372 protein-coding genes, 4 tRNA genes, 1 other RNA gene, 7 pseudogenes and 2 riboswitches (1 of these 386 cut by a window edge) are annotated in these 408,111 nt (G+C 57.2%); of the genes and pseudogenes, 170 read left to right on the plus strand and 214 right to left on the minus strand.

Translation table 11 applies throughout. The features are described from left to right. Positions 1 to 648, plus strand: partial view of a PfkB family carbohydrate kinase gene (locus DSL70_RS05645; RefSeq protein ID WP_119306928.1) — the 3' portion only. 201 nt of this gene lie to the left of the window's left edge; only the last 648 of its 849 coding nucleotides appear in the window; its start codon lies beyond the left edge, outside the window; the stop codon is at positions 646 to 648. Between the two features lie 103 nt (positions 649 to 751). On the opposite strand, the gene DSL70_RS05650 is transcribed toward DSL70_RS05645, so the two are convergent. After that, positions 752 to 1,837, minus strand: a complete 1,086-nt coding sequence (locus DSL70_RS05650) for a LacI family DNA-binding transcriptional regulator (RefSeq protein WP_119306929.1) — start codon at positions 1,835 to 1,837, stop codon at positions 752 to 754. 226 nt (positions 1,838 to 2,063) lie between these two features. Between DSL70_RS05650 and DSL70_RS05655 the strand changes: the two genes are divergently transcribed. Both DSL70_RS05655 and DSL70_RS22720 read left to right on the plus strand, forming a co-directional pair. After that, a complete protein-coding gene (locus tag DSL70_RS05655) occupies positions 2,064 to 2,846 on the plus strand; it encodes an ABC transporter substrate-binding protein (RefSeq protein WP_425359338.1) in 783 nt (260 codons plus the stop codon). Positions 2,847 to 3,077: 231 nt separating this feature from the next. Beyond that, positions 3,078 to 4,595 (plus strand): amino acid ABC transporter permease/ATP-binding protein, encoded by a 1,518-nt coding sequence (locus DSL70_RS22720; protein WP_119306930.1) that lies wholly within the window; start codon positions 3,078 to 3,080, stop codon positions 4,593 to 4,595. 128 nt (positions 4,596 to 4,723) lie between these two features. On the opposite strand, the gene DSL70_RS05665 is transcribed toward DSL70_RS22720, so the two are convergent. Further along, positions 4,724 to 5,584 carry an oxidoreductase gene (locus DSL70_RS05665; RefSeq protein ID WP_119306931.1) on the minus strand — a complete coding sequence of 287 codons (861 nt, stop codon included), beginning with the start codon at positions 5,582 to 5,584 and terminating at the stop codon, positions 4,724 to 4,726. Between the two features lie 257 nt (positions 5,585 to 5,841). Here DSL70_RS05665 and DSL70_RS05670 point away from each other — a divergent pair, with 257 nt between their 5' ends. After that, positions 5,842 to 6,363 carry a cyclophilin-like fold protein gene (locus DSL70_RS05670; protein WP_205563167.1) on the plus strand — a complete coding sequence of 174 codons (522 nt, stop codon included), beginning with the start codon at positions 5,842 to 5,844 and terminating at the stop codon, positions 6,361 to 6,363. Between the two features lie 17 nt (positions 6,364 to 6,380). Here the strand turns inward: DSL70_RS05670 and DSL70_RS05675 are convergent, their stop codons facing one another. Continuing rightward, complete coding sequence (locus DSL70_RS05675; RefSeq protein ID WP_119306933.1) at positions 6,381 to 7,283, minus strand: LysR family transcriptional regulator; 903 nt, start codon at positions 7,281 to 7,283, stop codon at positions 6,381 to 6,383. Positions 7,284 to 7,444: 161 nt separating this feature from the next. Between DSL70_RS05675 and DSL70_RS05680 the strand changes: the two genes are divergently transcribed. Then, complete coding sequence (locus DSL70_RS05680) at positions 7,445 to 9,031, plus strand: tannase/feruloyl esterase family alpha/beta hydrolase (RefSeq protein ID WP_119306934.1); 1,587 nt, start codon at positions 7,445 to 7,447, stop codon at positions 9,029 to 9,031. A gap of 140 nt (positions 9,032 to 9,171) precedes the next feature. Here DSL70_RS05680 and DSL70_RS05685 read toward each other — a convergent pair whose 3' ends face one another. After that, positions 9,172 to 10,260, minus strand: coding sequence for a Gfo/Idh/MocA family protein (locus DSL70_RS05685; protein WP_119306935.1), 1,089 nt, complete (start codon positions 10,258 to 10,260; stop codon positions 9,172 to 9,174). 297 nt (positions 10,261 to 10,557) lie between these two features. Between DSL70_RS05685 and DSL70_RS05690 the strand changes: the two genes are divergently transcribed. The 3 genes from DSL70_RS05690 (at position 10,558) to DSL70_RS05705 (ending at position 13,394) form a co-directional block, all read left to right on the plus strand. Next, a complete protein-coding gene (locus DSL70_RS05690) occupies positions 10,558 to 11,520 on the plus strand; it encodes an AraC family transcriptional regulator (protein WP_245418103.1) in 963 nt (320 codons plus the stop codon). 449 nt (positions 11,521 to 11,969) lie between these two features. Next, positions 11,970 to 12,293, plus strand: a complete 324-nt coding sequence (locus tag DSL70_RS05700) for a hypothetical protein (protein WP_162916387.1) — start codon at positions 11,970 to 11,972, stop codon at positions 12,291 to 12,293. Between the two features lie 444 nt (positions 12,294 to 12,737). Beyond that, complete coding sequence (locus DSL70_RS05705; protein ID WP_205563195.1) at positions 12,738 to 13,394, plus strand: L,D-transpeptidase; 657 nt, start codon at positions 12,738 to 12,740, stop codon at positions 13,392 to 13,394. 85 nt (positions 13,395 to 13,479) lie between these two features. On the opposite strand, the gene DSL70_RS05710 is transcribed toward DSL70_RS05705, so the two are convergent. The 3 genes from DSL70_RS05710 to DSL70_RS05720 all read right to left on the minus strand — a co-directional run bounded on the left by DSL70_RS05710 (position 13,480) and on the right by DSL70_RS05720 (position 15,197). Then, complete coding sequence (locus tag DSL70_RS05710; protein WP_119306938.1) at positions 13,480 to 13,716, minus strand: thioredoxin family protein; 237 nt, start codon at positions 13,714 to 13,716, stop codon at positions 13,480 to 13,482. A 36-nt stretch (positions 13,717 to 13,752) separates the two neighbouring features. Continuing rightward, positions 13,753 to 14,766 carry a permease gene (locus DSL70_RS05715; protein WP_119307291.1) on the minus strand — a complete coding sequence of 338 codons (1,014 nt, stop codon included), beginning with the start codon at positions 14,764 to 14,766 and terminating at the stop codon, positions 13,753 to 13,755. Between the two features lie 65 nt (positions 14,767 to 14,831). After that, positions 14,832 to 15,197 carry an ArsR/SmtB family transcription factor gene (locus DSL70_RS05720; RefSeq protein ID WP_119306939.1) on the minus strand — a complete coding sequence of 122 codons (366 nt, stop codon included), beginning with the start codon at positions 15,195 to 15,197 and terminating at the stop codon, positions 14,832 to 14,834. 252 nt (positions 15,198 to 15,449) lie between these two features. Between DSL70_RS05720 and DSL70_RS05725 the strand changes: the two genes are divergently transcribed. Then, positions 15,450 to 15,944 (plus strand): arsenate reductase ArsC, encoded by a 495-nt coding sequence (locus DSL70_RS05725; protein WP_119306940.1) that lies wholly within the window; start codon positions 15,450 to 15,452, stop codon positions 15,942 to 15,944. 28 nt (positions 15,945 to 15,972) lie between these two features. Further along, positions 15,973 to 17,043, plus strand: coding sequence for an ACR3 family arsenite efflux transporter (arsB, locus tag DSL70_RS05730; protein ID WP_119306941.1), 1,071 nt, complete (start codon positions 15,973 to 15,975; stop codon positions 17,041 to 17,043). Positions 17,044 to 17,178: 135 nt separating this feature from the next. On the opposite strand, the gene iolB is transcribed toward arsB, so the two are convergent. Beyond that, on the minus strand, positions 17,179 to 17,982 hold the full coding sequence (gene iolB / locus DSL70_RS05735) for a 5-deoxy-glucuronate isomerase (RefSeq protein ID WP_119306942.1): 804 nt from the start codon (positions 17,980 to 17,982) through the stop codon (positions 17,179 to 17,181). Between the two features lie 10 nt (positions 17,983 to 17,992). Beyond that, positions 17,993 to 19,927 carry a bifunctional 5-dehydro-2-deoxygluconokinase/5-dehydro-2-deoxyphosphogluconate aldolase gene (locus DSL70_RS05740; protein ID WP_119306943.1) on the minus strand — a complete coding sequence of 645 codons (1,935 nt, stop codon included), beginning with the start codon at positions 19,925 to 19,927 and terminating at the stop codon, positions 17,993 to 17,995. A gap of 255 nt (positions 19,928 to 20,182) precedes the next feature. On the opposite strand from DSL70_RS05740, the gene DSL70_RS05745 reads away from it, so the two are divergent. The 5 genes from DSL70_RS05745 to tkt all read left to right on the plus strand — a co-directional run bounded on the left by DSL70_RS05745 (position 20,183) and on the right by tkt (position 26,300). Continuing rightward, the gene (locus DSL70_RS05745; RefSeq protein WP_162916389.1) at positions 20,183 to 21,022 is read left to right on the plus strand and encodes a MurR/RpiR family transcriptional regulator; all 840 of its coding nucleotides are present in this window, start codon (positions 20,183 to 20,185) and stop codon (positions 21,020 to 21,022) included. Positions 21,023 to 21,151: 129 nt separating this feature from the next. Then, positions 21,152 to 22,198, plus strand: a complete 1,047-nt coding sequence (locus DSL70_RS05750; protein ID WP_119306945.1) for a TRAP transporter substrate-binding protein — start codon at positions 21,152 to 21,154, stop codon at positions 22,196 to 22,198. Between the two features lie 130 nt (positions 22,199 to 22,328). Further along, on the plus strand, positions 22,329 to 22,832 hold the full coding sequence (locus tag DSL70_RS05755; protein WP_425359339.1) for a TRAP transporter small permease: 504 nt from the start codon (positions 22,329 to 22,331) through the stop codon (positions 22,830 to 22,832). After that, positions 22,829 to 24,124: a TRAP transporter large permease gene (locus DSL70_RS05760; protein WP_119306947.1), complete on the plus strand. Its 1,296-nt coding sequence runs from the start codon at positions 22,829 to 22,831 to the stop codon at positions 24,122 to 24,124. Before DSL70_RS05755 ends, DSL70_RS05760 begins: the two co-directional genes overlap by 4 nt. A gap of 145 nt (positions 24,125 to 24,269) precedes the next feature. Next, complete coding sequence (gene tkt, locus DSL70_RS05765) at positions 24,270 to 26,300, plus strand: transketolase (RefSeq protein WP_119307292.1); 2,031 nt, start codon at positions 24,270 to 24,272, stop codon at positions 26,298 to 26,300. A 64-nt stretch (positions 26,301 to 26,364) separates the two neighbouring features. Here tkt and atzF read toward each other — a convergent pair whose 3' ends face one another. Further along, positions 26,365 to 28,176: an allophanate hydrolase gene (gene atzF, locus DSL70_RS05770; protein ID WP_245418104.1), complete on the minus strand. Its 1,812-nt coding sequence runs from the start codon at positions 28,174 to 28,176 to the stop codon at positions 26,365 to 26,367. Positions 28,177 to 28,297: 121 nt separating this feature from the next. Between atzF and DSL70_RS05775 the strand changes: the two genes are divergently transcribed. From DSL70_RS05775 to DSL70_RS05815, 9 genes are all read left to right on the plus strand, one after another. Next, a complete protein-coding gene (locus DSL70_RS05775; protein ID WP_119306948.1) occupies positions 28,298 to 29,218 on the plus strand; it encodes a LysR family transcriptional regulator in 921 nt (306 codons plus the stop codon). Between the two features lie 155 nt (positions 29,219 to 29,373). Beyond that, complete coding sequence (locus tag DSL70_RS05780; RefSeq protein ID WP_119306949.1) at positions 29,374 to 30,501, plus strand: BMP family ABC transporter substrate-binding protein; 1,128 nt, start codon at positions 29,374 to 29,376, stop codon at positions 30,499 to 30,501. A gap of 3 nt (positions 30,502 to 30,504) precedes the next feature. Continuing rightward, complete coding sequence (locus tag DSL70_RS05785; protein ID WP_119306950.1) at positions 30,505 to 31,623, plus strand: ABC transporter permease; 1,119 nt, start codon at positions 30,505 to 30,507, stop codon at positions 31,621 to 31,623. Beyond that, positions 31,620 to 32,549 (plus strand): ABC transporter permease, encoded by a 930-nt coding sequence (locus tag DSL70_RS05790; protein ID WP_119306951.1) that lies wholly within the window; start codon positions 31,620 to 31,622, stop codon positions 32,547 to 32,549. The genes DSL70_RS05785 and DSL70_RS05790 overlap by 4 nt, the downstream gene beginning before the upstream one ends. A gap of 11 nt (positions 32,550 to 32,560) precedes the next feature. Further along, positions 32,561 to 33,571 carry a formamidase gene (locus DSL70_RS05795; protein ID WP_119306952.1) on the plus strand — a complete coding sequence of 337 codons (1,011 nt, stop codon included), beginning with the start codon at positions 32,561 to 32,563 and terminating at the stop codon, positions 33,569 to 33,571. A gap of 2 nt (positions 33,572 to 33,573) precedes the next feature. Next, positions 33,574 to 34,254: a biuret amidohydrolase gene (biuH, locus tag DSL70_RS05800; protein ID WP_119306953.1), complete on the plus strand. Its 681-nt coding sequence runs from the start codon at positions 33,574 to 33,576 to the stop codon at positions 34,252 to 34,254. Continuing rightward, entirely contained in the window at positions 34,251 to 35,759 is a 1,509-nt protein-coding gene (locus tag DSL70_RS05805; RefSeq protein WP_119306954.1) for an ABC transporter ATP-binding protein, read from the plus strand. The genes biuH and DSL70_RS05805 overlap by 4 nt, the downstream gene beginning before the upstream one ends. Positions 35,760 to 35,761: 2 nt before the next feature. Continuing rightward, the gene (locus DSL70_RS05810; RefSeq protein WP_119307294.1) at positions 35,762 to 36,442 is read left to right on the plus strand and encodes a cysteine hydrolase family protein; all 681 of its coding nucleotides are present in this window, start codon (positions 35,762 to 35,764) and stop codon (positions 36,440 to 36,442) included. Beyond that, positions 36,435 to 36,782 carry a cupin domain-containing protein gene (locus DSL70_RS05815; RefSeq protein WP_119306955.1) on the plus strand — a complete coding sequence of 116 codons (348 nt, stop codon included), beginning with the start codon at positions 36,435 to 36,437 and terminating at the stop codon, positions 36,780 to 36,782. Before DSL70_RS05810 ends, DSL70_RS05815 begins: the two co-directional genes overlap by 8 nt. Positions 36,783 to 36,798: 16 nt before the next feature. Here DSL70_RS05815 and DSL70_RS05820 read toward each other — a convergent pair whose 3' ends face one another. Then, positions 36,799 to 37,347: a flavin reductase family protein gene (locus DSL70_RS05820; protein ID WP_119306956.1), complete on the minus strand. Its 549-nt coding sequence runs from the start codon at positions 37,345 to 37,347 to the stop codon at positions 36,799 to 36,801. 211 nt (positions 37,348 to 37,558) lie between these two features. Continuing rightward, the gene (locus DSL70_RS05830) at positions 37,559 to 38,161 is read right to left on the minus strand and encodes a superoxide dismutase (RefSeq protein ID WP_119306958.1); all 603 of its coding nucleotides are present in this window, start codon (positions 38,159 to 38,161) and stop codon (positions 37,559 to 37,561) included. Between the two features lie 154 nt (positions 38,162 to 38,315). Here DSL70_RS05830 and DSL70_RS05835 point away from each other — a divergent pair, with 154 nt between their 5' ends. Then, positions 38,316 to 38,918: a helix-turn-helix transcriptional regulator gene (locus tag DSL70_RS05835; protein WP_205563196.1), complete on the plus strand. Its 603-nt coding sequence runs from the start codon at positions 38,316 to 38,318 to the stop codon at positions 38,916 to 38,918. A 151-nt stretch (positions 38,919 to 39,069) separates the two neighbouring features. Here DSL70_RS05835 and DSL70_RS05840 read toward each other — a convergent pair whose 3' ends face one another. Beyond that, positions 39,070 to 39,990, minus strand: a complete 921-nt coding sequence (locus tag DSL70_RS05840) for an NmrA family NAD(P)-binding protein (protein ID WP_119306959.1) — start codon at positions 39,988 to 39,990, stop codon at positions 39,070 to 39,072. 175 nt (positions 39,991 to 40,165) lie between these two features. Here DSL70_RS05840 and DSL70_RS05845 point away from each other — a divergent pair, with 175 nt between their 5' ends. After that, entirely contained in the window at positions 40,166 to 40,813 is a 648-nt protein-coding gene (locus DSL70_RS05845) for a TetR/AcrR family transcriptional regulator (protein ID WP_162916390.1), read from the plus strand. Between the two features lie 348 nt (positions 40,814 to 41,161). Continuing rightward, the gene (locus tag DSL70_RS22930) at positions 41,162 to 41,368 is read left to right on the plus strand and encodes a DUF7973 family transport facilitator (RefSeq protein WP_483458438.1); all 207 of its coding nucleotides are present in this window, start codon (positions 41,162 to 41,164) and stop codon (positions 41,366 to 41,368) included. Between the two features lie 347 nt (positions 41,369 to 41,715). On the opposite strand, the gene DSL70_RS05855 is transcribed toward DSL70_RS22930, so the two are convergent. Together DSL70_RS05855 and DSL70_RS05860 are read right to left on the minus strand one after the other, a co-directional pair. After that, positions 41,716 to 42,084, minus strand: a complete 369-nt coding sequence (locus tag DSL70_RS05855; protein WP_119306962.1) for a DUF805 domain-containing protein — start codon at positions 42,082 to 42,084, stop codon at positions 41,716 to 41,718. Between the two features lie 94 nt (positions 42,085 to 42,178). Then, complete coding sequence (locus DSL70_RS05860; RefSeq protein WP_162916391.1) at positions 42,179 to 42,460, minus strand: HdeA/HdeB family chaperone; 282 nt, start codon at positions 42,458 to 42,460, stop codon at positions 42,179 to 42,181. Between the two features lie 266 nt (positions 42,461 to 42,726). On the opposite strand from DSL70_RS05860, the gene DSL70_RS05865 reads away from it, so the two are divergent. The 7 genes and pseudogenes from DSL70_RS05865 (at position 42,727) to DSL70_RS05895 (ending at position 48,699) form a co-directional block, all read left to right on the plus strand. Then, positions 42,727 to 44,739 (plus strand): sensor histidine kinase, encoded by a 2,013-nt coding sequence (locus DSL70_RS05865; protein WP_119306964.1) that lies wholly within the window; start codon positions 42,727 to 42,729, stop codon positions 44,737 to 44,739. Then, on the plus strand, positions 44,739 to 45,365 hold the full coding sequence (locus tag DSL70_RS05870; protein WP_119306965.1) for a response regulator: 627 nt from the start codon (positions 44,739 to 44,741) through the stop codon (positions 45,363 to 45,365). The genes DSL70_RS05865 and DSL70_RS05870 overlap by 1 nt, the downstream gene beginning before the upstream one ends. Continuing rightward, positions 45,356 to 45,625: pseudogene (locus DSL70_RS05875) on the plus strand (transposase); the annotation flags it as partial. The gene DSL70_RS05870 and the pseudogene DSL70_RS05875, both read left to right, overlap by 10 nt. Before the next feature lie 249 nt (positions 45,626 to 45,874). Continuing rightward, positions 45,875 to 46,076, plus strand: a pseudogene (locus DSL70_RS05880) (IS3 family transposase); the annotation flags it as partial. Between the two features lie 170 nt (positions 46,077 to 46,246). Further along, positions 46,247 to 46,555: pseudogene (locus tag DSL70_RS05885) on the plus strand (ZinT family metal-binding protein); the annotation flags it as partial. Between the two features lie 404 nt (positions 46,556 to 46,959). Continuing rightward, positions 46,960 to 47,631 (plus strand): CerR family C-terminal domain-containing protein, encoded by a 672-nt coding sequence (locus DSL70_RS05890; protein ID WP_162916392.1) that lies wholly within the window; start codon positions 46,960 to 46,962, stop codon positions 47,629 to 47,631. A gap of 72 nt (positions 47,632 to 47,703) precedes the next feature. After that, positions 47,704 to 48,699 carry a lipocalin family protein gene (locus DSL70_RS05895; protein WP_119306967.1) on the plus strand — a complete coding sequence of 332 codons (996 nt, stop codon included), beginning with the start codon at positions 47,704 to 47,706 and terminating at the stop codon, positions 48,697 to 48,699. 132 nt (positions 48,700 to 48,831) lie between these two features. Here the strand turns inward: DSL70_RS05895 and DSL70_RS05900 are convergent, their stop codons facing one another. After that, positions 48,832 to 49,863, minus strand: a complete 1,032-nt coding sequence (locus DSL70_RS05900) for a LacI family DNA-binding transcriptional regulator (protein ID WP_119306968.1) — start codon at positions 49,861 to 49,863, stop codon at positions 48,832 to 48,834. 150 nt (positions 49,864 to 50,013) lie between these two features. Between DSL70_RS05900 and DSL70_RS05905 the strand changes: the two genes are divergently transcribed. The 6 genes and pseudogenes from DSL70_RS05905 to DSL70_RS05930 form a co-directional block, all read left to right on the plus strand. Then, positions 50,014 to 50,949, plus strand: coding sequence for a carbohydrate ABC transporter permease (locus DSL70_RS05905; protein WP_119307296.1), 936 nt, complete (start codon positions 50,014 to 50,016; stop codon positions 50,947 to 50,949). Between the two features lie 11 nt (positions 50,950 to 50,960). Further along, positions 50,961 to 51,836: a carbohydrate ABC transporter permease gene (locus tag DSL70_RS05910; protein ID WP_119306969.1), complete on the plus strand. Its 876-nt coding sequence runs from the start codon at positions 50,961 to 50,963 to the stop codon at positions 51,834 to 51,836. Positions 51,837 to 51,869: 33 nt separating this feature from the next. Continuing rightward, positions 51,870 to 53,171, plus strand: coding sequence for an ABC transporter substrate-binding protein (locus DSL70_RS05915; RefSeq protein ID WP_119306970.1), 1,302 nt, complete (start codon positions 51,870 to 51,872; stop codon positions 53,169 to 53,171). 150 nt (positions 53,172 to 53,321) lie between these two features. Continuing rightward, positions 53,322 to 54,404, plus strand: a complete 1,083-nt coding sequence (locus tag DSL70_RS05920) for an ABC transporter ATP-binding protein (protein WP_119306971.1) — start codon at positions 53,322 to 53,324, stop codon at positions 54,402 to 54,404. A gap of 105 nt (positions 54,405 to 54,509) precedes the next feature. Then, positions 54,510 to 56,582 (plus strand): alpha-galactosidase, encoded by a 2,073-nt coding sequence (locus DSL70_RS05925; RefSeq protein ID WP_119307297.1) that lies wholly within the window; start codon positions 54,510 to 54,512, stop codon positions 56,580 to 56,582. Positions 56,583 to 56,631: 49 nt separating this feature from the next. Further along, positions 56,632 to 56,793: pseudogene (locus tag DSL70_RS05930) on the plus strand (transposase); the annotation flags it as partial. Positions 56,794 to 56,808: 15 nt separating this feature from the next. On the opposite strand, the pseudogene DSL70_RS22545 reads toward DSL70_RS05930, so the two are convergent. Together DSL70_RS22545 and DSL70_RS05940 are read right to left on the minus strand one after the other, a co-directional pair. Beyond that, positions 56,809 to 57,192, minus strand: a pseudogene (locus DSL70_RS22545) (DUF6361 family protein). A gap of 14 nt (positions 57,193 to 57,206) precedes the next feature. Continuing rightward, positions 57,207 to 58,835 carry a 3'-5' exonuclease gene (locus DSL70_RS05940; RefSeq protein ID WP_245418105.1) on the minus strand — a complete coding sequence of 543 codons (1,629 nt, stop codon included), beginning with the start codon at positions 58,833 to 58,835 and terminating at the stop codon, positions 57,207 to 57,209. 431 nt (positions 58,836 to 59,266) lie between these two features. On the opposite strand from DSL70_RS05940, the gene DSL70_RS05945 reads away from it, so the two are divergent. Then, the gene (locus DSL70_RS05945) at positions 59,267 to 59,434 is read left to right on the plus strand and encodes a hypothetical protein (RefSeq protein ID WP_205563168.1); all 168 of its coding nucleotides are present in this window, start codon (positions 59,267 to 59,269) and stop codon (positions 59,432 to 59,434) included. Positions 59,435 to 59,541: 107 nt separating this feature from the next. Beyond that, complete coding sequence (locus DSL70_RS05950; protein ID WP_162916393.1) at positions 59,542 to 59,769, plus strand: hypothetical protein; 228 nt, start codon at positions 59,542 to 59,544, stop codon at positions 59,767 to 59,769. 63 nt (positions 59,770 to 59,832) lie between these two features. On the opposite strand, the gene DSL70_RS22195 is transcribed toward DSL70_RS05950, so the two are convergent. Then, positions 59,833 to 60,357 carry a hypothetical protein gene (locus tag DSL70_RS22195; RefSeq protein ID WP_162916394.1) on the minus strand — a complete coding sequence of 175 codons (525 nt, stop codon included), beginning with the start codon at positions 60,355 to 60,357 and terminating at the stop codon, positions 59,833 to 59,835. 777 nt (positions 60,358 to 61,134) lie between these two features. Between DSL70_RS22195 and DSL70_RS05955 the strand changes: the two genes are divergently transcribed. Then, positions 61,135 to 61,359, plus strand: a complete 225-nt coding sequence (locus tag DSL70_RS05955; RefSeq protein WP_119307298.1) for a helix-turn-helix domain-containing protein — start codon at positions 61,135 to 61,137, stop codon at positions 61,357 to 61,359. Beyond that, positions 61,356 to 62,612: a type II toxin-antitoxin system HipA family toxin gene (locus DSL70_RS05960; protein WP_119306974.1), complete on the plus strand. Its 1,257-nt coding sequence runs from the start codon at positions 61,356 to 61,358 to the stop codon at positions 62,610 to 62,612. The genes DSL70_RS05955 and DSL70_RS05960 overlap by 4 nt, the downstream gene beginning before the upstream one ends. A gap of 35 nt (positions 62,613 to 62,647) precedes the next feature. On the opposite strand, the gene DSL70_RS05965 is transcribed toward DSL70_RS05960, so the two are convergent. The 9 genes from DSL70_RS05965 to DSL70_RS06010 form a co-directional block, all read right to left on the minus strand. Further along, positions 62,648 to 62,974 (minus strand): DUF736 domain-containing protein, encoded by a 327-nt coding sequence (locus DSL70_RS05965; protein WP_119306975.1) that lies wholly within the window; start codon positions 62,972 to 62,974, stop codon positions 62,648 to 62,650. Between the two features lie 485 nt (positions 62,975 to 63,459). Continuing rightward, entirely contained in the window at positions 63,460 to 63,885 is a 426-nt protein-coding gene (locus tag DSL70_RS05975) for a c-type cytochrome (protein ID WP_119306977.1), read from the minus strand. Next, positions 63,882 to 64,202, minus strand: a complete 321-nt coding sequence (locus DSL70_RS05980) for a DUF2933 domain-containing protein (RefSeq protein ID WP_162916395.1) — start codon at positions 64,200 to 64,202, stop codon at positions 63,882 to 63,884. The genes DSL70_RS05975 and DSL70_RS05980 overlap by 4 nt, the downstream gene beginning before the upstream one ends. Positions 64,203 to 64,374: 172 nt before the next feature. Continuing rightward, positions 64,375 to 64,725 carry a hypothetical protein gene (locus tag DSL70_RS05985; RefSeq protein WP_119306979.1) on the minus strand — a complete coding sequence of 117 codons (351 nt, stop codon included), beginning with the start codon at positions 64,723 to 64,725 and terminating at the stop codon, positions 64,375 to 64,377. 46 nt (positions 64,726 to 64,771) lie between these two features. Further along, a complete protein-coding gene (locus tag DSL70_RS05990) occupies positions 64,772 to 65,146 on the minus strand; it encodes a hypothetical protein (protein ID WP_119306980.1) in 375 nt (124 codons plus the stop codon). 68 nt (positions 65,147 to 65,214) lie between these two features. Then, on the minus strand, positions 65,215 to 65,652 hold the full coding sequence (gene cueR, locus DSL70_RS05995; protein WP_119306981.1) for a Cu(I)-responsive transcriptional regulator: 438 nt from the start codon (positions 65,650 to 65,652) through the stop codon (positions 65,215 to 65,217). Positions 65,653 to 65,987: 335 nt separating this feature from the next. Further along, positions 65,988 to 66,416: a hypothetical protein gene (locus DSL70_RS06000; RefSeq protein WP_162916396.1), complete on the minus strand. Its 429-nt coding sequence runs from the start codon at positions 66,414 to 66,416 to the stop codon at positions 65,988 to 65,990. 10 nt (positions 66,417 to 66,426) lie between these two features. Next, complete coding sequence (locus DSL70_RS06005; RefSeq protein WP_119306983.1) at positions 66,427 to 66,786, minus strand: EF-hand domain-containing protein; 360 nt, start codon at positions 66,784 to 66,786, stop codon at positions 66,427 to 66,429. Positions 66,787 to 66,973: 187 nt separating this feature from the next. Further along, positions 66,974 to 67,345, minus strand: coding sequence for a hypothetical protein (locus tag DSL70_RS06010; protein WP_162916397.1), 372 nt, complete (start codon positions 67,343 to 67,345; stop codon positions 66,974 to 66,976). A 208-nt stretch (positions 67,346 to 67,553) separates the two neighbouring features. On the opposite strand from DSL70_RS06010, the gene DSL70_RS06015 reads away from it, so the two are divergent. Both DSL70_RS06015 and DSL70_RS06020 read left to right on the plus strand, forming a co-directional pair. Beyond that, positions 67,554 to 67,997 carry a heavy-metal-associated domain-containing protein gene (locus DSL70_RS06015; RefSeq protein ID WP_162916398.1) on the plus strand — a complete coding sequence of 148 codons (444 nt, stop codon included), beginning with the start codon at positions 67,554 to 67,556 and terminating at the stop codon, positions 67,995 to 67,997. A 52-nt stretch (positions 67,998 to 68,049) separates the two neighbouring features. Beyond that, on the plus strand, positions 68,050 to 70,434 hold the full coding sequence (locus DSL70_RS06020) for a heavy metal translocating P-type ATPase (RefSeq protein ID WP_205563169.1): 2,385 nt from the start codon (positions 68,050 to 68,052) through the stop codon (positions 70,432 to 70,434). Between the two features lie 214 nt (positions 70,435 to 70,648). Here the strand turns inward: DSL70_RS06020 and DSL70_RS22725 are convergent, their stop codons facing one another. The 3 genes from DSL70_RS22725 to DSL70_RS06040 all read right to left on the minus strand — a co-directional run bounded on the left by DSL70_RS22725 (position 70,649) and on the right by DSL70_RS06040 (position 74,092). Then, entirely contained in the window at positions 70,649 to 70,780 is a 132-nt protein-coding gene (locus DSL70_RS22725; protein ID WP_280955336.1) for a hypothetical protein, read from the minus strand. A 139-nt stretch (positions 70,781 to 70,919) separates the two neighbouring features. Further along, a complete protein-coding gene (locus DSL70_RS06025) occupies positions 70,920 to 72,161 on the minus strand; it encodes a type II toxin-antitoxin system HipA family toxin (RefSeq protein WP_119306986.1) in 1,242 nt (413 codons plus the stop codon). 825 nt (positions 72,162 to 72,986) lie between these two features. Continuing rightward, positions 72,987 to 74,092 (minus strand): IS3 family transposase gene (locus DSL70_RS06040; RefSeq protein ID WP_119306989.1). Its coding sequence is split into 2 segments (ribosomal slippage): positions 72,987 to 73,831 and positions 73,831 to 74,092, totalling 1,107 coding nucleotides; the frame shifts between segments, so codons are not numbered across the junction. A 538-nt stretch (positions 74,093 to 74,630) separates the two neighbouring features. Here DSL70_RS06040 and DSL70_RS06045 point away from each other — a divergent pair. Continuing rightward, on the plus strand, positions 74,631 to 75,284 hold the full coding sequence (locus DSL70_RS06045; protein ID WP_119306990.1) for a hypothetical protein: 654 nt from the start codon (positions 74,631 to 74,633) through the stop codon (positions 75,282 to 75,284). 135 nt (positions 75,285 to 75,419) lie between these two features. Here the strand turns inward: DSL70_RS06045 and qatD are convergent, their stop codons facing one another. Genes qatD through DSL70_RS06070 form a run of 4 tightly spaced genes read right to left on the minus strand, consistent with a single transcriptional unit; the run spans position 75,420 to position 80,213 of the window. Then, positions 75,420 to 76,151 (minus strand): Qat anti-phage system TatD family nuclease QatD, encoded by a 732-nt coding sequence (gene qatD, locus DSL70_RS22865; protein WP_119306991.1) that lies wholly within the window; start codon positions 76,149 to 76,151, stop codon positions 75,420 to 75,422. Further along, a complete protein-coding gene (gene qatC, locus DSL70_RS06055; RefSeq protein ID WP_119306992.1) occupies positions 76,148 to 77,428 on the minus strand; it encodes a Qat anti-phage system QueC-like protein QatC in 1,281 nt (426 codons plus the stop codon). Before qatC ends, qatD begins: the two co-directional genes overlap by 4 nt. Beyond that, entirely contained in the window at positions 77,425 to 78,327 is a 903-nt protein-coding gene (qatB, locus tag DSL70_RS22840; RefSeq protein WP_342635286.1) for a Qat anti-phage system associated protein QatB, read from the minus strand. The genes qatC and qatB overlap by 4 nt, the downstream gene beginning before the upstream one ends. Then, positions 78,327 to 80,213, minus strand: a complete 1,887-nt coding sequence (locus DSL70_RS06070) for a KAP family P-loop NTPase fold protein (protein WP_119306995.1) — start codon at positions 80,211 to 80,213, stop codon at positions 78,327 to 78,329. The genes qatB and DSL70_RS06070 overlap by 1 nt, the downstream gene beginning before the upstream one ends. Positions 80,214 to 80,542: 329 nt before the next feature. Here DSL70_RS06070 and DSL70_RS06075 point away from each other — a divergent pair, with 329 nt between their 5' ends. Both DSL70_RS06075 and DSL70_RS06080 read left to right on the plus strand, forming a co-directional pair. Further along, on the plus strand, positions 80,543 to 80,926 hold the full coding sequence (locus DSL70_RS06075) for an MbcA/ParS/Xre antitoxin family protein (RefSeq protein ID WP_119307300.1): 384 nt from the start codon (positions 80,543 to 80,545) through the stop codon (positions 80,924 to 80,926). Then, positions 80,886 to 81,629, plus strand: coding sequence for an RES family NAD+ phosphorylase (locus tag DSL70_RS06080; RefSeq protein ID WP_119306996.1), 744 nt, complete (start codon positions 80,886 to 80,888; stop codon positions 81,627 to 81,629). Before DSL70_RS06075 ends, DSL70_RS06080 begins: the two co-directional genes overlap by 41 nt. Before the next feature lie 11 nt (positions 81,630 to 81,640). On the opposite strand, the gene DSL70_RS06085 is transcribed toward DSL70_RS06080, so the two are convergent. Next, complete coding sequence (locus tag DSL70_RS06085) at positions 81,641 to 82,567, minus strand: DUF2493 domain-containing protein (RefSeq protein ID WP_119306997.1); 927 nt, start codon at positions 82,565 to 82,567, stop codon at positions 81,641 to 81,643. Here DSL70_RS06085 and DSL70_RS22200 point away from each other — a divergent pair. Then, positions 82,548 to 82,685, plus strand: coding sequence for a hypothetical protein (locus DSL70_RS22200; RefSeq protein WP_162916400.1), 138 nt, complete (start codon positions 82,548 to 82,550; stop codon positions 82,683 to 82,685). The genes DSL70_RS06085 and DSL70_RS22200 overlap by 20 nt on opposite strands. A gap of 179 nt (positions 82,686 to 82,864) precedes the next feature. On the opposite strand, the gene DSL70_RS06090 is transcribed toward DSL70_RS22200, so the two are convergent. The 20 genes from DSL70_RS06090 to DSL70_RS06185 form a co-directional block, all read right to left on the minus strand. Then, entirely contained in the window at positions 82,865 to 83,896 is a 1,032-nt protein-coding gene (locus tag DSL70_RS06090) for a DUF7146 domain-containing protein (protein ID WP_119306998.1), read from the minus strand. Between the two features lie 60 nt (positions 83,897 to 83,956). Further along, positions 83,957 to 86,023 (minus strand): ParB/RepB/Spo0J family partition protein, encoded by a 2,067-nt coding sequence (locus DSL70_RS06095; RefSeq protein WP_119306999.1) that lies wholly within the window; start codon positions 86,021 to 86,023, stop codon positions 83,957 to 83,959. A gap of 150 nt (positions 86,024 to 86,173) precedes the next feature. Further along, a complete protein-coding gene (locus DSL70_RS06100; protein ID WP_119307000.1) occupies positions 86,174 to 87,367 on the minus strand; it encodes a DUF932 domain-containing protein in 1,194 nt (397 codons plus the stop codon). A 111-nt stretch (positions 87,368 to 87,478) separates the two neighbouring features. Further along, positions 87,479 to 87,742: a DUF2274 domain-containing protein gene (locus tag DSL70_RS06105; RefSeq protein ID WP_205563170.1), complete on the minus strand. Its 264-nt coding sequence runs from the start codon at positions 87,740 to 87,742 to the stop codon at positions 87,479 to 87,481. 2 nt (positions 87,743 to 87,744) lie between these two features. After that, a complete protein-coding gene (locus tag DSL70_RS06110) occupies positions 87,745 to 88,866 on the minus strand; it encodes a TraB/TrbI/VirB10 family type IV secretion system protein (protein ID WP_119307001.1) in 1,122 nt (373 codons plus the stop codon). Next, positions 88,856 to 89,860, minus strand: a complete 1,005-nt coding sequence (gene trbG / locus DSL70_RS06115; RefSeq protein ID WP_119307002.1) for a P-type conjugative transfer protein TrbG — start codon at positions 89,858 to 89,860, stop codon at positions 88,856 to 88,858. The genes DSL70_RS06110 and trbG overlap by 11 nt, the downstream gene beginning before the upstream one ends. Next, positions 89,857 to 90,546, minus strand: a complete 690-nt coding sequence (trbF, locus tag DSL70_RS06120; protein WP_119307003.1) for a conjugal transfer protein TrbF — start codon at positions 90,544 to 90,546, stop codon at positions 89,857 to 89,859. Before trbF ends, trbG begins: the two co-directional genes overlap by 4 nt. Further along, positions 90,543 to 91,880: a P-type conjugative transfer protein TrbL gene (gene trbL, locus DSL70_RS06125; RefSeq protein ID WP_119307302.1), complete on the minus strand. Its 1,338-nt coding sequence runs from the start codon at positions 91,878 to 91,880 to the stop codon at positions 90,543 to 90,545. The genes trbF and trbL overlap by 4 nt, the downstream gene beginning before the upstream one ends. After that, positions 91,880 to 92,170: a putative entry exclusion protein TrbK-alt gene (gene trbK-alt / locus DSL70_RS06130; RefSeq protein WP_119307004.1), complete on the minus strand. Its 291-nt coding sequence runs from the start codon at positions 92,168 to 92,170 to the stop codon at positions 91,880 to 91,882. Before trbK-alt ends, trbL begins: the two co-directional genes overlap by 1 nt. A 20-nt stretch (positions 92,171 to 92,190) precedes the next feature. Continuing rightward, a complete protein-coding gene (trbJ, locus tag DSL70_RS06135; RefSeq protein ID WP_119307005.1) occupies positions 92,191 to 92,952 on the minus strand; it encodes a P-type conjugative transfer protein TrbJ in 762 nt (253 codons plus the stop codon). Further along, entirely contained in the window at positions 92,952 to 95,447 is a 2,496-nt protein-coding gene (trbE, locus tag DSL70_RS06140; protein WP_119307006.1) for a conjugal transfer protein TrbE, read from the minus strand. Before trbE ends, trbJ begins: the two co-directional genes overlap by 1 nt. Positions 95,448 to 95,459: 12 nt before the next feature. Then, complete coding sequence (locus tag DSL70_RS06145) at positions 95,460 to 95,741, minus strand: VirB3 family type IV secretion system protein (RefSeq protein ID WP_119307007.1); 282 nt, start codon at positions 95,739 to 95,741, stop codon at positions 95,460 to 95,462. Next, on the minus strand, positions 95,741 to 96,073 hold the full coding sequence (locus DSL70_RS06150; RefSeq protein WP_119307008.1) for a TrbC/VirB2 family type IV secretion system protein: 333 nt from the start codon (positions 96,071 to 96,073) through the stop codon (positions 95,741 to 95,743). The genes DSL70_RS06145 and DSL70_RS06150 overlap by 1 nt, the downstream gene beginning before the upstream one ends. Next, a complete protein-coding gene (trbB, locus tag DSL70_RS06155) occupies positions 96,070 to 97,074 on the minus strand; it encodes a P-type conjugative transfer ATPase TrbB (protein ID WP_119307009.1) in 1,005 nt (334 codons plus the stop codon). Before trbB ends, DSL70_RS06150 begins: the two co-directional genes overlap by 4 nt. Positions 97,075 to 97,243: 169 nt before the next feature. Continuing rightward, positions 97,244 to 97,720: a ribbon-helix-helix domain-containing protein gene (locus DSL70_RS06160; protein WP_119307010.1), complete on the minus strand. Its 477-nt coding sequence runs from the start codon at positions 97,718 to 97,720 to the stop codon at positions 97,244 to 97,246. A 10-nt stretch (positions 97,721 to 97,730) separates the two neighbouring features. Further along, a complete protein-coding gene (locus DSL70_RS06165; RefSeq protein ID WP_119307011.1) occupies positions 97,731 to 99,731 on the minus strand; it encodes a conjugal transfer protein TraG in 2,001 nt (666 codons plus the stop codon). A gap of 144 nt (positions 99,732 to 99,875) precedes the next feature. Further along, a complete protein-coding gene (locus DSL70_RS06170) occupies positions 99,876 to 100,823 on the minus strand; it encodes a LysR family transcriptional regulator (protein ID WP_119307012.1) in 948 nt (315 codons plus the stop codon). 19 nt (positions 100,824 to 100,842) lie between these two features. Continuing rightward, positions 100,843 to 101,511 (minus strand): outer membrane protein, encoded by a 669-nt coding sequence (locus tag DSL70_RS06175; protein WP_162916401.1) that lies wholly within the window; start codon positions 101,509 to 101,511, stop codon positions 100,843 to 100,845. Between the two features lie 55 nt (positions 101,512 to 101,566). Further along, entirely contained in the window at positions 101,567 to 102,211 is a 645-nt protein-coding gene (locus tag DSL70_RS06180) for a heme oxygenase-like domain-containing protein (RefSeq protein WP_119307014.1), read from the minus strand. Positions 102,212 to 102,261: 50 nt separating this feature from the next. Next, positions 102,262 to 102,777, minus strand: coding sequence for a biliverdin-producing heme oxygenase (locus DSL70_RS06185; protein WP_162916402.1), 516 nt, complete (start codon positions 102,775 to 102,777; stop codon positions 102,262 to 102,264). An 806-nt stretch (positions 102,778 to 103,583) separates the two neighbouring features. Between DSL70_RS06185 and DSL70_RS06190 the strand changes: the two genes are divergently transcribed. Further along, positions 103,584 to 104,189 (plus strand): tyrosine-type recombinase/integrase, encoded by a 606-nt coding sequence (locus tag DSL70_RS06190; RefSeq protein WP_119307016.1) that lies wholly within the window; start codon positions 103,584 to 103,586, stop codon positions 104,187 to 104,189. A 95-nt stretch (positions 104,190 to 104,284) separates the two neighbouring features. Here the strand turns inward: DSL70_RS06190 and DSL70_RS06195 are convergent, their stop codons facing one another. The 6 genes from DSL70_RS06195 to DSL70_RS06220 form a co-directional block, all read right to left on the minus strand. Next, complete coding sequence (locus DSL70_RS06195; protein WP_119307017.1) at positions 104,285 to 106,315, minus strand: DUF3363 domain-containing protein; 2,031 nt, start codon at positions 106,313 to 106,315, stop codon at positions 104,285 to 104,287. Positions 106,316 to 106,542: 227 nt separating this feature from the next. Then, positions 106,543 to 107,205 (minus strand): lytic transglycosylase domain-containing protein, encoded by a 663-nt coding sequence (locus DSL70_RS06200; RefSeq protein WP_119307018.1) that lies wholly within the window; start codon positions 107,203 to 107,205, stop codon positions 106,543 to 106,545. Beyond that, positions 107,202 to 107,747, minus strand: coding sequence for a S26 family signal peptidase (locus DSL70_RS06205; protein ID WP_119307019.1), 546 nt, complete (start codon positions 107,745 to 107,747; stop codon positions 107,202 to 107,204). The genes DSL70_RS06200 and DSL70_RS06205 overlap by 4 nt, the downstream gene beginning before the upstream one ends. Then, positions 107,744 to 108,232, minus strand: a complete 489-nt coding sequence (locus tag DSL70_RS06210; protein ID WP_119307020.1) for a DUF2840 domain-containing protein — start codon at positions 108,230 to 108,232, stop codon at positions 107,744 to 107,746. Before DSL70_RS06210 ends, DSL70_RS06205 begins: the two co-directional genes overlap by 4 nt. After that, on the minus strand, positions 108,229 to 109,332 hold the full coding sequence (locus DSL70_RS06215; protein ID WP_119307021.1) for a replication initiator protein A: 1,104 nt from the start codon (positions 109,330 to 109,332) through the stop codon (positions 108,229 to 108,231). The genes DSL70_RS06210 and DSL70_RS06215 overlap by 4 nt, the downstream gene beginning before the upstream one ends. After that, positions 109,333 to 109,602 (minus strand): helix-turn-helix transcriptional regulator, encoded by a 270-nt coding sequence (locus DSL70_RS06220; protein ID WP_245418106.1) that lies wholly within the window; start codon positions 109,600 to 109,602, stop codon positions 109,333 to 109,335. A gap of 464 nt (positions 109,603 to 110,066) precedes the next feature. Between DSL70_RS06220 and DSL70_RS06235 the strand changes: the two genes are divergently transcribed. Then, positions 110,067 to 110,354, plus strand: a complete 288-nt coding sequence (locus DSL70_RS06235) for a DNA -binding domain-containing protein (RefSeq protein WP_119307023.1) — start codon at positions 110,067 to 110,069, stop codon at positions 110,352 to 110,354. Between the two features lie 15 nt (positions 110,355 to 110,369). Here the strand turns inward: DSL70_RS06235 and DSL70_RS06240 are convergent, their stop codons facing one another. Together DSL70_RS06240 and DSL70_RS06245 are read right to left on the minus strand one after the other, a co-directional pair. Then, positions 110,370 to 110,921 carry a DUF2285 domain-containing protein gene (locus DSL70_RS06240; protein ID WP_162916403.1) on the minus strand — a complete coding sequence of 184 codons (552 nt, stop codon included), beginning with the start codon at positions 110,919 to 110,921 and terminating at the stop codon, positions 110,370 to 110,372. Further along, the gene (locus tag DSL70_RS06245) at positions 110,881 to 111,162 is read right to left on the minus strand and encodes a transcriptional regulator domain-containing protein (RefSeq protein WP_119307024.1); all 282 of its coding nucleotides are present in this window, start codon (positions 111,160 to 111,162) and stop codon (positions 110,881 to 110,883) included. Before DSL70_RS06245 ends, DSL70_RS06240 begins: the two co-directional genes overlap by 41 nt. A gap of 216 nt (positions 111,163 to 111,378) precedes the next feature. On the opposite strand from DSL70_RS06245, the gene DSL70_RS22870 reads away from it, so the two are divergent. After that, on the plus strand, positions 111,379 to 111,579 hold the full coding sequence (locus tag DSL70_RS22870) for a DUF3955 domain-containing protein (protein WP_162916404.1): 201 nt from the start codon (positions 111,379 to 111,381) through the stop codon (positions 111,577 to 111,579). Between the two features lie 44 nt (positions 111,580 to 111,623). Here the strand turns inward: DSL70_RS22870 and DSL70_RS06255 are convergent, their stop codons facing one another. Next, the gene (locus DSL70_RS06255) at positions 111,624 to 112,382 is read right to left on the minus strand and encodes a GGDEF domain-containing protein (protein WP_119307026.1); all 759 of its coding nucleotides are present in this window, start codon (positions 112,380 to 112,382) and stop codon (positions 111,624 to 111,626) included. Positions 112,383 to 112,539: 157 nt separating this feature from the next. After that, positions 112,540 to 113,076, minus strand: coding sequence for a peroxiredoxin-like family protein (locus DSL70_RS06260; RefSeq protein ID WP_119307027.1), 537 nt, complete (start codon positions 113,074 to 113,076; stop codon positions 112,540 to 112,542). 89 nt (positions 113,077 to 113,165) lie between these two features. On the opposite strand from DSL70_RS06260, the gene DSL70_RS06265 reads away from it, so the two are divergent. Then, positions 113,166 to 113,903 carry a helix-turn-helix transcriptional regulator gene (locus tag DSL70_RS06265; protein WP_119307028.1) on the plus strand — a complete coding sequence of 246 codons (738 nt, stop codon included), beginning with the start codon at positions 113,166 to 113,168 and terminating at the stop codon, positions 113,901 to 113,903. A gap of 1,198 nt (positions 113,904 to 115,101) precedes the next feature. On the opposite strand, the gene DSL70_RS06270 is transcribed toward DSL70_RS06265, so the two are convergent. Then, entirely contained in the window at positions 115,102 to 116,391 is a 1,290-nt protein-coding gene (locus tag DSL70_RS06270) for a hypothetical protein (RefSeq protein ID WP_119307029.1), read from the minus strand. A 420-nt stretch (positions 116,392 to 116,811) separates the two neighbouring features. After that, on the minus strand, positions 116,812 to 118,812 hold the full coding sequence (locus DSL70_RS06275) for an ATP-binding protein (protein WP_119307030.1): 2,001 nt from the start codon (positions 118,810 to 118,812) through the stop codon (positions 116,812 to 116,814). Between the two features lie 437 nt (positions 118,813 to 119,249). Here DSL70_RS06275 and DSL70_RS06280 point away from each other — a divergent pair, with 437 nt between their 5' ends. Further along, entirely contained in the window at positions 119,250 to 119,432 is a 183-nt protein-coding gene (locus DSL70_RS06280) for a hypothetical protein (protein WP_119307031.1), read from the plus strand. 450 nt (positions 119,433 to 119,882) lie between these two features. Here the strand turns inward: DSL70_RS06280 and DSL70_RS06285 are convergent, their stop codons facing one another. From DSL70_RS06285 to DSL70_RS06295, 3 genes are all read right to left on the minus strand, one after another. Further along, positions 119,883 to 120,722, minus strand: a complete 840-nt coding sequence (locus tag DSL70_RS06285; RefSeq protein ID WP_119307032.1) for an aldo/keto reductase — start codon at positions 120,720 to 120,722, stop codon at positions 119,883 to 119,885. A gap of 102 nt (positions 120,723 to 120,824) precedes the next feature. After that, positions 120,825 to 121,298, minus strand: coding sequence for a cyclophilin-like fold protein (locus DSL70_RS06290; RefSeq protein WP_119307033.1), 474 nt, complete (start codon positions 121,296 to 121,298; stop codon positions 120,825 to 120,827). A 44-nt stretch (positions 121,299 to 121,342) separates the two neighbouring features. After that, positions 121,343 to 122,236 (minus strand): aldo/keto reductase, encoded by an 894-nt coding sequence (locus DSL70_RS06295; protein ID WP_119307034.1) that lies wholly within the window; start codon positions 122,234 to 122,236, stop codon positions 121,343 to 121,345. Positions 122,237 to 122,407: 171 nt separating this feature from the next. Here DSL70_RS06295 and DSL70_RS06300 point away from each other — a divergent pair, with 171 nt between their 5' ends. Next, positions 122,408 to 123,304, plus strand: a complete 897-nt coding sequence (locus DSL70_RS06300) for a LysR family transcriptional regulator (protein ID WP_119307035.1) — start codon at positions 122,408 to 122,410, stop codon at positions 123,302 to 123,304. A 226-nt stretch (positions 123,305 to 123,530) separates the two neighbouring features. Here DSL70_RS06300 and DSL70_RS06305 read toward each other — a convergent pair whose 3' ends face one another. Then, positions 123,531 to 124,469: a LysR family transcriptional regulator gene (locus tag DSL70_RS06305; RefSeq protein ID WP_119307036.1), complete on the minus strand. Its 939-nt coding sequence runs from the start codon at positions 124,467 to 124,469 to the stop codon at positions 123,531 to 123,533. 156 nt (positions 124,470 to 124,625) lie between these two features. Between DSL70_RS06305 and DSL70_RS06310 the strand changes: the two genes are divergently transcribed. Further along, positions 124,626 to 125,807 (plus strand): MFS transporter, encoded by a 1,182-nt coding sequence (locus DSL70_RS06310; RefSeq protein WP_119307037.1) that lies wholly within the window; start codon positions 124,626 to 124,628, stop codon positions 125,805 to 125,807. Positions 125,808 to 125,978: 171 nt separating this feature from the next. Here DSL70_RS06310 and DSL70_RS06315 read toward each other — a convergent pair whose 3' ends face one another. The 4 genes from DSL70_RS06315 to DSL70_RS06330 all read right to left on the minus strand — a co-directional run bounded on the left by DSL70_RS06315 (position 125,979) and on the right by DSL70_RS06330 (position 129,300). Then, positions 125,979 to 127,076 (minus strand): alpha/beta hydrolase, encoded by a 1,098-nt coding sequence (locus DSL70_RS06315; RefSeq protein ID WP_119307038.1) that lies wholly within the window; start codon positions 127,074 to 127,076, stop codon positions 125,979 to 125,981. Between the two features lie 194 nt (positions 127,077 to 127,270). Continuing rightward, a complete protein-coding gene (locus DSL70_RS06320; protein ID WP_205563171.1) occupies positions 127,271 to 128,368 on the minus strand; it encodes an alpha/beta hydrolase in 1,098 nt (365 codons plus the stop codon). Between the two features lie 43 nt (positions 128,369 to 128,411). Further along, entirely contained in the window at positions 128,412 to 128,705 is a 294-nt protein-coding gene (locus DSL70_RS06325) for a DUF1330 domain-containing protein (RefSeq protein ID WP_162916405.1), read from the minus strand. 25 nt (positions 128,706 to 128,730) lie between these two features. Continuing rightward, positions 128,731 to 129,300 (minus strand): NAD(P)H-dependent oxidoreductase, encoded by a 570-nt coding sequence (locus DSL70_RS06330; RefSeq protein WP_119307041.1) that lies wholly within the window; start codon positions 129,298 to 129,300, stop codon positions 128,731 to 128,733. A gap of 125 nt (positions 129,301 to 129,425) precedes the next feature. Here DSL70_RS06330 and DSL70_RS06335 point away from each other — a divergent pair, with 125 nt between their 5' ends. Then, the gene (locus tag DSL70_RS06335) at positions 129,426 to 130,334 is read left to right on the plus strand and encodes a LysR family transcriptional regulator (protein ID WP_205563172.1); all 909 of its coding nucleotides are present in this window, start codon (positions 129,426 to 129,428) and stop codon (positions 130,332 to 130,334) included. Between the two features lie 184 nt (positions 130,335 to 130,518). Here DSL70_RS06335 and DSL70_RS06340 read toward each other — a convergent pair whose 3' ends face one another. Next, on the minus strand, positions 130,519 to 131,442 hold the full coding sequence (locus DSL70_RS06340) for a LysR family transcriptional regulator (RefSeq protein ID WP_119307042.1): 924 nt from the start codon (positions 131,440 to 131,442) through the stop codon (positions 130,519 to 130,521). Between the two features lie 203 nt (positions 131,443 to 131,645). Here DSL70_RS06340 and DSL70_RS06345 point away from each other — a divergent pair. From DSL70_RS06345 to DSL70_RS06355, 3 genes and pseudogenes are all read left to right on the plus strand, one after another. Further along, positions 131,646 to 132,695: pseudogene (locus tag DSL70_RS06345) on the plus strand (NAD(P)-dependent alcohol dehydrogenase). A gap of 201 nt (positions 132,696 to 132,896) precedes the next feature. Beyond that, complete coding sequence (locus DSL70_RS06350; protein WP_119307043.1) at positions 132,897 to 133,364, plus strand: cyclophilin-like fold protein; 468 nt, start codon at positions 132,897 to 132,899, stop codon at positions 133,362 to 133,364. 117 nt (positions 133,365 to 133,481) lie between these two features. Further along, positions 133,482 to 134,504 carry an alpha/beta hydrolase gene (locus tag DSL70_RS06355; RefSeq protein ID WP_119307044.1) on the plus strand — a complete coding sequence of 341 codons (1,023 nt, stop codon included), beginning with the start codon at positions 133,482 to 133,484 and terminating at the stop codon, positions 134,502 to 134,504. Between the two features lie 1,002 nt (positions 134,505 to 135,506). Here the strand turns inward: DSL70_RS06355 and DSL70_RS06360 are convergent. Continuing rightward, on the minus strand, positions 135,507 to 136,034 hold the full coding sequence (locus DSL70_RS06360) for an AAA family ATPase (RefSeq protein ID WP_119307306.1): 528 nt from the start codon (positions 136,032 to 136,034) through the stop codon (positions 135,507 to 135,509). A gap of 161 nt (positions 136,035 to 136,195) precedes the next feature. Here DSL70_RS06360 and DSL70_RS06365 point away from each other — a divergent pair, with 161 nt between their 5' ends. Continuing rightward, on the plus strand, positions 136,196 to 136,423 hold the full coding sequence (locus tag DSL70_RS06365) for a helix-turn-helix transcriptional regulator (protein WP_119307045.1): 228 nt from the start codon (positions 136,196 to 136,198) through the stop codon (positions 136,421 to 136,423). A gap of 10 nt (positions 136,424 to 136,433) precedes the next feature. On the opposite strand, the gene DSL70_RS06370 is transcribed toward DSL70_RS06365, so the two are convergent. The 13 genes from DSL70_RS06370 to DSL70_RS06430 form a co-directional block, all read right to left on the minus strand. Beyond that, positions 136,434 to 137,648 (minus strand): tyrosine-type recombinase/integrase, encoded by a 1,215-nt coding sequence (locus DSL70_RS06370; RefSeq protein WP_162916406.1) that lies wholly within the window; start codon positions 137,646 to 137,648, stop codon positions 136,434 to 136,436. A gap of 224 nt (positions 137,649 to 137,872) precedes the next feature. Further along, a tRNA-Phe gene (locus DSL70_RS06375) sits at positions 137,873 to 137,948 on the minus strand. A gap of 273 nt (positions 137,949 to 138,221) precedes the next feature. Continuing rightward, complete coding sequence (gene yacG, locus DSL70_RS06380; RefSeq protein WP_119307047.1) at positions 138,222 to 138,452, minus strand: DNA gyrase inhibitor YacG; 231 nt, start codon at positions 138,450 to 138,452, stop codon at positions 138,222 to 138,224. Positions 138,453 to 138,479: 27 nt separating this feature from the next. After that, entirely contained in the window at positions 138,480 to 139,103 is a 624-nt protein-coding gene (locus tag DSL70_RS06385; protein ID WP_119307048.1) for a Maf-like protein, read from the minus strand. Positions 139,104 to 139,447: 344 nt separating this feature from the next. After that, positions 139,448 to 139,666 (minus strand): translation initiation factor IF-1, encoded by a 219-nt coding sequence (gene infA / locus DSL70_RS06390; protein WP_090070279.1) that lies wholly within the window; start codon positions 139,664 to 139,666, stop codon positions 139,448 to 139,450. 466 nt (positions 139,667 to 140,132) lie between these two features. Beyond that, on the minus strand, positions 140,133 to 140,597 hold the full coding sequence (locus tag DSL70_RS06395; protein ID WP_119307049.1) for an arsenate-mycothiol transferase ArsC: 465 nt from the start codon (positions 140,595 to 140,597) through the stop codon (positions 140,133 to 140,135). A gap of 1 nt (position 140,598) precedes the next feature. Continuing rightward, positions 140,599 to 141,165, minus strand: a complete 567-nt coding sequence (locus DSL70_RS06400; RefSeq protein ID WP_280955337.1) for a UPF0262 family protein — start codon at positions 141,163 to 141,165, stop codon at positions 140,599 to 140,601. A gap of 113 nt (positions 141,166 to 141,278) precedes the next feature. After that, positions 141,279 to 142,574, minus strand: a complete 1,296-nt coding sequence (gene hisD, locus DSL70_RS06405) for a histidinol dehydrogenase (RefSeq protein ID WP_119307051.1) — start codon at positions 142,572 to 142,574, stop codon at positions 141,279 to 141,281. Positions 142,575 to 143,233: 659 nt separating this feature from the next. Then, complete coding sequence (locus DSL70_RS06410) at positions 143,234 to 144,634, minus strand: glutamine synthetase family protein (RefSeq protein ID WP_119307052.1); 1,401 nt, start codon at positions 144,632 to 144,634, stop codon at positions 143,234 to 143,236. Between the two features lie 228 nt (positions 144,635 to 144,862). Then, positions 144,863 to 145,681 carry an ABC transporter permease gene (locus DSL70_RS06415; RefSeq protein WP_119307053.1) on the minus strand — a complete coding sequence of 273 codons (819 nt, stop codon included), beginning with the start codon at positions 145,679 to 145,681 and terminating at the stop codon, positions 144,863 to 144,865. Between the two features lies 1 nt (position 145,682). After that, positions 145,683 to 146,591, minus strand: a complete 909-nt coding sequence (locus DSL70_RS06420) for an ABC transporter permease subunit (protein WP_245418126.1) — start codon at positions 146,589 to 146,591, stop codon at positions 145,683 to 145,685. Positions 146,592 to 146,684: 93 nt separating this feature from the next. Then, the gene (locus DSL70_RS06425; RefSeq protein ID WP_119307055.1) at positions 146,685 to 147,851 is read right to left on the minus strand and encodes an ABC transporter ATP-binding protein; all 1,167 of its coding nucleotides are present in this window, start codon (positions 147,849 to 147,851) and stop codon (positions 146,685 to 146,687) included. Between the two features lie 409 nt (positions 147,852 to 148,260). Further along, positions 148,261 to 149,370, minus strand: coding sequence for a polyamine ABC transporter substrate-binding protein (locus tag DSL70_RS06430; RefSeq protein WP_119307307.1), 1,110 nt, complete (start codon positions 149,368 to 149,370; stop codon positions 148,261 to 148,263). Between the two features lie 172 nt (positions 149,371 to 149,542). Between DSL70_RS06430 and DSL70_RS06435 the strand changes: the two genes are divergently transcribed. From DSL70_RS06435 to DSL70_RS06450, 4 genes are all read left to right on the plus strand, one after another. Next, entirely contained in the window at positions 149,543 to 150,235 is a 693-nt protein-coding gene (locus tag DSL70_RS06435) for a GntR family transcriptional regulator (protein WP_119307308.1), read from the plus strand. A 258-nt stretch (positions 150,236 to 150,493) separates the two neighbouring features. Continuing rightward, complete coding sequence (locus DSL70_RS06440) at positions 150,494 to 151,927, plus strand: glutamine synthetase family protein (RefSeq protein WP_119307056.1); 1,434 nt, start codon at positions 150,494 to 150,496, stop codon at positions 151,925 to 151,927. Positions 151,928 to 152,001: 74 nt separating this feature from the next. Further along, positions 152,002 to 153,396, plus strand: a complete 1,395-nt coding sequence (locus tag DSL70_RS06445; protein WP_119307057.1) for an aspartate aminotransferase family protein — start codon at positions 152,002 to 152,004, stop codon at positions 153,394 to 153,396. A 57-nt stretch (positions 153,397 to 153,453) separates the two neighbouring features. Then, entirely contained in the window at positions 153,454 to 154,794 is a 1,341-nt protein-coding gene (locus DSL70_RS06450) for an NAD(P)/FAD-dependent oxidoreductase (protein WP_119307058.1), read from the plus strand. Positions 154,795 to 154,922: 128 nt separating this feature from the next. On the opposite strand, the gene DSL70_RS06455 is transcribed toward DSL70_RS06450, so the two are convergent. Both DSL70_RS06455 and DSL70_RS06460 read right to left on the minus strand, forming a co-directional pair. Beyond that, entirely contained in the window at positions 154,923 to 156,347 is a 1,425-nt protein-coding gene (locus tag DSL70_RS06455) for an aldehyde dehydrogenase family protein (protein WP_119307309.1), read from the minus strand. A 31-nt stretch (positions 156,348 to 156,378) separates the two neighbouring features. Continuing rightward, the gene (locus tag DSL70_RS06460; protein ID WP_119307059.1) at positions 156,379 to 157,152 is read right to left on the minus strand and encodes a type 1 glutamine amidotransferase; all 774 of its coding nucleotides are present in this window, start codon (positions 157,150 to 157,152) and stop codon (positions 156,379 to 156,381) included. Between the two features lie 268 nt (positions 157,153 to 157,420). Here DSL70_RS06460 and DSL70_RS06465 point away from each other — a divergent pair, with 268 nt between their 5' ends. The 6 genes from DSL70_RS06465 (at position 157,421) to DSL70_RS06490 (ending at position 164,709) form a co-directional block, all read left to right on the plus strand. Continuing rightward, on the plus strand, positions 157,421 to 158,761 hold the full coding sequence (locus DSL70_RS06465) for an NAD(P)/FAD-dependent oxidoreductase (protein ID WP_119307310.1): 1,341 nt from the start codon (positions 157,421 to 157,423) through the stop codon (positions 158,759 to 158,761). A 308-nt stretch (positions 158,762 to 159,069) separates the two neighbouring features. Continuing rightward, positions 159,070 to 159,906: a sulfotransferase family 2 domain-containing protein gene (locus tag DSL70_RS06470; RefSeq protein WP_119307060.1), complete on the plus strand. Its 837-nt coding sequence runs from the start codon at positions 159,070 to 159,072 to the stop codon at positions 159,904 to 159,906. Between the two features lie 255 nt (positions 159,907 to 160,161). Continuing rightward, positions 160,162 to 160,863 (plus strand): gluconate 2-dehydrogenase subunit 3 family protein, encoded by a 702-nt coding sequence (locus DSL70_RS06475; protein WP_162916407.1) that lies wholly within the window; start codon positions 160,162 to 160,164, stop codon positions 160,861 to 160,863. A 3-nt stretch (positions 160,864 to 160,866) separates the two neighbouring features. After that, the gene (locus tag DSL70_RS06480) at positions 160,867 to 162,639 is read left to right on the plus strand and encodes a GMC family oxidoreductase (RefSeq protein ID WP_119307062.1); all 1,773 of its coding nucleotides are present in this window, start codon (positions 160,867 to 160,869) and stop codon (positions 162,637 to 162,639) included. Positions 162,640 to 162,650: 11 nt separating this feature from the next. Next, positions 162,651 to 163,991 carry a cytochrome c gene (locus tag DSL70_RS06485; RefSeq protein ID WP_119307063.1) on the plus strand — a complete coding sequence of 447 codons (1,341 nt, stop codon included), beginning with the start codon at positions 162,651 to 162,653 and terminating at the stop codon, positions 163,989 to 163,991. A 376-nt stretch (positions 163,992 to 164,367) separates the two neighbouring features. Next, complete coding sequence (locus tag DSL70_RS06490; protein WP_119307064.1) at positions 164,368 to 164,709, plus strand: DMT family transporter; 342 nt, start codon at positions 164,368 to 164,370, stop codon at positions 164,707 to 164,709. Positions 164,710 to 164,969: 260 nt separating this feature from the next. Here the strand turns inward: DSL70_RS06490 and DSL70_RS06495 are convergent. Beyond that, positions 164,970 to 165,044: transfer RNA gene (locus DSL70_RS06495), tRNA-Thr, on the minus strand. Positions 165,045 to 165,360: 316 nt separating this feature from the next. Here DSL70_RS06495 and DSL70_RS06500 point away from each other — a divergent pair. The 5 genes from DSL70_RS06500 (at position 165,361) to acuI (ending at position 169,756) form a co-directional block, all read left to right on the plus strand. Further along, positions 165,361 to 165,624: a hypothetical protein gene (locus DSL70_RS06500; protein ID WP_162916330.1), complete on the plus strand. Its 264-nt coding sequence runs from the start codon at positions 165,361 to 165,363 to the stop codon at positions 165,622 to 165,624. A gap of 229 nt (positions 165,625 to 165,853) precedes the next feature. Next, positions 165,854 to 167,143 (plus strand): UDP-N-acetylglucosamine 1-carboxyvinyltransferase, encoded by a 1,290-nt coding sequence (murA, locus tag DSL70_RS06505; protein WP_119307066.1) that lies wholly within the window; start codon positions 165,854 to 165,856, stop codon positions 167,141 to 167,143. A gap of 180 nt (positions 167,144 to 167,323) precedes the next feature. Next, positions 167,324 to 167,821, plus strand: a complete 498-nt coding sequence (locus DSL70_RS06510) for a DUF2948 family protein (RefSeq protein WP_119307067.1) — start codon at positions 167,324 to 167,326, stop codon at positions 167,819 to 167,821. A gap of 255 nt (positions 167,822 to 168,076) precedes the next feature. Beyond that, complete coding sequence (gene acuR / locus DSL70_RS06515; protein ID WP_119307068.1) at positions 168,077 to 168,706, plus strand: acrylate utilization transcriptional regulator AcuR; 630 nt, start codon at positions 168,077 to 168,079, stop codon at positions 168,704 to 168,706. Between the two features lie 57 nt (positions 168,707 to 168,763). Continuing rightward, complete coding sequence (gene acuI, locus DSL70_RS06520) at positions 168,764 to 169,756, plus strand: acrylyl-CoA reductase (NADPH) (protein ID WP_119307311.1); 993 nt, start codon at positions 168,764 to 168,766, stop codon at positions 169,754 to 169,756. A 101-nt stretch (positions 169,757 to 169,857) separates the two neighbouring features. Here acuI and DSL70_RS06525 read toward each other — a convergent pair whose 3' ends face one another. Beyond that, positions 169,858 to 170,346, minus strand: coding sequence for a bacterioferritin (locus tag DSL70_RS06525; protein ID WP_119307069.1), 489 nt, complete (start codon positions 170,344 to 170,346; stop codon positions 169,858 to 169,860). Positions 170,347 to 170,784: 438 nt separating this feature from the next. Here DSL70_RS06525 and DSL70_RS06530 point away from each other — a divergent pair, with 438 nt between their 5' ends. Both DSL70_RS06530 and DSL70_RS06535 read left to right on the plus strand, forming a co-directional pair. Then, positions 170,785 to 170,991 carry a hypothetical protein gene (locus DSL70_RS06530; protein ID WP_162916408.1) on the plus strand — a complete coding sequence of 69 codons (207 nt, stop codon included), beginning with the start codon at positions 170,785 to 170,787 and terminating at the stop codon, positions 170,989 to 170,991. A 332-nt stretch (positions 170,992 to 171,323) separates the two neighbouring features. After that, positions 171,324 to 172,034, plus strand: a complete 711-nt coding sequence (locus DSL70_RS06535) for a glutathione S-transferase N-terminal domain-containing protein (protein ID WP_119307071.1) — start codon at positions 171,324 to 171,326, stop codon at positions 172,032 to 172,034. A 115-nt stretch (positions 172,035 to 172,149) separates the two neighbouring features. Here DSL70_RS06535 and DSL70_RS06540 read toward each other — a convergent pair whose 3' ends face one another. The 9 genes from DSL70_RS06540 to DSL70_RS06580 form a co-directional block, all read right to left on the minus strand. After that, positions 172,150 to 172,917 carry a GGDEF domain-containing protein gene (locus tag DSL70_RS06540; RefSeq protein ID WP_162916409.1) on the minus strand — a complete coding sequence of 256 codons (768 nt, stop codon included), beginning with the start codon at positions 172,915 to 172,917 and terminating at the stop codon, positions 172,150 to 172,152. 369 nt (positions 172,918 to 173,286) lie between these two features. Continuing rightward, complete coding sequence (locus DSL70_RS06545) at positions 173,287 to 174,018, minus strand: ABC transporter permease (RefSeq protein ID WP_119307073.1); 732 nt, start codon at positions 174,016 to 174,018, stop codon at positions 173,287 to 173,289. Next, positions 174,015 to 174,710 (minus strand): ABC transporter ATP-binding protein, encoded by a 696-nt coding sequence (locus DSL70_RS06550; RefSeq protein ID WP_119307074.1) that lies wholly within the window; start codon positions 174,708 to 174,710, stop codon positions 174,015 to 174,017. Before DSL70_RS06550 ends, DSL70_RS06545 begins: the two co-directional genes overlap by 4 nt. Before the next feature lie 9 nt (positions 174,711 to 174,719). After that, positions 174,720 to 175,658 carry an ABC transporter substrate-binding protein gene (locus DSL70_RS06555; RefSeq protein ID WP_119307075.1) on the minus strand — a complete coding sequence of 313 codons (939 nt, stop codon included), beginning with the start codon at positions 175,656 to 175,658 and terminating at the stop codon, positions 174,720 to 174,722. Positions 175,659 to 175,692: 34 nt separating this feature from the next. Then, a complete protein-coding gene (gene thiD, locus DSL70_RS06560) occupies positions 175,693 to 176,490 on the minus strand; it encodes a bifunctional hydroxymethylpyrimidine kinase/phosphomethylpyrimidine kinase (protein WP_119307076.1) in 798 nt (265 codons plus the stop codon). Continuing rightward, the gene (gene thiE / locus DSL70_RS06565) at positions 176,487 to 177,101 is read right to left on the minus strand and encodes a thiamine phosphate synthase (protein WP_119307077.1); all 615 of its coding nucleotides are present in this window, start codon (positions 177,099 to 177,101) and stop codon (positions 176,487 to 176,489) included. The genes thiD and thiE overlap by 4 nt, the downstream gene beginning before the upstream one ends. Then, positions 177,098 to 177,886 (minus strand): hydroxyethylthiazole kinase, encoded by a 789-nt coding sequence (thiM, locus tag DSL70_RS06570; RefSeq protein ID WP_119307078.1) that lies wholly within the window; start codon positions 177,884 to 177,886, stop codon positions 177,098 to 177,100. Before thiM ends, thiE begins: the two co-directional genes overlap by 4 nt. A 63-nt stretch (positions 177,887 to 177,949) precedes the next feature. Next, positions 177,950 to 178,044: riboswitch (TPP riboswitch) on the minus strand. A 320-nt stretch (positions 178,045 to 178,364) separates the two neighbouring features. Next, a tRNA-His gene (locus DSL70_RS06575) sits at positions 178,365 to 178,441 on the minus strand. 565 nt (positions 178,442 to 179,006) lie between these two features. Beyond that, complete coding sequence (locus DSL70_RS06580) at positions 179,007 to 179,393, minus strand: phasin family protein (RefSeq protein ID WP_162916410.1); 387 nt, start codon at positions 179,391 to 179,393, stop codon at positions 179,007 to 179,009. Positions 179,394 to 179,791: 398 nt separating this feature from the next. On the opposite strand from DSL70_RS06580, the gene DSL70_RS22550 reads away from it, so the two are divergent. Then, positions 179,792 to 184,402: an ATP-binding protein gene (locus tag DSL70_RS22550; RefSeq protein ID WP_245418108.1), complete on the plus strand. Its 4,611-nt coding sequence runs from the start codon at positions 179,792 to 179,794 to the stop codon at positions 184,400 to 184,402. A 96-nt stretch (positions 184,403 to 184,498) separates the two neighbouring features. Here DSL70_RS22550 and DSL70_RS06590 read toward each other — a convergent pair whose 3' ends face one another. Next, positions 184,499 to 185,899 carry an aminotransferase-like domain-containing protein gene (locus DSL70_RS06590; RefSeq protein WP_162916411.1) on the minus strand — a complete coding sequence of 467 codons (1,401 nt, stop codon included), beginning with the start codon at positions 185,897 to 185,899 and terminating at the stop codon, positions 184,499 to 184,501. A 420-nt stretch (positions 185,900 to 186,319) separates the two neighbouring features. On the opposite strand from DSL70_RS06590, the gene DSL70_RS06595 reads away from it, so the two are divergent. Continuing rightward, positions 186,320 to 187,288 (plus strand): threonine dehydratase, encoded by a 969-nt coding sequence (locus tag DSL70_RS06595; RefSeq protein WP_119307081.1) that lies wholly within the window; start codon positions 186,320 to 186,322, stop codon positions 187,286 to 187,288. Positions 187,289 to 187,444: 156 nt separating this feature from the next. Here the strand turns inward: DSL70_RS06595 and DSL70_RS06600 are convergent, their stop codons facing one another. Both DSL70_RS06600 and DSL70_RS06605 read right to left on the minus strand, forming a co-directional pair. After that, complete coding sequence (locus DSL70_RS06600; RefSeq protein WP_119307082.1) at positions 187,445 to 188,062, minus strand: NUDIX domain-containing protein; 618 nt, start codon at positions 188,060 to 188,062, stop codon at positions 187,445 to 187,447. A gap of 123 nt (positions 188,063 to 188,185) precedes the next feature. Further along, positions 188,186 to 189,040: a 3-keto-5-aminohexanoate cleavage protein gene (locus DSL70_RS06605; RefSeq protein WP_162916412.1), complete on the minus strand. Its 855-nt coding sequence runs from the start codon at positions 189,038 to 189,040 to the stop codon at positions 188,186 to 188,188. A gap of 277 nt (positions 189,041 to 189,317) precedes the next feature. Here DSL70_RS06605 and DSL70_RS06610 point away from each other — a divergent pair, with 277 nt between their 5' ends. The 5 genes and pseudogenes from DSL70_RS06610 to DSL70_RS06625 all read left to right on the plus strand — a co-directional run bounded on the left by DSL70_RS06610 (position 189,318) and on the right by DSL70_RS06625 (position 194,000). Beyond that, positions 189,318 to 190,232 (plus strand): MurR/RpiR family transcriptional regulator, encoded by a 915-nt coding sequence (locus DSL70_RS06610; RefSeq protein WP_119307084.1) that lies wholly within the window; start codon positions 189,318 to 189,320, stop codon positions 190,230 to 190,232. 242 nt (positions 190,233 to 190,474) lie between these two features. Further along, the gene (locus DSL70_RS06615) at positions 190,475 to 191,584 is read left to right on the plus strand and encodes a DegT/DnrJ/EryC1/StrS family aminotransferase (RefSeq protein WP_119307085.1); all 1,110 of its coding nucleotides are present in this window, start codon (positions 190,475 to 190,477) and stop codon (positions 191,582 to 191,584) included. Positions 191,585 to 191,898: 314 nt separating this feature from the next. Beyond that, positions 191,899 to 192,054, plus strand: a pseudogene (locus DSL70_RS22875) (TetR/AcrR family transcriptional regulator); the annotation flags it as partial. Positions 192,055 to 192,171: 117 nt separating this feature from the next. Further along, complete coding sequence (locus DSL70_RS22555; protein WP_245418109.1) at positions 192,172 to 192,558, plus strand: hypothetical protein; 387 nt, start codon at positions 192,172 to 192,174, stop codon at positions 192,556 to 192,558. Between the two features lie 332 nt (positions 192,559 to 192,890). Further along, positions 192,891 to 194,000: an ATP-dependent DNA helicase gene (locus tag DSL70_RS06625; protein ID WP_119307087.1), complete on the plus strand. Its 1,110-nt coding sequence runs from the start codon at positions 192,891 to 192,893 to the stop codon at positions 193,998 to 194,000. Here DSL70_RS06625 and DSL70_RS06630 read toward each other — a convergent pair. Together DSL70_RS06630 and DSL70_RS06635 are read right to left on the minus strand one after the other, a co-directional pair. Further along, positions 193,997 to 194,515, minus strand: coding sequence for a response regulator transcription factor (locus tag DSL70_RS06630; RefSeq protein WP_119307088.1), 519 nt, complete (start codon positions 194,513 to 194,515; stop codon positions 193,997 to 193,999). The two genes, DSL70_RS06625 and DSL70_RS06630, sit on opposite strands and share 4 nt — an antisense overlap. Before the next feature lie 105 nt (positions 194,516 to 194,620). Beyond that, complete coding sequence (locus tag DSL70_RS06635) at positions 194,621 to 196,300, minus strand: B12-binding domain-containing radical SAM protein (RefSeq protein ID WP_119307089.1); 1,680 nt, start codon at positions 196,298 to 196,300, stop codon at positions 194,621 to 194,623. A gap of 431 nt (positions 196,301 to 196,731) precedes the next feature. Between DSL70_RS06635 and hemA the strand changes: the two genes are divergently transcribed. Continuing rightward, entirely contained in the window at positions 196,732 to 198,009 is a 1,278-nt protein-coding gene (hemA, locus tag DSL70_RS06640) for a 5-aminolevulinate synthase (RefSeq protein WP_119307090.1), read from the plus strand. Positions 198,010 to 198,118: 109 nt separating this feature from the next. Here hemA and DSL70_RS06645 read toward each other — a convergent pair whose 3' ends face one another. From DSL70_RS06645 to DSL70_RS06705, 12 genes are all read right to left on the minus strand, one after another. Beyond that, the gene (locus tag DSL70_RS06645) at positions 198,119 to 198,763 is read right to left on the minus strand and encodes a LysE family translocator (protein WP_119307091.1); all 645 of its coding nucleotides are present in this window, start codon (positions 198,761 to 198,763) and stop codon (positions 198,119 to 198,121) included. Positions 198,764 to 198,772: 9 nt separating this feature from the next. Then, positions 198,773 to 199,438, minus strand: coding sequence for a DedA family protein (locus tag DSL70_RS06650; protein WP_119307092.1), 666 nt, complete (start codon positions 199,436 to 199,438; stop codon positions 198,773 to 198,775). Next, a complete protein-coding gene (locus DSL70_RS06655; RefSeq protein WP_119307093.1) occupies positions 199,435 to 199,854 on the minus strand; it encodes a hypothetical protein in 420 nt (139 codons plus the stop codon). The genes DSL70_RS06650 and DSL70_RS06655 overlap by 4 nt, the downstream gene beginning before the upstream one ends. Before the next feature lie 30 nt (positions 199,855 to 199,884). After that, positions 199,885 to 200,100, minus strand: a complete 216-nt coding sequence (ccoS, locus tag DSL70_RS06660; protein ID WP_119307094.1) for a cbb3-type cytochrome oxidase assembly protein CcoS — start codon at positions 200,098 to 200,100, stop codon at positions 199,885 to 199,887. Positions 200,101 to 200,202: 102 nt separating this feature from the next. Next, on the minus strand, positions 200,203 to 202,470 hold the full coding sequence (locus DSL70_RS06665; RefSeq protein WP_119307095.1) for a heavy metal translocating P-type ATPase: 2,268 nt from the start codon (positions 202,468 to 202,470) through the stop codon (positions 200,203 to 200,205). Positions 202,471 to 202,487: 17 nt separating this feature from the next. Next, the gene (locus tag DSL70_RS06670) at positions 202,488 to 203,015 is read right to left on the minus strand and encodes a FixH family protein (RefSeq protein ID WP_119307096.1); all 528 of its coding nucleotides are present in this window, start codon (positions 203,013 to 203,015) and stop codon (positions 202,488 to 202,490) included. 160 nt (positions 203,016 to 203,175) lie between these two features. After that, on the minus strand, positions 203,176 to 204,639 hold the full coding sequence (gene ccoG, locus DSL70_RS06675; RefSeq protein WP_119307097.1) for a cytochrome c oxidase accessory protein CcoG: 1,464 nt from the start codon (positions 204,637 to 204,639) through the stop codon (positions 203,176 to 203,178). 441 nt (positions 204,640 to 205,080) lie between these two features. Then, the gene (gene ccoP / locus DSL70_RS06680; protein WP_119307098.1) at positions 205,081 to 205,956 is read right to left on the minus strand and encodes a cytochrome-c oxidase, cbb3-type subunit III; all 876 of its coding nucleotides are present in this window, start codon (positions 205,954 to 205,956) and stop codon (positions 205,081 to 205,083) included. 2 nt (positions 205,957 to 205,958) lie between these two features. Further along, positions 205,959 to 206,111 carry a cbb3-type cytochrome c oxidase subunit 3 gene (locus DSL70_RS06685; protein WP_119307099.1) on the minus strand — a complete coding sequence of 51 codons (153 nt, stop codon included), beginning with the start codon at positions 206,109 to 206,111 and terminating at the stop codon, positions 205,959 to 205,961. 11 nt (positions 206,112 to 206,122) lie between these two features. Then, a complete protein-coding gene (ccoO, locus tag DSL70_RS06690) occupies positions 206,123 to 206,881 on the minus strand; it encodes a cytochrome-c oxidase, cbb3-type subunit II (RefSeq protein WP_119307100.1) in 759 nt (252 codons plus the stop codon). A 12-nt stretch (positions 206,882 to 206,893) separates the two neighbouring features. Then, positions 206,894 to 208,525, minus strand: a complete 1,632-nt coding sequence (gene ccoN / locus DSL70_RS06695; protein WP_119307101.1) for a cytochrome-c oxidase, cbb3-type subunit I — start codon at positions 208,523 to 208,525, stop codon at positions 206,894 to 206,896. Positions 208,526 to 209,065: 540 nt separating this feature from the next. Further along, positions 209,066 to 210,205 carry an AbrB family transcriptional regulator gene (locus DSL70_RS06705; RefSeq protein ID WP_119307103.1) on the minus strand — a complete coding sequence of 380 codons (1,140 nt, stop codon included), beginning with the start codon at positions 210,203 to 210,205 and terminating at the stop codon, positions 209,066 to 209,068. A gap of 452 nt (positions 210,206 to 210,657) precedes the next feature. On the opposite strand from DSL70_RS06705, the gene DSL70_RS06710 reads away from it, so the two are divergent. Together DSL70_RS06710 and hemN are read left to right on the plus strand one after the other, a co-directional pair. Then, complete coding sequence (locus DSL70_RS06710; RefSeq protein WP_162916415.1) at positions 210,658 to 211,833, plus strand: alpha/beta hydrolase; 1,176 nt, start codon at positions 210,658 to 210,660, stop codon at positions 211,831 to 211,833. A gap of 149 nt (positions 211,834 to 211,982) precedes the next feature. Next, positions 211,983 to 213,332 (plus strand): oxygen-independent coproporphyrinogen III oxidase, encoded by a 1,350-nt coding sequence (hemN, locus tag DSL70_RS06715; protein WP_119307105.1) that lies wholly within the window; start codon positions 211,983 to 211,985, stop codon positions 213,330 to 213,332. Between the two features lie 238 nt (positions 213,333 to 213,570). On the opposite strand, the gene DSL70_RS06720 is transcribed toward hemN, so the two are convergent. From DSL70_RS06720 to DSL70_RS06735, 4 genes are all read right to left on the minus strand, one after another. Then, positions 213,571 to 214,299 (minus strand): Crp/Fnr family transcriptional regulator, encoded by a 729-nt coding sequence (locus DSL70_RS06720; RefSeq protein ID WP_205563173.1) that lies wholly within the window; start codon positions 214,297 to 214,299, stop codon positions 213,571 to 213,573. Between the two features lie 467 nt (positions 214,300 to 214,766). Beyond that, entirely contained in the window at positions 214,767 to 215,384 is a 618-nt protein-coding gene (locus DSL70_RS06725; RefSeq protein ID WP_119307106.1) for a response regulator transcription factor, read from the minus strand. Between the two features lie 32 nt (positions 215,385 to 215,416). Then, the gene (locus DSL70_RS06730) at positions 215,417 to 216,724 is read right to left on the minus strand and encodes a two-component system sensor histidine kinase NtrB (protein ID WP_205563174.1); all 1,308 of its coding nucleotides are present in this window, start codon (positions 216,722 to 216,724) and stop codon (positions 215,417 to 215,419) included. A gap of 82 nt (positions 216,725 to 216,806) precedes the next feature. Further along, positions 216,807 to 218,018, minus strand: coding sequence for a pyridoxal phosphate-dependent aminotransferase (locus DSL70_RS06735; RefSeq protein ID WP_245418110.1), 1,212 nt, complete (start codon positions 218,016 to 218,018; stop codon positions 216,807 to 216,809). A gap of 468 nt (positions 218,019 to 218,486) precedes the next feature. On the opposite strand from DSL70_RS06735, the gene DSL70_RS06740 reads away from it, so the two are divergent. Together DSL70_RS06740 and DSL70_RS06745 are read left to right on the plus strand one after the other, a co-directional pair. Then, positions 218,487 to 222,044 (plus strand): PAS domain-containing hybrid sensor histidine kinase/response regulator, encoded by a 3,558-nt coding sequence (locus DSL70_RS06740; RefSeq protein ID WP_119307108.1) that lies wholly within the window; start codon positions 218,487 to 218,489, stop codon positions 222,042 to 222,044. 246 nt (positions 222,045 to 222,290) lie between these two features. Continuing rightward, positions 222,291 to 222,479, plus strand: coding sequence for a hypothetical protein (locus DSL70_RS06745; protein WP_119307109.1), 189 nt, complete (start codon positions 222,291 to 222,293; stop codon positions 222,477 to 222,479). Between the two features lie 210 nt (positions 222,480 to 222,689). Here the strand turns inward: DSL70_RS06745 and DSL70_RS06750 are convergent, their stop codons facing one another. After that, complete coding sequence (locus DSL70_RS06750) at positions 222,690 to 223,361, minus strand: response regulator transcription factor (RefSeq protein WP_425359340.1); 672 nt, start codon at positions 223,359 to 223,361, stop codon at positions 222,690 to 222,692. 795 nt (positions 223,362 to 224,156) lie between these two features. On the opposite strand from DSL70_RS06750, the gene DSL70_RS06755 reads away from it, so the two are divergent. Next, complete coding sequence (locus DSL70_RS06755) at positions 224,157 to 225,209, plus strand: endonuclease/exonuclease/phosphatase family protein (protein ID WP_119307111.1); 1,053 nt, start codon at positions 224,157 to 224,159, stop codon at positions 225,207 to 225,209. Between the two features lie 5 nt (positions 225,210 to 225,214). On the opposite strand, the gene DSL70_RS06760 is transcribed toward DSL70_RS06755, so the two are convergent. Then, complete coding sequence (locus DSL70_RS06760) at positions 225,215 to 225,775, minus strand: hypothetical protein (protein WP_119307112.1); 561 nt, start codon at positions 225,773 to 225,775, stop codon at positions 225,215 to 225,217. A gap of 302 nt (positions 225,776 to 226,077) precedes the next feature. Then, positions 226,078 to 227,142: a DUF2336 domain-containing protein gene (locus DSL70_RS06765; RefSeq protein ID WP_119307113.1), complete on the minus strand. Its 1,065-nt coding sequence runs from the start codon at positions 227,140 to 227,142 to the stop codon at positions 226,078 to 226,080. A gap of 316 nt (positions 227,143 to 227,458) precedes the next feature. Between DSL70_RS06765 and DSL70_RS06770 the strand changes: the two genes are divergently transcribed. Beyond that, the gene (locus tag DSL70_RS06770; protein WP_245418111.1) at positions 227,459 to 228,016 is read left to right on the plus strand and encodes an NUDIX domain-containing protein; all 558 of its coding nucleotides are present in this window, start codon (positions 227,459 to 227,461) and stop codon (positions 228,014 to 228,016) included. 58 nt (positions 228,017 to 228,074) lie between these two features. Here the strand turns inward: DSL70_RS06770 and DSL70_RS06775 are convergent, their stop codons facing one another. Then, positions 228,075 to 228,584, minus strand: a complete 510-nt coding sequence (locus DSL70_RS06775) for a MerR family transcriptional regulator (protein WP_119307114.1) — start codon at positions 228,582 to 228,584, stop codon at positions 228,075 to 228,077. A gap of 300 nt (positions 228,585 to 228,884) precedes the next feature. On the opposite strand from DSL70_RS06775, the gene DSL70_RS06780 reads away from it, so the two are divergent. The 3 genes from DSL70_RS06780 to DSL70_RS06790 all read left to right on the plus strand — a co-directional run bounded on the left by DSL70_RS06780 (position 228,885) and on the right by DSL70_RS06790 (position 235,492). Continuing rightward, positions 228,885 to 233,357 (plus strand): peptidoglycan-binding protein, encoded by a 4,473-nt coding sequence (locus DSL70_RS06780; RefSeq protein ID WP_119307115.1) that lies wholly within the window; start codon positions 228,885 to 228,887, stop codon positions 233,355 to 233,357. 429 nt (positions 233,358 to 233,786) lie between these two features. After that, positions 233,787 to 234,710 carry a sulfite exporter TauE/SafE family protein gene (locus tag DSL70_RS06785; protein ID WP_119307116.1) on the plus strand — a complete coding sequence of 308 codons (924 nt, stop codon included), beginning with the start codon at positions 233,787 to 233,789 and terminating at the stop codon, positions 234,708 to 234,710. Next, on the plus strand, positions 234,707 to 235,492 hold the full coding sequence (locus tag DSL70_RS06790) for a TIGR02186 family protein (protein WP_119307117.1): 786 nt from the start codon (positions 234,707 to 234,709) through the stop codon (positions 235,490 to 235,492). Before DSL70_RS06785 ends, DSL70_RS06790 begins: the two co-directional genes overlap by 4 nt. 46 nt (positions 235,493 to 235,538) lie before the next feature. On the opposite strand, the gene pdeM is transcribed toward DSL70_RS06790, so the two are convergent. The 3 genes from pdeM to DSL70_RS06805 form a co-directional block, all read right to left on the minus strand. Further along, complete coding sequence (pdeM, locus tag DSL70_RS06795) at positions 235,539 to 236,393, minus strand: ligase-associated DNA damage response endonuclease PdeM (protein WP_119307118.1); 855 nt, start codon at positions 236,391 to 236,393, stop codon at positions 235,539 to 235,541. Between the two features lie 44 nt (positions 236,394 to 236,437). Then, positions 236,438 to 238,957, minus strand: a complete 2,520-nt coding sequence (locus DSL70_RS06800; RefSeq protein ID WP_119307316.1) for a ligase-associated DNA damage response DEXH box helicase — start codon at positions 238,955 to 238,957, stop codon at positions 236,438 to 236,440. Between the two features lie 187 nt (positions 238,958 to 239,144). Further along, entirely contained in the window at positions 239,145 to 240,002 is an 858-nt protein-coding gene (locus tag DSL70_RS06805; RefSeq protein WP_119307119.1) for a GGDEF domain-containing protein, read from the minus strand. A 265-nt stretch (positions 240,003 to 240,267) separates the two neighbouring features. On the opposite strand from DSL70_RS06805, the gene DSL70_RS06810 reads away from it, so the two are divergent. Beyond that, complete coding sequence (locus DSL70_RS06810; protein WP_205563175.1) at positions 240,268 to 240,567, plus strand: DUF6460 domain-containing protein; 300 nt, start codon at positions 240,268 to 240,270, stop codon at positions 240,565 to 240,567. 562 nt (positions 240,568 to 241,129) lie between these two features. Then, positions 241,130 to 242,467: an MATE family efflux transporter gene (locus DSL70_RS06815; protein ID WP_119307120.1), complete on the plus strand. Its 1,338-nt coding sequence runs from the start codon at positions 241,130 to 241,132 to the stop codon at positions 242,465 to 242,467. Between the two features lie 78 nt (positions 242,468 to 242,545). Here the strand turns inward: DSL70_RS06815 and arsC are convergent, their stop codons facing one another. From arsC to DSL70_RS06830, 3 genes are read right to left on the minus strand one after another with little or no spacing between them, the layout of a single operon-like run. After that, complete coding sequence (gene arsC / locus DSL70_RS06820) at positions 242,546 to 242,908, minus strand: arsenate reductase (glutaredoxin) (RefSeq protein WP_245418112.1); 363 nt, start codon at positions 242,906 to 242,908, stop codon at positions 242,546 to 242,548. Between the two features lie 38 nt (positions 242,909 to 242,946). Beyond that, positions 242,947 to 244,047 carry a quinone-dependent dihydroorotate dehydrogenase gene (locus DSL70_RS06825; protein WP_119307122.1) on the minus strand — a complete coding sequence of 367 codons (1,101 nt, stop codon included), beginning with the start codon at positions 244,045 to 244,047 and terminating at the stop codon, positions 242,947 to 242,949. Between the two features lie 17 nt (positions 244,048 to 244,064). After that, entirely contained in the window at positions 244,065 to 244,427 is a 363-nt protein-coding gene (locus DSL70_RS06830; protein ID WP_119307123.1) for a DUF952 domain-containing protein, read from the minus strand. Positions 244,428 to 244,723: 296 nt separating this feature from the next. Here DSL70_RS06830 and DSL70_RS06835 point away from each other — a divergent pair, with 296 nt between their 5' ends. Together DSL70_RS06835 and DSL70_RS06840 are read left to right on the plus strand one after the other, a co-directional pair. Further along, positions 244,724 to 245,383: a helix-turn-helix transcriptional regulator gene (locus DSL70_RS06835; RefSeq protein WP_119307124.1), complete on the plus strand. Its 660-nt coding sequence runs from the start codon at positions 244,724 to 244,726 to the stop codon at positions 245,381 to 245,383. A 169-nt stretch (positions 245,384 to 245,552) separates the two neighbouring features. After that, positions 245,553 to 246,722, plus strand: a complete 1,170-nt coding sequence (locus DSL70_RS06840) for a hypothetical protein (RefSeq protein WP_162916416.1) — start codon at positions 245,553 to 245,555, stop codon at positions 246,720 to 246,722. A 23-nt stretch (positions 246,723 to 246,745) separates the two neighbouring features. On the opposite strand, the gene DSL70_RS06845 is transcribed toward DSL70_RS06840, so the two are convergent. After that, complete coding sequence (locus DSL70_RS06845; protein ID WP_119307126.1) at positions 246,746 to 248,215, minus strand: alpha/beta fold hydrolase; 1,470 nt, start codon at positions 248,213 to 248,215, stop codon at positions 246,746 to 246,748. Positions 248,216 to 248,269: 54 nt separating this feature from the next. After that, positions 248,270 to 249,892 (minus strand): lysine--tRNA ligase, encoded by a 1,623-nt coding sequence (locus tag DSL70_RS06850; RefSeq protein WP_119307127.1) that lies wholly within the window; start codon positions 249,890 to 249,892, stop codon positions 248,270 to 248,272. A gap of 182 nt (positions 249,893 to 250,074) precedes the next feature. Between DSL70_RS06850 and DSL70_RS22205 the strand changes: the two genes are divergently transcribed. The 5 genes from DSL70_RS22205 (at position 250,075) to DSL70_RS06870 (ending at position 253,760) form a co-directional block, all read left to right on the plus strand. After that, on the plus strand, positions 250,075 to 250,233 hold the full coding sequence (locus DSL70_RS22205) for a hypothetical protein (RefSeq protein ID WP_162916417.1): 159 nt from the start codon (positions 250,075 to 250,077) through the stop codon (positions 250,231 to 250,233). Between the two features lie 73 nt (positions 250,234 to 250,306). After that, positions 250,307 to 250,717 (plus strand): tellurite resistance TerB family protein, encoded by a 411-nt coding sequence (locus DSL70_RS06855; RefSeq protein WP_119307128.1) that lies wholly within the window; start codon positions 250,307 to 250,309, stop codon positions 250,715 to 250,717. A gap of 515 nt (positions 250,718 to 251,232) precedes the next feature. Next, entirely contained in the window at positions 251,233 to 252,195 is a 963-nt protein-coding gene (locus DSL70_RS06860; RefSeq protein ID WP_119307129.1) for a 1-acyl-sn-glycerol-3-phosphate acyltransferase, read from the plus strand. 146 nt (positions 252,196 to 252,341) lie between these two features. After that, positions 252,342 to 252,977: a thymidine kinase gene (locus DSL70_RS06865; RefSeq protein WP_119307130.1), complete on the plus strand. Its 636-nt coding sequence runs from the start codon at positions 252,342 to 252,344 to the stop codon at positions 252,975 to 252,977. A 153-nt stretch (positions 252,978 to 253,130) separates the two neighbouring features. Beyond that, on the plus strand, positions 253,131 to 253,760 hold the full coding sequence (locus DSL70_RS06870; RefSeq protein ID WP_162916418.1) for a DUF930 domain-containing protein: 630 nt from the start codon (positions 253,131 to 253,133) through the stop codon (positions 253,758 to 253,760). A 21-nt stretch (positions 253,761 to 253,781) separates the two neighbouring features. On the opposite strand, the gene DSL70_RS06875 is transcribed toward DSL70_RS06870, so the two are convergent. Beyond that, entirely contained in the window at positions 253,782 to 254,546 is a 765-nt protein-coding gene (locus DSL70_RS06875; RefSeq protein ID WP_205563176.1) for an alpha/beta family hydrolase, read from the minus strand. 326 nt (positions 254,547 to 254,872) lie between these two features. On the opposite strand from DSL70_RS06875, the gene DSL70_RS06880 reads away from it, so the two are divergent. Then, positions 254,873 to 255,607, plus strand: a complete 735-nt coding sequence (locus DSL70_RS06880; protein WP_425359341.1) for a sterol desaturase family protein — start codon at positions 254,873 to 254,875, stop codon at positions 255,605 to 255,607. A gap of 22 nt (positions 255,608 to 255,629) precedes the next feature. Here DSL70_RS06880 and DSL70_RS06885 read toward each other — a convergent pair whose 3' ends face one another. Further along, positions 255,630 to 256,757: a transporter substrate-binding domain-containing protein gene (locus DSL70_RS06885; protein WP_162916419.1), complete on the minus strand. Its 1,128-nt coding sequence runs from the start codon at positions 256,755 to 256,757 to the stop codon at positions 255,630 to 255,632. Between the two features lie 158 nt (positions 256,758 to 256,915). Between DSL70_RS06885 and DSL70_RS06890 the strand changes: the two genes are divergently transcribed. The 5 genes from DSL70_RS06890 to DSL70_RS06910 all read left to right on the plus strand — a co-directional run bounded on the left by DSL70_RS06890 (position 256,916) and on the right by DSL70_RS06910 (position 264,848). Beyond that, positions 256,916 to 260,032, plus strand: a complete 3,117-nt coding sequence (locus tag DSL70_RS06890) for a glycosyltransferase (RefSeq protein ID WP_119307133.1) — start codon at positions 256,916 to 256,918, stop codon at positions 260,030 to 260,032. A gap of 198 nt (positions 260,033 to 260,230) precedes the next feature. Then, positions 260,231 to 262,159 (plus strand): DNA helicase RecQ, encoded by a 1,929-nt coding sequence (gene recQ / locus DSL70_RS06895; protein WP_119307134.1) that lies wholly within the window; start codon positions 260,231 to 260,233, stop codon positions 262,157 to 262,159. Positions 262,160 to 262,271: 112 nt separating this feature from the next. Continuing rightward, positions 262,272 to 263,420, plus strand: a complete 1,149-nt coding sequence (locus tag DSL70_RS06900) for a GGDEF domain-containing protein (protein WP_119307135.1) — start codon at positions 262,272 to 262,274, stop codon at positions 263,418 to 263,420. A 199-nt stretch (positions 263,421 to 263,619) separates the two neighbouring features. Beyond that, a complete protein-coding gene (msrA, locus tag DSL70_RS06905; RefSeq protein WP_119307136.1) occupies positions 263,620 to 264,300 on the plus strand; it encodes a peptide-methionine (S)-S-oxide reductase MsrA in 681 nt (226 codons plus the stop codon). 206 nt (positions 264,301 to 264,506) lie between these two features. Next, the gene (locus DSL70_RS06910; RefSeq protein ID WP_119307319.1) at positions 264,507 to 264,848 is read left to right on the plus strand and encodes an ArsC/Spx/MgsR family protein; all 342 of its coding nucleotides are present in this window, start codon (positions 264,507 to 264,509) and stop codon (positions 264,846 to 264,848) included. A gap of 5 nt (positions 264,849 to 264,853) precedes the next feature. Here the strand turns inward: DSL70_RS06910 and DSL70_RS06915 are convergent, their stop codons facing one another. After that, a complete protein-coding gene (locus DSL70_RS06915) occupies positions 264,854 to 266,380 on the minus strand; it encodes a diguanylate cyclase domain-containing protein (protein ID WP_119307137.1) in 1,527 nt (508 codons plus the stop codon). Positions 266,381 to 266,590: 210 nt separating this feature from the next. Between DSL70_RS06915 and DSL70_RS06920 the strand changes: the two genes are divergently transcribed. The 7 genes from DSL70_RS06920 to gap all read left to right on the plus strand — a co-directional run bounded on the left by DSL70_RS06920 (position 266,591) and on the right by gap (position 272,861). Continuing rightward, on the plus strand, positions 266,591 to 266,944 hold the full coding sequence (locus DSL70_RS06920; RefSeq protein WP_162916420.1) for a hypothetical protein: 354 nt from the start codon (positions 266,591 to 266,593) through the stop codon (positions 266,942 to 266,944). Between the two features lie 125 nt (positions 266,945 to 267,069). Next, on the plus strand, positions 267,070 to 268,146 hold the full coding sequence (locus DSL70_RS06925; RefSeq protein WP_119307139.1) for a hypothetical protein: 1,077 nt from the start codon (positions 267,070 to 267,072) through the stop codon (positions 268,144 to 268,146). Between the two features lie 62 nt (positions 268,147 to 268,208). Continuing rightward, positions 268,209 to 268,463, plus strand: coding sequence for an acyl carrier protein (locus DSL70_RS06930; protein ID WP_119307140.1), 255 nt, complete (start codon positions 268,209 to 268,211; stop codon positions 268,461 to 268,463). Between the two features lie 80 nt (positions 268,464 to 268,543). Next, positions 268,544 to 269,308, plus strand: coding sequence for a hypothetical protein (locus DSL70_RS06935; RefSeq protein WP_162916421.1), 765 nt, complete (start codon positions 268,544 to 268,546; stop codon positions 269,306 to 269,308). 96 nt (positions 269,309 to 269,404) lie between these two features. After that, positions 269,405 to 270,502 carry a YheC/YheD family protein gene (locus DSL70_RS06940; RefSeq protein WP_162916422.1) on the plus strand — a complete coding sequence of 366 codons (1,098 nt, stop codon included), beginning with the start codon at positions 269,405 to 269,407 and terminating at the stop codon, positions 270,500 to 270,502. Between the two features lie 206 nt (positions 270,503 to 270,708). Next, entirely contained in the window at positions 270,709 to 271,755 is a 1,047-nt protein-coding gene (locus DSL70_RS06945) for a GlxA family transcriptional regulator (protein WP_205563178.1), read from the plus strand. A 110-nt stretch (positions 271,756 to 271,865) separates the two neighbouring features. Continuing rightward, positions 271,866 to 272,861, plus strand: coding sequence for a type I glyceraldehyde-3-phosphate dehydrogenase (gene gap, locus DSL70_RS06950; protein ID WP_119307143.1), 996 nt, complete (start codon positions 271,866 to 271,868; stop codon positions 272,859 to 272,861). A 94-nt stretch (positions 272,862 to 272,955) separates the two neighbouring features. On the opposite strand, the gene DSL70_RS06955 is transcribed toward gap, so the two are convergent. From DSL70_RS06955 to DSL70_RS06980, 6 genes are all read right to left on the minus strand, one after another. Next, positions 272,956 to 273,384, minus strand: a complete 429-nt coding sequence (locus DSL70_RS06955) for an RbsD/FucU family protein (protein WP_119307144.1) — start codon at positions 273,382 to 273,384, stop codon at positions 272,956 to 272,958. Positions 273,385 to 273,461: 77 nt separating this feature from the next. Then, positions 273,462 to 274,265, minus strand: coding sequence for a FadR/GntR family transcriptional regulator (locus DSL70_RS06960; RefSeq protein WP_162916423.1), 804 nt, complete (start codon positions 274,263 to 274,265; stop codon positions 273,462 to 273,464). Between the two features lie 74 nt (positions 274,266 to 274,339). Beyond that, the gene (locus DSL70_RS06965; RefSeq protein ID WP_119307146.1) at positions 274,340 to 275,089 is read right to left on the minus strand and encodes an SDR family NAD(P)-dependent oxidoreductase; all 750 of its coding nucleotides are present in this window, start codon (positions 275,087 to 275,089) and stop codon (positions 274,340 to 274,342) included. Positions 275,090 to 275,107: 18 nt separating this feature from the next. After that, on the minus strand, positions 275,108 to 276,397 hold the full coding sequence (locus DSL70_RS06970; RefSeq protein ID WP_119307147.1) for a TRAP transporter large permease: 1,290 nt from the start codon (positions 276,395 to 276,397) through the stop codon (positions 275,108 to 275,110). Beyond that, positions 276,394 to 276,882: a TRAP transporter small permease gene (locus tag DSL70_RS06975; RefSeq protein WP_119307148.1), complete on the minus strand. Its 489-nt coding sequence runs from the start codon at positions 276,880 to 276,882 to the stop codon at positions 276,394 to 276,396. Before DSL70_RS06975 ends, DSL70_RS06970 begins: the two co-directional genes overlap by 4 nt. A 71-nt stretch (positions 276,883 to 276,953) precedes the next feature. Continuing rightward, positions 276,954 to 277,940 carry a TRAP transporter substrate-binding protein gene (locus DSL70_RS06980; RefSeq protein WP_162916424.1) on the minus strand — a complete coding sequence of 329 codons (987 nt, stop codon included), beginning with the start codon at positions 277,938 to 277,940 and terminating at the stop codon, positions 276,954 to 276,956. A 271-nt stretch (positions 277,941 to 278,211) separates the two neighbouring features. Between DSL70_RS06980 and DSL70_RS06985 the strand changes: the two genes are divergently transcribed. Further along, positions 278,212 to 278,754: a GNAT family N-acetyltransferase gene (locus DSL70_RS06985; RefSeq protein ID WP_245418113.1), complete on the plus strand. Its 543-nt coding sequence runs from the start codon at positions 278,212 to 278,214 to the stop codon at positions 278,752 to 278,754. A gap of 40 nt (positions 278,755 to 278,794) precedes the next feature. Here DSL70_RS06985 and DSL70_RS06990 read toward each other — a convergent pair whose 3' ends face one another. Then, entirely contained in the window at positions 278,795 to 279,292 is a 498-nt protein-coding gene (locus DSL70_RS06990; RefSeq protein ID WP_119307150.1) for a P-loop nucleotide/nucleoside kinase family protein, read from the minus strand. Between the two features lie 184 nt (positions 279,293 to 279,476). Further along, positions 279,477 to 279,550, minus strand: a tRNA-Gly gene (locus tag DSL70_RS06995). A 290-nt stretch (positions 279,551 to 279,840) separates the two neighbouring features. Between DSL70_RS06995 and DSL70_RS07000 the strand changes: the two genes are divergently transcribed. Next, positions 279,841 to 280,665, plus strand: coding sequence for an ion transporter (locus DSL70_RS07000; protein ID WP_119307151.1), 825 nt, complete (start codon positions 279,841 to 279,843; stop codon positions 280,663 to 280,665). A gap of 95 nt (positions 280,666 to 280,760) precedes the next feature. Next, positions 280,761 to 281,453, plus strand: a complete 693-nt coding sequence (locus tag DSL70_RS07005; RefSeq protein ID WP_119307152.1) for a glutathione S-transferase — start codon at positions 280,761 to 280,763, stop codon at positions 281,451 to 281,453. On the opposite strand, the gene DSL70_RS07010 is transcribed toward DSL70_RS07005, so the two are convergent. The 3 genes from DSL70_RS07010 to DSL70_RS07020 form a co-directional block, all read right to left on the minus strand. Then, positions 281,446 to 282,534, minus strand: coding sequence for a GNAT family N-acetyltransferase (locus DSL70_RS07010; protein ID WP_162916425.1), 1,089 nt, complete (start codon positions 282,532 to 282,534; stop codon positions 281,446 to 281,448). The genes DSL70_RS07005 and DSL70_RS07010 overlap by 8 nt on opposite strands. A gap of 145 nt (positions 282,535 to 282,679) precedes the next feature. After that, positions 282,680 to 283,255, minus strand: a complete 576-nt coding sequence (locus DSL70_RS07015; RefSeq protein WP_119307154.1) for an IMPACT family protein — start codon at positions 283,253 to 283,255, stop codon at positions 282,680 to 282,682. A 4-nt stretch (positions 283,256 to 283,259) separates the two neighbouring features. Further along, positions 283,260 to 284,360, minus strand: a complete 1,101-nt coding sequence (locus DSL70_RS07020; RefSeq protein WP_119307155.1) for a 2'-deoxycytidine 5'-triphosphate deaminase — start codon at positions 284,358 to 284,360, stop codon at positions 283,260 to 283,262. Between the two features lie 320 nt (positions 284,361 to 284,680). On the opposite strand from DSL70_RS07020, the gene DSL70_RS07025 reads away from it, so the two are divergent. From DSL70_RS07025 to DSL70_RS07040, 4 genes are all read left to right on the plus strand, one after another. Continuing rightward, positions 284,681 to 285,349 carry a hypothetical protein gene (locus DSL70_RS07025; RefSeq protein ID WP_119307156.1) on the plus strand — a complete coding sequence of 223 codons (669 nt, stop codon included), beginning with the start codon at positions 284,681 to 284,683 and terminating at the stop codon, positions 285,347 to 285,349. 179 nt (positions 285,350 to 285,528) lie between these two features. Beyond that, positions 285,529 to 286,203: a hypothetical protein gene (locus DSL70_RS07030; protein ID WP_119307157.1), complete on the plus strand. Its 675-nt coding sequence runs from the start codon at positions 285,529 to 285,531 to the stop codon at positions 286,201 to 286,203. Positions 286,204 to 286,271: 68 nt separating this feature from the next. Beyond that, a riboswitch (SAM riboswitch) is annotated at positions 286,272 to 286,351 on the plus strand. A gap of 138 nt (positions 286,352 to 286,489) precedes the next feature. Then, positions 286,490 to 287,686, plus strand: coding sequence for an O-succinylhomoserine sulfhydrylase (locus tag DSL70_RS07035; protein WP_119307158.1), 1,197 nt, complete (start codon positions 286,490 to 286,492; stop codon positions 287,684 to 287,686). A gap of 125 nt (positions 287,687 to 287,811) precedes the next feature. Further along, positions 287,812 to 288,270, plus strand: coding sequence for an acyl-CoA thioesterase (locus DSL70_RS07040; RefSeq protein ID WP_119307159.1), 459 nt, complete (start codon positions 287,812 to 287,814; stop codon positions 288,268 to 288,270). 115 nt (positions 288,271 to 288,385) lie between these two features. Here DSL70_RS07040 and DSL70_RS07045 read toward each other — a convergent pair whose 3' ends face one another. Genes DSL70_RS07045 through DSL70_RS07055 form a run of 3 tightly spaced genes read right to left on the minus strand, consistent with a single transcriptional unit; the run spans position 288,386 to position 290,654 of the window. Next, positions 288,386 to 288,574, minus strand: coding sequence for a hypothetical protein (locus tag DSL70_RS07045; protein ID WP_119307160.1), 189 nt, complete (start codon positions 288,572 to 288,574; stop codon positions 288,386 to 288,388). A gap of 3 nt (positions 288,575 to 288,577) precedes the next feature. Continuing rightward, positions 288,578 to 289,705 carry a YeeE/YedE family protein gene (locus DSL70_RS07050; RefSeq protein WP_205563179.1) on the minus strand — a complete coding sequence of 376 codons (1,128 nt, stop codon included), beginning with the start codon at positions 289,703 to 289,705 and terminating at the stop codon, positions 288,578 to 288,580. Positions 289,706 to 289,709: 4 nt separating this feature from the next. Further along, positions 289,710 to 290,654, minus strand: coding sequence for a sulfurtransferase (locus tag DSL70_RS07055; RefSeq protein WP_119307161.1), 945 nt, complete (start codon positions 290,652 to 290,654; stop codon positions 289,710 to 289,712). Between the two features lie 376 nt (positions 290,655 to 291,030). Between DSL70_RS07055 and DSL70_RS07060 the strand changes: the two genes are divergently transcribed. Beyond that, the gene (locus tag DSL70_RS07060) at positions 291,031 to 291,459 is read left to right on the plus strand and encodes a VOC family protein (protein ID WP_119307162.1); all 429 of its coding nucleotides are present in this window, start codon (positions 291,031 to 291,033) and stop codon (positions 291,457 to 291,459) included. 72 nt (positions 291,460 to 291,531) lie between these two features. Here the strand turns inward: DSL70_RS07060 and DSL70_RS07065 are convergent, their stop codons facing one another. Beyond that, positions 291,532 to 292,173, minus strand: a complete 642-nt coding sequence (locus DSL70_RS07065; RefSeq protein ID WP_119307163.1) for a CDP-alcohol phosphatidyltransferase family protein — start codon at positions 292,171 to 292,173, stop codon at positions 291,532 to 291,534. A 286-nt stretch (positions 292,174 to 292,459) separates the two neighbouring features. Between DSL70_RS07065 and apaG the strand changes: the two genes are divergently transcribed. From apaG to phoB, 8 genes are all read left to right on the plus strand, one after another. Continuing rightward, on the plus strand, positions 292,460 to 292,858 hold the full coding sequence (gene apaG, locus DSL70_RS07070; protein WP_280955339.1) for a Co2+/Mg2+ efflux protein ApaG: 399 nt from the start codon (positions 292,460 to 292,462) through the stop codon (positions 292,856 to 292,858). A gap of 486 nt (positions 292,859 to 293,344) precedes the next feature. Further along, entirely contained in the window at positions 293,345 to 294,685 is a 1,341-nt protein-coding gene (locus DSL70_RS07075; RefSeq protein ID WP_119307165.1) for an ATP-binding protein, read from the plus strand. A gap of 246 nt (positions 294,686 to 294,931) precedes the next feature. Continuing rightward, on the plus strand, positions 294,932 to 295,972 hold the full coding sequence (locus DSL70_RS07080) for a substrate-binding domain-containing protein (RefSeq protein WP_119307166.1): 1,041 nt from the start codon (positions 294,932 to 294,934) through the stop codon (positions 295,970 to 295,972). 271 nt (positions 295,973 to 296,243) lie between these two features. Beyond that, the gene (gene pstC, locus DSL70_RS07085; protein ID WP_119307167.1) at positions 296,244 to 297,791 is read left to right on the plus strand and encodes a phosphate ABC transporter permease subunit PstC; all 1,548 of its coding nucleotides are present in this window, start codon (positions 296,244 to 296,246) and stop codon (positions 297,789 to 297,791) included. Further along, a complete protein-coding gene (gene pstA / locus DSL70_RS07090; protein WP_119307168.1) occupies positions 297,791 to 299,113 on the plus strand; it encodes a phosphate ABC transporter permease PstA in 1,323 nt (440 codons plus the stop codon). Before pstC ends, pstA begins: the two co-directional genes overlap by 1 nt. An 83-nt stretch (positions 299,114 to 299,196) precedes the next feature. Beyond that, positions 299,197 to 300,003 (plus strand): phosphate ABC transporter ATP-binding protein PstB, encoded by an 807-nt coding sequence (gene pstB / locus DSL70_RS07095; RefSeq protein ID WP_119307323.1) that lies wholly within the window; start codon positions 299,197 to 299,199, stop codon positions 300,001 to 300,003. A gap of 77 nt (positions 300,004 to 300,080) precedes the next feature. After that, positions 300,081 to 300,752, plus strand: a complete 672-nt coding sequence (gene phoU / locus DSL70_RS07100) for a phosphate signaling complex protein PhoU (RefSeq protein WP_119307169.1) — start codon at positions 300,081 to 300,083, stop codon at positions 300,750 to 300,752. 161 nt (positions 300,753 to 300,913) lie between these two features. Continuing rightward, positions 300,914 to 301,612 carry a phosphate regulon transcriptional regulator PhoB gene (gene phoB / locus DSL70_RS07105; RefSeq protein WP_119307170.1) on the plus strand — a complete coding sequence of 233 codons (699 nt, stop codon included), beginning with the start codon at positions 300,914 to 300,916 and terminating at the stop codon, positions 301,610 to 301,612. A gap of 109 nt (positions 301,613 to 301,721) precedes the next feature. Here the strand turns inward: phoB and DSL70_RS07110 are convergent, their stop codons facing one another. Continuing rightward, a complete protein-coding gene (locus DSL70_RS07110) occupies positions 301,722 to 303,188 on the minus strand; it encodes a L,D-transpeptidase family protein (protein ID WP_162916426.1) in 1,467 nt (488 codons plus the stop codon). A 735-nt stretch (positions 303,189 to 303,923) separates the two neighbouring features. Between DSL70_RS07110 and DSL70_RS07115 the strand changes: the two genes are divergently transcribed. From DSL70_RS07115 to DSL70_RS07145, 7 genes are all read left to right on the plus strand, one after another. Next, entirely contained in the window at positions 303,924 to 304,451 is a 528-nt protein-coding gene (locus DSL70_RS07115; RefSeq protein WP_119307172.1) for a PAS domain-containing protein, read from the plus strand. Positions 304,452 to 304,734: 283 nt separating this feature from the next. Then, positions 304,735 to 305,589: a 2,3,4,5-tetrahydropyridine-2,6-dicarboxylate N-succinyltransferase gene (gene dapD, locus DSL70_RS07120; RefSeq protein WP_119307173.1), complete on the plus strand. Its 855-nt coding sequence runs from the start codon at positions 304,735 to 304,737 to the stop codon at positions 305,587 to 305,589. A 136-nt stretch (positions 305,590 to 305,725) separates the two neighbouring features. After that, on the plus strand, positions 305,726 to 306,154 hold the full coding sequence (locus DSL70_RS07125) for a MerR family transcriptional regulator (protein ID WP_119307174.1): 429 nt from the start codon (positions 305,726 to 305,728) through the stop codon (positions 306,152 to 306,154). After that, on the plus strand, positions 306,099 to 306,524 hold the full coding sequence (locus DSL70_RS07130; protein ID WP_205563180.1) for a carboxymuconolactone decarboxylase family protein: 426 nt from the start codon (positions 306,099 to 306,101) through the stop codon (positions 306,522 to 306,524). The genes DSL70_RS07125 and DSL70_RS07130 overlap by 56 nt, the downstream gene beginning before the upstream one ends. Before the next feature lie 206 nt (positions 306,525 to 306,730). Continuing rightward, on the plus strand, positions 306,731 to 307,222 hold the full coding sequence (locus DSL70_RS07135) for a DUF805 domain-containing protein (RefSeq protein WP_119307175.1): 492 nt from the start codon (positions 306,731 to 306,733) through the stop codon (positions 307,220 to 307,222). Between the two features lie 241 nt (positions 307,223 to 307,463). After that, positions 307,464 to 308,633, plus strand: a complete 1,170-nt coding sequence (gene dapE / locus DSL70_RS07140; RefSeq protein WP_119307176.1) for a succinyl-diaminopimelate desuccinylase — start codon at positions 307,464 to 307,466, stop codon at positions 308,631 to 308,633. A gap of 127 nt (positions 308,634 to 308,760) precedes the next feature. After that, the gene (locus tag DSL70_RS07145) at positions 308,761 to 309,342 is read left to right on the plus strand and encodes a hypothetical protein (RefSeq protein ID WP_119307177.1); all 582 of its coding nucleotides are present in this window, start codon (positions 308,761 to 308,763) and stop codon (positions 309,340 to 309,342) included. On the opposite strand, the gene truA is transcribed toward DSL70_RS07145, so the two are convergent. From truA to def, 3 genes are read right to left on the minus strand one after another with little or no spacing between them, the layout of a single operon-like run. Continuing rightward, positions 309,339 to 310,133 carry a tRNA pseudouridine(38-40) synthase TruA gene (gene truA, locus DSL70_RS07150; protein WP_119307178.1) on the minus strand — a complete coding sequence of 265 codons (795 nt, stop codon included), beginning with the start codon at positions 310,131 to 310,133 and terminating at the stop codon, positions 309,339 to 309,341. The two genes, DSL70_RS07145 and truA, sit on opposite strands and share 4 nt — an antisense overlap. A 12-nt stretch (positions 310,134 to 310,145) precedes the next feature. Continuing rightward, positions 310,146 to 311,072: a methionyl-tRNA formyltransferase gene (gene fmt, locus DSL70_RS07155; protein ID WP_119307325.1), complete on the minus strand. Its 927-nt coding sequence runs from the start codon at positions 311,070 to 311,072 to the stop codon at positions 310,146 to 310,148. A gap of 43 nt (positions 311,073 to 311,115) precedes the next feature. Beyond that, on the minus strand, positions 311,116 to 311,634 hold the full coding sequence (gene def, locus DSL70_RS07160; RefSeq protein ID WP_119307326.1) for a peptide deformylase: 519 nt from the start codon (positions 311,632 to 311,634) through the stop codon (positions 311,116 to 311,118). A 157-nt stretch (positions 311,635 to 311,791) separates the two neighbouring features. On the opposite strand from def, the gene DSL70_RS07165 reads away from it, so the two are divergent. Both DSL70_RS07165 and DSL70_RS07170 read left to right on the plus strand, forming a co-directional pair. Then, on the plus strand, positions 311,792 to 313,135 hold the full coding sequence (locus tag DSL70_RS07165) for a DNA recombination protein RmuC (RefSeq protein WP_119307327.1): 1,344 nt from the start codon (positions 311,792 to 311,794) through the stop codon (positions 313,133 to 313,135). A gap of 87 nt (positions 313,136 to 313,222) precedes the next feature. After that, on the plus strand, positions 313,223 to 313,567 hold the full coding sequence (locus DSL70_RS07170; RefSeq protein ID WP_119307179.1) for a hypothetical protein: 345 nt from the start codon (positions 313,223 to 313,225) through the stop codon (positions 313,565 to 313,567). 80 nt (positions 313,568 to 313,647) lie between these two features. Here the strand turns inward: DSL70_RS07170 and recR are convergent, their stop codons facing one another. The 5 genes from recR to ffs form a co-directional block, all read right to left on the minus strand. Next, positions 313,648 to 314,292, minus strand: a complete 645-nt coding sequence (gene recR, locus DSL70_RS07175; protein WP_119307180.1) for a recombination mediator RecR — start codon at positions 314,290 to 314,292, stop codon at positions 313,648 to 313,650. Between the two features lie 45 nt (positions 314,293 to 314,337). Continuing rightward, on the minus strand, positions 314,338 to 314,955 hold the full coding sequence (locus DSL70_RS07180) for a LysE family translocator (protein WP_119307328.1): 618 nt from the start codon (positions 314,953 to 314,955) through the stop codon (positions 314,338 to 314,340). A 71-nt stretch (positions 314,956 to 315,026) separates the two neighbouring features. After that, positions 315,027 to 315,347, minus strand: coding sequence for a YbaB/EbfC family nucleoid-associated protein (locus tag DSL70_RS07185; protein WP_119307181.1), 321 nt, complete (start codon positions 315,345 to 315,347; stop codon positions 315,027 to 315,029). Between the two features lie 98 nt (positions 315,348 to 315,445). Next, entirely contained in the window at positions 315,446 to 317,467 is a 2,022-nt protein-coding gene (locus DSL70_RS07190) for a DNA polymerase III subunit gamma/tau (RefSeq protein ID WP_205563181.1), read from the minus strand. Positions 317,468 to 317,687: 220 nt separating this feature from the next. Next, positions 317,688 to 317,784, minus strand: an RNA gene (ffs, locus tag DSL70_RS07195) — signal recognition particle sRNA small type. 88 nt (positions 317,785 to 317,872) lie between these two features. Between ffs and DSL70_RS07200 the strand changes: the two genes are divergently transcribed. Next, complete coding sequence (locus DSL70_RS07200) at positions 317,873 to 318,286, plus strand: HIT family protein (protein WP_119307183.1); 414 nt, start codon at positions 317,873 to 317,875, stop codon at positions 318,284 to 318,286. 108 nt (positions 318,287 to 318,394) lie between these two features. Beyond that, entirely contained in the window at positions 318,395 to 319,405 is a 1,011-nt protein-coding gene (gene nudC / locus DSL70_RS07205) for an NAD(+) diphosphatase (protein WP_119307184.1), read from the plus strand. A gap of 66 nt (positions 319,406 to 319,471) precedes the next feature. On the opposite strand, the gene DSL70_RS07210 is transcribed toward nudC, so the two are convergent. Beyond that, on the minus strand, positions 319,472 to 320,626 hold the full coding sequence (locus tag DSL70_RS07210; protein WP_119307185.1) for an acyltransferase family protein: 1,155 nt from the start codon (positions 320,624 to 320,626) through the stop codon (positions 319,472 to 319,474). A gap of 303 nt (positions 320,627 to 320,929) precedes the next feature. On the opposite strand from DSL70_RS07210, the gene DSL70_RS07215 reads away from it, so the two are divergent. Next, complete coding sequence (locus DSL70_RS07215) at positions 320,930 to 321,853, plus strand: MBL fold metallo-hydrolase (RefSeq protein WP_119307186.1); 924 nt, start codon at positions 320,930 to 320,932, stop codon at positions 321,851 to 321,853. Positions 321,854 to 321,967: 114 nt separating this feature from the next. Here DSL70_RS07215 and DSL70_RS07220 read toward each other — a convergent pair whose 3' ends face one another. Next, positions 321,968 to 324,637, minus strand: a complete 2,670-nt coding sequence (locus DSL70_RS07220; protein ID WP_162916427.1) for a bifunctional diguanylate cyclase/phosphodiesterase — start codon at positions 324,635 to 324,637, stop codon at positions 321,968 to 321,970. A gap of 364 nt (positions 324,638 to 325,001) precedes the next feature. On the opposite strand from DSL70_RS07220, the gene DSL70_RS07225 reads away from it, so the two are divergent. Further along, on the plus strand, positions 325,002 to 325,442 hold the full coding sequence (locus DSL70_RS07225) for a hypothetical protein (RefSeq protein ID WP_205563182.1): 441 nt from the start codon (positions 325,002 to 325,004) through the stop codon (positions 325,440 to 325,442). Between the two features lie 124 nt (positions 325,443 to 325,566). Here DSL70_RS07225 and DSL70_RS07230 read toward each other — a convergent pair whose 3' ends face one another. Next, positions 325,567 to 326,454: a prephenate dehydratase gene (locus DSL70_RS07230; protein ID WP_205563183.1), complete on the minus strand. Its 888-nt coding sequence runs from the start codon at positions 326,452 to 326,454 to the stop codon at positions 325,567 to 325,569. A 63-nt stretch (positions 326,455 to 326,517) separates the two neighbouring features. Continuing rightward, a complete protein-coding gene (locus tag DSL70_RS07235) occupies positions 326,518 to 327,258 on the minus strand; it encodes a 3-deoxy-manno-octulosonate cytidylyltransferase (protein ID WP_162916451.1) in 741 nt (246 codons plus the stop codon). Positions 327,259 to 327,504: 246 nt separating this feature from the next. Here DSL70_RS07235 and DSL70_RS07240 point away from each other — a divergent pair, with 246 nt between their 5' ends. The 9 genes from DSL70_RS07240 (at position 327,505) to DSL70_RS07280 (ending at position 339,117) form a co-directional block, all read left to right on the plus strand. Further along, entirely contained in the window at positions 327,505 to 327,981 is a 477-nt protein-coding gene (locus DSL70_RS07240) for a c-type cytochrome (protein ID WP_245418115.1), read from the plus strand. A 230-nt stretch (positions 327,982 to 328,211) separates the two neighbouring features. Beyond that, complete coding sequence (gene pncA, locus DSL70_RS07245; RefSeq protein ID WP_119307190.1) at positions 328,212 to 328,826, plus strand: bifunctional nicotinamidase/pyrazinamidase; 615 nt, start codon at positions 328,212 to 328,214, stop codon at positions 328,824 to 328,826. Positions 328,827 to 328,936: 110 nt separating this feature from the next. Continuing rightward, entirely contained in the window at positions 328,937 to 330,232 is a 1,296-nt protein-coding gene (gene pncB, locus DSL70_RS07250) for a nicotinate phosphoribosyltransferase (RefSeq protein ID WP_119307191.1), read from the plus strand. Between the two features lie 25 nt (positions 330,233 to 330,257). After that, on the plus strand, positions 330,258 to 330,734 hold the full coding sequence (locus DSL70_RS07255; protein WP_119307192.1) for a YbaK/EbsC family protein: 477 nt from the start codon (positions 330,258 to 330,260) through the stop codon (positions 330,732 to 330,734). A 470-nt stretch (positions 330,735 to 331,204) separates the two neighbouring features. Continuing rightward, positions 331,205 to 333,079 carry an extracellular solute-binding protein gene (locus DSL70_RS07260; protein ID WP_119307331.1) on the plus strand — a complete coding sequence of 625 codons (1,875 nt, stop codon included), beginning with the start codon at positions 331,205 to 331,207 and terminating at the stop codon, positions 333,077 to 333,079. A gap of 50 nt (positions 333,080 to 333,129) precedes the next feature. After that, positions 333,130 to 335,031, plus strand: a complete 1,902-nt coding sequence (locus DSL70_RS07265) for an extracellular solute-binding protein (RefSeq protein ID WP_119307193.1) — start codon at positions 333,130 to 333,132, stop codon at positions 335,029 to 335,031. 178 nt (positions 335,032 to 335,209) lie between these two features. After that, complete coding sequence (locus tag DSL70_RS07270) at positions 335,210 to 336,319, plus strand: microcin C ABC transporter permease YejB (RefSeq protein ID WP_119307194.1); 1,110 nt, start codon at positions 335,210 to 335,212, stop codon at positions 336,317 to 336,319. Positions 336,320 to 336,321: 2 nt separating this feature from the next. Next, on the plus strand, positions 336,322 to 337,461 hold the full coding sequence (locus DSL70_RS07275; RefSeq protein WP_119307195.1) for an ABC transporter permease: 1,140 nt from the start codon (positions 336,322 to 336,324) through the stop codon (positions 337,459 to 337,461). A gap of 12 nt (positions 337,462 to 337,473) precedes the next feature. Continuing rightward, the gene (locus DSL70_RS07280) at positions 337,474 to 339,117 is read left to right on the plus strand and encodes an ABC transporter ATP-binding protein (protein ID WP_119307196.1); all 1,644 of its coding nucleotides are present in this window, start codon (positions 337,474 to 337,476) and stop codon (positions 339,115 to 339,117) included. A gap of 40 nt (positions 339,118 to 339,157) precedes the next feature. Here the strand turns inward: DSL70_RS07280 and DSL70_RS07285 are convergent, their stop codons facing one another. Beyond that, positions 339,158 to 339,403 carry a hypothetical protein gene (locus tag DSL70_RS07285; RefSeq protein ID WP_119307197.1) on the minus strand — a complete coding sequence of 82 codons (246 nt, stop codon included), beginning with the start codon at positions 339,401 to 339,403 and terminating at the stop codon, positions 339,158 to 339,160. A 117-nt stretch (positions 339,404 to 339,520) separates the two neighbouring features. Here DSL70_RS07285 and DSL70_RS07290 point away from each other — a divergent pair, with 117 nt between their 5' ends. Beyond that, the gene (locus DSL70_RS07290; protein ID WP_119307198.1) at positions 339,521 to 340,462 is read left to right on the plus strand and encodes a 2-hydroxyacid dehydrogenase; all 942 of its coding nucleotides are present in this window, start codon (positions 339,521 to 339,523) and stop codon (positions 340,460 to 340,462) included. 3 nt (positions 340,463 to 340,465) lie between these two features. Here the strand turns inward: DSL70_RS07290 and DSL70_RS07295 are convergent, their stop codons facing one another. From DSL70_RS07295 to DSL70_RS07305, 3 genes are all read right to left on the minus strand, one after another. After that, positions 340,466 to 341,380, minus strand: a complete 915-nt coding sequence (locus DSL70_RS07295; RefSeq protein ID WP_119307199.1) for a C40 family peptidase — start codon at positions 341,378 to 341,380, stop codon at positions 340,466 to 340,468. Positions 341,381 to 341,515: 135 nt separating this feature from the next. After that, entirely contained in the window at positions 341,516 to 341,866 is a 351-nt protein-coding gene (locus DSL70_RS07300) for a MarR family transcriptional regulator (RefSeq protein WP_119307200.1), read from the minus strand. Positions 341,867 to 342,052: 186 nt separating this feature from the next. Continuing rightward, entirely contained in the window at positions 342,053 to 343,447 is a 1,395-nt protein-coding gene (locus DSL70_RS07305; RefSeq protein WP_119307332.1) for a leucyl aminopeptidase family protein, read from the minus strand. 311 nt (positions 343,448 to 343,758) lie between these two features. On the opposite strand from DSL70_RS07305, the gene DSL70_RS07310 reads away from it, so the two are divergent. Then, positions 343,759 to 344,553 carry a tetratricopeptide repeat protein gene (locus tag DSL70_RS07310; RefSeq protein WP_119307201.1) on the plus strand — a complete coding sequence of 265 codons (795 nt, stop codon included), beginning with the start codon at positions 343,759 to 343,761 and terminating at the stop codon, positions 344,551 to 344,553. 221 nt (positions 344,554 to 344,774) lie between these two features. On the opposite strand, the gene DSL70_RS07315 is transcribed toward DSL70_RS07310, so the two are convergent. From DSL70_RS07315 to DSL70_RS07355, 9 genes are all read right to left on the minus strand, one after another. Next, on the minus strand, positions 344,775 to 345,743 hold the full coding sequence (locus tag DSL70_RS07315) for a type II secretion system F family protein (protein ID WP_119307202.1): 969 nt from the start codon (positions 345,741 to 345,743) through the stop codon (positions 344,775 to 344,777). A gap of 85 nt (positions 345,744 to 345,828) precedes the next feature. Next, positions 345,829 to 346,833, minus strand: a complete 1,005-nt coding sequence (locus DSL70_RS07320; RefSeq protein WP_119307203.1) for a type II secretion system F family protein — start codon at positions 346,831 to 346,833, stop codon at positions 345,829 to 345,831. 12 nt (positions 346,834 to 346,845) lie between these two features. Then, the gene (locus DSL70_RS07325) at positions 346,846 to 348,315 is read right to left on the minus strand and encodes a TadA family conjugal transfer-associated ATPase (protein WP_119307204.1); all 1,470 of its coding nucleotides are present in this window, start codon (positions 348,313 to 348,315) and stop codon (positions 346,846 to 346,848) included. A 17-nt stretch (positions 348,316 to 348,332) separates the two neighbouring features. Further along, positions 348,333 to 349,640, minus strand: coding sequence for a CpaE/TadZ family protein (locus DSL70_RS07330; RefSeq protein WP_119307205.1), 1,308 nt, complete (start codon positions 349,638 to 349,640; stop codon positions 348,333 to 348,335). Further along, complete coding sequence (locus DSL70_RS07335) at positions 349,637 to 350,377, minus strand: CpaD family pilus assembly protein (RefSeq protein ID WP_162916429.1); 741 nt, start codon at positions 350,375 to 350,377, stop codon at positions 349,637 to 349,639. The genes DSL70_RS07330 and DSL70_RS07335 overlap by 4 nt, the downstream gene beginning before the upstream one ends. Positions 350,378 to 350,387: 10 nt before the next feature. Continuing rightward, positions 350,388 to 351,866, minus strand: coding sequence for a type II and III secretion system protein family protein (locus tag DSL70_RS07340; RefSeq protein ID WP_119307207.1), 1,479 nt, complete (start codon positions 351,864 to 351,866; stop codon positions 350,388 to 350,390). Further along, positions 351,863 to 352,636: a Flp pilus assembly protein CpaB gene (gene cpaB / locus DSL70_RS07345; protein ID WP_162916430.1), complete on the minus strand. Its 774-nt coding sequence runs from the start codon at positions 352,634 to 352,636 to the stop codon at positions 351,863 to 351,865. The genes DSL70_RS07340 and cpaB overlap by 4 nt, the downstream gene beginning before the upstream one ends. Before the next feature lie 297 nt (positions 352,637 to 352,933). Then, complete coding sequence (locus DSL70_RS07350) at positions 352,934 to 353,458, minus strand: A24 family peptidase (protein WP_162916431.1); 525 nt, start codon at positions 353,456 to 353,458, stop codon at positions 352,934 to 352,936. Between the two features lie 215 nt (positions 353,459 to 353,673). Next, the gene (locus tag DSL70_RS07355) at positions 353,674 to 353,850 is read right to left on the minus strand and encodes a Flp family type IVb pilin (RefSeq protein ID WP_119307210.1); all 177 of its coding nucleotides are present in this window, start codon (positions 353,848 to 353,850) and stop codon (positions 353,674 to 353,676) included. A gap of 475 nt (positions 353,851 to 354,325) precedes the next feature. Here DSL70_RS07355 and DSL70_RS07360 point away from each other — a divergent pair, with 475 nt between their 5' ends. From DSL70_RS07360 to DSL70_RS07370, 3 genes are all read left to right on the plus strand, one after another. Beyond that, on the plus strand, positions 354,326 to 354,805 hold the full coding sequence (locus tag DSL70_RS07360) for a pilus assembly protein N-terminal domain-containing protein (RefSeq protein ID WP_119307211.1): 480 nt from the start codon (positions 354,326 to 354,328) through the stop codon (positions 354,803 to 354,805). Positions 354,806 to 355,081: 276 nt separating this feature from the next. Continuing rightward, the gene (locus DSL70_RS07365; protein ID WP_119307212.1) at positions 355,082 to 355,657 is read left to right on the plus strand and encodes a TadE/TadG family type IV pilus assembly protein; all 576 of its coding nucleotides are present in this window, start codon (positions 355,082 to 355,084) and stop codon (positions 355,655 to 355,657) included. A gap of 66 nt (positions 355,658 to 355,723) precedes the next feature. Next, positions 355,724 to 356,275: a TadE/TadG family type IV pilus assembly protein gene (locus tag DSL70_RS07370; protein ID WP_119307213.1), complete on the plus strand. Its 552-nt coding sequence runs from the start codon at positions 355,724 to 355,726 to the stop codon at positions 356,273 to 356,275. 24 nt (positions 356,276 to 356,299) lie between these two features. Here the strand turns inward: DSL70_RS07370 and DSL70_RS07375 are convergent, their stop codons facing one another. Further along, entirely contained in the window at positions 356,300 to 357,361 is a 1,062-nt protein-coding gene (locus tag DSL70_RS07375; protein WP_162916432.1) for a phosphate/phosphite/phosphonate ABC transporter substrate-binding protein, read from the minus strand. Positions 357,362 to 357,579: 218 nt separating this feature from the next. On the opposite strand from DSL70_RS07375, the gene DSL70_RS07380 reads away from it, so the two are divergent. Beyond that, a complete protein-coding gene (locus tag DSL70_RS07380; RefSeq protein WP_119307215.1) occupies positions 357,580 to 358,194 on the plus strand; it encodes an HAD family hydrolase in 615 nt (204 codons plus the stop codon). 36 nt (positions 358,195 to 358,230) lie between these two features. Here the strand turns inward: DSL70_RS07380 and DSL70_RS07385 are convergent, their stop codons facing one another. From DSL70_RS07385 to DSL70_RS07475, 19 genes are all read right to left on the minus strand, one after another. Further along, positions 358,231 to 358,788, minus strand: a complete 558-nt coding sequence (locus DSL70_RS07385) for a retropepsin-like aspartic protease family protein (RefSeq protein ID WP_119307216.1) — start codon at positions 358,786 to 358,788, stop codon at positions 358,231 to 358,233. Between the two features lie 167 nt (positions 358,789 to 358,955). Then, positions 358,956 to 359,585: a uracil phosphoribosyltransferase gene (upp, locus tag DSL70_RS07390; protein ID WP_119307217.1), complete on the minus strand. Its 630-nt coding sequence runs from the start codon at positions 359,583 to 359,585 to the stop codon at positions 358,956 to 358,958. A 177-nt stretch (positions 359,586 to 359,762) separates the two neighbouring features. After that, on the minus strand, positions 359,763 to 360,782 hold the full coding sequence (gene add, locus DSL70_RS07395) for an adenosine deaminase (protein WP_119307218.1): 1,020 nt from the start codon (positions 360,780 to 360,782) through the stop codon (positions 359,763 to 359,765). Positions 360,783 to 360,794: 12 nt separating this feature from the next. Further along, a complete protein-coding gene (locus tag DSL70_RS07400; RefSeq protein WP_162916433.1) occupies positions 360,795 to 361,142 on the minus strand; it encodes a hypothetical protein in 348 nt (115 codons plus the stop codon). A gap of 15 nt (positions 361,143 to 361,157) precedes the next feature. Beyond that, positions 361,158 to 362,396 carry a phosphopentomutase gene (locus DSL70_RS07405; RefSeq protein WP_119307220.1) on the minus strand — a complete coding sequence of 413 codons (1,239 nt, stop codon included), beginning with the start codon at positions 362,394 to 362,396 and terminating at the stop codon, positions 361,158 to 361,160. 85 nt (positions 362,397 to 362,481) lie between these two features. Further along, complete coding sequence (gene deoA / locus DSL70_RS07410) at positions 362,482 to 363,792, minus strand: thymidine phosphorylase (protein ID WP_119307221.1); 1,311 nt, start codon at positions 363,790 to 363,792, stop codon at positions 362,482 to 362,484. Further along, entirely contained in the window at positions 363,792 to 364,550 is a 759-nt protein-coding gene (gene deoC, locus DSL70_RS07415) for a deoxyribose-phosphate aldolase (RefSeq protein ID WP_119307222.1), read from the minus strand. Before deoC ends, deoA begins: the two co-directional genes overlap by 1 nt. 90 nt (positions 364,551 to 364,640) lie before the next feature. Then, positions 364,641 to 365,450, minus strand: a complete 810-nt coding sequence (locus DSL70_RS07420) for a purine-nucleoside phosphorylase (protein WP_119307333.1) — start codon at positions 365,448 to 365,450, stop codon at positions 364,641 to 364,643. A gap of 153 nt (positions 365,451 to 365,603) precedes the next feature. Further along, positions 365,604 to 366,041 (minus strand): cytidine deaminase, encoded by a 438-nt coding sequence (cdd, locus tag DSL70_RS07425; protein ID WP_119307223.1) that lies wholly within the window; start codon positions 366,039 to 366,041, stop codon positions 365,604 to 365,606. Positions 366,042 to 366,050: 9 nt separating this feature from the next. Further along, positions 366,051 to 367,022, minus strand: a complete 972-nt coding sequence (locus tag DSL70_RS07430) for an ABC transporter permease (RefSeq protein WP_119307224.1) — start codon at positions 367,020 to 367,022, stop codon at positions 366,051 to 366,053. Between the two features lie 12 nt (positions 367,023 to 367,034). Beyond that, entirely contained in the window at positions 367,035 to 368,153 is a 1,119-nt protein-coding gene (locus DSL70_RS07435) for an ABC transporter permease (protein ID WP_119307225.1), read from the minus strand. 1 nt (position 368,154) lies between these two features. Continuing rightward, the gene (locus DSL70_RS07440; protein WP_245418129.1) at positions 368,155 to 369,723 is read right to left on the minus strand and encodes an ABC transporter ATP-binding protein; all 1,569 of its coding nucleotides are present in this window, start codon (positions 369,721 to 369,723) and stop codon (positions 368,155 to 368,157) included. A gap of 345 nt (positions 369,724 to 370,068) precedes the next feature. Further along, a complete protein-coding gene (locus DSL70_RS07445; protein ID WP_205563185.1) occupies positions 370,069 to 371,067 on the minus strand; it encodes a BMP family lipoprotein in 999 nt (332 codons plus the stop codon). 534 nt (positions 371,068 to 371,601) lie between these two features. Further along, positions 371,602 to 374,094 (minus strand): ATP-dependent helicase HrpB, encoded by a 2,493-nt coding sequence (gene hrpB, locus DSL70_RS07450; RefSeq protein ID WP_205563186.1) that lies wholly within the window; start codon positions 374,092 to 374,094, stop codon positions 371,602 to 371,604. Positions 374,095 to 374,134: 40 nt separating this feature from the next. Then, the gene (locus DSL70_RS07455; RefSeq protein ID WP_425359342.1) at positions 374,135 to 374,806 is read right to left on the minus strand and encodes an ATP-binding cassette domain-containing protein; all 672 of its coding nucleotides are present in this window, start codon (positions 374,804 to 374,806) and stop codon (positions 374,135 to 374,137) included. A 69-nt stretch (positions 374,807 to 374,875) separates the two neighbouring features. Continuing rightward, a complete protein-coding gene (locus tag DSL70_RS07460; protein WP_119307228.1) occupies positions 374,876 to 376,576 on the minus strand; it encodes an ABC transporter permease in 1,701 nt (566 codons plus the stop codon). 78 nt (positions 376,577 to 376,654) lie between these two features. Continuing rightward, a complete protein-coding gene (locus tag DSL70_RS07465; RefSeq protein ID WP_425359343.1) occupies positions 376,655 to 377,902 on the minus strand; it encodes an ABC transporter substrate-binding protein in 1,248 nt (415 codons plus the stop codon). A 437-nt stretch (positions 377,903 to 378,339) separates the two neighbouring features. Further along, positions 378,340 to 378,828 carry a bacterioferritin gene (bfr, locus tag DSL70_RS07470; RefSeq protein ID WP_119307229.1) on the minus strand — a complete coding sequence of 163 codons (489 nt, stop codon included), beginning with the start codon at positions 378,826 to 378,828 and terminating at the stop codon, positions 378,340 to 378,342. 142 nt (positions 378,829 to 378,970) lie between these two features. After that, positions 378,971 to 379,297 carry a (2Fe-2S)-binding protein gene (locus tag DSL70_RS07475; protein ID WP_162916434.1) on the minus strand — a complete coding sequence of 109 codons (327 nt, stop codon included), beginning with the start codon at positions 379,295 to 379,297 and terminating at the stop codon, positions 378,971 to 378,973. An 82-nt stretch (positions 379,298 to 379,379) separates the two neighbouring features. On the opposite strand from DSL70_RS07475, the gene DSL70_RS07480 reads away from it, so the two are divergent. Continuing rightward, positions 379,380 to 380,126, plus strand: a complete 747-nt coding sequence (locus DSL70_RS07480; RefSeq protein ID WP_119307231.1) for an SDR family NAD(P)-dependent oxidoreductase — start codon at positions 379,380 to 379,382, stop codon at positions 380,124 to 380,126. Between the two features lie 329 nt (positions 380,127 to 380,455). Next, positions 380,456 to 381,313 (plus strand): DUF2189 domain-containing protein, encoded by an 858-nt coding sequence (locus DSL70_RS07485; protein WP_245418117.1) that lies wholly within the window; start codon positions 380,456 to 380,458, stop codon positions 381,311 to 381,313. A 203-nt stretch (positions 381,314 to 381,516) separates the two neighbouring features. On the opposite strand, the gene DSL70_RS07490 is transcribed toward DSL70_RS07485, so the two are convergent. From DSL70_RS07490 to DSL70_RS07510, 5 genes are all read right to left on the minus strand, one after another. Continuing rightward, positions 381,517 to 384,918 (minus strand): efflux RND transporter permease subunit, encoded by a 3,402-nt coding sequence (locus DSL70_RS07490; RefSeq protein WP_119307232.1) that lies wholly within the window; start codon positions 384,916 to 384,918, stop codon positions 381,517 to 381,519. Beyond that, the gene (locus tag DSL70_RS07495; protein WP_119307233.1) at positions 384,915 to 386,369 is read right to left on the minus strand and encodes an efflux RND transporter periplasmic adaptor subunit; all 1,455 of its coding nucleotides are present in this window, start codon (positions 386,367 to 386,369) and stop codon (positions 384,915 to 384,917) included. The genes DSL70_RS07490 and DSL70_RS07495 overlap by 4 nt, the downstream gene beginning before the upstream one ends. A gap of 473 nt (positions 386,370 to 386,842) precedes the next feature. After that, positions 386,843 to 387,838 carry an Hsp33 family molecular chaperone gene (locus tag DSL70_RS07500; RefSeq protein ID WP_119307338.1) on the minus strand — a complete coding sequence of 332 codons (996 nt, stop codon included), beginning with the start codon at positions 387,836 to 387,838 and terminating at the stop codon, positions 386,843 to 386,845. 297 nt (positions 387,839 to 388,135) lie between these two features. Beyond that, positions 388,136 to 389,068: an ornithine carbamoyltransferase gene (gene argF, locus DSL70_RS07505; protein ID WP_119307234.1), complete on the minus strand. Its 933-nt coding sequence runs from the start codon at positions 389,066 to 389,068 to the stop codon at positions 388,136 to 388,138. Positions 389,069 to 389,086: 18 nt separating this feature from the next. Then, complete coding sequence (locus DSL70_RS07510) at positions 389,087 to 390,280, minus strand: aspartate aminotransferase family protein (protein ID WP_119307339.1); 1,194 nt, start codon at positions 390,278 to 390,280, stop codon at positions 389,087 to 389,089. Between the two features lie 923 nt (positions 390,281 to 391,203). Here DSL70_RS07510 and DSL70_RS07515 point away from each other — a divergent pair. The 3 genes from DSL70_RS07515 (at position 391,204) to DSL70_RS07530 (ending at position 393,102) form a co-directional block, all read left to right on the plus strand. Further along, positions 391,204 to 391,728 (plus strand): GcrA family cell cycle regulator, encoded by a 525-nt coding sequence (locus DSL70_RS07515; RefSeq protein WP_119307235.1) that lies wholly within the window; start codon positions 391,204 to 391,206, stop codon positions 391,726 to 391,728. Positions 391,729 to 392,306: 578 nt separating this feature from the next. After that, the gene (locus tag DSL70_RS07525) at positions 392,307 to 392,759 is read left to right on the plus strand and encodes an Hsp20 family protein (protein ID WP_119307237.1); all 453 of its coding nucleotides are present in this window, start codon (positions 392,307 to 392,309) and stop codon (positions 392,757 to 392,759) included. A gap of 82 nt (positions 392,760 to 392,841) precedes the next feature. Next, positions 392,842 to 393,102, plus strand: coding sequence for a DUF1150 family protein (locus DSL70_RS07530; RefSeq protein WP_162916435.1), 261 nt, complete (start codon positions 392,842 to 392,844; stop codon positions 393,100 to 393,102). Between the two features lie 128 nt (positions 393,103 to 393,230). Here the strand turns inward: DSL70_RS07530 and chrA are convergent, their stop codons facing one another. The 8 genes from chrA to DSL70_RS07570 form a co-directional block, all read right to left on the minus strand. After that, entirely contained in the window at positions 393,231 to 394,589 is a 1,359-nt protein-coding gene (chrA, locus tag DSL70_RS07535) for a chromate efflux transporter (protein ID WP_245418118.1), read from the minus strand. A gap of 177 nt (positions 394,590 to 394,766) precedes the next feature. Next, a complete protein-coding gene (gene ptsN / locus DSL70_RS07540; RefSeq protein ID WP_119307239.1) occupies positions 394,767 to 395,231 on the minus strand; it encodes a PTS IIA-like nitrogen regulatory protein PtsN in 465 nt (154 codons plus the stop codon). Between the two features lie 249 nt (positions 395,232 to 395,480). Then, positions 395,481 to 396,059 carry a ribosome hibernation-promoting factor, HPF/YfiA family gene (gene hpf, locus DSL70_RS07545; protein ID WP_119307240.1) on the minus strand — a complete coding sequence of 193 codons (579 nt, stop codon included), beginning with the start codon at positions 396,057 to 396,059 and terminating at the stop codon, positions 395,481 to 395,483. A 626-nt stretch (positions 396,060 to 396,685) separates the two neighbouring features. Next, positions 396,686 to 398,287 (minus strand): RNA polymerase factor sigma-54, encoded by a 1,602-nt coding sequence (gene rpoN, locus DSL70_RS07550; protein ID WP_119307341.1) that lies wholly within the window; start codon positions 398,285 to 398,287, stop codon positions 396,686 to 396,688. A gap of 489 nt (positions 398,288 to 398,776) precedes the next feature. Further along, positions 398,777 to 399,499 (minus strand): LPS export ABC transporter ATP-binding protein, encoded by a 723-nt coding sequence (lptB, locus tag DSL70_RS07555; RefSeq protein ID WP_245418131.1) that lies wholly within the window; start codon positions 399,497 to 399,499, stop codon positions 398,777 to 398,779. Positions 399,500 to 399,884: 385 nt separating this feature from the next. After that, entirely contained in the window at positions 399,885 to 400,526 is a 642-nt protein-coding gene (locus DSL70_RS07560; protein WP_119307242.1) for an LptA/OstA family protein, read from the minus strand. Then, positions 400,523 to 401,347, minus strand: a complete 825-nt coding sequence (lptC, locus tag DSL70_RS07565; RefSeq protein ID WP_119307243.1) for an LPS export ABC transporter periplasmic protein LptC — start codon at positions 401,345 to 401,347, stop codon at positions 400,523 to 400,525. The genes DSL70_RS07560 and lptC overlap by 4 nt, the downstream gene beginning before the upstream one ends. A 314-nt stretch (positions 401,348 to 401,661) precedes the next feature. Continuing rightward, positions 401,662 to 402,282, minus strand: a complete 621-nt coding sequence (locus DSL70_RS07570) for a ribonuclease D (protein WP_119307244.1) — start codon at positions 402,280 to 402,282, stop codon at positions 401,662 to 401,664. A gap of 603 nt (positions 402,283 to 402,885) precedes the next feature. Here DSL70_RS07570 and DSL70_RS07575 point away from each other — a divergent pair. From DSL70_RS07575 to DSL70_RS07585, 3 genes are all read left to right on the plus strand, one after another. After that, the gene (locus tag DSL70_RS07575; protein WP_162916436.1) at positions 402,886 to 405,219 is read left to right on the plus strand and encodes a TonB-dependent hemoglobin/transferrin/lactoferrin family receptor; all 2,334 of its coding nucleotides are present in this window, start codon (positions 402,886 to 402,888) and stop codon (positions 405,217 to 405,219) included. 157 nt (positions 405,220 to 405,376) lie between these two features. Beyond that, on the plus strand, positions 405,377 to 407,119 hold the full coding sequence (locus DSL70_RS07580) for an ABC transporter ATP-binding protein/permease (RefSeq protein ID WP_162916437.1): 1,743 nt from the start codon (positions 405,377 to 405,379) through the stop codon (positions 407,117 to 407,119). Continuing rightward, the gene (locus DSL70_RS07585) at positions 407,116 to 407,931 is read left to right on the plus strand and encodes a ChaN family lipoprotein (protein ID WP_119307247.1); all 816 of its coding nucleotides are present in this window, start codon (positions 407,116 to 407,118) and stop codon (positions 407,929 to 407,931) included. The genes DSL70_RS07580 and DSL70_RS07585 overlap by 4 nt, the downstream gene beginning before the upstream one ends. Positions 407,932 to 408,111 lie beyond the last annotated feature (180 nt).

The raw sequence follows: 408,111 nt of genomic DNA on the forward strand, positions 1-408,111 counted from the left end.
AAGGCAGAAGGCATCTGGATCGACCGCATGCGTCAGGCCTGTGGCGAAAATGGCAAGGCTGTCGTGCATCTTGATGAAAAGGGCGACCGGGTTTTTCTGGGCTCCAACAAGGGGGGCATCCAGCGCCAGCTGACCCTGCGCATGGAGGAAGTCGACCTTGAGGCCGTCGAAGAGCATGGCTGCGTCCACACCTCGGTGTTCAGCTATCTTGAAAACGAATTGCCAAAAATCCGTGAACGCGCCAATGCCGTATCCTTCGACTTCTCCTCGCACCTCGGCATGGACTATGTGAAAAGCGTCGCCCCCTATATCACGATGGCCTTTTTCTCCGGCTCGAAACTTGACGATCAGGGCATTGATGATCTGATTGCCACCGTTGCTGGCCTCGGCGTTGAGACCGTCGGCGTGACCCGCGGATCAGACGGCGCCTTCTGGCAAGTGGCAGGCAAACGCTATCGCCAGGGCATCAAGCCGGTGGAAGTCACCGATACGCTCGGTGCAGGTGATTCCTTCATCGCGGCCTATATCAGTGGCATTCTCATGGGACATTCCGTCGAGGAATCCCTTGATGAAGCCGCCAGCTTTGCCGCAGACACCTGCACGCGGTTTGGCGCGTTCGGTCATCCCTACAAGGTTGAAGAAGCCTGAGAAGAACGGCGAACTGACAAGGGTCGGCAGAGCAACAGACGGGCGGCAGCGATGTCGCCCTTTTTCATGTCTACCCTATCGCTAGGCTGCCTGACGGACAGCATTACTTCGGGGGAACAACAGACTGGGGCGGAACGACCGACTGGCGATTGATGATCTTCATCTTGATGACTTGGCTGAGGGCCGGTTCAGTGCTGCCTTCGATCCGCTTGATGAGCTGCTCGGCGCTCCAGCGTCCCATTTCAGAAACCGGCTGATCGATCACAGTGATGGTCGGTCGGGTCACTTCGGTCCAGTCGGCATTATGGAAGGCAATCAGCGACAGCTCGCCGGGCAGTTCGATGTTGCGTTCCTGCGCCTGCTTGAAGATTTCGAGCGCGACGTGACTGTCCGATGCAAGAATGGCCGTTGGCCTTTCGGGTTGATCGAGCAGGTTGCTGATATCGGGTGCCAGCCCCTTATCGGGATCGGAGTTGAGAACAACAATGCTGTCTTCCTTCTTCAGTCCGGCACGGGAACAGGCAGAAAGAAACCCCTCGATACGGCGGCCGACAGAGGATGTCGGAATCAGCCATTCCCCGTCGTCACTCCGCCGCTCTTTCTGGGTGGCCGTAACGAAGGCCAGCCGTTTGTGACCGGCATCGATGAACTGTGCCGTGGCGTTCGCCGCAGCCTCCGCATCGTCGCTGACGACCGTATCCACATTCAGGCTTGGGATCTCGCGGTCAAACAGCACCATGGCACATTTGAGCGATTTGAGATTCTCGAGGTGGGCGATTTCATAGCGGTTGGCGGGTGCGACGATTAGTCCATCCACCTGTTTTCCCACCAGAACATTCACAGCTTCACGTTCCACATCGAAATTTTCGTCGGAATTGGCAAGGATCACATTGAAGCCATGGGCGTTCAAAACGTCGGTGATGCTGCGCACCGCGATGCCGAAGAAGGAGTTCTCGATATCGCCCACAACAACGCCAATGGTCTTGGACTTGCCGGTCGTCATCGACCTGGCAAGCTCATTTGCCCTATATTTCAATGCCTTGGCAGAAGCCTGCACCCGTTCACGAACCTTTTCACTGGTCACGCCATAGCCCCCGAGCACGCGCGCAGCGGTCGACTTTGAAACATGGGCGTGCCGGGCAACATCGGCCACGGTTACGGATGAGGACTGAAGATTCTTTTTTTCCATGACTTAAATGCCTACAGACGAGTTGACGCGCAGTCAAGTTCATCATAGTCTTTCATTGAGACCGGTCTCACTAACGAGGATCGGCCTAGCAAACGCCAAATTCGCAACACTTTCGACTTTGTCGGTTCAGCCAATTTTTTGCCTGGTCGCCGGCAGAGACCCCATGGAGAACAGCATGAAGCTCACCAATCTTTTCGGCGCGGTCACCCGCCGTTCGTGCCTGGCAATGATGTCAGGTCTCGTTGTATCTCTTCTCGTAGCTCCCGCCAATGCTGCAGATGGAAATCCATACGGTCTTATTGATCCGACCTCCATCATGGTTGGTACGATGTCAGACGCAAAGCCATATGCCTTTGTTACCGCTGACGGCACCTTCTCCGGCTTCGACGTGGAATTCTTCCAGGACATCGCCAAACGTCTCGGCTTTGAAAAAGACAAGGTTGTCTTTGTCGGTCAGGACTTTGCGGCCCTCATCCCTTCGGTTGCCAACGGCCGCTTTGACGTTGCAGTCGGCGCCATCGGCACCACCGCAAAACGCAAGGAAGTCGCTGACTTCACCGATGGCTATCTGGCCGGTTTCCTATCGGTCCTGACCGCTGACGAATCCCTGACGACCATAGAAAGCCTGAAAGACAAACGCCTCGGCATTGTTCAGGGCACGCTGCAGGACGACTACGCCCAAAAGCATTTCCCGGATGCCCAGCTGGTCCGTTTCCCGGACAACAACAGTGCTGTTGCGGCCATGAACAACGGCATGATCGATGCCCACTTCCTCGACTATGAAGCTGCCAAGCAGTTCGGCGTCAACTTCCCGAGCCTGAAAGTCATGCAGAATTATGCATCCTTCGATGCGCCTGCCGGCTTTGTCGTTCGCAAGGGCAATCCGAAGCTTCTCGACGCCCTCAACGAGAAGATCCATGAGGCCATGCAGGATGGCACCTGGAAGGAGCTGCACACCAAATGGTTCCCGGGCAGCCCGATGCCTGAGCAGTATCTGCCAAAGAACTGATGCCTAGGCATACCGCATAACCAGCTTACCGATACGCACGAGGGCGGCGCAATCCGCCCTCGATGCGGCAGAAAATACGCATGATGATATGCGTTTCAGTTTCGGCCATTCCCCACCTTCCCGTCACGTCCCGCCTGCAGTTTGCATGGATGTGACCCGGCATTGAAACGCAGACCTCATTCTCATGATCAGGGCTTCTCGCCAGACGGTAACAAACGGGACAACAAATAAATGGATTGGTTAGAAACCTTACGGCGTAGCTTTCTGGACTTTGATGCTATGGCCTCCGTTCTGCCCAGCATGTTTTACATCGGGCTCAAGAACACTCTCATTCTCGCAGCATTTTCAACCTTCTTCGGCGTCGTGATCGGGATTGTGCTGGCTGTCATGGGCATTTCCCGCTCACCATGGCTCAAGCTGCCCGCCCGCATCTACACCGACATTTTCCGCGGCCTGCCTGCAACGGTCACCATCCTATTGATCGGTCAGGGCTTTGCCCGCATCGGCCGGGAGTTGTTTGGCCCCTCTCCCTTCCCGCTGGGGATCGCGGCGCTCAGCCTGATTGCCGGAGCCTATATCGGCGAGATTTTCCGCTCGGGCATCCAGAGCGTCGACAAGGGCCAGATGGAAGCCTGTCGCGCCTTGTCCATGAGCTACGGTCAGGGCATGCGACTGATCGTGGTGCCTCAGGGCATCCGTCGCATCCTGCCCGCTCTGGTCAACCAGTTCATCGGCAACGTCAAGGATTCGAGCCTTGTCTATTTCCTCGGTCTGCTCACCTACCAGCGCGATCTGTTCCGCGTCGGGCAGGATCAGGCTGTGGTGACCGGCAACCTGTCGCCACTGCTGCTGGCCGGTATCTTCTACCTCATCATCACTGTGCCGCTGACCCATCTGGTCAACTACATCGACGACCGGTTGCGCACGGGCAAGATCACCCGGCAGGCCCCGGTTTCCGGCCTTGAAGAGGTTTCCGAACAGGCCGCTCAGACCACAGACCGCGCCGCCAAGAAGCCTGATTTCAAAGGTGGCAGCCTGAAGATCTCGAACCTCACCATGGCCTATGGCGACATCGAAGTGTTGAAAGATGTCTCGCTGGAGGTTCCGGCTGGATCGGTCACCTGTGTCATTGGCCCTTCCGGGTCGGGCAAGTCCACCCTGCTGCGCGGTCTCAACCGTCTGGTCGAGCCCAAGTCCGGTGCCGTTACGCTAGATGGCAGCGACGTGCTGACCATGCATCAGGAAACCCTCCGGCGCCGTATCGGCATGGTCTTCCAGCAGTTCAACCTGTTCCCGGACCATACTGCCCTGCAGAACGTCAGCCTCGCCCTCAACAAGGTCAAGAAGCTGCCGCTTTCCGAGGCGCGGGCACTGGCCGAGGAGCGGCTTTCAGACGTGGGCCTTGCCTCGCGCATGAACCACCGCCCGGCCAACCTGTCCGGTGGCCAGCAGCAGCGTGTAGCCATCGCCCGCACATTGGCCATGGAGCCGGAAGTCATCCTGTTTGACGAAGTGACAAGCGCGCTTGACCCCGAACTGGTCAAGGGTGTGCTGGAACTGATGACGGATCTGGGCAAGCGCGGGATGACGATGATCGTGGTCACCCACGAAATGGGCTTTGCCCGCAAGGTGGCAGATCAGGTGGTGTTCATGGATGAAGGCCGCATCGTTGAAGCCGGGGCACCGGAGCAGATCTTCGACAATCCGAAGAACGAGCGTCTCAAGCACTTCCTGCAGGAAGTGCTCTAGCAGCACAAAGGGCAGGAGACGCCAGAGCGCGCCTTTTACTTCTGGTCTCGACACCCGTTTCGTCCGACTGTCAAAAAAAAGCGGCCACTGGCCGCTTTTCCTTTTTGGTCTCAGCCGTTACGCCCACCTTAAACGGCGGAAGGATCGGCATCGGGGAAATCGACGCCGCAGGTGACATCCTTCCATTCCTCGAAAGTCTTCCTCAGTTCTTCAACCCGTTCCATACCCAGATTATAGGCATAAGAGCCCATCAACAGGCGGAGCGGCGGGTTGTCATGTCGAGACACATCGACCACTGCCTTGGCCAGACGTGCCGGATCACCGGGCTGTTTGCCAGAATAGTCATGCTGCAGGCTGCGGACATAGCCCGCAGTTTCGGCATAGTCATCAATCGTGACCTTGGGATCGACCGAGGACCGCCCGGCCCAGTCGGTGCGGAAGCCCGACGGCTCGATCAGCGTGACTTTGATACCGAGTGGCGCGACCTCTTTGGACAGAGCCTCGGAAATGGCTTCGACGGCAAATTTCGTGGCGCAGTAGTAGCCCAGCGCAGGATGCGATGTCAGGCCGCCGATTGACGAGAAGTTGATAATATGACCGGACCGGCGCGTGCGCATGCCCGGCAGAACACGACGTGTCACGGCGGCAAGGCCAAAGACGTTGGTGTCAAACTGGCGGCGGATTTCCTCTTCCTCACCTTCTTCAATGGCGGCAAAATAGCCATAACCGGCGTTGTTTACCAAAATATCGATCTGGCCGAAATGCGCCTCGGCCTTTGACACGGCCGCATCGATCTGGGCGTTGTCATTGACATCAAGCGCCAGCGGCAGGGCCAATTCTTCGTTGCCAGCCACCAGATCGGCAAGACTTTCAAGCTTGCGGGCGGTCATAGCCACGCGGACACCCTGCGAAAGCAGCAGCTTTGCGATTTCGCGACCAAATCCGGACGAACATCCGGTGATGAACCAAACGGGGTTCTGTTCAGCCATTGCACTATCTCCTTCTTGAAATGAATTCGGGCCTGCCCCGGCAACTGGTATGCGCGCGGATGTCTGGCCCGTCTGTTCAACATCTGAAAATGTCTGGCCCTAATCTGGCCCTTTTGGCGGAAAGTTTCATGAGGGCTGCCGACATAGCATTCATGGGACAGCTTCATGACTGGCATCGGTGGAGCGGCGCTTTTCTCGCCGGCTAGTATCTGTAGACTGGCACGCGACCAGCAGACGCGTGACCACAGGAGAGCTTTATGTCCCGCCCAATCCCCGCTTTGTCCGGATTTACAGTCCCTCCTTCAGTGCGCGCATATAGTCTGATCGTCTGGGGTATCCTGATGCTCGGAGCAGCGATGCCCCCCGCGGTGGCGAACTCCGGCAAGGTCGGCCCCGTTCCTGTCGCACGAGGCTTTGCCCTCTCGGACATGAAGCTTGTCATCACGTCCGGCACCTACCGGGCGACCTTTCAGCTCTATGATACGAAGGCCGCGCGAGACTTCTATCGGCAACTGCCGCTGGATCTGCCACTGACCAATTTCCGCAATGCGCAGTGGATGTTCTATCCCCCCGAAAAGCTCGGGGTCACGGATCATGAGGCCTATCATGAAGGCCTGAAGGGCGAGTTGAGCTATTATGCCCCCTGGGGCGATGTCTTCATGCTCTATCAGGACTTTTATGCCCGGGATGAAATGCACCGCCTTGGCATCGGCCTCACCGGCATCGATCAGATCGCCCCCATGCAAGGCACCATCAGTATCCGCAAGCTGGAAGACTGAGCTGTTGCCAAAAAGGATCAGGCCCCAGCCCTATCCACCCGGCCCGCTCCACGAGCGGATACCTCGATCAGGCACTCAACCAGATAGCGAATGGGGGCGCTTGCTTCGGCCGTCTGGCGCATGTAGAGCTCGAGCGGGATGGATCCGGTGGCCATCGGCCCCAGATCCAGCAACCGGACAGTGCCGTTATCGAGCTCGGTCTGGATCGTGTCCTGCGGTATCCAGCCGTAGCAGTTGCCCTGCAGGATCGCGGCCTTGATCGCCTCGACGCTTTCGACAACCCAGAACCGGCCTTCCTTTGGCGATTCCGTTCCGGCAATCACCTCGTCCCCCTCTACCACGACCCGCGTATGGCGCATCATGGCCGAGCGTGTCGGTTTGCGCTCAACGAGCGGGTGATCGCTGCGCGCCACCTGAACGAAGCGGCTTTCATAGAGCCGGTGAAGACTGCGCAGGTTGGGCGACGGCATAGAGATTGCCAGGTCCCAGTCAGCGCCGGATTCGGACACCACCGCACGCCGGACATGTTCCCTCAGATCCACCCGATAGTCCGGATAGCGCATCGAGAATTGCGACAGCGCCTCAAACAGCAGCGACGAAGGATAAAGGCTGTCGACATCAAGACTGAGCCGCTGGGAAAAGACGGCGGTCTTGCTGCGCACATGCGCCTCAAGCTCGACAAAGTCCTCGATCAAGGGCGCGGCAGCATCCAGTAGCTCGCGCCCCAGCTCGGTCAGAACCGCCCGACGTCCCTCAGCAATCATCAGCTCGGCACCCAGACCCTGCTGCAATTTGTTGATCGTGTAGCTGATTGAAGAGGGACTTCTGTTGAGGGCTTCCGCGGCCAGCGCAAAGGAGCCAAGACGCACCACGGTTTGCAGGACAACCCATTGTTCTATCGTTGTTCTCGGGATCAGCACGGCTCTTACCCTCGCTGTTCAGAACTTTTCAGTCCTATTTAATTGAACAATTTTTCTGTTCAATAAGAGCAAACATTAGCGCTATTTAATCAAAAAATACACTGATATTCTGCATCAAGACAGCACATCAAACATCACGCAACACATATGGAGGTGTCGGAATGCCTGTGCGTTTTCTTGGTCTTTCCCTTTTGCTGATGAGTGGCACTGCGCTTCCTTCGATGGCGCGGGCAGATGACATGGCAAACAAATGCGAAGCCCTCGCCGGAGTGGCAATTCGCAATGTCCGGATCGACACAGCCTCCCTTCAGCAGGCAGGTGAATTGCCTGCCGACCCCAATTCGGCAATGACCGGCGGCTCGCCGCGCGCCCTTGCCGTTAGCACCCACTGTCTTGTCGAAGGCAAGATCGAGGATCGGGCCGGTGTTGGCGGGCAATATGGCATCCGCTTCCAGTTCCGCGCTCCGGTGGACTGGAATGGCCGCTTCCTGTTCCAGGGCGGTGGCGGCATGGATGGCTTCATTGCCCCAGCGATCGGCTCCGTGCCGGTCAATACCACCACGGCAACGCCGGCCCTTGCCCGCGGCTATGCGGTCATCAGCATGGACGGTGGCCACAACGGTTATGACGCCGCCTTTGCCCAGGACCAGCAGGCCCGGCTTGACCTCGGCTTTGCGGCCATCGGCAAGGTGACCAACGTGGCAAAGGATCTGATCGACGAATTCTATGGCAGACAGCCAGACCAGTCGGTCTTCATGGGATGCTCGAATGGTGGCCGCGAAGCCCTGATGGCAGCCCAACGCTTTCCACTGGAATTTGATGGTGTTGTTGCCGGCAATCCCGGTTTCCATCTCTCCCATGCGCCGCTGGCGGAACTGTGGGATGTTAAGCAACTGATGGCCATTGCGCCAGAAGTGAATGGCGAGAAAATTCTGGCCAAGGCCCTGACTCAGGACGATCTCGATCTGGTTTCCCGGGCGGTGCTCGATGCGTGCGACGATCAGGATGGTCTCAAGGATGGTCTGATCAACGCCTACAAAAGCTGCAAATTCGATCTGGAAAGCCTGCGAGGCACGCTGGAAGACAAGAAACTCGATGCCCTGAAGCGCGTCATGGCCGGGCCGGTGGATGCCGGAGGCAACTCCGTTTACAGCGACTGGCCGGTCGACGCCGGGATCAATGCGGCAGGCTGGCGCGCGTGGAAACTGGGGACATCGGAGAATGGCCAATCCAACGCCCTCAACGTTGTTCTGGGCCTTGCGTCCTTCTCGCAGCTGTTCATGACGCCGCCAACCCCGAGTGTTGATCTGGCAACGCTGGATTTCGGCAAGGCGGAGCAAGCGGTTCGTGAAGTCGGCGGCTATTTCGACGCCAACTCGACCTTCATGACCACCTATGCCAACCATGGTGGCAAACTTCTGGTCTTCCACGGCATGTCCGACCCGGTCTTTTCGGCCAGCGACCTGATGACCTGGTATGAAAAGGCAGAGGCCAACACCGGCGATACGGAGTTCTCCCGCCTGTTCATGGTTCCCGGCATGACTCACTGTGGCGGCGGCCCGGCTATGGATGACTTCGATCCGCTGACGGTCATGGAAAAATGGATGGACAGCAACAAAGCGCCCGAGCAGATGGCTGCGACCGGCAAGAGCTTTGAAGGCACGACCCAACCGATTTGCGCATATCCCAAGGAAGCTCACTATAAGGGCGGCGATAAAACCAGCATTGACAGCTACAGCTGCCAATAATTTCCGCCAAGCCCATACAACAAGGCCGACTGGAGCCATGCGTACCGGCCGCCAGTGTCACCAACGGGTGATTCTGGCGGCCGCTTTTTTATGCAGGAGGCTGTGGGGGTGCAGCCTCCTCGACGCTTCGGCCTCCGCTCTCAGCCCTTGGCTTCGGCGGATTTCTCGATCCGGTCCAGAATTTCGTGCAATGCAAGTGCATCATCGAAGGTCGGTGCCGTGCGGGTGCCATTCTGGATGTCGTCAGCAAGAAGAGCGTAGATACCGGCAACATTGCGGGCTCCTGGAAATTCCGGCTGCCCTTCATAGACCGAGGCGTCCGGCATCAGCTCTGCGAGCTCCTTGTCCTCGCCACGCGCACCCCGCACGGTCAGTTGGACCATCTGGGCATGACCGAGACCTGCCGTGACCTGAATGTCCCCTTCAGTGCCATTGATTTCCCAGAGCAGGTTGGTACCCCGGTTGGTGCCACCCCGATAATGCAGGGAGAAGGCGGCTCCGCTTGCCATGGCTCCGTGAACCATGACCTGATCGGCAGCAGTCTTGGGCCTTTCCTCACCGGTATCGGTTACCTTCACAGTCTTGAAGTTGCTGATGAAGCGGCCATCGAGGTCGCCGAAATCGCCCAGCACATCCTTGACGGCAGCCAACGTGTGCGCCATGGGGATGTCCTGCATGGTGGCTCCGTTGGTTTTGTCGAACAGATAGTAGAGAGCGGAGCTGGCCTGGTTGGCCCAGTTGCCACCCGTGCCCACCAGTGTGGTGGACAGCACCCTGCCAACATAGCCGTCGGCGATCAGCTTCTTGAGATGCAGGATCTCGTGCGCTGCACGGGCCTGTGTGCCGGCAACGGCAACGACGCCCTTTTCTTCGGCGAGCGCGGCAAGCTTGCGGGCTTCCTCAACACCGTTGCCAAGTGGCCATTCGCAATAGACATGTTTTCCGGCGTTTAGCGCCTTGGAGACAAGCTCGAAATGGTAAGGCACCTTGACGGTGACGACCACCAGATCCACCTCGTCGGAAGCGACCAGCGCATCAGGTGTTTGAAAGGCATGCTTGAGGCCGAGCGCCTTGGCAGTGCGTTCGGCACTCTGGGCTGAACTGTTTGCAACGCCGACGATTTCGAAGCGATCGCCCAGCGACTTGAGGGCGGGCACATGCGCCATGAAGGCCCAGTTGCTATCCGGGTTCAATCCAATGAAGCCGACACGAACAGGTTTGCTAGACATGGGGAGACATTCCTTGCTGTTTACTCTTGTGCAGCAGTTCCCGCCTTTTCACGATCAGGGAACCTGCATGTTTCAAATAATGAAAGCGACCATCTGACGGCAGGCGCGTTTGGTGCGACATGCCCAAAATACGAAATTCATCTGCCGTTGGCAGAATGGGAACACTTGACCAAGGGGCCGGTTTTCTGGTTACAATATAGGAAGTTGAGCCCCATTTCCCCTTGCCGAATTTGATCGCAGACTTGCCTGATCTGATCAAAGTGACTGATCCCGATGCAAGGAAGGAGACCAATAGACATGCCTGAAGACCAAGCCGGGCGACCGGATCTGTTGCGCCGCCTGGAGCTGATGGCGCTGTCCTGTCTCGCCGGCAGGACCGAACCCATCGTGCGCGAGGAGATCCTTGCCGGTGTCGAGCTTTTTGCCGCCACATCCACCCAGCCAACGATGTCCGAACTCTATGCTCCCATGGCAAGCATTGTGATTCAGGGCACCATGGAGGTGACCATCGGGCAGACCGTGCTACATTATGATCCGGGGTCCTGTTTCATCGGCTCGATCGACCTGCCCATCACCAGCCGCATCACGTCCGCCAGCCCTGAGCAGCCTTATCTGGCGCTCAACCTGATGCTGGAACAGGACAGTCTGGCGGACCTCATCGCCGAAGCCATCAATCTGGAACCGGAACAGGGCAAATGCTACGCCCTCGGCCCAGCCTCGCTTGACCTGCTGGATGCCTGCGCTCGCCTGCTCAAACTGCCAGCCAGCCCGGAAGACCTTCCGGTCATGGGTCCCCTGATCCGGCGCGAGATACTCTATCGCCTATTGCGCGGCCCGCAAGGCGGGGCCATCCATCAGATTGTGCTGTCTGATCCGAGGATCCAGCAGATCCGGCGCGCCCTCAACTGGATCCGCACCAACCTCGACAAGAGCGTGCCGATCGAGGACATGGCCAGCTGTGCCGGGATGAGCCAGCCGTCCTTCCGGCGCCACTTTCGCACGGCAACGGGCATGAGCCCGTTGCAATATCAAAAGACCCTGCGCCTGCAGGCCGCCCGCCGGTCCATCCTGGCCGGTGCCGAGGTGAGCCGCGCCGCCTTTGCTGTGGGCTATGAGAGCCCGTCGCAGTTCAGTCGGGAGTATTCACGCATGTTCGGTGTGCCGCCGTCCCGGGATGCCAGCAGGGATCATCGCTCCCCGGTGCAATCCCAGAAGGAAGCGGCCTCCGATGCGGCTTCCCGTGCTGCCTTGTGTCACTGAGCGGGCGGAGCGATCCGTACTAGACTGGAAAGATGGCAGGCGTTCTCCGCAATGATCGGCAAGTGAGCAAGAGGGCCTGCCAGATCATTCTCAGGGGGAGGACCGGAGCCATGCGCGGAAACGGAATGGGATTTGGAATGGGGATCGGCTATGGCGGCATTGGTAGCTGGCTGATCCTGATCATCGGTATCCTGATCATCGCCGCTCTCATCAAGTATCTGCTGAAATAGACCTTTCCATCCTGTGACCAAGCGTTTCATCACGGCAGGAACCGTCCTGATAGCCTTCAAACCGTTGCCTGCATAGCGGCCTTGCAGACTTTCGCAGAATTGTGACTTCCATATGCATAATTTTGTGGCATCATGTCCGACGAATGGCGAATCTGTTGCAAAAGAAGGAACTGCCGGGAAATGATGTGCTTTGCCGCACGGTTTGGATGGATTGGGAACATGCTCCTTCTGGTGGGCGTGATTTCGTTCGTCTATTTCGGCAGCCACTTTTCCCATCCAGGGAATGCAGCCGCGACGCCGCCAAGCCAACCTGTCGTGGAAGAGCTTGCTACTGCGCTGGTGGAATCGGTCGCCCAACCCTGCAAGACATCGCCAGCAGCCCCTGCCAAGCAGCAGGGGCAATGCAGCGCCAAGGTTCTGACCCTGACTGCGGTGCCATCAACCTTCGGTCTGTCGCCTGAAGATGAAGCGCTTTCCTATGGCGGTCAGGTCTTTTCAGCCCGGATCTACTCACCGGACCCTCCCCCTCCCCGTTTTGCCTGACGGCAAGTCCGTGTTCGATTCGGTTTCAAACGAAGGCATCGCCTGACCATTGAGTGCCTTTTTGCGCTTGAATGCTCTGATTTAAGCAGCATTTGGGCGATTGAATCCCGGACATCCAAGCCTTGAGTATTAATCCTTAGACCCCCACATGTTGTGTTCATGCTGTTTGACGGTGGAATATGGGCTTTGTGGCGGATCTTGATCGCTCAGTGGCCGAAAGTTGCCTCAATTGAGGCCGAATATTTCTGGAAGACAATCTTCCCCGTGCAGTCTGGCCAGGCAGCAGGGTGCCAATAAGGTATCCGGTTGCAGACACTCCAGCTTGAGGCTTGGTGAGAGCCTTATGCTTGGTGATTGCCATTGGCCAAATTACACGATCAAAGTGAGTGACGAAACGTGATACAAGAAAAAGATACGCCGCCATCTGTTGGGCTGGACCAAATGATGCCCTCCCGCCGCAGTTTCATCAAAGGCTCGGCCCTGATGAGCTTTGGCCTGTTGGCAGCCTGCAGCACCCGCACGAAACCAACCCTCCCGGACCCGGGCCTCTCCAGCCCGTTTGAAGTGATGTATGGCCCGATGCCCGAAGAGCAGTTCCCGCTGCCCGCCATCGACCTGAGCAAGATCAACAAGAAATTCCTGCGTCAGGAAGTGGCCTACACTACCGATGAGAAGGTCGGCACGCTTATTGTCGATACGCAGAATTTCTTCCTCTATCTGGTTGGAGAAAATGGCCGCGCCATTCGTTATGGCGTTGGTCTGGGACGTGCCGGGTTTGAATGGTCCGGCCGAGCCGTTGTCGCCCGCAAGGCCGTCTGGCCGACATGGACGCCACCGGAAGAAATGATTGCCCGGCAGCCCGAGCTGGAAAAATGGAGCTGGCGCAACGGCGGTATGCCTCCGGGGCTGAACAACCCGCTTGGCGCCCGCGCCCTCTATATCTATCAGAACGGGAAGGACACCCTTTACCGGCTGCACGGCACTGCCGAGGTCTGGTCCATCGGCCGGGCCGTCTCCTCCGGCTGTGTGCGCATGCTCAATCAGGACATCATCGACCTGCACCGCCGGGTGCCTCCGCAGACCCCGATCGTGGTGATCTGAGGCGCAGTGTTGCTTGCACAAAAACGGCGGGGATTGCCCCGCCGTTTTTCATTCGATACTCGTATCAAGCTGAGCCGTTCCTGCCCTAAGCCTTGAGCCAGCCTTCAAGCTTTGCTTCATCCGGCAGGCCACCGGCGTGCACCAGCTTGCCATCAATCGAGATACCCGGTGTGGACAGCACGCCAGCCATGGCGATTTCCTTGGGGTCGGTCACTTTTTCGACGTCGGCATCAAGCCCCAGTTTGGCTGCGGCATCCCGCACCATCTGGGCCGTTGTCTCGCAGCGTTTGCAGCCGGGACCATAGACTTTAACCTGTTTCATGACAGTCACTTTCCTTTTGTCACTCTTGCATTGCAGTTAGAAAATCGCGTTGAACAGGAAGCCGACGGCGAGAATGCCGCAGCTTACCACCGCGATGAAGACCGCGATCAGGCGCAGGGTCAGCACCTGTCGCAGGATCAGCATTTCCGGCATCGAGAGCGCGATCACGCTCATCATGAAGGCGAGCACGGTGCCCAGAGCAGCCCCCTTGCCGAGCAGCGCCTCGACGATGGGAATGACGCCCGCAGCATTGGTGTAGAGCGGCACGCCCATGACCACTGCAACCGGCACGGACCACCATGCGTCGGCGCCCATGATGTCGACCATCAGATTCTCAGGCACATAGCCATGGATCAGCGCACCGAGCCCGATGCCAAGGATGATCCAGACCCAGACCTTGGAGAGGATCTCGCGCACGGCCTCATAGCCCAGCTTGTAACGATCGGACATGGTCAGCGTCTCGCCGCTGAAATCCGCCGGAGCATTGGCCCCCGAATGGATATCCCGGACCCAGTCCTGCAACCAGCCCTCCAGTTTCAGCTTGCCGATGACCCAGCCAGCAACAATGGCAACACCTAGGCCGAAAAACAGATAGGTCAGCGCCACGTTCCAGCCGACCAGACCGACCAGCAGGATGAGCGCAACCTCATTGACCATCGGTGCGGCGATGAGGAAGGAGAAAGTCACTCCCAGCGGCACGCCAGCCGAGACGAAACCGATGAACAGCGGCACGGCGGAGCAGGAGCAGAAGGGGGTCAAAATACCAAGGCAGGCCGAAAGGACATTGCCAACACCCTCGCGTTTGCCAGCCAGCAGTGCGCGGGTCTTCTCCGGGCTGAACCACGAGCGTATCACTCCCATGGCGAAAACAATGAGGGTGAGCAGCATCAGCACCTTGGGCACATCATAGAAGAAAAAGGCAATCGCCTCGCCGGTGTGACTGTGGCGCTCGACAGGGAAGAGTGACGTCACCGCTTCGGAAAAGGGAATGAGCCAGCTGTAAACCGTCCACCACAGGGCAAGACCGATCACCGTCGCCACGATCAGCATGGCGGGGCCCGGTTTGCCTGCTCTTGTCAACAGGGAGCCACGATCCCCGGCCGTTGAAATATCGTCTAGCATGCTTGCTTCTCCGTCAGGTCACATCTGACTGGTGGCCTTTGAACCGATGTGAGCCGTGTACGGTCGGCGGCATGGTGCGGGTCCTTGCGCACCCCTTCGATGGCCGCCATCACGGCTTGTCTTGCCCAGTCCGGGTTGTCCTCGGACAGTGAATAGAGCACCCATTGTGCCTCGCGGCGGCTGCTGAGCAGATTGGCCTCATTGAGAACCTTGCAGTGGCGCGAGATTTTTGGCTGCGGCAGTTCCAGTGCCCCAACCAGTTCACAGACGCAAAGCTCGGTTTCTTCCGCGATAAGCGCCAGAATCCGCAACCGGATCGGATCAGACAGGGCGCCGAATATATTTGTGATATTTTCCATACCGGTTATATACTCCTGTCCGTATATGCAAGTCAATGCATATTCGCTAAAACGCATTGACAAGACACGTCACTTCAATTATTCAAGAATTCTTGATATATTATTGAGGTAGCTTCAAGGATTTTCCAACCAAGCCGACCGTCCTTCCATGCGACCCGCGATAGCCGAGCCAGACACTGGCGGACCGCTGACATCAACAGGATGGACAATGTCTGACATTGGAACCTGTCATAGACCTTAAAAGGACACACAATGAGTGAGAGTCTCTATAACGTGCTTTTCCTGTGCACGGGAAACTCTGCCAGATCGATTATGGCAGAGGCCATCATGAACCGTCTCGGTCAAGGCAGCTTTCGCGCCTTCTCGGCGGGCTCCCATCCCACCGGGCAGGTCCACCCTCAGGCTTTGGCGCTGCTGCAACGGCTCAATTATGATACCAGCTCCGCCCGTTCCAAGAGCTGGGACGAATTTGCCGCCGACGGCGCCCCAAAACTGGATTTCGTGTTCACCGTCTGTGACAACGCCGCCGGAGAGGTTTGCCCGATCTGGCCCGGCCAGCCGATGACTGCCCACTGGGGTGTGCCAGATCCGGCTGCGGCATATGGTTCGGACCCCGAAATTGCGCTGGCTTTTTCCGATGTCTATCGCATGCTGAATTCCAGGATCTCCATTTTCACCTCTCTTCCCCTTGCCAGAATCGGCCATCTGTCCCTGCAACAGAAACTCGATGAAATCGGCAAGTCCTGAAAGAACCTGTCTGAAAGAAAGACGTCTCATGTCCGTTGATGCAAACCTGCCTTCCCATGCCTCCGAGCCCGGCGGCATCGGATTTTTCGAAAAATGGCTCTCCGTCTGGGTCGCCTTGGCGATTGCAGCGGGCCTTGTGCTCGGGGAACTGTTTCCCGGGCTGTTCGGTCTTCTGGCCGGGCTGGAATATGCCCATGTCAACCTTGTGGTCGCCCTGCTGATCTGGGCCATGGTCTATCCGATGATGGTGTCGGTGGATTTCTCCTCCATCAGCCATGTCGCCGACCAACCGAAGGGACTGATCATCACCCTGGCGGTCAACTGGCTGATCAAACCCTTCACCATGGCCGTGCTCGGGGTGGTGTTCTTCAAATATCTGTTCGCGGGCATGATTGGCCCGGCTGATGCGGATTCCTATATCGCCGGTCTGATCCTGCTGGGGGCCGCGCCCTGCACGGCGATGGTGTTCGTCTGGTCGCAGCTGACCAGAGGCGACGCCAACTATACCCTCGTGCAGGTCAGCGTGAATGACCTCATCATGGTTTTCGCCTACGCCCCGATTGTCGCCCTGCTGCTGGGCGTGACCGACATTCCCGTGCCCTGGGATACGCTCATTCTCAGCGTCGTGCTCTATGTCGTGGTGCCGCTGGTTGCGGGTTATTTCACGCGCAAGGCTCTTGCTGCAGGCACAAGAACCGACGAGGCAGTTGCGGCTTTTACCGGCAAACTCAAGCCGGTGTCGGTGCTCGGTCTTCTGGCCACGGTGGTCCTGCTGTTCGGCTTTCAGGGCGGGGTCATCCTGTCGCAGCCGTTGCTGATCGCACTTATCGCCTTGCCGCTTCTCATGCAATCCTACGGCATCTTTGCTATTGCCTATCTCGCAGCATGGATCATGAAGGTGCCCTTCCGGATCGCTGCCCCTTGCGCCCTCATCGGCACCTCCAACTTCTTCGAGCTGGCAGTGGCTGTCGCCATCGGTCTGTTCGGTCTCAATTCCGGCGCCGCGCTGGCAACGGTGGTCGGTGTTCTGGTGGAAGTTCCGGTCATGTTGTCGCTGGTAGCCTTTGCCAACCGGACCCGTCAGCATTTCCCGGCCTAGCTGACGTTGATCTGCCCAAGCCCGCTTGGGTTTGCGAATAAAAAAGCGGCATGCCCACAAGGAGCATGCCGCTTCTGCTGCTTGGGTTCCAGCCCCTCCAGGAGGGCAGAGGGGACCGGGACAGCGGGGAGATTATCAGGCGTCTTTCTGGGCAATCCAGTCGTGGTGCGGGTGGTTCTGGAACCGCCATTTGCGCAGCGGGCCAGCCATGACGTTAAGATAATAGAGGTCATAGCCATAGGGGGCGCCACACGGATGGTAGCCTTCCGGCACCAGCACCACTTCGCCATCATGCACCGTGAAGGTTTCATCCATCGAACCGCTATCATTGTAGACCCGCTGATGGGCATAGCCCTTGGACGGGTTCAGGCGGTGATAATAGCTCTCTTCCAGATGGGTGATGGTCGGGAAATTGTCCGTATCATGACGGTGCGGGGGATAGGATGACCAGTGCCCCGATGGCGTGATGCATTCGGTGACAAGCAGGCTGTCGGCAACGTCATAGTCTTCCATGGCGATCGGGAAGATGTGGCGGGTGTTGGCGCCCTTGCCCTTGGTAACCCGCTCCGGAGCCTTCAGGACCTGAGCCTTGTGGCCACCCATGCCAGGAGCCGAGCAGACGGCCACCTTGCAGTCTGTCACGGCAACAAGCGACCAGTTGCTGTCGTTCGGAATATAGACCGACTGGGGTGCAATCGGATCGAAAACGCTGTCGCGGCTGCCGATCTTGCCGAAAGCTTCGCCAGCGCCGGAAATTTCCGCATAGCCTTCGAGCATGACGAGGATGACCTCGCGGTCGCCAGTGGCTTCGGCTGCCGTTTCCCCCGGTTTCAGGTCATAGAGACCGAAGCCGACATAGGTCCAGCCGGCGCTTTCCGGGGTGATATCGTGAACCTTGCCGCTTTCAGCCTGCGGCTTGCGATGCAAATTGTAAGACATGTCTTTCCTCCTAATGATTGGCCTCGTCTCCGGCTCCGAGGGCAGACAATCTGGCCTCGTCCCAGAGCGAGCACAAAGCTCCATAATTCTCTGTCAACTGACGCACTGCGGTTGCGTCATCCACCTCGCCTGCGAACCACTGAAGCGCCGTGGCGTTCATGATGGTACGGCCGACCGCAAAGCCCTTGACCAGCGGATGGGCAGCAGCAATCCGCAATGCAGGCCCAAGAGCCTCCATATCGGCAGCGAGCCCCAGAACCACCACACCGCGGCAGTGCGGGTCATGGCTCTCGATCTCGTGGCAGGCATTTCGCCAGGCGGCGTCGGTCTTCATCGGCTCCAGCTTCCACCAGTCCGGATAGATGCCGATCTCATACAGCCGCCGGATCAACTTGGCAGCCGACATGTCATCGACCGGCCCTACCGGCGACGTGATCAGTTCAACCAGCAGATCAAGCCGGTTGTTGCGGGCCGCTGCGGCCAGCTTCAGCAGGGTGGCTTCCTGCTGATCCCGCAAGGCGACATCGTCGTCCGGGTGGCAATAGCACAGCACCTTGACGACGTGGTTCTGAGGCCATTCCCGCAGACCACCGCAGTCCGGGCCAAGTTCCTCTTCGAATGCTAGTGGACAGGACGCGGGGAATTCCACCGGGCGCCCGATCCATAGTCCCTTGTCGGCAGCAGCATGCAGAGCTTCCTGACCAACCCGGTTGTCGCACAGGATGCCGTAGCCATCCCGACCGCCGGAAACCTGCATCGTGGCCTCAAGGCACAGCTTCTTGAACGAACCAATACGGGCGCGCGGCACCTTCTGTTCATCGCACATGCGCTCCAGCTGGATACGATGGTCAAAGGCGAAAATCCGGACATCCGGCCAGGCCTTGTGCCGGTTCGTCGACCAATGGATCTGCTCCAGTTCCAGGTCCTTGCGCAAGGCCGGTGTCTTGACGCCGCGTTGCAGGAAGAATTGCAGCTCTTCCCAGCTTGGATAGGCCGGTGTGCAGCCGTGGCGACTGACAGCAAAGGCACCGCAGGCGTTGGCATAGGTCAGGGCCGTGACCCAGTCCTTGCCATCAAGCCAGCCTTTCAGAAGGCCGGACATGAAGCCATCCCCTGCTCCGAGCACGTTGAACACCTCAATTGGGAAGCCGGGGCCGGATTCACCATCATCGAGCGAGCCGGGAATGGCGCCGGTGAAGGCAGTAGCCCCCATCGGGCCGCGTTTGCACACGAGAGTCGCACCAGTCACCTTACGGACGGCCCTGAGCGCCTCAAGCGTATCGGTGGTGCCGCCGGCAATATGGAATTCCTCTTCGGTGCCGACAATCAGGTCAAACAGGGACAGGGTTTCCTGCAACTGCCGGGTGACCTCCTCGGAGGCAATGAAACGGTTTTCGCCATCGCCATGGCCGGAAAGCCCCCAAAGATTGGGCCGATAATCGATATCCAGCGCAGTTTTTGCGCCATTTTCCCTTGCCAGACGCAGCGCCTTGAGCACCGCCGCCTTGGTGCGCGGGTGGCTCAGGTGAGTGCCAGTGGCCGTAACACAGCGGGCCTCGGCAATGAACGCGGGATCGATATCGTCTTCGCACAGCGCCATGTCGGCGCAGTTTTCGCGATAGAAGATCAGGGGGAAGTGTTCCTTGTCGCGAATGCCGAGAATGGCGAGCGCCGTCAGTCTCTGCGGGTCGGTTATCACGCCGCGCGTATCAACGCCAAGGGCTTCCAGTTCCTCCCGGATAAAGCGGCCCAGATGTTCATCGCCAACGCGTGTGATGACTGCAGACCGAACGCCAAGTTTGGCGGTGCCGGCGGCCATATTGGTGGGGCTGCCCCCGATGTATTTCTCAAACGAGCGCATGTCCTCCAGTCTGCCGCCGACCTGGCTTCCGTAGAGATCGACGGAGCTGCGTCCGATTGTTATGAGATCAAGTGTCTTCTGCATCGCTCACCTATTTCTAATCCTCCCGTTTATTTCCAATCCTCTTGTGGACGAGTTGACGTTAGACTAGCAATGAAATATAAATTCTAAAAGAGAAATTTTAGAAATTTTTGTTCTACACACAAAATGTATCAAACTTTGAACAGGGTGTGTCAAATAGAATGAAATTTTCATTCCAATTCTGAAATGGCTCACGTAAGGTGAGCCAGTTTTTCCGGGATACCCCCCACCCAATCCATGATGGAGGTCACTAGCACGATGAATGAAGCATCCATCCCAACCTCGGTCACCGAGTTCGAAAAGAAGATATCGATAATCAAGGACGGCCTGCCCAAACGGCTTCAGGATTGCGCCAGTTTTGTCTTGCGCAAGGGCGACGCCATGGCCTTCCTGACCGTGGCACAGGCATCCCAGGAATCCGGCATTGCCCCCTCTGCCTTCATTCGTTTCGCACAGGCGCTCGGCCTGCAGGGCTACTCGGACATGCAGCAGCTGTTCCGCCGGCAGGCAACGCAGCAGCGCCCTCCCTATCGCTATCGCATCAACACTCTGCGCCAGCGCGGCGAGACGGAAGCTGATCTCCTGTTCGTTGATTTCTGCGACTCATCCATCGCCTCCATTGAGCGACTGATGACCAAGATGGACCCTCAATTGATTGAAAACGCAGCAGAAATCATCTGCAGTAAACCCTATCTGCATGTTGTCGGCCAACGCCGGGCCTTCTCCGTTGCCTGCTATCTTGCCTATGTTCTGGGACAATTCGATCATCGCGTTATCCTGCACACTGATGTAGGATCGATCAAGATTCCCAACACTTTCAATCCGGGAGAAGTGGTGCTGCTGATCTCGTTTGAACCCTACACGTCGGAGGTTGTACTGGTGGCCGAAAAGGCCAAAAGCGACGGGGCACAGGTGGTGGCGATCACCGATACACCGCTCAGTCCCCTGTCTGGTCTGGCCGATGTGAGTCTGGAGGTGGTGGAAGAAGATGTCGGCGGGTTCCGCACCTATTCGGCAACCTTCTGCCTTGCCGCCGCGCTGGCCGTCTCGATAGGCACACGCCTCAATTCGGCATCGGTTGTGAAGGAAAATATATAACTTTAGTCCAAGATCAAAGATTTCATATTGACCCCAAGATAGAATATATGTTCCATTTTCTATCGTATTGGAATGCATCGTCCTGATGCAATTGTGTCTGGCGGGAGGGTCAGACACTGGGAGGTTTAGATGAAATTGAAAGCTCTGGTAACGGGTACGGCAATTGCTCTTGCCCTTAGCGCAAATGCGGCTTTTGCCGCTGACTATGTCATGAAAATCGCAAGTGGCACGCCAGCCGATCCGATGGCTCTGCCGGCATCCGCCTCTTTGGCGATCTTCGAACAGAAAGTGGAACTCTACACGGACGGCCGTGTTGACGTTCAGGTCTTCCCTGATGGTCAGCTTGGCGATCAGCTGTCCGGCCTGCAGCAGGTCAAATCCGGCGAACTGCAGGGCAGCGAACTGGCAATGGGCGTGATGTCCAACCTGTTCCCGAAAATCACCTTCACCGACCTGCCCTATATCATGCCCGACATGGCTGTCGCCCAGAAGCTCTACACCCGCGAAAACCCGGTCATGAAGAAGATCCTTGCCGAGCTTGAGGAAAAGACCGGTGTCGGCATCCTGTTCTTCAGCCCGCAGGCCTATCGCCAGATTTCAACGGCCAAGAAGCCGGTCCACACCGTGGCCGACCTCAAGGGCGTAAAACTGCGCACCATGCAGGTTCGTCCGCATATCGAAATGTTCAACGCAGCCGGTGCCCAGGCAACTCCGGTGCCATGGCTTGAAGTCTATACGTCCCTGCAGACCGGCGTTGTCGATGGTCAGGAAAACCCGCTGGCAACCATCCGTGCCATGAACTTCCACGAAGTTCAGAAATACATCACGCTTGATGGCCATGTTCACCTGGTTGGCGCTGTTACCTATAACGTCGACTGGTTCAAGAGCCTGCCGCAGGACATTCAGGTTGCCATCATGAAAGCAGGCAGCGAAGCTCAGGCTGGTTCTGAAGCACTCGCCCCGCTGAAAGACATCATCGACGGCAAATGGCTGCAGGACCATGGCGTCGAGATCTATCAGCCAACCGCTGCCGAAATCGCCGAATTCAAGAAGGCATTCCAGCCAGCAGCCTTTGCATGGTTTGAAAAGAACGTGGATGGCGGCGCCGAAGTCCTGAAGATGGTTCAGGACGAAATCGACCGCATCCAGAAGAGCTACGAGGATCTAGTCTACTAAAATCCTGGAGCCAAGGCGGGGAGCGGCATAGTCCGCTTCCCGTCCGCTTTTTCCCAAGGTCCGAGGACTGGAAATGCAAACACCGATAAATCCCCCCAACAAGATCGAACGGACGCTGGATGCGGTCAATATGTTATTGAACGTCTTTCTGGCTGTTCTGGTCTTCAGCATCTTTTCCGTTCTGCTCCTGCAGGTCTGCATGCGATATTTCCTCGCCATGCCGCTCTATTGGGCTGAAGAAGCGGCCAAATATCTGATGATCTATGTCACCAGTGTTGGCGCAGCTACAGCCTACCGCCACTATGCCCACCCGCGCCTGATGATCGTCATTTCGATGATCCCGCGCAAGCAGGCCATGTGGTATGACTTTGTCCTGCGTCTGCCCGTCGCCGTGTTCTTTGTCTATCTCATCTATGTGGGCTGGGGCTATGCCAACGCCAACGAGTGGATGACGACGCCGGGGCTGCAGATTTCCTTCTTCTGGCCATTCTTCGCGATCCCGCTCGGAGCGTGCTTTGTGCTGCTCTATCTCATATTGGATGCCATCGACATCCTCTTCTACCATCGCAGCTGGATTCTCGAACCGGAATTCCTCGTCAATGCGGATGCCCCTGTATCGGAGACGCAAAAATGACTTTCGCCTTTTCGCTCATGCTGGTGATATTTGGCTTTCTGGCGATACTGGGCGTGCCTTTGAGTTTTACGACCGGCATCGCCTCGCTCGTCTATTTTCTGGTTTCCGAGCAGTCCATGCGGACGATCATTCACCAGTTCTTCACGTCGATCGACAGCTTCGTGCTGCTGGCAGTTCCACTGTTTGTCATGGCAGGGCACGTCATGGCTGCCTGCCGCATCACCGACAACATCGTCTCGCTCGCCAACCTGATGGTCGGGCGCATGCGGGGTGGGCTCGCACAGGTGAATGTGGTCGCCTCAATGCTGTTTGGCGGGTGCTCGGGGTCGGCATTGGCTGATGTCGCCGGTCTTGGCTCGGTGCTTATTCCGGCGATGAAGAAGAACGGCTATTCGGAGAGCTTCTCGGCTGCGGTCACTGTGGCCTCCTCCGTTCAGGGGCCGATCATTCCGCCATCGATCCCGATGGTCATCTTTGCATCGGTTGCCCAGGTCTCGACAGGTGCCCTGCTGGTCGGCGGAGCCCTGCCCGGTGTGCTGCTCGGCCTCGCACAGATGCTGGTGGTCTGGATCATCGCCAGCCGCCGGGGCTATCGCTCCTCGCACGGCAAATACATGCTGGCAGAAGTCATCAAGATCTGCAAATCCTCTGTCCCCGCGCTGTTGATGCCTGTCATCCTGATGGGTGGCATCCTTTCAGGCGTATTCACCCCGACCGAGGCAGCTTCCGTTGCCGTTGGCTATGCGCTGCTGCTGGGCTTCTTCCTCTATCGCAACGTCGGCTTCAAGGACCTGCTGGTTGTCGGAGCCAAGGTCGCCCGGGATTCGGCTGCCATCTTCTTCCTCATCGGCACAGCCGGTATCTTCGGCTGGATCCTGGCCGTCGCCCACTTGCCACAAATCGCTGCGGAGTGGATCCGCATGAATGCGGTTGATCCGCTGATGGTGCTGCTGGTCATCAACATCTTCCTGTTGATGTGGGGCATGTTCATGGATGCGGCACCGGCCATCCTCATTCTTGGTCCGATCCTGACACCAATTGCAACGGCCGTGGGCATCAACCCGATCCACTTTGGTGTCGTGATGGTGTTCAACCTGATGATCGGCCTGATGACCCCGCCTTACGGGCTGTGCCTGTTCGCCGGGGCGGCGATCACGTCAAACGAGACACGAATAGGGGCGATTTCAAGAGAGATCATGCCATTCCTGTTCATCTCTATCGGCGTGTTGGCCCTGATCAGCCTGTTTCCGGATCTGGTGCTCTTCCTGCCTCGTCTGGCTGGCCTCATGTAATCCGGTATCAAAGCCCCCAATCTCAAGACAACGCTGCCTCTGATCCTTGTGATCGGAGGTGGCAAGAACCGAAATGTTCCGCCACCTGCAGCGCTCTCGTCTGCAGGACCGCTGGAACTCGGCCTTCCCTATCATGGAGAAAGACATGAATACCCCCGTCAAGACACCAGCCCAAGCCACCGTCGAGCCCATCGTGCCAACCGACAAGCGCCTGCATGATATGGCCAGCGCCCTGCGTTTCCTGACCGTTGATGCCGTTGAGGTCGCGCAGTCCGGTCATCCCGGCATGCCCATGGGGATGGCGGATGTTGCCGCCGTGCTGTTTGACAAGATCATGAAATATGACGCCGCCGAGCCGGAATGGGCTGACCGCGACCGCTTTGTCCTTTCCGCCGGACATGGTTCGATGCTGATGTATGCCCTGCTCTGGCTGACCGGTTCTCCCGACATCTCGCTCGACGATATCAGGAAATTCCGCAAGCTCGGGGCCAAGACCGCAGGTCACCCGGAATATGAACAGCTGCGTGGCATCGAGGTGACCACTGGCCCGCTCGGACAGGGCGTCGCCAACGCGGTTGGCATGGCTCTGGCGGAACGGACCCTCAACGCCGATTATGGCGATGCGCTGGTGGATCACTACACCTATGTCATGGCAGGTGACGGCTGTCTGATGGAAGGCATTGCTCAGGAAGCCATCACCTTTGCCGCTCACATGGGGCTTGGCAAGCTGGTGATGCTGTTCGACGACAACAAGGTGACCATTGACGGCAATACCACGCATGCCACATCGGAAGATCAGGTTGCCCGCTTCACCGCCGCCGGATGGCATGTCCAGTCCATCGATGGCCATGACACGGATGCCATTGAACGGGCCATTCTCGCCGCCAAGGCCGACCCGCGCCCGTCGATGATCGCCTGCCGCACTGTCATCGGCCGCGGATCTGTGGCCAAGCAGGGCAAACCTGCCGCTCACTTCGGAGCAATCGGCGCCGAAGATCGCAAGGCCATGCAGGCAATGCTCGGCTGGCCTTACGAGGCCTTCGAAATCCCGGGGGCTGTATTTGACGACTGGCGCGGTGCCGGTGCTCGCGGCAAGGCAGACCACAAGTCCTGGCAGGACCGCCTTGCCGCTGCTCCGACAGCCACCAAGGCAGAGTTTGAACGGCGCATGGCCGGAGACCTTCCGGCAGAAGCTCTCGAGGCGCTGAAAGCCCTGCGCACAGCAGCTCTTGCCGACAAGCCGGTGGCAACGCGCATGGCATCCGGCAAGGTGCTCAACGCCCTGTTCGACCTGATGCCCGAGCTCGTCGGTGGTTCGGCTGATCTGGCCGGTTCCACCCTCACCTGGCCGCAAAAGGCCCGCCCGATTGCCGCTGGCGACTGGGGCGGACGCTATATTCCGTTCGGAATTCGCGAACATGCAATGGCTGCGATGATGAACGGCATGGCCGTGCATGGCGGTCTCATTCCGTTTGGTGGCACCTTCCTGTGCTTCATCGACTATGCCCGCCCTGCGGTTCGTCTGTCGGCGATGATGGAACAGCGGGTCATCTATGTCATGACCCACGACTGCATCACCGTCGGCGAGGACGGCCCGACCCATCAGCCGGTGGAACATCTGGCCGGATTGCGCGCCATGCCGAACCTCAATGTCTTCAGACCTGGCGACATGGTCGAGGCGATGGAATGCTGGGAACTGGCGCTTGCTGCCAAACACACCCCGTCGGTTCTGTGCCTTTCCAGAAACCCGCTGCCTGTGGTGCGCACCGGTGCCGAGGAAAACATGTCCGCTCGCGGCGGCTATGTCCTCAAGGAGGCCTCAAGCGCTCGCAAGGCAACACTGTTTGCTACGGGGTCCGAGCTCCATATCGCCGTTGAGGCGCAAAAGCAGCTTGAAGAGGCCGGGATTCCGACCGCCGTCGTCTCCCTGCCCAACTGGGCCCTGTTCGACAAGCAGGACAAGGCCTGGAAGAACGCTGTCCTCGGCCCGATTGACGCCGTTCAGTTGGCCATCGAGGCAGGCTCGCCTCTTGGCTGGGAACGCTATGTCGGACGCGATGGCATCATCATGGGTGTCGACCGTTTCGGTGCCTCCGGTCCTGCGGATCAGGTGATCAAATATTTCGGCTTCACCGCAGATGCCGTTGTCAAACGCGTGCAGGACGCACTGGCGTAACGAAAAGACGCTCCGGTCCAAACGGGCCGGAGCGTCTCGTCTTCCTTTGCCTCAAGGCGCGTGGTCAGCCCTGTTTGAGGTAGGCCCGCCAGCTGCCAAGGCTGGTGATGTCTTCTGCCCCTTCCGCGCCAGTGGCCTCGCAGATGAAGCCACAAACCTCTTCCCCGCTTGCCAGTTCGACCTTGCCGAGGCCCAATGGCGCCGGAATACCGGCGAGAAATGACCCCAGCCCGGCAAGCGGCATGGCCCAGACCTCTACGGCGATGCCATTCGCCTGCTTTTCCGCAGTCCGGATCATGCCCGGACGCTTGACACCCTCCCCGGCCAGTGCATAGAAGCGATAGCAGGGTGCCGACGTCGTCGCCTCGATCAGATAGGCGTTCCTGTCGGTCAGTTGCCAGTTGAGCGGCAATCCCTCAAGGTGAGCCCCACAGACGGCGAGCTTGACATAGCCAGATGGCAGGTCGGCAACCGGCTTTCTTTGCGGACGCGGCCACGAGGTGGCTCCAAGCCTCCGCTCCCCTGCGGTTTCAAGACAGGCCGACAGTGAAGCGATCAGCGCATCCTTGCCCGAGCTGGCCAACAGGGTGATGCTGCCGGGGCGGCCATCCGACCGCGCCGGGATCGGCACGGCCAGTCCGCACATGTCGAGCAGGTTGACGAAGTTGGTGTAGGTGCCGAGATTGGAGTTCGGCGTCACCGGATCAGCCTCAAGATCGGCGACCGTGTAGAAGGTCGGAATGGACGGCACAGCCAGCACATCCAGACGCGCCAGCAAAGGCTCAACCTTGCGGCTCAGCTCCTTGAGACGATAGAAGCCCCTGAAGGCATCGGTTGCCGAGAGATCATTGGCCTTGCCGACAATCTTGCGTGTAACGGGCAGAATCGCCTCCGGATCATCAGCCATCAGCGTGTCGATGACGCTGTTTCGTTCAGCCACCCATGCGCCTTCGTAGAGCATTTCTGCAATGGCGTAGAACGGCGAAAAGTCCAATGGTTCAATCACATGACCGGCAGCAGCCAGCAGGGCAACGCCTTCGGCAAAGGAGGCAGCCTGCATGTCATCCCCGAAGAATTTGATGCTGTTGCTGTCCGGGATACCGATGCGCAGGGGAGCCTTGATGGCGAACAGCCCCGGAGCCTCGATGGACCGTGCATAGGCGTCCTTCTCATCGAAACCACTGGCGACCTGATGCACCCGATAGGCATCCTCTACCGTTAACGCAAAGGCCGAGATGGTTTCGATGGACCGGCAGGCAGGCACCGAGCCGGAGGCCGACCAGGAGCCCAGCGATGGCTTGAGACCGACAATATTGTTGAGGGCAGCCGGGACGCGTCCGGACCCGGCGGTATCGGTTCCCAGAGCAAAGGAAACGATGCCATGGGCGACACTCACCCCTGACCCGCCAGACGATCCGCCCGGCACGATGGCCGGATCGAGCGCGTTCTTCGGCGCACCATAGGGTGTACGCACACCGACGAGCCCGGTTGCGAACTGGTCAAGGTTGGTCTTTCCAATGACAATGGCTCCGGCCTTGCGCAGCCGCGCAACCACGAAGGCATCCTCGTCCGGCAGATATTCCCACTTGGGGCAGGCCGCTGTGGTTGGAAGCCCCGCCACGTCGATATTGTCCTTTACGGCAAAGGGAATGCCCCACAAGGGCTTGTCCGGATCAAAGGCCCCCAGCGCCTTTGCTTCTGCGATGACGTCTGCTTCATCCCGCAGCGTGATGAAAATGCCCGGATCGGCAACATCTGCAATACGGGCATAGACAGCAGCCACGATCTCTTCTGGCGTGGTACCCGCAGCGTAGGCCTCGTGGATGTCGGTGATCGTCATTGGATGCATCTGGGGCAGCGTCTGGGGCAAAGTCATGGTATCGCGTCCTTGTTGGTTCTCTAAAAGACATTGCCCGTTCGGAGCGAAAACTCTATTGCTATTATTTCACAAAACTGGTGCAATAAATGCACCGCTTATCTGACCGCAGGGGGAGACCATGAAACATCTCCAGGATTTTCGCTATATCGAGGCCGTGATGCGCGCCGGGTCAATCCGCAAGGCCGCCGATGACATGAACATTACGGCTTCGGCGCTCAACCGGCGCATTCAGCGCTTCGAAAGCGAGTTCGGCTATGAGATCTTCGAGCGGCTGCCGCGCGGCGTCCGCCTCAATCCGGCCGGAGAGCTGCTATTACAGCATTTCCGCTCGCAGCAATCGGATCTCAAGCGGGTGCAGAGTCAGGTGGCGGATCTGGCGGGCGAACGGCGGGGGCACATCTCCATTGCCTGTTCACAGGCCCTGAGCCCCTATTTCCTGCCTGCCCATATCGCGGCCTATCGCACCGAACATCCCGGTGTGACCTTCAGCGTCAACATCCGCGACAGGGCCGCGGCGGAGCGGGACCTGATCAACTTCGAAAGCGATCTGGCGCTGGTGCTGGAGCCGGTGCATATGGTCGACTTTGCGGTTCTGTCCGCCATCCCGCAGGTGGTCAATGCCGTCATGCGCAAGGATCACCCGCTGGCAGACCATGCCGAGGTGCGCCTCAGGGAATGCCTTGACTATCCCCACGTGATGCCGACCTCGGCCTATGCGGTGCGGCACATGATCGAGCGGGCTCTGGCCGGAACCTCCCGCACCCTGCAACCGGTCATCCAGTCAGACTCCTTTGACTTCATGCGTCACTATGTGGAATTCGAGGATGCGATCAGCTTCCAGATCTCGATCGGGTTGCGGCTCCCTGCCGACAGCGGTCTGATCAGCCGCCCTATCTCGACCCGCGACATGCCGGCCGGATCGCTTTTGCTGGGCCAGATGAAGGGCCGAACGCTGCCGATCGCGTCTGCGCGCTTCGCCGAGACGCTGATCGTGGCGATGGAACGGCTGAACACCGACCAAACCGGGCAGGACGGCTAAGTGCTGCATTTTTTGCACCGGACTTGGGAAAAAATAGCAGAAGCCAGAAGCGCAAGACGCCGCTACTCTCGCCCATACACATCAATCACCAGCCCAAAATTCGGGACGTCCAAGCGCATTTTCATTGCCTGCCTGTTATTTCGGAGAGAAATCCAATGAAGAAAATTCTCGTTTCCCCTTTTTCTCGTCGTAGCTTCCTGAAAACAACAGGAGCACTCGTGGCCACCACCGCCATGCCGTTCGGCATGCGCTCAGCCCTTGCTGCTGGCAAGCTGACGGTCGGCTTCGTCTATGTCGGCGCCAAGGACGACTATGGCTACAATCAGGCTCACGCCGAGGGTGCCGCCGCCGTCAAGGCAATGGAAGGCGTGACGGTCATCGAGGAAGAAAATGTCGCTGAATCCGTGGACGTGATCAACACCATGGAATCGATGATCAATTTCGATGGGGCCGCGCTGCTGTTCCCGACCTCCTTCGGCTACTATGATCCTTATGTGAAAGAAACCGCCCCCAAATATGCAGATGTCCGCTTCCAGCATTGCGGCGGCCTCTGGAAGGAAGGCGACCCGTCCAACGCAGGTTCCTATTTCGGCTATATCGGCATGGGCCAGTATCTCAACGGTGTCGTCGCCGGTCACATGACCAAGTCAAAGAAAATCGGCTTCGTCGCTGCCAAACCGATCCCGCAGGTGCTCAACAACATCAACTCCTTCCTGCTCGGCGCCCGTTCCGTTGATCCGGAAATCACCTGTCAGGTCATCTTCACCGGCAACTGGTCACTGCCCGTCAAGGAAGCCGAGGCCACCAATGCGCTGGCCGATCAGGGTGCCGACGTCATCACCTGCCATGTCGATGGCCCGAAGGTGGTGGTTGAAACGGCTGCAGCCCGCGGCTGCTATGTCTGTGGCTACCACGTCGACCAGAGCACGCTGGCACCGGAGAAATATCTCACCGGCGCCGAATGGAACTGGCCGAGCGTCTACACCGATTTCGTCAAGAAGGCCCTTGCCGGTGAACCGATCGACAACTTTGTCCGCGGTGGCCTGACCGAAGGCTTCATCAAGATGTCGCCACTCGGCCCGTCCGTCACCGAAGCGGCCGCCAAGCAGTTCGAGGCTGTCAAGGCCGAGATCATGAAGGGTGGCTTTGCTGCCATCAAGGGCCCGCTCAAAGACAACAAGGGCAACGTGGTCGCAACCGCCGGTCAGGCATTCCCGGAAACCGACATTGCACTGGAGTCCATGGACTATCTGGTTGAAGGTGTCATCGGCTCAACGAACTGATATATGACCAACATTTCCCAAAATGAAGCGGCGGCCTCTGGCCGCCCCCCTGCCCTCCCAAGCTGGGTCATTGCAAGGATTGAAGCCCTTGCCATCCCCGTCTTTGCCTTGATCGCAGGGGCTGCCCTTTTCTCCCTCTTCCTGATGACACAGGGAAAATCGCCGCAGGAGTTCTTCGCCCTGGTCTGGCGTGCGGCCTTCAGCTCGGCCTTTTCCTGGAAGAACACCCTGTCCCATGTCAGCCCGCTGCTGATGGCCGCCCTGTGTGTTGCCATTCCGGCTCGGCTGGGGCTGATGGTGATCGGCGGAGAAGGTGCGATCATTCTGGGTGGTCTGGCTGCTGCCGTTGTTGGTGCCAGCTGCGGCTCAATTCCCGCATTCTTCGGCTTTGCCGCCATGGTCGTCGCCGCCTTCGTGGTTGGCGGCGTCTGGATCGGCACTGTCGGTGCGCTGCGCGTCAAGCGCGGCGTCAACGAGACCATTTCCTCGCTTCTGATGGCCTATATCGCGACGGCCATCTTCAACCAGCTGGTCGAGAGTGTCTTTCGCGACCCGGCCAGCCTCAACAAACCGGCCACCATGCCGATTCCCGACGCCTTGCGCGTGACCGATCTGCCGTTTCTGAGTACCCATTGGGGTGTGCCGGTGGGGATCGTCATCTGCATCGCCTGCTACTTCCTGCTTGAGCGCACCACCATCGGCTTTGCCGCCCGGGTGACCGGTGACAATATCCGAGCGGCGCAGATTCAGGGTTTGCCAGTTTCCCGTCTGGTCATCGGCTTCACCGGTCTTGCCGGGGGACTTGCCGGTCTTGGCGGTTTCTTCGAAGTATCGGCCATTTATGGCAATGCCAACGACTCGCTGATTTCCGGTGTCGGCAACACGGGCATTCTGGTGGCCTTTCTGGCGCGGCACAATCCGCTAGCCATCATCCCCGTCGCCCTGCTGCTTGGCGGGTTTGAAGCCTCGAGCGGCCTTGTCCAGCGCCGCATGGACCTGCCAGACGCCACGATCCTCGTGTTCGAGGGCTGCATCTTCATTCTCGTCTTGCTGAGCGAAACCCTTTATGGCCGCTCGGACAGTCTCATCCGCAAGATCCTGTTTGCCGGGAGGTCCAAATGACAGATGCTTCAGCATTGGGTATGTGGGGTGTTCCCCTTGCCATCCTTGGCGGTGCCATCCGCGTTTCCACGCCCTTTCTGTTCGTCTCGCTCGGTGAATGCCTCACCGAGCGCTCCGGACGCATCAACTTGGGGCTCGAAGGCACGCTGGTCATCGGCGCGATGACCGGCTACGCCATGTCCTATCATTCGGGTTCCCCGTTCATCGGTGTCGCCTCGGCGGCGTTGGCGGGGCTGGTCTTCGGCCTCATTCATGGTTGGCTCTGCAGCTTTCGCCATGTCAACGACATTGCCGTTGGCATTTCCATGATGATCGTCGGGCTGGGCCTCGCCTTTTATTTCGGCAAACCATACATCCAGCCGACGGCACCGCGTCTGCCGTCCATTTCCTTCGGCTGGTGGTCGGACATTCCGCAGGTACAGGCCGCGTTGCAGGTCAATGTCCTGTTCATTGCCGGGGCAGTGCTGGCCTTCCTCATGGCCTGGATGTTCCGCAATACCCGTATCGGCCTCACCGTGCGTGTGGTTGGTGACAGCACGGATGCCGCACGCACCCTCGGCATTCGTCCCACCCGGGTGCGCGTTCTGGCAACCGCAGTTGGCGGAGCCTTTGCCGGTGTCGGCGGCTCCTATCTGTCGCTCTACTATCCGGGCAGCTGGAGCGAGGGCATCGCTTCCGGTCAGGGCCTGATGGCCGTGGCGCTGGTGATCTTTGCCCGCTGGAACCCGATCAACTGCTTCTGGGCCGCCTTGCTGTTTGGCGGAGCGGGTGCCATAGGCCCGGCGCTCCAGTCCGTCGGCATCACCCAAGGCTATTATCTTTTCTACGCCGCCCCTTACGTCCTGACCCTTGGCATTCTCGTCGCGACCTCCTCGACCGAGCGCGCCATGACAGGTGCCCCGGGCGAAATGAGCATCACGAAATAACGGAGCCGAACATGAGTGGATTGAGTGGTTTGAACGTCTCAGAAAAGGGAGTGGGCATCGGCCTTGTCCAGTTGCAGCTCCCCGTCGTCAAGACCAAGGCCGATCTGACGGCCCAGACGGCTCGCGTGGTCGAGCTGGTCGGCAAGGCACGACGCAATCAGGCGGGCATGGATCTGGTGGTCTTCCCGGAATACGCGCTGCATGGCCTCTCCATGGATATCAACCCGGAGATCATGTGCACGATGGACGGCCCGGAAGTGGCCGCCATGCGGCAGGCCTGCATCGACAATGCCATCTGGGGCTGTTTCTCGATCATGGAACTCAACCCCGGCGGCATGCCCTACAACACCGGCATCATCTTTGACGACAAGGGCGAACTGAAGCTCTATTACCGCAAGATGCATCCCTGGGTGCCGGTGGAACCATGGGAGCCCGGCGATGGCGGCATCCCGGTCTGTGATGGTCCCAAAGGTTCGAAGATCGGCCTCATCATCTGCCACGATGGCATGTTCCCCGAGATGGCCCGCGAATGCGCCTACAAGGGTGCAGAGATCATGATCCGCACTGCGGGCTACACCGCGCCCCTGCGCGAAAGCTGGCGCTTCACCAACCAGTCGAATGCCTTCTGCAATCTGATGGTCACGGCCAGCGTCTGCATGTGTGGCTCTGACGGCACCTTCGATTCCATGGGCGAAGGCATGATCTGCAATTTCGACGGCACGATCATTTCCCACGGCACCACAGGCCGCGTGGACGAGATCATCACCGCCGAGGTGCGCCCGGATCTGGTCCGCGAAGCCCGCACGGGCTGGGGCGTTGAAAACAACATCTACCAGTTCGGCCATCGCGGCTATGTCGCGGTCAAGGGTGGCGCGCAGGATTGCCCCTACACCTACATGACCGATCTGGCCGCTGGCAAATACCGCCTGCCATGGGAAGACGACATCAAGGTCACCGACGGCACCAGCTGCGGCTTCCCCGTACCCACCCGCCTCTATGGCGAAAAAGAGAAGGATCAATAATCATGGCAACCATCGCTTCTTCTCCCTATGCGTGGCCCTATAACGGCGATCTACGGCCAGACAATACCGCGCTCATCGTCATCGACATGCAGACCGACTTCTGCGGCAAGGGTGGCTATGTCGACAAGATGGGCTATGACCTGTCGCTGACCCGCGCGCCCATTGAGCCGATCAAGGCGGTGCTCGCGGCCATGCGCGCCAAGGGCTACACCATCCTGCACACCCGCGAGGGCCATCGCCCCGACCTTTCCGATCTGCCCGCCAACAAGCGCTGGCGCTCGCAGCAGATTGGCGCGGGCATCGGCGATCCGGGCCCTTGCGGCAAGATCCTTGTGCGCGGCGAACCGGGCTGGGAGATCATCGACGAGCTCGCCCCCCTGCCCGGCGAAGTCATCATCGACAAGCCCGGCAAGGGCAGCTTCTGTGCGACAGACCTCGAACTCATTCTGCGCCTCAGGGGCATCGAGAACATTATTCTTACCGGTATCACCACGGATGTCTGTGTGCATACCACCATGCGAGAGGCCAACGATCGCGGCTTTGAATGCGTGCTGCTGGAAGACTGCTGCGGCGCGACCGACAAGGGCAACCACGATGCCGCCATCAGCATGGTCAAGATGCAGGGTGGCGTGTTCGGCGCCATTTCCGACAGCGCCTCCCTCATTGCGGGGTTGCCCGAATGAGTGATCGTCGCAAGGCTCCCTCGGTCGAAACCATCGACATGACCATGCGTTTTGGCGCGTTCACTGCGCTTGATGCCGTCAGCATCAAGGTCGAGGCTGGCTCGTTTCATGCCCTCCTCGGCGAAAATGGTGCAGGCAAGTCGACGCTCGTCAAATGCATGATGGGCTTCTACAAGGCAACCGACGGGCAGATGACGGTCAATGACAAGGAAGTGGAGATCGACGACCCCAAGGACGCCTATGACCTCGGCCTTGGCATGGTCTATCAGCATTTCACTCTGGTTCCCTCGCTGACGGCGGCGGAAAATCTGGTCATTGCCCGGGCGGACACGCCTGCGGTGATCGACTGGCGCAAAGAGAGGCGGCGGCTTGAGACCTTCATGGCTTCAATGCCCTTCTCAGTGCCGCTCAACCGGCCGGTGCACAGCCTGGCAGCTGGCGAAAAACAGAAGCTGGAGATCCTCAAGCAGCTCTATCTGGGCAACCATTTTCTCATTCTTGACGAGCCGACCTCGGTGTTGACGCCATCGGAAGCCGATGAGGTGCTCGGCCATGTCCACAAGATGACCAAGGCCGGGGATCTGACGGTTCTGATGATCACTCACAAGTTCCGCGAGGTGCGCGCGTTTGCCGACAGCGTAACCGTCCTGAGGCGTGGCAAGCGTGTTGGAACCGGTCGCGTCGCCGATCTTTCCAACGACGACATGGCGGCGATGATGATGGGCCAGGCCGAAATGGCAACACCGCTCGCCCGGTCCGGAGACACTGGCCGGACCGTCCTTTCCCTCGATCACGCCAAGGCGGTTGATCGTAGCGGCACCAAGGAAATTTCCATTGATGCCCTTGACGTCCGTTCCGGCGAGATTGTCGGGCTGGCTGGCATTTCCGGCAACGGTCAGGTCGAGCTGATGGAAATGCTGACCGGCCAGCGCAGCCTTCTTTCGGGCTCCATCCGCGTCGAAGGCACGGCCTATCACGCCACCCGCAGCGAAGCGCGCCAGCACAAGGTCCGCTATCTGCCCGAAGAGCCCCTGCTCAACGCCTCGGCCCCGCACATGAGCGTTGCCGACAATCTGGCGCTCAGAAGCTTTGACGAGGATGGCCGCCTGTTTCTCGATCGCAAGGGCATCATGCAGCGCGCCAACGCGCTCATTGATGATTTCGACATCCGGACGCAAGGCCCCCGCGCCCCGATCCGGGATCTTTCCGGCGGCAACGTGCAACGCGCAGCCCTCGCCCGCGAATTGAGCGGCGATGTCACCTTGCTGATTGTCTCCAACCCGTGCTTCGGGCTCGACTTCTCCGCCGCTCGCACCATCCGCGATCGCATCATGGAGGCCCGCAACAAGGGTGCCGCCGTGCTGCTGATCAGCGAGGATCTTGACGAGATTCTGGAACTCTCCGATCGTGTTGCGGTGATCAGTGAAGGCCGGATCGCCTTTGAAACCCCCGTGGCCGACGCCGACCCCAAGGCGCTCGGACACTTCATGGCAGGGCACGCATGATCATGAACAGCACATCCAACAAAGAAATCGACGCCCGCCCCTTCGCCTTCCCCTTCTCGAGGGACAGCATCGGCCTTGTGGTCATCGACATGCAGCGCGACTTTCTCGAAGATGGCGGCTTTGGTGCCTCGCTTGGCAACGATGTCTCGCGCCTCAGAGCCATCGTTCCGACCGTTTCCCGCCTGATCGAGGGTTTTCGCGCAGCAGGCCTTCCGGTGATCCACACGCGCGAATGCCACAGGCCGGACCTGTCAGACCTGCCGCCCGCCAAGCGCGACCGGGGCAATCCGTCCTTGCGCATCGGCGAGGAAGGCCCGATGGGCCGCCTGCTGGTGGCAGGCGAGCCGGGAACCGAAATCGTGCCCGCCCTTCTGCCCATCGCCGGAGAAGCGGTGATCGACAAGCCCGGCAAGGGTGCCTTCTACCACACCGACTTTGGCCCGCTTCTGCAACAGCTAGGTCTCAGACAACTGGTGTTTGCCGGTGTCACCACCGAAGTGTGCGTGCAGACCACCATGCGCGAGGCCAACGACCGCGGCTATGACTGCCTATTGGCGACCGATGCCACGGAGAGCTATTTCCAGCATTTCAAGGATGCGGCCATCGAGATGATCGTTGCCCAAGGCGGTATCGTCGGCTGGGCCTGTGAAACCGACACCATTCTGGAGGCCATCCATGCCTGAACAGCGTGCCTTCGACAGCCTCCTGCTAGGCGGCTGGAACGAGTTGCCGTTTGAACCTTTCCGCGATGGCGTTGAGGTCCATTACCTGTGGCGGCAGGACAGCGGCCCTGTCTGGGCTTTCCTGCGCTACGAAGCGGGTGCCCGCGTCCCTCGCCACCGGCACAGGGGATTGGAGACAATCATTGTGGTCGAGGGATCGCAAAGCGATGAAAACGGCTGCTATGAGGTGGGCTCGGTCATTTGCAACTCGGAAGGGACGGCGCATGACGTCTGGTCTGAAGACGGATGCGTGGTTCTCATCCAGTGGGCCGAACCGGTGGAAATCCTCGGCGACGCATAGCCACCCGGCACGCCTCTCACCCCGGCAAGACGGACGTATAGCGGCGCTGGTGCCATATGAGGGGTGGCAGGCTGTTATCTAGGATCATGCTGCGGATGCGTCCGGCGAACAGCCGGTGGCCCGAGAGGTCGATTTCTGCTGTGACTTCACAGTCGAAGGTGGTGACGGCGTCAAACAGGCAAGGCGTGCCGCTGGGCCATTGCGACCAGTTGCCTTCATCAAAGCGCTTTTCGGGCACGACCTTGCCGGCAAAGGCATCGGCAATGCCTTGCTGCTTTTCTGACAGCTGCGCAAACGAGAATTCCTGCTCTTCATGCATGAGTGCGGCAAGCGAGGCGTGGGCGTCGATGGAGACGAGGATGGTCGGCGGATCGATCGACAGGGAAAAGGCTGCCGTTACCGTGCGCCCCTGTCGTGCCTTGCCCTTGCCCGCAGTGACGACACAGACTGAAGCCGCAAGCGCCGCCATGGCGCCGCGAAACTCGGTGCTGGCGATACCGTCCGGGCGTTCTGCAACCGGATGTTGCTCAGGGAACGAGGCTGTCTGGCGAGATTGAAACGTCATGAGGTGTCTGCACCCTGTCTTGATTGCCCGGAGTCGGGAAACTGGGGTTGGGAATCTGGAGTTGGGGAAGCGTCAGGCTTTGAGCAGGAAGGAAAGACCACGCCGCCTGAAGGCTGGCGTGGTCTGTCATGATCGGGAGAAGCAGGTCAGATACGTCTCCCAGAGCCCTCACGCCCCCTCGAGTGGGACGTGAGCGGGATGTGTCATTCCCTTAGCCAAGGTTTGCTTCGGCAAATTCGTAGTTGGCGAGCTTGTCGAGGAAGTTGGTGACATAGTCCGGGCGACGGTTGCGGAAGTCGACATAGTAGCTGTGTTCCCAAACGTCGAGGCTCAGCAGGGCCTTGCCTTCGCCGGTGGCCAGCGGGTTGACACCGTTCGGCGTCTTGGTAACGGCGAGCGTGCCGTCGGCCTTCTGGATCAGCCATGCCCAGCCGGAGCCGAACTGCGTGGTTGCTGCGGTCTTGAAGTCGGCCTTGAACTGGTCAACGGAGCCAAAAGCCTCGATCAGCTTGGCTTCCAGTTTGCCCGGGATGCCGCCGCCGTTCGGGGACAGGGCGTTCCAGAAATGAATGTGGTTCCAGTGCTGACCTGCTTGGTTGAAGATACCGGCGCGGGCGTCGTTGCCATAGGTCAGGGCGATGATGTCTTCCAGAGACTTGCCCTGCAGGTCGGCATTGGCTTCAACGAAACCGTTGAGGGCCGAGACATAAGCCTGATGATGCTTGTCATGGTGCAGTTCGAGGGTCTCCTGGCTCATGCCAGCGGCTGCGAGTGCGGAATGGGAATAAGGAAGAGCGGGAAGTTCAAATGCCATTGGTTTTCTCCTTTGATTAGCCCGAACTTGCGTTTCCGGGTTCAATCTGTTATTAAAACAAGTAACTACTTTGAAAAACAATTGGGCTAATATGTCAAGAGAAAACTTGGAAAAAAGAAAAATTTCTGCGGCTAAAGCGACAGATCGCATCTTGATGACCCTGAAAATGAACGGTGCCATGACGTCCGCCCAGATGGGAGAACGGCTGAAAACCACCGCCGAAGGCGCGCGCCAGCATCTGACCCGATTGACCGAAGAGGGGCTGGTGAGTGAAGAGCGGCGGGCAGAAGGCCGCGGACGCCCGGCGGTCTACTGGTCGCTGACGCAAAAGGGCCATGACCGCTTCCCCGATGCCCATTCGGACCTTGCCGTTGACCTGCTGGATTCAATCCAGAAGACCATCGGGCCGGAGGCGTTGGACAAGATCATCTCCCTGCGCGGAGCCCGCACACAGGAGCGCTATCGGGGCGAGCTGCAGCAGTGCGCCTCCTTGGCCGAACGTGTCGAGCGGCTGGCTCAATTGCGCAGCGCCGAGGGATACATGTCCGCGATGGAGGAAGAGGCCGACGGCAGTCTGATCCTGTTTGAGAACCACTGCCCGATCTGTGCCGCAGCCCGGCTGTGTCAGGGGTTTTGCCGCTCCGAGATCGAGACTTTCAACGCCTTGCTCGGTCCGGGTGTGGAGATCGAACGCATCGAGCACATCCTCAGCGATGCCCGCCGATGCGCCTATCGGATTCGTGAACAGAAGGCCTGAGGGAGCCTTTGGCGACTACAGTCAGGCCGTAGCAGCTTCCGTCAAGAACAGGCGCGACGCAATTAGAGGAGACGTGGCCGGTCGACCACACCTCCCCACTCTCATAGACGAGTTTCTCTCCGCATTACATGCCTGCAACCGCCTTATATGGTTACAGTTTCTCCCGTCGGACATAGTCCTGCACGGTTTCCGGCTTGACTGACGGGTAGCGATCATTGGCGATTGCATGGAGCTTGCCCTTGCCGCCGAACGAGCCACGATAATACATCAATGGCAGCCAGGCGTAGAAGTTGCCAGGCTCCGCCTTCAAGCGCGCTTCGATCTCGCGGTCAAGATCGGCATAGCTTCCTTTGTTCACGATCGTCAGCGACTTGCCGGAGGCTTCTTCATAGGCCTTGACCAGCTGGTTGAAAGTCAGGACTTCACCAGCGACTTCAAACACAGCTGGCACTTGTGCGTCATCAACGGCAACTTCGGCGGCGTAACGGCCTGTATCACGGTAGGTCGTGACATCCGTCACGGCGTCGCCGTCTCCCCACAGCAGAGCCTCATGCTGTTGAAGATCGAAGGCGCCAAGGAAACCGAAGACGATCCGTTTGTCGAGAAAGGCACCATTGAGAATATGGACGACCTCGACATCACCACGCCCGGCGTCGGCAACCTTCGCAAACGCGCGGCGGTCATCGCTATTGGGGTTGTCACCCTCGTCGAGCCCGAAAATATTGTAGGAGAAATCGGATGGGATGAAGCGCCGAACATGGGCCGCGCGGGCGGCGTTGAGCATTTTGGCCTGGGTATCGACGATAATCTCCTTACCACCGTTCAGTGCGGAAATAAGCGAGAAAGCGCCATTCAACCCGTCAACCAGTTGTTGGTCATTGCCCTCCTGCTGAAGGTCGAACTCGACAATCTCTGCCCCCCTCTGCTTCAGCGTCGCAAGCTTGCCCACGCTTTCCGGGCGCACCAACAGTCGCAGTTGAACGTTTGGCTTTTCGAGAAGAGCCTGTGCAATATCCGAACCAAGCGCACCAGTAGCGCCAGCCAAAACAACAATCTTCTTTTTGTCAGTCATTCCAAACCCTCGTACCTGCCCCGGTATTGATCAAACCCGGTTTCCATAGACAGATCTGGCCCCGGTCTTGACTTGTCGGTTTTCCTCGTGGGAAAAGAGTGATAGAAGAAAACCGACACGTGTTGGATAAAAATAATCGACAGGTTTCGGTTTGCAACCAATTTTTGAGGTCCGATTGTCCAGAACTTATAACAGTGAAGAAGAACCGCCTCACGATATCCGCATCGAGCGCACCCGCGCCCGTCTGGCTGAAGCAGTCCTGACACTCGCTGCTGAAAGCGACATCGCAGGTGTCTCCGTTGCTGAGCTTGCGCGGCGGGCGGGGGTCAATCGCAGCACTTTCTATGATCACGCCCAGTCGCCGGTTGAGTTGCTGACACGGGTGCTTTCCCAAGATCTTGACCATATGCGCCGGACCGGGATGGAACAACTGCGCCGTGATGGCCAGTTGCTTCGCTATCTGACCCGCAGCACCTTGCGGGAAATCATTCGCCATGTCGTGCGACATGAGGCAATTTATGCAGGACCGAGCTGCTCCTCTTCCACATTTGCCCTTCGTGTGGTTCTGGCCGAGCATATCGAGCAGTCCATGCTCACCATTCTGGGGGAAGGTTTTGTGTCTATGCCGGTGGCTGATGATCAGTTGGTGCCACTGATGGCCGCCTTTCTCGGGCATGGAGCAGCAGGAGCCATCGAGGCATGGCTGGGGCTACCGTCTCCCCGGGATGAAGACAGGCTCCTGTCCACCATAGAGGCGATGTATCCTCCGTGGCTTGCCCCTGTCATGGGCACCGAGCAGGACGAGGTGAGCCCTCCCCTGTAAACCGCAGCAGGAATATTCATTTGGGCAGTGAATTTAATCTCTTTTTACTGAGTTTCGAAACTCAATCACTGCAATTCCCAATTCATCGGACAGGCTCGTCAGGAATTGCAGAACCAACTGGAATTCCTCTTCGCTGTAGCTCTCCAACAGGGCTTCAACACGCGCTGCCAGGCCCCATAATGCAAGCAACGTCGATCGCGACGGGCTACTTGATCCTGTCTGCGCTGTCTGTCTGCATCCTTGCTGTCCTGATTTTTCTGCCCGGAACAGAGCTCCCCTGGCTCCTTTGAGCTTAGGGAGAGCCCTGCCATTGCGGTTTTCCCGGCCCACATCGCCCTTCCCTCTGCAATCGCAGGAGCCGCATCCGGCAGCATCCTTTGGGGCTCGATCGTCGGTGTCATCTGCGCATTCGTTGGGGAACTCTGTGCACATCTGTTCCACGTTCACGGCGACACCCACATTGACCCGCCGGCAACCGCAATTGCCATCTTGACCTTCTTCCCGAACGGTCTCACGGCACTAGGATTTTGGGCTCTGATTCCTCTGCCGGTTTGAGTGCGTATCAACCAAGCAAAACGGATAACAGAAGGCGGGAAGATCTCAATCTTCACGCCTATTTGCAAACGCGGCGATCAAGAAGCCATCCCATCGCTTGCAGAGAAAAGACCCTCTGCAAGCGATGGGATGGCTCATTGGGGAATCGCCTATTGCCTTGGCCCGAACGACAACAGGCTTTGGGAAATCTTTGAGCCCAAGGAAAAGTCCGTCGCGCTGGAGCGAATCCCCCAATTGCCTTAGGCAAATTCAAGGCGACAGCCCTTCAAGATCAAACATCAGCCGGCTATCGCCAATTTTGCGTAGAGCCTGAAGTGACTCCTCTATCAAAATATGACGCTAGTACATCATGGCATTGACTGCTGAGCGGTTTGCTCAGAAAACTCACTTTGTTGATTTCCGGGCCGGATATACCAGTAGAGCAGCACAAATATACCTATTCCAGTAAACGCGAGCAGAAACCACCAGCCAGATCTGCCAACATCATGCAGACGGCGAATGCTAACCGCTAGCGAAGGGAGTGCGATTGCAAGAATGACAACGTTCGAGACAACCGCAACGCCAGCATCATTCATTATTGCCGCATCGATGGTCGATCCGATTACCGATAACAACCAGGAAAAGAGCGTCCAATACCAAAATTCCGGACGTCCAGCTCGCCCCTCGAACGTGGTGTACTTCTTTAAGCAAGTGCTTATCGCTTCCAAGAAATTCATCTTTATACCCTCTTGCGCGGAAAGCGGGCGAGTAGCCACATCCCGTCCTTTCGGGCCAAGGGAGGCGGCACCCGTCTCGCTTTTCAGGCTCGGTTCAGTTGAAGAGATCGAAAATCTTCTGGTCGGGATTATCTTTGCATGCCTCGACCACGTCCTGGACGTTCTTGACCATCTGGTCCGGATCGATGACGGTATTGCCGGTGGCGTTGCTCAGATAGCCGTCGATCCAGAAAATAGTCGGCATGATGCCGTCGGGGTCGGCCATGAACTCCTTGCAGGTAAGTTCGGTCATGTCCACATTTTGCCCGGCAGATGCAATGGTCGGCAGGGTCACGAGACACGCCAGCGCGGCCGCCGTGATCATAATGGTCTTCATGTTCTTCTCCAATTCCTTCTCCAATTTCGACAGCACTGGCGAGAGCGTTAGAAACCTTCCATCAGACCGCCCCAAGCCAGCGCCTTCTCGATGGCGGCAATGCCATCGACTCGTCGCGCACGACGCTAGGACAACAGACACGGCTTTGTCTGTCCGGGAATTGGCGGACAAGATGATAAAATATATGAACTATTTACAGGCGACTTCTTGTTGTCCGCCAGATTGTGTCCTATGAATGGCTCGGCTAAAATGGCAGGGCTGGTGGCATGAAGTACGGGCTGAACTCGGCGCAAGGGGCAAGGGGACTTGAGGTCGCGCTTGTCTGTGTTGTCCTTCTGTTCTGTGCCATTCTCTGGATGGTGTTCCGCACCACCGACAACAGTGCCATCATCGACCTCGAGGTCCGGGATGGCATTGCGATCATTCCCGAGGCCCCCCTCGATCACGGCGCGATCTTCGCCTTGCGCGGCCCTTGGCAGGTTTATTGGGGACATCTGTTCACGCCCGATGACTTTCAGCGCCCGGACGCCCCGGAACCAAGCGGGAGCCTGCGGTTGCCGTGGATCTGGCGCGGGCACAGCTTCGGTGACGAGATTGCGGGCGGAACGGGGGCGGCCACGTTTCGCCTACGCCTCACCCCGCCTGCTGGCAATGCAATGCTCACGCTTCGCCTGTTCGATCTCCGCCTCGCCTACAGGCTGTGGGCCAACGGGACTCTCATTGCCGAAAGCGGCAAGCCGGGACTGGATGCCGCAGAAGAGCAGCCCGACCGGTCCCTCGTTCTTGCCCCCCTCGAGACGACCGGGCAGCCGGTGGATCTTGTTCTTCAGATGTCCAACCATGGGTTTCGAGAAGGCGGCATAGGCGACCCGATCCTGCTTGCCAAGGCGGGCATCCTTCAGACTGCGCGTGACCGGGTATGGATCTTCTCGGCCTTCTTCTGCGGAATTCTCCTCGTCGCAGGGACTTATCACCTGTTGATCTATTTTCTGCGCCCCAGAGAGATTTCCTTTTTTTACTTCGGCACGTATTGCCTTTTGATTATCGGATATGCGGCCAACTCGAACTCGACCTACTGGCTTTCGCGGGCTGTCGTTCCAGGGTGGATCAATCCGGTTGCACTCGATGAACTAGCCCTTGTCTGCTATGCCTTGTCGGGTGCGATCCTGTATCGCTTCTACAGGTGTCTTTTCCCGTCCGACTTCTCCAAGCGTCTGCAAGCGGTCTCCGATCTGCGAGTCGTTGTGTTCCTGCTGTCCGTACTCGCGTTTCCGCCGGTCTGGCAGTCATGGCTGGTCATGTTGCTGATGCTGGCCGGATTGCTCTTCACGACCTATTTTCTGGTCCGGTTATTCGTCTGCGTCGTCAAACGGCAACCGGGTGCAATCCTGCTGTTCTCTGGCGCGGTCTTGTTGGCATCCACCAGCATTCACGACGTGCTTGTCCATACCGATGTCATCGAAGGCGAATACATGATCCTGAGGGGTCTGTTCGCGCTCGTCGTCTTTCAGTCGTCGGCGTTGGCTCTGCACTATGCTCAAAGTTTTCAGACGGTGGAGTTGCTATCGGAAGATCTTCACCACAATCTGGACGCGCTCAAGGCGGAAATGAACCGGCGACGAGAACTCGAAGCGGAGGTCGTCTGGGTCAGCGAGGAAGAACGCCGCCGCGTCAGCTACCAGATTCACGACGGCCTGTGTCAGCAGCTCACTGCGGCGCGCCTGAGATACTCCATGTTGTCAAATATTGCCGCCGTGAAGGACTCCCCGCCGATGGTTGAACTGGGGCGGGTACTGTCTGCCGCGACAGAGGATGCCTATGCTCTGTCGCGCGGAATGTGGCCGGTCGAACACGACTCGGCTCTGACCGGTCCGACCATTGAGGAGTTGGTGGACAGTGCGCGGCGGACGAGCGGCCTCGAGATCAATCTTAGACAGAACTGGCCCTGTGCGAGTTGTGCCGGTGAGCATCTCAGTGTCTTTCACAGGATTGCGCAAGAGGCGATTGCCAACGCGGTGCGACACGCCGGTGCGACGCGCGTCGATGTTTCGCTGGACTGTGAGGGCGGATTGACCAGACTGGAGGTCAAGGATGACGGTGCGGGCCTTCCTGCGGATCTGCCCTCTGCCGGGACAGGCGGTCTTGGTCTCCGGATCATGCGGTATCGAGCCAGCGCCATCGGAGCAGCGTTTTCAATCGACAATGCGCCCGGCGGCGGAACAGTCGTCAGATGTCACGTCCAGTGCCATAACGGCACCTGTTCAGAGGGAGCGTCGTGATGGAAGCGCCCGTCGCCTGTACGGTTCTCCTGGTTGACGACCATCCCGCTGTGCGGCAAGGGCTTGCCGCCCTTCTGGCATCGAACGGTCTTCCATCCCCTCTTCAGGCTTCGACATTCGAGGAGGCGCGCGCGATCGCCGACGACAATAAGGTTGATCTTGCTGTCATCGACCTCTCGCTCGAGAGCGGGGATGGGCTGGATCTCGTCCCCGATCTCGCTTGTCGCGGAGCGCGCGTGATTGTCTATTCGATGTTTGAAGATGCCCGGACGATCAGGCGCTCGCTCCAATATTGGGTTCTCGGCTACGTCACCAAGCGCGACGACCCTGCCTGTCTTCTCGAAGCGGTGGACCATGTTCGCCGCGGTGAGCCCTACCTTTCTGTTCGGGCTGCCAACGCATTGAAAGAGGCAGACGGCGCCGAACAAGACAAGGAGCTCAGCGAGCGCGAGCAACAGGTCCTGTCGCTTATGGGTCAGGGGGAAAGCAACATCGGAATCGCCGCGACGCTCGGCATCAGCGTGCGAACCGTCGAGACCTATTACGCCCGCATAAGCGAGAAACTTGGTCTGTCGCTGAGCGTCCGGGAGCTAAGGAAATACGCTATCCGCCACTCCAACGAGTAGGTCAAGAGGTTCATCTCAATCTGGCTTATCGGTGGTTCTGCCGGTTGGATCGGACCGATCCCGTGCCAGACCATTCGACTTTCTCGAAGAACCGACATGGTCGTTTCCGTGAAAGCAATCTGCTACGGATGGTATTCGAGGCAGTGGTTGCCCGTTGCATTGAGGAGGGTGTCGTTGGTGGTGAGCACTTTGAGAGCGATGCCAGTCTCATCGAGACCGATGCCAACAAACAGAATTCGACTGCCAAGGAAGATTGGGATCCTGACAAGATCAATCCGGAAATATGGGTCGGCAGAGATGCTGGCATGGCTGGTCCATGATTGAGGAATTGAACTGAGGGTGTCGGTGCAAAATTAGACCACGGTAGCTCCGTCGTGTTGGCGGTGCGGGGGGGGGGCGTAAAAGTTGTCCATTTTTGCCCCGGACCTGTCACGGAACTGTGCCGCTCCTTTGAAAGCATATTGTGCAACAAAGAAGATTTTCTATAGGACGGTCCAGAAGCGGTTCACATTGCGCTGACCAGTGGCCTTACAAGACGGCAGGTTGCATCTGATCTCCGGGATTGGGATGTCAACGTTGAATAAGTGGGCGACATCCCACAAGGAGATTGATGTGGTCTCCGGCGATGATCAGCTCCTTGCAGCAGAGAATGAACGACTTCGACGTGAGAAGCGTCTTCTCAAGGAGGAGCGGGATATTCTAAAGTTGAGCCGTCTCGGGACTGTATTCACCACACGGATCGCGACAGCCAATATTGCTCTCATGACTATCAGAAGATCCTGCGTCTACACGGCTTCAGGCCATCCCCTCTCAGCGATGCGGGCATCGCCTGCCGGGCAATGCATGAGCGGAAAGGGCAATTGTCATGTTAATGCAGCGGTAGTGCTACCTTCAATAAGGGCGGCCAGGCATTCAAAGCCAGTTATAAATCAGATGGCTATGAGATCCTGACATATAAGAAGGGCAATAGAGGTGTCCGGTTCATCTTTGAGAAAGCAGAAGGAGACAGTGAGGCTCCTCAATTCATTCAGTTTAGCGATCACCGCATCGCTCCGGCGGACGCCGACCATTATCATCTCTACTGGGGCAATGATCGAGCTGAATTGCTGAAGGAAGTTACCAACTGGCCAACCTACTATCCTGCGTCCCTGACAGGAGATGAAATCGTCAAGGAAATGCTGGCGCACTAGTCAGACGCCGTGAGGGTCTGCAGGCTCGCTTTGCGAGCTTGCATATCCTCAACTGTTAAAGCGCGAAATAGCTGCTCACCAAGAGCACGCTAACGCCGGAATTCATCGCTGAAGCAACAAAAGTCTGACTGACTAGAGGGACAGATTGGAATGAAGGGGTTCAAGCCTCTGGTCCACGTCCGGCAAGGCCTTTGGCGAACCAACTTTCCTCATATGTTCACTGAAGGCATTGGAATTATGAAGATATTGGATTTTATCCCTTTCAGGATTTCGTGCTGCAGTTTCATTCCCCCCCATTCTTCTGCTCCCGATCCCAGTCGCTTTTGGCCAAGGTATTGTATCGCAACTTAATCACTTGATTAATTCGATTGACTTATTCAAGTGATTAAGTTTATATGGTTGACATGGAACAGAAACAAGATACCAGCCACCGCGGCCAGCTCACCCGGCAAGCCCTCATCGAAGCAGGATGCCTGCTGTTCGGGCAGAAGGGTTTCCACCTCACCAGCACTCGTGAGCTGGCAAACGCTGCCGGTGCCAATCAGGCCCTGATCGGCTTTCACTTCGGCGGCAAGGAAGGGCTTTACTCAGCCGTTCTGGATTATGTCGAAGCTCAACTCTCTGCGCGATTGATGCCATCCAAAGATACATTGCATGGCCTGAAGACGGCAGAAGGCACCCCGGAAGAGCGGACCATCTGTGCTCTTGCCATCGGCGAGATGATTGACAACCTTGTCGATGTGCTGATCGAGCCGGAGCTTGAAACATGGGTTTGCGTGATCTTGCAGGAGCAGCAGGAAAACAGCACAGCCCATGAGCGGGTGTTCGAGAATTTTGTCGCGCCGCATTTTGCATGCCTTCTGGACCTCGTCACCCGACTGCACCCCGACAGCAGCGAGACGGACAACAGACTGACAACGACCATTCTGATCGGTCAGGTTCTGGCCTTCCGCCCTGCACGATCCCTGATCCTGAAACATATGAAATGGGAAACCATCGGCCCGGAACAGGCACGCGCCATCAAGGACGCCGTGCGCAGGAACGTGACGCTGCCCCTCGTTTCCCGGAAGGAATGACAACCGAGAAGAAACGGCCATAGTAACCGGTTGAAAAGTCAAGTCGGTTGTACAAATCAAAGGAGATGACACATGCCTTCAGCAGAAATGACCCCGCAGTCCCCTTCTCTTCCTTTAGATGGTCCCGGCCCTCTTCTCGATGCCGCTGCAGACCTTGTCTGGAAGCCCGATTATGAAAACGACTCGTGGTTTTACTTCGGACAGTATGACGTCAACGGCGAGACCATAAACTATCTGTTTCACGCAATGATCATCCCGCTGCCGGAAATAGGCGATGCGGTTCAGCTGATCGTGGCCATCTCCAACGAGACGACCGGCTGGTACAAGGCAGATGATCGCATCATGCCGCTGAGCAAGGCCGAGGTCAAAGAAGGTTTCGACATCAAGATGCCGAACGGCTTCATTCGGGGCACGTTGGGCAACATCGATCTGGAAGCCACCCTTGGAGACGGCAGCGGCAAGATTGCCCTGCATATCGCAGCGCCGGGACCGGTCATCTTCAATGCCGGTGTGGGCGAATTTACCGGCATGGACATGCATATCCATCAATATTCGATCCCTCGCCTTGCCACCTCCGGCACCATCGAGATCGAAGGCAAAAGCTATCAAGTAGAGGGAACCAGCTGGTTTGATCGCCAGTGGCAGCTTCTCTCCAAGGTTCCCGTCAGCAAGCTGAAATGGAGCTGGATCGGCATGACGCTGGACACAGGCGAGGCGCTGAGCGTCTGGTCCTGCCCGATGCAGCCGGGGGGCAGTCCGCGCGCATGGGCTACGATCCTCAAAGCCGATGGAACACAGATGGTCATTCCCGTCGATCCGACACTGGGGGCAACCGGGGAATGGAAGAGCGACGTCACCAACTACCGCTATCCAACTCACTGGACCGTCCGGATTCCGGAAATGGATGCTGTTCTTGATGTCGATCCCCGTCCGCTGAAGCAGGAAGTGGTGTCCAGAGAAGCGCCGGTCCTTAGCAAATATGAAGGCGCCAGCAGGGTGACCGGCACTTGGCAGGGAAAATCCGTTACGGGATTTGGCTATGTTGAACTTGTCGGAAACTGGTCATAACAGTCCCAACACTATAAGCCTTTGCAGCGCGACGCCAAATTGCGCTGCAATTCTTTGCTCAGTATTTCAGGGCCAGTTCCCCAACACGAAGATAGTCTCACCCCAATTTTGAAGTGAAGACGACTGTCAAAATCAGTTTCGCACTCTTCCTGTTGAAGCGCGCAAAACCACCTCCGAAGGCAAGACAAGCCGTTTTTCCGGAATGCTCTGGCCTTTCAAACGTTTGACCATCAGATCCGCAGCGAGCCTGCCCTGTTGGTCCGCATTCATTTTCACCGTTGTCAGGGGGGGCGAGATGAAGCCCGAAAAGGGCAGATCATCATAGCCCACAACAGACACATCACCGGGCACCGACAGACCAAGGCTGTTGAGCGCCCCGATCACGCCCAGAGCGACGGTATCATTGCCCGCGAAAATAGCCGTCAACTGTGGCTGCCGCCTCATCAGATGCAAGGTCGCGTTATAGCCGCTTTCCGCGCTGAAATCGCCAAACTCGATGCAGTCGTCGTCGAGCGTGATTCCGTTTTTGGAAAGCTCCTGTCTCAGTTCCTCCAGTCGGGAATCAGTCGCTGAAAAGCCAGCTGGCGAAAAGGGAACGCTGCCAATAGCGCGGTGTCCCAACTGAAGAATATGCCGCACAGCCTCCATTGTGCTGTCTCGGGTGCATGTCGTCACACTCAGCTCGTCCGGATGCCCGATCGAGCCGATCTGCACGACAGGAAAGCCACTATCCAGCAAGGCATGGAGATCCTTGTCTTCCACATGGGGGCTGAGCACCATCAGCCCGTCTATGCGATGGGAAACGACCAGATCGGTATAGGGATTGACGCCCTTTTTCCGCTCGAAGGTCTCCAGCAACAGGCTATAGCCAGCTTCCTTCAGAACATCGGCAATCGCATAATGCAGCATGGGAATATAGGCATCGACGCGGATGGAGCGCGTTTCCGTGATCACCAGTCCGACAGTATCGGTTCGCCCCTTGCGCAACATGAGCGCAGCAGAATTGGGGCGATAGCCCAGAACGCGCGCAGCTTCACGCACGCGCTCCTTGGTTTCTTCACTGAGGCTGACCGCATCGGAGCCGTTCAGAACGAGAGACACGGTCGAACGGGATACGCCGGCCAGTTTTGCCACATCATGGCTGGTGACAGATTTTGCTTTCATTCCAACTGGATACCATACTAACGCGTGTTAGTCGAACTTTTTTCATTGACAGATGCAAATTCAAAACTACACTAACACGTGTTAGTAAGGCTTGGCTGGGGATAGAGGAAACCCTGGATCCGGCACAAGAAACAAAATGGGAGGAGCATGATGACCGGACGAAGTGCCGATAAATCGGTCAACGCAGACAAAGGATCAGGCTTGTTTGGAAACAGGCTGCGCAGGAAAGAAGCCCTCACGGGCTATCTCTTCATACTGCCAGCCCTCATCGGCCTCATTGCCTTCTTCGCTTTTCCCACCATCCGGGCCGCGCAGATCAGCCTGACCAACTGGAACCTGATGCGCCCGGCGCACTGGATCGGGTTTGACAATTACGGCAAGCTCTGGGCCGATGGGAAATTCTGGGACTCGATGCAGATCACGCTGCTCTATGTGATCTACAACATCCCCCTGCAAACGGCCCTCGGTCTGATCATTGCCGTACTCGCCGACAGGCTTGCCAAATCGGTTCTGTTCCGGGCCGTGATCATCGCCCCCTATCTCATCTCAAACGTGGTTGCCGGCCTTGTCTGGCTGCTCATGCTGGACCCGCTGATCGGCCTGACCAACGCCTTTCTCACCGGCATCGGCATCCCGCCGCAATCCTTTCTCAGCTCGCCCGATCAGGCGCTCATTTCCGTTGCAGGCATCTCGATCTGGCGTCATGTCGGCTTTACCGCCCTGCTCTTCTACGCTGGCCTTCAGTCGATCCCGCGCGATCTTTATGAAGCGGCGCGACTGGATGGTGCCAGCGAAAGCGCCATGTTCCGCATGATCACGCTGCCGCTGTTGCGCCCGGTCATGGTGTTTGTGCTGGTGACCAGCGTCGTCGGATCCTTCCAGGTGTTTGATGTGATCGCCGTGACGACCCAAGGCGGACCAGCCAACTCCACCCGCGCCGTGCTCTGGTACATCTATGAGAATGCCTTCCAGTTCAGCCGCATGGGCTATGCCTCGGCCATGTCCATGGTGCTGTTCGTCTTCCTCATTTTGGTAACGCTCTTGCAGATGCGCCTGCTGCGTGCCGACAGCTCGGATCTGGGATAGGGAGAAGCCTCATGTCAACAAAACTCAACCTGCCCAAATTGTTCGGCTATGCAGGCCTTGCCGTTTTCGGCATCATCTCGCTCCTGCCCATCTGGATGGCGCTCAAAACAGCCATCACCATGCCCACGGATGTTTTCTCCACGGCAAACAGCCTTTGGGTCAACAATCCGGTTTTCGGCAATTTCCTGCGTGTGCTGGGTCTGCCCAGTGATGTGCCACCACCGGCCAACTCGGGCTCACCAATCAACTTCATGATCGCGCTCAGAAACAGTGTGATCTATACCGGCCTTCTCGTCACCGGCCAGCTGTTCTTCTCGTCACTGGCGGCCTATGCCTTTGCAAGACTGCGTTTTCCCGGGCGGGACGCGATCTTCTACAGTTTCATCGCGGCGACGATGATCCCCTCGATCGTGCTGTTCATTCCCAATTTCATCCTGATCCGTCAGTTGGGCCTGCTCAACAGCTTTGCGGGCATGGTGGCTCCCAACATCCTGATGCTGCCTTTCGCAGTCTTTTTCCTGCGCCAGTTCTTCCTTTCAACGCCCAAGGAGCTGGAAGAAGCGGCGCGGCTCGATGGCCTCAGCTGGTTCAAGGTCTATTGGCATATCGCCCTGCCGCTACAGCGCGGACCGCTGGCCACTCTGGCCATCCTTCTGTCCATTCAGGCCTGGAATGATTTCTTCTGGCCGTTCCTCGTCGGGCAGAAAGAGAATGTGCAGGTGATGGCCGTCGCGCTCGCCAACTATCAGAGCCAGACCGGACAGGGACAGCCGGATTGGACCGGTCTGATGGCCGCCGTGATGCTGTCGATCATTCCGGTGCTGATCCTGCTCGTGTTCTTTGGTCGCCGTATCGTCGAATCCTTGCAAACAAGTGGCATGAAATAGGCCGACATTCGAATTTTCTAGGGAGAGAGAATTATGAAGACTCTAACGCACTATCTACTCGTGTCCGCAGCCGTTCTGGCTCCGACAACCGTCTTTGCGCAAGATACCGTGCGCTACTGGATGTGGGATGGACAACAGGCACCGGTCTATCAGCAGTGTGCAAATGATTTCGAGGCGATGAATAGCGACATCCATATCGAGATCACGCAAACCGGCTGGGACCAATACTGGACGAACCTGACCACCAGCTTCATTTCCGGTGATGCACCCGACGTTTTCGTCAATCACCTGATGCGCCTGCCTGAGTTTGCCGCCAACCAGATGATCGAAGACCTCACGCCGCTTCTTGCCAAAGCGTCCTATGATACATCGGGCTATCTGCCGGGCTTGCTGGAAAACTGGTCCAAGGACGGCGCCGTTTATGGCCTTCCCAAAGACTGGGCAACTGTCGCTGTCGCCTATGACCGCGACAAGCTGAAAGCTGCCGGACTTGCGCCATCCGATCTGGCTGACATGACATGGAACCCCGAGAATGGCGGCAGCTTCCAGAAGATCATCGCCCACCTTACCGTCGATACCAACGGCAAGCGCGGTGATGAAGAAGGGTTTGATCCGAATTCTGTTGCCACCTTCGGCCTTGTACTCAACCCGCTGAGCCCGCAAGGGGAAACCGAATGGGCCTATCTGGCCGCCAGCACAGGCTGGAGGTTCATCGATGAGCCATGGTCGACCCACTATAATTTTGATGACCCGCGTCTTGCCAAGTCACTGACCTGGATCCGCGATCTGGCTCGTGTGCATCATCTGATGCCGACCGTGGAACAGACAGGGCGTCTGGGAGCAGAAACCCTGATGTTCTCGGACAAGGGCGCGATGACGGTAACCGGTTCGTGGCTTGTGGGCCTTTACCATCAATCGAAACCATCGGTTGCCTTTGCGCCGATTCCGGCAGGCCCCGAAGGTCGCAAAACCATGTTCAACGGTCTGGCAGACTCCATCTGGACCGGCAGCCCGGTCAAGGATGCCGCGTGGAAATGGGTGCAATATCTTGGTTCTGATGCCTGTCAGGCAACCGTTGCCAAGGCTGGCGTTGTCTTCCCGGCCCAACAGGACCAGATCGAGACAACCGTCAAGGCTTTCGAGGAAAAAGGTGTCGATGTATCCGCCTTCACCAAGGTCGCGACCAGCGAGACCACCTTTGCACCACCGATTACCGACTATGGCAACGAGATTTCCTCCATCGTCAAAGCGGCTCTTGAGAAGGTCATGCTAGGGCAACAAAAGCCCGAAGAGATCCTCACCAACGCCAATGAAGAAGTGAACAGCCTTTTCTGATCGCGTCAAAACAGCAGGGCGCGGCATTGTCTGGGGGCGAAGCCGCAGCTCTAGCGGCCGGACTGAGGCCATCCGGCCGCACCCAGCCCCCTCATTTCAGCCGAAGCGCGAAGTGCAAACCGGCCACCAATATCAAATCGGGAGGAGCACATGTCTAGTCTCGAACTCAAAAATGTCAACAAACGTTATGGCGAGGCCCATATCATTCATGACATCGACCTGAAAATCGAAGCCGGAGAATTCTGCGTTTTCGTTGGACCTTCGGGCTGTGGAAAGTCCACACTGCTGCGTATGATCGCTGGCCTTGAAGACATTTCAAGCGGTTCACTGGCCATTGGCGGCGAGCCGATGAATGATGTAGATCCGGCCAAACGCGGCGTCGCCATGGTGTTCCAGAGTTACGCGCTCTATCCTCACATGACTGTGCGCGAGAATATGGGCTTTGGTCTGCGCTTTGACAAAACCCCGAAGGAAGAAATCAACCGACGGGTCAATGAAGCCGCCGCAGTGCTTGAACTGGATGGCCTTCTGGACAGGAAACCAAAGGCGCTCTCCGGTGGCCAGCGTCAGCGCGTCGCCATTGGCCGCGCCATTGTGCGCAAGCCGAATGTCTTCCTGTTTGACGAACCGCTGTCCAACCTCGACGCAGAATTGCGGGTCAACATGCGCGTCGAAATCGCCCGGCTGCATAAAGAGCTGGGCACAACGATCATCTATGTCACCCACGATCAGGTGGAAGCCATGACACTGGCTGACAAGATTGTCGTCTTGCGGGCAGGCAGCATCGAACAGGTCGGTGCGCCCCTCACCCTTTATGACGATCCGGACAATCTTTTCATTGCCGGCTTCATCGGTTCGCCAAAGATGAACTTCCTTGAAGCCACTGTTAGGGAAGTGACAGGCCAGAGCGTGACACTCCAGCTTGATGACGTCGAGGCGGCTCCTTTCAGCATGGAACTCAAGGGCAGCATGCCCGCTGAAGGAGACAAGTTGACTGTGGGCATCCGACCGGAATCCCTCTCGCCAGAAGGGGCAGTGCAGATCAAGCTGACGACAGACATCGTCGAGCATCTGGGTGGTGAGTCCTACATCTACGCCCGCACACAGGCTAACCAGCGCATCGTCATGAAGCTTGCCGACGCGCGCCAGTTCAGGACCGGTGAAGCCATAACAGCAGCCTTCGATGTATCAAGGGCCTTCCTGTTCGATGCAGCCGGCATGCGGCTGCGCTAGAGAAAAAATCGCAGGGCAAAAAGGGGCCGGATGGCCTCTGCCCCGAGCATCACCTGCCAGACCCAGAACACTCTCGACATCAGAGCAATCAAAGCGGACCACCCCATGACTTCCATCCATCATCGACTGGATACGCCAACCCAGACCCTTGTCCTGCGCATTGAAAATAACCGGATGGCCGAGGCCATCTATTGGGGAGAACGCCTGCCCGAGACCGAGGATCTGGCGCAATTGTCAATGGCCCATGCAATTGATCTGGGTGGTGGCATGCTGGACGCGACCATTCCCCTTTCCATCTGCCCGGAGGCCAGCGCCCCCTTCCCCGGACAGGTCGGGCTCTCCCTCTCGCGCGGCGAGAAAGCCATTCTTCCCCGCTTCCGGTTTGAAAACGCTGACAGCTCCGACGGGTTGAAACTTGCCTTTTCCGATGAGGCAAACGGCTTGCACTACGTCGCCCATTTTGTCCCGGTTGGCGATATCATCATCGCCTCGGCCTGCCTCACAGCGACCGCCCCCGTCCTGTGCCACTGGTTGGCCGCGCCGGTTTTGCCAGCGCCACAAATGTCCGATGAGATCCTCGACTGGCATGGCACATGGCTCAAGGAATTCCAGCGCCAGAGCACCCCGTGGTCTGCAGGCATCCGCATGCGGGACGCGCGCACCGGCCGGTCAGGCCATGAACATCCGCCAGTTGCCATGATCCCGCTTCGCGGCGCGACTAAAACCGAAGGCACCGTTCTGGCCCTGCAACTTGCCTGGTCGGGCGGGCATCGCTTTATTGCCGAGGAGCTGCCTGACGGGCGACGGCAGCTGCAAATGGGTCGCACATGGGATTCGGAAGGCGCAGGCACCCGGTTTCATTCATCAGAACTTATCCTCGCCTGCTCCAGCGAAGGGGAAGCCGGTATTGCACGGGCTTATCAGGGCTATATCAGGGATCATGTGGTGCGTTGGCCAGACCCGGATCGGTCTCGCCCTGTGCATTACAATTGCTGGGAAGCCATCTACTTTAATCATTCCCTTAAAGCACTATCGGAAATAGCCGAACGCGCCGCCGCGCTGGGCGCCGAGCGCTTTGTGCTCGATGATGGCTGGTTCGGCAAGCGGGACGACGACACCAGCTCTCTGGGAGACTGGACGATCGACAGCAGAAAATGGCCCGACGGCCTTACCCCCCTCATCAACAAGGTTCATGCCGAGGGCATGACCTTTGGCCTTTGGGTCGAGCCTGAGATGGTCAATATGGACAGTGACCTCTATCGCGCCCATCCAGACTGGCTGCTTGGACCGACCGACCAGTTGACCGGACGGTTCCAGCACGTACTGGACCTGTCAAAGTCCGAGGTGCGGGACTATCTGTTTTCCGCCCTCAGCGCTCTGCTGGCAGCGAATGATATTGACTATCTCAAGTGGGACCATAATCGGCTTTTGCCGTTGGTCACTTCTGCTCAGACCGAAGGTGTCTATACCCTTCTTGATCAGCTAAGGGCCGCGCACCCGACGGTCGAGATCGAGACCTGCGCATCAGGTGGCGGACGTATCGATATTGGCATTCTCGCGCGCACCCATCGGGTATGGCTATCGGATTCCAACGATGCCATCGAGCGCCTGCGTATCCAGCATGATGCAGCCCTGTTCATTCCCGCAGCCGTCACGGGAAGCCATGTCGGCCCGCGCAAATGCCACTCTTCCGGCCGTATTCTGCCCATGTCCTTCCGGGCATGGGTGGCAGCGGAAAGGCATATGGGCTTCGAGATGGACCCACGGGAATTGACAGACGAGGAATTCGCCATCCTGCAGCGCGTCACCAACTGGTGGAAAGCAACCCGCGACTGGCGTATGGACGGGTATGTGCTTCCGCTTGAAAGCGATGACGACTCCGTCATTTCCGAACTGCAAATTGCCGCTGACGGCGCGCGTTTTGTCCTCTTTGCCGGACGTTTCGCAACGCCGCGTCACACCCTGCCTCTGGCCCAACGGCTGGCGGGGCTCGAGCCCGATGCCCTCTATCGGGTTCGGCTCATCAATCCGGAAGATCGCCCACCGCAATCACGCGGCCATACGGCGCTTGTCGAAGGCGACCTCACTCTCAGTGGCAAGGCCCTGATGACCCACGGCCTCAACCTGCCTCTCTCCTGGCCCGCCACGATGTGGGTGGTCGAAGGAGAAAGGGTTTAGGCTTTTAGCTCAGCACAATGAAAGCTCCTAAAATTTTTCACCCACATTCGTTGCATTGCGGCTTGGTGTCAGCAGCCATTCGCTTTATGCGTGGAAGAAACGATATGGCAAGGCCAACTCAGAGATCAAGGCGACCGATGCGCAAGCGGCCAAGATTAGACGCCTGAAGCAGGAGCTGGCTCGGGTTACCGAGGAGCGCGACATCTTAAAAAATGCAACGGCGTTCTCACGTATGGATGCCAGCCCAATAGACGCTCGACGGGAGCCTCTTTAGGTTCCATCCTGCGTGGCGGCCGATCACATCTTCGCGCTCTCCGCCTCGCAGAAGCGCTTCGCTCAGTTGGAACTCAAGATCCCGAGCGATTTTTATCCGCTCTGTCTGACTTGCCTTTTGCCGCTGTACTTCCCGATAGATCCAAGGAACGAACAGCATCTAGCGTATCCGTGTTTGAATAGTGCTAGTGCCCGGAAAGAGGAGATCAACCAGCCCGTCTCGGATCGTGCCCAGACCAAGCTCATCACGTGCTTCGGGCTGCTTGAATAGATCTATGAGGGTCTGAACTCTACGCCGCTCTTCAGGGTCAAAATCGATCCAGGCAAGGTAAGACATCGGCTACTCACGAATTAAAAGGATAGGGTGAGGTTAGTTGCCTCCCCGAGATACTGTGGTTTGGCCAATTCCAATAGCCCGTGGTCAACCCAGAACACGGCCACTCCTTGAAGCGGATGTTGCGGGAACAGTCTTTCCACCAGTGCGGCGTAGCTGGAGAGCTGTGGCCAGTAGAGACCAAAGCCCTTACCCGCCCCGCCGGTTTTGTGGTCGATCAATAGGCATCCCTTTGGCCCAGTTGCTAACAAGTCGATCATGCCGGGAATTTCAGCACCTTCTTTGGTGTGACCTAGCAGAGGGATCTCACAGAGCAGATTGGTGTAACCATCGGACGAAAGCAAGGCTTTCAGTGTAGCTGCTCTCTCGGCGACCAGCGCTAGGGTTGCATCGTCCAATCCAGTTGCCTGGTGCAGAGCTGCAACTAGATCAGGCCGCGTCAGGCAAGTCCGTAGGGCAAGGTGTATCGCTGTCCCTCGGGCAGCGTCACTGACCGTGCGGGGCCATGGCGTGCCCAATTTGATAGCTTGGCCGTCTGGTGCAGGCAGGGCCGTCGTGGCTTGTGATGGCTTTAGCCTCCAGGGCGTCACGACCACAGTAGGCAAGGGGATAGCGCTGCCGAGCCGTGGTGTGTCCGTGATCTCACCCCCCAGATACTCGGTGAAGCCTGCGTGTTCGGGCAACTGCCTGACGATGGCTGGGCAATCAATCCCGCCGATGTGCAGTTTATCACCACCGATTCGCGGAGCGCAGGCATCTGTGAAAACATGGAACAGGCACTTGGCTTCCGGTGCTTCCTCATCACGCTCTTTTAGGAAGCCTGGCCACTCCAGTACCAGCCGATCGCGAGCCCGGGTCATGGCGACGTAAAGAAGGTTCTTCGCATTTGCCTCGAAATCCGTCCGCCGATCCTCAATGAACCGCCGCTCGGCCTCAGGGGCGGCAAATCCCGGCGTGTGGATCAGTGCGGCCGAGGCCAGCGCGGCGTCCATATCGTCGATCTCGTCAAGCGCGGTGAACCGGGTCGCGGTGCTACCAGGCCAGTCTTCGATCCCATGGTCGAATTCCGCAACCACGGTGATCGGCCATTCACGCCCCTTGCTGGCGTGCCATGTGACGATCTCGACCGCCTCGGCGCTGTTGGCGGCGGGGTCGGGACGGCGGTCGAAATCGCGCTCGCTGGCGAGGGCAGCCAGCCAGCCAAGAAACACCTTGACACTTTCGCCATGGAAACCGGCTGCGGATTTTAGATCACGGTGCGCTGATTCGAAGTCGCTTGCTTCGGCTTCAAGCCGCAGTAGGTCTGCAGGCGCCTGTGCCGCGTCGGGCTGACGGCCAGCCCAAATCCGCAGGCCAGAAGCATTGATCACCAGGTCCACGGCATTGGAAATCGGCAAGCGAGCAAGGTGGTCCGACAAGGCCGCCAAGCGCATCAGGGTCGGATCATCCGTCAACCGACCTTGGATCTGCGCTTGCATGGCGGCTTGTAGGCTGAGCGGATCGGGGCCGAGGGTACGCAGGACAAGTGCGGCATACGCATCAGCAGGGTTCGCGGCATAGCTGAGCGCCGCGCAGGCTGCCCGAACAACCGGACTTGTCGCCCAGCCATCTTCAGCGATGCGGACTGGAACGCCGCGCGTGCGCAATTCCTCGGCATAGCGTGCCGGCAGACCAGAAGAGCGATGTCAGAGGGACGCGCGCTACTCGGGGCCCTGCTCTGTCGGTCTGTGATCGTTTCACCGGCCTGCAAGATCTGGGCGATGCGCCCTGCAACATGCTCTTGCGGCTTCGAATACTTTCTGACCCCACGACCTTTGACGATGTTCAAAAAACTCTAGTGCTGGACCGGACACAGGATCACGCGTCGGGGCTAACGGGCTGTAGCCTGCGCCAAACAGCCCGGCGCCCATGGCATTGACGAAGTCCATCACCGCAGGTGTAGACCGCCAGTTGCGGTCAAGGGGCTGCGTCGCATCGGGGTTGGCCGCCGCCAGCTCCTGAGACAGGCGCGGATCAGCCCCCTGAAAGCCCATGATCGACTGTTTGACATCCCCCAGGCCCGGAAGACTTCCAGCAGTTGGCCGATCAACTCCGCAGCCTCAAAGGCCGCTTCCTCTTCTCCATCAACGATGTTCCCGAGATCCGAGAAATCTTCTCAGGCTTCGATATCGAAGAGGTGAGCCTTAGCTACTCGACAAACAGCAAAGGCTCCACGCAGGCGCGTGAGCTGGTGATCGGGAACTAGGCCCCCGCAATGCCATTGCTGAGAACAGCCCCACAAAGCAATGGCATTCGCTGGCAAAGAGGCTGGTCTGCTCCACATGTGTGGCATCCGAACAAAGGAGCATGATGATGGAAAAGGAAATTGCACAAGCCGCCATGAAGGCCCTGCTGGAGACCATGAAAAAGGAAATCGAAAAGGCTTATGAAGAGGTCGATTTGGCGATAGAATATGTGACCGACGGCGAGCTGAATACCGCTGCCGGTGGCATGTATATCACCGAGCAATCGCTCGGCAAAGCGCAAGACCTGTTCAACGCCTTCAGGACCATTCATCAGGTTTCGTTCGATGGGGCGTAAGCCGGGTAATGCCCGCTTGGAGCCCAAATCAACCGTAATGACGCGGGTTTGCTCGGGCAGAGTTTAGCGGGTTCGCCGAATTTTGCATGCTTCTATCCAGTCTTTGGGTAACACGTTTGCTGCCACATTTGGCGGCAAAGCATAGAATTCCATCCGCCGGTAGCTCCACGCAAAAGGCCTACAGTTCTTTAGTGCGGCACCATGCAAAAAGGGTTGAAATTTTCTAGGGGCATTGCGAAATGAACTAAAAATAGAGGAATGAATTTCCTGATCAGGCGCGAATTCACTGATAATTTTTACACGTCGAATTTCAGCATAACCGCCAACCAAAACAGCTGATAATCCCATTGAAAACACAATGAATAAAGCAGGAAGAAGTTGGCGGTGAACACCATGCTGCTTTGCAAAACTAGTTCCAATAGCAGCTAGCAAGACAGATAGAGGAAGAAGCGCTTGCCAGTAAGTCAGTCCTAATCGGTCTCGCCACATCAGTAGCAAAGCGAGCGCTTGGAATGGACCGCCAAACAACAGTAGCGAACAATAAATATATGCTAGAAGCGCCCAAACTGCTGCCATAAATGAAGTCATTGCTTAAAACTGCTTTAAAGGGAAATATTTTCACAACGCACCAAAGGGTAGCATATACATAGCTTCGCTTCAAAGGCGGCTTTGTCCGCATAGTGTGAGTTAGAGGATAGTGCACCCCATTCCGGACTGCAAACACAGTTGCTTTTTGGGATAGGAAAACAGGGTCAAATCAAGCCATCAAACTGTCCAGGAAAAACAGTGGTTAAGGCGCGAGATGAGTGGGCCGATTGAATAGGCGACTTGTGCAAAGAAAAGTGTCGACTTGTGCAGAGTGAAAAGGCGCGCCACACAGACGGGTCGGATCTGGTGAAATCGCCTGACACACTCCGAGAAATCTGAGACCTAAAAATCCCATAATTCCAAGGACTTGTCGATATGAGTGGGACGGGCTGGGAAAAAATGATGGTGCCCGGAGGCGGATGTCATTTTCAGAGTCGTAACCGATTGAAATTTCGATATAAAAAATTTGCAACCCCAAATTTTATGCCTGTGGATGGCACCGTTTTAGGCACTAGACCTTAGGCTAGGTTAGGCTCGCTTCCAGCTCAACCTGAAAATTTCGGCTCAACGTCTTCCAATCGGTGGATTCGGAATGCGAACGTCTTTCTCCATTCTATCCGATAGCCCGAGATAGGGACAAATCACTTTTTTCTTCCATCATCCCGTTCAGGATGATTTTAACCATATCATCCCCCCTATGGCACCCTTCGTCCCGCTCGGGTCTTTTTCGTGTATTTTTAACTGAGTTGTGCTAAATTCGTCCCGAAAGGGATGATCATGGCCAACATAGATAGTTCTCAAGATCTTGGAACGCTCATTAGAGACGAGCGCAAACGGCAGGTGCTGACACAAGAACAACTGGCAGCCCTTTCGGGGGTCGGCGTGCGCTTTGTGCGTGAGCTGGAGCATGGCAAGGAGAGTTGCCAAGTGGGACTGGCTCTCACAGTCATGCAGACCCTTGGCCTCACCTTCACGGTCAACAACCGGGAGGATGACACATGAGCCGCTCTCTTGATGTCTATTTGCGTGAGAGTTTAGCAGGCTCCTTAATTCAGATGGATGATGGGCAACTCTGCTTCTTCTATGATCCTGACTACCTGTCTTCCAACGGAGCCGCTCTTTCAGTCTCAATGCCCCTGCAAGAGGCCCCCTACCCCGATGCGGTAGCCCGGCCTTTCTTTTCCGGACTGCTACCAGATGAGCGCGCGCGCAAAAGGCTGGCATCTGCCCTTGGCGTCTCGCAGCAAAATGCCTTTGGGCTGCTGGAAATCATCGGTGGTGAATGCGCTGGTGCCCTCTCGCTCTTGCCACAGGGATCAGAACCTCCGGACTTCAGGTCTCAGGATGTCGAGCCACTGGACGAGAAGCGCCTGAGCCAGATCCTTGATCTGTTGCGGGATCGCCCTTTGCTCGGCGGTGAGGAAGGTGTGCGCCTGTCCCTCGCCGGAGCACAGGATAAGTTAGCGGTATGCGTGAGTGACGGTCAAATCTCGCTTCCCAAAGCTGGCAAGCCGACAACACACATCCTAAAACCCTTTATTGAAGGGCTGAACGGTACGGTTGAGAATGAACTCTTCTGCATGCGTCTTGCAAACCGCGTCGGGCTACAGGCTCCACATGTCATCAAATCGTCAGCAGGAGACACCGACTTCATTCTGGTGGAACGCTATGACCGCGTTCAGGAAGCCGACGGCTCCATTGCCAAGCTGCATCAGGAAGACCTCTGTCAGGCCCTCAGTGTACCGCCCGAACTCAAATATGAAGAAGAAGGCGGACCGGGGATCGCACAGTCGGCTGGTTTGATCCAGAAACATACGCGCCGTCCCGCAGCTGACAGGCTCGCCTTCCAGCGCATGGTGATGTTTCATTATATGGTTGGCAATGCAGACGCTCATGCCAAGAATTTCTCTTTGCTCTATCACGCCAGCACACCGGATCTAGCCCCCCTCTATGACGTGGTTTGCACTGCGGCCTATCCACGTCTGACCAAGAAACTGGCCATGCAGATTGGCGGCCAGGGTCTTGCTGACACGATCACGCTTGAACAATGGTACGCACTTGCTGCTCCAACCAAGGCTGCCCAAAGAGTGTTCCGCACCGAGCTGGCCACAATGGCCAACAGGGTCAAAGAAGAAGCCGATGCTCTGCTCGTCGAGCTGCAAGCCGAAGACCTCTTCCACCCGGTACTGAAGACCGTCAGGAAAATCATTGGCACGCGCGTCAAGCTTGTGAGAGACCAACTCGAGAAGGCATGAAGAAGGCTCCGGCATTTGCCGGAGCCCTTGCTATGTCATTCGCCACGGTGTCCATTGGGACGTGACCAGATCAGGATGTAGCTTTCACCATCTTCATCGTCGAAGAGGTTGGCATAGATCGGAGCTGTGAAGCTGGGATCATCCAGTTTGAGGCCAAGATAGTCACGACCTTCGCTGGATCGCTTGGACCAGGCAGCCCCGATTTCCGCACGGCCGACTAGGACACGGTGGCTGGGAGCGTTTTCGCCAGTTGCGCGAATGTCGGGAATGATGCGGACGCCTTTTGCCTGGACGCTGAGAGTGACGATTTCGCCGGTGTATTCGTTGGTGCCGTTCTTCTTGAAGGTGCCGATGGTAGCCATTTTAAATCTCCATTTTGTTTCCGAACCCGCACCATGCGGTCTCGATGGCGATCAAAAGGCCGAAGATGATTGCCGCCGCATCCTTGCGACCGAAGCACAGCGGAGGATGGAAAGGAGAGGCTTTGTTGTTTCGCGAGGAAATTCGGCTCGCCGACAGGGGAAGAAAGCCAATCCGAACCATTGCGGCATAGCCAATCGAGGCAAAAGCCGTTCTTCGGCCAGATCAAGCCAGTTGAAGAGACCGTTTGGGGTCGAACCGGAAGCAGGAAAAATAGAGATGATGGCAACTTGAGTAAAAGTGAAAGAAAGTTGGCATTGAACAACTGTAGACTAGCGTAGCCTATGCGATGCCCAAGACTTAGTCTCTCAAAAGCAAACATTACGAAAACTTTCGTGCAGATTGGTTGATTGACGTCCAGAGCAGCCGTGATCAACCGCACCCTGGATTAGCCGAGCGCGGCTGACTTAGTTATCAAGTTCGGCACCTAATTTAAGATCCCATTGGCTTGCTGCGTTTCCCTGACGAAGCGGACGATTTGTTGCAGATCTGCGCGAGTTATATGCGGTTGGGCGGGCATATTACCGTAGGGCCAGTGATGTTTACGAACACCGTTGGCAACCGCGAGCTCAAAACTTATGTCGGCGTGGTGACTGGGTTTGTAGATAGGATGGATCAGCGGAGGCCCCATTTCGGTCCCCTTGCCATTTTCGCCGTGGCATGCAGCGCAATTGTCGTTGAAAAGCTCCTGTCCATTGGCGGCAACAGGAGACAGATCCGGCACAGTCACATTCACGATTCTGGATGTAGTAGAAGATGACCTGCCAGCGCCGTCAAAGAATTTTGTTACGATTACTGCGCCACCCGCAATGAGAGCGGCCATAACAGCATATTTTGTCCAGTTCATTTTCATGGCTGCTCTTTTTGAAGAGTATTTTTAAAAGACGGAATTTCAAGTTCTCTTGGTTCGGCTTTCTCTTCCTTTTCGTGATCACAGTGACCGCCCATCATCCGATGCATGAACATATGCATGACGAGGCAACCAACAATCGGCAGCAAAGCGGCCAGGCCGTTGCTCGTGGAAACATCCTCTCCGGTCTCAATGAAGATTGAGGCCGCCGAGGCCAGCATGAGCGTGCAACAGACGACCATCATCCAACCATGGCCCGTCTTGGGCATGATGCGGGTCAGGAGGGACGATTGTTGCTTGTGGTGGGTGTTATGATTCATGGACTTGACCTGTTGCAGGCACAAATATCCCGCCTGCTAGAAATTTGACATTAATTTGGGAAAGTGGAGACAAAGGCAGACGCTGGCTCATATCGATGAAACCGTACAGCCGCGGATCGGGCTGATCCAACCCGCGGCCACGTTTCGATCTGTCTGAGACTTCAGTACAACCTTATTCCTGAGCTGGCTCTGAGGGGCGCTTCAGATCATCATCATCGTCACTGCCGCCCATCATTTCAAGCATTTCGTCCATATGAGAACTCATGAAAGCCATCATGCTCGACATCATGTCAGTCATGCTTTCGCTATCGTTCATCATGGACGACATCATGCCATTCCCCATCATGCCATTGTTGCCCATCATGGAGGCCATCGACATCATGTGACCGGAGTTTCCCATGCCGGGAAAGCGGCTGGACTGGTCGGAAGAGGTCTCATTGTCATGAGCAAAGCCAGACAAAGGAAGGGAAACAGCTCCTGCCAGAACAAGAGCTGCAGCGGTCGGGATCAATTTGATTTTCATAGGTTTTACCTTTGATTGAGTTTCGAAAATTGTTTACGAAAGTCAATCAGAGGCGCGGAGGTGGTGGCTCCGGAGAAAAGGAAAAGGCGTAGGGCAACTGTTCCCTTGGCAAGGGATCGCGCCCAGCCAGATATGAAGGACACCCCATCGCGGGTATTGGCAAAAAAGTTGCCTGAAGGCTGCAATGGGCTGACGAGCGGCTCATCATGCCCGCGCAATCTTCGCAGTCACCAGCCATCATGTCGGCCATTCCACCCATGTCCATCATGTTCATCATCGACATGTGCTGCATGGAAGGCAGAGGTTCCTCATTCGAGGATTTGATGGCACCCAAGGTCCCGCCTGAAAAGCCAAGCGAGATCAGGCTGAAGACAATCAGCGTATACCCTAGCTTTGCAAATTGGGAGGTGAAGTTCATCATCGGGATTCTAGGCTTCTTGGTTGTTTTTGGGTCCAACGGTCTCAGGAAGATTTGGCCGCAGGGAGTTTCTAGTTTTTACAACAGTGGTGTTTGCCATTCTCTTCGGCGGACCAGTTCACGGTTTTGTCCGAGAGGCCATCCAAAATTGGGCAATCGGGTTTGTTGTCACCGTGGCAATGATTGACGAGTGTCCCCAGCGTTGCCTTAAGCGACTGGAGCTCGGTGATCTTCTGTTCGATTTCAATAATCTTACCTTGAGCTATAGCTTTTACATCTGAACTTGCACGATCCTTGTCATCATAGAGAGATAACAGCAGGCGGCATTCTTCAATGCTGAAACCGAGGCTGCGCGACCGCTTCAGAAACGTAAGGCGATGAATGTCCTGGTCAGTGTAGGTGCGATATCCGTTTTCGGAGCGGATCGACGAGATCAGGTCGATCTCTTCGTAATAGCGGATCGTCTTGGTCGGCAATTCCGTTTTGCGTGCAGCCTGTCCGATATTCATGATCTCTCTCTTACTATGTGCGAGCCGTATATGCGCTCTAACTGGTCCAGTTCCTGTCCTGAAAAGCCCAAAGTTCCGGCCTTTGCAATGAGATGCGGTAAAGTTTCAGACTGTTTCTTTTCCGGCAACATACGTTTGCCAAGCCATTCCTGCTCCGGTCTCTTCATTTCAATAGTCCCTTCAAAATAAGACTTCCAGTGACTGGAAGGTCAAGTCAGAAATACCAGTTGAAAGAACACTTGTCTTTCGGCAGTCTACCAACGCCGTAGGGGGGGGCGAAGGTTCGGCAGGGCCGCTTGTTTGACCGGCCCCACCTTAGTCGTCGCACCAATTGATTAATTGGTCTTCTTGGCATCCTTGGTCAGCACGGTGGCCCAACCGTCGGTGAGCATGGAGATGGTGACCTTCTCGCCAGCCCGCAGGCAGCGATTGACGCTCATCCGGTGATTGTCGATGCCTACCAGCTTGCTGCCATCAGGCATCTTGATCACATTCTCACAATGGTTGATGCCTTCATCGTCAGGTGCGCAGTTGCTATCGCTGAGGACTTTTGCCGTCACGCTCTTGCCTGCTTCAGGCAAAGTGCCTTCGAGAATCTGGAGCGTGTATTTGCCGCCCGAACCGTTTTCGATCCAAGAGGAAATGCCAGCCCCGGCAGGGATGTCAGGCTGAGCGCTCATGGCAATCGGGGCTCCGAGGAGAAACGTGGCAAGGCCAGTTGCAAGCAGGTTGGAGGAGATGCGTTTGCTGTTCAGTTTCGTCATGATCATACTCTCAATTCTGCTTGCTGTTGTTCATCATCATGCCGCCGGCATGGTGGGAAGCGAATTCAGATGCCTCGAGTTTGCCGTCCTTGTTTTTGTCCATGTAGGCGAACATGCGTTCGTGCATGCTTTGGAACTCTTCAAGTGAAAGAGATCCGTCCCCGTCCGTGTCAAGCATAACAATCATCATGTCCGGGTTCATCATCATGCTTTGAGACATCATAGTCTGCGACATCATTGGACTGCCCATCATGTCGCCCTGCATGGTTTTCGCTGCTTGATCGGGGTGGTGTGCCGGGTTGGCGAAAGCCGCGTTGATCCCCAGAACGACGAGAATGCTGGTGGTGGTGAAAAGAAGAAAGTTGCGCATGGATTATCTCCGATAAGTGCGTTGTCTGGATCAGTCCGGTTGGCCTTGCCTTTTGTCTTTAGGGTAAGATCAACCGGCTTGCACCGCTCGCCTGAAGGCGATTTCGGTACAGTTGAGGACATAAACCCGACGCGATGTCTGACGCAGAACGCACCTGTGGCGTTTACGGCAGTTCGGCCGGGAAGGATCAAGACAAAAAGATCGGAGGGGGCGTATCCGGGGGTGTGCGCGAACCGGTCAGATTGGCAACCGTCGCAGCATAGGGAAGCGTCTGTAGACGAGCTTCAGATGCATTGGTGGCACTTTTAAGAATCAGGAAGGAGCAGACACCATCGGAGGTGCAGGTCTGGTGAAACATGCCCTGATCACAGCCGGGAACTTCTGCAACCACTGTACCAAGTGTCACTGTCGCTTCGGCGCAGGAAACAGGCTCTGAATGTCCGAGCGCAAAGCTTTGCCCTGCTCCGGCAAAAAGCCCAAACAGCAGGAGTATCGCAGCGATCATGCTTTGCAATCGTCGAGACATGGTTGTCCTAGTTTGCTTCTCTTTGAAACCCATTGGTACAGAGGATTACGCCCTTCTGAGAGATCTTTATAGAGTTTCCAGTAACCGGAAGGTCAAGGCAAATTTTCTCTGGAACAATTTACGCACAGGGCCATTGACCTTCTAGTTACTGGAAACACCATGTTGAGGATATCCAATGAGCAGATCTTGCGATGCGACGGCTAAAATCCGGCATCGGGAGGTCATAACAGCGAGTATCCTCATGAGTACGACGATGAATGGCACATATCAATTGCAGGGCATGTCTTGCGGCAACTGCGCAAAGCATGCAGAGAGAGTTGCTCAGCATATCGACGGGGTTACGGGCGCAAGCGTTGACCTTGCCCAACAGACGATTTCCATCTCATTTGATCAACCGATCGATGAGAAAAAATTATCAGAGGCATTTGATAAAATAGGTTATTCTGCCGTGACGCGGTTGGCAGAGCTATCGATAGACGAAATGAAGTGCAATGGCTGCGTCAAATCGGTCAACGAAGCCCTAATGGATGCACCGGGCGTTCTGCATGTCAATGTGGATCTCGCTGATGGCAAGGCGACCGTCAAATACTGGCAAGGCCGCACCAGCCCGGAACAACTCGCCAGCATCGTCAACGAGCTCGGTTTTCCCACCACACTCACCAAGACGGAAAGCGATGCGGCCTGATCCGGGCCCGTCGCATTCCCATAAACAAAAAACAGGATGACAGGAGCCTGTCATGGACAATCAGGAACACACACACGATCACCGTAACCATGATGATCACCAGCATCATCACGATCACAATCATCACCGTCATATGGCCGAACCGGGCACGAAGAGCGCGACCGATCCGGTTTGCGGCATGCAGGTGACCATCAAGGATGGTGTGCGTTCCCAAGACTATGATGGGGAAACCTTCTATTTCTGCTCTGATGGTTGCCAGGAAAAGTTCAAAGCCGATCCCTATTTCTATGCCTCCGGGAATTCCAGAGAGGCGGGCCAACAGACCCAGCCGGGGACACAATGGACCTGTCCCATGCACCCGGAGATCATCCGCGACGAACCGGGCTCCTGCCCCAAATGCGGCATGGCACTGGAACCGACGGTTCCCACTGATGAGCCATCCGAAGAACTCGTCGATTTCACTCGGCGGCTCTGGGTGAGCGTTGCCGCTGCCATCCCCCTGATGATCCTCACCATGGGCGGCATGGTCGGGATTACGGTGCGTGACTGGATCGGTCACCAGATGGCTGCTTATGTGGAATTTGTCATCGCCACGCCGATTGTCTTCTGGGCGGCACAGCCTTTCTTCAAACGCGGATGGGACTCGATCCGTAATGTCTCGCCCAACATGTGGACGCTGATCTCGCTCGGTGTCGGTGCAGCCTACATCTATTCTCTCTTTGCCACTTTCCTTCCGGGTGTCTTCCCCGAGCAGTATCGGAGTGCCGAAGGAGTCGGTACCTATTTCGAAGCTTCGGTTGTCATTGTCGCCTTGATTTTCGTTGGTCAGGTGCTCGAGCTGCGTGCCCGTGAGAGGACCGGCGATGCTATTCGGGCTCTCCTCGATTTAGCGCCTAAGACGGCGCGACGTATCCTGCCCGATGGCAGCGAATATGACGCGCCACTGGACCATGTCATGGCAGGAGACTTGTTGCGCGTACGTCCCGGCGACAGTATTCCGGTGGACGGAGAGGTGACTGAAGGCCATTCGTCGGTTGACGAGAGCATGATCACGGGTGAGCCGGTGCCGATCGAGAAGAACGAAGGTGATAAGGTAACTGGCGGAACGATCAACAAGAACGGCACTCTGGCCATTCGCGCAACCCACATCGGATCAGAAACGGTGCTGTCCCAGATCGTCGGTATGGTCTCCAGCGCTAGGCAGTCCCGCGCGCCCATTCAGGGGCTTGCGGACAAGGTTTCGGCGATTTTCGTCCCGGCGGTTGTCGGAGCGGCGCTACTGGCCTTTGTCATCTGGCTGATTTTTGGCCCCGATCCTGCGCTTGCCTTTGCCTTTGCAGCTGCCGTTTCGGTCTTGATCATCGCCTGCCCCTGCGCGCTTGGTCTGGCAACGCCCATCTCCATCACCACAGCAGCAGGACGCGGTGCCCAAGCAGGCGTGCTCATCAAGGATGCCGAGGCGCTGGAACGCATGGCACGGGTCGACACAGTGATTGTCGACAAGACCGGCACTCTCACGGAGGGCAAGCCCAAGCTGACCGATGTGGTTTCCCTTGGCGACCTTGGTGAAGATGCCGTGTTGGCAATGGCCGCAGCGTTGGAGCGCGGCTCAGAGCATCCACTGGCAGAAGCCATCGTGAGCGGTGCCAAGGAACGAGGTGTTGAAAGGCGCGAGTCGTCAGATTTCGAAGCCATGACCGGTAAAGGCGTCAAAGGTCTTGTCGAAGGCAAGGATGTCGCTCTTGGTAACGCCGCCATGTTGGACGCTTTATCGATTGACACGGATGAGGCATCCAAGAAAGCCTCTGCTCTACAGGAAGAAGGCAAAACCGCCATGTTTGTGGCTATCGATGGGCAACTCGCCGGGATTGTCGCAGTTGCTGATCCGATCAAGGAAAGCACCGCTCAGGCGATCAGGGATCTGCATGAATTGGGACTCACCGTCATCATGGCGACGGGCGACAATGAACGCACAGCAGAGGCCGTCGCCAGCAAATTGGGGATAGATGACGTGCGGGCTGGCGTCTTGCCCGAGGGCAAAAAGGCACTTGTCGAAGAGCTTCATGAAACTGGAGCCTTCGTTGCCATGGCTGGCGACGGGGTCAACGACGCCCCTGCCCTTGCTGCGGCAGATGTTGGCATCGCCATGGGCACCGGCGCGGATGTGGCCATGGAAAGCGCGGGCATTACGCTTCTCGGTGGGGACCTTGCGGGCATTGTCCGGGCGAGAAAGCTGGCAACAAAAACGCTCAGAAACATTAAACAGAATCTGTTCTTCGCTTTTGTCTACAATTCGGCAGGCGTGCCTCTGGCCGCAGGTATTCTGTATCCGGTCTTTGGCCTCCTGCTCTCGCCGATGATTGCGGCGGCGGCCATGAGCCTATCGTCCGTGTCGGTCATCGCCAATGCCTTGAGGTTGCGACGCATAGATCTGTAGATGGTGCCTTATGTCGCAAAGGGAATCGGGTCTGAAGGTGTGAGCAGAAGACAGGAAAAGGGATTTTTAAAAGGAGAAAAACCATGCATGGCACAGGGATGGGGTTCGGAATGGGCTTCGGTTTTGGAGGCATCGGGATGTGGATCATTCTAGTCATCGGCCTTCTGATCATCGCTGCACTCGTCAAATATCTGCTTAAGTGATCCTCCCCCGATCAGTGCGGGTTGATGCCCGTTGCCATCATCAGATGATGCATCTGGTGATGCGCTCCGATTGTCATCACACCGTAAAAACCGAGCGCCTTGATCTTCTCAAGTTCGGTTTTATTTGAGGTCGTGATGGTCATGGTGGCGCCTTCATCGTTTGGTCGGTATCAACAGACCATCCCGTTTCAGCGGCAAGCATGGGCGCATGCGCCATCAACAATTGGAAGATCGGGACCACTTCCCAAGGCGGTGGCTTCTCGGTCGCATCTGAGCGGAATGCTATATTGTTAGTGCATATTCCAGATCTTCGTGTTCAAAGGCCGGTATCATTCTGGCTATTTCCCCCTGTGGGGCATGCCGTCTTTGGGCATATTGTTTCCAGTTTTTGGTAACCGAGACACATTGACGAATAATGTCGTCTGTCACGCTTTGAGTGCCAAAATACTCCGCAACTTCTCCCAGCAAACGCAATGATGCCGTGCCGTCTTCGAAATCAATACGCGTCTTTAAAATGCGTGGAGCATCGGGTACAGGGTTGAGATCATAACAAGGGCTGAGCGCCCATCCCCGGCGGCCTTGCCAAAGAAAGCCGTGATTGCGCAGATGGTCATCGGTATTACTGCTCAAGATGCTGAATGCGATACGCCGGAAAAGCTCTATACGATCTTTCTTCGGATCAGCACCATGGTCGGCAAGAGCATCGAGAATCTCAAGGTAACTGCCGTCTTCATCTCCGTCGTTGTGTTCTGTCATTGCCATTGCGCTGATAAAGGGAATGCGCTGTCCCTCAGCTCGATCAAATCTCCTTGTTATGAAAACGGGGCCATAATCGCTGGGAATAAGATCATAGTCGATAGTGGAGATGCCAACATCTCTGGCCATGTCCAATGCAATAGCTTCCCAACGAGAGATCGAATAGACATCCGTCTCCTTAGGAAATTTAGCGATGGAAAGATTGTTATACTGATCAAGAACCGACGCTTTGGGCCGCGCACCGCCCAATGATGAACCGGGCGCAAAAATCAGAAGTAAGTCTTCATCTGATTCATCACCACGCAAGATTCGCTGAGATGCCTGCAAAAGCTTACCCAGAGCAACGATAGTTGGTACTCCCTGGCCTCTTGGCGCCAGAAACTCCTCTTCACCCTCAAAGCGAAACCGTAGTGCGCCAAGCCTCGTTTCATCAAGGACTCCAAGAAGAAAGTCCGTTTCGTGCAAAGCACGTGCCTGTCGCTTCTCCAGCTCTGCAGCACGACGCTCCTTCCGGCGCATGAGCTCACGCCCCCATGTGTCTGGAGCACTGTCACCAAGCGTTCCGAACATTTCCTTTCTTCCTGGAGGGGTATGGATGCCTCTTGTCAGTGGCAAAGACGGATCGAACTGGAATGCTTCGGGCATTTCGAGCCATTTCTCATCATGCTCATAAGTAACGCGCTCTCGGCCCGCTCCCGCATGTCTTCGTAACAGCCCCACACGGCGCAGATTGCCATAGGCATCGAGAAAAACTTCGATGTTGCTCATGTCAGACGTATCCTACTCGGCAATTGCTCGTTCGAAAGCTCGGCATCAAGAGGATCTTCCAGGCTAAATTCGTCAAGAAGGCCCAGAGCCTGCATAACCATAAGATAGGTGCTAATTCGAACGTTGGGATCACCGGCCTCAACTCGTTGCAAGGTTGGTCGCGAAGTTCTTGCCCGTTCAGCAACCAGATCCATTGGCAGTCGTCTCAAAAGCCTTGCTCGCTTGAGTTTGCCCCCAATAGTCCGAAGTTGCCTTTTGGTCGCAGGAGATATCTTGACTGGCTCCGCCATTTGTAAAGCCCTTTTACCGTTACCTCAAATTATGTAACACAGACTTTACAAAACAGCAAATTTAATCATGCGATAGACTTAGAGCATTACGGCTTACTGACAAGCTTTGGCTCCCAGTTACGATAACTGGGAATTATGACGATATCTCTATCAGCAACAGTGGACTTCTTTGGTCAAGCACCTATTGGAGCTAAAACTGCAGTTCTTTCGGCGACAGAGCCACAGGCGATAGCGCTAAGGTCTAGAGGATGAGCCAAGCCCCGATATGCCTGGGGAATGACGGTGAAGTGGGAGAGTTGGTGACTGCTATACGTAAGGAGAACAGAAGTCACAAGCTTGATCTTGCGTTAGTTACCGCAACTCACCTTTTTGGTGCAGCAAGGTCTTCCACCGACTGGAGAGGCGGACACACCCTTTCCTTGGTTTTCAAGATCTTGCTCTGCGCCCTAAAATTGGATCGTTTTGAATTAGAGTTTTCCGCGCTATTGCCGTGAGCCCCAAGTTTGGACCGCCGGGAATTAGATTTTTCCGGCTTTCATAACAGTGACGGGCTGGTTACGCCACTGGGATTATGCAGAGCAATCGGGACGTTGTATCCGATTGCCGAATGAGGCCGATCCTCATTGTAGTGTTTGAGCCAAGTCTCCAACTTTTCGCGCGCATCCGCAAGGGTCATGAACCAATTTGCATTCAGACATTCCGAGCGAAGCTTGCTGTTGAATGCCTCAATGAAGCCATTGTCCGTCGGTTTCCCTGGTCTTGAGAAGTCCAGGATCACCCCGTTTACATAGGCCCATAGGTCGAGATCGCGGGAGATGAACTCACTGCCGTTGTCGACCCGGATTGTTGATGGATAGCCGCTGACAGAACAGATCCTCTCCAACGTCTGAACGACATCCTCGCCACGATAGCTGAAGCGTGGATCACAAGCAGGGCTATAGCGTGAATGGATATCGACGATTGTCAGAATCCTGAGTTTCTTTCCTGTTGTTAGCTGATCGTGAACAAAATCCATCGCCCAAATATCATTCGGCCTGAAGGCCTCCTGACGATCTTCCCGCAATTTGGCCTTGACCCGGCGCTTCGGTGTTTTGTTCCGGAGCTGCAGTCCTAACTCTTTGTAGATCCGACGTGTTTTCTTCATGTTGACCAACCAACCTTCACGACGCAACAGCACATGGACGCGACGATATCCATACCGCACGCGTGTCTCACAAATCTCCTTGATCCGCTTTTCAAGGGCGGCCTGACCGGTACGACGCGACTTGTAATGATAGCTTGAGGTATCGAACAGAAGAACACGACAGGCTCGCCTGATCGAAATCCCCCAATCGACAAGGATCTCATCCACCAGCTTGCGCTTGCGGGCAGGCCTCAGAGCTTTCGGCGCACAACATCCTGGAGCATTTCCTTGTCCAGCGTCAGATCCGCAACAATCCTCTTCAGTCTGGCATTCTCGTCTTCAAGGGCTTTTAGACGGCGCATCTCATCAGGCAATAACCCACCATATTTCTTTTTCCAGTTGAAATAGGTCGCCTGGCTGATGCCTGCCTTCCTGCAAATCTCTGCAACGGGTACGCCATCATCACCCTGCTTCAAAATAAACGCCTTCTGTGCGTCCGAAAACTTCGAGGCTTTCATCGCTTTCTCTCCTTCTCTCAGCCAGAAGAATAGCGCGGAAAACTCTAATTCAAAACGATCCAGTTTTTAGGGCGCAGAGCAGCAGTTGCATAGACTATCAATACAATCTTTAAATTGCATGCATTTTTTATAAAATTGTCGCCTACTTTTATAGTCAATAGAGAAACGGCTTTTAGCAATGACGGCCTCCTTGCCTCATTTTAGGGAACAAGGTGTCTACAATTCTAGGGGGCAATTTACATTGCGGGTTTTAGAAAATCGGATAAATCCCATAATCGGACATGCGAGGCTTGAGTTGCGGTTCCTCAAAGTAGATCTCACTCAGGGCGAGAGCCCTTCGCCTGTGCACATATAGTATAGCCGTCGATCAGCGTGTCGCCTTGAATGATCGAAAAAGCGCAAGTACTATTATCAAGGATTTCTCAAACAGCAGAGAAGTGGCCGAGCACTTCAGGATGCAATTACCGCACGGACTAATGGCATTGCGGCTTCAGCCCAACAGCCTCGCGAAGTTCAACCGAAAGGCAGTGAGTTTGCAATGATGGAACCAGCGTGGACCGCAACGGAATGGGCTGCGTTAGGTGACGTTCTGTCGGGCGTAGGAACAGTCATCGGCGCTCTCGCCGTCATCGGGGCCGCATATTTAGCCTCAAATACTTTCGATAGCTGGCGGAAGCAGACGCTCTCACAACGGCGCATTGAACAGGCCGAACGCATCCTGACGGCTACCTACAAGGTGCGGCGAGGCTTGTCTCTCGTCCGTGCGCCCATGCTTTGGGGCTACGAGCAGCAGAAGGCGGAGGACTACCTCAGGGAGAAGGGCGAGCTACCCGGCGACGAAGCGGGTAAAAAAAAGATGACAATAGCGCAGCTCTACTTCACTCGCTTGAACGCAGTCATGGACGACCGCAAGTTGCTTGAGGAATGCCAGCCAATGGCGAGGGCACTGTTTGGTGAGAAACTGGAGTTGGCGCTTGAAGCGCTGAACCACCAGTTCCAGCGAGTCAATGCCGCCGTGCAAGCGCAATATCGCTTCGAGGAGAACACCGACCGCAAATTCCGCGAGAGCATTGAGGCAGTTCTTTGGGAGGGCTACCCGACGCCAAAGGAGAACGAGCTGGATCGCGAGATTGATGAACAGGTGGCGACCATTGAGAAGCATTGCGTGCCCGTGCTACGCTTGGAGAATTGAAGCTGGCTGGCGTGTTACCCCAATACCAGCACGAAGCCCCGCGCAAGCTCTATATATCGTCGCGAATACTACGTCCACGATTTGGTCAAATAATTTCTGAAAAATGACGACCAAATGAAGAGCTATGATGCATTACTAGATCGTATGCGGAAGTGATCGGAGATTGTCGAGGATTTGAGATTTGAGCTCATCAGGCTCTGTTCCAGTTATTGCACCCAGTTCCGTCAAACAGTCGTATGCCTGCCACGGCATTAGTGGTCTTGAATTGGTTCGAGCGAATGGCGCGTCGGTCTCCGTCAAAACCCGTTTCAGAGGCATCCTCGACGCAAGTTCCCGCCCTTTTCGTGATTTCAGCATAGCCGGTCCGATGGAAAACCAACAGCCCATAGCGATCGCGCGCTCAAGTTCTTGATGTGAGCCGCTAAACCAATGAAGGATTGGAACGCCAGCGCCCCAATGTTTCTCCAGCGTATCCAAAACAAGCGTTGCTGCTCCGCGAGAATGAATGGACATAATCCTGCCACCGTGTTTCGCAGAAGCGGCCAATATCCGCTCAAAAACATTGTGCTGTAGATCCAAGCTGTCACGATGCGCAGAGCTCCCATCCAGACCGATTTCTCCAACGAATCGAGCCTCTGGTAACAGGCCACAGAGCAGCGCAACCTCGCCATAGCGTTGTGCCACCAACTCTGGATGCAGGCCCAAGGCGACCCGCACGCGCCTCCTGGCCCCTATGAGCTTTGTGGTACCACGCCAAGCCTTAGGCGTCGTCGTTACAGCGAGGACATAGGTGCCACGAGCATCAACCCCACGGAGCACTGAAGCAGGATCAGAGTAGAGATCGATATGGCAGTGGAAATCTATCAAATAACACCCAGCTTCTTATGCAATGCTTCAAGTTCAGCAATACCATTTTCCACGACTAGGCGATAGGGAGTCGGATCACCCAACAGCTGACCATTTATGGATCCTCCTATCAGTGCATCAATCCCATGGCTTCGCACAGTCTCTATAGCAATTGCAACCGAGCGAACGTCGTCAAAAGCTGCGTGACGCGCATCCGCCAGACCAAGATCTTCGTATTTATATCCTTTTAACGTATGGTCTGGTTGGCCCCATGCGAGATAGGCCCCGCGACGAACTTGACATGGAACGCAGCGTCCACAGTGTTGGAAACCGGTACGAGAATAGCGACCGCAGCTGGTAGATGCATCAACGAGCTTTGCCAGAAGGGCTTGCTCTTTGCATCCTTTAAGCATCTCCCCCTTGGTCTGAAGTTCATAGGGGTTTCTGATGTGCACCCGCAGACCGACTGCATCCAATGTTTGCTGGACGAGCCGCAAGAAATAGGGATGCGTTGTGCGCGTTGAAAGAGAACCTGTGCGCAGAGGGGTAAGCGGCACGTTCTGGCTAATGAAGCCATTTTCGGGCATCCTGAGTTCAACAGTAGCGCCATCAGCATGGCGTTGAAGGCATGTCGCCGCCATTACACCAAAGCCTAGGAAGGCTATTGAACGCGCCCTTTGGGAGCGTTCCGACGTGCAAGGCGGTCGAGCGTGATGATTGAGCTGAAGGTGCAAACTGTTGGGAGCCACGTTCATGGCAAATATTTTTTGATCCTTAGTGTCGCCCTTCGCCATTTGGCTAACCAGTAGCGGATGATGTCCTTCACACACCGCATCAATCGCCCCTATGAGACTATCCATCCCCCCAGAGAGGAGACAGATCATATCCTCTGGTCGCGGGAGTCTAGGATTGCGGGGGAATGGCATTCCGCCGCCAGCAATGAAATGTACACTCCACATATCTCCAGAAAGGAAACGAAGTGCTTGAGTAAGGCGTCCGATTTCTGAGTTCCAAGTCGCTGGATCAGAAACCGCAACCGTGAGATCGATCTTACGCGTCCATCCATCCGGGCTTCGTCCCCTCGAAACGGCTTCATCTGCTGCGACAACGGCCATGGCAAAAGACATGAAATCCCACGCAGCCCCGGACGGAAACAGACCGTGTCGGCGCAGCCGCCCCGGTACGAGATCCCCCACTCGCCCGCGACCGGGCGTCCGAGAATTCGTATAGATGTCGAAACGAATATCTGTGTCTGGAATGTCCGGCAAATCCTGAGGAAGGCAAGCTACGCTCGTCACAGGCCAGCCTCCTCTTCAAAAACCTCGAATGTCTGCTGGATCGCTTCTCGCGATATGCGCTCAATACTGCTGTGTCCGACGACACTCCCACGCGCTCGTTCAGCCGCGTACTCAGCCGCTACAACTTCGCGAATGTAGTCCTTCATTTCCTGGAGCCTCTCCAGCCCTTCCCCCTTGGTCGGAGCCTTGTCGATGATGGCCTTCCCGACGTCGAGTTCGATACGATGCGCAACATCGTAGCCAAGCGTCGATGCAGTGACTTGGTCAACCTGTTCGGTGGTAAGATTCGTGAGATCATTGTGTTGAACCAAGATGTCCGATAGCGCCCGTGCCACGGAGTCTCGGGTCACCTCAGCATCTTGGGTGCCATCGATCGGCCTGATGGCATCCACAAGAATATCTGCAAGTTCAACCGGCGTCCGGCCAGCCAGCGTCTGGGGGTCGATCCCGAGTTCCTGGGGAAGCGGCTGTCCGCTTGCAAGCGAGGTCAAGGCACCATGCAGAACACTTGCCGCCTTGGCGGAACCTCCCATTCTGCGAGCCGCATTTCTGCTTCCGCCCATACCGCTGCGTGAGTAGTGGCCGAGCCCTCTTTTCAGGTGCTTGTCGCGGCCGTCACCACCGCCTGCGAATTTACCAAGCGATGTTCTCGCCCCTCGCCAGCGACCAGGTTGCGAGGGGGTCGGAGGTTGTTGAGGAGGCACTTGCGGTTGCTGCGGCGCTGCGGGCGGTTGCTGAGGCGCGTGACCGGGGCCACCTGGAGCTGGCTGTACAGGAGTTTCAGGCTGAGGATGAGGCTGAGGCTGATTGGGTTGCCCTGGCGGATCGTCAACCCACGGCGGGACGATCGGAATATCAGGACCGGCACCAGGGCCGCGGCTCGAAGCTGAAGTACCCATTACTTAGACTTTCCCGCTTTACCAATTGCATTCTTGGCTGGAGTCGGCAGGTCAGGGCGCGTGAAAAACTCAGCCAGAACGCGTTTCCCCCATTCAACTTGGCTCAAGCGTGGCACAATGCTTGGCTTGACTTGACTTGAAGGGACTTCGCTGAAGAATGCTATAACCGATGCTTCCGCCGACGGAGATGCTCCCGCGAGCGACTGCAAAGCATTAAGGGTTTTTGGTACACCCCAAGATGTCTCCTGCCGCGCCTTCGCGATGACCTTATCGGTAAGTCGCCCGATTTCCTGATTGGTCAAGCGGGCGACCTCCGCATCAACCGTTGCGCTTGCAGATGTCATACGCAGCAACATGTCCAAGGTCTCGAGCGCCTCGGACGATAGCTCATCGGCACGTGAAATGATTGGGTGGCTTTCTCGACCGACATACAATGCCCCGCGGAGGTCTTTTTCCGCGAGGGGGGGATCGAGCGCCAGCCAGTTTTGGTGAAATGCGTCGTTCCAAGGTTTTTCCGTAGGCGGTTCCCTAGAGTCACCACGCGCATTCGCTTCTTTGTCCGCAAGAAATTCAGCGCGTCCATCCTCGGCTTCATTTACCGCGCGCAAAAGTTCCGCGTAGGCATCCTTGTCTCCGCACCGCTCGAAAAGCAGCAGTTTCACCAAGACTGCTTCGTCCACCACCACCTCTTGAATACGTGCCATTGAAGATCGCAATGACAGCGTATTGAGGAAGCGCTTGATAAGCCGCGGGTTGCCCTGAATATTCGGCGATGTTGTGAGGAGAGGAGCAATCCGTTCCGCGAGCGAAAGCCGGTTAAGTAACCCCGGTGGACAGCTTTGCATAAGTCCGGCAACAAAAGCCTTATCGATGCGCTCGCCCTTCCAGGTTCTTCCTAGGCGACGACAGACAGCGATACGGATCTCCTCCTTCAGCTCCGGTTCCAACGAAGCCTCTGCATCAACGAAGAGCATCATGAGATAGGATCGGACCTCGTGTGTCCCGAGCGGAGGCACCCGAATAGGAAGCTGGATGAGCTTGTCAAAATAGTTGGTGACTAGATCATCGTTGAGCGCGACCTCCTCGAAATGCGAACGAACAGCCTGCCGAATCATACGCTCATCGGCAGCGATGACGAATGCGGTATGCTTCAGAAAGAGGAAGAGGCGCATTGCCTCGAGCGTAGCGATGGCGGTCTTCGGTAGGCAACGGTCTAGGTCGTCGATCATCACCACCAAGGTGATATCCAGGTCGGCGAGCGTGGCTTCCAAATCGTCTCGGAACGCTTGGATGGCCTTACGCGGCGTTTCATCGCTCACCTTTTCTTCGTCGCCATCCTTTATGAGTTCCTTGGCGTTCTTAATCCCCTCTACACCTAGCTCCTTGACCTTCTTCAAATCATCGCCAGTTACATCACCATCGAGGAGGCCGCTGACCGCCGAGATCCCACCAGCGACGAAGGGCGTGACACTCCCCTGCGTCACGTAATCAAAAAGGGCTGATCCTGCGATACCGAGAATACGGAGCTTCTTGACCCGACCGAGAAGGGACGCAGCACGCTTGAGCGCCTTTTCACCCAGGGTGTCCTTTTTCTCTAAAGCCTGATCGACCACTGCAGCGGTAATGGTCTCCATCAACGCGGCGCGGGCATCGTCGTAGTTCTGGTAGAGCCACGCATTGAACTCAACGAAACGAATATTCACATCGTTGCGCTCCTCCAGGGAGGTGCGCAACAACTTCATCATAGAGGATTTTCCAACACCCCAATCACCTGAAATTCCTAGCGACAAAGGGTCGCCTTTTGCCTCGACAATCCTCTCTGCCGCAATCTTGGCCACATGCGAGAAATTAACTAAGTCTCGAATTGTTTCGTTATCAGACCACATTCAGCGCTCGCCGCTTCAGAGGGAAATTATTCAAAATATGCTACTTAACGTTGAGTAAATACCAATCTGAGCTTATCGTCAAAAGGAAAAGCGTTGTTGCATACTAGGCAAAGGAATTACAACGCAAACAGCACGGTAGTAGCACAAGCAACAGACGTCAGATTCATCGGTATCGAATTGCAGGAAGTGTCAGCAAACCCTGCTCTTTTAATAAAAGCATATTATTGGTCAGCCCGCGGGCCTTCATCATTCGCGGCTTGAATACTACAACACCCTTTCATCTGAAATTTTTTTATGCTATATTTTCCATAGAAATTATGGAGAAGAACATGCGACAGGTTCTGAACGCAGCAAAAGCGAACGCATCACGTGGGCAAGTGGCGACCAAGGCCGTACTTGGTGCCGCTGAACGTCTTGGGCTAACGGCTGGCCAACTGGCTGGTGTGATTGGCCTCTCGCCTCCGACCGTTTCGCGCATGAAGAAGGGCGGCTTTGTGCTCGATGAGGGTTCCAAGGAATTTGAGTTGGCCTTGCATCTTGTGCGGGTTTTTCGTTCGTTGGATGCGATCACAGGCGGTGACGAAGTGGTTGCCCGTCAATGGATGAAGAACAGAAACAAGGCGCTGGAGGCTACGCCTCTTGATGCCATCATGAGTGTTGCAGGGCTTTTGAATGTCTCAAACTATCTGGACAGTCGACGCGCTATCATCTGAGCTTGCTCCGTATGATGGCACTGGCTGGCGGGTGGTAGAGGCTCAACACCAGATATCTACCCAAAAGCTGGTCGATACGCTTGATGAACAGCAGCTATTGGAAGAAATGCTCGATGAGGTCAAGCCGCAAGTGCCCGAAGCTTGTGCCCATCTCCATTTTTTGTTGTTCACGCCATTTCGCTATAAGCCCTATCCGCATGCATCCCGCTTTCGGAGAGCAGGCATGACACCCGGTGTCTTCTATGCGTCCGAACGGGTCGAGACGGCGATGGCTGAGACGGTGTTCTACCGCTATCTCTTTTTCTCGGAATCGCCGGATACTCCCTTCCCGACCAATGCCTTGATCCACACTGCTTTTGCTGTGGCTCTCAAAACAGCGAAAATGCTGGATCTGATGTCTGATCCTTTGGCGCAGGATGCGGAACTCTGGGCAAGCAAACAGGACTACAATGCCTGTCTTGATCTTTCAGACAAGGCAAGAGAAGCGCAGGCGGAGATCATTCACTACCAATCGGTTCGAGATCCGAAATCCGGTGCCAATCTGGCGGTACTGGAACCTGTCGCTTTCGCCTCACCAGAGCCGATAGCCCATCAAACATGGCATATTCATATCCGCCCGGACGTGGCTCAGGCCATTTGCTCCTTCCCTGCACTCAGCCTTGAGTTTCGGAAGGGCGACTTTGACGATGATCGCCTGAATTAGGTGGATGGCGCTTACGCGCCACCTTGGTTGATGCGATAGACGGGAATGCCGAGTTTGCGGGCCTTGTCCGAGAGGTTTTCCTGAATACCAGTGCCCGGAAAGAGAATGACCCCAATCGGCAGAGTTTCAAGCATCAGGTCATTGCGTTTGAAGGGGGCAGCTTTGCCATGGGCGGCCCAATCAGGCTTGAAGGCGACCTGAGGTACTTTGCGCTGAGAGGCCCAGAGAGCGGCAATCTTTTCGGCTCCCTTGGGTGAGCCACCATGCAGCAGCACCATGTCAGGGTGCTTGGCAAGAACCTGATCGAGCCTGTCCCAGATGAGGCGATGCTCTGAAGTATCGCCACCTGAGAAGGCGATTTTCACGCCAGGTGGAAGAAGGGTTTCATTCTCGGAGCGGTGCTTGGCGGCAATGAAGTCGCGACTGTCGATCATGGCAGCCGTCAGATGGCGATGGTCAACACGGGAGCCGGTCCTTGGCGTCCAAGGCGTTCCGGTGAAGCTGGCAAAGTGGTCTGCTGCGGTTTCGCGGAACTGCTCCAAGCTATTACGGCGGTCCAACAGCCCCTGCCCCATAGCAATCAGGGTTTCGAGCTGGACGGATTTCACCTCGGAGCCATCCTGTTCGCGTTGAAGACGCTTTTGTGCTTGCTCGTTATCGTCAAGCTTACGCTCGACCCTGTCCAAGGCGCGATGGAAGATATTGACCATGGACCAGAGGACTTCAGGGAGGTCGGGATCAAGGCTGGTGTCTGACATGGTGGCGACAAGGGCATCAAAGATATCAGCGACGGCACCTTCGATGCTATGGTCCTCCGGCGAGTCACGCGGATCAATCTCCCCCGCAGCGGGGTGATAGCCGTAGAGCTCAAGTTGCTGGACGATATGATCGGTTGGCGACGAAATGGATTCTGAGGTGATGTCATCAGAAGCATTCATGGGGCTCTCCATCGATTGGACCGTAACCATTGCGGCCTTCATGGCGACAAATGCCCACGGGACCACCGGCCTGGCAGCCCAGCCTTTTGCAAGGGCCCAGATGGCCAAGCCCGACTAATTTGCTTCGCGCTGTAAAGGCGGGCCTCCCGCCGACGGATATTAGTCGGGTGCCGCCATTGCCTGACCGGTTGGCTTGTGGGCCGCTCGCCCTCACGAAGGCCAGGTGCGGTCCCACCAAACGATGAGGGAGGCCCATTATCGCCGCACTAACATCAACTCTATTCTCGCCAGGATCCGCTACTCGTCCTTGCCTCGAAAGCGGCTCCAATCGTCAGGTGCGAGTTGATCACGCAAACAAGTCCGCATGGCATTGGGTCCGAGTTGGATGAGGTCTTCATTGAAGTCCCCCAGCATCGGCATCAAGCCTATCGCCTCGATCCCAACGCCCTGTGCTCTCATGCTGAGCCGCCTATATGCTTCATCGCCGGCAGGATCCCGGTCGCGCACGATATAGAGCCGCTTCAATGACGCAGGAAACTGGATGGCAGTCAGGTGCCCGGCCGACAGTGCAGCCATCATGGGAATAGGAAGTAGGATCTGCCGCAAGGACAGTATGGTCTCAATACCCTCTCCTGCAGCCAGAATGTCTCTTACTGTGCCGAAGCGAACCGCATGTCCAAGCAGATGCCCCAAGGCTTTACGTGGAGGATCAAGTGGAGCCTTGCTGCGCCCGTCCCGTGACAACCATGTGCGATGCACGCCCGTAATCCGGCCATCAAGGTCGGTCACCGCTGCGATCATGGCCGGCCAGATTTCGGTCGGGGTATCTCCTTCCGGTTTCCAATAGCAGCTCGGGTGAAAGCGCAGCATGGAAGCGTCCCGTAGCTCGCCAATGCCGCGGTGATTGAGATAGGTCTCAGCAAGCGTTCCTCTGATGGGTTTCGCCATGGCAAAAAGGCGTCGTGCCGCCTCTGAAGAACCTGTTTCAGCAGAGGGCTTCGACTCCCATGGCAAAGGCTCATCCTTGGGCAGAGAGAGAAAGCTTTGCGCTTCTTCGATCACGTCGACAAAATCCATGAGCCCCATGCTCTCACGGATGATGTCAAGCAGGTCGCCATGCTCGCCGGTGGCAGCATCTGTCCATTTTCCTGCTGCGCCCTTGTCAGTCGCTTTGAGGCGAACATAGAGAGAGCGACCCGGGGTGTTCCGCGCATCGCCAACAAGCCAGTAATTGCCATGCCTTCGCCCTGCAGACAAATAATGACGACACACGGCCTCTGCCCCAGCGGCAAGGCGCTCAGCTATATCAGAGGCTGAAAGGTGGGACATGGCGCGTTTCTCCGGATTCTTGGTAGACAATAGGGCGAGACACTTCGCCCCATCGTTGGTTCATTCAGCGGCGACGGGATGTTCCTCGTCATCATCCGCTTTTGGCTCGGTATCGATTTCATCAGTCTCGGTGACTTCGATATCATCGCCATTCATCCGCAGTGGCTCAGGCAACCAGCCACTGTCAGCTAGCAGCCGTTCGGCTTCTTCTGCCATCTCGCTCTTTTTGAGATGTGCGATGCGTTCGGCATCCCGATCACCGACCCCTTCCCGTACAGCCTGCAGAATGCGGGCTTTGGTAACCCGACCGAGATAGTTCTCAACCGTCGGGCGCCAACCGGCCGTGACCATATCGAGCCCGGTCGCATGCGCGAGACGATCCGCCTCTCGCAACCGAATATCCAAACCATGACCGCTGATGCCGGCTCCCCCATAAGGATTTGGCTTCTCGTGAAGAGCATTGATACCAAAGCTCACGCAATGGGCCAGCAATGCCATGCGATCGCGGTCATCTAGCTCACCCAACCAATGCCAAAGGGCAGCTTCGTCGGCCGGAATGCGTTCACCCCAGCGTTCATGGCGTTCCTCGACGGATGTCGCGACAGGGCTATCCTTGAGATCGTTCGCCTGCACCGGGAAATGAACCTGTCGGACTGAAGCCTCCAACGCTCCCGTCGCTGGGTAAGGCAAAAAGCTGTCCCGAACCAGTTTATGCAGCAATGCCGTCATGGCGATCTCCGGGTTGTGCGCCAGAGCGTCTCTGAGCGCCAATGTGCGATGAGCGGTCAGTTCGACGAGAAGTCTTTCGGGCAGCGGTTTGACACCGTCTTCTTCCTCTTCGGTCTCGATAAAACCTTCACCCATCCCACCTGTCGCCGAAGTAATTGCTTCAGGGGTCTTGAGATCTGACATCTCGTCAATGCTGTTTGGCTCTGCAAGGTCTTCGTCTTCAGGTCTGACATAGCCGCGATCAACGAAGAGCTGACCATCATGGCGAATGCTGATGAAGACACCAGCTCGCTTGATGTCGGCTTCGTCAAATTGGACAGGTCGATGCTCAAAAGCTTCAAGTGCGGCTTCGATGGCACCAAGCCGAGTGTCCACCTCTTCGGGCAGTTCATCTACCTGAGCATATTGGCTTTCCAATTCGCTCAGTTCGTCTTGAAGCCCAGCCTGTTCGCATTGTTCCGCCTCTGACAGCTCCAAGGCTTTACCGATCAGACGCCGAAGGCCAGAGGTATGGCCGTAGGGGAAGTCGATAGACAATTCGATCCATTTCCAGCCCTCGGCAGCAATGGCTTCTGCTTCCGCCTTTAGCTTCTCGGTGACCAGCCGTTCGAGCAAGGGAACATCTTCGATCCATCCGCCATCATCTTCCTCAAAGAGATCGCGCACGATAACGCCTCCCGCTTCCACATAGGCGTCAAGGCCGATGAAGCGGGCTCTACGGTCACTTGCCTTAACCGCATTCTCGGTCAGGAGACGACGGATCTGATAGGGTTCCTTGTTCCAGCTGTTCCTCAGGGCGTCCCAGACCTGTTGCTGGCGATCATGGTCCTCGCTGACCGTGAAGGCCATGAGCTGTTCAAGGGTCAGTTCATCCTCGGCATAACACTCGAGCAAGGCCGGAGCGACAGCGGTCAGCCGCAGACGCTGCTTGACTACCTTGGCCGAAACGAAGAAGGCCGCAGCGATCTCCTCGACGCTCATGCCCTTGTCGCGCATGGCAAGAAAGGCGCGGAATTGATCGAGCGGATGCAGAGGGGCCCGTTCGATATTTTCAGCGAGGGAAACCTCATCGATCAGGATCTCATCGCTGATCTCAGAAATAACGCAGGGCACGGGTGCAGTCTTGTTGAGGCGCTTCTGTTTGACCAGAAGCTCCAATGCCCGATAGCGACGACCACCGGCAGGCACTTCGAAGAGGCCCGTTTCCTTGCCCTCCCCATCAAGCTGGGGCCGGACATGAAGAGACTGGATGAGGCCGCGTCGAGCGATAGAGGCAGCCAGTTCCTCAATTGACACGCCAGACTTGATGCGGCGAACGTTGGACTGGCTTAGAGTCAGCTTGTTGAAGGGAATATCGCGCGAAGATGCGAGGGTAATTTTCTGATCGGCATTTGCCATGGTTTTTACTCCGGACGGGTGTCGGAAGCCACTCTCCCGAACCATCAAACCCGTCACGAAACAAGGCACAGCCCTCTTCCTCTCAGAAGAGACCTGCGCCATCGCGCCCGAGGCATGCTGATCTGCATGCAGGGGTCTTCACCCCTTCAGTCAAGCGATGCGGTCCATCAACTTTTTAGCTCGCCCTTCCATATCGAGGCGAACATCCTGATGGGTCTTGGTCCGGGCCAGAGCGGTGATACCCTGGACAAAATCAAAGACGCTTTCCGGAGGACGCCCTTCTTCATCCAGCACGATGTCGATGATCCTTCCTGTCTCGGCTTTCGAGAATCCGCGCTTGCGCAGGAAGTCTGACCTGTCTTCATCACTGCCCGCCACGATCCGTTCGCGGGCAGCCTTGATGCCGTTGATGAAGGGAGTGGGCGATGAATTGGCGAAATTGCGCAAGGCTGGCGCTGCCTCATGAGCAAAGCGGGAGGCGGCATATTTGGAATGCCGGATCTTGATCTCCTGGAAGTCCTCGACACCCCAAAGATTGCGGTTCTGGCAGACAGCGCGGAGATAGAAGCTGGCGATGCCCAGCGTCTTGGCTCCCACTTCGCTGTTCCAGCAGTAGAAGCCGCGGAAGAACAGATCGGGCGAGCCATCGGGCAACCGACCAGCCTCGATCGGATTGCGGTCATCGACCAGAAAGAGGAAAACATCGCGATCTGAAGCGTAAAGCGTCGTTGTGTCCTTGGTGATATCCATGTGCGGATTATAGATGCCGGTTGACCAATCGAGTATACCGGGCACCTTCCAGCGCGTGTCACCGGTACCATTTCCGGCGATCCGCTGCACCGCTTCAACCAGTTCATAATCGTAGATGCGGCCATAGTCCGGTCCGGTCACCGCACGCAATTCAACACGCCCGCTCTCAGTTTCATAGGTCTTGATCTGCTCGGCACGGTGCGTTGCAAGGCCATATTGCAAATTGATACCGGCAAGAGCTGCGGGAAGCTGGCGCAGATAGGCAGCAGGTGCGCCGACCTGACTGGCCAATTGACCAAAGCTCCAATGGGTCGGTATCGTCGGAGCATTTGCCCCGGGCAGCATCAAAGTCAGCCTTTCGGGATTATCGCGACTGGCCTCAACTTGGATGGCTGCGCTCTCCACCACACGGGAGCGGCTATATTCCGCGCGGGTGCGAACAGCCTCGGCCAATGTGTCGAGGGACAGATAGCGCTCATCATCGGGACGCGAGAACCATTCCGATGATACCCGCCCCACTCTCTCGCCGCGATCAAGATCAACCTTATAGCCAGCATTGGCATCAACATTTGCTTCCAGAACTTGCATGGTCATGGGATCTACTCCATGACGGGCGTCGGAGACCTCTTCTCTGACATCCAACCCGTCACCCTTCCCACACCCCTCCTCTCCCTCTCAGAATGTCCCTTCTTTCCTGCCGGGACGTCAGTCCTGTTGCTCGCCTCCTTCAGGCCCCTCCAAATTGGGCTTGGCCTTTTCGCGTCTCGCTTTGGCAAAGCCACGATCCGTAGCGATAAAACGTTCCAGCATCGGGGCGATGAGCTTTGCTGGCGGAATTGGTGCGCCAGCGGTTTCGCGGCCGAGAATTGCGCCATATTGGACAAGGTCTTTGTGGAGTTCCGCGGGCAATTCGATTGTCAGTTTGACCGGCTTGTCGTCGGCAAGAGGTCCCAATTTGAGCTTGGCCATGATCACCTCCCATAAGGTTCAAGAACCAGATCGCGGGTCACGATGATCCGGACCGGGAAACCTGGCCGGATGGTGAGTGTTGGTGCGATCTGCAATTGGCGTTGAATGATTTGCTGGCCTGCATCGTTGATGGTGTCCTGAGCCCCATCCTGAATGGCCCGGATCAGCCGATCCTCGTCGTCGCTTGCCAGCTCAGCACCAACGGACAACAGCGTGGAAAGGCCGGCTGCTTTCATCAGATCCCACCAATGATAGTCGACGCCATCTTCCAGACCTGCGTAGCCACTGGCATCAGCACCCGGCAAGCGTTCAAGGACTATTGAGCGACCATTGGAAAGGATCAACCGGTTCCAGACCAGAAGCACCCGGCGCTGACCAAAGGCGACACCATTGTCATACTGCCCGATAAGGCGCGTGCCTTGCGGGATGAGTAGATGGGATCCGGTCGGGCTATCATAGATGGGTTCCGTCACCTGCGCGGTGATCTGGCCGGGAAGATCGGAACGAATGCCTGTGATGAGAGCCGCCGGAATGACCGAGCCAGCCTGAAGAATATAGGGTGAGGCCGGAGCGGCGATACGATCCGCTGCAACGGTCTGGCGATCTATCGCACCGTTAAGGAAAGACGCATGTCGATCTTGCGACCCAGCCAGACTGGATTGCGGCATGGCATTTTGAGGGGACCCTTGATCCAAACGAGTGTTGCTTTGAACGGTTTGGAAGAACACCCGGCTCATGCGAGCGGCCTCCTCTTCGGCCAGCCTTTTTTCTGCTTCCGCATCTTTGGTGGGAGATGTGATCGAGGGTGGTTCGACCGGCTCCCCTCGCCGTTGCGCGGCAAGAATGGGACGCCCCAGATCACCGGGAAGAGCCGGTCCGAGAATGGGGCCGGTATAGTCAGCAGGCAGGTTGCTGAGACCATCTGCGCTCGGCCTGTTCTGGGTGGAATAAAGCTCTTCTCGGGTGGTATCTCTCTGCGGTGTCTGCAAGGCATAGATCAGCGCCCCACCGACGATGAAGAGCGCGACGGCACCGACCGAGGCCAGCATCTTGCGCGACAGGCGGGTCACTCGTGGCGGATCGGCACGCAGGCGCATCGGTTCCGTCTTGTCATTACTTGTCATGACGGATGCCTCCCTGCGAACCCTCGAGCTTTGGTGCTGGAGAATGCGGAGCATTGGTGCGCCGGATCCTGACCGTCTGTTGGGTCTTGCCGCTGCCCAGTCGCAGTTCGGCAGCTCCGAACAGACGATCAACAATCAGGATGTTCTGATAGACACGGCTGTTGGTGATCTCCGGTTCTCCATCGGCCCCGAGGACGAAGAGTGGCGGCATTTCGCCCTGAATGATGCCGCGCGGGAAGACCACATAGACATGGCGGCCATCGTCAAAGACAGAGACCGGACGCCAGGGTGGCCTTTGACCCTCTATGGCATAGCGATAATGGCGGGCGGATACGGCAGGGATCGTTGGGGTTGCTGGCAGCTTTGACTTTGCTTTAGCCGTTTGCGGATAGGCCCAGGCGACGGAGGCCATATAGGAGGTTTCGCTAGCTCTCAGTTCAAGCATATAGCTGCGCCGATCTGTGGTGACGACCAGATTGGTCGCGATATCAGGACGCGTTGGCTTGACCAGAATATGTACGCGGGCGCTATTCCCTGCCCCACTCATCGTATCACCGATGATCCAGCGAGCCGTATCACCGGCAGCGATCGGCCCGGTTCCGGTCAGGCTCTCGCCAGGTTCGAGCGCAATATTTGTGATCTGGCCGGGCGCTGCATAGACCTGATAGAGGGCGCCCTCGCTCCAGGGATAGATCTGAATGGCGTTATAATAGCCTTCGCGACGGGGTTCGATCCGTGCTGCCGCATTGGCATTGTCGATGCGTCCGGTTGGGCTATCCGCCTTGTTACCACCATGAGCCACCTTCCAGACGGGAGGTTTATGCAGGGGCTTCAGCATATCATCGTCTGCGGTGAGTTTCGGCGATGGCGGCAAGGATGGCACGGTGTCATCATAGCTGAATTGAGGTGTGCGGTTGCTGGCACAGCCGACAAGCAGCGAGCCAGAGACAATCAGCAAGACCAAATTGCGTTGACGGGCTGTCGGGGTTTTCATTGGCTCATCTCCCGCGACCATGAGAGTGCGTTGACATAGATACCGAGGGGATTGGCACGCAAGCGCTCCACGTCTCGCGGCATCTGGATGACGATGGTGAGGATCGCGGTCCAGCGTTCGGTCCGGGCCAGCTGGCCATTTTCATAATGGCGCTCGATCCAGGCGACCCGGAAGCTATCTGGCGAAGCGCGGATGACACTGGAGATTTCGACGGCGACCTGTCCCTTGCCAACCCGATCGAAGGGATCGCTGGTACGAGCATAGTCATTCAGTGCCGTTGCTCCCCGGTCGGTGGTGAATTCATAGGCGCGGAGCCAGTTCTGACGCACGATGATCGGATCGGCAGAGAGGCCGCGAACCTCTTCAATGAAGCGGGCCAAATGCCATGCGATTTGCGGATCGTTTGGCAGATAGTCCGCCAAGGCAGGCTCGACCAGTTGGGCCTCGCCAAGCTTATCAACCTCTACGACCCAAGGGACCACGGTTCCCCGGGCAGATTGCCAAACAAGAGCGGAGGCAAAGCCAATGCTGAGGAACAGGCTGCCAAACGCCATATAGCGCCAGTTGCGTGCCTGAACGCGGGCGGATCCAATACGCTCATCCCAGATCTGGGCTGCCTTCTGGTAGGGCGTTTCGGGTTGAGGGCTTTTGCCATAGTGGGTGGTGGATCTTTTAAACGAGTTCATGAGCGGTCACCGGGTTGGAGATTGATCGAGGCACCGGAATTGTGGGCGTCACCGGAGCGAACAGCATGGGCAGCCATGGTGGTGCCGTGACTGAGCGCCTGTTTGCGCTGCATCTGTCGCGCCCAACCGGGAGGGCCTGCAGCATCAGAGGAAGGGGCTGAAGGCGCGCCGATGGTACCCATGGTTGATGAGCCACCTGTTGCCTCGAAGCTGCTGCGAACACCTTCGGCGAAGCTTGTCTGCAAGCTGTTGGCGGCTTTGACTGCGCCCCGTTTCAAGGGAGATGTGGCACCAGCGCCTGCGGCTCGCGCGACGCCGGATAGGCCGGAGGCTACGCCGGACGCGCCGCCTTGACCGGCAGAGCCAAGGCGATAGGCCGTGCTGGCCGCCCCAGCTGCAGCCGAGCCAGAAGATAAAGCAGCCGCTCCGCCCCGGGCAGCAAGAAGCCCCGCCCCACTGGCAGCGGCGCCACCGGCAAGCATCAGGCCTCCAGCAGCAAGACCGGTGCCGACGGCCGACCCTGCGCCCAACTGCGGTCCGCCCGAGACGAGACCTGACGCAATTCCGGGACCGAATATGCCAAGTCCCAAAAGAGACAGAGCAGCAAGGACAATCGCCATGGCGTCATCGATGGTGGGTGTGATGCCGCCAAAGCCCGCGGTGAATTGGCCAAAGAGGGTTGAGCCAATACCGATGACAACGGCGAGAACAAGCACCTTGATGCCGGATGAGACGACATTGCCGAGCACGCGCTCAGCCATGAAAGCGGTTTTGCCGAAGAGGCCAAAGGGGATCAGCACGAAGCCAGCCAGCGTTGTCAGCTTGAACTCAATGAGCGTGACAAAGAGCTGAATGGCGAGGATGAAGAAGGCGAGCAGCACGAGTACCCAGGCAAAGAGCAGACAGGCGATCTGAATGAAATTCTCAAAGAAACTGACCCATCCCATGAGATCGGAGATAGATTCCAGCAAGGGACGTCCGGCATCAAGACCGATCTGGGCTACCTGCCCGGGGCGCATGAGATCGGCGGCGCTGAAGCTGGTACCAGATCCCTTGAGCCCAAGCCCGGCGAAACTTTCAAAGACGATTTCGGCAAGGCTGTTCCAATTACTGATGAGATAGGCAAAGACGCCAACAAAGAGGGTTTTCTTGACCAGCCGAGCCATGATGTCTTCATCGGCGCCCCAGCTCCAGAAGAGCGCTGCCAGTGTGACGTCAATGACGATCAGCGTGGTTGCGATGAAAGCCACCTCACCGCCAAGCAGGCCAAAGCCGCTATCGATATAGGTGGTGAAGACTCCAAGGAAATTGTCGATAACACCGGTTCCGCCCATCATTCCTGCCCTCCGGTATTCGAAGGCAGTTCTGACGTGGTCGGTTTCCCGAGGAAGCGATCCCGCGACCTGGCCCATGTTGCCAGACAATCAGCATCGGTTGCCGCCGCCTCCCCCATTTGCTGGCAACGGCGCAGCGTAGACCGCAAAGGATCCATGGTCGGCTGAAGAGATGGAACAGAACTCTCTTGCAGCGGCTGCTCTTTTCGGCGCATCTCGATCATGGTTGCCGTCATGGCGATTGCGACAAAGAGAATGGCCGCCAGTCTTATTGCGGTTTTGCTGTTCATGAGTGCCCCCGCTTGTCTTGTCAGTTGTTGAACATGCGGGCATTGCCCTGCTGATAGCCTGAGCCCGGCGCAAGGAAACGCTGACGCTGGACGCGCCCCTGTTCTGCCGCCGTTGCACGCTCGGCTTCGCTCAGAGCGGTTGAGCGACCATTGGCCGAGAGCATGGCAATGAGATCTGAGAGCTGCTGGGACTGCAGGGCGAGGATCTGGTTGCCCGCCTGTGTTGCCTGTAGCGCACCGGTGGCGCTCTGGCTTTGTCCAACCAGCGAAGACATTTCGGATCGGTTGCTGTCGATGTTGGAGACAACACCGGCCTGAACGCGCATGGCGTCCTGAAGTCCGGCAACCGTATTCTCCCAGCGGGTTCGTGCTTCGGTGATAAGCTCTGCGTCCGTTGCCGAGATTTCTATGTCGCCATAGCGTGAGGTGAAGGCGTCATCGATGGCATTCACATCGAAGGCGATATTCTGGGCGTCATTCAGAAGCTGCTGGGTCTGCTGCAGGCTTTGCTGCAATTGCTGCAAAGAGGAATGGGACAGACTGGTGAGATTGCGGGCCTGATTGATCAGCATCTGCGCTTCATTCTGAAGGGACGTGATCTGATTGTTTATCTGCTCGAGCGCCCGTGCCGCCTGCAGGACATTCTGCCCATAATTGGTCGGGTCATAAACGATCCAGGCTGCGGAAACGGTTGGCACCAGAAGCGCGGGCACCACGACAGGAGCCGTCATCAGAGCGGTTGCCAATCGTAGCGCAATTGTTCGGGATGTTCGAATGGTCATCAGTGCCCTTCCTTGTCATTTGGGTTGCGGGATGTGCGGGAGATATTGGTGAGATCAGGAATGAGGTCGGCCGCCCAATCGAGCTTGCGAAGACGCAGCCAGGCTTGCAGAAACCCATTCCGCCCGACTTGGCCGAAGAGTCGGTCAATATCGGCTTGAGCGGACTTGGAAGAAGCGGCGCAGAGGGCGAGACCTATTTCGCTCAAGCCCAAATCGAAAAGCCGGTTGCCGCGTCTGGACTGGCAATAATAGTCCTGCTTCGGCGTGGCTCGAGCGAGGATTTCGATCTGCCTGTCATTAAGACCGAAGCGCCGATAGATGGCCGTGATCTGGGGTTCAACGGCGCGCTCATTGGGTAGCAACAGCCGGGTTGGGCAGCTTTCGATGATGGCGTTGGCAATGGCACTGCCGTCAATATCGGAGAGGCTTTGCGTTGCGAAGACGACGCTGGCGTTCTTTTTCCGCAGCGTCTTCAACCATTCCCGCAACTGACCGGCGAAGGCATCATCATCAAGCACCAACCATCCCTCGTCGATAATCAGCAAGGTCGGGCGACCATCAAGACGATCGCCAATGCGGTGAAAGAGATAGGACAGGACTGCGGGGGCTGCGCCGGTGTCGATCAAGCCTTCAATCTCGAAAGCCTGCACATCCATGGTTCCGAGTTCTTCACTCTCCCCATCAAGGAGATGACCATAGGCCCCTCCGATGCAATAGGGCCGCAAGGCCTGCTTGAGATCGTTGGATTGGAGCAGGACGCTCAAGCCGGTAAGGGTGCGTTCTTCGACGGGTGCGGATGCCAGAGAGGTCAAAGCGGTCCAGAGATATTCCTTCACTTCCGGAGTGATCTCGAGGCGCTCACGCGCGAGGATCGCGACGATCCAGTCGGCTGCCCAAGCCCGCTCATAGGTGTCATGAATGGCTTTTAGGGGTTGGAGAGCAATGGGCGTTTCCGGTTTTGTTGCCAGGCTTCCGCCCAGATCATGCCAATCGCCTCCCATGGCAAGGCTTGCCACCCGGATGGATCCACCAAAGTCAAAGGCGAAAACTTGTGAGCCCTGATAGCGACGAAACTGCAGGGCCATCAGGGCGAGGAGCACTGACTTGCCTGCACCCGTTGGCCCGACGACGAGCGTATGACCGACATCGCCGACATGAAGGGAAAGCCGAAACGGTGTGCTGCCCTCGGTCTTGCCGTAGAGCAATGGGGGCGCAGCGAGATGATCGTTCCGTTCCGGCCCCGCCCATACGGCAGACAACGGAATCATGTGCGCGAGATTGAGGGTCGAGATTGGCGGTTGCCTGACATTGGCATAGGTGTGACCGGGCAAACTTCCAAGCCAGGCATCCACGGCGTTGAGGGTTTCGGTTTTGGCGACGAAATCCCTTCCCTGAATGACCTTCTCTACCAGTCGAAGCTTTTCTTCCGCAGCATTGGGGTCCGCATCCCAGACGGTGATGGTTGCCGTGACATAGGCAACTCCGGCAATATCGCTACCCAACTCCTGCAGCGCCATATCGGCGTCAGCCGCTTTGTTGGCAGCATCGGTATCGACCAATGCCGATTGCTCGTTGGTCATCACTTCGCGGAGAATGGCAGCAATGCTCTTGCGCTTGGCAAACCATTGCCTGCGGATTCGTGTGACGAGGCGAGTTGCTTCAGTCTTATCGAGAAGGATTGCCCGTGTGCTCCAACGATAGGCAAAGGACAACCGGTTGAGTTCATCAAGAATGCCGGGCGTGGTCGCGGTTGGGAAACCGGTGATCGTGAGGATCCGCAGATGCTGGTCACCGAGGCGCGGCTCCAGACCTCCCGTCAAAGCCTGATCGGCGAGCAAGGCATCGAGATAGATCGGCACCTCCGGAACACGAACGGGATGCCGGTTGGTTGAGACGGTGGAATGGAGATAGGACAGGGTTTCGGCGTCGTCGAGCCAGCGGCATTCGGGCATGAAGCCATCCATGAGGGCCAGAATGCGATTGGTGCGATCCATGAAACTGCGCAACAGCTCGTGCGGATTGACGCCAGTTTGCTCGCGGCCTTCATAAAACCAACCTTCTGTCCGGCTGGCATCCTCCGCCGGGGGCTGCCAGAGAAGGGTCAGGAGATAGTCCGTGACAAAATGCTCCCTGCCCGTATGATTTCGCCCTGTGCCTTGCCCCTCGCCTTCAAAATCTGCCTTGCGCTCGGCATCGACCAGAGCCGAGGCGGCGTCGGGGAAAAGGCTGTCCGGATAGGCTGAAGAGGGATTGCGCTGCGCTTCAACGAAAATGCTCCAGCCGGAGCCGAGACGACGGAAGGCATTGTTGATGCGGGCAGATACGGCAACCAGCTCGGCTGCCACTGCTGAGTCCAGATCCGGCCCCCGAAACTTTGCGCTTCGCTGAAAGCTCCCATCCTTGTTGAGCACCACGCCAGCCTCGACCAGCGCGGCCCATGGCAGATAGTCCGCAAGCCTGATGTTTCGGGTTTGGTATTCGGCAAGGTTCATCATCGCAAGGTTCCGTCAAACAGTGAGATGCGCTGGAATGCGCAAATGTTGGCGACCGACATCGACAAAGAGCGGGTCTCGCTTTGCAGCCCAGACCGCCAGAAAATGGCCGATCGCCCAAATGAGAAGACCTACCAGCCAGAGGCGCAGACCAAGACCCATGGCTCCAGCGAGCGTTCCATTGAGGATGGCGATGGAACGGGGTGCCCCACCGAGCAGGATCTGTTCGGTCAAGGCCCGATGGACGGGAATGGAAAAGCCTGGCACGGCATCAAGCTGTTCGAAGGCACTGGCCATCAGACAAGCGCTCCGCCGCCGAAAGAAAAGAAAGACAGAAAGAAGCTGGAAGCGGCAAAGGCGATGGATAGGCCAAAGACGATCTGGATCAGTCGCCGGAAACCACCTGAGCTGTCGCCAAATGCCAGCGTCAGGCCGGTCACAATGATGATGATGACCGCAATGATTTTGGCGACCGGCCCCTCCACGGATTCAAGGATGGACTCAAGGGGAGCCTCCCATGGCATGGAAGAGCCGGCCGCCCTTGCTGCGGGGACAAGCAGCAAAGCGGAGAAAACGGAAGAAGCAAATATGGTCGCACATCTGCGAGCGGACAGAAATTGGGGGATCATGCGCGATCTCCTTTTTTATGGAAGGCTGAGGTGATGTGGTAGGAGCCGTCGGATTGCAGGCCATTAACGCGGGCGAGCTCGACCAACCGGCGGGCTGAACCACGTCCAGAGAGGACTGCGACAAGATCGATGGTTTCCGCAATGAGGGCGCGTGGAACGGTCACAACGGTTTCCTGAATGAGCTGTTCCAGACGATGGAGCGCGCCAAGCCCGGATCCGGCGTGAATGGTGCCGATGCCACCGGGATGTCCGGTTCCCCATGCCTTGAGCAGATCGAGTGCTTCTGGCCCTCTGACCTCTCCGATAGGGATCCGGTCAGGACGCAGCCGAAGGGACGAGCGCACCAGATCCGAGAGGGAGGCCACACCATCCTTGGTTCGCATGGCGACAAGGTTGGGAGCGGCGCATTGCAATTCGCGGGTGTCTTCGATGATGACAACGCGATCGGCCTCTTTGGCAACCTCGGCCAGAAGCGCATTCGTCAGGGTCGTCTTGCCGGTCGATGTGCCACCGGCAACGAGAATATTGGCTCTCGAGCGGACCGCATTGCGCAGGATGTCGGCTTGCCAGTCTTCCATGATGGATTGGCTGACATAGTCATCGAGCGTGAAGATCGCAACGGCGGGTTTGCGGATTGCAAAGGTCGGCGCTGAGACCACGGGTGGAAGCAAGCCTTCGAAACGCTCACCACTTTCGGGGAGTTCTGCCGAAACACGTGGACTGCGGGCATGAACCTCTGCCCCGACATGATGGGCAACCAGTCGGATGATCCGCTCACCATCTTCAGCGGACAGGATTTCCCCTGTATCGGCAAGGCCCTCGGACAGTCGATCAACCCAGATGTGACCATCCGGGTTCAGCATCACTTCGATGATCCTGTCATCGCGAAGATGATGCGCAATGGCTGGCCCAAGGGCGGATCGCAGCATCCGCGCACCGCGTGCAACTGTTTGGCTCTCAGGCTTTGCAACAGCCTCGGATTGTGCGTGATTTCCTGTCATGCTTGCCCCGCTCAAGGCGAGGCATACCCTTTGCGCCTCGCGTCGGGGTCAATTAAGAAAACCGGATTGAGCGGCAAGACAATAGCCTTTTCCCTGAATGCGGGGATGGGCGAGAAGCGACGGCAAATGGGATAGGCTTGAAACAGCAGCTCAAGCCATAACTGTTATCTCAGAGCTCACTGTCGTCATTCTGATTCTGACTCCCGTCCATAGCTTCATCGGGCAGGTCAAAGCCTGGTTCTGCCGGGATGTCGAATGAAACCTCTCGCAGGAAACGATCACCCTTGGCTATTCTGCGACCAAGATTCTGCATGAAGGCGTCAAAGCGTTCTGCTCCCTGTGCCCGAGCTGACGCCTTGGCATTGTCGGGCAAAGGAGGTGTCACCGATAGCCAGAAGCGGATGAAGAGAGACATGGTCTCGCCGAGAATGGCAACGTCCTGCTCCAACCCTCCGATCTGCCTCCCTACCCTGTCGAGCCGACGGGAGAGTGCTGCTTCCATATGCTCGGCGCTGTCGCCAGAAAGAAAGGAAGACACGGCGGCTTCGATCACCGCCGATTTGGAAACATTGCGTCGCATCGCCAAGGCTTCAACTTGGCTCAGCAATTTGGGATCGAAATAGACATTCATGCGGGTTCGTTTCATGCAAGCCTTCCTATAGCTCGATACCGTCGTCGGGGTTCATGGAGGCCTGCCGTGCAATCATCCGAGTAAATTGGCGCATGGATTGCCGCAAGGATCTTGCCTTGATGGCTTCGCTATCGGGTTCATCATCGAGAATGTCGAATTCATGAGAGGCAGGCTGTGTTGGCGACATGATCTCTTCGTGCTGTGGCAACTCCGGCTCACGCCTTATGCCTGCATTAGCCCCATCCTCTTCGCCGACGGAGTTGGCGCTTCCTCCCAGCACACCCGGAGCCTTGATCACGTGACCAGCCCATGCACCATCGCTGGATCCGTTCGCATCAAAGCGATGGCTCATATCTGGAGGAGAAAGAAGCCGTTCAGTGAAGCGAACATCCTCATAATAGCGGACCTTTCTTGCCCTGATGGGGGGCGTTCCCGCGAGCATGACGATTTCATCGGCGGGCGGCAATTGCATGACCTCGCCGGGCGTCAGAAGCGGTCGGGCGGTTTCCTGCCGAGACACCATCAGATGTCCGAGCCATGGTGCGAGCCTGTGACCGGCATAGTTGGTTGAATCGCGCAACTCGGTTGCTGTTCCCAGGGCATCGCTGATGCGTTTGGCCGTTCGCTCGTCATTGCTGGCGAAGGCGACCCGGACATGGCAATTATCGAGAATGGCATTATTCTGCCCATAGGCCCGTTCAATCTGGTTGAGAGACTGGGCGATCAGAAAGGACTTGAGGCCATAGCCTGCCATGAAGGCAAGAGCCGATTCAAAGAAGTCGAGCCTTCCGAGTGCCGGGAATTCATCAAGCATCAGGAGCAGTCGATGGCGCTTGCCCGCGCTCTCGAGCTCCTCTGTAAGGCGGCGTCCTATCTGGTTGAGAATGAGCCGGATGAGAGGCTTGGTTCGATTGATGTCCGATGGGGGCACGACGAGATAGAGGCTGACCGGTTTGTCAGCACTGACGAGATCGGCGATGTGCCAGTCACATCGGGAGGTCACTGTGGCAACGACGGGATCTCGATAGAGCCCCAGGAACGACATGGCGGTACTGAGGACACCGGAGCGCTCATTTTCGGATTTGTTGAGAAGCTCTCTTGCGGCTGATGCAACAACCGGGTGGGTCCCGGCATCTCCGAGATGCGGCGTTGTCATCATGGCATGGAGTGTCGTCTCAACTGTCCTTCGTGGATCGGAAAGGAAGTTTGCAACACCTGCGAGAGTCTTGTCGGCTTCCGCGTAGAGCACATGCAGGATGGTGCCGACCAGAAGGGAATGGCTGGTTTTCTCCCAGTGATTGCGCTTGTCGAGACTGCCTTCTGGGTCGACGAGGATATCGGCGATATTCTGGATATCCCGGACTTCCCATTCACCCTTCCGCACCTCGAGCAGAGGATTATAGGCGGAAGAATTGGGGTTGGTCGGATCAAACAGCAGGACACGGCCATGCCTCGCGCGAAAGCCTGCGGTCAGGTTCCAGTTTTCTCCCTTAATGTCATGGATCACTGAGCTTCCGGGCCATGTCAGCAAAGTCGGGATGACCAGGCCCACGCCCTTGCCGCTTCGGGTTGGCGCGAAGCAGAGGACATGCTCGGGTCCGTCATGGCGTAGATAGCCCTTGTCATGGTGGCCAAGGATAACGCCATCTGGATCAAGCAAGCCTGCTGCGTATATTTCTTCGTCTCTTGCCCATCGTGCCGAGCCATATGTTGCGACCTCGTGACTTTCTCGCGCCCGCATGATTGCCATGAGGATGGCAATGCCAATCGACAATATGCCGCCCGATGCTGCGATCAGAGCGCCTTCAACAAAGATGTCGGGAGCATAGGCGTCGAAGGTGAACCACCACCAGAAGAAGCTGGGTGGATAGTGGATCGGCCAATCGCCTAGCCTAAACCAAGGGCTTCCAAGCTGGATCTGGAACCCCAACCGCCAGGCTGTCCATTGGGTCGCCAGCCAGACCATCATCAGAATGACCGCAAGGACGAGCGCAATCTGGCCCCAGAGAATACGGCTGCCACGCATGAAGGCTCCTCAGAAAAAGAAAGAGTTTCCAAAGAAGCAGCTACGGTCATGCCCTTGGCAAGAGTGGTCGCGAGTTGAGCGAAGAAACGGATAGGCCAGAGGGCAAACCGGACAAACTCGCAGAACGCCTGCGTTCAGAGATTTCTATGGGTCTGTCTTGTCCGGATCCATATTCATCGCGAGTTTGAGCAATCGAGACATGGCAGGGTTGTGATTGTTTGGCGACCAGACGACGGAGAAAGTGATCTGGTCGGTTTCGTCATGGATGGGTTTGAAGACAACATCGCGGGCTCTCAACAAAGAGGCTTCCTTGAGAAACAGCGAAATGCCACATCCAGCTTCGATCATTGAGAGCAAAGTGCCATAGCCAATTTTCAATTTGAGGATTTCGGGTATGGGCCAACGGCCCATGGACCGTGCGATGATCAGATCATGGATCTGAGGACCTGTGCCTCCGCGCCGAGTAAGGAAGGTCTGCTGCGCCAGATCCTTCCATGTGATTTGCTTCTGGGTCGTAAGTGGGTGGCCAAGAGGCAAGCCGACCAGAATTTCATCGCTCCAAATGGTGCGGGAATTGAGATCGGGGATTTCCTGATTGCAAGCCATGAAGGCAATATCGAGCTTGCCTTCCCTCAACATGAATAATGCTTCCCGTGCGGTGCCTTCGGAAATCTCGAAATGCACGAGGGGCGCTTCCTCCTTGAAGCGCTTGAACAGGCGATCGAGAAAGCCGCCGGGAACAAGGGAATAGATGCCGACACGCAAATCGGCCTTCTCCCCTCGAGCCCGGCTCCCTGCACATAGAATTGCCGCTTCCAATGTTTCCAACGCACTATCGACTTCCGCCACGAAATGACGTCCGGCTTCCGTGGGCTGAACGCCATGGGTCGAACGCTCAAAGAGCAGGATCCCCAGCTCCTGCTCCAAGTCCCTTACTCTCATGCTGACACTGGATTGGCTGACGCCGAGTGCACGCGCTGCCCCTTGAAAGCTGAGATATTCTGCGACTGCCAGTGTTTGAATGAGCGCAGTCATCGGCACCCGTTTGCCGAGAGAAATGCGGGCAAGCAGTTTGGTCCTGCCACGTTTCATAGGCGACCCTCCTGCCGATCTAGAATTTCACTCCAATGCCGACATTGATGATGCTCTGGGAAGGATCGGTCGTAACGGGGGTGGAGCCGAAATTGACAGTGCTGTCCTGATAGTCGTTGTATCGGTACTCCAGTCGCCCGAAGATACTTTTTGTGAAGGCGAAGTCCAGCCCGGCACCAAGCGTCCAGCCATGGAAGGTCATGTCTTCGTTCTGGGTGCCAGAGAAGTCGGCATTCATGCCGGTGTAGCCGCCCGACACAAAGACAAGTGCACGATCCATCGTATACCCAAGCCGCCCACGGGCGCTCCAGTTCATGCCGTTCTGGAATTTCAATCCTCCTGTTTCATAACTGGACCAGTCTTTACCTAGGTCAGCTTCAAAGCCCGCTAGAAATGAGGGTGAGAATATCCAGTTGTACCCAGCGAAACCGCCAATGCGCGCCCCTTCATGGTCATATGATGTTGAAACAACCCTTGTGAAGCCGGGGAACATCAACGGGAATGATACCTCGGCATCATTCCAGCTGTAGCCGCCGTAAGCTCCGACATATGAACCCTCCCAGAGATTGGGGGCATAGCGTTTTGCATTCTCAACGACTGGGTTAGGTGCTGGCAGATCTGCGGCAGTCGCCAGAGAAGGAACCATAAGCGCGCAAACGCCATGCATGAGGAACAATCGTTGAAACATCTGGATCTCCATTTGATGTGAATGATGATTTTTTGAGGAATATGAATTCGGAAGTTCAGGAGGTCGCAGCCATCAGCAGCTTCAATCGGTGCAAAGCCTGAAAGACAGCTTCCCTCAATTCGTTGTGCTTGCAGTCAGTCCCAATGACCTTCTGTGCTGCAACAAAGACCCGACGCCATCTGGCCTGTGCTTCGCGGGTATTCCGGTGCAGGTGGATCGCCCCGAAATTCTGATCGAAGCCGATAAGGTTGGCCCGCGCACAAAGGAGAGGAGAGAAAGCCTCGACGACCTCAGCCACCAAAATCCATCCCAAGACAGTCGACGCATTTGCCGCCGCCAAGGACGGCTGCATTGGACGGATGTCTGGAGGAGGGTTTCCAGTCAGGTCGGAGAGATCCCAAGCCAGAGCCGTCACAAGTGGGCCATTGTCGATTTCATCGAAGTGGGGCTGGAGAGAAGGCGACAAATATGCGGGCTGGAGATGCTGACAAAACTGGTAGTAAATCCGGAGATAGCGAAGATAGTGCTCATGGCCGCCAAACAGGTTTATATCCTGAAGCAGGCCAATCAGGCTCGCTTGAATGGCCAAGACGAGATTGATGAGAAATTCGTCGTCTTTGGCAATCTGCCTGCCAGTTCCGGCAATCGTCAGCGGTATTTCCGGCGCAAACGAAACATCAAACTCATTTAGACTGGTCATTGCTCAACTCCTTTCGAAGACAGACTTGCGTTTTGAGATCCGGAAACGCGCTATTGAAAGAAGTTGTGCTTGATCATGAAGAGCATGTTTTCATAGGCTTGCTCGGCACCTACCAGAAGCCGTTCTTCGTCAAGATCGGAAAAGTCAGCCGCATCGAGCGCCGCTGCAAATTTCCTCCAGTGAAGCCCGCACAATTCGGCATTTTGAGACAGGTGGCCTGCCCCACAGTCTTTCGTCAGCCCTAAAAGCGCGATCTTGTGCAGGTAGAAGGCTGAGCCAAGTTTTGCGCTTTCGGCGACATACAGCCAGCCAAGGGCGGTTGGAATATCGACCTTGCAATCTTGGACAAGTGGCAGTTCCAGTCGCTCACCACCAAGATCGACAATGTCGCGGCGGATAAGGGGTAACCGGCGCCTCTGACGAATATCGGGTATGATCGGCAACAGACTGCGGCTGGTGTAATAGATGTCTGTCAGATAGTGGAACCGATATTGTGATTTCAGGAATTTGAGATATTGCTCGCGTGTTGTGAACGGATCGATCTCCATGATCAGCTGATCGAGCATTTCCTGAACCGGATTTACCGTTCGCCACAGATTGTGTGTTCTCGATTTTGGTTTTGCAGGGGCAGTTGTCGGAGCAGTCCCAATATTCATTGAATCACCTCAGTTGTCACACGCAAGGCAATTTCACTTTGTTTGAACTGCTGCAACTCAGCCCTCCTGGCAGCATCCTCACGGAGAAGTGATGCCAGAAGGGCCTCGTTGTCTGCCCACCGCATATTTTCGCCGCCCCGGCCCCACACCGAGGCGGCCCACTCCGGCACCCTGTGACCCGCGTCCCCTCGCTGGTTTCAGCCTTCGCTAAAAGGCAAAGGCGAACAAAAGTCACGTCCGTCCAGAGTGTTAGAGGAAGACCCTTTTTCCCTCACCGTATGATTGAAATCGGCAAGAAAGGAAGGATCGGTGCAAACAATTCTATTTGGATAGTCGCGAATAAAATAAAATCGCGTACATCACCACCCAAAACAGCAGCAAATAGGGTACGAAAAGACAGGAAATACTCAATCTAATCGTCAGCTCACCCCATTGAGTTCAAACTATTACATGAAACAAAATTACTAATTCTGAGTTTTACAAATTAATACGTAGAGTTACTACTTGCCATAAGTAGTAAAAGCAGATATCTGAAATCTACGCCTGTTGCTAAGGTGATATAGAATAAGGCTTTTTCGCCGCTGAAACAAAATTAGTAATACTGTTTCACAGAAAAAGTAATCGCCGCAGCCACGCGGACCAGGGCGGATTTTCGAGTAACAGTATTACGAGAAACCAGTGCCATCATTGGCAAGAGAAAGCCCCACAGGTAATAAATGATAGAAAATGGTATGCGGCTGTATGACCAATACAACAACCGCCTTTATATTAACCCCGAAGAGAGGGATCGATTTATCGAGGCAGCCAGCCAAAGCGATTGTGATATCCGATCCTTCTGCCTGACCCTGCTTTATACAGGCATTCGTCTCACCGAAGCGCGAGAATTGACGGTAGCAGCTGTACAACTGGATTCACGGCTGATTTCTGTCCGGTGCCTCAAAAAACGAAACAGACATGTGATGCGGGAAGTCCCCATTCCTCCAGCTCTTGTCGAGGCACTTGAATGCGTGCATGGCATCAGAACCATTCAGAAGAATATGGTTCATGCTCACACCAAATTCTTGTGGACCTACAATGGCAGACCCCTGGCCAGAACAACGGCCTACCGCTGGGTCAAGCGGGTGATGGATGACGCCGGCATTGTCGGTATGCAGGCAAGCCCCAAAGGACTACGGCACGGGTACGGCATTCATGCTATCCGTTCCGGTATTCAGCTTCATATGCTGAAAAAATGGATGGGACATGCATCCATGAATACGACCGCAATTTACGCAACTGCAATCGGTAAGGAAGAGCTTGCTCTTGCTGATCGGATGTGGTGATCCACACATGACTTTTATCACCTGCCAGAGGACCAATCGGCGATGATGAGAGACAAGGCCGGAGGCTCCTGAGCCTCCGGTTGAAGCGGTCCGGATCAAATACCCAGCCCCTTTTGCCGACCGAACTGCCATGACACAGTTCCTCCACGCATCTGGCCATGCACCTCCCGACCCAATTGCCGATCCATCACGGGGCGCCAGGGCACAAGCGTGAATTCATGGGCCTTCTCAATGAGCGCAAATTTTCCACTTGCGAGCTGTCGGGTAGCCGTAAAGGTCCCTTTAACATTCTCACCATCGCGGGTAGGCCTGAATGGCAATCCACTGCTTGCAGATAGCTCGGCACCAACACGGCTCACTTCTCTTTCTTGCAGGACTGATAGAAGATTGCGCCGATATAGAATGCGGCCATTGCGCTGACGCGTGGCATCCCCCTGCTCGATCAAATGCTCCCGGCGGGCCGCCATGGCGTCACGCACTTCAATGCCAAACCCCGACGGGGATAGGTCTCCTGCGTCCGTCGCCAGCAAACGTCTATCAAGCCAGGTCGCCCCATCAGATCCGATCTGCGTTTCGAGGTCAAAATTCGAGAGGATACGGATCCTGGTCTGGCAGTTTCGGCTTGCGTTGAAGGCTGAGACTCTTTCCTCAAAGTCGGCAGAGATACGCCAGCGATCAGCGTCGATGCGCTCAACAATACCGGCTCGCCGCAAGACCTCTAGTCTACGGACGTGTGCAGCGACATAGGTTTCGTGATCACTGCCTTTGTCCAAATGCTCCAGATGAATGCTGGGGTGGAAGATGCCATTGTCTGCGAGCGACGCGATTGTTCTGTCCGAGCTTCGAAGGCCGACCTCTGCTGGCCCTATCTCAATAACACTGCCAATCCGCGCATCTTCGATCATCTCGGGACTGATCCCTGAGACGTGATGTGTATGACCATCAATGGCATCGATAACAAGGCTGATCCTGTCGCCAAGTTCATCATTCAAATAATTGTCTAGGATGCGACCGACGATCCGTTTCGGGGTGGGAGCGTCATGGATTTCGAGAGCCAAAGGGTCCCTGACCATGCCCTCAGCCTTTAGCGCCTTTTGCATCGTGCGGATGATGTCCCCTCTTTCCCCGATCTCCCGCAATGTTGCCGCGAGGTCTGGCTTTAGCTCCCAGACGGCAGGGTCCAGCTCCCTGGCCAGGCCCATCTTTGCGAGTTTTGAGAGGCGGCGTAACCGATGGCTCCGATCAATGCTGTTTGACGTCTCATCATCGCCCTGCCTCAGATCGACAAGATTGTTGGTCGTATTATCAATCAATGCTCGGTCTATCCGGGTGAAGCGGTCTTGATCGATCTCCCGTACGATCTTGTGGCGTTGTTCAAGCTCTGAGACGAGCCCCAATTCCAGCGTCGCCAGCTCGCTTGCCCGCTCGCGAATACCATGGGCGAGATAGTCACCATTGATCACCAGGTCCTCGCCCAGCTCATCCACCCCTCGGATGATGACATGCACATGGGGATGGCCGGTATTGTGATGGTTGACCGCCACCCAGTCCAATCTTGTTCCGAGATCAACCTCGATGCGGCTCATGAGGTCACGGGTGTAACCGGCCAAATCAGAGAGTTCAGCCCCATCCTCGGGAGATACGATCAGCCGGAACTGATGGCGGTCTTCTCGGCCACGTTCCAGAAATATGCCGCCGTCACAGTGATCCTCTTCTGCGGAATATAGCTGACCACGTTCACCATCGCGTGCTGTGCCATCACGCTGAATATAGCGCAGGTGAGCAGCCCCCCTCCCATTTCTGCCGGCCTCGCGCACATAACGCGCCTTGACGATGACGCGGCGCATTCCGGGTCGACTGTATCGCCAGCCACCGGATAGTGAGCGCGACCTGGCAAAAGCGGCTCCTCTACCCCGCTTGACGCCAGGGCCAATCTGTCGGCCTTCCGGCCTGCCTTTGATTTTCGCAGCCCCCGAAAGCTGGGCCGACTTTGATGGTCGGTTACGATGCTGGCGAGCGATCTTCTTCGCTACTGTTAGAAAGCTCTTCGCCTTGCCAAGCCTTGGAATATCGGAGCGCACAGAACCGGCTTTTGGCCGGAAGCTCCTTTCATCATCAATTGCCATGGACCGCTCCGGATCTTTGCTCAACGGCCCGTTGGTGCCGTCAAGATTCCCAACAATTCAGTGCCTTAAAAATACCAGTGGCACCAATTCTCATAAAACAGGGTGCCACAAGGCAGCCGCTAACCGACGTGCAGACAACAAGAATTTTAGGAACCGCCCCTAGGGAGTGCCGGTTTCCTTTATCTTGCCCTCCCCTTCCCTCAGAGATTTTCGCTTTCCTGACCTTCTCAGTCTGCAAAAGCTTCAAAGACAAAGAGCCCGCTGGCATGCGGCTCGGAACCCACTTTTCCGAACTGGTCATCCCGTCCTTTTTGACCGACAAACAGCTCTGCATCACGCCAATCGCTGGCGAATTGCTGTTGGCTGAATGGAATCGTGCCTCGAAGCGTGGGTGCAAGATCTTCCACATAGGACACCGTTTCGGCTGGCAGACTTCGACCACCTTGTAGTACATCCTCGTAACGCGTTGGCCCCGCATTGTACGCGGCTAGCATGGCTTCGATGGTGCCATAGCGATCCCAAAGGAAACTGAGATAAGCCGTGCCAGCAAAGACATTGTCGCGCGGATCAAAGGGGTCGTCGCCAAGGTCATGGCGGAGCTTCATGTCGGCCCAGGTGTCAGGCATGAGCTGCATCAGTCCCATCGCACCTTTGGGCGAGACCGCATCTTCCTTGCCTCCACTTTCTTGCTGAAGGATTGCCTTGATCCAGTCTTCCGAAAAGGAAAAGTGTCGCGCCACCTCCGCGATATGGACTGCATGTGAAGCATCTATCTCATCACCAGCATGTGCGGATGCCAAAGGTGCGAAACCTGCCACAAGAAACAGGAAGCCGCTACATATCAAGCCTAAGCGATATTTCCCGGAATAGATGAGGTGAGGAACACTCATTGTGTTGGTGCCATCCACTCAAATTGGCCGTCGCCCGCTTCGTCGGTCCAGAGCGGTCGCGCAAGGCCGATAATGGAGCTTGCAGGCAGGGGACCGAAATAGCGACCATCAAGACTGTCATCGACCTGCCAATTCATCAGGAAGATTTCGTGCTGATCGATCGTCTGGCATCCATGCCATGTCGGGAGTGCGCGGCCCACATGATCCGCTTCACGAGTATGGCCTATCGTCACCTCATCGACAGTTATCAAGCTGTCGAGACGGCAGACCATTTGACCGGGAAGGCCCACGATACGCTTCAGCAGCGGCGTACCATTGCCGATATAGCCGCGTTCAACGGCAAAACTCTGCCACGTCTCTGGCAGCCTAACGGCAACGAGATCAGTAACCTCGAGCCCGACGGGTTCCCTGAGGATATAGAGCCCAATGGGTGCGCTGGCCGAGACATTCCAGACTAGTTTCAGCGGCGGTGAGAGGAAGAATGTTGTGCCTACAATCGCGGCTGCGACAAAGGCCACAACGACATAAGTAAAGCGTCTCATGGTGCGATCCTTTGCCGTGCGAGCCAGGCCGTATGACGCTCGATTGAGTAGCCATCAGGATCTTCCCCCGCTTTCAGCCGGTTATGGACCTGCCGCCAGTGATCCGGCGATGCATCGGCCGGATTGATGCCGATTGCGTCCACCCTGTCGATCGCTATCAAGGCACGCTGGACCTTCGACCATCCATTCAGGCGCAGAAGAATGATGCCGCCAGGACGGACGCAGGGCACGGTCTGACAGGCGCCTCCCTTGCCGACGGCCTTGATGATGTCGATGCGAGAGACTTGTGTGCCATAGCCGTTTAAGGCCCAGCGGACGAAAGCAAAGACGGCGCCCGGTTTGAAACCGACGATGCTGCGGTAAGGGTCGAGGATCGTTTCATAGCTCTTGTGCCCAAAGCGGATCCAATGCTCGATCCTGTTCTTCTCGAACGTCAGATCAACCAGCGTGAGAAATGGCGCATCCTTTGACATTGCCTCAGTCATGGCAATGTCCTCCGCGAACCTGCCGGCGGCATAGAAGCGGCACTCTGTTTCAGATATCCACTTGTCTTTGAAACAGAAGAAAAACTGTTAGAATCACTGTTAGATAAGTTACGGGAGGCGTTTCCATCGCTGAAACAAGCGCTTACAGCCTGTTCGTGCGTTTGATGTGCCGATAGGGTTGCGTCTGATGTGCCGATAGTCTCTGCGTGTGATGTGCCGATAGTGTCACCCGAAGCATCCACAGCCTTGTCTACAGTGCCTGTGCGCAAAATGACGGGAAGGATCCAGAGCCCCTCCCGACCGTTAAGCGCACCGAGGCCGAGCCGATAGCCCGGCAGAGGTTGTTGTCTTGCGATCCTGCGAATGGCCAGAGCAAAATCGGAAACACGGGCAAGGCTTCCTGATTTTCGATGCAGATGGGCAATGTCAAAGTGCCAGCCTTCTCTCTGATGCCCCACATGCTTGCGAGCGATGCGATAGAGCCAACGCTCGATCCCTCCCTTCAGTCGGAAATAGGCAGGATCGATGGAGAGCACCAAAGAGCGGTCCATCACCCCATTGTAGAACCATTCTGGCAGGATAAATTCCATGCCCTCGACACGGCCATTCATGGTGGTCCGCTCTTCCCACTCATTGATCCATGAGAATTGGCGACAGCGCCAACGGGTCCCATTGCGTATGGTGGTGGCAATGACAGTTGACTGCAGTCGCGCCAGTGAGGCCCTCAATAGGCAATATTGCCGGTTTCCCGTTTGACGTCTAATGCCTCTCAGCAACTGATAGGGCGTAAAATGCAGCAGCCGTGAACTGTGCTCCCCGGCATTTTCAGCGGCGACAATCTGGCTGGCAGCCCAGATCAGGATGTCTGCATCCCATATCGTCGCCATGCCATGGTCTGGCATTCCGAAGACCTGGATTTCGATGTCGGCCTGCTTGTAGCAGATGGGCTTCAGACGTGGGCTCTTCGCCAGAGAGAAGAAGGGCCGCTCCATGAGATCCCGCTGATCTCGCAAGCAGGGGCTGCTGGACGAGATGACAAAGGGGGAAAGCTGACCGCGTTCTTCACGCCGATCAGAATGATCCGTTCTGTGCGCAGTCATTCAAAGCTTCCCCTGCTCTTCGGCAGTCAATGGACGTGCGGGATAGACCTTTCTCGATGTCTGTTCACTGGTGGATTTACGGGCGCCCTGCTCAGTCCAGGCTTGCAGATCTTCAACCGAATAGACCACGCGACCGCCAATCTTTCGGTAGGTTGGCCCGGTACCGTAGGTGCGATGCTTTTCGAGGGTTCGAAGAGACAGCCCTAAAAAGTGAGCGGCTTCCTGCGTTCGCAGAAGGCGTGAGGGCATATCTGGGTCAAGCTTGACCATGGCATATCTCCATATGTTCAAAGGTGACGCTATCGGAGGACAGCGAGCCATGGAGAAGCATGGCGAGAGCAACGCGCTCTGTAGCGTGCCGCATTTGAGACGCTCTATTGGCGGCACCCCTTACGCATGGGCTCAAAGTGGAAAACCGGTGAGTTTTCAAACGGACAAAATATCGGGCAAGCAAATCACAAGACATCTTCGTGCGATTGAGATAGGAAAGAAGATGGAGCAGAGACGCGCTGCTCCGGGGCGTCGAAACCCCTGTTAGAGGTTGATGTCGACCGATACGGCATCACACTCCTTGACCTTATGGTCGGGGAGCCTGTGGCGTATGTCCAGGGCTTCCCGCCTAAAGGCCACGGGGCCGCCTAACACGGTTTCGAACTCCCCGATCACCAGGGTCAAAGAGGCTATTGCGGGGGCGCACCGCAAGCCATGCCTCCTCTGAATGGAAGGGGAAGCTGATGCATACACCAATCGATCCCGATGTTGCTGACGAAGCTCCAAGAGATGATCGAGTCACCTCTTATGATGAGCAGCATTTCGTGACCTATCTGCGTCTGCTTGATGCCGAAAAAGCGGGAGCCGATTGGCAAGAGGTCGCAAGAGTCGTCCTTCACCGCGATGCCTCTATAGATGACGAGCGAAGCTATCGCTGCTGGAAAAGCCATTTGGATCGAGCCCAATGGCTCTCAAAGATCGGTTATACGACCATCCTGAGACAGGCAGCCGGAATACCCCGGAACCTGTGAAGACATTTGCTCTAGCTATTCGCCTTTGCTGTTTAGTGCCGGTTTGATCGGATAGTGAAGAAGCTGCCGGTAATCTCCACGCATCATTCTATTGCCGTGAGCCACCAGTCGACGCGCCCTGTTCTTGCGCGGATCCACTTCGAAATCCTCCTTGCGCCCCCGGAATGCCAGTAGCTGTTCAGCAAGTTTTCTATAGCTGGCCCCTTTTCGTCGTCCATCAAGTGATCGCAAAGAGAGCGTGTGCCATTGTCTCATTTGATCGGGCATGAGCCGATAATCTGGACCCGATGGGCGGTTATTGAGAGAGCGCCAAAAGCGCCTCGCTGCATGGATGCGAAGCTCTAGGTATCTGTCGAGTGGTAGATAGAATGCGTAAAGGCGAGCTTTGCTTGCTTCCCTGCAAGAAACGGAGAAATGATGCTCAGTGCCAGCGACCTGCCAAATACCATAACAGGTATTCCCGACCTGCTTCATCGTCACGTCCGTGAGCTTAGCCAGTTCGAAAGACGTCTGACCATTGCCGCCTTCAACTTGCACAGGCACAAGCGCCACGGATTGCGGCAGCATGCTCGGAGACCAAAACAGAAGTTGCTTGTCCGATGAAGTGTCCGGGTCTTGCGGGAAACAATAGCCCCCAATGTTCAGGAAAGGCGTTCTGACTGTCTTTCGAAACGGGAGCTTCGGTGTGCAACTGCCAATCGCGCCGATATGCGTCATTGCGGCGAAGATATTCCCATGCGAAACCGGCAGCATCGAGACGATTGGTGTATTGATAAGCCCCCGGACTCCGCCAATCCAGATCCTGCATGGCGTTTCCTTGATGTGGTTGATTCAATTCATTGTCCAACCGATCATTTTCAGGGAATATGAGATCTTCGGTAGCTGAGATTTAGTTATATCAATATCACTTAATTGAACCCATATGACACCCTGCGCCACTCTGCCAGCAATCTGCCGCCATGCTTTTGCCAACTCTATCTTATAGGATTTCCCGAAAACCGAGATGGCAGTGGGGGAACAAAAAATGAGGCAGAAGATCAGACTAGGCGGGATAGCTTTTCTGGCTCTTTCAATCGCTTGCGGGATCGCCGAGCGCGTCTTCTATGGAGCGAGATTGGACGAGAATGGCATTCTCCAAGAAAGCTGGTTCTTGCCACTCAGCGCTCTGTTCTTCCTGCTAGGGATAGTCCTGTTGATTTCATCCTTTCTTTTCAGAAAGAGATGAAGTTCAGAGTTGAGCATTGCGGTGGTGTAAACGACGCGGCTGAGTTACGCCACCTGTTTCAAATCGCTTGCATCCGGGAAGACGGCTCGGTTCCGGCCATTTTCCTTGGCGCAATAGAGGCGTTGGTCAGCAATAGCCACCATCGCATCGAAATCTTTGCTCTCGGAACCGAAGGCCGAGCCGATACTGACACTCAGTTCATGGCGCACGCCGTCTTCTGGCAAAAAGTCGACGGCATTGACGGCAAGGCGAATGCGTTCTGCCAGATCCTTGGCATTCTCATAGGAAGCGTCATTGGCGAAGACAGCGAACTCCTCACCGCCCAAGCGTGCGAACAGATCACTTTCGCGCACCGCATTCGAGATAGCTTGTGTGATCTGCACCAAAGCCACATCGCCCGCAGCATGACCATAGGTATCATTGATCCGCTTGAAGTGATCAACGTCGATGGAAATCAGAACCCCATCCGGCTTGTCAGCAATTCCGGCAATGAAGCTACGACGATTGAGGATGCCTGTCAGCGTATCGTGATTGGCCTGATGCTCCAGCTCATCTTTGACAAGCTGCAGACGGGCCAGGGCGTCCTTTGCCTTGCGCCGATAGCTCTCAATGACCCAAGTGACCGGACCTGCGACAATGGTGGGAACAATGGTCGCGATGACTACTGAGGTAGGGTTCATATATCCATGAAGGATATGCGTGACGATATAGGTCACAAGCAAGGACAAGAACAAAGAAAATAAGGTCACGGCCAAAGCAACAAGAAAAATCTTCCAATTCGCTTTTTTCTCTGCGTTCGACATAAATTCCCTTCGCTCTGTTCTCGCCAATCCTTGATGTGGCCGTGTTTACATGTGTCCTGCTAATTTACGGTAAAATTTGGTATTGAATTTTTCGACATACTATCGATTTTCTCTTGAGAGCGGTCCCTTTCGATCGCTCTCAAATTGCTTTGTAGCCCTACAGTTCGCCGGTATATTCCCCACGTGCCGGGTAGTTCTTGTTGATGGCAGAATCCGTCGCGGCCAAAAGCTCCGAGAAATGCGGCCGAACGAACGGCATGGTCTGTACGGACATGTAGTAGAGCGTCTGCTGAGGCGTGATCAGGAACAAGCCCGGCTCCGAGAAGAGCGCTGGCTCTTCGATGCCTATGGATGACTTGCCTCGCGACGTGGAAATATAGAGCCCCCAGTCCTTGGCTTCCTTCAAAGGAAAATCGTAGGCTATGCGTAGCGAAGATGCACTGATGCGTTTGGCCATCTCGGTAGCCCGGTCTTCCGGATCTGAGGAGACCGCAACCGTCGTGATACCTCGTTCGGCAAAATCCGGCGTCAACCGTTCCAACTCCTTGAGATAGGTAGCGCAAAGGGGGCAATGCAATCCGCGATAAAAGCAGATGATGGTTCCGAGCTCCGCCTTTTCTTCTGAGAGGACAAACTGCCCTCCTCCAACGATTGGCAGGGACAGGTCTGGTGTCTTCTGGCGTGGCATCAACATGAGAGGCTCCTGATGATCAAAACAAAGGGAATTGCGATGACCTACAGAATAGGATACGATTGATCGGCCATAGTCCAGAAAGTCCGATAATGAGTATCAAAAATCCCTGTACCTCGCTTGATAGACTCGCCAGCCTCATTCAAGGAATATCCGTAGAAGCGGTTTTTGCCGGGCCTGAAGAGGCGGCTGATCTCTCGATCTCTGATGACGTCAGCCAAGTCACGGTTGGTCCATCGAGCAGCGCTGTTGTCTCCATCACCCTGTCGCCATCTGCGAGCCAGGGCCCCTTCTCTGCCCTCGTCGGTGAAAGCCTGACACTCAAGGGTGAAGCGCAAGCCCTCGCCCGACTTCTGGTATCGGAAACACAGGATCCTCGATGTGGAACGCGAGCGCTGCGCGATGCCTATGTCAAAGCGATGATCATTCATCTCCTCAGGGATGAAATCGCTGCAGGACACATCAAGTCTGGCCCGCTGGCCGGCCTTTCCGATCCGCGTCTAGCCCGCGCCATCGTCGCGATGCATGACAATCCGGGGCGCAACTGGCAGGCAGTTGATCTTGCCGATCTTGCAGGCATGTCTCGCGCCGCCTTCATGCGCAGCTTCCGGACCATAGTTGGCGAAACCCCGATCAGCTATCTTCGTCATTGGAGGCTAGACCGAGCAAAGGAAGCTCTTCTGCGCGGCGAGCGGGTCGGACAGGTCGCACGTTCCTATGGCTATGGCTCACCCGACGCCTTTTCGCGAGCCTTTCACACGGCGGAAGGAAAGCTGCCTTCCGACGTTTGCGTGAAAGGCTCGGACCAGAAGGCCCGCGTTCCAAGCTAATCATTTAGATCGCGGGCGGCAAAGACACCCAGAATGGGTAATCAGGGCGGGTTGCTGCCATTTCCCTCAGGTGCGAGGTCACCGACACCGCAGGCGAAAGCGGCCATTCAGGGGGCCTTGAGGAGCATCCAGGCATAGGCTACCGGTTCGGGCGGTAAGAGGTTATTTGAAGCAGATTCGAGATTTCTAATGCTGCTGAAATAAGTGGTCATTGGCATAAACGGCTTGGGCCTTAAGGGGTACGTGACCTGACCAAGTACGCCCACTGTTGTTTCGATCTGCAACAATGTAAGCAAATTGATACCTTTCCTTGCATCAGACAAGTAGAGAAATGTGTTGCGTTGCAAATGTCCCGCCTTGGTTAAGCTGCCTCATGAAGCTTATTTCGGCCGATGTCACCAATCACCGCAGCAGTATTGATTTTAACCTGGTCAGATTGGGCAAGCTACTTGTTTGGTAGGGAAGTAGGCGGCGGGCAAGACCACTTTCTTGAAGGCGCTCGAATGCATAAACTCAACAGATGGGAACTATACCTCATATGATAAAACAGAGAATTACCCGCGCCGTTTCCTCGCCGATTACAATGAATGACATGGCAACGGCGACACCTAGGCCGTTGTTACACGCTGGGAGTTAGAACACGAAGACACGGCCCTTTTGGTCGAAGAATTTGGTGAAGATGTCGTTAGTGGGAAAGAGGTGGTAATTGAAAAGTCCTATAATCAGACGAATACGACTTGGAAAGTACCAATTTATGATTCAATTTGGGTTTGACAGTCGCGGCCTTGGCGAAGGCCTTTTTTGATCTAATCGACTTGCGCTTACGGATGGCATATACCCGATCCTGCGCTTCCGCCCGCAAAAATGCTTCCCAATCTGGTACCCGACGGATAAAGCCTTTTATTGTGCAGGCGGGCACATGCTTATGCCTGCGAATGTTGCTCAAAGTTTTAAGGCAAGGGATGACGTTGGATTTTTGCTTATCCAGCGGTCGCTGTGCAGCTTCCGATCGCTGGAAAGGCACTTGCAAAATGGTCGAACTCTTCTTCCAAGCGTTGAGGTCCTCGTGACTCGACAGGGCCCAACTCCATGATTTGAGGACAATGGAATTGGTAGGTTTGGTCAGGTGGCAGGGTAAATCCCCGTTAGAATAGTGGTAATGGGCTTAAGAAATTTTTTGAATTTGCCTTCGAGAGAATTAAAGATTTTTGTAGATTGAAAAATCGAAGTGCTCATCTAGTTCCTTAACGCGATCCATCACTTTTTGATTGTCAATTTGAGCCCTTCGGCGGTCATATATTTGACTGTTTCCGTTTATTTTTTCCAAAATCGTTACTAGCTGGGGTTGAGAAAGCCTGCTAATTATCGGGGCAATTAAGGAGGTAAAACGGATGTCCGCGGTATCATAACTGCCGCTATCCCCAAAGAAGGTAATCTTTAGATTATCAATCTTTTCCTTCCATTCTGGTGCGTCGTAGAGCTCTGTTAAACGGTTCCAACTGGAGGATGTTGGTCTTGAATATCCGAAACCTTCCTCAACTTTCTGCTTGACCTTTTCATAATGCTCATCAGGATCCTCAGATAAAAAGCTACTCAGCAAAAACGCGTCGGAGTTCTCTTCGCATGTTCTTTCGATTGCCACTTTTGCATGTGGTTCAAGTGGTTCATATAGACTTGGAAGGCCAGAAAGCAGTTCAATGAGTAGAATCAAAATATCTTGATTTGTACTCAATGCGCTAAAATGTTCGGTCGCCGAGTTAAGACAAACTAGGGCTTTATTTGGATCATTTGAAACTAAAATTTTGAGTGATCGATAATTTATGTCTCTATTTTCGTCACATTTCTCGTTTTCAAGATTAAATACTATTTTCCACAAACCTTTTAAAGCTTGTTCATATCTTATCCCTTCAATTTTGTTGAAGTACTTGCTGTTCAGGTAGCGCTTTAAATCTGCATCACCTGGAAATATTTCTTTATTTTCCGCTAGGTCATCGAGAAGTTTATTGACAACTGAAGTAGCGAAAAGTGGTGGCTTCAATAGCAAATCATCAAGGGCATTACGTATTAGTGCTCTTGTTGTCTCTTGATTAGGACGGTGTAGAACGGCACCATCAGATATCACAGGATGTGCAGACAGATGTCTTTCAGCTTGAAGATTGGCAAAGTTTCGATGCTCGATTGCATTAAGTAATTCAGTTTTTTTGGTCACATCATCAATTAGTTTTATTTCCCAAGCAGACGATTTAGGTTCTCTGGTCTGAATTGCTTCCATGTCCTCCAAAATTCTCTTCGCTACAGTGTCACTGTGCTGCTCTTCTAAACTTCGAAGTTTATAAATCAGGTCACATATCACTACGGACCATAGCATTACGGCTGCTGAACGATAGTTTCCGGTATGATACGAGCTCAGCACCTCTTGAAAGTTTTCTTTTGTGTGGGAATTATCAATTTTGCTTGCTGCAAACTCCAGAGAATACGTGTTCTTCATCCGCCTGAATTTCTCGTAATGATTGAATTTCCTAAAAATATACAATTAATTTTGACCGGCGCAATCAATGATATGTGGTGCATGTAAGTTTTGAACCAATGAGTTTAATTCATCCTTGAGAGTGGGTTGCCTGTGCAGCCTTGCTTCCGGCGAGGATGGAGATGGAAGGGGGCAAGGAAAATCGATGTTGAGTGGTGCGGGCGCAAGGTAGTGAGCCACGGACAGCGTCTACTTTCCTTGCGGGGAGAAAGAGGCAATTCAAACGTTCAAACGGCAGTCCTGCATGAGCACTGAGCAGATTTACGCAAAGAGCCTCAAACCCAATAGGCGATAGGTTTTCAAAGTCGTAACGTTCTGACATAATTTAGTTTTTTGATCTCTTGATATGCTTGGCGGTATTGGAAATGCATTTCCAAGTGTTTAAATTCCAAGTTTTTGGAAAAACAACTTGTTTCTCATTTCAGCGTCATTCAGTACTTTGTCCCAGCTCAAAACTTCCATATAGAGGTTATTATTACCGAACCAGTTAAACCACCCCATGCGATCAGGCATTGGTGTGAAGTTTTTCTCAAACTCCAACCATTCAGTTACTTTTTCCGAGAGTTCGCACATAACATACCCATAGAATGGCGTGTTGCTTGCTACATTCATTGGGCGACCCTTTGGTGTTTTGTAGTTTCCTTTTTTTACATTGTTTACATAGCGGATGATTTGTTGAACAGGATCTTCCTTTGAAGATGGATTCACAAAGTCATCGCGGCCAGGTTTCTTAAACTCGAACACTGTTATTGGGTTGCTCGCCTCATTGTCACCTCGGAAAAGAACTGGGCGATCAAAAACGAGAAGATCTGGTCTGTCTTTGTTGCCAGAGCCTAAGGGTTTGTCTGAGTTTACGAAGTTTGTGAAATTCAATCGTTCATCGATGATCCACAAATTATGATCGTCTAGCGAGCAATCTGAGCTACCTTTTTTTCTGGGAAAGATTATATCGTGCACCGCAGCCTCAGAAGCATATTTTTCATTCTCATTAAGCTCCAAGCTTCGTGAGAATAGAGACAAAACATGCTTTCGAAGTGCGATGTAGTGCGCCAAATCGTTTTTGCTTGTCTTAGAGATTTGTTCAACGATGGGGGAAAGGCCTTCCGCAAGCTGGTCTGCATCCACGTTTGAAAGCATATGATGAACTTTCTTGCGCAATGTAACTTCTTGGCTGAACTTTTCTTTTTGCAATGCTGTTTCGATTTGATCTGCCGTTGGGTTGTACGGCATTAAACTTAAGTCAACCTCGTCTATTATCGTCTTATGCCAAGGAGCGATTTCATCTACATACTCGTGGACTCGCTTTATTTTTTTCTCTTGCCTTGCTATAATTGTCTCACCAAGTGCATCACGCGCAATTGCTGCTGCTGTTTTCTCGATTTCCACTTGTGACAATTGACTGAAAATGTCTCCATCCTTTGGGAAATCAAAGCCACCCCTTTCAAGAGAAACATTTTTATCTAGATAGTCACCAAATACGTAGGCTTTTACGATGTAGTTTCTGTCGCCTGCATCCAGCTCAGTTGGGGCATCAAAAAACTCATCTATAAACTCTGGTACATAATTATGGATGGCAGTGTCCGTGACTTCCCTTCTATCGGCTACGAGACTGATTTTGCTCTTTTGGCTTTTAGGAGAGTATATTTTGAAGACCCTTACGAAAAAGGCCTTGGTGTCATCAGTTCCTCCAAGCTCGAATATCTGATTATCTAGTGGAATCTCACTGAACATGCCTGACAATTGATTGTCGACGAAATCATTTAGAACGATGACACCACTACCATCTTTTTCACTAATAGATATTCTTGGACAGGAGTAATCAGCATCTATGAAATAGGGGAGAAGCTTTTCGACCAGCGTGCGGGCAATGGTTTGTATTTTCTTGTCAGAGAAACCTCTGCCGATAGCACTCTTTAACGTAACAGTGGAGCCGGTGTTAAGTTGGTCAGTTTCCTGTACCACTTCATTGATTATGATGTCTTTACTTTTTCCCATCTTGAAGGAGCGCTGTTTGTATACGTCGCCACTTCGAAACACACTATTTACGGTTAAGTCGTTGAAATACTTTAGACAAGTAAAACGACCGAAACCTTTTCCGCCTTGGGCAATTTTATGATCGGTATACAAAGTGTCGAATGAGTCTCTGTTTGACTCATTGAATCCTATACCATCGTCTTCGATTACAAAGCTTTCAACTTTTGGCTTTCCACCTTCTAGTTCTTGCTGTTTAGATCTTTGAACCTTGATGCTAATTTTGCCTTTGTGATCGGGTTTGGCGTCAATTGCTTGAATCGCATTTACGATCGCTTCTACAATTGGAGTATAGACAGTGGTTCCTGATCGAATGTTTTCGACAACACGCTTGATGTTTACACTGCTCATTTTATTTCTCTTTTTGTCTTGGAAGCGATAAAGTGCAACTCATGTTGGTCCTGAAGATCCAACATTTTTTGTATTACAGAAGAATCAATTAAAGGTTGTAATCTTGTGTCTGTCCCTCGTCAACTTGTACTTTACCGGGGATGTAACGGAGGGGTGTAGCCGTTCACAGGTCAGAGACATTAACATTGTCTTGGACTTACTTCCTTACACCGCTCTCTCTTTTGGGCATGTTTGCTAAGAGAGAGAGACGTTCTAGACAGTTCTAGTTCGCCATCCGTCATCTTATCTCTAAAAATGTTGCACTTCGCTCGAATGACAGCAATGGGAAAATGGACTTGTCCTAGGTGATAGGTGTGGGATGTCGCCTTTGGGCCGAAGTTAATTATGTTCGGTTATAGTCATTGTTGGAAGGAACTCGTCCAAAAACGGAGAGAAAAATGCCAGACTACGGCCACCTCGATAGCGCTCCTCACCAAGCGCCGCTTTCTCACGGCGACAGAGAAGCCGCGTCTAGAGCTGCTCGACAAAAGCGTCAACAACGTGAGATGCAACAACGCGTGTTCGCCTACCTCTTCTGCATCATCGCGCTGCTTTTCATTATTTTTCTGATTGGTTGGTAGATTTGCTCGCGCTTGAATTTTGCAAACAAACTTAATGTCTGAAATTGGGAAGCGGGCTTCTTGAAAGTCGTTCCTGGCGAATGGCGGCAATGGGCCGCGTTTGCAAAAATCAGGCCTTGATCATCGTTTTGATATGATGATGCATCGCACTCGACCGCTTCGAGCCCAAACTCGACATTAGAAATGGTTGGGTGTTTGCATGCGTGAAAGAAGTATCTGGAAACCTCGGCCCAGAGCAGTCGATCGCTGGGGGCTACATTCCAGAAGCCGGTCTACCCATTCCTGACATTCGAACGAAGTGCTGCATTTTGTTGCTTCGGACGCCTGTAGCGTTGAGAGTATCTACATTTTCTGCGGCGCCATTACATCTGAGATACCGAAGAAATGTGTGGCAGTTTGTGCCAACCTGCGTGATGCAGAGAATAGGCAAACTCGGCCTGACAATTCGTTTCAGAATGTCGAATTCATGCTGTTGGGGTGGGGTTGCGTGTTGCCACCGGGTTGGTCGAGACCGGCGATACGTTCAAGATCGTCCTCATCCAACACAAAGTCCCAAATATCCAGATTTTCACTGAGCCGAGTGGGTGTGGCGGTTTTCGGCAAAGGAACAAGGGCTTGCTGGAGGTGCCACCGGAGGATGACTTGCGCAGCTGTGCGGCCATGCTTTTTCGCAATCGAACAAATGTCGTGGTCTTGCAGTTCACCGCCCCAGCACCCGCCAAGCGGACTATAGCTCTCGATGGCAATGCCGAGTTTGGCATGATGATCCCTGATATCCAGTTGCTGGAAATAGGGATGGATTTCAATCTGGTTGACCGAGGGCACAACGCCCGTTTGCCCGATCAACCTGTCAATATGGGCTGATGTGAAATTGGAAACACCAATGGAGCGAAGCAACCCTTTCGATTGAAACTCGATGAGCGCCTCCCAGGTCTCGACGTAAAGATCCTGCTTCGGCATTGGCCAATGGATGAGAAACAGGTCCAGATAGTCCAGTTGCAGCCTTTCGAGGCTTTCGCGGCAGGAACGTATCGCTTTGTCGTACCCCATATGCCTGCCTCGGAGCTTCGAGGTAACGAACAGCTCTTCTCGGATGAGCCCTGACGCCTTTAATCCTCTGCCGACGCCTTCTTCATTGTCATAGGCCTGCGCCGTGTCGATATGGCGATAGCCGACGGTAATCGCCCGGCGCACCAGATCTTCGGCCCTTGCATTCCGGATTTGCCAGACGCCATATCCGACAGTCGGCATGGAGTGGCCATCGTTGAGAAGAATGGGTTTTGTATCCATTGGATTGAATGACCTCCAAAAAGCCTTGAAATTACCCAGTGCAGTTTGGCCTTTCGCGTCACGCGTTCCAACACGTCAGCTCGAAAGGCCAAGGCGGCAAGATTACTTTACATCCAAAGTGACCGGAGCATTGTCCGGGATGGCGGCCAGCTGTTCGATGCTGGCGTCGATCTTGCCGAGCGGAACCTTGCCCGACCAATAACCGATCGGGCCATAGTAGAGGGCGATCCAGCGACCGGGATGATAATAGCCAACCTCGGGGAACAATGGCTCGTCCCCCCGTGGAGCACCTTCCATGGAGAGCGCATTGTTGAGCCGGATGAGTTTTTCGTCATAGCCGGCATAGTCTTCCGCCTTCAGCTTCAGAGGCAATTTTGAGAGCAGGTCTTTTGCTGTCGGGTTGTCATAGAGGCTGACCGTGAAGGCGCTTGTACCAACATGCAGCACAAGCGTTTCGCCACTCAATTTGCGAAGATCGGCGTTGTTTGTACCCTTGCTGCCGCTTTGTGCGGCAAATGCCTGAACAAGGGCAAGGGACAGCGCGGCGAAGACGACGAGGATAAATTTCTTTTTCATGTGAGGGTCCTTTCAAATCCATCTCAAGGCGTTGTCGGGCAGCATCAATCCTGAGCGATGAGCGTGCCGTCTGCCAGAAGCTTGCCACCATAGACGGGGAACAGGCTCGCCTCGCCGTAGTTCCTGATCCGCTCGGCCTGCTTCAAAGCATCCATGTCAGCATCTGATATCTCGAAATCGATAAGAGCGTTGGTGCGCATGTGATCCGGATTGGCGGTTTTCGGAAGCGGCAACATGCCCAGCTGCAGGCAGTAGCGGATGCAGAGCTGGGGAACACTGACGCCATAGTTAGCGGCCATTTGGGAGAGCATGCCGTTCTGCAGGATCTGGCCATGCGCAACCGGAGAATAGGCCTCCACTAGGATGTCTTTGCTTTGGCAGTATGTAATCAGATCAAAGGGCGTGTTGCTGACATGGGCCAGAATCTGGTTGACCATCGGCTTGACCGAGCCATTGTTGAGAAGATTGTCAAGATCCGGCTCATCAAAGTTGGAGACACCGATGGCACGCAGTTTGCCCGCCGAATAGGCCTCTTCCAATGCCCGCCATGCTTCCAGATTGCCTTCGAAGAACCGATCCCCGCCACGGAAATCGGTCCAAGGCTGAGGGCTGTGAATGATCATCAGGTCAATATGGTCAAGGCCCAGTGCGGAAAGGGAGCCATCGATCGCGGCCTTTGCCTCGGCGTATGTCTTGATGGCGGCTTCCAGCTTTGTCGTGATAAACAGCTGATCGCGGGCAACACCGCAGGTGCGAATGCCTTCTCCCACGCCGCGTTCATTCATATAGCCTTGGGCGGTGTCGAAATGGCGATATCCGATTTCGGCTGCCGCTCGCACGGCAGCGGGTGCGTCGCTCTCTTCGATCATCCATGTGCCAAGACCAAGCTTGGGGATCTCGACACCATTGGAAAGAGTGAATGCTTCGTTGAGGATCATATTCCAGTCCTTTCCCGTTTTGCCGCGGCATCTCCTGCTCGTCCGGAGCAACGGTCATCCTGTCGGCAACTGTAGTTCGTGCCCCTAATCTAGCTCCGCTTGATCATTGTGATTAGATGGCATAATCTGCATGAACTTATGGATAATTAATAATAATGGCTGGAGGTTCCCTTGGATCGCAAGGACCTGAATGACATGCTTCTGTTCATGGCGGTTGCTGAAGAGCGCAGCTTCACGAGGGCCGCGGCGCGGTTGGGTGTGTCGCAATCCACCCTCAGTCACACGATCAGGGATCTTGAAAGCCGACTGGGCATCCGCCTTCTGGCCCGTACGACACGCAACGTCACACCGACAGAAGAAGGAGAGCGCCTGCTGAGGTCTCTGGCGCCCCGCATTGAGGAGATCGATGCCGAGGTCGAGTCCCTGAAGATCCAGAAAGGAAGAATGGCTGGCACGGTTCGCCTGACCTTGTCCGAGGATGCTCTGCAGAGCGTGGTCTGGCCCAAGCTGCAACCGGTTCTCCAGCAACATCCTGAACTGCGCGTCGAATTCTACAATGACAACGGGTTTCGCAATATCGTCGAGGATCGACTAGACGCTGGTGTTCGTCTAGGAGAGAGCGTGGATCAGGACATGATCGGGGTGAGGATCGGTCCGGATTGGCGCCTTGTTGCCGTCGCATCCCCCAGTTATCTCAGCCGCAATCCGGCTCCTCTGCATCCAAGGGATCTGCTCAATCACGTTTGCATCAATCATCGCCAGCGCCCGGAAATCAGCAGCTATGCTTGGGAATTCGAAAAAGATGGTCAGGAGCTGTGTGTTCAGGTAGAGGGGCAGTTGAGCTTCAACTCCTCGATCGCGATGACCGAAGCGGCAAAAAAAGGCTTCGGCATTGCCTATCTGCCGGAGCATGCGGTGCAGGCGCTGCTTTCATCGGGCGATCTGGTGTTGCTCCTTGATGAATGGTCTCCCAAATTCAGCGGCTATCATCTCTACTATCCAAGCAGGAAGCAGAATTCGGCGGCTTTCCGGCTGGTGGTAGATACGCTGAAAACGCCGCGAGCTTGACGTCAGCAAACGCTCATTCAGGCAGTGATTTGTAATTGCGATCCAAAGTTGTCTTCCACCAGTTACCGAAAGCTCCGAAGAGATTTGCCCACACTTGCCGTTTGAACGAAACGCAGCATTTTCGGTGACAAGATGGCAAACAGACGAGCTAACCAGCCTTTTGCTGATCAAGTAACAGATAAAGGCCTTTTTGCGCTAGCCAGCATTCGATGAGCAGTGAAAGCCGTCATTCATTTGTCGGCATTTCCCAGCTTTGCTGCCTCATGAGAACCGTACTCTGGGCCTTGAGCCTGTCGATGAGGAGGCGCAGGGCGGAGCTCATCTGTCGCCGGCTGGAATAGAACAAATGATAGCCTTCAAACGGCGGGCACCAGTCGTCAAGCAGGCGTACCAGACTGCCTGTTCTCAACTCGTCCCTCACCTCCGTCTCGGTCACATATGCGATACCATGTCCTTCCTTTGCCGCACGAATTGCCATGTCGCTATCGTTGAAGACAAAAGAGCCGGAAACGCGCACGACAAGTTCTTCTTGATCCTTTTCAAATTCCCATTCGTAGATGGCAGCGTTGGGCCCAAAGCGGTGATTGATGCAGATATGGCTCGCAAGGTCACGGGGATGTTCTGGTGGCTCTCTGTCCTTGAGATAGCCGGGAGATGCAACAGCCGCTATTCGGACAGGAGGGCTGATGCGCACCGAAATCATATCCCTGGCAACAAATTCACCCAACCGGACCCCAGCATCAAACCGGTCCTCGGTCAGGTCATTCAGGCGAGAATCCAGATTGAGCTCGATTTCGATTTCCGGATAGTCTCTTGCAATTTCAGAGAGTACCGGCCACAACAATGTCTTAGCAATCGGTTTGCTGGCCGTCAGACGGACAAGGCCGCGGGGCGCGTCTCCGAGAGATCGCAGCTCCTCGATCCGGGCGTCGATCTGCTCCATTCCCGGCCGCAGGGTGGACAACAATTTTTCACCGGCATCAGTCAATGAGATACGGCGCGAGGTTCGGTTCATCAACTTGATGCCGATGGAAGCCTCCAGTCGCCTGATTGTATGGCTCACGGCCGACTGGGATACACCGAGCCGGGCGGCTGCGCGTGTAAAATTTGCTTCTTCAGACGCAACCAGAAATACGGCCAAATCCCCGAGATCTTCTTTTCTCATTCATACCCTCCGTTCAGAACATGACGATAGTCCAGACGATTAAACAAGTCACCTCTCTATCCATTAATCAAATTCATCGTTTCGATGCGGTTGGCGCTACTGTTCAACGCTCCAGGAACCCTCTAGCAAAAGTGCTTCAAGGAAAGAGAGAGAGAAATGAACAAAGCGGTTCCAGCAAATCAGAACAGTGTGGCAAGCAGCGTGTCCGGGGCAGTCCTTTCGATGTCCCTTTGTGTTGCCATGCTCATTGCATCCGAATTCATGCCTGCCAGCCTGCTTACGCCGATTGCAGATGGTCTTGCCGTTACAGAGGGTCAGGCCGGTCAGGCCATATCGATCAGTGGCCTGTTTGCGGTCGTCGCCAGTCTTCTGACGACCACTCTTGCAGGAAATCTGAACCGCAAGTGGATATTGATTGCAATGACGGCGATCATGTTCGTTTCTCTGGTTGCAATAGCTCTTGCCCCCGATTTTCCGGTTCTCATTTTTGCCCGTGCATTGCTTGGTATAACCATTGGCGGCTTCTGGTCCCTGGGGACTTCGGTCATCATGCGTCTGGTCCCTGCCGAGCGGGTCTCTTCGGCTTTGGCGGTCATGTATGCAGGCCAGGCAATGGCGGCAGCTTTTGCAGCGCCCGTTGGCAGCTATCTTGGGGCCATCATCGGTTGGCGCGGCGTTTTCTGGCTACTGGCCCCCATCGTTGCCATCGATCTCATCTGGCAGATAGCCACCCTGCCCTCGATGCCCGCCGGTGCCAGAATGTCTCCAGCGACGTTTGTCAGAATCTTGGGACGCCGTCATTTCCTGAATGGTATCGTTGCAGCCATTGTCGCCTATATCGGTGCGTTTTCAATGTTCACCTACCTGAGACCCTTTCTTGAAAATACTGTGCAGGTAGATGTACAGACACTGTCCTTGCTTTTTCTTGTGCTTGGCTGTTGCGGCTTTTTAGGCACATGGCTGGGTGGCAGGTTTTCGGGGAAACATGTCATTCGACTGTTGCAGATACAGCCTCTCGTCATGTCGCTTAGTTCAGTTGGCCTTATCATATTTGATCAAAGCATTCTGGCCGTCGGTCTGCTGCTGGCGATATGGGGTACCGCCAACACCATGATGTCAATTAGCTGGATGGCCTGGTTGGCGCAAACAATGGAAGACCAGCCGGAAGCCGCAGGAAGCCTGATTGTGGCGGCGATTCAAAGCGCAATCATGCTCGGTGCCATGATTGGCGGAACCCTGTTCGACCACTTTGGAATAGGCGTCACATTTTGTGGAAGCGCAGCAATTTCACTCGTTGCATTGTTCTTGATCGGAAGTGGCAGACGGCTGACGGGATAATCCGCATCTGCGAGTGAGTGGAGATGATGCGGGCAAAGCGTTCGCAGCCGATGCTGTCAGCCATATGGACCTCGGCTCGGCCGGCGATCATGACAGGCGTCTTTCCGCCGCGTTCGGGTGACCGTTTCGTTGAATGGTGCCCGCTGCCGCGGGCACCACAGTCTGGCAGGCCTAGGCGACCAGATGCTCACTGAAGAAGCTCTCCAGTTTGTCGAACGGGATGAAATCAAGCCCATCGTATAGATCCGTGTGGTTGGCACCCGGAATGATCATCAGCTCTTTCGGCTCCGCCGCATTGGCAAAGGCTGTTTCGCTGAAATAGCGGGAATGAGCCTTCTCACCGTGAATGAACAGCACAGGGCGCGGCGAGATTTCCGCGATATAGGTCAGAATGGGCATGTTCATGAAAGACAAAGGTGTCGTGAGGGTCCACGACCCATTCGAGTTGACGGATCTTTCGTGAAACCCACGAGGCTTTTTGTAGTAGTCGGCATATTCCACCACAAACTGTGGCTCGCCACCCTTCAGCTCAAGGGATACCGGACCATAGGCCGGGCTGCCTTTTTCCGCATCCTGCCAACGCTGCTGGCTCAACTGTTCCAGGTTCTGGGTGCGCTGTTCCAGCGTGACACTGTCATTGTAGCCCTTGGACATGACGCGGGTCATGTCATACATCGTGCTTGCCACCACTGCCTTGACGCGCTTGTCGACGGCAACAGCATTCAATGCCATGCCACCAAATCCACAAATGCCGATGATGCCGATCCGCTCACGATCAACGAAGGACTGCAGGCCAAGGCAATCAACGGCGGCGCTGAAGTCTTCGGTATTGATGTCGGGAGAGGCAATGTTGCGCGGCTCGCCGCTACTTTCCCCGGTGTAGGATGGGTCAAAGGCCAGCGTCACAAAGCCACGCTCTGCCATGGTCTGGGCATATAGGCCAGATGACTGTTCCTTGACAGCGCCGAACGGTCCGCTGACAGCAATCGCAGCAAACTTCTTTCCATCTCTGTTCCTTGGCAAATAGAGATCACCGGCCAGCGTGATGCCATAACGGTTTTTGAAGCTGACTTTCTGATGATCGACTTTTTCACTCTTCGGGAAAGTCTTGTCCCATTCCTCTGACATAGTTTGTGCCTTTACGCTTGAACTGTTAAAAATCGACGCCGCACCAAGGGCTGCGACACCTGCTCCCGTCAACTTGAGAAGGTCCCGGCGACCTGTGTTGACATTATCCTCAGCGCGAGGCCGAGAAGGCTTTCTGCTCATCGATTATCTCCTTTGGGAAACATGCGCGAGTTGGTTTTGGTTGCTGGATTACCTACAACAATATGGCCAGGACCTCGGGAGACAGTAGGGTCTAGATACTACTTCCAACCATGAATCCAGTTCATGATCGGCTGATCTGGACCCCACTGTGCAAAGATGCCACCGCTGCAAAACGCACCGCGCCCATCTGGTCCCTACAGATTGCTCTCAAAAAACGCATTGAGTTTGTCGAAGGGGATCAAGTCGGTTCTGTCATAAAGATCAACATGGTTTGCCTCGGCAACCACAAGAAGCTCCTTGGGTTCTGCAGCCAGCGCATGTGCAGCTTTTATAAGTTCCAGCGAAATTGCATTCTCACCAGCAAGGAAAAGTATCGGCCGGGGGGAGATTTTCTCGATATCATTCAAAGGATAGAAATTGAGAAAACGATTGTTGCTGGACAATGTCGGCCGAGTGATGGTCACATCCGTAGCTCCTTTGGGCACAACCTTGCCACGGGATGTTCGGTAGAATTCGTAGAAGTCGCGCTGGAACTGCGGGGTCTCTTCAGTAACTTCAAGGACTGTTCCGCCGGTATAGTCTGTCTGCCCACCTGCAAATTCTATCATCCGCTGCTCAACGGATGCTCTGGTCATCGCCAGCCACTGTTCGGGATCCTGTACCATCATCCGGGTGGCACCGCCCATATCGATCATGCTTGCCGTAGCAATCGCCTTGATACGGGGATCAATCTTTGCAGCTGCAATGGCAAAACCACCGCTGGCGCAGACACCAATTGCACCGATGCGTTCAGGATCGACAAAATCAAGCGATGACAGATAGTCGGCCGCTGCACTGAAGGCTTCAGCATAGGCATCCGGTGCCACAAGGTTTCGTGGCTCACCTTCACTCTCTCCCCAGTAAGGCAGATCGAGAGCCAAGGTCACATAGCCATATTCAGCCATTTTCGTTGCATAGAGCGTGGCGGCCTGCTCCTTGACGGCCCCCATCGGATGTCCGACAATGATTGCAGGCGCCGGTCCTTCGGGATTAGCGTCCTTTGGACGAATAAGATTGGCGGCCACCGTCTGCTTGTATTGGTTCTGAAAAGTCACTTTCTGTAGTGTCACAGCGTCGCTTTTGTAAAAATTGTCTGCACCTTTGGTCATGTCTTGCGCCTTTGCTTTTGTATGAGTAAGGGCCATTCCTGTCGTGAGGGCTACGGCACTGGCACCTCCAGTTTTGAGAAGATTGCGGCGGCTGATTTGGCCTGGGCTGCCCACCGCAAGTGCGTTGTTGTTGTCACTCGTCAATTTTTCTCTCCTCGTATTTGAAACTCTAGTTTGGCAGTAATGCTCACAGTCCCTCGACGAAATATGACCTGTTGTCTGCGGCTGCGAGACGATGCCTGAGGATCTCCTGATAAGCGGGAGAGGCATACCAGGATCGGGCCTCTTCCATGCTCGAGAACTTCAACATGACCACCTTGCCGTTGGGTTCTGCTCCTTCCAGAGGCACGACCTGACCGCCATTGGCCAATGCCTCCACGGCATAGGAAGCAATGGTCGCGCCGACATTCTCGAGATAGGGTTTCAGGCGCTCTTCATCGTGAATGGCTATTTCAAGAACAAAATAGGCTGGTGTGCTCATAGGGCTGACCTTTCCCTGCATTGTTTCACACGGCAAGCTTGCGGATCAGGGACATCAGCCTGTCGGCATGATTGTGGGCCCTGGCTTCCACTTCAGCCTTGTCATTGTCGTTGCTGACGCCCGGCACGAACATCATGCTGTTGCAACAGATCGGCTCTTGCAGATCCATTCCGCAAAGAGTAGCCGTCTGACGCAAGGGGGGAAGGAATTCCTCTACTGTGTAGTTCATCGGCTGACCGTGATTGTAGGCCTCAAGGCTTGCTCCTGTGGTGAAGGACAGGATCAGCTTTTTGCCATGCAGCTTGTCGCCGCCGATGCCATGGGCGAAACCGAAGACGAGCACGTCATCGACCCACTTTTTGAGGAGAGCCGGAAGGGCATACCAGTGGAAAGGAAACTGCCAGATGATGACGTCGGCCGAAACCAGAGCTGCCTGTTCTGCAGCCACATCGATGTTGAAGCCCGGATAGAGACGATCGAGATACCGCGTCTCGATAGTGGTGCCCGCCTCCCCCTGCAAATCACCCAAGATGGTGCTGTTTGCGAGTGATGCCTCCAGATTGGGATGGCCAGAAATGACGAGAATCTTTGTCATTGTATTATTCCTGCTTTCTTCTGACTGGATTTGATGGAGCGGATATAACATACGAGATCCTTGACGATTAGGCCTCTATTTGCGAAGTTATTCTTTCCAAACTGGAATGAATAAGGAATCTTGGCATGCCGATGGATAATGCGCTTTATGGTCAGCTGACGGTTTTTCACGCCATCGCAGCAGAGGGCAGCATCGCAGGCGCGGCGCGGCATCTGGGGCTTGGCTCACCCGCTGTCAGCAAATCACTGAAGGCGCTGGAAGAGACCATGGGTGTGCCCCTCTTCAACCGCACCACGCGACGGCTCGAGATCACCGAGGCGGGGCAAATGCTGTTCAATCGCAGTGCAGATGCCCTGCAGTCACTTCGTTTTGCGGTTGAAAGCGTTCAAGACCTCGGCCAAACCCCGAGCGGAACAGTCCGCATCACGGTTGCCCGCTTCGCCTATCTCACAGTTCTCAAGCCTCTATTGGGGCTGTTCTGCAAAAGCTATCCGCAAATCAATCTGGAGATTTCCCTTTACGACGGCACCGTCGATATTCTGCAACAAGGCTTTGACATGGGCATCCGTTTTGGCGACAGACTGGAAGAAGGCATGGTCGCCCGGAGGCTGATGGATCCCTTCCGCGAAGGGCTCTATGTATCTGAAGACTATATCGATCGGCATGGGCCTCCCAGCAATCCCGCAGATCTTTCCAACCACAAGCTGATTGGCTACCGCTATACCACGGCCAACCGCGTCCTGCCGCTGATACTGGAACAGGATGGCGAGGAGTTGACCATTGAGATGCCATCCCGGCTCGTAACCAATGATATCGAGATCATTTGTGATGCTGTTCGGCAAGGTTTTGGCATTGGGCGGCTTTTTGAGCCCATTCACGCAAGCCTTCCAGACAAGCATGTCTTTGTTCCTGTGCTTGAGCCCTACTGGAGGACTTATCCGCCGGTCTATCTCTATTTCCCGCAAAACAGTCAACGCGCCAAGCGCATCCGTGCCCTGATCGATTTTCTGGTCGAAAACATGCGGCGAACCTGAATTGACGGAATGCCACATCCTGCGGTCCAATCAAAATCTGACAGACCGATCGCACAAGATTGAGACGCATTCCTTCTACGTTATTGCAGAAACACGATACAGCCTGATCTGGTAAAATTTGGACTCGAGAAAACCGCACCAAGAGATCAAAATTGGATCTACAAAAGAATGCAGATGAACTTGATCAGAGGTCCGTATCGACATTGCCGCTAACACGCAAAGCATTGAGCACCAGAAGAAATGCTGGAGAGGGCTGTCTTCGGCTCGGATAGTACAGGTGGTAACCAGAGAATGGCGGACACCAATCTTCCAGTATGCGAACCAGACGCCTGTCTTCAAGATGCGGTGCAAATTCTTCCTCGGGTAGATAGGCAACACCGAGACCATCCAATGCAGCCGTGACGATATGATCTGGCGTCGTATTGAAGAGCAGTGGCCCAGTAACGCGAACGTTCAGCCGTTTTCCTCTTCGTTCAAACTCCCAAGGCGATACCCCGTGGGTCGGAAAACGCACATCGATACACCGATGTTGCATCAGATCCCTCGGAGTCTTTGGGATGGGATTCTTGGCAAAATATGATGGTGCAGCGACGGCTGCCATACGCAATTGCGGGCCGATAGGAACGGCAATCATGTCTTTGTCAATGGTCCCACCCAATCGGACACCCGCGTCAAAGCGGTCTGCGACGATGTCTCTGAATCCGAAATTCACGTCAAATTCAAGTTTTATGTCTGGGTATTCATGGAGTAGTGGCATTAGCTTCGGCAACATCGTCGTACGGATGATGTGATTGCCACAGGTGATCCGCACCACACCCGCAGGTTTGTCCCGAAGAGCAGTTAGCGAATCCAGTTCCAGTTCGATCTCGTCGAAGCGTTGGCCAATCGCCTGCATAAGGCGCTCTCCAGCTGGGGTAACCGTCACACTACGCGTGGTGCGCGCAAGCAACCGGATTTTGAGACGGGTTTCCAGACCAGCCACCGCTTGGCTTAGCGCCGATTGTGTTACTCCCAACTGTGCTGCAGCGCGGGTAAAACTGCCTTCTCGCGCAACCGTCACGAAAGCCATGAGATCATTGAGATTATATCTTGGTGTGGTACGGGGCATGGTTTGTTCACCTGCAATTGTTCATTAGCAGTACTAATGAGATTTATAAACACTAATTAGCTAATCAATGTTGACGCATTTTATAAGATAAGTGAATAGCCCGCAGAAGGTCTGTAATCATCTTTGTGTGGGGGCTGGATTGGACAGTGCTACGCTTAGCCAGCGCGTCTCATAGATCAAACCAACATGAAAGAGAACGGCTTATGTTTGTTAATGCATATGGTGCCCACGCGGGCGATAAACCTCTGGAACCCATGCAGATAAACCGCCGGATTCCCGGCCCCCACGATGTTGTGATCGAGATTGCCTACTGCGGCATCTGTCATTCAGATTTGCATCAGGTCCGCGCAGAATGGGCTGGCACGCATTTCCCATGTGTGCCTGGACACGAAATCGTCGGTCGAGTTTCGGCTGTGGGCGCTCATGTGATGAACTTTAAGGCTGGTGATCTCGTTGGTGTCGGCTGCATCGTTGATAGCTGTCAGCATTGCGAAGAATGCGACTCAGGCCACGAAAACTATTGCGACGATATGATCGGGACCTATAACTCTCCGACTACGGACGATCCTGGCTGGACCCTTGGTGGATATTCGCAACAGATAGTGGTCCATGAACGTTACGTATTGCGCATCCGCCATCCGGAACAACAGCTCGCTGCCGTAGCTCCCCTGCTTTGTGCAGGTATCACGACTTATTCGCCCTTACCGCATTGGAACACTGGGCCTGGCAAGAAAGTTGGCATTGTCGGAATCGGTGGTTTGGGTCATATGGGCGTTAAAATCGCGCACGCAATGGGTGCTTATGTCGTTGCTTTCACCACATCAGAAAGCAAACGCGAAGCCGCAAAAGCACTTGGTGCCGATGAAGTGATCGTTTCGCGGCATGCCGAAGAAATGGCAGCACACATCAAAAGCTTCGACCTTATCGTCGATACAGTGGCAGCACCACATAGCTTGGACGACTATCTGGCTTTGATAAAACGTGACGGGACCCTCACACTGGTGGGCGCGCCCGCAACGCCGCATCCTTGACCGGAGGTCTTCAATCTGATCTTCAAGCGCAGAGCTATCGCCGGCTCGATGATCGGAGGCATCCCTGAGACTCAGGAAATGCTCGATTTCTGCGCCGAAAACGGAATCGTCTCAGACATCGAGCTGATCCGCGCTGATGAAATCAATACTGCCTATGAGCGGTTACTGAAGGGCGATGTCAAATATCGTTTTGTTATTGACAACGCCACCCTGACCCTTTGATAGCAGCCATTTCGTAGTAGCCACCCAGATCAACAATTGCAACGGAGAGTTCGTAGACCTCGAAACGCGCGCAAAAACCGGAACAGATCTCGGGTGTTGCCGAGATGGACAAGGACATAACCATCTGCGCTTCAGGAGGTGTAATTCCGTTAGACAAGCTGGTCATATTCTCCGAAATCCCTCTCGTATGAGGCTCATTCCATGTCTAAAATTTTTACAAGATCTATAGCAAACCTCTGTGTCCTGTTCGTCTTGGCTAGTGCATGGGGCGTATCCCCAAACACTAGTCAGGCTGTAGCGCAACAAAGAGGAACACAGCATTTGAATATCCGTATCGGCAACATGATCATGACAGCAACAACAGAAGATAATCCAACAGCACGGGATTTCGTTGAACTGTTGCCACTTACCTTGTCTCTGCGGGATTTCAGTGCAGCTGAAAAGGTCAGTGGCGCTTTGCCGAACAGTCTGTCAGAAGAGGGAGCTCCAGTGACAGACGCCGGAACGACCGGCGACATTGCCTATTATGCCCCCTGGAAAAACATCGCATTTTACCGCGGGCGCGGTCCCAATGCGGCTGGTGTGATCCGCATCGCAAGAATTACATCCAATGCTGATGCACTAAATCAATCAGGCGACCTGAGCGTTACGATCTCACTCTCAGAATAATCGAGGAAGCAAAGCATGAATGCTGCTGGAACGAGTAAACACGGCCAATATGCCTTCATATCAGCTTAGTGACCTTGCCTTGGTCTAGCAGTCAACCGATCCCAGCAGGAGATATAAATGGGCAAGATTACCACAATGATCATTGCAGGAGCTTGGTTTGCAATGACAAGTATTGCAGTTGCTGCAGGAGCAGAGACTTGGGACAAGACCTTCCCGCTCAGCGACAAAGTCGTTCATCAGAAGGTGTCCTATCCAAACCGCTACGGCATTATGATCTCAGCAGATCTCTACATCCCAAAAGATATAGACAAATCCAAGAAGTATGATGGAATTATCATCGGACCTCCCTTTGGGGGCGTAAAGGAACAAGGCCCGGGTGTTTATGCCAATTCATTGGCTGAAAGAGGCTTCGTTGCTGTCGCGTTCGACCAATCGTACAATGGTGAAAGCGGAGGGGAACCACGAAATCTGTTTTCTTGGGATTTCTACTCTGAAGACTACAGTGCTGGAGTAGATTTCTTAGGTTCTTTGCCCTACGTGGACCGAAACAAAATTGGCGCAATCGGTATTTGCGGGGGCGGTAGCTTCGTGCTTACAGCAGCTCAGGTCGATCGCAGAATTAAAGCCGTTGTCACTTCCGTGATGTATGATTTTAACATGCGAAACAGGTTCAATGGTGATCAAAATGCTCTCAATACCAGGCTGGATCGACTTGGCGAACAGCGTTGGAAAGACTTCGAAGCTGGCGTACCGGAACATTCTCCTCAAATGTATCCAGATAAGCCAACTACGACAATCCCAGAAGGGCTGGATCCAGTACGATCGGAATTCTACGAATACTACGGAATGAAGCGAGGTCACCATCCAAGAGCCGCAAAGACCTTCACATTAACAAGCATGGTTGGTGCGCTGAAATTTCCCTTGTTTGAATATATCGACCAAATCTCACCAAGACCGATTTTATTCATCGTGGGTGAGAAAGCTCATTCGAGGACTTTTGGTGATGAGGCCTTCAAAAGAGCAAAAGACCCTAAGGAACTATATGTCGTACCAGGAGCACGCCACATCGATCTCTATGACAGGGTTGATATGATTCCGTTTGAAAAAATTTCTAATTTCTTTAGCCAAAACCTAAAGTAAAAAGCACTCTTTGGATTGGCATGTTTTCTATAGGAAAACTCTTGGCTACTTCTCAGCAAAATCGGCTCATGAATAGGATCGTGAGCCGATTGACGTATCAACAAGGCCCTTGGCCTGGGCGTGACTAACTTAACTGCTTTCAGCATGTGCTTGACTCGAAAGCTGTCTTCCAGCTCAAAACACCCCTCGCGAATGACGAGCCAGAATATCGCTCGCCGTTATAGATTCGCTGTACCCAAAAAGGAATCTGAATGGTCGCTCTAGTCTGAGGTGTCCGTCATTTCACATCTAAGGTAGAGGTCGACTTTCCGCCCGAACGTCTACTCCATCAATTGTGCAGCAGAATTTTAGAGTCTTGATGATCTGTCCAAAGCACAAAGCATACGCGTACTTCAACTTTGGGCTTAACCCAGCAAAAATAAACTCAATGTTGAACGATCTCGGACCTAGCATTCAAAACATAGTATTGGAGCGAACAACAGTCTTGGCGTTGCCATGGTAAAAATCCAACCAAAAGAAAGATTGGTTGGATTGGGGTGGTTCAAACATGACGGTTCATTCCGCCGAGACATAACAAGCTCTCTGCTTCAAACCCCGCGCACATCACCTGTCAGGTGGAGCTCATTGAATTGATGAGCGATTTCTCCCTAGTGATACCTAGAAGCCACGTATTTCACTCACAGTTCGTTGCGGATGGAGCGAAATTGTCTCCAACGCTGGCTTATTACGCGAAAACCGAGAGCTAAACGGGGAAAACTGCTTTTGCTCTTGGAGACGCAATTACTCGCAATAGCCCAGAGATTCAGCTGTTTAATAGGGGGACGAAAAGGGGGGAAGGAATTAACCTATTCCAGAAAAACTAATTATTTCAATACATTATAAGGAAAAATGGCGGAGAGGAAGTCCGATGCCGTACTTCCCGTCAAAACAAAGAAATCGTGATTCAGGTCGAAGCGGCAGGCAAGCGTTAGGCTCTATGAGCTCAGTCCCAAAACTGAATTGTCAGCAGAGCAAGCGTAGAACAAAATCAGCTCTGCTCTGAACATCGGTCTTAGGTAAGTGAATAACCTCATAGCCTAATCTGTTATAAGCGGCGACCAAGCGATCAAATTCACGTACAGCTTCTTCAAAGCCATGGACACGGTCTATATCCATCGAATAGATCTCGAACCATGGCGGTGTCATGAAGACCTTCTCATAATAGCGAGGAAAAGGCGCTAGTGTGTTCTCGATCGATTCACCGGTTGCGCTCTCGAGAGCCACGGCAGCGTCGATGAGACTACGGTCAAAGAATTGCCACTCAGATTCATGCTTGACCTGAAGCTTGTCTCGCGCTGCCATTTCAAGCGCCCGCCTAGCGAATGCTTCCATATTCGCCCAAGGGAGCGCAGATCCATCTCCTTCACGTTCAAGGGCGATAATTCTTCTTCCCGGTTCAGGCACTGTTTCAAAGCCTCTGCAAGCGAGCTCATTGAGCAGTGTGGATTTCCCACCTCCCGAGCAGCCTGACAAGATCACATGTTGCATCATGCTAATTCTTTTCCTTTCCTGCTGAGTGTACTGCCGATCCGATTTGCCACCTTTTTTGCGCTGCAGTGCGCCCCCTATCGGAGCGCTCTTGCCCAATGGCACATACAGGTTCTTTCTAGCTCAGAAGCCGCCAGAGACAACCAACCGGAGCCAAGCGAGACATGAGCCAACCAGATCGCATTATTCGCCTTAAGACCGTTCTCGATAGAACGGGCCTATCCCGATCGACCATCTACCGAAAGATGGCCGAAGGGACCTTTCCAACACAGATCAAGATCAGCATCCATGGCACAGGATGGCGAGAGTCAGAGGTCAATCGTTGGATTGCCAATCCTGCAAGATGGCGAGCTGGTACCGCGCCTGAAGCGTCTGGCAAGAAGGTTTTATGATAACCACCAATCAGCGGCGCCGTGTTAACAACCTATTTGCCGCCTTATCACGCAGCTCATCCAGATAGTCACTCCACCACTGATGCATTCGGACGCGCTCTTCCCAGTAGCGTCCGCGATTGTAGATACCGCGAATGCTGTTTGCATCTTCATGAGCGAGAGAACGTTCTATAGCATCAGGGCTCCAAAGCCCGCTCTCGTTAAGAAGCGTTGAAGCCGTCGTCCTAAATCCGTGCGCAGTCACCTCACCCCGTGCATAGCCAATACGTCGAAGTGCCTGATTGACCGTATTCTCGCTCATTGGACGCTTGGTCGTATGGTAGGCCGGAAAGACAAAGCCCTTAGGGCCTGTCATCGGCATAAGTTGTTTGAGATATGCGATGACCTGTTTCGACAAAGGCGTCTGGTGAGGACGCCGCATTTTCATGCGCTCCGCAGGGATCTTCCAGATAGCCGCATCAAGATCGAACTCAGACCAATGCGCCTTTCTGAATTCTCCAGGACGCGCCATAATGTGCGGTACTATCTGCAAGGCAATCCGCGAGATGGGGTTGCCGGGATAATTATCGATTGCCAGAAGCAGATCGCCAACACCGTCTGGCTCTATGATCGCCGCATAGTGCGTCACCTTTGGCCGGATCAAAGCGCCTCGAAGAACGACAGTAGGATCTTCCTCTGCCCTCCCTGTCGCCACGGCGTAGCGAAAAACACAACTGGCGAAGGAACGGCAACGCATAACCGTTTCATATTTTCCGTGCGCCTCGAGCCGCTTCAGAACAGCGAGAATATCAAGAGGCTTTAGTTCAGTTACAGGTCGTTCATCGATCAGTGCAAACTGCCTAATAAGCCAATTGGATTTCTCAATCGTTTTGGGCGACCTTCCTTCAGCAATCTGCTTTTTAATATATTCTCGACCGATATCGCCGAAAGTGTTTGAGGCTGCGAACGCTGCAACGAGCTTTTCGCGCTTGCGCTCAGCAAGCGGATCCTCTCCGGCATCAAGCCTTTTTCGTGCTTCATTTCTTTTGTCACGCGCCTCAGCAAGGCTCACATCGGGATAGCTTCCAAGGGAAAGGCGTTTTTGCTTCTTCATGAAGCGATATTTATATCGCCAAAGCCTCGCTCCACTCGGGGAGACTTCAAGATAGAGCCCGAGACCATCGGTGCATTGATAGGCCTTGTCTCTGGGGCGAAGTTGCCGAATTTGAAGATCTGTCAGTGCCACAGTAATTCTCCCTGGTTCAGGAGCGATCAGGTGGCATGAAACCCTAAAATTGGGGCCATCAATGAATTCATGAAAAATTTTGGCCCCAAATATGGCACCAAATATGGCCCCAGACGGGTCGGATCTGGTGAAATCGCCTGACACACTCCGAGAAATCTGAGACCTAAAAATCCCATAATTCCAATGACTTGTCGATATGAGTGGGACGGGCTGGGAAAAAATGATGGTGCCCGGAGGCGGATTCGAACCACCGACACGCGGATTTTCAATCCGCTGCTCTACCAACTGAGCTATCCGGGCACAACAACTTGTCGTTCAAGCTTGAAAGACAAGGCATTTTGCGTTGGTTGCCGAGGCAACCTTGCAATTTGTTTCGGCGTTATAGAAGGTTCATATTCGCCTGTCCAGTGCGCTTTTGATGTTTTCTACAGGGGCGATGGATTTTTTTCATCAATCCGGCAAGAGGCAACAGATCTGCGTGGACATTCGCGAGAGAAAAGCCGGGATTTCCGCCGAATTGGCTTCTATCCCATTGTTTTATCGAAAATTTCGCACAGAGGCGAAAAGGCTGCTTCAATCCTGTTGATCAAAATCGCTTTCGTCCGGATCATCTTCCTCGCTGGCCGGAATGGCATAGACACCAGAGAGCCAGCGACTAAGGTCGACCTGTCTGCAGCGCTCCGAACAGAAGGGATAGCTCTCCTTGGTGGAAGGCTTGGAGCAGATCGGGCATGGGCGCGTCCGACGCAAGCCGGTGACGGTTCCAGCCTTCGGTTTCCCGTTTTTGCCCTGTTCAGTTGTCATGCAGGATAGTTCCTTGATTGCTGCGCCCTACTCGACGCCGCCGAGCCACTTGAGGCGCAAGGGGAACCCTTCGCCAATCAGCAGATTGGAGGTCTCATGCAGTGGCAACCCGACCACCGAGCTATAGGAGCCAGCCAGATTGACGACAAACGACCCGGCGATGCCCTGAATGGCATAACCGCCCGCCTTGCCGCGCCACTCGCCAGAAGCGATATAGGGGTCGATGTCATGGCTGAGGCGTTTGAAGCGCACCTTGGTAGTAACCACCTTGGTGCGGGTCTTGCCCTTTGGGGTTATCAGGGAAATGCCGGAAAAGACCTTGTGCGTGCGGCCAGAAAGCAGGTTGAGGCACAGGGCGGCCTCTTCGGCGAGCTCGGCCTTGGGCAGAATGCGCCGGCCAACTGCGACGACCGTGTCTGCGGCCAGAATATAGCAGCCGTTGAGATCGGGATCTTCCTTGCGCATGGCGTAGACAGCTGCGGCCTTTCCTGCGGCCAGACGCTGGGCCAGAGCGCGCGGCTGTTCGTTCTTGCGCGGTGTTTCATCGAGATCGGCAGGTTTGAGCGCAAAGGGCTCGATACCAATCTGCTGCAGTAGCTGCAAACGACGCGGAGAAGCAGAGGCAAGGACCAGACGGTGGGAATCAGTCATGACGCAATCAATATTCTTCTGTCTCGGAGCCTTTCCCTTGCTGTTGCCCCACGCTGTTGATCAGCGAGACCCACGGGAAGGCCCGAAAGTGATACCCTGAGCGCCTGGATGCAAGAAACCGGCTTCATACAAACGCGCAATTCATTCTACAAATGGCAGAGAAGCCGGACTTGTCCGACTTTCACTCTGGTGCAGAGCTCGGCAGCATCGCTCCGAGACCCCAGATCCCTCTAAGGCAGAAGGACCTTTCCCTATCGTCAGTCGAAGCGGGGCCACACCAGCCTACATCGGGCAGGCCGCTCACAATCCGGCGGCGCGCCTTATCGCAAGCCTCCATCGAGCGCTTACTTGAAGCGATAGGTGATCCGGCCCTTGGTCAGGTCATATGGCGTCATTTCAACCTGAACCTTGTCGCCAGCCAGAACGCGAATGCGGTTCTTGCGCATGCGACCTGCCGTGTGCGCCACGATCTCATGATCGTTTTCCAGCTTGACGCGGAAAGTAGCGTTTGGCAGCAGTTCGGTTACAACACCCGGGAATTCCAATACTTCTTCTTTCGCCATAAGCGTTCTTCAGTCCTTTTAGGTTGGTATTCTGTTAGCAAAGCCACGTGCGAGCGGCACGACGGCGTCATCTAGGTTCCTGTTTGCCCGTCATGGCCACAAAGACCCTTTGTTCACGGTCTTTCGGCGCCGGGCGGGGATTGGCAAACCCTGTCCTGCTCCACTGCAACGGTCTCGCCGTGCACCGGTTGACATGGTTTTTCCATCCTGCGTTTTGCTTGATAATCGACAGTAGCATGAATCAGCTTGCGAGCATGCAAGAATTCGACCCAATGTGCCCGTTCTTATCAATGAGAGTGCGCGCAATCTAGTCCAAAGCGAGTATGAGTGCAATCGCTTCACGCATTTTTCACGAAAACGGCTGTTTCAGACCCTTTTTAAGGGCATTTTACCCTGTTTGAACTTGATGAGACCTTGATGAATGCTTGGCGGGCGAGCCGTTTCCTTTTGCCGGGAGGTTCCGGCTTCAAGCGCGAATATTGGTGACCCAGTCGAACCGGTCCTTCAGTTTGACAATCAGGCCGTCGCGCACCGCCCGATAGGAATCCATGATCTGCTCACGAGATCCGGTCACGAGCGCCGGGTCCATGGTCGGCCAGTATTCGGTTTCCACCGCATGACCCCTGCTCCATTCCAACGCCCGGTGATGAGCCTCCGGAGCAAGCGAGATGATCAGATCGAAATAGCTGTCCTCCAGATCGTCAAAGCAGCTGGGCTCGTGTTCGGAGATATCAAGCCCGATTTCCTCCATGACGGCGGCGGCAAAAGGATCGGGCTTGCCACAGCGAACCCCCACTGACTGCACATAGAAGGCGCCGGGGAACAGATGCTTGGCAAGCGCTGCTGCCATCGGCGAGCGAATGGCGTTCATGCCGCAGGCGAAGAGGATGGAGTCGGGACGAAGATCCGGCCCGATGAGACCAAGAACCATGCTACCCCCGCCAGTGCAATGCGCAGATCAGCGTAAACAGGCGCCGCGCGGTAGCAAAATCTGTTTCAATCTTGCCATCAAGGCGTGCCTGAAGGATCTGGGATCCCTCATTGTGCAGGCCGCGCCGCCCCATGTCGATCGCTTCGATCTTGCTGGGGGTGGCTGTCTTGATGGCTTCGTAATAGCTGTCGCAGATCAGAAAATAGTCCTTGATGATGCGGCGAAAGGGGGTCAGCGAGAGAATATGGGTCGCGACCTGATCGCCATTCTCCAGCTTGATGTCCATCACCAGTTTCCGCTCGATCATGGAAAGGTCGAGTCGGTAGGGGCCGCCCTCATCGTGGCCGACCGGGTGAAAGTTGTTTTCCTCCACCAGATCAAAAATGGCAACGGAGCGTTCATGCTCGATATCGGGCGTGGCAGGCTGGATGGAGGTCGGGTCCAGCACGATCATGCAAAGGGAAAACGGACCATGGTCGGTCGCTGACTCTGCCGTCCCGCAAGACGTCTCGTCTTGCTGCTGATCGGAGGCTTCCATGTAATCGACCTCTCCGTCCCGTTCAGCCATAGTGCACCATTCGATATTGTCCCATGCGTTGGGTTCGATGTTTGCCCAACTTGTCAGCCAGAGTCAAACTTTCCGCCTAAGGGTTAGCACGAAATTCCTAACTATCCGGGTGTTTATTCCATATTGAGGCGTTTTGCCACCGAACGGGCATGGGCTTCAAGGCCTTCCTGACGAGCGAGCGTAACAGCGGCCGGGCCGATCTGGCGCAGGTTGTCGACATTGCATTCCAGCACGGAGGTGCGTTTGACAAAGTCGAGAGTGGACAGCCCCGAGGAGAAGCGGGCAGAGCGGGCCGTCGGCAGAACATGGTTGGAACCGCCGACATAATCCCCCACGGCTTCCGGGGTGTAGTGGCCAACAAAAATGGCCCCGGCGTTGCGCACCTTCGACAGATAGTCCGGCGCGTTGTCCATGGCCAGCTCCAGATGTTCCGGCGCGATGCGATTGGCCAGCGCCAAACCGGTTTCCCAATCGGGCACGGTGATCACTGCGCCATAGTCGGCCCAGCTGGCTCCGGCAATGTCGGCCTTTGGCAAGGTCGTCAACAGACGCTCGACGGCTTCCACGGTGGCGTCCGCCGTTGCGGCATCATCGGTGATGAGGATGGCCTGCGCCACCTTGTCATGCTCAGCCTGCGCCATCAGGTCGACGGCAAGCCAGTCGGGGTCGTTGTTCTTGTCGGCCAGAATGAGCACTTCGGATGGTCCGGCGATCATGTCGATGCCAACCAGACCGAAGACCCGGCGCTTGGCTGCCGCCACAAAGGCGTTGCCCGGCCCGACGATCTTGTAAACCGGGGCGATGGTCTCTGTGCCATAGGCCAGTGCAGCCACGGCCTGCGCGCCGCCGATGCGATAGATCTCGTCAACACCGGCCAGTCTGGCAGCCGCCAGCACAAGCGGATTGAGCACATCGTCTGGGGTCGGCACGACCATCACCAGACGCTCGACACCGGCCACCTTGGCAGGTACGGCATTCATCAGAACAGAGGACGGATAGGCCGCCAGCCCGCCAGGCACATAAAGGCCGACCGCCTCGATGGCCGTCCAGCGCGAGCCGAGCCTGACCCCCAGAGCGTCCTCGTAGAAATCGTCCTTCGGCAACTGGCGGGCATGGTGGGAGCGAATGCGCTCGGCGGCAAGCTCCAGTGCCTTCATCACCTCCGGGTCAACCTTGGCAACCGCAGCGTCGATCTCTTCAGCGCTGATGCGCAAGCCTTTGGCGCGAGCGTCGTAGCGGTCGAATTTGGCCGTATAGTCATAAAGGGCGTCGTCGCCACGGCTGCGGACATCGGCGATGATATCGCGCACGATGGCGTCGACGTCGTCGGACACTTCCCGTTTCATGGCCAGCAGATCGCGGAATGCGGCTTCGAACGTGCTGTCGGTTGCGTCAAGACGGATGGCCATGGCGGGGTCCTCTTCTATGCGGCTTGCCTGAATTCTCATGCTGCGAGGTGGGCCAACAGGCAGCCACCCCGAATAACGGCGCTTTTATGAGAGTTTCTATCAAGGGAGGCAAGAAAAATATCTGCCCTGCCTGCAACTTCACCTGCAGGAAGGGACAAGAATGACAAGCAGGCAATCGGGACAGATGCGGAATGGCGGAAGGCAAGGCACGAACACGGGCACCCGCACGGATGCGGGCGCAGGCACCACCCCCACCCGTCAAGAAAGGGCAAAGCTCAGACAAGCCTCAGTTCCAGGGATGTCGCCGCTGGCCTATTTGTCGCCTCTGCGCCAGCGGCCTTCGCGTGGGGCACGGAACCACATCATGAAAAGCCAAAAGGCGCCAAGAAGAATGACGGCCCCGAAGACGATCCAGTAAATATTCTCAAACATTTGCCTTCTCCCTTACTCTGACAGCCTACCACTCCACGAAGAGTGTGCATATTCGGCTTTCAGTGCAACTGATTAAATATGAATTTGTTCCCTCAAGGGTGACCCTGTCGGGCTCTTGTCAAAATTGTCGAAATGCCAGTCCGAACCAGAAGGATTTTTCATCCGAAAAGTTCTTCTGCTGGCAAGAACCGGGGCCCCAATTGGCCCCGGAAGGTCCTGTCTAGTCGCTACACGGTCCTGAGATAGCTGCGGCACTCGAAGTCGGTGATGACGGCGGAAACGATCCGTTCCTCAGCCTGCCGCGAGCGGGTGTAGCTGGTGTGGAAATCTTCGCCGAACAAATCGCGAGCCCAGTCCGACGCGCCGAATTTGGCAATCGCCTCCTGCCAGATGGGTGTCAGCGGTGTCTTGGCGGCGACATCTTCCAGCGTCTCCACCGGCGCACCCGGATCAAGCGCCTTGTCGAACCCGGTGATCGCGCCCGCCAGCAGCGAGGCGATCACCAGATAGGGATTGGCATCTGCGCCGGCGACCCGGTGCTCAAGGCGGGCAGCGGCGCCCTTGGCCGTCGGAACGCGGATGGCGACCGCGCGGTGATCATAGCCCCAGCAGGGGGTGGTCGGCGCATAGCTCTCGGGCAGGAAGCGGCGATAGCTGTTGGCATGGGGCGCATAGAGGATCTGGCATTCGCGCATATGCTCCAGCAGGCCACCGATCGCATGGCGCAGCGGCTCGTTGGCCTCAACGTCACTGTCACCGGCAAAGATATTGCGGCCTTGGCTATCCTGCGCCGACATGTGGATGTGGAAGCCATTGCCAGCGGAATGGGCATAGGGCTTGGCCATAAAGGTGGCATCAAAGCCATGCTTGCGAGCCACATTGCGCACCACGCGCTTGAACAACATGCAGTGGTCTGCGGCCACCAGCGCGCTCGGCACATGCAACAGGTTCATCTCGAACTGGCCGGGGCCGAATTCGGAAATGGTTGTCTCGGCCGGAATATTCTGGATCTGGCAGGTCTGATAGATCTCAGCCAGCACCGGCTCGAAGGCGGCGATGACGTCCATGTTGTAGACCTGACTTGCCGTGAGCCGTTCGCCCAGCCCCGGCACCATTGGCCCCTGCGGATGACCGGTTGCGGTGGTTTCACCATCGATCAGGTAGAATTCCAGCTCCGTGGCGACAACCGGCGTCAGCCCCCGGTCGGCAAAGCGCTGCTCCATGCGGGCCAGAGTGGTGCGGGTGTCATAGCCGCAGTCTTCGCCGGTCACCAGATCCTTCATGGTCACCAGAACCTGAGCGGTCGGTTCGCTGGCCCACGGCACCATGCTGAGCGTACCGGGAACGGGCATGCAGATGCCGTCCGGGTCGCCTTTTTCCAGCGCAATGCCGACCAGCGGCACATCATCGCCCCAGATGTCGAGCGCAGCAGTGGAACGCGGCAGGCGCACAGCCCCATCGGCAAGCTTTGGCAGCATGCTGGCAGGCAGCCATTTGCCCATCAGGGAGCCGCAGAAGCGGGGCAGCAGCATTTCCACCTTGACCAGATCCGGGTGGGCCTTGAGGAACGCCTCGGCCTCGGCCTTGAAACTCTGCTTTTGCTGTTCAGTGTTTTCGGTCTTCAGCATGATTGCCTCGTTTGTTCAACGGGCCTTTTTCCTGACCCGGCTTCCTTGAATTGACTGCCATACAGATTTGGCAATGGAAGCGCAATGGCCCGATGTCGGCGACCATTGGCTCTTTCCCGTGTTCTTTTTCTCGTGTTCTTTTTCGCGAGTGCCCGGCTTTGAGAATGTTTGCCCGAGTTTGGTTGTCTTTATACGCTCGCTCAAGTCTCTTAAAGCATGAGAGATGCCTCATGACTCGGCGAAGGCTGCCCTTTCCTCGCGCCGACGCTGTACCTCGCGCCGTTTGGTCAGCAGGGAGGCCGCGATGACCCCGGTGGAGACCAGCACGACGAGGATGGTCGACAGCGCATTGATCTCGGGGGTTACCCCAAGCCGCACCTGCGAATAGATTTTCATCGGCAGGGTCGTCGCCCCCGGGCCCGAGGTGAAAGAGGCGATCACCAGATCATCCAGCGACAGCGTGAAGCTGAGGAGCCACGCGGACACAATGGCGGGCAGGATGATCGGAACAGTGACCTGAAAGAAGGTTGCCATGCGGCTTGCTCCAAGATCCATGGCCGCCTCTTCCAGCGACATGTCGAAGGTCACAAGCCGCGAGGAAACCACAACCGCCGAATAGCACATGGAGAAGGTGACGTGGGCCAGAATGATCGTCCAGAAGCCTCGGTCAAAATCGAGCGAGACGAACAGCAGCAACAGCGACAGGCCGGTGATGACCTCAGGCATGACCAGCGGCGCATAGACCATGCCGGAAAACAGCGTCTTGCCGGGAAAGCGCCCTGCCCGCACCAGCACAAGAGCGGCCATGGTGCCAAGGATCGTTGCCAGCGTGGCAGACACCACCCCCACCCGGACCGTCACCCAGGCGGCATCCATGAAGCCCTTGTTGGCAAAAACGGCGCTGTACCATTTGGTTGAAAACCCGCCCCAGACCGTCACCAGTCGGCTCTCGTTGAAAGAGAAGATGATGAGCAGGACAATCGGCAGATAGAGGAAGGCAAAGCCGAGAGTGAGCGCCGAAGCATTGAAAAAGCTGAACCGTTTCATGTCACGCTCCCTTTTCCTGTTGCTTTTCCTGCTGTCGCTGGAACAGCACGATGGGCACCACCAGCAGGATCAGCAGAATGACCGCCACGGCGGAGGCCACCGGCCAGTCGCGGTTGGCGAAAAATTCCACCCACAGGGTCTTGCCGATCATCAACGTGTTCGACCCGCCCAAGAGATCGGGAATGACGAATTCCCCCACTGCCGGGATGAACACCAGAAAACATCCGGCAATGACGCCGGGCAGCGACAGCGGCACCGTGATCAGCCAGAAGGCCTTGAAGGGTGAGCAGCCCAGATCGGTCGCCGCTTCCAGCAGGGAGTCATCCATCTTCTCAAGCGACGAATAAAGCGGCAGCACCATGAACGGTAGATAGGAATAGACAATGCCGATATAAACCGCCAGATCGGTGTTGAGGATCGTCAGCGGGTCGTCGATGATACCCAGATGCATCAGCAACATGTTGAGCAGCCCCTCTTTCTTGAGGATGCCGATCCAAGCATAGACGCGAATGAGAAAGCTGGTCCAGAAGGGCAGAATGATCAGCATCAGCAGCGTGGGCCGCCATTCGGCCGGGGCGCGAGCCATGGAATAGGCGATGGGATAGCCGATCAGCAGGGCCAGCAGGCTGGAGACAAACGCGATCTCGAGACTGGACAGATAGCTCTTCCAGTAGAGATCATCCTCCATCAGCCAGGTGAAATTCTCGAAATCCCAGCCGCCCACCATCTCCTTGAAACTCGCCCAGCCACCAGCCCAATCGAAGGTCGGCGTATAGGGCGGCATAGCGATGGCCGTGTCAGAGAGGGAAATCTTGACGACAATGATGAAGGGAATGAGAAACAGCACCAGCAGCCAGACATAGGGCACCAGTATCAGCGCACAGCGACCGAAATTCTTCGGCAGGACCATGCGGCTGCGTCGTTTCGGGCGCTGAGGCGTTTCCGGCTCGCCTGCGGTGAGCAGATCCGTCACTTCAGTGAGGTTGGTCAGGTTGCTCATGGCCTAGCGCTCCAGCAACACGCAACCACCGGCGCGCCAGTGCACATAGACCTCGTCATCCCAGGTGATCGCCCGGCGGTGCAGATGCTCCAGATTGGCCTCCTGAGACTTGATGATCTGTCCGTCCTCGGTTCTGACGTGATAGGTGGAAATGTTGCCGGTGTAGGCAATGTCAAGCACCTTGCCCTTGAGGATGTTGTGGGTGTCGGTCGGATAGTCCTTGGTAATGCGGACCTTTTCGGGCCGCACGGCGATCCACATTTCCTTGCCCTTTGCCGGGAAGGTCACCGGCTGCGGCAGACGTACACGCAAGGGGGCATAGTCCTCGTGCCAGGCCAGTTGGACGATGTCCTCTTCCTTGTCATCCGGGCCAAGGATATGGCCACCGACGATGTTCACGTCGCCAAGGAAGTCCGCTACATAGCGGCAATTGGGTGTCTCGTAGATTTCCCGCGGGGTTGCCACCTGAACCACCTTGCCCTGTTCCATCAAGGCGATACGACTGGCCACCGTCATGGCTTCTTCCTGATCGTGGGTGACGATGACGAAGGTGAGGCCGAGCTTTTCCTGAATGGTCATCAACTCGAACTGGGTCTGTTCGCGCAGTTTGCGATCAAGCGCGCCCAGCGGTTCATCGAGCAACAGCAACCTGGGCTTTTTGGCCAGTGAACGGGCGAGCGCAACGCGCTGGCGCTGACCGCCGGAGAGCTGGTGTGGTTTGCGCTTGGCGAAAGGCTGAAGCTGCACCAGCGCGATCATTTCCTCGACGCGCTCTTTTATTTCCGCCTTCGGTCGTCGCTCCTGCTTGAGCCCGAAGGCGATATTCTGTTCCACCGTCATGTGGGGGAACAGGGCGTAGGACTGGAACATCATGTTGACCGGGCGCCGGTGGGGCGGGATGTCGGTGAGATGCTCCTGATTCATCATGATCGAGCCGGTCGTTGGCTGTTCGAACCCGGCAAGCATGCGCATCAGCGTCGTCTTGCCACAGCCGGAGGGGCCGAGAAGTGCAAAGAACTCGCGCTCATAGATCTTCAGGTTCAAATTGTCGATGGCGACAAAATCATCAAATTTCTTGGTGACGGCATCAAACCGTATCAAAGGCTTTTCATGCGGATCTGCCCATGGCGCAAAACTGCAGCCGGATCCGAAATTGGGGGAACCATTCATTATCAATCTCGCTATTCAAATGTCCGATCACCCGCCAACGGGAGGGTCTGGCGGTATTCGGAAAAGCAAAAATCGTGCCGTCCAACCTCTCTCAACCACAGAAAGGTGACCGGTTCTGCAGCAATTCCGGGACACGGATCCTGACCGGAAACTCGATCAAGAGCTTGCAGGGTGCTGGCAGCCTTTGGCGATGAACGACGAAGGCAACCAAGACGTCATCCTGCCGCGATTGGGCAGCGACCGGGCCGCCGCCGGATGGCAGGCTCACGCTCTGTCGACCAGATCCCTCAAGACCCGCGTCAGATCCCTCCCACCCATGCCGGAACCAAGGCGGGAGAGGCTCTGTCTGTGCCGAAGTGCCTACATCAGGCGGGCAATGCCAACCTGACCGGGCGCTTCGTCTCGGGCGCTACTGGCCGGACTTGACCTTGGTCCAGGCGCGGGTCACGATACGCTGCACCTTGGGCGGATACGGCATGTGAACGAACAGCTTGTTGGTCGTTTCCTCGTCGGGATAGACCGCCGGATCGTTCAGCACTTCCTCGTCAAGCAGCTTCTGGGACGCAAGGTTGCCGTTGGCATAGACCACATAGTTGGAGGCCTTGGCGATCACTTCCGGGCGCATGATATAGTCGAGGAAAATATGGGCTTCTTCCACATTCTTGGCGTCAGCCGGAATAGCCATCTGGTCGAACCACATCTGCGCGCCCTCTTTCGGGATGATGTAATTCACTTCGACGCCATTGTTGGCTTCGGCAGCGCGGTCTCGCGCCTGGAAGACATCCCCGGACCAGCCGATGGCCAGACAGATATCGCCATTCGCCAATCCGTTGATATATTCGGAAGAATGGAATTTCTGCACGTAAGGGCGAATGGACATCAGCAGCTCTTCAGCGGCCGCGATGTCGGCCGTATCGTGACTGTTGGGGTCCTTGCCCAAATACATCAGGGTCAGCGGGATCACTTCAGTCGGCGCATCCAGCACATAAATACCGCAATCGGCGAATTTTGCGGCATTCTCGGGCTTGAAGATCATGTCCCAGGTGTTGAGCGGCATATCGCCCATGCGTTCCTTGGCGGCAGCAACATTGAAACCGATGCCGGTGGTGCCCCAGAGATAGTTGATGGAATAGTCGTTGCCCGGATCATAGGCGGCGGTACGCTGGGAAACCACGTCCCACATGTTTTTCAGGTTGGGCAGCTTGGACTTGTCCAGCTTCTGGAAGACGCCGGCCTGAATCTGACGCTGAAGGAACGTTCCGGTCGGCACCACGATGTCGTAACCGGTGGAGCCTGCCAGCAGCTTGGTTTCCAGTACCTCGTTGGAATCGAACACGTCATAGGTGACCTTGATTCCGGTTTCGGCTTCGAAGTCGGTGATGATGGACTCGTCAATATAGTCCGACCAGTTGAAAATATGGAGTTCCCTGTCTGCCGCCATGCCTGTGCCCGTTGCCGTGAGCAGGGCTGCCAGAGCCAATGCGGATTTGGAGAAAAGCTTGTCTGCTTTGTCTGCCATCATATATGTCCCCTTGATGCTATCGGGAATTGTGGTGATTGCGGTGGGCTGTTGTCGCCCGATTAGCCTTTTTGGCTATTGTTCCAAAATTTGATCACAAAATTTTCCCCGCCGCAAGCCTTTTCGATCAAATTCTCTTTGCATGTTCAGCAAGCGCCGGTATAAGGAGTTTATGACAAAGGATGACATCGAGACATATCACCAATTCGGAGAAGCCGAGGAAACGGCAGAGGCAAGGCCCCTGACCGCCCACGAGCGGATCTATCAGGCGCTGCGCGAGCGGTTGTTGTTTGGCGGCTTCCTGCCAGGCAAGGCCGTGACCCTGCGCGGACTGGCGGATCATCTGGAAGTCTCTCCCATGCCGGTTCGGGATGCAGTGCGCCGCCTGACCGCCGAGGGAGCCCTCGAAAGCCACGGCAACCGTCGCGTCTCAATTCCAGCCATGACCAACAAGAAATACCGCGAGATCAATCTCACCCGGTCCCTGCTTGAGCCGGAACTGGCCGTCATGGCCCTGCCAAATGTGCAGGAGGCCGACATCCAGCGCCTCATTGAGATTGACGACGCCATTGACGTTTGCCTTGAAAACGGTGACGTCGAAGGCTATATGCGCGGTAATCACGCCTTCCATTTTGCCCTTTACGAGATCGCCCGGTCCGATGTCATCATCCGGCTGGTCGAGAGCGTCTGGATGCAGTTCGGCCCTTTCATGCGGCTTGTGTATGGCCGCCACGGCACCGCCAATCTGGTCGATCAGCACAAGCAGGCCATCGAAGCCCTGAAAGCCAAGGATAGTCTGGCATTGCGCACAGCAATCTCTGAAGATGTCCGGCAGGGCATGTTCTTTATTGGCGACTATATCTGACTGCACGCCACAAGAACCAGTCACCTCCACAGCCCAATAGCAGCCAGTCAAGACAATCCAGTGCCGCGCAGCGCATGTTTGGCACCCCAATTCACACATCGTAGCCATGTCCAGCTTGCCATATATCGCTAATATGGCATTGGCAATTTTACACTACCTCATTTTGTGATCACAAAATTATCTTGCTTTGTGATCACACTTTGAAGTAGGCTATCATGGCAATCGCTTCTCTGCGATTTGACTTCCATAGGTATCTTTATGACCAGCTCTGACGACGCTACCGCAATTGAAAGCACCCTATCTGCCAGCCTTGAAAGCAAGGCCGGGTCCGATGATTTTTCCTACCCTCTCAAACCCGAGGACGTGCGCGAGTGGATGCGCACCCGGCATATCGACGAGGTCGAATGCGTTGTGCCTGATATCGTCGGCATCGCGCGCGGCAAGGCCATGCCCGCCTCCAAGTTTTCCGGTCTCAATCCGACCTATCTGCCGACCTCCATTTTCTTCCAGACCATCACCGGTGCCTATATCGAGATGGAAGACCGGCAGGACTTCATGATGGAACGGGACATCCAGCTGGTCCCCGACCTGTCGACCATGCGCGCCGTGCCATGGGCGAACGATCCGACACTGCAGGTTATCCACGATCTCTACACGCTTGACGGCGAGCCGGTGGAACTGGCGCCCCGCAACGTGCTGCGCCGTGTCATCGGCGGCTTCGAGGCCATGGGCTGGAAGGCTGTGGTTGCGCCGGAGCTGGAATTCTATCTGACCAAACGAAACACTGATGCCGACTATCCGCTTGAGCCGCCCATCGGGCGATCCGGGCGACAGTCAGTTGGTCGACAGGCCTACTCCATTGCCGCCGTGGACGAATATGACCGCATCATCGAGGACATCTATGATTTCGCCGAGGCACAGGGGCTGGAAATCGACACGGTGATTCAGGAAGGGGGCGCCGGTCAGCTGGAGATCAACCTGATCCACGGTGACCCGCTTGATCTGGCCGACCAGATCTTCGTCTTCAAACGCCTCATCCGCGAAGCCGCCTTCCGGCATGACTGCTACGCCACCTTCATGGCCAAGCCGATGGACAATGAGCCGGGCAGCGCCATGCACATTCACCAGAGCGTGGTGGATGCCGTGACCGGCGAGAATGTCTTCTCCGACCCTGATGGCGAGCCGAGCGAGCTGTTCTACCACTTCCTTGGGGGTCAGCAAAAATACCTGCCGGATGTGATGAGCATCCTTGCGCCCTATGTGAACAGCTACCGTCGCCTGCTGGCTGGCGATTCCGCACCGATCAATCTGGAATGGTCCATCGACAACCGCTCCGTGGGCTTGAGAATTCCCAATTCGACCCCAAAGAACCGGCGTATCGAAAACCGGCTGGTCGGTGCCGATACCAACCCCTATCTGGCGATTGCAGCAAGCCTTGCATGCGGTCTTCTGGGCATCATCAACAAGGACAAGCCCAGACCACAGCTTCAGCATCACGCCCATCACATGCCCTTCTCGCTGCCACGGTCCGTGCATCATTCGCTCGGTCGCCTCGAGAAGAACGAACAGCTGCATGATCTGCTCGGCCCCGACTTCGTCAGCGTCTACAGCCAGATCAAGCTGCATGAATCCGAGGAATTCAACCAGGTCATCAGCCCGTGGGAGCGCGAGCACCTGCTGCTGACTGTCTGATCCACCCATTGCCCTAGCAAGAGACCATCCGCCGAGCCGTCATCAAGAACGGCCTCCAGAGACGGGAGTTGAAAATGAATTTTATGGCCAACCTGCCACCGACTGAAGAGTTGCAAAAACTGGATGCAGCCCATCACCTGCATCCCTTCACCGATACCAAGCAGCTCAATGAAAAGGGCGCACGCATCATCACCCGGGCCGACGGCGTCTATCTCTATGACAGCGAGGGCAATCGTCTGCTTGATGGCATGGCCGGGCTGTGGTGTGTCAATGTCGGCTATGGCCGCAAGGAGATTCTGGAAGCCGCAATGCGGCAGATGGAACAGCTGCCTTACTACAACACCTTCTTCCAGACCTCGCACCCGCCGGTGATTGCCCTTTCTGAAAAGCTGGCATCGATCGCGCCGGACCATATCAACCATGTCTTCTATGCCAACTCCGGCTCGGAAGCCAACGATACGGTCGTGCGCATGGTCCGCCACTATTGGGCCAGCATGGGCAAGCCGGACAAGAAAGTCATCATTGCCCGCAAGAACGGCTATCATGGCTCGACGGTGGCAGCCGCCTCGCTTGGCGGCATGACCGGCATGCATGCCCAGGGCGGCTTGCCGATTCCCGACATCACCCATATTGACCAGCCTTACTGGTATGGTGAGGGTGGTGACATGGACCCGGCCGAATTCGGACTGATGCGTGCCCGGCTGCTGGAAGCGGAAATCGACAGGATCGGCGAAGACAAGGTCGCCGCCTTCATCGCCGAACCCATTCAGGGCGCCGGCGGCGTAGTGATTCCGCCAGACAGCTACTGGCCGGAAATCCAGCGCATCTGTGACGAACGCGAAATCCTGCTGATTGCCGACGAAGTGATCTGCGGCTTCGGACGCACCGGCAACTGGTTTGGCACCGACACCTATGGCATCAAGCCCGACCTGATGCCGATCGCCAAGGGCCTGTCCTCGGGTTATCTGCCGATTGCCGGTGTTCTGGTCTCGGACCGCGTGGCCGAAGGCTTTATCGAAAATGCCGGGGAATTTGCCCATGGCTACACCTACTCGGGCCATCCGGTGTCCTGTGCCGCCGCGCTCGCCAACCTCGAGATCATCGAGAACGAGCATCTGATCGACGGCGTCCGGGATCGGGCGGCGCCCTATCTGGCGGAGAAATGGGCCCAGCTTGCCGATCACCCGTTGATCGGCGAAGCCCGCACCAAGGGGCTGGTCGGAGCGCTGGAATTGACCCCGGACAAGGCAGCGCGTGCCCCCTTTGCCGCAAGCAAGGGAACCGCCGGTCTCATCTGCCGGGAGCATTGCTTCAACAATGGCCTCGTGATGCGCCACGTCGGCGACACCATGATCATTTCGCCACCGCTCATCATCACCAACAGCGAGATCGACGAACTGGTGGGCAAGGCTGAGAAATGCCTCGATCTGGCCCTTGCCGAACTCAAGGATCGCGGTCTCTACAAGTAAGTCCGACTGGCAGGGAAGGGCCCCTTCCCTGCTGGCACAATCATCAAAGGTGCAGTCATGAGTCTGAGCAGCCCGCAGGGTGGATTTCTTCACGGAAATGACAAGCAGGGAACCTATCCCGACAGCTATTATGCCGCGACAGCCAACCCGCACGCCCCGCTCCCCTCCCTTGAAGGCGACCAAACGTGTGATGTCTGTGTCATTGGCGGCGGTTATGCTGGTCTTTCATCCGCGCTGCATCTAGCCCGGAAGGGCTACAAGGTGATCCTGCTGGAGGCCCATCGGGTCGGCTGGGGTGCTTCCGGGCGCAATGGCGGTCAGGTCTGCACGGGACAGCGGCTCGATCAGGATGTGCTGGAAAAGATGGTCGGCACGGAAAAGGCCCGGATGCTCTGGGACATTTCCGTCGATGGCATCCAGATGGTGCGCGATCTCATTGCCGATCACCACATCGACTGCGACCTCAAATCCGGCACGCTGCATGCGGACCACAAACCCCATTATGCCGAAGAGTCCCGCGCCTATGTCGAAAAGCTCAATCGTGACTATGGCTATGAACACATCCGCTATGTCGACAAGGCCGAAGTTGAGGAAATGGTCGGCTCACGGGCCTATTATGGCGGCATGGTCGACATGTTCGCCGCCCATCTCCATCCGCTCAACTATGCGCTGGGCCTGAGCGAAGCAGCCCGCGCTGCGGGGGCCACGCTGTTTGAGAACAGCGAAGTGCTGTCCATCGAGAAGGGCGCAACGGTTACCATCAAATGCGCCAAAGGTGAGGTGCGGGCGAGCCATCTGATCCTTGCTTGCAATGGCTATATCGAAAATCTGGTGCCCAAGGTTGCCGCGCGCGTCATGCCGATGAACAACTACATCCTTGCCACCGAGCCGCTGGACGAGTCTCTGGCCAAGGAGCTGATCCGCGATGATTTCGGGGTCGCGGACAGCAAATTCGTAATCAACTATTATCGCCTGTCGGCGGATCGGCGGCTGCTGTTTGGCGGTGGCGAGACCTACAGCTTCAAGTTTCCGGAAGATATCAAATCCTTCGTGCGCAAGCCGATGCTGGAAATCTATCCGCAGCTCAAGGATGTGCGCATCGATTATGGCTGGGGTGGCACGCTCGGGATCACCGTCAACCGCATGCCCTATTTCGCCAAGCTGGACAAGAATATCCTCAACGCCAGCGGCTTTTCCGGCCACGGCGTGGCGATTGCCACCATCGCCGGCAAGATCCTTGCCGACACCATTGATGGTCAGGCCAGCCGCTTCGACGCCATGGACCATGTGCCGACCTACCCGTTCCCCGGCGGGCGTCACCTGCGCCACGCCCTGCTGGTCATGGCGATGCTCTACTACAAGACGCGGGACAAGATCGGCACCCCAGCCCGACCATGATCGCCCCGGATCTGATCGCAAGGGCCTGCCGATCAGCGACTGATCCGCCCAAATCAACAATCAGGAAACAACAAAGGGGCCTCATGGCCCCTTTCTCATCGGTGAGTTTCAAATCGATAAATCCCGACTTAAGGACGCGAGATGGCCTTGATTTCAAGGAAATCGTCCATACCGAAATGGCCGCCCTCACGGCCCAGACCGCTCATCTTGTAACCACCGAAGGGGCTGCCCCAGTTGATGTCGGTGCCGTTGATGCGGACCATCCCGGCGCGCAGAGCTCTGGCAACACGGGTGGCGCGGGCCTCATCGCCGGTTTCGATATAGGCGGCAAGGCCGTAGGGGGTGTCGTTGGCAATAGCGATGGCCTCTTCCTCCCCCTCGAACGGAATCATCGTCAGCACCGGCCCGAAGATCTCTTCGCGGGCGATGGTCATCTGATTGTTGGCATTGCCAAAGACGGTGGGCTTGCAGAAATAGCCCACATTGCGCCCTTCGGGTTTGCCGGTGCCGCCCGCCAACAGGGTCGCGCCTTCATCGATGCCCTTCTGGATCAGCGCCTGCACCTTTTCATATTGCATCTGGCTGACCAGTGGACCGATATGGCGCCCGTCCTCGGCGGGGTCACCAACGGCGGTATTTTCAGCCACCGTTCTGGCGATCTGCATGGCGTCGTCATAGACGCTCTTCTCAACCAGCATCCGGGTTGGCGCGTTGCAAGACTGGCCGGTGTTGGAGAAGACGGCCCGCGCGCCGCGGGTCACGGATTTTTCCAGATCCTCGACATCGGCAAAAACAACATTCGGGCTCTTGCCACCGAGCTCCAACGCCACGCGCTTGACGGTTTCGGCAGCATCCCGGGTCACGGCCACACCGCCACGGGTCGAGCCTGTGAAAGACATCATCTGGATATCGGGATGGCGGGACAGCGCCGAGCCGACCACCGGCCCTTCGCCGTTGACAAGGTTGATCACGCCAGCAGGCACGCCCGCTTCATGCAGGATTTCCATATAGAGCATGGCCGACAGCGGCGTCAGCTCGGAAGGCTTCAGCACCATGGTGCAACCAGTGGCCAGCGCCGGGGCAATTTTCAGCACCATCTGGTTCATTGGCCAGTTCCACGGCGTGATCAGGCCGCAAACACCGATCGGCTCGCGCAGGATGGTATCCCCGCAGCAGGTGCTTTCGAACTCATAGGCCTTGAGGGCCTCAATGAAACCTTCCAGATGCCCCACACCGACAGCCGCCTGAGAATCACGGGAGAGCCTGCAGGGCGCGCCCATCTCGGCAGTGATCACCTCGGCCATTTCATCATGACGGGCCTTGTAGGCTTCCAGAATGCTCTCAAGCAGCGCCACCCGCTCGGCCTTGATGGTTTGCGAATAGCTCGGAAAAGCCGCGTTGGCCGCCTTCACAGCAGCGTCCGCGTCGGCCTCGCTGCCCATGGAAATGACAGCGATCACCTCTTCGGTCGCCGGGTTGATGACGTCGAGATCCGTTGCCGAGATCGGGTCAACCCATTTTCCACCGATAAAGAACTTTCGTTTGTCCAACATGATTGCTGCGCCCCTCTGCGCTCTATTCATCTCAGGCTTTGGTTGCCTTTTTCTGTTTCCATTCGCTCTCACGCGCCTTGAGGAAAGCCACGATCCCCGCGCCGATGGCATCCCGATCGATGGGATCGCCCAGAGATGCGGCAGCCTTGTCGGCAACATCGTCTTCAAGCACCACCTCGCGCTTGTCCTCGATCAGCGCTCCGACAAAAGCCTCGTTGAATTCCGGGTGCCCCTGAAAGGACAACACCTGATCCCCATAGGCAAGCGCCGCAACGTGACAGAAGTCGCTGGTGGCGATCACCCGTGCTTCCGGCGGCACATCGACCACCTGATCCTGATGGAAGGCAAGGATCGAGAAATCCGCACTGTCGGCCAGCACCGTACTGCCCAGCCAGTCGGGCCTGTCCTCACTCCATTGATAGGTCTGGCGACCGACGCCCCAGCCCTTTTCCGACTTGATGACCTTGCCCCCCAACGCTTCGGCCAGAATCTGGTGGCCAAAGCAGATACCAACCATGGGCACCCCCGCAGCATAGGCGGCACGGATGAAATCCTTGAGGGCATGAATCCAAGGGTAGTCCTCATAGGCTCCGAATTTGGAGCCGGTGATCAGCCAAGCGTTGCAGGCATCCGGGCTCGGGGGAAGCTCGCCATCCAGAGGCACGAAATATTCGAACGTCCAGTGCGACGGTGCGGTCTCACCGACCATCCGGGCGAACATGTCCGCGTAGGACGTATGGATCCGACCAAGGTCTTCGGGTGGACGGCCGGTTTCCAGAATGCCGAGCGTGAAATTTTCTGTCATCTCAGTGATCCAGGGCTCTTGACGCAGAGCGTTTCTTGATATGCAATTGTGATCACAAAATACTAAGTCAAACCATTCCCGTCAATCACCCAGTCTGTTTCTTTTCTATTTCTGGCACGGCCCATAAATTCATGCAAATGACGCAGAAATTGCTGAACATTCCAACGCAAAGGTCTCCTCAGTCAGCCAAAGCCCTACCCATTGCCGCCCTTTTGTGATCAGAAAATATTTCAACGGCATGCCGCCAACAAAGTCTTCCGGAGGTTCCATGAAGCATATTTACGAGCCCCTCGCCTATCAGGATTATCCGATCGAGACCAGCTATTGGCGCCAGACCGTTGATATGGCGGCGGCCACTGCCGACATCGAGACCCTTGAGGCGGATACCAGCTGTGATTTTGCGATTCTCGGTGCAGGCTACACGGGCCTGTTTGCGGCGCTGCGACTGGCCGAGGCCGGGGTAGACGTGGTGGTGGTCGATGCCAACCCGCCCGGCTGGGGAGCCTCCGGGCGCAATGGCGGCCTTGCCTGCGTCGGAGGCTCGAAGGTCAGCGATGATCACATCGAGCGCTGTTATGGCAGCGCCGATGCCCGGCTCTATTTTGATGCTGAACGCGGCGCCGTCGATCTAGTCGAAGCAACACTGGAGCAGTTTTCGCTTGATGTGGATCGCCATTCAAAAGGCTACAGCTACGTTGCCCACCGCCCCAAGGCGATTGCCGACCTCAAGGACTATGGCGAACAATATGGCCGTCGTTATGGCCTGCCGCACGAGTTTCTCAACCAGCGGGCGATGATCGAACAGGGGATGAAGAGCCCGGACTTCTGCGCCGCAGTTCACCTGCCCATCGGCTTTGCCATCAACCCAATGAAATTCGTGCTTGGCATCACCGCCATCGCCCGACAACGCGGCGTGCGTCTCCTTCACAACAGCCCCATTCGGCAGATCAGAACCGGCAACGGCTACGAACTTGTCGGCGACCGGGCCGTGATAAAGGCCCGGAAGCTGATTGTCGCCACCAACGGCTACAGCAGTGACGATTTGCCCAAGGCGCTGGGCTCACGGTATCTGCCGGTGCAGTCCAACATTCTGGTTTCCCGCCCCCTGAGCAAGGACGAGATTGCCGAGCAGGGATGGTGGAGCGAGCAGATGGTGGTAGACACCCGCAATCTCTTGCATTATTTCCGGCTGCTGCCCGACAGGCGGATGCTGCTGGGCGTCCGCGGCTCCGTCGCCGTCACCCGCGAGACTATCGAGAAGACCCGCCAGAAGGCGCGACGCGACTTCGACCGGATGTTCCCGGCATGGCGGCATGTGGAAACGCCGCATTTCTGGTCTGGCCTCATCTGCATGACCCGCCGCCTGGTGCCCTTTGCCGGGCCGCTGCCGGGCATGGAGGGGGCCTATGCAGCCCTTGCCTATCATGGCAACGGGGTTTCGATGGGCCCCTATTGCGGCACTCTGGTGGCGGATCTGGCTCTGGGGCAGTCACGCCTGCCCCATCCCGCCTTCATGCAAAGGCCCATGCGTCCCTTCGAACTCGGCCCCTGGCGCCGCTGGAGCTTGCCGCCTGCTTTTGCGTGGTATGGCTTCAAGGATCGCGCCTGAGTCTGTCCGGGGCTTCAAAAGACCGTGAGACTGTAGAAAATGCGGTGCACAATTTTAGCGCCCAACCCGGCTCCGGTGCCTGAAAGGCCAAGCCCATCCGGAATGACCTCCTGCCAGTTTTTAACTGGTCGAATGTCGGATAACTGTCAATTTTATCCATGGCCACGTGCAAAAAGGTGGAGCATTGACAGCTCAAAAAGATACGCCAGATGTCATAACCTGACAAAAACAACAATGGTGGACAGAGTTCTCTTGTTTGATTAAGCCTGTGGTCAGTCAAATGCAATCAGGAAGCTTCTCCTACTCCTATGCCAATCAACGAGACCAGCCGGGTCGGGTTTGTTCACATCCCCAAATGCGGCGGAACTTCCATCGAAGTCGCCATCGGCGTTGCCGAAAAATATCCCAGACTGGGACTTGAGAGAACGTCAACGACCCTCGACTACGACCATCTGTTCGGCGGTGGGCTGCAGCATCTCTCGGTGCGAGAGATACGGCAGAGCTATGCCGCTCAATGGACCGCGCTCGATTTTGTCTTCTCGGTGGTGCGGAACCCTGTTGATCGCTTTCTCTCGCAATTCTGCTGGGAGTATTACCGCTTCCAGAGCAATATCGAAGTCTCGTCGGTATTGATCGATCAATTGGCGGAAAGAGTTGCCCATCTCAAGGAACAGGCCGAACATCACCCGTTGTTCAACACACCGCACGAAGGCATCGGCGCAGCAAACGGCAACGATCAGCCAGTCAAACCGGCAGACCCAATCCGCCACCTGCTGCCGCAGGCCAGTTATCTCCACGATCAGGGACAACTGGTTGTCGAGAGGCTCTATGCCATCGAAAACATGCCCATGCTTGAGAACGACCTCCGGGAACGGCAGGCGCTCTGCTGCCCATTTGAAAAGCGCATGGCGAGCGACCTCACATCGAGACTGAAGCCGGCAATGCCCAAGCCGTTGATCGACGCTGTGTCAGACATTTATGCCAGCGACTTTGCCCTGCATGAGAAGTCTCTTGGCGCCCCTCGCAGGTCAGGTTCATCCTTCGGAATGCTGCGCGCCCTGCAAGGCATGCTGGGCCTGAAACAGAAGACCTATGACCGAGGAGTGCACTCCCCTGCCCACGCGCCCTCGGATGAACCGACCTAAAGGCAGACTTTAGCCAACATCACGACCAGAGCAGGCGGATGCATGAACCCTCCACGCATCGCAGGCGGCTGACCGGGTTATGCAACAGCAGAATTGCCTGCCGCAATTCTGCTATGCCAAATTAGAATTCCTTCAAAGTTGCGCTCGCGTGATGAATTCGATACCTCTATACGTAATCAAACCTAGATATACCGACCAGACCGGCTATAACGACCAAACCTACATTCTCTCCCCAATCGACTTCAGGAGTTTTCCGTGACCGATTTACCAGGGCGCGTTTCGCGTCGGGGATTCCTCATGGGTTCCGCTGCCAGTGCAGCATTCGCAACCCTGATGAACCCTTCTTTTTCCCATGCGCAGGTTGAATTACCTCCATTGGAAGAATACAAACCCGTCTTTTTTGATGCCGATGAGTGGCGTTTCATCATGGCTGCCTGCGACCGGTTGATCCCGGCTGAAGGCGAAGGGCCGGGCGCGCTGGAAACCCGCGTGCCCGTGTTCATCGACCTGCAGATGACAGGCAGCTTTGGGGACGCCTCCGACTGGTATATGGCGGGCCCGCATCAGCCGGACGCCAGTCCCCTGTTCGGCTGGCAGTCGCCGCTAACCCCGGCACAGATCTATCGCAAGGCCATTCCGCTGTTTCAGGAATGGTGCCAGACGACTCATGGCAAAGCCTTCGAGGCGCTCGACGCCGAGACCAGAGACAGCGCCCTGACGGCCCTGCAGAAGGGCGAAGTCGGCCTTGCGCCCGAGTTGCGCGACTTCTTCTCGATCCTGCTGCAGAACACCAAGGAAGGCTATTTTGCCGACCCGATGTATGGCGGCAACTATCAGCTGAAAGCATGGACCTTCATCGGCTTCCCCGGAGCCCGCGGCGCCTATACCGAATGGGTGACCCGGCATAACCAGACCTACCCGCTGCCTGCGGTGTCCATTAGCGGCGAAAGGGCCTGATCCATGGCAACAAGAACTGATCCCAAGAAAGACGTCGTGATTCTGGGCCTTGGCTGGACCGGAGCCATTCTCGGCATGGAACTGGCCAATGAAGGTCTCGAGATTCTGGCGCTGGAGCGCGGGGAAGATCGCGACACCGTGCCTGACTTCCAGTATCCGGGCGTGATCGACGAACTGAAATATGGCATCCGCTACGGCTTCATGCAGAAGCCGTCGAAGATGACACTCACGGTGCGACACAATCTGGACCAGACCGCGCTGCCTTACCGGCATCTGGGCTCCTTCCTGCCCGGCGATGGCGTCGGCGGGGCCGGCATCCACTGGAATGGCCACACTTGGCGGACACAGGATGTCGAGCTGCGGCTGAAATCCTATGTCGAGGAAACCTTCGGCGCTGACATCATCCCCGAAGGCATGCAGATCCAGGACTGGGGCGTCACCCAGGAAGAGCTCGAGCCCTATTATGATCGCCTCGAATACATGATGGGCATCTCGGGCAAGGCCGGCAACATCAATGGCGAGATTCAGGAAGGCGGCAACCCGTTCGAATCCCCCCGCTCCCGCGAATATCCCAATCCGCCACTCGACAATACCTATGACGCCGAACTGTTTGCCGATGCGGCCCGCAAGATGGGCTATCACCCCTTCCCGCGCCCGGCGGCCAACGCCAGCCGTGCCTATACCAACGAGTATGGCATGCAGCTTGGCCCTTGCAACTATTGCGGTTTCTGCGAACGCTTCGGGTGTCTCAACTACTCCAAGGCCTCACCGCAGACCTGCATTCTGGATGCTTTGAAGAGAAAGCCGAACTTCAGCTACAAGACCCATTCGGAAGTGCTGAAAATCGAAAAGGCCGCCGATGGCAAGACCGCCACCGGGGTGACCTACTATGACGAGAAGACCGGGGACGAGGTGTTCCAGCCTGCCGATCTGGTGCTCGTGTGCACCTTTGCGCTCAACAACGTGCACCTGCTGCTGCTGTCCGGCATCGGCCAGCCCTATGATCCGGTGACCGGGGAAGGCGTGGTCGGACGGAACTACTCCTACCAGATGACCGGCGGCACGGCGCTCTACTTCAAGGACAAGAATTTCAATCCCTTTATCGGCACCGGCTCCGTCGGCATGTCGATTGACGACTTCTCCATCGGCCAGATCGACTTTGCCAAGGAAGGCTTCATCGGCGGCAGTTACATCACCGGAGGCCACACCGGCGGGCGTCCGATCGGCCAGATGTCCACCCCTCCGGGCACACCGTCTTGGGGCAAGGGATGGAAGGAAGCCGCTGGCGAATGGTATCTCAAGAAGATGTCCATCGGCTCACATGGCTCCAACATGTCCTACCGCGACTGCTATCTCGATCTCGATCCGACCTACACGGACCGCCACGGCCGTCCTCTGATGCGCATGACCTTCAACTGGAAGGACAATGACATCAAGATGACCCAGTTCATGAAGGGCAAGATCGAGGAAATCGCCGAGACCATGAGCCCGGACAAGATGGCCTCCGGCTACAAGAAGGAAGGCTCCGAATATGATGTGCGGCCCTATCAGTCGACCCACAATGTCGGCGGCGCCATCATGGGAACCGATCCGAAGACCTCCGTCATCAACCGCTACCTGCAAAGCTGGGATTGTCACAACGTGTTCGTAATGGGCGCCTCCGCCTATCCGCAGAACACGCAATACAACCCGACCGGTCCGCTTGGTGCGCTGGCCTACTGGGCGGCGGATGCCATCCGCAAGGACTATCTCAAAGATCCACGCCCGTTGATGTGAGGGAATGAAAGATGAAAAGCTATCTTCGTATCCTGGGGGCGCTGGTTTGCCTCGGCATAATCGTGCTTCTGGCCATCATTTTCGTGCCACCCCAGTTGACCAAACCCAGTGAGCAGCTTGCTGCCGACTGGAAACCGGCTCCCGGTCAGGGCGAATATGCCATGCGCATGGCCGATTGCGCAGCCTGTCACACAGCAGAGGGCGGCAAGCCCTTTGCCGGCGGACGCGCCATCGAAAGCCCGATGGGCACCATCTGGGCAACCAACATCACACCAGACAAGGAAACCGGCATCGGCAACTGGTCACTGGACGAGTTCCGTGCGGCGCTGGTGGATGGCATCGCACCGGGCGGCGAACATCTCTATCCGGCCATGCCGTATGAGAATTATCGCAACCTCAGCGAAACCGACATTCGCGCCATGTATGATTACTTCATGAACGAAGTACCTGCGGTCAACAATGCGGTTGAAGAAACAGCCCTGTCCTTCCCGTTCAACCAGCGCTGGGGCATTCGCCTGTGGAACTGGGTTGCGCTCGGTTCGTCGGGCTTCAAGCCGGAGACCGACGCCATTGCAAAAGACAGGCAGCTGGCGCGCGGTGCCTATCTCGTACAGGGTCCGGGACACTGTGCCTCCTGCCATAGCCCGCGCAACCTGATCATGGCCGAAGGCGGCACCAGCTCACAGGATGACGGCTTCCTCTCCAGTGGCGTCATTGGCGGTTGGGCAGCCCCCGACCTGCGCGGCGCAAACGCTCCGGCCCAGACATGGTCGGCAGCCGATCTCAAGGCCTATCTGACCACCGGTCGCAATGCCCACACCGCTGTTGCCGGAGAAATGGCGCTCGCCGTCAAGGACTCCCTGCAATATATGACCGATGAGGACGCCGACGCGATGGTTGCCTATCTGCATCACATCGCCAAGGGCGAACGGCTGGCAGCCCCGTCGATTCCCGACCAGAGCCTCAGCGCACCGCGTCAGCTCGATCAGGCCACGGACGCGACCTCTCTGAAGCTGGCAAAGGGCGTTGGCCTCAGCGAGGGTGAGTTGCTCTACATGGACAACTGCGCGGCCTGCCACCTGACCAATGGCAAAGGGGCGGCGGAAGTCTTCCCGGCCATGAGTGACAACTCTCTGGTCGTTGCCGACGAGAAAGCCGGGCTGATCGAGACCATCCTCTATGGGGCGGAAATGCCCTCGACCGCAAAACGGCCCGAGAAGCTCAAGATGCCCGGCTTTGCCGAACGTCTGAGTGACAAGGATGTTGCAGCCCTTGCCTCGTTCCTGCGTCAGGGCTGGGGCAACACGGCCGGCGCGGTGACAGAAGCCGATGTCAAGGCCGTCCGCAAATAATCTGCGGCCCGGAGCCCGAGGCACAGGGCTCGGCATCAATCTATGAAGGATCAAGGCGCTGACGGCTGGTCAGCGCCTTTTTCCTTGTCCGGAGAGATCTGAACGGGCAGCGAGAACCGCTCTCCGCTGCAGGCAATGCCTGGTGACACATGAGGGGGCTTTTTGATTTGACATCCCATTGAGCAGCCATCTATACCCACCCTGCCGATAATAGAGTTGCAGGGTGGTGTCTCCTGCCCCCGTCCAGTCACGGGTTCTTCCCAGCCACGGCGCTTAACCTGAATTGATCAGGAAAGTGCGGCAATCTGGTTCTGGCCTTTCCCGATCTTCGTCTAACAGCAAACCGCCGAACCACGGCCGGGAAAGCGCGAATATCATGAAAATTCACCTCGTTTCATATCTTGCCCTCGCCGGTGCAATCCTCTGTGAAGTCACCGGTTCCAGTTTTCTCATGAAAACGCAACAATTCACCAAATTGACGCCAACAATGGTGATGGCCCTCTGCTACCTTGCCTCCTTCTATCTATTGTCCATTGCACTGAGGTCAATTCCGCTCGGCATTGCCTATGCAATCTGGGGAGGGATGGGAACAGTTCTGATTGCCATCATCAGTGTCATATTTTTCCGACAGGCGCTGGACACGATGAGCATTTTGGGAATCGCCATGATCGTGGGAGGCGTTGTCGTCCTGAATGCTTTCTCTAGCGTTTCGCACTAAGATGAAGAATTAGAGCAATGGCTTGACCCATGTGCCTGTGACACAGCGGCGGCTGCCCTTGCAGCAGCAGGGGGGAACCGCTGCAGAAAAATGCGCCATCCCCTGGACACGCAAGCCCAAGCGTGACTGAAAGCGTTTATGCTCGATATGCGCCTGATCATTTGGGGGAAGAGGCCAATATCCAATACTTCACACGGATAAAGCAGGCTCAATAGAACCTTAAAGCACTCCGAAAATATCAGCTAAGTATTTGAGAAAAATGGTGCTGCAAGAGAGAATTGAACTCTCGACCTCTCCCTTACCAAGGGAGTGCTCTACCACTGAGCTACTGCAGCGAACCGTTGTTTGGATCAGATGTTGACCACCTGATGCGGGCGGTTTTTTGCATACCGATCTGGATTATGCAAGAGCGATTTTAAAAAAAGACAACAATTTTGTGAATTTGGTGTGCGCTGTGAAAATCCCTGTGGGAGAATGCAGATCCTTTCCCCTGTCCGACCGGCCGCTTCGGGCATAAAGCATGCGGGAGGAAAAAGCACAAAAGAGCCCTGAAATGGCCTCATTGTGGGCTTTCTTGCCGCACACTTTTGGTATAGAAACGGCCAACAGAAAAATCCGATGACCCATTCATTGCCCAATACAGCAGAAAAGATGTCTTCCACCGATTTTGACCCTGCCGGAAAAAACACCGAAAGAGAAGAGGCCGAACAAGGCACCGGCCCCCACGCCTCTGTCGCGTCTGTACGTAAACCGTCCGGGAGCAAGAGCGATGATCGCAAGGCACGGCTCTCAAACGCCTTGAGGGACAATCTCAAGCGGCGGAAGGCCCAGAAGCGGGGTCGAAGCTCAATGGCGGCGAGCGACCCGGCAGCGTCCGGTTCGGCTGACGACAGGGACGGACAGGACGCAAGCTGATCCTAGCCGCTTTTTTGGCAAGCTGTGGCAGAGTGCCAATCAGCAGAGGCTGAGGATCACTCCTGAGGCAATGGGCTGAAAGTGTTTTTTTGGAGAACCTCAGCATCGAGAGGTTCATCGGACCGCACAACAAGGCTGACGGGGCGTTTGAGAACAAACCCCGATTCGGCCTCAAGCAATAACGGCGCTGCTGACAGAATGCGCAGGGCGACAACAGAAAGAGTTTGAAATGGACGCAATTCGCATCGTAGGCGGCGCAAAGTTGAACGGGGAAATCCCCATTTCCGGAGCCAAGAATGCAGCTCTGCCCCTGATGATCGCATCGCTCCTTTCCGAAGAGCCATTGATTCTGGATAATCTGCCGCGCCTGCGCGATGTGCAGCAGCTCCAGCAGATTCTTTCCAACCATGGCGTCAGCTACATGATCGAAGGCAAGCGCCCCGGCCAGGACACCATGGCCGGCCAGACCGTGCATCTGCAGGCAGAGGAAATCATCGACACCTGTGCCCCTTACGATCTCGTGTCCAAGATGCGGGCGAGCTTCTGGGTGATTGGCCCGTTGCTGGCACGGATGGGCCATTGCTCGGTTTCCCTGCCCGGTGGCTGCGCCATTGGCACCCGCCCAGTCGATTTCTTCATTGATGGCCTTGCCGCCCTTGGTGCGAAGATCGAGATCGAGAACGGCTATGTGGTCGCCGATGCTCCAGGAGGCCTTGTCGGCGGCGAATTCACTTTCCCGCGCATTTCCGTCGGGGCAACCCACACCCTGATGATGGCAGCGACCCTTGCCAAGGGAACCACGCTTCTCAAGCAGGCCGCCAAGGAGCCCGAAGTGGTGGACCTGGCTGAGTGCCTCATTGCCATGGGAGCGAGGATTTCCGGCGCAGGCACGGATACCATCACTATTGAAGGGGTGGAAAAGCTGCATGGTGCCCGCCACAGCGTTCTGCCAGACCGGATCGAGACCGGCACCTATGCCATGGCGGTTGCCATGACTGGGGGCGATGTGTTCCTCAGGGGCGCCCGTGCCGAACTGCTGCAGTCCGCACTCGACATTCTGAGCCAGACCGGCACCACCGTGGAAAGCTCTGCCGACGGCATCCGCATCGCACGCAACGGCGCGCCACTGAAGGCCGTCAGCGTCGCCACAGACCCCTATCCGGGCTTCCCCACCGACCTTCAGGCCCAGTTCATGGCGCTGATGACCATGGCCGAAGGCACCGCCACCATCACTGAAACCATTTTCGAGAACCGCTTCATGCATGTGCAGGAGCTGGCTCGCCTTGGGGCCAAGATCTCGCTTGATGGCCAGAAGGCCCATGTAACCGGCGTCAGCAAGCTCAAGGGCGCCCAGGTCATGGCAACGGATTTGCGCGCCTCGGTATCTCTGGTGATCGCCGGGCTGGTGGCTGAAGGCGAGACGAAGGTCAACCGTGTCTACCATCTGGACCGAGGCTTTGAACGGCTGGAAGACAAGCTGGCCGCCTGTGGCGCGACCATTGAACGAATTTCCGCCTAGGATTGACCGGAGAGTCGTGGTGAAGGGCTTTGTATCCCTTGCATTTATACCCCGGGCCACCTATGTGAATCATGACCAGAACGGCATGCCGTTCGCCCAACTGAGTGCCTTTTACAGTACAGGACGCCCCGCCAGAATCCTCTGACCCTTTTCTGGCGGTGCTGTCGCAAGGAGAGTGCCATGACCATGTTGAAACTCGCCGCTCTGGATAGCGAGGACCTTGATGTTCTGTCCAGTCAGACACAGGATGCCGTGCTCAAGGTTGGAGACATAAACTGGCTCAAGGACGAGGGGCGTCTCGTGGTCTCCATGCATCGCTTTGCCTGGGATGAGGCCATTCGCCAGCAACATCGTTTCTTCAGCGCCAAGCCGACCTATGAGCGCCATCTCGCCATCCTGCATTTCGACCGCGTCAAAACCGTGCAGAGCCGCAATATTCGTGCCGTCGCCAAGGACGCCGTGCTCAACCTGTTGGCGATCACCTTCGAGCAGACCGGTGAAGGGCCTGATGGCTTTGTTTCGCTGATCTTTGCCGGTGACGCAGAAATCCGGCTCGGCGTCGAGTGCATCGAAGCCCAGCTGACCGATACCGGCGCCGCCTGGGAAACCGAGAATCTGCCGGAACATGAGGCAGCCGAGACATTTGAACAGCAGCTTGCCGCTGCGCAAGGCAAGTAGCCCTTTCTCATCTCCCATAGGGACACAGCCAAGTCTTTTATCAAGAGCTTGTCGCTTTCCAGCGGCAGGCTTTTTTCGTGTCCTCAGCTCCCCCGTTTTGCTCCTGCATCAAACACAGGGCTGGTATTCCGTTTCAATCATGGTATTTTACAGACCATACAGTCTATTAAATATCAAACCGGATCAGGTTCCCCCCACTCTGCTCCGGTGACGCCCGGATCAGAGCCCCTTACTTTGAGCGCAGCAGAGGCCCCTATGAGCGAGACAGAAGCCAAAAGAGGACGTGGTCGTCCGCGCAAAGCGCCGGACGACCAGCTCGTGCGCAAGGCACTGATCCGGGCTGGCCTTGCCTCCCTGACGGAGCGCGGCTTTTCCGACGTCAGCGTTGACGAAATCCTCTCCGCCTCGGGCACGACCAAGGGCACCTTCTATCATCACTTCAAGTCGAAGGCCGATTATGCTCAGGCACTGATCGAGGCCTATGACACCTATTTTGCCGGCAAGCTCGACCGCTGGCTGACTGATGCCAACCTTCCCCCGATCGAGCGCCTCAAGGGCTTCATTGCCGATGCCGAGCAGGGCATGGCCAAATTTTCTTTTCGCCGTGGCTGCCTTGTCGGCAATCTGGGGCAGGAAATGGCCGCCCTGACACCGGAGATGTGCGATCAGCTGATCGCGGTCCTCAAGGGCTGGCAGGCCCGAACGGCGGCCTGTCTGGCGCTGGCCCGCAGCGAGGGCCAGATATCAGACGACAAGGATCCGGAGGCGCTGGCCGAGTTCTTCTGGATCGGTTGGGAAGGTGCCGTATTGCGCGCCAAGCTCGAACGCCGCCCCGACCCCTTGCACCGCTTTGCGGAGGGCTTCTTCTCACTTATCAACGCGTGACCCTGTCACCAATCTTCATTCAAACTCAATCCCCCATTGCAGAAAAAGGAACCCTGCATGTTTGATGCCATTCTGATCAACAAGGACGAAAACGGCCAGACCGTTGCCAAAAGCCAGATCACTTTCGAGCCTCTGGCTGAAGGCGAAGTTGCCGTCGATGTTGCCTGGTCTACCCTCAACTTCAAGGACGCCCTGGCGATCACCGGAGCTTCGCCGGTCGTGCGCAGCTTCCCGATGGTACCCGGCATCGATTTCTCCGGCATCGTCGCCGAAAGCCGCCATCCCGACTACAAGGCTGGCGACAAGGTCATTCTCAACGGCTGGTCCGTGGGCGAGAAATACTGGGGTGGCCTTGCCAAGCGGGCACAGGTCAACGGTGACTTCCTCATTCCGCTGCCAGAGGGTATTTCCATGCGGGAAGCCATGGCCGTCGGCACTGCTGGCTATACTGCAATGCTTTGTGTGCTGGCGCTGGAAAGCAATGGCGTAACCCCTGAGGTCGGCGAAGTGCTGGTCACCGGCGCAACTGGCGGCGTGGGCAGCGTGGCCGTCGCCCTGCTTGCTGCCAAGGGTTACAATGTGGTCGCCGTCACAGGCCGGGCCAGTGAGGCCGACTATCTCAAGGGCCTGGGGGCAAGTACCATCCTTGACCGTGAAGAGCTGCAGGGCAAGCCGCGCCCGCTCAACAAGGAACGCTGGGCTGCTGCAATCGACGTGGCTGGTGGTCAGGTTCTGGCCAACCTGCTGTCGATGATCAAATATGGCGGCACGGTCGCCGCATGCGGTCTTGCCAACAGCATGGACCTGCCGACCACCGTGGCCCCCTTCATCCTGCGCGGTGTGACGCTCAAGGGCGTTGACAGCGTGATGGCTCCCAAAGCGGCTCGGCAGGCAGCATGGGCCGCGCTGGCTCAGTATCTGGACAAAGCCAAGCTGGAGGCCATGACCACCGAGGTGTCGCTTGACGAGGTCATCGGTATTGCTCCCAAGTTCCTTGAGGGACAGGTCCGCGGGCGTCTCGTGGTGCCGGTTGCCCCAGAACTGGGCTAAGGCCTGATCGGCTCCCCCCATTGCCGAAACATAATAGACATGACAAGGCCCCGCATTGGTATCCAATGCGGGGCCTTTCCATCTTCCGACTAGGGTGGCGCCTATTCGTCGCCTTCTTCCCCGCCAGTCGACATGAATTTGGCGCTATAGGTCTTCTCGCCAAGGCGTTCGATCAGATCCAGCTGTAGTTCGAGCCAGGCCTTGTGGCCTTCCTCGTCAATGACGATCTCTTCGAACAGGGCCTTGGAGCCGATGTCGCCCACTTCATAGGCTTCCTTGGAGGCCTTGGTGTAGGTCTGAATGGCGTTCTCCTCGTCGGCTAGATCCGCCTTGAACAGATCAACCAGCGAGTCGTGCAGAACCGGTGGCTTTTCAAACGCCATGACCGGGGTGCCCTTTAGGAAAAGAATGCGCCCGATGAAGCGATCGGAATGGCCCAGCTCTTCCTGCATTTCGCCGCGCATCTGGCCAGCGAGCTTACCCAGCCCCCAATCGTCCAGACGTTGTGCATTGAGCTGATACTGATGAGCGGCGCTCATCTCCATTTGCAAGGCGGTATTAAGATTCTCAATGGTCTTGTCGTTAGACATCTTCTGATCCTTTTCTGACTACAACTCACGATACAATGTAACATCAATCTGTAGTCTTGAAATAGAAATTCAAGGTCTCAGTGTGTATTTGGACGCCATTAAATGAACAAACAAATCAATGTTATAGCGTTATACTTCCAGAATCGTACATTCACATAGTCACAACTACAAAGAGCACCATTATTCACGACTTCAATTGAACCTTGCATTGTGCGCCATCCCTCTCCAATCCCAGAAGGAGCGACACAACCATACACAACCAATCAAAAATATCGCCGTCGCCTGCTCTCATTCGGACAAGTTTAACACTTTGTTAACCATCTTGATTAACCATGAAATCCTGTATTTCTGCGAAGTCTCGGGCTTTCGCTCTTCACCGCCACAATGAAGACACAGTCCAAGATCATCGAAACCGTTAACGGCCAGAAAGGAAGCAGCATGCCAAAATATATTTCAGTTCGCCCACATCTGCTGGAAGAAACAGAGATTGAAAGTGTGATCGTGCAGGCCGGGATGGATCCTCATGACAGGGGGCTTATCGTCGAATTCCTGACCGAGAACTATGCCGTTGATCTGGACCAGCTGGCCTCTGTCTTCTCCCACCTTGGTGGGGCCGACGCCTTGTCACTGCCGGAAGCGGCCTGATCTCACCTGAACAGCCCGTCTCTTTCTGTCCTCTAGCCTCCTGACACCGTGGGCAAAGCCGGTTCCCCGCAACGGCCTTCCCAACGCCCAGCACAAAGCACCCCGCCCTGCCTTGCCAGTGCCTCTCTTTGGGGCAGTCTTTTTGCCCCCGCTCCCGCTTCATCTTACGTGCTGAAAAGCGATTTCCCGTTGACTGAAGAACACGCAAAATTCTTTCGTCAGACGGACTGCATATTTGCTCTTTCCCACATTACCTTATAGGGACATTTTCCAAACTCATTCCGTTTCAATCCCCAGATGATTGAAGCCACGCAATTTTCGGAGACATTCATATGAACGATCCCAAGACGCTGTCCGACTTTCCCATCGTCAAGAAATGGCCGGCACAGAATCCAGACGTGATCCAGCTCTATTCCTTCCCGACCCCCAATGGCGTCAAGGTGTCCATCGCGCTTGAGGAAATGGGCCTGCCCTATGAAGCCCACAAGGTGACACTGTCCGATGCCGACGTGAAGAGCCCCGAGTTCCTGTCGCTGAACCCGAACAACAAGATTCCCGCCATCATCGATCCGCATGGGCCGGATGGCGACCCGATCGGCCTGTTCGAATCTGCAGCCATCCTGCTCTATCTGTCGGACAAGACCGGCAAATTCATCGGCTCCACGGATCGCGACCGGGCCAAGGTCACCCAGTGGCTGATGTTCCAGATGGGTGGCATCGGGCCTATGTTCGGGCAGTTGGGCTTCTTCGTGAAGTTCAAGGGCGCCGAGATCGAGGATCCACGCCCACGTCAGCGTTACATCGATGAGACCAAACGCCTGCTCAACGTGTTGAACAACGAGCTGGCTGATCAAGACTGGATCGCCGGGGATTATTCGATTGCCGACATGGCAATTGCCCCTTGGCTGCGTCCGATCGTCGGGATCTATGAAGCTGCCGATCTGGTAGACTTCAACAGCTACACCAATGTGGTCGATTATCTCAAACGCTTCATGGACCGTCCTGCAGTACAGAAGGGCGTGAATATTCCGCCGCGGGATTGATCCTGTCATGCCCGGTTGGTGTTGGCGAAACGACTGCACACCGGATCGATCCGTCAGTCTTCAGGGCTCGCCCTCAAGGCTGGCGGATTTCTTTTGAGCCCGGATACTGTCCGTTTCAGGCCACCTGTCCGAGATGATTGATGTCTGGCGAGATGGTTCGGTTCTTGCCCTGCTGCTTGGCGGTATACATCCTCATGTCAGCCTGCCCGAACAGGGTCTTGAAGTCCTTGGTTTCACCTGAGAGGGCGACACCGATACTGACCGAGAGGTCATGGCGCACGCCTTCTGTAGGCTCGAACGGCGTTGCCTCAATGGCCATGCGCACCTGCTCTGCCGCCTTGAAGGCTCCCTTGAAGTCGACATTGCGCAGGAATATGGCAAATTCCTCGCCGCCCATGCGGGCGATCAGATCGCCGTCTCTGGTTGCCGACGAGATCGTTCGGGCGATCAGCCTGAGGGCATCATCCCCGACCAGATGACCAAAGCTGTCGTTGATCTGCTTGAAATTGTCGACGTCGATGCACAGCATGGCACCGTTACCGCTCTGATGGGCGCATGTACCAACCGCTTCGACGAAATAGCGACGGTTCAGGAAACCGGTCATATAGTCATATCGCGCCTGCTTCTCCAGCTCGGCGTTGAGGCTTTCCATCTGGGAATGAGCCTGCTTGAGCTCTGCCAGCGCCTCATTGAGCTTGCGCCGCTGGCGATCAATTATGATGATGATCGGCAGGCCCGCAAGGATGGGTACCAGTGCGGCGATAACCAGCCCCGCGATCGGAATATTCCCGAATATGAAATGCATCAGCAACGCTGTTGTCAGGACGGAAATGACGATTGAGCAAAGAGTAATATTGGCCAGTCTGAGCAATCGCTTTGTCATAGCGGACGAAAATCCCCAAGATATAGTCAGTCGCAGTTTAAACAGATAGATATAAAGCCGCCCCCAATACCCATAAATACGACGCGATATATCCAAATTACAAGACATTCGACAAAGCCAGATTCTGGCCGCCGAATTCTCTATTTAAAGTTGCTTTTTGCCTGTCAACTTGAAACGCAACCATTACAGGCTTCATTGGAACCACATTTTGATAGGCACAGAGTTTATTTCATTCAGAAAAGCTATAGACACATTTCAACTGCCCGGCTCTTTTAACGGGCGGTCGTGAATCAATCGTTAGCCGACGCCCTTAAAAGCGGCTCTATCTGGCAGATTTTCTTGCGGAGCCAATCCGGCGGTTACGATCTTTCAGGCAGAAAGGACGCGCTGCAGCAGGCGGTCGGCCAACCGGTGCAGGATCAGGGTCATCGCCACGATCAGGAGCAGAGCTGCAAACATCAGGGCGATGCGCGAACGGGCGTTGGCCATCAGCATCAGATAGCCGAGCCCCCTGGACGACCCGATCCATTCCCCGATCACCGCTCCCGTCGGGGCATAGGTCACGGCGATGCGAATGCTCGCTGCCAGATGTGGCAGAGCGTGGGGCAAGCGCAGCCAGATTAGTTCCCGCAGGCGGCTGGCATGCGCGATGCGGGCCAGATCAAGGCTCTGTTGTGGTGTCGACAGCATGCCATCGAGAAGGCCCGAGGCGATGGGAAAGAACACCAGCAGGATGGTCATGACCACCTTGGGTGCCATGCCATAGCCGAACCACAGCGTCAGGATCGGTGCCAGCACGAAAACGGGCACCGCCTGTGAGGCATTGAGCAGAGGCCGCAAGTTCATCCGCGCCACCGGTGACAGCATCATCAGGATGGCAAAGCCAACGCCCAGCAGAGCCCCTGTGACAAAGCCAAGCGCCACCTCGCCAAGGGTGACAAGACCATGGCTCGTCAGCAGCGCTCGGTCCGTCCAGAGCGCTTGCAGCACAGCACCGGGGCTGGGCAGAATGAAGGCGGGAAGCAGATGCAGGCTGGCACCACCCTGCCAGACAAGCAACAGAGCCAGAAATGGCAGCAGAGGACGGAGGCGTCGGGTCATACCGCCCCCCTTATGTCGTCAAGCAGGCGCGTGGCTGTTATGGCAAGAGCCGGGTCGGCCAGATCATGGGGCTTGCTGCCATCAAGGGCGGCCACCGGGTGAAGCGCCCTGTCCTTCAATAGCCAGATAGCGTCGCAGAGGCGCAACGCTTCGGCCGGATCATGGGTGACCAGCAGGACAGTCCGACCGGCAAACTGCTCATGGGCGAGATCCTGCATGGTCTGGCGCGTGGCCGGATCAAGCGCGGAAAAAGGTTCGTCAAGCAGGATGAGATCGGCCTCGCTCATCAAGGTTCGGGCCAACGCCACCCGCTGGCGCTGACCACCGGACAGGGCGCCCGGCCGGCGCGGCTCGTACCCGGCGAGCCCGACCGCCGCCAGCAGGTCCCGTGCCCGCGCCGGATCCGGATTGCGTCCGGCCAGTGTCTCAACCAGCATGACATTGTGCAGAACCGACAGGCGCGGCTGCATGAGGTCGGACTGCGCCATCCAGCCAACGCGGGCGGCTCCGTTGCGACTGCCTTCGAAACCAGCCTCGCACTGAAGCCCTCCCAGCAGCCGCAATAGCGTTGATTTGCCCGAGCCCGAAGGCCCGAGCAAGGCTGTCCAGCCTGTCCGCAGCGACAAGACAAACGGATCAATGAGCCGCTCCCCTTCCAGAGAGACCGTGCCGGACAGGCCGTAATGCGTCATCAGTGCCCCCTACTCGTTTCCGAGTGCGCGGGTCACCGTATCCAGCGCAGGCACGGCATCAATCATGCCGATGTCAGCCAGATAGGCGCCGAAGGCCTGATACCGCTCCTTGTCGAGCGCCATCGGCTTAACCGAGAATTTCGGATAGGTATCGAACCATGCATCATGGTTGAGCTGGTCGTCGAGTTCAGCGGCATAGCCCTTGAACTCTTGCCATGTGCCTTCCGGATCCTTGGCGATCTCCTTGGCTGCACGGGCTGTGGCAGACAGGAACGCCTTGATGGCGGTGAAATCCGTGCGATCTGTCGAGGTTTCATAGATCAGCTCTTCATAACCCGGCACGCCATTCTCTTCGGGGAAGAAGCATTTCCCCTTGCGCCCGACCATGGCCATCTGGTGCAATTCGAAATTACGGAAAGCACCGCCGACGGCGTCCACCGTGCCTGCGGCAAGCGCCGAGGTCAGGGCGAAGTTGACATTGATGCTCTCCACCTCTTCGGGTTCCACACCATTGGTGCGCAACATGCGGTGCATCAAGGCTTCCTCGATGCCCGGCACGGAGAAGCCGATACGGCCCCCCTTGAGGTCGGCAAGGCTCTTGATGGGGCCATCAGCGTCCACCATGACACAATAGAGCGGGCTATCGATCAGCGAGCCGACGCGGACCACGGGCAGGCCTTCCTTATGCTGCAAATAGAGCTGCGGCTGATAGGATACGCCAAGGTCTACTTCACCGGCAGCCGCCATCTTGGGCGGATCGGAGGGGTCGGCGGGGGCGATGATATCGACATCCAGCCCGGCCTCGGCGAAATAGCCCCGTTGCTTGGCGATGATGATCGGGCCGTGATCGGGATTGACGAACCAGTCGAGCATCACCGAGAAAGGGGTTCCGGCGCTGGCTGGCAAGCTGAGGCCGACAAACAGGGCGGCGGTCGCCAGTGTTTTCATGGCCAGTGTCTTGAAAGAGAATTTCGTCACGGGGTCAGCTCCTCAGCATGAAAAAGTGATCCGTCGGGCCGTGGCCGGACCCGACATCGAGATTGGCGCTGCCAGCAATAGCCCTGGAAATATAGTCCTTGGCTTCTCGGGCTGCGGTGAGGCCATCACCGGAGAGGGCGAGCCGGGTGGCAAGCGCCGACGACAGGGAGCAGCCGGTGCCATGAGTGTTTTTCGTCTCGACACGCGGGGCCGAGATCCATTCCTGCGTGTCTTTCATCAGGAACAGGTCGGGACTGTCAGCCGAGCCTAGATGGCCGCCCTTCAGATAGACCGCCTGTGGGCCGAGAGACAGCAGCGCCCTGGCCTGAGCCAGCATGTCGTCGGTGCTCCTTGCCTCCATGGTGCCAAGAAGGTCTGCTGCCTCGGGCAGGTTTGGCGTGATGATGGTTGCCATGGGCACCAGCACGGCGCGCACGGCCTCGACCGCCTCATCGTTGAGCAACCGTGAGCCGCCCTTGGCGACCATCACCGGGTCCAGCACGATAGGGGCAGCACAGTCCCGGAGCACTTGCCCGACAGCCTCGACGGCACTGGATGTGCCCAGCATGCCGATCTTGATGGCATCAACGCGGATGTCGGCGAGAATGGCCTCGATCTGGGCGACGATGAAATCCGGGTCGGTCGGCACCCAGCCGCTCACCCCTTGGGTGTTCTGGGCCGTCATGGCGGCAATCACCGCCATGGCATAGCCGCCATTGGCAGAGATCGCCTTGAGGTCGGCCTGAATGCCGGCCCCGCCAGACGGATCAGAGCCGGCAATCGACAGGATATTCGGGATCATGCGGCCTCCCAGGCAGCCACCAGTTCGCGGGTTGCCGCTTCCGGATCGTCCGCTTCGGAAATGGCCGACACAATCGCGAGTCCGGCACAGCCTTCGGCCTTGACGCGGGGAATGTCGGCCAGCTTGACACCACCGATGCCAACGCATGGGAACGGTGCGGCACGAGCAATACGGCCCATGGTCTCAAGGCCGATCGGAGTGGCGTGGTTCTTTTTGGACAAGGTGGCGCGCACCGGTCCGCAGCCAATATAATCGAGCGTCCCTTCGGGCAGAGCGGCGGCGATGGCCAACTGCTGTTCATTTTCGATGGAAAGCCCGAGGATCCTGTCCGGCCCCAGAGCCTTGCGCATGGCAACCGGGTCGCCATCGGACTGGCCCATATGCAGGCCTGCGGCGCCGCTTGCCAACGCCACATTGAGGCGGTCATTGATGATGAGCGGCACGCCATACGCCTCAGCCAGCTTGTTGAGGCGCGTTGCCTGCTCGATCAGCACCTCATCGGGTGCGGTCTTGTCGCGCAGCTGGATGATGGATGCGCCGCCCTTCAGCGCGGCCAGCACAAGGGCATCATCGGGATTATGAGGGGTGACGAAATAGACGGAGAGATTCATGATTCCTGTATCCTTGCGGCGCTTGAAAGCTGATCGGGGGTGATGGTGTAAAGCGCATCAATGAAGGCGGTGGCAAAGGAGCCCGGCGCAGAAGTGCTCTCGGCAGCAACCTCTCCGGCGAGACCATAATAGGCGATGGCGGCAGCGGTTGCTTCCAGATGCGGTTTGCCAACGATGAAGGAGGCAATCACACCATTGAGCGTGCAGCCGAGAGCGGTGACCAGCGGCATCATGGGATGGCCATTGTTCACCCGATAGGCGCGGGTGCCATCGGTGATGAAATCCTCAGGACCGGTGACTGCGACAATCCCGTCAATGGAGCTGGCGAGCGCCCGGGCGCCCTCTTCGGCTGCCGTCACACTGTCGGAGCTGTCCGCCCCCTTGCCCTTGGTCATCTCACCGCATAGTGCCAGGATTTCCGAGGCATTGCCGCGAATGACGGAAGGCTTGAGCGCCACCAGCGAGGCGGCGGTCTCACGCCGGAAAGCCGTCGCCCCGGCAGCAACCGGGTCGAGCACCCATGGCGTGCCGTTGTCATTGGCGCTTTCTGCCGCCACGATCATCCCGCGCACCCAGTCGGTGGAAAGGGTACCGATGTTGATGGTCAGGGCCGAAGCGATGGCGGCAAATTCGCCCGCTTCCTCTTCGGCATGCAGCATGGCAGGCGACGCCCCGGATGCGAGCAGCGCATTGGCCATGACATTCATGGCGACATAGTTGGTGATATTCTGGATAAGTGGCGCTGTTTGGCGCATATGAGAGAGATATTGGCCCCAGTCGGTCATTCTTCACTCCTACTGAGGCGGAAGAATTGACATCGGGTCGGTGCGGAAACCATCGGGCTCCCTTGGGACCAAAGCGCAACTTCCTCCGCCAGTATGATCTGGTTCAGGTTCGAAGGGTTCATCTCAGCCCGGTCTCCCGGACGCCCCTGTTACGCGGCTGATTTAAGCGCAAACCCACGGCAATTACCAGTGCCGCTTTGCCTTTTTCTGTTCAGAGGAATGAAACCAATGGCTTGGCGACGGTCCTTCCACCCGCTCATGGCTCGGCAATAGGGCTCGCCAAGGCACGGAAAGCGTTGGGGATTTCGTCAGAAGGCAGGATCGGGTGGTCGCGATGCATCATCTTGTGCACAATGCAGCGCCGGACCAGAGCTGGTTCTGCGCGAAAGCACAGAAAAGCGCAGCCGAAAACCGGCGCGTCAAAGAACGTGCGGTTTCAAGAAAGCTTGATGATAGGAGGAAAATCACAGGGTAGAAATGGTACAGTCGGGTGGATTCGAACCACCGACCTTCGGAGCCACAATCCGACGCTCTAACCAACTGAGCTACGACTGCATAGCACCCTGTAGTGCGCGTTTTTTAGGGAAGCTTGGCGGAAAATGCAAGAGCAGAAATCGGGACTTCCCACAGCTTGTCAAAAAAACGTCACCAGAGCCCGAATCTCTATGCCTGATCAGTGGTTTTGTGAACAACTCGGCAGAACTGGCAGCTTCAGAGGTGATGCCCGTGTCTCGCCTGTTGCGTGATTTCACCAATGATTCCATGAAATGACCGGGATGAATGCGCCGACCGCCAGTCCCGATGCGGGACAGTTGCTGCGTTCACGCCTTGGGTTGTTGCAATATACGAATTGGTGTCTGCCCTTTGCGAGGCCCTCCCAAAACCCACTTGGTCGCTCGCCTCGCCCGAGGCGTTCCGCTCAAAAGATGTGATTGAAGGCTCACTTCACTCCAATGCCGATTGGGGTCTGCCCTGTCACCAGAGGGCGGAGGGCGCGAAGCGCCGCAGCTCATCCCAATTCTGCAACAGCGCGGGCTCTTGCTACGGCACACAGTCATGCACCATCTTTGCAGCGCACAAGTCAGATGCGGAATCTTCCCGAGAGGCTGGACAGGAAGGACTATTCTTCCTCAGTCTTCTTGTCCGCTCCCTCTGCCATACGGCCAGCCATGGCCCCCAGTTCACCGGTAACATCGCTGAAGCGTTGCATCTGCGACTGGACATATCTGGTCTGGAGAGTGATGACATCCTGCAGGCTCTCGGCCTTGGTCAGCTCGGCCGCCAATGCAAAGGACGCCCGAATGCCCTCGTCGGTCGCAGAAAAGGCCGCTTTGTTGAAGTCGATCAGCTCACCGCGCAAACCTTCTGCCGGACCGGCGAAACGGTCTGCCGTCTGTTCGACAAGGCCATGCAGCGTTTCATAGGATTTGAGGGTCTGCTTGATACCCTTTTCCGCCATTTCGCGGAATTCGGAAGGAACGTCGAACAGTCTTTCGGACATGGCCATGATGCGTCTCCGGCGATTCGGGGTTTGCAACGAAAGGAAAATTGTGCGTCGCAGCATAACAGCAATCATTTTGCAGCGCAACATCGTTGCGGCAATAGCTCACCAAGGTGACTGAAGCCCCCTCCGTTGGCCAGACACCTGAACCGAAACCGCTTGCGTGCAATCAGTTTTTGGCGATTTCCCTTGTAAAAATGACTATGCAGGCCGCGAACAATTGCTTTATAATTGGTTAACAGAACGAGCCTGGGCAGATTAACCATGCGGGCTCAAAAGCGAGGTTATTCCGCTCGAAATATTGGACCTCGCCAAACGAAAATGTCATAACGGTTTATTAACGCAATCATTTATCCGGAAACCTTTTGTTAAGGGTTTCCTTCAATGAGCAAGATTAAAGAACCATGCCCACGTTTCCAGCAGCTTCTCTGGCCAGACCCTTTCTGACTCTGACCGCGCATCCGACCATCGGGGCGGTTCTGCTTGACTCGCGCCCGGCGTGGGTTTGGAACACTGAGGGCAACCGCATCTTGTGGGCCAATGCCGCAGGGCTGGCATTTTTCTCCGAAACAAGCATGGAATCGCTGCTATCGCGTAGCTTTGGCGATGTGCACCCCGCCCGGCGTCATTTGGCACGGCTGGCGCGCAACGCCCGTCCCGATACGCCGACCCTCGACCAGTTGCGGTTCTTTCTCGGTCTGTCCTTCGTCACTCTGTCCTGTCTTTGCAAGAAGCTGACGGTCGAAGGGGAAACCGTGCTGCTGGTGCTGTCATCGGTGCCGCTGGAGGCCATCGAGAGCTCCCGCGAAACAGCCTTCGCACCTGTCGAGCCAACCGCCGACCTGCTCAAGGCGCTTGCCAGCGACAAGGCCATGTGGGCCGCACTGCTCGACAAGGAAGGCCAATTGCTGGCATCCTCCGAAGACTTTCTGCCGTTTGGCGAAAACGCTGTCGCTCTTGGCAAACTGCTCGCCAGGGTGGATGGCGATGAACGGGTTGGAGAGGGTTCCCTGCCCTTCTGCGACAGCCAGACCGGGGCCGCAGTCGCCCGCGTTTCAGACGATTTGCGCAGTCGCTATCTTCTTCTGGTGCATAATCCGGCCAGCCCTGTTCCGGCCCATGATCCATGGATTGAAAACCCCTTTGCCGATCTGGAATCGCCCAATCAGCTGACTGATGAAGCCTCGTTTTCTGCAGCTGAAGCGGACATATTCGATGACCAGTTCGGCCTTGATGAGCTGTCGGAGATCCGGAACAAGCTGACCACTGGCCTTGAATTGTTGCAAAGAGCTGAACAGGCCCCGTTCAACAGCGACGCAGGCAAGCCATCCACGCTTCCCTTCACCGATCCGGTGACTGGCAAGGACGTCGAACCACAAAGGGACCGTTCGGTCACCAACCTTGCCGACTTCCGTCAGAAGCAGGCCGCCACGGGCCGCTCCGGCGACAATGTCTACCCACTGCGCTTCCCGCCCAAGGGCAAGGATGCCTCATCATCCATGTCCATTCAGGCTGCCAGTGACTATGGCCAATCCACCGGCGGAGCGGCTGGGCCGTTCCACTTTGTCTGGGAAAGTGACGAGGTCGGGCGCTTCAAATTTGTCTCCGATGAACTGGCGATGGCCGTGGGCCGTGGCAACGCGGACATCGTCGGCATGCGCTGGTCCGAAATCGCCGAACGGTTCGGGATGGACAGGGACGGCACCATCGCCAGGGGCTTTGCCAGCTGTGACACCTGGGCCAGCCTTGATGTCTGGTGGCCGGTTGAAGGAGAGGACTGCCGCATCGCAGTGGAGCTGACGGGCCTGCCGATCTATGGCCGACTTCACGGATTTCAGGGCTATCGTGGCTTTGGTCTTTGCAGACCTGCCGACGTCAAGGCATCGACCGGGCATGGGCCTGAAGCAGGCGCAGAGACCGAAACAGCCACAGAAACAGAAAACACGCAGCAGGAGAGTGGACAGGCCACAGTTCCGCCTCATCTTGCGCAAATTGATGACTTAATATCTGCAGACCTACTTGAGGCTGCAAGGAATGCCGTAGCAACCACGACTGAACTGATTTCGCCAGATGATCAACGCGGCCGGGGGACGTCGCAAGAAGCTTCTGTCGAAACAACCGGGGTGATCGCCGTGTGTGAAGACAATGAGAAGGGACTTGAAGACCAGCCGACCAACCAGCCAAACCACACCGAAGAAGCTGCCAAAGCAGCTGCCGATGGCTCAGATCTGACGCCGCCAGACCAACCAGCAAGCAACCGCCAAAATCTCGTGGGCACCTTGCTCAGCGGCAATGCTACCGGTGTGCGAGAAGTGGCTGCGCCCTCCTCGGCTGATGCCGGGGATGCCGATGTGCGCCCAGAGAGTGGCCACAAGCTCAGCGCCGGTGAGGAGCACGCCTTTAAGGAAATCGCCGACGTGCTGTCCGACGAGACATTCGAGAGCCGGTTGCCTGCTGAAGACCTTGATGACGACTATGAGGATCCTGCCGCGCTTTCCGACGAGGAAGCCGAGGAGGAGGAAGAGCAGGATGAAGTTTCGGCTGATCCTGCCCCAAGCTTCCCGACACGAGAGATCCTGCAGCAGGTCGCAAGCGAAGTCGAAAAGGTCGACAAGCCCGCAGCGATTGTGCCCCGCGATGGCGGTGATGAGGAAAAGCAGACCGCGCCAGAGCCGTCCTTTGTGCGCCGCCCGTTCTGTTCCATCATTCCGCCACGACGCAAGGAGGATCATCTGGTCCTGCCATGGCAATCCGCAAACAAACCCCTCAGCGCCCTGCTCGAAGCCCGTGAGCGCAAGGAGGATGCGCACAAGTCGGCAGCTACCAGCAAAGCTCTTCTGGACATCCTTTCCATCGACCCACGGCTGAAACAGCTGCATGATCAGGCGGCTCAAGCCAAAGAACAGGCGGTCCCACCGGCTGCGCCGATGCATCCTGCCGAACAACAGCGGCAGGAAGAGCCGGACGTTGCGGAAGACAATGCTCCTTCTGTTGAAACGGCGACACCAGCCCTGCAAGATGAGGGACCACAGACACCTCCTCTGGAGCCGGACGACACGACCACGGACACATCCGCATCATCCCAGACCGACCCTTTGGCGGGCTCTCCGGTGGACTCTGTAACAGATTTCACACCGCAGGAAATGCCGACGCCGGACGAGACCGAAGTGGCGCCTCTTGAGGGACCGAATGAAGGCGAAAGCCTTGATGGCCTCCCTCCTCTTGATGAAGTCGTGCCCCTTGAAGCTGGAGGCAACGACGCACCCGAGTTTCAGGAACCGCAGATCCCGACACCGGGTGAAGCGCTAGGCGATGAGCTGTTTGACGAACCGGTTGTTTCCGAGAACCACTTTGTCATCTCGGCGATGGATGACGAAGCAGACAATGCGCCTGTCGATCAGGAGCAAGCCTCCCCGGTGGCTGGCACCATCGAGGGGACGGCGGCTCTCACGGCGGCAGCTGTTGCGGGCGTTGCGGCGCTCGGCGCAGAGTCGCTCTGGGACAGGCAGGACAAGGCCTCGCCGTTGATTGACATGCTCAACAAGCTGCAGACTGCGATCATCGTGTCGGCCAAAAGCCGGGTTCTGTTCGCCTCCAAGACCGCCTTGCGCCTGCTGGATTTTGCCTCGGAGGATGCCCTTGATGAAGCGGGCGGCATGGAAGGGCTGTTTTCCGGGCGCCCCGGCGACTGGCTGACCAAGACCAACGGCCGCACCACCCTGCGCACCGAAAACGGCAGCCCCATTTCGGTTCAGGCCAACATTTCTTCTATTGCCTGGGGCGATCAGCCTGCGGCCATGCTGTGTTTTGAAGAAACCCCGGTTACGCCGCCATCGATTGGGGTTTCCGAAGAGGACGAGAAAATCGCCGAACTGGAAGCCATTCTGGATACCGCCACCGACGGCGTTCTGGTGCTGGACAGAGACGGCAACATCCTCAGGATGAACCATTCGGCAGAGGCCCTGTTCGAAGTGGACCGTCACAAGGTGGCCGGAGAGCCGTTCATTTCCCTGCTGGCACAAGAGAGCCACAAGGATGCCCTCGCTTATCTCGAGCGGCTGAGGAACAGCGGGCTTGCCAGCCTTATCAATGGTGGACAGGAAGTCATCGGCCAGTTGCGCTCGGGTGGCCTCATTCCGCTGGTCATGACCATGGGACGGGTGTCGATACCGGGCACCAACCGCTTCTGTGCAGTGCTGCGGGATGTGACCGAATGGAAACGGACGCAGGAAGAGCTGATAGCCCAGAAGCTGCGCGCCGAACGGGCCAGCAAGAAGAAGTCGGAATTTCTGGCCAAGGTCAGCCATGAGATCCGGACGCCGCTCAACGCGATCATCGGCTTTTCCGAAGTGATGATGGAAGAGCGCTTCGGGGCGATCGGGCAGGAACGCTACAAGGATTATCTCAAGGATATCAAGATATCCGGCACGCATATCATCAGCCTGCTCAATGACCTGCTGGACCTTTCCAAGGTCGAGGCGGGCAAGATGGAGCTGCAGTTCGAGGCCGTTCCGCTCAATGGCATGGTCACCGAATGCGTCGGCATCATGCAGCCGCAGGCCAACCGCAGCCAGATCATCATCCGGACATCCGCCTCTTCGCGGCTTCCCGATGTGGTGGCCGACAACCGGTCGCTGCGCCAGATCATCCTCAATATCCTGTCCAATGCGGTCAAGTTCAACCATCCGGGTGGACAGGTGATCGTTTCGACGACCCAACAGGACAGCGGCGAAGTGATCCTGCGCATTCGCGACACCGGCATCGGCATGAGCAAGGAAGACATGAAGCGGGCACTTGAACCTTTCCGGCAGGTATCGCCGACCACCCGCAGCGCGGCGGAAGGCACTGGCCTCGGCCTGCCCCTGACCAAGGCCCTGATCGAAGCCAACAAGGCGCGGCTCAACCTTTCCAGCGAGCGCGGTCATGGCACGCTGGTAGAGGTCATTTTCCCACCGGAACGGGTGGTTGAAAGCCCTGAAGAAGAACTGCCGCGGACGGCCGAACCGGTCAACTGATCGCGGCAATGCGCACATGAGGACCGGGCGCTGATGAGGACAGGGCTTGCCCTGTGCGACAGCCTGATTTCAGATTCCGGCTTAGTTGGGCTGGGCCTAGTTCCACGCCTGAACGAGGCGTTTGCAGGCTTCGGCGAGATCGGCCCTGTCCCTTGGGGCTGTCACGCAGATGCGCACCCCATCGGACAGCATGCGCCCGGCACAGAAGGTCGAGGCGGACACCAGATCAACCCCGGCTGCCCGGGCCAGAGACGCAAGCTGTTCGCCCGAGCGCCCTGCATAGGGGCTGCCTTCGTCGGTCGAGACCCAGAGATGCGGCGCGGCGGGATTGCGGCCAAGGGCAGGCAAGCCAAGGCGGCGCCGGACAAGAGACTGGCGAGCACGCGCTTCCTGCCGCTGCCATTCCATCTGCTCGTCCACAGCACCGCTTTCAATCCAGTCGCAGACCAGCTCCAGCATGATGGGTGCCGTCATCCAGCTCGTCACATGCACCAGCTCGTCAGTGGCAAAATTCATCAGCCGGGAACGGGGGCTATCAGCATCGAAAGTGACAATGATATAGCCAAAGCGCAGGCCCGGTGCGACCAGCTTGGAAAGCCCCCCCACCAGAATGGACCGTCCGGCCAATTGCAGGCTGAGCGGTGGCAGGCCCGAGAAACCGCCATAGACATCTTCCTCAATCACCAGCAGGTCGAGCTTTTCGGCCATCTCGACGATATCGGCACGACGCTGGCGGTCCATGGTCGTTCCGGTGGGGTTTTGCAGAATCGGGCTGATCACCAGCGTGCGGGCACCGCTGGCTCTTGAGGCGCGGTCGAGGTCTTCGGGCAGAATGCCCTTCTTGTCCATGGTGACAGGCACAAGCCGCAGCCCCATCTGCTTGGCAGCCACCTTCATGCCGGGAAAGGTCAGTTCCTCCACCAATACCGGCAGGTCTGGCTTGGCGATCATCTGCAAGGCGGCGAACAGGGCAGCCTGTGCACCGGCGCAGGGAAAGATACGGTCTGCCGGTGGGTGGAAGCCACGGCTCTGGCAGAGTTTCACGACCGCATCACGGCAGCGCCCGATGAGGCTGGGCGCGTGATAATCCATGACGTCGACGAGATCCTGCCTTTGCAACAGGGCGGCAAAGCGGCTCTGAACATCCTCGCGGGAGAAGCCCTGCACCGGCTTGATGGTGGACAGGTCGATGGCATTCTCGGCATGGGGGCGATCAATGGCATAGAGGCTGGTGGCGGTATTGACCGGCAGGACATAGGTTCCGCGCCCCACCTCCCCGGCAATGAGGCGCAACCGGGTGGCCTCGCGAAAAGCTTCCGTCACAGTCGACAGGTTGACATTGAGAGCCCAGGCCAGATCGCGCTGAGTCGGCAGGCGAGAGCCCTCCGGCAGGGCGCCGGTGCGGATGTCCCGCTGCATGGCTTCGACAATCGCGCGATAGATCGGCCCGTCATAGCCCGCCAGATCGGGGCACCAACTTACCTTTGTTTCCTTCATGACCAGCTCTCTTGCATCGCCTTGCCTTTGTCGATCAGCTCTTACCCGGCAGCCACTGTGCTTGTCTGTGTCCGACGCCTCCCCTGTCGGCACACATGACGCGCACTTCAGCAAATCACGGACCCTTGCGTTGGCATTCCGGCCCGAACAGGAGCCAGACGGCCAAATTGTATGGATGGCAATATTCTTGCACCCCATACAATATAAGGTTTGAACCATACAATATCCTTTGCCATGATTTTTAACAACAAGAATTTGATTGCTCAAGGCGACGGCCCCCTGCCAAGACCGACTCCCAACGAGACCGACCCCCAACGAGACCGACCGTGTTCACACAGTCTCCACCGGACCAACCAAACCAGAGATCCCGTTTCGGGCAGGCAGGCGGCACGTCGTAAAAGTCACGAAAAGGATATTCCCATGCTTACATGTGTCGATTTTGAAAAGGCCGAAGAACTGATCTATCGGGTTCTTTCTCCCACCGCATGCTATAACTGGCCAATTCTGGCCGATGCGCTCGGGGCCGATGTCTGGATGAAGCATGAGAATCACACCCCGACCGGCGCTTTCAAGGTGCGTGGCGGGCTGGTCTATGCCAACCGCTACAAGAAACGTTTCCCGAAGGGAGCTGGCCTCATCTCCGCCACCCGTGGCAACCACGGCCAGAGCCTCGCCTTTGCTGCCGGCATTGAAGGACTGAGCGCCACGATCGTTGTGCCGAAGGGCAATTCCCCCGAAAAGAACGCCGCCATGCGCGCCTTTGGCGCGACTGTGATCGAAGCGGGCGACGACTTCGATGAGGCCGTTACCAAGGCCAAGGCCATGGCCGCCGATGAAGGCCTGCACATGGTGCCGTCCTATCACGAGGATCTGGTAGCTGGCGTTGGCACCTATTCCTATGAAATGCTGAAGCAGAACCCTGATCTGGATACGGTCTATGTGCCAATCGGCAAGGGGTCTGGCATCTGTGGCATGATCGAAGCACGCAATGCTCTCAATCTCAAGACCAAGATCGTTGGCGTCGTGACCGCCCGCGTTGATGGCTATGCCAATTCCTTTGAATGCGGCAAGCTGACCGCCGCAGACCGCAGCGACACCTTTGCCGATGGCCTTGCCGTGCGCGTTCCCGATCCGGTTTCGCTGGAAATCATCATGGAAAATGCCGAGCGCATCGTCCGGGTGGAAGAGGACACGGTTGCCGAAGCCATTCGCCTGATCTACCGGGCGACCCACAATGTCGCCGAAGGCGCTGGGGCTGCCGCCCTTGCCGGTCTGATGACCGAAAAGGACAAGATGGCGGGCAAGAAGGTCGGCGTGGTTCTCAGTGGCCAGAATATCGATACCGACTGGATGGCTCAGGTTCTCAGTGGCCAGACCCCAACCGTCTGACGGATCAAGCGGGGCCTCTTGTCTGGCCGCGCACCGCGTGTGGGAAACCAAGAAAAGGGCACTCAACTCGCCGGAGACCACGGTCTCCGGCTTTTTATTGCTTTCCTCTGGCTCGCATGGTCCGTAGGGCCGATGGGCAGGTGTGACGATAAGCGGTCAGAAGAACAGCTCGGGCTCGCTCAACATCAGATGCTGGATCAGCATGATGGTCTTGGCATCGCGCAAAGAGCCTTGCAGCACCGCCTCGCCGAGCTCATCAAGGGCAATTTCCTCGACGATGATGTCCTCCCCCTCGTCTTCCAGCCCGCCGCCTTCACCGATGCGGTCATTGAGGCTGTAGGACGCCAGATAGGCATAGATCCGCTCGGTCAGGGTGCCCGGAGAGACATAATAGGCAGCCACCTGCTGAAGCTCCGACAGGCGGAACCCCAATTCCTCGGCAGCTTCCCGCATGACGGCCGTTTCCGGCTCCTCGCCCGGATCGATGAGACCGGCGGCCACCTCAAGGATCATCGGGTCCGTCTCGCCATTGTAGACGGCACCGGCCCTAAGCTGTCGCACCAGCATGGCCACGCGCCGCTCGCGATCGACCGGCAGCACACAGATTGCTTCGCCGTGGTCGTGGATTTCCCGGCTCAGGGTGACCCGCTCACCGTCGCTGCGTGTAAAGGTAAGCTCGCAGGTGGACAGCTTGATGAAGCCATCATATTTGAGCTCGCATTTGCCAAGCTCGGCGTTCACCTTGTCGCGCCGGGGAAGAAAGCGATCCGACATGTATAGTCCCTTCGTAACGGATGAAGACCAGACAGCGCAAGCAGACCCGGAGCACCCGGAAAGCGCAGCACGCTTTCAGAACCGACAGGGCCGGGCTGAATGGCCTTAAAGGATGCGAGCCACCTAGCGTGGCCCGAACAGCAGGGTGCGGGCTTCAAAAGCGCTGGCCAACGGACGTCCGAGCGCCCGTCCAATCTGTCCGAGCGCCTCGACCTGCTGTTGCTGGCTTGAAAAAACCTCACCCTCTACCGAGTGGATATTATATGCCCAACCGGGAGCGATCTGTCCACCCAGAGCAATCGCTGCGCTGAGGGCTGCCTTTTCCTGAAGCCCGTAGGCGGCCACTGACCAGCGCACAGCATCCAGAAGGTGCTGCTTTTCAAGCGCTGCGAGATATTTGCGCAAGGCATGCGGATTGCTCTGCGGCTCTTCTCCATCCTCACCCAGAATGAACAGAAGGGCGTGCTGCTCCTCCGGAATGACCCCATACTGGCGGAAGGCATAGAACCAGTCGATGTCAGTGTGGTCGGACATGGCGAACTGCACGCCGATCTTGAGGTCCTCGCACCCGTCCAGCAGATCACGAGCCTTGTCCTCATCCGCCTCGTCGCCATCGCGCGGGAACAGTTGGGCGAACGGCAAGAGACAGGCATCTGGTCGCGCCACCTCAAGCAGCGGCAAAGCAGCCTCCACCGCATTCGGCTGGTCCAGATCAAGCTCCAGCTGGATAAGGCAGCTCTCGCCAAGCGCTTCGCGCAGGGCCGCAACTGCTTCAGCTGAAAGGGCAGGCTCCAGCGTGGCCGCACCGCGCCCATCCCGGACGGAGAAGGAAAAAAGAGAAGCCCCTGCAGCCTTCGCCTGCTGCGCCTGAGCCTGCAATTCCGCCACTTTTATCGGGATGAAAACATGGTCACGTTTGGATCTTTTCAGTCCATTAACCGAAAAGGAGACAATCAAGGGTTTTGGTATTCCGAGCATGACGTGCTGCCCCAACAGTATCCGAAGTGGCAAGCACTTCATTGCATTATTATATTTCAATACCTTAACATGACCAATCGGCATATGAAGCGCCATTTTCATCTATCAACAAGTCATGATTGCAGCCTTGAGCCTTACCCCTTGGGCCAGAAGAGCAAGAGGCTTTTGCCAAACCGTCCCAACTTATGTATTAAGATGACAGAGTGTGGCGCAATCCGTCCGCGCTGCCTGCAAGCTGAGCCTTATCTGCCTTTGATGTTGAATGAAATGAGCCGTCATGACGCTGGATGACCTACGCCAAGAACTTTGGGACTCCTATGCCGACCTGTCACCCCAGATGAAGGTGGCAGCCTCCTATATTCTGGAAAACCCGGCCGACGTCGCCTTCAAGTCGGTGCGCCAACTGGCCAAGGCGGCCGATGTGCATCCCTCCACCGTGGTCCGACTGGCGCAGGTGGTCGGCTTCTCGACATTCGAGCCATTCCGGGCCGTATTCCAGCAAGGCGTGCAGGCACGGGACGTGCGCTTTGAGGACCGGGCGGCGGCCCTGCAGAAGGATAGCCGCTGGGACACCGAGTCGGACATCTTCTTCGAGATCGGCAAGGCGACCCTGGGCAACCTGACCAGCCTGTTCCAGCCGGATACGCAAAAGGCGGTGCAGCGCATCGCCCGGGCCATTCTGGAGGCCAAGCGGGTCTATGTTTCCGGCTATCGCTCGTCCTTTGCCTTCGCTCACTATCTGGCCTATGCGGGCCAGATCGCCATGCCCAAGATCCAGCTGCTGGAAAGCCCGGATGGATCGCATTTCGACGTATTGGGACAAGCGGACGAGCATGACCTGATCATTCTCTTCACCTTCGCGCCCTACGCCTCGGAGGGTGGCCGCCTGTTGACGGTTGCCAAGAAGCGCGGCTGCAAGATCGTAGCGATCACCGACACCATGTCCTCGCCTGCCGTACCCTACGCCAACATGGGCCTGTTCGTACCGATGACCGGACCGCAGTTGCTGCCCTCGCTGGTGCCTGCCGCTTCGGCCTGCGAGCTCATTCTGGCAGAATGCACGCGCCTTGGCGGCTCCGCCGTGGTCGACAACCTGCGCCGCTTCCGGGATCAGGTGCATGCGGTTGAGGGCTATCTCAGCCCGGTCGAACCCGCTGACGATCTCGATGAAGACGAGCTGTTCAATTCCTGAGCGTCTTTCCTCGCCCCCTGTCCGTCCATCCATTTGGCTCTTTGGGCCCAATTGGGGAGAAAGCCCTGCGTGTGGCAGGACTTTGTTTACCATAGAGGCAAAAAGACCACCGGGCAGAGAAAATGGTGCCCGCCGGACCCGAGCGATTAACCGCTTCTTGCCGCCTCTGGCGTTAGCCTGACAGTAACCTATCCCGCAAGTCAAAGCCTCCGCGTTACGGGCAAAGTTCAGGCGCTGTCACCATGAATGAAATCCATCCCTCTTCCGCAAACAACCAGCCTTCATCCGCATCCGCGCTGGCAGAGGCCCATGGAGCCCCAGACAGTGCACGATCCCGGCTAAAAAGCCATTTCAAAAATGCCCATGTCCATTTTTGCGCAGGCTGGTCCAGTGCCCTTTATACGGCGCTTCTATCCTGCAATATAGAACCCGGCGATGAAGTGATCATTCCCGCTCTGGCCCCGGCGGGTGTTGCCCATGCAGTGCTGCTTGCCAAGGCCAGGCCGGTGCTGGTCGATGTGGCTCCCGACACACTGCTTCTGGCTCCGGAAGCCGTGCTGGCAGCAATCACCGAACGCACCCGCTGCGTAGTGCTCTGCCACCTCTATGGCCAGGTCGCCCCTCAGGCCGCCCTGCATGAAGACCTAAGCCGGCGCTCCATTGCGCTTGTCGAAGATGGATCCGATGCCTTTCTGGCCCTTGGCGTGTGCGAACAACCGGCCGCCCATTGCGACCTGCTCGTGGGGTGTCTTCCCGGCATGCGCGAAGTAGAGGGAGAGTTGCCGGCCTTCATCGTTACACGCAACGCGTCGCATCATGCACGAATGTCCTACTGGACAGCCCAGCACGATGTCGCCGAGCGCCTGTTCCAGTTTGATGCTCCGGACATGGAAGAGGCACCCTATGTCGATCTGGTCAGCAGCCTCGACGAGACGCAGGATGCGCATTTCCAGACCTGCATTAGTTATAGCCTTAATACTCGGGAACTGATTGGCAAACAGGCAGCAATCTACGATGAAAGCTTTGCCGGACTGGGCTTGAAAACACTACCTCTGGATGAAATTGACGTCAGAATTTCGCAAAGCTTCCCTATCGCAGTAGACCCTGCCCTGAGAGACGCGCTGTTCGAATTGCTCTATCATGAAGGCTTCAAAGTCCACGTAACCTACCGCAATCTCGGCCAGTTGAAGTTCTTTCAGCGCTCAGAATCAGGCGACATTTTCCCGAATGCAGCGAGGTGGAGTGCCGGTGCAATCAGTTTACCCACAGGCAACAGGTTGTGTCGCAAGGAACAAATGCAACTCTGCGCAACAGTTAAAAATTTCTTGACGCTACAGCAGTCACGCGCCTAAATACCTTAGGTAATATACGTACACAAAAACATTGCCTGAGTAATGTATCAATAACTTCAATAATCTGGCATATATTCGGCGCAAGGGGTATTTTGTCCACCTTCATGCAAATGAATGGATTTATGATTAATATGTATAGGATTATTACAGTTCTAATCTTGTCAAAACGATCAATTTCTCCGTACCGACTATTGTATTAGTACGACTAAATTTCCACTTGTTTCCTCAAATCCGTTGCAGCAATCGGTTAAGCGATGTAAATTTTATGTAAGTAATATTTACAATCCGCATAAACGCTTGACCGGGGGGATATGATGGGCCGACCTAAAGAATTCGATTCCGAGACAGTACTTGAAGCCGCCACGAATTGCTTCTGGTCTGATGGTATCGTTCGCACTTCTATCAGTTCTCTTGTCGATGCCATGAAGATTCAACGATCAAGTTTCTATAACAGCTTCGGATCCCGCGAGGGTATTCTTGCAACTGTTCTTGATCGTTATCTGGAAAGCTCACCACTTCATGACCTGATGAAAGGTGGAGCGACTGGAGAGGATCAGCAACCAGACCTTGTATTGGTGGATCTGATCATGGATTTCAGTCATTTTCTGGCAGACAAGGGACGTGGACGCGGCTGTCTGATCTTCAACGGCCTCAGCGAACTGAATACCGAGGACCTGCAGTCCTATGAGCTTTTTCAGGACCAGTATGCGAACCTGACCGCAGGCCTTTCCAGACTGATCGAGCGCATCAGGAAAGAGGGCTCAGGTTCATCTGATATGGGCTCACTCAGCCTGCACCATGTCCTGACCATTCTCATTGGCCTTGCGCATTATTCCAAGCTGGACCCAACCGAAAATCGGCTGGCGACCATCGGTCTTGATCAGCTTTCGGGTCTATCTCCGCATTTCGCCAAGCTGATCGATCGGGAAGTCCGGTCGAGAAGCAGCTCGGAAGGCCTTCTCATGCAGGCCTGATCCCTGCGCTGACCGAGGCAGAAAAGAAACAAGCCCCCGGATGCTAGACCACGCATCCGGGGGCTTTTTTGTGCTGAACCAAACGTCGGGCCCATCTCTTGCGGGGTAGACTTTTCCAACGGGTTCACAAAGCGGAGCTGGTGACTTGAAATTTTGCCTCCGCTTGGACAGTCTTGACCAATCTGGTAATGAATCTCCAAAGTGATTCCCAAACGAAACGAACCTGACCATCGCCGTCCTGCGCGCATCGGCCCGGGTGCCTTCAAAGGACAAGCGCACCGGCCAAGACTATTCGTGCAGCCGGTGCAGGTCTTGTTTGCAATGAGGCAAATATGGAGTGGTCTCCACAGCAGGATGCAGCGCTCAAGGCGGTCGACAACTGGATCAGGAACGGAAACGAGCCGATCTTTCGACTGTTTGGCTATGCCGGAACGGGCAAGACGACCCTTGCGCGCCATCTGGCCGAAGGGATCAATGGCAGTGTGCTGTTCGGAGCCTTCACAGGCAAGGCAGCGCAGGTGCTGCGCCAGAAGGGCTGCCCCGGAGCCAGCACCATCCATGCCATGATCTACCGGCCGGACACCAGTGACGATGACGAGCGCGAGGAAGATGTTCCCGCCTTTGTCATCAACCGCGACAGTCCGGCCCATGATGCCGATCTGATCGTCATCGACGAATGCTCGATGGTTGACGAGATGCTTGGCTCGGACCTGCTCTCCTTCGGCAAGCCGGTGCTTGTTCTGGGCGATCCCGCCCAGTTGCCGCCTGTTTCTGGCGGCGGCTATTTCACGGACGCCGAGCCGGACATCATGCTCACCGAGATCCACCGTCAGGCACAGGACAATCCGATCATCCGTCTGGCTCAGGACGTCCGCGAGGGCCGCACCCCGGACTATGGCGACTATGGTGCCGTTCAGGTGATAGGGCGCCGAACGCTGGAGACCGATCAGGTGCTGGCCGCCGATCAGGTGCTCGTCGGGCGCAATGTGACCCGGCAGAAATACAACAATCGCCTCAGGGAGCTGAAGGATTTCGACGGCCCCTACCCGCAGGTGGGTGACAAGCTGGTGTGCCTGCGTAACAACCATCAGAAGGGGTTGCTCAACGGCGGCATTTGGATGGTCGACAAGGTCACCAGCCGCACCGGCAAGGACATCAAGATGCGGGTCTCGCCTGAGCTGGCCCACGAATTGTCGGGTCGGGTGGCGTTGAAGGTTCCCAAGGCCCTGTTCGAGGAACATGAAGGGGAAATTCCCTGGACCGTGCGCAAACAGGGAGACGCGTTCGACTATGGCTATGCGCTCACTGTGCACAAGGCACAGGGCTCCCAGTGGAACAATGTCATGCTGTTTGATGAAAGCTGGGCATTCAGAGATCACAGGACACGCTGGCTTTATACTGGCGTGACGCGCGCAGCCGAGAGCCTGACAATCGTGCGCTAGGCGAAGGCAGTTGGAACGGAAACGCCGGTCTGAGCCAGATCGGTCGTGCCATCTCCGGTGCGTCGGGTGACCGACTCACGCGGGGCCGGACCATAGTAATTGTCGGTGCGGACAAACGGACGATCCATCGAGGTGGCTGCCACGATCCGGAGATACATGTCCTTGGCGGAAAAAGGCTTGCGCAGAAACTCATGGACCCCCAACTGCTTGGCTTCCATGATGCGATGCTTTTCGGCATAGGATGAGATCATGATGATCGGCACGGTGCCCATCGGGTGGTTCGGGTTGCGCACCAGACGCACCAGTTCCGGGCCATCCAGAATGGGCAGAACCCAGTCGATGATCAGAATGTCCGGAGAAAGCTGCTCAAGCTTCTCCAGCCCGACACCGCCGTCTTCTGCCTCGAAGATCTCGCGAACACCCAGCCCCTGCAAAATGGTACGGATGATCGTGCGCATATACGCACTATCTTCTATGACAAGTACTCTCAAAGCAGAAAGAACCGTTACCGACATCACACACTCCGCACCCGCAAGTCATTTGCGGTGGCCTGCAGACAGACCGACTGTGCGGAAAGTATAAAAGCAAAGCGTTTAAGAATCTTTACTGCACATCTTGTCTCATCCGGCTTTATGCGCAGGCTTGCGGGCTGGAGCGCCTGCCGTGCCGCGCTCGGCAGTGGCTGCCGCACGTTCCTTCGCCACCTTGCGCCGCGCAACGAACAGCATGCTGCGCAAGGTCGCCAGATAGAGACCGGCATGGATCGCCTGCCAGCTCTCCTTGATGAAATATTTGGGATAGAAGACCAGCGCCGGTTCCTTTGGCAGTCCGGGGCGGCGCAGATGGCGGTTGCGGTAGCGCCCGGAGCCGATTTCATAGACCCCCGTTCCCCCCACCCGATAACCAAGAGTGAGACCGACGGTCCATGTGAAGTTGGTAACGGGTTTGACCGGATTGCGCAGGCCTTGCAGCATGATGCTCCACACCCGGCGCAGGGAATAGACGCGGGACACGATGCTCGGCCGCAGGCGCTTGACGGCGCTCTGGTCGAGGGTGTCGTGATCGAAGACGAAATGGCCCAGATCATAATTGTTGAGATCAGGGTCCATGTAAGTTCCCAGCTCATCAAGGCGCTTGTGATCCACCGAACCGGGCAGCGGCGTCAGAACCGACAGCGTGAAGATCTCGCCGGGATATTCGCTGACCAGCGTTTCAACGTTGCCGTATATCTTCTTTTCGGTCTCTCCGGGAAAGCCGATGATGAAGCCGGATATGGTGACCGCTCCATGCTCGTACCATGCGGCGAACATGTCCCGTACGTTGGCCGCGCGGTTGTGCTTCTTGCCGGCAGCCTTGATGGTCTCGGGATCGATGGATTCCAGTCCGAGGAAGACGTCGGTCACACCGGCTGCTGTGGCCTTTTCGATGAAACGGGGAATCTTGTAGGCAACAGTATCGGCCTCGATGATCAGCTCGTAGCGCAGCTTTGTCTTCTGGCGCATCTCGATGAGCTTGTCGAAGACCTCTTCCCAGCGCTTGTTGCGGGCGATGTTGTCATCGGACAGGAAGAAGGTCTTTACACCCTGGCTGGCATAGTCACGCACATAGTCGGCGATGGCCTGCGGGTCGCGCATCTGCATTTCGACCCCTTGCGTGTTGGGAATGCAGCAGAAGGTGCAGCGGAAGGGACAACCGCGACTGGTCTCGATGGGCACGACTCCGGTGAAGCTGCGCTTGATCGTCTCGATATCATAGGCAGGCATCGGCACATTGCGCAGATCCGGCAGGGCGCGCAGATAGTCATATTCCGGCTGCAGAGTGTCGGCTGCCAGATCCCTGACGAGCCCGTCGATATGGCCCTCGGCCTGACCGATGAACAGCGATACTCCCATGTCCAGAGCATCCTTCAGACCGTATTCATTGTTCTTGAACAGGGCCTTGATGCCGTTGACATGGACGCCGCCGATGACGACCGGAATATCATGGGCACGGAACATGCGGGCCAGATCAAGGGCACGGGGATAGAAGGCACTCAGCACGCCGGTCAGAAAGACCGCCCCCTTGCCTGCCTGTTTGATACGCTCAACGATACCTTCGACCGGCACCGGGCCAAAAATTTCATAATAGTCTTCGCAGGTGATCTTTTCGCCATCATCAAGCACACCGCGAGCGTTGCAATCGAGCAGGAGTGCCTTGACTGCGGCCTGCGCCTGTGTCGCCATGACAGGGCGCTTCCATTGCTGAACATAACCATCACTATCATAGCGAGACGGCGTTATAAGTGCGATATGCAGTGACATTGTTCAGCTCCCCAGCATGAATAAATAAGTATTTATATTTCTTGAATTTAATCCTTACACATTATTACCTATGTCAATTCTTCATTTATTCTGGCAAATGTCAAACTCTATCGGCACAACCTGTAATTAGGCATTGGATTGAGATAGGCGAGCGTCACCCTTGACGGCAGGCCATTTGATGGCTACAGCGTTCGGGAAGGACAAGATGACCGGATGCTTACGGGCGCCTTAACAATTTGTAAGCCTTGGGACAATTGACAAATCTCAAGATGTCAGCGCAAAGTGTCGGGTAAAGTTAGACCTATTAAAATAGGACCCGGGCCTGACACCAACCAATGAAGAAATGGCCCAGACCGGCCAGATTTCAGGCCAAATACCAAGACCGACCGGTTCGCTTACCTTGGACCAGAAACAAGCGGATATCAGTGATAATGCAGTATCTTGATTTTTTCGAAAGCGCCGTATCTTCCCTCAAGGAAGAGAAACGCTACCGTATCTTTGCCGACCTTGAACGGCAGGCAGGGCGATTTCCGCACGCAATCTGGCGCGCCGACAATGGATTGGAACGCGAAATCCTCGTCTGGTGCTCCAACGACTATCTGGGCATGGGACAGCATCCCGATGTGATTGAAGCCATGAGCGAAACCGCCCACAAGATGGGGACCGGCGCAGGTGGCACACGCAACATTTCGGGCACTAACCATCCGCTGGTCCAGCTCGAGGCCGAACTGGCCGACCTGCACAACAAGGAGGCCGCTCTGGTCTTTACCTCCGGGTTTGTGTCCAACGAAGCTGCCATTTCGACCATTGCCAAACTGCTGCCGAACTGCCTGATCCTGTCCGACGAACTCAATCACGCCTCAATGATCGCCGGGGTCAAGAATTCCGGTGTGCAGAAACAGGTTTTCCGCCACAACGACATGGAACATCTGGAAGAATTGCTGGCTGCTGCCGGCAAGGAACGTGCCAAGCTGATCGTCTTCGAATCGGTCTATTCGATGGATGGTGACGTTTCCCCGATCAAGGAAATCTGCGATCTGGCGGACAAGTACAACGCCATGACCTACATTGACGAAGTGCATGCTGTCGGCATGTATGGCCCTCACGGCGCCGGGATTGCCGAGCGCGAAGGTCTGATGGACCGCATCGACGTCATCGAGGGAACGCTGGCCAAGGCCTTCGGCACACTGGGCGGCTATATCACCGCACGGGCCCCGATCGTCGACGCCGTGCGCTCCTACGCGCCGGGCTTCATCTTCACCACAGCCATGCCACCGGCCATTGCCGCCGCGGCCTGCTGTTCGGTACGCCACCTCAAGCAGAGCCAGAGCGAACGCGACGGCCAGCAGCGTCAGGCCGAGCGCACCAAGAAGGTTCTCTCTGAAGCCGGTTTGCCGGTCATGCCTTCGGAAACCCACATCGTGCCACTGTTTGTCGGCGACCCGGACCTTTGCAAGAAGGCGTCGGACATCCTGCTCGATACGCACGGCATCTATATCCAGCCGATCAACTACCCCACTGTGCCCCGTGGCACGGAACGTCTGCGCATCACCCCTACCCCGTTCCATGACGACAAGCTGGTAGACGGGCTGTGCGAAGCGCTGAAGGATGTCTGGCAGCAGCTAAAGCTGCCGCTGATCGAGCCGGGCACCTTTCACGACCTGACCAAGCAGCCTGAACAGCAGGTCTTTCAGGCCGTAGGCGGCTAAGTTTCATTTTAGCTTTTTCCAGCTAAAACTCATAGCAAGCACCATTTGCCTTCGGGCATCTGGTGCTTTTTTGTGATCTCTTCTCCGTTGTGCCTTTTCGTCCAGCGCATCAGCCGTTGGAAAAACGGGTGGTAACAAGACGGAAGGCCAGCGCAAGAAAAATGGTGCCCGCAATATAGTTGAGCGCAATCTGGGCACCCCGCGTTTTTCTCAACCAGTCGCCAAGATATCCCGCGCAGAGCGAGATGAGGGAAAACACCAAAAGCGTGACGATATCAAAGATCATGCCAAGCATGAACAGCTGGAGGGAGACAGCCCCTCTTGAGGGATCGGCAAACTGGGGCAGGAAGGCAAGAAAGAACACGGCGACCTTGGGATTGGTGACATTCATCAGGATGCCACGCATGTAAAGCCTGCGCATGTTGAGGGTCGTCGGTTTGCCCTTTCCGCTGCCAAGCTCGCTGGCACCGGCCCTGAAGGCCTGAAACGCCAGATAGGCGAGATAGGAAGCACCTGCCAGCTTCAGAATGGTAAAGGCAATCTCCGAGGTGCGGAAGATGACCGACACACCGACCGCCACCAGCATCGTGTGCACCAGAATGCCCGTACAAAGACCAAGGGTCACGACCAGACCTACCTTGCGGCCGGACAGCGCCGACTGGGTGAGAATGAAGATATTGTCAGGCCCGGGCGCAAGGCCGAGCACGGCCGAGGTCACAATAAACAGACCGAGGGTCTCAAACGAGAAAAGCATGGCGGTTCCTCAGGCATTCAGCCCTTGCTCATCCGCAGAGGAGACACTGTCTTGCCCGAGAGGGTCTTCCGATTGCATCTTCTCGCGGTATTTCTTCCAGCTGATCCGCAGCCACCAGGCAGCGGCGGCGGCAATGGCAAATGCCGCCACAAAGCCCATGCCATCATTGGCAAGCTGGGCCAGATCGGCCAGACGGTCTGCAAAGTAATAGCCAACCAGCCCATAGGCCGCAACCCAGCAGGCCGCTCCAAACAGGGATGCCAGCGAGAAATGCAACCATTTCATCCGTGCTGCCCCGCACAGATAGTTCATCCATGGTCCCACCGGGCTGGCCACCGTATGAGCGATCAGCACCGCCAGTACCCCGCGCTTGTTCAGAAGGCGTTCGGCGCGATTGACCATCGGGGCGACGCGGGCGGATTTGCGAAAGCGATCCATGAGGCCAGGGCCCGCCAAATGAGCCACATGAAAGGCCATCTGATCGCCGAGCAGGAAGCCGACATAGGCCGCCGCCATCGCCGTGTAGAGGTCGATGTCACCGGACGAGGCAAAAGACCCGGCAGCGATCATCAGCATGGAGCTGGGCAGAGGCACGGCCATGGCACCAAGCGTCAATGTCACGAAGATGACCCACAGACCGTAGGTCGGAATAAGAGCGAGAATGGTGTCAATCATGGCCCTTTCCGCTCCGCTGCGGGCTTTGGTGGTTTTGGAGGCTTTGGCGGCTTGGGTGGCTGTTGCTGTTTCTGCTGCTCGATGAACTCGACCTTGGCCTTGCGCACCCGGGCCTCCAGCTCGTTGAGCGAGATACCCATGCGGGCCGCGATTTCGCCGACATGCACCCGACGGCCTTCGGTGTCGCCAATCCCCATGACATCAAAGATCACCTCGCGCGGCAGCTCGTAGCTCATGCCGACATAGCGCGGCGTCATCCAAGGCTCAAGGGCCTGATTGCGATGGGCAGGATCGTGAAAATATAGGAAGCGATCGACAAAGCGGACGCCAAAAAACACCAGCAGCACCAGCGCCAGAACAAAAACCGAAAGAGCAATCGGCTGTTCTTTCCAGAAATATCGCAAAGCCTTGAGCATTTTGCGTTCCTTTTCCCTAGCCGAAGGAGATCACCCCTCCTTCAGTCCATCCCGACCTTTGCGGGTGCCTTTGGCGGACAGGATCCTGGCTTGTTCTTCCGGTTCGAGATCGGAATCATCCAGAATGCGATAGGCCGCGCCCTGCAGGTCTTCATATTGATTGGACTTCAAGGACCATAGAAAGGCAATGAGACCAAGTGCACCAAGCCCCAGGGCAATGGGAATGAGAAAGAACAGAACGTTCATGTTGCTGCGGCTCCTGTGGTGCGTTACCCGGGGAAATGCCATGCGATGCTCTATTGGTAGCAAGCAGACAGGGTCAATGAAACGGGAAATTTGTAACCAATGTTATCTGTCTGTGTCGCCCGCTGACCGGTCGGCAAGGGCTTCGTCGAAGCCGCCATTATCGGTGAACCACGGGTCGCTTCTGGCGCGGGCGCGCAGGGCATTGATGGTAACCACCAGCGAAGAACCGGACATGGCGAGCGCTGCAATCAGCGGCGTGACAAATCCGGCGATGGCAAAAGGCACCGCCACGATGTTGTAAAGGGTCGCCAGAAAGAGATTCTGTTCCATGATGCGGCGGGCGCGTTTGCTGATATCAAGAACCTGCAACACAGGCGCAAGCCTTTCGCCCAGAAACAGCGCATCGGCAGCAGCCTGACTGACATGGGCAGCGGTGACCGGTGACAGCGACACATCGGCACTGGCAAGCGCCGGGGCATCATTGAGCCCATCGCCGACCATCATCACCCTCTTGCCCTTGGTCTTTTCAGCCTCGATGAGAGCGATCTTGTCAGTCGGGGAAATACCTGCGTGATAGCGCTCGATGCCCAACGCGTCGGCGATATCGCTCACGGCGCGGCGTTGATCGCCGGACAGGATCATCAGTTCGAGACCGCGCGCCTTGAGGCTGTCGACCACGGCCTTCGCATCAGAGCGCAATTGTTGCTCGAGGGCAAAGACCACCGGTTTGCGCTCACCACGCCGGAAGGCGATCAGCGAGGCCTGCGGGTGGGCGTTGCGCACCTCGGCGGCTTCCGCATGGGCAGAGCAGAAATCAATCGAGCCAAGCCGCAGCAATTCGCCTTCGTGGCTGACTTCAAGCCCCTTGCCCTTCTGTTCGGCCGCCTCTTCGAGTGGCCGCACGGTGCGATCCATAGCGGCAAGGGCAGCGGACAGTGGATGGCTCGAAGCCTTGGCAAGTGCGATGGCCAGCTTCAGGGTTTCTTGATCACAGGCATCCGGATTGACCAGACCTGAGGTCGGGCGGGTCAGGGTGCCGGTTTTGTCGAACACCACCAGATCGACCTTGGCGAAGCGCTCAAGGGCATCGGACCGGTTGAGCAGGACCTGATTGCGGAAGAGCGAACCCGATGCGACGACCTGCACTGCCGGAATCGCCAGCCCGAGCGCACAAGGGCAGGTGATGATCAACACCGAGATGGCAATGACCAGCGAGGGCTGCCAGCCGATACCGTAGATCCACCAGCCAGCGAAGGTAATCGCTGAGGCCGTATGCACGATCGGGGCGTACCATTCAGCAGCCCTGTCGGCCAACTGGCGATAGCGTGACTTGGCCTCCATGGCATCATCAATGAGCCGGTTGACCTCATCGAGCAGGGTTCCCTTGGCCGCGGCGGTGACCGAAATGGTCAGGGCGTTTTCGCCATTGAGCGTGCCGGCATAGACGGCATCACCTTCGGCCACCTTGACCAGCAGGGTTTCGCCGGTAACAAGGCTCTGGTCGATTTCGGAGGCACCCGAAAGGACGGTTCCGTCAACGGAGACGCGCTCTCCGGGCCGGACCAGCACACGGTCGCCGGGCTCCACCTTGGAGAGCGGCACTTCGCGCAAGGCACCATCAGCGAACAGCTTCATCGCCGTTTCTGCCTTGAGCGCGGTGAGATTTTCTGCAAAGGCGCGGGTCTTCAGCCGCATCATCTGATCAAGCCAGCGGCCAACCAGAAGGAAGAACAGCAGCATCAGGGCACTCTCGAAATAGGCTTCCGCCTGATGCTGCACCGTTTGCAGCACCGAGAGGAACAGCGCCAGAATGACCCCGATGGAAATCGGCACATCCATGTTGAGATGCCCCTTGCGCAGCACCCGCCAGGCGGAGCTGAAGAAGGGCTGACCGGCATAGGCGGCGGCAGGTAAGGTTATCACCGCCGACAGCCAGTGGAAGAAATCCCGCGTCTCGGGCGTGATGTCGGATACATTGCCCGACCAGACCGAGATTGACAGCAGCATCACATTCATCGCGGCAAAGCCTGCCACGGCAAGCGCCCGCAAGAGACGTTGGCCCTCGCGCTTTTCCTCGGTCTTGACGCGGCCGGGATCGAACGGATGGGCGCCATAGCCCAGATCGGCCAGCCGCCTCAGCAGCTTCTCCGGATCGGTCTCCGCCGGGTTCCAGGTGACGGCTAACCGGTGGGAGGATAGATTGACACGGGCGTTGCAGACCCCTTCCAGATCCATCAAGCCCTTCTCTATCCGCGTCATGCAGGCCGGGCAATAGATCCCCTCGACGGCCAGAGCGAGCTTTTCGCTACCGTCAGGCAGGCTCTCGGAAAAAGCCGACCAGTCGCGTTCGATGGTTTGATGTACGGTCATGGCAAAACCCTTGCCGACTATTCGAGCGCTATGGTTTCATTCGTCTGGAAGCGTGGCTGCCCGTCTTGCATGGCTTCGAGCTTGATACGCCAACGTCCCGGCTCAAGAGTGCCGATTTCGCCCTGATAGACACCATCGCCAGAGGCGACGAGGGTCAGCTTGTGGTCGAAATCCTCGGTCACCACCCGGCCGACATTGGCCTCGACGGTCAGATCCGTCAGCGGCTTACCGTCCTTGTCCTTCGCCTCAAGAACAAGAAAGACACTCTGCTGGCTGCGCTTGAGTGCCATTTCCATGTGCCAGTCGCGCTCTTTCTGGGCTTCCGCTTCAGCCAGCGTCCTGTTGTAATTCTGGCTGGCCTGATAGGGGCTGTCCTCTACAACACCTGGCCATGTGGAGCGGGCATAATAGACAAAGAAGCCGTTGGCAACAAACATCACCCCGAAAAAGCCGAACAGCCAGAGCAGCACATGCCAGCCAGTCAGTTTCTTTTCGCGTTTGCCAGATGATACTGCCATTGATCCTGCCTCTTGATCGATGCTCATTCGGATTTATCCTTAGCCATTATGCGCGTTGGTTGCCAGAAATAAAGAGAGGCTTTGGAGCAAGATCGTCCCGCGTGTTCCATTTTCGACACCAGATACCGGCATCGGCTGACACACGGGACTTCAAGCCAAAGCCCCTTCACCTTGTCTTCAAGACCCCTTATGGCGCCTTGAAATAGTCGGTCACGGTCTGGGATTCTCCGGTTACGGTATCCTTGACGTTGAAGCCGATCTGCTGGGATTTGTCCAGTTTGGCCTTGGGTGGCGCAAAGACCTGAACACGCAGTTCCTTGGTGATGTCCTGATCGATCGGAATGATCATCGAATCCGGATCAGAGCTCTCGATGCCCACCGCCTTCATGGTGAAGCCTTCGGGCACACCGACCAGAGACATTTCGAACTCCCTGTGGGTGGAAGCCTTGTTGATCAGGCGAATGGTATAGCCATTGCGGATCGCACCGTCAGAAAGGGTCACGAACAGCGGATTGCGGTCATGCAGGACATTGAGATCGACCAGCTGACGATTGAGCAGCGTGTAGAGCATCAGACCGCTGACCAGAGAGATCATCGCTATATAGATGATCGTGCGCGGCCGGATAAAGCGGTAGATGCTGTCCTTGCCTTCCAGATGGCGCTGGATGTTGATGTCGGTGTCATAGTCGACCAGACCGCGCGGCTTGCCGATCTTGGCCATGACACTGTCACAGGCATCGATGCAGAGGCCACACTGGATGCAGGCGAGCTGGGCACCGTCGCGGATGTCGATGCCGGTCGGGCAGACCGCGACGCACTGGCCGCAGTCGACGCAATCGCCAGCGGGCAGCCCTTCCGAGGCACGGGCCTTCATTTTCTTCAGTGAGCCGCGTGGTTCACCCCGGTCACGGCGATATGTGACATTGAGCGCCCATTCGTCGGTGAGCGCGGCCTGAATGCGTGGCCACGGGCACATATAGACGCAGACCTGTTCACGCATGTGTCCGGCCATGATGTAGGTTGTCGCGGTCAGGATGCCGATCCAGACATAGGCCACCATCGGGGCCTGTCCGAAGGCGAGCTCCTTGACCAGCGTCGGTGCATCGGCGAAATAGAGTACCCACGCACCACCGGTCCACCAGGCGATCATCAGCCAGATGACATGTTTGGAAAGCAGCTTGCCAACGCGCTTGCCGGTCATCGGCTGGCGGTCTGCCTTCATGCGTTCACGACGGTCGCCCTCGATCCAGCGCTCCACCAGCATGAACAGATCCGTCCAGACGGTCTGGAAGCACATGTAACCGCACCAGACGCGCCCGGCAAGTGCGTTCATCAGAAACAGACTGAGCGCGGCTAGGATCAACAGACCGGTAAGATAATAGACTTCCTGCGGCCAGATCTCGATAAAGAAGAAATAGAAGCGGCGGGCCGGGAAGTCGATCAGGACAGCCTGGTCAGGGGCATTCGGTCCGCGATCCCATCGCACGAAGGGCAGGAAATAGTAAATGCCGAGGGCAAAGATCATAAAGGCCCATTTGAAATTCCGGAACCGGCCCTTGACGCTCTGCGGATACACCTTCTTTGCAGTAGCATAGAGCTGCATGTCACCAGGGCTGTTGTCCGAGCTGGTCTCTGGGGCATCAACCGTCATCTTCTGTCTCCTCGAAATGGTCTCCGGAATGACCTTCCCAGACCGGCCTCTCGCTGCCGGCTTCCTCTCAGATCATTCCCACCGCATTCCGACCCTTCAGTCAGCCTGCGGCCGGGTCCCGGGCTGGCCGTCATCGGTCCTTGCGGGACATGGTCTCCAAGTCTCTACCTCAACCCGGTCCTTCATGGAACTCCTCAGGGTTTTGTCATCAAGACTGAGAACCCAAAGTAATTCGCATGTGATTTACCAGTATTTGGCCAAAAAAATAGCCAGTCATTCTTGTTCTACAGAAGAGTGGCTGCAAATTTTAGGAAAAATACCGAGACAAATTGTCGCATAAATAGTATCCGCGACCGGGCAGGAAAAGGGGACTGGACGACATCGTCCATCCTCGTCCCATGAAACCGGGGGAGGCATGCCACCCCCGATCAAAGTTTCTTCCTACTGGCCGCCGCCACGGGTGTGGACATAGACAGCCAGAGACTTGATCGTAACCGGATCAAGACGGGCTTCCCACGTCGGCATCACGCCCTTGCGGCCGTTGGTGATGGTCTCAACGATCGTTGCGCGATCGCCACCATAGAGCCAGATGGCGTCTGTCAGGTTGGGCGCGCCCATTTCCTTCAGACCCTTGGCGTCCTCACCGTGGCAGGAGGTGCAGTTTTCCTGGAACAGGGTTGCCCCTTCTTCAAGATTGGCACCGGCCGAAGGCTCCTGACCGGAAATGGACAAGACATAGTCGGCGAGCGTCTGGATCTGCTCCGGCTCGAGGATCTCGTCACGACCGAAGGCGGTCATGTCGTTCAAGCGGGTGTCATCGTGGGTCGAGCGGATACCAAACCGGATGGTGGTATAGATATCCTCGATGGTGCCACCCCAGAGCCAGTCGTCGTCCAGCAGGTTGGGATAGCCCTTGCCGCCGGCAGCGCCGGATCCGTGGCACGCCGCACAGTTGTCACCGAAGGCCGCAGCCCCCTGCGCAACCGCAAACTGACGCAGGTCGTCATTGGCGAGGATCTCCTCGACAGTGGCGTCCTGCAGGCCAGCGCCCTGCTCCATGCGTTTGGCGATCAGGCTGTCATAGGCCTTGATGCCGTCTTCGCGGTTGGTATGGCCCAGATAGCCCTTGGTGTAGCTCGACACCATTGGCCAGGCCGGGAACAACACCCAATAGCCAATCGCCCAGACGATACAGGCATACCAGGTCCACAGCCACCAGCGCGGCAGCGGGTTGTTGAGCTCCTTCAGGCCATCCCATTCGTGACCGGTTGTTTCTACCCCGGACAGGTGGTCTATATCTTTTTTGTGTTCACTCATTCTCAGTCCTCCCGCAGTGGCATCTGGGCTGCATCATCGAACCGCTTCTTGTTGGTGGGCCAGAAGGTATAAGCCAGCACACCGGCAAAGATCAGCACGAAATAGAGCAAGCCCCAGGTCTGCGCGAAGTTAGCCAAAGTTTCATAGGTCGACATGAAGCTGCTCCCTAGCGAAGGTCCGCCTTGTCATCATAGATCGAGAAATCGACCAAGGTGCCAAGCATCTGCAGGTAGGCAACAAGTGCGTCCATTTCGGTCACCTTTGCCGGATTGCCATCGAAATCCCGAACCGTGGGTTCGCGGGTCTGGTCGCCAATGGTCTGGCCATAGCGTTCCAGGAATGCGTCCACATTGTCGTCGTCAGGATTTGCCTGAGCCAGCATGTCGGCCTTGGCATTGGCAATCTGTTCATCGGTGTAAGGCACGCCCACCATCCGGTTGACCTTGAGGTCAGCGGAGATGTCTGGCACCTTGAGCTCCCTCTTGGTCAGGAATGGATAGCCTGGCATGACGGATTCCGGAACAACCGAACGCGGGTCCGTCAGGTGACTGACGTGCCAGAGATCGGAATATTTGTTGCCCACGCGCGCCAGATCCGGACCTGTACGCTTGGAACCCCACTGGAAGGGGTGGTCGTACATGGACTCGGCTGCGAGAGAGTAATGGCCGTAACGTTCGATTTCGTCACGCATTGGGCGGATCATCTGTGAATGGCACAGATAGCAGCCTTCGCGGATATAGATGTTGCGACCAGCGAGTTCGAGCGGGGTATAAGGGCGCATGCCCTCAACCTTCTCGATGGTGCTTTTCAGATAGAAAAGCGGAACAATCTCGACCAGACCACCGATGGCAACCACAATCAGGATGCCAACGAGCAGCAGCATGGAGTGGCGTTCGAGAATGCCGTGTTTATTCATCAAAGACATGCCAACCACTCCTTATTCTGCAGGCACCAGCGCGGGATCGGCGGCATCTTGTTCCGCTTTCTCGCCAACGCGAATGGTCATCCAGATGTTATAGGCCATGATCACGGCACCGGTGACGAACATCAGACCGCCAATGGCACGGATCATGTAGAATGGATGCATGGCTTCCACGGTTTCGATGAAGGAATATTCAAGGAAGCCGAGCTTGTCATAGGCGCGCCACATCAGGCCCTGCATGATACCGGAGACCCACATCGAGGTGATGTAGAGCACGATACCAAGGGTCGAAATCCAGAAGTGCCATTCGACAAGCTTCGTGGAATAAAGGCTCTTGCGGTTCCACAGCCACGGAATGAGGCAGTAGATCGCGCCGAAGGAGATGTAGCCAACCCAGCCAAGAGCGCCCGAATGCACGTGACCGATGGTCCAGTCGGTGTAGTGCGAAAGGGAGTTCACGGCTTTCACGGACATCAGCGGCCCTTCAAAGGTCGACATGCCGTAGAAGGCCACGGAAACAACCATCATGCGCAGAACAGGGTCCGTCCGCAGCTTGTCCCATGCACCGGACAGCGTCATCAGACCGTTGATCATGCCACCCCAGGACGGCATCCAGAGGATGACCGAGAAGGTCATGCCAAGGGTCTGCGCCCAGTCCGGCAGAGCCGTATAGTGCAGATGGTGCGGTCCGGCCCAGATGTAGATGAAGATCAGAGCCCAGAAATGCACGATCGACAGACGGTAGGAATAGACCGGCCGCTCGGCGCGTTTCGGGATGAAGTAATACATGATGGCCAGGAAGCCGGCTGTCAGGAAGAAGCCCACCGCGTTATGGCCGTACCACCATTGAACCATCGCATCCTGTACACCCGAAAAGACCTGATAGGACTTGATGCCGAAGATCGACACGGGAATGGACAGGTTATTGCCGATATGCAGCATGGCAATGGTAACGATGAAGGCGAGGTAGAACCAGTTGGCCACATAGATATGCGGCTCCTTGCGACGCCAGAGCGTTGCCAGGAAGACCAGCAGATAGGCCACCCAGACAATCGTCAGCCACAGGTCGGCATACCATTCCGGCTCGGCATATTCCTTGGACTGGGTAGCGCCCAGCAGATAACCGGTACCGGCAATCACGATGAAGGCGTTATAACCCAGAATGACGAACCAGGGCGCAATCCGGCCCGCAAGGCGAGCGTGGCTTGTGCGCTGGACGACATAGAAGGATGTCGCAAGCAGAACGTTGCCGCCGAAAGCGAAAATCACTGCAGAGGTGTGCAGTGGACGCAAACGGCCGAAGCTGGTCCATTCCAGGTCGAAGTTCAGAACCGGGAAGGTCAGCTGCCAGGCGATGATGTCGCCGACAAGGAACCCGGCAATGCCCCAGAAAACGGCAGCAATGGCGCCGAACTTGATCGGCCCGAGATTGTATCCGCTTTCCACCGCATCGGCTGGACGCTTGAAATATGAATTGAAAATCAGGAACACCCCGATTGCCGAGAAAAGCAATCCGATGCCTGCGTGAAATGCCATGACGCCATCTACCGCTTTACCGGCGATGACAAGGCACGCGAAGGCCAATGCAGTCAGGAATCCTGCAAACAGGCCTTCTTCCAAAGAAAGTCGTTTCGCTGTGTGAGCCATCTTTCAGTCCCATCTGTGGCCCAAACCTCCCCATGAAGTCGGGCAACAGCACCATTGTAAAGTCACCTGACGACACCCGGATGCCGGCAATTTCAGGTTGATCTTTGAGCACACTTCCCCCAAACGGGTTAAAAAACCCTAGGGATCGCCCTATTTTTACGCTTTGACTCATATCAACGGAAAGGGGGGGGGGCTGCGCCAATGTGCGACCAGTTGTCACAGTTAAAGCACGCATTGGTGCACGCTCTTGTGATTTATGTAAATTATTACAATTACTTAATGTTGAGTGACCCGGCCTGTCCATTTGGTCGCATGCTGCTTAAGTGGCAGAAAAATATTCATGAGCCATGCACTTTATACACGGTTATCACAAAGCCTTCTGAGGCAAATGGAAAAATCAGGATCCAAAATGCCATTTCAGCTCGCCAAAAGGCTTATGTAGAATCACGATTTTCCTTTAGTCTCAACGAGATAAACCGCAACCAAAATACTTCTTTTGCGGCACGCCGGGTTTTGCCGAGCCATGACAAACAGTCATGACTAATCCTGCGCCCCGGTGCCTCCATTTTGATCATCCGCCGCTTTGGAGCGCTTCTGCGTCAGCTTCGAGACGATAATCGGGGCGAAAATGACGAGCCCCAGATAGCGCACCAGATGATGGCCGGTGACATAGGCCGGGTTGAGATTGATGAGGAAGGAGAGCAGCACCATCGTATCAAAGCCGCCCGGCGCGAAAGCCAGCACAACCTGACCGATCGGGAAGTCCAGCAGCTCGGCGCACAGGATGGCTGCTACGGCCGAGACACCGGCGGATGTCATCAGGGACAGCATCGAGATGCCCGACAGGCGCACGAGATCCCTGACGGAGATGGAGGCAAAGCGGCCGCCGATATTGATGCCGACCGTCAAATAGCCGGGAATGGTAAACCAGTTGGGAAACGGTTCGTGATAGACGCCCGTCAGATAGAGCGTGCCGGAAACGGCGACGCCAGACAGCATCAGACCGGACGGAATCTTCAGGCGCAGAGCGATGGGCGCCAGCAGGGCAACACCGAGGATCATCAGCCCCAGATGCATGAGATCCAGTGTCATGGTACCCGGCCCCATGCGGCTGGTCGTGCCATCCGTGAAGGGGGCCAGAATGATCGGCAGCACCGAGATCAGCACGAACACCCGCAGGCTTTGCGCGATGGCCACCCGGGTCATGTCTGCCCGGGAATCCTCTGCGATGACAATGATATAGCTCAGCGCTCCGGGCAGAGACGAGAACAGGGCCGTCTCGTGATCCCAGTGTCCCACCTTGCGCAGCACCCAGTAGGCGGACGCCGCGATGGCGACCACCGTGACCGCCAGCATGGCAATACTGAGCGGCCAGGCGGCAATGGCCTGAAGCATGTCGGGAGAGAAGCCCGACCCGAGGATCAGCCCCACCTGAGCAAAGCCCAGATCACGCAGCAGATTTGGGAATTTGTAGCGCAGCCCTGCAAGTGACGTGATGGCAACTGCCAACAGCGACCCGGTCAGCCAAGCTGCCGGAAAGTCGATCCAGTGCGCAATCGCGCCCCCTGCAAAAGCAATTGCATAGAGTGCAACCACCTGAAACGCGCGCTCCCCCAGCTTCTTGTCCTTGATGGTCTGCATCCACCCGCGAGCCGGCTTCTGGTCATTTTCAGGAGGCATGGAACGATCACAATCAAGGCAGCGCTGAAGGGACAAACGGAACGGGCAGGGAAAAGTTCGATGGGAACGATCACTCCCCGGGGAGTTGCAGAGGCAAGAGGTCGCGGCAATCAGCTTGCCAAGAGGGTAATCCTCTCCAACAACCGAAAGGCGCTAACCAGTTATCATCCATGCGACATGTTGGCAAGTTGGCAAATACTGAAGGGGTAACGGCATAATGCCTCATTCCGTGCCATATTTCTGCCGCCGTCCTCGCAACATGGTCTGGCCCTGAACAGGCCCCGAATACGAGGTGGTAAAGATCCCCTGTTTTCTGTTCGTGCCAAAGCTGCTAAAAGCAAACTTGCACCCGCTTTGCCACTGGCAGCCTTGGAGCCACTGGCAGCCTTGGAGCCATTGGTGGCTCTGGAGCCATGTTGGGCGCATTTGCAACACCCGTTCACGAGACATACATGCCGATCATCTGGACAAGACGCATTCTCAGCCTGTTGCTTCCCCGCCGCGTGAAGCCAGCGCCCTATGTGCTGCTGGTATGCGCCCTGTTGGCGGCGTGTTCAACCCCGACCGGCATCAAGTTCACCTCAGGCCCCCTTGCCAGTCAGGATATCGAGGCCGTGCTTGTGGCCACGACCCGCGCTCCGAACGGGCGAGCCGATTACAGCGGCGACCGGGACGGCAACTTGCATCTGATGTCCTATGGCATCTCGATACCGCCGATCCACAAGATCGGACAGATCGAATGGCCGAAGGGTGCGCCAGATCCCAAGCGCCATTTTGCTGTCGCATCGGCTGACCCGTTTGCCACCCCGGCCGCCTTTCAGGCAACCCTCGGCCAGATGGCCGATGCAGCCAAAGGGACGGGAAAAGGAGCACGTCGCTCCGCCGCCCTGTTCGTGCATGGCTACAATACGGACTTTTCCGAAAGCCTCTATCGGGCGGCACAGCTGCGCCATGACTTCGGTCTGAAGATGCCACTGACGCTTTTCAGCTGGCCTTCCGCCGGAGAACCAGGCCTCTATATCTATGACCGCGACAGCGTGAAGACCTCGCGGGACCAGCTTGCCTCTCTTATCCGGCTGATGGTCAAGGCTCCTGTTGACGACGTGACGCTCATAGCCCACTCCCTCGGCTCCGAGCTGTTGATGGAGACCCTCAGGCAGCTTGCTCTTGAGAATCGCGGCAGCCTGCCCTCGAAAATCAGGTCCGTCATTCTAATTTCGCCCGATCTCGACATCGATGTGTTCAACGCCCAGCTCAATGTCATCAAGACGCTACCGCCCGAATTTGCGATCTTTGCTTCGCAGAAGGACAAGGCTCTGCAGCTTTCCAGCTTCCTTGCCGGTGACAGGAACCGCGTCGGCAACAATATCGATGAAACCAAGATTCTGAGAGCAGGCATCACCGTGTTCGATGTGTCGGACTTTACCGGCGGCGATGGCATGAACCACATGACCGCAGTGACCTCGCCCAGCCTCGTTGCCCTGTTGAAAGGCATGACGGCGACCAACCAGCGGGTCTTCCTTCAGGCTCCGGGTGAAAAGACAACCTTCTCCGATGTCGTCGTCGACACGGCGACCCTGCCCCTGACTTTGGTGGTCAAGACGACCAGTGCCATCCTGCACCAATGATACCCGTTCATGCCCTGCCAGCACGCCGACGCGCTGGCGGGGCAACTCCACCCATCTCCGGCGATCATAGACGAAAGCCTGTGATGACAATTTGGTAAGAATTGACAAGGCTCAAAGTCGCCCAGCCAATCCGGGATCTAAATGCCGCCATGACCAACGTACCCCTGAAATATGCAACGCGCTCTGTACCGCGTTATACCTCCTATCCCACCGCCCCCCATTTCTCCAATGAGGTGGGTGCGGAGACCTATGAGCACTGGCTGGCAGAGATTGATCCGCAAAAGCCGATCTCGCTTTATCTGCATGTGCCCTTCTGCGATTCCATGTGCCATTATTGCGGTTGCTACACCAAGGTGACCAAGCAGGAAAAGCCGCTGCGGGACTATACCGAGCATCTGGTGCGGGAGCTGGAACTGGTGGCCAGCAAACTGCCCGGCAATCCGCCGGTAAGCCACATCCACTGGGGCGGCGGCACGCCATCCATCCTGCCTCATGACTGTTTCCTCAAGGTGGTCGATGCCCTCAGGCGGCATTTCCGCTTCCTTGACGATATGGAACATGCCATCGAGCTGGATCCGCGCACTGTCACTGCTGAGCTGGCCGAAACGCTGCGGCAGGCAGGCATCACCCGCGCCAGCCTCGGGGTGCAGGATTTCGATCTCAAGGTGCAGGAAACCGTCGGGCGCGTGCAGCCCTATGAACAGGTCAAGGCATCGGTGGATGCCTTGCGCGCCGTCGGCATCGAAAAGATCAACCTTGATCTGATGTATGGACTGCCCTTCCAGTCCCTTGAGACCATTCGCAAGGCTGTTGATCTGACCGTCAGTCTGGACCCGTCGCGGCTGGCCCTGTTCGGCTATGCCCATGTGCCATGGATGAAGAAACATCAGCGGCTCATTCCGGAAGACAAGCTGCCGAATGCGGAAGAACGGATTGTTCTGTTCGACGAAGCCTCAAAGGCTCTGATGGAGCATGGCTACGAACAAATCGGTCTTGATCACTTTGCCAAGGCTGATGACCCGCTGGCCATTGCTGCGCGAGAAGGCTCCATGCGCCGCAACTTTCAGGGCTACACGACAGACGAGGCGGATGTGCTGATCGGGATCGGCGCTTCCTCCATCGGCAAGCTGCCGCAGGGCTACATTCAGAACAGCCCGGATTTTGGCGGCTGGGAACGGGCGGTCGATGCTGGTCAGCTGCCGATTGCCCGCGGCCTCGCGCTGGATCAGGATGACCGCGCACGGGCCGCCATCATCATGTCGCTGATGACCGCCTATGAAGCGAACGTCGCCGGGATTGCAGAAGCCTATGGTGTTGCTCTGGAGCCGCTGCGCGCCTGTTATCGTCAGCTGGAAGAGCTGCAGGCAGACGGAATTGCCGAACGATCCGGCGACATCATCCGGGTCACCCATGCCGGGCGGCCACTGGTGCGACTGGTCGCGGCCGTATTCGACGCCTATCTACAGACCGGCAAGGCTCGTCACTCCGTCGCGGTCTGAGCGCTCACCAAACACACAAAAAGGCCTCGCCGGACTATCCGCGGGGCCTTTTTCATTCCTCAAAACGACTGATACGCGATTTCCCGACAATCAAGAAAAGCACCTACGACAATTGTCCTAGTGCGCGTATGGAACAGGCAAAATCCGGCCTTGACCTAACCTTTTGATTAGGTGCAAACACGCATTTACACGCTTTTGTTGTGTGGATATCTCTCGGAGTGTAGTTAGTTTCACCTAACTAGAATTTTCCAGTCAAATGGCACAGGCCACAGACATTCATCACACGAATGCGGTCCTGTTTTTCCATCGTGATGACTTTGCGGCGCTTCATGTCGGACAGTACGCGGCTCACCGTTTCAATGGTCAGGCCGAGATAGTCGGCAATTTCCTGGCGGGTCATGTAGAGCGTGACAACGGATTCGTCCTCACTGTCGGACTGAGGCCCCGTGCAGGCAAAGCCGCCACGGTTTGGAACGAAACGCATCAGAAAGGAGGCAACGCGCTCGTGGGCGGACTTGCGGCCAAGAAGCACGGCGTGGTCATGCAGATTCTGAACCTGGGAAATCAGGCATTTTTTCATATGCTGCTGGATTTCGTCCGAGCTGTCCGCATCCTTGCGGGAGATCATGTGGACGAGCGTCTCTGTCAGGGTTTCTGCTGAAGTATCATAAACTTCGCCTGCAGGGACGCCAAAAAGGTCACCCGGACCAAGGATCTCGACAACCTGTCTGCGGCCATCCGGCAGCAGTTTGTAGAGCATCACGGAACCGTCTGCGACCTCGTAGATATTGTTGGCCGGGTCACCTTCGAAAAAGACGACGCCATGGGCAGGAAAGGTTTTGTGTCTGCTCTGTTCGCTTGACATGATGCCTTTAAATTCGGATTCGATGGGGAAGGAAGATCGACAATTGGCCCCGCCGGTCTTGAAGTCGGCCTTGGGCATTTTGACTATACGTTCTTCCGGCATCACTCGTTTTCTCCCGATTCAGGCCGCAGCGGCCTCAGAACCAATATAATTATTTTCAGAAGACTGTCAGCAGCTATACGACAACTTGACCTTCGTAGCAATCTGTCCAACTGAAAATACTTATTACACGTAATTCTACCTACACCAACAAATTTTGCAATCAAAACATGGTGACAGGCCCCGCGAGAGATCGGGTTCAGGGCATGAATACGCAACGGGCATGCCCCATAAAGAGCCAGAACTGGCACTCCGAGAAAGATCTGGAAAGTCTGGAGATGGGAAGAAAGTCCACGCCTTCAAAAGGGCGGCAAAATAAAAAGGACCGGGATTGCTCCCGGTCCCATTGGCCATTGCCCCTCAACTGACAGCACATCCTGTGTACTATCAGTTGATGAGTGTCCTCCTTGTTGGCCCCTGTCCACGCTCCGGCTCTCTCAATAGATGCTCGATGGTGGCAGGTTGGCCGATCAATGGCCGGTCAGTACAATACGAACCAGATCAGCCGTATTGCGTGCTTTCAGTTTTTCCATGATGCGCGCCCGATGCACCTCGATCGTACGCGGAGAAATGGCAAGATGCTGGCCAGCTTCCTTGTTGGACGCCCCTTGGGTAATCTGCAACAGGACATCCCGTTCACGCGGGGTCAAGGTTTCGGCGCGCGGGAAGCTCCAGTTGGTTAGCGTCGACTGACCCGGGTCCGGAGCCTTGTTGGCAGCAGCCAGAATCTTCTCGATACGATCGACCACCTGAGTGCCATCAAACGGCTTCTCGATGAAGTCATGGGCACCCTGCTTGATCGCAGCCACGGCCATCTGGATATCGCCCTGACCGGAAATGATCATGACGGGGGCCGAGATGTGACGCGCAGCCAGCTCCTCCAGCACCTCCATACCGGACCGCCCGGGCATATGCACGTCAAGCAGGATGATGGAAGGAACCGATTCTTTCAGGTTGGCCAGAAAGTCCTCACCGTTGGAGAAAGTCTCAACGTGATATCCTTCCAGCTCGAACAGAACCGACAAAGCGTCCCTCACAGCAGGATCATCATCAACGATATGGATAGAAGGATGTAAGTCAGTGGTCATGTTGTCTTCGCCTCTTGGCTTTAATCAGGCTCTTAAGGGGCCAGTGAACTCTGTTGGGGGCTGCCCGGTTGTTTTTCTGTTTCCGTACCTTCTGAAGGAGAAGACCTGACAGAAGGCTGGGAGGCTATGGGTAGTGTCAGGACGAAGCAGGCTCCCGGCTGCTTGTCATCAAAGGGGGCCAGCTCAAGGCTGCCACCATGGCTCTGTGCGATGGAGCGGGCGATGGCGAGGCCGAGCCCCATGCCGTTGCGCCGTTCCGAATTGAAGGCCTTGAACAGGTTGTCCCGATGGCTCTCGGGCACGCCCGGACCGCTGTCCTTGAAGCGAACAACCAGCCGGTCACGACCGTCTCCCTCCGCAGAGGGGGCCACATCAAGGGTGATGGTGATGGCCTTGGTCTCGACCTTCTGCATGGCCTGAAAGGCATTGCGCAGCAGGTTGAGGAAAATCTGCTCGATCTGGACCGGATCGACCCAGGCCATGGGAACATGATCCGGAGCGATGAGATCGACCTGCACATCCGTCGCCGAAAAACCGACAAGCGCCAGTTCGTGCGATTTGCGGATGATCTCCACGATATCGACGAGGCTGCGATCAGGTTCCTTTTTCTCGATGATCGAACGGATGCGCTGAAGCAGCTTGGAAGAGCGCTGCGCCTCTCGCACGGCACGGCCGCACAGATCCGTCAGCTTTTCAATTTCCTGCTTGCTGCAGGGTTTCATCTCGTCATAGGTCTGCAGCTTGCGCTCGATGGCCTGTAAATAAAGGATGATCGCTGTCAGCGGCTGGTTGAGTTCATGGGCAACGGTGGCGCCCATCTCGTCCATCGCATTGATCCGGGTCATCTGATTGAGTTCGGTCTGCAGATTGCGCAGCCGTTCCTCGGTCTGCTTGCGGCCGCGCAGGTCGCGCATCACGCCGATGAACTGTTTGCCATCTTCCGTCTCCGCGACGCCGACCGACAGGTCAAAAGGGAAGGTCGAGCCGTCCTTGTGACGACCGACAACCTCACGCCCGATGCCGATGATGGAATGTTCCCCGGTGCGCAGGTAGCGGTCCACCCATCCGGCGTGATGGGTGGAATATTGAGGAGGCATCAGGATATCAACGGATTTGCCGATCACCTCTTCTGCGCTATATCCAAACATGGCTTCAGACGCCTTGTTGAACAGAAGAATGCGGGACTGATCGTCCATCAGACAGACAGAATCAGCGGCCACATCCAGAAGGGACGTGAGACGCGAATCAAGTTCACCAAGTGGTCGAAATGGACGCTCCTGCCGGTCATAGGCTTGGGTGTGCATCCTCTTGGGGCCATTTATGGTCACAGACTCGTTCATTCTTTCTGCTTCTGCGGACACGGACCGGTGCTGGCGGCGCGTCACCGTTGATTCTAGGTGTTATTACTAAGTCTAGCACAGATTACCGGGTCATCCATTGGGTCAATCGGGAAATCGCCAGATCCAATCTGTCCGGATTTGTCGCAAAACATAGTCGCATAAATGCGGACCCGCTTTGACCAAACGCAAACCCTGGCGCCAAACCAACATTTGCTTCATCAACCAGCCGGCGCGCGAGCTGTAACGCGTCAGGCTCTCCCTCCAGACCGAAAAAGTAGTAGAAACTCCCCATGGGTGGGGCATGGCGTATGGCGTTCTGGCCTTCAAAGGCCTTCAAAAGCTTCTCGCGCCCAACGCGAGCCCGCTCTATTTGCTCAGCAATAAACAATTCACCTTCATTGAGAGCGACTGTTGCTGCCCGCTGCATGAAGGGGGCGACACCGGAAGTGGAACACTGGATCAGGTTGCCAATCACCAGCTCAAGCGCAATCGGAGCGCCAAGCCAGCCGACGCGCCAACCAGTCATCGCCCAGTTCTTCGACATGCTGTTGACAAACAGGATCTTGTCATCGTCATCGGCGATTTCATAGAAGGACGGCGCGTTTTCCCGATCCTTGCCATAATAGAAGCGCGTGTAGATCTCGTCGGCGATGATCCAGATATTGCGCTTGCGGGCAAAATCGAGAATGGCTTTGAGCTCATCAAGGGTCGCCACCCAGCCGGTGGGGTTGTTGGGCGAGTTGATGAACAGGGCCCGGGTCTTGTCCGTGCAGGCATCGAACAGCTCGTCAATATCAAGCTTCCAGCCTTCCGGGTGGAAATGCAGGGCCAGATCAACAGGCTTGCCACCAGCCACAACCACGGCGGAGCGAATGTTCGTCCAGGCAGGAGACGGCACGATGACCTCCTCGCCAGCGCTGATCACCATGCGGACGGCCATCTGGATGGCCTGCATGCCCGACCCGGTGATCGAAAAGCGGTAGGGGTCGAACGGACGGCCATAAAGGCGCTCATGATAGGCTGCAATGGCAGAGCGCAATTCCGGGATACCGTTCTGATAGGTATAGAAGGTCTCGCCCGCTTCCAGTGCCTCTTCCGCCGCCTTGCAGATGAAGTCCGGTGTGGGAATGGCCCCCTCGCCGATCCAAAGGGGAATGACATCGCCCTTGCCCTGGGCATAGGTCTTGATGCCGACGATGCCACTGGCGGGCGCATTTTGCGCTTCCGGGCTCAGATGGCTCAACAGATCATTCATTGGGGTAGCAGAAGGCGCAACTTGATTTTCTTGATTCATGACAGGCTCTGGAAAGTAGGGGATATTATTAGAATTATTCGAGTATTTCAGCCAAGGGACAAAGCGGCGAGCGCTTCCGGATTGGCAGGAAGGATGCCTATCTTTGCGATCTTTGTGCCGAGAGCGCAACAATGCTGCCCAGAATTTGTGGTTCACCGGACCGATCGATTGACCGGTTTTCCACCAAAATGACCGCAGCACAGTGATGAACCCATGAAGATGACACAACTTTCCAGCTCTGGCGGACAGGCCGTGCCAGGAAATGAACCGGATCCAGAATATAGGCTGGATCAAGACAATGTGCAGCGACAGTCCAACGGCCTTTGTACGAAACGAGCCAGCCTTTTCCCACCTTTGTGTACTTGTGCTCAAAAACTGGTCTAAATTTCTGCGCGAACGAAGCTCTTTCTAGCCGAGGCGTTTTTTCTTGTGCTATATCTTTGATAACTCGAACAAGGATCAGGCTTCATGCTTCAGGGCTGGGTGGTTGTTCTTACAACCCTTCTTTATATCGGGCTTCTGTTTGCCATCGCGTCTTATGGAGACCATCGGGCACGGAACAAGTCGGCAGACCAACGCCATCCAAGCCTGTATGCGCTGTCGCTTGCGGTCTATTGTACCAGCTGGACCTTCTTCGGATCCGTGGGCATGGCCAAGGCAAGCGGGCTTGATTTCCTGACCATCTATATCGGCCCTGTCGTTGTCTTCACGCTCGGATATCCGCTTGTCTGGCGGATCATCCGCCTGTCCAAGACCGAGCGGATCACCTCGATTGCCGACTTTCTGGGCGCCCGCTATGGCAAGAACCAGCAGGTGGCGGCTGTAGCCACCATCATCGCCGTGGTCGGCACGATGCCCTATATCGCCCTTCAGCTGAAGGCGGTCGCCACCTCCGTTGCCACGCTGATCCAGCATATGAACATCGCCTTTCCGAACGGCTCGGTGCCGGTTCTGGCTGATATCGCCTTCTTCGTGGCGCTGGCCATGGCCGTTTTTGCCATCCTGTTCGGCACGCGCCATGCGGACGCCACCGAGCATCAGGGTGGGCTCATTCTGGCAGTTGCAGCCGAGAGTGTCGTCAAGCTCGTGGCCTTTCTGACCGTCGGGCTGTTCGTGACCTATTCCATCTTCGATGGCCCTTACGATCTGTTCTCCAAGGCAGCCGAGGCTGGCATCTCCATCCACGGGGTGGAACAGGGCCCGGATGCCATCCACTGGATCGTCCTGTCGATCCTGTCGGCTAGTGCAGCATTGCTGCTGCCGCGCCAGTTCCACGTGGCAGTGGTGGAAAACACCTCCAAGAAATCGCTCATCCGCGCAACATGGATGTTTCCGCTCTATCTCATTGGCATCAACCTGTTCGTCATTCCGATCACGCTGGCCGGGCAACTGGTGCTCGGCCCCGGCGTTGATGCGGACAGCTATGTTCTGAGCCTGCCGATGGCGGTCAATGCGGACGTCATCACGCTGATCGCCTTTCTGGGCGGACTTTCTGCCGCGACGGCGATGGTCATCATTTCCTCGGTCGCGCTGGCGATCATGATTTCCAATGATCTGGTGATCCCGCTCATTCTGCGCCGCCATGCCGACGATGCCATTGATGCCCCGGATATGGGGCGGCTTCTGCTCAATGTGCGGCGGGTGGCTATCCTAGTGCTGTTTACCCTCGCCTATGCCTTCTATCGTCTGGCGGTGAACAACAGCTCGCTGGCCCAGATCGGACTGATCGCTTTTGCTGCCATGGCGCAGTTCCTGCCGGCGCTGATCGGCGGTCTGGTCTGGAAACGGGCCAACGCCCGCGGGGCCATTGCCGGGCTCGTCGCTGGCTTCGTTGTCTGGGCCTATACGCTGCTGTTGCCGATGTTCGCCCAATCGGGGCTGTTCCCCTCCGGCTTCCTGACCGAAGGGCCGTTCGGCATTTCCTTCCTTGAACCGCAGGCGCTGTTCGGAACGGATTTGCCGCCGCTGTTGCACGGCGTATTCTGGAGCATCCTGTTCAACTTCATCGCCTATACGGCAGGATCCGTTTCGCGGCGGCCTGAGCTGATCGAACGGCTGCAGGCCAATCTGTTCGTGCCTGATGAACTGCGCCCTTCCCCGACCCTGCGCCTGTGGCGCTCGATGCTGTCGGTTGGTGATCTGGAAGACATGGTTGCCCGTTATCTCGGGGCCGAGCGCACCCAGCGCAGCTTCCGCTCCCACGCTCTGCAGCGGGACATTGTCTATGACCGCAACATGGAGGTCGACCCGCAGTTCATGCGCTTTGCCGAGCAGCTGTTGGCCAGTGCTATTGGCGCCGCCTCGTCGCGGCTCTTGATGAGCCTGTTGCTGAAGCGCCGGGAAAGCTCGCCCAAGGGCACTATGAAGCTGCTCGACGATGCTTCGGAAGCCCTGCATTACAACCGCGACCTGTTGCAAACGGCGCTCAACCATGTGCGGCAGGGCATAGCCGTGTTCGACGCCGACCTGCGCCTGACACTGTGGAACCGGCCTTTCCGCGATCTGCTGCATATTCCCGCCGATTTCGGCCAGGTGGGGACACCGCTTGCCTCGGTACTGCGCCACATCGCAGCCCGTGGCGATCTCGGTGAAGGCTCGGTCGAGGAACTGGTCAGCCATCGTCTCGACCTAATCGTCGTCCAGCAGGCACCCTATCAGGAGAGCATGGCCGGGTCTGGTCTGACGCTTGATATTCGCGCCAACTCCATGCCCGATGGCGGCATCGTGATCACCTTCACCGATGTCTCGGAACGGGTGCGGGCGGAGCGGGCGCTGGAAGCGGCCAACGAGTCGCTGGAGCGGCGGGTCAAGGATCGCACCCGCGAGCTGATGCATCTGAACGATGCTCTGCGCGGCGCCAAGCAGGCCGCCGAAGAGGCCAGCGTCTCCAAGACCCGCTTCCTTGCCGCTGCCGGGCACGACATCATGCAGCCGATGAATGCGGCGCGGCTCTATACGACGGCTCTGGTCAACCGTCTCGAAGCGCTGACCAAGGCAGATGAGGCCAACTCCGGGCTGGCTGAAAGCGCCGTCATGGCGACCAACATCGACAGCTCGCTGGAAGCGGTGGAAGACATTCTGGCGGCGCTGCTGGATATTGCACGGCTTGATTCCGGTGCCATGAAACCTCAGCTCTCGGCCTTCCCGATCGACGAAATGCTCGACCGGATGCGGATCGACTTCGAGCCTCAGGCCAAGGAAAAGGGCCTGACACTGAAGATCGTCTCCTGCGGCCTGCATGTGCGCTCGGACAAGCATCTGCTGCGGCGCCTGTTGCAGAATCTCATTTCCAACGCCATCAAATACACTCCAGAAGGGGAAGTTCTTGTCGGCTGCCGCCGGTTCGAGGGTGCCATCGAAGTGCAGGTGCATGACACCGGCGTCGGTATCCCGCCGGAGCGTCAGGAAGAGATTTTCCTCGAGTTCCAGCGGCTTGACGAAGGGGCGCGCATTGCCAGCGGGTTGGGGCTTGGCCTGTCCATCGTTGATCGCATCTCAAAGGTGCTCGACCACCCAATCCGCCTGATGTCGACGCCGGGCAAGGGCTCGGCCTTTGCCATCAAGCTGCCCGCCTTCCGCCTGCTGCACAGCGCCAGCCGTGCCGAAGCGCCTCGCTCCATGGCCAATCAGCCACTCAGTGACCTGTGCGTTCTGTGCGTCGACAACGAGCCGGTCATTCAGGATGGCATGAAGGTGATGCTTGAGGGCTGGGGCTGCAATGTCAAGACCGCCTCGTCGCTGGAAGAGGCCGAAAAGGTGCTTGAGGAATGCGGCAAGGTGCCTGACGGCATTCTCATCGACTATCATCTGGACAATATGCTCGGCACCGAGGCCTGCGAGAAGCTGCGCATGCGCTTCGGGCAGGAGATCGCCGCCAGCCTGATCACCGCCGACCGCACCACGGAAGTGCGCGACGAGGCCAGATCAAAGGACATGGCCATTCTCAACAAACCGGTCAAACCGGCCCAGCTGCGCGCCCTGCTCAACACCTGGAACATGACCGCCATCCGCCGACGGGCGAAATAGTGATGGTCTGATCATAGAGCCCGGACTGAAAAGGAAGAACCATTGTTTCCGGCGGCATTGATGTGGATCTGGATGACCGGTTGGCCTTCTGTTGCGTGGCTGGGGTATCTGCTTCTGGCTTTGTATTGCCAGAACCTTTCATCGGCCAAGTGGCTACTCGCCGCTCAGGTGCCTCTGTTACTGCTAGCCATACCGGGAACCGTTTGGATTCCTCTTTATATAACGTCCTTCCACTGCACGGGGAGTATGCTCAAAGGTGTTGTCTGCCCGGAACAGACCATCTGGACACAGTTGATCTCCTATCACAGCTTTGTCTGGTTTTATTGCTGGATCTATACGGTGTTTGCTCTGCCGTTTCTGCTGGTGGCTACCGGACTTGGTGAATATGCCCTGCGCAGAAAGGCTATCCGGCGGGCACGCCGAATGTTTCAGTAACGGGCACCCTTGCTCTCGTTTCACACCAGCTTGATAATCCATCGGGCATCCCTCCCGGCGGGCTGGTTGAGACATCCGCCACAAGTCCGAACAGCAAAAGGCCCACGTTCGCCGGAACGCGGGCCTCAAGACATTTCATAAGTCATTTCACCAAACGGGCCTTGCCGAAACAGGCAGGGCTTCGCCTCGAAGACACGCGCCCGGCAAGGCTCAGCTCTTGGCGCCGATGGCCTGCCACTGACCGGCTTCGATCTTGGCGGCGGCGATCACGGCCTGGGTACGGCTGTCCACGTTGAGCTTCTGCAGGATGGCAGAGACGTGGGCCTTGACTGTGGCTTCGGAGACGCTGAGCTCATAGGCGATCTGCTTGTTGAGCAGGCCTTCGGAGAGCATCATCAGGACGCGAACCTGCTGCGGGGTCAGCGTATTGAGACGCTCGACCAGATCGGTGATTTCATCGCTGTAAGGCGCGCTGAGATCAATGCTTTCCGGCACCCATGTCTCACCGTTCAGCACGGCGCGAATGCCTTGCGCGATGTCATCGATCGGCAGGGACTTCGGAATGAAGCCAGATGCACCGAATTCCATGCAGCGGCGAATGGTCGGCACGTCCTCACTGGCCGAAACAATCACCACAGGAATGGATGGATACTGCGCTCGCAGATACAAAAGCCCGGAGAACCCCCGGACGCCCGGCATGGAGAGGTCCAGCAGGACAAGGTCCATGTCTTCAAACTGTTCCAGTTTTCCGCCAACTTCTTCGAGGGTTCCGGCTTCATGGATAGCTATCTGATCGAAGATCGTCTCCAGTGTCTGCCGTAGCGCTCCACGGAACAATGGGTGATCGTCCGCGATAATGATATTAAGCGACGCCTGTTGCACTTTCGGTCCTCCCCAGCGACTGAACGGAATGATTGCACCTTGCGTGAGGTGAACGGCTATCATTCCAACTTGCGCATCCTTCGGTGTCGGAGCCAACCGCCCCTCATCCCGGCGAATACGCGCAACCAAATAACACAAGGCCCCTTCCCACAGGAGACGGGGCAGTCCCTTCAGCGTTTTGAGGACAGTCGGCTTTGCAAGTCAAGGTTTGGTGCCCTGTTTTCCTGTTGACGATGTCGTCAGGATTCTGCCTGTTGCCCCCAAATCAAATTCTGACGACTTGTAGCAAAACCCTATACCCGAATAGGTTGCCGTCAGATCGCTTGGTAACTTTAGTCAAACTATGAGCGGTTGCTTGGCTGTTGGCAAGTCATTGCTTGGATATATTGGCAATTTCATCTATTTAATCAGATATTTCTGCACTGACCCAACCGTTCCGCAGGGGTTGGAGGAAAAAATTCACCACCTTGGAAGACTTCGTATTACATCCCGGGCAAGGTGGTTTACCCAAAGGGAATCGGTCTTTCGTCTCATTCCCCTCGCCTTTACGTCATGGTCAAGCAATTCATGGCTGTATTGGCCCCCCGCTTCCCGACGCCGAGGCAGGACGGGAAAGACATCTGTTCGTTACATTCTCTGCCTAGATTGCCGCATGTATCGGTCTGAAATCCGCTTGCCGTCACATATCGGCCATTCTCTGTTTCGCGCTTGCCGGATTGCTGCAGGTGTCGGACCAAGAAGGCATCATGCCTGAGGCAGGATCAGGACAGCGTATGCGGACAGCGGGGAGTGGTCATGAAACTCTTTGAAACGGCAACATGTTCCAGCCTGCCACAGGTGAGTCCGGATCTGTCGCGGGATATCCAGTGTTCCGAGAAGACCCCGCAAGAGCACCGGGCACTGTTCGCGCGCCTTGACGCCCTGCACCTTCTGGAAACCGGCGGGGAAATGCCGATGCCCCACCCGCTGGCGGATCGGATCACCGTTATGGCCTGGAACCTGCAACGCTGCCTTTTTCCCGAACAGAGTGCCGATCTGCTGCGCCCCCATGATCCGGATGTCATCCTGCTGTCCGAGATGGATATCGGCATGGCGAGGACCCACCAGCGCCACACCGTGCGCGCGCTGGCTGACAGTCTGGGCATGCGCTATGCCTTCGGAGTGGAGTTCTTCGAGTTGGGACTGGGCAACGATCTGGAACGGCGGCTGGCTGCCGATGACCACAACAACTGCGGCTGGCATGGCAACGCTCTTTTGTGCCGACAGGAGCCGGACGCGCTGGCGCTCATTCGTCTTGATGAATCTGGCCTCTGGTTCTGCCCGGAGGATGGCCTTGGCAATGACAGTGTGGCCAAGCAACCGCGTGTCGGCGGGCGATGTGCCATTGCCGCGATCCTGCCGAGCGAGGCAGGCACGATCTGCGTGGCCTCCGCCCATCTGGAAAGCCTTGATGATCCGTCCATCCGCCTGTCGCAAATGGAACGCCTGATCGCGGCGCTGGATGGCTTTGCACCCGGCCTTCCGACCATCATCGGGGGGGATCTCAACACCGCATTCACCCCGGAAGGCGGCGGGACAAAGGAGGAGCCATTGTTCCGGGCTGCGGAACGCCACGGCTTCAGCTGGGCGAACAATGCAAAGGGCACGACGACCCGGCGCAGTCTGCTCACCTACAAGCCGCGCCCGCCCAGAAAGCTCGACTGGTTGTGTGCCCGCGGCTTTGTGCCCGTTGAGGCGGCCATCCTTCCAGCCATCGAGGCAAGCGGCAAGGCGCTTTCGGATCATGAGATCATTCTGGGCCGCTACGCCCTTCCCAATGGTCCGCAGGATGAACGGCAAGATGGTTGACGCCGTCAGGCGCGGCTGTCGTCAAAATCCTTGCGGAATTCCCTGACCACACCAAAGAAGCGGCGCATCATGGCTTCACCCAAGTCGAGAAAGCGCTCGAACTCATCCATCGACTTGCCATCCTTTTCGGCTTCAGCCTGCTTGTCCGCGCCGTCTGCCTTGGGGGTGGTTGTGCCCTGCCCGGCATCAGGGCTCTTCTTGACCTCAGCCGATGGAGTTTCGGGCGGAGATACCTCGGGTTCAGATGCTTCCGGGGCCTTGCTGCTGGCGACGGCCTGCTCCTCAGATTTTGGCGTGGCGGCTTGCTGGTCCGCCTTGCTTGCCAGGGATTGCAGAGCCTCTATCCGCTTGGCCTGCGCAATGGTGCGCTGTTCCAGCCGGTCAATCCGGGCGGTCAGATAGTCAACCTTGTCTTCGAGCAGGATGTTGAGACGGCGCTGCAAGTCAAGGTCGGTTGCCATCCGCTCCATCTCGGCCAGAAGCGGCGCACGCCATTCACTTTCGGTCGATTGGGCAGATGAACTGGCCGGAGAGGTCTGTCCAGCGGTGGGCGTTGACTTTTCCATCGCAAGGCTCGCGCCCGCAGCGCCCTCCGCCTTTGCCCCCCCTAAAGAGAACGCAATACCAGCAAGCAGCAGGAGGGCAGTAGCAATGCCTTGCAACGGTTTTGAAAAAGGCTGTGAAGAGACGACAGTCATCATGCGATTTTCCCGTATCCGAACGGCCTTCATGTGCTCTTGCCATGAGACCCGTGGCCTTTGGATCAGGGCTTGCAGCGCAGTCGCACCAGATGATCGGAGCGAATCTGTCTGTAACCCTTCGGTTATCAGCCATTTTATCAGATCAGGGAAAGGATTTGCAGGGTAAATCAGACCGCGCTGGCAATCTGGTCTTCGCTCTTGCGCTTCTGCGAAACCGACTGGCGATAATTCTCCACCTCGCGATGGATGTGACGGTTCGGGAAACCCAGATGATCCACGCGCCATTGCGTCAGGGCCGCGAAGGTCTTGACCGAGACATTCTGTTCGAGCAGCAGGCGCGTCAGGATCCGGTTGGTCTCGCTGGCCAACAGATGCTCCATGGCATTGGCCGAAAGCCCCGGCGCATCCTTGAGCAACCAGATCACGTCTTCCTTGCGATCCTTGGCGATCAGGGTTTCGAGCAGTTTGTCAAAGGTCAGCTCGCCCAGATTGATCCTGACCAGCAATTCATCCCGTGTCGGATCATCGTTGAGGCCATCGGCCCTGAACAGCCGGGCTTCCATGTCATGCACCAGTTGGTCCAGCGTCCCCTCAAGGGTCGCCTTGGACAGCACTCCAGGCAGGAACGGACACCCCTGCTCGGCCTGCAGGCGCATGCGTGAATGGAACAGATGGTCAGCAAGACAGCGGGCAGCCATGAGCGACTGGATTTCCAGCGACGTCTGGCAGATGATTGCGCACAACAACAGCGCGTTGCTGGAAAAATCGCTGCCGAGATTGCGCAACAGGTCGCTGACGACGCTGTTCTTGGCCCGCGACATCAGGGCATCCACCACCGGCTCCGGCACCCGCTGGCGGCGGGCGATGGCACGCAGGACGGTTTCACTGCGCATCCGGGCGGCCTGCAGCAGGGTTTCCTGACTGAGCATCGGGGAATATTCATAAAGGGTCGTCACCAGCTCGTCATGCTCTCCTGCAAGACGTTCCGCCAATGGCGTGGAAATATGCTGGGTGCGAGCGAGCAGAGTGATGATATCGCGGCGCACAGAAAGGTCGATCTGCTCATAAAGATCCAGCACGAGCGCAGAGAACAACTCCCGCTCGGTGTCCGTCGGAGCCAGTCCCGTTCGGCGCACATATTCTGCGGTCACCTTGCGGATCAGCAGGGACCGTGCGGCAGGATCCTTCTCCTTCGCCAGATGCTGGAACTGTTGGACGATATCTTCAGGCATTCTTTCTCCTCAGGCGCAGAGTGACATGCGGTCCCCTTGCCCCCAAGACGTCGGCCAAAGGCCGGATTAGTCACACTTCACCCGACGCACCCCAATGCGCCTCCAATCGACATTAGCGCCAATTTATTAAGGAGATCTCCATAGAGCGTTAATTTCGAGTTAGCGTCCCAAGGCACGCCGGGGCGAGTGCCATCTCGATATTTTTCTGGCTACGTCCATTCTTCTGCCACAGAAAGACGATTATGATACGGTGAGGCCTTTATCGATCAGGCGCTGCCATTTTTGTTTTATCGATTATTGAAACGAGTTTGTGACCATGGAAGAGCAGAATAGCAAGACCATCATCCAGCTTTCACGCCGCACCGTTTATGAAAACCGGTGGATGCGGGTGAATGAAGACAAGGTCAGGTTCCCGGCCGGTTTCGAAGGCATCTATGGTGTGGTCGAAAAGCCCGACTTCGTCATTGTCATCCCGGTTCATGCCGATGGCCGCATCCAGTTGGTCCAGCAATATCGCTATCCCGTGAGCTGTCGCTACTGGGAGTTGCCGCAAGGCACATGGGAGAGTGCTCCGGACAGCGACCGCGAAGAACTGGCGCGCGGAGAGCTGGCCGAGGAAACCGGTTTTCGCGCCGGAAAAATGGAAAAGATCGGCGAGATGTTCCCCGCAGGCGGACTGGTCAGCCAGCGCTGCGAGATCTTTGTGGCAACCGACCTGACACCGGGGGAAGCCAGACGGGAAGCCACGGAAGCCGACATGGAAACAGCAGCCTTCAGCCTTGCCGAGATCATGGACATGTTTGCCCGCGGCACCATGCCCGACGCCAACTCCATGGCCGCAATCGGTTACTGGCAGATGAAAGGTCGTATCTGAGCAACGCCATGCTGGAACAGATCAAGCACCCGGACAGACAGGCAGGCAGAACTCCACCCTAGCCCTCTTTCCTGACCTTCTCGCGCAACATGCCGGAGACGACCTCGACGGTCCTCTCCAGATCGGCAATGGCCTGTTCCACGTCGGCGCGCTGTTGCCGCAGGATTGTAATATGCAGGCTGAAGCGGTCCAGCGCCGCCTTCAGCTGCGGCACCTGCCCGTCCCTCAGGTCGTACAGATCCAGCATTTCCTTGATTTCAGAAAGGGAAAAGCCGACCTTCTTGCCCATCAGTACCAGCTTCAGGCGGGCGCGATCCCGCCGACTGTAGATGCGATTCGTTCCATCGCGACGCGGGCTGATCAGATTCTTGTCTTCATAAAAGCGCAAGGTGCGCAGCGTGATGCCAAACTCCTTGGCGAGATCACCAATGGAATAGAAGAGCGGACCTGACTGGCTGGTTGCTGCGCTCAGCACATCCTTGCCTTCTTCCGCAGAAGGCAGTGGCGTCTTCTCGTCTTTCACAACAATTCCCCCCTGACCGCCGTTGTTGCAGGCGGTTTCCTTCATTTTCTGTCGCTGTGAGCCACCTGTCGGTAAATCACTCCCCACCCCGTCTGTCAATGTCGGGTGTGAATTGCCCCCCTTTGGATCGGCACACGCCCCAGACCGAAGCCCCAACCATGACGCGAGAATTATAGTGAGCAAATCATTAAAGGGTTCAGTATTTTTCGCAATACGCATCAGGATTAACGCGTTATTTACCCTAACTTTGCAAAGTACTCTTGGAAAAGACCGTTTTCGCGGGGGTTCGGGCGCCCGCATTTTGCGCAGCGGATGACCAGAACCGCACAGAGTTGAGCCAGTACCATGATTGATGAAACATACCACACCGATCGCGACGTAGGCGAATTTATCGAGGGTTTCCGGGGATCTGATCCTGTAAGAAAACCACGTGGTCGGGCTCGCGGGGCCTTGTCTCAGAACCAATCCCGGCAGAACGCGGCTTTGCTCAGCGCCATAGAAGACATTGAAGCCCAGCTTCATTCCCTTGCGGGTCAATCGGGTCTGGTTACCGATGACACGCGCAGCAATGCCCGCAATGAGCGTCCGGCTCGCAAACGGGCCCCCATGGAACGGTCCGGTTATGGCAGCGCCCTCGAGCGCATCGAAGCCCAGTTGCAGCGCGTCGACCATGCGCTTGAACGTCAACAGCCACGCGCCGCACGGGAGCCCTATGCAGCAGCAGCCGCCCCTGCCGAACGCGACTATGTGCGCAGTGCGGCCGTCGCCACAGGAACCACCGGCGCATCGCGCGATTACAGCCTTGATTCCACTGTGCGGCAAATGCTCGACCGAACCCAGTCGCTCAACGAGGAAATCGGCAGAACCGCCAAGGCCTCCGTATCGGAAGTGGCGCGCACGGCACAGGATGCGATGTCCGTAGCCAGCAAGTCACAAGACACCTATCGAGATGCGTTGGCAAAGCTCGCCAAGCTGCAGAGTCAGGACGACAGCCTCGATATCCTGCGCGACGATGTGTCTTCCCTGCGCACGCTGATCGAGGAAGCCAACCTCAGCGGTGCATCGGAAGCGGTATTGCGAGAAATCGCCAATCTGTCCGGCCGCATCGAACAGCTTTCGAGCGCCATTGCCGAAACGCGGGAAGATCCGGCGCTGCTGGACACCATGCATGAAATCCGTGCGCTGCTGGACCGCCCGACGCTCGACCCCTCGATCGACAGCCATTTCGACCGTATTCTGCGCAAGCTCGATGACATGCATTCGAGCGGTCATGACAAGGATTTTGCCCGGCTCTCCGAACAGATGGATCATCTGCGCGATATTCTGTCGACGCAGCCGGACGTCCAGCATCTGAGCAACATCTCCGGACAGATCAACGAGTTGATCAACCGTCTGGCAATTCTGGAAGATGACGTGCGGCGCGGCGGCAACGCCAGCTCTGGCGCTTCCCAGAGCGGGATTGAAGAGCGTCTGGCACAGATGCAGACAATGATCGAACGGCTCGACCCGTCCGACCGGCTGATGAGCCTTGAAAACCAGCTGGCAAGCCTTGCCGACCGGCTGGAAGACAATTCCGATGTCTCCGGCATTCACAAGCCGCTCGAAGCCCTCGCCCGGCAGGTGGAAAGCCTTGTGAAGCTGACAGACCAGCGCAGTCAGCCCGACCGCCTTGATATTCTGGAAAATCTGGCCGAGCGCGTCGCCAATCTTGATCAGTTCATTCGCCACGAACAGGCGCCCAACACCTCCGAAAAACGCTTCGATCAAGTCGAACAGACCCTTGCCCGCATTGACGACATGCTCGCCAGCAAGATGGAAAGCGCTGATCTGACCTCGCTGGAACGCAGCCTTTCAAGGCTGGCCGATCGGATGGAGGCGCAGGAAGACCTGTTGCGCGCCGCGCCTGTTGGCGGCAATGGCAACGGGGTCTCTCCGCATGCCCTGTCGCAGCTGGAAAGCCAGATTGTCGATCTGGCCCAGCGCCTCGATAGCGCCAGCAACATGTCCGATGACCGTCAGTTCTTTGAAATGCTGACCGAGCGGCTGGACACCCTTGCCGCAGAATTTGCCCGGGCACAAAGCCGCTTCGAGGCCGTGGACCGCATGGGCGAGGACATCCGTCAGCTTGCCTCCAAGGGGGCGCCCGCTGGCGTCAACACCAGCAAGCTGGCCGAGCAGGCAGCCATCAAGGCCCTGCAGCAGGTTGGCCCGCTTGGCAGTGGATCCCATGACGCCGAACTGCAGGTCATCATTGACGGTCTGAAGGACGATCTGCACGGTCTGCGCCGGTTTGCCGAAACCAGCGAAACCAGCACGCAGCAGAGCCTGAACAGCGTCAGCTCGATGCTAAACATCATCGTCGACCGCCTCGGCCAACTGGAAGAACAGGTACGGGCCGGTGAAAGCGCAGCCGCCGCCGCTGGCGCACCGTCAGCAACGGTCGGTGCAGTTGCAGCAGACGAGAGCGAACCGCAGAGCCGTGGCTTTGGCAAGCTCTTGCGTCGTCGCAAGGCCAAGGAAGCCCCCGTTGCGCAAGATGCCGTGCAGAACACCGTATCCGGGGGCCGTCCACTTACCGCCGATGAACTGTTGCAGTCGCGCGGCAGGATGGTGCCACGCGGGCAAGCCAGCGAGCCCCTCGCAGCCCAGCAGGCTCCCCAGGCGCCACAGGCCGGTCGCCCTGTGCTCACCGCCTCCGCGCCAGCCGCCTCCGCCCCCCGTGTTTCTGCACAGGGTGAAGCCAGACAGCCGGGCATCTATCTATCAGGCAAGGCCGTCAGTGGGACCAGAGCACAGACAACTCAGGCAGCTCAGGGACAGGCAGCGCAGGCACCGACGGCAAAAGCTCCAGGCGGCAATCCGTCCGCTCAGCAGCAGTTCGCTGGCAATGCCGTACTGAAGCAAGAAGCCGAAGCGGCTCCGGCCGCCAAGCCACGGACAGCCCGCATCGTTCCGGGGCGTCCGGGTGCTACTCAGACTCAGGCGCAGCCGACGCAGACCCGTGATCCGAGCCAGTCGAAAGCCGACTTCATTGCCGCCGCCCGTCGCGCCGCACAGGCCGCCGCACAGGAAAGCGAAAAGGTCGAGAAGGAACAGAGCGAGGCAGGCTCCTTCCTCTCCCGTTTCAAGGGCAGCAAGAAAGCCAAGCCGGAAGCCGCCATCAACGCGCCCCAGAAGGCTGACGGCAAGGAAGCCACCGTCGGCATGAGCCGCAAGGAGCGCCGCGCCGCCATTTCCGAAGCGGCCCGCATGGCCAAACAGATGAAGAAGGAGCAGGAGCTCGCCCGCGCCGACCAGACCGCAATCGAGGATGGTGCCGCGCAGCTGCTGGAAGACGACGAGGTCAGCAACAGCCTGTTTGCCAAGCTGGGCCATTCATTCTCGCGTCACAGCCGCCCGCTGTTGATGGCCGCTGCTGCGATCCTTTTGGCGATCACCACCATTCAGTTGGTCAAGAATCCGGACTCCAGCCTCTACAGCCTGTTCAATGCCGCCTCCAGTCAGAGCAATGGCGACGCCGTTGCCCCGAGCGCCTCGGATGTCCCGACGGCCGACCCGGCTCCGGAAACCGGTCAACCGGCCGCACCGGGGCCTCAGTCGAGCCTTACGCCATCGTCCGGCAATCTGGCGCCCCACATGGGCAGCGAAGAAGCCACAAGAGCAATCGCCTTTGCCCAGCCGACGCTGGCGCAGGGGAGCCTCGGTGCGCCGCGCGTCGCCGATACCGCTCGGCCACAGATTTCGCAGCAGGATGCCATGGCGCGCGCCAAGGCTGCGCTCAACCAGTCCGGCGATCATGGTATCGACCTGACACCGACCAGCTCCATCCCGAAGGACGTTGCGCTTGAAAGCGACGACTCCGGTGATCTGCAGGCTGCGCAAACCAGCCAACCAATGCCACCGGTCTTGTCCGATGACAAGGCCGAGCAGCAGGCCAGCCTGTCGACGGACGAAGCAGCGGCCATCCAGACGCCGATCATGCAGGCAGCCAACAGTGGCAACACGCTGGCGCAGTTTGAACTCGGTCGCCGCTATACCGTTGGCGACGGGGTCGAAGTCAATCTTCCCGAAGCCGCCAAGTGGTTCGAGAAAGCGGCAAACCTCAACATGGCGCAGGCCCAGTATAGTCTGGCCAACCTTTACGAGAAGGGTCAGGGCGTCAAGAAGGACCTGCAGGTGGCCCGGCTCTGGTATCAGCGGGCAGCCGATCAGGGCAACGTGAAGTCGATGCACAATCTCGCCGTGCTCTATGCCGAGGGCGGTCTTGGCCAGCCCGACTTCAACGAAGCAGCCCAATGGTTCCTCAAGGCCGCCGATCATGGCCTCAAGGACAGCCAGTATAACCTCGCCATCCTGTTTGCGCGGGGCATGGGGGTCAAGCAGGACCTGTTGCAGAGCTACAAGTGGTTCGCCCTTGCCGCCTACCAGGGTGACAAAGGTGCTGAAGCCAAACGCGACGAGATTCTTAGCGTTCTGAAAGGCCCGCAGCAGAAGGCCGCCAAGGCCCTTGTCGCGGCCTGGTCGCCCAAGGCTGTCAAACCATCGGTCAACGAGTTTTCAGTCCTGCCACCCGAATGGGCAGCAACGACGCCCGATCAGATGAGTTCGGCCAGTGGCGGCTTTGCGGTGACGCAAGGGGTCATTGCCAAGACGCAGGCCATGCTCGGGGCTCTGGGCTACAACGCAGGCCCGGCTGACGGGCAGATGGGGCCACGCACCCGGATGGCAATCCGCAATTTTCAGGAAATCGCCGGCCTGAAGGTAACCGGCCAGATCGATACCGCCCTGCTCGACGCACTGGCAAAGCGCACGATCTGATCGTCTTGCGGGCTGCCTCTCCCTATGGCATATGGCAGCCCGAGGATCTTTGCGATATCTTTCAGGTGGCTTTCCTATCTGATTGAGTCCACCCTGACCGACAGGACAGTTGATGGGGTGGGCAAAAGACGAACGGGCTTTGCACAGATGCTGTTTTTTCTGGCAAGACGGTGCAATTTAAAGTGATTTTCAAGATGTTTCGTTGACACTGGTGCGCACGATATGGGAAGGATGCAGACACATCTTTCATGTGTTCGAGCGACGATCCCTGTCATCAGAACGTGACTGAAAAGGCAAAATGGCCCGAAGGTCCGTGCTTCAGCGGCAACGGCTTCCGGCTCTTTGTTCTCGACCAAGATGCTGCGCGTTTCAGGCTCCCGAGGGCGAGACAAGCGGTTACCCTGGCGGCTGGAAAAACTGGAGTGGCACGTGGAGCTCTACCTGCCCATCGCTGAAATGCCTGTCAATATCTTTGTCATCCTTGGCATGGGAGGCACGGTCGGGTTTCTCTCGGGCATTTTCGGGGTTGGCGGCGGCTTTCTTCTCACCCCTCTGCTCATTTTCTACGGCATTTCCCCTGCGGTTGCGGTCGCCTCCGTGACGGCGCAGATCACAGCCTCCTCCACCACGGGCGCGTTGGCCTACCTCAGAACTGGCAATCTCGATCTCAAACTGGGGACGGTGCTGTTCAGCGCGGGTATAACAGGCTCGACAATCGGGGTCTTTGTCTTCAAGCAGCTGCGGGCGCTCGGCCAGCTCGATCTGATCATTTCCATCTCCTATGTTACCTTCCTGGGGGCTGTCGGCACCCTGATGGTCATGGAGAGCGTGCGCGCCATCGTCAAGGCGCGCAAGGGCATCGTCACCATGCGCAAGCCGGGCCAGCACAACTGGATTCACGGCCTGCCGTTCAAGATGCGCTTCAAGAAGTCGAAGATCTATGTCAGCGTCCTACCGGTGATTGTGATTGGTGCCAGTATCGGCTTTCTGGGAACTGTGCTGGGCATCGGCGGCGGCTTCATGCTGGTGCCAGCGCTCATCTATCTGCTGCGCGTCCCCACCGCCGTCGTCATCGGCACCTCGCTCTACCAGATCCTCGTCACCATGGCGGTTGCCACCATCCTGCATGCGACCACCAACCATTCGGTCGACATCGTGCTGGCGCTGATCCTGATGATCGGCGGCACGATCGGGGCCCAGTTCGGGGCACAGATCGGGCAGAAGATGAAGGGCGAACAGTTACGCGCCCTTTTGGGCATTCTCGTTCTGATGGTCGGGCTGCGCTTTGCCGTCGATCTCATTCTCGAACCGACCGACCATTACAGCACCGAGGTGATGGAGGTCTACAAATGACCCCCGCGCGCCTCGTCAGCCTGCTGTCCAGTCTCCTTCTATCGCTTGGCCTGTTCATTCCGGCGGCCCACAGCGAGCGGATCGTGGCCGACCTGTCTGACCGGGTGATCAAGATTTCATCAAATTTCACCGGCTCCGAGATCGTCGTGTTCGGCACGATCGAGCGGGACCAGTCGACCGTTTCCCGCGGCGATCCCTATGATCTGGTGGTCATTGTGCGAGGGTGGGACCAGACGCTGGTGTCCCGCCGCAAGGACCGCACTTTCGGCATCTGGATCAACAAGGAGCGCAAGCTCTACAACAACGCGCCCAATTTCTACGCCCTGTCGAGCACCCGCAAGCTGAGCGACATCGCCCACCCCACGCTGCTGACGAAGTTGCAGATCGGCACACAATATCTGCTGCTGCCGCCCGATTTCAACCCACAGGATCGCTTTGCCACCTATGACCCCTTCCGGGTGGCTGCGCTCAGAAAGATGCGTGAGAAGGGCCTTTACACTGACGACCAGTCGTCTATCACCTTCCTCAGCAAGATCCTGTTCCGCAGCACCATTCCCATCCCGGCTGATGTGGAGGTTGGCGGCTATGATGTGACGGTGCATCTGTTCCGGGGCGGAGCCCTTCTGCACACGGAAACCCAGACACTGCATGTGGCCAAGACCGGCTTCGAACAGCATGCCTTCACGCTGGCGCGGGATCATGCCTTCTTCTATGGGCTCGCCTGTGTCTTGATTGCGCTGTTCACCGGCTGGATGACCGGCGTCGTCTTCCGCAAGAACTGAGCCGTCTTGCCGGGGCACCCCTTGCCCCCGTTTGGCGGCAGCTTTGCTATCGCCTGCGTCTTGGCACAGAGATCGATGCATCATGCATGGCAAGGGTCTTGCGTCCGATCACCAGCAGCTTCGAGTCTCTTGATAGGAAGGGTCCAAAGGCCTCATCATCCAGCTCAAGCCCGCCTGTGTAGCTGCCGTAGGCTGGCATGATGATGCGCTCATCCGTCAGCACGAAACACTTGCAGCGCAAGGTGCGGCCCCGTGCGGGGATCCGTGCGGCGGGGTGGAGATGGCCGCAAATCTCAAGCTGCTTTTCCGAAGGACTGTCGGGGGTCTGAGAACCGCCCGGTTCGTGACAGAGCGACAATCGGATGGTGCTGCTGGCAAGGGTCATGGCGTCGATGGCGACACCACCCAGCGGATCGGAGAGCACCGGATCATGATTGCCGGTCAGCCAGATCCATTCCTGCGCGGCGGTCAAAGCGTGCAGACGCTCGGCGATGCTGGTCGCCATGCGTTTGGGGCCGTCGACGTCATGGAACGAGTCGCCAAGGCAGATGACTTTCTGCGGCTTGAAATGGGCGATATCGAGCGCCAGTTGGTCAAGCGTGCGCTGGCTGTCATAGGGGGGCAGAAACTGGCCAAGACGGGCAAAGGCCGATCCCTTCTCCAGATGCAGATCGGCAACCAGCAGCGTCTTTTGCTCAGGCCAGTAGAGCGCACCGGACAGGCTGGCAACGAAGGACTCTCCGGCATGGGAAAAGGCAAAGTCTACATAGTCGGCAGGATTCGGGTCAGCAGGCACAGGGTCAGTAGGCACAGGGGTCTCGCCGTCCGGGCTCTGCTCTTCAAAACCCTCCGGCAGCCTTGATGAAAGGGAGCATTGCTGCAGGCGTTTTTGCCACCCCATGGTCCGGGCCTCCTGATGCCGCGTGTCTTAATCAATTGCGGGCGTCACAGCCCCATCTGCTCGGCCGCTTCCAGCAGTAACTCGTCTTCCGCCTCGCCATAGACCGGCTCACGACCAATTTCCAGCAGCACCGGAATGGCCAATGGCGACGGCTCCTCAAGGGCCGCGTGGACGATTCGCCCCTTGATCCGCCGGAGCATAGCGCCAAGGCGGGCAATATCCAACAGACCGCTTGCGGCATCGTCCCACGTTGCCTTCAGCAACAGGTGGTCCGGCTCATGATCCTTCAGCACATTGTAGATGAGATCGGAGGACATGGTGATCTGCCGCCCCGACTTTTCCAGCCCCGGATGGCGGCGCTCGATCATGCCGGAGATGACGGCGCAATTGCGGAAGGTACGCTTAAGCATGGCGGACTCGGCCAGCCAGCTTTCCAGATCATCCCCGAGCATGTCCTCATCGAACAATTGGTCAAAGCTCCAGCCCAAATCCGCTTCCAGCTTGGAGAGATCCCTGAGGCCCCAGACCATCAGGGCATAGTCGGAGGCGACGAAGCCCAAGGGCCGGGCCCCGGCCCGTTCCAGACGGCGGGTGAGCAGCATGCCGAGGGTTTGTAGCGCCAGCCGCCCCTCGAAGGCATAGAGCGTGAGATAATATTTGCCAGCCCGCGGGAAGGTCTCGATCAGCATCTCGTCGGCTGCGGGAATGATCGAGCGCTCCTTTTGCAGCTGCAACCAATGCCGGACCTGCCCGGGCAGCCTTGGCCAGCTTTCCGGATCGGCAAGCATGGCCCGCACACGGGACGCCAGATAGGTGGACAGCGGGAATTTTCCGCCATTATACGCAGGCACCTTGGGTTCGCGATGCTGGGTCCGCGTCACCAGCGCCGAATTCTCCTCAAGCCGCTCGAAACGCAGCACCTGCCCGGCAAACAAAAAGCTGTCACCCGGCGACAGGCCCTCTATGAAGCCCTCCTCCACCTCGCCCAGCACCCGACCCGACCGCCCGAGCCGCTTTGGCTCGCCGCTGCCGCCCTTCCATGAGGTCAGGCGCACCTTGATCATTGCGTCCTCGACGATGGTGCCGATGTTGAGGCGATATTGCTGGGCGCGCTTGGGGTGAGACAGGCGCCAGAGGGTGCGGCCTGTCTCCTTGTCCTTTAGGGGCTTGAGCTTGGCAAACTGCTCATAGACCCGCATGGCATACCCACCGGTGGCAACAAAATCGATGGCCTGCTCGAACAGCTCCCACGGCAATTGGCGATAGGGATAGGCGGCGGTGACCTCGCGATAGAGGTCGAGAGGGTCGAAGGGTCCGGCGCAGGCCCGCCCGAGAATATGCTGAGCCAGCACATCCAGCCCCCCTTTCCGCACCGGCGGGGTGTCCTGATCGCCAATATAATTGGCGTCGAGCGCGGCCCGGCATTCCAGCAGCTCGAAGCAGTTGGACGGCACCAGAATGGCCTTGGAGGGTTCATCAAGGCGATGGTTGGCCCGACCGATCCTCTGGGCAAGGCGGCTCGCGCCCTTTGGCGCCCCGACATTGATCACCAGATCCACATCACCCCAGTCGATGCCCAGATCAAGGGTCGAGGTACAGACCACGGCCCTGAGACTTCCCGCTGTCATCGCGGCCTCGACCTTGCGCCGCTGGCCCACATCGAGCGAGCCGTGGTGGAGGGCAATCGGCAGGGTGTCTTCATTAATGGTCCAGAGCGACTGGAACAGGAATTCGGCCTGCGAGCGGGTGTTGACGAACAGCAGCGTTGTCCTGTGCGCCTTGATGAGAGCATAGAGGTCGGGCAACGCATAGCGGGCGCTGTGACCGGCCCAGGGGATGGTCTCTTCCGATTCCAGTACCTCGATGTTGGGGCTCATGCCGCCCTTAAGCTGAATGATCTGGGGCTCGTTCAGTGGCTTGCCTTCGGCATGGGGCACCAGCCAGTGGGCCAGCTCCAGCGGGTCGGTCACCGTCGCCGAAAGCCCCACCGGACGGACGTCGGGCACCAGTGCCCTGAGGCGCGACAGGCCGAGGCTCAGCAGTTCACCGCGCTTGGAGGTGACAAGGGCATGCAGCTCGTCGAGAATGATGGTCCTCAGAGACGCAAACAGCGTTTCGGCCTCACGCGAGGCCAGCAGCAGGGCCAGCTGTTCGGGAGTCGTCAGCAGAAAATTGGGGGGGCGCTGCTTTTGCCGCTGACGCTTGTGGGCCGGGGTGTCGCCGGTCCGGGTCTCGACCGTGATATCAAGCCCCATTTCCGCAATCGGCATTTCAAGATTGCGCGCCACATCGACGGCCAGCGCCTTGAGCGGCGAGATATAGAGGGTGTGCAGCCTGTCCTGCCAGACCTCCGGCCCGCCCTTGCGCCTGTCTTCCTCAAGCTCGATCAGCGAGGGCAGAAAGCCCGAGAGGGTCTTGCCTGCCCCCGTCGGGGCAATGAGCAGGGTCGGCTGTCCGGCGTCTTGCGCGGAGAGCATCGCCCTCTGGTGCGGACGCAGCGACCAGCCTCGCCCCTTCAGCCAGCGCTCGACCACCACCGGGAGCGGCGGCGTTCGATCGCCCATAGAGGGCAGCGCAAAGCGGGTTTCCAGCCGCCCGAGGGTTGGCGCCTTGCTGTCGTCAGGGTCTGTGTCGATTGGCTGGGTCATGAAGAGACTATGGGTCAGCTCTTCGTTAATGTCATCAGCCGGTTGACTTTGCGCAGGACTTTTTGTCCAGCTGGGCTGACGCTTAGCTCAGGCGGCCTATTCCTCAGGCGGCCGCTTCGCTTTTCACCGGCGCCCGGTCTGGCTGCTCGTCAAAGCAGACATCCTGTTCGTAGCCAGCGACGGTTTCGAGATGGGAACGGAGCAGATGCACATGGTTGCGACCTTCGTTCTTGGCCAGATAGAGGCCCTGGTCGGAGCGTTCGATCAAGGCCTCGAAGCTGTCCTGCTGATGCCGCCATTCCGTCACTCCGGCACTGATGGTAAGCTGAACCGTCTTATCGTTCCAGTGGAGCGGAGACTTGGCCACTTCTTCGCGCAGGCGCTCGGCAAGGATGGCCGCCCCTTGTGCATTGGCAAGTGGCATGATGATGGCGAACTCCTCGCCACCCCAACGGGCGATGACGTCGCCGGTGCGGCATGTCTGGCGCAGGACATCCGCCAAATGCTTGAGCGCCATGTCGCCCGCGGTATGGCCGCTTGTGTCGTTGATCGACTTGAAATGGTCGACGTCCAGCATGATCACTGACAGGGAGGACATGTCCCGTTCGGCCAGTTGGACAAGCTTCTGGCCCCGGCGCAGAAAGCCGGCACGATTGACAAGGCGTGTCAGGTCATCCCGTTCGGCAACCTCGAACAGATATTCATTCTTGCTATGAAGCCGGGCAAACCCGCGAATAAGCAGGAAGCTGGTCATGAAGACGAGCAGGAAAGGCATGATGTAGGTCAGGATCTTGACGAAGGGCAGGATCGGCGAACTGACGTTGAAAAAGGCGATATGGGTGCTGGCGAGAGAAAGAAGGCTGCAAACCGCGGCGAAAAGAGCCGCCGCAACGAGCATGTGTCCCGTTGTCTTTATCTTGCTCAGATAGCTGCAGAAGCCATCAAGAAATTCGTCAGTCATCACTGCAAACGTCCCCAGTCATCAGCACATCCCGCCCACACAGGATGCTTTCATCGCTGAATTACATGGTAGGGTTAAGCATGCATATTGGATAAAATCCATCCGTAGGACGGGCAATACAAGTATTACTACTGGCAATTATCGCCGAATTTCCCCCCGTATGATTAATCAATGGTTGAAGCCAACCTTCAAGTTAACTACATGCTCGTTTATGATGGTTCAAACCGGAGAAAGCTGTCCGCACAGATGGCCCATGGAGGTTTGCATGGCACAAGGAGATGACACCGTGACCGATTCGAAACTCTCGCGCTTTTTCGGCGGCTCGCCCGGTCCGGTCATTCTGCGGCTGATCGGTCTTTCGGTTGTGGTCGGCGTTGTCCTCAGCGCCCTCAATCTGCACCCGCGCCAGTTGCTTTCCTATCTGACAAGCCTGGTGCAGCACATCTATTACATGGGCTTCGATGCCATTCACTGGGCGGTCGAATATTTTCTGCTCGGCGCGCTCATCGTCTTCCCGATCTGGCTGATCCTGCGGCTGTTGAAGATCGGCCGCAAGGAGCCCTGACCCTTCGGGAGGGCGAACCTTTCCAAGACATTACTGATGTTTAAGATGACTTGGCGCCGCGAAAGCGCGATAGTTTGTTCAACAGCAACGATCCTGAGACACAGGAAGCCAAAGGCCAGTCCATTGGCGTTTCAGGGTCACTTGGGAAGATGTCTCTCCGGTCTGACAACTTCCCAAACCAGAGTGCCTGTTCCACGCCCATCCCCAGTACCTCCTTGGTAGGGTTTTGGATTTGACACTGCAAATCAACCGTCGCACGAATGGTCCCCGTGCGGCGGTTGATTGCTTTCTGGCCTCGCCATCGCGGGTGGATCGCCCTCATCTCCGCTGCCGATGCACCTCCACAACAGTCGTTCACGGCACTCTTTCAGCTCATTCCAGGCTGTGTTTCGTGTCTGCATGACATCATGGTGTAATCTTTATGCTTTCTCTTGTCGGGATCTGATGCTAGAGCTTTGAGGCTCAGACACCGCTTTCAACCTGCTTATAAAGCTTCTGGCAGCCCTTTCGGCAGGCCTCCTGCACACCACACCACATGCCTTTACATTGGTGACTTTGCCCCATGGATCCCGCTCACGACCACAACCCGCGTGCCTTTGGCGTATCGAACCGGATGGTTCTGGGTATTGCCATCCCCATGACGCTTGGCCTGATCACCGTTCCGCTGGTCGGCATTGTCGATATGGCGGTTATCGGCCAACTGGGCAGCGCAGCCCTGATGGGGGGGATAGCGGTCGGGTCGTCCCTGTTCGATATCGTCGCCTCCTCGTTCAACTTCCTGCGCATGGGCACAACGGGGCTGACAGCACAGGCACTTGGAGCCGGAGATCATGTCTCGGAACGGGCGGTGGCCTACCGCGCCCTGATGATCGCACTCGTTCTCGGACTCGTCACCGTGCTGATCGGCCCGTTCGTCGTGCCATGGGCGCTGACCGCGATGGGCGGGTCTTCTGCCGTCAATGAGGCAGCCCGGACCTATCTCCTCATCCGGCTCTATGCGATGCCCTTCAGTCTTGCCAACTATGCCATTTTCGGCTGGCTGTTCGGGCTCGGAAAATCGCGGCAGGGCATGGTCCTGCTGATCCTTCAGAACAGCATCAACGTTGTGCTCAGCATGTGGTTCGTGCTCGGGTTGGGCCTCGGGGTTGCGGGCGCGGCCTTCGGCTCGATCGCCGCCGAAGTGGTTGCCACCCTCGTCGGCCTTGGCATGATGGCCCATCATCTGCGGCGGGACTGGCGCGTGCCACTGCCACGGCTGTTTCATCGTGAGGCCTTTGCTCGCTTTCTGGCCGTCAACAGCGACATCTTCATTCGCTCCATGGTGATGCTGTTCACCTTCACCCTGTTCACGGCACTGAGCGCCCGGCAGACAGATGATATTCTGGCAGCCAACGAACTCTTGATGAAATTCTTCATGTTCGGCGGCTTCTTCCTCGACGGGATCGCCACGGCAGCAGAACAGCTTGGCGGGCGGGCCATCGGCGCACGCTATCGTCCGGCCTTCGAGCAGACCGTGCGGCTGACCCTGCGCTGGGGGCTCGGGCTCGGGCTGGGCCTCAGTCTGATCATGCTGCTGCTTGGCCCTGCGATCATAGATGCCCTGACCACGGCACCCGAGGTGCGGGCGTTGTCACGGGTCTATCTCTTCTGGGTCGCCATGACGCCGCTGATTGCCACCATCGCCTTCCAGCTCGATGGCATCTATGTGGGCGCGACATGGTCTTCGACCATGCGCAATGTCTCCATTCTTGCGACCAGCGTGTTTTTCGTCGTGCAGTATCTGGCGATGCCGTCCCTGGGCAATCACGGTCTGTGGCTGGGGCTGCTCTGCTTCCTCGCCGCACGCGGCATCAGCCTCGGCCTGATGCTACCCAAGCATATGGCCAGGGCCTTCGCCTGACAGCCAGCCCATCAACAAAAACGGGACCATCTGTGGTCCCGTTTTTGTTGATCTCTCATGGTCTTTGATGGCTGTTGCCTAGAGGATTTCCAGCACCGATTCCGGCGGGCGCCCAAGACGGGCCTGGCCGTTCTTGATGACCACCGGGCGTTCGATCAGCTTGGGATTGTCAGCCATGGCCTTGATCAGGGCGTCGGCATCGGACACATCTGCCAGACCCAGCTCCTTGTAAAGGGCTTCGCCGGTGCGCATCAGGGCGCGTGGCTCGATGCCAAGCAGCCCGAGGACATCGCGGATTTCCGCAACGCTCGGCGCGTCCTCGAGATATTTGCGAATCTCGGGCGTCTCGCCCTTGCTTTCGATCAGTTCGAGGGTCTGCCGCGATTTGGAGCAACGCGGATTGTGCCAGATGGTCGTGCTCATGCTCTCTACCTTCTTCATCGGCCTCGCCTTGAGGCCATTTATCTAATCGCTACCCGTCAAGCCAGCGGATGCTTGGCCCAGTCGTCACAGCTCTCGCCACGGATCTCGTCGATATGGGCGACACCCCTGTCGGCCAGAATGCCGGACATCCCGATGACCATTTGGCCCACCATGGATACACCACCATAGACCATGGAGGAGTAGAACTGTACCAGATTGGCGCCAGCCCGGACCTTCTCAACGGCCGAGAGTGCATCGGTCACGCCACCAACGCCCACCAGCGGCATTTTGGTGCCAACCCGCTTGCGGGTCTTGGCGAGGGCAATGGTCGACTTGTCGAACAGCGGCTTGCCGGACAGCCCCCCTGCTTCAGCGAGCTGCTTCTGGCATTTGAGATGCGTGGGCCGGTCAAGCGTAGTGTTGGAGACCACCATGCCGTCGATGCCCCGTGCGACGGCGACGGCACAGATATCATCCAGCCCGAATTCATCCACATCCGGCGCGATCTTGAGCAGCACTGGCACCTTGCGGCCGACCCATTTGGTCTGGGTGTCGCGCTCTTCCAATACCCGGGCGAGCAGATTGTCCAGCGCGTCCCGCGCCTGCAGGTCACGCAGGCCCGGCGTATTGGGCGAGGAAATGTTGACCGTGAAGAAGGACGCCAGATCCGCAAAGGCAGCAATGCCCTTCACGTAGTCCTGAACACGATCGGCGCTGTCCTTGTTGGCACCAACATTGACCCCGACAATGCCCGGCCTCGCCTTGCGCGCGGCAAGGCGGGCATGGGCGGCTGCATGGCCCTCATTGTTGAAGCCCATGCGGTTGATGACGGCATCGTCATCAATGAGGCGGAACAGACGCGGCCTTGGATTGCCCGGCTGGGGCAGTGGCGTGACGGTGCCGATTTCGGTCGCACCAAACCCGAGAGCGAGGGTCGCATCGGGCACTTCGGCATTCTTGTCAAAACCGGCCGCCATGCCAAGCGGATTGGGAAACTCCAGATCCCAGAGCCGGACCTTCAATGCCGGATCGTCGGGCAGTCTGGGACCTCGCACCAGCCCTGTCTTGAGCGCCACAATGGCCAGCTTGTGCGCCAGCTCCGGGTTTAACGTGAAGAGGGCTTTGCGCGCCATCGTGTCAATAAACGGGTTGGACATGGTCTTTTGCTCTTGTTCTATTCTTCTTGTTGCAACTGCGGAAATGCATGAAAGCCTTCCTCATCGATGGGCAAGGCGATCTCTTCAAGGACGGCGGATACCGGCATGCTGGTGTAAAGATGGGGGAACAGGGCGCCGCCACGGGAGGGCTCCCATTTCAGGGGTCCATCGAGAGCACTCAGTTGGTCAACCGATACGGCAAGAAGCAGCAGGTCATCAACACCCCGGAAATGCTTGCGGGCGGTTTCCTCCACCTGTGCGGCCGTGGAAAAATGAATGAACCCGTCGGCAAGATCCACCGGTGCGCCGAGAAACAACCCCGTTTCCCTGGCCCCCGCCCACTGATCTCTTGTCGCCAGCTTGTAGATGCGTTTCACCATCGGACATCACGCTCCAGAAAAAGCCGATCACTCCGGAGGGCTCCTTTCGGAAAGGACGCGCGGCATGAAACCTGTCCGGATTCTTTGAAATTCTAATAGCAGCCCCATAGCAAGCGGGAAAGTGGCAAAGTTCCCGCATTCGCCGCTGAGTGCAAAAGGCTCCTTGAGGGAGGCCCCCGAAGGGCTTTTGTCAACAATAGGTCCGAGAAGTTTGTGAAAAAAACAACCTTTGATTGCAATATTTAATTCACGTCCTATGGTTTAGGCAAGTTTTATTTATTGGTTGAGAATCACTGATGTTATCCCACGAAGGCATATGGCGAGCAATTGACGCCCTTGCGCTGCGCGAAGATATTTCGCCCTCCACTCTGGCTCGCCGGGCCGGGCTGGACTCGAGCATATTCAACCGCTCCAAACGCTTCCAGCGGGATGGGCGCCCACGATGGCCCTCCACAGAGTCCATCGCCAGAATACTCGATGCCACAAACCTCTCCGTCGAGACATTCTTCGTCGAGCTGCTGGGTGAGCGTCGCTGTGTAGTCTGGCCATATGAGGATTTGCTCGACCAGCGCCCGGCTTCCGATATCGCCCGTTTCCCGCAGAAACTGGACCAGCGCCTATCGCTGTCACCCTCTCCCGGTGATCAACGCGATATCGCTTCGGGTGTGACCCCGGCGGAGCAGGTTTTTGTGCTGGAGCTTGATCACGACCGCTTTGCCCCCTTTTACAAACAGGGAGCCATCCTGCTGCTTGGCATATTCTGTGCGATCAAACCCGGCGATCGGGTGCTGTTTTTCAACCGCAGCCATGGCCGCACCGAGATCTGCCTTGGCGATCTGGCCGAGATAGCCGAAAGAAGCTGCAAGATTCTGCCGCTGATCGCGGGTGATCCGGCCTTGCAGATCGAGGCGGGCCATGCCGCCCAGATTGCCAAGATCCTCTGGGCCAGTCAGTAAACGGTATCACTGACTGCATGCCTGCCTCCGAACTGTTTGTTTGGCTTGTCAGAAGTGCGGCTTTAAATCTCCGCATTTGTGGGTATAGTCTCCCCTAATGGCTGTCCATGGACGAATCCCGGACAGCCGTGACTAACCCGAGAAGCGTGATCGAAGCCATGAGCAGACCATGAGCAGAAAAAGGCGGACAATCGGAAAGCCGATGGCAGAGCCCCATGCCAGCCAGCAACCCGCCGCCGAGCGATCGTGGTTGAACAGGCTGGTGGGCAACATCATGCTGCTGGGCGCAGCCTTTGCCCTCACGGGGCTGGTGTTCTATCTGTTCTGGTACTGGCAGGGAGATACGACGGCACCGCAGGATTCCTATCAGTCCTCCTCCGAGCGCAAAAAGAGCGATCCACGCCCGGCTACGGATGTAGACAGCTCCCATTCCTCTGCCGAGACCACTACGGCAGGCACCTCTGAGCAACGAGCGGAACAAGACAGCGCTGCCTCCCAGAACGCTGCCTCCCAGACTATGGAGCTGCTCTTGCAAGGCCCCGAGGCAGGCAAGCTGGTTGCGCCTCCCGGCCGCAATGTCACACCCGGCTATGCGCTCTCTCCCTATTATCAGGCTGCACCGCTGGTAAGGGAAAGCGGCAGCCCCCTGCCACCCGCGCCTGAGCCTGATCCGCTGCCGGAAATCTTCCGTCGAGTCTCGGTCCTGTCTCCATCGCGTCTGTCGCTGGTCGTCAGCAAGTTTCGGGACGTGGATGTCAATCTGGCCCACCTCAAGCCGGTGAACGCCGATGAAGACTGCTGGATGTCCGGGCGAACAGCCAAGTGCACAACGCTCGGTGCCTCCGCCCTCAGCCGCTTCATTCGCTTTCGTTCCGTCCGATGCGACTGGGTCGGAGCCGATGGCTCCAGCAACGACGAAAAGGCCAGAAATGGCTCGAACGCGGCCACCTGCTATCTCGGCCCCGGCATCAACCAGTTCAAACCCGGCGAGGAGCCGGTCAATGTGACTGATCTGGCAAGCTGGGTGGTGCGGTTTGGCTGGGCGGAACCGGAAGAAGGTTTTTATCAGGACGAGATGTTCGAGGCGAAGGAAGCCAAACGTGGTCGGTTCGCCACTGAAGCCACGGAGTCCGGGGATGACATCATGGTACGGCAGCAAGAAACCGATGAGGTGTCGAGCATGCTGCGCAGCCAGAGCGATGCGCTTGCTCCGATTTCCTCGCCGGAGCTGCTCAAAGACGCCAACTCGGGCGCCCTGTCCATCATGACGCCTCCCTCCGACAAGGTGGTAGAGAAGAAGGAACTACCACTCCCTCCCGGCTTCGAAATGATCCAGTGAGGCGACCCTGCGGGGCGGCTTCGCTATTTGGCCATTTGCGCGGTGAGCGTGAAGGCGAGCGTGCGGTTGTTGGCACAGGCGGTGTCCATCGCTTCGGGCTCAGCCCCCGCAAGAAAGCGGTCCGCCAGTTCGCGCGCACAGAGATTGATGCTGAGCACATCATGGCCACCGAATGGAATGGTCACCCAAGCCGCGTCAGAGAAAAGCGGTAGCGTCTCGGCGACGGCATCGGGACGGACGATCGTGTCCAGTTCGCCGTTGAGAATGAGCGTCGGGCGGGCTGACTTGGCACCCTGATCCCATCCCTTCTTGAGTTTGACCGTATGTGTGGTCTCGCGCTTGATGCGCTCACAGGCCTGCCGGTAAAAGCCCACCGTCAGAGGCTGAAGCAGGTCCAGTTCGGATTGATCGGCCAGACGCTCCACTTCTTCGGCGCAGGAGATGGCAAAGTGCATCAGAAGACTGATCCGCTTCATTGACTGGGGCAGCGGGTCGGGTGGGGACCAGATGCTATCCTGCTTGAGAGCCTCATCGACGCTGTGCGCCGTAGCCGTAATGTCTGCCGGCACAGAAGCTGCCTTGTTGAGAGACAGCAACGCATCAAGACGGTTCTGATAGAAGAAAGGCTGGGCAGAAGCGGGAAAGGTCTCGCCTTCGGCCAGCTTCACATTGCGCATGGCGAAGGGCAGTCGCTGATAGTCCCAGTAGAGATCGGGGAAGGCACCGCGACAGGCATCATCGTCGTTGCAGACTTCAATGAGGTCGTCGACCTTTTCCTCCGGCTTCCAGTCGAACAACCGGGTCGCCAGAAACAGCGGGCCGTTGAACAGGATGCGGTCGATCCCCTTGTCGTCGCGCCGGACCAGCCCCTGCGCCACCCGTGCGCCGTAGGAACTGGCGATGATGGCCCATTTGTCGATCTTCAGCGCATAACGCAGAGCGCGATAGTCCTCTACTGCAAAATCCGTCCGATAGTCAGAGAGGCGATAGCCTTCGCTTTCGGCTTTCTTCAGGCAATCAATCAGCTTGTCGCTATCGATGATCTCGCCCTTGCCCAGAGCGTCCGAACACTGCAACGCCTCGGCCAGAGGGCCGGTGCCGCGCTGGTCCATGAGGATGATCTCGCGCTTCTGGCGCAGGAACTTGAGATTGTTGACGATGCTCTTTTGCAGCAGGATCGTCGATTGCCCCGGACCACCCGCCAGAATGAGCAAGGGTGGCAGGCTTGCCCCCTTGCCCAGCGGGGCAAAGCGCATGACGGGCAATTGCATGGGGCGGTTGGCGATGTCGTTCCAGTCCGAGGGGACATGGAAGATGAAACAGACAACGTCCTGCCCTTCCGTGGCGGAGGCGGGACAATCCACCGGCTCAAGCGGCACATGACTGTCTTCGGCCCTGAGCGGAGCCGACAGGGACAGAAGGCCAGCCAGCACAAATGCCAAAAGAAAGGCTGGCAGAAAAAAGCGTTTCTGTCTCTTCCTGCCAGCCTTCATTGTTCGGTTCCCTCTCCGGTGGAGGTTTGATAGGGACGATATGGCGATGGGTGATCAGCCGTTCAGCAGCTCGCCCTTCAGCCCCTTGTCAATCAGTCCGATGGTATTCTCGACCCCGTAAAGGGCGATGAAAGAGCCAAAGCGCGGCCCTTGATCCTGCCCCAGCAGCACCTGATAGAGCGCCTTGAACCAGTCGCGCAGGTTGTCAAACTCATAGGAGTTGCCAACCGCAAAGACTTCGGTCTGCAAGGCTTCCGCGTCGGAGATGTCCTTCATGCCAGCCAGACGGGTTGCCAGATCCTGCATGGCGGTTGCTTCCATTTCGGTCGCCGCACGGAAGACCTTCTTGGGTTTGACAAAGTCCGCGAAGTAGCGGATGGCATAACCGACCAGTTCGTCAAGCTTGGGATGGTTCTCGGCGCTGGCGCCCGGCACGTAACGGGAAATGAAGCCCCAGAGAACTTCCTTGTCCTGTGCATTGGCCGCACTCACCAGATTGAGCAGCAGCGCGAAGGTGATCGGCATGTCCACCTTGGGCGGGTTGCCCGAATGGATGTGCCAGGTCGGGTTGTTCAGCTGCTTTGTGAGATCTTCCTTATCGAGATTGCCAAGGAAGGTGAAATACTCGTCCACGGCCTTCGGGATGACATCAAAATAGAGCTTTTTGGCGGTCTTCGGCTTCTGGAACATGTAGAGAGACAGGCTCTCCGGCGACGCATAGGTCAGCCATTCCTCGATCGTCAGGCCATTGCCCTTCGACTTGGAGATCTTGGCGCCGGTTTCATCAAGGAACAGCTCGTAGGACAGACTCTCCGGCTGCGGCTTGCCAAGGGCACGGCAAATCTTGGTCGACAGCGTAACGCTGTCGATAAGGTCCTTGCCGCTCATCTCGTAGGCCACGTCGAGAGCAGCCCAGCGCATGGCCCAGTCGGCCTTCCACTGGCATTTGACGGCACCACCAGTGACCGGCACCTTGACCTTCTCGCCGGTTTCCGGGTCCACGTAGACCACGGTGCCCTCAGAGACGTTGCGCTCGATCATCGGCACCTGCAGTACCTTGCCGGTGCGCGGGCAGACGGGCAGGAAGGGCGAGTAGGTCGCCTGACGTTCCTTGCCCAACGTCGGCAGGATGATGTCCATGACCTTGTCATAGACTTCCAGCATGCGCAGCAGGGTCTCGTCGAAACGGCCGGACGTGTAATAGTCGGTCGAGGAAGCGAATTCATAATCGAAGCCGAACTGGTCGAGGAAGGCACAGAGGCGGGCATTGTTGTGCTGCGCAAAGCCTTCATGGGTGCCGAACGGATCGGGCACCTTGGTCAGCGGCAGCCCCAGATGTACAGCCAGCATCTCCTGATTGGGCAGGTTGGTCGGAACCTTGCGGAAGCCGTCCATATCGTCCGAGAAGCACAGCATGCGGGTCTTGACCGCGTCGTTGGTGATGGCGCGGAAAGCGGTGCGGACCATCGAGGTGCGGGCCACTTCGCCGAAGGTGCCGATGTGCGGCAGGCCGGACGGGCCATAGCCGGTCTCGAACAGGACCTCGTCCGGCATGCCGGACTTCTCATAGCGTTTGACCAGTTTTCGCGCCTCTTCAAACGGCCAGGCCTTGGACGTTGCGGCAGCTTCGACGAGTTCATCGGAGAGCGCGAGCGGAAGGGCGGTTTGCGAAGTCATGATCAGTTTCCTTGAGTGTCCTTGATAATCAGGGTCAGGCAGTTCATCGGCCATGCCCCGATTGGCAGCCGATGGGCTCTTGCTGCCGGGTCCGTTGTGACAATAAACAGGTGACGGCCTGCCCTCAAGGCAAGCCGTCGACGCTGTTCTAGCTGATCAGGAAGCTCAAGAAAAGGGACTTTTTGGCCTTTCGCAATGCCATTGCCCATGAGAATATCGATGAGAGTGCCGTTGTGTTCGGACAATATGCGGACGGAAGGTCCGCAGAAAGCTTTCTGGGATACGGCTTCCCACAGGAAAGGCCGAAAGCCCTGCTTGATCCGGGCGCTGTTGATGCCTAAGTTCAGTAGACTTGATGAAAGTCAGGCAACTGTGCCCTTTCGCGCATTGGTGCGCCAAAACAGGAACTGAAGAATGACCAAGATCGTCTCGCCGGAAGAAGCGCTTATCTATGTGATGGTTTCAACATCCGCTGCTGACCGGACCATGACCGATTCCGAACTCTTGAAAATCGGAGAAGAGGTGCAGACCCTGCCCGTCTTCGCAGATTTCGACAAGGAACGCCTCGTTACGGTTTCCCGTGACTGCTCGGACCTGCTCGCAGAGGGCGGCGTCGATCTCGTCCTTCAGGTCGTCCGCGCCAGCCTGCCGGAAAAGCTGCGCGAAACCGCCTATGCTCTGGCTGTTGAAGTGGCTGCTGCCGACTTGCAGGTGGAACAGGACGAATTGCAGTTCCTGCTGCTGCTGCGTGATGAGCTCGAACTGGACCGCCTGCATGTTGGCGCCATCGAGCACAGCGCCCGCGTACGCTATCGCCACATTTAGCAGACAAGCGCGGGGCAATCCGACCTGCCTGCTGCAAGACGGCACAACGGATCAACCTTGCCATTTTGCGAGCCCCGGATGGCATCCGGGGCAACCGCTGCCTGTGACTGACACGCGTTACAGGCCACTGACAGACTGATTACGTGTTTCTTTCAAGCAGAGCTCAGATCGATTTCAGGGCGGCATTCCCACAGGTCAGGCTCACGAACGACCAGACAAACCAGTGCGGGCCAGTACAAGATTGGACACACCGCCGGGTTTCTTTTTGATAACCGCCTCTTTTTGTCCCTACTTTTGTTGGACTGGCACCATTTTGCCCGGCATGTCATCAATTTGTTGCAAGATTGATAAATTCAGTCAGCCTTGATGGGCTGATTTGCCAGTCTTTACAAGCTTGCAACAGAGAGTCCCGCCAACTGGAAGAGAGCGCCGACCAGAGCCTCAGACATCGTGCAAGGGTCGGTCCGGTTCTTAAAAGTGCACTCGAGACACGGGTTCCAAGGGGAGATAAGGCTATGGGTGAAACTCTGGCACAGAAATCCATGCGCGTCATCTATGACGGGGTCAACAAGGCCCAATCCAGCCTGATCGCCCGCCAATCCCGCCGACATCGTGAACGGACAGCCCATATCTCGGATGATGTGCGCGAACTGGTGGACTGGTATATCGAAGTGCGGGCACGGCATCTGGTCACCGGGCGGTTCGGACCGGCCTACGCCCCTCTTATCCGCAAGGCCGTGCGTTACGACAATCTCTGCCGCCTCATTGCCGGATGGCGCTACAACGAATCCGGCTATCAGATGGCAGAGGCCATGCTGGCGCTGATGGAACCGCGGGTGACCACGACGGGCCTTGAGAAGCTGCCGCAAAAGGGAGGCTGTCTCGTTGCCACCAACCATCCCACCGGTCTGCCCGACGGGCTGGCGCTGTTCGATCAGGTACGCAAGGTGCGGCAGGATCTGGCGCTGTTCGTGTTTGCCGACCTGTTGTCGATCAACCCCAATGCCGCCGACCTGATGATCCCGGTGGAATGGCGTCCGAACCTGCGCGACCGCTCGGCGATGCGCCGTACCATGTCGATTGCCGCCGAAGCCTTCCGCAACGAGCGGCTGGTGGGCATCTTCCCATCCGGTCGCCTGTCCTATTGGAACGGCAGAGGTCTCAAGGAACGGCCCTGGAATTCCAGCTTCCTGCGGATGGCGAAAAAGCACAAGATTCCGATCATCCCGGGTCATATCCGGGCGCGCAATTCGCTGACCTTCTATGCTCTCAGCCAGATTTCAACCGAATTGCGCGACATCCAGTCCATTCGCGAGTTGCAGAACAAGCATGGCGCCAAGTTCCACATCACCTTCGGCGAGCCAATCGATCCGGACAGCCTGTTGGGGGACATGGACGAGATCGCGGCCCGGATGCAGCTCTATGTGGAACGGGACTTGCCGCGCCATCCGGACCAGCGTTTCAACCCGAAGGCCTGAGCAGCATCTGCCGAGCCCTGAGGCAACATGGCTGCCTGATGATCGTCCACATGCGCGACAGGGGCTGAAGGCTCGCTCTTGCATATTCGGGCGGGCGGATTTAGCAACTAGGGACCCGTTTTCCGTTTGCTCGAGACGATTCCCGCATGTCCAAGCTCTATTTCACCTATTCGGCCATGAATGCTGGCAAGTCGACCCTGCTGTTGCAGGCGTCCTATAACTATGCCGAACGGGGCATGCGGACGCTGCTCTATACTGCAGCACTCGACAACCGCACCAAGGTGGGCGAGATCTCCTCCCGCATCGGGCTCAAGGCTGAAGCCTTCGTCTTTGCGGCAGACACCGATCTGTTCGAACATGTCGCCAATCAATATGACCGGGAAACCGGGGCGAAAAGGCCCGACTGCATCTTTTTTGACGAAGCACAGTTCCTCTCCGAAGAGCAGGTCTGGCAATTGTGTCGGGTGGCAGACGAGCTACGCATTCCGGTGATGTGTTACGGGTTGAGGACCGATTTTCAGGGACGCCTGTTTCCCGGCTCCCGGCTGCTTCTGGCCTGGGCAGATGAATTGCGCGAGGCGCGGACCATCTGCTGGTGTGGCCGCAAGGCCTCGATGGTGGTGCGGATCGACCATGACGGCAAGATCATTGATGAAGGCGATCAGGTGGTCATCGGCGGCGAGGAAAGCTATGTCTCGCTCTGTCGCAAGCACTGGGCCAGCAAAGACCTTGGAGACGCAGACCGGTCCGATCCGCAAGGCGATCTGCCTTTTGATGTGTGATGCCACGCTCTTGCCACAGCTTTGACGCACTAGGATGACAGCAGGTCTTGCTCTCGGGCAGTGAACCGGCACACCATATCCATCGATTTCCTTAGGAGCGGCCGGCCCGGCGTGCGGATCATGCGACCATGTGAGCCAACAGTTTCGGAAAGCATGCACATTGGCGGTGTCTCCGTCTCGCTCATCCTGCATGGCCTTTTCATTCTCGCGCTCGTCTCCATCGCGCCGCGTCTGCTGGACGCGCCGCAGGAGGAACCGCCGATCACGGTGGAGATCATCCCCTTTGTAGCACCGCCTCCGCTGGAGGCCGTTCAACTGGCCGAACCAGAGGCCGCCGCCCCGCCCATAGAGCCCCCTACTCCGCAAAAGGCTCAGAAGGCGCTAAAGCAGCCCGATGGCATGATCCATTCAAACCGTATCTATTCAGGAGAGGTGTTACAGCGACCGGAGAATGCGGAAGGCCTCAAAGAGTATCGCACGCTGGCCTTGGATGAACAGCGCGAGCAGCTATGCTCGCTGGAGGCGCTTGAGCAGATCGCAGCCTGGAGCGATGTCTACAAACCCGAACGCATGGTCACCTACAGCTTTGGCGAGGTGCAATACAAGGGCAACCACATGATTGCCAACGGTGCCGTCTTCTGGAGCCATGACAACTGGCACCGGGTCAAGTTCGACTGCGTGCTGTCGACGGATCAGAGCAAGGTGGAAAGCCTCGCCTTCGCCGTCGGCACCATCGTGCCCAAGAGCGACTGGGAAGAGCATTACCTCACCAAATACGAATAGTGAGGAAGGGACAGACGACACCTATTCGTCGTCGTCTTCATCCAGTCCGTCAATCGGGCCATCGGATCCGAAATCGATTTCCAGCACCGGCGGATTGGCGGCAAAGTCGGCCGCAAGCTTGGCGGCATGCATCAGGTTGCTCTTCATCGTCGCTTCGGATTTGCCGGTCGGCCCCAGATCGTGACTGCCATCGGTGATCCACTCAAGGGTTACCTGTGGCGGCAGTTCCAACGCATTCACCTCGTCCCACCAGCCGAAATCATCCCGCTCGCCCTGACAGATGAGAACCGGCAGCAGGCTTGCCTCAAGCGGTTCAAGGCGCCAGTCGGCAGGCTCGGACTTGCCGATCGGATGGAAAGGATAGCCAAAGACCACGACACCCTTGACCGCCAGTTCAAGATCCTCGTCGCAGGCCAGCATCGCCGCGACGCGCCCGCCCATGCTCTTGCCTCCGATCAGCAGAGGCAGATCATCCCAGGCATGGTTCCAGTTTTCCCCCTGCAGCAGTTCCTCGACGGCACGGAAATAATGGTGCGTCCAGCGCTCGGCGCGACCGGCTGGGCGGCGCTTGCCGTCAACACGGCGACGGGCCATGTAGGAAAACTCGAACCGCACCACGACAATGCCATTGTCGGTCAACATGGACGCTATCCGCTCCATGAAGGAGGAATCCATCGGCGCCCCGGCACCATGCGCCAGCATCAGGACAGCGCGCGGGCTTCCTTCCGGCTGGTTGATGAGAAAATCAAAAGGGCTGTCGGCAGTGATCGGGGCAGGATTGGACATGGTACGGTCTTTTTCAGGTTGAACTGGAGGTCCCGGCTTTCTATCAGCTTCGCCCCAAAAGGCAACGGAAATTTGAAACGCCTGTAAATCCGGAAGTGCAGGCAAGTCCGCCAGCCAGCGCACGCCTTGCCGTCACGACAAAGTGAGCCATCAGACCAAGTTGCAATTTGCGCCAAACGGGCGTTCTGGCTATAGATGCAAAAAAGCGAAATTATCAGCTCCGGCAGACAATGGATGTCCCCATGCAGGAAAGTGATCTCTTCTCCCTTTTCGGGCTCGGCGAAGCCAGCCTCCGGCTCGGTGTGTTTCTTTCGGTGTTTGTCATCATGGCGCTGGCCGAATGGGCTCTGCCGAAACGTCAGCGTTCCCTGCCACAGAGGCGGCGCTGGTTGACCAACTGGGGCATCGTGGTGTTGGACAGCGTGGTGACCCGACTGGTGATGCCCATCCTGCCAATCGGTATGGCCCTCTATGCCGCAGGGCAAGGCTGGGGGCTGTTCAACCTGCTGTCGATCCCCACATGGCTGTCGGTTCTGGTTTCCTTCCTCGTTCTGGATTTTGCCATCTGGCTGCAGCACCTTCTCTCACACCGGATCCCGCTGTTCTGGAAGCTGCACAAGGTGCACCATGTGGACCGCGACATCGACGTCTCAACGGCGCTGCGCTTCCACCCGCTGGAGATCCTGCTCTCGCTTGTCTACAAGATTGTCTGGGTTCTGGTGTTCGGCACGCCGGCGATTGCGGTGTTCCTGTTCGAGGTGGTGCTCAATGCCGCCGCGCTGTTCAACCATGCCAATGTGCGCCTGCCGGAAAAACTCGACCGGGTATTGCGACTGGCGGTGGTGACCCCTGACATGCATCGGGTGCACCATTCCAACCGGCCGCGGGAAACCCACTCCAACTTCGGCTTCAACCTTTCCATCTGGGACAGGATGTTCCGCACCTATGTGGCCCAGCCGGCAGATGGTCATAAGGGAATGACCATCGGGCTCGATCCCTATCAGGACGAAAAGCCGAGCCAGTTTGTCTGGTCGCTGCTGTTGCCGTTTCTGAAGCGATAGAGAGCCCTGTCAGGCTCCCAGCTCAATAGGTGGCATAGACATCAAGGGCGAAGTGGCGGGCATAGAGCTCGGCCAACCGACCGCTCTTGGCCAGTTTCTGAAGGCCATAGTCAAGCAGATTGCCGATGTCTGTGCGCCCTGCCTTATAGGCAAAGGACATGCCGTCGCCGAAGAAATAGTCGTCATAATAGGGCTTGCCAGCGAAGCGGAAGGTGCCATTGCGCTCGGTTGCCAATGGCAGCAACTGGAAGGCGTCGCCGAAGATCGCCACGACCTTGCCCTCGGCCAACAGCGCCCGGGCAGCATGCAGGTCATTGACCGGCACGCGGTTGATCCGCTCGAAGTAAGCCCTCAGAAATGCCTCATGCGCCGAACCGCCGATGAAGGCGATCGGCTGGCCATCCATCGAGGCCACATCCGTTTTCAAGCCGCTGTCGGCAAGAGCCAGAAACCGGCCGGGCCGCTTCAGGAACACGTTGGAGAAGGCAACCTTGTCCTGCAAATCCGGATGGCGCCCCAGACCGGCAAGCGCGGCATCCGCCTCGCCATCGGCCAGCAGATCGGGAATCGTCTCGAAGGGAACGACCTTGATCGTGCAGGCAATATTCAGCTGCTCGCAGAAGGAGCGTGCCAGCTCGACATGATAGCCGATTGGCGCGCCCGCCCTGTCGCGGAAGTTGAACGGAGCGAACCCGTCAGCCGTCACCAGACGCAAGCCGTCCTCCAGCAGGGTTTCATCGGGCTGGCGCAGCCGCCGGTGGATGTCGATGAAACCGGTGAAATCCGATTTAGCCCAACCTTCGCTGTCGATGGGCTCTTCGGTGAGGGTAGACCGCGGGGTAAGCGCGTTATTGACATTTGCCTCAGCGTCAATGCCACCATCAGTTCTGGCATCGCCCCCGGCTGCGCCGCTGCCCTGTTGCGGCATGTCACCGGGCTGAATGATCTGGAACTCCGGCGGCTGATCGCTGTTTGCTTGCGCTACAATGAGCGGGGCAGGATGAGCCGGTGCAAGCCCTGCCGTCTGGGCTGAGGCGGGCGCTGCCACCAGAAGACTCTGCGCCATCAAAAGGGTAAGGAGCAGCGCAACAAACTGCCCGCCTATTTGGCCAAACAGCCGGATAGACTGGAACAGGCAGCAAAAGAGCACGGAAAAGCTGCGACAAAATCTCGCACAACGGCAGATTATATCAATTAAAAGTGGATTAAGGTTGATTGCGCAATCCATAAGATGCTCTTTTTGATCTACTCTAATCAGAATATTTGCTGACGTTTATTTTGATATAAAGTTATTGGTCTGCCTTTGTCATGAACTTTCTGAACAAAGCCACCACTGAAGCTTCGGCGGCGACCCTGCAGGATGAGACGGTTGCATCTGCGTGGCAGGTGGGACAAGGCCCTCCCTCCAACCCGAGGGAGTCAGCTGCCAACTGCCATGGCCCCTTGCCCTTTCATCTCTCCATCCTTGCGTCGTGCAAGGGCATCGGTACCCCTTCCCTTGAAGCCTTTCTGCTGGAGGCAGCCCGACAGGGAGGCGATCTGGCCAAACGCTGGATGCGGGAAGGCAAGCTGGATGAAGCGCTCTATTTTGCCACGGCAGCACGGCATATGGATGTGCCTTTTGTTGCCAGTCCTTCGGCAGCCTCGGTTTATCCCGTGCCAGACAACTGGCCCATTGAAAAACTCGATGCCTTCACGTGGATTCTCGTCAAACCCTTTGCCCGGCTGGATGACGCGCCTCCCGTGTCGGATACCCTCTACCTCTGTGCCCCGCAAGGCGAGGAGCTGGACAGGCTGGCCCAGCGGCTCAGCGAAGATGATGCCCTCAGACAGCGGATACGGCTGACCACGCCAACACAACTCAGGGCCATGCAGCGTGCGTCCGCCTCCAACGCGGTCATGAACCGGCATGTGTTCCGGTTGCGACTGGACTTCCCTCACCTGTCGGCGCACCAGAAATTCGCTATCCGCCATTCCGCCTTTCTCATTGCCGTTCTTACACTGATCATTGCCGGTGCCCTGCTGTTGCCTCCCCTCGGCATTGCACTCAACCTGTTGACCATTGCGCTGTTCCTGACCATGAGCACGCTGCGGTTCATTTCCGTCAAGCGATTGCCTCACACCCGAACCATGCAGGCGAAGCGCCTGCAGGCTTTGCTCGCTCCGGCAAGAGACATCACCGCCCCCACCGACTGGCCCAGTTATGCCGTCATGGTGCCGCTGTTTCATGAGGGGCGCGTGGTGCCGGATCTGGTCGAGGCGCTATGCAAGCTCGACTATCCGTGCGACCGTCTGACCTGCTACCTGTTGCTGGAAGAAGAGGACGATGAAACCCGGAGCGCACTGGACCAGATCCACCTGCCTGTCTTCATCGAACGGGTCATCGTGCCAAGAGGAGGGCCGCAGACAAAACCCAAGGCGCTCAACTACGCCCTGTCCTTCGTGCAATCGGACCTCACTGTCATCTATGATGCGGAGGATCGTCCCGATCCGCAGCAGCTCAAGATTGCCGCCCTCACGATGATGAGGGGTGGCCCTTCGCTGGCCTGCCTTCAGGCGAGACTGGCCATCGACAATGCCCATAGCAATTTCCTGACGCGCCAGTTCGCCATCGAATATGCGGCCCTGTTTGACGGACTGCTGCCGTTTCTGGCCTTTGACCGGCTGGTCGTGCCGCTCGGAGGTACGTCCAACCATTTCCGCACCGATGTGCTCAAGCAGATTGGTGGCTGGGACCCCTACAATGTGACCGAGGACGCGGATCTGGGCCTGCGCCTGTCGCGTTTTGGCTATCGCATAGAAACCATCGCCAGCGACACCTGGGAGGAAGCGCCGGAGAGCTATTCGGCCTGGCTCAAGCAACGGACCCGCTGGTTCAAGGGCTGGATGCAGACATGGGTCGTGCATATGCGTCGCCCCGGCGAGCTCTATCGCAAGCTCGGCAAATCGCGCTTTCTCTCGTTCCACATCATGATCGGCAGCATGCTGCTATCCACCCTCATCCATCCACTCTATTTCCTCACCTTCGGTATCACCCTCTGGGATCTGGTCACCTATGGCAGCGCCAACGGCGAGCTGTTCTTCATTCTCTTGGCCTTCAACCTGATCAATCTCACTCTGGGCTATGGTGCGGTGATGCTGCTCGGTGCCATCTGGGGGCGGCGGCGCTATGGCTTCGGCCTGCTCTCGGTTCTTGAAATGCCCCTTTACTGGTTGCTGATGACACCGGCGGCATGGCGCGCCCTCTATCAACTGATGCGAGACCCGCACCATTGGGAGAAAACCGCCCACGGCCTGTCCGGCAACCGCTCCCGGGTGCCGCAGGTCAAGGTTAGCTCTGGCATCGGCGGTCGCAATGTGCCACTTTCGGTCCGATTCAAAAGCCATTTCAGACGGAGGCCTTTTTCCATGCGCCGCGACCCATCAACCCCCAAGGGGACCTTGCACACGCTCACCATTTCCTCAAAGGCTCTTGAGGCCAATCTGCTGGGTGACGTGAGCGACCGGGAGGTCATCGTCTATGTTCCCCACGGGCACGACGGAGCCGGGTTGCCGCTGCTGGTCGATCTGGTCGGCTTTACCGCCGGGGGGCCTGCGCATGTCAACTGGAAGAACTTCGGAGAGAATGTGCCTGAACGCCTGGACCGGCTGATCGCCTCGGGCGAAATGCCGCCAGCCGTGGTGGCCTTTCCCGATTGCTTCACCCGTCTTGGCGGCAACCAGTATGTCAATTCGGCGGCCATGGGCAACTGGGAAGACTTCCTCATCGCCGACATGACCCCGACCATCGAGGCGCGGTTCGGCTGTGGCGGAGCGGGCAAACGCGGCCTGTTTGGCAAATCGTCAGGCGGCTATGGCTCGATCCTGCATGCGATGAAGCACGCAGATTTCTGGTCGGCCGCAGCCTGCCTTTCAGGCGACATGGCGTTCGAGCTGTGCTATTTGCCGGACATGCCGAACCTGCTGCGCGCCCTGGCCCGCAAGAACAATTCGGTCGAGGATTTTCTCACCGATTTCGAGGATGGGCCGAAATATGATGGCAAGGACATTCACGCCCTGATGACGCTGGCCATGGCGGCAAGCTATGACCCGGACCCGTCCGCCTTCTGCGGCATCCGCCTGCCGGTCTCCATGCATGACTGCTCACTGATCGAGACGCGCTGGGAGAACTGGTTGCAGTGGGACCCGGTGGTGCTGGCCGACAGGGCCGAGGTGATCGACAGTCTGAAATCCCTCAAGGGGTTGTGGATCGAATGCGGCTATGTGGACCAGTATAATCTGGTCTATGGCGCGCGTCGCCTGCACGCCAAGCTGGAAAAGGCCGGAGTGGACCACATCTACGAAGAATTCCCGGATAATCACTCCTCGATCGACTATCGCATGGACCGGTGTCTGCCGTTCCTCGTCCGGGCACTGGAAGACTGATCCGGCAGGAGGGGCCTTGTCCCCTCGTTGTCTTGCTGCCCTACCTCTGCTCCACGCTTTGCCACACTTCTTTGCGAAGCTCTGCACATGCAGCCGGGACAGGTGCGAATATCGGTTTACCTCGATGCGGCAAATCAGATAGGGTCGCTGCACACGGTTTGTTAACCATCTTCCTTCACCAGACACCCAAGCGCCTTCATGCCCCCTCACGCTCAGCCTCTTCCTGCCAGTGATGACGATGCCTTTGCGGCGGAGCTGTTCGAGCCGACGGATGGCCTGTTGCTTGATGCCTCGGCCGACCCGCAAGAGCAGGCACGCCAGATGCTCAAGACGGTCTATGGCTATGACCAGTTTCGCGGGCGTCAGGCCGAGGTTATAGACAGTCTGCTGGCTGGCAAAAGCACCCTTGCGGTAATGCCGACAGGCATGGGCAAGAGCGTCTGCTTCCAGATCCCGGCACTGCTGTTTGGTGGCCTGACCGTTGTCGTCTCGCCACTGGTGGCACTGATGGAAGATCAGGTGATGGCGCTCAAACTGCTCGGCATCGCGGCGGACAGCATCAACAGTTCCCGCTCGCGCGAGGACAATGTATCGGTCTGGCGCAAGGTTGCTGCGGGCGAAATCCGCCTGCTCTATATTGCGCCGGAACGGCTGATGACCGAACGGATGCTGGCGGCTCTTGCCCGCCTGCCGGTCCGTCTGATCGCCATTGACGAGGCCCATTGCATCTCCCGCTGGGGCCCGAGCTTCCGGCCCGACTATGAAGGGCTGACCCGGCTGACGGATTTCTTCCCCAAGACCCCGATTGCGGCCCTTACCGCGACAGCTGATGAAGCCACCCGTGAGGATATCGCCGAAAAACTGTTTCCGCGCACCCTTGCCGGTGAGCGCGATGGCAATGTCATCGTCTCGGGTTTCGACCGACCCAACATCCGCTTGTCCGTCCAGCTGCGCAACGACTGGAAGAAGCAGTTGCTCGACTTTGTCGAAGCAAGGCGAGACCAGTCGGGCATCGTCTATTGCCTTTCCCGCCGCAAGACCGAGGAAACCGCAGAGTTTCTCAAGGAGCATGGCATCAAGGCCTTTGCCTACCATGCGGGTATGGACAGCAATATCCGGGCCGCCCATCAGGCCCTTTTCATGCGGGAAAGCGGCACGGTGATGGTGGCCACCATTGCCTTTGGCATGGGCATCGACAAGCCGGACGTGCGCTATGTGTTCCATACCAATCTGCCGTCCAACATGGAGGCCTATGCGCAGGAGATCGGCCGCGCCGGGCGCGACGGCGAGCCGTCCGAGGCGATGATGCTCTATGGCCTTGACGATATCCGGATGCGGCGCAGCTTCATTGACAATGAAGGCGGGGACGAGGATCATCTGGCCCGCGAGCACAAGCGGCTTGATGCGCTGATCGCCTATTGCGAAGCGCCGTCCTGTCGCCGCCAGTCCCTGCTGGTCTATTTCGGCGAGACAATCGAGCCCTGCCACAACTGCGATGTCTGTCTTGATCCGCCCGAACTTAAGGAAGGCACAAGCGAGGCCTTGAGCCTCATCGAGGTGGCCGAACAGACGGGCGAGATTTTCGGCGCAGTGCAGCTGATCGACATCCTGCGCGGTCTCACCCACGAGAAGATCAAGAAATACGGCCACCACAAGCTCGCCTGTCATGGCACTGGCAAGACGACCTCCAAGGAGGACTGGCGCGCCATCCTGCGCCAGATGGTGGCGGCCAATTTTCTGCGCCTCGACATCCAGAACCACGGAGCCCTCAAGCTCACAGACAAGTCGGACCAGCTCAAGAAGAGCGAGATCCGCTTTTCCTACCGGACCGACGTGATGGCGCCAAGCGAGCTCAGCCGCCCCAAGCGGGCCAAGAGCAGCCTGCCGGAACTGGACAATGCCGACAAGGACCTCTACGAGGCACTGCGGGCAGCCCGGTCAGACCTAGCACGAGAGCACAAGGTGCCCGCCTATGTGATCTTCACTGACAAGACACTGGCCGACATGGCCATTCAAAAGCCGACGACACGCCCGGATTTCCTGCTAATCCACGGCGTTGGCAGCTCGAAACAGCGCAAATTCGCCGATGCGTTCATCGACGTCATCGAAAACTGGCTAAATATCTAGTTTTTCTCATATTTTATACAGCTATAAAGATTATTAATAGTTGCAATGCTATTATGCAGGAGTTGATTTGCAGCGCCCTCATCGTCTCGTGGCCATCAAAACAAGAGAATAAATGCCCAACGAACTCGATCTTGCAACGGTCCTCCTGCTTCAGAAAACCGCCTATATCGTGGGCGCGGCGACATTTGTCTATTTGTGGTTCACGTCCTCTCACCTGCCAGCCCTGATCTACCTGACACTCGGCTTCCTCTTGATGGCCTTTGGCTCGACGCTGGCCGGAATGGGCGAATGGGCCAGTATCCCGCAGAGTATCTGGCAGATGGGTAGCCTTGTCTGTGGCCTGTGGGGCTATACCTTCATCTGGTTGGGCTTCAGAACCCTCAGCAAGCGCGGGGCCAGCGCACGCGACCTGTTGGCCTTTACGCCAACCACCCTGCTCATCGTCATTGCGATGATGACCCATTTCGAACAGGTCAACGCCTATCGTGCAGCCACTTTCAATCTTGTCGCCGCAATGGCCTTTCTGGCAAGTGCCGTGCAGTTCATGATCGATTACAAGGACGAACCTTTGCGCTCCCGCTACATGATTGCGGCAGTGAGCGGCATTGCCGGGCTGCTCTGTCTCAATGCTGCCGTGGGTTTTCTCAATCCGCAGCTGTTCATCCTTGATCCCCTGACGGTCTTTTACTACGTCATCGTGCTGAATTTCATTCTGGTGGTGTTTACCGTGGTCTTGCTGTCCGACCGGGCACACACCAGCCTTCAGCGTCAGGCCCATACAGATCACCTGACCGGCGTTTCCAATCGGCGCTCCTTCTTCATGCAGTTTGCCGGTACTCCGGCCACGGAGGATGCCCTGCTGCTGCTTGATCTCGACCATTTCAAGCGGGTCAACGACCGCTTCGGCCATGTCGCCGGGGATGTGGTATTGCAGGTCATTGCCCTGCGGATCAAGTCTTGCCTGCGTCCGGATGACGTTCTGGCCCGTTATGGCGGCGAAGAATTCATCGCCCTTTTGCCAAGGGCCGGCCTGCAGGAAGCCAACATCATGTGTGAACGCATACGCCATGCGATTTGCCATGAACCAGTCATTGTCAGAGACCAACAGATCCATGTCAGCGCCAGCATCGGGGCTGCCGTTGCCAGTGATGCCGATGGCACGCTGCAACAGCTGATCAATGCAGCAGATCAGAAGCTCTATCAGGCCAAGGAAAAGGGGCGCAACCGGGTAGAACTGGTGTGCACCGACAGGGCAGCCTGACCCCTCTCAGCCTCACTCACCGGCAGTCTGCCCGGAGCAGAATGCTCCGGTGTCCTTCACGTCTTCTCAAACCAGCGTGATCTCACGTCCCCTGACGAAACTACGCCACAATGTGTCGCCACAGTTGACTTCTGGTTGATGGAGGTCTTCAGGACAACACCTTCATGCAAGCCACAGGTTTCATGATCGGGAGGATATCATGCCCATCGCTCGCTCCAGACGTTCGCCCCTTGTCACGCAGTTTCCAGCTACACCGCTTCTGGCTCTGGCCCTGTGGGCCCTTGCCCTGCTTCCCCTTGCCCTCGCCATGACGACGCCCCCGGCCAACGCGCAGCAGACGCTGAAGACCGCGATCTTTGCCGGTGGCTGCTTCTGGTGTGTGGAGAGCGATTTCGATCATGTTCCCGGTGTTGTGGAAACGATCTCCGGCTATTCCGGCGGCAGCACCACCGAGAATGTCACCTACAAGAACCATACCGCCGCCGGGCACCGGGAAGTGGTCAAGATCACCTATGACAGCAGCAAGATCAGCTACAATGCCCTGCTCAACATTTTCTGGCGCTCGGTTGACCCGACAGACAAGGATGGCCAGTTCTGCGACCGGGGACACAGCTATACGACGGCAATCTACACGTTGAATGAAGAGCAGGAGCAGATCGCCAAGGCGTCGAAGGCGGCTCTGGAAGCCAGCGGCAAGCTATCCGCCCCGATTGCAACAGAGATTGCGCCCGCCGGGCCGTTCTTTGTGGCCGAGGATTATCATCAGAACTATTATGCCAAGAATCCCGTGCGCTATACCTATTATCGCTTTGCCTGCGGGCGTGACGCCCGCATCGAGCAGGTCTGGGGCAAGGAAGCCCATATGGGCATCGAGAAATAGTCCCGCAGGAGTGGAGACGGGACGCGCCCTTCGGGGCCGTCCTTCCGCCCTTTCCTCTCCTTCCGGCTGCTCTTCATGCCCTCTTATGGGGCTTGCTGAATAGGCATTTCCCCACCCGATCTTTTGCTCTAGGCTCGCCGCGACAGGGTGATCGATTCCCCGAACAGATCTCCCTCACCGACCATATGATAGCAAGGATAATGGGCATGAAACTCTTCGGCATCAAAAGCTGTGATACCTGCCGCAAGGCACTCAAGACACTGGAGCAGGCAGGCAAGCCTGTGACCTTTGTGGATCTGCGCGGCGATGATTTCGGGGCCGATGATCTGGACCGCTGGCTCAGCAAGGTCGACTGGGAATTGCTGCTCAATCGAAAATCGACATCCTGGCGAGCCCTTGCCGACAGTGACAAGGAAGACATGGACAGGGAGAAGGCTCGCGCCCTGATGCTTGCCAATCCGACTCTCATCAAGCGACCGGTTACCGAGACAGGCGATGAGATTGTCGTGGGATTTGGCAGCGCCCAACAGGCCACCCTGCTGGGCTGACGCCACTAACCGGCTTTTGCCAGCATTGACTTCAACTGTTCAAGCCCTTCTTCGGGGCTGGCAATGTGACTCTCGGCTGTCTTTCCCCGGATCTGCCCGGCGAAAGACACGCATCCGCGGCCTTTTTCCTTGGACAGATAGAGCGCCTCATCGGCACCGCGCAAGGCGGATTTGACCGTTGCCGCATCCTCCGGCCACAGGGACACTCCAATGGAAGCCCCAACCTCGGCCACGCCTCCGGTCACCAGGATCGGAGAGCACACATCGGCAATCAGCCCTTCACAAAGCGTGCGCAATTCATCCTTTTCCTTGTGGCCATAGATCAGGATGTTGAATTCATCTCCCCCGACGCGTGAGACGATGCCGGATTTGCCCAAGCGTTCGGCGATGCGCGAGGAAACGACAGCCAGCACTTCATCACCGGCTTCATGACCGAAACTGTCGTTCACCGCCTTGAAGCGATCCAGATCGAGGCAGAGAATGGCACAGTGCGCGTGCTTCTTGTGAACGATAGCGGATTCCAGCTCCTTGTCGAAAAACAGCCGGTTCGGCAGGCCGGTGAGCGCGTCATGCAGGGCGAGAAAGCGGTTCTGCTCCTCGCTTTTCTGCAGCGCATGCAAGACATGGCTGAAACGCAGGGCAATCAGCAAAAGGGTGATGGCGGCAACGATGAAGGGGGCTGCCAATACAGGCATGGTCTGGTTCCAGATCGTCTGGGAAGGGTTTTCCGGCGTCCAGCGTGCGTGGACGATCCGGCCATCCGGCAAGGTCACAATGGGCAGAGAGCCACTTGTGCTGACCGGTTCTTTCAAGAAAGCGAAGTGAAAGTCCTTGAGGTTGAGCTTGTCACTGGCATGGGCAAGATAGTCCTTGTCGATCGCCCTGATCGTGAAGAGGATGTTCGGATGCATGTCCTTGTTTTCGACCGCCACGTCAGACGCAATTACCTGTGCGTAGGTGAAGGCCAGATGCCCATTGATGTCCCGGATGGACCAGGCAAAACGACCCTCGTCGATGCCCACCAGTTCATCCTCTCTCAGCAGAGCTGCAGCCTTTAGCTTCGGAGCCGTGAACTCATATCTGAACTTCTTGCGCGCCTCTTCGACCAGATCGGCATTGTCAGAGATTATGGCGTCCCCCTGCCCGGCCTTCAGGCGTGTATCCTTCAGAACGGCCACCGTGGTCTTATTGTCTGGCGCGACAACAAAGGTCATCAGCAGCCCGAAATCAGACCAGAGCCAGTCGGTGATATTATCGAAGATGAACTTTTCATCAAGCGCGCCAGACAACGCTTCATAGGAATCATCCCAGTCGGAAATCTGGGATTGGGCGTGGGCGAACAGAAGAAGCTCGTGGTTGAGCTCATGCTTGACAAGCTGGCGTTCCTGCTTGTGTCGGACATCATCGGCGATTTCGCCAGAGCGCTTGAGAAGATAATAGTTGGAGAAGGCGAGAGCCATGAAAACACCAAGGCATGCCAAGACAATCACGACGCCGTAGTTGACTCTTATGCTGCCGGTTTTGAGACTCATCTGCTTGCCTTTTGTTCCATTTTTTATGCAACACTGCGCTCAAAAGCTGAAATTCACGTTATAAATCTTGGTTTCCAAACCGTTAATTGACCAGTTTGACGCTTTGTTCAAAGTGTATCTCGGTTGAACAAACCTAAAATACTTGCATTATACAAAGGCTTCGCAATTCAAAAAGTGCCCCTAATAAGAACCCACTCGATATACTCGGCGATGTCCCGTTCTTCTTTTGGTTGTATTTCCCTGCTGTCGTTGCTTCCGGTTTGGGCGCATCAGCTCAGCTACAAGACGCACCGGAGACTCAACCTTGCCTTCTCGCCCGAATGGGTCCTTCCCGCAAAGGCAAAAGACAGTTCCGGAACTGTGGAGCTAGAAGAAGAATATTTCGCCCAAATCCTTCTCACCGGCTATTACACCGTTATTCTTGACTTAAGCGCTTTGGTGCCAGGAATGCTCCTGATCGGCCTTTCCCACTCCGATGTTGACAGACGAAAACCACTTGTCCTAAATCATCCTCGACAAATTCCGACAACGCAGGGTAAGGCCTTGCAAGCTTCATCAAACTAGGAGTTAGAAGCTTCTGGCCGATTGGGTAACCAGGATCATCAGAACCACTGCAACTGATAAGCCTATTGCCAAACCATCCATTTGCGCCTCCTTCCAGCCAATGCACGTCCAAGAGACGGAACCACATGCAACAAATCCCGACATCACAGGTCGAACTGGACCTGATATCCCAGAAATTCGTTGATGCAGCAAATGCGCGCGGCATTGAAACAAGCGTCAAGATCGACGAAACCGACCAGCGGCAGTGGTTGGCCTTCTCGGTTGGTGAGACAGAATATCTCTGGTCGATCGGCGTCCCCGGCACCGCAGCATGCGATTGTGCATTGCTCCAGAACCACCCCCATCACTGGGGTACCATGGGGCAGAATATCAACCGCGAGGCGCTTATCCTGACATGCGACAAGATTCTGACCAAGCAGCATCTGCTTGCAAAGGGTTTCTCGGTTCCCAAGGGTTTCATGTTCCGGCGCCGAAACATCGCAGAAGCCTATGCGGCATTTGATGCCTTTAATGGTCCGATCTGTGTCAAACCCAACAACGGCTCTTTGGGCAACCATGTTCATCCCGGGCTCACCAACAGGGAATGGTACCAGAAGGCCATCGACGACGTGGCAGCAAGCTACCCCAAGGTCCTCGTTGAGGAGAGCGTGGAAGGGTCACATTTCCGATTTTTCTACGTCCATCCAAAGGTCGTCGGTATCAGACATGGCTTGCCAATGCATGTGGTTGGTGATGGCGTCTCATCAGTGCGTCAACTCACCGACGCAAGGAACAAGGAACGCAGGAAGCGAGCTATTCCATCGCAAATGCCCTTTCCTGTTACCGATTTCATGCTGGATTATCTCGCTCGGACTGGCTGGTCAATGGACGACATTCCTGCCGTATCCGAAAAGGTTTATCTCAGTGGTGCATCCAATGGCACAGCAGGAGCCGACACAATCCTGTGCTGGGATGAGATACATCCCAGTTACCGGGAGCTTGTAGAGAAAGCTTGCGCCTCCTTTCCGGGGCTTTTTATCACCGGTGCGGACATCATCATCAAGGATATTGCCCAACCTGCCAGACCGGATAACTATTGGCTTCTCGAGGTCAACATGAACCCGGCCATGGCGGGGTTTTATTATCCCTGGGCGGGTGAACCGGTGGATCTTGCCACCAAGGTGATGGATATGCTCCATGCCCGCAGCGCCGGAACCTTTTAAGCCAAACGTGGAAAAGGGGCGTGCGTCCCCCTGCATAAAGATCATCAGGAAGCTTGATACCCATGACCGAATTGAATGACATTAGCCTCGAGGCCCTTATCCGCTGGATGAAGCTGCATCTGGCAACCGTGTTGGGCGAACCCGTGGAACAGATTGCCACCGATGCATGCCTGTCGGATTTTGATCTGGACTCGATCGATGCCGTCACAATGGCATTTGAAATGGAGGAGCGGTTTGGCATTCCCGTCAATCCGGAGACCTTCATGGAAGGCGATCTTCAGATCGGGCAGATCGCAGCCACGATCTCCCAAGGATGAAGCAAGGGTGAAGCTTCGGCTCGTCTGGAGATCTGCCGCTTGTTCCGATCCGCTCCCATCCAACCCGTTTGGACAAAACAATGCGTAAACACGACGTCTACACCCGTTGGGACTATATCCGTGAGGAGATTTCTCTGGACGCTCTGTCAAGGGAAGATCAGGCCAGGTTTGATCTCATCTGCACCAACATAATGCGGCAGCGGGAACGGGTCGCAAAATTTGCCCACACCCAGTGCGGTGACATGCTGGTGTGGAATCCGGACGGACCGCTTCCCCCTTTATGCTGGTGCTTCAATGATTGGAGCGAGGCAATGCTGTTCTCGCGCAAACTCAGCCCGCAGCAACCCTTTTTTGCCAGCCTCTCGATGCACGCCAACACGGCGGACTGGCTGGCCAAAACGCGTTTTAACGACCTGCTGGCAAAGCGATATCTCGATTCCATGGAAGATATCATTGCCGACAAGCCCGTTCTGGTCGGGGGCAATTGTCAGGGGGCGCCGATTGCCGAATCCATGGTCCAGCAGCTGGCAGGTCGCCGCGGCCCGATGCCGTTTCTGATCACCCTTGAGTATATTGGCCGGCGCAGTGGTGAGTGGCCCCGCCTGATGCTGTTTGGCAAGCAGAGCCGCTTCAACCCGTTTGACAATGGCCATGACCCCTTGCCTTACTGGCAGGAAAGGGGAAAACACTTTGCATGGGCAACACTTTCCGTCGGCCACGGCCAGTATTTCAAGGAGCCGAACATCGACGTTCTGGCCAGGGTCGTTGCGCAGATGTCCGGTCGATTGTCCCGCTCCGAACCCTTGCCGCAAGGCCCCTTCGAGCTACCAGCCCTTGCAGGATGAAGCGGACCCAGACCGCAGCCTGAGCGGTTCACCCGGTGGCCTCAGGTGAACCGAATGCAAGGCAATACCATTTGCCAGAGAGGATGGCGCAGTCCTTTGTCTATCATTACGATCGGTTATCTCCCTATCTGGGAAACACTCTTTCATGAAGTCTATCCGCCACAGCGTCTGCGCGCTCTTGCCGCCGAAGCAGCATTGCAGGAAGCCCGGATCAGTGTCCTTGACCTGTCCGATTGCGATCCGGCTGAGGGGACCATCCTGACCCATTCGGTTTCGGCTCAAGGCCAGATTTCAGGGCGCCTCCCACTTCCCGATGTCGTGTTTTTTCTGGGCACCCCGACCATAGGTTCGACCATGGACTGGCAAGAACCGTTGATTGACTGGATCAAGGCAAGCCGTCCCCATGTCGCTGATGTTGGGATTGAAAAGACAGAACTGCGATCGGTGTTCACCAACAGCCCGTGTGAGAAATATCTTCTGCCCGATGCGGAAGTTCCTAAGGACCAAACTGCGGCAAGGGTGCGCGCATTTGCGCTTGAGCAGGGAGGGGTGGTGATCAAGCGCTCAAGCAGTGCCCGGGGAGTGGGGCTGTTCTTCATCCTGCGGGAACAGGATCACTGGGTTGCCCGGTTCAAGCAGACCACGCTGCGGGGAACACTCGATGAAGCCGTCGATGCGGTTGTAAGCCGCATAGCCGGGCGATTGCGCTATCGCGATTTCCTCATGCAGCGCCATGTCCGTTCGGTTGCCAGCGACGGGCGCCCGCTGGACATTCGCGTCCATGTTCACAAGCGCCCCGGCGGCTCATGGGATGTTGTCCGCTCCTATGTCCGACTGGCCGAATGCGGCATGCCAATGACCAATATCAGTCAGGGCGGCTATCAGGGACCGCTTGCCGGTGCCATGGAGCACCGCAGCCACAGGCGCGCCGAGGAGATCGAGGCGGAAGCGCACGCGGCCGCCATCGAGATTGCCCGGCAGCAGGACAGAAGCGCATCGTGCCCGCTGTCCGAGCTTGGCATCGACTTCCTGATCGACGAGGATGATCGGCTGTGGCTGATTGAAACCAACACTCTGCCCGGCAGCCAGCTGCATGAGCATCAAAGGGCGGTCTTCCACATCGAGTATGTTCGCTGGATCGCCGAACAAGGCTTGTCATCCCCTCGTCCGGGGGGTGAGCCCCAATTTCGATAACACTCCCCGGCTCTGAAGTGGCTCAGGCTGTGCAAACCCGGCGCACGAAGCTGCACGGAGGAGCCAACAGATCAACACCTCAAGAAGGGATGACGGGTGAAGCGGAGCGCGCCAAGAGCGCCTTTGCCGCGTTGAGTTCAGACCGATTGCTGCCACCAAGGAAGACGCCACAAGCCAAAGCCCACTGCCGACGGTTGGAGGAAAGCATGTTACAGATGCGGCGTGATATGATATTGTTATCAAATTACGCCACCCTTCTCCCGTTGGTCACCATGCATCACTTTCTAATCATTGTTCCTGATAGCAGTGTCCTGTTTGAAGCAGCAGGCATTATCGACATTTTATCTCAGGCCAAGGCTGTCCTTACGTCTTCGGATAAGGAAGCAGTTTATTCCTGCGAAATCGCATCCTGTGATTCCCATCACATTGTTCGAGGACGATCCGGGATGGCTATCCTCGCAGACCGGTGCCTCGCAGACCTCTCTCCCGAGAGCCAATATGATACTCTGCTCGTTACCAGCCGTGGTTTGGGCAGTGAGCAGCAGGATATGGTCGTCGATTGGCTGCATCAGGCTGCGGCAAATGCCAAACGCATCATTTCCATCTGCGGTGGGGCCTTCCTGCTGGCGAAGGCAGGCCTTCTTGATGGCCGCAAGGCGACAACACATTGGCAAATGCTGGACAAGCTGCAGCAAGAATTCCCTGCGGTTCAGGTGCAGCGAGGACCAATCTATGTGCAGGACGGTCCGGTCTGGACGTCTGCCGGTGTCACCGCCGGTTTTGACCTCATCCTTGCAATCATCGAACAGGACTGCGGGACAAGCATTGCGCGTCAGGTGGCACAGAAATTTGTCATGTATTTGCGTCGCCCCGGCGGACAGCTGCAATTCAGTGAAGCCATCACGCCTTCCAGAAAAGGCAATGGGCTTGTTTCTGATCTTGAAAGCTGGATCGTTGCAGACCTGACCCGGGATTTGTCGGTCGAAGCGTTGGCTTGCCGAGCAGCAATGAGCCCACGCAATTTTTCACGTGTTTTTACCCGTGAGGCAGGCATGTCCCCCGCAAGATTTGTGGAAGAGCAGCGGCTGGCGCTTGCCCGACTTATGCTGGAGCAAAGCGCTGAAAATCTGGACGTCATAGCGCAGAAAACCGGCCTGGGGAATGGCCTCAATCTGCGCCGCGTTTTTGAACGGCGCCTGCAGCTTACTCCGACCGAATATCGGCAGCGGTTTGGATCTGTCAATTTGGCATAAATTGATCGTTCTTTGTCATTTACGCCAAATCAGAAAGGCATAATTCTTGGGTGATCCATCAATGGCCCCAGCCTTTGCGGTTCCGGGGTCGAAGCCAAGGAGAGACCTTCATGACAATCAGAGTGGGCATCAACGGGTTTGGCCGAATTGGTAGGCTGGTGTTCCGCATCGCCCAGCAGCGTTCGGACATTGAAGTGGTCGCAATCAACGATCTGATCGATGTCGACTACATGGCCTACATGCTGAAATACGATTCTACCCACGGACATTTTGCCGGAACAGCAACGGTTGAGGACGGGCGCCTCATGGTGAACGGGAAACCGGTCCATACCTCCTCGGAACGGGATCCGGCGAACATCGGATGGGGCGATCTTGGCGTGGATGTGGTTGCCGAGGCAACTGGCTTGTTCCTCACAAAGGAAACCGCCAGCAAGCATCTTCAGGCAGGAGCCGGAAAAGTGGTGATGACAGGCCCCTCCAAGGATGACACTCCGATGTTTGTCATGGGCGTCAATCAGGCAGCCTACGAGGGCCAGAGCATCGTCTCCAATGCCTCCTGTACCACCAACTGCATTGCCCCTGTTGCCAAGGTTCTGCATGAAAGCTTCGGCATTGAATCCGGACTGATGAGTGCAATTCATGCCACCACCGCCACGCAGAAGACGGTCGATGGTCCTTCCATGAAAGACTGGAGAGGCGGACGGGGAGCATCCCAGAATATCATTCCTTCGTCCACCGGAGCGGCCCGCGCCGTCGGCAAGGTTCTGCCAGAACTCGACGGCAAGCTCACGGGCATGTCCTTCCGCGTGCCGGTTCCCGATGTTTCCGCTGTCGATCTCACGGTCAATCTATCCCGGTCCACCTCCTATGAGGCCATCTGCCAGGTGATGAGAGAAGCATCCGAGGGAGCGCTGGCCGGTATTCTTGGCTACACAGAGGACGAGGTCGTCTCGCAGGATTTCATCGGCGATCCCAGAACATCGATTTTCGATGCCAAGGCAGGGATTGCTCTCACGGATCGCTTTGTCAAAGTCGTTTCGTGGTATGACAATGAGTATGGTTTTTCCAACAAGGTTCTGGACCTGATTGCCCATATCTCTCGTTGATTGGCCTTGCAATACTACAGGCCCCTTCCACTCGACGGTCAGGGCGAATGGAAGGGGTGACGTCATGAAACGGCCAAGGTTTCAGAAAACCGGCTCAGGAGGTGACAACGCCCTTACGAAGGATGAGGCTGCCAAATTTCCTTCTCTCACCAGTCCTCAGTATGAGAATGGCATTGGACGAGCGTTCGTAAAAATCAGCCTTTTTCAATGGCGAAATGTCAAAGCCAGGCTCATATTTGTCGATAATCTCTTGATATTTTTCGCAAATCTCCGGCACCTCTGAGGGATTGTCGACAACTTCCATTCGAAACACCGAGTGCTCAACGCGCGTATCAAGAGGGAAATATTTCATGATTCCCTCTACCACCAGGGCGGCATCCGTCCCGGGGAATTCCATATGGTCAGGTCCGCGAGTTGCTGCCGGGAAATTGGCATCAGCAACTACGATTTCGTCTCCATGGCCCATTTTGGACAAAACGGCCAGCAGATCGGAAGACAGGATCGGATCGATATTCTTCAGCATTTAGTGAACTCCCTTTGTTTTTCACCCCGAGATGGGGTCATAAAGAGGTGGCACAGGTTTCCTCCGAGGACCGTTCCTCAAACGGCATTGTGCGCCATCACGTTTTCCTTTCCGATCGTCAGGACGGCTTTACAAGCTTCCGTCGCTGCAATCGGATTTCGGCTGATAATCGCGTCATAGATAGCCTTGTGAGCCTGCCAGCACATTTCATCATGAGCATCAAAGCTGGAAATTCTGAAACTGGCGTTGAAGGCGGGAGCCAGCAAACGCCCAAATGGCCAGAACAATTCATTGCCAGATGCTATATAGATTGCTTCATGAAACTGGAGGTCAGCCCTTACCCATGCACCAAGATCATCAAAGCCTTCGCGCATATTTGTCAGGGCAGTATGGAGAGCATTCAGATCTTCAAGCGATGCGTTTTGGGCAGCGAGAGAACAGGCAACGGGCTCGATGGAAAATCTCAGTATACTGAGCTTCTCCAAAAACGAAGCCACGTCACCACTGGCCAGTTGCCATTCCAAAACCAGAGGGTCAAAGAAATTCCAGAATTTTCTTTCGTTGACGACTGTGCCAGTCCTCGATCGGGTCGTTATGAGACCCTTAGCCGAAATCAGCTTCAGACCTTCCCGCAAGGCGGTACGACTGACCTTGTAGGCCGCGCAAAGATCCGCCTCATGTGGAAGGGTCGTCCCTGGAGCAACCTGGCCGTTGATGATCTTGATAGCAAGATCTTCTGCAATCAGCCCCTGAAGACCGTTTATCATCTGAGAAGCCTCAAGCCTTATAGGCCCTGAAATCTCAGCTTTGATTTCGGACATTTCCCGCACAGGTTCAAATCTAACCAACGTTGGATTTTTTTCGCCTAGTAGAATTTCCAACTTTGATCCTCTCTGCCAGAGCCTGGCGTTTAACGTTGACGACGTCGTTTGGCTTTCCATACGCCGGTTATCAATCAGGCGACGATCCGGACACCCATCCCGCCGTCGATTGCGACCGTTTCACCGGTAATAAAGCCGTTCCTGATCAGTTCCAGAGACATCGAAGCGACATCTTCCGGGGTCCCTTCTCTGCCGACGAGAATTCGATCGTTTATATTATGCATGCGGGCTTCTTCAGACATCCCGGCGTGAAAATCCGTTCTGATGATGCCTGGCGCAATGGCATTGATACGAATTCCCTCTTTGGCATGATCTACCGCGAGCGCACGGCATAGCTGAGGAAGAGCCCCCTTGACGGTCTGATAGGCAACGGAATTCGGGCATCCGCGGAAGCCAGCAACCGATGAAACCAGCAAGACCGCGCCCCCCTCCTTTGCCAATGATTGATAGCTGGCACGGAAGAGATGATATATAGAGTGGATGTGGATATCAAAAGCGTCTTTCCAGTCATCTTCAGATATATCAAGAATTCGCCCTCCTGCCGGCCCGCCAGCCGAGTGAACAAGGACATCAAGCCTGCCATATTTCTGCAGAACAGACGCGACTGTCTTTTCTGCATTCTCACGCCCTTTGACGTCTATGAAGATCGGCAGGACCGCGCCCAGAGACGACAGTTCAGAAATTTTCGCCCTGGCGCTTTCATTGTCCGTTCTGCCAGTGACAGCAACCATGGCTCCTTCCAGCAGGAGTTGTTTGGCAATCTCTGCGCCAATTCCTCGCGTACCGCCGGTAATGAGCGCAACTTTTCCTTTTAGATTGTACATTCTACTTTCCTATTTTGGCTAACCTAATGCCCAGTTGGGAATAAATGCTGCTACAGGCTCGAAGAAGATAACGAGGAGCAGCACAGCGACTTCTGTCAGAATGAAGGGCCAGACATAGCGCACAGTGTCCATGAAGTGCGTTTTCGCGATGGAGGTCGTGACAAAGAGCAAGGCTGCCATCGGAGGCGTGGTCGATCCGATCTGGTTGGCCATCACCATGACCAGCCCGAGCTGGAATGGATCAATCTGGTAAACCTGGCCGATATACACGGCGACAGGAACAAACACGATCAGGACTGACGTTGGCTCAACAAACATCGTCAGGACGAGCATGACTGCCGCCAAGATCAGCATCACACCGATCGGGCTGCTGGCAGCTCCCGTTACATATCCAAGCACGACGTCGTTGAATTCCAGATAGGTGAGCAACCACCCCAAAGTGCCCGCGACGGCAATAATCCCGGACACCATTGCAGTCGTTACCGCAGCGTCAACGAGTATCTTCACCATATCCTTGATGCTGATGGTGCGGTACACGAAGAAGCTAATTACGAATGCATAGATACAGCATGCAACACCAGCTTCCGTGGCGGTAAAGATCCCGCCCAGAATGCCGCCGACGATGATCACGGGAGCGATCAGGGCGGACCAGACCCGCGTAGCGGAGGTGAATACGGCCCTGATGCTGAACTTGCCATGCTTTTCGCGAAGTTCAGGATATTTGGGCAGATAGGTCTGCCCCTTGATCGTCAGCATCAGGGAAAGCCCGACGAGCACGCCTGGAATAATGCCCGCCAGGAAAAGCCCCCCGATGGAGACCTGTGCCATGGCACCGTAGATGACCATGATCATGCTCGGAGGGATAATCGCCCCGATGGTGCCGGACGTTGCGATTAACGCGGCACAATATCCGGGCTTATATCCGACCTTTTTCATGGTCGGGATCAAGATGGAGCTGATTGCAGAGGCATCAGCGACCGACGAGCCGGAAATGCCGGCAAACACCATCGACGAGACAACGGCCACATGCGCCAACCCCGCCTTGAAATGGCCGACCAGGGCCTGTGCGAACTGAACCAGCCGCGCGCTGATTCCCCCTCGCGCCATGATTGACCCGGCGAGAATGAAGTATGGCAAGGCCAATAGGGTGAACGAATTCAGCTGCGCAAACATCTTCTGGGGGAACAGGGCGAGGACCAGACCATCCGTTCCGATAACTCCCATGAACCCGGCAGCCGCAACAGCCAGAATAACCGGCAAGCCTGCCAAAATCAGCAGGAGAAGAAGCAGGATCAAAATACCGATCATAGCTCAACTCCCGTGTCCAGAAGATTCAGGCGGAACAGAATTCTGCGGATGCATACAAACAGCAGATAGGCTCCACCGAACACCAGACCCAGATAGGGCCAGCGCATTGAGATCTCCAATCCTGGAGAGGTCTGGAAGGCCGCAACCTCGGAGATGCGCCATGCCAATACGATAAGGCACAAGGCAAACCCGCCCCACATCAGTTCCACCGTCATGCGGAAAGTCGGAGCAACAAACCGCTCAGGATAGACATTTGAAAACATGTCCATAGCGATGAGGGACCCCTTTCTGTACCCGACAGGAATTGCGAGAAACACAATCCAGATATGGCCGTAAATTTGCAGCTCTTCAGTCCAGCTCAAGGATTCGTTGAGAATGAAGCGATTGAATATCTGGAGCGCTCCCACCAGGACGATTACTGCAAATATGATCGCGATAAGATACTCGACGCTTCTGTCGATTAATCTTGACAGATACTTTGTCATTTTCCTGATCACTCATTGTGTGAGATCGAAGAGGGGCGCCAACGCGCCCCTGGCGATTGAAGCGATCGTCTTTATTGAGCGCGGATTTCTTCAAGAAGATCCGTGGCTCCGAGTTCTTTTGCCAACTCGTCCTGTACGGATGCGGCTGCTTTCTGGAATGAACTGGTATCAATCTCGGTGACTGTCACACCATTCTCCTTCAAGGCAGCAAGGGCCTCATTCTCTCGCTGTGGAGCAAGAGCCCGGACAACGTCAGATGCCAGTTTTGCGCCCTTCTGAACCACATCCTTGTCCAGATCGGACAGCTTGTTCCACTCCATCTTGGACATGACGAGAAACGTCGGATCAAGCATATGCTTGGTCAGTGTCAGATGAGAGGCCACCTCATAAAACTTGCCGGTCAGGATCGTGGCTGCCGTGTGTTCAAAGCCATCGAGAACACCACTTTCAAGCGATGTGTAGATTTCGCCGTAGTTCATTGGAGTGGCGTTCGCGCCCATCGAATTGACCGAAGCAACGAAAACCTTGTTGGGAATAGTTCTGATTTTCAGCCCCTTCAGGTCTTCCGGAGAATTGATGGCCTTTTTTGCCGTTGCGACATGGCGATAGCCCCAACTGTCGCCATAGGAAAGCACCTTGAAGCCAATCTTGTCCATGTCGGCAGCCAGGGACTTTCCCACCTCACCGTCGAAGACACGATGGACATGATCATAGTCCTTCCAGATGAATGGCAAGCCTGCCACGCCGATCTCGGCGTTGAACGATGCATACTCGCCAAGACCACCAACTGTAACCGAAGCCCCCGACCCCAGCTGCATAGCTTCAATCACGTCTCTCATTTGACCCAGCGAGCTGCTCGGAAAGACCTTGGCTTCCAGTGTGTTGGAGTTCGAGTTGATGTAATTGGCAAAAGTCCAGGCATACATTTGCTGATCCGTGCCAAGATCGTTTGCGCCTGAATGGGCAATCCTGATGACGTGTTTGTCGTCCGCCTGTGCGCCAAACGCAGCGAAGATCAGCGCTGCGGCGGCTAAAGTGAATAGCTTTCCGTTTCTCATAATTTCCTCCCGTTTAACCGACACAAAAAATCCATCCCAATTTTGTGTCATACATTAACTTCCTTGCAATCATTAGTGTATGACACAAAATTGGATTCTTCCAATGAAAATTACTATTTTTAATCAGAAAATATATTTTTGTGTATGATTTATTTGTTTTCTCTATCAAATCAACCAGATATCACCGGTCGAGAACTGGCCTCCCGTTGCGGAATTGAATAGGATTGCGCGTTTCGTTTGATCCGAGGGAAACTGACAGAGAGGAAATGTTTTGGTTATCAAGAGCGAGATCTGGACAATACGAGCATTCTCCCAATCAGACTCTGATGCGGTTGCAGACCTATTCATCAGGATCAACCGGCTGCTGGCGCCAAAGGAAATGGAGGCAGCATTCGAGGCCTATATCCAGAGGTCACTCAAAGAGGAGATAAGTCGCATAGACGATTACTACTCCGAGCATTGCGGCCTTTTTTACGTTGCGGAGGCATCTGGCCCACTATGCGGAATGTTTGGCCTCGAAAGCGCTGGCGAGGGGGCGATGGAGCTTCGACGCATGTATGTTGCACCTGAGGCTCGCGGCCAGGGTCTTGGTCGTTTGCTTCTGGCGAAAGCCGAGACGTTGGCATTGGAAGCAGGGTGCTTCAAACTCAAACTGAGCACCTCCGAAATCCAGAAGGCTGCCCTGTCGCTCTATCGATCAGCTGGCTACACTTTGGTTGCTGAAGAGATTGCACAATCCGCAACACTGAAGACTGTTGGCGGCAATATCCGGCGCTTTTACTTTGAGAAGGACCTGACGGTCAAAGGGCAATGAAACAGACACGGTGCGTCCAGCCTGATGCAAAGAGCTGCGGTTAAAGCCGTTTCTCGATTTCTGACACGGCATCTACAACGCTCAATGCCGTGGTGTCGAGCTTTAGATCTGCTGTTGCCCAAGGCGTGTAGTCTCGAGCAAGCACCTGTTGCCAGCCAGGCTTGTTGAGGCCGGGCACATCCATCTCACGGTCTTCCACTCGCATCTGGTGCATGGCTAGGTCAGAGCAATGCGTTTCGACACCCAGCAATCTTGCTCCGGCCCGGGTTGCGGCATCAAAGAATATCTGGCGGGTTATGTCCCAAGGATTCACACAGTCGATGATCGTTGTGTGCCCCAGCTGAAGGTTGGAAGCAGCCAATGCCGCTGCTATGTGATAGCTTTCAGGGCCGATATCCCGATCGGGGTCAAGGTTCCAGATCGCAGCGTCAATCTCATCAATCCGGAGGTAAACCGCTCCGGTTGCGATCGAGAGAGCCTGTGCAATCGTGCTCTTACCGGTCCCCGGCAATCCTGCAAACGAGATGAGAACGGCCAAACGCGCACCTCAGTACTATTGTTGTTGTGGTCTTATAGGGCAGCATTCTACTATACGGAGAGAGACGTCTGGTCCGCAGAGCACGAAAAACCTCAGAACAAGTCGTGAAAACTTCTCTGAAAACTTTTTGAAAACCGCCTTACTTCTAAAGGCGAAAATCACATCCAACTCATTGAAAAATAGATGGAGCGGGTGAAGGGAATCGAACCCTCGTCGTAAGCTTGGGAAGCTTCTGCTCTACCATTGAGCTACACCCGCGTCTGGCTATCCCTTATATGAGGACGCCTCAGGATAGAGTGTATCTATCATATTGAGCCATTTGCTCAAGATGGAGGAAGCGGTTTTTTGTCACTTTTTTGACGGCGCGAACAGATTTCTCATCAACGGCTTGGCCTCTGGCTGCCTGCTATCGAGTGGGCCGCATGTGACATAACAGAAAATACTGAGCACACCTTCGCCTTTTCATCTTGAAAAAGCCCGTCAATCACCCAATCTCTGGCCTTTGAACATTGCCTTTTCAACCATCGATTCTACAGGACCCTCAGGGCATGATTGACCGTATCAAAGGAACTCTCGGCTCACGGCCATTCGAACTTGCCATCACGGCACTCATCGTCTTGAACGCGATCACGCTGGCGCTGGAAACCTGGCCTGCGGCCGAGGCGCGCTTTGGCGGCCTGTTCCATTTTGTTGATCGCGCCATCCTGATTGTCTTCGTGGTTGAAATCACATTACGCCTTATGATCCATCGACTGCAGTTCTTCAAGGACCCGTGGTCGCTGTTCGATTTCACGGTGGTGGCCATTGCGCTGATGCCGACCAGTGGCGCCCTGTCGGTGCTGCGTGCGCTCCGGGTGTTGCGTGTGTTGCGGCTGATCAGTTTTGTGCCTTCCCTGCGGCGCGTGGTGGGGGCTCTGCTCGAAGCCCTGCCCGGCCTTGGCTCCATCAGCCTGCTGCTCGGTCTGCTCTATTTCGTCTTTGCCGTCATGGCGACCAAGCTCTATGGCCCGGCTTTCCCCGACTGGTTCGGCAGCCTTGGCAAATCCTCCTACACGCTGTTCCAGATCATGACGCTGGAGAGCTGGTCAATGGGCATCGTCCGGCCCGTCATGGAGGCCCATCCGCTGGCCTGGCTGTTCTTCGTCCCCTTCATCCTGGCGACATCCTTCACGGTGCTGAACCTCTTCATCGGTATCATCGTCTCGGCGATGCAGTCCGAACATGAGGCAACGGCAGAAGCCGAGCGGGCAGCGCTTCATTCGGAAACGGAAGGGGTTCTCGCCGAAGTAAAGGCGCTGAAACATGAGATTGGCGAGCTGAAGGCCCTGATCCGTGCACAAGGAGACGCCGCCCGTGGCGGGCAGGAGACTTGATCCACGGCCGTCATAGATAAGCGGACAGCCATTTTGCTGCCTTGATTGGGCGGTTAGGTCTTCCCAACATGAACATGATGGGAGTTCCAACAGGAATGTCTGCCTCCAATAATTTGCCTGTCCTCTACTCGTTCCGACGCTGCCCCTATGCCATGCGTGGCCGGATGGGATTGTTTGCTTCGGGAATCGTGGTGGAGTTGAGGGAAATTGTCTTGCGGGACAAACCTGCCCATATGCTGGAGATTTCGCCCAAGGGAACGGTGCCAGTGCTGCAACTGCCCGATGGCACGGTGATTGACGAGAGCCTCGACATCATGCTCTGGGCGCTCGGCCAGAATGACCCCGAGGGTTGGCTGACACCGGAAAGCGGCACGCTGGACGAGATGCTCGGCCTGATCGCCGAGATGGACGGATCGTTCAAGCATCATCTGGACCGCTATAAATATGCAACGCGTTTCGAGGGGGCCGACGAAGTGGTCCATCGCTCCATGGCGCTGATTGCGCTGGCGTCCTTGCAGGCGCGGCTGGAATTGTCCCCCCACCTGTTCGGCAACCGCCCGTCGCTGGCCGATATCGCCCTGTTCCCTTTCGTGCGGCAGTTTGCCAATACGGATCGGGACTGGTTCGACACCAAAGCACCCGTCGCAGTGCGCAAGTGGCTCGTCGAGCACGAGAGCTCACCGCTCTTTGTAAGCATCTTCAGCAAATGGCCAGTCTGGAAAGAGGGAGACCCGGTCATCCTGTTCCCAGCCCGGAAAGTGGAGGAAGAAGTCGGCGCGGTCAGTTGACCCAGCGGCGCAGACGTTCGGATATCGGGGTGCGATTGACGGCCCCTGCCACGGTCAGCCCGACATTGCCAAGCACCGAATGGGTATGCCAGAGCGTGTAGATCGGGAGCTGGCGCGTTCCGAACTTGAGCTTGTAAGGCTCGTCTCCGACCGTGAAATCAAAGATCTTGATGCCGTCCCTGATGCATTCTGCGATCAGATCCTCAGTCATCAGCAAGCCGGGTGAATAGCGGCCGACGCGCTCGAAATCGAGCCCCATCATCAACATCAGATGGCGACCGCCATGCTCGATGCCATATTGCACGGCAACGATCTCGCCGTCATAGGTGAACTGATAGATCCGGACAAAACCGTTTTCGGCATTCTGGCAGGCCAGATCGAGATAGAAGTCAAAGGTGACCTGCTTCTGGATGAGATCTTCGCCGGGGCGATCCTTGTAGCGATCCTTGTGGAACAGGCGCAGATGATCCATCGCTGTCCGGATCTGGTCGGCGTCGAACAGTCTTTGCATTTGCCAATCGCCTTCGCGCATCATGGCACGCCGTTTCTTGTCGCGGTGCTTGCGCTCGCTCTTGGAAATATTGGCCGCACGCCATTCTTCATAGTCCGGTCCGAGCTCGGTCAAATAGGCCGAAAAATCGGCTTTCTGATAATGACCCGTCGGAAACAGGCGCAGAACGGCGGGATCGCTGACCGGCATGTGCTTGATACGCAGCACATCATAGGCACCAAGCGTTTCGAGCAGTCGTTTGCTTAGAAAATCGGGATCGGGAATCCAGTTCTTGATGTCCCTGTGCATGGTGGGCAGGGCATAATCGACCAGATTCATGTTGGCATATTCGAGCACGGTGGCGCCCAGCTTCTTGCGCGCGACCAGCGGAACAACTCCAACCAGACAGCCCGATGTCTTGCAGCGCATCTGCAAGGTGCGTTCTTCGACTTCCGGAAAATGCTGCAGATACCGCTGCATTGCATCCTGCCAGATGGGATGCTGAAAGGCGGTCACATCAGCCAAATCGAACAGGGTCCGATATTCATCCGACCTGAAATCAAAGTGTTTACAAACGCTCAAATCAAGCATGTCTGCTGCCTGCGATTCTATCAATATGAAATATGTTATGGTGTAACCATTTCATAGAGAAGATAAGCAATCGTGAATGTCGGGCAAAAAAACGCCCTGAAGTTGAACAACCCTGCAACTACAGGCCGTCTGTCAATGAACTTGGTTAATAAAGATTCAGGTCATGCATGAAGGCATCCATTTCCTCGATGGTGGCCTGAGGGCCCTCGAGCAGGATGTCGACGCCGGTCTCGTGATAGCTTCTATCCATAACGCTGAGCTGCAGGAGGGCAATCTGTCGTTCGATTTCGCTGGTCTGGTCAAACCGACCGGTGACCGTCTTGCGGATGATGCGTTGCCACGGCACCAGGGTTGCCGCATCAAGCGCCATGGAAGCTACGCCGGAATAGGCCCGGGCCAGCCCGCCTGCCCCCAGCTTGGTGCCCCCGAAATAACGCACGACAATGACACCGCAATTGATGATGTCACGGCCGATCAGCACTTTCAGCATGGGCATGCCGGAGGTGCCCGCCGGTTCGCCGTCATCCTTGGCGCCTTCCTCGATGTAATCATCGTCGTTGATAAGGCGAAAGGCGGTGACGTGATGATTGGCCTTGCGGTGCTCTGTACGCAGTTGCTCAAGCCGGGTCTCAAACTGTTCAATCGGCACGAGAAAGGCCAGAAAGCGGGACTTTTTCTCCTCCAGCTCAGCATAAAACTCGGCTTCAACGGTCTTCAGCATCGCTTTAAGCCATCCTGAAATGCTTGGAGAGCTTGAGCCCCTGAGCCTGATAGTTGGAGCCGATGCCAGCGCCATAGAGTCGGGTCGGGCGCGCCCGCATGCGCTCATAGGCGAGCCGCCCGATCAACTGGCCATGCTCAACGATGAAGGGCACCTCGTGGCTGCGCACTTCCAGCACCGCCCGACTGCCCTTGCCGCCCGCCTCGGATGCGCCGAAGCCGGGATCGAAAAAGCCGGCATAATGGACGCGGAACTCGCCCACGAGGGGATCGAACGGCACCATCTCGGCGGCATAGAGCGGCGGCACATGCACCGCCTCCCGCGAGACCAGAATGTAGAACATGTCCGGGTCGAGAATGAGCGCATTCTTGCCCCGCCCCGCTATCGGCTCCCAGAAGTCGAGCATGTCGAGAGCATCGCGCTCATCGACATCGATCACCGCCGTGTGGCGCTTGGCGCGATAGCCGATGATACCGTCTCCGGCCAGATCGATGGAAACAGCTATGCCATTGTCAATGAAGGGCTCTTCCATCGAGCCCACCAGCGTTTCTTCCCGATGCAGGATCAGGTGCTCTGGATCAGTCAGGCGCGACCGCCCGTTGCGGAAGCGGATCTGCGACAGGCGGCTTCCGGCCCGCACGAAGATCGGAAAGGTGCGCGGGCTGACCTCCAGATAGAGCGGCCCGCTATAGCCCGCCGGAATGGTATCGAACTGGCGCGAGCCATCGGCAATCACCCGGGTGAAAATATCAAGCCGGCCCGTCGAGCTCTTCGGATTGGCGGCCGCCTCGATGTCGCCGGTAAGGTTGAGACTCTCCATCAGGGGCACGATATAGACACAGCCGGTTTCCAGCACCGCGCCCTCGCCAAGGTCGATCTGATGCAGTTGCAGCTGGTCCAGCTTGTCCTTTACCGTCTGGCCCTTGCCCGGCAGAAAGGATGCGCGGACCCGATAGGCCTTCGCCCCCAAACGCAAGTCGAGACTGGCTGGCTGGACCTGATCGTCATCCTGCGGACGAGCAAAGCAAATGGCCTTGCTATCGATCAGCTGCGCGATGTCCGCGTCATTCAGAATACCCGTGCCGGAAAAGGAAAGATGTGTCATGAAGCGCCCTGTCAATTGCGATTTGACGATGTGTAGCAGGCTTGAAGCCACCGGGCAACAGCCCCTTGCCATCCCATGAACGGCCCCTGATCTGCCCCTGCTTGGCACCATTCGGCCCCTGCGCGCACAACCTGTGGTGATTTTCTGAGCAAAGCTGCATAAAAGGCGACTTCGTTCAAATTTTACCTTTTAATTTAACCGCCCGAACAGACCCGGCGTACTATTAATGTGGCAAGACAAAAAGGCGCCTGCATGATGCAGACGCCGCTTCTTTATGGCATGTTCGGTTCCATCAGGGATCACGCCAAAGCAGTGTGCAAATGAAAAAGCTCATAGCGGTTTGTATCATATCGGCTTGCTTCATTGCGGGTATCATTCTGACGTATGAAACGCCAGCAAACTCCAACCAGATGCATGGTACACGCCTGAATTCCAACGAAATCAGGCAGGCGGAGACAAAGATCACCTCTTTCCTCAAGTCGAACATGGCCTATTTCGACCCCTTCACCGACAAGGTGGAAGTGAACAGCTGCAAGATCACTTACCAGTTGAACCGCGCGGGGGATTGCTCCAGCTCGCCAACGGCTCGTTACAGCGAGTTCCAGATCGACCTCAAGGATGTTCAGCAGGTTCGGGTTTTCGAGAATTCCCGCAACGGGACCGGAGCCTCCGGCTCCATCCGGTTCGAATTCAAGGACAACGTGCAGAAGCGGTTTGACCGTGCCAAGACCCTGTTCAACCGCTACAACCGGAACAACACCGGTTATACCGGCTCGATGTGGGCACAGGAAACCCATTCCGCCGAGCAGAATGCCGTGACGGAAGCCGGTCTTGCCGACATGCAGAGCTATGCCAAGACGCAGAATTGCTCCAGCAGCATGCAGCAATATCACCTGCCCAAGACTCTCGGTACCATCAGCCTTTCCACCGTTGATCGGAACGCCGCCTACAGCCTCAAATCCTATCACGCCAACTGCGTTGATGGTTGAGGCTGTCGACCCCGCAACTTGCTCCCGGCAGGATGCTCTGCAAGGGAAGCACAGAGAAAAGGGGATTTTTCGGAGATGTGTCCAATTTTAATGAATTCCCTATCCGTTTTTAAAACGGTTGCAACTAAAACTAATGCACCAAAACAAACAAATTATAGTTGAAACTGATATTTGACCCGATGAAAAACAAAGCATTTGTCCTGGCTGCCGCAGTTTTGGCAATCATTCCAGCGCTGACCATGATGGTATTCTGGCAAACCAAGAGTTTTGCTCGAACCAAGCCGCTGCTTTCAACCGCGCAGGTACAGCAGATGGAGGGAGCAATCCAGGAGACCTTGTCACGGACGCTCGACCATAAGGTCTATGGCAGTGAAATCGAAGTATCCGGTTGCAAGATCATCAGCCGGTATGAACAGCCGCAGACCTGTTCTGCCTCCAATGATATCCGGTTTCAGGAAACCCTGCTGGACATTCGCGAGACATCAGGCGTTTCCTACTCCAGCCTCAGCGCAAACAAGACTTCACGCACCAGCCTGCTGAAGTTTGATTTCCAACCAGATATCGAGCAGAAGGTGAAAAGCGCCAAGCAGGCCATGTGGACCTATGTGAGCGAAAAGCACGGATTGCGCGGAGCGGCGTGGAACGAATTCGCAGCAAGCGCCGAGCAGCGCATCATCAAGCAGTATGGCTTTGACAAGATGGGCAGCTACGACATGACGCAAAGTTGTACTTCCGACAAGAAAGTGCGCCACCTGCCGGGAAAACTGGGCACATTTGTCCTCAGCGGCGACACCCGCGAGCTGGGCCAGTTGGTCAGGACCTATTACAGCTATTGCGCAACCCCCGCGTCATAGGTGAACCATACCCAATCCCGAATACGCGTCTTCGATGATTGACACTCTCGTTCTATAGGCGTACATAATGTCGCACTTGTGGTCATTTGAGCCGGCCGGCTTGCCGCCACGTAAAAGAAAGTTGCTAAAAGGTCGGGGATGAAAAACTGTCTTTCCCGGCCATACTGAAAAGTGTCGCCGGGTTTTATTTTGCTCAAAATCCGGTTGACCAAACGAAAAAGCGCTCTGCCCTCCCGCGCCCCTGGTGCGCTAGGCCGACGGAGCCTGTCAAGAACAGGATTGAGCCATGTCTGAGACCAAGAAACCCGAAACCGGTTACCGCCCTGCCACCCAGATGGTCCATGGCGGCGTGATGCGTTCGCAGTGGGGAGAAACCTCCGAAGCGCTGTTCATGACGCAGGGATATGTCTATGACAGCGCCGAGGCACAGGAAGCCCGCTTCAACGGTGAAGAGCCGGGCTATGTCTATTCACGCTATGCCAACCCTACCGTTTCGATGTTCGAGAACCGCATGGCACTGCTGGAAGGCGCTGAAGGCGCGCGCGGTACGGCGTCCGGCATGGCTGCCGTTTCCTCCGCCATGCTTTCATGTGTCCGGGCTGGCGATCATGTGGTTGCCGCAAGCGCCCTGTTCGGCTCCTGCCTCTATATCGTCTCGGAATTGTTGCCCCGTTTTGGTGTCGAGTGCACGCTGGTGGATGGCACCAATCTTGAGGAATGGAAAGCGGCGATGCGTCCGAACACCCGCGCCTGTTTCCTCGAAAGCCCGACCAACCCCGTGTTGTCCGTGATCGACATTGCCGGTGTGGCCGAGATTGCCCATGAAGCGGGTGCCAAGCTGGTCGTCGACAACGTCTTTGCGACCGCCATGTGGCAAAGCCCGCTGGCGCTCGGTGCCGACGTGGTCATCTATTCGGCCACCAAGCATATCGATGGTCAGGGCCGCTGTCTGGGCGGGGTCGTGTTGTCGACCGAGCAGTTCCTTGAAGAGGAATTCAAGGATATCCATCGTCACACCGGACCGTCCCTGTCGCCGTTCAATGCGTGGATCATGCTCAAGGGACTGGAAACCTTCCCGCTGCGCGTCAAGGAACAGACCCGCAGTGCAGGTATCCTTGCCGACCGTCTGGCCGAGCACAAAGCCATCGACCGGATCTTCTATCCGGGCCGTGATGACCACCCGCAGGCCGACGTCTGCAAGAAGCAGATGCGCGGTGGCTCGACCATGGTGGCGCTCAATGTGGCCGGTGGCAAGCAGAAGGCCTTCGAGCTGGAAAATGCCCTCAAGATCATCAAGATCTCCAACAATCTGGGTGACGCCAAGAGCCTGATCACCCATCCGGCTACGACCACTCATCAGCGACTCACCGATGACCAACTGGCGGCCGCCGGTATCGGTCAGGGCACGCTGCGCCTGTCTGTTGGTCTTGAGGATATCGAGGACCTGTGGGACGACTTCGAGCAGGCTCTGGCCACGCTCTGATCCTGACCGGATCACACAAATTGTCCGCAAGGGGACTTTGCAGAGGAAGACCCCTTGCGCCTGCCTTGAAGCGGGGCCTGATGATCGACTAGACTGGCTGTGTCACGTCCGAAAGGCAAAGCCGCATGTCCCAAGATCCCACCCCCGCTGAAGCACGTCCCTCGCAAAAAGATCCAACCCTTCCCTACGACATGCCCCTTGTCGTGCAGCCCTCCGACATCGACATGATCGGCCATGTCAACAACACCATCTATCTGAAATGGGTTCAGGAAGCGGCAACCGAGCATTGGGATGTGATCGCCCATGAAGATGATCATGAGCAGATGTTCTGGGTCGTCACCCGTCACGAGATCGACTACAAGCGCGGCGCATTCGAGGGCGACGAGCTGATCGTGCGGACATGGCTGGGGCAGTATGAGCACCACAAGTGTGAACGATTCACCAGCATCCTGCGGGTGCGGGACGGCAAGGAGCTTGCCGCCGTCCGGACCCTGTGGCACCCAATCAACCAGCAGACCAAGAAGGCCATCCGCCTCTCCCCTGAACAGATCGCCCGCTATTCGGTTGCTCCGAACAAGGACTGATCCGGGGCCAGGTCAAAGGACAAGCGACAAGGCGCAGGCCAATTGGCCCGGGCAGAAGCAATCCATCCACCCGGGCCGCCCACCACCTGATTTCCAGTCCCTTGCGGAGCCCCTTCTATTTGCCAGGTGGCACCAGCGCACAAAAGGCCCCGCTGGCGGCCTCATCCGAGCCAAGCATGATGGCTGCCGGAGCGGTATAGGGATTGAGCGACTTGCTGGTCTGCAAATCGAACACCAGCAGCGCGACCACGGCCAAAAGGGTTGCAGATGCGGGGAAGGCGCGGCTCATGAAAAATCCGGTCATCGCCTATCCCTCCAGTCCCAACGGCTTGCGCAGGCGGATACCCACCCACGCCCCGGCAAAGGCGGCAACGAACCATACCCAGCCATGCAGGCTGCCGGTGGAAATGCCCGAGAAGAAGGCTCCAACATTGCAGCCCAGCGCCAGACGCGAGGAATAGCCAAGCAGAAAGCCGGCGATGACGGTGGCCAGCCATGCCCTTGCAGGTAGCGAGGGTAGCCTTGTGCTGAGGCCGGACCGCCAGGCAGCGACGATGAAAGCCCCGAGAATGATGCCAAGGTTGGTGAGCGAGGTATAGTCGGTGAGCAGGCTCGAGACGAGTCGCTCCTGATGCACCGGACTTGCCCAGTAGGACGACGCCGTCAGATCCGCTCCCAATGCCGACGCCCCTTTGGCGGCCCACAAGCCAAGGCCATAGACCACGCCCCAAGGCTGACCGGCAACCGCGAAGTTGGCGATTGCCAGCGCGGCCAGAAGCACGGCAGCAACCAGCAGACGACGTGGCACGAAACGCGCCTGTTTCGGCGCCAGAAAGAGCGCCCCAAGTCCAACGATCAGCAGCCCCAGCAGGGTGATCACCAGCCCACGGCTCCCTTCCAGCACCACCAGCGGCAGATGCCCCAGATCCGTCCACCATAGAAGGTGATAGGACCCGGCAAAGGCTCCGACGACAAAGAAGGGCAAGGCCACGACGCTGACCGGATTGCCCGACCCGGCGTTGACAAGCGTGCCCGATCCGCAGCCGAGCAGCAACTGCATGGCCGCTCCGAACACGAAAGCGCCGCCGACCATGGACCAGCCAACGGCGGCATGAGCGCCAATCAGTTCGGGATGGTCGCCGGACAACAGCGGAAAGGCAACGACGGCAACAAGCCCGATGGCCAGCAGCTGGGCGATCAGCCCGGCCGGTTCGCGCCGCAGGATCATAGCCCGCCACGGACCGGCGAAACCGAAGCGCAAGCCTTCCAGCGTCAGGCCGAAGCCAACGCCGATGGCCAGCAGCAGGCCATAGCGCACGCCCGCCGACGCCATGAGGGCCAGAATGACAACAAGGGGCAAGCCAATCAGGCCAGCCCTTGCAAACAGGCGAGACCCCTTTGCAGGGGCCCCCAGAGATGTCGAAATATCAGTCACGGGATCAGCCACCGGTTACTTGCTTGATGAGGGTCTTGAAGATGCCCGGCGTGTTGGCCAGCTTATAGCCAGCGTTGGAATAGCCAACCATCGATTCAGGATAGAGTTTCACATTGTCCAGACCGGCCAGCTCGGAGAGGGCGAACCAGTTGGTCGCGGCCCAGTGCCCTGTGTTGCAGAAGCTGACCAGCTCTTCGCCATTCTTGAACCCGGCCTTGGCGGCAATTTCCTTGGCCTTGGCCGCGTCAGCGATCACCGGCTTGTTGTCAAACCAGCTGGAATGCACGAAATATTCGGACTGTGGCAGGGTGCCGGGACGGGCGGCGGCTGGATGCTTCTTCTCACCTTTCCAGAATTCTTCCGGACGGGCATCGACAAGGCGCGCCTTCTCTTCGCCGCCGACAATCTTCAGGATTTCGTCGCGGTTGGCCAGCCACTGATCAGAGAAGCTGATATCGACGGTGGTCGGCTTGAGGGAAACAGTGCCGGTTTCAAGCGGCAGGCCCTGTTGCTTCCAGGTGTCGAGACCACCATTGAGGATGGAGATGTTGGTGAAACCAGCCGTTTTCAGGGTCCAGTAGACACGGGCGGCAGCGCCAAAATCGGAGATGTCTGCACCCTGATAGGCGACGACCGTGGCACGGCCCTTGTCTGCACCAATGTCACCGAGCAGCTTTTCCAGATGCTCTTCGGTTACCAGCTGGCCCGGGTTTTCCTTGGGGCCACGAAACAGCCCGTAAGGCGCATTAACCGAACCGGCGATATGGCCTTGTTCAAACAGGCTTGAACCATTCTTGTCGGTTGCGCGAATGTCGATGATGAAGGGCGCGTCGTCACCCGTTGCAGCATTGAGCTGTTCGGGGGAAACCAGCGGACCAAAAGACGCAGCGAAGGTCGGGGTAACCAGAAGCCCGAATGCCACAAGAGCGTGTGAAATCAGTTTTTTCATTTGTGTTCTCCGTGTGAGCCATTCTGTCATCTCAGCGGACAGGGCTCCTGTCGCATGAGAGATCCGGCAAGAGGTGAGCAGCCAGAGGCCTGCCGGGATCGGGCTCCTTGACTATTATCGTTGCCCGCCATTCTGCTTTTCAGCCGGAATTTTGCAAGAAAGAGGATCTTAAAGTTCATTTTAAAAATAGAAATTCCTTCTTGCGACAACACTGAAGACAGCAATTCTTTGCCCTTCATTCAGTCACACTTCCAATGATGAGGAAATTATTTTGCAGCAGAGGCTCTATTCTTGACGAACACCGAGTCCGACAATTGCGCCTCAGCACCACGGACTTCACCTTCATGGGCAGGGCCACCACAGACAGGAGAGTTTCATGGAACCACGGATCTCGTTGATCACGCTCGGCGTCAGCAACCTGGAGAACTCCGTCAGCTTTTATCGTGACGGCCTGGGCTGGCCGACGAGCTATGAGCCTGGACAGGGTGTGGCCTTTTTCAAGACATGGGGCACTGTGTTCGCCCTCTATCCGATTGCGGAAATGGCCAAGGAGATTCCGGATGGCAGCTTCACCCCGCAGGTAGGCAGCTGTGGCATCACGCTGGCCCACAATTGTCGCGAGCGGCAGGATGTCGATGCCGTGATGGCACAGGCCACTGCGGCTGGCGGCCAGCTGAGGAAAGCGGCAAGCGACACCTTCTGGGGTGGCTTCAGCGGCTATTTTTCCGACCCGGACGGCTATGTGTGGGAAATCGCATGGGGCGCCTTCCCCATCGGTGAAGACGGTCACCTGATCCTGCCGTAAGAGCTGGAAGGCTTACTCCAAGACTCGCCCGCATCGCCAGTCTGTCCATCAGGGCAGGCGTCCAAGCGCGCCTCACCTCTCCTGCGAAGCCTCATCGGCGACAGATGGCTTGTCACCAAACAGCTCTCTTGCCAGCAGGATCCGCGAGACGGTGGTGATGGCAGTGATGGCGGCGAAGGCATAGGCGAACCAGCCGAACCAATCCGGGAACAGGCAGAAGAGCGCAAACACCGCGTAGGTCTCCCCAGCTTCGGCGAGCCCCCCGGTGAAATAAAGCGACTTGGAGCCGTGACTCTCGGTGGACAGCTTCCGCTTTTCGGCCATGATGGCAAAGGCTAGGAAGCTGGCACCGTTGGCATAGAAGACCATCAGCAGCACCGCTGCCGGTAGAGCGTTTTCCGGTCTGGCAATCGCAAAGGCCAACGGAATGAGGCCGTAGAAGATGAAGTCGAAAACAATATCGAGATAGCCACCAAGATCCGTCTTGTGGCCTGCCCGGGCAACGGCGCCATCGAGCCCATCCATCAGACGGCTCAACACCATCAGGGTCAGTCCAAGCCAATACAACTCAAAGGCGATTGCTGCTGCTGCGCCACTTCCGATCAACAACCCGAGGCTGGTGATCTGATTGGGTGTGACCCCATGTGAGGCAATCATTTTGCCAATACGGGTAACAGGCGGATCAATCAGCCTTTTCAACCGAGCATCAAGCATGACTTCTTCCCAAACTGCTGTTTACTTCTGGCACGGACTTATTGTACCTGCCTAATCAGTATTGGCAAATGTGTTGTCTCTGTGGATTGCCCAACATTCAGTACAATCTTTGATACATCTTCTATCCAATACGCTTCAATAGGCTATATTATTCCTGTCAGAGCTTTGCTATGCAATTCTCATGAACTTATTGCGAGTTTTGGTGATCCCTAAACTCTCTTTGTTCGGACTATTCCGACTATCGGGCTTTGCATCAATCATTGTTCCACTGGAGTATGAGGACCAAGTGCAGAAATACACAGCGACGACCGGATCAATTCAAGTCATGGTTGTGCCGGAATACCAGCCGGAGCAATCGACCCCCGACAGAGGACAACATGTATGGGCCTATCATGTTGAAATTTGCAATCACGGGCAGGCAGACATCAAGCTTCAGGCACGATACTGGCGCATCATCGACGCGCAGGGGCGCATTCAGGAAGTCCATGGCAGTGGTGTCGTGGGCGAACACCCGCGTATTGTAGCCGGTAATTGCTTCAAATACAGCTCCGGCTGCCCGCTGGACAGCGACAGCGGCTTCATGTCCGGCCATTATGAGATGGAAACGGATGACGGCATGACCTTCGAAGTCATCATTCCAACCTTCTCTCTGGACATTCCGGATATGGCCAAGTCCATCAACTGAGCTGCCCCCCAAGGGTTGCCGGGGCCTCAGCCAAGCGTTTCCTTTACCATCGCGTCTCCCCGGCGACTGGCCACAGCATTCGCTGCCAGTCATTTTCGGCACAAACAGGGCTAATACGCGGCCGGAAACGAGAGATATCAACAGCAAACTTTCTGTGTTCCCATGTATCTGGCATCAGCCCCGCATAGGGCATCTTTGGTGTCTTGCTCTGACAGATTATCCCCAATCAACCCCGATCCCCGCAGTCAAAACTGCCGGACTTCCTTGCGTTGAGGCGAGCGGAAGCGGCTTCGGCACCAACAGGTTCGCCTATTTGGTTGCTTCAGGATGGCGCTCGGCCCGATTCTGTTGGAAACTGCCCCATCGGTAATCGCGTGGATCGCTGTTGCAAAATGGTTGCTTTCTTTTGGCAAGGTGCTGACGAATAGCGTCTGCTCTCTTTATACTCTTTGCATATTGCATGACTTTCGAACTGGAATTTCAGACATGGCACTCGACACGCGCAAATCCGGCCTTGGACCATCTGCTGATCTGGACCGCCTTGCTGGCGGCGGTCCGCTGAGCAGACTCTACAGTGCACGCTGGACACTGATCGTCGTTACCATCGGCCTTGTCTGGATTGCCATTCAGAATGACGGGGAGGTCTGGCACGCCGGTCTGGTGCTTCTGGCAGCGGTCATTGCCACGATGTTTTTCCCGCGCCGCCGCAAGGTGACACGCCTCAAGGCAAAGGTCGAGGCCCGGCGCAGGGCCATCATCCCGGACCTGCACATGCGCAATCTGGCCGCCGCCCTGCCCGACCCCTGCTTCATTCTGGACCGGCGCGGCATCGTCCGCTTTGCCAATCAGGCCGGATCAACCATCTTCGGCAATGTCAAGGAAGGCGACCCGCTGTCCTTCCGGATCCGTCAGCCGGACATGCTGGCAGCGCTCGACAATGTGCTCGATGGTGGACCGATCGAAAAGGTCGACTATACCCTCAAGAGTCACAGCGAACGCTTCTATGAAGCCTGGGTCACGCCCATTCACATGAACTCGGAGCCCGAAAAGGGTGGCCGGCCGGAATTCATCCTGCTGCTGCTGCATGACCAGACCGAACAGAAGAACATGGCCCGTATGCGCGCCGACTTCGTCGCTAACGCCAGCCACGAGCTGCGCACCCCCCTCGCCTCGGTGATCGGCTTCATCGAGACCCTGCAGGGACCGGCAAAGGACGACAGTGTGGCGCGGGACCGTTTTCTCGCCATCATGCTGGATCAGGCCGAACGGATGTCGCGCCTTGTCTCCGATCTCCTGTCCCTGTCTCGAATCGAAATGCGCGCCCATGTGCTGCCCGACACGAGGGTCGACCTCAGCAAGATCATGCGCCATGTGATCGACAGCCTGTCTCCACTGGCCTCGGATCTGAAGGTTTCGGTTGCCACCGACGGCCTTGACACGGAGGCATGGGTGGCCGGTGATCGGGACGAGCTGGTTCAGGTGTTCGAGAACCTCGTCGAGAATGCGCTCAAATACGGCAAGGACGGCAAGACGGTCGAGGTCAATTGCAGCCAGATGGTCGATGCAGCAGATGGCCGCGACTATTTCGCCATCAATGTCAGGGACTTCGGGCCCGGCATCCCTCAGGAGCATCTGCCACGCCTTACCGAGCGCTTCTATCGCGTCGATGTCGCCTCTTCCCGCGAGCAGAAGGGCACGGGGCTGGGGCTGGCCATCGTGAAACACATTCTCACACGCCACCGCGGCAAGCTTCTCGTTGAGAGTACACCCGGCGAGGGGGCGACCTTTCAGGTCCGTCTTCCTGCCATAAAAGCTGCGGATTTGTGACATCCACATGATAGTCCAAAAAATTCTCCATGTATTTCAGCGCCTTAAATTGTCACAAAACTGAAATATAGATGTCATATACCCATCACACGAGAGCGATAGGTTCGCGCTTGTCCCGGCCAACCGATGACCGAGCTTGCCAGATTGGAGCAAGCCTTTTCAGGAGGGTCGGCATATTCGTGAGCGCAAGATGAAAAGCCAATTGACTGGCTCGTCGCTCTAAAAACTGACTTATGGAGAGGTCAAGTGAAATTCGCTTCTTTTGCTAGCGCAGCTGCTATTGCTGCCACCGCCGTTCTCGCAGGTACCGCAGCTCAGGCTCGTGATCAGGTTCAGGTAGCCGGATCTTCCACCGTGCTTCCCTATGCAACCATCGTTGCTGAAGCTTTTGGCGAAAACTACCCAGATTTCAAAACCCCGGTTGTTGAATCCGGCGGCTCTTCCGCTGGTCTGAAGCAGTTCTGCGCGGGCGCCGGCGAAGACACCATTGACGTTGCCAACGCTTCCCGCAAAATCAAAGACGCTGAAATCAAGACCTGCGCTGAAAACGGCGTCAAGGAAATCATGGAAGTCAAGATCGGCTACGACGGCATCGTTTTCGCTTCCGACGTAAACGGCCCGGACTTCGCTTTCGAGCCGGTCAACTGGTTCAACGCCCTGGCTCCGAAGATCGTCAAGGACGGCAAGCTGATCGACAACTCCAACACCAAATGGTCTGACATCGACGCTTCCTTCCCGGATTGGGAAATCGCTGCCTACATCCCTGGCGAAAAGCACGGCACCCGTGAAGTTTTCGAAACCAAGGTTCTGGAAGCTGGCTGCAAGGCCTCTGGCGCTTATGACCTGTACATCGCTTCCGGCCTCGACAAGAAAGCCGCTGAAAGCGAATGCTTCAAGGTTCGCAAGGACGGTAAAGCCATCGACATCGACGGCGACTACACCGAAACCCTTGCTCGCATCGACAGCAACAAAACCGGCTTCGGCGTCTTCGGTCTTGCCTTCTACGAAAACAACATGGACAAGCTGAAAGTGGCTACCATGTCCGGCATTTCCCCGAACGCTGCAGTGATTGCAGACGGCACCTATCCGGTTTCCCGTCCGCTGTATTTCTACGTCAAGAAGTCTCACCTGGGCGTCATCCCTGGCCTGCAGGAATATGTTGACTTCTTCATGTCCGACGACATGACCGGCGAAGGCTCCCCGACCTCTGAATACGGTCTGGTTCCTGCTCCGGAAGCAGAACGCGAAGCCATCAAGGCTGCGATTGCTGAAGGCAAAACCCTTTAAGGCCTAGCCTGATGAGGGCCATGCGCGGGCGAGGCTTGCGCATGGCCTTTTTGTAATTCCGTCAGTTCATGATCCTTCTGGCTGACAAGCGACCGATGAAAAGACCCCGTCTTCTGCCAGCTCGCTGGCTCTGCCGACGGGGAGACGTCAAAAGGATCTTCTCCGGCGCTGCAGCCTTCTTCACAAGGCGCGCCAGCGGAACAGACCCGGCAGAAGACCCGCGTTCGAAACTGATATGCGATAATCGAAATCGCTCAAGGGGCAGATCATTATGAGCCCGTTATGGCTTTTGGCAGCTATCGTTGTTTTCGCGCTGATCGGTGCAGCTCTGGGGCGCAATCGCGCCGTGTCCTGCGTCAACGGAAACATAGCTGAGCTTCATTCCCGTCCCGGATATTACGGGTCCTATGTGATGATATGGACCGCGCTTCCGGCGATTTTCTTCATGGTCGCAGTGCTCATGGCACAGCCCTTCTTCAACAGTTCAATTATCGATTCCGAACTGCGCGCTGGCTACAGCCAGTCGTGTGACCGCGAAATGGCCCGCACCAATGGGGATGCGGACGCCAAGCTTCCGGCCATCTGTGCAGACAAGGAACAGTATGAAACCCTTGACACTCGCCGCGCCCTGATGAAGAGCGTGGTTGAAAGCGTTGCTGTCGGGGTCAGCCTGCTTGACAAGGCAACCGCCGACAAGCTGCACAACGGCCTTGTCGCCGTGCGCCCGACCCTGAAAGAGGTTGGCGTGGCACTGGCCGAAGACGTGCCGACCCCGGTTGTCGATGCTGCCAACAAGCTCAATGAAGCCAAGAAGACCGGCGACTATATTCTGCTTGGTGGCGTGGGGCTGCTGCTGATCATCGGGCTGGTGCTCTCCTACCTGCGCGTTTCGCCGCGACTGCGCGCCAGAAACCTGGTGGAAACCAACATCAAGGTTGCGCTGGTGCTGGCCTCCTCGATCGCCATCCTGACGACGGTCGGCATCGTCATGTCGATGCTTTTCGAAGCCATCCACTTCTTCAACAAGGTGTCGCTGTCCAACTTCTTCCTTGGAACCCAGTGGGATCCGCGCTTCACCTCTGCCGGGCGTGCCGGTGGCGGGGAAGGCTCCTTCGGCCTGTTGCCGTTGATCTGGGGCACGCTCTATATTTCGCTCGTGGCGCTGCTGGTTGCCGTGCCAATCGGCATGTTCGCCGCCATCTATATGGCCGAGTATGCCAGCAACACGGTTCGGGCCATTGCCAAGCCGCTTCTGGAAATCCTCGCCGGTATCCCGACCATCGTCTACGGCTTCTTTGCGCTGGTCACGGTCGGTCCGTTCCTCAGGGATACGGGCGCGGCAATCGGCCTTGATATCTCGGCCAACTCCGTGTTGACCGCAGGCTGCGTGATGGGGATCATGCTGATCCCGTTCATCTCCTCCCTGTCGGACGATATCATCACGGCCGTGCCGCAGTCGCTGCGCGACGGCTCTCTTGGCCTTGGCGCAACCAAGTCCGAAACCATCAAGAAGGTCATCCTGCCGGCAGCTTTGCCGGGCATCGTCGGCTCCATCCTGCTGGCCGCATCGCGCGCCATCGGCGAGACGATGATCGTGGTGATGGCTGCCGGTATCGCAGCCAACCTGACACTCAATCCGTTTGAGGCCGTGACCACAGTGACCGTCAAGATCGTCAGCCAGCTGACCGGCGACCTCGAGTTCAACTCGCCCCAGACCCTTGTGGCCTTCGCGCTGGGTATCACCCTGTTCGTTATCACGCTTGGCCTCAACATCTTTGCCCTGCACATCGTGCGGAAATATCGGGAGCAGTATGACTGATGACTGATACAGCCAACCAATCAACCGAGATGCTTGCCACCAGCAAGAATCGTGATCTGGGCCTCAAAAGGCGCTACGGTCGTGAGCGGCGCTTCCAGGCGATGGGCATCGCGGCCATTACCATGGGCGTTCTGTTCCTGTTTCTGCTGTTCTGGTCGATTGTTACCAAGGGCTATACGGCCTTTCAGCAGACCAAGATCCATCTGGACATCTATCTCAGCGAGCAGTTGATCGATCCGTCGGGCAACCGCGACATCAACGTCATCCAGATGCCGATCCGCTACAACAAGGTTCTGGAAGCCGCCATCTACAAGGCTGCTGGCATCGACCCCAAGGACAAGACCAAACGCAACGCCATGCGCGAGGCCAAGAGCCTGCTGTCAAAGGGCGCATCCGTTGATCTGCGCGATCTGGTGGTCGAGAACCCGAGCCTCATTGGCACCCGCATCGACTATTGGGCACTGGCCGACGGCGACGTGGACAGCTTCCTCAAGGGCCAGATCCCGCGCGACATTCCCGAATCCAAACGCAAGATCAGCGACGCCCAGATCGCGATCATCGACACTATGGCCGAGAAGGGTGTGCTCGCAAAGCAGTTCAACAGCAATCTGTTCTTCAACGGCCCGTCTTCCCGCCCCGAATCCGCCGGTATCGCCGTTGCGGTTATCGGTTCGGTGTTCATGATGCTGATCGTTCTGGTGCTGGCCTTGCCGATCGGGGTTGCCGCCTCGATCTATCTTGAAGAATTCGCACCCAAGAACCGCTGGACCGACCTCATCGAGGTCAACATCAACAACCTCGCCGCAGTGCCGTCCATCGTCTTTGGTCTGCTGGGGCTTGCGGTGTTCATCAACTTTGCCGGTCTGCCGCGTTCCGCCTCGCTTGTCGGCGGTCTGGTGCTGACCCTGATGACCCTGCCGACCATCATCATCGCCACCCGTTCGGCGCTGAAGGCGGTTCCGCCCTCGATCCGTGAAGCGGCTCTGGGTGTCGGGGCTTCCAAGACGCAGGCGATTTTCCATCATGTCCTGCCGCTGGCAACTCCCGGCATTCTGACCGGCACCATCATCGGTCTGGCGCAGGCTCTGGGTGAAACGGCTCCGCTGCTGATGATAGGCATGGTGGCCTTCGTGAAGGACTTCCCGGCGACCCCGCTTGATCCGGCAACGGCTCTGCCAGTGCAGATCTACATGTGGTCGGGCGAGGCCCAGCGCGCCTTCACCGAGCGCACGTCAGCCGCGATCCTGATCCTTCTGGCGTTCCTTGCGTTGATGAACATTTCCGCGGTGCTTTTGCGCCGCCGCTTCGAACGTCGCTGGTAAGGCGGCATAGCAAACAGGTTTGTACTGCCGGGCAGCCGCAAGAGATGGCGCCTGGCGATCACAGGACAAAGAAAGCATTGATCATGCAGGATACCAACCAGACCTTCAAGGCGGACAGCGATGTCCGTTCCAACCCGATCAAGATGTCGGGTGAAAAAGTGACCGTCCATTACGGCGCCAAGCAGGCCCTGTTCGATGTCGATCTGAAGATCGAGGAAAATCAGGTGACGTCGCTGATCGGCCCGTCCGGCTGTGGCAAGTCGACCTTCCTGCGCTGCCTCAACCGCATGAATGACACCATCGACATCTGTCGCGTTGGCGGCACCATCAAGCTTGACAGCACGGATATCTACAATCCGGACGTCGATGTGGTCGAGCTGCGTGCCCGCGTCGGCATGGTGTTCCAGAAGGCCAACCCGTTCCCTAAGAGCATCTTCGAAAATGTCGCCTATGGCCCACGCATCCACGGACTTTGCCGCACCAAGGCGGAAATGGACGAAATTGTCGTCACCTCCTTGCAGAAGGCTGGCCTGTTCGAGGAAATCAAGGATCGCCTTGATGAGCCAGGCACCGGCCTTTCCGGTGGTCAGCAGCAGCGCCTCTGCATCGCCCGCGCCATTGCCGTCAGCCCCGAAGTCATCCTGATGGACGAACCCTGCTCGGCGCTCGACCCGATTGCCACGGCCAAGGTCGAGGAACTGATCGACGAGTTGCGCGAGAATTACACCATCGTCATCGTGACCCATTCCATGCAGCAGGCTGCCCGCGTTTCCCAGCGCACCGCCTTCTTCCATATGGGCAATCTGGTTGAGGAAGGTCCGACCGACCAGATCTTCACCAACCCGGTTGATCAGCGCACCCAGGATTATATCACCGGCCGTTTCGGCTAAGTTATTTATTCGCCTTCTCTGGCCCGAGGAAACAGCTATCCTTTCGGGCAGACTGCGAATGCAAGGAGAGATTCGAGATGAGCGAACATACAGTCAGCTCCTATGATGATGACCTGCGTGGCTTGACCGGTCGCATCGCCGAAATGGGTGGTCAGGCCGAACGCATGGTAGAGGAATCCATCAACGCCCTGATGCGTCAGGACGTGGCGGCGGCACAGGCAACAGCTGCCAAGGATGCCGCCATCAACAAGATGGATCAGGAAATCGAGGAAAAGGCCGTTCTGATCATTGCCCGTCGCCAGCCGATGGCACAGGACCTGCGTCAGATCATCGGTGCCCTGCGCATCGCGACCGATCTGGAACGCGTGGCCGATCTGGGCAAGAACATCGCCCGCGCCACCAGCGCGCTTGAAGGCAAGTCGCCTCCCAAGCAGCTTCTGCACGGCATCGAGCACATGGCCGAGATCGCCCTCGACCAGCTGCGCTCCGTGCTTGACGCCTATACCACGTCTGATGCAAACGCCGCCATTGCCGTGGTCAAGCGCGACGACGAGGTGGACCTGCTCTATCGCTCGCTGTTCCGCGAATTCCTCACCTACATGATGGAAGATCCGCGCAACATCAGCTATTGCGCCAACCTGCTGTTTGTCGCCAAGCATCTGGAACGCGTCGGCGACCACGCCACCAACATTGCCGAAAGCGTCTACTATGTGAAGACCGGCAAGGTGATGGAAGATCGCACCCTGTGACACCCGCGAGGGGACTGGCAACCGGTCGGCCCCCTCCTCCAACTCCCGGCGAAAGCCAGGGCAGACAGGGCACAGGCCCTTGTGTCTGTCCTCACCAAAGGTCAGATCCGAGCGACAGTTTCATGTCCGCCGTCCGGATCCCAGAATGCGGAAAATTGGTTATGAGCCCCAAAGTCATGATCGTTGAGGATGAAGAAGCCCTCAGTTTGCTTCTTCGCTATAATCTTGAGGCCGAGGGCTATCAGGTTGAAGTGATCGCACGCGGCGACGAAGCCGAGAGCCGTCTGCAGGAAGAACTGCCAGACCTGTTGCTGCTCGACTGGATGTTGCCCGGCCTGTCCGGTATCGAGCTGTGCAGACGGTTGCGCGCCAAGCCGAAGACCGTCAAGCTGCCGGTCATCATGCTGACGGCCAGAGGCGAGGAATCCGAACGGATCAGAGGGCTTTCCACTGGTGCCGACGACTATGTCGTCAAGCCATTCTCCGTGCCCGAACTGATGGCCCGCGTCCGCGCCATCCTGCGTCGGGCCAGCCCCGATCTCGTGGCAACGATCCTGAAGGCCGGAGATCTGGAACTCAACCGGGAAACCCATCGGGTCAAGCGCGCCAATCGCGAGGTCAATCTGGGGCCGACCGAATATCGGCTGCTGGAATTCCTGATGCAGAATCCGGGCCGTGTCTATTCGCGCGAGCAACTGCTTGATGGCGTCTGGGGCCATGATGTCTATGTTGATGAACGCACCGTCGATGTCCATGTCGGCCGCCTGCGCAAGACGATCAACCGTGGCCGCGCCAAGGACCCTATCCGCACCGTGCGTGGCTCCGGCTACAGCTTCGACGACCAGTTTTCCGTCGAGTAGGTCCGCCCTCCGTTTCGAGTCACCCTGTGTGGTAGACCATCCAATGAAAAGCCCTGCTTCCAGACCGGAGCAGGGCTTTGATTGTATCTGCCTCGAGCGGTGACCGCTGTTAGCGGGTCTTGACTTCCGTCAGGCTCGATCCACGGTTCATCAGCAGCGAGAAAAGACCCTTTCTTGCAGGCTTTTCTTCAACGAGGGCTGGCTTGTCGTTTCTTGCCAGCTTTTTTGGCTTCACCACCTTCTGGTTCTCGGCAGCGCTGGCCTGCCTTACCGGTCGGGCGGATGGCAGGTCAGGCTTGGTCAGCACGATGAAATCGGTTCCCACCGGGGTCGTTTCATGACTGAAGCCGCGATCGGAGATGGTGATGGACGAGCCGCTGTTGACCAGCAGATCGATCTGGGCACGCACTTCCTCGGGGATCTCAATACGGTCGAGCACATCGGCGGAAGCAACCAGTCCACCCAGCTCCTGATCCTGTTCAAGCCCCAGACTGCTCTGCATCGTCTCGTTATAACGATCGGTCAGATTGACAGACAGCCAGTTCAGCTTGCCAGCCTCGGAGGACGAATGGGTGGCTGTGAGCAGATGAACACCGAGCGGTTCGGACGGGTTCTTGATCATGATCGGCGCATCGAACAGCGGTTTGAAATTGGAGCGCACATAGATGTGGCCGGTGGGCACCTCACCCTTGCCAGCGGCATGATAAAGCGCAGCCAGCAGGTCCTTGTCGATGACCGCCTTGAGTGGCTCTGTGTTGGCTTCGATGCTGCCCTTTCGTGCCTCGATGAAGGCCCGAACGGCGTTGTAGGTGGCTTTGCCTGCCAGACCGTCCGGCTCACCGGCATCAAACCCGAGGCTGTTGAGCATGACCTGAACCTCGCGCACCAGATTGCCGCGTGGCTGGCGGGTGATGAACACCCGGATCGGGGCCTTGCTCTGCCGAACCTGATCGAGAAGATTGAGGCGCATGGACAATTTGGCGGCCAACGGGTCCTCAGACGGTTTGTCGGACAGCAGTTCGAGCTTGCCATGCCCCTTGGCCGGTTCTGCTGGGCCAAGGCTCAGCTCTGAAAGCTTGCTGGCCAGCTCGACATTTTCTGGCTGGAAAAGCGTGGCGCTTTCAATCAGCTGCGGTTCTGCCTCGCGGTTGGCGATGATCACATGGGCACCGCGCTCTGTCATGGAAAACAGTTCGCTGGCAAACCCGCGCGGCAACCGCACGCAGCCGTGCGACGCCGGATAGTTGGGAACGGAATTGGATTCATGCAGGGCAACGCCGGACCATGTCAGGCGCTGCATGTAGGGCATCGGGGCACTGTCGTAGATGTTGGAGAAATGCTGACGCTTTTTCTCGAGGATGGAGAAGATGCCGGTCGGGGTCGAATGACCAGCCTTGCCAGTCGACACGCGGGACGTGGCAATGACCTCCTGCCCGCGGTAGACCTTGAGACGCTGATCCTTGCGGGACACGATAATCTGGATCGGTTCATCACCGGCACTTTCAAATGCAGCCTGAACAGTTTCGGCTGCCGTACCGGTTCCAGCGACCTCTTCAAGAGAGGTTTCCGTCGCCAAACCTGCGCTCACACTCGAAAGGAGAAACCCTGCCGTCAGAAACAATTGCCCTTTACTCTTCATCATGTCCCCCAAAACTGTCGCAGCCTTCCAGCGCTCTTGTTGAACCGCAACCGGACCCGTCCAGATCCGCTCACATAAGATAGTACAATCACTTAAACGAAGCGAGTCGTTGCGCCCGCAATCGGCATATAGGCTGATTTTCTATCACCACATTCGCTCTTATGCCATCGTGAGCCTTAAAATCGCCCTAATATGCAAAGATACGCACCGCCCCGATGACGTTGCAAGCAACCAGAGCGTTCGTGATGCTCAGTATATCTTTTCCACCGACGCCTAAAAAATAGAACCATTGCATAGAAGAACGCCATAGTTTCAAACAACGAAACAAAACTCATGTAAAAATTTCCAATATTTCGACTTATAGTCAAATACAATATCTTTATTTCAGAATTGCCATCAAAAGCATCATTTAATGGCATTTCATCGACGCCTTTAATTGCACCTATATTAATCAAACATCCATTCAACGTACAATTCTATATTTTTCTGTTTCCTTTTTGCGAATTAGTCACTATTCCTTAGTGCTTCTTTAGATAAACTTTAAAGAACGACCCCCGATGCGTCTGCCGCCTGCAAAACGGGTCCTGGTGAACGAGTAGCGACAGGCGCAAATCCGGACAGTCTTCTCTCCTCCCACCGAAGGCTGCCCAAACCGAAGGAGAGGAGACCCAAATGACAACAACAATTTCTCCCACCGGTATTGAAAGACGTTTTGGCGATTCCGAGATTCTGGTGAGCCGAACCGACAAGGATGGTTACATCACCTACTGTAATGGCCTTTTCCGGGACATTACAGGCTACGGCAACAAGGCCCTTGTTGGTCAACCACACAATTGCATGCGCCATCCCGACATGCCCCGTTCAATCTTCATGCGGCTGTGGGATGGACTTGATGAGGCAAAAGAAGACGTTTTCGCCTATGTCCAGAATCTGGCCACCAACGGTGATCACTACTGGACCTTTGCCCGCATTTCTCCTGCCCGCGACGACAAGGGCGACGTGGTGGGCTATGAAGCATCGCGGCGCGTGCCCAACCGGACCGTGGTTCGGGAGATCATCGAGCCACTCTACAAGGAGTTGTGTGACATCGAAGCCAAATTCGATGACGCGGACGAAGGCCTGAAAGCCAGCAATGATCATCTCAGCGCCCTGCTGAGAGACAAGTCCACGTCCTACCGGCACTTTGTGCTTTCCCTCTGATAAGAGGCGGGTTCGCACATCACAGTGATACCCAACGGGTCGGCAGTACCCCTGCCGACCCTTTTTCGTTGCCCTTATCTCGCCCAGACAGCTCCAGAGCAACAGCCCATTGGCTCCGCATGATCAAAATCAAACTCTTTGGCGTTTCCCGCATTGACTTCGCAAGCGCTTTGCTTATGGTTTGCGCCCATGACAGATCACCCATCCCGGACCGGCAGTCCGGCAGTTGGGGCGATCTTCCGGCCGTTATCACCATCAACACGACTAGCTGAAAGCAAGAGACATGACTCAAGTTGATCTGACCGCGCTTCAAGGCACGATTGAAGAAGGCTTCGATGCTCGCGAATCCATCAATAGCAACACAACCGGCGACATCAGGGATGCGGTTGAGAAAGCTCTCACTCTTCTTGATAACGGTATTGTACGCGTCGCTGAAAAAGCCGCCGACGGAAACTGGGTCGTCAATCAGTGGCTGAAGAAGGCCGTGCTGCTGTCCTTCCGCCTCAATGCCATGGAAGTCATCAAGGGTGGCCCGGGCGACGCGACCTGGTGGGACAAGGTTCCTTCCAAGTTTGACGGCTGGGGCGGGATCGATTTCGAGAATGCCGGTTTCCGCGCCGTGCCGAACTGCATCGTGCGCCGCTCTGCCTTCATCGGCAAGGGCGTTGTGCTGATGCCGTCCTTCGTCAATCTTGGTGCCTATGTTGATGAAGGCACCATGATCGACACATGGGCAACCGTCGGCTCTTGCGCCCAGATCGGCAAACATGTTCACATTTCCGGCGGCGCTGGCATCGGCGGCGTTCTGGAGCCGCTGCAGGCTGGCCCGGTTGTCATCGAAGACAATTGCTTCATCGGCGCCCGCGCCGAAGTGGCCGAAGGCGTGATCGTGCGTGAAGGCTCCGTTCTTTCCATGGGCGTCTATCTGGGTGCTTCCACCAAGATCATCGACCGCGCCACCGGCGAGATCTTCATGGGCGAAGTGCCTCCCTACTCGGTTGTCGTTTCCGGCACCATGCCCGGCAAGCCGCTGCCGGATGGCACCCCGGGGCCGAACCTTTATTGTGCCGTAATCGTCAAGCGCGTCGACGAGCGCACCCGCTCGAAGACCTCGATCAACGAGCTGCTGCGCGACTGATCAGCCGACAGGTTTTTGCGCAGAACTCCATTGTCCCGTCTCTTTCACCAGAGGCGGGACTTTTTTTACTTTCCCGCTTGACCTAGAGTGCACTCTAACACTTAGCCTCCGTCTCCATCGAAACAGGAGCAGTCCCTTGAAGATTGGAAATCTGGCCCGGCTGACCGGTCTGTCCGTCCATACCATCCGCTATTACGAGAAGATCGGGCTTCTGCCCGATGCCTCCCGTGATGCCGGTGGGCGGCGGCAATATGGCATGGAAATCGCCAGCTGGCTGACCTTTCTCAAGCATCTCAAGGCAACCGGCATGGGCATTTCGGACATGGTCCGCTACGCCCAGCTGCGCGCCGAAGGCCCGCACACGGCCACCGCCCGGCGGGAGATGCTGGAAGCCCGGCAGCAAACGGTGCTGAGGCAGATTGAAGATTTGCAAGCGACGCTGCCTGTTCTCGATCAGAAAATCAATTTCTATCGCGACATGGAAAAAGCCCATGTCATGGAGGCAGAACATGCGACAGACACAAGCAAAATCCCCCGTATCCGACAATCAGGCAAGCGCCCTTGAGCGTGCCCGCGCCTATTGCGACGCCCATCATCCCGGTCTTGAGGCAACGCTGAATGACTGGTTCGGCGACATGCTGCCAGAATTTGGCGAAAGCCTGATCGAGTGGGCCTATGGCCGCCATTACTCCCGGCCGGGGCTCGACAGCAAAACCCGCCAGTTGGCAACCGTTGCCGCTCTCACGGTATTGGGAGGGCAGACCGCACCACAGCTCAAGATCAACATCGAACACACCCTCGCTGTCGGGGCAAGCGAACAGGAGATTGTCGAGGTGATCTGGCAGATGGCGGTCTATGGCGGCTTGCCAGCAGCCATCAACGGCCTTACTGCCGCCAGGGAAGTCTTTGCCGCCCGCAAGGCTTCGGTTGCCTGATCCGCGATTACCCGGTTCTGGCCCCGATTGCAGCTTTCATGCTGGTCGGGGCTGGCACCTGTCCCTCTTTTCCCTCCCCTATTGGGGGGATAGGGGCCTTTGGATAATTGCCGCCCCTTGCCATGCACGTTAAGCTCTCAATAACAGGAAAGTGATCCTCGTCCACCCCGGCCTCTTCCAAAGGCCAGATGGCAGGATCATGAAGAATGGGGGGACTGGAGATGACGTTCGAGGGACTGCTATTTGACAGCCGCGGCGAGATAGGACGAAGAGATTTCTGGTTTGCCCATCTGTTCCTGTTCCCGATGGAGGTTGGCGCCGCCTTCCTGTTCCGGGTCGACAAGAACGAGCTGTGCACACAGGATCCCTCTACCTTCCTTGGCAAATCCTATTATGTCGCTCTGGCCATCATGGCCTTTGTCTTTCTGTTCATGTGGTATTGTGTGGTCATCAAACGACTGCACAAGCTGGGCCGCGGCCACAAGAGCTTCTTTGCCTATGCCATTCCCATTCTGCTGACGCTCAGCGCACTGGCTCCGCATTTTCCGCTTTCCTGCACGATCGAGTTCAGCAGCCGGCTGATGTATTTGACACCACTCATTCCCTTCTGGCTGATCTATTTCGTTGATCTTGGCATCATGAGCCACCGGAAACCCCAGTCGGAAGATGAGAACGACCAGCCGATGACGGCGATCTAGTCACCCCCCTCCCGCTCACCTCCCATTCACCTCCTCAGGCAGGGTTTCATCCGGCCGAGGCTATCTTGCTTCTTTGGTCACGCTTCTGGGATCACGCTTCTGGGACTGTTGTCACAAAGCGGTTGAAGGCTGGCGACGGCACGCTTATGCTCGCCCCGAACTACAGACCTGCGCCCGCACGCCTTGCCCCCGAGGCCTGTCGGCGCCTTCATCGCTTATCATCCATAGAAAGCGCCCGAGAATGACCAAAGCTCCTTCCGCGACGGACCTTGCCTGCGCCCTCATCCAATGCCCCAGTGTCACCCCGAAGGAGGCCGGAGTTCTGGCCTATCTGGAGCGGCAGCTCAGCCCGTTCGGCTTTGAAATCCACCGTCCGGTCTTCTCCGAGCCCGGCTATCCGGACGTGGAAAACATGTTCGCCAAAATCACCGGTGGCGATGGACCGCATCTGGCCTTTGCCGGTCACGTCGACGTGGTGCCCGCTGGCGACGAAACCCTGTGGACCCTCCCCCCGTTCAGCGGCGCAGTGAAGGATGGCCTTTTGCATGGTCGCGGCGCTGCCGACATGAAGGGCGGCGTGGCAGCTTTCGTTGCCGCCACCCTGCGCTATGTCGAGGCGCATGGCGAGCCGAAGGGCACGGTTTCCTTCGTGCTGACCGGCGACGAGGAAGGCCCGGCCAAGAACGGCACCGTCAAGCTGATGCAATGGGCCGCCGAGCGTGGCGAACAGTTTTCCGACTCCATTGTCGGGGAGCCGACCAATCCGAACCAGATGGGCGACATGATCAAGGTCGGTCGCCGTGGCAGCCAGTCTGGCACCCTCACCGTAAGCGGCAAACAGGGGCATGTGGCCTATCCACATCTGGCCAGCAACCCGGTTCCGGTTCTGGCCCGTCTGGTCGAACAGATCAGCGCCGAAGTTCTGGATCATGGCACGGATTTCTTCCAGCCGAGCAATCTGGAATTCATCTCCATGGACGTGGGCAACGAGACCTGGAACCTCATTCCCAAGAGCGCCTCGGCCCGTTTCAACGTTCGTTTCAACGACCTGTGGAATGCGGAAAAGCTGGAAGCCTTCGTGCTGGAGCATGCCCGCAAACATCTCCCCGATGATGCATTCACACTCTCGCTGACCCTTGAAGACGACGGCAGCGAGGCCTTCCTGACCCGTTCGGAAAGCCTCATCGGCCGCTTTTCCAAGGCGGTGGAAGCCATCACTGGCCGGACGCCGGAGCTTTCTACCGGTGGCGGCACGTCGGACGCCCGTTTCATCAAGAACTATTGCCCGGTGATCGAGTTCGGCCTCGTCGGGCAGACCATGCACATGATCGATGAGCATGTCGCCGTTGCCGACCTCGAGCAGCTCGCCGACATCTACTATGAATTCATGCTGCAGTATTTCGAACGGTAGGACCGACTGCTCCTGCAATCTGTGGGCGGGGCTGGCCTTGTCAGCCCTGTCTGCATTCGGGCTAGTCTCCTGATCATCAGATGCCTTATCGTCTTTTACGCATTTCTCACCGACTGAACGGCGCTCAATGACCTATATTGTCTACCATCTCGAGCTTCTGTGGGCCTTTGTACGCGGCAAGAGCGATGCGCTCTACGGGATCGATGCCACGCGGCGCGGCTTCTGGCGATCCTTTATGGCCATTCTGCTGGTCGAGCCGCTGGGCATGTTCTATGCCCTGCTGTTCGGCTATCTGGACGAAGTGCTGCTGTTCCGGTCGGGCGGCTTTCCGCTCTATCTGTTGCAGCTGTTTCTCGACTGGGGCCTGCCCGCCATCCTGTTGTTTGCGCTGCTCAACCTGCTTGGATACAGGGACAGCTATATTCCGCTTATGGTCAGTTACAACTGGCTCAATGTCATCATGGTGGTGATCACGATCCTGCCCGGCGCGCTGATGACTGCCCATCTCATTCCGGTGCAACTGGCTGTCCTGCTGATGCTCGCCATCTATGGTTTTGCCATGTGGATCGCCTATCGGCTTTACAGTTTCGTGCTGCAATGCCCACCGTTTACGGCGCTTGGCCTGTCGATCCTGATGATGATCGTCGGGATTGCCTCTGCCTTCTGGCTGCAGAGCATCAGCCATTCGCTGCTTGTCGTTTCAGGCTAGTCTTTCTTGTGGCCCCGCCAGGGCTCCTCAACAATCTCGTAAACCTCATCCTCGCGATAATCAACGCGGGTGAGATAGAGTCCGTCCGGAGGGGCGACAGGGCCGCAGGCTTGGCGATCGCGGGCTTCAAGACTCTCAGTGATCCAGTCCACCGGCTTGCGGCCGGAGCCAACCTCGGCCAGCGAGCCGACAAACGAGCGAATCTGGTTGTGCAGGAACGACCGAGCCATGGCGTCGAGATAGACCCATTCGCCCTCGCGGCTGACGCGCAGCATCTCCATGGTCCGCCACGGGCTTTTGGCCTGACAGGCGGTGGCGCGGAAGGTCGTGAAGTCATGATGCCCGATGAGCCGGTCGGCTCCCTGCTGCATCAGTTCGACATCGATGGGGAAGCTATATTGCCAGGCGCGCCCCATCTCGAAGGTCAGCGGGGCGCGGCGGTTGCAGATGCGATAGCGGTAGTAGCGCTTGACGGCCTTGAAACGGCTATCGAACTCGCCGGTCACTTTCCATGCACCAAGCACCGCAACACCGGTTTCCTTGAGAAAGAAATTGAGCGCGGCGGTAATCTTCTGGCTGTGCCAGTCCCGTTCGAGATCAAAATGGGCAACCTGCCCCGTCGCGTGGACGCCGGAATCCGTCCGCCCCGCCCCGAACAGGGTGATCCGCTCATGGGTGAAGGTGTAGATGGAATCCTCGATCAGTTCCATGACGGAGGGCGCATTGTCCTGCCGCTGCCAGCCTGAGAACGGTCGGCCATCATATTCAATCAGAAGCTTGTAACGAGGCATGGCGTCTCTTCATCAGGCGATCACGTCGCCAATCTTCAGGTCGGCACCGCGCAGGAATTCGTCGGCCTTCATGGCGCCCTTGCCTGCCCGCTGCAACATGACGAGGCGAACCGCGCCCGCGCCGCAAGCAACCGTCATGGCATCATCAAGCAGCTCCCCCGGAGCGCCCTTGCCATCGGCCAGTTCCGAGCGCAGCAGCTTGACGCGCTGGGCCTTGCCACGGATGGTCATCTCGCACCACGCGCCCGGAAATGGCGAAAGGCCGCGAATGGTGTTGTGGATTTCGTCTGCCGGTCTTGCGAAGTCGATGCGGCTTTCCGCCTTGTCGATCTTTTTGGCGTAAGTGACGCCCTCGTCCGGCTGCGGGCGGGACTTCAGCAGCCCGCGCGACAGGGCTGCCAGCGCCCGGACCATCAGGTCGGCACCGAGCACCATCATGCGATCGTGCAAATCCTCGGCCGTCATCTCGGCGGTGATGGCAATGGTCTCGGACATGCAGATGTCGCCGGTATCAAGCCCTTCGTCCATGCGCATGACCTGAACACCGGTCTCCCGGTCGCCCGCCATGATGGCGCGCTGGATCGGAGCAGCGCCGCGCCAGCGCGGCAGCAGCGAGCCATGCAGGTTGAGGCAGCCTTCACGCGGTGCCTCAAGAATAGCCTTCGGCAGCAGCAGGCCATAGGCAACCACGACGGCAACATCGGCATCGAGCGCCCGGAATTTTTCCTGCTCTTCTTCCGATTTCAGTGACGTCGGTGTGAAAACAGGCAGGCCAAGCTGTTCTGCAGCCTCGTGCACCGGGGTCTTGCGCTCTTCCATGCCGCGCCCTGCCGGTCTTGGCGGCTGGGAATAGACAGCAACCACCTCGTGGCCCTGCCCGACGATTTCCATCAGGGTGGGAACCGAAAAATCCGGAGCCCCCATAAAGACAACGCGCAGCATGCTCGCCCCTTTCCAAGGTGGTGACGGTTTGACAGACGCCCTAGAGGACGCTCTTGTCCTTCTGTTTCGCCAGCTTGGTGAATTTCTTGATCACCCGGTCGCGACGCAACTTGGAGATATAGTCAATGAACAGAGCACCGTTCAGATGATCGAACTCATGCTGAGCACAGGTTGCATCAAGACCATCGAGCTCAAGCTGCTGCTCCTTGCCGAAACGGTCCAGAAACTTCATCGTCACAAGCTTGGGCCGGTCAACCTCCGCATAATATTCCGGAATCGACAGACACCCCTCTTCGTGGGTGTTCAGCTCTTCTGACTGCAAGATGATCTGCGGATTGATCATGCAGATGGGGGCGTTTTCCTCACGTGAGGTATCCATCACAAAGATGCGTCTGTCCACGCCCACCTGTATGCCAGCCAAGCCGATGCCCGGGGCCTTATACATGGTTTCCAGCATATTATCGAGAAGTCTGCGCAGATCATCGTCCACGCGCTCAACCGGAAGCGACTGCTTTCGCAGGATCGGATCCGGCAATGTTACAATATCCATCACTGCCATGAAGCTGAAATAAGCGTTTCCGCCGCGAGCGTCAATCGCAAAGCGCATCAAGGGACAGGAAAATCCTGAGCTTTTCGCATTAAGTCCAAACTTGGTCGGCCTTTAATATGTTCACTCTTTGTTTCTCACCATCCCCGAATCGCTCTATAGTCACGCCATGAATGACATCGTGATCACCATCGGCCAGCATGGCCTCACCACATTTCAGGTGCTGATCGGCGCTCTGGCGCTGATCGCAGGGCTTGTCCTGTCGCTGCTGCTGGGCTTCATGCGGCAGAACGGCAACCGGGAACAGGCGCTCTATGAGGCGCAGGAGCAGGCGCGAGCCCAGCGGGCGCAGGTGGAGGAGCTTTCCCGCCTGCAGGCCGAAATGACCGGGCGCATGCAGACGATGGCCGAGATCTTCTCGACCCGCCAGACCGAGATGTCCCAGGCGCTGACCAACCGGATGGACGGCATGGGCCATCGACTGACCCAGACCGTGACCCGCAGCCTTGGTGAACAGCAGAAGATGACCGGCGACCATTTGCGCGCGCTTTATGAGCGGCTGGCGGTTATCGACAAGGCGCAGGGCAATATCACCGAACTGTCCGGCCGCGTGGTGGAACTGCAGCAGATCCTTGCCAACAAGCAGACCCGCGGCACCTTCGGACAGGGACGAATGGAAGCCATCATCGAGGATGCCCTGCCAAGACATGCCTATGATTTTCAGTTCACCCTGTCGAATGGCAAGCGCCCGGACTGCGTCATCCACATCCCCAATGACACCGCCGTGCTGATCATCGATGCCAAATTTCCGCTGGAAGGCTGGACGGCGGTCAAGCAAGCAACCAACCCGGACGAGGACAAGGCCGCCCGCACCCGCTTCCGCAATGACATCAAGAAGCACATCAAGGATATTTCCGAGCGCTATTTCATCGTCGGCGAGACGCAGGACACGGCCTTCATGTTCGTGCCGTCGGAAAGCCTGTTTGCCGATTTGCACGAGCAATTCGACGACATCGTGCAGACAGCACACCGCGCCCGTATCGTCATTGTCTCGCCGTCACTGCTTACTCTGTCGATTCAGGTGATCCAGTCGATCCTCAAGGACGCCCGGATGCGCGAACAGGCCCATATCATCCAGCGCGAAGTGACCCTGCTTGTCGAGGATGTCAGCCGACTGGACGACAGGGTCTCCAAGCTGCAAAGCCATTTCGGCCAGGCGCAGAAGGATGTGGAGCAGATCCTCACCTCGACGGGCAAGATTGTCACCCGTGGCCGCAAGATCGAAGAGATCGACGTCAGCGAGCGGGAGCTGGAAGCTGCAGCACGGGAATTGACCCGGCAAGCGCCCGAGGACAGTCCGACCGAACCTCTGCCGGATCTTTCCGAAATGGAGACACCCGCAGTTCCGCTAAGAGCTCACGTCAAAGGCCCCTATGGCATTGCTGGCCCCAAGGACAGTAATGGCGACAACACCGGCGCTACCGGCTTTCGGTTCGGGCGTGAAGACGACTAGTTTTCAACCATTGCGACAATAGCACCTTGTCTCAGGGCTGCCTGCGATTCTAGTCTCACACAACGCCAATCCGATTGCAGGTGCACCATGCGCTTTCTTTTTCTTCTGTCAGCTTTTCTCATCTGTCAGCCAGCCTTTGCCAGCGACTTGCCGCATTATGACTCGCAAGGCTACTGCACGGCCTATGCGACAGGTCCGGACGGGCAAATTTCCAAAGATATCTACGATCCTTGCCTGACGTCTGAATATTTCGCTCAAGCGCAACTTGAGGACCGGTGGAGCGAGATCAGCGGCACGACCCGCCAGCTCTGTGACAAAGCCGCCCGTTCGGACAGGAACGACCGGTCCGGGTCTGGCAGCTATGGCCTGTTCAAGAGCTGCATTGAAAAACAGGAAAGGCAGGCGAAAGACCTGCCAAAGCCGTCCAACTAGCACACTGCAAACGGCTTGGGTTCGCGTGGCAAATGTCTCAGGGACCATTGGGCGGCCAGGTTGGGCGTCGCCAGGGCTCGCTATTCGAACACTTTGCGGCTGCGGATTGCCTGCAGCAGGGTGCCCTCGTCGAGATAGTCAAGCTCGCCGCCGATCGGCACGCCATGGGCAAGCTGGGAGATCTTCAGCGGCTCGTGGTCCGGATTGGCCGCCTTCAGCGCGCGGGCCTGTGCCTGCAACTGATCGGTGATGTAATGGGCCGTCGTCTGGCCCTCCACAGTGGCGTTGACCGCCAGAATGATTTCCTTGACCTCACCCTTGGCAGTACGGCGCAAAAGCCCGGCGATGTTGAGATCATCCGGCCCGACCCCGTCAAGCGGGCTCAGGGTTCCGCCCAGCACATGGTAGGGCGCATTGATGACCGATGCACGCTCCAGCGCCCAAAGGTCCGAGACATCCTCGACCACCACCAGAACAGAGGCGTCGCGACGGCTGTCGTTACAGATCGTGCAGGGGCTGGTGCTATCGATGTTGCCACAGGTCTCGCAGACCTTGATGGTCTCGACGGCCTCGCGCATGGCGTCGGATAGCGGCACAAGCAGCTGCTCGCGGTTCTTGATCAGATGCAGCGCCACCCGCCGGGCCGAACGCGGCCCCAAACCGGGCAGACGCGAAAGCAGTTTGATCAGCTTCTCAATTTCAGGTCCGGCAACATGACTGGCCATTCCATACCTCACCTTGCTGTCGCCTCACTCCGGGCGAGCGATCCCTCAGGATTTGCTGACGATTGCCGCGGCGGCCCCTGCCATGGCAACCGCACCGGTCCGATTGGCGATGCGCACCGCCCGCGGACTCTTCAGCAACAGTCGCGCCTTGCTGGCAAAGAAGACCCAGCCCAGATCGACCGTCGCCAGCGTGATCAGCATGGTGACCATCAGCTCGAACCAGCCCACCGTAGTGACCGAGCCGAGATCGATGAGCGTCGGCAACAGGGCGGCATAAAAGAGCATGATCTTGGGATTGCCCATGGTCACCGCGAACCCGGCCAGAAACATGCCGATACCGGATTTCCGGGTTGGCAGAACCTGCTCTTCCGCCACATCGTGACGGGACGCCCACATCCTGTAAGCCATATAGACCAGATAGCCGCAGCCGAGCCATTTGATGACGGCAAAGACCGAAGCAAAGCTGGACGCAACAACCGAGAGCCCGCCGATGGCCAGCGACAGCCAGACCGCCTCACCGAGCCACATGGCCACAACGAAGGGCAGCACATCGCGGTAGCCGCGGCTGAGCACACGGGCGACCAGCGCTGTAATGCTGGGCCCCGGCACGCTGGCAACCAGAAACAGGGTTCCGGCATATAGCAACAGGGAGGAGAGGGTCATCGGATCAACTCTTTTGTCACTGACAGAGAAACTGGCAGAAAGAACAGGCCAACACAATCAGGACAGCCAGATCAGAACGGCAGTTTCATGCCTGCGGGCAGGCCCAGATCGCTCGCCATGGACTGCATCTTGTCCTGCATGGCGGCTTCCACCTTGGCCTTGGCGTCATTATGGGCCGCGATGATGAGATCCTCAAGAATTTCCGCATCGTCGGCATTGATCAACGACGGGTCGATGGACAGGGATTTCATCTGACCCTTGCCGGTCAGGACGACCTTGACCATGTCGCCACCAGAGACGCCGGTTGCTTCCATTTCGGCGACCTGTTCCTGCATCTCGGCCATCTTGGCCTGCATTTCCTTCGCCTTCTTCATCATTTTCATCATGTCCATGGGATCTTCCTTTCATGGTGACGCCCCGGCGGCTCTGAAGCGCCAGCGTGCTCATCTGTGTTGGGTGTCATTCGGGTTAGCTTGCGTCGCCGACGGGGCTAGAAATCGTCCAGCCCCAGTTCATCGGCGTCATCGATCATCAGGGACATATCGCCCTCTTCTTCCGGATCTTCAACAACGGGGGCCAGAAATTCCTCTTCAAAGTCGCGATTGATGCGCACATCAACCACCTTGGAGCCGGGGAAGGCCTTGCGCACGGCTTCGACCAGCGGATGATGGTCGGCTTCCTCACGGGCCTGCCGTTCACGCTCTTCCTTGCGCTCGAAAAGGGTCGCGCCACCGCCTTCCTTGGCCAGATCAACCAGCCAGCGCTCGCCCGTCCAGTCGGAGAGCTTGCGCGACAGCTTGCTCTGCAACGCTTCGCCATCGACGCCATCATAGGCGACCACGACCCGTCCCGGTTCAACCGAAACAGGACGCACGGCGGATTCCAGAATGAACTGCAGGGCAATGTCCCGGTTGGACTTGGCCAGCGCGATAATCTCTTCAAAGCGAGTGATCACCGGTTTGACCGGTGACACCGGCGCCTGTCCGGCTCCGGGCGCAGACGCACTGGGCCTCTGCCGGTTGACCTGCACTTCGCTCTGGCTGGAGACCAGTCGCAGATTGGCTCTCTCGGCCTGTGCTGGCTCGGCATATCCCCGCAGTTGGTCCGGCGGCAGATCCTGCACGGGCACGTTGGCAGCATTCATGCCGCGCGAGGCCATGCCCGCCCCCGCCTGCATGGCAGTGGGGCCTGCGCCACCGGACGGCCCCGGGCCTTGCGGGGGAACACCCTGCGGCATCTGGGCCTGTTGCGTTGGCTGGGATGGCGAGCCGGGCACCCGCGCATCGGGCGGCGTGGATGGTCCCGATCCGGCACCGGTTGGCATCGGCGGACGGAAATCCTTGTTGGCCAGCATCCTGAGGGCTTCGTCGGGGCTTGGCAGATCGGCGACATAGGCCATTCGTACCAGCACCATCTCGGCAGAGGCCAGCGGACGCGGCGAAGATTGCACCTCTGCCAGCCCCTTGAGCAGCATCTGCCAGGCGCGGGAAAGAACCCGCACGGAAAGCGTCCCGGCAAAATCACGCCCCCGGGTTTTCTCGGCCTCGGTCGCGGCAGCGTCGGAGCTGGCGTCCGGGGTCAGCTTGAGGCGGGTAACCAGATGGACGAAATCGGCAAGGTCGGAGAGTACGACGGCGGGTTCGGCACCGATGTCATACTGGCTTTTGAGTTCATCCAGCGCCTTGGCGATATCGCCTTTCATCAGGGCCTCAAACAGGTCGATGATGCGGGCGCGGTCGGCAAGGCCCAGCATCTGCCGGGTGGTTTCCGACGTGATCCGGCCTGCGCCATGGGAAATCGCCTGATCGAGCAGCGACAGCGAGTCGCGCACGGAGCCTTCCCCTGCCCTTGCGATCATTTGCAAGGCGTCATCCTCGATCTCGACCTTTTCCCTGCCGCAGAGCTTCTGCATGTAGGTGGCCATTTCGCCCGCATCGATGCGGCGCAGATCGAACCGCTGGCAGCGGGACAGCACGGTGACCGGCACCTTGCGGATTTCGGTGGTCGCGAAGATGAACTTCACATGTTCAGGCGGCTCTTCCAGTGTCTTCAACAGGCCGTTGAAGGCGGCGGTCGAGAGCATGTGCACCTCGTCGATGATGTAGACCTTGTAGCGGGCGCTGACTGGCTTGTAGCGCGCCGCCTCGATGATCTCGCGGATATCGTTGATGGAGGTGTGGGAGGCTGCGTCCATTTCCATGATGTCCACATGGCGACCTTCCATGATCGCCTGACAGTGGGTGCCCATGCGGGGCATGTCGATGGTGGGCGCTTTGATCTCGCCGGGGATCTCGTAATTGAGGGCGCGGGCCAGAATGCGGGCAGTGGTGGTCTTGCCGACACCGCGCACACCGGTCAGCATGTAGGCTTGGGCGATACGCCCGGCCTTGAAGGCATTGGTCAGGGTGCGCACCATGGGGGCCTGCCCGATCAGATCATCGAAGCTCGCAGGGCGGTATTTGCGCGCCAGTACGCGATAACCTTCAGCTGTCTGATGTTCCTGATCGTCCATTAGGGAATCCCTAGCCTTCTTGCAAAACAGAATATGGCTATCCATAGCAGAGGAACGCGCGCTGCGTCACCCATCTTGTCGACGGAAAGTCAATTGTTGTTGAAAGCAGCCGCGCTCACCCCGATTGCACGGGAGCAATGCGAAATGGTCCGTTGGACAGCATTCTCCATCCGGTCTATGGTCCGGCAGACTGATCATTTCGGGGGAAAGTGGGGGATAAGTGGAAGGCTGAACAGATGACCCGCTCTGTACTCGTTGGGGCTGCTTCCTTCCGGACCTGACCCGGTTGGCGAGGGGAACGTCCATTGCCAACCTTCCGTTTGTTCATATGTCACTTGTGGCGTGCTATTGCAAGAGGCAAAAAGAGAATCAATTTCAGTATCTCTAGCCATTTGGAGTGAAATCATGGTTGAATTCACACTTGATCCCCAGTTGAAGGCCGATAGCATGCCGGTGACTGATCTGCCGCTCTGCACGGTTCGGCTGATGAATGATTCCAATTTCCCCTGGCTGCTGATGGTGCCGAGGATTGCCGGGCTTGCCGAACTGATCGATCTGGAAACGGGCTTGCAGCATCAACTGATGGATGAAATTGCGACTGTTTCCGGCGCGCTCAAGGCGCTGACCGGATGCGACAAGCTCAATGTTGCCAATCTTGGAAATCAGGTGCGCCAACTCCATATTCATGTTATTGCCCGCTTTGAAGGCGATGCCGCATGGGCTGGCCCGATCTGGGGCAAGCTGCCCGCCAAAGCCTATGACAAGGATGATGCCGACAGATTGATCAAGGCGCTCGCAACCGCGTTGACGAGCGAGTGACACGCCCCTCCCCTGACCGCCGCCACGCCGTCGCAGCTCTATTAGACTTCAAGACCGACCGCACTGCCCGCCAGTCTGCGGCTGGCCGATTATCGGACGAATTGACCCATGGATGATTTTTCTTTTTCCCGCGACCCCTTTGCCGCTGCCCGCTCCATTCCCGCCGTTGACGGCGTAGGCTTCATGCACAACCGCCTAGACCGGGACACCGAGCATCGGGACGAGACCAGCATTCCCGTCATGCTGGCGGACAGCGCTGCGGGCTTCTACCTGTTCCACAAGGACACGCTGGTGGTCGAAGCCGGAGCGACCAAATCCGACGCCATCAGGGCGATCTTCGACAAGGGAGCCGCCGAAGCGTTGGGCACCGACATGGAAACGGTCATCATACTTGGTACGGACCCGGAAGAAGGCAACGCCCCTCGGCTGGCAGCGCTGATCAGCGATGCCGCCGCGCAAAAGCTTGAAGGCTCTGAAAGATACCGTCTGGAATCGGTCCGCACGCTGGGGCTGCATGGCCTGCTGCCCGCCGACCAACTGGGCGCCATCGCTCAGGCCCGTGGCCTGCTCAACTGGCACGAGTCCCACCCCTATTGCTCCAAATGCGGTACCAAAACCGTCGTCACGCTGGGTGGCGCCCGCCGGGATTGTCCGAACTGTTCGGCCATCCATTTCCCGCGGACGGACCCGGCCGTGATCATGCTGGTTCTGCATCGCGATGAAACCGGCACCGAGCGCTGCCTGCTGGCCCATCACACCCGCTTTACCGGACCGATGTACACGACTCTAGCCGGGTTCATGGAGCAGGGTGAGACCATCGAAAACGCTGTCCGTCGGGAAGTGTTCGAGGAAGCTGCCATTCGCATCGGTGCCGTACGCTACATGGCCAGCCAGCCCTGGCCCTTCCCGTCATCGCTGATGTTGGGGTGCTACGCAGAGGCCCTGACGAACGAGATCACCATCGACACCACAGAACTGACCGCTGCGCAATGGTTCACCCGCGGCGAGGTGAAAGAGCTGATGGCGCGTGGCACCGACAGTGAGCTGCCGCATACGCCGGGGCCGTTTTCCATCGCTGCATGGCTGATCAGAAGCTGGGTGAACAGCCGGGAAGCCTGATGCCAAGCGCCCACCGCACGGAACACTCTTGGGATTGTCACTCTTGAGATAATCACTCGGGGTAGTCTATGAGGTCTTCCTGACCGCAGCGCCGACCAGATCACCGGAGAGGTGTTTCTGGCTCAAAGACAGGATCATCCTGCGGGCGGGGGCCTCAAAGAAGCGGGCCGACAGCAGCGCTGTGGTGATCGTAACAATCACGGCGACGGCCATCACGGGCGCAAAGCCGATGACATGCAGCGGCTCAAGGACCATCAGCCAGCCCACACCCAGAATCGATGCCGTGAAGACCGGATGCCACATGTAGATGCCGAAGGAGACGATGGCCAGCGGCATCAGGGGCATGAGATAGGCGCTTCGTTCCGGAGCGTTGATCTCGACCTGAGCGGCAACATAGAGCGCGATCGTGATGGCCATGATGTTGCCATAGCCCCACGCCGGGTCGAAGAACATGACCAGCAGGGCGAGCATCAGGGCTCCCCATGCATACCAGTGGCTCTTGATGGCGATCAGGCGTTTGTGGGCCACGATAGCGATAATGGCCCCCATGATGAAGTCGGCAAAGACCCGATAGGCGCCCCATGTGTTGGCATCGAGCCACGTCGGGAAGGGAATGACCTTGAAGTAGGTGAGCCCTTCCAGCAGTGCGATGGCAACCACCAGCATGATGATGAGCCCCAAAAGTCCGGTCTTGCGGAAGATCACGACGATCACCGGAAAGGCCAGATAGCAGAACCATTCGGCTGACAGGGACCAGGAAACAAAGTTGAAGGCCAGCCCGTCGGACACCCCCCAGGCATTGACCAGCAGCAGCTGCCGCACCAGTTCCCTGAAGGAATAGAATTCGGTCAGTTGCACATCAAGCCCCGCCAGCGAGATGATCAGCCAGGCAACACAGAAGATGCCGAGGGTTAGCAGATGGAGCGGATAGAGCCGGGCCAGACGGCGCAACAGGAAGGTGCCATAATCACCGCCGCTCTTCAGCTTCTGGGCATAGTGAACCCAGATCAGGAAACCGGAAACAATGAAGAACAGGTCAAGCAGGGCGGTGAAAACCTCGGCATCCATGGCAAACTGCCTGTAGGCTTCAGGCCCGAAAGCGCAGAAGTGATAGATCATGACCATCAGGGCTGCGAGCAAGCGCCAGACAGCAAACAGCGCAAACATGGGGCGCTGCTCTGCGCACCCGTTCGCTGCCTGACCGGCTTTGGTTGACTGCATACTATCCGGCAAGGTTACATCCTTCCCATTTCTTTCGCTTGATGCCTCTGGTTGTTGCTATCCCATTTCGATTGAGATCCCGTTAAGGACTAAAACAAATCGGCAGATTGCCTACCCGTTTGTGCACGACACATAGGCGCGAGAAGAGGACGAACACGATTTCATCACAGGATAGTGTCTCGCCACCTCAGTCGACCTCCCCTACACTGCAAGGCCAACCGCGACTGCCAGAAGCGAACACAAAGAGACGGCTGCTGCAGCACGGACATGAGAATACTGTCTGGTGACAAGGGGAGACACACTATGACCTTTTCAATTGATCGACGCATGGCGATGGTCGGTGCCGTGGGCGCTGCCGGTCTCATGCTGACATCCGGGCCATCAAAGGCGCAGGACATGATGAAACCCGCCCTGCCCATGGCCAAGGCGCGCGGCTTCAAGCTGGGCGACCTCGATGTCATCGCGCTTCTGGCCGGGTCAGCCCCGCGCGAGAAGCCGCACGGCATCTTCGGGGTGAATGTTTCGGACGATGTTTTTGCCAAGGTCAGCGCCGACAATTTCATCGGCACAGACATGGCGCAATTCTATTTCACCCCGACGCTTGTGCGCTCGGGCAGCAACATCATCCTGTTCGACACGGGGCTCAACGCAGCCGGCATCACCGCCGCACTGGCAGAGGCCGGGCTTCAGCCCAAAGACGTCACCCATGTGGTGCTCACCCACATGCATGGCGACCATATCGGCGGGCTGATGATGGATGGCATGCCGACCTTTGCCAATGCGGCCTATCTGACCGGCCAGGTTGAGTTCGACCACTGGTCCAAGGCGAACAATGACGGCTTCGAGAAGAATGTCAGGCCGTTGGCCGAGAAGATGACCTTCCTCAAGGATAGCGACACGGTCGCGCCGGGCATCACCGCCATGGCCACCTTTGGCCATACCCCCGGTCACATGAGCTTCATGCTCGACAGCATGGACAAGCAGCTGCTGCTGATGGCCGATCTGGCCAATCACTATGTCTGGTCGCTGGCCTATCCGGACTGGGAGGTCAAGTTCGACATGGACAAGGCCATGGCCGTGCAGACCCGCCGCAAGGTACTGGACATGGTGGCAACAGATCGCATTCCGCTGATCGGCTATCACATGCCATTTCCGGCCGCAGGCTTCGTTGAAAAACGGGATCAGGGCTTCCGCTTTGTGCCCGTGACCTATCAGTTGATGGGCTGAAGCAGGACACAGCCATCTGGTATGGAACAATGAGGCCGCCCGTTCGGCCTCATTGCTTATGCAGCCTGTGGAAGGACCTTTTATCGGTCAGCGCCTCGCACCGGCTCGCGCCTGTCAGGCGACAATGAAACTGTTTCTGGCCATGTGGTGGGCAAGAAACGGCTCCCTGGCCATCGGCTTGCAGAAGGCAAAACCCTGCAGCAGATCGGCCCCCATGACGCGGAGAATTTCCGCGTGCTCCATGGTTTCAATGCCTTCGGCCACAATGCCGATCCCCAGGGTCCGCCCGATATGGATGATCGAATGCACCAGTTCGCGCTGGTGTTCACTGGATGAGACCGGGAAGATCAGTTCACGATCAATCTTCAACCGGTTCGGCAACAGATGGGTCAGGCTGACGATGGACGCATAGGCGGTGCCGAAGTCATCGATTTCGATCTCGATGTCCATTTCACGCAAGCGGCGGATATTGGCAGCAACCTGCGGTGCGCTCCTGTCAAGGAAAGTGGATTCCACCAGTTCGAACGTCAGGTTCGAGGGATCGAAGTCCAGAGCCTTGAGGCTCGGGATCAGATCCCGGTCGCTGAGGCGCTTGGCCGAAACGTTGACAGAAATGCGGTCGACATGCAGCTTGTTCTCGGCCCAATAGGCCTTGGTCGCCAGCGCGTGCTCCATGATCATCGCGTCGATTTCATTGGTCACACCAAGGCTGTCTGCCAGCTCGATGAACTTGTCCGGATAGACAATGCCCCGCTCGGGATGCACCCAACGCGCCAGCGCTTCGGCTCCGACCAGCTTGTGGGTCTTGGCGTCATACTGACCTTGATAATAGGCAATGAATTCTTTGTTTTCGATGCCGCGCAACAGATCATCTGCCAGACGGCGCTTTTCGCTGGCATTGTCGAACAGCGGCTGGCTGAAGAAGGTGAAGCAGCCCTTGCCGCTCTGCTTTGACTGATAGAGCGCAAGATCGGCATTGGAGCGCAGCTTGTCCGGGTCGCCCTTGGCGTCCTTCCAGTTGGAAATACCTATGCTGGCGCCAATCCGGCACGTCAAACCGTTATAGTCATAGGGCTTCTGAACCTCGGCAATGAACCGCTCGGCCAGTTCCTGAGGGCGTTTCGGATTGGCCTTGCCAGAGCACAGAACGACGAATTCGTCGCCACCGATGCGAGAGACGAACTCATCCGCCTCGGTCAGTTCGCGCAGCAGCTCGGCGACCTTGACAAGAATCGCATCCCCTGCGGCATGGCCGAAGCTGTCGTTGATTTCCTTGAAGCCATCAAGATCGATCTTCAGGAGCCAGCTGTCGGAATCCCGGACAAACGTCCTGCCGCGAACCTCGGAACCCGCCAGATAGTCATCCATATAGCGGCGGTTCGGAAGCTTGGTGAGATAGTCGTGCAGCGCGTTGAACTCGATGCGCGTCTTGGCCTTCTCCAGTTCCTGATAGCGCAATTCGCCCACGGCCCGCGCTTCATGCAGCGCCTGCTCACGGGCGACGTGCTGGGTGATGTCCCAGTTCACACCGACATATTTGAACTTGCCATCCTCATCGACCCAACTGAAGGCAGACACCCGGATAGTCTTGGTCTTGCCGTCCGGCATGATCAGGCGATAGTCCGTGAGATACTTGCCCTCCTGGGCAATCACGCCCGGCCCCTCAAGGAAGATGCGCTTGCGATCTTCCGGTGCCAGCAGCGACTTCCATGACAGGTCATTGACGTCATAATCGGCGTCGACGCCGTAGATTTCCCTTGTCTGGGCGTCCCAGTAAAACTTCCTCGTGCTTGGATCATATTCCCAGACACCGAGCTTCAGCGCTTCCACGGCCAGCTCAAAGCGTTTTGAAATGCGAGCGAGTTCTCTCTGACTCTCGATATGGGCGTTCAAATGGGCCATGCGCTCCCGTGACAGTCTTGCCACGATGACCATTGGCACAACGACAAACAGGAAGGCAACAAAGGCAATCAAGCGGATGATCCAGTAGATCGAGGCTGGCACGATCCAGCCCGCCTTTGGCACAGCCAGCAGCTCCCATGATGCAACCTGAAAATTCACCTTGACCTTGATCGGGTCCAGTTCATGAATGCGCGCATCACCGAAAAACTGTTCGCCATCGGCGCCCTTGCCGTCACGGCCAACAAGCGCATATTCCACGTCGTCACCGCTATTCATGAGACCGAAAACATCGTAGAAGCGCTGCATTTCAAGCACGGAAGAGACAATGCCCCAGAAATAGCGCCCCTTCTCGGGATCATCGATATAAACGGGATAGCGGATGATCAACCCCTGTCCGCCCTGCACCAGATCAAGTGGTCCAGCCATGGTCAGCTGATTGGAGTCGCGAGCCCGCAGCACCATGTCCTTCTGGGCTTGGTTATTGCGATAGTCCAGGCCGATGACGCTCTCATTGCCTTCAAACGGATAGATCCGGTCGACAACAAGGTCTGGTGCAACCGCCAGAATCTTGGTGAAGGAATAGCGGTGCATGATCTGCCTGGCCAGTTGCTTGAACCGCTCGTTGGTCATGTTCGGCTCTATCGCCAGAACATTGGCAAGGCCGCGCCCGCTCTCGATGTTGGCAATGATGGCGCCTTGCAGGGACAGCGCTGTCTGTGTCGCCTTGTTATGCAGATCGGACCGGGACTTCTCGATATAGGCTGTTCCGCTGATGTCTTCCGCGATCAGGGTGACCACGATAATGACAAGCGTTGCGGTAATGGCAGGCAGGTTGGCGACGTTTAAAATACGCGCCTTCAGAAGAAGCCAGTCTTTCAGCAACTTAATCTTGCGAGCGCCAATCAATTCATCTGCCTCGGTTTGTGATCACCGAAATAATTTAACGAAAAATAGTTGAGAAATAGTGAGTCGATAATTCAAGCAATTTCAATGAATTACAATCTCTTCCGGAGAAAATTATGCTTAATGTTTCGTATAGCGAAAAGAAATGGCTTTGCAGTCTATCCGTGTATTTTGAGAGCGACATCCAGTGAAAGAGAGGCAGATGGCATTTGCTTTTCTGCCTGTCACTGCCGCCAATTGTCACCTCACTATCGTATGTATCGACTTTCGCTTGCTTCTATCGGGGATATGACCATGTTACATTGAAATGCTTGCATGAGATTTTTCTGGGAGGGCAATCATCATGACAGTCATTTCGCATCTCATTCGCACGAAATGTCATTTACTGCTGATATTGGCGCTGCAGGTTTCTGCCATCACGGCCATGAGTGTCGCTCCAGCCGCAGCAGACAGTTGCTGGTGGCACAACGGATCACTGATGCGGCTTGTCGCACAGGGAAACAATCGCTGGTTCTACTATGAGCGCCCAAGGGCCGGGCTGTCTGTCGGGCCGGGCACGTTGCTGTTTGACGGGGTGAAACAGGGCAACTGGTACAATGGCACGGCCCGGGTCTTTTCAAAATACTGCCCGGACTCGCCCATGCCCTATCACGTCGAGGGGCCGGTTTCCGCCAACCAGTTGCGGGTGACCGTAGAGGGGAGCCGGGAAGTGCAGCAACGCTGTGTGCCGACAGGACGCTGGACCACGGATCGACTGGTCTTCACCTACTCCCATCAGTGCTAATGCGTGCAACATCCGTCAGCATCTATCGCAGCAAACAAAAAGGCACGATCTGATGACCGTGCCTGTTCTTTCATGACCCAGTATGAGGCCACATGGCTTTTTGAACCCTTCCGGGCTAACCCTTTCAAACGTCCGGGCTTGGCCGCAATTCGCGGTTTGCCTCCGGCTCGTGGTTCTTCTTGCGATAGTCGTGCGCCGGGTAGATACCCAGAATCTTCAATTCGGCCGAGAAGAAGCGCAGCTCTTCCAGAGCAAGCCGGACATGGGGGTCGTCGGGGTGTCCCTCGATATCGGCGTAGAACTGGGTTGCGAAAAACTTGCCGCCAGTCTGATAGCTCTCCAGCTTGGTCATGTTGACGCCGTTGGTGGCAAAACCGCCCAGAGCCTTGTAGAGAGCTGCCGGCACGTTGCGGACCCGGAAGACAAAGGTGGTGACCACAAGCTCGTTGTTGTGATCAGCCCGGATCGGGTATTTCGACAGGATGATGAAGCGCGTGGTGTTGTGATCCTCATCCTCGATATCGGCCTTGAGGATGTCGAGATCATAGATCTCGGCTGCAAGCCCGGAAGCGATGGCAGCCTTGCTCTTGTCCCCCTGTTGGGAAATCTGATGGGCAGACCCGGCCGTATCGGCGCCAACAATGGCCTGCCACTTGCGTTCGCGGATGATCTTGCGGCACTGGCCCAGCGCCATGACATGGCTCTGCACAGACTTGATATCTTCCAGCTTGGCCCCGCGCAGGCCAACCAGCTGGTGATGGATGGGCAGGAAGTATTCACCGATGATGTGCAGGTCGGATGTCGGCATCAGATGATGGATATCGGCCACGCGCCCGGCCACCGAATTCTCGATGGGGATCATGGCCAGATCGGCCTGATCATTCTGCACGGCGTTGAAGCAGTCTTCAAAGGTCGCCATCGGGATCGCTTCGGACTCTGGAAACACATTGTTGCAGGCGGTGTGCGAGTTGGCACCAGGTTCCCCCTGAAAAACAACTTTCTTGGCGATCATAACGGCTCCTTACCGGGCACCCCCGTGCCCCTTGCGTGATTGGAATTTCGCGGTTTGCCTGCTTTACGCTCTCGAGGCGAGGATGTCACGTGCCTTTTGCAAATCGGCAGGCGTGTCGACGCCGAGTGGAATATCGTTGACGACCATCACATCTATGCGCATGCCTGCCTCAAGAGCGCGCAGCTGTTCCAGCTTCTCGCGCTTCTCCAGCGGGGAGACCGGCAGGGAGATGAATTTCTCAAGCGCGGTGCGGCGATAGGCATAGATGCCGATATGATGATAGAGCGGTCCGTCACCGTGGGGTGCGGTGGCGCGGGTGAAATAGAGCGCGCGCATGCGGCCGCCACCGAGCGGAGACGAGACGATCTTGACGACATTGGGGTTGGTCTTTTCCTCTTCGTTGGAGATCTGCACCGCGAGGGTCGCGATATCGACCGCAGGGTCTTCAAGAGGCTTGTAACAGGAGCGGATAGCGGCGGGATCTATGGTCGGCAAGTCGCCCTGAACATTGATCACCACATCATAGCGCCGGTTGGGGTCATAATGCTCCAGAGCCTCGGAAATGCGGTCTGAACCGGAGGGGTGGGAAGGATTGGTGACAACGGCGTCGCCGCCTTCCTTGCGGATCACGTCCGCGATCTCATGCCCATCGGCGGCCACGACAACCGGGCCGATGTCGGCCTCCACTGCGCGGCGCCAGACCTGGGTGATCATCGGCACACCTGAGATGTCCAGCAACGGCTTGCCCGGCAGACGCATAGACGCCATGCGCGCCGGTATCAGAATGATCGGTTTGGCAGCCATCCCGTTGGTAGACATAAGCATTCCCCCTTATGTTGTTGAAAAGCTCTCGCTCTATGGCGAAAGTCGAGCAAACTTAGCCGCTATTCCTATGGACATTCATCAGGAAAAGCTAGTAGTTTCCGCAGGAAGAACTACCGAATGAACCTTAGGACCAATCCTAGGCACGATCCGTTTCGTCCTGCAAAAGACCGGGAGCAAGGACCAATGAACTTTTTCGAATTCAACAAAATAGCCGGCGCTGTTTTGATGGCCCTTATATTTACAATGGTTACAGGGATGGCAACCGGCTACATCTTCAATAATGAAGCCCCCGCCCAGCCCGGTTATGCCATTGAGGTTGCTGATGCATCTGGCGCCGCACCGGGCAAGGAAGCTGCACCGGAGGTTGATTTCGCCACCCTTCTTGCTTCGGCTGATGTTGGCAAGGGCGAAAAGGTCGCCAAGAAATGTGCCGCCTGCCATACGTTCGATTCAGGGGCTGCCAACAAGACCGGCCCGCATCTGTTCGGTGTCGTCGACCGTGCTGTCGCATCGGTTTCCGATTTCAAATACAGCGACGCCATGCATTCCTTCGGGGAAGGCAAGAGCTGGGATCCGGAAACTCTCAATGTCTATCTGACCAAGCCGAAAGATCTGGTTCCGGGCACCGCCATGGCCTTTGCCGGGCTCAAGAAGCCTGAAGATCGCGCCGATCTCATCGCTTATCTGCAGACGCTGAAGTAACAGCGAAGGCACCGCCATTCACCTTGAGCAGGTGCTGAAAGCCAACAAAAGGCCGGTCCCATCCGGCCTTTTTCCATTTTGGAAACACCCGCTCTGCCAGAGATTCCTGTCATTTCTTTCAGCCACCATCTGGCGCATGGGGCAATTCTTTGGTTTAGTACCGGACAATCATTCCGCAAAATCATTCCGCTCTGGCCATTCGGGCCAAGTCTTCCGGAAAGGCGCCAAGCATGGATCATGCGCAACATCAGGCACTCATCATCATCGATGTTCAGAACGACTTCTGTCCCGGCGGAGCGCTGGCCGTTCCCGGTGGAGACGAGATCATCGATCGCATCAACCGGATGCAGCAATCCTTTGCCCATGTTGTGCTGACGCAGGACTGGCATCCGTCTGGCCACAGCTCGTTTGCCAGCGCCCATGACGGCAAGGCTCCCTATGATAGGGTCGAGATGCCCTATGGGGATCAGGTGCTCTGGCCCGACCACTGCATCCAGGGTACTGACGGCGCCGCATTCCACGCGGGGCTCACCACCGACCGGGCAGACCTCATCCTGCGCAAGGGAAGCAACCCGGCTATCGACAGCTACTCCGCCTTTTTCGAGAATGACCATCAAACGGCAACTGGCCTTGAGGGCTATTTGCGCGACAAGGGCGTGGTTTCCTTGCTATTTGTAGGACTTGCGACGGACTTTTGCGTGCGCTATTCGGCAATAGACGCTGCAAAACTCGGGTTTGACGTGTCGGTTGATCTTTCCGCCTGTCGAGCCATTGATCTCAACGGTTCGCTGCGGCAGGCACTCGACGAGATGCAGGCCCACACCATAACCATCATCGGCCGCTAGGCCTCTCTTTCAGTTCCGCGCATTCCAAGACCTCCGAGATATCCCCGCCGAGTTCCTCTGCCTGATATCCCCCTTGCCAGCCGGACTTTCAATACTGTTCAGGATAGATCATGACCATCGATCTTGCATCTCGTGTTTACAGCCACCGCTGGAAAATCGACCCCATTGTCCGCTCTCTGATCGACACCGATTTCTACAAGCTGCTGATGGCGCAATCGGTTTTTCACAACAGGCCCGACGTGCATGTGGTGTTCAGCCTGATCAACCGCTCCAAGACCCTGCCACTGGCCGATCTGATCGACGAGGGCGAGTTGCGGGCCCAGCTCGACTATATCCGCGGGCTGAAGCTGTCGCGGGGCGAGAGCACCTGGTTGCGCGGTAACATGTTCTATGGCAAGCGCTCGATGTTCCATCCCGACTTCATGGAGTGGTTCGAGAATCTCACCCTGCCGCCCTATCATCTGGAGCGGGTTGGCGATCAGTATGAGCTGACCTTCGAGGGAGCGTGGCCGGAGGTGATGCTCTGGGAGATTCCGGCGCTGTCGGTGATCATGGAGCTGCGGTCGCGGGCGATCCTGCACAAGATGAAGCGCTTCGAGCTGCAGATCCTCTATGCCCGCGCCATGACGCGGCTGTGGGAGAAGGTCGAACGCCTCAGGGCGATCGGCGATGTGAAGGTCGCCGATTTCGGCACCCGGCGGCGCCATTCCTTCCTCTGGCAGGACTGGTGTGTGCAGGCCATGCAGGAAGGGCTGGGCGACAATTTCACCGGCACCTCCAACTGCCTGATCGCCATGCGGCGCGAGATGGAAGCCATCGGCACCAATGCCCACGAGCTGCCGATGGTCTATTCGGCACTGGCGGAAAATGACGAGGAGCTGGCCTACGCCCCCTACCGTGTCCTTGAGGACTGGCAGCGCGAGCATGACGGCAATCTGCGGGTGATCCTGCCCGACACCTACGGCACCAAGGGGTTCCTCGAACGCGCACCGGACTGGCTGACCAACTGGACCGGCATCCGCGTCGACAGTGGCCGCCCCGAAGAGGCCGCCGAAACGGCCATCCGCTGGTGGAGGAGCCGGGGGGAAGATCCTCGCGACAAGCTGATCATTTTCTCCGATGGCCTTGATGTCGACCAGATTGCCATGCTCTACAACAAGTTCAATGGCCGGGTGCGGGTCTCGTTTGGCTGGGGCACCCTGTTGACCAATGATTTCAGAGGCCTTGTGCCCGACGATGAACTGTCGCCCTTCTCACTCGTCTGCAAGGCTGTTTCGGCCAACGGACGGCCAACGGTCAAGCTTTCGGACAACCCGAACAAAGCCATGGGACCGAAGGACGAAATCGCCCGTTACAAGCGGGTGTTCAGCGTTGGCGAACAGGAAGCCATGGATGTTATTGTATAGATTCTGATAGTGGAGTGATTTTTAAATGGCAGGCAAGAAAAGCTCGAAAGAACGGGTTCAGGAAGCAATTGATGCGCTGGGGCTGAATAGTCAGGTGGTAACCATGCCCGATTCCACACGCACGGCGGAAGATGCCGCTGCCGCCTGTGGCTGCGCTGTCGCCCAGATCGTCAAGAGCCTCATCTTCGAGCGCCATGACAATCACCATCTGGTGCTGTTGCTGATCGCTGGCAACAACCGGGCCGACCTCGATCTGGCCGCAGGTGTGATCGGCTCGACGCTGGACCGGGCCGATCCGAAAAAGGTGCGCGCTGAAACCGGCTTTGCCATTGGCGGGGTAGCCCCGATCGGGCATCTGTGCGAGATGGAGGTCTACATGGACCCCGACCTTTTGCAGTTTGAAACGGTATGGGCCGCCGCCGGTGCCCCCAATGCGGTCTTCAAGGTCGAACCGCAGGCCCTCGCAAAGGCCGCCGGAGCCAAGGCCCTCAGTCTCGACTGAGGGTGCCTTTTGCGATTGTTTATTGCTATTCTTACGAAAAATTCACGGAGTTTGGCAGAAACTGCCACAATCCGGTCTAATTGCTTGTGAAGATTTCATCTTTTGAAGCCTGATTGATGCTTGCATCTTTTCACTCAGTCCCCATTTCCGAGCCGATTGCGGCCGACATGGCGCTGGCGCGAGGCTGCAGGAAAGTGGCAGGCTTTTGCTTTGGCTGCATGGGTATTGTTTTGATACCATGAACATGGCTGTGCCAGTATGATCCGGAACAGAATTGGACGCGGCTCCCTCTGCGGGGCGCGATCACAAAACGACATTCTCCCGCGACAGAGGCTCGGTGCACAGAGCCTGTGCGGAAGACATGCCAGAGGAGAAACAGAGTGTCTCAATTTCTACCAACCCGCAGCCTTGTGGCCTTTCGTGCCGGTTTGCTTGCCCTGACCCTTGTCGCAAGCGGCGCAATCAACCTGATGGACGGGGATGGCAGGGCGCATGCGGTCGAATTCGAGACATGGGTGAGCGGCTCCTCACTGATGGGCGAGCCAAAATACACCGACGATTTTTCCCATTTCGACTATGTCAATCCGGATGCCCCGAAGACAGGTGACGCCCGCCTCGCGGTGGTGGGCAGCTATGACAGTTTCAACCCGATCCTGACCAAGGGCGAGGCCGCATCCGGCCTCGGCTTGATCTACGAAACCCTGTTCACGCCTTCCTATGACGAGATTTCATCGAATTATGGCCTTCTGGCCCAGGCGATGTATGTCGGGCCCAATTTCTCCTATGTGAAATTCCGCCTGCGCAGCGATGCCCGCTGGCACGACGGCGTTGCAATCACGCCGGAAGATGTCATCTGGTCGTTCGAGCAATCCATCGAGCTCAACCCGCAGCGCAAGTTCTACTATTCCCACGTCAAGTCCGCCGAAGTGACGGGCGACAACGAGGTGACCTTCACCTTCGACCAGCAAGGCAACCGCGAGCTGCCATTCATCGTCGGGGAACTGATGATCCTGCCCAAGCACTGGTGGACCGGGCAAAATGCCAAGGGGGAGACACGGGACATCAGTCACGGCACGCTGGAACCACCGCTCGGGTCAGGCCCCTACAAAATAAAGAGCTTCTCGGCGGGCAAATATGTCGAATATGGCCGCGTGGCCGATTATTGGGGCAAAGACCTCAACATCAATGTCGGCCAGAACAATTTCGATACGATCCGCTATGAGTTCTTCCGGGACAGTACGGTGATGTTCGAGGCCTTCAAGTCGGGAGCCTATGACTTCCGGATGGAATCTACCGCCAAGACATGGGCCACGGGCTATGACTTCCCGGCAGTCAAGGACGGCAAGGTGAAAATGGATGTGGTACCCGACGAATCCTCGGGCGTCATGGTCGGCTTCATCCCGAACCTGAGGCGGGAAAAATTCCAGAACCCCAAGGTGCGCGAAGCCCTCAACTATGTGTTCAATTTCGAGGAAATGAACCGCACCCTGTTCTATGACCAGTACAGCCGCATCAACAGCTATTTCTTCGGCTCGGAACTGGCCTCTTCAGGCAAGGCTGAAGGCAAGGTCAAGGAGCTGCTCGAGCCGCTGCGTGACCAGATTCCGGCAGCGGCCTTCGACGCCTACGCCAATCCCAAGGTGGAAAGCCGCGAGGACCTGCGCGACAATCTGAAAAAAGCGCTCGATCTGTTCAAGGAAGCTGGTTGGGAACCAAGGACCGAGGTGGACGAGGAAAAGCGGGACAACGGCTTCCTGCACAAGATCATGGTTTCCGTCGGGCTAGCCAGCGATCCCACCAGGATCGTCATGCGCAACGCCAAGGGGGAAGCCTTCGAGATCGAATATCTGCTCAATGGCGAGGCCTTCGAGCGGGTTGCCCTGCGGCTGCAGGCATCACTTGAGCGCGTTGGCATCAAGCTCATTCCACGCGTTGTCGACAGTGCGCAATATGTCAACCGCATTCGCAGCCGCGATTATGATCTGGTCTATCTTGGCTGGAGCCAGAGCCTGTCGCCGGGCAACGAACAGCGGGAATATTTCGGTTCTGCCTCTGCCGACCGGGACGGCTCGGCCAACTATGCCGGCATCAAGAACCCCGCGGTCGATACGCTCATCAACAAGATCGTTTATGCCAAAGATCGCAGCGATCTGGAAGCGGCAACGAAGGCGATGGACCGGGTTCTGCTGGCCAACCATTACGTCATTCCGGGCTGGACCATGCCTGCCTTCCGCATCGCCTATTGGGACAAGTTTGGCCATGTCGATCCACTGCCCAAGTTGACGATCGGCTTCCCGACCATCTGGTGGTACGACCAGGCCAAGGCCACGGCGGCAAAGATGTAATCGCCCCGGATTGAACGCAAGATCCGTAAACGACAGAAAAGGCAGGATGCATGACACGAGGCAATGACACGATTTTCGACCCGCCCGAACGCGCGGACCAACCGCGTAAGGGGCTGTCCCGTCGCGCTGTCCTCAAGTCATCGGCCTTTTTCGCCACCCTTGGTCTTGGTCTGACCGGCCGTCCCCTTGTCGGCTTTGCCAGCAGTGAGCGCCACGGCCTTTCGGTGTTTGGCGAACTCAAATATGTCCCGGATTTTGCCCATTTCGACTATATCAATCCCGCTGCGCCCAAGGGTGGCAAGATTGCCCTTGGGCCGGTCTCCTGGAACTACAACCAGAATCCGCAAACCTTCAACACTCTCAACGGCTTTGTGCTGAGGGGGGATGCCCCTCCAATGATTGAGCTGTTGTTCGACACGCTGATGGTCAGGGCCTATGACGAGCCGGACGCGGTCTATTGTCATCTCGCCCGCTCGGTCGCCCTGGCTCCGAATGGCAGCCGGATGACCTTTACCTTGCGCCCGGAAGCCCGCTTTCATGACGGCACTCCGGTGACCGCAGACGACGTGGTCTTCTCCTACCGGATCCTCAAGGAAAAGGGACATCCGGTGCTGCAAGCCGTGCTCAAGGATATCGATAGGGTTGAGATAGAAGACGGCACCATCGTTTTCCATCTGGCAAAGAATCATGCGCGGCAGGGTGTTTTGGATGCTGCCAGCATCGTTCCCATCTTTGCCAAGGCCCAGTATGACGACAAGACCTTTGGTGCCTCAAGCCTCAAGCCTCCCGTCGGCTCTGGCCCCTACAGGGTCGCATCGGTCAATCCGGGCAGCAGTCTTACCCTTGAGCGGGATCCTGCCTATTGGGCGGCAAAGCTGCCGACCGCAGTGGGGCATTACAATTTTGGCACAATCGAGATTGTCTTCACCCGCGACCAGACCGTGCTGTTCGAAGCCTTCAAAAAGGGTGACATCACCTATTTCGAGGATTTTTCCTCGACCAGTTGGGCCACCCGCTATGACTTCCCCGCCATCAAGGACAGGCGGGTCCAGCGACTGGAAATTCCCGACCACACGCCCTCCGGGGCGCAGGGCTGGTTCTTCAACACCCGTCGGGCCAAGTTTGCCGACAAGCGCACCCGGCAGGCCATTGCCCTCGCCTTCGATTTCGAATGGTCCAACAAGCAGCTGTTCCATGGTCTCTACCAGCGCACGGCCTCGTTCTTCGAGCGCAGCGCGATGAAGGCCGAAGGCCTGCCAACGGGCGCCGAACTGGCGCTCTTGGAACGCTATCGTGCGACGCTGGACCCGGATGTTTTCAAGGATGCCTACAGCCCGCCGACCTCAGACGGATCAGGCAAGGACAGGGCACTGCTGCGCAAGGCCTTCGAGTTGCTGAAAGAGGCGGGATGGACCAAGAGCGACAAGGGGCTGACCAATGCCGCCGGAGACGTGCTGAGCATCGAGCTTCTGGCCAACAGCCCGCTGTTCGAGCGGATCGTGACGCCATGGGCGGCCAATCTGGAACGGCTCGGCATTCCCCTAACCTTCCGTCTGGTCGATCCCTCACAATATCAGAGCCGCATCGACAGCTTCGATTTCGACATGGTTGGCCAGCGCTATTCCATGTCCCAGAACATGGCCCCATCCCTCGCCAATTTTCTCGGCTCCGAGGCAGCCCATATGACCGGCAGTCTCAATCTTGCCGGGTTTGCCAACAAGGCTGTCGATGACCTGATCACGACGGGACTTGCCGCCAAGACGCGGGACGAGATGAATGATGCAGGCCGGGCGATCGACCGCATCTGGCGCGCCGGACATTACTGGGTGCCAAACTGGAACAAGCCGGTGCACACCATCGGCGTCTGGTCCGGCTTCGGCAGACCGGAGGAAGACAGGCTCTACGACTTCCAGCCAGCCATTTGGTGGTGGAAAGAAGCAAGCGATTCATAAGCTTGCAGGACTTCGGTAACCATATTCTGATTTATGGTTACCAAAGGGTTAGGATGGCACCTGCCACAAGGCAAGAGCCTTTCGCTTCGGACAAAAGTCCGGATCACGACACTTGAAAGCAATCAAACCGGTACACCATGAAGGAAGATGGGGCCGGTTCAGAGGATGGAGAGACTTTTTGGGCGCTTACATATTGCGACGTCTCCTCTTGATCATTCCGACGCTGATCGGGATCATGGCGATCAATTTCGCGGTCATCCAGTTCGCTCCCGGCGGCCCCGTCGAGCGCGTCATCGCGCAGGTGACGGGCACCGATGTGTCTGCAACCGCCCGCATTTCCGGCGGCGGCAGCGACTTTGCCGGAACGGGAACGGGGGGCGGTGGCGCTGGCGATGACATCACCTCGAAATACCGAGGCGCTCAGGGGCTCGACCCCGACTTCATCAAGGATCTGGAAAAGCAGTTCGGGTTTGACAAGCCGCCACTGGAGCGCTTCCTCGGCATGCTGGGCAACTATGCCACCTTCAACTTCGGTGACAGCTATTTCCGCGACATCAGCGTGCTGCAACTGATCAAGGAGAAAATGCCGGTTTCCATCTCGCTCGGCCTCTGGATGACCCTGATCTCCTACATGATCTCCATTCCGCTCGGCATCCGCAAGGCGGTCTCCGATGGCTCGCGCTTCGATGTCTGGACCAGCGCCGTGGTCATTGTCGGCTATGCCATTCCGGGCTTTCTGTTTGCTGTTCTGCTGATCGTGCTGTTTGCCGGCGGGTCCTTCTTTGACTGGTTCCCGCTGCGTGGTCTGGTCTCGGACAATTTCGCCGATCTCAGCTGGTGGGAAAAGGTGCTGGACTATTTCTGGCACATGGTGCTGCCGCTGATCGCCCTGTCCCTGTCGGCCTTTGCCACCACAACGCTTCTGACCAAGAACTCCTTTTTGGACGAAATCCGCAAGCAATATGTGGTGACGGCGCGTGCCAAGGGACTGACCGAGCGGCAGGTGCTCTATGGTCATGTGTTCCGCAACGCCATGCTGATCGTCATCGCCGGTTTTCCCGGTGCCTTCATCGGGGCCTTCTTCGGCGGCTCCCTGCTGATCGAGACGATTTTCTCCCTTGATGGGCTGGGTCTCCTGTCCTTTGAAAGCGTGATCAACCGTGACTATGCCGTGGTCTTCGCGACGCTCTACATCTTCTCGCTTATGGGGCTCATCATCGGCCTTGTGTCCGACGTCACCTATATGTTGATCGATCCGCGCATCGATTTCGAGAGCCGGGAGGTGTAAGGATGAGCAACGACACCATGACCAAAGCCAAAAAGCCCCGTTTTCACGATCGCCTCTCGCCGCTCAACCAGCGACGGCTGAAGAATTTCAAGGCCAACAAGCGCGGCTATGTCTCGCTGTGGCTGTTCCTCATCCTGTTTTTCGTGACGCTGTTTGCCGAACTGATTGCCAATGACAAGCCGCTACTGGTTTCCTACAAGGGCGAAATCCTCTCGCCACTTCTGACTGACTATCCGGAAACCCGGTTTGGCGGTTTCCTGCCGACGACAGATTATCGCGATCCCTTCATCCAGGAAGAGATAAACGACAACGGCTGGATTCTCTGGGCACCGATCCGCTACAGCTACAAGACGGTCAACATGGATCTGCCGACCCCTGCTCCGGCGCCGCCAAGCTGGATGCTCGATAAGGCAACCCGCTGCGCCCCGTTTGATCAGGGGATCAACGACCGCAACTGCACCATCGGCAACTGGAACTGGATCGGCACCGACGATCAGGGACGCGACGTGTTGGCGCGCCTTATCTATGGCTTCCGCATCTCGGTGCTGTTCGGGCTGACACTGACCCTGTTCTCCTCGGTGATCGGGGTGACCGCCGGTGCGGTACAGGGTTATTTTGGCGGCCTCACGGACCTTGTGTTCCAGCGCTTCATAGAAATCTGGACCTCGGTGCCACAGCTCTATCTGCTGCTCATCATCGCGGCCATCATCACGCCAAGCTTCTGGATCCTGCTGTCGATCCTGTTGTTGTTCAGCTGGGTGGCGCTGGTGGGTGTGGTGCGTGCGGAATTCCTGCGTGCCCGCAACTTCGAATATGTCTCGGCGGCGCGGGCCCTCGGGGTTTCCAATCGCACCATCATGCTCCGGCACCTGCTGCCGAACGCCATGGTGGCAACGCTGACCTTCATGCCCTTCATCCTCAACGGCTCGATCACGACCCTCACCTCGCTCGACTTCCTCGGCTTCGGTCTGCCGCCGGGATCGCCATCGCTGGGCGAGCTGTTGGCACAGGGCAAGAAGAATATCGAGGCACCGTGGCTCGGGATAACCGGGTTCCTGTCGATTTCCATCATGCTGAGCCTGTTGATCTTCATCGGCGAAGCGGTGCGCGATGCCTTTGATCCGCGCAAGACATTTCACTAGGGAGGGAAGCCAATGACCAAGACCCTATCTTCTCAGCCGCTTCTTTCCGTCAGGGATCTGTCTGTCGCCTTCCAGCAGGATGGCAAGGAGCAGTTGGCCGTTGACCGCATCTCCTTTGATCTGGAGAAGGGCGAGACCATGGCGCTGGTGGGCGAGTCCGGTTCGGGCAAGTCCGTCTCGGCCCTGTCCATCCTCAAGCTGTTGCCCTATCCGGCGGCTTCCCATCCGTCCGGCCAGATCCTGTTTGACGGGATCGACCTGCTCAACGCGCCGGACAAGACCCTGCGCGCTGTGCGTGGCAACCGGATCTCAATGATCTTTCAGGAACCGATGAGTTCCCTCAATCCGCTGCATACAGTCGAAAAGCAGATCGGCGAAGTGCTGTCCATCCACCATGGCATGGGCGAAAAGCAGGCCCGCGAGCGGGTTCTTGAGCTGCTCAACGACGTGGGCATCCGCGAGCCGGAAAAGCGCCTCAAGAGCTACCCCCATCAGCTTTCGGGCGGCCAGCGCCAACGTGTGATGATCGCCATGGCGCTTGCCAACGAACCCGAGCTGCTGATTGCCGACGAACCGACCACGGCGCTTGACGTCACGGTGCAGGCGCAGATTCTGGAACTGCTGCGCACATTGCAGAAGACCCACGGCATGGCGCTGCTGTTCATCACCCATGATCTGGGCATCGTGGAAAAGCTCGCTGACAAGGTCTGTGTGATGACCAAGGGCGAGATCGTTGAACGGGGAGCGACCAAAGAGCTGTTTGCCAATCCGACCCACCCCTACACCCGGCATCTGCTCAATTCCGAGCCGAGCGGCGAGGCCCGCCCGGTGGCCGATGATGCGCCCATCCTGCTTGAAACCGAGGATCTCAAGGTCTGGTTCCCGATCAAGCGCGGTTTCATGCGCAAGATCGTGGGGCACATCAAGGCGGTGGATGGCATTTCGCTGTCGATCCGTAGCGGTGAAACACTGGGGATCGTTGGCGAATCCGGTTCGGGCAAGACGACACTGGGGCTGGCGCTGCTGCGCATGATTTCGTCTGAAGGTCCGATCGTCTTTCAGGGCCATCATCTTGACGGGCTGAACAGCAAGGCCATGCGGGACAAGCGGGGCGACATGCAGATCGTCTTTCAGGACCCGTTCGGCTCGCTCTCGCCGCGCATGTCCATCGCCCAGATCGTCGATGAGGGTCTGGCCATCCACGCTCCTGAACTCAGCGAAGAGGAACGTGACGCCAAGGTCGTTGCCGTTTTGCGGGAAGTGGGCATCGACCCGGACACCCGCCATCGCTATCCGCACGAGTTTTCCGGCGGTCAGCGCCAGCGCATTTCGATTGCGCGTGCGATGGTGCTGGAGCCCAAATTCGTCATGCTGGACGAGCCGACCAGTGCACTCGACATGAGCGTTCAGGCACAGGTGGTGGATCTGCTGCGCGATCTGCAGGCCAAGCATGGTCTCACCTACCTGTTCATCAGCCACGACCTCAAGGTGGTCAGGGCCCTGTCCAATCGTGTCATCGTGATGCGCAACGGCAAGGTGGTCGAGGAAGGCAGTGTTGAAAGAATATTCAAGGCCCCCGAAACCGACTACACAAAGGCCCTGATGGCGGCTGCCCTACGCATGGAAACGGCACCGGAAGGCGTGGTCGCGGACTGAGGAGGCGCTGTTTGCGCTCTCCCCAGCCTTGATGCTCCGCCTAGTCGTCATCGCTCGGCAGACGTACAGGCCCACTCGGGAAGGCTGGCTGTCCGCGCAGGATGCGGCTCATGCATTTGTTGTACTCTCTCATCAAATGGGGATTGCCGTATTTGATCGCTTCTTCGCGGATCAGCTGGCAGCGCTTCAAATCTGCAGATGCGTCACTTGCGGGCATCAAGCTGCGAGCCGAAGCGGGGCTCGCCATAAGTAAAACCAGAAGAAAGCTGCACGTCTTGGGTGTCATGATAGGCTCCTTTTGTGAACAGTGCTTTCCTATTGGTCGCTTTGACTTGCCATTCGGTTCCAACCCTCTTTATTGTTCCGGCCAAAACAACCATCGCCTCCCAAAGGACACGACTTCATGAAAATTGCACTGACCGCAAAGGGCTGGGATATTCCTGCCTGGACCGAGAATCTCAACAAGCTTTTGCCGGATGCCGAGGTTCGGCTGTCCGATGATCTGGGCGATCTCAGTGAGATCGATTATGCCCTTGCGTGGAAGGGGGACACGGCCTTCCTGAAGGACCTGCCCAATCTGAAGGCCATCTTCTCGCTTGGCGCCGGTGTTGAATTTCTGACCCAGGAACCAGACCTGCCGAATGTGCCGATCGTGCGCGTCATTGGTGACGATCTGACGGCCCGCATGTGCGAATATGTGGTGCTGAATGTGTTGATGCATCACCGCCACAGCCTGCGCAGCCTCGGCCTTCAGGCCAACAGGGACTGGAACCAGACGCCCGATGCGGCGGCTGAGGATTTCCGGGTCGGGATGCTCGGGATTGGCGTGCTCGGCCTTGCCGCTGCCCGCAAGCTGCAAAATCTCGGCTACCGGGTTTCCGGCTGGAGCCGCTCGCCCAAGCAGGTGGATGGCCTTGCAACCTATCACGGCACCGAAGGCCTTGATGAGATGCTGGCAAAAACCGACATTCTCGTCTCGCTGCTGCCGCACACGCCGCAGACCGAGGGCATTCTCAATATTGACCTGTTCAAGAAGCTTGCCAAGGATGGTCCGCTGGGCGGGCCGGTGATCATCAACGCCGGACGGGGCAAGCTTCAGGTTGAAGCCGACATCGAGACCGCCATCCGGGAAGGGATTCTCGCCGGAGCATCGCTCGATGTCTTCGAGCAGGAACCGCTGCCCGAAGACAGCCCGCTGTGGGATCTGCCCAATGTCATCATCACGCCGCATATCGCCGCCGTCAGCGCTCCTTATGCTACAACCAAGGGCATCGTCGAGCAAATTCTGCGCAATGAAGCGGGCGAGCCGATGGTCGGCATCGTCGATCGGGGTGTGGGCTATTAAGCCCTACCCAACCAGACGCCGGATTGCCCTGAGGGCGCCATATTCATTCTGCGCGATGCGCTCGATGGCCCCGGCAAGCGGCTCCCTGGCCACTGCCATGTGATAGCCATTGGCGTGCAGCAGGGTTTCGGCGTCGGTCATGATGCCCACATGGCCCGGCCAGAAGACCAGATCACCGCGCTCGAGCGGGGGGAGACCGGCTGACAAGTCGAGCGCAACCCCTGCTTCCTTTTCCTGCATTGATGCATCGCGCAGCATCGGGATGCCCGCCAATTCGCAGGAAAGCTGAACAAGACCCGAGCAATCGATGCCGAGGGAGCTCTTGCCGCCCCACAGATAGGGTGTCCCGACAAGGCTTTCGGCGACGGTGACGAAATCATCCGCCTTGTCTTCAACGTCCTGCACATGCTGGGCAACGACCCAGCCAGCCTCGCCATTGGGCGTTGGCATGTTGAGCAGCTTGCGATAGCGGGTGCCGCGGACTTCCCGCTCTTCCCCAAGGATCAGCCCTGCGCCAAGTGACAGGAACACGGCGGCGGGAAATTTGAGGTCTGGTCCGGGATAGACGAAGGTGCGCACGGCGCTGACCCGGTGGGTCGGTGCCCCGACGACGAATTCGTCATTGAGTGGCCCGCCGAACGGCCCGAGCGCGTTGGAAGGCATGTAGCCGACATAGCCATCGCCATCAAGCTGCACCCAGCTCCAGCCGTTGGCCCCTTCCTCGAACACCTTCACCACCTCGCCCAGCATCGCCTGCGTATCCAGCCCGCTGCGCCCGTCAGCGCCGGACTTCAGCGGCGCAATCGGCACCTGCACCCGCTTGATGAGCGGATCGACGAAGCGTTCAGCCTCGACCTGCCCCATCAGGCGTTTGTCTGCAAGATCGGGGCGAAAGGCGTTGAGAGACGGATTGAGCATCAGCTGTTCCTGTTATCGTATTCTGTTGACGGACCCGGAGAGAAAAGGGAAAACCTGAGGCGAAGGACCACACTAAGCCGCAGGCAGGCAAGGCAGCCAGCCCCGACGGTGCGTCAAGCTATATCCCCTCGCCCTTCAGCTCGCAATAAGGCGGGATTGCTCAACGATCTTGTAACCAAGCTTTTCGACATAGAGCGCGCCCTTGACCGTCCGCAGAATGACGACATTGCGCTTGTCCTTGTCGTCGCGGCGACGGGTCAGCAAACCGGCCCGGCCCATCGTGTCCAGCGCGCGGGTGATGGCGGGCTTGGTAACGCCCAGCTTGGCGGCAAGGCCGCGCACGGTATGGGGAGGTGTCTCCATATAAACGGTCAGCAGCACCATCATCTGCCTTGCGGAAAGATCGCTTTCCTCTTCCAGTACCAGATCATGGGTAACGTTGTGCCATAATTGCAGCGCCTGGCCAGCGCAAATATCCATAGTCATGAAATAGCATTATCTCCGGGAGCCCTGGCCAATCTCCTCCCCGAATCCCACAAACAATCCGGGGGTCTCTCATATGGCTCCGTACCGATTAATGCAGATTCATGCAATCGAGGCAAGTCGGGCCTGCGGCGAGGGTGGCGCAATAGCACCGTTCCCCGCCGAAACCCGACGTGCAGTGGCCCGTTATCAGGACCATCCGATATCGTAGCGATTGCGGATCAGGGTGTAGAGAGCGCGAATGCCCTGCGCTTCACCACCCTTGGGACGGGCAGCCTGAGCGGCGGGAGCCCAGCCGTAGATGTCGAAATGAGCCCAGCTTCCGGCCTTGGAAACAAAGCGCCGCAGGAACAGCGCTGCCGTGATGGAGCCAGCAAAGCCGTCTGTGGTGATGTGGTTCACATCGGCAATGTCGGAAGACAGCTTGGCGTCATAGGCGTCCCACAGCGGCATGTTCCAGAGCGGATCCCACTGCCGCATGCTTTCGCCGGCAAGCGCATGGACCAGCTCATGGTCATCACTGTAGAAAGGGGGCAGATCCGGACCGAGGGCCACGCGGGCAGCGCCCGTCAGCGTTGCCATGTCGATCAGCAGTTCCGGCTCTTCCTCGTCCGCGAGAGACAATGCATCGGCCAGAATGAGACGCCCTTCGGCATCGGTGTTGCCAATCTCCACCGTCAGGCCCTTGTGGCTCTGCAGCACGTCGCCGGGACGGAAGGCACTGCCGGATACGGAATTCTCGACCGCAGGAATGAGCACGCGCAGACGCACGGGCAGATTGGCCGACATGATCATGGACGCAAGGCCGAGCACATTGGCGGCGCCCCCCATGTCCTTTTTCATCAGCGCCATCGAGCTGCCGGGCTTGAGGTTGAGCCCACCGGTGTCAAAGCACACGCCCTTGCCCACCAGCGTCACCTTGGGGTGGCTTTCCTTGCCCCAGACGAAGTCGAGCAGGCGCGGTGCACGCGGCGAGGCACGGCCAACGGCGTGGATCATCGGGAAATTCTTCTCAAGCAGTTCGTCTCCCGTGGTCACTTCCAGACGGGCACCATGGGTATCGACCAGACCGCGGGTCACCGCTTCCAGCTCGTCCGGCCCCATGTCATTGGACGGGATGTTGATAAGGTCACGCGCCAGATTGGAGCCCTTGACCTGCCGCAGGACATCTTCGCGATCAACGCCCTCAGGCCAGTCAAGTTCGGGCAGCGGCTTGGCGTTTTCCTTGTAGCGATCGAATCGGTAGCTGCCCAGATGCCAGGCGAGGGTTGCCAGAAACAGGGACTGCGGATCATCGCCAAGCACTTCTGGGTTGGCAAAATGATAGCGCCCGGCGGGCAGCTTCACCGGCAGCAGACCCGGCAGCAGCGGAGAGGCGGTTTTACTGCCTTGCTTGCCAAGGCCAAAAAGAACGGCATCGCACTGGCCATCAAGCGCCGGAACGAGGCATAGCTCGCCTTCCTTGGCGGCGAAGCCTGTTGTCTCGACCCATTGTGTTGCCAGCGCGGAGAGCGCGTTGGGAACCAGAGTCTCGGCATCACTGTTTATGAAATAAATTGGGCTGGAATCAACATTTGTCGGCATTGTCATTCTTTCTCTTTTTTCTTTGATGTTGCCAAGATGGGGCTTCGAACACCAAGAATCAATCCGCCATCCAGTTGGAATCCTAATGAATCCGGGCAAAAGCGCAATTGCCCTGCTTTCGCTTTCCTCCCTCGCGTGGGGCGGACCTGTGCAGTGACAAATTCTGCTTTCCGGCGCCGGTGACTGCTTGCAAATTGCACCAGTTAACCAAGCATTAGGGTTAATAGATTATTTCTGGAACAAAGGGATCCTGCGCCCGCTCCGGGTTTTGCAGACCGCCATTGGCCTTGCCGATTTCAGAGGTTTGATAGATGAACGCTCATTTGAATACCAAGCCCACACCGTCCATGCGCAAGTTCATGCTCGCCGGATCCATCGCGCTGGTGGTTGCCCTTGCCGGTTGCTCGTCGAACAAGAAGAGCGTTTCCTCATCGAGTCATCAAGGCGCCAGCTATGCGACTGAAGAGGCACTGCAGGCATCCGTCACCTATTGGGGCAAGCGCTACAACAGCGACAGCAAGGACGTGAAGACCGCCCTCAATTATGGCCAGTCGCTAAGACTGCTCGGTCGCCATGAGCAGGCGCTGGCGGTGCTCGAGCAGTTGGCTGCCCAGCACCCCAAGGACAGGGTTGTTCTGGCCGCCTATGGCAAGGCGCTGGCAACCGTCGGCCGCTTCCAGCAGGCGCTGCAGGTGCTGCATACGGCCCAGACGCCAACTACCCCAGACTGGCGGCTGGATTCGGCGATGGGCGCGATCTACGATCAGGTTGGCGACTTCCAGACCGCCCGCAGCCACTATGACAAGGCGCTGTTGCAGGCGCCCGATGAGCCGAGCGTGCTGAGCAACTATGGCCTCTCCTATCTGCTGGAAGGGGATCTTGCCTCGGCTGAAGGCTATCTGAGGCAAGCGGCCAAGAACCCGAAGGCCGACAGTCGCGTGCGGCAGAATCTGGCGCTGGCGCTCGGCCTGCAAGGCAAGTTCCAGGAAGCGGAATCCATCGCCCAGAACGAGCTTTCACCACAGCAGGCCGCCCAAAACATGGCCTATCTCAAGGAAATGCTGAGCGAGCGCGGCAACTGGGACAAGATCAAGAAGCAGGGTTGACGCCTTCTCCCTTGCAGCCTCTCACAGGGGGCTCTCTTAGGGCATGACCAGACAGACAAAAGGGCCTCAACGGCCCTTTTTCTTTACCTATATTCAGGGCCAGCATTCCGGTGCGATGCCCCGGTTTGATGTTCAGATGTGCTGATGTTCTGACGTGCTGGCCAGACCGGACGAAACCACCCCATGGCACCGGTCGAGATGTGTTCAAGCACAATCAGAGATCAGTGCGAGGAGAAATACTGCACGGCGATCGGCCCCAGCACAATCACGAAGATCGCGGGCAGGAAGAACAGGATCATCGGCACGGTCAGCTTTGGCGGCAGGGCGGCGGCTTTCTTCTCGGCTGCGGTCAGGCGGGCTGCCCGGTTCTCCTCGGCCATGGTGCGGATGGCGTCCCCGAGTGGAGTACCGTAGCGCTCGGCCTGAATGAGTGAGGTCATGACACCGCGCACCCCTTCGATACCGGTCCGTTCGGAGATGTTTTCATAGGCCATGCGGCGGTCCTGAAGATAGGACAGCTCGGCGGTCAGGATCGTCAATTCCTCTGCCAGCTCAACACTGGCGGAGCCGATTTCAGCGGCCACCTTCTGAAAACCGGTTTCCGCCGTCATGCCCGATTCCACGCAAATCAGCAAAAGGTCAAGCGCATCCGGCCAGGCTCTGATGATCGAGCCCTGCCGCTTTGAACGCTGATTTTGCAGATAGAGTAGCGGCGCGTAATAGCAGGCATAGGCGAACAGGACGCAGAAGAACAGATTGACCATAGCCGGATAGTCGGGCTTGATCACGACAAAGACATAGAAGAGCGACACCGCAAGCCCCACGATCGGACCGACTATGCGGGCAAAAGTATAGGTCATCAGGTGCTTTTCGAGGCGAAAGCCTGCCTGTTTGAGCTTCGCCCGGCTTTCCTTGTCGGTAAAGGCATCGCGCATCTTGAAGCGATCAACAATACTGATGATCAGCTCCTTGGGCTCCTGACGCAGAGAAACACGGCCACCATTCTTGCCCCCCTGATTGAGTATGGCGCGTTCGCGCTTGCGGATCCGTTCCCGCTCGCTGGCGACTTCCTTCATGCGATCGCCGAGACGATCCTTTTCAAGGAAAGGCATCGCCACAGCCAGAATCGAGGCCACCACGGCAATGGCCGTCAACAACGCGAACATGTCCTGTAGCTCAAAGCCTGCCATTTGTTTCCCTAGCCCTTGTTGTTGCAATGCGGAGCAGAACTGCTCCTGTGCCGATGCCAGCCAGCATCAATCGGAGCCTTTCCCCCTACATGTCGAAACTGATCATCTGGCGCATGACGAAGATGCCGATCCCCATCCACACAAGCGTCGCCGAAAGCAGCATTTGCCCCATGGGTTCTTCGAACATCACGAGAATGAAGGTTTTCTGGGTCAGATAGAGCATGAAGGCGATCACGAAGGGCATGGCCCCGATGATCGCGGCGGAGGCCTTGGCCTCCATCGACATGGCACTTACCTTTTCCTTCATATGCGCCCTCGAGCGCAGAACGCGCGACAGGTTGCCCAGGGCTTCCGAGAGCGAGCCACCCGCCTGCGTCTGGATTGCAATGACGATGGCGAAGAAGTTCGTCTCCGGCAAGGGCACGCGCTGATGCAACCGCGGCACGACCTTCGAGAGAGGCAACCCCATGGCCTGCTCGTCGATCAGGCGCTTGAACTCGCTGCGCACGGGCTCGGCCGTTTCCGTTGCAGCAATTGCCAGACAATCCGCCAATGGAAGACCTGTCTTGATGCCGCGGACAATAACATCGACCGCATTGGGAAATTCCTTGATGAACTTCGCCATCCGCTTCTTGCGCTTGCGCGCCAACCAGAAATGCGGAACACCGAGAAGACCGACAAGACCGAGGCCAATGGCAACCAACATCGACATGCCACCGACAAGCCCGCCAAAGAAAAAGACAACCCCGGAAACCGCACTATAGAGCCAGAATTGCTTCGGCGTCATGCTGAGCCCGGCCTGTGTCAGTCGGGCCTTGAGGGACTGCTTCCTTTCCTTGCCCTTCTTCTGGGCATTCTCGATCTGCTTGAGGTTGGCCTCGATATCCTTGCGCCGATCCAGATTGCCTGCCTTGAGGCGTTTGTCTGCGATCTGGACCCGGCTCATGGCGACGGCCTGAATACGCTGGTCGCGATTGAAATTCTTGGACAGGCGCGGGTAGAAAAGCCCCCATGCGACGCCCAGCACGGCAAAAACGACCAGTACAAACAGCGCTATGGTGAAAACCAGATCATTGCCGATGAAGTCCATGCCTGCTCCCCGCTATGCAAAAGTGGCCGGTTCGACATTGGCTGCATCAAGCGCCGCTGCCAGATTGGTTTCTTCGTTGTAGTAACGAGCCCGTTCCCAGAATGCCGGCCGGCCAATGCCGGTGGACCGGTGAACGCCGAGGATCTTGCCCGAAGCGTCTTCACCCGTGATGTCATAGACAAACAGATCCTGGGTGGTGATGACATCGCCTTCCATACCCGTCACTTCCGTGATGTGGGTGATACGGCGCGAACCGTCGCGCAGGCGGCTGGCCTGAATGATCACATCCACCGATCCGACGATCATTTCGCGGATGGTCTTGGTGGGAAGGCTATAGCCGCCCATGGTGATCATGGCTTCCAGACGGGACAGGGCTTCACGCGGCGAGTTGGCGTGCAGCGTGCCCATCGAGCCGTCATGGCCGGTGTTCATGGCCTGCAAAAGGTCGAAAGCCTCAAAGCCACGCACCTCGCCGACGATGATCCGCTCGGGGCGCATACGCAGACAGTTACGGACCAGATCCGTCATGGTGATCTGACCTTCGCCCTCAAGGTTGGGCGGACGGGTTTCCAGGCGGACCACATGGGGCTGCTGCAGCTGCAGTTCGGCAGCGTCCTCACAGGTAACGATACGCTCGTCCCCTTCGATATAGTTGGTCAGGCAGTTGAGCAGCGTCGTCTTGCCCGAACCGGTACCACCCGAGATGACCACGTTGCAGCGGACCCGCCCGATGATCTTGAGGATCTGGGCACCTTCCGGCGAGATGGAACCAAACCGGACCAGCTGGTCCAGTGTCAGCTTGTCCTTCTTGAATTTACGAATGGTCAGGGTCGGGCCGTCGATGGCCAGCGGCGGCGCGATCACGTTGACACGGGACCCGTCGGGAAGACGCGCGTCGCAGATGGGGCTCGATTCATCAACGCGGCGGCCAACCTGCGAAACGATCCGCTGGCAGATATTCATCAACTGGGTATTGTCGCGGAAGCGGACGTTGGTCAGATAGACCTTGCCCTGAGTTTCAATATAGGTCTTCTCCGCCCCATTGACCATGATGTCGGCGATATCGTCACGGGCGAGAAGCGGCTCCAGCGGTCCGTAGCCAAGCACATCGTTGCAGATGTCATCAAGCAGGTCTTCCTGCTCGGCGATCGAGAGAACGATATTCTTGAGCGCAATGATCTCGGACACGATGTCGCGAATTTCCTCGCGGGCGGAATCAGCGTCAAGGCGCGCCATCTGCGCCAGATCAATGGTGTCGATCAAAGAGCCAAATACGGAGGTCTTGATATCGAAATACTGCTCTGAGCGGTTGGATGCAGCACCGTCGTCGATCGGCTGATAGTTCACCTCCACCGCCTGCTTGTAAGCGTCATCCTCTTTCTTGGGAGACGGCTTCGCAGACGCCGGCTTTGAAGGACCAGCCTTGGCCTTGCTCACTGGCGCCGGGATCTTGACGCTCTCTGTTCCACGTTTTCCGAACATCGTTTACCAACCAGATACTATTTCGATTTCTTCAGTTTTCCCAACAGCGGAGCGAAAAGAGACTTGCTTGCCTTGGGCGCTTCGGAGCGTCCGGTAATATCGGAGGCCAGCCGGTCGAACAACTCGATCAGCTTGCCGTTGGAGCCCAGTTCGCTGATCATCTGGCCATTGTTGGCCGCAAGGCCAAAGGTGGCCGGATCGAACGGCACCTCGACGAACACATCGCGTTCGAGAGCGGCAGCAAAATCCTTGGCCTTGATTTCGGGCCGCTTCTGCATGCCGGTCTGGTTGATGATGAGATGAGGCGGACGGTCGCCACGCCGCTCCTGATCAATCATGTCGAACAGATTCTTGACATTGCGCAGGTTGGCCAGATCCGGCACGGCCGTGATGACAATCTCGTCGGCGCCCAGCAGCAGATGCTTGCTCCAGTCCGTCCAGACATGGGGCAGATCGAGCACCGTATAGGGGGCACTGTTCTGCAGCAGATCAACCATCTGGCTGAAGAATTCGCCCTCATAATCGCACGTGTTGTCCAGCACCGCCGGAGCCGTCAAAAGGCTGAGCCGCTCGCCACAACGGGTCAGCAGGCGTTCCAGATACTGGTCGTCCAGCCGCTCCCCGGCCTTGATCGCGTCGGCGATCGTCTGTGGAGGGTCTTGATTGAAATCCAGTCCGGTGGTGCCAAAGGCAACATCGAAATCGGAGATGATCACATCCTGCTGGTTGCTCGTACTGATCGACCAGCCGATATTATGCGCCATGGTGGACGACCCGACACCACCTTTGGCGCCCATGAAGGCGATCGTCTTGCCCAGAGGCTCAGCACCCGGATTGGCGAAAAGATCACTCAGGGCCTGGATCAGTTCGATCTGCCCGACAGGCGCGACGATATATTCGGAGACACCCCGCCGCACGAGGTCGCGATACATCTGCACATCATTGACGTGACCGATCAGCACCACCTTGGTGCCCACATCGCAGACCTCGGCCAATCGGTCGAGATCTGAAACCAGTTCATCGTAGCTCTGATTGGCTTCCATCAGGATGAGGTTCGGCGTCGGCGTATCCGAGAAAAACTCGATAGCCGACTTGATGCCTCCGGAGACGGATTTCAAATGCACGCGCGCCAGACGTCTGTCATTGCCGATGGCGTCAAGAACCAGTTGGATTTGCGGCGTTTCGCAAAAGGCGGTGATGGAAACGCGCGGAAGTGGCCGGATGTCAGTCAATCCGTCGGTCAAACCATCAGACAGTTCCTGCTTGAAGGCCTGCAGTTCAAGGTCTTCTTCAAAACCAACAGCAGGGATCTGTTGCTCACTCATTTGTTGACCTCCGAGCTCGTACCGGAGTTTGATGCAAGATCTTCAGACCAGGTCGGATCGCCGTTGCGATAGCTTTCGGTCACGGACGACCGGCGCATGGCATCGCGAGCCTCCCAGCCGCGTGGCTGGATCAGGTCCTGAGGATTGGCAACGGCTACCGCGAGATTCTGCTGGGTGGTGCAGCCGAAGTCGAAGTTCTGCAGATTTTCATATCCATTTGTCAGCGTTTCCGGCTGGGTGCCACAAGCCAGCGTCTTTGCCTCGACCCGCGGGTAGGCCAGACGGATCGGCGCGTCGGTCGCAGCCGCTGCCGTGTAAGGGAACAGATCGATCTGCGCAGGCTTTACACCCTCACGCATCAAGCTGGTGCGGATTTCTCTCGCCATGTAGCTGGCGTTCATTTCATTGTTGGCCCCCGAGGGCACCATGACCTGCACCACGGCCGCCCGGTCGCGACGAAAATCGCGCGCGAAGGAGGCGATCGCCGATTGGGACGACGGGGTCAGTTTTTCGCTGTGCATGCCAACGGGAACATCAATCACCCGCGCGGACTGCTGCAGGGTGATCGGATGGCGCTGGCGATAGTCCTGCGAGACCGATCCGGTTATTTCCTTCTTGGACTCACAGCCCACCAGCACGAGGGCGCAAGCGGCCAGAGCCGCCCCCCTGAGCAGAAGCCCCGCCTTGCCATGTTGTCTTGTCTGATGCATTGGCTTGATCCGCGTCTGTTTAACCATTGCCCTGCCCTCACTCATAGCTGTAGCCAAAGCGGCCGTTGTATTTGATCCCGCGTCGACCGCCGCCCGACATGTCATAACGACGGGTCAGGGCACCAAGGAAAATGTCATTCATGTCCGATGAAGGCTGGACATTCTGGGTAGGCAACGCCGTCTTTGATTTGGCGACAGGCTTTACGATGTAAGGCGTTACGAAGAACACCAGTTCCGTCTGGTTGCGTTTGTAGTCGCGTGAACGGAACAGGGCACCAAGAACAGGCAGGTCCTTGAGATAGGGGAAACCGTCGATATTCTTGCGCACGTCGTCACGCAGCAGACCGGCCATGGCCATTGTGCCGCCGGAAGGCAGCTCCAGAGTGGTCGAGGACCGGCGGGTTCTCAGGCCCGGAACAGTAATCTGATAGTCGGCAGACCCAAGAGTGACGGTCTGATCGGACGAGATTTCGGAGACCTCGGACTTGATCTGCAGACTGATGCGGTTTTCCGATATGACAATGGGCCGGAAGGAAAGGGCAACGCCATAGGGCTTGTATTCAATCGAGATATTACCGTTCTCATATCCCGAAGGAATCGGATATTCACCACCGGCCAGAAAGTCGGCCTTCTCACCGGAGATCGCAGTGAGGTTCGGTTCGGCCAATGTCCGGACAAGTCCGTTTCGCTCCATGGCTTCCAGCGTTCCGGTAAAATTGTTTGACGTCCCCCCCAAGGTCATTTTGAGAGAGCTATCCGAAAGATTCTGCAAGGCGACAGAGAATGGATTGCTGATGGTTCCGGATGTCGAGAAGATGCCTCGCTGCAAGGACCCTCCAATGTTGATCCCCAACTGCTTGACCACCGAGCGCTCGACCTCTGCAACGGTCACACGGATCTGCACCTGCTCACCGGCCTGTACCGAGATGTAATTGTTGACTTTCTTGCGATCACCCACGTAGCTCGCAGCCAGATCCATGGCCCTTTCCGCATCTCCGGGCTTCTCGACCGTACCAGACAGGGCCACGCCCTCGCCAACCCCGTCAACACGGATGTCGGAGGATGGGATCATGCGGCGAAGAAGAGCGGCAAGAGAGGCATTGTCGCGCGCGACATTGACATCGAAGCTGGCGATCTGGTTGCCATCGCCGTCAAACAGAATGACGTTGGCCTGACCGATCTGCATGCCCAGCACATAGACTCTGCGCGGCGTCCGCACGACAGCGTCAGCGATTGTTGGGCTGGAAACCAGCACATCGCGGACATCACGCGGCGTCTCGATGACGACGGATTTGTTAAGCCCCACCTCGATGGCGCGCCCGTTGGCACTGGCGGCCTTGATGCTCATCTCAGAGCCGGCAAAGGCCTCGGATCCTGGAGCCACCAGAGCAACAGCCGTCAGACAGGCAATTGCAATTGCCCCGGCAACCGCGCTTCGCGCAAGGTGCTTTCCGCAACGCACAAAGGATCTGAGAGGTGTTCCGACCATTTTCCAGTCTTTCGAAACGCTGATCATTGCTTCACCGTCCTCTTCGTCATCGTGCCGGAGCGGACCAGAATGATCGTGCCGCTATTGGCGTCGGAAACCTCGGTATTGTCATCCGCATCCTCCAGCGAGCGCAGCACCAGCGAGATGCTTCCTTCGGCTTGCGCCGCAGTCAGCGTTTCCACCTGCTGGGGCAGAAGCTCCAGAGTGGCGGTTTCGCCGACGACGACCTTGACCCCGTCTTTTTCCTCGGTGGTCTGGTCGATGGCGAGAACGCGAACATTGGTCAGAATTGTTTCAGAGGAGACATTCTTGTTGCTCTGCTGGGTAAGGATCACGTCCACCTTGTCCTTGGGCAGAATGAACCCCCCGGCGCTGGTCGCTGCGGAAATGGGCGTAGCGGCTGCGCGATAACCTTTGGGCAGCACAGAAGACATCATGCCCTTGCCGCCAATTGCCAGCTTGCCCTCGTTGATCGGCTCACCTTCCAGAAAGGACCCACGCGCAACGGCGCCAACCAGTTTACTATCGGCATCGGGCCGGGCATCGCGGGTGATATAGCCCGGAGCCGTGCTCGCCTTGGGCCATTTGCGCCAGACGAACAGATCAGCCGTGAAACTTTCGCCCAGTGACACATTTCTGGATGCAGTCAGCACTTCGGTGAGATCAATTGTCTCGGCCGGTGCTGCGGGCTGAACTTCTACGATCTCTGTTTTGGTGCCGAGCGATTTGGCCAGAACCAGAGCGAACAGTCCTGCGACCAGTGCAACAACAATGACAGCAATACGCGCTAGTTTCATGTCCTGGTTCCCATGCGTTTCAGGCATCAAATGGTTTACGGGCGCAAAAGCGCTCGTGGCCAGTGTCCATCACTTATGGTTAACGACAGGTAAGCGTCTTTGCTTAATATGACCTTAATTTCGCAAAAAACGTCAGTCTCGCGCCCGCTATGCCGCTTTGGGCAGGCGTTGGTTAGCCGCATGGCAAGAGCCAGACAGCAAAACGCACGCCTTGATGACGTGCGCCTATCTTTGGAAGACATGATATCACGGGATACGCCCCGCCCGGCTCAAGCCAAAGCCGACACCGAACCCGGTTCAGGAGACCGCAAGCTTGATTCCGGCATCCATCCAGCCCGACATGGAATAGATCTGCAGTCCAGCCGCGCCGAGAGCAAGGCCATAAGGAATGCGCTTGACCGTATGCAGACGCATCACCCAATCCATCTTGACCATAAAGCCGGGCAGAAAGCGCGACCGCATCAGGATGAAGGCAATGGCCATGATGGCGCCATAGATCGAGGTAAGCGAGAAAAACAGGAGCATGAATTCCGGCCCCATCCAGACTGCGGCCACGGCTGCGAATTTGGCATCGCCGCCACCGATGCATTTGGACATCCAGAGCACATAGACAATGACAAACGTCAGAAGACCAACGCCCAGATGTCCAGCCGCATCTTCCCAGCTCATGCCAGCTCCATAAGCAAAGAGCGGGAATGCGGCAAGAAAGGTCAGCGCCAGCCGGTTGGAAATGCGCATGCTAAACAAATCGGAACTGGCAGCATAGGCAAACACAAGGGGAGCAAACAATATGAGGCCCCAGCCAAACAAGGTGTTCATCATATCTCGATCCTTCCCCTTTTCAATCGAATGAGGCTCTACCGCCCCTTCCTCATAGCCAAGCTGGCCCATTCCAAGCCACTTCCAGACACACGAATTGTCACTCAGAAAGGTTACCAAACCTTTGAATTATTTCATAAAATTCAAAAAAAAGGCCGCCTCTAGGACAGCCTTTCATTGCAAGATCGTTCATTCCTGAAAGACCATGAAACCCGCAATCAAACAACAGCTGCCTTAAGGGCTGCTTCGATACGGCCAAACAGGGCAACGATTTCACCCTTCAGAGTGGTTGCTGCAGTAACGATGCCCACACCGATCAGGCCAGCGAGAAGAGCGTATTCGATAGCGGTTGCACCGGATTCGTCTTTAAGAAAGTGAGAAAACTTTTTCATGATGGACTCCTAAATTCCACATTTTGACAGCTCAATGCTCTCGGGTCAGCGCTTTTCGCGATCTTGTTGTACCCTTCGAACAATGACACTTTTATCCAGCAAGTCTTTCCATCAAGTTAAATCCAAAGACAAAATGACCCTTAAGTCACATAGCTAAAAGTTTTGGTTAAAAAACTGCTACAAAATTTCCATCCAATATATAATATATATTCACAAAACGACTATTATAAATTTCAAAAATATAAAATATTTCTTAGAAATAAATGGATAACAATATATTAATACATAAATTCATTCCAACGACAGTCAATTTTCGTTATATATTCACCGATCGCAATAGCTCCAGTACTTTGCCACCCCGGTGCTCCATGCTTGCAAAAACCTGCCCTTAAGGCTTCCTTCACCATTTTTGTCCAGTCTATTGCAGTGATGCGGTGCCTTGAGAAAAGTCACGACACCCTGCCCATGGAGATGAAACATGAAATTCGCCAAAGCAGTCTATGCATTATTTGCAGTCGGCTTTTTTACAGTGGTTCATTCCGCTCTGGCAGAACAGTCCTATCCGATGATCGACGTCAAGCTCGACAGGGCCAAGGTCATGCGTGTTTCGCGGCCCGCCGCCATGGTTATCATCGGCAACCCGTCCATTGCGGATGCCACCATCAAGGACAGCCAAACCCTGATCATCACCGGCAAGCAATATGGAACGACCAATCTCATCGTTCTGGATTCTGCGGGCGAACCCATCGCCGATGAATTGCTCAGCGTGTCCTCGGCACTGGAAAGCACGGTTACTGTCTATAAGGGAGCAGATCGCGTTACCCTTCACTGCAATCCCGATTGTGAGCCGGTCTACAGGATTGGAGACAAGGCTGAAAGATTGAACGAACTGGCGCAATCAGTCAGTGTTTACAACAAGGGGGCTCAGGAGCAGCCGGTTTCACCGGAACTCAAATAGTCCGTTCGTGATTCATAGTTGGGGACTGATCGGCCCAAAGCTCGGCCCGTGGACTGGTGCCCGGTTTGAAGATGGGCCTGTGCCGATCTGGTTGGCAGCTATCTCACCTGGCCTGATCCGGCGCAATTAACCAGTTTCACCAATTATTCATAAAGGCTTTTCTGTCATTCTTTTGCGGAGCTTTAAAGGGATAGCCCGATTGCTCCCAGAGATCCATTGCCACGGTGCCATCAGCCTGTCCTTTTCGACCCCGGGTCGAGACGAGAGGGAGTAACCATGAAACCTTTCTCCGCAATCGCATCATGCAGACAGTGGCAGGCTTTGCGCGCCATTTCGCAAAAGCCTCGCAGCCCCTTCCTGCGTGACACAAGCGGCGCCACGGCCATTGAATTTGCCATGTTGGCACTTCCCTTTTTCGCCTTTCTCTATGCCTTGTTGGGTATCGGGTATATCTATATCACCTCGAACACGCTCGAGGACGGCGCCCAGATGGCAGGACGGCAGATCCGCATCGGGGAAGTCGATGCATCCGATATGACCAAGGACCAGTTCAAGAGCCTGATCTGTGATTCCGTGATTGTTCCCACACAGACATGCCTTGCGGACATAGTGGTGGATGTGACCAGTGATCCGGATATTTCCAACCTTGATACCAAGGCTCCGGTCACCAATGGTGTCCTCGACCCGACAAAAGAACAATATGACCCCGGGATTGGCGGCGACTATGTCATCGTCAAGGCCTATTTGCCCATGTCATCGATCAACAGCCTGTTTGCCTTGCTTGATGCCGCCAATGGGCCACAGTTTGTCATATCGGCGGTGATGGTCTTTCGCAGTGAACCTTATTCATAGGGCCTCCGCATATCAAAGTCCGAGCCGCTCCCTGAGCCCGTTTTCCGTATCACACAGGCAAGCAAGATGACCCTTCTTTCCACTTTACGCTCACATCTCGATCGCTTCCGCCGGGATGAGCACGGGGTAGTCTCGATTGAATTCATATTGGTTCTGCCGCTGATGGCTGTGCTGCTGCTCGGAACATGGGAACTGAACAATGCCCTTCTGACCAAACGGAAATCCTCCCATCTGGCCTCTACCATAGCCAATCTGGCAGCTCAGGATGACAATATCACCGCATCGGACTGGGATACATTTGGAGACATCGCCGACCGAATACTGTTCCCCTATGACGGGTTTACGCACCGTATCGGACTGATCGGGGTTCGGATCGACGGTGCGGGTCGGGTGAATCTTGAGTGTTCCTTCGGCACCGCCGTGATCGATCCGTCCTCCCTGCCCGATGGCCTCAAGATCGCCAACACCTTCTACGTCATGACTGCCAGCGAAGTGGACTATGAGGCCTTTACCAAGAATTCCAGCCTGTATGGCAGCAGTGGTGGCCTCATGGACATGACCTTCCGGGATACCGCAATCTTTGCCCCCCGCAATGCCGATGCCGTGAGCTGCAGATAGGGTCTACTGCAGGTTCAGTATGACTCAGCGTTTGGTGGCAATCTCGATCAACGGCTCGTAATCCTTCAACTCCACGCTTCTGAACCCACCATCATAACGCCGCTCAACCGCGTCGTAGGCGGCAGGATCAAGCTTGTTCATGTCCTTGAGAGCATTGATCAGCTCCGCCCGATCCTGCTTTGAGACCTCATTATGAATGACATGGGGGCCTGCCGGGATGGCAGGTGAATGCCAGATCGAGAGAAAATCCGGGTTCGTGGCCTCGTCCCTGCGGTCATTGCGGCTCTGATTGTGGCTTTGGACATAGGCTGAAATGGCCCCGTCGCTGGTGAACAGGGATTGGTTGTAGGGGGTGGTCGACCAGACCAGCGCGGCGTCCACCGTGCCATCCTCCAACAGGGCCAGAGCATCGCCCGGATTATCCCTGCCGACCAGCGACGCCAGATCCCGCTCGGGGTTGAGGCCGGACTTCTTCAGCTCATTCATCGCCATGTAGAAGGGTATTGCCCCATTCTTTGAGGAAAGTGCCATGGACCGGCCGGAGAGATCGGCCAGACTCTTGATGCCGCTTGCCCCGCGCACCACAAGCACCATGTAGACGCCATCAGGCGCTTCTCGCGAAACAGGGGCCACCATGGGGGTCAGGCAGCCGCAGGAAGCATAGGCCATGGAGAAAATGCTGGCAGGATAGATCGAGTAGTCGACCTGATGGCTGATATGGGCGGCCATCAGGGTGGTCATCGAGTTGAAGGCAATGACTTCCACCGGTCGCGACAGGCTATCCTGCATATAGGATCTGAAGGGCTCGATCTGCGCCTGCAGATAGCTGGCACCGCGTTCGGCAACAAGGCCGATGCGCAGGGGTGGCTTGTTGTCGAGAAGCTCGATCGTGTTGGCCGGGTCCGGTGCCGTCCGGTCGATGATTGAGCCGCTATCGGGCGGCGGGGTCGCATCGGTTGCAGGAAACTGCGATGGCAGGGCACTCCTTGTCGCATCATCCAGCGCTTCGAGCGCATGACGTTCCACCCCTTCCTGAGCCAGCAGGCCACCAGAGGGGACAAGCCCTGCTCCAGCAGTCAGAAGCATCGCCAGAAGTGCCTTCGTCAATTTGCCAGAAAGCCGCTGATATGCGCCACTTACGCCATGTGCGACCAAACAGCCAGAAACCGCCTTGAACATATAAATTTGGTATCCCCCAGCAAAGGATTGTGCGAATCATATAATGGACATCTTGGGATGTTACGCCACCCGGATCAAATCAATAACCTTGGCTATATTACACCTGATCGAATAGCGAGCCCCTCATGACAAAAAATCCATCGATTGTTGTTTTCGATATCGGCAATGTACTCATCCGTTGGGACATGCATTTTCTTTATGAGTCCTATTTCGCCAGCAAGGAAGAGATTGACCGCTTTACGGAAGAAACAGGCTTGCATGACTGGAACCTGCAACAGGATCTTGGCCGTGATTGGGCAGAAGCCATCGAAATGCTCGTCAAGGCGCATCCCAACTATGAAAAGGAAATCCGGGCCTATCGCAGTCGCTGGCACGACATGGTGCCCGGTGTCATCGCAGGCACCGTGCTGATCAAGGAACGGCTACAGGAAATGAATGTGCCGATCTACGCGATCACGAATTTCGCCGCTGACACCTTCCGGGAATGTCAGGAGCGGTTCCCCACCCTCAAGCAGTTCCGCGATATCGTGGTCTCAGCGGATGAAAAGATCGTCAAGCCGGATGCTGCCATTTTCCAGTGCCTGCTGGAACGCAACACTCTCGAGGCGTCCGATTGTCTGTTCATTGATGACAGTCTGCCCAATGTGGAAGCCGCACGCGCGGTGGGAATGTTTGCCCATCACTTCAAGAGCCCGTTCGGGCTTGCCGAAGACCTCCGGGCCCACGGCTTCGCAATCTGACCGCACGATCACAGGATCTGAGCCATGCCGGGCGTCTCAGCTTTCCAGCACGAGGCGCCCGCGCTCCATGCGGAAGGTCTTGAGCTTGCCAAGAAAGCCCATGCCGATGAGGGTCATGCCAAGGGCTCCTTTCGGGGCCACTATGACATCCAGATTCTTCACCTCGACCTGATCAATCCGGATGGAGCGGATGCGCGTGCGGGCATACCGGACTGTGCCGTTGGCTGTCTGGACACCAAACCGGAAATCCTGTCTGTCCAGCCGCAGGCCCAGCCTTTTTGCGTCCTCATAGGTCAGTGCCACCATGGTAGCGCCGGTGTCGATCACTGCCCTGACGACCTTGTTGTTGATATGGGCCTTGGCGAAGAAATGCCCGCCGGGACCGGATTTCAGCACGGCACGGCGCACGCCGTTGTAGTTGGCATGGGTTGGAGTGGCAGTCCGGGTGTTGCCTTCGGTGGATTGAGCGCTGAGCAGGGTTCCTTCATTGCTGCGCACCATATAGCCGCGGGCGACGAGCCAATCGGTTGCCATGCCGGGCAGCATGGTGAAGGCGACGACAGCCGCCAGAGCGATGAGAATGAGGCGTGCCATGCATCAGGTCTCCGGTTGTCCAGACCTCATCATTGATGCCGCCGATTGCCCTACCTCCGGTTAAGAAGAGGGCCCGTGCACGCTTTTTTCAGCACCAATGGTAAACAAGGCCTGAAGACAGGCCTTGCTATCGTCGTCTCAGAACCGGGGCAAAACCCCAGCGGTAGCTACTTCGTGCCATACATGCGGTCGCCGGCATCGCCGAGACCTGGCAGGATGTAGTTCTTCTCGTTCAGCTTCTTGTCGATGGCAGCGGTGATCACCGGCACGTCAGGATGGGCGGTCGTGAAGGCCTTGATGCCTTCCGGTGCGGCCAAAAGGGAAACGAAGCGGATATTCTGAGCGCCGCGTTCCTTGAGCTTGTTGATGGCCAGAACGGCCGAATTGGCGGTGGCCAGCATCGGGTCGACAGCAATGACCAGACGATCTTCCAGATCGTCCGGAGCCTTGAAGTAATATTCGACGGCCTCGAAGGTCACCGGGTCGCGATAGAGGCCGACATGAGCCACGCGGGCGGACGGCACCAGATCAAGCATCCCTTCCAGCAGGCCGTTGCCTGCGCGCAGGATCGAGGCAAACACCAGTTTCTTGCCAGCAAGGGTCGGCGCTCTCATTTCCATGAGGGGCGTTTCGATCAGCTTGCTGGTCATTTCCAGTTCGCGCGTTGCTTCATAGCACAACAGATGGGAAATCTCCCGCAGCAACTGACGAAATGACGCGGTGGACGTGTCCTTGTCGCGCATGATGGTGAGCTTGTGCTGGACAAGCGGATGATCGACGACTGTTACCTGCTGCATGGCCCGATTCCTTTGTTCTATGGTGCAATTTCGCCTCTTTTAGCCCAAGCAGCGCGCAGAGGGCAAGCAAAGGGCCAAAAGCATGCGGATTGATGAACCGGTTTCTGGGCATAATCCTAACAGATCCACCTTTTGGGGCTGGGCTCGCGGGCCATGCCCTGCGGGTGGGCGACCCGGTCAGCTGCGGTCAAGACGGTCCAGCAGCTGCGCTCTTGTTGCCTCGTCCAGAAAGGCCGCTTCCAGCGACCGACGGGTAAAGCCTTTCATGGTTTCCCGGTCCCAGCCGTTCGTTGCCGCCATCGCGTCGTATTCCTTGCCGACCGAAGTGGAGAAGAAGGGCGGATCATCCGACGACAGGGTCGTCAGCACACCGGCCTCGATCAAGATTGGCAGCGGATGCTCGGCAAGGGTCGGATAGAGGCCGAGCGCCACGTTGGAATGGGGGCAGACTTCCAGCACGATGGCCTCATCGACCAGCCGGCGGACAAGATCCGGATCCTCGACCGAACGCACGCCATGGCCAATGCGGGTCACCGGCAGATGATCCAGCGCATCAATCACGCTCAACGGATTGCCGAACTCTCCGGCATGGGTTGTGCAGGCAAGCCCGGCGTCGTGGGCAATCCTGAAGGCCGGGGCAAACGCCCGCTGGCTGTAGAGGCGTTCGTCGCCGCCCATGCCGAAACCGGTAACCAACGGATGCGGCCGGGCTGCCACGCGCCTTGCCACGTCGATGGCGGCTTCAGGCCCCATGTGGCGCAGACAGGTGACGATGAAGCGAGCCTCAAGGGGGAAGCCCTGCGCACTGCTCTTGGCCTTTGCCCGCTCATAGCCTTCCGAAATGCCCTCAAGCAGATTGTCGTAGCTCATGCCCATCAGTGCGACATGATCGGGCGAGAGGAAAAACTCGGTATAGATGCAGCCCTCTTCAGCATTGCGCAGGAGATAGTCCTCAGTCAGATCGGCATAGTCTTCCGGCGTGCAGATGACCGCAGCCACCTTGTCGTAGCATTCGAGGAAATTGGTGAAATCGGACCAGATATAGGTGCCGTCATCGCGCATGAAGGCATCGAGATTCTTGCCATGGCGTTCGGCCAGACGGTGCACCAGTTCGGGGTGAGCCGCCCCTTCGATGTGGACATGAAGTTCGGCCTTCAGAAGGCTCTGGCCGGAAGCTGCGGGATTGGTGTTCTGCATTGCTTTTCTTGTTCAATTGCCTTGAGGCGCGTTGCTCTTCGGGGCATTTCGATGGTCAGCCTGCCATTGGCAGCGCCAGCCTCTGGCCGGGAAACCGCGGTCGCATTGGAGCCACTGGCCGCAGGCGTGCTTGCCCCTCAGGCGGGTCATGCGCGGCCCGAAGGTTGCAGCCATCGGCCAAAGGTCTCTTGCGGCCTGTTGCGGATCGTCCGGGCAGTTGGCTGCCGCTGGCAAAAGCGGCTTGCGATCCATGGCGCCTGCCTTAGGCCCGCCTGGTTCGCCGCCCGCATGAGCCTGCGTGGCGGCAAGAAGCGCAAGGAAGACCACGGCACGATAGGATAATTGCATAAGTCTGGTCATACTCCGTTTCTTCGGTCAGTCCTTGAGAAAGGAGGTTCCATGTTTTCCGGGCGCAAGGCCGAGGTGATCGGCGACCGTCTCGCCAATGTCGGCAAAGGTCAGGCGCTGACCGGCGTATCGCCCCTTGATGCCGGGCCCGAACATCAGAACGGGCACCTGCTCGCGGGTGTGGTCGGTGCCCTGCCAGGTGGGATCGCAGCCATGGTCAGCGGTGAGGATCACCAGATCACCGGGCTTTAGCACGGCTTCCAGTTCAGGGAGGCGGGCGTCGAAATATTCAAGCGCCGCAGCATAGCCCGGCACATCGCGCCGATGGCCGAAATGCATATCAAAATCGACGAGATTCGAGAAGACAAGATCGCCATCCTTTGCCTCGCCAATAGCCTTCAGCGTTTCATCGAAGATGGCCGGGTTACCAGTTGCCTTGATCTTTTTCGTCACGCCCTGAGCGGCGAAGATATCGGAGATCTTGCCAACGGCCAGCACCTGCCGACCGGCATCCTTGGCACGATCCAGCAGGGTCGGCTCCGGCGGCAAAACGGAATAGTCGTGGCGGTTGCCGGTGCGTTCGAAATCGGCGGGGGTTTCGCCAATGAATGGACGGGCGATGACACGGCCGATGTTGTAGGGGGCGACCAGATCGAAGGCGATCTCGCAAATCTCGTAGAGGCGATCCAGCCCGAAATGCTCTTCATGAGCGGCAATCTGATAGACAGAATCCGCACTGGTGTAGCAGATCGGCATGCCGGTGCGGATGCTCTCCTCCCCCAGTTCATTGATGATCACCGTGCCAGAGGCGTGCTTGTCACCAAGAATGCCCGGCAGACCGGTTTTCTCCAGGAAGGCCTTTGTCATTTCCGGCGGGAAGGTTGGCTGGGTATCGGGGAAATAACCCCAGTCGAACGGCACCGGCACCCCGGCAATCTCCCAGTGGCCCGAAGGCGTGTCCTTGCCGATCGAGACTTCCACCGCATTGGCGCAGAGGCCTTCCGGTTCGCCCGCATAGGCAAGATTGGCCGGGCGGTTGCCGGTTGCCTTTTCGGCGATCAGCCCCAGCCCCAGACGATCCATGTTCGGCAGTTTGAGTGGCCCTGATCTGAGGCCTCCCTTGTCGCCCTTGCCCGCTGCACAGGCAGCCGCGATATGGCCCAGCGTGTCCGAGCCCTTGTCTGATGTCGGCTTGCCAAACTTGTCGGCGTCCGGCGCATTGCCGATGCCGAAGGAGTCAAGAACGAGTAGAAATGCGCGTGCCATGGGGCACCCCCTTTATCTGAAAATTGTCTGCAAGGGAGCAACAGGTCTGGTCCCTGCCGCTCGACCCAGACGATTGGTCAATCGATCACTGATCGATGATGTCATAGATGGTCCTGCTCTGGGTGCCCGCCTCGCCGATGCGATAGGCGGCCCTGATACGGGCGGTTGCCCTGGTGACCTGATCGTCACTGTTGGCATAAACACGGGCGATCGGCGTGTTGCTGTCCACCGGCTGACCAAGCCCGGCCAGCCCGTCAAAGCCGACGGAATGATCAATTGGATCTGCTGCCCGGATGCGGCCACCGCCCAGTTCGACAACGGCGATGCCGACCTCGCGGGTGTCAATGGCCTCAACCAGACCCGCCTTTTCAGCATAGATATCGACCACCATCGGGGCCAGCTTGAGGTAGTCTTCCATATTCTCGATGCAATCGGTGGGGCCACCCAGAGCGGCAACCATTTCAGCGAATTTCTCGGCCGCCCTTCCTGACCGGAAGGCATCCTCGATCTTTTCGGTTCCCTCGTCACGGCTTGCAACGACGCCGCCGATCAGCAGCATTTCAGCGCACAGCGCAACGGTGATCTCCCAGTTGCGCGGATCGATGGCGTCGCCGGTCAGAAACTGCACCGCGTTTTTCATTTCGATGGCGTTGCCCGCCGCCGTGGCGAGCGGCTCGTTCATGTCGGTGATGAGGGCTGCGGTCTTCACACCCGCCCCATTGGCGACGGTCACAAGGCTTTTGGCCAGTTCGATGCTTTCCTGATGGGTTGGCATGAAGGCACCCGAGCCGGACTTGACGTCGAGCACCAGCCCCTGCAGGCCGGCGGCCAGCTTTTTGGACAGGATCGAGGCGGTGATGAGATGGATGCTCTCCACAGTCGCGGTAACATCGCGGATGCCATAGAAGCGCTTGTCGGCCGGGGCAAGGTCTGCTGTCTGGCCGATGACGGCGCAACCGACCTCCCTTGTCACCTTGCGGAACAGGGCGTTGTCTGGCTGGGTGATGTAGCCGGGAATGGAATCGAACTTGTCGAGTGTGCCGCCGGTGTGGCCAAGGCCACGCCCCGAGATCATCGGTACAAATGCCCCGCAGGCCGCCAGCGCCGGGGCCAGCATCAGCGAGGTATTGTCGCCGACACCGCCGGTCGAGTGCTTGTCGACGACCGGGCCATTGAGCTCAGACCAGTCCAGCACCGAGCCGGAATCGCGCATGGCCAGCGTCAGGGCAACCCGTTCATCCAGTTCCATGCCGCGAAAGAAGACGGCCATGGCCAGCGCCGAGATCTGCCCCTCGGTTACCGATCCATCGGTGATGCCCTTGACGAAGAACTGGATTTCCTCGGCACTCAGGGTGCCGCCGTCGCGTTTCTTGCGAATGATTTCCTGTGGCAGCATCAGTAACCCTCTCCGGCCTTTGCGGTTTCGCCCTTTATTTCCGCCAGCAGCGCGTCGAGCACGCCCGATGCGCCAAAGCGGAAGGTTTCAGGCGTCGCCCAATCCGAGCCCATGTATTTTGCGGCGATTGCCAGATAGGTCCCGGCATCGTCCAGCGTTCTTACACCACCGGCAGGCTTGAAGCCAACCGCTTTACCACTCTCGGCAATGGCTTCCATCATGATTTCCGCCGCCTCCGGTGTGGCATTGACGGCAACCTTGCCGGTCGAGGTCTTGATGAAATCCGCCCCGGCGTCAATCGCCATGTCGGCTGCCGCGCGGATCAGCGCAGGGTCCTTCAATTCGCCGGTTTCGAGAATGGTTTTGAGTTTCGTCGGAGCAGGAACTGCCGCCCTTACCCTCTCCACCATCGTCTCGGCAAAGCCGCGCCGCCCCTCCATGAAGGCATGATAGGGGATGACCAGATCGATCTCATCGGCTCCATCGGCAAGCGCCAGTTCGGTTTCTGCAAGGGTGACGAAAAGGTCTTCACCACCATGAGGGAAATTGACCACCGTGGCAACGCGGATCGTGGTGCCCTTGAGGCATTCCCTTGCCTTGGCAACAAAGCGCGGCCAGACGCAAACGGCGGCCGTGTTGCCATAAAAGGTCCGGGCGCGTTTGCACAGCGCCTCGATGGCGGCATCATCACAGGTATCGGTAAGGTCAGTCAGATCGAGCAGAGAGATGGCTTTTTGTGCCAGATTCTTGTTGTCCATTGTTTTTCTCTTTTTTTGAAGAATACCCGAAAAAGCAGCCACAGAAGGGAGGCTCCGAGCGAGCAGACAGAAAGCCCCCCTGCTCGGCGGTCAGTCCGCCATTGCCTTCAGATAGGCGCGGATCACCCCGATCAGCTTCTGTGCGCCGACCGGGCCCATTTCCTTGGTCTCTTCATGGGACAGTTCGTTGCCGGTCATGCCGGCACCAAAATTGGTAATCGTCGAAATGGCTGCAACCCGCAGCCCCATCCAGCGGGCGAGGATGACTTCCGGCACGGTGGACATACCGACAGCATCGGCTCCCAGAATGCGGGCAGCGCGGATTTCCGCCGGGGTTTCGAAATTGGGGCCGGAGAACCAGGCATAGACGCCGGATTTGAGGGCCACATCGGCAGCTTCAGCCGCCTTGGCAAGATCGGCCCGGATCGACGCATCATAGGCCTCGGTGAGGCCGACAAAGCGATCATCGCTCTCCACCCCGATCAGCGGCGACCGACCGGACCAGTTGATGTGATCATCGATCAGCATAAGCTCGCCGGGCGCAATGTCTTCGCGTAGCGACCCGGCTGCATTGGTCAACAGGACCTGGTCGCAGCCAAGCGCCTTGAGGGTTGCCAGCGGCTGTTTCATGACCGTTGCGTCGCCATGTTCATAATAGTGGGCCCGGCCAGCCAGAATGGCGACCTGAACGCCCATCAACGAGCCGACAACCAGTTCGGACGCATGGGACGAGACGGACGACACCGGAAAGCCCGGCAGGGACTGATAGGGAAAACGCTGGGCATTCTCTACCTCATCGGCCAGAGCCCCAAGGCCCGAGCCAAGCACCATTCCCACCCGGGCAGGGCCATCCACTTTGTCCAAAATCCGTTTGGCGGCATCCTTGGCGAGACCTGTAATGGTCATGAGCGCTTCTCCCTCTCAAGCGTATGGATCTTTTATCCTTATCGCCTTGTTATGGCGACTTTTTGTCAGTTTGGTGAGACCAGCCGGAGCGCTGTCTCTCGCAGGGCTCCGGTGTCTATCGATATTGATCGCTGGTCTTTTGCGACTCTAGCGATTTTCTTCCAGATCGAAGGCGGCGGGCAGCAGGGCTCCCAGAGTGAAGCTCTGCCTGATGCCGCCCAGATCGGCCGCATGCACAACGGTTTCCGGGCTGCCGAATTCCCGAATGCGCTGGCGGCAGCCACCACATGGGGTAATCGGCGGCGTGTGGTCGGCGATGACCACCAGTTCCTCAATGGCGCGGCTGTCGGCCACGTCGCTGCTCGCCATGATCATGGCAGAGATGGCCGAGGTTTCTGCACACCAGCCTTCCGGGTAGGAGGCGTTTTCGATGTTGCAGCCGGTGTGGATGGTGCCCGAACGCGTGCGCAGGGCGACCCCGACAGGAAAGCGCGAATAGGGCACATGGGCCTTCTTGCGCGCTTCAGTTGCCAGAGCCAGCAGCTTCAGCGTCTCTTCGGTCACAGCGATGGTGGTGGTGCTCATGGGCTGCTCCTAGCGTTCCTTGGTGTAAGGCACACCATCCGCCTTGGGCGGAATGGACTTGCCGATGAAGCCAGCCAGCAGGATGACCGTGAGAATATAGGGCAAGGCCTGCATGGCCTGCACCGGCACCTCACCGACAACCGGCAACGCGGTGCCCTGCATGCGGATAGCGACCGCATCAAGGAAGCCGAACAGGAAACAAGCGCCAAGGGCGTTAAGCGGCTTCCATTTGGCAAAGACCAGAGCGGCCAGCGCGATGAAGCCCTTACCTGCGGTCATGTCCTTGGAGAAGCCTGCCGACTGGGCAATCGAAAGATAGGCCCCGGCAAAGCCGCACAGGATGCCCGCGATGATCACAGCCCGGTAGCGCATCCAGGCAACCGAGATGCCTGCGGTGTCGACAGCGCCGGGGTTTTCCCCCACGGCCCTCAGACGCAGGCCGAAACGGGTGCGGTAAAGGATCCACCATGTCAGCGGAATGGCGATGAAGGCAGCATAGACCAGCAGGGAATGGCCCGAGATGATATCGGAATAGATCCGCCCGATGACCGGCACATTCCGCATGGGTTCAGCAAAGGGCAAGGTGATCTCGGTGAAGCGGGCGGTGTTGGGCAATTGCGGTGTCTTGCCGCCGCGTCCGAACCATGCCTGCCCGAGCAGCGCCGTCAGACCGCTGGCAACAAAGTTGATGGCAACGCCCGAGACGATCTGGTTGCCGCGCTGGGTGATGGAGGCATAGCCGTGCACCAGCGCCAGCCCGATGGAAACCAGAATGGCGGCCAAGAGGCCAAGCCATGCCGAGCCGGTAATCGCGGCAACGCAGCCCGCCGCAAAGGCACCGCCGAGCATCTTGCCTTCAAGGCCGATGTCGACCACGCCGGAGCGTTCGGAATAGAGCCCGGCAAGGCAGGCAAAGAGCAGCGGCACGGAAAGACGCACTGCGGAGTCTGTCGTCAGAATGAGTGTCTGCAGGAAATCCATGGTCAGCCTCCCCTACGCTTCCTGTCCGAGATCATCGGACCGGGATGTGAAGATCCGCACGAGAGCGGGCCGGAACATATGCTCCATGGCACCGGCAAACAGGATCACCAGACCCTGAATGGAAATGATCATGTCGCGGGTGATCTTGGGCATTTCAAACGCCAGCTCAGCACCGCCCTGATAGAGCATGCCGAACAGGATCGAGGCCATGATGATACCCACCGGATGGGAGCGTCCCATCAATGCCACTGCGATACCGACGAAGCCATAGCCGGTGACATAGTCGAGCAGCAGACGGTTCTGGGCGCCCATGACCTCGTTGAGTGCCATGAGACCGGCAAGGCCACCGGAAATCATCATGGTGATGATGATGATCCGCGACAGGTTCATGCCCGCATAGACGGCTGCATCGGGGTTGGTGCCGAAGGTGCGGATGGCATAGCCAAGACGGGTACGCCAGATCAGCGCCCAGACGAAGACACAGGCCAGCAATGCCACCACGAAGGACAGGTTGAGCGGCGAGGACGCCATCTTGATACCGAACCAGCCAGCCACATCATGGATGAAGGGCAGTCGCCCACCTTCAAGGAAGGTGCGGCTTTCAGGCTGCATCGATCCGGGCTGTTTGAAGACCTCCACCAGAAGGTAGGCCATCAGCGAATAGGAGATGAAGTTGAACATGATCGTCGTGATCACGATGTGACTGCCGCGCTTGGCCTGCAGATAGGCTGGAATGGCCGCCCAGGCGGCACCGAACAGCACCGCGCCAAGCAGCGCGAAGGGGAAGGTCACATACCATGGCACATAGTGATCGAGGGCCAGACAGGCAAGCGTGACGCCAAGACCGCCGACATAGGCCTGTCCCTCGCCACCAATGTTGAACATGCCCGCATGGGCCGCCACCGCAACGGCAAGGCCGGTGAAAATGAAGTTGGTGGTGTAGTAGAGCGTGAAGCCCACACCCTCGCTATAGCCAAGCGATCCCTGCACCAGCCAGTAGACGGCCTCAAGCGGGTTCTCGCCGATCAGCAGCACCACCAGACCGGAGACCAGCAGGGCCGCCGTCAGATTGAGCAGCGGGATCAGGCCATAGTCGACCCAGCGGGGCAATTTTGCATTCTGTGCACTCATTCTATTCAGCCCCCACAGTGTCCGCAGATGGCGTTGCGGCTTTGTCTGCAACACCGGATGTATCGGCGATACCGGCCATCATCAGGCCGAGCTCCTGTTCGCTGGCCCCTGCCGGGCGTTCCCCAACGATGGTGCCGTCGAACATCACCAGAATGCGGTCGGACAGGGAGCGGATCTCGTCGAGCTCGACAGAGACCAGCAAAATGGCCTTGCCCGCATCGCGCATCTCGATGAGGCGCTTGTGAATGAATTCGATGGCGCCGATGTCCACGCCACGGGTTGGCTGGCCGACGATCAGAATGTCTGGATTGCGCTCCATTTCGCGCGCCAGCACCAGCTTCTGCTGGTTACCGCCGGAGAAATTGGCAGCCTTCAGGTTCGGATCAGGCGGGCGCACATCGAAATCGACCATGAACTCCTCGGTCTCTTTCAGAATGGCCCCAAGATCAAGAAACGTGCCCTGACCATATTTCTTCTGGTCCTGATAGCCTAGGATCATGTTTTCTCTTGCCGGAAACTTGGTCACCAGCCCCGTGCGATGCCGGTCTTCGGGCACATGGGCCATGCCGCGATGGCGGCGCTCCAGCGCATCGGCCTTGCTCGTCACATCGACCGCCTCGCCGTTGATCCGGACCGTGCCATTGCTGGCGGTGATCATGCCCGCAACAGCCTCCATCAGTTCGCTCTGGCCATTGCCGGAAACACCGGCGATACCGACAATCTCACCGGCATGCACGGAGAAGGACACGTCCTTGACCCGCTTGACGCCGCGCTTGTCGATCACTGTGAGATGCTCGACCGACAGAATCTCGTCACCCGGCTTGCTCTCGGTCTTCTCGACATTGAGCAGCACATGACGTCCAACCATCATCTCGGCAAGCTGCTCGACCGATGTTTCGGCCGTATGGACGGACCCAACCATTTCGCCGCGGCGCATGACCGACACCCGGTCGGTGATGGCCATGATCTCGCGCAGCTTGTGGGTGATCAGCAGAATGGTTTTGCCCTGATCCCTGAGTTGCCCCAGAATGCGGAACAGGTGGTCGGCTTCGGCCGGGGTCAGAACGCCGGTTGGTTCGTCCAGAATGAGGATATCGGCGCCACGATAGAGCGCCTTGAGGATCTCGACCCGCTGCTGCAAGCCAACAGGAAGCTCCTCGACAATCGCTTCGGGATCGATCCGGAGGTCATATTCCTCCGCCAGCCGCTTCAGCTCCGAGCGCGCCTTGTCCATGCCCTTGCCGAGCAAGGCGCCACCCTCGACCCCGAGCACGACATTCTCCAGAACCGAGAAATTCTCTACCAGCATGAAATGCTGATGCACCATGCCGATCCCGATGGCGATGGCCTTCTGGCTATCGGGGATTTTCTGGCGTTTGCCATTGACGTAGATATCGCCACTGTCGGCCTGATAGAAGCCGTAGAGAATGGACATCAGAGTGGATTTGCCTGCGCCGTTTTCGCCGATGATCCCGTGGATCGATCCCTTGGCGACCGTCAGGTCAATGTTCCTGTTGGCGAAGACCGGGCCAAACCGCTTTTCGATTCCGACCAGTCGAATGGCGGGCACATCTGCGGATTGCCCAGTGCCGGAGCCATTCGCTCCTGAGCCATCGCCGCCTCGCGCTGTTGCTTGCTCGTCCAGATGCAAAATAAAGTCCCCATTTATCAGCCCCTCCCGCCTATTCCATCCGCCTCGCATCACGCTTCTGATGGCGCGATATCCGGGCGGGGAAACCGGGACCCGCTGCGCTTTGGGCGCAAACGGTATGGGTGGGCCTGTTCCAACGGACCGTCCACGACAGTCCGGCTGGCCGACATCATCCGGCCCTGCGACCGGACCGGATTTCCCGAATATAAAATGTACCCCATCCTGAGAAGGGGACGGGGTACATCTTGCAATATCTACAACTGCTCAGAACGGGCAGCTGTTGTCTGCACGGTAATCATGAACAACAATCTTGCCGTCGATGATATCCTTGGAAGCCTGATCGACAGCTGCGCGCATGTCGGCGGTGATCAGGTCCTTGTTGTTTTCGTCGTCAGCCCAGGCCACGCCGTTTTCAGCAAGGCCAAGAACATAGATGCCCGAAGACCAGTTGTCGGAAGACAGGTCCTTGAAAGCATTGTAAACGGCGGTATCAACACGCTTGACCATGGAGGTCAGCACGTTACCCGGATGCAGGCCGTTCTGGTTGGAGTCAACACCGATGCCCAGCTTGCCAGCATCAGCGGCTGCCTGTAGCACGCCAGCGCCCGAACCACCGGCTGCGTGATAGATCACGTCTGCGCCACGGTCGATCTGGGATTTGGTCAGCTCGCCACCCTTCACAGGATCGTTCCATGCAGCACCGGTGGTGCCGATCATGTTTTCATAGATCTCGATGTCCGGATTGGCAGCCTTGGCACCCTGCTTGTAGCCGCAGGCGAAGGCACGGATGAGCGGAATGTCCATGCCGCCGACAAAGCCGACCTTGGCGGTCTTGGAAGCCTTGGCAGCCAGCAGGCCAACCAGGAAGGAGCCTTCATGTTCCTTGAAGACGATGGAGCGCACGTTTGGCAAGTCTACTACCATGTCAACGATCGCAAATTTGGTTTCCGGGAATTCCGGAGCAACCTTCTTGAGGGCTTCAGCCTGAGAGAAACCGATTGCGACGATCGGATCATAGCCTCTTTCGGCGAAACGGCGCAGGGCCTGTTCACGCTGGGTGTCGTTCTGGATTTCGAAATCACGATAGTCGGTACCAGTGTCCTTCTTGTAGGCTTCAGCGCCATGGAAAGCAGACTGGTTGAAGGACTGGTCGTTTTTGCCGCCCAGGTCATAAACCACGGCAGGCTTGACTTCAGCAGCGAGTGCTGGTGCTGCAACCATAATGGTTGCGAGTGCAGCGGCACCGAAAAATTGACGCAACATGTCTAACCCCTTTTAATTGGTATGCTGTATCGATTGCTTAATCGATCGCTTCAACGATCTGTTGTTCTAACATGCTTTGCCAGGTTCTTATTGGGCGACATGCCCTGGTGACAATTCGATTACAGGTCTCAAACTGTCGGCAAGCGCAGACCCCGTGCAACACATTGGCGACAGTCTTGCATGGTCTGGCGCGCTTTGCAGCCAGAATTTTCGCTTTTCACCATCGGCATGATGGCTTTTGTTGCAAAAAACCGTTACCGCACGCAAAAACTGTTTCTGCCCTATCTGCCGGAAAGCCACTCCCGATACAAACATGTACGAATCCGAAAAAATCCTGATACGAAATTCTGCAAATCAAGTTATTTTTTTCATTTTTGTTCGCATATTGCGAACGGATCAAATTGCACTGATGTCAATTTGCGACAAGAGGAAGTGTTGATAACTTACCGGGCAGCGGCATCGGGGCGACGGGTCCTGCTTCGGCAGTGGCTCGATCCGGCCAGTCAGGAGCCCGTCAGGAGCCCGACAGATGCGTCATTTGCGCGGTTTGGCCCGGCGGGTGGCTTCGGTGTTGATCGGATCTTCGGGCCAGACATGCTTGGGATACTGGCCGCGCATGTCGGCGCGGACATCCTTCCATGAGCCGCGCCAGAAGCCGGGCAGATCCCGCGTGACCTGAATGGGGCGATGGGCCGGTGAGAGCAGATGCAACAGCAGCGGCAGCTTGCCCCCCATGATCGCGGGATGCTGATCGAGCCCGAACAGTTCCTGCACCCGCACCGCCAGAACCGGGCCGTTTTCGGCGGCATAGTCGATGGGAATGCGCGAGCCGGTGGGCACTTCAAAATGGGTGGGCAGATCGGCTTCCAGTGTTGCCAGCCGGTCATAGGGCACCATTGCCCGAAGCGCTGCGGACAGATCGGCGGCGGAAATATCCGACAGCGCCATCTTGCCCGCAAGGAAAGGGGCAAGCCAGTCTTCCAGACCATCGAGCAGGCCCTGATCGGAGAGATCAGGCCAGCCCTCCTCACGCTCGGCGGCATAGCAGACGCGACCGCGCCAGCGTTCGATCTCCTTGGTGAAGGGCAACAGACGCAGACCGCCCTTGCGAATAGCCGCAAGCAGAGCGCTGGCGATGGCTTCGGGTGAGGGTTGTTTCAGTCTCTTCTCGGCCAGCACAATACGCCCCAACAGGGTTTGCAGTCTGGCAGAGACGGTGCCACTGTCGCGGTCAAAGCTGATCGCTTCCTCCTCGGTGATGAGATCTGCGAAGTCGTCTTCGATGACCTTGCGGGCGATGGGGGCGGCAAGCGTGATACGGGCATTGGCCGCCGCACCCTGCAGATCGGCCACAACAAGGAACTGCTCTGCATTGAGCGGATCGTCGGGTTGCAGAACTCCGCCCCGGCCAGACGCCAGCAGATAGCGCCCCTCGGCCCCGCGGCGCATGGCAATCCGGTCCGGATAGGCCAGCGCCAGAATGCGGCCAGCCTCCTCGGGGTTGGGGCGCTCTTCGGAGCGGCTGCCGATCCAGCGACGGCTGAGGGCCTTGATTTCCTTGGCGCGGGGCAGCTTGCCTGCAATCAGGTCCTGCAACAGGCGACGCATGTCATTGTGGCGCAGTCGCCCGCCCTCACTCAACAGCGCGGCCATCATGGCGGCAAGGCTCTCGGCACCGAATGCCCGAGCCCGCACCAGCATATGCGCCAGACGCGGCGGCAGTGGCAGTTGCGCAAGCTCCCTGCCGTGCTCTGTCAAGGCTCCGGCCGGGTCCAGCGCACCAAAGGACTGCAACAGCCGGACCGCCTCGGCCCAACCCGCAGCGGGTGGCTCATCAAGCCATTTGAGCCGGGACGGCTCGCTTTCGCCCCATAGCGCGAGATCCAGCACGAGACGGGAAAGATCCGTCTCAAGAATTTCCGGCGGCTCGAAGGCGGGCAGCGCGGCGGTCTGGCCCTTGTCCCATAGGCGATAGCAGACGCCCGGTTCCGTGCGCCCGGCACGACCCTGACGCTGGTCGGCGCTGGCGCGGGAGACCCGCACTGTTTCCAGCCGCGAGATGCCAAGGTTCGGTTCGAAACGGGGGCGGCGGACAAGACCTGCATCGATGATGACGCGCACGCCATCGATGGTCAGCGAGGTTTCGGCGATTGAGGTGGCCAACACGATCTTGCGCTTGCCCTGAGGCGGCGAGGCGATCGCGCGGTCCTGATCCCGGCCCTCCATCGCGCCATAGAGCGGGGCAAGAATGATGTCCTTGTCGAGGCTGCTTTTCAGCCGCTGGGCGAGGCGTTCCTCAACCCGATGGATTTCGGCCTGACCGGGCAGGAAGACCAGCAGCGAACCCTGATCGTCCCGCAGGGCCTGCATGACCGCATCGGTGACAGCCTCTTCCAGCCGGTCTTGCGGTTTGCGCGGCAGATGACGGGTCTCGACCGGAAAGGCCCGGCCCATGCTCTCGATGACCGGGGCCCCATCGAGGATAGTGGCGACACGGCCACCATCGAGGGTCGCGGACATGACAATGAGGCGCAGGTCATCACGCAGGACTGCCTGTGCCTCGAGCACGAAGGCCAGTGACATGTCGGCGTCGAGACTGCGCTCGTGGAATTCATCGAACAGCACCGCCGCAATGCCTTCAAGGCTCGGGTCATCGACGATCATCCGGGCAAAGACGCCCTCAGTCACCACCTCGATGACGGTTTCCTTGGAAACGCGGCTTTCCATGCGCACTCGATAGCCGACGCGCTTGCCGACCGGCTCGCCGATGAGCTGAGCCATGCGGCGGGCGGCCGCCTTGGCTGCAAGGCGGCGGGGCTCCAGCATAATAATCCGGCCATTGCCCGCGGCGGTCATGGTTTTGAGCCAGCCCTGATCGAGCAGCGCCAGCGGCACGCAGGTGGTCTTGCCCGCGCCGGGTGGCGCGATCAGAACCGCGCGCGTCCCTTTGGCCATGGCGGCCAGCAGGCCCGGCAGCGCCTCGCGGATGGGCAGATCAGGCAAGGATATGGATGTCGTTTCGGTCATGCCCTGCCCTAGCGTTTCGGCGCTGCGAAGGCAAGAGCTTTCATCCCTGCCCACCCCTCTGTGCAAGGCGAATGATCGGGCCAGCCGCCGCAGTTGCATCCTCTTCATCGTGGGTGACAAGCAAAGTCGGCAGACCTTTGGACCGTGCCCGGTCAAAGACATGCTGACGCATCTGAGCCTTGAGGTCCGCGTCCAGCTTGGAGAAGGGCTCGTCCAGCAGCAGGGCACAGGGTTCGGACAACAGGACGCGGGCGAGCGCCACCCGTGCCTTCTGCCCACCGGACAGAGTTTCCGGGTCGCGGGCTTCATAGCCGCCAAGATTGATGCTTTCCAGCGCCTCGGCAACCCTTCGGGCCCGCTCTGCCCTGCCCTTGATGCGGCGGGACAGGCCGAAGGCGAGATTGCCACCGACCGAGAGATGGGGAAACAGCAACGGATCCTGAAACAGGATGCCGATATGGCGTTGTTCGGCTGGCAGACCTGTCACCTCCTGCCCACCGAGCAGGACACGGCCCGTAGCTGCAAAACCCGGTGCCAGAAAGCCGCCGACAAAGGCCAGCAGCGAGGATTTGCCCGAGCCTGACGGCCCCATGACGGTGACGATCTCTCCGGCCCGGATAGTCAGAGACAAGTCAATGAGGCAGGCATCGTGCAAGCGGATCTGCACCTTCTCAAGGGTCAGGTCGCGCGACGCGGCGTCATATGGAGTCATATCCTGCATCGGACCATTCTTCCTTTTCATCGGTCTTTCTTCAGATCGTTGTTGCATCGCTTCCTCGCCTCATCGGGTGGTCGTCGGGGCCATGCCACGCCGGTTTCTGAACAGCAGGGCCGGAAGCCCCATGGCGATGAGAAAGGCGCAGAAGGGCAGCAGCATCTGCATCAGGGCATAGATCCCAATCAGCCGCCGGTTACCCCCGGCACTGAGGGCCACTGCTTCAGTGGTGATGGTTTCCCAACGGCCGCCACCAATCAGCAGCGTTGGCAGATATTGCCCGATCGATACCGCAAAGCCAACTGCGGCGGCGGTGAGGATCGGCCTTGTCAGCAACGGCAGGCGCAGACACCAGAAGGTCGTCCACGCAGAATGGCCGAGCGAAGCCGCCATCCGGGCATAGCGTGGATCGAGCGCGCGCCATTGGTCGCCAAGCGACAGGAAGACATAGGGCAGCACAAAGACCAGATGCCCCAGCACCATCGCCCAGAGCGAATAGGCCCCGCCGGAAGACAGGATGATCAGTTGCAGGCCAAACAGGAACGCCACCTGCGGCACGATCAGAGGCAGATAGACAAGCAGTTGCGACCAGCGCCCGGCCCGCTCCCCAAGGCGGATTTCGGCTTCTAGAACGGACAGGGTTAGGACGAGGCCGATGGCAGTTGCCAGGCCGCCAATCAGAACCGCGTTGCGAAGCGGCTCGATCAGCATGCCCCCCTGCATCTGCCAGATCTTGAGAGAAAGCGCTGAAGGCAAGGCTTCGGGGAAGCGCCAGAGACCGGCAAACGACCACAGGACCAGCCCGGCAAGGCCCCAAAGCATGACCGCGACGACGACCATGTTGAGAAGCGCAGCCAGGCGCCGTAGCCAGTCATCACGCTGGAAGCGAACGCCGGACAGCACAAGACAGCCAGTCAACCACCCGGCCAGACGTTCGCCTCCCCACCAAAGAGCCAGTGCAGCCAGTGTGACGACAAGCTGGAGAATGGCCCCCGCGGACGCCAGAAAGCGCATGGCCAGATCCGGGTCGCTCATCCAGCGGGTCAACTGGACAGCGAGCGGCGGCGGGTTGGTCGGCCCGAGAATGAGCGCCACATCAACTGCCGACGAAGCATAGGCGATGACCGCGAACACCGGCAGACGGATCTGGCGATAAAGGCGCGGCCAAACTGCATGCAGCCAGCCCATGACGGGACCATAGCCAAGGCTGCGGGCAACTTCGGTCATGGTGCGCGGATTGATCTGGGGCAGAGCGGCGAGGCTGACCAGCAGCAGAAAGGGGATTTCCTTGATCGTCAGCCCGGCAATCATCGCAAGGCCATAGGGATCATGCGGGAACAGCCAGTCTGGCGGTCGAGACCAGCCCGTGAGCTGTGGCGAGACCATGCGCACCAGCCAGCCAGAAGGCGCAAACAGGAAGGCAAGCCCCAACGCCGCCGCCGCATGGGGAATGGACAGAAGCGGCGAAATCAGCCGCTCCATCCAGCGAAACAGGCGCGTACCCGACCAGCCTGCGAGCAGCCCGATAACCATCAGAAGGGCCAGCAGCGTCGTCACCAGCCCGCTGGCAAGGCTGAGCAACACAGAGCGGCCAAGTCCCGGCGTGTCCAGAAGCGCCCGTATCGGAGCAAGGGAAACCTGTTCACCACCCAGCACCGGCAGCCAGCCAAAGGCTGGCAGCAGCGCTCCCGTCAATCCGGCGATCACCGGACCGACCATCACCATGCCGGCAAGCATCGGAACAAGATGAAGGGGGCGCAGGCGCATGATAGGGCTTTCGTCTTCAGGAAGGTTCACGCAAGGCGGGATCGCGTATCTGGACCGATCCTCGCCTTGAGACCCAGCTTATTGCACGCCGTAGTGGTCGGTCCAGTCCTTCTCGAGCCGTTCCATCCATGAGGCGTGCGGTTCCGGCAGGGCGGGGCCGAAGTCTTCCGGCTTCAGCGTTGCCACACCAAGGTCCAGAGCCTCGAAACGGTCCTTGTCCTCATCGGAGAGGCTGGCGATGTCGAGCACAGTCGGGTCGCCCCAGATCGCCGGGTCCTGCTTGCGGGCCTGTGCCTCCGGAGACAGCAGGAAGTCGGCCAGAACCATGGCCCCTTCCGGGGCATTGGCATTGAAGGGAATGGCCACAAAGTGGCTGTTGCCGATGGTGCCGCCACTGAAGGTGAAGGAACGGACCGTATCCGGCAGTTCGTTGTTGGCTATCGCCGAGGAGGCATCACCGGGATTGAAGGTGAAGGCAATCTCTATTTCCCCATCGGCCAGCAGGTTCCTGAGACTGGAGACATTGTCCGGGAAGGCCTTGGCCTCATGCCAGAGATAGGGGTGCAGGGCATCGAGATAGGCAAAGAGCTTTTGCGAAACACCCTCGTAGCTCTCCTCGTTCACCGGACTGGCGAGCACGGCGGGATCATCGGCCAATTCGAGCGCCAGCTGCTTGAGGAAGGTGGAGCCGAGAAAATCCGGCGGCTTGGGATAGGCAAACCGGCCCGGATGGGCCTTTGCCCAATCGAGAAGTGCGGCTGCCGATTTGGGCACATCGTGGGTGATGGCGCTATCGTAGAAGAAGGACAACTGCGCCATGCCCCAGGGGCTTTCAAGACCATCGGTGGGCACGGTGAAGTCGGTGGTCAGCGTCGGTTTGCCCTTGATGTCGGCAAATCTGTAGTTGGGCAAATCCGGTGCCCAGCTCATGGGCAGTAGCAACCCCTGTCGTTTGAGGGCGGCAAAATTCTCGCCATTGATCCAGACCAGATCAACGGCGCCGCCCGCCTCCTTGCCTGCCGCCTTTTCGGCTATGATCTGGGAGACGACGTTGGCGGTATCACTGACCTTCACATGCTTGACGGTCACGTCGTAGCGCTTCCCGACGGAATCGGCTGCCCAGCCGATATAGGCGTTGATGCGATCAGCCCCGCCCCACGCGTGGAAATAGACGGTCTGACCCTTTGCCTTTTCGAGCACCGCCGACCAATCCTTGCCATCACTCATTCCGGCTCTTGCCATGTGCGGCGCCAAGGTGAACGAGACGGCAACCATGGCCAGGCCGGTGAGCGCTGCCTTGAGCGTGCTGTCGGACAGGCGTGCCAGACTCCTTGACTGCACCTTTGGTAATTGGGACTGAGTGCATTGTGCTTGAGGCAACTGTGTGTGCGGGAACTGTGTGTGCGGGAACTGAGCGTGCGGGAACTGAGCGTGCGGGGTGATCATGGCCGGGTCTCCTCTCCTCGTCCGCGCGGATTGATGTCTCATTGTCCTGAGGGCCTGCCTCAAGAGGGTTGAGCTTCCCAAACGCGGAGGGACATGATGTAACGCCGCATTTGTTCCAGTTTCCACGCCACACGGTCAATTCACAACTGGTTGAGCCGCGTTTGATTGTCCCCGCATTTTGCAGACCAAAGGACAAAAAGCTCCCGCGGCGATCATGGTTCCGTCCAAGGAACGCGAGGGCCTTGTAGGCAAATCACATACAGCGCCATCCAGCCTCAGCCAAAAAACCGAAGGCCGGAGTGAGCGTCAAGGTGGGGTCAGTCTTCGCCAGCGCCTGCGTCTTCAGCCTGCAATTGGGCGTATTTGGTCTTGCCAAGGGTTGCCAACAGATTGAGCTGGGTCTCGAGGAAGTCGATATGGCCCTCCTCGTCGGCCATCAACTCTTCAAAAAGCTTCATGCTGATATAGTCGCCAGCCTCGTTGCAGGCATCGCGCCCTTCCTTGTAGAGCGCGCGAGCCGAAATTTCGCCCTTGAGGTCGCTTTCAAGGATTTCCTCGATGGTCTGGCCGATCATCAGCGGATCAAGCGTTTGCAGATTGGGATGGCCTTCCAGAAAGAGAATGCGCGTGATGAACTTGTCGGCGTGGTGCATTTCCTCGATGGATTCCTCGCGCCATTTGGCTGCCATCTTGGAGAAACCCCAGTCATCCAGCAGCCGGTAATGCAGCCAGTATTGATTGACCGCCGTCAGCTCGCTGCGCAAACCCTTGTTGAGATATTCAATGACAGTTTCATTACCCTTCATGATGGTCTCCCTGAATGTGTAATTGCCATGCTTGAATTCTGGATCAACTTTTCGCTGATCCAGTAGAACACAGCACACCCATCGGGTCAAAAGCAGACGGACCGGGACGATGTAGACATAAAGGCTAGAAGGGCAGCGCTTTTCACGAGAAGCCGGGACAATCGTTCGGCGCCCCGTGAAAATGCGGGTGTTTGGCCTTGGCGATTTCATGGGTTCTTGCGATAGCAACATCATGGCCGTCACGCAACAGCAATGCTTCGATCATCGGGCGGCAGCATCCGCATTTGGCCTTGCATCCCCGCCCCTGATAGATCTGATTGGAGTGGATCGGAGCGTCCGGGTTCTCCTGTGCGATCCTGTCGCCAATTTCGAGGATTTCCTTGTCCGTAATTTTGTTGCAGTGGCAGATGATCATCAAAAAGCCGTTAGTTGCTGGCAGACTGGCTGCATTGGAAGCGCACCTTCTCATATAGGCGCGCCAGAGGCCATTGGCAAATAGCCCCGCAATCCATATCTTTCAAGAACAGACTTTCATGGGGAGAGATAGCATCATGGAGCCTTTGGAAAAAAGAACGCTTCTGCTGACCGGTGCCAGCCGCGGCATTGGCCACGCCACCGTCAAACGCTTTTCGGACGCCGGATGGCGGGTATTCAGTTGCTCTCGTCAGGCTTTCTCCGACAAATGCCCATGGCCGATGGGCGAGGAGAACCACATTCAGGTGGACCTTGCCGATCCGGAAACCATCGAAGACGCCATTGCGCTGATCAAGAAGCGGCTAAAGGCCCATGGCGGCAAGCTGCATGCATTGGTCAACAATGCGGCCATCAGCCCCAAGGACGCGGCAGGCCAGCGGCTGGACAGTCTGGCGACCCCGCTCGAGCTATGGCACAAGGTATTTGCGGTCAATTTCTTCGCCCCCATCATGCTTGCTCGTGGCCTCATTGATGAGCTGAAGGCAACGGAGGGTTCCATCGTCAACGTGACCTCGATCGCTGGCATGCGTGTGCATCCCTATGCCGGGGCGGCCTATGCCACCTCGAAAGCGGCACTGGCCTCGCTCACCCGCGAAATGGCCGCCGACTTCGGCCCGCATGGCATCCGGGTCAACGCCATCGCACCGGGGGAGATCGATACCTCCATCCTGTCTCCGGGCACGGAAAAGATCGTCAGGACCATTCCCATGCGCCGTCTGGGCAAGCCTTCCGAGGTGGCAGACACCATCTACTACCTGTGCACGGAAGCCAGTTCCTATGTTTCCGGCGCAGAGATTCACATCAACGGCGGTCAGCACGTCTGACCCCGCTGGCGGCTTTGCCTCCTGAAACCGGTGAAGAGCACGCCGTTCTGACCGCCTTGCGATAAACTCTTCGTGAGGCATCACGCTGTCCGTTTCAGCTCAAGGTTGCCAAACATTCGGAATTTTCAATATTTAACAACCCCTTGAAACGTCCCGCCGGAAACCGGACCGTGTTACCGTTTGCGCCTTGTTCATTCTAGAACCAATTGCGACTTTCTGTCGCACCCATTCCGGGTTACTCTCTTCTTCCAAGCATGAACGGATGGCGGGACGAGACTGGCTCGAAGTCAAGCATGTCAGACCTGCCAGCATCAAGCGGGAGGACAGACTTGACCGACATTGCCCAGACCTATTCCCCCCAGAACGGAGCCTCGCTGTCGTCGCCCGATGCTGCCAATGGCAAAGCCGCAGCAAAGCCTGTGGTGCAGGCGCTCTCCATGGATGATCTGTCTGAAGCACTGAGTGCGGGCCTGCACGATTTTCGTCAAAGCGCGCCCTATGGCCTGTTCTTTGGCGGCTTCTATGCGGTTGGCGGCTGGTTTCTGGTCTGGCTGCTGTTCGCCTACAACATGCCCTATCTGGTCTATCCGCTGGCCTCCGGCTTTGCGCTGATTGCCCCGTTTGTGGCTGCCGGTCTTTATGAGATCAGTCGACGGCGCGAGAGTGGCGAGGCTCTTTCAGTGCAGTCGGTTCTTGGGGCGATCTTTGGCGAGCGGTCGAAAGAGTTGCGCTGGATGGCGCTCATCACCGGCTTTGCCTTCATTATCTGGATCGATATCGCGATCTTTCTGTATGTGATCTTTTTCGGGCTGCATCCGGTCAATCCGACAGCGCTGGTCAACACCATCCTGCTGACGCCACAAGGGGCGATGTTCCTGCTGGCGGGCAATCTGATCGGTGCCTTCATGAGCCTTGCGGTCTTCTCCATAACGGCGGTTTCCTTCCCGATGCTGCTGCACAAGGATGTCGACTTCATCACCGCGATGATCACCTCGATCAAATGCGTCGTGCAAAACCGCAAGCCAATGCTCAGTTGGGCGATTTTCATCGGATTCATGATGTTGATCAGTCTGGCCTCTTTCCTGCTCGGGCTGGTGGTAATCCTGCCGCTGCTCGGCCATGCCACCTGGCACCTTTATCGCCGGGCCATCCGCTTTGAAGAAGGAGAAACTGCCGCGACCCCATAGGTCCACGCACCCGGCTTACTAAACTGGCTAGCCCTGTCCCTTGCACTGCCCTCCATGTCCCCAAAATGCAGCGCAAGATTCCGCTACCCGAACGGAAGCAGAGCACATGAGCCAGCGGCGCGACGGTCAGCCCCATCTGACCGGCGCGCTTTTTTGTTCAGGGGCCGGCTGCGACCTGCCCCCTTCTTTCCATCAGATGCCAATCACTCTGCAGGTGTCTGTTGCCGCAGATGGCGATTGCCGTGCAGAAGATAGGTCAAGGCACGACGGATATCGCCGCCAACACCGAACAGGCTTGGCACCAGAAACAGCACAAACAGCGTCGCCACCGACAGACCGAAGACAATGGTGATGGCCATCGGTTTCAGGAACTGGGCCTGAGGCGAGGCTTCAAACAGCATCGGTAACAACCCGCCAACCGTTGTCAGCGAGGTCAGCAGAACCGCCCGCAAGCGGTCGCAGCTGGCGCCAATCGCCGCGTCCTTCAGAGGCTGGCCATGGGCGATGCGCTCATCGAGACGGCTGACCAGAATGATCGAGTCATTGACCAGAATCCCCGCCAACCCCAACAGGCCAATGAGCGACAGGATGGTGAGCTGGAAACCGAGCAGATAGTGCCCGACAACGGCTCCGATCAGCCCGAAGGGAATGATCATCATGATCGCGAAGGGGCGGGTGTAGGACGCGAAGATCCAAGCCAGAATGATATAGATGGCAGCCAGTGCGATGATCAGCCCGACGCGCAGATCGGCAAAGGCATCCATCCGCTCTTCGTTGCGTCCTGCAAAGCGATAGCCGATGCCATACTGATTTGCGATTTCCGGCATCAGGGTCTCACCGAGATTGGCCACCAGCTCGCTGGCCGTTACCACTGCGGCATCGACATCAGCCGTCACGGCAACGGTGGTCTTGCCATCTAGCCGCTGGATGGAGGAAAAACCCTGCCGGTCGCTGATGTCCACCACTTCGGACAGCGGCACAAAGGTGCCTTGCGGGCTTTTCAGCCACAGGCTCCTGAGGCTGTCCATGTCGGGCCGGGCCAATCGCTGAAGACGGACCTTGACCTCTTCATCCAGTATGGCCAGCTTGCGAGCGGTGCGCCCTTCCACCAGATCGCGGATCTGTTCGCCAACGGACTGGGCCGTGAAGCCAAGGCTGCGTCCCCTCGGGGTCAGAGACAGGGTCAGCTCGGGTTTGCCATAGGGCATGTTGTCATCGAGCTCGCTGACGCCGGGATAGGCCGAGAGCCGCGCCTGCAAGTCGATGGAGGCCCGTTTGAGGACGTCCGGTGTTGCACCGGTGAGGCGGATATCGAGGTCCGCCCCGGGAGGGCCGCCGCGCTGGCCGCGAATGGAGGCGCTGCTGAGGCCAGCCATCTCGGGCATGTTCCTGTTGAGGGCGCGGATGAAGTCGGGCGTTCGTATCGAACGCTGTTCCGATGGCGTCAGGCGCAGGCGCAGGGACGCGACATTGTCCGCAGTCGTCCGGCCCGACTGGCCAAGAGTGATGAAAGAGGCAGTCACCAGCTTTTCGCCCTTGCCGATCTGCGCCTCGGTCTCATAGACGATGTCATCCACTTTGTTGGCGATGGCCTCTGCGTCCGCGTCCAGAATGCCGACATTGAAGGTCATGGCGATGGTGATCGTTTCAGCTTCTGCCGAGGGAAAGAAGACAAAACCGACACGCCCACCAGCAACAAGGCCGCCCGCCATTGCCATGGCGGCAATGCAGAGCGCCAGCGTCGTGTAGCGCCAGTTGTAGGACAGGGTCACAAGGGCGTGGAAAGGTCCGTCCCGGAAGGCGGCGAAGCCCCTGTCGAAGCCCTTGCGGAAGGCGCTTTCACTGTGGCGTCCGTGGTGGGCGCGCGGATCAATGCGCCGCAACTGGCGTACATGCAGGGCCTCGATGACCAGAGAAATGACGGACGCAACCGCAATCATCGCCAGAAGCGCCATGATGCTGCCATCGGCAAACAGGCCATGCAGCGCATGCCAGACCCACTCGGTGGAGCCGCCAAACTTGGCGACCAGCTGCGGCGACAGGCCATAGAACAGCACCAGCGGCAACAGGATGATGAGTCCGACCATGATGACCCGGCGCACGCTCCAGCCCCGATCATGGCTCGGCGTCATGGAATGGGAGAGATGGCCGGGCAGGATGAAGAAGCATTCCACAAAGCTTGCCGTCAGCACGGCGATAACGACAATCGGCAACACGCCCATCATCTGGCCGATGACGCCACCAATCAGCAGGATGGGCGCAAAGGCGGCGATGGTCGTCAGTGACGCAGCGGTAACCGGCAACAGCATGCGCCGTCCGCCCCCCTCTGCGGCCACAGGCCCCGGATCGCCAGCCTGATAGCGGGTTGTGGTCTCCTCCCCCACCACAATGGCATCATCGACGATGACACCAAGCATCATGATGAAGGAGAATAGCGACATCATGTTGATGCTTTGGCCGAGCGCCAGCAGGGCAACACAGGAGGCCAGCATCGAAATGGGAATGCCGGCCGTCACCCACAGTGCGGTGCGCAGATTGAGAAACAGCGCCAGAATGATCATCACCAGAAGGATGCCCGACACCGCGTTCTTGACCAGCAGCAGGATGCGATCGACCAGCGCTTCGGCAAGCGCATCATACTGGGTGATTTTCAGGGTTGGCGGGAAGACGCCCTCGATGGAGGCGAGATAGTCGTTGACGATGGCTGAGGCATCCAGCGAGTCGGCATTTGGTGCCCGACGGACAATCAGCTGGATGGCAGACTCGCCGCGCATGATGCCGCGCACCTGATCAGGGTCAAGCCGCCGCTCTACACGGGCGATATCGCCCAGCGCCACGCTCGATCCGTCGATGCCGGACTTGATCTTGATTGCTGACAGGCTCTCGGGCGTTTCCTCGGCAGCCAGCGTCCGAACCTGTTTCTCGAAGCCGTCCTTGACATTGCCCGAGGGCAGATCACGAGTGTTGTTGGAAATCTGCCCGGCGATGTCCTGCACGGTCAGCCCCAGACGCCTGAGGTCATAGTCCGACAGGCCGACATGATATTCCTCGTCACGCAAACCGGTGAAGTCAACGGTGTCGATGCCCCGGTCGATGAGATCGTCGCGGATTTCCTTGGCAAAGCCCCGCAAGGACGCCTCATCGAAAGGACCGGACAGGATCAACCGCGCCACATCGTCACGAAACTGGCGATAGGAGACAACCGGATCGTCGGCAAGATCGGGCAGGGTCGTGATCATGTCGATAGCCGATTCCACATCCCTCAGGGCCTGAGACATGTCGACACCCTGCTGGAACTCCAGAATGATGAAGGCGCCGCCCTCCCGCGCATAGGAGGAAACCTGATCAATCCCGTCGATAAAGCGCACCTTGGGCTCGATGATCTCCAGAATATTCGCTTCGACATCCTCGGCGCTGGCACCGGTCCAGCTGACGGAAATCTCGATGGTGTCGGAGTCTATGGTCGGGAAGAACTGGCTGTTCATCCGCGACAGAGCGAACACCCCTGCGACCAGCAGGATGATCATCAGCAGATTGGCGGCATTGGGATGATGGACGAAGAAGGCGACGGCCCCGCCATCTGATTTTCTGTCAGACCGGCTCATTGCGGTGCCCCCCGCTTACCGTCCTGCTTACCGTCCTTCTGGGGCCCCTCCCGGCCTGTGTCAGCATCCGTTGCACTCTCGGCTCCGGGCACCACCAGCTTGAGGCCGGGGCCTGCTTCTGCAAGGCGGGTCGTGACAATCTCTTCGCCTGCGGCGAACCCTTCGCCATCGATCAGTGCATTGTCACCCAGATAGGCGAGCACCTTGACCTTGTGCGGGGCCATGCGGCCATCCTTGCTAGTGTAGACAAGGTCGCCGCCATAGATCGCCGCCTGCGGGATGGAAATGGCATGATCATAGACCTTGTCCGGCACATTGAGCGCCACGAAGGCCCCTGTTCTGAGGTTCGAATCCGCGTCCAGTCGCGCATAGACCTCGACACCACCATTGGCCGCATTGATTTCCGGGGTGACCCGATCGATCACCGCCCTGAACTGGCGGCCCTGCTCGCCAAGCTGCCAGTGAACGGTAATGGCGCGTCCGATCAGTTCGCTGCCGCCCAGCGTCAGACGGCCATACTGGCTGTCAGAGAGGGTAAAGCGCACATCCATGGCATCGGGATCATAAAGCGAGACGAGGGTGTCACTGCCAGACACGGAACGGCCGAGTTCGACCGACTTGGCCTTCACAACGCCCTTGAAGGGCGCAGTCAGGGTGGTGTCGGACAGATTGCGACGGGCCTGTTCCAGCTTCCAGTCGAGACGAGCGACATTGGCCTTCTGCTGCTCGATCTGTGAGGACAGGATCTCAAGATTATATTGTCGGCCCTCAACGGTCTGTTGCCGCTGGGAGAGGGTCAGCTTGCGGTTTTCCAGCGCCTGCTGCGTGAGGCTGCCACTGTTGGCAAGGGTCTCTGCCCGGTTGAAATCATTCTGCGCGAGGATCAACTGCTCCTGAAGCCGCTCAACGGCCTTCTGATCACTAACAAGGGAGACTTCGCTCGCCGTCAGCTTGGCCCGGGCTTCGGCCAGATTGGCTTCCGCCTCGCGCACCGCGCCTTCATAGTCAAAAGGATCGATACGGACGAGGGCATCGCCGCCACCAACCTCCTGCCCTTCTGCAACAGCCGGGTTCACCCAGATCACTTCCCCGCTGACCAGAGCGCGCAAATCCACCTGACGCGAGGCCTCGACGGTTCCATAAAGGGTAAGTGAGGGCTGGATCGATGTGGGCTCCGCCTTGCGAATTTCCACCGCATAGGTCTTTTCGCGCGGGGGCCGCCGGTCGACCTCCGGCTTGGTGACGACCATCTTCCAGGCGGCAAAGCCACCTGCTGCGATGACCACCACCGGCAGGGCCAGCCGCAGGACACCGCGCAGAAGGCCGGAAACAGACCGAGCCCCCCTTGCCTTGTCGACCTCCCTCAGCGGAGCATCCTGTGTGCTGTGAACTGACAGGCTCGGCGTTTCTTCGTTGAAGGACGGTTTTATGTCGTTGCTGTGGTCGTTCATGATCTCGGGTCAAGGGTTGCTGCCGGAGCAGATGCGGTAGCCTGCGCCGCTCTCGGCAAGGAAACATGGCGCCGGGTTTTCCGCCTGCGCAATCTGGCAGACGGCCACCAGAGGCCCCGCAGAAAATCTCAAGCAAACATGGCCGGAGCAACAGGAGGACGCAGCTGTCGGCCCGGCAGATCAATCAAGAAAAGAATTCCCCTCTCAAAGCATGGCGTGCGCCTGCCCTCTCACCCCCATCTGCCTTGTACCACACCTGGGACTGATGGCCCCGTGGAAACATGGATAGGACATACCGCATTTATCTCAATGATACATCGTCAGTGCAATGGAAGATTTGCATAATAATGTATCAGACAGAAATACTCAGAAATAAAAAACCGCCCGAAATCAGGCGGCTTTTTCGTTTGTTAATCAGCGATTGTTTCCAGAGCACCGAAACCATGTCCCTTGTCTCCAAAGAGACAAGAACATCAATCGGCTTCCGGTTTGGCAACCTCGGCGGGATCGAATTCATAGTGCGTGCTGCAGAATTCGCACGTCACCTCGATCTTGCCGTCGACAACCATCTCCTTGACCTCATCAGGATCGAAGGTCTTGAACATGTCTCCAATCCGCTCACGGCTGCATGTGCAGCGGTCAACAATCGGCATGGCCTCGAAGACCCGCGGGCCATTTTCATGAAACAGCCGGTAGAGCAGGGTTTCGGCAGGCACCGCGGGATCCGTCAGTTCATGATCGTCAATGGTATTGACCAGCGCTTCGCATTCCCGCCAGACATCAACCTCATCGGCATGATAGGTCTTCTGCATTTCCGGATCTGGGTGATCACCCGGATGCAGGTCGCGGTGCGGGATGTCTGCGGAGGACTGCGGCAGATATTGCACCAACAGCCCGCCGGCGATCCACTCGCTCTTGGGAGCGCCGTCTTCCTGCTTGGATACCATCTCGGTGACCGCAAGGCGCACCCGTGTCGGCAGCTGTTCCGATTGCATGAAATAGCTGTGCGCCGCTTCCTCAAGGCTCTTGCCGTCGAGCACGACAACCCCCTGATAGCGGTTCATGTATTGCCCCTGATCGATGGTCATGACCAGATGCCCCTCGCCCAGCAGGTCTTCCGGGCGGGTCTTGCCAGCGGCAATCAGCTCCTGCAACGCCTCTTCATCAAAGCGCACATAGGCCCGCACGGCATCCGGCGCGTTGAAATCAACCACCATCATGTTAACAGCACCTTTGGACTGCACCTGCAGGATGAACTTGCCCTCGAACTTGAGGGAAGAGCCCAGCAGGGCGGTCAGGGCAATGGCTTCGGCCAACAGGCGGTTGACCGCATCGGGATAGTTGTGACGCTGGATGATCCGGGTGACGGTCTCGTTCAGATGCACCATGCGTCCGCGCACGTCCAACCCGTCCACCTGAAAGGGCAGAACGCGATCCAGCGGCGAAACACTCTTGCTTTGTTCAGTCATCAGCTTCACTTTCTCTGGCCCCTTCCTCTGGCCTCTTCATTCCCTTCGATCAGGGTGGGACAATTCTGTCGAGGCTTGCCCTTTTCGGGTTCGAAGAAGGTCCGGCACACAGTTGGAGGCGATACTCCGGTTGCGCATTCGGTTCATGTTCAATAGCGGCACATACTCAAAGGCAAAGGGCGGATACGCCTTGTATCCACCCTTTGTCCCCTGTTTCAGTTGCGTGCGTCAAGGCCCAGAGCGCCACAAGCCGCACCCTTGTGCGTCCTGCCGCAAGGCCTTGCTTGCCGCCAATTCCTAGTCACCAATGGCCTTGTGAAAACACCAGGCCATGACACCCTTCTGTGCGTGCAGGCGGTTTTCCGCTTCGTCGAAGACAACGGATTGCGGGCCGTCGATCACTTCATCCGTCACCTCCTCGCCACGATGGGCAGGCAGGCAATGCATGAACAGGGCGTCATCCTTGGCAAGCCCCATCAATCTGGTGTTGACCTGATAGGGTTTCAAGAGATTGTGACGATGTTCCGCATCCTCATCGCCCATCGACACCCAGGTGTCGGTGATGATGAGGTCGGACTGGCTGGCGGCTTCGTCAGCGGTGTCGCACATTTCGATGCGCACGCCACGGCCACGCAGCCGATCGATTACGGCATGGTCGGTCATAAGTTCATCGGGCACGGCAACACGCATGGTGAAGTCGAAATGCTCGGCAGCATGCAGCCAGGAAGCCAGCACGTTGTTGTAATCCCCGACCCAGGTCACGGTCTTGCCCTGCAGCGAGCCGCGATGTTCCTCATAGGTCATGATGTCTGCCATGATCTGGCAGGGATGGGAATAATAGGTCAAGCCATTGATCACCGGGACTGTGGCATATTCTGCCAGCTCGGCGACAGCCTGATGGTCGAGCATGCGGATCATGATGCCATCGACAAAGCGCGACAGAACCCGCGCCGTGTCGGGAATGCTCTCGCCGCGCCCCAACTGCATTTCTGCACCGGTCAGCATCAATGGCGTTCCGCCCAGCTCGCGCACACCGACATCGAAGGAAACGCGGGTCCGCGTCGACGGCTTGTCGAACACAAGGGCAATGACCTTGTCTTCGAGCATGTCGGTCCGGCGCTTGACCTTGCGGGCTTCCTTGATCTTGTGTGCGGTCGCCAGAATGGTCTTCAGGTCTTCGGTCTTCTGGGTCTCCAAATCGACGAAATGGCGCATGGCATCATTCGACATGGCTGCAATCCCCCCTGTCTATTCACTGTCTGCCTTTGCAGCGCGCAAGGTATCGAGCGCCCGCTCCAAAGCCTGGAGTGCAAAATCAATTTCTTCCTGACCGATGGTCAGGGGTGGCGCCAACCGCAAAACATTGTCTCCGGCCCCAACGGTCAAAAGACCCTCGTTGCGGAGTTCGGCAACCAGCTCTGCCGGTGGCATTTTCAACTTGAGCCCGACCAGAAGGCCACGACCCCTTATGTCTTCAATCAGATCCGGATAGGCATCCTTCAGCCCGGCCAGCCGCTGCTTGAGGATCAACCCGGTTTTGGCAACATTCTCTAGGAAACCCTCCTCCAGCACCACATCCAGTACCGCATTGCCAACCGCCATGGCAAGCGGATTGCCACCATAGGTTGATCCATGCGTCCCCGGCACCATCCCCTTGGCAGCCTCTGCGGTTGCAAGGCAGGCCCCCATCGGGAAGCCACCACCGATACCCTTGGCGATTGCCATGATGTCCGGCGTGATGCCGGCTTCTTCATGGGCAAAGAGATGGCCGGTTCTGCCGACGCCAGTCTGGACTTCGTCAAGAATTAACAGGATGTTGGTTTCGTCGCACAAATTTCTAAGCGCTTTGAGGAATGACGGCGAGATTTCCCTGATGCCGCCCTCGCCCTGAATGGGTTCGATCAGAATGCCTGCGGTGGTCTCGTTGATCGATTGTTTCACCAAGTCGATGTCCAGAGCCGACAGACTCTCGAAACCGGGCGCTTTCGGACCAAAGCCCTCAAGATACTTGGGCTGGCCACCTGCTGCGATGGTCGCAAGGGTCCGGCCATGGAAGGCACCCTCGAAGGTCAAGATCGTGAACCGCTCCGGCTCGCCCCTGTCATAATGATAGCGGCGGGCGGTCTTGATGGCACATTCGACGGCTTCGGCGCCGGAGTTGGTGAAGAAGACCTTGTCGGCGAAGGTCACCGCGCAGAGGCGTTCAGCCAGCTTGTGCTGTCCCGGGATGTCATAGAGGTTGGACACATGCCACAGCTTATCTGCCTGATTTTTCAGGGCTTCCACCAAGTGGGGGTGGGCATGTCCAAGGCTGTTGACAGCAATCCCCGCGGCGAAATCCAGATAGCGTCGGTTATCCCGCGTCGTAAGCCAGGCGCCTTCTCCCTTTTCGAATTCCAGGTTGGCTCTTGCATAAGTGGCATACAGCGAAGATTGCGTCATCTTATTCATCCTCGTCCCAAGACAAAGGTCTCCTGTTCTCATCCGCCATCCGACAGGCCTATTAAGCATGTCTGTCGAAATGCCGTCTACCGGCCTTGCACAGCAAAAATGCTTGAACGGGGCTTTATGGCTTCCAATCGCCTAGCCCTAGCAAGTTTCTGCGGCAAGATCAGCAAAAACCCAGCAAGAATGGCAGGATTACAACAAAAAAAGCCGCCCCAACGGCGGCCGGTGAAGGCCCTTCTATTGCAAGAACGGTCCCTGCTTGTCAATCAGAGACTTCACATAACGCACGGAATTTTATGCTACCAAACAATAAATCCACAAAATTTTATAGGCCAACTACAATTCTTGCACAAAATAACTGTTACCGGAATTTCTCAACCGACCCTCTGGACATTAATCTTGTTGTGAGAGAGATGGGACTTGCCGACACGAAAGGGCTGGCCCAGCCATGCCGTTCGTGCTTCATACCTACGCATGACCAAAAAAATGTTTCACGGACTCCACCCACAAAAGATGAACAAGGATTGGGCAGGAGAAGCACGAAAAGGCAGCACCCTCGGCGAAAGCGCAAAGGAAATGGGCAACGGCAGGTAAAAGGACGTAAAGACAAGGATATTCAACACTTGGCCACAGTTTATCCACAGGCAATTAACAGTTGAATGAGGATAAATTCAAAAAGCCGTTGTCAAGCGTTTTTTGGACATTCGTTGATTCGATTAGTTGGGGAAAAGGGCTGATTTGCCCCCTCATCCAGTTGCAGCGGACTCACGGCGTATAGTAGTTTACAATTTATTAACGAATAACTATCGTGCGGCAAAATTCTAATTCACTGAAGAAGGTCAAACCTTTGGTTGTACATACACGACCAAAAGCGGCGTTGGTTTGCCTTCTGCAACAGTCTAGACGGAGGCTCAAATATGTCTTGGACTGACGAACGCGTAGAACTCTTGAAAAAGCTCTGGTCCGAAGGCCTGAGTGCAAGCCAGGTAGCGGCAGAACTTGGCGGTGTCACTCGTAATGCGGTTATCGGCAAAGTGCATCGGCTGGGCCTCTCTGGCCGCGCCAAAACAACCACAACGGCCCCACGGGCCCGTCGCCCTCGCACCCAGCAGACCAACCGTCCGGCTCGTCCGAGCACCGGCACGTCTGCACCAAGCGTTGGCGCGACGGCTCTCAAGGTCGACAGTCAGCCACAGGTTGCCCCGCAGCCCAAGGCTGAGAAGCGTCCTGAAGCAGATCCGGTTGTCGTGCCCATTTCCAAGCGCGCATCCATCCTGACTCTGACGGAAAACACCTGCAAATGGCCAATTGGCGATCCGGGCGATACCGACTTCCACTTCTGTGGTCACAAGTCCGAATCCGGCTCTCCCTATTGCAAATATCATTCTGAAATTGCCTACAACACCGGTGCCGATCGTCGCCGGTCGAAAAAGGCAAGCTGATACGGCCAACACTATTGTGGTTTCAAAAGCCGTCCTGAGCAATCAGGACGGCTTTTTGTTGGCCATGCACTCGACAAGCCCCACAGTTTGGCCAATTTTCCGGCTCAAAGCCCCTGAACCTGCCCTCATTTCGGTGAAACCTTCACTGTTGGGCAAACTTTTCAAACCCCGATATCTGGCCTCGCGACACCTGTCCCGTTCCTTGCCACAGCTACAAGGCGCTGACTTTGCTGCCCTTTTCAACAGCAGAGACTGCAAAGAAACTCTCTCCCGGCCAGCTCTGGCCGCCGCAACGGATGCCTGGCTTCGTCTGATCGATGTTTGACCTTGAAGCCTGCCACGAATAGCCCCATATTATTCACATGTCGAATGCTTGGATTGAGGTTTGACATGAGGTGTGGCGAAAAGCCTGCCGTGTCTTGGGTTGTGATACAGCCAATCGCTGATGATCACCCAGGGAAATTCACCGTGGAGCTGCTCGGCACCGAGGCCATCGCGTCGGCTCTGCATTTTGGGGGAACCAGAGCTTGCAAGGTTCAAAGTCCCTTTTGCGTGTCGCTTACGAAGAAGGACCGCCTATGTCTCGAATGTCTGCCTTTTCCAGCCCTTTTCTGCTCGGCTTCGATGAAGTCGAGCGGGTGCTTGACCGCGTCGCCAAAGGCGCCAACGAGGGCTACCCTCCCTACAATATCGAGAGACTGGACCCCACCGAGAGCAAACTGCTCGAAGGAAACGGGGGCACCGGGGATGTGCTGCGCATAACCCTCGCCGTGGCCGGCTTCACCCGCGATCAGCTTGATGTGACACTGGAAGAAAGCCAGCTTGTCATTCGCGGTCGCCAGGTGGATGATCAGAGCCGCCAGTATCTCCATCGTGGTATCGCCGCCCGCCAGTTCCAGCGCTCGTTCGTGCTGGCCGAGGGCATTGAAATTCTTGGTGCCGAACTGAAAGATGGGCTATTGTCCATTGATCTGGCTCGGCCGGAACCCGAGAAAGTCGTCCGCAAAATAGCCATCGACGTAAAAGAGTAAGCGTGTGTTCCACCCAGGTTGTCAGTCTGCCTTATCCTCCCAATTGCGGGCGATTTGACAGCCAAACATGAAAGCAGATGCCATGAATGAAGAAGAAATGTATGACGACGAGATGGAAGACGGTCTGGAATCCATCATGTTGGAACGTCGTATGGCCTATGTGCGTCAGGTGAGCATGGAAGAAGTCATGGATATGTTCCCCGAAGCGCCGGATCTTCCGCAGCATCAGGAATTGTGGGCGCTGCTGGATGTCCAGGGACAGCCGATTGCCTTGGCCGGATCAGAATCCGCCGTCAAGCTCAGCGCCATGCGTCACGACATCGAAACCGTGAGCGTCCACTAGGCATCCTTCCGTTCAGGGCCTTTTGTGGGCCCTGCTCCCAGGAAATATGATGGCTCGGTCTGAGTCTGCTTCAGACCGACGCCCTTTTATTGGCCCCGTTTTCGGGGCTTTTTCGTGTCGGCAGGCCATCAAAACAGCCCCCAGAGCACGCCGAGACCCGCAGACAGTGAAAGGCTTGTCAGGACAGACAGCTTGCGCACATGCAGGCAATAGCCGGCAATCACCGTGAGGGCAAAGAGCACCGGCTCGAAGCTTGCCCAGTGCGGCAGGGTCAGCGTCATTAGCCCCCACTGGTGTTTGCTCACATCCGCAAACAGCACATGCAGGGCGAACCAGACCGACAGATTGAGAATGACGCCGACCACGGCAGCGGTGATCGCCCGCAGGGCTTCGCGCAGAGATGGCCGTTCGCCGATCCATTCGATATAGGGCGCTCCGGCAAAGACCCAGAGGAAGCAGGGGGCAAAGGTCGCCCACAGCGTCACGCCCGCTCCGGCCAGTCCGAGCCACAGGCTGACACCACCATCAGCGCGCGCCGCAGCCAGAAAGCCGACAAACTCGGTCACCAGAATGAGTGGCCCCGGCGTTGTTTCGGCCAGCCCCAGCCCGTCGAGCATCTCGCGGGCATCCAGCCAGCCATGCAGCGACACCGCGTCCTGTGCCATATAGGCAAGCACAGCGTAGGCACCACCAAAGGTAACCGTTGCCAGTTTGGAGAAAAAAAGTCCGATTGTGCCAAAGACCGCCATGGGGGAGAGTTGCAGAACCAGCATCAACGGCACCAGCCAGATGCAAAGCCAGATTGCTATGGTCCTGACCGTCTGACCGAGCGGCACCAACAGGTCCGATTGCTGCCCTGACGCAACCAGATCGCCACGCACCACTCCGCCAGCATCTTCGCCTTGCCTGCCAAGACAGAATCCATGCCAGGCACCATAAAGGCCCGCGCAGAGGATGATCAGCGGGAACGGGGCCGAGAAAAAGAAGATCGCGATAAAGGCGAGCGCGGCAATCAGCCAGTGGGCCAAACCATCGAGCGCCTTTCTGCTGACCCGGAACAGCGCTTCCAGCACGATGACCAGCACCGCAGCCTTGATGCCCATGAACAGCGAGGCGGCAAGCGGTGCTTCCCCAAACAGGGCATAGGCACCAGAGAGCAGCAACACGACCAGCGCGCCGGGCAGCACAAAGGCCAGACCTGCGACGAGCCCACCCACCACTCCGTGCAGGCGCCAACCGGCATAGGTGGCCAGCTGCATCGCCTCGGGGCCGGGCAGCATCATGCAGAAGGAAAGGGCATTGAGGAACTGACGCTCCGAAAGCCAGCCCTTTTCATCGACGATCATCCGGTGCATCAGGGCAATCTGGGCCGCCGGTCCACCAAATGACAGCACACCAATGCGCCACCAGACGGCTGAGGCCTCGCCAAGTGTCGGCTGTAAAGGGGGTCCCTTTGGCCCATCTGCTCGGATGTCTGCTTCCATCATCTCTTTTTCTCAATGCCAACCGCAGTCAGGCCACCCCCTGCAGAGTCCTTTGCGAGGGGGCTCCGTCTGTCGCAGGGCAGCGAAACAGCCTTATTGCGTGTCGAACTTGACAGGCAGATTACAGAATGCAGCAAAAATGAGGGATCGGGCAGATTTTTTGCGGATCAGGCCATGAGGTCAGGCTGCGTCGGATTCCGGCAGATGGCAGAGAACGGCACGAATGGCATCACCATCCGTCGCAGAGCGCAGCTTTTTCAAGGTGTCCTCATTGCGCAGAACGCGGGCAATGCGGGCCAGTGCCTTGAGATGATCAGCGCCAGCGCCTTCAGGAGCCAGCAGCAGAAAGACAATATCGACAGGCTTGTCGTCCATGGCATCGAAATTCACAGGCTTGTCCAGGAGCGCGAAGATGCCATAGATCTTCTCCAGCTCTTCCAGCTTGCCGTGCGGAATCGCAACGCCCTGCCCGACGCCGGTGGAGCCCAGCCGTTCACGCTGCAACAGTTTTTCGAAAATCTGACGCTGTGGTAGCCCGGTCAGTTTGGCCGCGCGCTCCGACAACTCCTGAATTACCTGCTTTTTGCTGCTCGCCTTGAGCAGCGGGACGATCGCTTCAGGAGCGAGTAGATCGTTCAGTTCCATGAAACTCTCATGTATCGAGTATCTTGCTTTAAGGTCCGGTCAAAGCAGGATACCCCGGTTTCTTGAAATGATCAAAGCCTTCAGGAGGTCTCACCTGAAGGCCATTTGATCTTGAGCGAACACCAACGGCCGTGTGCCTGGTTGGCTAAAGCGCACCCCGATCAACCGGAATTCCAATTGTTGGGGCGCGCCCTCGTTATGCTTTGATGGTTTCACGAACCATCAGTCTTTTGTGGCGTTCCTAAGTGCTTACTTGTCAGCCAGGGAAGGGCTTACCCATCCGATGTGGCCGTCCTTGCGTTTGTAAACAACGTTGACAGCATCATCACCGGCATTGCGGAAGACCACGACAGGTTCGTCAGTCAGATCGAGAGCAACCACAGCGTCGCCAACCGTCATGGTACGGAGGGGTTTGCTGGTGCTTTCGGCGATAACGACCGGCGTGAAATCTTCGGGCACTTCTTCCTGAACTGCAGGGTTCTGCAGCACGCCATACGCGATCTCGATGCCCTCAGGGCTCTCGTGGAAATCATTGCGATGGCTTTTCAGGCGTCTTTTATAGCGACGCAAGCGCTTGTCGATATGCTCAACAGCATTGTCAAAGCTCTTCTGAGCGTCAACATCAGAGCCGCTAGCTTGCATCACCATCCCGGTATCGAGATGAATCACAAGGTCACTCTTGAAGCCGATGCCTTCCTTTTCCAAAGTCATCTGGCCACCGAAGCCACCATCGAAATATTTCTCGACTGCTTCAGCAACACGATCCTCTGCATAGGCGCGAAGTGAATCGCCAACATCAACTTGTTTGCCTGATACTCGAAGCGTCATGGAACCCCCTATCAATTATGGGCCTATAGAATGACCGACTTTAAGTCTTTCTCTTTTAATGACGTTCGCAAATGTGGCCTGAAGATGTGGCCTCGATCTGCGCGTATCATCAACACATCGAAAGCCCGGTCGGCCATACGCATGGAGTCATCCCACGGACCGCATCGACGTCTGCACGGGCCGCGCACAAATAGGCGCTTCGGTTGCAAATGTCAATGTTATGGGACAGTCTCTTATGCATGCTATCAGTGTGCCAAAATTAATGGGCTTTGACCAGCAGACTTGACAGGAATGGACTGGAAACACGCATCTTTACGTATTTATCCACTGTCCAATGGGCGATAGAACGATGCACCATTCATCGACACAAATATTTAATTATGTTTCGCAAGAGAAAATAAATTTGAAATAATATTTCAATTCAAAACGGCACTCGACCGAGGCCTGCAAACGACCACCACTTCTCCCAGCTCAGCCAATGAGAAGACGTCTGCTCGGATGTGGTGGAATGATGGCAACAACAGACGCCGCCAGAGCGCGTAGGTTATACCCGCCTTTTTTCGGGCGTTCGGCAGGAAGACGCCCCAGCACACAGTCGATTTATGCCCTCTGTCAACCGCTTCCGGCTAGCCGCGGGCGGCCTTCTTTTCCCGTCTGCGCTGGACAGACGAAGGGATGTGCATGGCCTCGCGATATTTGGCGACGGTGCGGCGGGCGATGTCTATGCCCGAATCCCGCAGCAGCTTGACCAGCGCGTCATCGGACAGAACGTCCTTCGCGGTTTCCCCATCGATCGCCTGTCGGATGCGGTGCTTGACGGCCTCGGCGGAATGACTGTCGCCACCGCCGGTGGCCGAAATCGCCGAGGTGAAGAAGTATTTCATCTCGAAGGTGCCACGATTGGTGGCGATGTATTTGTTGGACGTCACCCGACTCACAGTACTTTCGTGCATCTGGATGGCATCGGCAATGGTGCGCAGATTGAGCGGCTTGAGATGCGTGACGCCATAGGCGAAGAAGGCATCCTGCTGTTTGACGATTTCAGTTGCCACCTTGAGGATGGTCTGGGCTCGCTGATCAAGGCTTTTGACCAGCCAGTTGGCGCTCTGCAGGCAATCGACCAGAAATTCCTTTTCCTTCTTGCCGGAGGCCGTTTCGTTGATCTGGGCATAGTAGCTGCGATTGACGAGAACGCGCGGCAAGGTTTCGCTGTTGAGCTCCAGACGCCAGCCACCATCGGAGGCTTGCCGGACGAACACATCCGGCACCACGGGCTGCACGGTCAGATGGCCAAAGGCACTGCCCGGTCGCGGGTTGAGCGCCCGGATCTCGTTGATCATGTCGGCAAGGTCGTCTTCATCAACGGCGCAGAGCTTGCGCAGCTGGATGAAATCACGTTTGGCCAGCAGCTCCAGATTGTCGAGCAACACGGCAATGGCAGGATCGTAGCGGTTGAGGTCCTTTAGCTGCAGCGCCAGACATTCCGACAGGGTGCGCGCAAACACGCCCGAGGGCTCGAACCCCTGCAGGATTTCAAGCACTCCGGCCACCTCGGCTTCCTCCACCCCCAAACGGTTGGCAACCATCGCCAGATCGGTCTGCAGATAGCCGAATTCATCCAGCTCGTTGATCAGAAACTGACCAATGATCCGCTTGCGTTCGTCCAGAATCGCCGTCATCAGCTGCTGTTCGAGATGATCGGACAGGGAAATCTCTCCCGCCAGAACTGCTTCCAGATCATAGTCGGGATTGGCCCCGCCATCGCGCATCGGCGTCGACATCCAGGGATCGTTGAGACTTGGACCAGCCTGCTCGGTCTGGCCGTTGTCATCGGGAAACACATTGTCCAGACGCGCATCAAGATCGTTGGAGATCGCGTCCATCTGTTCGGGACGCTCGCCGGAAAACTGCTCAGAAAGATCGGGGCCGGACGCACCATCGCCATAGTCGTCCTGAGCTGAGGTCTCGGCATCCCCTGCCCGCTCGCTATTCCGCTCTGTTGGTGGCTCGGACTCAAGTCCCTCACGGTCTGCTGCTTCGGCAGGCGAGGCATCGCCAGCATAATCCTCGGTCACGGCTTCCAGAAGCGGATTGCTCTCCAGCTCCTGCTGGACATAGGCGACAAGGTCGAGATTGGACATCTGCAACAACTGGATGGCCTGCATCAGTTGCGGCGTCATCACCAGAGATTGGCTCTGGCGCATGTCCAGTCTGGGTGTCAAAGCCATGTGATCGTCTGTCCTTACCTCTGCCGCACCTGCCAGCAGAGTGTCTGCGGCAAGTTCCATCCCAGTTCACGTCGGGTTTCAGATATGAGCATTTCGCCAACAGACCGGCTGCACACTCCTGAAACACTTCACCACACCCACCAAACCCGGACGCATCACCCAAAGGTTTCTGCGCCTGTTACCATTTTCTTAGCCCAAACAGGCCAAGTTGGTACAAGTTTTGCTTGTTAGATATAGCAGGAATGCGCCCACTTGCACAATTCAATTCTGCTATTTGATATAAAACGAATATTTATCAAAAGCTTATCCTCAGAATTGTGCCGTCTGACCAGAATCTGATCATTTCTCTTCTGTCTTTTCGACAGGCATTGATCAATTATTTGGCATTTTTCGAAAACTGCAAGCCTCAAATGGTCTTTGCGCCCAAATCTGACGCGCTTTTCCGTAATTTCACGGATTAATGGAGCAATTCCGGCCCAATCCAGCCTGTTACATCGAGAAGCTTTCGCCCAGATAGAGCCTGCGCACGTCCGGGTTGGCGATGATTTCGCCAGGTGTTCCGTTGGTCAGAACATTGCCGGAGTGGATGATATAGGCCCGATCGATCAAGCTGAGGGTTTCACGCACATTGTGGTCGGTGATCAAAACGCCGATGCCACGCGCCGTCAGATGGCGCACCAGCTGCTGGATGTCACCCACGGCAATCGGGTCAACACCGGCGAAAGGCTCGTCAAGCAGCATGAAGGAGGGCCGGGACGCCAGCGCGCGGGCGATTTCAAGGCGCCGCCGCTCACCACCAGACAGGGCGATGGCCATGGACTTGCGCAAATGGGTGATGGAGAACTCCTCCAGCAGCTCATCAAGCTGCTCCTTGCGCTTCTTGCGATTTGGCTCGACCAGTTCCAACACGGCCATGATGTTCTGTTCGACATTCAGACCGCGAAAAATCGAAGCTTCCTGCGGTAGATAGCCGATGCCAAGGCGAGCGCGGCGGTACATAGGCATCTTGGTGATGTCAAAGCCATCCAGCGAAATGTAGCCCTTGTCCGGGCGAACAAGCCCAGTGATCATGTAGAATACGGTGGTCTTGCCCGCGCCGTTCGGCCCAAGAAGTCCAACGGCCTCGCCGCGCTTCACGGCCAGTGAGGCAGATGTGACCACCGTCCGCTTCTTGTAGCTCTTGCCGATATCATGCACGACCATCCAGCCCATGCCATCCTGTTCGAGTGGATCGAACGGATCTTGCGGGGCGTCGGTCTCCGAAACAGAGAGGGGATGATCTAGTTGCTGCATATGCGGGTGTGCACCTGATTATTGATAGCCACCATCTGGCAATTGTTGTCTTTACAGCCCGTTCGGTTTGCACCGCCACCTTCCCGGGCCAGTATGTGGCGATCTGCGCGCTACCCTAGCCCGGTTCCGGGATAGTTCAGGCGTCAGCTCAGGGTCATTCGGCGCTGCTTTCAAGCTGCAGCCAGAGGATACCAGACCATATCGGCCCATTGGCTCCGGATTTCACACCAATGAAGCGAGGATTTTCCACGAATTGCTCATAAATGCAATTGGCATGATTGTCGAGTTCCTTTGCCTTTGGCGGCTAGTTTTTCGGCTTGCGGTTTGGGATAAACAACCCCTGAACGCGCCCAGACTTGCCATTGGAGCCACTTGATGCGCCCGAGGATGCCAATTGAGCCGCACCGGAACGCATGTTGATCGTCAGCTTCGATCCCCTCAGCACGTTCTTGCCTTGAGTTAGAACCACGTTGCCGCTGAGGATAATGATTTCACTGGCCATATCAACCGAAGCCGCGCTGCCCGTGGCCTTCTGATCCTTCTGACTGACGGTCACGCCACCTTGCGCTTCCAGCCGGGTAATGGATTGCGCCGTACCGGCTCCCCCCCCTGCATAATGAATGGTCAGGGTTGCGGTCTGCAGGGTGGTTTCTCCCTGTTTTGCCCGCACACTGCCCTTGAAGACAGCGATCTTGTCCTTGTCGAAGATATCGAGCTGGTCGGCCTCGATTTCAATGGGCGCATCAGGATTGGTGCGCAGCCCGGAGGCAACATCGGCCATGCCCTGCGCCATCGCCGGCCTTGGGGCGATCAGCGTGAGGCCGGAGGCAAACACACAGACCAGCAAGGCTATCATTGCCAGAAAGCCCCAAGGCCTGACCAACAGACGGGCCATTCTAAGGGCAAAATCATCAAGTGACCTCAGATTGATCGAGATCGGCATCATGGCGTTTCTTCCTGTTGCGGGGTCTTTTCACCCTGTTGGGCATTCTGCTGTTGGGCATTCTGGCCTTGCGCGGGTTCTTTTTGAATCGGGTTCTTGTTCAGCAGAGCAGCATCAATATTGAGGCGCACATTGCCGCTGAAACGGAACTGCTCCCCGTTGTTGATCGCTTCCAGCTGGTTCGATGAAAGCCGGATGTCGCGGGAGGTGATGGTCACCGGGCTGATCGTCTTCATGTAGCCCTTGGGCATGTCGACCGCAACCTCGTCGGTGTCGAGCTTGTAGCCGAGGGACGAATCCACCTTCACGCTGCCATTGAGGCCCAGCGTCTCTTCCTTCTGGTTGAACACCCCAGTCTCGGCATTGATGGTAACCCACTGCTGCTTTTCGTCGGTAATCCGGGCCTGAACGGCCGTGAGATTGATGACATTGGGGGTTTCCACCTTCTGGATCGCCTCGTTGGCTGTCACTTCATAGGCGCGTCCGTCCCGGAAGCCATTGAGGTTCGGGTTCTGCATCACCAGCTCATCCTGCTTGAAGCCGCCCTCTTCGATCTGCACCTGCAGCGGTGCTTCGGTGGGCGTGTTGCGACTGACCCAGCCGATGAACCCGGCAACAATGGCCAGCGTGATGACCGGCAAGCTCCATTTGAGAACCGTCACACGCCTTGAGTGACGGTGGGCCAGGCGGAAGGCTCGTTTCTGCTCCTGCGAGGAGATGATCCGGGTGTTATGCCGCATTCTTTCTGTGCCATCGGATAGCGCATCCTCAGCCGCCCCGGCGGGTGGAGAGTGAAACTGATCCTGTGGTGTCCGGTCTTCCATCGTCCATCGTCCAATCACGTCAGGCGTGATGCTGCTAGTGCGGCCTCTGGCTCAACGACTGATCCGACATTTCGGCTCCACCGCGATCCGGGCATGCATTTTCTACAAAGGAAAAAGGCGAAATTAAGCACGAAGGCCCCTTCCCCGTCTGTCATGACATTCTTGTGAAAAGCCCGTCATGCAAGCAGCATGGCAGGCTTGTCAAAAGAACGAAGGGAGCGCACGCGGATGGCTTCCGGCGGCTCCCCTTCTGCGGGCGTCGGGCAGACACAGAACCTGCCTGCCGCCCCTGCGTTTCAGTCCCGTTGCCGGTTTCAGCTATGGGCGAAGATGTCAGTTTCTTCCCAACCGGCCAGATCGAGCTTTGCCCGCGTCGGCAGGAAGTCGAAACAGGACTGGGCAATTTCCTTGCGCCCTTCCCGCGACAGGCGAGCCCGGAAAATGCCCATCAGGCCATGCAGATGCAGGACATCGGTTGCCGCATATTTCTTCTGCGCCTCGCTGAGCATGTCTGCTCCCCAGTCCGAGCTCTGCTGCTGCTTTGAAATATCGACATCGAGAAACTCGCGGCAGACATCCTTGAGGCCATGACGGTCGGTATAGGTGCGCGTCAGCTTGGAGGCGATCTTGGTGCAGAATACCGGCTCCGGCATCACACCGAAGGTGTGGTAGAGCACTGCGATGTCAAAACGGGCGTAGTGGAAGATCTTGGTGATCTTGTCATTGCCCAGCAGGGTGCAGAGATTGGGGGCCTCGGTCTGGCCTTTTGCGATCTGAACGAGATCGGCGCTGCCATCGCCGGGCGACAGCTGGACCAGACAGAGCCTGTCCCTGTGCGGGTGAAGCCCCATTGTCTCGGTATCGATAGCCACTGCGGAGATGTTGTCATAGTGATTGAGATTGGGGAGATCTCCCTGATGCAGTCTGATGGTCATCGATCAAAAACTTCCTGGATATTTGGGGGAACCAATGAATCTGGTTCGCAGAACTGGAAATGAAAAGCGATTTCTTGCGAATATCTGCCAGTGATCGAAGCAGCATAGATTGTTCGTTTCCTCGCTTCAAGACTTGCGATGGAATTCGCACACGCATCCGGTCTTTGCCGCGCGCTTACTCACATAAGGGCTAACAAGGGCTTACCGTGGCTTACCTGCCGGGCGGCGCGTGTTCAGGCAGTTTTGCCAAACCGCTTCCTTCTCGTCATCCCTGACCGGAATGCGTGCATCTGACGGGTGAGCGCGCGGACCTTGGTTTACCGATCCACATTTAACTTGAATAATTTATTCAATAATTAAATTGCCCGCTCAGGACAATTAAGGTATTCTACTTATTCGCTCAAAACCCCAGAAAACGGGCCATCGTGCATTCTAATTGCTGCCAGCGGCAGCTCTTGTTGGAGAAGAAAAATTCATGCCATCCACTCCGGAACCGGGAAACATTACGAAGAGTTAAATATGAATCTTTTATTCATGAATTAGTATCCACTGCGGACCCGGACCCTGGACTAGAACAATAATTGAAACTAGGCGTGGATGCGGATGACAAAGAACCTCACTCCCGAAATCAAGAGAATCAACTACCGTGGCAAGCATTTGACACAGATGCTGTTGGCTGGCTTTGCTGTGTTTGCCAGTGCTCAGCCAATCCTGGCGCAAGAGGCTAGGTCCTCGCAAAATGGTGCTTCAGATGAGGAGGATTACTACGCAACTCTCATCAATCTGGATGCAATAACCGTTTTTGGAACAAGGCAAACGAGCCAGCTCACGGACATTGCCAAGAATATTACGGTCGTCACCGGTGATGAGCTGGATGACCAGTTCATCGGCGATATGGGGCAGCTGACGCGCTACACCCCCGGCGTGTTTGCAAACCGGCAAACCACATCGACAGATCCCTTTGACAGCTTTGGTGGTTTTACCATTCGAGGTGTCGGAGGGAACCGTGTCCAGATGCTCGTTGATGGCACCCGTGTCCCCGAGCGGATCACGGACGGCACCAGGGATTATCTGGACTTCAACTTTACCAAACAGGTCGACATCGTCCATGGCCCGGGATCGGTGCTTTGGGGCGCCGATGCTCTGGGGGGCATTGTTGCCATGGAGACGATCGATCCTGAAGACATTCTGTCCGATGGGAAAGAGAAGGGCGGAGAGCTTGAGTTGAGCTACGACAGCTTCGACAACAGGTTCAACAATTCCGGCACCTACGCACAGCGGATCAACGACAGCTTCAGCCTGCTTGCTGGCCTGTCCTACACGCATGCAAATGAGCCTGAGCTGTCCAACGCCCGCGCCGACGGCGGGGCCTATGGCTGCACCCGCAACATCGGTAGCGGCGCAACGCCGTGCAATGAACTCAATCCAACCGGCAAGAATACCTATCGCGGTCTGGTGAAAGCCGTTGTTACACCCAACGAGGACAGCCGTTTTGAAATCGCTGCCGACTATATGCGGCGACGGGTTGGGGTTGATTTCAACTCCATTCTGGGCATGCAATATTCAACGATGACGGGCTTGCCGACCGGTGAGGTTGTCGATGGCTACAAACGGGATCTCGACCTGTACCGGGGCCGATTTGCCATTGAGCATGACCTGACTCTCGACAACAGATTTGTCGACGACATCAAATGGTCGCTCGCCTATTCCCCGAACGGCTATGAGCGCACCGGCACAAAAGAGCTTGTCAATACGCTCGGTGAGAATGTCAGAGAAGAGGATACGCTCAAGCTCAGCGAGGACTTCTTCGAATTCGACATGCAGATGACCTCTCGCGTCGATAGAGGGGCGCTTGGGCATACAATCACATGGGGCTTTGATGGCGACAGAACCCTGACGGACTATGAGCGCAAGGACGTGACCCACAATCTGACGACCGGCACACGCACCGAAGAAAGAGGTGGCGGGTTCAATTTCGCCAACGCAACCACCACGCGGGCGGATCTGTATGTTCAGGATCAGATTTCCATGTTCGACAATCGCTTCGAGGTGACGCCGGGCATGCGCTTTGCGCACTACAATCTGGATCCGCGTGCGGACTCGGATTACGAGATCATTGCCGGAGCCGAACCTCGGAAAGTGTCATCGAACAAGATGGTTTATTCGCTGGGAGCGAAATACAAACTCACCGATCAGTATTCCATTTATGGTGCTTTCAATCAGGGCTTCAAGATGCCAACAGCACAGCAGCTCTACACCTCAAGAAGCTATGGCTTTTACAATCTGATCCCGGCACCGAATTTGCAGCCTGAAAAAGTCAATACCTATGAATTGGGCCTGCGCGGGCACTATGCAAAGGGCAATTTCTCGCTTACCGGCTTCTATTCGGAATATGATGGCTTCATCCAGTCATTCTATAACCCGCCCGGAACTTCGGATTACACCTATCGCAATCTGTCCTCTGTCACCCTTTACGGGATCGAGTTTGCTGGCTCCTGGCAGGTTATGGACAACCTGCGGGCAGACGCTTCCCTCGCCTGGCAATATGGGACGCAGAAGGCAACCGCGACGTCGGCCTCGGTTCCACACACGACGCCACCGCTGAAAGCCGTCATGGGACTGAACTACCAGTTGCCCAACTACGATCTGTCGCTCGATGCTGTCGCCACGCTTGCCAGCAGCGTGACACGAACGGAAAGCGACGATGATTTCCGTCCCGGCGGCTATGCGCTTCTGGATGTCTTCGGCAAATGGCAGCCCAAGGAGAGCCTTGAGCTTCGCTTTGGCGTGAAGAACATCTTTGACCGCCGATATTTCGAGGATGCGGCGTCCTCTTATGGCGCAACCGCCAGCACGGCGGTTGCTTTCTCAAATCCCCTTGAATTGCAGACCGGGGCTGGCCGAACCTTTCAGGCGAGCTTGAAATACAAGTTCTGATTCCAAACCACAGCAAGATCAAACGCCTTCGGCATCTGTCCTCACGAAGAGGCCAGATGTCGAAACCGTTCTGCGTTCATACCGGGTCGAGGGTTCGACACACCCTGCCTGCCTTTTTCACCTGACGATGGTTCTTCCATCTCAAAGGCCACTTCTGATGTCCACTTTCAAGAAACTGCAACGCTCCATTCGTGAGATATACAGAATAACGCGTCTGGCAACGGGAGGTCCCGGTTGGGCCAAAGGTGCCGGGCTGTATATCTTCATTCTGGCTGCAAGCCTCACTCAAATATACATATCAACTCTATTCATTGACTGGAACAAGGACTTCTATGATGCCCTTCAGAGCGTCGACATTGCCGAGACACTCAAGCAGACATGGGTGTTTCTGGCACTGACGGCAGTAAGCGCTGGCCTCTATCTTTGCAGCGAATATGTCCGCAAGATCGTCCTCATCCTCTGGCGCCAGCGGTTGAATGACGTGGTGGTCGACGCCTGGCTTGGTGACAAGACCTACTGGCATTTGCAGCCGGGCATGACGGATCCGGGGATCGATAACCCGGACCAACGGATCGCTGAAGACTGCCAGCAATTCATCAAGCGCCTGCTTGAACATACGGTCGATCTTGTCACAAGGGTCGTCGGCCTCTTCACCTATCTGACCATCCTGTGGTCTCTGGCATCCTTCACGCTCCGCTTCTCGCTTCTCGGAGCAGACATCGCCATTCCCTATTATCTCGTCTGGCTTGCGTTTATCTATGTGTTCGGCTCAAGCCTTCTGACCCACTGGCTGGGCGCGCCTCTGAAGGGCCTGTTATTCACCCAGCAAAAGCGGGAAGCGGACTATCGCTTTTCCCTGACGCGGATCCGGGACTGGTCCGACAGCATCGCCATGTCCAGCGGCGAGGCGGCAGAGCGACGCCTCCTGGATCAGCGGTTTGATGGCATCGTCACAAACTGGCGAAAGGTCGTCAAACGGGAGTTCATTCTGGGGTGTTTTCGCCGCCCCTATTTTCAGACGGTCTTGCAAGTGCCGCTTTTCTTCGCGTTGCCCATCTATCTGGCTGGCGGCGTCACCTTTGGCGGATTGATGCAGGTGCGTTCGGCCTTCTCGCGCGTGGTCAACTCGCTCTCATGGTTCATCTTCGAATACCCAAATCTGGCCGATTGGGTTGCGACGACCAACCGCCTGACAGGCTTTCTCGACACCGCGGAGCGTGTGAAGACGAACAAGACCGGGATTGTCACCGTTGAGACCGAGCAGGACGCCCTTGTCGTTGAAGGCTTGCACATCACGACGCCGGAGGGCAAGAGACTGGCTTTGCCGTCCGACTTCTCCATTCGCAAGGGGGAGCATATCTGGCTCAAAGGCCCGTCAGGTAGCGGCAAGACAACCCTGCTCAAGGCCTTAGCCGGGTTATGGACGTTTGGCGAGGGCAAGATATCGAAGCCTGCAAACTGGTCTGCGTTCTTTGTGTCGCAGGATCCCTATTTTCCGCTGAGCGGGCTCCTTGGCGCTGCAACCTATCCAGGCAGGCCGGATCAGGTTGACATGCAGGAGATTGCCAGCGGCATGCAGTCCGTCGGCCTTGCCCATCGTAGCCACGGATTGGAACAGGAAACCGATGATGTTGTCGGCGGACTGTCGGGCGGAGAAAAGCAGCGACTGGTGTTCCTCAGAATGCTGATTGCAAGGCCTGACTGGATTTTTCTTGATGAAGCAACCAGCGCGCTTGATCGTGAGGCCGAAGCTGAGCTGATTGACCTGCTGGTCCGATATCTACCAAACGCGACCATCGTTTTTGTCTCTCATCGCCCCCCTCCTCATGGGAGCGGATGGCGAGCGTTCGATGTCGGCAAATCAAACACCATATCCAGACTTGAGGAGAATAATGAATGAGCGGCTTTCACCCCTCTGCCCCCTATACCGACATCAACGACTTGCCGGATGGAGAGATCGTCCATCTGGCCACCGGCATCGCATTGGAGTTCGACAAGCTCGTCGACGCAGTTGAGCACAATCAGGTGCTCTATCTTGGCGAAAATCACGATAACCACGCCGCCCACGAGGTCCAGCTCAGGCTCATTCGCGCACTTTTCGAAAAGCGCAAAGGCCGCATCGCCATCGGCATGGAGATGTTTCGCAGTGATGTGCAGGAACCGTTAAATGGCCTCACGGACGGGAGCCTATCTTGCGAGCAGTTCAATCAGCTCTTCGATGCTCAATGGAGCTGGCGGCCAGCTTATCAGGCCATTCTGGATTTCATCCATCAGAACAGGCTGCCGCTGATCGGCCTCAAACCCACCAAAGTGGTGGAAGATGTTGTACGGGAGGGAGGGCGCGATGGGAACACCCCAGAGCTGGATTTGGCCGATGCGCATCACAGGCCGCATTATTTGCCAAGGTTTGAGAATAATTCCCACCCTGAAAGAGCGGAAAGAAGCTATCGCATCATGACCTTGTGGGATGAAACCATGGCAGATAACGTCGCGCGCTTCATTTCGGATCCCGCGAACAGGGACACGATGATGATCACGATTGCGGGCAGCGGGCACATCAATTACGGTTTTGGCATTCCCAAGCGAACCTTCAGGCGGTTTCAGCACAGTTACACCACGCTCCTGCCTTTGGCCGGACATGACACAGAACACGCCGCCAATCTTCCAATCGCCGACTATGTCTGGAAGGTGCCCTATGTGGTGAAGGAGTGACACTGCCGACATTCTGCCTCCGGGCAGAAGGTGAGAGAACTTGATCCGCCGCCGCATTATCATGACAATTGCCCTTTCCGTTCATGCATTGCCCGGCAGGCGATGCCAGCATCGCTGAGAGGGGATGGCCTGATGCCGTGTAGACGCAAGATCTTCTGATAATCATGAGAGCAATATTGG

It is taken from the genome of Cohaesibacter haloalkalitolerans (assembly GCF_003574655.1).
Taxonomy (GTDB): Bacteria; Pseudomonadota; Alphaproteobacteria; order Rhizobiales; family Cohaesibacteraceae; genus Cohaesibacter; species Cohaesibacter haloalkalitolerans.

Excerpts from the sequence above, each read along its gene's own strand:
- DSL70_RS05650 (WP_119306929.1), bottom strand. The coding sequence starts at position 1,837 with ATGGAAAAAAAGAATCTTCAGTCCTCATCCGTAACCGTGGCCGATGTT.
- DSL70_RS05655 (WP_425359338.1), top strand. The coding sequence starts at position 2,064 with ATGATGTCAGGTCTCGTTGTATCTCTTCTCGTAGCTCCCGCCAATGCT.
- DSL70_RS22720 (WP_119306930.1), top strand. The coding sequence starts at position 3,078 with ATGGATTGGTTAGAAACCTTACGGCGTAGCTTTCTGGACTTTGATGCT.
- DSL70_RS05665 (WP_119306931.1), bottom strand. The coding sequence starts at position 5,584 with ATGGCTGAACAGAACCCCGTTTGGTTCATCACCGGATGTTCGTCCGGA.
- DSL70_RS05670 (WP_205563167.1), top strand. The coding sequence starts at position 5,842 with ATGTCCCGCCCAATCCCCGCTTTGTCCGGATTTACAGTCCCTCCTTCA.
- DSL70_RS05680 (WP_119306934.1), top strand. The coding sequence starts at position 7,445 with ATGCCTGTGCGTTTTCTTGGTCTTTCCCTTTTGCTGATGAGTGGCACT.
- DSL70_RS05685 (WP_119306935.1), bottom strand. The coding sequence starts at position 10,260 with ATGTCTAGCAAACCTGTTCGTGTCGGCTTCATTGGATTGAACCCGGAT.
- DSL70_RS05690 (WP_245418103.1), top strand. The coding sequence starts at position 10,558 with ATGCCTGAAGACCAAGCCGGGCGACCGGATCTGTTGCGCCGCCTGGAG.
- DSL70_RS05700 (WP_162916387.1), top strand. The coding sequence starts at position 11,970 with ATGCTCCTTCTGGTGGGCGTGATTTCGTTCGTCTATTTCGGCAGCCAC.
- DSL70_RS05705 (WP_205563195.1), top strand. The coding sequence starts at position 12,738 with ATGCCCTCCCGCCGCAGTTTCATCAAAGGCTCGGCCCTGATGAGCTTT.
- DSL70_RS05710 (WP_119306938.1), bottom strand. The coding sequence starts at position 13,716 with ATGAAACAGGTTAAAGTCTATGGTCCCGGCTGCAAACGCTGCGAGACA.
- DSL70_RS05715 (WP_119307291.1), bottom strand. The coding sequence starts at position 14,766 with ATGCTGATCGTGGCGACGGTGATCGGTCTTGCCCTGTGGTGGACGGTT.
- DSL70_RS05720 (WP_119306939.1), bottom strand. The coding sequence starts at position 15,197 with ATGGAAAATATCACAAATATATTCGGCGCCCTGTCTGATCCGATCCGG.
- DSL70_RS05725 (WP_119306940.1), top strand. The coding sequence starts at position 15,450 with ATGAGTGAGAGTCTCTATAACGTGCTTTTCCTGTGCACGGGAAACTCT.
- arsB (WP_119306941.1), top strand. The coding sequence starts at position 15,973 with ATGTCCGTTGATGCAAACCTGCCTTCCCATGCCTCCGAGCCCGGCGGC.
- iolB (WP_119306942.1), bottom strand. The coding sequence starts at position 17,982 with ATGTCTTACAATTTGCATCGCAAGCCGCAGGCTGAAAGCGGCAAGGTT.
- DSL70_RS05740 (WP_119306943.1), bottom strand. The coding sequence starts at position 19,927 with ATGCAGAAGACACTTGATCTCATAACAATCGGACGCAGCTCCGTCGAT.
- DSL70_RS05745 (WP_162916389.1), top strand. The coding sequence starts at position 20,183 with ATGAATGAAGCATCCATCCCAACCTCGGTCACCGAGTTCGAAAAGAAG.
- DSL70_RS05750 (WP_119306945.1), top strand. The coding sequence starts at position 21,152 with ATGAAATTGAAAGCTCTGGTAACGGGTACGGCAATTGCTCTTGCCCTT.
- DSL70_RS05755 (WP_425359339.1), top strand. The coding sequence starts at position 22,329 with ATGTTATTGAACGTCTTTCTGGCTGTTCTGGTCTTCAGCATCTTTTCC.
- DSL70_RS05760 (WP_119306947.1), top strand. The coding sequence starts at position 22,829 with ATGACTTTCGCCTTTTCGCTCATGCTGGTGATATTTGGCTTTCTGGCG.
- tkt (WP_119307292.1), top strand. The coding sequence starts at position 24,270 with ATGAATACCCCCGTCAAGACACCAGCCCAAGCCACCGTCGAGCCCATC.
- atzF (WP_245418104.1), bottom strand. The coding sequence starts at position 28,176 with ATGACTTTGCCCCAGACGCTGCCCCAGATGCATCCAATGACGATCACC.
- DSL70_RS05775 (WP_119306948.1), top strand. The coding sequence starts at position 28,298 with ATGAAACATCTCCAGGATTTTCGCTATATCGAGGCCGTGATGCGCGCC.
- DSL70_RS05780 (WP_119306949.1), top strand. The coding sequence starts at position 29,374 with ATGAAGAAAATTCTCGTTTCCCCTTTTTCTCGTCGTAGCTTCCTGAAA.
- DSL70_RS05785 (WP_119306950.1), top strand. The coding sequence starts at position 30,505 with ATGACCAACATTTCCCAAAATGAAGCGGCGGCCTCTGGCCGCCCCCCT.
- DSL70_RS05790 (WP_119306951.1), top strand. The coding sequence starts at position 31,620 with ATGACAGATGCTTCAGCATTGGGTATGTGGGGTGTTCCCCTTGCCATC.
- DSL70_RS05795 (WP_119306952.1), top strand. The coding sequence starts at position 32,561 with ATGAGTGGATTGAGTGGTTTGAACGTCTCAGAAAAGGGAGTGGGCATC.
- biuH (WP_119306953.1), top strand. The coding sequence starts at position 33,574 with ATGGCAACCATCGCTTCTTCTCCCTATGCGTGGCCCTATAACGGCGAT.
- DSL70_RS05805 (WP_119306954.1), top strand. The coding sequence starts at position 34,251 with ATGAGTGATCGTCGCAAGGCTCCCTCGGTCGAAACCATCGACATGACC.
- DSL70_RS05810 (WP_119307294.1), top strand. The coding sequence starts at position 35,762 with ATGAACAGCACATCCAACAAAGAAATCGACGCCCGCCCCTTCGCCTTC.
- DSL70_RS05815 (WP_119306955.1), top strand. The coding sequence starts at position 36,435 with ATGCCTGAACAGCGTGCCTTCGACAGCCTCCTGCTAGGCGGCTGGAAC.
- DSL70_RS05820 (WP_119306956.1), bottom strand. The coding sequence starts at position 37,347 with ATGACGTTTCAATCTCGCCAGACAGCCTCGTTCCCTGAGCAACATCCG.
- DSL70_RS05830 (WP_119306958.1), bottom strand. The coding sequence starts at position 38,161 with ATGGCATTTGAACTTCCCGCTCTTCCTTATTCCCATTCCGCACTCGCA.
- DSL70_RS05835 (WP_205563196.1), top strand. The coding sequence starts at position 38,316 with ATGACCCTGAAAATGAACGGTGCCATGACGTCCGCCCAGATGGGAGAA.
- DSL70_RS05840 (WP_119306959.1), bottom strand. The coding sequence starts at position 39,990 with ATGACTGACAAAAAGAAGATTGTTGTTTTGGCTGGCGCTACTGGTGCG.
- DSL70_RS05855 (WP_119306962.1), bottom strand. The coding sequence starts at position 42,084 with ATGAATTTCTTGGAAGCGATAAGCACTTGCTTAAAGAAGTACACCACG.
- DSL70_RS05860 (WP_162916391.1), bottom strand. The coding sequence starts at position 42,460 with ATGAAGACCATTATGATCACGGCGGCCGCGCTGGCGTGTCTCGTGACC.
- DSL70_RS05865 (WP_119306964.1), top strand. The coding sequence starts at position 42,727 with ATGAAGTACGGGCTGAACTCGGCGCAAGGGGCAAGGGGACTTGAGGTC.
- DSL70_RS05870 (WP_119306965.1), top strand. The coding sequence starts at position 44,739 with ATGGAAGCGCCCGTCGCCTGTACGGTTCTCCTGGTTGACGACCATCCC.
- DSL70_RS05890 (WP_162916392.1), top strand. The coding sequence starts at position 46,960 with ATGGAACAGAAACAAGATACCAGCCACCGCGGCCAGCTCACCCGGCAA.
- DSL70_RS05895 (WP_119306967.1), top strand. The coding sequence starts at position 47,704 with ATGCCTTCAGCAGAAATGACCCCGCAGTCCCCTTCTCTTCCTTTAGAT.
- DSL70_RS05900 (WP_119306968.1), bottom strand. The coding sequence starts at position 49,863 with ATGAAAGCAAAATCTGTCACCAGCCATGATGTGGCAAAACTGGCCGGC.
- DSL70_RS05905 (WP_119307296.1), top strand. The coding sequence starts at position 50,014 with ATGACCGGACGAAGTGCCGATAAATCGGTCAACGCAGACAAAGGATCA.
- DSL70_RS05910 (WP_119306969.1), top strand. The coding sequence starts at position 50,961 with ATGTCAACAAAACTCAACCTGCCCAAATTGTTCGGCTATGCAGGCCTT.
- DSL70_RS05915 (WP_119306970.1), top strand. The coding sequence starts at position 51,870 with ATGAAGACTCTAACGCACTATCTACTCGTGTCCGCAGCCGTTCTGGCT.
- DSL70_RS05920 (WP_119306971.1), top strand. The coding sequence starts at position 53,322 with ATGTCTAGTCTCGAACTCAAAAATGTCAACAAACGTTATGGCGAGGCC.
- DSL70_RS05925 (WP_119307297.1), top strand. The coding sequence starts at position 54,510 with ATGACTTCCATCCATCATCGACTGGATACGCCAACCCAGACCCTTGTC.
- DSL70_RS05950 (WP_162916393.1), top strand. The coding sequence starts at position 59,542 with ATGGAAAAGGAAATTGCACAAGCCGCCATGAAGGCCCTGCTGGAGACC.
- DSL70_RS22195 (WP_162916394.1), bottom strand. The coding sequence starts at position 60,357 with ATGACTTCATTTATGGCAGCAGTTTGGGCGCTTCTAGCATATATTTAT.
- DSL70_RS05955 (WP_119307298.1), top strand. The coding sequence starts at position 61,135 with ATGGCCAACATAGATAGTTCTCAAGATCTTGGAACGCTCATTAGAGAC.
- DSL70_RS05960 (WP_119306974.1), top strand. The coding sequence starts at position 61,356 with ATGAGCCGCTCTCTTGATGTCTATTTGCGTGAGAGTTTAGCAGGCTCC.
- DSL70_RS05965 (WP_119306975.1), bottom strand. The coding sequence starts at position 62,974 with ATGGCTACCATCGGCACCTTCAAGAAGAACGGCACCAACGAATACACC.
- DSL70_RS05975 (WP_119306977.1), bottom strand. The coding sequence starts at position 63,885 with ATGAAAATGAACTGGACAAAATATGCTGTTATGGCCGCTCTCATTGCG.
- DSL70_RS05980 (WP_162916395.1), bottom strand. The coding sequence starts at position 64,202 with ATGAATCATAACACCCACCACAAGCAACAATCGTCCCTCCTGACCCGC.
- DSL70_RS05985 (WP_119306979.1), bottom strand. The coding sequence starts at position 64,725 with ATGAAAATCAAATTGATCCCGACCGCTGCAGCTCTTGTTCTGGCAGGA.
- DSL70_RS05990 (WP_119306980.1), bottom strand. The coding sequence starts at position 65,146 with ATGATGAACTTCACCTCCCAATTTGCAAAGCTAGGGTATACGCTGATT.
- cueR (WP_119306981.1), bottom strand. The coding sequence starts at position 65,652 with ATGAATATCGGACAGGCTGCACGCAAAACGGAATTGCCGACCAAGACG.
- DSL70_RS06000 (WP_162916396.1), bottom strand. The coding sequence starts at position 66,416 with ATGACGAAACTGAACAGCAAACGCATCTCCTCCAACCTGCTTGCAACT.
- DSL70_RS06005 (WP_119306983.1), bottom strand. The coding sequence starts at position 66,786 with ATGCGCAACTTTCTTCTTTTCACCACCACCAGCATTCTCGTCGTTCTG.
- DSL70_RS06010 (WP_162916397.1), bottom strand. The coding sequence starts at position 67,345 with ATGGGTTTCAAAGAGAAGCAAACTAGGACAACCATGTCTCGACGATTG.
- DSL70_RS06015 (WP_162916398.1), top strand. The coding sequence starts at position 67,554 with ATGAGTACGACGATGAATGGCACATATCAATTGCAGGGCATGTCTTGC.
- DSL70_RS06020 (WP_205563169.1), top strand. The coding sequence starts at position 68,050 with ATGGACAATCAGGAACACACACACGATCACCGTAACCATGATGATCAC.
- DSL70_RS22725 (WP_280955336.1), bottom strand. The coding sequence starts at position 70,780 with ATGACCATCACGACCTCAAATAAAACCGAACTTGAGAAGATCAAGGCG.
- DSL70_RS06025 (WP_119306986.1), bottom strand. The coding sequence starts at position 72,161 with ATGAGCAACATCGAAGTTTTTCTCGATGCCTATGGCAATCTGCGCCGT.
- DSL70_RS06045 (WP_119306990.1), top strand. The coding sequence starts at position 74,631 with ATGATGGAACCAGCGTGGACCGCAACGGAATGGGCTGCGTTAGGTGAC.
- qatB (WP_342635286.1), bottom strand. The coding sequence starts at position 78,327 with ATGGGTACTTCAGCTTCGAGCCGCGGCCCTGGTGCCGGTCCTGATATT.
- DSL70_RS06070 (WP_119306995.1), bottom strand. The coding sequence starts at position 80,213 with ATGTGGTCTGATAACGAAACAATTCGAGACTTAGTTAATTTCTCGCAT.
- DSL70_RS06075 (WP_119307300.1), top strand. The coding sequence starts at position 80,543 with ATGCGACAGGTTCTGAACGCAGCAAAAGCGAACGCATCACGTGGGCAA.
- DSL70_RS06080 (WP_119306996.1), top strand. The coding sequence starts at position 80,886 with ATGTCTCAAACTATCTGGACAGTCGACGCGCTATCATCTGAGCTTGCT.
- DSL70_RS22200 (WP_162916400.1), top strand. The coding sequence starts at position 82,548 with ATGTCATCAGAAGCATTCATGGGGCTCTCCATCGATTGGACCGTAACC.
- DSL70_RS06085 (WP_119306997.1), bottom strand. The coding sequence starts at position 82,567 with ATGAATGCTTCTGATGACATCACCTCAGAATCCATTTCGTCGCCAACC.
- DSL70_RS06090 (WP_119306998.1), bottom strand. The coding sequence starts at position 83,896 with ATGTCCCACCTTTCAGCCTCTGATATAGCTGAGCGCCTTGCCGCTGGG.
- DSL70_RS06095 (WP_119306999.1), bottom strand. The coding sequence starts at position 86,023 with ATGGCAAATGCCGATCAGAAAATTACCCTCGCATCTTCGCGCGATATT.
- DSL70_RS06100 (WP_119307000.1), bottom strand. The coding sequence starts at position 87,367 with ATGACCATGCAAGTTCTGGAAGCAAATGTTGATGCCAATGCTGGCTAT.
- DSL70_RS06105 (WP_205563170.1), bottom strand. The coding sequence starts at position 87,742 with ATGGCCAAGCTCAAATTGGGACCTCTTGCCGACGACAAGCCGGTCAAA.
- DSL70_RS06110 (WP_119307001.1), bottom strand. The coding sequence starts at position 88,866 with ATGACAAGTAATGACAAGACGGAACCGATGCGCCTGCGTGCCGATCCG.
- trbG (WP_119307002.1), bottom strand. The coding sequence starts at position 89,860 with ATGAAAACCCCGACAGCCCGTCAACGCAATTTGGTCTTGCTGATTGTC.
- trbF (WP_119307003.1), bottom strand. The coding sequence starts at position 90,546 with ATGAACTCGTTTAAAAGATCCACCACCCACTATGGCAAAAGCCCTCAA.
- trbL (WP_119307302.1), bottom strand. The coding sequence starts at position 91,880 with ATGGGCGGAACCGGTGTTATCGACAATTTCCTTGGAGTCTTCACCACC.
- trbK-alt (WP_119307004.1), bottom strand. The coding sequence starts at position 92,170 with ATGAACAGCAAAACCGCAATAAGACTGGCGGCCATTCTCTTTGTCGCA.
- trbJ (WP_119307005.1), bottom strand. The coding sequence starts at position 92,952 with ATGACCATTCGAACATCCCGAACAATTGCGCTACGATTGGCAACCGCT.
- trbE (WP_119307006.1), bottom strand. The coding sequence starts at position 95,447 with ATGATGAACCTTGCCGAATACCAAACCCGAAACATCAGGCTTGCGGAC.
- DSL70_RS06145 (WP_119307007.1), bottom strand. The coding sequence starts at position 95,741 with ATGGCCAGTGCCTTCGAACAGCTTGATGCCGTGCCAGGCTTTTCCATT.
- DSL70_RS06150 (WP_119307008.1), bottom strand. The coding sequence starts at position 96,073 with ATGATCCCCCAATTTCTGTCCGCTCGCAGATGTGCGACCATATTTGCT.
- trbB (WP_119307009.1), bottom strand. The coding sequence starts at position 97,074 with ATGACAGGAAATCACGCACAATCCGAGGCTGTTGCAAAGCCTGAGAGC.
- DSL70_RS06160 (WP_119307010.1), bottom strand. The coding sequence starts at position 97,720 with ATGAAACGAACCCGCATGAATGTCTATTTCGATCCCAAATTGCTGAGC.
- DSL70_RS06165 (WP_119307011.1), bottom strand. The coding sequence starts at position 99,731 with ATGCGTGGCAGCCGTATTCTCTGGGGCCAGATTGCGCTCGTCCTTGCG.
- DSL70_RS06170 (WP_119307012.1), bottom strand. The coding sequence starts at position 100,823 with ATGAAACGTGGCAGGACCAAACTGCTTGCCCGCATTTCTCTCGGCAAA.
- DSL70_RS06175 (WP_162916401.1), bottom strand. The coding sequence starts at position 101,511 with ATGTTTCAACGATTGTTCCTCATGCATGGCGTTTGCGCGCTTATGGTT.
- DSL70_RS06180 (WP_119307014.1), bottom strand. The coding sequence starts at position 102,211 with ATGACCAGTCTAAATGAGTTTGATGTTTCGTTTGCGCCGGAAATACCG.
- DSL70_RS06185 (WP_162916402.1), bottom strand. The coding sequence starts at position 102,777 with ATGCTCGATCAGCTGATCATGGAGATCGATCCGTTCACAACACGCGAG.
- DSL70_RS06190 (WP_119307016.1), top strand. The coding sequence starts at position 103,584 with ATGATAGAAAATGGTATGCGGCTGTATGACCAATACAACAACCGCCTT.
- DSL70_RS06195 (WP_119307017.1), bottom strand. The coding sequence starts at position 106,315 with ATGGCAATTGATGATGAAAGGAGCTTCCGGCCAAAAGCCGGTTCTGTG.
- DSL70_RS06200 (WP_119307018.1), bottom strand. The coding sequence starts at position 107,205 with ATGAGTGTTCCTCACCTCATCTATTCCGGGAAATATCGCTTAGGCTTG.
- DSL70_RS06205 (WP_119307019.1), bottom strand. The coding sequence starts at position 107,747 with ATGAGACGCTTTACTTATGTCGTTGTGGCCTTTGTCGCAGCCGCGATT.
- DSL70_RS06210 (WP_119307020.1), bottom strand. The coding sequence starts at position 108,232 with ATGACTGAGGCAATGTCAAAGGATGCGCCATTTCTCACGCTGGTTGAT.
- DSL70_RS06215 (WP_119307021.1), bottom strand. The coding sequence starts at position 109,332 with ATGACTGCGCACAGAACGGATCATTCTGATCGGCGTGAAGAACGCGGT.
- DSL70_RS06220 (WP_245418106.1), bottom strand. The coding sequence starts at position 109,602 with ATGGTCAAGCTTGACCCAGATATGCCCTCACGCCTTCTGCGAACGCAG.
- DSL70_RS06235 (WP_119307023.1), top strand. The coding sequence starts at position 110,067 with ATGCATACACCAATCGATCCCGATGTTGCTGACGAAGCTCCAAGAGAT.
- DSL70_RS06240 (WP_162916403.1), bottom strand. The coding sequence starts at position 110,921 with ATGCTGCCGCAATCCGTGGCGCTTGTGCCTGTGCAAGTTGAAGGCGGC.
- DSL70_RS06245 (WP_119307024.1), bottom strand. The coding sequence starts at position 111,162 with ATGCAGGATCTGGATTGGCGGAGTCCGGGGGCTTATCAATACACCAAT.
- DSL70_RS22870 (WP_162916404.1), top strand. The coding sequence starts at position 111,379 with ATGAGGCAGAAGATCAGACTAGGCGGGATAGCTTTTCTGGCTCTTTCA.
- DSL70_RS06255 (WP_119307026.1), bottom strand. The coding sequence starts at position 112,382 with ATGTCGAACGCAGAGAAAAAAGCGAATTGGAAGATTTTTCTTGTTGCT.
- DSL70_RS06260 (WP_119307027.1), bottom strand. The coding sequence starts at position 113,076 with ATGTTGATGCCACGCCAGAAGACACCAGACCTGTCCCTGCCAATCGTT.
- DSL70_RS06265 (WP_119307028.1), top strand. The coding sequence starts at position 113,166 with ATGAGTATCAAAAATCCCTGTACCTCGCTTGATAGACTCGCCAGCCTC.
- DSL70_RS06270 (WP_119307029.1), bottom strand. The coding sequence starts at position 116,391 with ATGAAGAACACGTATTCTCTGGAGTTTGCAGCAAGCAAAATTGATAAT.
- DSL70_RS06275 (WP_119307030.1), bottom strand. The coding sequence starts at position 118,812 with ATGAGCAGTGTAAACATCAAGCGTGTTGTCGAAAACATTCGATCAGGA.
- DSL70_RS06280 (WP_119307031.1), top strand. The coding sequence starts at position 119,250 with ATGCCAGACTACGGCCACCTCGATAGCGCTCCTCACCAAGCGCCGCTT.
- DSL70_RS06285 (WP_119307032.1), bottom strand. The coding sequence starts at position 120,722 with ATGGATACAAAACCCATTCTTCTCAACGATGGCCACTCCATGCCGACT.
- DSL70_RS06290 (WP_119307033.1), bottom strand. The coding sequence starts at position 121,298 with ATGAAAAAGAAATTTATCCTCGTCGTCTTCGCCGCGCTGTCCCTTGCC.
- DSL70_RS06295 (WP_119307034.1), bottom strand. The coding sequence starts at position 122,236 with ATGATCCTCAACGAAGCATTCACTCTTTCCAATGGTGTCGAGATCCCC.
- DSL70_RS06305 (WP_119307036.1), bottom strand. The coding sequence starts at position 124,469 with ATGAGAAAAGAAGATCTCGGGGATTTGGCCGTATTTCTGGTTGCGTCT.
- DSL70_RS06310 (WP_119307037.1), top strand. The coding sequence starts at position 124,626 with ATGAACAAAGCGGTTCCAGCAAATCAGAACAGTGTGGCAAGCAGCGTG.
- DSL70_RS06315 (WP_119307038.1), bottom strand. The coding sequence starts at position 127,076 with ATGAGCAGAAAGCCTTCTCGGCCTCGCGCTGAGGATAATGTCAACACA.
- DSL70_RS06325 (WP_162916405.1), bottom strand. The coding sequence starts at position 128,705 with ATGAGCACACCAGCCTATTTTGTTCTTGAAATAGCCATTCACGATGAA.
- DSL70_RS06330 (WP_119307041.1), bottom strand. The coding sequence starts at position 129,300 with ATGACAAAGATTCTCGTCATTTCTGGCCATCCCAATCTGGAGGCATCA.
- DSL70_RS06335 (WP_205563172.1), top strand. The coding sequence starts at position 129,426 with ATGCCGATGGATAATGCGCTTTATGGTCAGCTGACGGTTTTTCACGCC.
- DSL70_RS06340 (WP_119307042.1), bottom strand. The coding sequence starts at position 131,442 with ATGCCCCGTACCACACCAAGATATAATCTCAATGATCTCATGGCTTTC.
- DSL70_RS06350 (WP_119307043.1), top strand. The coding sequence starts at position 132,897 with ATGTCTAAAATTTTTACAAGATCTATAGCAAACCTCTGTGTCCTGTTC.
- DSL70_RS06355 (WP_119307044.1), top strand. The coding sequence starts at position 133,482 with ATGGGCAAGATTACCACAATGATCATTGCAGGAGCTTGGTTTGCAATG.
- DSL70_RS06360 (WP_119307306.1), bottom strand. The coding sequence starts at position 136,034 with ATGATGCAACATGTGATCTTGTCAGGCTGCTCGGGAGGTGGGAAATCC.
- DSL70_RS06365 (WP_119307045.1), top strand. The coding sequence starts at position 136,196 with ATGAGCCAACCAGATCGCATTATTCGCCTTAAGACCGTTCTCGATAGA.
- yacG (WP_119307047.1), bottom strand. The coding sequence starts at position 138,452 with ATGACAACTGAACAGGGCAAAAACGGGAAACCGAAGGCTGGAACCGTC.
- DSL70_RS06385 (WP_119307048.1), bottom strand. The coding sequence starts at position 139,103 with ATGACTGATTCCCACCGTCTGGTCCTTGCCTCTGCTTCTCCGCGTCGT.
- infA (WP_090070279.1), bottom strand. The coding sequence starts at position 139,666 with ATGGCGAAAGAAGAAGTATTGGAATTCCCGGGTGTTGTAACCGAACTG.
- DSL70_RS06395 (WP_119307049.1), bottom strand. The coding sequence starts at position 140,597 with ATGGTTCTTGGTCTCATCGGGCCGGATCTTCGTCCCGACTCCATCCTC.
- DSL70_RS06400 (WP_280955337.1), bottom strand. The coding sequence starts at position 141,165 with ATGGCTGAACGGGACGGAGAGGTCGATTACATGGAAGCCTCCGATCAG.
- hisD (WP_119307051.1), bottom strand. The coding sequence starts at position 142,574 with ATGGCCATCCGTCTTGACGCAACCGACAGCACGTTCGAAGCCGCATTC.
- DSL70_RS06410 (WP_119307052.1), bottom strand. The coding sequence starts at position 144,634 with ATGCTGAAGACCGAAAACACTGAACAGCAAAAGCAGAGTTTCAAGGCC.
- DSL70_RS06415 (WP_119307053.1), bottom strand. The coding sequence starts at position 145,681 with ATGAAACGGTTCAGCTTTTTCAATGCTTCGGCGCTCACTCTCGGCTTT.
- DSL70_RS06420 (WP_245418126.1), bottom strand. The coding sequence starts at position 146,591 with ATGGTCCTGCCGAAGAATTTCGGTCGCTGTGCGCTGATACTGGTGCCC.
- DSL70_RS06425 (WP_119307055.1), bottom strand. The coding sequence starts at position 147,851 with ATGAATGGTTCCCCCAATTTCGGATCCGGCTGCAGTTTTGCGCCATGG.
- DSL70_RS06430 (WP_119307307.1), bottom strand. The coding sequence starts at position 149,370 with ATGGCAGACAAAGCAGACAAGCTTTTCTCCAAATCCGCATTGGCTCTG.
- DSL70_RS06435 (WP_119307308.1), top strand. The coding sequence starts at position 149,543 with ATGACAAAGGATGACATCGAGACATATCACCAATTCGGAGAAGCCGAG.
- DSL70_RS06440 (WP_119307056.1), top strand. The coding sequence starts at position 150,494 with ATGACCAGCTCTGACGACGCTACCGCAATTGAAAGCACCCTATCTGCC.
- DSL70_RS06445 (WP_119307057.1), top strand. The coding sequence starts at position 152,002 with ATGAATTTTATGGCCAACCTGCCACCGACTGAAGAGTTGCAAAAACTG.
- DSL70_RS06450 (WP_119307058.1), top strand. The coding sequence starts at position 153,454 with ATGAGTCTGAGCAGCCCGCAGGGTGGATTTCTTCACGGAAATGACAAG.
- DSL70_RS06455 (WP_119307309.1), bottom strand. The coding sequence starts at position 156,347 with ATGTTGGACAAACGAAAGTTCTTTATCGGTGGAAAATGGGTTGACCCG.
- DSL70_RS06460 (WP_119307059.1), bottom strand. The coding sequence starts at position 157,152 with ATGACAGAAAATTTCACGCTCGGCATTCTGGAAACCGGCCGTCCACCC.
- DSL70_RS06465 (WP_119307310.1), top strand. The coding sequence starts at position 157,421 with ATGAAGCATATTTACGAGCCCCTCGCCTATCAGGATTATCCGATCGAG.
- DSL70_RS06470 (WP_119307060.1), top strand. The coding sequence starts at position 159,070 with ATGCCAATCAACGAGACCAGCCGGGTCGGGTTTGTTCACATCCCCAAA.
- DSL70_RS06480 (WP_119307062.1), top strand. The coding sequence starts at position 160,867 with ATGGCAACAAGAACTGATCCCAAGAAAGACGTCGTGATTCTGGGCCTT.
- DSL70_RS06485 (WP_119307063.1), top strand. The coding sequence starts at position 162,651 with ATGAAAAGCTATCTTCGTATCCTGGGGGCGCTGGTTTGCCTCGGCATA.
- DSL70_RS06490 (WP_119307064.1), top strand. The coding sequence starts at position 164,368 with ATGAAAATTCACCTCGTTTCATATCTTGCCCTCGCCGGTGCAATCCTC.
- DSL70_RS06500 (WP_162916330.1), top strand. The coding sequence starts at position 165,361 with ATGTCTTCCACCGATTTTGACCCTGCCGGAAAAAACACCGAAAGAGAA.
- murA (WP_119307066.1), top strand. The coding sequence starts at position 165,854 with ATGGACGCAATTCGCATCGTAGGCGGCGCAAAGTTGAACGGGGAAATC.
- DSL70_RS06510 (WP_119307067.1), top strand. The coding sequence starts at position 167,324 with ATGACCATGTTGAAACTCGCCGCTCTGGATAGCGAGGACCTTGATGTT.
- acuR (WP_119307068.1), top strand. The coding sequence starts at position 168,077 with ATGAGCGAGACAGAAGCCAAAAGAGGACGTGGTCGTCCGCGCAAAGCG.
- acuI (WP_119307311.1), top strand. The coding sequence starts at position 168,764 with ATGTTTGATGCCATTCTGATCAACAAGGACGAAAACGGCCAGACCGTT.
- DSL70_RS06525 (WP_119307069.1), bottom strand. The coding sequence starts at position 170,346 with ATGTCTAACGACAAGACCATTGAGAATCTTAATACCGCCTTGCAAATG.
- DSL70_RS06530 (WP_162916408.1), top strand. The coding sequence starts at position 170,785 with ATGCCAAAATATATTTCAGTTCGCCCACATCTGCTGGAAGAAACAGAG.
- DSL70_RS06535 (WP_119307071.1), top strand. The coding sequence starts at position 171,324 with ATGAACGATCCCAAGACGCTGTCCGACTTTCCCATCGTCAAGAAATGG.
- DSL70_RS06540 (WP_162916409.1), bottom strand. The coding sequence starts at position 172,917 with ATGACAAAGCGATTGCTCAGACTGGCCAATATTACTCTTTGCTCAATC.
- DSL70_RS06545 (WP_119307073.1), bottom strand. The coding sequence starts at position 174,018 with ATGACCCGACGCCTCCGTCCTCTGCTGCCATTTCTGGCTCTGTTGCTT.
- DSL70_RS06550 (WP_119307074.1), bottom strand. The coding sequence starts at position 174,710 with ATGACGCATTACGGCCTGTCCGGCACGGTCTCTCTGGAAGGGGAGCGG.
- DSL70_RS06555 (WP_119307075.1), bottom strand. The coding sequence starts at position 175,658 with ATGAAAACACTGGCGACCGCCGCCCTGTTTGTCGGCCTCAGCTTGCCA.
- thiD (WP_119307076.1), bottom strand. The coding sequence starts at position 176,490 with ATGATCCCGAATATCCTGTCGATTGCCGGCTCTGATCCGTCTGGCGGG.
- thiE (WP_119307077.1), bottom strand. The coding sequence starts at position 177,101 with ATGAATCTCTCCGTCTATTTCGTCACCCCTCATAATCCCGATGATGCC.
- thiM (WP_119307078.1), bottom strand. The coding sequence starts at position 177,886 with ATGACCGACTGGGGCCAATATCTCTCTCATATGCGCCAAACAGCGCCA.
- DSL70_RS06580 (WP_162916410.1), bottom strand. The coding sequence starts at position 179,393 with ATGGCCATGTCCGAAAGACTGTTCGACGTTCCTTCCGAATTCCGCGAA.
- DSL70_RS22550 (WP_245418108.1), top strand. The coding sequence starts at position 179,792 with ATGCCCACGTTTCCAGCAGCTTCTCTGGCCAGACCCTTTCTGACTCTG.
- DSL70_RS06590 (WP_162916411.1), bottom strand. The coding sequence starts at position 185,899 with ATGAAGGAAACAAAGGTAAGTTGGTGCCCCGATCTGGCGGGCTATGAC.
- DSL70_RS06595 (WP_119307081.1), top strand. The coding sequence starts at position 186,320 with ATGCTTACATGTGTCGATTTTGAAAAGGCCGAAGAACTGATCTATCGG.
- DSL70_RS06600 (WP_119307082.1), bottom strand. The coding sequence starts at position 188,062 with ATGTCGGATCGCTTTCTTCCCCGGCGCGACAAGGTGAACGCCGAGCTT.
- DSL70_RS06605 (WP_162916412.1), bottom strand. The coding sequence starts at position 189,040 with ATGCTCGGAATACCAAAACCCTTGATTGTCTCCTTTTCGGTTAATGGA.
- DSL70_RS06610 (WP_119307084.1), top strand. The coding sequence starts at position 189,318 with ATGACGCTGGATGACCTACGCCAAGAACTTTGGGACTCCTATGCCGAC.
- DSL70_RS06615 (WP_119307085.1), top strand. The coding sequence starts at position 190,475 with ATGAATGAAATCCATCCCTCTTCCGCAAACAACCAGCCTTCATCCGCA.
- DSL70_RS22555 (WP_245418109.1), top strand. The coding sequence starts at position 192,172 with ATGGATTTCAGTCATTTTCTGGCAGACAAGGGACGTGGACGCGGCTGT.
- DSL70_RS06625 (WP_119307087.1), top strand. The coding sequence starts at position 192,891 with ATGGAGTGGTCTCCACAGCAGGATGCAGCGCTCAAGGCGGTCGACAAC.
- DSL70_RS06630 (WP_119307088.1), bottom strand. The coding sequence starts at position 194,515 with ATGTCGGTAACGGTTCTTTCTGCTTTGAGAGTACTTGTCATAGAAGAT.
- DSL70_RS06635 (WP_119307089.1), bottom strand. The coding sequence starts at position 196,300 with ATGTCACTGCATATCGCACTTATAACGCCGTCTCGCTATGATAGTGAT.
- hemA (WP_119307090.1), top strand. The coding sequence starts at position 196,732 with ATGCAGTATCTTGATTTTTTCGAAAGCGCCGTATCTTCCCTCAAGGAA.
- DSL70_RS06645 (WP_119307091.1), bottom strand. The coding sequence starts at position 198,763 with ATGCTTTTCTCGTTTGAGACCCTCGGTCTGTTTATTGTGACCTCGGCC.
- DSL70_RS06650 (WP_119307092.1), bottom strand. The coding sequence starts at position 199,438 with ATGATTGACACCATTCTCGCTCTTATTCCGACCTACGGTCTGTGGGTC.
- DSL70_RS06655 (WP_119307093.1), bottom strand. The coding sequence starts at position 199,854 with ATGCTCAAGGCTTTGCGATATTTCTGGAAAGAACAGCCGATTGCTCTT.
- ccoS (WP_119307094.1), bottom strand. The coding sequence starts at position 200,100 with ATGAACGTTCTGTTCTTTCTCATTCCCATTGCCCTGGGGCTTGGTGCA.
- DSL70_RS06665 (WP_119307095.1), bottom strand. The coding sequence starts at position 202,470 with ATGACCGTACATCAAACCATCGAACGCGACTGGTCGGCTTTTTCCGAG.
- DSL70_RS06670 (WP_119307096.1), bottom strand. The coding sequence starts at position 203,015 with ATGAGCATCGATCAAGAGGCAGGATCAATGGCAGTATCATCTGGCAAA.
- ccoG (WP_119307097.1), bottom strand. The coding sequence starts at position 204,639 with ATGACGGTTGATGCCCCAGAGACCAGCTCGGACAACAGCCCTGGTGAC.
- ccoP (WP_119307098.1), bottom strand. The coding sequence starts at position 205,956 with ATGAGTGAACACAAAAAAGATATAGACCACCTGTCCGGGGTAGAAACA.
- DSL70_RS06685 (WP_119307099.1), bottom strand. The coding sequence starts at position 206,111 with ATGTCGACCTATGAAACTTTGGCTAACTTCGCGCAGACCTGGGGCTTG.
- ccoO (WP_119307100.1), bottom strand. The coding sequence starts at position 206,881 with ATGTCTTTGATGAATAAACACGGCATTCTCGAACGCCACTCCATGCTG.
- ccoN (WP_119307101.1), bottom strand. The coding sequence starts at position 208,525 with ATGGCTCACACAGCGAAACGACTTTCTTTGGAAGAAGGCCTGTTTGCA.
- DSL70_RS06705 (WP_119307103.1), bottom strand. The coding sequence starts at position 210,205 with ATGCCTCCTGAAAATGACCAGAAGCCGGCTCGCGGGTGGATGCAGACC.
- DSL70_RS06710 (WP_162916415.1), top strand. The coding sequence starts at position 210,658 with ATGCCGATCATCTGGACAAGACGCATTCTCAGCCTGTTGCTTCCCCGC.
- hemN (WP_119307105.1), top strand. The coding sequence starts at position 211,983 with ATGACCAACGTACCCCTGAAATATGCAACGCGCTCTGTACCGCGTTAT.
- DSL70_RS06720 (WP_205563173.1), bottom strand. The coding sequence starts at position 214,299 with ATGCCGGAAGAACGTATAGTCAAAATGCCCAAGGCCGACTTCAAGACC.
- DSL70_RS06725 (WP_119307106.1), bottom strand. The coding sequence starts at position 215,384 with ATGACCACTGACTTACATCCTTCTATCCATATCGTTGATGATGATCCT.
- DSL70_RS06730 (WP_205563174.1), bottom strand. The coding sequence starts at position 216,724 with ATGAACGAGTCTGTGACCATAAATGGCCCCAAGAGGATGCACACCCAA.
- DSL70_RS06735 (WP_245418110.1), bottom strand. The coding sequence starts at position 218,018 with ATGAATCAAGAAAATCAAGTTGCGCCTTCTGCTACCCCAATGAATGAT.
- DSL70_RS06740 (WP_119307108.1), top strand. The coding sequence starts at position 218,487 with ATGCTTCAGGGCTGGGTGGTTGTTCTTACAACCCTTCTTTATATCGGG.
- DSL70_RS06745 (WP_119307109.1), top strand. The coding sequence starts at position 222,291 with ATGCTCAAAGGTGTTGTCTGCCCGGAACAGACCATCTGGACACAGTTG.
- DSL70_RS06755 (WP_119307111.1), top strand. The coding sequence starts at position 224,157 with ATGAAACTCTTTGAAACGGCAACATGTTCCAGCCTGCCACAGGTGAGT.
- DSL70_RS06760 (WP_119307112.1), bottom strand. The coding sequence starts at position 225,775 with ATGGAAAAGTCAACGCCCACCGCTGGACAGACCTCTCCGGCCAGTTCA.
- DSL70_RS06765 (WP_119307113.1), bottom strand. The coding sequence starts at position 227,142 with ATGCCTGAAGATATCGTCCAACAGTTCCAGCATCTGGCGAAGGAGAAG.
- DSL70_RS06770 (WP_245418111.1), top strand. The coding sequence starts at position 227,459 with ATGGAAGAGCAGAATAGCAAGACCATCATCCAGCTTTCACGCCGCACC.
- DSL70_RS06775 (WP_119307114.1), bottom strand. The coding sequence starts at position 228,584 with ATGAAGGAAACCGCCTGCAACAACGGCGGTCAGGGGGGAATTGTTGTG.
- DSL70_RS06780 (WP_119307115.1), top strand. The coding sequence starts at position 228,885 with ATGATTGATGAAACATACCACACCGATCGCGACGTAGGCGAATTTATC.
- DSL70_RS06790 (WP_119307117.1), top strand. The coding sequence starts at position 234,707 with ATGACCCCCGCGCGCCTCGTCAGCCTGCTGTCCAGTCTCCTTCTATCG.
- pdeM (WP_119307118.1), bottom strand. The coding sequence starts at position 236,393 with ATGGGGTGGCAAAAACGCCTGCAGCAATGCTCCCTTTCATCAAGGCTG.
- DSL70_RS06800 (WP_119307316.1), bottom strand. The coding sequence starts at position 238,957 with ATGGGCGATCGAACGCCGCCGCTCCCGGTGGTGGTCGAGCGCTGGCTG.
- DSL70_RS06805 (WP_119307119.1), bottom strand. The coding sequence starts at position 240,002 with ATGACTGACGAATTTCTTGATGGCTTCTGCAGCTATCTGAGCAAGATA.
- DSL70_RS06810 (WP_205563175.1), top strand. The coding sequence starts at position 240,268 with ATGGCACAAGGAGATGACACCGTGACCGATTCGAAACTCTCGCGCTTT.
- DSL70_RS06815 (WP_119307120.1), top strand. The coding sequence starts at position 241,130 with ATGGATCCCGCTCACGACCACAACCCGCGTGCCTTTGGCGTATCGAAC.
- arsC (WP_245418112.1), bottom strand. The coding sequence starts at position 242,908 with ATGAAGAAGGTAGAGAGCATGAGCACGACCATCTGGCACAATCCGCGT.
- DSL70_RS06825 (WP_119307122.1), bottom strand. The coding sequence starts at position 244,047 with ATGTCCAACCCGTTTATTGACACGATGGCGCGCAAAGCCCTCTTCACG.
- DSL70_RS06830 (WP_119307123.1), bottom strand. The coding sequence starts at position 244,427 with ATGGTGAAACGCATCTACAAGCTGGCGACAAGAGATCAGTGGGCGGGG.
- DSL70_RS06835 (WP_119307124.1), top strand. The coding sequence starts at position 244,724 with ATGTTATCCCACGAAGGCATATGGCGAGCAATTGACGCCCTTGCGCTG.
- DSL70_RS06840 (WP_162916416.1), top strand. The coding sequence starts at position 245,553 with ATGAGCAGAAAAAGGCGGACAATCGGAAAGCCGATGGCAGAGCCCCAT.
- DSL70_RS06845 (WP_119307126.1), bottom strand. The coding sequence starts at position 248,215 with ATGAAGGCTGGCAGGAAGAGACAGAAACGCTTTTTTCTGCCAGCCTTT.
- DSL70_RS06850 (WP_119307127.1), bottom strand. The coding sequence starts at position 249,892 with ATGACTTCGCAAACCGCCCTTCCGCTCGCGCTCTCCGATGAACTCGTC.
- DSL70_RS06855 (WP_119307128.1), top strand. The coding sequence starts at position 250,307 with ATGACCAAGATCGTCTCGCCGGAAGAAGCGCTTATCTATGTGATGGTT.
- DSL70_RS06860 (WP_119307129.1), top strand. The coding sequence starts at position 251,233 with ATGGGTGAAACTCTGGCACAGAAATCCATGCGCGTCATCTATGACGGG.
- DSL70_RS06865 (WP_119307130.1), top strand. The coding sequence starts at position 252,342 with ATGTCCAAGCTCTATTTCACCTATTCGGCCATGAATGCTGGCAAGTCG.
- DSL70_RS06870 (WP_162916418.1), top strand. The coding sequence starts at position 253,131 with ATGCACATTGGCGGTGTCTCCGTCTCGCTCATCCTGCATGGCCTTTTC.
- DSL70_RS06875 (WP_205563176.1), bottom strand. The coding sequence starts at position 254,546 with ATGTCCAATCCTGCCCCGATCACTGCCGACAGCCCTTTTGATTTTCTC.
- DSL70_RS06880 (WP_425359341.1), top strand. The coding sequence starts at position 254,873 with ATGGCGCTGGCCGAATGGGCTCTGCCGAAACGTCAGCGTTCCCTGCCA.
- DSL70_RS06890 (WP_119307133.1), top strand. The coding sequence starts at position 256,916 with ATGAACTTTCTGAACAAAGCCACCACTGAAGCTTCGGCGGCGACCCTG.
- recQ (WP_119307134.1), top strand. The coding sequence starts at position 260,231 with ATGCCCCCTCACGCTCAGCCTCTTCCTGCCAGTGATGACGATGCCTTT.
- DSL70_RS06900 (WP_119307135.1), top strand. The coding sequence starts at position 262,272 with ATGCCCAACGAACTCGATCTTGCAACGGTCCTCCTGCTTCAGAAAACC.
- msrA (WP_119307136.1), top strand. The coding sequence starts at position 263,620 with ATGCCCATCGCTCGCTCCAGACGTTCGCCCCTTGTCACGCAGTTTCCA.
- DSL70_RS06910 (WP_119307319.1), top strand. The coding sequence starts at position 264,507 with ATGAAACTCTTCGGCATCAAAAGCTGTGATACCTGCCGCAAGGCACTC.
- DSL70_RS06915 (WP_119307137.1), bottom strand. The coding sequence starts at position 266,380 with ATGAGTCTCAAAACCGGCAGCATAAGAGTCAACTACGGCGTCGTGATT.
- DSL70_RS06920 (WP_162916420.1), top strand. The coding sequence starts at position 266,591 with ATGTCCCGTTCTTCTTTTGGTTGTATTTCCCTGCTGTCGTTGCTTCCG.
- DSL70_RS06925 (WP_119307139.1), top strand. The coding sequence starts at position 267,070 with ATGCAACAAATCCCGACATCACAGGTCGAACTGGACCTGATATCCCAG.
- DSL70_RS06930 (WP_119307140.1), top strand. The coding sequence starts at position 268,209 with ATGACCGAATTGAATGACATTAGCCTCGAGGCCCTTATCCGCTGGATG.
- DSL70_RS06935 (WP_162916421.1), top strand. The coding sequence starts at position 268,544 with ATGCGTAAACACGACGTCTACACCCGTTGGGACTATATCCGTGAGGAG.
- DSL70_RS06945 (WP_205563178.1), top strand. The coding sequence starts at position 270,709 with ATGTTACAGATGCGGCGTGATATGATATTGTTATCAAATTACGCCACC.
- gap (WP_119307143.1), top strand. The coding sequence starts at position 271,866 with ATGACAATCAGAGTGGGCATCAACGGGTTTGGCCGAATTGGTAGGCTG.
- DSL70_RS06955 (WP_119307144.1), bottom strand. The coding sequence starts at position 273,384 with ATGCTGAAGAATATCGATCCGATCCTGTCTTCCGATCTGCTGGCCGTT.
- DSL70_RS06965 (WP_119307146.1), bottom strand. The coding sequence starts at position 275,089 with ATGTACAATCTAAAAGGAAAAGTTGCGCTCATTACCGGCGGTACGCGA.
- DSL70_RS06970 (WP_119307147.1), bottom strand. The coding sequence starts at position 276,397 with ATGATCGGTATTTTGATCCTGCTTCTTCTCCTGCTGATTTTGGCAGGC.
- DSL70_RS06975 (WP_119307148.1), bottom strand. The coding sequence starts at position 276,882 with ATGACAAAGTATCTGTCAAGATTAATCGACAGAAGCGTCGAGTATCTT.
- DSL70_RS06980 (WP_162916424.1), bottom strand. The coding sequence starts at position 277,940 with ATGAGAAACGGAAAGCTATTCACTTTAGCCGCCGCAGCGCTGATCTTC.
- DSL70_RS07000 (WP_119307151.1), top strand. The coding sequence starts at position 279,841 with ATGATTGACCGTATCAAAGGAACTCTCGGCTCACGGCCATTCGAACTT.
- DSL70_RS07005 (WP_119307152.1), top strand. The coding sequence starts at position 280,761 with ATGTCTGCCTCCAATAATTTGCCTGTCCTCTACTCGTTCCGACGCTGC.
- DSL70_RS07010 (WP_162916425.1), bottom strand. The coding sequence starts at position 282,534 with ATGCTTGATTTGAGCGTTTGTAAACACTTTGATTTCAGGTCGGATGAA.
- DSL70_RS07015 (WP_119307154.1), bottom strand. The coding sequence starts at position 283,255 with ATGCTGAAGACCGTTGAAGCCGAGTTTTATGCTGAGCTGGAGGAGAAA.
- DSL70_RS07020 (WP_119307155.1), bottom strand. The coding sequence starts at position 284,360 with ATGACACATCTTTCCTTTTCCGGCACGGGTATTCTGAATGACGCGGAC.
- DSL70_RS07025 (WP_119307156.1), top strand. The coding sequence starts at position 284,681 with ATGAAAAAGCTCATAGCGGTTTGTATCATATCGGCTTGCTTCATTGCG.
- DSL70_RS07030 (WP_119307157.1), top strand. The coding sequence starts at position 285,529 with ATGAAAAACAAAGCATTTGTCCTGGCTGCCGCAGTTTTGGCAATCATT.
- DSL70_RS07035 (WP_119307158.1), top strand. The coding sequence starts at position 286,490 with ATGTCTGAGACCAAGAAACCCGAAACCGGTTACCGCCCTGCCACCCAG.
- DSL70_RS07040 (WP_119307159.1), top strand. The coding sequence starts at position 287,812 with ATGTCCCAAGATCCCACCCCCGCTGAAGCACGTCCCTCGCAAAAAGAT.
- DSL70_RS07045 (WP_119307160.1), bottom strand. The coding sequence starts at position 288,574 with ATGACCGGATTTTTCATGAGCCGCGCCTTCCCCGCATCTGCAACCCTT.
- DSL70_RS07055 (WP_119307161.1), bottom strand. The coding sequence starts at position 290,654 with ATGAAAAAACTGATTTCACACGCTCTTGTGGCATTCGGGCTTCTGGTT.
- DSL70_RS07060 (WP_119307162.1), top strand. The coding sequence starts at position 291,031 with ATGGAACCACGGATCTCGTTGATCACGCTCGGCGTCAGCAACCTGGAG.
- DSL70_RS07065 (WP_119307163.1), bottom strand. The coding sequence starts at position 292,173 with ATGCTTGATGCTCGGTTGAAAAGGCTGATTGATCCGCCTGTTACCCGT.
- DSL70_RS07075 (WP_119307165.1), top strand. The coding sequence starts at position 293,345 with ATGGCACTCGACACGCGCAAATCCGGCCTTGGACCATCTGCTGATCTG.
- pstC (WP_119307167.1), top strand. The coding sequence starts at position 296,244 with ATGAGCCCGTTATGGCTTTTGGCAGCTATCGTTGTTTTCGCGCTGATC.
- pstA (WP_119307168.1), top strand. The coding sequence starts at position 297,791 with ATGACTGATACAGCCAACCAATCAACCGAGATGCTTGCCACCAGCAAG.
- pstB (WP_119307323.1), top strand. The coding sequence starts at position 299,197 with ATGCAGGATACCAACCAGACCTTCAAGGCGGACAGCGATGTCCGTTCC.
- phoU (WP_119307169.1), top strand. The coding sequence starts at position 300,081 with ATGAGCGAACATACAGTCAGCTCCTATGATGATGACCTGCGTGGCTTG.
- phoB (WP_119307170.1), top strand. The coding sequence starts at position 300,914 with ATGAGCCCCAAAGTCATGATCGTTGAGGATGAAGAAGCCCTCAGTTTG.
- DSL70_RS07115 (WP_119307172.1), top strand. The coding sequence starts at position 303,924 with ATGACAACAACAATTTCTCCCACCGGTATTGAAAGACGTTTTGGCGAT.
- dapD (WP_119307173.1), top strand. The coding sequence starts at position 304,735 with ATGACTCAAGTTGATCTGACCGCGCTTCAAGGCACGATTGAAGAAGGC.
- DSL70_RS07130 (WP_205563180.1), top strand. The coding sequence starts at position 306,099 with ATGCGACAGACACAAGCAAAATCCCCCGTATCCGACAATCAGGCAAGC.
- DSL70_RS07135 (WP_119307175.1), top strand. The coding sequence starts at position 306,731 with ATGGGGGGACTGGAGATGACGTTCGAGGGACTGCTATTTGACAGCCGC.
- dapE (WP_119307176.1), top strand. The coding sequence starts at position 307,464 with ATGACCAAAGCTCCTTCCGCGACGGACCTTGCCTGCGCCCTCATCCAA.
- DSL70_RS07145 (WP_119307177.1), top strand. The coding sequence starts at position 308,761 with ATGACCTATATTGTCTACCATCTCGAGCTTCTGTGGGCCTTTGTACGC.
- truA (WP_119307178.1), bottom strand. The coding sequence starts at position 310,133 with ATGCCTCGTTACAAGCTTCTGATTGAATATGATGGCCGACCGTTCTCA.
- def (WP_119307326.1), bottom strand. The coding sequence starts at position 311,634 with ATGGCAGTGATGGATATTGTAACATTGCCGGATCCGATCCTGCGAAAG.
- DSL70_RS07165 (WP_119307327.1), top strand. The coding sequence starts at position 311,792 with ATGAATGACATCGTGATCACCATCGGCCAGCATGGCCTCACCACATTT.
- DSL70_RS07170 (WP_119307179.1), top strand. The coding sequence starts at position 313,223 with ATGCGCTTTCTTTTTCTTCTGTCAGCTTTTCTCATCTGTCAGCCAGCC.
- recR (WP_119307180.1), bottom strand. The coding sequence starts at position 314,292 with ATGGCCAGTCATGTTGCCGGACCTGAAATTGAGAAGCTGATCAAACTG.
- DSL70_RS07180 (WP_119307328.1), bottom strand. The coding sequence starts at position 314,955 with ATGACCCTCTCCTCCCTGTTGCTATATGCCGGAACCCTGTTTCTGGTT.
- DSL70_RS07185 (WP_119307181.1), bottom strand. The coding sequence starts at position 315,347 with ATGGACATGATGAAAATGATGAAGAAGGCGAAGGAAATGCAGGCCAAG.
- DSL70_RS07190 (WP_205563181.1), bottom strand. The coding sequence starts at position 317,467 with ATGGACGATCAGGAACATCAGACAGCTGAAGGTTATCGCGTACTGGCG.
- DSL70_RS07200 (WP_119307183.1), top strand. The coding sequence starts at position 317,873 with ATGGTTGAATTCACACTTGATCCCCAGTTGAAGGCCGATAGCATGCCG.
- nudC (WP_119307184.1), top strand. The coding sequence starts at position 318,395 with ATGGATGATTTTTCTTTTTCCCGCGACCCCTTTGCCGCTGCCCGCTCC.
- DSL70_RS07210 (WP_119307185.1), bottom strand. The coding sequence starts at position 320,626 with ATGCAGTCAACCAAAGCCGGTCAGGCAGCGAACGGGTGCGCAGAGCAG.
- DSL70_RS07215 (WP_119307186.1), top strand. The coding sequence starts at position 320,930 with ATGACCTTTTCAATTGATCGACGCATGGCGATGGTCGGTGCCGTGGGC.
- DSL70_RS07225 (WP_205563182.1), top strand. The coding sequence starts at position 325,002 with ATGACAGTCATTTCGCATCTCATTCGCACGAAATGTCATTTACTGCTG.
- DSL70_RS07230 (WP_205563183.1), bottom strand. The coding sequence starts at position 326,454 with ATGATCGCCAAGAAAGTTGTTTTTCAGGGGGAACCTGGTGCCAACTCG.
- DSL70_RS07235 (WP_162916451.1), bottom strand. The coding sequence starts at position 327,258 with ATGGCTGCCAAACCGATCATTCTGATACCGGCGCGCATGGCGTCTATG.
- DSL70_RS07240 (WP_245418115.1), top strand. The coding sequence starts at position 327,505 with ATGGCCCTTATATTTACAATGGTTACAGGGATGGCAACCGGCTACATC.
- pncA (WP_119307190.1), top strand. The coding sequence starts at position 328,212 with ATGGATCATGCGCAACATCAGGCACTCATCATCATCGATGTTCAGAAC.
- pncB (WP_119307191.1), top strand. The coding sequence starts at position 328,937 with ATGACCATCGATCTTGCATCTCGTGTTTACAGCCACCGCTGGAAAATC.
- DSL70_RS07255 (WP_119307192.1), top strand. The coding sequence starts at position 330,258 with ATGGCAGGCAAGAAAAGCTCGAAAGAACGGGTTCAGGAAGCAATTGAT.
- DSL70_RS07260 (WP_119307331.1), top strand. The coding sequence starts at position 331,205 with ATGGACGGGGATGGCAGGGCGCATGCGGTCGAATTCGAGACATGGGTG.
- DSL70_RS07265 (WP_119307193.1), top strand. The coding sequence starts at position 333,130 with ATGACACGAGGCAATGACACGATTTTCGACCCGCCCGAACGCGCGGAC.
- DSL70_RS07275 (WP_119307195.1), top strand. The coding sequence starts at position 336,322 with ATGAGCAACGACACCATGACCAAAGCCAAAAAGCCCCGTTTTCACGAT.
- DSL70_RS07280 (WP_119307196.1), top strand. The coding sequence starts at position 337,474 with ATGACCAAGACCCTATCTTCTCAGCCGCTTCTTTCCGTCAGGGATCTG.
- DSL70_RS07285 (WP_119307197.1), bottom strand. The coding sequence starts at position 339,403 with ATGACACCCAAGACGTGCAGCTTTCTTCTGGTTTTACTTATGGCGAGC.
- DSL70_RS07290 (WP_119307198.1), top strand. The coding sequence starts at position 339,521 with ATGAAAATTGCACTGACCGCAAAGGGCTGGGATATTCCTGCCTGGACC.
- DSL70_RS07295 (WP_119307199.1), bottom strand. The coding sequence starts at position 341,380 with ATGCTCAATCCGTCTCTCAACGCCTTTCGCCCCGATCTTGCAGACAAA.
- DSL70_RS07300 (WP_119307200.1), bottom strand. The coding sequence starts at position 341,866 with ATGACTATGGATATTTGCGCTGGCCAGGCGCTGCAATTATGGCACAAC.
- DSL70_RS07305 (WP_119307332.1), bottom strand. The coding sequence starts at position 343,447 with ATGCCGACAAATGTTGATTCCAGCCCAATTTATTTCATAAACAGTGAT.
- DSL70_RS07310 (WP_119307201.1), top strand. The coding sequence starts at position 343,759 with ATGAACGCTCATTTGAATACCAAGCCCACACCGTCCATGCGCAAGTTC.
- DSL70_RS07315 (WP_119307202.1), bottom strand. The coding sequence starts at position 345,743 with ATGGCAGGCTTTGAGCTACAGGACATGTTCGCGTTGTTGACGGCCATT.
- DSL70_RS07320 (WP_119307203.1), bottom strand. The coding sequence starts at position 346,833 with ATGGACTTCATCGGCAATGATCTGGTTTTCACCATAGCGCTGTTTGTA.
- DSL70_RS07325 (WP_119307204.1), bottom strand. The coding sequence starts at position 348,315 with ATGTTCGGAAAACGTGGAACAGAGAGCGTCAAGATCCCGGCGCCAGTG.
- DSL70_RS07330 (WP_119307205.1), bottom strand. The coding sequence starts at position 349,640 with ATGAGTGAGCAACAGATCCCTGCTGTTGGTTTTGAAGAAGACCTTGAA.
- DSL70_RS07335 (WP_162916429.1), bottom strand. The coding sequence starts at position 350,377 with ATGGTTAAACAGACGCGGATCAAGCCAATGCATCAGACAAGACAACAT.
- DSL70_RS07340 (WP_119307207.1), bottom strand. The coding sequence starts at position 351,866 with ATGATCAGCGTTTCGAAAGACTGGAAAATGGTCGGAACACCTCTCAGA.
- cpaB (WP_162916430.1), bottom strand. The coding sequence starts at position 352,636 with ATGAAACTAGCGCGTATTGCTGTCATTGTTGTTGCACTGGTCGCAGGA.
- DSL70_RS07350 (WP_162916431.1), bottom strand. The coding sequence starts at position 353,458 with ATGATGAACACCTTGTTTGGCTGGGGCCTCATATTGTTTGCTCCCCTT.
- DSL70_RS07360 (WP_119307211.1), top strand. The coding sequence starts at position 354,326 with ATGAAATTCGCCAAAGCAGTCTATGCATTATTTGCAGTCGGCTTTTTT.
- DSL70_RS07365 (WP_119307212.1), top strand. The coding sequence starts at position 355,082 with ATGAAACCTTTCTCCGCAATCGCATCATGCAGACAGTGGCAGGCTTTG.
- DSL70_RS07370 (WP_119307213.1), top strand. The coding sequence starts at position 355,724 with ATGACCCTTCTTTCCACTTTACGCTCACATCTCGATCGCTTCCGCCGG.
- DSL70_RS07375 (WP_162916432.1), bottom strand. The coding sequence starts at position 357,361 with ATGCTTCTGACTGCTGGAGCAGGGCTTGTCCCCTCTGGTGGCCTGCTG.
- DSL70_RS07380 (WP_119307215.1), top strand. The coding sequence starts at position 357,580 with ATGACAAAAAATCCATCGATTGTTGTTTTCGATATCGGCAATGTACTC.
- DSL70_RS07385 (WP_119307216.1), bottom strand. The coding sequence starts at position 358,788 with ATGGCACGCCTCATTCTCATCGCTCTGGCGGCTGTCGTCGCCTTCACC.
- upp (WP_119307217.1), bottom strand. The coding sequence starts at position 359,585 with ATGCAGCAGGTAACAGTCGTCGATCATCCGCTTGTCCAGCACAAGCTC.
- add (WP_119307218.1), bottom strand. The coding sequence starts at position 360,782 with ATGCAGAACACCAATCCCGCAGCTTCCGGCCAGAGCCTTCTGAAGGCC.
- DSL70_RS07400 (WP_162916433.1), bottom strand. The coding sequence starts at position 361,142 with ATGACCAGACTTATGCAATTATCCTATCGTGCCGTGGTCTTCCTTGCG.
- DSL70_RS07405 (WP_119307220.1), bottom strand. The coding sequence starts at position 362,396 with ATGGCACGCGCATTTCTACTCGTTCTTGACTCCTTCGGCATCGGCAAT.
- deoA (WP_119307221.1), bottom strand. The coding sequence starts at position 363,792 with ATGCTGCCACAGGAAATCATTCGCAAGAAACGCGACGGCGGCACCCTG.
- deoC (WP_119307222.1), bottom strand. The coding sequence starts at position 364,550 with ATGGACAACAAGAATCTGGCACAAAAAGCCATCTCTCTGCTCGATCTG.
- cdd (WP_119307223.1), bottom strand. The coding sequence starts at position 366,041 with ATGAGCACCACCACCATCGCTGTGACCGAAGAGACGCTGAAGCTGCTG.
- DSL70_RS07430 (WP_119307224.1), bottom strand. The coding sequence starts at position 367,022 with ATGGATTTCCTGCAGACACTCATTCTGACGACAGACTCCGCAGTGCGT.
- DSL70_RS07435 (WP_119307225.1), bottom strand. The coding sequence starts at position 368,153 with ATGAGTGCACAGAATGCAAAATTGCCCCGCTGGGTCGACTATGGCCTG.
- DSL70_RS07445 (WP_205563185.1), bottom strand. The coding sequence starts at position 371,067 with ATGTTGCGTCAATTTTTCGGTGCCGCTGCACTCGCAACCATTATGGTT.
- hrpB (WP_205563186.1), bottom strand. The coding sequence starts at position 374,094 with ATGACCGAAACGACATCCATATCCTTGCCTGATCTGCCCATCCGCGAG.
- DSL70_RS07455 (WP_425359342.1), bottom strand. The coding sequence starts at position 374,806 with ATGACTCCATATGACGCCGCGTCGCGCGACCTGACCCTTGAGAAGGTG.
- DSL70_RS07460 (WP_119307228.1), bottom strand. The coding sequence starts at position 376,576 with ATGCGCCTGCGCCCCCTTCATCTTGTTCCGATGCTTGCCGGCATGGTG.
- bfr (WP_119307229.1), bottom strand. The coding sequence starts at position 378,828 with ATGAAGGGTAATGAAACTGTCATTGAATATCTCAACAAGGGTTTGCGC.
- DSL70_RS07475 (WP_162916434.1), bottom strand. The coding sequence starts at position 379,297 with ATGAGAAGGTGCGCTTCCAATGCAGCCAGTCTGCCAGCAACTAACGGC.
- DSL70_RS07480 (WP_119307231.1), top strand. The coding sequence starts at position 379,380 with ATGGAGCCTTTGGAAAAAAGAACGCTTCTGCTGACCGGTGCCAGCCGC.
- DSL70_RS07490 (WP_119307232.1), bottom strand. The coding sequence starts at position 384,918 with ATGAGCCGGTCTGACAGAAAATCAGATGGCGGGGCCGTCGCCTTCTTC.
- DSL70_RS07495 (WP_119307233.1), bottom strand. The coding sequence starts at position 386,369 with ATGAACGACCACAGCAACGACATAAAACCGTCCTTCAACGAAGAAACG.
- DSL70_RS07500 (WP_119307338.1), bottom strand. The coding sequence starts at position 387,838 with ATGACTGAACAAAGCAAGAGTGTTTCGCCGCTGGATCGCGTTCTGCCC.
- argF (WP_119307234.1), bottom strand. The coding sequence starts at position 389,068 with ATGTCGAATGATGCCATGCGCCATTTCGTCGATTTGGAGACCCAGAAG.
- DSL70_RS07510 (WP_119307339.1), bottom strand. The coding sequence starts at position 390,280 with ATGACGCAATCTTCGCTGTATGCCACTTATGCAAGAGCCAACCTGGAA.
- DSL70_RS07515 (WP_119307235.1), top strand. The coding sequence starts at position 391,204 with ATGTCTTGGACTGACGAACGCGTAGAACTCTTGAAAAAGCTCTGGTCC.
- DSL70_RS07525 (WP_119307237.1), top strand. The coding sequence starts at position 392,307 with ATGTCTCGAATGTCTGCCTTTTCCAGCCCTTTTCTGCTCGGCTTCGAT.
- DSL70_RS07530 (WP_162916435.1), top strand. The coding sequence starts at position 392,842 with ATGAATGAAGAAGAAATGTATGACGACGAGATGGAAGACGGTCTGGAA.
- chrA (WP_245418118.1), bottom strand. The coding sequence starts at position 394,589 with ATGATGGAAGCAGACATCCGAGCAGATGGGCCAAAGGGACCCCCTTTA.
- ptsN (WP_119307239.1), bottom strand. The coding sequence starts at position 395,231 with ATGGAACTGAACGATCTACTCGCTCCTGAAGCGATCGTCCCGCTGCTC.
- hpf (WP_119307240.1), bottom strand. The coding sequence starts at position 396,059 with ATGACGCTTCGAGTATCAGGCAAACAAGTTGATGTTGGCGATTCACTT.
- rpoN (WP_119307341.1), bottom strand. The coding sequence starts at position 398,287 with ATGGCTTTGACACCCAGACTGGACATGCGCCAGAGCCAATCTCTGGTG.
- lptB (WP_245418131.1), bottom strand. The coding sequence starts at position 399,499 with ATGGGCTGGATGGTCGTGCATGATATCGGCAAGAGCTACAAGAAGCGG.
- DSL70_RS07560 (WP_119307242.1), bottom strand. The coding sequence starts at position 400,526 with ATGATGCCGATCTCGATCAATCTGAGGTCACTTGATGATTTTGCCCTT.
- lptC (WP_119307243.1), bottom strand. The coding sequence starts at position 401,347 with ATGGAAGACCGGACACCACAGGATCAGTTTCACTCTCCACCCGCCGGG.
- DSL70_RS07570 (WP_119307244.1), bottom strand. The coding sequence starts at position 402,282 with ATGACCATCAGACTGCATCAGGGAGATCTCCCCAATCTCAATCACTAT.
- DSL70_RS07575 (WP_162916436.1), top strand. The coding sequence starts at position 402,886 with ATGACAAAGAACCTCACTCCCGAAATCAAGAGAATCAACTACCGTGGC.
- DSL70_RS07580 (WP_162916437.1), top strand. The coding sequence starts at position 405,377 with ATGTCCACTTTCAAGAAACTGCAACGCTCCATTCGTGAGATATACAGA.
- DSL70_RS07585 (WP_119307247.1), top strand. The coding sequence starts at position 407,116 with ATGAGCGGCTTTCACCCCTCTGCCCCCTATACCGACATCAACGACTTG.